Annotated in this window: 405 protein-coding genes, 7 tRNA genes and 1 pseudogene; 234 read left to right on the top strand and 179 right to left on the bottom strand. The window is 69.8% G+C overall.

Annotated elements, in window-relative coordinates; all coding sequences use genetic code 11:
• The first annotated feature begins 32 nt into the window (after positions 1-32).
• Together QC180_RS06010 and QC180_RS06005 are read left to right on the top strand one after the other, a co-directional pair.
• Positions 33-617, top strand: coding sequence for an NADPH-dependent FMN reductase (locus QC180_RS06010; protein WP_278261583.1), 585 nt, complete (start codon positions 33-35; stop codon positions 615-617).
• On the top strand, positions 614-2071 hold the full coding sequence (locus QC180_RS06005; protein WP_278261582.1) for a DHA2 family efflux MFS transporter permease subunit: 1458 nt from the start codon (positions 614-616) through the stop codon (positions 2069-2071). The genes QC180_RS06010 and QC180_RS06005 overlap by 4 nt, the downstream gene beginning before the upstream one ends.
• 3 nt (positions 2072-2074) lie before the next feature.
• Here the strand turns inward: QC180_RS06005 and mscL (QC180_RS06000) are convergent, their stop codons facing one another.
• Positions 2075-2530 carry a large conductance mechanosensitive channel protein MscL gene (mscL, locus tag QC180_RS06000; RefSeq protein WP_278261581.1) on the bottom strand — a complete coding sequence of 152 codons (456 nt, stop codon included), beginning with the start codon at positions 2528-2530 and terminating at the stop codon, positions 2075-2077.
• 188 nt (positions 2531-2718) lie between these two features.
• Positions 2719-3453, bottom strand: a complete 735-nt coding sequence (locus QC180_RS05995) for an SDR family NAD(P)-dependent oxidoreductase (RefSeq protein ID WP_278261580.1) — start codon at positions 3451-3453, stop codon at positions 2719-2721.
• A 71-nt stretch (positions 3454-3524) separates the two neighbouring features.
• Here QC180_RS05995 and QC180_RS05990 point away from each other — a divergent pair, with 71 nt between their 5' ends.
• The gene (locus QC180_RS05990) at positions 3525-4349 is read left to right on the top strand and encodes an alpha/beta fold hydrolase (RefSeq protein ID WP_278261579.1); all 825 of its coding nucleotides are present in this window, start codon (positions 3525-3527) and stop codon (positions 4347-4349) included.
• 93 nt (positions 4350-4442) lie between these two features.
• On the top strand, positions 4443-5465 hold the full coding sequence (locus tag QC180_RS05985; RefSeq protein WP_278261578.1) for an alpha/beta hydrolase: 1023 nt from the start codon (positions 4443-4445) through the stop codon (positions 5463-5465).
• On the opposite strand, the gene QC180_RS05980 is transcribed toward QC180_RS05985, so the two are convergent.
• From QC180_RS05980 to QC180_RS05970, 3 genes are all read right to left on the bottom strand, one after another.
• Positions 5462-6559 carry an MBL fold metallo-hydrolase gene (locus QC180_RS05980; RefSeq protein ID WP_278261577.1) on the bottom strand — a complete coding sequence of 366 codons (1098 nt, stop codon included), beginning with the start codon at positions 6557-6559 and terminating at the stop codon, positions 5462-5464. The two genes, QC180_RS05985 and QC180_RS05980, sit on opposite strands and share 4 nt — an antisense overlap.
• Positions 6556-7401 carry an SDR family oxidoreductase gene (locus tag QC180_RS05975; protein ID WP_278261576.1) on the bottom strand — a complete coding sequence of 282 codons (846 nt, stop codon included), beginning with the start codon at positions 7399-7401 and terminating at the stop codon, positions 6556-6558. Before QC180_RS05975 ends, QC180_RS05980 begins: the two co-directional genes overlap by 4 nt.
• Positions 7402-7494: 93 nt before the next feature.
• Positions 7495-8145, bottom strand: coding sequence for a TetR/AcrR family transcriptional regulator (locus QC180_RS05970; protein ID WP_278261575.1), 651 nt, complete (start codon positions 8143-8145; stop codon positions 7495-7497).
• A 138-nt stretch (positions 8146-8283) separates the two neighbouring features.
• On the opposite strand from QC180_RS05970, the gene QC180_RS05965 reads away from it, so the two are divergent.
• The gene (locus QC180_RS05965; protein WP_278261574.1) at positions 8284-8442 is read left to right on the top strand and encodes a hypothetical protein; all 159 of its coding nucleotides are present in this window, start codon (positions 8284-8286) and stop codon (positions 8440-8442) included.
• Positions 8443-8459: 17 nt separating this feature from the next.
• Here the strand turns inward: QC180_RS05965 and QC180_RS05960 are convergent, their stop codons facing one another.
• From QC180_RS05960 to QC180_RS05935, 6 genes are read right to left on the bottom strand one after another with little or no spacing between them, the layout of a single operon-like run.
• Positions 8460-8729 (bottom strand): PIN domain-containing protein, encoded by a 270-nt coding sequence (locus QC180_RS05960; RefSeq protein WP_278261900.1) that lies wholly within the window; start codon positions 8727-8729, stop codon positions 8460-8462.
• A complete protein-coding gene (locus tag QC180_RS05955; RefSeq protein ID WP_278261573.1) occupies positions 8681-8857 on the bottom strand; it encodes a hypothetical protein in 177 nt (58 codons plus the stop codon). The genes QC180_RS05960 and QC180_RS05955 overlap by 49 nt, the downstream gene beginning before the upstream one ends.
• On the bottom strand, positions 8845-9090 hold the full coding sequence (locus QC180_RS05950) for a type II toxin-antitoxin system Phd/YefM family antitoxin (protein WP_278261572.1): 246 nt from the start codon (positions 9088-9090) through the stop codon (positions 8845-8847). The genes QC180_RS05955 and QC180_RS05950 overlap by 13 nt, the downstream gene beginning before the upstream one ends.
• Before the next feature lie 26 nt (positions 9091-9116).
• Positions 9117-10502, bottom strand: a complete 1386-nt coding sequence (locus QC180_RS05945) for a condensation domain-containing protein (protein ID WP_278261571.1) — start codon at positions 10500-10502, stop codon at positions 9117-9119.
• A gap of 4 nt (positions 10503-10506) precedes the next feature.
• Entirely contained in the window at positions 10507-11931 is a 1425-nt protein-coding gene (locus QC180_RS05940; RefSeq protein WP_278261570.1) for an MFS transporter, read from the bottom strand.
• Entirely contained in the window at positions 11928-17783 is a 5856-nt protein-coding gene (locus QC180_RS05935) for an acyltransferase domain-containing protein (protein ID WP_278261569.1), read from the bottom strand. Before QC180_RS05935 ends, QC180_RS05940 begins: the two co-directional genes overlap by 4 nt.
• 290 nt (positions 17784-18073) lie before the next feature.
• Between QC180_RS05935 and QC180_RS05930 the strand changes: the two genes are divergently transcribed.
• The 3 genes from QC180_RS05930 to QC180_RS05920 all read left to right on the top strand — a co-directional run bounded on the left by QC180_RS05930 (position 18074) and on the right by QC180_RS05920 (position 21079).
• Positions 18074-19066 (top strand): alpha/beta hydrolase, encoded by a 993-nt coding sequence (locus QC180_RS05930; protein ID WP_474646399.1) that lies wholly within the window; start codon positions 18074-18076, stop codon positions 19064-19066.
• Positions 19067-19211: 145 nt separating this feature from the next.
• Positions 19212-20570, top strand: a complete 1359-nt coding sequence (gene mshA, locus QC180_RS05925) for a D-inositol-3-phosphate glycosyltransferase (protein WP_278261899.1) — start codon at positions 19212-19214, stop codon at positions 20568-20570.
• Positions 20567-21079, top strand: a complete 513-nt coding sequence (locus QC180_RS05920; RefSeq protein WP_278261567.1) for a type III secretion system chaperone family protein — start codon at positions 20567-20569, stop codon at positions 21077-21079. The genes mshA and QC180_RS05920 overlap by 4 nt, the downstream gene beginning before the upstream one ends.
• A 38-nt stretch (positions 21080-21117) precedes the next feature.
• On the opposite strand, the gene QC180_RS05915 is transcribed toward QC180_RS05920, so the two are convergent.
• On the bottom strand, positions 21118-22293 hold the full coding sequence (locus QC180_RS05915) for a lipase family protein (RefSeq protein WP_278261566.1): 1176 nt from the start codon (positions 22291-22293) through the stop codon (positions 21118-21120).
• A gap of 201 nt (positions 22294-22494) precedes the next feature.
• On the opposite strand from QC180_RS05915, the gene QC180_RS05910 reads away from it, so the two are divergent.
• The 4 genes from QC180_RS05910 to QC180_RS05895 all read left to right on the top strand — a co-directional run bounded on the left by QC180_RS05910 (position 22495) and on the right by QC180_RS05895 (position 24916).
• Entirely contained in the window at positions 22495-23379 is an 885-nt protein-coding gene (locus QC180_RS05910; protein ID WP_278261565.1) for an ROK family protein, read from the top strand.
• 114 nt (positions 23380-23493) lie between these two features.
• Positions 23494-23670 carry a transcription termination/antitermination protein NusG gene (locus QC180_RS05905; RefSeq protein ID WP_278261564.1) on the top strand — a complete coding sequence of 59 codons (177 nt, stop codon included), beginning with the start codon at positions 23494-23496 and terminating at the stop codon, positions 23668-23670.
• Between the two features lie 27 nt (positions 23671-23697).
• Complete coding sequence (locus QC180_RS05900) at positions 23698-24435, top strand: phosphoglyceromutase (RefSeq protein WP_278261563.1); 738 nt, start codon at positions 23698-23700, stop codon at positions 24433-24435.
• A gap of 133 nt (positions 24436-24568) precedes the next feature.
• Positions 24569-24916, top strand: coding sequence for a DoxX family protein (locus QC180_RS05895; protein WP_278261562.1), 348 nt, complete (start codon positions 24569-24571; stop codon positions 24914-24916).
• Positions 24917-25321: 405 nt separating this feature from the next.
• On the opposite strand, the gene QC180_RS05890 is transcribed toward QC180_RS05895, so the two are convergent.
• Entirely contained in the window at positions 25322-25822 is a 501-nt protein-coding gene (locus QC180_RS05890) for a hypothetical protein (protein WP_278261561.1), read from the bottom strand.
• 273 nt (positions 25823-26095) lie between these two features.
• Between QC180_RS05890 and QC180_RS05885 the strand changes: the two genes are divergently transcribed.
• Together QC180_RS05885 and QC180_RS05880 are read left to right on the top strand one after the other, a co-directional pair.
• A complete protein-coding gene (locus QC180_RS05885) occupies positions 26096-27334 on the top strand; it encodes a sensor histidine kinase (RefSeq protein WP_278261560.1) in 1239 nt (412 codons plus the stop codon).
• Positions 27331-28020, top strand: a complete 690-nt coding sequence (locus QC180_RS05880; protein WP_278261559.1) for a response regulator transcription factor — start codon at positions 27331-27333, stop codon at positions 28018-28020. Before QC180_RS05885 ends, QC180_RS05880 begins: the two co-directional genes overlap by 4 nt.
• A 92-nt stretch (positions 28021-28112) precedes the next feature.
• Here the strand turns inward: QC180_RS05880 and QC180_RS05875 are convergent, their stop codons facing one another.
• Both QC180_RS05875 and QC180_RS05870 read right to left on the bottom strand, forming a co-directional pair.
• Positions 28113-28442: a hypothetical protein gene (locus QC180_RS05875; protein ID WP_278261558.1), complete on the bottom strand. Its 330-nt coding sequence runs from the start codon at positions 28440-28442 to the stop codon at positions 28113-28115.
• Positions 28443-28512: 70 nt separating this feature from the next.
• Positions 28513-29325 carry a DUF3109 family protein gene (locus tag QC180_RS05870; RefSeq protein WP_278261557.1) on the bottom strand — a complete coding sequence of 271 codons (813 nt, stop codon included), beginning with the start codon at positions 29323-29325 and terminating at the stop codon, positions 28513-28515.
• Positions 29326-29444: 119 nt separating this feature from the next.
• Here QC180_RS05870 and QC180_RS05865 point away from each other — a divergent pair, with 119 nt between their 5' ends.
• The 9 genes from QC180_RS05865 (at position 29445) to QC180_RS05825 (ending at position 38023) form a co-directional block, all read left to right on the top strand.
• The gene (locus QC180_RS05865) at positions 29445-30428 is read left to right on the top strand and encodes a Ppx/GppA family phosphatase (protein WP_278261556.1); all 984 of its coding nucleotides are present in this window, start codon (positions 29445-29447) and stop codon (positions 30426-30428) included.
• Positions 30425-32266 (top strand): hypothetical protein, encoded by a 1842-nt coding sequence (locus QC180_RS05860; RefSeq protein ID WP_278261555.1) that lies wholly within the window; start codon positions 30425-30427, stop codon positions 32264-32266. The genes QC180_RS05865 and QC180_RS05860 overlap by 4 nt, the downstream gene beginning before the upstream one ends.
• Positions 32267-32282: 16 nt before the next feature.
• On the top strand, positions 32283-33161 hold the full coding sequence (locus QC180_RS05855) for a sugar phosphate isomerase/epimerase family protein (protein ID WP_278261554.1): 879 nt from the start codon (positions 32283-32285) through the stop codon (positions 33159-33161).
• Positions 33162-33239: 78 nt separating this feature from the next.
• The gene (locus QC180_RS05850) at positions 33240-34106 is read left to right on the top strand and encodes a thioesterase family protein (protein ID WP_278261553.1); all 867 of its coding nucleotides are present in this window, start codon (positions 33240-33242) and stop codon (positions 34104-34106) included.
• Positions 34107-34134: 28 nt separating this feature from the next.
• Positions 34135-34953, top strand: a complete 819-nt coding sequence (proC, locus tag QC180_RS05845; RefSeq protein WP_278261552.1) for a pyrroline-5-carboxylate reductase — start codon at positions 34135-34137, stop codon at positions 34951-34953.
• A gap of 162 nt (positions 34954-35115) precedes the next feature.
• Positions 35116-35385, top strand: coding sequence for a helix-turn-helix domain-containing protein (locus QC180_RS05840; protein WP_278261551.1), 270 nt, complete (start codon positions 35116-35118; stop codon positions 35383-35385).
• Positions 35386-35666: 281 nt separating this feature from the next.
• Positions 35667-35768, top strand: coding sequence for a 30S ribosomal protein bS22 (locus QC180_RS05835; RefSeq protein ID WP_003402602.1), 102 nt, complete (start codon positions 35667-35669; stop codon positions 35766-35768).
• A gap of 186 nt (positions 35769-35954) precedes the next feature.
• A complete protein-coding gene (locus QC180_RS05830; RefSeq protein ID WP_278261550.1) occupies positions 35955-37010 on the top strand; it encodes an NAD-dependent epimerase/dehydratase family protein in 1056 nt (351 codons plus the stop codon).
• Positions 37007-38023, top strand: a complete 1017-nt coding sequence (locus QC180_RS05825; RefSeq protein ID WP_278261549.1) for a lysophospholipid acyltransferase family protein — start codon at positions 37007-37009, stop codon at positions 38021-38023. The genes QC180_RS05830 and QC180_RS05825 overlap by 4 nt, the downstream gene beginning before the upstream one ends.
• A 241-nt stretch (positions 38024-38264) precedes the next feature.
• Here the strand turns inward: QC180_RS05825 and QC180_RS05820 are convergent, their stop codons facing one another.
• The gene (locus QC180_RS05820) at positions 38265-39290 is read right to left on the bottom strand and encodes an HAD family hydrolase (RefSeq protein ID WP_474646393.1); all 1026 of its coding nucleotides are present in this window, start codon (positions 39288-39290) and stop codon (positions 38265-38267) included.
• Between the two features lie 88 nt (positions 39291-39378).
• Between QC180_RS05820 and QC180_RS05815 the strand changes: the two genes are divergently transcribed.
• The 5 genes from QC180_RS05815 (at position 39379) to QC180_RS05795 (ending at position 44750) form a co-directional block, all read left to right on the top strand.
• The gene (locus tag QC180_RS05815) at positions 39379-39660 is read left to right on the top strand and encodes a glutaredoxin family protein (protein WP_278261548.1); all 282 of its coding nucleotides are present in this window, start codon (positions 39379-39381) and stop codon (positions 39658-39660) included.
• Between the two features lie 206 nt (positions 39661-39866).
• Complete coding sequence (locus QC180_RS05810; protein ID WP_278261547.1) at positions 39867-40736, top strand: redox-sensing transcriptional repressor Rex; 870 nt, start codon at positions 39867-39869, stop codon at positions 40734-40736.
• Positions 40733-42154 (top strand): glutamyl-tRNA reductase, encoded by a 1422-nt coding sequence (locus QC180_RS05805; RefSeq protein WP_278261546.1) that lies wholly within the window; start codon positions 40733-40735, stop codon positions 42152-42154. The genes QC180_RS05810 and QC180_RS05805 overlap by 4 nt, the downstream gene beginning before the upstream one ends.
• Positions 42151-43182, top strand: coding sequence for a hydroxymethylbilane synthase (gene hemC / locus QC180_RS05800; RefSeq protein WP_278261545.1), 1032 nt, complete (start codon positions 42151-42153; stop codon positions 43180-43182). The genes QC180_RS05805 and hemC overlap by 4 nt, the downstream gene beginning before the upstream one ends.
• A complete protein-coding gene (locus QC180_RS05795; protein ID WP_278261544.1) occupies positions 43179-44750 on the top strand; it encodes a bifunctional uroporphyrinogen-III C-methyltransferase/uroporphyrinogen-III synthase in 1572 nt (523 codons plus the stop codon). Before hemC ends, QC180_RS05795 begins: the two co-directional genes overlap by 4 nt.
• Before the next feature lie 56 nt (positions 44751-44806).
• Here QC180_RS05795 and QC180_RS05790 read toward each other — a convergent pair whose 3' ends face one another.
• On the bottom strand, positions 44807-45088 hold the full coding sequence (locus QC180_RS05790; RefSeq protein ID WP_278261543.1) for a hypothetical protein: 282 nt from the start codon (positions 45086-45088) through the stop codon (positions 44807-44809).
• 239 nt (positions 45089-45327) lie between these two features.
• Between QC180_RS05790 and QC180_RS05785 the strand changes: the two genes are divergently transcribed.
• From QC180_RS05785 to QC180_RS05755, 7 genes are all read left to right on the top strand, one after another.
• Positions 45328-46506, top strand: coding sequence for a serine hydrolase domain-containing protein (locus tag QC180_RS05785; RefSeq protein WP_278261542.1), 1179 nt, complete (start codon positions 45328-45330; stop codon positions 46504-46506).
• Between the two features lie 42 nt (positions 46507-46548).
• The gene (gene hemB, locus QC180_RS05780) at positions 46549-47526 is read left to right on the top strand and encodes a porphobilinogen synthase (protein ID WP_278261541.1); all 978 of its coding nucleotides are present in this window, start codon (positions 46549-46551) and stop codon (positions 47524-47526) included.
• Complete coding sequence (locus QC180_RS05775; RefSeq protein WP_278261540.1) at positions 47523-48035, top strand: hypothetical protein; 513 nt, start codon at positions 47523-47525, stop codon at positions 48033-48035. Before hemB ends, QC180_RS05775 begins: the two co-directional genes overlap by 4 nt.
• A gap of 79 nt (positions 48036-48114) precedes the next feature.
• Positions 48115-48237, top strand: a complete 123-nt coding sequence (locus QC180_RS05770; protein WP_278261539.1) for a hypothetical protein — start codon at positions 48115-48117, stop codon at positions 48235-48237.
• A gap of 31 nt (positions 48238-48268) precedes the next feature.
• Positions 48269-48706: a hypothetical protein gene (locus QC180_RS05765; protein ID WP_278261897.1), complete on the top strand. Its 438-nt coding sequence runs from the start codon at positions 48269-48271 to the stop codon at positions 48704-48706.
• A complete protein-coding gene (locus QC180_RS05760) occupies positions 48703-48975 on the top strand; it encodes a hypothetical protein (protein WP_278261538.1) in 273 nt (90 codons plus the stop codon). Before QC180_RS05765 ends, QC180_RS05760 begins: the two co-directional genes overlap by 4 nt.
• A 56-nt stretch (positions 48976-49031) precedes the next feature.
• Entirely contained in the window at positions 49032-49238 is a 207-nt protein-coding gene (locus QC180_RS05755) for a hypothetical protein (RefSeq protein ID WP_278261537.1), read from the top strand.
• Here the strand turns inward: QC180_RS05755 and QC180_RS05750 are convergent.
• Positions 49235-49621, bottom strand: a complete 387-nt coding sequence (locus tag QC180_RS05750; protein WP_278261536.1) for a hypothetical protein — start codon at positions 49619-49621, stop codon at positions 49235-49237. The genes QC180_RS05755 and QC180_RS05750 overlap by 4 nt on opposite strands.
• A gap of 209 nt (positions 49622-49830) precedes the next feature.
• Between QC180_RS05750 and hemL the strand changes: the two genes are divergently transcribed.
• The 7 genes from hemL to ccsB are packed head-to-tail and all read left to right on the top strand — an operon-like array spanning position 49831 to position 56175.
• On the top strand, positions 49831-51177 hold the full coding sequence (hemL, locus tag QC180_RS05745; protein WP_278261535.1) for a glutamate-1-semialdehyde 2,1-aminomutase: 1347 nt from the start codon (positions 49831-49833) through the stop codon (positions 51175-51177).
• The gene (locus tag QC180_RS05740; RefSeq protein ID WP_474646392.1) at positions 51174-51911 is read left to right on the top strand and encodes a histidine phosphatase family protein; all 738 of its coding nucleotides are present in this window, start codon (positions 51174-51176) and stop codon (positions 51909-51911) included. Before hemL ends, QC180_RS05740 begins: the two co-directional genes overlap by 4 nt.
• Positions 51908-52546 carry a TlpA disulfide reductase family protein gene (locus tag QC180_RS05735; protein ID WP_278261534.1) on the top strand — a complete coding sequence of 213 codons (639 nt, stop codon included), beginning with the start codon at positions 51908-51910 and terminating at the stop codon, positions 52544-52546. The genes QC180_RS05740 and QC180_RS05735 overlap by 4 nt, the downstream gene beginning before the upstream one ends.
• Positions 52543-52770, top strand: a complete 228-nt coding sequence (locus tag QC180_RS05730; protein WP_278261533.1) for a hypothetical protein — start codon at positions 52543-52545, stop codon at positions 52768-52770. The genes QC180_RS05735 and QC180_RS05730 overlap by 4 nt, the downstream gene beginning before the upstream one ends.
• A complete protein-coding gene (locus QC180_RS05725; protein ID WP_278261532.1) occupies positions 52770-53582 on the top strand; it encodes a cytochrome c biogenesis CcdA family protein in 813 nt (270 codons plus the stop codon). The genes QC180_RS05730 and QC180_RS05725 overlap by 1 nt, the downstream gene beginning before the upstream one ends.
• The gene (gene resB, locus QC180_RS05720) at positions 53582-55210 is read left to right on the top strand and encodes a cytochrome c biogenesis protein ResB (protein WP_278261531.1); all 1629 of its coding nucleotides are present in this window, start codon (positions 53582-53584) and stop codon (positions 55208-55210) included. Before QC180_RS05725 ends, resB begins: the two co-directional genes overlap by 1 nt.
• A complete protein-coding gene (ccsB, locus tag QC180_RS05715; protein WP_278261530.1) occupies positions 55210-56175 on the top strand; it encodes a c-type cytochrome biogenesis protein CcsB in 966 nt (321 codons plus the stop codon). The genes resB and ccsB overlap by 1 nt, the downstream gene beginning before the upstream one ends.
• On the opposite strand, the gene QC180_RS05710 is transcribed toward ccsB, so the two are convergent.
• Complete coding sequence (locus tag QC180_RS05710) at positions 56168-56824, bottom strand: hypothetical protein (RefSeq protein ID WP_278261529.1); 657 nt, start codon at positions 56822-56824, stop codon at positions 56168-56170. The genes ccsB and QC180_RS05710 overlap by 8 nt on opposite strands.
• 303 nt (positions 56825-57127) lie before the next feature.
• Between QC180_RS05710 and QC180_RS05705 the strand changes: the two genes are divergently transcribed.
• Positions 57128-57448 carry a hypothetical protein gene (locus QC180_RS05705; RefSeq protein ID WP_278261528.1) on the top strand — a complete coding sequence of 107 codons (321 nt, stop codon included), beginning with the start codon at positions 57128-57130 and terminating at the stop codon, positions 57446-57448.
• A 10-nt stretch (positions 57449-57458) separates the two neighbouring features.
• Here the strand turns inward: QC180_RS05705 and QC180_RS05700 are convergent, their stop codons facing one another.
• The 3 genes from QC180_RS05700 to QC180_RS05690 form a co-directional block, all read right to left on the bottom strand.
• Positions 57459-58109, bottom strand: coding sequence for a hypothetical protein (locus tag QC180_RS05700; RefSeq protein WP_278261527.1), 651 nt, complete (start codon positions 58107-58109; stop codon positions 57459-57461).
• Positions 58110-58244: 135 nt separating this feature from the next.
• The gene (locus tag QC180_RS05695; RefSeq protein WP_278261526.1) at positions 58245-58424 is read right to left on the bottom strand and encodes a hypothetical protein; all 180 of its coding nucleotides are present in this window, start codon (positions 58422-58424) and stop codon (positions 58245-58247) included.
• Between the two features lie 115 nt (positions 58425-58539).
• Positions 58540-58749: a BldC family transcriptional regulator gene (locus QC180_RS05690; protein ID WP_278261525.1), complete on the bottom strand. Its 210-nt coding sequence runs from the start codon at positions 58747-58749 to the stop codon at positions 58540-58542.
• Positions 58750-58913: 164 nt separating this feature from the next.
• On the opposite strand from QC180_RS05690, the gene QC180_RS05685 reads away from it, so the two are divergent.
• From QC180_RS05685 to QC180_RS05665, 5 genes are all read left to right on the top strand, one after another.
• Positions 58914-59240, top strand: coding sequence for a DUF4229 domain-containing protein (locus QC180_RS05685; protein ID WP_278261524.1), 327 nt, complete (start codon positions 58914-58916; stop codon positions 59238-59240).
• Positions 59237-60322, top strand: coding sequence for an L-cysteine desulfhydrase Cds1 (cds1, locus tag QC180_RS05680; RefSeq protein ID WP_278261523.1), 1086 nt, complete (start codon positions 59237-59239; stop codon positions 60320-60322). Before QC180_RS05685 ends, cds1 begins: the two co-directional genes overlap by 4 nt.
• A 91-nt stretch (positions 60323-60413) precedes the next feature.
• Positions 60414-60635 carry a helix-turn-helix domain-containing protein gene (locus QC180_RS05675; RefSeq protein WP_278261522.1) on the top strand — a complete coding sequence of 74 codons (222 nt, stop codon included), beginning with the start codon at positions 60414-60416 and terminating at the stop codon, positions 60633-60635.
• Complete coding sequence (locus QC180_RS05670; RefSeq protein WP_278261521.1) at positions 60635-61216, top strand: Clp protease N-terminal domain-containing protein; 582 nt, start codon at positions 60635-60637, stop codon at positions 61214-61216. The genes QC180_RS05675 and QC180_RS05670 overlap by 1 nt, the downstream gene beginning before the upstream one ends.
• 65 nt (positions 61217-61281) lie before the next feature.
• Positions 61282-61677, top strand: a complete 396-nt coding sequence (locus QC180_RS05665) for a phage holin family protein (RefSeq protein WP_278261520.1) — start codon at positions 61282-61284, stop codon at positions 61675-61677.
• Here QC180_RS05665 and QC180_RS05660 read toward each other — a convergent pair.
• Entirely contained in the window at positions 61674-63365 is a 1692-nt protein-coding gene (locus QC180_RS05660) for a nitroreductase family deazaflavin-dependent oxidoreductase (RefSeq protein WP_278261519.1), read from the bottom strand. The two genes, QC180_RS05665 and QC180_RS05660, sit on opposite strands and share 4 nt — an antisense overlap.
• A 97-nt stretch (positions 63366-63462) precedes the next feature.
• Here QC180_RS05660 and QC180_RS05655 point away from each other — a divergent pair, with 97 nt between their 5' ends.
• A complete protein-coding gene (locus QC180_RS05655; protein WP_278261518.1) occupies positions 63463-64062 on the top strand; it encodes a TetR/AcrR family transcriptional regulator in 600 nt (199 codons plus the stop codon).
• A gap of 15 nt (positions 64063-64077) precedes the next feature.
• On the opposite strand, the gene QC180_RS05650 is transcribed toward QC180_RS05655, so the two are convergent.
• Both QC180_RS05650 and QC180_RS05645 read right to left on the bottom strand, forming a co-directional pair.
• The gene (locus tag QC180_RS05650; RefSeq protein WP_278261517.1) at positions 64078-64947 is read right to left on the bottom strand and encodes a 1,4-dihydroxy-2-naphthoate polyprenyltransferase; all 870 of its coding nucleotides are present in this window, start codon (positions 64945-64947) and stop codon (positions 64078-64080) included.
• A gap of 28 nt (positions 64948-64975) precedes the next feature.
• Positions 64976-65434 carry an SRPBCC family protein gene (locus tag QC180_RS05645; RefSeq protein WP_278261516.1) on the bottom strand — a complete coding sequence of 153 codons (459 nt, stop codon included), beginning with the start codon at positions 65432-65434 and terminating at the stop codon, positions 64976-64978.
• Positions 65435-65510: 76 nt separating this feature from the next.
• On the opposite strand from QC180_RS05645, the gene QC180_RS05640 reads away from it, so the two are divergent.
• Positions 65511-69059, top strand: coding sequence for an AfsR/SARP family transcriptional regulator (locus QC180_RS05640; protein WP_278261515.1), 3549 nt, complete (start codon positions 65511-65513; stop codon positions 69057-69059).
• 53 nt (positions 69060-69112) lie between these two features.
• On the opposite strand, the gene QC180_RS05635 is transcribed toward QC180_RS05640, so the two are convergent.
• The 5 genes from QC180_RS05635 to QC180_RS05615 all read right to left on the bottom strand — a co-directional run bounded on the left by QC180_RS05635 (position 69113) and on the right by QC180_RS05615 (position 73612).
• Positions 69113-69937, bottom strand: coding sequence for an ABC transporter permease (locus QC180_RS05635; protein ID WP_278261514.1), 825 nt, complete (start codon positions 69935-69937; stop codon positions 69113-69115).
• Positions 69934-70920, bottom strand: coding sequence for an ATP-binding cassette domain-containing protein (locus tag QC180_RS05630; RefSeq protein WP_278261513.1), 987 nt, complete (start codon positions 70918-70920; stop codon positions 69934-69936). Before QC180_RS05630 ends, QC180_RS05635 begins: the two co-directional genes overlap by 4 nt.
• 74 nt (positions 70921-70994) lie before the next feature.
• Positions 70995-72128, bottom strand: coding sequence for an o-succinylbenzoate--CoA ligase (menE, locus tag QC180_RS05625; protein ID WP_278261895.1), 1134 nt, complete (start codon positions 72126-72128; stop codon positions 70995-70997).
• Between the two features lie 181 nt (positions 72129-72309).
• Positions 72310-72702 (bottom strand): VOC family protein, encoded by a 393-nt coding sequence (locus QC180_RS05620; protein WP_278261512.1) that lies wholly within the window; start codon positions 72700-72702, stop codon positions 72310-72312.
• 16 nt (positions 72703-72718) lie between these two features.
• Positions 72719-73612 carry a 1,4-dihydroxy-2-naphthoyl-CoA synthase gene (locus tag QC180_RS05615; RefSeq protein WP_278261511.1) on the bottom strand — a complete coding sequence of 298 codons (894 nt, stop codon included), beginning with the start codon at positions 73610-73612 and terminating at the stop codon, positions 72719-72721.
• Positions 73613-73753: 141 nt separating this feature from the next.
• Here QC180_RS05615 and QC180_RS05610 point away from each other — a divergent pair, with 141 nt between their 5' ends.
• From QC180_RS05610 to menD, 3 genes are all read left to right on the top strand, one after another.
• Positions 73754-74200: a DUF6918 family protein gene (locus QC180_RS05610; protein ID WP_278261510.1), complete on the top strand. Its 447-nt coding sequence runs from the start codon at positions 73754-73756 to the stop codon at positions 74198-74200.
• Positions 74201-74527: 327 nt separating this feature from the next.
• Positions 74528-74812, top strand: a complete 285-nt coding sequence (locus QC180_RS05605) for a hypothetical protein (protein ID WP_278261509.1) — start codon at positions 74528-74530, stop codon at positions 74810-74812.
• Positions 74813-75077: 265 nt separating this feature from the next.
• Positions 75078-76709: a 2-succinyl-5-enolpyruvyl-6-hydroxy-3-cyclohexene-1-carboxylic-acid synthase gene (menD, locus tag QC180_RS05600; protein WP_278261508.1), complete on the top strand. Its 1632-nt coding sequence runs from the start codon at positions 75078-75080 to the stop codon at positions 76707-76709.
• On the opposite strand, the gene QC180_RS05595 is transcribed toward menD, so the two are convergent.
• Positions 76706-76945, bottom strand: coding sequence for a hypothetical protein (locus QC180_RS05595; RefSeq protein WP_278261507.1), 240 nt, complete (start codon positions 76943-76945; stop codon positions 76706-76708). The genes menD and QC180_RS05595 overlap by 4 nt on opposite strands.
• A gap of 158 nt (positions 76946-77103) precedes the next feature.
• Between QC180_RS05595 and QC180_RS05590 the strand changes: the two genes are divergently transcribed.
• Entirely contained in the window at positions 77104-77694 is a 591-nt protein-coding gene (locus QC180_RS05590; RefSeq protein ID WP_278261506.1) for a TIGR03086 family metal-binding protein, read from the top strand.
• Between the two features lie 105 nt (positions 77695-77799).
• Here the strand turns inward: QC180_RS05590 and QC180_RS05585 are convergent, their stop codons facing one another.
• Positions 77800-78429 (bottom strand): TetR/AcrR family transcriptional regulator, encoded by a 630-nt coding sequence (locus QC180_RS05585; protein WP_278261505.1) that lies wholly within the window; start codon positions 78427-78429, stop codon positions 77800-77802.
• A gap of 82 nt (positions 78430-78511) precedes the next feature.
• On the opposite strand from QC180_RS05585, the gene QC180_RS05580 reads away from it, so the two are divergent.
• Positions 78512-79555: an aldo/keto reductase gene (locus tag QC180_RS05580; RefSeq protein ID WP_278261504.1), complete on the top strand. Its 1044-nt coding sequence runs from the start codon at positions 78512-78514 to the stop codon at positions 79553-79555.
• Position 79556: 1 nt separating this feature from the next.
• Here QC180_RS05580 and QC180_RS05575 read toward each other — a convergent pair whose 3' ends face one another.
• The 4 genes from QC180_RS05575 to QC180_RS05560 all read right to left on the bottom strand — a co-directional run bounded on the left by QC180_RS05575 (position 79557) and on the right by QC180_RS05560 (position 86456).
• Positions 79557-83867 carry a molybdopterin-dependent oxidoreductase gene (locus QC180_RS05575; protein ID WP_474646391.1) on the bottom strand — a complete coding sequence of 1437 codons (4311 nt, stop codon included), beginning with the start codon at positions 83865-83867 and terminating at the stop codon, positions 79557-79559.
• A gap of 186 nt (positions 83868-84053) precedes the next feature.
• Entirely contained in the window at positions 84054-84767 is a 714-nt protein-coding gene (locus QC180_RS05570) for a demethylmenaquinone methyltransferase (RefSeq protein WP_278261502.1), read from the bottom strand.
• Between the two features lie 33 nt (positions 84768-84800).
• Entirely contained in the window at positions 84801-85946 is a 1146-nt protein-coding gene (locus tag QC180_RS05565; RefSeq protein ID WP_278261501.1) for a glycosyltransferase family 4 protein, read from the bottom strand.
• A 72-nt stretch (positions 85947-86018) separates the two neighbouring features.
• A complete protein-coding gene (locus tag QC180_RS05560) occupies positions 86019-86456 on the bottom strand; it encodes a DUF3592 domain-containing protein (protein WP_278261500.1) in 438 nt (145 codons plus the stop codon).
• A 40-nt stretch (positions 86457-86496) separates the two neighbouring features.
• On the opposite strand from QC180_RS05560, the gene QC180_RS05555 reads away from it, so the two are divergent.
• Positions 86497-86994, top strand: coding sequence for a DUF2505 domain-containing protein (locus tag QC180_RS05555; protein ID WP_278261499.1), 498 nt, complete (start codon positions 86497-86499; stop codon positions 86992-86994).
• A 36-nt stretch (positions 86995-87030) separates the two neighbouring features.
• Here QC180_RS05555 and QC180_RS05550 read toward each other — a convergent pair whose 3' ends face one another.
• Positions 87031-88296: a geranylgeranyl reductase family protein gene (locus QC180_RS05550; protein WP_278261498.1), complete on the bottom strand. Its 1266-nt coding sequence runs from the start codon at positions 88294-88296 to the stop codon at positions 87031-87033.
• Between the two features lie 145 nt (positions 88297-88441).
• On the opposite strand from QC180_RS05550, the gene QC180_RS05545 reads away from it, so the two are divergent.
• Positions 88442-89464 (top strand): polyprenyl synthetase family protein, encoded by a 1023-nt coding sequence (locus tag QC180_RS05545; RefSeq protein ID WP_278261497.1) that lies wholly within the window; start codon positions 88442-88444, stop codon positions 89462-89464.
• A 36-nt stretch (positions 89465-89500) separates the two neighbouring features.
• Positions 89501-90364 carry a zinc metalloprotease HtpX gene (gene htpX / locus QC180_RS05540; protein ID WP_278261496.1) on the top strand — a complete coding sequence of 288 codons (864 nt, stop codon included), beginning with the start codon at positions 89501-89503 and terminating at the stop codon, positions 90362-90364.
• Between the two features lie 17 nt (positions 90365-90381).
• On the opposite strand, the gene QC180_RS05535 is transcribed toward htpX, so the two are convergent.
• A complete protein-coding gene (locus QC180_RS05535; RefSeq protein ID WP_071930525.1) occupies positions 90382-90873 on the bottom strand; it encodes a YajQ family cyclic di-GMP-binding protein in 492 nt (163 codons plus the stop codon).
• A gap of 178 nt (positions 90874-91051) precedes the next feature.
• Here QC180_RS05535 and QC180_RS05530 point away from each other — a divergent pair.
• The 11 genes from QC180_RS05530 (at position 91052) to QC180_RS05480 (ending at position 96766) form a co-directional block, all read left to right on the top strand.
• A tRNA-Tyr gene (locus QC180_RS05530) sits at positions 91052-91134 on the top strand.
• 303 nt (positions 91135-91437) lie between these two features.
• Positions 91438-91510: transfer RNA gene (locus tag QC180_RS05525), tRNA-Thr, on the top strand.
• Between the two features lie 59 nt (positions 91511-91569).
• Positions 91570-91645 (top strand) — tRNA-Met (locus QC180_RS05520).
• 36 nt (positions 91646-91681) lie between these two features.
• Complete coding sequence (gene rpmG, locus QC180_RS05515; RefSeq protein ID WP_019049401.1) at positions 91682-91852, top strand: 50S ribosomal protein L33; 171 nt, start codon at positions 91682-91684, stop codon at positions 91850-91852.
• Positions 91853-91978: 126 nt separating this feature from the next.
• Positions 91979-93046 (top strand): fused (3R)-hydroxyacyl-ACP dehydratase subunits HadA/HadB, encoded by a 1068-nt coding sequence (locus QC180_RS05510; RefSeq protein WP_278261894.1) that lies wholly within the window; start codon positions 91979-91981, stop codon positions 93044-93046.
• Between the two features lie 198 nt (positions 93047-93244).
• Positions 93245-93317, top strand: a tRNA-Trp gene (locus tag QC180_RS05505).
• Positions 93318-93348: 31 nt separating this feature from the next.
• A complete protein-coding gene (gene secE, locus QC180_RS05500) occupies positions 93349-93729 on the top strand; it encodes a preprotein translocase subunit SecE (protein ID WP_278261495.1) in 381 nt (126 codons plus the stop codon).
• 113 nt (positions 93730-93842) lie between these two features.
• Positions 93843-94649, top strand: coding sequence for a transcription termination/antitermination protein NusG (nusG, locus tag QC180_RS05495; RefSeq protein ID WP_278261893.1), 807 nt, complete (start codon positions 93843-93845; stop codon positions 94647-94649).
• Between the two features lie 242 nt (positions 94650-94891).
• Complete coding sequence (gene rplK / locus QC180_RS05490) at positions 94892-95326, top strand: 50S ribosomal protein L11 (RefSeq protein WP_278261494.1); 435 nt, start codon at positions 94892-94894, stop codon at positions 95324-95326.
• 77 nt (positions 95327-95403) lie between these two features.
• Positions 95404-96117 carry a 50S ribosomal protein L1 gene (gene rplA / locus QC180_RS05485; RefSeq protein WP_278261493.1) on the top strand — a complete coding sequence of 238 codons (714 nt, stop codon included), beginning with the start codon at positions 95404-95406 and terminating at the stop codon, positions 96115-96117.
• Positions 96118-96229: 112 nt separating this feature from the next.
• Positions 96230-96766: an NADPH-dependent FMN reductase gene (locus QC180_RS05480; RefSeq protein ID WP_278261492.1), complete on the top strand. Its 537-nt coding sequence runs from the start codon at positions 96230-96232 to the stop codon at positions 96764-96766.
• Positions 96767-96808: 42 nt separating this feature from the next.
• Here QC180_RS05480 and QC180_RS05475 read toward each other — a convergent pair whose 3' ends face one another.
• Positions 96809-98419, bottom strand: a complete 1611-nt coding sequence (locus QC180_RS05475; RefSeq protein ID WP_278261491.1) for an MFS transporter — start codon at positions 98417-98419, stop codon at positions 96809-96811.
• Between the two features lie 401 nt (positions 98420-98820).
• On the opposite strand from QC180_RS05475, the gene rplJ reads away from it, so the two are divergent.
• The 5 genes from rplJ to QC180_RS05450 all read left to right on the top strand — a co-directional run bounded on the left by rplJ (position 98821) and on the right by QC180_RS05450 (position 109231).
• The gene (rplJ, locus tag QC180_RS05470) at positions 98821-99366 is read left to right on the top strand and encodes a 50S ribosomal protein L10 (protein ID WP_278261490.1); all 546 of its coding nucleotides are present in this window, start codon (positions 98821-98823) and stop codon (positions 99364-99366) included.
• A gap of 63 nt (positions 99367-99429) precedes the next feature.
• Positions 99430-99816 (top strand): 50S ribosomal protein L7/L12, encoded by a 387-nt coding sequence (gene rplL, locus QC180_RS05465; protein ID WP_278261489.1) that lies wholly within the window; start codon positions 99430-99432, stop codon positions 99814-99816.
• Positions 99817-100056: 240 nt separating this feature from the next.
• Positions 100057-101124: an ABC transporter ATP-binding protein gene (locus QC180_RS05460; RefSeq protein ID WP_278261488.1), complete on the top strand. Its 1068-nt coding sequence runs from the start codon at positions 100057-100059 to the stop codon at positions 101122-101124.
• Between the two features lie 544 nt (positions 101125-101668).
• Positions 101669-105169, top strand: a complete 3501-nt coding sequence (gene rpoB / locus QC180_RS05455) for a DNA-directed RNA polymerase subunit beta (protein WP_278261487.1) — start codon at positions 101669-101671, stop codon at positions 105167-105169.
• Between the two features lie 108 nt (positions 105170-105277).
• A complete protein-coding gene (locus QC180_RS05450; protein WP_278261486.1) occupies positions 105278-109231 on the top strand; it encodes a DNA-directed RNA polymerase subunit beta' in 3954 nt (1317 codons plus the stop codon).
• Positions 109232-109294: 63 nt separating this feature from the next.
• On the opposite strand, the gene QC180_RS05445 is transcribed toward QC180_RS05450, so the two are convergent.
• From QC180_RS05445 to QC180_RS05435, 3 genes are all read right to left on the bottom strand, one after another.
• Positions 109295-110332 carry a Fic family protein gene (locus QC180_RS05445; protein WP_278261485.1) on the bottom strand — a complete coding sequence of 346 codons (1038 nt, stop codon included), beginning with the start codon at positions 110330-110332 and terminating at the stop codon, positions 109295-109297.
• Between the two features lie 28 nt (positions 110333-110360).
• Complete coding sequence (locus QC180_RS05440; RefSeq protein ID WP_278261484.1) at positions 110361-111188, bottom strand: formate/nitrite transporter family protein; 828 nt, start codon at positions 111186-111188, stop codon at positions 110361-110363.
• A 167-nt stretch (positions 111189-111355) separates the two neighbouring features.
• On the bottom strand, positions 111356-112345 hold the full coding sequence (locus QC180_RS05435; protein ID WP_278261483.1) for an EamA family transporter: 990 nt from the start codon (positions 112343-112345) through the stop codon (positions 111356-111358).
• A 38-nt stretch (positions 112346-112383) separates the two neighbouring features.
• On the opposite strand from QC180_RS05435, the gene QC180_RS05430 reads away from it, so the two are divergent.
• Positions 112384-112914: a CGNR zinc finger domain-containing protein gene (locus QC180_RS05430; protein WP_278261482.1), complete on the top strand. Its 531-nt coding sequence runs from the start codon at positions 112384-112386 to the stop codon at positions 112912-112914.
• On the opposite strand, the gene QC180_RS05425 is transcribed toward QC180_RS05430, so the two are convergent.
• The 3 genes from QC180_RS05425 to QC180_RS05415 all read right to left on the bottom strand — a co-directional run bounded on the left by QC180_RS05425 (position 112911) and on the right by QC180_RS05415 (position 115641).
• Positions 112911-113597: a hypothetical protein gene (locus tag QC180_RS05425; RefSeq protein WP_278261481.1), complete on the bottom strand. Its 687-nt coding sequence runs from the start codon at positions 113595-113597 to the stop codon at positions 112911-112913. The genes QC180_RS05430 and QC180_RS05425 overlap by 4 nt on opposite strands.
• Positions 113598-113685: 88 nt before the next feature.
• Entirely contained in the window at positions 113686-114306 is a 621-nt protein-coding gene (locus tag QC180_RS05420; protein WP_278261480.1) for a DUF8020 domain-containing protein, read from the bottom strand.
• Positions 114307-114402: 96 nt separating this feature from the next.
• Positions 114403-115641 (bottom strand): FAD-dependent oxidoreductase, encoded by a 1239-nt coding sequence (locus QC180_RS05415; RefSeq protein WP_278261479.1) that lies wholly within the window; start codon positions 115639-115641, stop codon positions 114403-114405.
• A gap of 128 nt (positions 115642-115769) precedes the next feature.
• On the opposite strand from QC180_RS05415, the gene QC180_RS05410 reads away from it, so the two are divergent.
• On the top strand, positions 115770-116102 hold the full coding sequence (locus QC180_RS05410; protein ID WP_278261478.1) for an ArsR/SmtB family transcription factor: 333 nt from the start codon (positions 115770-115772) through the stop codon (positions 116100-116102).
• Entirely contained in the window at positions 116099-116575 is a 477-nt protein-coding gene (locus tag QC180_RS05405) for an SRPBCC family protein (protein ID WP_278261477.1), read from the top strand. The genes QC180_RS05410 and QC180_RS05405 overlap by 4 nt, the downstream gene beginning before the upstream one ends.
• 23 nt (positions 116576-116598) lie before the next feature.
• On the opposite strand, the gene QC180_RS05400 is transcribed toward QC180_RS05405, so the two are convergent.
• The 6 genes and pseudogenes from QC180_RS05400 to QC180_RS05380 all read right to left on the bottom strand — a co-directional run bounded on the left by QC180_RS05400 (position 116599) and on the right by QC180_RS05380 (position 120360).
• A complete protein-coding gene (locus tag QC180_RS05400; protein ID WP_278261476.1) occupies positions 116599-117588 on the bottom strand; it encodes a pirin family protein in 990 nt (329 codons plus the stop codon).
• Positions 117585-117902, bottom strand: a complete 318-nt coding sequence (locus QC180_RS30205; protein ID WP_347567307.1) for a GNAT family N-acetyltransferase — start codon at positions 117900-117902, stop codon at positions 117585-117587. The genes QC180_RS05400 and QC180_RS30205 overlap by 4 nt, the downstream gene beginning before the upstream one ends.
• 15 nt (positions 117903-117917) lie before the next feature.
• Positions 117918-118370: pseudogene (locus QC180_RS30200) on the bottom strand (carboxymuconolactone decarboxylase family protein); the annotation flags it as partial.
• Between the two features lie 55 nt (positions 118371-118425).
• Positions 118426-119442, bottom strand: a complete 1017-nt coding sequence (locus QC180_RS05390; RefSeq protein WP_278261474.1) for an aldo/keto reductase — start codon at positions 119440-119442, stop codon at positions 118426-118428.
• Complete coding sequence (locus QC180_RS05385; protein WP_278261473.1) at positions 119439-119903, bottom strand: MerR family transcriptional regulator; 465 nt, start codon at positions 119901-119903, stop codon at positions 119439-119441. Before QC180_RS05385 ends, QC180_RS05390 begins: the two co-directional genes overlap by 4 nt.
• Positions 119904-119991: 88 nt before the next feature.
• The gene (locus QC180_RS05380) at positions 119992-120360 is read right to left on the bottom strand and encodes a VOC family protein (RefSeq protein ID WP_278261472.1); all 369 of its coding nucleotides are present in this window, start codon (positions 120358-120360) and stop codon (positions 119992-119994) included.
• A 48-nt stretch (positions 120361-120408) separates the two neighbouring features.
• Here QC180_RS05380 and QC180_RS05375 point away from each other — a divergent pair, with 48 nt between their 5' ends.
• Complete coding sequence (locus QC180_RS05375) at positions 120409-120609, top strand: hypothetical protein (protein ID WP_278261471.1); 201 nt, start codon at positions 120409-120411, stop codon at positions 120607-120609.
• Positions 120610-120613: 4 nt separating this feature from the next.
• On the opposite strand, the gene QC180_RS05370 is transcribed toward QC180_RS05375, so the two are convergent.
• Positions 120614-121105, bottom strand: coding sequence for a SixA phosphatase family protein (locus QC180_RS05370; RefSeq protein ID WP_278261470.1), 492 nt, complete (start codon positions 121103-121105; stop codon positions 120614-120616).
• A 157-nt stretch (positions 121106-121262) separates the two neighbouring features.
• Here QC180_RS05370 and QC180_RS05365 point away from each other — a divergent pair, with 157 nt between their 5' ends.
• On the top strand, positions 121263-122930 hold the full coding sequence (locus QC180_RS05365; RefSeq protein ID WP_278261469.1) for an FAD-dependent oxidoreductase: 1668 nt from the start codon (positions 121263-121265) through the stop codon (positions 122928-122930).
• 31 nt (positions 122931-122961) lie between these two features.
• On the opposite strand, the gene QC180_RS05360 is transcribed toward QC180_RS05365, so the two are convergent.
• Positions 122962-123735 carry an acyl-[acyl-carrier-protein] thioesterase gene (locus QC180_RS05360; protein WP_278261468.1) on the bottom strand — a complete coding sequence of 258 codons (774 nt, stop codon included), beginning with the start codon at positions 123733-123735 and terminating at the stop codon, positions 122962-122964.
• Between the two features lie 165 nt (positions 123736-123900).
• Between QC180_RS05360 and QC180_RS05355 the strand changes: the two genes are divergently transcribed.
• From QC180_RS05355 to QC180_RS05345, 3 genes are all read left to right on the top strand, one after another.
• Positions 123901-125553, top strand: a complete 1653-nt coding sequence (locus QC180_RS05355) for a serine/threonine-protein kinase (protein WP_278261467.1) — start codon at positions 123901-123903, stop codon at positions 125551-125553.
• A 51-nt stretch (positions 125554-125604) separates the two neighbouring features.
• Complete coding sequence (locus QC180_RS05350) at positions 125605-126579, top strand: NADPH:quinone oxidoreductase family protein (protein ID WP_278261466.1); 975 nt, start codon at positions 125605-125607, stop codon at positions 126577-126579.
• 66 nt (positions 126580-126645) lie between these two features.
• Positions 126646-127758 carry a winged helix DNA-binding domain-containing protein gene (locus QC180_RS05345; protein WP_278261465.1) on the top strand — a complete coding sequence of 371 codons (1113 nt, stop codon included), beginning with the start codon at positions 126646-126648 and terminating at the stop codon, positions 127756-127758.
• 129 nt (positions 127759-127887) lie between these two features.
• Here QC180_RS05345 and QC180_RS05340 read toward each other — a convergent pair whose 3' ends face one another.
• Positions 127888-128403 (bottom strand): Lrp/AsnC family transcriptional regulator, encoded by a 516-nt coding sequence (locus tag QC180_RS05340; RefSeq protein ID WP_278261464.1) that lies wholly within the window; start codon positions 128401-128403, stop codon positions 127888-127890.
• Positions 128404-128545: 142 nt separating this feature from the next.
• Here QC180_RS05340 and hppD point away from each other — a divergent pair, with 142 nt between their 5' ends.
• From hppD to QC180_RS05300, 8 genes are all read left to right on the top strand, one after another.
• Positions 128546-129691: a 4-hydroxyphenylpyruvate dioxygenase gene (gene hppD, locus QC180_RS05335; protein ID WP_278261463.1), complete on the top strand. Its 1146-nt coding sequence runs from the start codon at positions 128546-128548 to the stop codon at positions 129689-129691.
• 31 nt (positions 129692-129722) lie between these two features.
• Positions 129723-130250, top strand: a complete 528-nt coding sequence (locus QC180_RS05330; RefSeq protein WP_278261462.1) for a DUF3558 domain-containing protein — start codon at positions 129723-129725, stop codon at positions 130248-130250.
• Entirely contained in the window at positions 130247-130795 is a 549-nt protein-coding gene (locus QC180_RS05325; protein WP_278261461.1) for a DUF3558 domain-containing protein, read from the top strand. The genes QC180_RS05330 and QC180_RS05325 overlap by 4 nt, the downstream gene beginning before the upstream one ends.
• A gap of 270 nt (positions 130796-131065) precedes the next feature.
• Positions 131066-131440 (top strand): 30S ribosomal protein S12, encoded by a 375-nt coding sequence (gene rpsL, locus QC180_RS05320; RefSeq protein ID WP_019049359.1) that lies wholly within the window; start codon positions 131066-131068, stop codon positions 131438-131440.
• Position 131441: 1 nt separating this feature from the next.
• On the top strand, positions 131442-131912 hold the full coding sequence (rpsG, locus tag QC180_RS05315) for a 30S ribosomal protein S7 (RefSeq protein ID WP_019049358.1): 471 nt from the start codon (positions 131442-131444) through the stop codon (positions 131910-131912).
• A 148-nt stretch (positions 131913-132060) separates the two neighbouring features.
• Positions 132061-134163, top strand: a complete 2103-nt coding sequence (gene fusA, locus QC180_RS05310) for an elongation factor G (RefSeq protein WP_278261460.1) — start codon at positions 132061-132063, stop codon at positions 134161-134163.
• Positions 134164-134277: 114 nt separating this feature from the next.
• Positions 134278-135468, top strand: coding sequence for an elongation factor Tu (gene tuf / locus QC180_RS05305; RefSeq protein WP_278261459.1), 1191 nt, complete (start codon positions 134278-134280; stop codon positions 135466-135468).
• Between the two features lie 133 nt (positions 135469-135601).
• A complete protein-coding gene (locus tag QC180_RS05300) occupies positions 135602-135991 on the top strand; it encodes an alpha/beta fold hydrolase (RefSeq protein WP_278261458.1) in 390 nt (129 codons plus the stop codon).
• A 204-nt stretch (positions 135992-136195) separates the two neighbouring features.
• On the opposite strand, the gene QC180_RS30195 is transcribed toward QC180_RS05300, so the two are convergent.
• The 3 genes from QC180_RS30195 to QC180_RS05285 all read right to left on the bottom strand — a co-directional run bounded on the left by QC180_RS30195 (position 136196) and on the right by QC180_RS05285 (position 137893).
• Positions 136196-136381, bottom strand: coding sequence for a hypothetical protein (locus QC180_RS30195; protein WP_347567304.1), 186 nt, complete (start codon positions 136379-136381; stop codon positions 136196-136198).
• A 99-nt stretch (positions 136382-136480) separates the two neighbouring features.
• On the bottom strand, positions 136481-136912 hold the full coding sequence (locus tag QC180_RS05290; protein ID WP_278261457.1) for a PPOX class F420-dependent oxidoreductase: 432 nt from the start codon (positions 136910-136912) through the stop codon (positions 136481-136483).
• Positions 136913-137002: 90 nt separating this feature from the next.
• A complete protein-coding gene (locus QC180_RS05285; RefSeq protein ID WP_278261456.1) occupies positions 137003-137893 on the bottom strand; it encodes a helix-turn-helix domain-containing protein in 891 nt (296 codons plus the stop codon).
• Between the two features lie 102 nt (positions 137894-137995).
• On the opposite strand from QC180_RS05285, the gene QC180_RS05280 reads away from it, so the two are divergent.
• Positions 137996-139468, top strand: a complete 1473-nt coding sequence (locus QC180_RS05280; RefSeq protein WP_278261455.1) for an MFS transporter — start codon at positions 137996-137998, stop codon at positions 139466-139468.
• 1 nt (position 139469) lies between these two features.
• On the opposite strand, the gene QC180_RS05275 is transcribed toward QC180_RS05280, so the two are convergent.
• Both QC180_RS05275 and QC180_RS05270 read right to left on the bottom strand, forming a co-directional pair.
• On the bottom strand, positions 139470-140087 hold the full coding sequence (locus QC180_RS05275) for a TetR/AcrR family transcriptional regulator (protein ID WP_278261454.1): 618 nt from the start codon (positions 140085-140087) through the stop codon (positions 139470-139472).
• A complete protein-coding gene (locus QC180_RS05270) occupies positions 140087-140443 on the bottom strand; it encodes an SPW repeat domain-containing protein (RefSeq protein WP_278261453.1) in 357 nt (118 codons plus the stop codon). The genes QC180_RS05275 and QC180_RS05270 overlap by 1 nt, the downstream gene beginning before the upstream one ends.
• 252 nt (positions 140444-140695) lie before the next feature.
• Here QC180_RS05270 and QC180_RS05265 point away from each other — a divergent pair, with 252 nt between their 5' ends.
• From QC180_RS05265 to QC180_RS05255, 3 genes are all read left to right on the top strand, one after another.
• Positions 140696-141895 (top strand): NAD(P)/FAD-dependent oxidoreductase, encoded by a 1200-nt coding sequence (locus QC180_RS05265; protein ID WP_278261452.1) that lies wholly within the window; start codon positions 140696-140698, stop codon positions 141893-141895.
• An 88-nt stretch (positions 141896-141983) separates the two neighbouring features.
• Positions 141984-142748, top strand: coding sequence for a glutamate racemase (locus tag QC180_RS05260; protein WP_278261451.1), 765 nt, complete (start codon positions 141984-141986; stop codon positions 142746-142748).
• Between the two features lie 11 nt (positions 142749-142759).
• Positions 142760-143500, top strand: a complete 741-nt coding sequence (locus QC180_RS05255; protein WP_278261450.1) for a DNA alkylation repair protein — start codon at positions 142760-142762, stop codon at positions 143498-143500.
• 7 nt (positions 143501-143507) lie between these two features.
• Here QC180_RS05255 and QC180_RS05250 read toward each other — a convergent pair whose 3' ends face one another.
• On the bottom strand, positions 143508-144563 hold the full coding sequence (locus QC180_RS05250; RefSeq protein ID WP_278261449.1) for a ferredoxin--NADP reductase: 1056 nt from the start codon (positions 144561-144563) through the stop codon (positions 143508-143510).
• A 37-nt stretch (positions 144564-144600) separates the two neighbouring features.
• Positions 144601-145239, bottom strand: coding sequence for a mycofactocin system transcriptional regulator MftR2 (gene mftR2 / locus QC180_RS05245; RefSeq protein WP_278261448.1), 639 nt, complete (start codon positions 145237-145239; stop codon positions 144601-144603).
• A gap of 208 nt (positions 145240-145447) precedes the next feature.
• Between mftR2 and mftA the strand changes: the two genes are divergently transcribed.
• The 10 genes from mftA to QC180_RS05195 all read left to right on the top strand — a co-directional run bounded on the left by mftA (position 145448) and on the right by QC180_RS05195 (position 173884).
• Positions 145448-145552, top strand: a complete 105-nt coding sequence (mftA, locus tag QC180_RS05240; RefSeq protein ID WP_278261447.1) for a mycofactocin precursor MftA — start codon at positions 145448-145450, stop codon at positions 145550-145552.
• A gap of 2 nt (positions 145553-145554) precedes the next feature.
• Positions 145555-147051, top strand: a complete 1497-nt coding sequence (gene mftC / locus QC180_RS05235; RefSeq protein ID WP_278261892.1) for a mycofactocin radical SAM maturase — start codon at positions 145555-145557, stop codon at positions 147049-147051.
• 139 nt (positions 147052-147190) lie between these two features.
• Positions 147191-148588: a mycofactocin biosynthesis glycosyltransferase MftF gene (gene mftF, locus QC180_RS05230; RefSeq protein WP_278261446.1), complete on the top strand. Its 1398-nt coding sequence runs from the start codon at positions 147191-147193 to the stop codon at positions 148586-148588.
• A gap of 5 nt (positions 148589-148593) precedes the next feature.
• A complete protein-coding gene (locus QC180_RS05225; protein ID WP_278261445.1) occupies positions 148594-150078 on the top strand; it encodes a GMC family oxidoreductase N-terminal domain-containing protein in 1485 nt (494 codons plus the stop codon).
• 105 nt (positions 150079-150183) lie between these two features.
• The gene (locus tag QC180_RS05220; RefSeq protein WP_278261444.1) at positions 150184-151554 is read left to right on the top strand and encodes a GAF domain-containing protein; all 1371 of its coding nucleotides are present in this window, start codon (positions 150184-150186) and stop codon (positions 151552-151554) included.
• Positions 151555-152022: 468 nt separating this feature from the next.
• Positions 152023-169905: a non-ribosomal peptide synthase/polyketide synthase gene (locus tag QC180_RS05215; protein WP_278261443.1), complete on the top strand. Its 17883-nt coding sequence runs from the start codon at positions 152023-152025 to the stop codon at positions 169903-169905.
• Positions 169905-172964 (top strand): AMP-binding protein, encoded by a 3060-nt coding sequence (locus QC180_RS05210; protein WP_278261442.1) that lies wholly within the window; start codon positions 169905-169907, stop codon positions 172962-172964. Before QC180_RS05215 ends, QC180_RS05210 begins: the two co-directional genes overlap by 1 nt.
• Positions 172965-172986: 22 nt before the next feature.
• Positions 172987-173202, top strand: coding sequence for an MbtH family protein (locus QC180_RS05205; protein WP_278261441.1), 216 nt, complete (start codon positions 172987-172989; stop codon positions 173200-173202).
• Positions 173203-173247: 45 nt separating this feature from the next.
• The gene (locus tag QC180_RS05200; protein WP_278261440.1) at positions 173248-173487 is read left to right on the top strand and encodes a FitA-like ribbon-helix-helix domain-containing protein; all 240 of its coding nucleotides are present in this window, start codon (positions 173248-173250) and stop codon (positions 173485-173487) included.
• Entirely contained in the window at positions 173471-173884 is a 414-nt protein-coding gene (locus QC180_RS05195) for a type II toxin-antitoxin system VapC family toxin (RefSeq protein ID WP_278261439.1), read from the top strand. Before QC180_RS05200 ends, QC180_RS05195 begins: the two co-directional genes overlap by 17 nt.
• A 58-nt stretch (positions 173885-173942) precedes the next feature.
• On the opposite strand, the gene QC180_RS05190 is transcribed toward QC180_RS05195, so the two are convergent.
• The 9 genes from QC180_RS05190 to QC180_RS05150 all read right to left on the bottom strand — a co-directional run bounded on the left by QC180_RS05190 (position 173943) and on the right by QC180_RS05150 (position 186312).
• On the bottom strand, positions 173943-175400 hold the full coding sequence (locus QC180_RS05190) for a catalase (protein ID WP_278261438.1): 1458 nt from the start codon (positions 175398-175400) through the stop codon (positions 173943-173945).
• An 8-nt stretch (positions 175401-175408) separates the two neighbouring features.
• Positions 175409-176830 (bottom strand): DUF1254 domain-containing protein, encoded by a 1422-nt coding sequence (locus tag QC180_RS05185; protein ID WP_278261437.1) that lies wholly within the window; start codon positions 176828-176830, stop codon positions 175409-175411.
• 84 nt (positions 176831-176914) lie between these two features.
• On the bottom strand, positions 176915-178141 hold the full coding sequence (locus QC180_RS05180) for a TetR/AcrR family transcriptional regulator (protein ID WP_278261436.1): 1227 nt from the start codon (positions 178139-178141) through the stop codon (positions 176915-176917).
• 12 nt (positions 178142-178153) lie between these two features.
• Positions 178154-180097, bottom strand: coding sequence for an acetoacetate--CoA ligase (locus QC180_RS05175; RefSeq protein WP_278261435.1), 1944 nt, complete (start codon positions 180095-180097; stop codon positions 178154-178156).
• 99 nt (positions 180098-180196) lie between these two features.
• Complete coding sequence (locus tag QC180_RS05170) at positions 180197-181015, bottom strand: HpcH/HpaI aldolase/citrate lyase family protein (protein ID WP_278261434.1); 819 nt, start codon at positions 181013-181015, stop codon at positions 180197-180199.
• On the bottom strand, positions 181012-181494 hold the full coding sequence (locus QC180_RS05165) for a MaoC family dehydratase (RefSeq protein WP_278261433.1): 483 nt from the start codon (positions 181492-181494) through the stop codon (positions 181012-181014). The genes QC180_RS05170 and QC180_RS05165 overlap by 4 nt, the downstream gene beginning before the upstream one ends.
• On the bottom strand, positions 181491-182651 hold the full coding sequence (locus QC180_RS05160; RefSeq protein ID WP_278261432.1) for an acyl-CoA dehydrogenase family protein: 1161 nt from the start codon (positions 182649-182651) through the stop codon (positions 181491-181493). Before QC180_RS05160 ends, QC180_RS05165 begins: the two co-directional genes overlap by 4 nt.
• Positions 182648-184699: an acetyl/propionyl/methylcrotonyl-CoA carboxylase subunit alpha gene (locus QC180_RS05155; protein ID WP_278261431.1), complete on the bottom strand. Its 2052-nt coding sequence runs from the start codon at positions 184697-184699 to the stop codon at positions 182648-182650. The genes QC180_RS05160 and QC180_RS05155 overlap by 4 nt, the downstream gene beginning before the upstream one ends.
• A 5-nt stretch (positions 184700-184704) precedes the next feature.
• The gene (locus QC180_RS05150; protein WP_278261430.1) at positions 184705-186312 is read right to left on the bottom strand and encodes a carboxyl transferase domain-containing protein; all 1608 of its coding nucleotides are present in this window, start codon (positions 186310-186312) and stop codon (positions 184705-184707) included.
• 94 nt (positions 186313-186406) lie between these two features.
• On the opposite strand from QC180_RS05150, the gene QC180_RS05145 reads away from it, so the two are divergent.
• Positions 186407-187021: an SACE_7040 family transcriptional regulator gene (locus tag QC180_RS05145; protein WP_278261429.1), complete on the top strand. Its 615-nt coding sequence runs from the start codon at positions 186407-186409 to the stop codon at positions 187019-187021.
• Here the strand turns inward: QC180_RS05145 and QC180_RS05140 are convergent.
• Positions 187018-187278, bottom strand: a complete 261-nt coding sequence (locus tag QC180_RS05140) for a hypothetical protein (protein WP_278261428.1) — start codon at positions 187276-187278, stop codon at positions 187018-187020. The two genes, QC180_RS05145 and QC180_RS05140, sit on opposite strands and share 4 nt — an antisense overlap.
• 53 nt (positions 187279-187331) lie before the next feature.
• Here QC180_RS05140 and QC180_RS05135 point away from each other — a divergent pair, with 53 nt between their 5' ends.
• Positions 187332-187754, top strand: a complete 423-nt coding sequence (locus tag QC180_RS05135) for a type II toxin-antitoxin system VapC family toxin (protein WP_278261427.1) — start codon at positions 187332-187334, stop codon at positions 187752-187754.
• A 7-nt stretch (positions 187755-187761) separates the two neighbouring features.
• Here the strand turns inward: QC180_RS05135 and QC180_RS05130 are convergent, their stop codons facing one another.
• The 3 genes from QC180_RS05130 to QC180_RS05120 all read right to left on the bottom strand — a co-directional run bounded on the left by QC180_RS05130 (position 187762) and on the right by QC180_RS05120 (position 190031).
• Positions 187762-188148, bottom strand: a complete 387-nt coding sequence (locus QC180_RS05130) for an NYN domain-containing protein (RefSeq protein WP_278261426.1) — start codon at positions 188146-188148, stop codon at positions 187762-187764.
• 71 nt (positions 188149-188219) lie between these two features.
• On the bottom strand, positions 188220-188930 hold the full coding sequence (locus QC180_RS05125; protein WP_278261425.1) for an ABC transporter ATP-binding protein: 711 nt from the start codon (positions 188928-188930) through the stop codon (positions 188220-188222).
• Positions 188931-188984: 54 nt separating this feature from the next.
• A complete protein-coding gene (locus QC180_RS05120) occupies positions 188985-190031 on the bottom strand; it encodes an ABC transporter permease (RefSeq protein WP_278261424.1) in 1047 nt (348 codons plus the stop codon).
• A gap of 129 nt (positions 190032-190160) precedes the next feature.
• Between QC180_RS05120 and QC180_RS05115 the strand changes: the two genes are divergently transcribed.
• The 3 genes from QC180_RS05115 to QC180_RS05105 are packed head-to-tail and all read left to right on the top strand — an operon-like array spanning position 190161 to position 192467.
• A complete protein-coding gene (locus QC180_RS05115) occupies positions 190161-191405 on the top strand; it encodes a sensor histidine kinase (RefSeq protein WP_278261423.1) in 1245 nt (414 codons plus the stop codon).
• The gene (locus QC180_RS05110; RefSeq protein ID WP_278261422.1) at positions 191402-192019 is read left to right on the top strand and encodes a response regulator transcription factor; all 618 of its coding nucleotides are present in this window, start codon (positions 191402-191404) and stop codon (positions 192017-192019) included. The genes QC180_RS05115 and QC180_RS05110 overlap by 4 nt, the downstream gene beginning before the upstream one ends.
• A 22-nt stretch (positions 192020-192041) precedes the next feature.
• Positions 192042-192467, top strand: a complete 426-nt coding sequence (locus tag QC180_RS05105) for a PPOX class F420-dependent oxidoreductase (protein WP_278261421.1) — start codon at positions 192042-192044, stop codon at positions 192465-192467.
• Here QC180_RS05105 and QC180_RS05100 read toward each other — a convergent pair.
• A complete protein-coding gene (locus tag QC180_RS05100; RefSeq protein ID WP_278261420.1) occupies positions 192464-193105 on the bottom strand; it encodes a DUF3105 domain-containing protein in 642 nt (213 codons plus the stop codon). The two genes, QC180_RS05105 and QC180_RS05100, sit on opposite strands and share 4 nt — an antisense overlap.
• 161 nt (positions 193106-193266) lie before the next feature.
• Here QC180_RS05100 and cobM point away from each other — a divergent pair, with 161 nt between their 5' ends.
• Complete coding sequence (gene cobM / locus QC180_RS05095) at positions 193267-194031, top strand: precorrin-4 C(11)-methyltransferase (protein ID WP_278261419.1); 765 nt, start codon at positions 193267-193269, stop codon at positions 194029-194031.
• A gap of 385 nt (positions 194032-194416) precedes the next feature.
• Positions 194417-238219: a non-ribosomal peptide synthase/polyketide synthase gene (locus tag QC180_RS05090; RefSeq protein WP_278261418.1), complete on the top strand. Its 43803-nt coding sequence runs from the start codon at positions 194417-194419 to the stop codon at positions 238217-238219.
• 91 nt (positions 238220-238310) lie between these two features.
• Here the strand turns inward: QC180_RS05090 and QC180_RS05085 are convergent, their stop codons facing one another.
• Entirely contained in the window at positions 238311-238946 is a 636-nt protein-coding gene (locus QC180_RS05085) for a TetR/AcrR family transcriptional regulator C-terminal domain-containing protein (protein WP_278261417.1), read from the bottom strand.
• Between the two features lie 92 nt (positions 238947-239038).
• Here QC180_RS05085 and QC180_RS05080 point away from each other — a divergent pair, with 92 nt between their 5' ends.
• Positions 239039-240037, top strand: a complete 999-nt coding sequence (locus QC180_RS05080; protein ID WP_278261416.1) for an NAD(P)-dependent alcohol dehydrogenase — start codon at positions 239039-239041, stop codon at positions 240035-240037.
• A gap of 18 nt (positions 240038-240055) precedes the next feature.
• Positions 240056-240223: a hypothetical protein gene (locus tag QC180_RS05075; RefSeq protein WP_278261415.1), complete on the top strand. Its 168-nt coding sequence runs from the start codon at positions 240056-240058 to the stop codon at positions 240221-240223.
• A 10-nt stretch (positions 240224-240233) separates the two neighbouring features.
• Here the strand turns inward: QC180_RS05075 and QC180_RS05070 are convergent, their stop codons facing one another.
• Positions 240234-240815 (bottom strand): CGNR zinc finger domain-containing protein, encoded by a 582-nt coding sequence (locus tag QC180_RS05070; RefSeq protein WP_278261414.1) that lies wholly within the window; start codon positions 240813-240815, stop codon positions 240234-240236.
• A gap of 30 nt (positions 240816-240845) precedes the next feature.
• On the opposite strand from QC180_RS05070, the gene QC180_RS05065 reads away from it, so the two are divergent.
• A complete protein-coding gene (locus QC180_RS05065) occupies positions 240846-241247 on the top strand; it encodes a RidA family protein (RefSeq protein ID WP_278261413.1) in 402 nt (133 codons plus the stop codon).
• Here QC180_RS05065 and QC180_RS05060 read toward each other — a convergent pair.
• The gene (locus QC180_RS05060; protein WP_278261412.1) at positions 241237-242382 is read right to left on the bottom strand and encodes a GDSL-type esterase/lipase family protein; all 1146 of its coding nucleotides are present in this window, start codon (positions 242380-242382) and stop codon (positions 241237-241239) included. The two genes, QC180_RS05065 and QC180_RS05060, sit on opposite strands and share 11 nt — an antisense overlap.
• Positions 242383-242488: 106 nt before the next feature.
• Between QC180_RS05060 and QC180_RS05055 the strand changes: the two genes are divergently transcribed.
• Positions 242489-242983: a MarR family winged helix-turn-helix transcriptional regulator gene (locus QC180_RS05055; RefSeq protein ID WP_278261411.1), complete on the top strand. Its 495-nt coding sequence runs from the start codon at positions 242489-242491 to the stop codon at positions 242981-242983.
• Between the two features lie 17 nt (positions 242984-243000).
• Here QC180_RS05055 and QC180_RS05050 read toward each other — a convergent pair whose 3' ends face one another.
• The 4 genes from QC180_RS05050 to QC180_RS05035 all read right to left on the bottom strand — a co-directional run bounded on the left by QC180_RS05050 (position 243001) and on the right by QC180_RS05035 (position 248092).
• Entirely contained in the window at positions 243001-244968 is a 1968-nt protein-coding gene (locus QC180_RS05050; RefSeq protein WP_474646398.1) for a 5-oxoprolinase/urea amidolyase family protein, read from the bottom strand.
• Between the two features lie 89 nt (positions 244969-245057).
• Positions 245058-245675: an urea amidolyase associated protein UAAP2 gene (locus tag QC180_RS05045; protein WP_278261409.1), complete on the bottom strand. Its 618-nt coding sequence runs from the start codon at positions 245673-245675 to the stop codon at positions 245058-245060.
• Positions 245672-246424, bottom strand: a complete 753-nt coding sequence (locus QC180_RS05040) for a DUF1989 domain-containing protein (protein ID WP_278261408.1) — start codon at positions 246422-246424, stop codon at positions 245672-245674. The genes QC180_RS05045 and QC180_RS05040 overlap by 4 nt, the downstream gene beginning before the upstream one ends.
• A gap of 138 nt (positions 246425-246562) precedes the next feature.
• Positions 246563-248092, bottom strand: a complete 1530-nt coding sequence (locus QC180_RS05035) for an amino acid permease (protein ID WP_278261407.1) — start codon at positions 248090-248092, stop codon at positions 246563-246565.
• 216 nt (positions 248093-248308) lie between these two features.
• On the opposite strand from QC180_RS05035, the gene QC180_RS05030 reads away from it, so the two are divergent.
• Positions 248309-248980 carry a TetR/AcrR family transcriptional regulator gene (locus QC180_RS05030; protein ID WP_278261406.1) on the top strand — a complete coding sequence of 224 codons (672 nt, stop codon included), beginning with the start codon at positions 248309-248311 and terminating at the stop codon, positions 248978-248980.
• A 13-nt stretch (positions 248981-248993) separates the two neighbouring features.
• Here QC180_RS05030 and QC180_RS05025 read toward each other — a convergent pair whose 3' ends face one another.
• From QC180_RS05025 to QC180_RS05000, 6 genes are all read right to left on the bottom strand, one after another.
• Complete coding sequence (locus QC180_RS05025; protein ID WP_278261405.1) at positions 248994-249521, bottom strand: hypothetical protein; 528 nt, start codon at positions 249519-249521, stop codon at positions 248994-248996.
• Between the two features lie 83 nt (positions 249522-249604).
• Complete coding sequence (locus QC180_RS05020) at positions 249605-250405, bottom strand: family 1 encapsulin nanocompartment shell protein (RefSeq protein WP_278261404.1); 801 nt, start codon at positions 250403-250405, stop codon at positions 249605-249607.
• The gene (locus QC180_RS05015; protein WP_278261403.1) at positions 250406-251461 is read right to left on the bottom strand and encodes a Dyp-type peroxidase; all 1056 of its coding nucleotides are present in this window, start codon (positions 251459-251461) and stop codon (positions 250406-250408) included.
• A gap of 72 nt (positions 251462-251533) precedes the next feature.
• Positions 251534-251860 carry a cupin domain-containing protein gene (locus tag QC180_RS05010; protein ID WP_278261402.1) on the bottom strand — a complete coding sequence of 109 codons (327 nt, stop codon included), beginning with the start codon at positions 251858-251860 and terminating at the stop codon, positions 251534-251536.
• A gap of 103 nt (positions 251861-251963) precedes the next feature.
• Entirely contained in the window at positions 251964-252452 is a 489-nt protein-coding gene (locus QC180_RS05005; protein WP_278261401.1) for a dihydrofolate reductase, read from the bottom strand.
• Positions 252449-253252: a thymidylate synthase gene (locus QC180_RS05000; RefSeq protein ID WP_278261400.1), complete on the bottom strand. Its 804-nt coding sequence runs from the start codon at positions 253250-253252 to the stop codon at positions 252449-252451. The genes QC180_RS05005 and QC180_RS05000 overlap by 4 nt, the downstream gene beginning before the upstream one ends.
• A gap of 45 nt (positions 253253-253297) precedes the next feature.
• Between QC180_RS05000 and cobF the strand changes: the two genes are divergently transcribed.
• Together cobF and QC180_RS04990 are read left to right on the top strand one after the other, a co-directional pair.
• A complete protein-coding gene (gene cobF / locus QC180_RS04995) occupies positions 253298-254050 on the top strand; it encodes a precorrin-6A synthase (deacetylating) (protein WP_278261399.1) in 753 nt (250 codons plus the stop codon).
• A gap of 18 nt (positions 254051-254068) precedes the next feature.
• Entirely contained in the window at positions 254069-254938 is an 870-nt protein-coding gene (locus QC180_RS04990; RefSeq protein ID WP_278261398.1) for an Fpg/Nei family DNA glycosylase, read from the top strand.
• 3 nt (positions 254939-254941) lie between these two features.
• On the opposite strand, the gene QC180_RS04985 is transcribed toward QC180_RS04990, so the two are convergent.
• The 3 genes from QC180_RS04985 to pdxR form a co-directional block, all read right to left on the bottom strand.
• Complete coding sequence (locus QC180_RS04985) at positions 254942-256381, bottom strand: dihydrolipoyl dehydrogenase family protein (RefSeq protein ID WP_278261397.1); 1440 nt, start codon at positions 256379-256381, stop codon at positions 254942-254944.
• Positions 256378-256623: a DUF2630 family protein gene (locus QC180_RS04980; protein ID WP_278261396.1), complete on the bottom strand. Its 246-nt coding sequence runs from the start codon at positions 256621-256623 to the stop codon at positions 256378-256380. The genes QC180_RS04985 and QC180_RS04980 overlap by 4 nt, the downstream gene beginning before the upstream one ends.
• Positions 256624-256697: 74 nt before the next feature.
• Positions 256698-258089: a MocR-like pyridoxine biosynthesis transcription factor PdxR gene (gene pdxR, locus QC180_RS04975; RefSeq protein WP_278261395.1), complete on the bottom strand. Its 1392-nt coding sequence runs from the start codon at positions 258087-258089 to the stop codon at positions 256698-256700.
• 79 nt (positions 258090-258168) lie between these two features.
• On the opposite strand from pdxR, the gene QC180_RS04970 reads away from it, so the two are divergent.
• Positions 258169-258873: a pyridoxamine 5'-phosphate oxidase family protein gene (locus QC180_RS04970; protein ID WP_278261394.1), complete on the top strand. Its 705-nt coding sequence runs from the start codon at positions 258169-258171 to the stop codon at positions 258871-258873.
• A gap of 2 nt (positions 258874-258875) precedes the next feature.
• On the opposite strand, the gene QC180_RS04965 is transcribed toward QC180_RS04970, so the two are convergent.
• A complete protein-coding gene (locus QC180_RS04965; RefSeq protein WP_278261393.1) occupies positions 258876-260960 on the bottom strand; it encodes a bifunctional lysylphosphatidylglycerol flippase/synthetase MprF in 2085 nt (694 codons plus the stop codon).
• Between the two features lie 98 nt (positions 260961-261058).
• Here QC180_RS04965 and QC180_RS04960 point away from each other — a divergent pair, with 98 nt between their 5' ends.
• Together QC180_RS04960 and QC180_RS04955 are read left to right on the top strand one after the other, a co-directional pair.
• Positions 261059-262357, top strand: a complete 1299-nt coding sequence (locus tag QC180_RS04960; protein ID WP_278261392.1) for an alpha/beta hydrolase — start codon at positions 261059-261061, stop codon at positions 262355-262357.
• A gap of 70 nt (positions 262358-262427) precedes the next feature.
• Positions 262428-263108 (top strand): TetR/AcrR family transcriptional regulator, encoded by a 681-nt coding sequence (locus QC180_RS04955; RefSeq protein ID WP_278261391.1) that lies wholly within the window; start codon positions 262428-262430, stop codon positions 263106-263108.
• Positions 263109-263114: 6 nt separating this feature from the next.
• Here the strand turns inward: QC180_RS04955 and QC180_RS04950 are convergent, their stop codons facing one another.
• A complete protein-coding gene (locus QC180_RS04950; protein WP_278261390.1) occupies positions 263115-264419 on the bottom strand; it encodes a hypothetical protein in 1305 nt (434 codons plus the stop codon).
• Between the two features lie 97 nt (positions 264420-264516).
• On the opposite strand from QC180_RS04950, the gene QC180_RS04945 reads away from it, so the two are divergent.
• Genes QC180_RS04945 through QC180_RS04930 form a run of 4 tightly spaced genes read left to right on the top strand, consistent with a single transcriptional unit; the run spans position 264517 to position 268122 of the window.
• Positions 264517-265122: a TetR/AcrR family transcriptional regulator gene (locus tag QC180_RS04945; protein ID WP_278261389.1), complete on the top strand. Its 606-nt coding sequence runs from the start codon at positions 264517-264519 to the stop codon at positions 265120-265122.
• Positions 265123-265139: 17 nt separating this feature from the next.
• Positions 265140-266768, top strand: coding sequence for an acyl-CoA dehydrogenase family protein (locus tag QC180_RS04940; RefSeq protein ID WP_278261388.1), 1629 nt, complete (start codon positions 265140-265142; stop codon positions 266766-266768).
• Positions 266769-266825: 57 nt separating this feature from the next.
• Complete coding sequence (locus tag QC180_RS04935; RefSeq protein ID WP_278261387.1) at positions 266826-267491, top strand: nucleoside/nucleotide kinase family protein; 666 nt, start codon at positions 266826-266828, stop codon at positions 267489-267491.
• A gap of 49 nt (positions 267492-267540) precedes the next feature.
• Complete coding sequence (locus QC180_RS04930; RefSeq protein WP_278261386.1) at positions 267541-268122, top strand: potassium channel family protein; 582 nt, start codon at positions 267541-267543, stop codon at positions 268120-268122.
• Here the strand turns inward: QC180_RS04930 and pgi are convergent.
• A complete protein-coding gene (gene pgi / locus QC180_RS04925; RefSeq protein ID WP_278261385.1) occupies positions 268091-269731 on the bottom strand; it encodes a glucose-6-phosphate isomerase in 1641 nt (546 codons plus the stop codon). The two genes, QC180_RS04930 and pgi, sit on opposite strands and share 32 nt — an antisense overlap.
• 113 nt (positions 269732-269844) lie before the next feature.
• Here pgi and QC180_RS04920 point away from each other — a divergent pair, with 113 nt between their 5' ends.
• Positions 269845-271302, top strand: a complete 1458-nt coding sequence (locus tag QC180_RS04920) for an NAD-dependent succinate-semialdehyde dehydrogenase (RefSeq protein ID WP_278261384.1) — start codon at positions 269845-269847, stop codon at positions 271300-271302.
• 95 nt (positions 271303-271397) lie between these two features.
• Here the strand turns inward: QC180_RS04920 and QC180_RS04915 are convergent, their stop codons facing one another.
• Entirely contained in the window at positions 271398-271691 is a 294-nt protein-coding gene (locus tag QC180_RS04915) for a chorismate mutase (protein ID WP_022566231.1), read from the bottom strand.
• Between the two features lie 300 nt (positions 271692-271991).
• Between QC180_RS04915 and pcrA the strand changes: the two genes are divergently transcribed.
• The gene (pcrA, locus tag QC180_RS04910; RefSeq protein ID WP_278261383.1) at positions 271992-274574 is read left to right on the top strand and encodes a DNA helicase PcrA; all 2583 of its coding nucleotides are present in this window, start codon (positions 271992-271994) and stop codon (positions 274572-274574) included.
• Here the strand turns inward: pcrA and QC180_RS04905 are convergent, their stop codons facing one another.
• Entirely contained in the window at positions 274575-275957 is a 1383-nt protein-coding gene (locus QC180_RS04905; protein WP_278261382.1) for a DUF1731 domain-containing protein, read from the bottom strand.
• A gap of 52 nt (positions 275958-276009) precedes the next feature.
• A complete protein-coding gene (locus tag QC180_RS04900) occupies positions 276010-277065 on the bottom strand; it encodes a M23 family metallopeptidase (RefSeq protein WP_278261381.1) in 1056 nt (351 codons plus the stop codon).
• A 520-nt stretch (positions 277066-277585) separates the two neighbouring features.
• Here QC180_RS04900 and sucC point away from each other — a divergent pair.
• The 6 genes from sucC (at position 277586) to purH (ending at position 284824) form a co-directional block, all read left to right on the top strand.
• Positions 277586-278755, top strand: a complete 1170-nt coding sequence (gene sucC, locus QC180_RS04895; RefSeq protein ID WP_278261380.1) for an ADP-forming succinate--CoA ligase subunit beta — start codon at positions 277586-277588, stop codon at positions 278753-278755.
• A 12-nt stretch (positions 278756-278767) separates the two neighbouring features.
• Positions 278768-279685, top strand: coding sequence for a succinate--CoA ligase subunit alpha (gene sucD / locus QC180_RS04890; RefSeq protein ID WP_278261379.1), 918 nt, complete (start codon positions 278768-278770; stop codon positions 279683-279685).
• A 201-nt stretch (positions 279686-279886) separates the two neighbouring features.
• Positions 279887-280945: a DUF5336 domain-containing protein gene (locus QC180_RS04885; protein ID WP_278261378.1), complete on the top strand. Its 1059-nt coding sequence runs from the start codon at positions 279887-279889 to the stop codon at positions 280943-280945.
• Between the two features lie 114 nt (positions 280946-281059).
• Positions 281060-282574, top strand: coding sequence for a cell division protein PerM (locus QC180_RS04880; RefSeq protein WP_278261377.1), 1515 nt, complete (start codon positions 281060-281062; stop codon positions 282572-282574).
• A 58-nt stretch (positions 282575-282632) separates the two neighbouring features.
• Positions 282633-283262 carry a phosphoribosylglycinamide formyltransferase gene (gene purN, locus QC180_RS04875; RefSeq protein ID WP_278261891.1) on the top strand — a complete coding sequence of 210 codons (630 nt, stop codon included), beginning with the start codon at positions 282633-282635 and terminating at the stop codon, positions 283260-283262.
• The gene (gene purH / locus QC180_RS04870) at positions 283259-284824 is read left to right on the top strand and encodes a bifunctional phosphoribosylaminoimidazolecarboxamide formyltransferase/IMP cyclohydrolase (protein ID WP_278261376.1); all 1566 of its coding nucleotides are present in this window, start codon (positions 283259-283261) and stop codon (positions 284822-284824) included. Before purN ends, purH begins: the two co-directional genes overlap by 4 nt.
• 59 nt (positions 284825-284883) lie before the next feature.
• Here the strand turns inward: purH and QC180_RS04865 are convergent, their stop codons facing one another.
• Positions 284884-285309, bottom strand: coding sequence for a hypothetical protein (locus QC180_RS04865; RefSeq protein WP_278261375.1), 426 nt, complete (start codon positions 285307-285309; stop codon positions 284884-284886).
• A 215-nt stretch (positions 285310-285524) separates the two neighbouring features.
• Between QC180_RS04865 and QC180_RS04860 the strand changes: the two genes are divergently transcribed.
• Positions 285525-286088, top strand: a complete 564-nt coding sequence (locus tag QC180_RS04860; RefSeq protein WP_278261374.1) for a LysM peptidoglycan-binding domain-containing protein — start codon at positions 285525-285527, stop codon at positions 286086-286088.
• Between the two features lie 70 nt (positions 286089-286158).
• Here the strand turns inward: QC180_RS04860 and rpsR are convergent, their stop codons facing one another.
• Genes rpsR through rpmB form a run of 4 tightly spaced genes read right to left on the bottom strand, consistent with a single transcriptional unit; the run spans position 286159 to position 287149 of the window.
• Entirely contained in the window at positions 286159-286416 is a 258-nt protein-coding gene (gene rpsR / locus QC180_RS04855) for a 30S ribosomal protein S18 (protein WP_067979995.1), read from the bottom strand.
• A gap of 10 nt (positions 286417-286426) precedes the next feature.
• Positions 286427-286732 (bottom strand): 30S ribosomal protein S14, encoded by a 306-nt coding sequence (gene rpsN / locus QC180_RS04850; protein WP_278261373.1) that lies wholly within the window; start codon positions 286730-286732, stop codon positions 286427-286429.
• Entirely contained in the window at positions 286732-286902 is a 171-nt protein-coding gene (gene rpmG, locus QC180_RS04845; protein WP_278261372.1) for a 50S ribosomal protein L33, read from the bottom strand. The genes rpsN and rpmG (QC180_RS04845) overlap by 1 nt, the downstream gene beginning before the upstream one ends.
• A gap of 10 nt (positions 286903-286912) precedes the next feature.
• Positions 286913-287149 (bottom strand): 50S ribosomal protein L28, encoded by a 237-nt coding sequence (gene rpmB, locus QC180_RS04840; RefSeq protein ID WP_019049258.1) that lies wholly within the window; start codon positions 287147-287149, stop codon positions 286913-286915.
• A 104-nt stretch (positions 287150-287253) separates the two neighbouring features.
• Here rpmB and mrf point away from each other — a divergent pair, with 104 nt between their 5' ends.
• From mrf to rpmF, 3 genes are read left to right on the top strand one after another with little or no spacing between them, the layout of a single operon-like run.
• Positions 287254-288558: a ribosome hibernation factor-recruiting GTPase MRF gene (mrf, locus tag QC180_RS04835; RefSeq protein ID WP_278261371.1), complete on the top strand. Its 1305-nt coding sequence runs from the start codon at positions 287254-287256 to the stop codon at positions 288556-288558.
• Entirely contained in the window at positions 288555-288821 is a 267-nt protein-coding gene (locus tag QC180_RS04830) for a type B 50S ribosomal protein L31 (RefSeq protein ID WP_278261370.1), read from the top strand. The genes mrf and QC180_RS04830 overlap by 4 nt, the downstream gene beginning before the upstream one ends.
• Positions 288822-288824: 3 nt before the next feature.
• Positions 288825-288998, top strand: a complete 174-nt coding sequence (gene rpmF, locus QC180_RS04825) for a 50S ribosomal protein L32 (protein ID WP_278261369.1) — start codon at positions 288825-288827, stop codon at positions 288996-288998.
• A gap of 210 nt (positions 288999-289208) precedes the next feature.
• Here rpmF and QC180_RS04820 read toward each other — a convergent pair whose 3' ends face one another.
• From QC180_RS04820 to QC180_RS04795, 6 genes are all read right to left on the bottom strand, one after another.
• The gene (locus QC180_RS04820) at positions 289209-289433 is read right to left on the bottom strand and encodes a hypothetical protein (protein ID WP_278261368.1); all 225 of its coding nucleotides are present in this window, start codon (positions 289431-289433) and stop codon (positions 289209-289211) included.
• A 486-nt stretch (positions 289434-289919) separates the two neighbouring features.
• Positions 289920-290684, bottom strand: coding sequence for an MHYT domain-containing protein (locus QC180_RS04815; protein ID WP_278261367.1), 765 nt, complete (start codon positions 290682-290684; stop codon positions 289920-289922).
• A complete protein-coding gene (locus QC180_RS04810) occupies positions 290677-291276 on the bottom strand; it encodes a GTP-binding protein (protein ID WP_278261890.1) in 600 nt (199 codons plus the stop codon). The genes QC180_RS04815 and QC180_RS04810 overlap by 8 nt, the downstream gene beginning before the upstream one ends.
• 4 nt (positions 291277-291280) lie before the next feature.
• Positions 291281-291652 carry a DUF742 domain-containing protein gene (locus QC180_RS04805; protein ID WP_278261366.1) on the bottom strand — a complete coding sequence of 124 codons (372 nt, stop codon included), beginning with the start codon at positions 291650-291652 and terminating at the stop codon, positions 291281-291283.
• 5 nt (positions 291653-291657) lie between these two features.
• Positions 291658-292062 (bottom strand): roadblock/LC7 domain-containing protein, encoded by a 405-nt coding sequence (locus tag QC180_RS04800; RefSeq protein WP_056813970.1) that lies wholly within the window; start codon positions 292060-292062, stop codon positions 291658-291660.
• Positions 292059-295049, bottom strand: coding sequence for a sensor histidine kinase (locus tag QC180_RS04795; protein WP_278261365.1), 2991 nt, complete (start codon positions 295047-295049; stop codon positions 292059-292061). The genes QC180_RS04800 and QC180_RS04795 overlap by 4 nt, the downstream gene beginning before the upstream one ends.
• Before the next feature lie 303 nt (positions 295050-295352).
• Here QC180_RS04795 and QC180_RS04790 point away from each other — a divergent pair, with 303 nt between their 5' ends.
• The 9 genes from QC180_RS04790 to QC180_RS04750 all read left to right on the top strand — a co-directional run bounded on the left by QC180_RS04790 (position 295353) and on the right by QC180_RS04750 (position 303306).
• Positions 295353-296039 (top strand): response regulator transcription factor, encoded by a 687-nt coding sequence (locus QC180_RS04790; RefSeq protein WP_278261364.1) that lies wholly within the window; start codon positions 295353-295355, stop codon positions 296037-296039.
• Positions 296040-296048: 9 nt separating this feature from the next.
• Positions 296049-297503, top strand: a complete 1455-nt coding sequence (locus QC180_RS04785; protein WP_278261363.1) for a sensor histidine kinase — start codon at positions 296049-296051, stop codon at positions 297501-297503.
• Between the two features lie 98 nt (positions 297504-297601).
• Positions 297602-298990, top strand: coding sequence for a trypsin-like peptidase domain-containing protein (locus QC180_RS04780; protein ID WP_278261362.1), 1389 nt, complete (start codon positions 297602-297604; stop codon positions 298988-298990).
• Complete coding sequence (locus tag QC180_RS04775) at positions 298987-299532, top strand: MogA/MoaB family molybdenum cofactor biosynthesis protein (RefSeq protein WP_375930051.1); 546 nt, start codon at positions 298987-298989, stop codon at positions 299530-299532. Before QC180_RS04780 ends, QC180_RS04775 begins: the two co-directional genes overlap by 4 nt.
• A 5-nt stretch (positions 299533-299537) precedes the next feature.
• Positions 299538-299726, top strand: coding sequence for a hypothetical protein (locus QC180_RS04770; RefSeq protein WP_278261360.1), 189 nt, complete (start codon positions 299538-299540; stop codon positions 299724-299726).
• Between the two features lie 523 nt (positions 299727-300249).
• Positions 300250-300930 carry an MspA family porin gene (locus QC180_RS04765; protein WP_278261359.1) on the top strand — a complete coding sequence of 227 codons (681 nt, stop codon included), beginning with the start codon at positions 300250-300252 and terminating at the stop codon, positions 300928-300930.
• 65 nt (positions 300931-300995) lie between these two features.
• Positions 300996-301655, top strand: coding sequence for an MspA family porin (locus tag QC180_RS04760; RefSeq protein ID WP_278261358.1), 660 nt, complete (start codon positions 300996-300998; stop codon positions 301653-301655).
• Between the two features lie 271 nt (positions 301656-301926).
• Positions 301927-302598, top strand: coding sequence for an MspA family porin (locus QC180_RS04755; RefSeq protein WP_278261357.1), 672 nt, complete (start codon positions 301927-301929; stop codon positions 302596-302598).
• 117 nt (positions 302599-302715) lie between these two features.
• Positions 302716-303306 carry an MspA family porin gene (locus QC180_RS04750; RefSeq protein ID WP_278261889.1) on the top strand — a complete coding sequence of 197 codons (591 nt, stop codon included), beginning with the start codon at positions 302716-302718 and terminating at the stop codon, positions 303304-303306.
• Between the two features lie 74 nt (positions 303307-303380).
• Here the strand turns inward: QC180_RS04750 and mscL (QC180_RS04745) are convergent, their stop codons facing one another.
• The 4 genes from mscL (QC180_RS04745) to QC180_RS04730 form a co-directional block, all read right to left on the bottom strand.
• Positions 303381-303833: a large conductance mechanosensitive channel protein MscL gene (gene mscL, locus QC180_RS04745; RefSeq protein WP_278261356.1), complete on the bottom strand. Its 453-nt coding sequence runs from the start codon at positions 303831-303833 to the stop codon at positions 303381-303383.
• A 159-nt stretch (positions 303834-303992) separates the two neighbouring features.
• Positions 303993-304664: an SAF domain-containing protein gene (locus tag QC180_RS04740; RefSeq protein ID WP_278261355.1), complete on the bottom strand. Its 672-nt coding sequence runs from the start codon at positions 304662-304664 to the stop codon at positions 303993-303995.
• 86 nt (positions 304665-304750) lie between these two features.
• Positions 304751-305044: an FmdB family zinc ribbon protein gene (locus tag QC180_RS04735; RefSeq protein WP_278261354.1), complete on the bottom strand. Its 294-nt coding sequence runs from the start codon at positions 305042-305044 to the stop codon at positions 304751-304753.
• Between the two features lie 69 nt (positions 305045-305113).
• Positions 305114-305713, bottom strand: a complete 600-nt coding sequence (locus QC180_RS04730) for a 5-formyltetrahydrofolate cyclo-ligase (RefSeq protein WP_278261888.1) — start codon at positions 305711-305713, stop codon at positions 305114-305116.
• An 88-nt stretch (positions 305714-305801) separates the two neighbouring features.
• Here QC180_RS04730 and QC180_RS04725 point away from each other — a divergent pair, with 88 nt between their 5' ends.
• From QC180_RS04725 to QC180_RS04695, 7 genes are all read left to right on the top strand, one after another.
• Positions 305802-306728, top strand: coding sequence for a UTP--glucose-1-phosphate uridylyltransferase (locus tag QC180_RS04725; protein WP_278261353.1), 927 nt, complete (start codon positions 305802-305804; stop codon positions 306726-306728).
• Positions 306728-307987, top strand: a complete 1260-nt coding sequence (gene glp / locus QC180_RS04720) for a molybdotransferase-like divisome protein Glp (protein WP_278261352.1) — start codon at positions 306728-306730, stop codon at positions 307985-307987. Before QC180_RS04725 ends, glp begins: the two co-directional genes overlap by 1 nt.
• Positions 307988-307999: 12 nt before the next feature.
• Entirely contained in the window at positions 308000-308650 is a 651-nt protein-coding gene (locus tag QC180_RS04715) for a GNAT family N-acetyltransferase (protein ID WP_278261351.1), read from the top strand.
• 136 nt (positions 308651-308786) lie between these two features.
• A complete protein-coding gene (gene sepX, locus QC180_RS04710) occupies positions 308787-309803 on the top strand; it encodes a divisome protein SepX/GlpR (RefSeq protein WP_278261350.1) in 1017 nt (338 codons plus the stop codon).
• Between the two features lie 97 nt (positions 309804-309900).
• Positions 309901-309973: transfer RNA gene (locus QC180_RS04705), tRNA-Ala, on the top strand.
• Positions 309974-310153: 180 nt separating this feature from the next.
• Positions 310154-310627 (top strand): flavodoxin family protein, encoded by a 474-nt coding sequence (locus QC180_RS04700; RefSeq protein ID WP_278261349.1) that lies wholly within the window; start codon positions 310154-310156, stop codon positions 310625-310627.
• Positions 310624-311115, top strand: a complete 492-nt coding sequence (locus tag QC180_RS04695) for a nitroreductase/quinone reductase family protein (RefSeq protein ID WP_278261348.1) — start codon at positions 310624-310626, stop codon at positions 311113-311115. Before QC180_RS04700 ends, QC180_RS04695 begins: the two co-directional genes overlap by 4 nt.
• 66 nt (positions 311116-311181) lie before the next feature.
• On the opposite strand, the gene QC180_RS04690 is transcribed toward QC180_RS04695, so the two are convergent.
• Positions 311182-312666 (bottom strand): MDR family MFS transporter, encoded by a 1485-nt coding sequence (locus tag QC180_RS04690; RefSeq protein WP_278261347.1) that lies wholly within the window; start codon positions 312664-312666, stop codon positions 311182-311184.
• 356 nt (positions 312667-313022) lie between these two features.
• Between QC180_RS04690 and QC180_RS04685 the strand changes: the two genes are divergently transcribed.
• Complete coding sequence (locus QC180_RS04685) at positions 313023-313925, top strand: alpha/beta hydrolase (RefSeq protein WP_278261346.1); 903 nt, start codon at positions 313023-313025, stop codon at positions 313923-313925.
• Here the strand turns inward: QC180_RS04685 and QC180_RS04680 are convergent.
• A complete protein-coding gene (locus QC180_RS04680) occupies positions 313918-316092 on the bottom strand; it encodes a hypothetical protein (RefSeq protein WP_278261345.1) in 2175 nt (724 codons plus the stop codon). The two genes, QC180_RS04685 and QC180_RS04680, sit on opposite strands and share 8 nt — an antisense overlap.
• A gap of 214 nt (positions 316093-316306) precedes the next feature.
• Here QC180_RS04680 and QC180_RS04675 point away from each other — a divergent pair, with 214 nt between their 5' ends.
• From QC180_RS04675 to QC180_RS04605, 15 genes are all read left to right on the top strand, one after another.
• Complete coding sequence (locus QC180_RS04675; RefSeq protein WP_189025953.1) at positions 316307-316750, top strand: GyrI-like domain-containing protein; 444 nt, start codon at positions 316307-316309, stop codon at positions 316748-316750.
• A complete protein-coding gene (locus QC180_RS04670; RefSeq protein WP_278261344.1) occupies positions 316747-317187 on the top strand; it encodes an AraC family transcriptional regulator in 441 nt (146 codons plus the stop codon). Before QC180_RS04675 ends, QC180_RS04670 begins: the two co-directional genes overlap by 4 nt.
• A 310-nt stretch (positions 317188-317497) precedes the next feature.
• On the top strand, positions 317498-319648 hold the full coding sequence (locus QC180_RS04665) for an Rv1355c family protein (RefSeq protein WP_278261343.1): 2151 nt from the start codon (positions 317498-317500) through the stop codon (positions 319646-319648).
• Between the two features lie 68 nt (positions 319649-319716).
• Positions 319717-321534, top strand: a complete 1818-nt coding sequence (locus QC180_RS04660; RefSeq protein WP_278261887.1) for a putative bifunctional diguanylate cyclase/phosphodiesterase — start codon at positions 319717-319719, stop codon at positions 321532-321534.
• Between the two features lie 8 nt (positions 321535-321542).
• The gene (locus QC180_RS04655) at positions 321543-322532 is read left to right on the top strand and encodes a GAF domain-containing protein (protein ID WP_278261342.1); all 990 of its coding nucleotides are present in this window, start codon (positions 321543-321545) and stop codon (positions 322530-322532) included.
• Positions 322533-322663: 131 nt separating this feature from the next.
• Positions 322664-323947, top strand: a complete 1284-nt coding sequence (locus QC180_RS04650; RefSeq protein ID WP_278261341.1) for a WXG100 family type VII secretion target — start codon at positions 322664-322666, stop codon at positions 323945-323947.
• Positions 323948-323987: 40 nt separating this feature from the next.
• Positions 323988-324518 carry a hypothetical protein gene (locus QC180_RS04645; protein ID WP_278261340.1) on the top strand — a complete coding sequence of 177 codons (531 nt, stop codon included), beginning with the start codon at positions 323988-323990 and terminating at the stop codon, positions 324516-324518.
• Between the two features lie 708 nt (positions 324519-325226).
• A complete protein-coding gene (locus tag QC180_RS04640; protein ID WP_278261339.1) occupies positions 325227-326882 on the top strand; it encodes a hypothetical protein in 1656 nt (551 codons plus the stop codon).
• Positions 326879-327670: an ESX secretion-associated protein EspG gene (locus QC180_RS04635; protein ID WP_278261338.1), complete on the top strand. Its 792-nt coding sequence runs from the start codon at positions 326879-326881 to the stop codon at positions 327668-327670. The genes QC180_RS04640 and QC180_RS04635 overlap by 4 nt, the downstream gene beginning before the upstream one ends.
• On the top strand, positions 327663-328049 hold the full coding sequence (locus QC180_RS04630; protein WP_278261337.1) for a hypothetical protein: 387 nt from the start codon (positions 327663-327665) through the stop codon (positions 328047-328049). Before QC180_RS04635 ends, QC180_RS04630 begins: the two co-directional genes overlap by 8 nt.
• Positions 328046-328651: a DUF3558 family protein gene (locus QC180_RS04625; protein WP_278261336.1), complete on the top strand. Its 606-nt coding sequence runs from the start codon at positions 328046-328048 to the stop codon at positions 328649-328651. Before QC180_RS04630 ends, QC180_RS04625 begins: the two co-directional genes overlap by 4 nt.
• A 17-nt stretch (positions 328652-328668) precedes the next feature.
• Positions 328669-329094: a YbaB/EbfC family nucleoid-associated protein gene (locus QC180_RS04620; RefSeq protein ID WP_278261335.1), complete on the top strand. Its 426-nt coding sequence runs from the start codon at positions 328669-328671 to the stop codon at positions 329092-329094.
• A gap of 6 nt (positions 329095-329100) precedes the next feature.
• A complete protein-coding gene (locus tag QC180_RS04615) occupies positions 329101-329442 on the top strand; it encodes a hypothetical protein (protein ID WP_278261334.1) in 342 nt (113 codons plus the stop codon).
• Positions 329439-331211 (top strand): alpha/beta hydrolase, encoded by a 1773-nt coding sequence (locus QC180_RS04610; protein WP_278261333.1) that lies wholly within the window; start codon positions 329439-329441, stop codon positions 331209-331211. Before QC180_RS04615 ends, QC180_RS04610 begins: the two co-directional genes overlap by 4 nt.
• Before the next feature lie 83 nt (positions 331212-331294).
• Entirely contained in the window at positions 331295-331762 is a 468-nt protein-coding gene (locus tag QC180_RS04605; RefSeq protein ID WP_278261332.1) for a hypothetical protein, read from the top strand.
• A 64-nt stretch (positions 331763-331826) separates the two neighbouring features.
• Here QC180_RS04605 and soxR read toward each other — a convergent pair whose 3' ends face one another.
• Positions 331827-332312 carry a redox-sensitive transcriptional activator SoxR gene (soxR, locus tag QC180_RS04600; RefSeq protein WP_278261331.1) on the bottom strand — a complete coding sequence of 162 codons (486 nt, stop codon included), beginning with the start codon at positions 332310-332312 and terminating at the stop codon, positions 331827-331829.
• Positions 332313-332437: 125 nt separating this feature from the next.
• Between soxR and arcA the strand changes: the two genes are divergently transcribed.
• Together arcA and QC180_RS04590 are read left to right on the top strand one after the other, a co-directional pair.
• Positions 332438-333679, top strand: coding sequence for an arginine deiminase (gene arcA, locus QC180_RS04595; RefSeq protein ID WP_278261330.1), 1242 nt, complete (start codon positions 332438-332440; stop codon positions 333677-333679).
• A gap of 4 nt (positions 333680-333683) precedes the next feature.
• Entirely contained in the window at positions 333684-334040 is a 357-nt protein-coding gene (locus QC180_RS04590; protein ID WP_278261329.1) for a GntR family transcriptional regulator, read from the top strand.
• 6 nt (positions 334041-334046) lie between these two features.
• Here the strand turns inward: QC180_RS04590 and QC180_RS04585 are convergent, their stop codons facing one another.
• The 3 genes from QC180_RS04585 to QC180_RS04575 are packed head-to-tail and all read right to left on the bottom strand — an operon-like array spanning position 334047 to position 336228.
• Positions 334047-334307 (bottom strand): Txe/YoeB family addiction module toxin, encoded by a 261-nt coding sequence (locus QC180_RS04585; protein WP_278261328.1) that lies wholly within the window; start codon positions 334305-334307, stop codon positions 334047-334049.
• On the bottom strand, positions 334304-334597 hold the full coding sequence (locus QC180_RS04580; protein ID WP_278261327.1) for a type II toxin-antitoxin system Phd/YefM family antitoxin: 294 nt from the start codon (positions 334595-334597) through the stop codon (positions 334304-334306). Before QC180_RS04580 ends, QC180_RS04585 begins: the two co-directional genes overlap by 4 nt.
• Before the next feature lie 32 nt (positions 334598-334629).
• Positions 334630-336228, bottom strand: coding sequence for a dolichyl-phosphate-mannose--protein mannosyltransferase (locus QC180_RS04575; protein ID WP_278261886.1), 1599 nt, complete (start codon positions 336226-336228; stop codon positions 334630-334632).
• Positions 336229-336355: 127 nt separating this feature from the next.
• On the opposite strand from QC180_RS04575, the gene rsmI reads away from it, so the two are divergent.
• Entirely contained in the window at positions 336356-337237 is an 882-nt protein-coding gene (rsmI, locus tag QC180_RS04570; RefSeq protein WP_278261326.1) for a 16S rRNA (cytidine(1402)-2'-O)-methyltransferase, read from the top strand.
• Between the two features lie 45 nt (positions 337238-337282).
• The gene (locus tag QC180_RS04565; RefSeq protein WP_278261325.1) at positions 337283-338035 is read left to right on the top strand and encodes an isocitrate lyase/PEP mutase family protein; all 753 of its coding nucleotides are present in this window, start codon (positions 337283-337285) and stop codon (positions 338033-338035) included.
• A gap of 63 nt (positions 338036-338098) precedes the next feature.
• Here the strand turns inward: QC180_RS04565 and metG are convergent, their stop codons facing one another.
• Positions 338099-339667, bottom strand: a complete 1569-nt coding sequence (gene metG, locus QC180_RS04560; protein WP_278261324.1) for a methionine--tRNA ligase — start codon at positions 339665-339667, stop codon at positions 338099-338101.
• Position 339668: 1 nt separating this feature from the next.
• Between metG and QC180_RS04555 the strand changes: the two genes are divergently transcribed.
• From QC180_RS04555 to rsmA, 5 genes are all read left to right on the top strand, one after another.
• On the top strand, positions 339669-340523 hold the full coding sequence (locus QC180_RS04555) for a TatD family hydrolase (protein ID WP_474646397.1): 855 nt from the start codon (positions 339669-339671) through the stop codon (positions 340521-340523).
• A 160-nt stretch (positions 340524-340683) separates the two neighbouring features.
• Entirely contained in the window at positions 340684-341811 is a 1128-nt protein-coding gene (locus QC180_RS04550; RefSeq protein ID WP_278261322.1) for a resuscitation-promoting factor, read from the top strand.
• Between the two features lie 140 nt (positions 341812-341951).
• Positions 341952-343103 (top strand): alpha/beta fold hydrolase, encoded by a 1152-nt coding sequence (locus tag QC180_RS04545; protein ID WP_278261321.1) that lies wholly within the window; start codon positions 341952-341954, stop codon positions 343101-343103.
• 67 nt (positions 343104-343170) lie between these two features.
• Entirely contained in the window at positions 343171-344325 is a 1155-nt protein-coding gene (locus QC180_RS04540) for a lipase family protein (RefSeq protein WP_278261320.1), read from the top strand.
• Positions 344326-344359: 34 nt separating this feature from the next.
• The gene (gene rsmA, locus QC180_RS04535; protein ID WP_278261319.1) at positions 344360-345241 is read left to right on the top strand and encodes a 16S rRNA (adenine(1518)-N(6)/adenine(1519)-N(6))-dimethyltransferase RsmA; all 882 of its coding nucleotides are present in this window, start codon (positions 344360-344362) and stop codon (positions 345239-345241) included.
• Positions 345242-345563: 322 nt separating this feature from the next.
• Here rsmA and QC180_RS04530 read toward each other — a convergent pair whose 3' ends face one another.
• Positions 345564-345767, bottom strand: a complete 204-nt coding sequence (locus tag QC180_RS04530; protein WP_278261318.1) for a heavy-metal-associated domain-containing protein — start codon at positions 345765-345767, stop codon at positions 345564-345566.
• Between the two features lie 129 nt (positions 345768-345896).
• Between QC180_RS04530 and QC180_RS04525 the strand changes: the two genes are divergently transcribed.
• Together QC180_RS04525 and QC180_RS04520 are read left to right on the top strand one after the other, a co-directional pair.
• Positions 345897-346832: a 4-(cytidine 5'-diphospho)-2-C-methyl-D-erythritol kinase gene (locus QC180_RS04525; protein WP_278261317.1), complete on the top strand. Its 936-nt coding sequence runs from the start codon at positions 345897-345899 to the stop codon at positions 346830-346832.
• A 181-nt stretch (positions 346833-347013) separates the two neighbouring features.
• Complete coding sequence (locus QC180_RS04520; protein WP_278261316.1) at positions 347014-348804, top strand: ABC-F family ATP-binding cassette domain-containing protein; 1791 nt, start codon at positions 347014-347016, stop codon at positions 348802-348804.
• On the opposite strand, the gene QC180_RS04515 is transcribed toward QC180_RS04520, so the two are convergent.
• Both QC180_RS04515 and QC180_RS04510 read right to left on the bottom strand, forming a co-directional pair.
• A complete protein-coding gene (locus QC180_RS04515; protein WP_278261315.1) occupies positions 348801-349637 on the bottom strand; it encodes an Abi-alpha family protein in 837 nt (278 codons plus the stop codon). The genes QC180_RS04520 and QC180_RS04515 overlap by 4 nt on opposite strands.
• Positions 349628-350995, bottom strand: coding sequence for a DUF445 domain-containing protein (locus tag QC180_RS04510; protein ID WP_278261314.1), 1368 nt, complete (start codon positions 350993-350995; stop codon positions 349628-349630). The genes QC180_RS04515 and QC180_RS04510 overlap by 10 nt, the downstream gene beginning before the upstream one ends.
• Before the next feature lie 285 nt (positions 350996-351280).
• Here QC180_RS04510 and QC180_RS04505 point away from each other — a divergent pair, with 285 nt between their 5' ends.
• Both QC180_RS04505 and QC180_RS04500 read left to right on the top strand, forming a co-directional pair.
• Entirely contained in the window at positions 351281-352156 is an 876-nt protein-coding gene (locus QC180_RS04505) for an Abi-alpha family protein (RefSeq protein ID WP_278261313.1), read from the top strand.
• A 288-nt stretch (positions 352157-352444) separates the two neighbouring features.
• Positions 352445-352972: a nuclear transport factor 2 family protein gene (locus tag QC180_RS04500; protein WP_278261885.1), complete on the top strand. Its 528-nt coding sequence runs from the start codon at positions 352445-352447 to the stop codon at positions 352970-352972.
• A 28-nt stretch (positions 352973-353000) separates the two neighbouring features.
• Here the strand turns inward: QC180_RS04500 and QC180_RS04495 are convergent, their stop codons facing one another.
• Positions 353001-354635: a peptide chain release factor 3 gene (locus QC180_RS04495; RefSeq protein ID WP_278261312.1), complete on the bottom strand. Its 1635-nt coding sequence runs from the start codon at positions 354633-354635 to the stop codon at positions 353001-353003.
• Positions 354636-354917: 282 nt separating this feature from the next.
• Between QC180_RS04495 and QC180_RS04490 the strand changes: the two genes are divergently transcribed.
• Both QC180_RS04490 and pth read left to right on the top strand, forming a co-directional pair.
• On the top strand, positions 354918-355544 hold the full coding sequence (locus QC180_RS04490) for a 50S ribosomal protein L25/general stress protein Ctc (protein ID WP_278261311.1): 627 nt from the start codon (positions 354918-354920) through the stop codon (positions 355542-355544).
• 21 nt (positions 355545-355565) lie between these two features.
• Complete coding sequence (gene pth, locus QC180_RS04485; protein WP_278261310.1) at positions 355566-356144, top strand: aminoacyl-tRNA hydrolase; 579 nt, start codon at positions 355566-355568, stop codon at positions 356142-356144.
• 48 nt (positions 356145-356192) lie between these two features.
• Here the strand turns inward: pth and QC180_RS04480 are convergent, their stop codons facing one another.
• Both QC180_RS04480 and QC180_RS04475 read right to left on the bottom strand, forming a co-directional pair.
• Positions 356193-357836 carry a fatty acyl-AMP ligase gene (locus QC180_RS04480; protein ID WP_278261309.1) on the bottom strand — a complete coding sequence of 548 codons (1644 nt, stop codon included), beginning with the start codon at positions 357834-357836 and terminating at the stop codon, positions 356193-356195.
• A gap of 82 nt (positions 357837-357918) precedes the next feature.
• Positions 357919-358608 carry a lysophospholipid acyltransferase family protein gene (locus QC180_RS04475; protein ID WP_278261308.1) on the bottom strand — a complete coding sequence of 230 codons (690 nt, stop codon included), beginning with the start codon at positions 358606-358608 and terminating at the stop codon, positions 357919-357921.
• 97 nt (positions 358609-358705) lie between these two features.
• Here QC180_RS04475 and QC180_RS04470 point away from each other — a divergent pair, with 97 nt between their 5' ends.
• Positions 358706-359263: a TetR/AcrR family transcriptional regulator gene (locus tag QC180_RS04470; protein ID WP_278261307.1), complete on the top strand. Its 558-nt coding sequence runs from the start codon at positions 358706-358708 to the stop codon at positions 359261-359263.
• Here the strand turns inward: QC180_RS04470 and QC180_RS04465 are convergent.
• Entirely contained in the window at positions 359260-360438 is a 1179-nt protein-coding gene (locus tag QC180_RS04465; RefSeq protein ID WP_278261306.1) for an aminotransferase class V-fold PLP-dependent enzyme, read from the bottom strand. The genes QC180_RS04470 and QC180_RS04465 overlap by 4 nt on opposite strands.
• A 121-nt stretch (positions 360439-360559) precedes the next feature.
• On the opposite strand from QC180_RS04465, the gene egtA reads away from it, so the two are divergent.
• Genes egtA through egtD form a run of 4 tightly spaced genes read left to right on the top strand, consistent with a single transcriptional unit; the run spans position 360560 to position 365101 of the window.
• Positions 360560-361864 (top strand): ergothioneine biosynthesis glutamate--cysteine ligase EgtA, encoded by a 1305-nt coding sequence (egtA, locus tag QC180_RS04460; protein WP_278261305.1) that lies wholly within the window; start codon positions 360560-360562, stop codon positions 361862-361864.
• Positions 361865-361902: 38 nt separating this feature from the next.
• The gene (gene egtB / locus QC180_RS04455; protein ID WP_278261884.1) at positions 361903-363195 is read left to right on the top strand and encodes an ergothioneine biosynthesis protein EgtB; all 1293 of its coding nucleotides are present in this window, start codon (positions 361903-361905) and stop codon (positions 363193-363195) included.
• Positions 363195-364133, top strand: coding sequence for a class II glutamine amidotransferase (locus QC180_RS04450; RefSeq protein ID WP_278261304.1), 939 nt, complete (start codon positions 363195-363197; stop codon positions 364131-364133). The genes egtB and QC180_RS04450 overlap by 1 nt, the downstream gene beginning before the upstream one ends.
• Positions 364130-365101, top strand: coding sequence for an L-histidine N(alpha)-methyltransferase (gene egtD / locus QC180_RS04445; RefSeq protein ID WP_278261303.1), 972 nt, complete (start codon positions 364130-364132; stop codon positions 365099-365101). The genes QC180_RS04450 and egtD overlap by 4 nt, the downstream gene beginning before the upstream one ends.
• Before the next feature lie 9 nt (positions 365102-365110).
• On the opposite strand, the gene QC180_RS04440 is transcribed toward egtD, so the two are convergent.
• From QC180_RS04440 to QC180_RS04415, 6 genes are all read right to left on the bottom strand, one after another.
• The gene (locus QC180_RS04440; RefSeq protein ID WP_278261302.1) at positions 365111-365452 is read right to left on the bottom strand and encodes a hypothetical protein; all 342 of its coding nucleotides are present in this window, start codon (positions 365450-365452) and stop codon (positions 365111-365113) included.
• 51 nt (positions 365453-365503) lie between these two features.
• Positions 365504-366145, bottom strand: a complete 642-nt coding sequence (locus tag QC180_RS04435) for a DUF2461 domain-containing protein (protein WP_278261301.1) — start codon at positions 366143-366145, stop codon at positions 365504-365506.
• A 13-nt stretch (positions 366146-366158) separates the two neighbouring features.
• On the bottom strand, positions 366159-366659 hold the full coding sequence (locus QC180_RS04430; RefSeq protein ID WP_278261300.1) for a hypothetical protein: 501 nt from the start codon (positions 366657-366659) through the stop codon (positions 366159-366161).
• Between the two features lie 107 nt (positions 366660-366766).
• Positions 366767-367747 (bottom strand): ribose-phosphate diphosphokinase, encoded by a 981-nt coding sequence (locus QC180_RS04425; protein ID WP_218716034.1) that lies wholly within the window; start codon positions 367745-367747, stop codon positions 366767-366769.
• Positions 367744-369234 carry a bifunctional UDP-N-acetylglucosamine diphosphorylase/glucosamine-1-phosphate N-acetyltransferase GlmU gene (gene glmU / locus QC180_RS04420; protein WP_278261299.1) on the bottom strand — a complete coding sequence of 497 codons (1491 nt, stop codon included), beginning with the start codon at positions 369232-369234 and terminating at the stop codon, positions 367744-367746. The genes QC180_RS04425 and glmU overlap by 4 nt, the downstream gene beginning before the upstream one ends.
• 92 nt (positions 369235-369326) lie before the next feature.
• A tRNA-Gln gene (locus QC180_RS04415) sits at positions 369327-369397 on the bottom strand.
• A gap of 170 nt (positions 369398-369567) precedes the next feature.
• On the opposite strand from QC180_RS04415, the gene QC180_RS04410 reads away from it, so the two are divergent.
• Positions 369568-370242: a TetR/AcrR family transcriptional regulator gene (locus tag QC180_RS04410; protein ID WP_278261298.1), complete on the top strand. Its 675-nt coding sequence runs from the start codon at positions 369568-369570 to the stop codon at positions 370240-370242.
• 161 nt (positions 370243-370403) lie between these two features.
• Entirely contained in the window at positions 370404-371051 is a 648-nt protein-coding gene (locus QC180_RS04405) for a TetR/AcrR family transcriptional regulator (RefSeq protein ID WP_278261297.1), read from the top strand.
• On the opposite strand, the gene QC180_RS04400 is transcribed toward QC180_RS04405, so the two are convergent.
• Entirely contained in the window at positions 371052-371675 is a 624-nt protein-coding gene (locus QC180_RS04400; RefSeq protein ID WP_278261296.1) for a TIGR03085 family metal-binding protein, read from the bottom strand.
• 127 nt (positions 371676-371802) lie between these two features.
• On the opposite strand from QC180_RS04400, the gene mfd reads away from it, so the two are divergent.
• The 4 genes from mfd to QC180_RS04380 all read left to right on the top strand — a co-directional run bounded on the left by mfd (position 371803) and on the right by QC180_RS04380 (position 377387).
• A complete protein-coding gene (gene mfd, locus QC180_RS04395; protein ID WP_278261295.1) occupies positions 371803-375417 on the top strand; it encodes a transcription-repair coupling factor in 3615 nt (1204 codons plus the stop codon).
• Positions 375414-376115: a nucleoside triphosphate pyrophosphohydrolase gene (locus tag QC180_RS04390; protein ID WP_278261294.1), complete on the top strand. Its 702-nt coding sequence runs from the start codon at positions 375414-375416 to the stop codon at positions 376113-376115. The genes mfd and QC180_RS04390 overlap by 4 nt, the downstream gene beginning before the upstream one ends.
• Positions 376116-376303: 188 nt before the next feature.
• Positions 376304-376774 (top strand): pyridoxamine 5'-phosphate oxidase family protein, encoded by a 471-nt coding sequence (locus QC180_RS04385; protein WP_278261293.1) that lies wholly within the window; start codon positions 376304-376306, stop codon positions 376772-376774.
• Between the two features lie 37 nt (positions 376775-376811).
• Positions 376812-377387, top strand: coding sequence for a TerD family protein (locus QC180_RS04380; RefSeq protein ID WP_278261292.1), 576 nt, complete (start codon positions 376812-376814; stop codon positions 377385-377387).
• Positions 377388-377428: 41 nt separating this feature from the next.
• On the opposite strand, the gene QC180_RS04375 is transcribed toward QC180_RS04380, so the two are convergent.
• The 5 genes from QC180_RS04375 to QC180_RS04355 form a co-directional block, all read right to left on the bottom strand.
• On the bottom strand, positions 377429-378820 hold the full coding sequence (locus QC180_RS04375) for an MATE family efflux transporter (RefSeq protein ID WP_278261291.1): 1392 nt from the start codon (positions 378818-378820) through the stop codon (positions 377429-377431).
• 43 nt (positions 378821-378863) lie between these two features.
• On the bottom strand, positions 378864-379898 hold the full coding sequence (locus QC180_RS04370; RefSeq protein ID WP_278261290.1) for a PLP-dependent cysteine synthase family protein: 1035 nt from the start codon (positions 379896-379898) through the stop codon (positions 378864-378866).
• A 36-nt stretch (positions 379899-379934) separates the two neighbouring features.
• On the bottom strand, positions 379935-381266 hold the full coding sequence (locus tag QC180_RS04365) for a type III PLP-dependent enzyme domain-containing protein (RefSeq protein WP_278261289.1): 1332 nt from the start codon (positions 381264-381266) through the stop codon (positions 379935-379937).
• An 89-nt stretch (positions 381267-381355) separates the two neighbouring features.
• Complete coding sequence (locus QC180_RS04360; RefSeq protein WP_278261288.1) at positions 381356-382366, bottom strand: ornithine cyclodeaminase family protein; 1011 nt, start codon at positions 382364-382366, stop codon at positions 381356-381358.
• Complete coding sequence (locus QC180_RS04355; RefSeq protein WP_278261287.1) at positions 382338-383309, bottom strand: TauD/TfdA family dioxygenase; 972 nt, start codon at positions 383307-383309, stop codon at positions 382338-382340. Before QC180_RS04355 ends, QC180_RS04360 begins: the two co-directional genes overlap by 29 nt.
• A gap of 30 nt (positions 383310-383339) precedes the next feature.
• Between QC180_RS04355 and QC180_RS04350 the strand changes: the two genes are divergently transcribed.
• From QC180_RS04350 to QC180_RS04320, 7 genes are all read left to right on the top strand, one after another.
• The gene (locus QC180_RS04350; protein WP_278261286.1) at positions 383340-383516 is read left to right on the top strand and encodes a hypothetical protein; all 177 of its coding nucleotides are present in this window, start codon (positions 383340-383342) and stop codon (positions 383514-383516) included.
• A 249-nt stretch (positions 383517-383765) separates the two neighbouring features.
• A complete protein-coding gene (locus QC180_RS04345; RefSeq protein WP_278261285.1) occupies positions 383766-384869 on the top strand; it encodes a hypothetical protein in 1104 nt (367 codons plus the stop codon).
• 52 nt (positions 384870-384921) lie between these two features.
• Positions 384922-385638 carry a lytic transglycosylase domain-containing protein gene (locus tag QC180_RS04340; protein WP_474646389.1) on the top strand — a complete coding sequence of 239 codons (717 nt, stop codon included), beginning with the start codon at positions 384922-384924 and terminating at the stop codon, positions 385636-385638.
• Between the two features lie 115 nt (positions 385639-385753).
• On the top strand, positions 385754-387040 hold the full coding sequence (gene eno, locus QC180_RS04335; protein WP_278261284.1) for a phosphopyruvate hydratase: 1287 nt from the start codon (positions 385754-385756) through the stop codon (positions 387038-387040).
• 23 nt (positions 387041-387063) lie between these two features.
• On the top strand, positions 387064-387648 hold the full coding sequence (locus QC180_RS04330; RefSeq protein WP_278261283.1) for an FtsB family cell division protein: 585 nt from the start codon (positions 387064-387066) through the stop codon (positions 387646-387648).
• Entirely contained in the window at positions 387645-388166 is a 522-nt protein-coding gene (locus QC180_RS04325; protein ID WP_278261282.1) for a DUF501 domain-containing protein, read from the top strand. The genes QC180_RS04330 and QC180_RS04325 overlap by 4 nt, the downstream gene beginning before the upstream one ends.
• A gap of 261 nt (positions 388167-388427) precedes the next feature.
• Positions 388428-389384 carry a Ppx/GppA phosphatase family protein gene (locus QC180_RS04320; protein ID WP_278261281.1) on the top strand — a complete coding sequence of 319 codons (957 nt, stop codon included), beginning with the start codon at positions 388428-388430 and terminating at the stop codon, positions 389382-389384.
• A 56-nt stretch (positions 389385-389440) separates the two neighbouring features.
• On the opposite strand, the gene QC180_RS04315 is transcribed toward QC180_RS04320, so the two are convergent.
• On the bottom strand, positions 389441-390334 hold the full coding sequence (locus tag QC180_RS04315; RefSeq protein WP_278261280.1) for a hypothetical protein: 894 nt from the start codon (positions 390332-390334) through the stop codon (positions 389441-389443).
• A gap of 86 nt (positions 390335-390420) precedes the next feature.
• Between QC180_RS04315 and QC180_RS04310 the strand changes: the two genes are divergently transcribed.
• Positions 390421-391656 (top strand): cytochrome P450, encoded by a 1236-nt coding sequence (locus QC180_RS04310; protein ID WP_278261279.1) that lies wholly within the window; start codon positions 390421-390423, stop codon positions 391654-391656.
• Positions 391657-391736: 80 nt separating this feature from the next.
• Complete coding sequence (locus tag QC180_RS04305; RefSeq protein ID WP_278261278.1) at positions 391737-392306, top strand: TetR/AcrR family transcriptional regulator; 570 nt, start codon at positions 391737-391739, stop codon at positions 392304-392306.
• A 15-nt stretch (positions 392307-392321) separates the two neighbouring features.
• On the opposite strand, the gene QC180_RS04300 is transcribed toward QC180_RS04305, so the two are convergent.
• Positions 392322-392591, bottom strand: a complete 270-nt coding sequence (locus QC180_RS04300; RefSeq protein WP_278261277.1) for a YdeI/OmpD-associated family protein — start codon at positions 392589-392591, stop codon at positions 392322-392324.
• A 127-nt stretch (positions 392592-392718) separates the two neighbouring features.
• Here QC180_RS04300 and QC180_RS04295 point away from each other — a divergent pair, with 127 nt between their 5' ends.
• Complete coding sequence (locus tag QC180_RS04295; RefSeq protein WP_278261276.1) at positions 392719-393945, top strand: acyl-CoA dehydrogenase family protein; 1227 nt, start codon at positions 392719-392721, stop codon at positions 393943-393945.
• A 56-nt stretch (positions 393946-394001) separates the two neighbouring features.
• Entirely contained in the window at positions 394002-394451 is a 450-nt protein-coding gene (locus QC180_RS04290) for a cupin domain-containing protein (protein WP_278261275.1), read from the top strand.
• A 4-nt stretch (positions 394452-394455) separates the two neighbouring features.
• Here the strand turns inward: QC180_RS04290 and sigJ are convergent, their stop codons facing one another.
• On the bottom strand, positions 394456-395319 hold the full coding sequence (sigJ, locus tag QC180_RS04285) for an RNA polymerase sigma factor SigJ (RefSeq protein ID WP_278261274.1): 864 nt from the start codon (positions 395317-395319) through the stop codon (positions 394456-394458).
• Between the two features lie 151 nt (positions 395320-395470).
• Here sigJ and QC180_RS04280 point away from each other — a divergent pair, with 151 nt between their 5' ends.
• The 3 genes from QC180_RS04280 to QC180_RS04270 all read left to right on the top strand — a co-directional run bounded on the left by QC180_RS04280 (position 395471) and on the right by QC180_RS04270 (position 397242).
• Positions 395471-396742, top strand: coding sequence for an amidohydrolase family protein (locus tag QC180_RS04280; RefSeq protein WP_278261273.1), 1272 nt, complete (start codon positions 395471-395473; stop codon positions 396740-396742).
• A 95-nt stretch (positions 396743-396837) separates the two neighbouring features.
• Complete coding sequence (locus QC180_RS04275; protein WP_278261272.1) at positions 396838-396993, top strand: DUF6131 family protein; 156 nt, start codon at positions 396838-396840, stop codon at positions 396991-396993.
• A 33-nt stretch (positions 396994-397026) separates the two neighbouring features.
• Entirely contained in the window at positions 397027-397242 is a 216-nt protein-coding gene (locus QC180_RS04270) for a hypothetical protein (RefSeq protein WP_278261271.1), read from the top strand.
• Positions 397243-397314: 72 nt separating this feature from the next.
• Here QC180_RS04270 and QC180_RS04265 read toward each other — a convergent pair whose 3' ends face one another.
• Entirely contained in the window at positions 397315-398556 is a 1242-nt protein-coding gene (locus QC180_RS04265) for a hypothetical protein (RefSeq protein WP_278261270.1), read from the bottom strand.
• 130 nt (positions 398557-398686) lie between these two features.
• Between QC180_RS04265 and QC180_RS04260 the strand changes: the two genes are divergently transcribed.
• Positions 398687-399094 (top strand): hypothetical protein, encoded by a 408-nt coding sequence (locus QC180_RS04260; RefSeq protein ID WP_278261269.1) that lies wholly within the window; start codon positions 398687-398689, stop codon positions 399092-399094.
• 116 nt (positions 399095-399210) lie between these two features.
• Here QC180_RS04260 and QC180_RS04255 read toward each other — a convergent pair.
• From QC180_RS04255 to QC180_RS04245, 3 genes are all read right to left on the bottom strand, one after another.
• Positions 399211-399284: transfer RNA gene (locus tag QC180_RS04255), tRNA-Leu, on the bottom strand.
• A gap of 116 nt (positions 399285-399400) precedes the next feature.
• Positions 399401-400912 (bottom strand): APC family permease, encoded by a 1512-nt coding sequence (locus tag QC180_RS04250; protein ID WP_278261268.1) that lies wholly within the window; start codon positions 400910-400912, stop codon positions 399401-399403.
• 50 nt (positions 400913-400962) lie between these two features.
• The gene (locus QC180_RS04245) at positions 400963-402450 is read right to left on the bottom strand and encodes a peptide MFS transporter (protein ID WP_278261267.1); all 1488 of its coding nucleotides are present in this window, start codon (positions 402448-402450) and stop codon (positions 400963-400965) included.
• Between the two features lie 163 nt (positions 402451-402613).
• Here QC180_RS04245 and QC180_RS04240 point away from each other — a divergent pair, with 163 nt between their 5' ends.
• Positions 402614-403060: an SRPBCC family protein gene (locus QC180_RS04240; RefSeq protein WP_278261266.1), complete on the top strand. Its 447-nt coding sequence runs from the start codon at positions 402614-402616 to the stop codon at positions 403058-403060.
• Positions 403061-403147: 87 nt separating this feature from the next.
• On the opposite strand, the gene QC180_RS04235 is transcribed toward QC180_RS04240, so the two are convergent.
• Positions 403148-403726 carry a TetR/AcrR family transcriptional regulator gene (locus tag QC180_RS04235; protein ID WP_278261265.1) on the bottom strand — a complete coding sequence of 193 codons (579 nt, stop codon included), beginning with the start codon at positions 403724-403726 and terminating at the stop codon, positions 403148-403150.
• A 123-nt stretch (positions 403727-403849) separates the two neighbouring features.
• Between QC180_RS04235 and QC180_RS04230 the strand changes: the two genes are divergently transcribed.
• From QC180_RS04230 to QC180_RS04220, 3 genes are read left to right on the top strand one after another with little or no spacing between them, the layout of a single operon-like run.
• Positions 403850-405376, top strand: a complete 1527-nt coding sequence (locus QC180_RS04230; protein WP_278261264.1) for an LVIVD repeat-containing protein — start codon at positions 403850-403852, stop codon at positions 405374-405376.
• Positions 405373-405972, top strand: coding sequence for a DUF305 domain-containing protein (locus tag QC180_RS04225; RefSeq protein WP_278261263.1), 600 nt, complete (start codon positions 405373-405375; stop codon positions 405970-405972). The genes QC180_RS04230 and QC180_RS04225 overlap by 4 nt, the downstream gene beginning before the upstream one ends.
• A 49-nt stretch (positions 405973-406021) precedes the next feature.
• On the top strand, positions 406022-407605 hold the full coding sequence (locus QC180_RS04220) for a GMC oxidoreductase (protein ID WP_278261262.1): 1584 nt from the start codon (positions 406022-406024) through the stop codon (positions 407603-407605).
• Between the two features lie 41 nt (positions 407606-407646).
• On the opposite strand, the gene QC180_RS04215 is transcribed toward QC180_RS04220, so the two are convergent.
• From QC180_RS04215 to QC180_RS04185, 7 genes are all read right to left on the bottom strand, one after another.
• A complete protein-coding gene (locus QC180_RS04215) occupies positions 407647-407940 on the bottom strand; it encodes a hypothetical protein (RefSeq protein ID WP_278261261.1) in 294 nt (97 codons plus the stop codon).
• Between the two features lie 86 nt (positions 407941-408026).
• Complete coding sequence (locus QC180_RS04210) at positions 408027-408764, bottom strand: GntR family transcriptional regulator (protein WP_278261260.1); 738 nt, start codon at positions 408762-408764, stop codon at positions 408027-408029.
• A 96-nt stretch (positions 408765-408860) separates the two neighbouring features.
• The gene (locus QC180_RS04205; protein ID WP_278261259.1) at positions 408861-410168 is read right to left on the bottom strand and encodes a serine hydrolase domain-containing protein; all 1308 of its coding nucleotides are present in this window, start codon (positions 410166-410168) and stop codon (positions 408861-408863) included.
• Positions 410169-410255: 87 nt separating this feature from the next.
• Positions 410256-410795 carry a hypothetical protein gene (locus QC180_RS04200; RefSeq protein WP_278261258.1) on the bottom strand — a complete coding sequence of 180 codons (540 nt, stop codon included), beginning with the start codon at positions 410793-410795 and terminating at the stop codon, positions 410256-410258.
• A 136-nt stretch (positions 410796-410931) separates the two neighbouring features.
• On the bottom strand, positions 410932-411528 hold the full coding sequence (locus tag QC180_RS04195; RefSeq protein ID WP_278261257.1) for a DUF305 domain-containing protein: 597 nt from the start codon (positions 411526-411528) through the stop codon (positions 410932-410934).
• A 64-nt stretch (positions 411529-411592) separates the two neighbouring features.
• Entirely contained in the window at positions 411593-411982 is a 390-nt protein-coding gene (locus QC180_RS04190; protein WP_278261256.1) for a DUF6153 family protein, read from the bottom strand.
• A gap of 53 nt (positions 411983-412035) precedes the next feature.
• Complete coding sequence (locus tag QC180_RS04185) at positions 412036-412638, bottom strand: AMIN-like domain-containing (lipo)protein (protein WP_278261255.1); 603 nt, start codon at positions 412636-412638, stop codon at positions 412036-412038.
• Positions 412639-413038: 400 nt separating this feature from the next.
• Between QC180_RS04185 and QC180_RS04180 the strand changes: the two genes are divergently transcribed.
• Positions 413039-414187, top strand: a complete 1149-nt coding sequence (locus QC180_RS04180) for a class I SAM-dependent methyltransferase (RefSeq protein WP_278261254.1) — start codon at positions 413039-413041, stop codon at positions 414185-414187.
• 147 nt (positions 414188-414334) lie between these two features.
• Positions 414335-415207, top strand: coding sequence for a Bax inhibitor-1/YccA family protein (locus tag QC180_RS04175; RefSeq protein ID WP_278261253.1), 873 nt, complete (start codon positions 414335-414337; stop codon positions 415205-415207).
• 61 nt (positions 415208-415268) lie between these two features.
• Here QC180_RS04175 and QC180_RS04170 read toward each other — a convergent pair whose 3' ends face one another.
• Positions 415269-416489: an acetyl-CoA C-acetyltransferase gene (locus QC180_RS04170; protein WP_278261252.1), complete on the bottom strand. Its 1221-nt coding sequence runs from the start codon at positions 416487-416489 to the stop codon at positions 415269-415271.
• Positions 416490-416527: 38 nt separating this feature from the next.
• Positions 416528-417409: an SGNH/GDSL hydrolase family protein gene (locus QC180_RS04165; RefSeq protein ID WP_278261251.1), complete on the bottom strand. Its 882-nt coding sequence runs from the start codon at positions 417407-417409 to the stop codon at positions 416528-416530.
• A gap of 124 nt (positions 417410-417533) precedes the next feature.
• On the opposite strand from QC180_RS04165, the gene QC180_RS04160 reads away from it, so the two are divergent.
• From QC180_RS04160 to QC180_RS04145, 4 genes are all read left to right on the top strand, one after another.
• On the top strand, positions 417534-418913 hold the full coding sequence (locus QC180_RS04160; protein ID WP_278261250.1) for a cystathionine beta-synthase: 1380 nt from the start codon (positions 417534-417536) through the stop codon (positions 418911-418913).
• Between the two features lie 56 nt (positions 418914-418969).
• Positions 418970-419236 carry a ribbon-helix-helix domain-containing protein gene (locus QC180_RS04155; RefSeq protein ID WP_278261249.1) on the top strand — a complete coding sequence of 89 codons (267 nt, stop codon included), beginning with the start codon at positions 418970-418972 and terminating at the stop codon, positions 419234-419236.
• On the top strand, positions 419233-419652 hold the full coding sequence (locus QC180_RS04150; RefSeq protein WP_278261248.1) for a DNA-binding protein: 420 nt from the start codon (positions 419233-419235) through the stop codon (positions 419650-419652). The genes QC180_RS04155 and QC180_RS04150 overlap by 4 nt, the downstream gene beginning before the upstream one ends.
• 66 nt (positions 419653-419718) lie before the next feature.
• Positions 419719-420048: a DUF6401 family natural product biosynthesis protein gene (locus tag QC180_RS04145; RefSeq protein WP_278261247.1), complete on the top strand. Its 330-nt coding sequence runs from the start codon at positions 419719-419721 to the stop codon at positions 420046-420048.
• A gap of 51 nt (positions 420049-420099) precedes the next feature.
• Here QC180_RS04145 and QC180_RS04140 read toward each other — a convergent pair whose 3' ends face one another.
• Complete coding sequence (locus tag QC180_RS04140) at positions 420100-420891, bottom strand: mechanosensitive ion channel family protein (protein ID WP_278261246.1); 792 nt, start codon at positions 420889-420891, stop codon at positions 420100-420102.
• Positions 420892-421080: 189 nt separating this feature from the next.
• Here QC180_RS04140 and QC180_RS04135 point away from each other — a divergent pair, with 189 nt between their 5' ends.
• Positions 421081-421728 (top strand): TetR/AcrR family transcriptional regulator, encoded by a 648-nt coding sequence (locus tag QC180_RS04135; protein WP_278261245.1) that lies wholly within the window; start codon positions 421081-421083, stop codon positions 421726-421728.
• Positions 421728-422924 carry an FAD-dependent oxidoreductase gene (locus QC180_RS04130; protein WP_278261244.1) on the top strand — a complete coding sequence of 399 codons (1197 nt, stop codon included), beginning with the start codon at positions 421728-421730 and terminating at the stop codon, positions 422922-422924. The genes QC180_RS04135 and QC180_RS04130 overlap by 1 nt, the downstream gene beginning before the upstream one ends.
• Here QC180_RS04130 and QC180_RS04125 read toward each other — a convergent pair.
• Entirely contained in the window at positions 422911-424281 is a 1371-nt protein-coding gene (locus QC180_RS04125; protein ID WP_278261243.1) for a lipase family protein, read from the bottom strand. The genes QC180_RS04130 and QC180_RS04125 overlap by 14 nt on opposite strands.
• 109 nt (positions 424282-424390) lie before the next feature.
• Between QC180_RS04125 and QC180_RS04120 the strand changes: the two genes are divergently transcribed.
• Both QC180_RS04120 and QC180_RS04115 read left to right on the top strand, forming a co-directional pair.
• Positions 424391-425707, top strand: coding sequence for an NtaA/DmoA family FMN-dependent monooxygenase (locus QC180_RS04120; protein ID WP_278261242.1), 1317 nt, complete (start codon positions 424391-424393; stop codon positions 425705-425707).
• 108 nt (positions 425708-425815) lie between these two features.
• Positions 425816-426115, top strand: coding sequence for a hypothetical protein (locus QC180_RS04115; RefSeq protein WP_278261241.1), 300 nt, complete (start codon positions 425816-425818; stop codon positions 426113-426115).
• A gap of 1 nt (position 426116) precedes the next feature.
• Here the strand turns inward: QC180_RS04115 and QC180_RS04110 are convergent, their stop codons facing one another.
• Positions 426117-427298, bottom strand: a complete 1182-nt coding sequence (locus tag QC180_RS04110; RefSeq protein WP_278261240.1) for an acyl-CoA dehydrogenase family protein — start codon at positions 427296-427298, stop codon at positions 426117-426119.
• A gap of 98 nt (positions 427299-427396) precedes the next feature.
• Here QC180_RS04110 and QC180_RS04105 point away from each other — a divergent pair, with 98 nt between their 5' ends.
• Positions 427397-428539 carry a cystathionine gamma-synthase gene (locus tag QC180_RS04105; RefSeq protein ID WP_278261239.1) on the top strand — a complete coding sequence of 381 codons (1143 nt, stop codon included), beginning with the start codon at positions 427397-427399 and terminating at the stop codon, positions 428537-428539.
• Between the two features lie 97 nt (positions 428540-428636).
• Here the strand turns inward: QC180_RS04105 and greA are convergent, their stop codons facing one another.
• Entirely contained in the window at positions 428637-429128 is a 492-nt protein-coding gene (greA, locus tag QC180_RS04100) for a transcription elongation factor GreA (protein ID WP_278261238.1), read from the bottom strand.
• A gap of 240 nt (positions 429129-429368) precedes the next feature.
• Positions 429369-429827 (bottom strand): DUF4307 domain-containing protein, encoded by a 459-nt coding sequence (locus QC180_RS04095; RefSeq protein ID WP_278261237.1) that lies wholly within the window; start codon positions 429825-429827, stop codon positions 429369-429371.
• Positions 429828-429948: 121 nt separating this feature from the next.
• Here QC180_RS04095 and mca point away from each other — a divergent pair, with 121 nt between their 5' ends.
• Entirely contained in the window at positions 429949-430809 is an 861-nt protein-coding gene (gene mca / locus QC180_RS04090; protein WP_278261236.1) for a mycothiol conjugate amidase Mca, read from the top strand.
• The gene (locus QC180_RS04085; RefSeq protein WP_278261235.1) at positions 430809-431066 is read left to right on the top strand and encodes a hypothetical protein; all 258 of its coding nucleotides are present in this window, start codon (positions 430809-430811) and stop codon (positions 431064-431066) included. The genes mca and QC180_RS04085 overlap by 1 nt, the downstream gene beginning before the upstream one ends.
• On the opposite strand, the gene QC180_RS04080 is transcribed toward QC180_RS04085, so the two are convergent.
• The 7 genes from QC180_RS04080 to adh form a co-directional block, all read right to left on the bottom strand.
• Positions 431063-431236, bottom strand: a complete 174-nt coding sequence (locus QC180_RS04080; protein WP_278261234.1) for a hypothetical protein — start codon at positions 431234-431236, stop codon at positions 431063-431065. The two genes, QC180_RS04085 and QC180_RS04080, sit on opposite strands and share 4 nt — an antisense overlap.
• Before the next feature lie 70 nt (positions 431237-431306).
• The gene (locus tag QC180_RS04075) at positions 431307-431705 is read right to left on the bottom strand and encodes an NUDIX hydrolase (RefSeq protein WP_278261233.1); all 399 of its coding nucleotides are present in this window, start codon (positions 431703-431705) and stop codon (positions 431307-431309) included.
• A gap of 5 nt (positions 431706-431710) precedes the next feature.
• Entirely contained in the window at positions 431711-432601 is an 891-nt protein-coding gene (eutC, locus tag QC180_RS04070; RefSeq protein WP_278261232.1) for an ethanolamine ammonia-lyase subunit EutC, read from the bottom strand.
• Complete coding sequence (locus QC180_RS04065; RefSeq protein ID WP_278261231.1) at positions 432598-434010, bottom strand: ethanolamine ammonia-lyase subunit EutB; 1413 nt, start codon at positions 434008-434010, stop codon at positions 432598-432600. The genes eutC and QC180_RS04065 overlap by 4 nt, the downstream gene beginning before the upstream one ends.
• 77 nt (positions 434011-434087) lie before the next feature.
• Positions 434088-435530, bottom strand: coding sequence for an ethanolamine permease (gene eat / locus QC180_RS04060; protein WP_278261230.1), 1443 nt, complete (start codon positions 435528-435530; stop codon positions 434088-434090).
• 146 nt (positions 435531-435676) lie between these two features.
• Positions 435677-436072 (bottom strand): DUF779 domain-containing protein, encoded by a 396-nt coding sequence (locus tag QC180_RS04055; RefSeq protein WP_278261229.1) that lies wholly within the window; start codon positions 436070-436072, stop codon positions 435677-435679.
• Positions 436072-437589, bottom strand: coding sequence for an aldehyde dehydrogenase (gene adh, locus QC180_RS04050; protein ID WP_278261228.1), 1518 nt, complete (start codon positions 437587-437589; stop codon positions 436072-436074). Before adh ends, QC180_RS04055 begins: the two co-directional genes overlap by 1 nt.
• 151 nt (positions 437590-437740) lie before the next feature.
• Here adh and QC180_RS04045 point away from each other — a divergent pair, with 151 nt between their 5' ends.
• Positions 437741-438013, top strand: a complete 273-nt coding sequence (locus tag QC180_RS04045) for a type II toxin-antitoxin system Phd/YefM family antitoxin (protein WP_278261227.1) — start codon at positions 437741-437743, stop codon at positions 438011-438013.
• Positions 438010-438414: a type II toxin-antitoxin system VapC family toxin gene (locus tag QC180_RS04040; protein WP_278261226.1), complete on the top strand. Its 405-nt coding sequence runs from the start codon at positions 438010-438012 to the stop codon at positions 438412-438414. Before QC180_RS04045 ends, QC180_RS04040 begins: the two co-directional genes overlap by 4 nt.
• A 15-nt stretch (positions 438415-438429) precedes the next feature.
• Here QC180_RS04040 and QC180_RS04035 read toward each other — a convergent pair whose 3' ends face one another.
• From QC180_RS04035 to QC180_RS03995, 9 genes are all read right to left on the bottom strand, one after another.
• On the bottom strand, positions 438430-439647 hold the full coding sequence (locus QC180_RS04035) for a GAF domain-containing protein (protein WP_278261225.1): 1218 nt from the start codon (positions 439645-439647) through the stop codon (positions 438430-438432).
• A gap of 164 nt (positions 439648-439811) precedes the next feature.
• Positions 439812-441776 carry a dipeptide ABC transporter ATP-binding protein gene (locus QC180_RS04030; RefSeq protein WP_278261224.1) on the bottom strand — a complete coding sequence of 655 codons (1965 nt, stop codon included), beginning with the start codon at positions 441774-441776 and terminating at the stop codon, positions 439812-439814.
• Positions 441773-442636 carry an ABC transporter permease gene (locus tag QC180_RS04025; RefSeq protein WP_278261223.1) on the bottom strand — a complete coding sequence of 288 codons (864 nt, stop codon included), beginning with the start codon at positions 442634-442636 and terminating at the stop codon, positions 441773-441775. The genes QC180_RS04030 and QC180_RS04025 overlap by 4 nt, the downstream gene beginning before the upstream one ends.
• A complete protein-coding gene (locus QC180_RS04020) occupies positions 442633-443634 on the bottom strand; it encodes an ABC transporter permease (RefSeq protein ID WP_278261222.1) in 1002 nt (333 codons plus the stop codon). Before QC180_RS04020 ends, QC180_RS04025 begins: the two co-directional genes overlap by 4 nt.
• Before the next feature lie 18 nt (positions 443635-443652).
• Complete coding sequence (locus tag QC180_RS04015; protein WP_278261221.1) at positions 443653-445287, bottom strand: ABC transporter substrate-binding protein; 1635 nt, start codon at positions 445285-445287, stop codon at positions 443653-443655.
• Positions 445287-447419: an ATP-binding protein gene (locus QC180_RS04010; protein WP_278261220.1), complete on the bottom strand. Its 2133-nt coding sequence runs from the start codon at positions 447417-447419 to the stop codon at positions 445287-445289. Before QC180_RS04010 ends, QC180_RS04015 begins: the two co-directional genes overlap by 1 nt.
• Positions 447416-448981, bottom strand: coding sequence for an acyl-CoA carboxylase subunit beta (locus tag QC180_RS04005; protein ID WP_278261219.1), 1566 nt, complete (start codon positions 448979-448981; stop codon positions 447416-447418). Before QC180_RS04005 ends, QC180_RS04010 begins: the two co-directional genes overlap by 4 nt.
• Positions 448978-450213 (bottom strand): aminotransferase class I/II-fold pyridoxal phosphate-dependent enzyme, encoded by a 1236-nt coding sequence (locus tag QC180_RS04000; RefSeq protein WP_278261218.1) that lies wholly within the window; start codon positions 450211-450213, stop codon positions 448978-448980. The genes QC180_RS04005 and QC180_RS04000 overlap by 4 nt, the downstream gene beginning before the upstream one ends.
• A 43-nt stretch (positions 450214-450256) precedes the next feature.
• The gene (locus QC180_RS03995) at positions 450257-451372 is read right to left on the bottom strand and encodes an MFS transporter (protein ID WP_347567306.1); all 1116 of its coding nucleotides are present in this window, start codon (positions 451370-451372) and stop codon (positions 450257-450259) included.
• 282 nt (positions 451373-451654) lie between these two features.
• Between QC180_RS03995 and QC180_RS03990 the strand changes: the two genes are divergently transcribed.
• Complete coding sequence (locus QC180_RS03990; RefSeq protein ID WP_278261217.1) at positions 451655-453706, top strand: thioredoxin domain-containing protein; 2052 nt, start codon at positions 451655-451657, stop codon at positions 453704-453706.
• Between the two features lie 174 nt (positions 453707-453880).
• Here the strand turns inward: QC180_RS03990 and QC180_RS03985 are convergent, their stop codons facing one another.
• Complete coding sequence (locus tag QC180_RS03985; protein ID WP_278261216.1) at positions 453881-455425, bottom strand: adenylate/guanylate cyclase domain-containing protein; 1545 nt, start codon at positions 455423-455425, stop codon at positions 453881-453883.
• Positions 455426-455477: 52 nt separating this feature from the next.
• The gene (gene trhA, locus QC180_RS03980; RefSeq protein WP_278261215.1) at positions 455478-456140 is read right to left on the bottom strand and encodes a PAQR family membrane homeostasis protein TrhA; all 663 of its coding nucleotides are present in this window, start codon (positions 456138-456140) and stop codon (positions 455478-455480) included.
• Positions 456141-456290: 150 nt separating this feature from the next.
• Here trhA and QC180_RS03975 point away from each other — a divergent pair, with 150 nt between their 5' ends.
• The 3 genes from QC180_RS03975 to QC180_RS03965 all read left to right on the top strand — a co-directional run bounded on the left by QC180_RS03975 (position 456291) and on the right by QC180_RS03965 (position 458871).
• Complete coding sequence (locus QC180_RS03975) at positions 456291-457079, top strand: isoprenyl transferase (RefSeq protein WP_474646388.1); 789 nt, start codon at positions 456291-456293, stop codon at positions 457077-457079.
• A 29-nt stretch (positions 457080-457108) separates the two neighbouring features.
• A complete protein-coding gene (locus tag QC180_RS03970) occupies positions 457109-457675 on the top strand; it encodes a hypothetical protein (RefSeq protein WP_278261213.1) in 567 nt (188 codons plus the stop codon).
• A gap of 80 nt (positions 457676-457755) precedes the next feature.
• Positions 457756-458871 carry a hypothetical protein gene (locus tag QC180_RS03965; RefSeq protein ID WP_278261212.1) on the top strand — a complete coding sequence of 372 codons (1116 nt, stop codon included), beginning with the start codon at positions 457756-457758 and terminating at the stop codon, positions 458869-458871.
• Positions 458872-458900: 29 nt separating this feature from the next.
• Here the strand turns inward: QC180_RS03965 and coaA are convergent, their stop codons facing one another.
• Positions 458901-459833 carry a type I pantothenate kinase gene (gene coaA, locus QC180_RS03960; RefSeq protein ID WP_278261211.1) on the bottom strand — a complete coding sequence of 311 codons (933 nt, stop codon included), beginning with the start codon at positions 459831-459833 and terminating at the stop codon, positions 458901-458903.
• Between the two features lie 200 nt (positions 459834-460033).
• On the opposite strand from coaA, the gene QC180_RS03955 reads away from it, so the two are divergent.
• The gene (locus tag QC180_RS03955) at positions 460034-461242 is read left to right on the top strand and encodes a DUF885 domain-containing protein (RefSeq protein ID WP_278261210.1); all 1209 of its coding nucleotides are present in this window, start codon (positions 460034-460036) and stop codon (positions 461240-461242) included.
• Positions 461243-461373 lie beyond the last annotated feature (131 nt).

Raw genomic sequence — 461373 nt, 5'->3', positions numbered from 1 at the left:
CCGACGGGCCGCCACCGAACCCGAGGAATCCCATGAGCGCCACCACGATCCGCCCGCTGCGCCTCGCCGTCGTCATCGGCAGCACCCGCCAGGGCCGCTTCGGTCCGACCGTCGCCGACTGGTTCATCCGCCAGGCCGCCCCGCGCGACACCCTCGCCGTCGACGTCGTCGACACCGGGCAGGTCGAACTCTCGTCCACCTTCGGCGCCGCCACCGACCATCCCTCACTCGCCGAGGCCACCGACACGCTCGCCCGCGCCGACGCCTTCGTCGTGGTCACCCCCGAGTACAACCACAGCTACCCCGGCACCCTGAAGAACCTGATCGACCTGCACCACACCCAGTGGCAGGCCAAACCCGTCGGCTTCGTCTCCTACGGCGGCATCTCCGGCGGCCTGCGCGCGGTGGAGCACCTGCGCCCGGTCTTCGCCGAACTGCATGCCGTCACCGTGCGCGACAGCGTCGTCTTCCCCAATCCCTGGGGCCGCTTCGACGAATCCGGCGCCCTGCTCGACCCCGACGACGCCGAAACCGCCGCCGCGACCATGCTCGACCAGCTCACCTGGTGGGCCGAAGCCCTGCGCGCCGCCCGCGCCGTGCGCCCCTACGGGAAGTGACCGCCGTGCTCACCGCCACCGCGACGACCCCGGCCCCCACCCGCGATCCGATGCGTGTCGCGCTGGTGCTGGTGGTCGGGATGATCATGGCGACGCTGGACCAGACCATCGTCAATGTCGCCGTCAACAAGCTCTCGGTCGAGTTCGACGCGGGCCTGAGCACCATCCAGTGGGTGGCCACCGGCTACTCGCTGGCCCTGGGCGCGGTGGTGCCCACCTCGGCGTGGCTGGTCGGCCGCTTCGGTGCCAAGCGGCTGTATCTCACCGCGATCACCGCCTTCGCGTTCGGCTCGGTGCTGGCGGGGCTGGCCTGGAACATCGAGTCGCTCATCGCCTTCCGGCTGGTGCAGGGCGCCAGCGGCGGGCTGCTGATGCCGGTCGCGATGACCATCCTGCTGCGCGCGGCGGGCCCGGAGCGGCTGGGCCGGTTGATGAGCACGCTGGGCCTGGCCATCCTGGTCGGCCCGCTGCTGGGACCGGTGATCGGCGGCTATCTCATCGACGAGGTGTCGTGGCGGTGGATGTTCTTCCTGAACCTGCCGCTGGGCGCGCTGGTGCTGGTGCTGGCCGCGCGGGTGGTGCCCGACGACGCGCCGGAGCCGCCGCGCCCGCTCGATGTGGTCGGCCTGCTACTCATGTCACCGGGTCTGGCGCTGGTGATCTACGGCGTCACGGCGGCGGGGGAGAGCGCCGGGTTCGCGACGCCGTCGGTGCTGGTGCCGCTGCTGGCGGGCGCGGGGCTGATCGTCGCGTTCGTGCTGCGCTCGCTGCGTACGCCGGTGCCGCTGCTGGACCTGCGCGTCCTCGGACAGCGCGTCACCGGCATCTCGGCCACCGCGCTGGCACTGTTCGCCAGCGGCTACTTCGGCTCGATGCTGTTGCTGCCGCTGTATTTCCAGGTGGTGCGCGGTGAATCCGCGCTGGCGGCGGGCGCTCTCGGTATCCCGTTCGCGCTGGCCTCCGGCGCGACCATGCAGGTCGCGGGCCGGTTGATCGATCGGATTCCGCCCGGTCGCTACCTGCCGGTGTCGATCACGGTGGCACTCACCGGTTTCGCGCTGTTCGTCCTCCAACTCGACGCCGACGCGCCGTACTGGGCGCTGTGCGCCACCATGGTGCTGATGGGCGCCGGTGGTGGCGGCACCATGATGCCGCTGATCACCACCGCGACCCGACCGCTGAACCGCGAACAGCAGCCCGCCGGGTCGACGGTGCTCAACATGATCAGCACCACCGCCATGGCGATCGGCACCGCGGTGAGTTCGGTGGTGCTGGGCGCGCTGCTCCCGGTGACCGGCGGTCTCCAGGCCCTGCACGGCATGGACCCCGCCGAGCGCGCCGCGCTGACCCCGGCCCTGGCCGAGGCGTTCCAGCACACCTACCTGATCGCGCCGGTCATGATCGCGCTGGCGATGATCCCCGCCCTGCTGCTACCACGGCGGACGGACGCGTGAGGGTCAGACCGATTCGCTGGCGCGTTCCTTGCTCAGCGTCTCGGTCTCCTCGGTGCTCAGGCCCTGCTGCTTGGCCAGCAGGTCGCGGATCTCGATGAGCAGTTCGGTCTCGGTGGGCTCGGCGGCCTTGGTGGTGCCGAACTTGTTCTTCAGCGACTTCATCGGCAGCATCAGCACGAAGTACAGCACCGCCGCGACCACGAAGAAGTTGATGAACGCGGTGACGATCGGGCCCACGGCGATGAAGGTCGCGGGTTTGTCGGCGATGAGCTGCACGCCCAGCCCCAGCTCGTTGGTCGAGCCGAACACCGCCAGCAGCGGGTTGACCAGTCCCTTGGTGAACGCGGTGACCACGGCGGTGAAGGCGGTACCCATGACCACCGCGACCGCGAGGTCGATGACGTTCCCGCGCATCAGGAAGTCTTTGAACCCGTCGAATACTGACTTGACACTGCGCATCGGTGGAGCACTCCTAACCCTGGCTATCGGCAAACGTGGTGATGCTAATGACCGCCCGGCCGCGTAGCGAATGCACAGCAACGCGACAGGGTGGGTCCAGGGCAGTATCGGTGCCGACGGCCGGGGCCGCCACTCGGGTGGCGTGATCCCCGGATCGGTTGCCCGGTCCGGGGATTGAACCTCGCAGGTCAGGAGCGTCGGGCGAAGCTGCCGGGACCGGCCTGGTCGCGCGGCTTGACCACGATGGTGTCGAGGTTCACGTGCGCGGGACGCGAGGCGACGAAGCCGACGATCTCGGCGATGTCGGCCGCGTAGAGCGGGTCGATGCCTTCGTAGACCTTGGCCGCGCGCTCGGCGTCACCGTCGAAGCGGACCAGCGAGAACTCCGTCTCCACCGCGCCCGGCGCGATCTCGGTCAGGCGCACCGGCTGGCCGAGCAGCTCGTCGCGCAGGGTGCGGTGCAGCACGGCCTGGGCGTGCTTGGCCGAGGTGTAGCCGGAGCCGTTGGGGTAGGCGTGCAGCGCGGCGATGGAGGTGATGGTGACGATCAGGCCGTCACCGGAGGCGATCAGCTTCGGCAGCAGCGCCTTGGTCAGACGCAGGGTGCCCAGCACATTGGTCTCCCACATCCAGCGCCAGTCGTCGAGGTCGGCGTCGAGCACGGTGGCCAGGCCCTTGGCCCCGCCCGCGTTGTTGACCAGCACGTTCACCTCGCCGATCGCGTCGGTGAACGCGCGCACCGAGTCCTCGTCGGTGACGTCGAGTTCGAGCGCGGTGCCGCCGATCTCGTCGGCCAGCTGCTTGACCCGATCGAACCGCCGCGCCCCGACATAGACGTGGAAACCCTGCGCGGCGAGTGTGCGGGCGGTGGCTTCTCCGATTCCGGAACTGGCTCCGGTGACGACGGCGGTACGAGTGCTCATGCGCCCGATCCTATTCGCCGTCGGTTTGCCCGTGCCATGGCTGCGCTCACGGTGCGTTCTACTCTGTCGGCATGGCTATTCGCGATGCTGTCAGTGCCGAGGGAACCAGGATCGTCTACCGGGTGACCGGCCCGGAGACGGGCAGGCCGCTGGTGCTGCTGCACGGCTGGGCGGGCAATCTGCGCTGCTGGGGCACCGCCGCCGACGAGCTCGCGCGGCGCTACCGGGTGATCGCCGTCGACCTGCGCGGCCACGGCTACTCCGACGACCCCGGCACCGGCTACGACGACCCCAAGGCGTGGGCCGCCGACGTGGCCGCCGTGCTCGCCGCCGAGGGCATCGAGTCCGGCGCGGTGCTGCTGGGCTGGTCCTACGGCGGCATCGTCGCCACCGACTATCTGGCCACCTATGGCACCGCGGCGGTCGCCGGTGTCGTCTACTGCGGCGCGCCCGCCCATATCGGGCGCGATGTCCCTGGCGCGGCCCCCGGGCCCGCCATGGCGAAGGCCATTCCCGGGGTCTTCGAGGAGGCGGCGGGCCGGGCCGTGCGCGCCTTCGCCGTGTTCGGCAATGCCAATACCGGCCCCGGCGAGGACAAGGGCCCCGATGCCCAGCGCCTGTTCGGCGGCAGCCTGGCCACCCCGCCCTCGGTGCGCAAGGCGCTGTTCTACCGCACCGTCGACAACACCGAGACCCTGCGCGCCCTCGATGTCCCGGTGCTGGTCCTGCACGGCACCGCCGACCCCGTCGTGCCGGTGGACAACGGCCGCTACATCGCCGACAACGCGCCCGACGTCCGCGCCTCCTACTGGGACGGCGCCCAGCACGGCCTGTTCATCGAGGACCGTGCGCGCTTCGTCGCCGAGGTGAGTGAATTCCTCGACCGGCTTGACTGAAGGGTCAATGTTTCAGAAGTGACTCCGTCGCTGGTCGGAGCCCTTTACCCTGTGTGACACGGCCAGGTCGACGGTCGGTCATGGAGGTGGCGCATGGGCGTCGTGACGCGATGTCTGCTGTTCGTGCTGACGGCCGGGCTGGTGTTCGGGCACGCGGTCGCGGCGGCCGAGCCCGCCGGACGCACCGCCGACGCGGCCTGGATCGTCTCGGCGTCGCCGGGGCCGGGCCGGGTGGTCGAGCTGGTCGTGTTCTCGGCGGCCATGGGCAAACCGGTGACCGTCACCGTGCTGCCCGCCGCCGACCCGGCCGCCAGCGCGCCGGTGCTGTATCTGCTCAACGGCGTCGACGGCGGCAGCGGCCCCGACGGTGACTGGCGTGCCGGAGGCAACTGGCTGACCCGCACCGATATCGCCGAGTTCCTCGCCGACGAGCAGGTCACCGTGGTGATGCCGGTCGGCGGCGCGGGCAGCTACTACGCCGACTGGCGCGCCGACGACCCGGTACTGGGCCGTCAACGCTGGACCACCTTCCTCACCAGGGAACTCCCGCGCGTGATCGACGCCGAATTCCACGGCAGCGGCGCCAATGCCGTGGCGGGGGTGTCCATGGCGGGCACCGCGGCCTTCCAGCTCGCCCTGGCCGCGCCGCGCCTCTACCGCGCGGTGGCCTCCTACAGCGGATGCGTGGCGACCAGCGGTCCGCAGGGCCATGCCATCGTCAACACGGTCGTCTCCGGCCAGAACGGCGACCCTGTGAACATGTGGGGACAACCCGGCGACCCGCTCTGGGCCGCCAACGACCCCTTCCTGCACGCCGACCGCCTACGCGGCCTGGCCCTCTACATCGCCTCCGGCACCGGCCTGCCCGGCCCCCTCGACACCGCCGACGGCCCCGGCCTGCACGGCGACTCCGTGAAACTGCTCGACCAACTCCTCATCGGCGGCGCCCTCGACGCCGTCACCGGCCTGTGCACCCAGCAACTCGCCACCCGCCTCGCCGACCTCGCCATCCCCGCCACCGTCGACCTGCGCCCCACCGGCACCCACTCCTGGGGCTACTGGCGCGAAGACTTCCACCGCTCCTGGCCCATGTTCGCGGCCGCCCTGGGAAACTAGGCCCCGCCGACGATCGTGCCGTAGTCGAGCCCGCCGTGACTGTGCGTGGGCACCACCGGCCACTGCCGCTTCCAGGGCGCGCATTCCGAGGACGGGATGATCTGGAGCCAGCGGGAATCGCGCGGGGAGCGGGAGGCCATCGTCTTCTCCTTGACCATCGAGTCGTACTGGTCGAGGGAGTCCTCGAGGGTATTGCCGTTGAGGACCACCTCGCGTCCGTAGAACGCGGCCTGCTGTCGCACGCCCGGGATCTTCGACAGCTCCGGTTGCCAACTGTCGGCGGCCATTCCGTTCTCCGAGGACACCCACACCCCGTCGGGGGTGTTGAGCACCAGCGAGTGATTGCCGTCGGTGTGGCCCGGGGTCCACAGCAGACTCACGCCCACACCGAGTTCCACGTCGCCCTCGAAGACCTCGAGCCGTTCCGGCGGCACCCCGTCCATCCCGCCGTCGACGTACCAGGCCCACTGCATGGGATGCATGGACTCGAAGGTGCCCAGTTCCTTGCGGTGCACCAGCAGCTTGGCGTGCGGGAACAGCGGCTCGCGTGGCGCGGATTCGCCCTCGATGGGCTCGCTGCTGCCCATGATCATCCGCACGTCCTGCACGTGCAGGTGGTCGAAGCTGACGTAGTCCACGTCCTCGTTGCGCAGCCCGAGCCGAGGCAGGATCGACTCGGGGTCGTTGTAGTACTTCACGAAGAATCTCTCCGCCGCGAACTTCCGCGAGAACTGTTGCAGCGTGCGGTAGAACGGTGCCTCGGCGGACCCGGCCGCCACCGTGGGCTCCCAGACCAGCGTCTTGAGCACACCGTCGAAGCCCTCGAACTGGATCACGAACATCCGGTTGATGATCGAGATCACCGGGTTCACATTCAGCGAGTACCCCTGGAAGGCGAACCGCGCCGGATAGGGCGCCGCGGCGATGTCGAAACTCTTCACCGCGCGCACCTGCCCCTGGCTCAGGAACCGCTCCCGATAGCGCAAGGCCGCCTCGCGCACCGCCGCCAGCCGCGCACCCCGCGGCCAGATGTCGTGGACGCCCTCGAATTCGGGAATCCGGCGCACGGTGGACTGGGTGCTGTCGATGGTCATCGGGGGTCTCCTGGACGGTCGGTGAGGGTGGCGCGCTCGTAGGCGGCGCGCGAAGCGGGGTCGCCGCCGGTGATCTGGTTGGGGACCAGCCTGCGGAACACGGCGGTGCGCACCCGGTCGGGCAGCAGCCCGGCCAGGCGCACGAGCGGGCCGACCCGGCGCGGCACGGTCACCTCGAAGCGCGGCCGGGCCAGCACATCGGCGACCGCGCGGGCGACGTCGTCGGGGGTCAGCAGGTCCACCGAGCCGGGTGAGGTACCCGCCGCGAGCGGGGTGTCGACGACGGTCGGCATCACCACCGACAGGTCCACACCGCTGCCGTGCAGCTCGGCCCGCACCGCGCTGAGATAGCCGTAGACGCCGTGTTTGGTCGCCGCGTAGGTGGCCTCGCCCGCGGGCGCGAGTTTCGACGCGGCCGAGGCGACGGTGACGATGTGCCCACGCCCGCGCTCGCGCATGCGGGGCGCGGTCAGGCGCACGCCCCGGATGACGCCGTGCAGATTCACCGCCAGCTGCCGCCGCGTGGCGGCCTCCGGCTCGTCCTCGAAGCGGCCGACCCACATCACCCCGGCGTTGTTGACCAGCACATCGATCGGGCCCCACCGGGCTTCGACGGCGGCGAGGAAGGCGGCGAACGAGTCGCTGTCGGTGACGTCGAGGGGGAAGCCCGCGGCGGTGCCGGGCAGGGTGGCGGCGGTCTCGGCGGCCGCGGTGGCGTCGATGTCACCGATCGCCACCTGGGCGCCCGCCGCGGCGAGCTCGCGGGCGATGGCCGCGCCGATGCCGCGGGCGGCGCCGGTGATCGCGATCACCCGGCCCCGGGTCGGGATGGTCGAGCGCATCCGATGGGCTCCCTTCGTGCTTCATGTGACACGTGGACATGTCAGATGAAACTCCAGTATGACCACGGTGGGGGCCGGTGGCAAGTGCCGGGTCTACCGCGGCGGGCGGCGTAGTCCGGTGAGCGCGGAGACGAACAGGGTGGCGCACACCCTGGTCAGCACGGCGGGGCTCTGGTGTTTGCCGGTCATCATCCAGTCCACGAGCAGGTTGTTCACCCCGCCGGACAGGGCGATGGCGGTGAGTCGGGTGTCCTCGGCGGTGGCGTCGACCTCCGGGTCGGCCGTGGCGACCGCGCCGATCAGGTCGGCGAAGGCGCGCAGCACGCCGTGGCGCAGTTCCTCGAGCTCCGCCGAGACACCGACGACCTCGATCAGGATCACCCGGGCCCGGCGCGGATCGTCGGTGAGATGTTCGATGAAGGCGGCCAGACCGTCGTGGGCCGCCGCGGCGAGGTCGCCGGGGTTCGCCGCGGTGATCGCGGACTCGGTGGCCGCGCGCAGATCGGCGACCAGGGTGTCGTAGAGCCCGATCAGGCAGGCCTGCCGGTCCTTGAACGATTCGTAGAAGTACCGCTCGGTCAGTCCCGCTGTCCGGCAGATCTGCTTCACCGAGGTCGCCGCGAACCCATCGGTGCCGAACAGTTCCAGCGCGGCCGCCAGGATCGCCGCCCGTCGAGCGCGCGTGCGCTCCTCGGCGTCCATCCCGGAGTACCGCCGACCCGGTCGTTCCGGTGGTGTCGGCATGCTCGGATTCCATCCTTTCGGTCATCGATGTCTCATGCCATACTGACGCAATCTAATCTGACAGATTGACATGTCAGACCCCTGCTCGACACCGTGCTCGGCGCGGTGCCGGTGCTCGCCGCTCTGGAGCGTTCACGCATGGAGCTGGGCGGCGTGCCGGTCGAGCGCTGCCTTCCGGCGATGGCGGCCACCGACCGCCTGGCCGACGCCACCGTGCTCTACCTGCACGGCGGCGGCTTCGCCTTCTGCGGCGCGGGGACCCACACCCTCACCGAATACCCCTGCGCCGCTGGGTGATCCGTGACGGTGGCGATTCAGGCCGACCGGACCTCGATGAGGTCGTCGAGTCCGAGGAAATCATCGGGGTTGCGGGTGTAGAGCCTGGCGGAATGCGCGTGCGCGGTCGCCGCGATGATGAGGTCCATGGTGCGGGCGCGCGGTTGGCGTCCCGCTCTGACGACGGCGGCGATGATTCCGTAGCTGGCGGCGACCGCGTCGTCCACCGGTAGCGCGTCGAAGCGGCGCTGCAACATGGTCAGCCGTCGAAGCCGCTCGGCGCGAACGCTGTCGGACTTGGCGACCAGTACGCCGAAGTGGAGTTCGGCGACGGTGGCGGCGCTGATGTGAGCAAGCCGGGGATCGGTGTGATGTCGTCGGCGATGACGACGCTGGTGTCGAGGACGGCCCGGCCTTCACCGCTCACCTCGTCCACGGATCGCGCAGCCCCTGGTCGATGAGGTCACGGTCACCCTCCCACTCGGGGTCCGCCGTCCCTGACCACAGATCGGCGATCTCGTCGAGGCGGCGCCAGCGGGCCGGGGCGACCGGGACCAGCCGCACGCTCGGGCGTCCCGCGACGGTGATGGTGACGTCCTCGCCGTACTCCGCTTTGCGGACGAGCTCGGAGGCCTGCTGCCGCAGCTCCCGCAATCCGAAAGTGCCCATGAAACGACTGTAGGACTCGTGCTACCTCAGTGCCGCGTGGCGGTGATGAAGGTGGTGCGGAGGGTGTGGAGGTAGCGGTCGACGGTGCGGTGGGCGGTGGGGGTGTCGGGGTAGAGGGCGCTGAGGGTGGTTGTGGTGGGGCGGCGGTCGATCCACAGGAGGATTTCCTCGGTGGTGACGCGGTGGGCGTAGACGCCGGTGGTCGCGCCGGTGACGTACTCGCCGCCGGTGGCGTCGCGGGCGTCGATGTAGGAGATCGTCGGGGCGGCCCAGCCGGGGCGGGCGGCGATGTCGGGGTCGTCGGCGGCGAGTTCCAGGACGCGGTGGGGGGAGACCGGGGCGAGGGTGCGGCCGTGTTCGTAGGCGCGCTGGGCGGTGGCGAGGGCGCGGGCGAAGGTGGTGGCGGCGCCGATCGGGAAGGCGACCGGGATGAGGGTGACGTACCAGCCCACCGAGGTGAGTTCGGCGACCGAGGAGCGGGTGCTGACCGGCGACAGGGCGAAGTAGTAGTCGCTGTCGACGAGTTCGCGTTCGGTCAGCGCGGCGGCGGCGAAGACGCCGCCGGTGAATTCCGCGCCGTGCTCGCGGCAGATCTTCTCGAAGCGCAGGGCGGTGGCCTCGTCGAACAGGTCGATGGTGCGGTGCGCGCTGCGGTGGTAGTTCTCGTGCGCGCGGCCCAGATCCACTGGGAACGTGGGTAGTTCGCCGTGGTTGCCGCGCAGCAGTTCCAGCCAGCGGCGCACGCCGGGGGAGGTGCGGGTGAGCTCGGCGGAGGCGGCGCGCTCGCGGGCGCAGTGGTCGACGAAACTGGCTGGCCGCGTGAGTGTTCCGGCGGCACGGCCGATCTCGCGCAGATACAGGTGCGCGAGTTCGAAGCACGAGAGGTATTGGCCCGCGACGTCGGTGTGCAGACGGTCGACGGCCAGATACAGCGTGGTGGACTCGCCGTGCTCGATCGCGCCGAAGGTGAAGCAGTGCCACTCGAACGGTCCCGGCGTGCTCTGCCGCACATGCGCGCGGACCCGATTGCCGTCGGCGGTGCCGTGGTCCACCGGCACGAAATCGATGCGGGCCGGGTCGATCAGGTGTCGGCCGACGCTGCCGTCGGACGCGCGGTCGAACCAGCTGTGGAAGGTGTCGTGGCGGCGCAGCAACGCGTTGACGGCGCGTGTCATCGCCGCGCGGTCGAGCGGACCGGGCATCGCCGTGGTGGCCACGCACAGCCCGGAGAACCGGAACGCCGCCTCGCGATGCCGGTACGCCGCCGCCAGATACTGCTCCTGCTGATGCGAGGGCGGCACCGGATGACGCGGCGCCCGCGCGGCCCACGCGACCGCGGCGGCGGAGGCGTGCCAGCTCACCAGCCGCCCGGTGGCGGGATGCCACGCCTCGAGCAGACCGAATCCGGCCACGCGGCTACTTCCGTTCGTACCCGGGCAGGGCGAGGGCGAGCACGCCCATCGCGAGGGCGAGCACGGACACCGCGGCGAACATCATGAGCGCCCCGCCGAGGGTGTGCGCGCGGAAGAACACGGCGCTGAGCAGCGCGAGTCCGAGGCCGTTGCCCACCTGTTCGATGGTCGGCAGCAGCCCGGACGCGTCGTCCATGCGCTGCTGCGAGAGCCGCGCCAGCATCATCGGCTGCAGTTGCACACCGAACACCCCGACCCCGGTGCCCGCGACGAAGATCGGCACCAGCGCGATCCGTAGGTCGACGGTGCCGTCGGTCCACCACAGATACGTCGCGCCGATCGCCACACACACCCCGAACCACGCGATCCCGGCCGCGATGGCGCGCGGGCCCCAGCGCGCGATCAGCCAGGGCGAGGCCAGCGCGCCCGCTCCGGCGCCGAGCGCGAACGGCGTCATCGCGACGCCGGTGCGCAGCGGGGAGAACCCGACGATGTCCTGCAGGGTGATGGAGATGGCGAACACGAAGGCGGTGAACAGGCCGAAGAACATCGTCACCAGGATCGAGCCCACCGCGAACCCGCGATCCTCGAACAGGGCCGTCCGCACCAGTGGCGTCTTCGTCGAATGCCGCTGCTGGACAAGGAAGATCGCGCCGATCGCCAGTGCCACGAGCGCGACGGCGGCCGGTCCGAGTCGCCATCCGTCCTGCTGCACCGTCGCCAGCGCCGACAGCAGCAGGAACAGACTCACCGTCGACAGCACCGCCCCGCCGAGATCGAGCCGCCCGCGTTCCGACGCCGGACCCAGACGCAGCCAGCGGAAGGCCAGCGCGAAGGCCAGCGCGCCCATCGGCACATTGATCAGGAACACCGAATGCCAGCCGCTACCAGCGATATCCGCGGTGATCAGCGCCCCGCCGACGATCGGTCCCAGCATTCCGGCGAACCCGGCCGTCCCGCCGTACACAGCGAACACCAGCGGATGTCTACCGCGCGGAAAACTCGCGGTGAGAATGGCGATGGTCTGCGCCGCCATGGCACCACCAGCGATGCCCTGCGCCACCCGCGCGAGGATCAATTCCACTGCGCTGCCCGACATTCCGCACCACACCGAGGCGGCGGTGAACGCGATCACCGAGCCCAGGAACAGCCACCGCCGCCCGAACATCGCGCCGAGCCGGGCCGCCGGGAGCAGCGTGCAGGCGAAGGCCAGCGAGTACGCGGTGACCACCAGCAGCTGCTGGGCGGGGGAGGCGCGCAGGTCGGCGGTGATGCTGGGCAGGGCGGTATTGACGATCGTCACGTCGATCATCTGCATGAACACCGCGATCAGGCACCCGGCGAAGGCCTGCCAGGCGCCGTGACGGGCATCCGGTGCGCTGACCTGCCCCGTCGACTCGGCGCCGGTGATCTGCTCGCCTGTCGTCATCGCACGCCTCCGGCCAGCGCGGGGGCCACGCCTATCACCAGCGGATCGGCGTGGCCGCGCTCGCCCTCGTCGAACGCGGCCGGTTCGCCCCGCCGCCGCGCCGGTGCCGCATCGTCCGCGGCGGCGATCCGGGTGGCGAACCTGCCGGTGCGGCTCATCTGTGGGAACGCGGCGGCCAGCCGGGCCCAGTCGGTGGGAATGATCGCGGCCCTGGTGAGACCCAGGCGCAGGGCCTGTTCGAGGTAGGCGGTGCCGTCGGCCAGGTCGATCGGCGAGAACCCGGTCTCTTCCAGATTCTCGGCGGCCGGGTCGTCGGTGGCGCCGGACAGGTGTCCCCAGCTCACGCACAGCACCCGCTCCCCGGCCCGCGTCCACTGCTCGGCCAGCGCCTCGAGCGCGAGATCGGCGGCGTTCTGGTGGTATCGGCCGACGAGGCCGAACATCGAGTCGCCCGAGCCGGACAGGACGAACATGTCCAACTCGATCCCCGCATTGCGCACCGCGCGACGCAGTACCCGCGCGCCGAGGACCTTCGGTCGGTATACGCGGGTGAGGTCGTCGAGGTCCATCAGGCCGATGCTGTTGGCGGTCACCGCGTCTGCGGCGTGATAGATCCCGCGCAGCGGATACCCGTCCACGTGCGCGCGCCCGACCACTTCGGTCACCGCCACCAGGTCGGCGATGTCGGCCAGTTCCTCCACGACCTCGATCCCGTGCGCGCGCCACGCCTCGATCTGCTGGCGCGCCTGCGCGTCGCGGGCCCCGTCCCGACCCACCAGCACCAGCCGCCGCGCGCCCTTGCCCACCAGCCAGCGACCGGTGGCCAGCCCGAAGCCGCCGAAGCCACCGCTGATCAGGTAGGTGGCGGCGCCGTGGATCGGCACCTCGGGGAGTCGGGGGCGCACCGGCGGCGCGGTGTCGTCCATGCTCAGTGCGATCCGGCCGATCCGCGCGGATCGGATCACCTCGTCGAAAGCTCTTGCCACCTCGTGGGTTTCGAACATCTGGTAGGGCAGTGGCTGATAGGCGCCCGCCTCGAGCTTCTCGTAGACGCGGCCCAGTAGGTCGGCGAGCTGCATCGGACGCACCGCGCACATGCGGTCCAGGTCGACGGAGAAGTAGGAGAGGTTCTTGTCGAAGTTGCCCATGTCCAGCAGACCGCCGGTGTACACGTCGGCCTTGCCGACCTCCACGATGCGCCCGAATTCGGTGACGGCGCGGAAGTTCTGACGCAGGACCTCACCCGACGCGGTATTGAGCACCACGTCGACGCCGAGGCCGTCGGTGAGCCGCAGCACGTCGTCGGCGAAATTGAGCGAGCGCGAGTGCAGCGCGTGATCCACCCCGAGCACGCGGATGTGCGCGCGCCGTTCGGGCGTACTCGCGGTGCCGATGATGCGCGCCCCGCGTGACCTGGCGACCTGGATGGCCGCCGAACCGACCCCGCCCGCCGCGCCGTGGATCAGCACCGTCTCGCCGGGCAGCAGCCGGGCCAGGTCCAGCAGCGCGTACTCGGCGGTGGCGAAAGCGGTGGTGCTGGTGCATGATCCGGGGTCGGTGTCGGCGGGCAGGCGGATCGCCGCGTGCTGGTCGACCAGGTGGTAGCGGCGCATCATGTCCTTGGCGGCGATGGCGACCAGGTCGCCCTCGGCCAGCGCGGTGACTCCCGCTCCGAGCCGGACCACGGTGCCCACGCCCTCCATGCCCGGCGCGGTGCCGAAGAAGGTGCCAGCCAGTTCGCGCTCGCCGAGCAGGCCCATCACCTTCAGCGGGTCCTTGTGGTTGAGGCCGATCACCCGCATCCGCACCTCCACCTGCCCCGGCTCGGGATCGCGCCGGGGGCTCTCGCGCCATGCCAGCGCCGAGAGCAGCCGCGATGGTGGCAGCTCGAGAGCGAAATCGGCCGCCGAGTCGGTCAGCGGGTGCGCGGTGTCGAGCTGGTCGATGCGGTCCTGGAGGCGCCTGACCACCACCGGTGCCCAGCGGGTCCCCGCGCGCAGCAGGATCTCGTCGGTGTCGTCGGCGGTGAACGCGCCCGGCACGGCCAGTTCGCCGACGAGCACGTCGAGCGCGGTCGCACGATCCCCGTCGACCAACCGCCACCGCAGCCCCGTCTGCTCGTTGAGCAGCACCCGCCGGGCCCCCGCCAGGGCACGGTGGCGATGCTGCGGCTCGGCGACGTCATCGGGCAGGACGAACGCCTGCTCGGTGACCAGCGTGACATCGATGAGCCCCTCCCCGAGCGCGGGCACCACATCCCCCGGCGCGACCAGCGTCTGCGCGAATTCACCCAGTGCCACGGCGATCTGCTTCAACGTCCACAGTGCGGCGAGGTCGTCGTGAAGGGTGCCCACCACCAGGCAGATGTGCAGACGATCGCGCCGGATGACGGCCGGACCATCTGCCTGGCCGCCGTCCGCCGTGGACTGTGGCAATTCCGCGCGGTGGGCGCCGCGGGAACCGTTGTCCGCAGACGGCCGGTGTGCGGATTCCACCGAGGCGTCTGCGGCCGCGCTGTCGCTGGTCGGTTGGCGTGTGGGGGCGGGCGTGGTGTGCGCGGAATCGGCGGTCGCGCTGCGGGGGGTCGGCCAGTGCGCGGGGTCGGCGGCCGCGCTGTCGGTGGTCGGCTGGTGCGCGGGGTCGGGTGTTGCCTGCGCGGCGTCGGTCGCGCTGCGGATGGTCGGCTGATGTGCGGGTTCGGGCGTGGCCTGTGCGGCGTCGGCAGCCGCGCGGTCGGTCGTCGACTGGTGCGCGGGTGCGGGCGTCGCGTGCATCGAGTCGGCAACGGCGCTGCGGGTGGTCGGCTGGGGTTCCGGGTCGGGTGTTGCCTGTGCGGGGTCGGTGGCCGTGCTGTCGGTGGTTGGCTGGTGTTCGGAGGTGGGAGCGGTGGGTGGGCGGTGTGGGGGTTTGGTGGCGCGGAGGGCGTGGACGGCGGCGTAGAGGTGTTGGGTGAGTTCTTCGGTGATGTAGGTGGTTTCGGTGGGGTCGGTGGTGGGGTCGGCGTGGTGGAGGACGGCGGCGGGGAGGGCGCTGGCCAGTTGGCGGGCCAGGGTGCCGGGGCCGAGGGCTACGACGATGGTGGCGGTGTCGTCGATGGCGGGGAGGGTGGTGGGTTCCAGGGGTGGGCGGGGCTCGAATTCGTCGGTGTAGCAGAACTCGGCCATGCGGTGCAGGGGGCTCGCGGCGGGGTCGAGGGCGCCGAGCTGGACGCCGACCAGGTGCAGGCAGCGGGTGCCGGATTCATCGAGCAGTTCGATCTCGGCGCGCAGCCGGGCCGTCGGGTCGCGCCGGGCCAGCACGGTGACTTGCGCGGGCAGCGCCCCGAACAGCCGCACCGCGTCCACGGCGACGGGCATCAGCGCGCCCGCGCCGAGCGCCTCGTCGGCGAACAGCAGCGCCGCCACCTGCATGGCCGCCTCGACCACCGCCGGATGCGCGAGATGCCCCGACCCCGCCGCGATACTCGCGTCGACCGTCGCCACCACCGTGTCACTGTCGGCCCGCACGGAGGTGACCCGTCGGAAGGCGGCCCCGTACCGCAACCCCCGCGCCGCGAGCGCCGAGTAGAACTGCTCCGGCGCCACCTCGACTGCCGAATCCAACACGGGGACAACAGTTTCTGTGGGCTCGAACCCGCCGGTGAGCAAGCGGCCCGTCGCGTTGACCGTCCACGCCGTGCCGCCCGCCTCGCGCGAGCGGATCAGGAAACGCCCACTCGCCTCCTCCACGCTCAATTCCAGCAGCGGCGCGTCGGGCGAGTCCGTGATCAGCGGCGCGACGAACCGCACGTTCTCCAACGCCACGCGCGGCTCGCCCCGCCGCAGGGCCGCCACGCTCAGCGCCGCGTCCAGGTAGGCCGCGCCGGGCAGCATCCGCACTCCGCCGACGACGTGATCCGGCAGCCACGGCAGCGTCTCGGTGTCGATCCGCGTCAGCCAGCCCGGCCTGCCCTCCGGATCGGGCTCGCCGAGCATGGCGTACCCGCCCTGTCGCGACCGCTCGACCGGCGACGTGCGCTGCCGGGGATACCGCGGCTGATCCGGGGTCACGGGCTGGTCGGGTGGGAACAGCGCGTCGAGGTCGAGCGCGCCCGCGCCGTAGAGCCCGGCGACGGTGCCGCGGATGCTGAGCGCGTCGGGCTGTTTGCGGTCGAGGGTGGGCACGGTGGCGCCGGTCTCGCCGAGCTCGAGCAGCAACTCGCGAATATTGCCCGAGAGCACCGGGTGCGGACCGACCTCGACGAACACCCGGCTGCCCGCGCCGATCAGTGCTGTCACCGCCTCGGAGAACCGCACGGTCCGGCGCGCATTCGCGCACCAGTACTCGGCGCCCCAGTCGCCTCCGGTGACCTGGTTGCCGGTGATCGTGGAATACAGCGGAACACTCGGCGGCTGCGGGTCGAGATCGTCCAGCGCCGTGCGCAATTCGGGCAGGATGGAATCCATCAGACGGCTGTGATACGGCACCTCTACTCTCAGCCTACGCGCGAAAATGCCCTGCTCGGTGAGCTTTTCGGCCAACTCGTCGAGCTGCCCCGGCGCACCGGCGAGGGTGAGGCTGTGCGGGCCGTTCACCGCCGCGATATCGAGCTCGGGCCCGATCAGCTCGCTGGCCCGCTCCACGCTCAGCCCGGCGGCCAGCATCCCGCCCGACCCGGCCGTACGCGACTGCAGGCTGGCCCGGTGATAGACGACGGTGACCGCCTCGCGCAGGGTCAGCATCCCCGACACATACGCCGCGGCCACCTCGCCGACACTGTGTCCGACGATCGCGGCGGGCCGGATACCGTGCGCGGCGAGCTCGTCGACCAGCGCGACCTGCACCAGGAAGTTCGCGGGCTGGGCGACCATGGTCGCGGTCACCCGTGACTCCTCCTCCGGCCGCAACAGCTCACCGATGATCGACCAGCCCGCCACCGCGTGGAACGCCGCGTCGACCCGCTGCGCGGTGGCCGCGAAAGCGCCCTCGGCGCAGAGCAGTTCGCGCGCCATGCCCCACCACTGCGGGCCCATTCCGGAGAACACGAACACCGGGTCGGGCCCGCCCCCGGCGACCACGCGGGTGGCGTCGCGACCCGCGCCCTCGGCGTAACCGCGCAGCTCGCGGATCAGTTCGGGCGCGCCGTCGACGAACACGCCGGTGCGAAACGGACGGTGCTCCCGAGTCCAGGCCGTCTCGGCGAGTCGGTCGGGGTCGGCGCCGTCGTCGATCAGGTCGGCGTACCGGCCAGCCATGGCACGGCAGTCCGCCGCGTTATCCCCCGAGATCGGCAGGACGCCATGGTGTTTCGGTGTGCGTGGGGCAGCTGGCTCGGGTCGGGGCTCCGCGACGTGGAAGTGCGCGCCGGTGTCCTCGAGCACCGTGTACACCCGGTGACCGTCGCGCACGGCGTCGTCGAGTCGGGTGAGTACCACCATGCCCGCGCCGCCCGCATCCACGTCCACTCCGCCCGCCAGCGCGACGTGGCAATCACCCTCGGCCAGCGCCCGACAGGCCAGGTGGATCGCCGTCAGCGAGGACGAGCACGTGGTGTCGACGGTGAGCGCGGGACCGAGATCGAGTGCGGCGGCGGCGGACCCGCTCACGTAGACACCCACCGAGCGACCGTCGACCCGCCCTGCCATCCCCGCGTCGTCGAGCGCCGCCCAGGTGACCTCGAGCAGCGACCGTCGCCGCGGGTCGAGGTCGGTCGCCGCGCGCCGCGAGAGTCCGAAGAAATCGGGATCCCAGTGCGTTTCCGGAAATTCCACGACGGCATCGCGCTTTTCGATGACGAAATCCCAGAACGATTCCGGTGAGTCTTTTTCCCCGGCGAATCGGCGGCCGATTCCGACAACAGCGATGTCCGACATGATTCCTCCGCATCGGGGCACCCGCGACGACATGTGCCCGGTCAGCGCAGCGTAGGTTGCCTGGAAGCGGATCGATGGAGGTAGTAACGTGGTTCGTCCACGGCACCAACGTGATACGGCCGTGATTGTGATCGGACACCGACGGGTCGGCATCCTGCATTCGCGCACAGGGGTGCGGAAAATCTTCTGGTAATCGTCACAATGTTTTCCCGAATCCGTGTGTAGCGTTCGAAGATGTCGTTGGATCGCGAGCAGGGAACAGGATTCGGCGTCGAGATCGGAGTTCGATGATGTCTGGTCGGGCAAGAGGCGCGCGGATCGTCGTCGCGGCGGTGGCCGCGTTGGTCACCACGGTCGGCGCGGCGGCCTACGCGCCCGCGACGCCCACCGCCGTGGCGCGGATCGAGGATCAGCGGACCGAGGCCGACAACACCGTCGACATCGGCGTGTACTCGCCGTCGATGGACACGGTGAACCGGGTGCGGGTGCTGCGCGCGGCGAACCCGGACGAACCGGCGCCCACGCTGTATCTGCTCAACGGGGTCGGCGGCGGGGCCGACGGGAACTGGCTCGACCGCACCGACGTGGTGTCGTTCTTCAAGGACAAGCAGGTCAACGTGGTGATCCCGTTCGGTGGAGCGGGCAGTTATTTCGCCGACTGGCGCACCGACGACCCGGTGCTGGGCAAACAGCGCTGGACCACCTTCCTCACCAAGGAACTGCCGCCGGTGATCGACGACGCGTTCGACGGCACCGGCGCCAATGCCATTGCGGGGCTGTCGATGGCGGGTACCTCGGTGTTCCAGCTCGCCCTCGCCGAGCCGGGGCTGTACCGAGGCATCGGGTCCTACAGCGGGTGCGTGCGCACCAGCGATCCGCGCGGACAGGCCATCGTGCGCACGGTCGTGGGCAGCAGGCTCGGCAACGCGGCCAATATGTGGGGCCCGCCGACCGACCCGGCGTGGTCGGCCCACGACCCCTATCTGCACGCGGAAGCCCTGCGCGGCACCGAGGTCTACATCTCCTCCGGCACCGGCATCCCCGGCCCGCTCGACACCATCGGCGCCCAGGGCGACCCGATCCAGCTGACCTATCAGCTGCTGTTCGGGGCGACACTCGAGGCCGTCACCAATGTGTGCACCCAGCAGCTGCGCGACCGGTTGCAGTCGCTCGGCATCCCCGCCACGGTCGATCTGCGGCCCACCGGCACCCACTCCTGGGGCTATTGGGAACAGGATCTGCACAAATCGTGGCCGCTGTTCGAGTCGGCGTTGAACAAGTGAGCGTGATGGCGAAAAAGCGCTCGCGACGGCGGGCGGAATCGGGCACGCTCGAGGGCGGACACGGCGTGAACTCACTCACGAATGCGGTGTGACAGCCGTCACCGATCCCGGTGGGGATGATGGTGGCGGCGTCGCGGCGTGCACACTGGAAGGTGTGAGTCAGCGTCGCCAGGATCTCTTGCCCCACCGCATCGCGGTGCTGTCGGTGCATACCTCGCCACTGGCCCAGCCCGGCACCGGTGACGCGGGCGGCATGAATGTCTACGTGCTGCAGACCGCGCTCGAGCTCGCCAAACGCGGCACCGAGGTGGAGATCTTCACCCGCGCGACCTCCTCCGACCTGCCTCCCGTCGCCGAGGCCGCCCCCGGCGTCCTGGTGCGCCACGTCGTCGCGGGCCCGTTCGAGGGCCTGGACAAGCAGGAACTGCCCACCCAGCTGTGCCCGTTCACCGCCGAGGTGCTGCGCCAGGAGGCCCGCCACCTGCCCGGCTACTACGACCTGGTGCACTCGCACTACTGGCTCTCCGGCCAGGTCGGCTGGCTGACCCGCGACCGCTGGCGCGTCCCGCTGGTGCACACCGCCCACACCCTGGCCGCGGTCAAGAACGCCGCGCTGGCCGAGGGCGACACCCCCGAACCCGAGACCAGGGTGATCGGCGAGAAGCAGGTCATCGCCGAGGCCGACCGCCTGGTCGCCAACACCGCCGACGAGGCCGGTCAGCTGGTCGACCTCTACGGCGCCTCGCCCGACCGCATCGATGTGGTGCCGCCCGGCGCCGACCTGACCCGCTACCGCCCCGGTGACAAGCTCGCCGCCCGCGCCGAGCTGGGGCTGCGCGCCGACGAGCAGATCGTGGCCTTCGTCGGCCGCATCCAGCCGCTCAAGGCCCCGGACGTGCTGGTGCGCGCCGCCGCCGAGCTGCTGCGCCGTGATCCCCGCCGCGACCTGCGCGTCCTCATCGTCGGCGGACCCTCGGGCACCGGCCTGGCCCGCCCCGACGCGCTCATCGAACTGGCCGCCGACCTCGGCATCGCCGAGCGCGTCACCTTCCTGCCGCCGCAGGCCCCCGACCGGCTGGTGCAGGTGTATCGCGCCGCCGACGTGGTGGCCGTGCCCAGCTACAACGAATCCTTCGGCCTGGTCGCCATCGAGGCCCAGGCCAGCGGCACGCCCGTGCTGGCCGCCGATGTCGGCGGGCTCGGCACCGCCGTGCGCGACCGGGAATCGGGCCTGCTCGTCGCCGGGCACCGCACCCCCGACTGGGCCGACGCGCTGGCCGCCCTGCTCGACGACCCCGCCCGGCTGGCCGAGATGGGCAGCACCGCCGTCGCGCACGCGAGCCGGTTCTCCTGGGCGCACACCGCCGAGGGCCTGCTCGACAGCTACGCTGCGGCCATGGCCGGGTTCCGTGCCGAACGCGGCCCCATCGCCCTGCTCGCGGGCGACACCGGTCAGGCCAGATCGCGGGCGCTGTGGCGGCGCCGGACAGGAGTACGCAGGTGAGCGCCGTATCGCAGGTGATCGACGAGACGCTGCGCGATCGCGAGATCGAGTACACCCGCCACGGCGAGGACACCTTCATCGTCGTGCTGCCCGGTGAGCGCAAGCTCAAGACGACGGTGATGCTGACCGTCGGCAAACACGGCGTGCGCATCGAGACGTTCGTCTGCCGCAAGCCCGACGAGAACTTCGAAGGCGTCTACAAGTACCTGCTGCGCCGCAACCGCCGCCTCTACGGCGTGGCCTACACCCTCGACAATGTCGGCGACATCTACCTCGTGGGCCGCACGTCGGCCGAGTCGGTGACCCCCGACGAACTCGACCGCATCTTCGGCCAGATCCTGGAAGCCGTCGACACCGACTTCAACGTCCTGCTCGAACTCGGCTTCGCCGAATCCATCCGCAAGGAATGGAAGTGGCGCGTCTCGCGCGGCGAATCCTTGAAGAACCTGCGCGCCTTCGAGCACCTCATCGACGAAGAAGACCTGGTCGGCGGCACCGACCAGGCCTGAACGCGGGTACCGGACTCCGGCACCCGCGCGTTCTCACCTCAGCAGTTCGTCGGCACCGGCTCGTTGCGGAAGCGCGACTCCACGTAGTTCCACGCGTCCACGAACCCGGCCGCCGCGGCGGTCATGTGCTCGGAGATCTCGATGGTCGTGAGCTGCACCGGGGCGCCCTTCGAGCAGAAGTGCGCCACCGACTCCGCGACCGGACCGTACGGGGTCAGGGTGTCGTACTTGCCCTGCCAGATGTAGGTCGGGGCGGTCGGCGCGCCGGTGAAGTGCACGAGGCTGTTCTCGCGCAGCACGCCGCGCGCCACCTCGCTGCCCATCAGTTCCTTCGAGGCCGCCATCTGCTCGGCATTGCGGAAGATGCCGTGGAACAACAGGAATCGACGGCACGCGTCCTTGGTGAACTCACGGAACCACAGCCCGTTCTCGTTGAGCGAATCCGAGACCGGCACCTGCTCCGGGTACTCGCGCTCGATGCCCATCGCCGCGGCGAAGGCCAGGCCGAAACCGGGGTGCGGCGCGAAACCCAGTGCGTCGGCCATCAATTCGAGATCGGCCGGGATACCGCCCGCGACCACCGCGGCCAGTTTCACCTCCGGCGCGTAGGTCGGCTGCAACGCGCCCGCCCACGCGGTCGCCATGCCGCCACCGGAGTATCCGGCGATCGCCACCGGCGAATTGCCCACGCCCAGTTCGGCGACCTTCTGCACGGCCCGCACGCTGTCGAGGGTGACCATGCCGCTGAGCTTGGCCGCACCGTAGGCCACGGTCGGACCGAGGTAGTCGGGCACCGAGATGGCCCAGCCGCGCTGCAGCGGCAGCATGGCGCCGGGCGCGTCCTGCAGTTCGCCGTTGAACAGCGACTGCGAGGGGTTGCAGCGGGTGCCGATGGAGTTGATCAGCGCCTGGTAGGAGACCAGCGGCGGGTTCTTCACCCCGACCGGCATCAGCACGGTGGTCACGCCCATGATGGCCTTGCCCTGGGAGTTGGTGGAGCGGAACGCCACCTGCCAGCCCTCGGTGCCCGGGTACATCCAGGTGTCGACGCGGCGCGTGCGCACCACATCACCGGGAGCCAGCGTGCTGATGTCACTCGGTGCGCTGAAGAACGGATCCGGATCCGGGGTCGGATACAACGGGTTCGCGCCGGCCGGTGCGGCGAGCACGCCCGCCGTCAACAGGCTCAACACCAGTACAACCAATTTCGACACAGCTATCCTTCATCAATGTAGTGCTGCCCAACTGTCACGACCCGACCCGTGTGGAAGTATCCAACGAAACGGGCCCGCGCGTACCGACCAGTAGTCAAAGTGTCGGGTGCCACATCCTGTGAGAATTCACATCACCGGTGACCGATGGGCAACCCGTGCCCGGCGGGCACCGGTGCCGGACCCGCGAGAACAGGAGTGGCGATGACAGCACTGGCACTCGATATCGGCGCGACCAAATTCGCTGCGGCAGTGGTGAATCCGGACTACTCGCTGCGCCGGGTGCGGCGCGTGCCCGCCGGTGCGACCGACCCGTGGCAGGCTTGCCGGGAGTTGCTCGAAGTTGTGGCGCGGGACATGCGGGTGAGCGCGGTCGGGATCGGGGCGGCCGGTCCGGTGGACGTGCCCGCCGGGGCGATCGCTCCGTTGAACCTCGCGCCGTGGCGTGACGGCTTCCCGATCGTCGAGCGGGTGCGCGCGCTGTTCCCGGATGCCGTGGTGCGCTTGGCGATCGACGGCGCCTGCCTGGTGCTGGCCGAGCACCGCGTGGGCGGACTGCGCGGGGTGCGCAACGGTTTGGCGCTGACGGTGTCGTCGGGGGTGGGCGGCGGGATCGTCGCCGACGGGCGAGTGCTGGTGGGGCGCACCGGAAATGCCGGACATCTCGGACACATCGTCGTCCCTGGCGACGACACCCCCTGTGCCTGCGGCGGATTCGGTTGTGTGGAGGCGCTCGCGGGTGGGATGGCGGTGGTGCGCTGGGCCCGCTCGCGCGGCTGGCCGGGGGAGACCGGCGCCGAGCTCGCGGACGCGGCCCGCGCGGGGGACCCGGTCGCCGTCGCGGCCCTCGACCGGGCGGGAACCGCGCTGGGACAGGCGATCTGCTCGGCCGCCGCGCTGCTCGACGTGGACCGGGTGGTGATCAGCGGTGGCTTCGCCCAGGCGGGCGAACCACTGTGGGGTCCGCTGCGCGCGGCCGTCGCGCGGCACGCGGGGCTGGCGTTCATCCGTGGGCTGCGGGTGGAGTTGTCGGCCATCGGTGAGGGCGCGACGCTGGTGGGGGCCGGGGTGCTCGCGGTGGAGAGTTGACCGCTCGAGGGAAAGGATTCGCGGCACTCGGCTCTCGGCGCCGAGTCGGACTCTTCGGTCCAGGTGTGGCGCGTTCGCCGTGGGCGGGGCGGGTGCGCGCGTAGCCTCGAACAGGTGGCTGCCGACTACGTGCCGGGGGATGTCGTCCATATTCCGGATGGACCGCTGCGAGGAGTGTGCGCCGTGGTGCGCGAGGTCGACGCGGGCGCGTCGCGATTACAGGTCGACGCTCTGGTACCGGGCGGACCACACGAGATGAGCCTCGGGTTCGACGAGGTGGAGTGGGCCTGAGGCTCGGCGCAATGCCAGAATGAGCCCATGACCTACACCCTCGTGCTGCTGCGCCACGGCGAGAGCGAATGGAATGCCCTCAACTTGTTCACCGGCTGGGTGGATGTGCACCTGACCGACAAGGGCATCGCCGAGGGCAAGCGGGCCGGTGAGCTGCTCGCCGAGCACGGCATCCTGCCCGACATCGTCTACACCTCGCTGCTGCGTCGCGCGATCAGCACCGCCAACAACGCGCTCGACGCCGCCGACCGGCACTGGATCCCGGTCGTGCGCGACTGGCGCCTCAACGAGCGGCACTACGGCGACCTGCAGGGCAAGAACAAGGAGCAGGTCCGCGAGCAGTACGGCCACGACCAGTTCATGCTGTGGCGCCGCAGCTACGACACCCCGCCGCCGCCGATCGCCGACGACAACGAGTACAGCCAGGAAGGCGACCCGCGCTACGCCGGGATCGAGATCCCCAAGACCGAGTGCCTGCAGGACGTCGTCGCCCGGATGATCCCGTACTGGGAGAACACCATCTCCCAGGAGCTGCGCACCGGTAAGACCGTGCTGGTCGCCGCCCACGGCAACTCGCTGCGCGCGCTGGTCAAGCACCTCGACAACATCTCCGACGAGGACATCTCCGGCCTCAACATCCCCACCGGCATCCCGCTGCGCTACGAACTCGACGAGGACCTGCGCCCCGTGAAGCCCGCCGAATACCTGGACCCGGAGGCTGCCGCCGCGGGCGCCGCCGCCGTCGCCAACCAGGGCGGCAAGTAGTCCCCAGCTCTCCCCAGCGCCCCGGCCCACCCTGTGGACCGGGGCGCTGTGCTGTGCGGATGTCACACGGTGGGCCGCCGTGCCGTCACCTCGGTAGACGCCGCGATCGCGCGGCCACCGAAGGAGACCCGCCATGCACACCGCCTACGTCATCGTCACCGTCGCCGCGGCCCTCTGGGTCGGCTTCTCCGCCGTCTCGCTGCTGCGCCGCGCCCCGTTCGTCGTCGAACCGCTCGTCGACTACGGCGTCCCCGAGACCTGGTGGACCCCGCTCGGCATCGCCAAGGCCGCCGGAGCCCTCGGCCTGCTCCTCGGCCTGGCCTACCCACCCCTGGGCATCGCCGCGGCTATCGGCCTGATCCTCTACTTCACCGGCGCGGTGATCACCGTTCTGCGCGCCCACTCCTACAAGACGGTCGCCTTCCCCGTCCTCTACCTCGCCCCGGTCGCCGTCGCGCTGGGTCTGGGCATCGCCGCCTGACGGGGGTTACGGGCACAGCGCGTGGGTGAGCAAGGCTCCGACGTTCACGGTCGTGGGTGTGCCGGTGTAGGACAGGTGTGTCATCCGGAACAGCCGTCCCCGCCCCGATATCGGCCGATCCCGCGGTCACGACAGTGCTGACGCCGTCGACCGAAATTGTCGCCAACGCCCCCACCGCGCCATCCCGCACCAGTTCGTCGATATCGCTCCGCGTCGTGTCCACCGCGCGCGGCACGGCCCCGGCCGACCCGCTCGCCGAGACCAGACCGGCCGCGCACACCGCAACGACAACAGCTCTTCTCCACATGCCCCGACGCTAGAAACCCATGTCCCCCAACCACATCCCCCTGCGGTAGCGCCCACGTCTCACGCTCGGGTAGTAGTCCGGTGCCGGGTTCGGTCGGGTTACTTGTTGTCCTTCGCGGCCTGGCGGCGGGCTCCGGCGGCGATCGTGGAGGCTTCGTACTTCTTGCGGCCCGGGGATTGTCTGGTCGGGTCGACGCGGGGGCGACCGGGGGAGTCGACCTTGCCGTCGGTGGAGTCCAGGTCGGAGAAGGAGGGGGCGTCCTTGCGGGCGCTGGTCAGGCGTTGTTCCTTCAGTCGCTCGGCGCTCTTCTCGGCGACCTTGGCCAGTCGGCGGCTGACGCGGCTGAGGGCGTCTTCGAAGACCTCGGCGCGGGCGGCATTGCGCTTGTTGGCCGCCTTGCCGGAGCCCCGCGCGCCCTTGGACTCGACCTTGGCGGCGCCCTCGCGTCGGTAGAGCTTGACGTATTTGTTGCGGGCCCGCCGGATTCGGGAGTGCAGCTCGATCAGGTGGTTCTCATCCAGCTTCGCCATCTGGGATTTCTTGGTTTTGCGGACCAGCACGTACTCGTCGTCGGACAGAGAATTCAGAATCTTGCTCATCGCGATCCTTTCCGGCCGAAATCCACCCCGGGTATTCGAGAATGATCCCACAGCAACCCCTCCGAGTGATGTGCTCGACGCATGACTCGGGTGGTGCGGGGCCCTTGTGACCAGCCCCGCGCTGCGGCGAAACGCCGGAGTGACACGCCGATCGATCGGATGGGTGCCCGGCGGGTGAACGGCAGGAGAACGGCGTGCCAAGGGGCTGTGACCTGCGCGAAACTTCTGTGACCCGGCGTCGGGGTCGGGGTTCGCACTCGTACGATCAATCATGTGAGTGTTCCGCAGGCAGTGCTGTTGGCAGTCCTCGCGGCTGTCGTCGGACTGGCAGTCGGTGGCCTGCTGATCCCGTACGTCAACGCTCGGCACGCCGCGCGCAATCAGGAAGACACCGGCCTGACGATGTCGCAGGTGCTCGATCTGATCGTGCTGGCCTCCGAGAGCGGCATCGCGGTGGTCGACGAGTATCGCGACGTGGTGCTGGTGAATCCGCGCGCCGAGGAACTGGGGCTGGTGCGCAACCGGCTGCTCGACGAGCGGGCCTGGGCGGCGGTGGAGAAGGTGCTCGCCACAGGCGACGCCGCCGAATACGACCTGACCGCCAAGAACCCCTCGCCCGGTCGCGGGCGCATCGCCGTGCGCGGTGTGGCGCGCAAGCTCTCGCGCGAGGAGACCAGCTTCGTCGTGCTGTTCGCCGACGATGATTCCGAGCAGGCGCGCATGGAGGCGACCCGCCGCGATTTCGTCGCCAATGTCAGTCACGAGCTCAAGACCCCGGTCGGCGCGATGAGCCTGCTGGCCGAGGCCATGCTGGAATCGGCCGACGACCCCGAGGCCGTGCGGCACTTCGGTTCGCGTGTGCTGGCCGAATCGCGGCGGCTGGGCAAGATGGTCACCGAGCTGATCGCGCTCTCGCGGTTGCAGGGCGCGGAGAAGCTGCCCGATCTGGCCGTGGTCGACGTCGACACGGTGGTGCAGCAGGCGGTCGACCGCTCGCGCACCGCCGCCGAGGCCGCGGGCATCACCGTCAGCACCGACCGGCCCAGCGGGCTGGAAGTGCTCGGCGACGAAACGCTGCTGGTCACCGCGCTGTCGAACCTGGTGGAGAACGCCATCGCGTACTCGCCGCAGGGCTCGCACGTGTCGGTGAGCCGGTCGCTGCGCGGCGATCACGTCGCGATGGCGGTCACCGACCGCGGGATCGGCATCGCCAAGGAAGACCAGGTGCGGGTCTTCGAGCGGTTCTTCCGCTCCGACAAGGCCCGCTCCCGCTCGACCGGGGGGACCGGACTCGGCCTGGCCATCGTCAAACACGTGGCCGCCAACCACAACGGTGAGATCACCCTGTGGAGCAAGCTGGGCACCGGCTCGACGTTCACCCTGCGCATTCCCGCCCATCTGGAGACAGAGGGCGACGAGGACGCGGCGTCGGTCCCGGAGCTCGGCACGAGAGAAACCATCGCCCAGCGCACCCCCGCTGGTCGAGCGAACGGTGTGGAGGCACGCAGATGACGAGTGTGTTGATCGTCGAGGACGAGGAGTCGCTGGCCGATCCGCTGGCATTCCTGCTGCGCAAGGAAGGCTTCGACGTCACCGTCGTCGGCGACGGCCCGTCCGCGCTGGCCGAGTTCGACCGCTCCGGCGCCGACATCGTGCTGCTGGACCTGATGCTGCCCGGCATGAGCGGCACCGACGTGTGCAAGCAGTTGCGCACCCGCAGCGGCGTGCCGGTGATCATGGTGACCGCGCGCGACAGCGAGATCGACAAGGTGGTCGGGCTGGAACTCGGCGCCGACGACTACGTCACCAAGCCGTACTCCGCGCGGGAACTCATCGCCCGCATCCGCGCGGTGCTGCGCCGCGGCGCGGGCGACGAACTCGATTCCAGCAGCGAGAACGGCGTGCTCGAGGCCGGTCCGGTCCGGATGGACGTCGACCGGCACACCGTGCACGTCAACGGCGGCCAGGTCACCCTCCCGCTCAAGGAGTTCGACCTGCTCGAATACCTGCTGCGCAACTCCGGCCGCGTGCTCACCCGAGGCCAGCTCATCGACCGCGTCTGGGGCGCCGACTACGTGGGCGACACCAAGACCCTCGACGTCCACGTCAAGCGCCTGCGCTCGAAGATCGAAGCCGACCCCGCCAAGCCCGAACACCTGGTGACGGTCCGCGGCCTGGGCTACAAGCTCGAGGCGTAGCCCCCCGAAACGCCAAAGAGCCCGTCCCCGCTGCGACAGTGGGGACGGGCTCTACTCGTCTAACAACAACCCCGCGGCGCCAGCTGCCAAAACTAGAGCGCGCTCCAGGCTTCGCCGATGGGGGTGTCGATCTTCTTCAGGGGCAGCCAGCCGAAGGCGTCTTCCTGCATGCAGTCGTAGATCGGCACGTCGGCGCCGTTGCCGCGGCAGGCGATGGTGGTCGAGGTGCCCTGGGCGCTCACGATGATGTATTTGCCGTCGGCGGCGGCGTTGACGGCCGCCGGGTCGAGGTAGTTGACGAAGCTGCTGGTGAAGTCGGCGTAGGCGGCCGGGTCGCCGTTCGGTTCGGCCGAAGCGATGCCGGTCATGGACAGGCCCGCGCCGATCAGCAGGGTCGCCAGGGTGAGTGCTTTAGTGGACATGACGAGTTATCCAACCCTAATTCGGTGACGTCCGCACTACCGTCAGATGAACCGCGGGCCCCCAGGGGTTTCATTCTCCCTGATCGGAAGGCCCGCGCCGCTCGGCTTCGACGGTGGCCGGATGGACCGCGATCAGACCGAGTCCCTCGCGGCGGCGGCAGAGCCGGGCGAGTTCGTCGTAGGCGGGTCCGCCGAGCAGTTCGCGCAGTTCGGGGCCGTAGGACTGCCAGACCGGCCGGGTGCCGACGTGGGCGTCGGGGGAGCCGGTGCAGTACCAGTCCAGGTCGAGGCCGCCGGGGCCCCAGCCGCGCCGGTCGTATTCGGTGACCACGGTGCGCAGGATCTGTTCGCCGTCGGGGCGTTCCACCCAGTCCTGGGTGCGGCGGATGGGCAGCTGCCAGCACACGTCCGGCTTCACCTCGAGCGGTTCGATGCCCTTGCGCACGGCCATGATGTGCAGCGCGCAGCCCGCGCCCGCGGCGAAACCGGGACGGTTGAGGAAGATGCAGGCGCCGTCGTAGCGGCGGGTGCGCAGGGCGGGTTCGTCCTCGAGTTCGTCGAGTTCGAGGTAACCCTTCTTGACGACCTTGCCCTTCTCGGTGGCCTCGCCCATCAGCTGCCAGTCATCCGGTGTGAGCATCTTCACAGCGCCGGCCAGGCGCTTGCGGTCGTCCTTGTCGGAGAGGAAGGCGCCGTGCGAGCAGCAGCCGTCGTCGGGGCGATCGGCGATGATGCCCTGACAGGCCGGTGTGCCGAACACGCAGGACCAGCGCGACAGCAGCCAGGTCAGGTCGGCGACGATCTGGTGCTCGTCGTTTGCTGGGTCGGTGAACTCGATCCATTCGCGGGGGAAGTCGAGCTCGACCTCCGGGCTCGGATCCATCTTCCGCCCAGGTCGGAGCCCGGTCCCGTGGTTGCCGGATGCGCCATCGGTCACAACAGGTGACGCTAACAGTTCAGTCGCCTGGCCCGTAGTACCGGACCACCAAGTACCGTATTCGTGTGCGGCTTGGTGTTCTCGATGTCGGAAGCAATACCGTTCACCTGCTCGTGGTGGACGCGCATCGTGGTGGTCACCCGATGCCCATGAGCTCGTCGAAGTCGGCGTTGCGCCTGTCGGAGAACATGGACGGCGAGGGCCGCATCACCACCGAGGGCGAGGCCAGGCTCATCGCCACGATCACCGAATTCGCCGATCTGGCCCGTACTTCGCGCTGTGTCGAACTGATGCCGTTCGCCACCTCCGCGCTGCGCGAGGCCACCAATTCCGACGAGGTCCTCACCCGCGTCCGCGCCAGCACCGGGGTGGATCTGGAGGTGCTCTCGGGCGAGGACGAGGCCCGGCTGACCTTCCTGGCCGTGCGCCGCTGGTTCGGCTGGAGCGCGGGCCGCATCATCAATCTCGATATCGGCGGCGGCTCGCTGGAGATGTCCAACGGCGGCGACGAGGAGCCCGATGTGGCGCTGTCGTTGCAGCTGGGCGCGGGCCGACTCACCCGCGAGTGGCTGCGCGACGATCCGCCGGGCAAGCGCAAGATCGCGGTGCTGCGTGACTGGCTCGACGCCGAACTGGTGGTGCCGACCAAGGCGATCGCCGCGGCGGGCAAACCGGACCTGGCCGTGGGCACCTCGAAGACCTTCCGTTCGCTGGCCCGGCTGACCGGTGCCGCACCCTCGGCGGCCGGTCCGCGCGTGCGCCGTACACTGACCAGCTCCGGACTGCGCCAGCTGATCGCGTTCATCTCGCGGATGACCGCATCGGACCGCGCGGAACTGGAGGGTGTGAGTTCGGACCGGTCCCAGCAGTTGGTGGCCGGCGCACTGGTCGCGGAGGCGAGTATGCGGGCGTTGTCGCTCGACAGCATCGAGATCTGCCCTTGGGCGCTGCGTGAGGGGCTCATCCTGCGCAAGCTCGATGCCGAGCCGAACGGAGGCCCGGCCCTCGTGCCGCCGCTGGCGTCGGTGACGAGAGCGGAGCCCGCATGAGCAACGACGATTCCAAACAGCTCTCGGTCGCCGAGCTACTCGCGCGCAATGCCGCGCAGGGCTCGACCCCGTCCTCCGGGGGCGGCGGCCGACGCAGACGCAGCGGCCGCGGACTCTCGGTCACCGATCTGACCGGCGAGAACGCCACCGTCCGCTCCGGTCCCAGCTCGCACGCGGCGCCCTCGGAGCCGGAGCCGCCCGCCCCGGACCCGGGGTACGCGCCCGAACCCGCCCCGCCCGCGAGTTACCAGCCCGCCCCCTATCCGCCGCCCGGCCCGGCCGAGCCCGCGTTCTCCCCGATGTCGGGTCCGATCTCCCGCGTCGACCCCGGCGATCCGCTCGGCCTGACCGCGCCGCGTCCGGCCGCCGACCCGTTCGGTCCGTTCCGCGCCGAGGCCCGCGATCTCGCGACGCCGTCGAACGACCGGGGGACCTTCCGACTGGGCGCGCCCTCGTCCGGCGCGGTCGACCCCGAGATCGCCCAGATGTTCGGCTCCGGCGCGATCCCCGCGGTCGGCGGCGGACGTCGCCGCAGGCCCGAGCCGGAGCCCGAGGCCACCCCCTCCTTCCCCGAACCGCCGCAGCCGCCCCCGGCCACCGGTGGCCGCGCCGCGCGTCGCCGGGCCGCCGAGGCCGCCGAGGAGGCCGCTGCCCCGCCAGCGCCCGCCGCTCCGCCCTCGCCCGCCGTCCCGGCCTCGTGGGCGCCGCAGCCGCCCGCCTACGGTCCGACGGGTTTCGAGGCGCCCTACGCCCCGGCGGCCGAGGCGCCGCCGCAGCCGTTCGGCACGCCCGGACCCGGTTTCGCCGGTCTGCCCGACTTCGCCCCGCGCCCGGACGCCAACGCCACCCAGGCGCTCAACCGGCCGCCCGCCGCGAACTCCCCGCGCCCGGACGCCAACGCCACCCAGGCGTTGAACCGCCCGCCCGCGAACCCGCCGCGCCCCGACGCCACCCAGGCGCTCGACCGCGCGCCCGCCGGTGACCAGGCCCGGCCCGAACTCGACCAGCGTCCGTCGCTGGATCGGCGCAGGCCAGCGCCGGGGACCGAGAAGTCGAAGCTGCCCTCGTGGTCGGCGCGCAGGCATCGTCCCGAGCCCGCCGCGCCCGAGAGCGGCGGCTTCCCGACGGCCGCGTGGTCGCCGGTCAGCCAGGAGCAGCCGCTCATCGCGGGTCAGTCCGTCGCCGGTGACCTGCTGCGGCAGCGGGCCGAACACGGCCCCGACGCCGACGCGCACACCGAGGTGTACTCCCTCGGCGGCGCCGATCCGGACACCGATGACTACGCCGAAAGCGATTACGCCGAGCGCGATTACGCCGACAACGACTACTCCGAGTACGCCGACGGCGAGTACGACGAGGACGACTACTACGACGACGAGGACGACGACCCCAGCCCGCGCCGCGGCAAGCGCGCGGCCACCAAGGCGGTCGCCTCGAAGATGGCGAGCCGGGCCAAATCCCGTGCGCGAGAGGCCAGGTCGCGAGCCAGCCGGGTGACCTCGCGGGCGGCCACCGCCTCGTCGGGGCGCGCCGAGAGCCGAGGCGCGCGCGCGGCGCGCGGCACCGGCGAGGACGCGCACCGCCGCCAGTGGATGATCCTGGGCGCGCAGAGCGCGGGCGCCGCGATCGCCGGAATGTTGCTGTTCAAGGGTTTCGAGACGATGTGGGAGACGCTGCCGTGGGTGGCGTTGGCGCTCGCGATGGTCGTCATCCTGGGTCTGGTCGCGCTGGTGCGGGTGCTGCGCCGCACCGACGACATCTTCAGCACTGTGATCGCCGTCGTCGTGGGCGTCTTCGTGACGCTGGGACCGCTAGCCTTTCTCCTCAGTACCAGCTGATTACAGGGAGTGGGCTGTGGGGAACGCGCGGACTGAGATCGGGATCGGGCTCTCGACGGCGTCGGTGTATCCGGAGAACACCCAGGCGGCGTTCCGGTATGCCGCCGAATTGGGTTACGACGGTGTGGAATTGATGGTCTGGGCCGAACCGGCCAGCCAGGACATCGCGACCGTGCAGTCCTACGCCAAGCGCTACGGGGTGCCGGTGCTGGCGGTGCACGCGCCGTGTCTGCTGATCTCCCAACGGGTCTGGGGCGCCGATCCGGTCGCCAAGCTGGAACGCAGCGTGCGCACCGCCGAGGCGCTGGGCGCCGACACCATGGTGGTGCATCCGCCGTTCCGCTGGCAGCGCCGCTACGCCAAGGGCTTCGCCGAGCAGGTCGGTGAACTCGAGGCGCACCATCCGGTGAAGGTGGCGGTGGAGAACATGTTCCCGATGCGCGCCGACACGCTGTTCCGCGAGGGCTCGGTGCGCAGGCTCGAACGCCGCTCCGGACCGGGTCCGGCGGTGAGCGCGTTCAGTCCGTCCTACGACCCCACCGACATCGGCTTCGACCACTACACCCTCGATCTCTCGCACACCGCGACCGCGGGCGCCGACGCGCTCGAACTGGCCCGGCGGATGGGTTCGGGCCTGGTGCACCTGCACCTGGCCGACGGTCGCGGCGCCGCCCACGACGAGCACCTGATCCCCGGCGAGGGCACCCAGCCGTGCGCGCAGCTGTGTGAGCACCTGGTGCACACCGGCTTCACCGGCCACGCCGTCGCCGAGATCAACACCCAGAACGCGCGCACCACCGCCCAGCGCTCGGCGCTGCTCGCGCGCACCCTCGAGTTCGCGCGCCTGCATCTCACCGGCGCGACCCCGGACCCGCACCACGCCGACCTTCCCTGACCTGTTCGCCCACCGGGAATACCACGCGCGCGCCCCTGCTTGTACGCTGTACGAATTGAACCTCGACCAGGAGTGACGATGACGCGAGAACTCGCGACCGACGCGCCGTTCAGTCAGGTCGTCGACCTGACCGAGCTCACCACCACCGATGCCGAGACCGGCCGCTACGCCGGGGTCATCGCACCCACCTGGACCATCGGTCCCAAGGTGCACGGCGGCACCATGGTCGCCGCCAGCGCCGCCGCGGCCACCCGCTGGCTCACCGAGGCCGACGAATCCTTCGCGCAGATGGCACCGATCGCGGCCAGCTCCGACTTCCTCGGCGCGCCCGACCCGGGCGAGGTCGAGTACGCGGTCCAGATCCGCAAGAAGGGCCGCCAGATCTGCCTGGCCGACGCCGAACTGATCCAGAACGGCCGCACCCTGGTCCGCACCTCCTTCACCTTCGGCCACCTCGACGCCACCGCCACCCGCTGGAGCGGCCCCGACACCGACATGCCCGCCGAGCCCAGCGACGCGGCCCACCGCTACACGCCGGACTCGCCGATGGGCAAGATCGTGCACGTCAGCCAGGGCGCGCACGTGCTCATCGACCCGAGCCAGGCGGAGTTCCTGCGCGGGGAGACCGCCGCGCCGCGACTGCGGCTGTGGATGCGCCCCTTCGACGGCGACGAGTCCGACCCGCGCGTGCGCGCCGCCTTCGCCATGATGGCCGCCGACATGAGCCCGCCGGTGCCGATGAACCTCGGCCACTTCGGCTGGTCGCCGACCGTGCAGATGACCACCTACCTGCGCCGGATCCCCGCGCCGGGCTGGCTGCGCGTCATCGCGACCGCCCGTGAGGTCGGTGAGCGCATGTTCGACGAGGACCAGCTGGTCATCGACTCGACCGGGGCGGTCGTCGCGCAGAGCCGTCAGCTGGCCCTCATCCCGGCGGCGCGCTGACCCACCCCGGCCAACTAACCTGGACCGCATGACGAGAATTGCGGTGGTCGGTGGCGGTCGGATCGGTGAGGCGTTGATCGCCGGATTGCTGGAATCCGGCCGGGCGACCAAGGATCTGGTGGTCGTGGAGCCCTCGGCCGCGCGCGCGACCCAGCTCGCCGACCGGTTCAAGATCCGGGTGAGCAAGTCGGTCGCCGACGCGGTCGTCGGCGCCGACATCGTCGTGGTCGCGGTCAAGCCCGGCGTGGTCGACTCGGTGCTCACCGATCTGTCCAAGGCCGACCTCGACACCGGCGCCGAGCAGGTGCTGGTGTCGCTGGCCGCCGGGGTGAGCACCGCGCACCTGGAGGCCAAGCTGCCCGCCGGGTATCCCGTGGTGCGGGTGATGTCGAATACGCCGATGCTGGTGGGGCAGGGGATGAGCGTGCTCTCGCCCGGCCGCTACGCCAAGTCCGAGCAGCTCGAGCAGGTGGGCGAGATGCTCGAGGCCGTCGGCAAGGTGGTCACGGTGCCCGAATCGCAGATGGACGCGGTCACCGCGGTCTCCGGTTCCGGTCCCGCGTATTTCTTCCTGGTCGTGGAGGCCATGATCGACGCGGGTGTGGGCCTGGGCCTGACCCGCGAGGTGGCCAGCGAGCTGGTCACCCAGACGATGATCGGTTCGGCGGCGCTGCTCGACGAGACCGGCCAGAGCGCGGTCGACCTGCGTGTCGCGGTCACCTCGCCCGGCGGCACCACCGCCGCGGCCCTGCGCGAACTCGAGCGCGGCGCGCTGCGCTCGACCTTCACCGAGGCATTGCACGCCGCCAAGCAACGATCCGCCGAACACGGCACGTCGAACGAATGACCGCCGGGTACCCGGGATGAAAACCGATTTCTCACACCCGTCGCAGTAATCCCACTGGTCCCGCTAAGCTCGTAGAAGCACGTGCGTGTCTGTTCCGCCGGTGGGGAAGCCGGCGGCGCGGACGTGCCGGAGGTCAATGGTGCCATGATGGCTGCGAACAGAATGTCTGCGAACAATTCACCGGCATCGGGTGGCGGAGCGGGTTCGCCCGCTTCCCGCTCCGGTGCCCCGCAGGGACAACCGGTGATCGGCGGTGGCACGCACTTTCTCACCGTCGCCGAAGTCGCCGACCTCATGCGGGTCTCGAAGATGACGGTGTATCGGCTGGTGCACTCGGGCGAACTGCCCGCGGTGCGCGTCGGCCGGTCCTTCCGGGTGCACGCGAAGGCCGTGCACGACTACCTGGAGACGTCCTACTTCGACGCGGGCTGACCTGGACGGTCAGCAATAGTGGTCTCGGCCCGCCCTCGACTCTGGACTGACCGGAGGGAGGGAAGAGTCGAGGTCACAGGGCCGAGACCCGCGGCGCCAGCCGCCATCAACACGGCGGTTTCGTCGCTGTACCGGTGTCCCGGTAGCATGGGCACTCGGTTCGTGTCCGCCTGCCGGTGGCACCGCTTCGTGGTGTCCGGTGCGCCCCGGCGGCGCGGACACCAGAAGACGCACGCGACACCGTGTGTGTATGCCGAGTAGAGAGAACGCGAGGAAACCCTATGGGTTCTGTGATCAAGAAGCGCCGCAAGCGTATGTCGAAGAAGAAGCACCGCAAGCTGCTTCGCCGCACGCGTGTGCAGCGGCGCAAACTCGGCAAGTAAGCCCGCATGCCCGCGACGAGCCCGTCACCTACGAGGTGGCGGGCTCTCGCTGTGAAATGGTCGGGTTTGTAAATCTCACTGTGCGGTGACCATCGTCATCGTTAAAAGCTTGTTGATCGTGGCGGCGGGTGGCGCGAATGCGGCTACTCTGGTACGCGGGAAAACATGAGAAGCAGGGGGCTTTGAGTGGGGTCAGATCCGAAAGTCGTCCTGGTCACCGGAGCCAGCCGTTTCTTCGGTGGCAATGTCGCGGCCCGGCTCGCCGCCGCACCCGGCGTCGAGCGGGTGATCGCCGTCGACACCATGACTCCCAGCCGAGAATTGCGCAGGCGGATGGGCAGCGCCGAGTTCGTGCGCGCCGACATCCGCAATCCGCTCATCCGCAAGGTCGTCGAGGGCAACGAGGTCGACACCGTCGTGCACGCCTCGGTCCTCACCCGTCCGCCCGCCGGGGGTGGGCGCGCGGTGATGAAGGACCTCAACGTCCTCGGGGCGATGCAATTGCTCGCGGTCTGCCAGAAGGCGCCGTCGGTGCGGCGGGTGGTGGTGCGTTCGTCCTCGGCCGTCTACGGATGCAGTGCCAAGGACCCGGCGAAGTTCACCGAGGAGATGGGCGCGCGCACCCCGCCCGCGGGCTGGTTCGCCCGCGACATGATCGATATCGAGGCCCTGGTGCGCGCGATGGCGCGGCGCAGGCCCGACATCTCCGCCGCCATCCTGCGCTTCGCGCCGATCGTCGGGCCCCGGCTGGCCGATCACGGCGTGCAATACCTGCGGTCGCCGATCACCCCGACCGTGCTCGGCCGCGAGGCCAGGCTGCAATTGCTGCACGAGGAAGACGCGGTCGCGGTGCTGGTGCACGCGGCGCAGCGGGCCAAGGGTGGCACGGTCAACGTCGCCGGTGACGGCGCGCTGGCCATGTCGCAGGCGATCCGGCGGGCCGGGCGGATCACCGTCCCGGTGCCGCTGTTCGCCTTCCGCACGGTCGGGCGCACGCTGATGGGCCCGATCATGCGCGGTTTCAGCGGTGAACAACCCGACTACTTCCACTTCGGCTGCGGGCTCGACACCACCCGCATGCGTACCGAACTCGGTTTCACGCCCCGCTGGACCACGGTCCAGGCATTCGACGACTTCATCGCGGGCGCAGCGTTGCGGCCCGTCTTCGATCCGGCATGGATCGACGCCGCGGAACACAAACTGCTCGGCCTCATCGGGGCCGGTTCAGGAGCGCGTACATGAACGAGGGAGCGAAAGTCATCCGTCTCGACACCAATGTCGAGACCAGGCAACGACCTGCGACCCGGCGGTGGCCGGATCAGCCGATGCAGGCGATGCCGGTCACTTCGCTGAGTGAACGCAGGCCCGGCATGCCGCCGCGGCCCCCCAAGACGCTGTCGGAGGTCATGCGCGACGCCCTCGGCGAGCAGATCGAGAAGACCGCCGAGTTCGCGCGTCGCCGTCTCACCGGCGATTACCAGATCGACGAGTTCGGCTACGACCGGCACCTGCTGGAATCGGTCATCCTGCCCGCGCTGCGCCCGCTGTCGGACTACTGGTTCCGGGTCGAGACCGCGGGCATCGAGAACGTCCCCGCCACCGGCGGCGCGCTGCTGGTGGCCAACCACGCGGGCACCGTGCCGATCGACGGGCTGATGCTGCAGCTGGCGGTGCACGACAAGCACCCCGAGCAGCGTGCGCTGCGGCTGCTGGCCGCCGACCTCATCTTCGAACTGCCCATGCTGGGCGCGCTGGCCCGCAAGGCCGGGCACACGCTGGCCTGCCACCCCGACGCCGAGCGGCTGCTGCGCTCCGGACACATCGCCGGTGTTTTCCCGGAGGGTTTCAAGGGCGTCGGAAAGAATTACGCCGATCGGTACAAGTTGCAGCGATTCGGCCGCGGCGGGTTCGTTTCCGCGGCCGTGCGCACCGGGGTGCCGATCATTCCGGTCTCGATCGTCGGTTCGGAGGAGATTTATCCGAAACTGGCCGATATCAAGCCGCTGGCGCGTTTGCTCGGATTGCCCTATTTCCCGGTGACCCCGCTGTTCCCGCATTTGGGTCCGCTCGGCGCAATTCCGCTGCCGTCGAAGTGGTACATCGAGTTCGGCGAACCGATTGCGACCTCGTCGTTCGCGCCGGAAGAAGCCGACGATCCGATGACCATGTTCGAGGTCACCGACCAGGTCCGCGAAACCATTCAGCAAACCCTCTACAAGCTGTTGGCGAAGCGTCGTAATCCGGTCCTGGGCTGACCTGTGTTTTTTGGAGCGCTGGCGCGCTCGAGTCGCGGCCCCCTGGGGGGCCGCCGGTCAGGCGCCGTTGCTTGCTCCTTCGTCGCGTACGCAACGGCGCCTGACCGGCGGCCCGGGCCGCGACCGGCCACTTCGTGGCCGCCGCTCCTCGGGGTCGCGGGTGCGGGGTTGGGAGTGCGGTCATGGCGGACTTGTTCGGGGCACTGGTGTGTCGTCGAGCGCGGGTTGGTGTGTTCAGACCTCAGTGGTCGCGGTGGCGGGCTACGGCCGCTGCAACAGCGCCACCGGCCGCCCCTAGGGCGAGGGCGGTGGGGACGCCGATCTTGGCGGCCTTGCGGCCGGTGCGGAAGTCGCGGATCTCCCAGCCCCGGTTCTTGGCGACCTCGCGCAGGTCGGAGTCGGGGTTGATGGCCACGGCGGTGCCGACCAGCGAGAGCATCGGGACGTCGTTGTGGCTGTCGGAGTAGGCCGTGCAGCGCTTGAGGTTGAGGCCCTCGCGGATGGCCAGGGTGCGCACGGCGTGTGCCTTGCCCAGGCCGTGCAGGATGTCACCGACCAGGCGGCCGGTGAACTTCCCGTCGACGCTCTCGGCGACCGTGCCCAGTGCGCCGGTCAGGCCGAGGCGCTTGGCGATCACGTTGGCCAGTTCCACCGGGGTCGCGGTCACCAGCCAGACCTGCTGGCCCGCGTCGAGGTGCATCTGGGCCAGCGCGCGGGTGCCGGGCCAGATCTTGTCGGCGATGATCTCGTCGTAGATCTCCTCGCCGAGCGCGGCGAGTTCGGCGGTGGGCCTGCCCGCGATGAAGCTGAGCGCCTTCTCCCGGCCCGAGGCCATGTCGGAGGAGTTCTCCTTGCCGGTGACCCGGAACTTCACCTGCTTCCAGGCGACATCGACCAGGTCGGAGGTCTTGAAGTACTTGCGCGCGGCCAGCCCGCGGGCGAAGTGCACGATCGAGGCACCCTGCACCAGGGTGTTGTCGACGTCGAAGAACGCGGCGGCGGTGAGGTCGCGGGGGACCTCGGGACCGGCGTCGGAGCCCTGCTCGGCCAGTTCGGCATCGTGGAGGGTGAGCGCGGCGTCGGCACTGGCCTCACCGGCCAGATTGGCGCGCAGCTCCTCCTCGCTCGGCCCGAACGGACTGCGTGGCAGCCGTGCGAACTGCTCCTGTAGCTCCTGACCGAGGCGGCTGGGCTGCCACCGGGCTGGGAACTCTCCGAATCGCCCTGCGACGAATCCGGCCCTAGTCACCTTCGAACGTTCCGGCACCAGTACCCTCCGCTAGTCGCGCGAACCATGTCCACAGTAACCGGATTCGCCGACAACCCGCGCCGGGCTCGGGGATTAAATAAGGGTCATGACGAATCCCACACCCACCGTGACCCTGTTGACGCGTGCCGGTTGCGGTATGTGCACCACCGCACTGGCGCAATTGGAGACGATCTGTGGTGATTTCGGTCTCCCGGTGCACACCGTCGACGTGGACGAAGCCGCGGTCAGCGACCCCGGCCTGCGCGCGGAGTACGGCGATCGGCTGCCGGTGGTCCTGTTGGACGGCCGTGAACACAGCTATTTCGACGTCGACGAGCCACGTTTGCGAGCAGACCTGAGCCGTTTCGCTGGTCGCGGCGGAAAATGAGGCCAATTTCACCGACTTTGTGAACGCCTGCACAAGCGGTTACGGTGGTGGCACGCAATCCGCACCGCCGCTTCACGCAGCGGCGGTGGCCGGGTTTGTGACAGCCCCCCATGGACCGGCCGCCGCCTCACCGCGCGGCGACCCACACCGGTGAACGAACGACAGGAACCGGACCGCGATCAGGCCCGGCACGAGGAGCCGACGACGTGACAGAGCAGCACGAGACGCCCGGTGGCGTCTCCGGCAAGGCTCTTCAGCGGGACATTCCGCAGGCCACGGTGACTCGTCTCGCTACCTATCTCCGGGTTCTGGCCGGGATGGCCGATTCCGGTGTTGCCATCGTATCGAGTGAGGAACTGGCTGTCGCGGCGGGTGTCAATTCGGCGAAGCTGCGCAAAGATCTTTCCTTCCTCGGACCCAACGGTGTGCGGGGTGTCGGCTATGACGTAGCCAAGTTGCGCACGAGGATCGAGGATGTGCTCGGTCTGTCGCAGGGACATCGGGTGGTGCTGATCGGTGCGGGCAATCTCGGCCGCGCACTGGTCGGCTACGGCGGTTTCGGGGTACGAGGCTTCACCGTGGTCGGGATCTTCGACAACGACCCGGCGGTGATCGGTCAGTCGTACGCCGGACTCGTCGTGCGCGATGTCGACCGGCTCACCGACCAGATCCCGGCGCTGTCCCCGACCATCGCGGTCGTGGCCGTCCCCGACGAGGCCGCCCAGGACGTGTGCGATCGCCTCGTCGCGGCCGGACTGCCCTCGATCCTGAGCTTCGCCCCGTGCGAACTGCGCGCGCCCGCCCACGTGGAGGTCCGGCGCGTCGACCTGGCGATGGAACTGCAGATGCTGTCCTTCGACGCCGCGCGCAACGACGCGCCCGCGCTGCCCGAAGCGGCGGGCGCCGGGTCGGGCATGCCCGCGCGTCGGGTGTCCGCGCAGAACCATCCCGCCCTCACACATCCCGCGCCGGTCGAACCGGCGCGCACCCGGCCGCAGCGCCGCACCGCGACGCACGCGACCACGCCCCACTCGGCAACGGAGCCAAGCACCAAGGGATCGGTGATCACCCCATGAGCGTTCTTCTGGTCGGGATTTCGCACCGGAGTGCGCCTGTCTCGGTGCTCGAGAAGGTTGCGATCAGCGAGGCCGACCGGCCGAAGCTGGTCGATCGCCTGCTCGCCTCCAGCCACGTCTCCGAGGCGATGATCGTCTCCACCTGCAACCGCGTCGAGGTCTACGCCGTGGTCGACGCCTTCCACGGCGGCCTGGGCGAGGTCAGCGACCTGCTCACCCGGCATTCGGGACTGCCGCTGGGTGATCTGACCAAGCACGCCTACGTGCGCTACAGCGAGGCCGCCGCCGAACACCTGTTCGCGGTGGCCAGCGGCCTGGACTCGATGGTCGTCGGCGAGCAGCAGGTGCTCAGCCAGATCCGCAGTGCTTACGCCAGCGCCGACGGGCAGCAGGCGGTCGGGCGCACCCTGCACGAGCTGGCCCAGCATGGTCTGCGGGTCGGCAAGCGGGTGCACTCGGAGACCGGGATCGACCGGGCGGGCGCGTCGGTGGTGTCGGTGGCGCTGGATCGCGCGCGCGGCATCGTCGGTGAGCTCGGCGGCCGGACCGCGGTGGTCCTCGGCGCCGGAGCGATGGGCGGCCTGGCGGTCGCGCACCTCTCGCGTGCCGGAATCGGGCGGATCATGGTGGTCAACCGGACCGTCGAGCGCGCACAGCGCCTGGCCGAGACCGGCCGCACCATGCACGGCGTGGACGCCGAGGCGATCGAGATGTCGCGGCTCACCGAGGCCATGGCCGGGGCCGATGTGGTGATCACCTGTACCGGCGCGGTGGGCTCCGTGGTCACCCTGGCCGACACCCACCGCGCGCTCGCCGGACGCACCCACACCGACGCCGCCGAACGGCCGCTGGTCTTCTGCGACCTCGGGCTGCCGCGCGACGTGGAACACGCCGTGGCCGGGCTGCCCGGCGTCGCCGTCATCGACATCGAATCGCTGCAGCGCGATCCGGCCGCGGGCGCCGCGGCCGACGACACCGCCGCCGCGCGCCTCATCGTCGCCGACGAACTCTCCAAATACCTTGCCGGGCAACGGATGGCGGAGGTCACCCCCACGGTGGCCGCGCTGCGCCAGCGCGCCGCCGACGTGGTGGAGGCCGAACTGCTGCGGCTGGACTCACGCCTGCCCGACCTGGCCGACCCGGCCCGCGACGAGGTGGCGCGCACCGTGCGCCGCGTCGTCGACAAGCTGCTGCACGCGCCGACAGTGCGGGTCAAGCAGCTGGCGTCCACCCCGGGCGGTGACAGCTACGCCGAAGCGCTGCGTGAGCTGTTCGAACTCAAACCCGGTGCGGTGCAAGCGGTTGCCGCGCCGATGGAGGTCGCGGCGGCCGAGTCCGCGCTGGCCGACGACTTCACCGCAGGGCACCTCGGCGATGGGCAGGCCCGCATGACCGAGTCGCAGGAGGAAACGGCATGACCACGACAGTGCAGGAAGAGGACACCGTGACCGCAGGCAGCCTTCGCGCGCCGTGGCGGATCGGCACGCGCGGCAGTTTGCTCGCCCTGACACAGGCGGGCACCGTTCGCGACGCGCTGATCGCGGCGGGGCAGCCCGCCGAGCTGGTCGTCATCAAGACCCCCGGCGACCTGTCGTCGGACCCCGTGCAGAAGATCGGCGTCGGCGTGTTCACCTCGGCGCTGCGCGACGAACTCGCCGCGGGCACCATCGACGTGGCGGTGCACTCCTACAAGGATCTGCCCACCGCGCAGGACCCGCGCTTCACCATCGCCGCCATCCCGCCCCGCGAGGACCCGCGCGACGCGCTGGTCGCCCGCGACGGACTGGTCCTCGGTGAGCTGCCCGCGGGCGCCGTGGTCGGCACCTCGGCGCCGCGCCGCGCCGCGCAGTTGCGCGCACTGGGACTCGGCCTCGAGATCGTCCCGCTGCGCGGCAACATCGACTCCCGCTTGCGCAAGGTGAGCGAGGGCGAACTCGACGCCATCGTGATCGCGCGGGCGGGCCTGTCGCGGATCGGGCGTACCGACGCCATCACCGAATCGCTCGAGCCGGTGCAGATGTTGCCCGCCCCCTCGCAGGGCGCCTTGGCGGTGGAATGCCGCAGCGACGACCCGGACCTGATCGCCATCCTGGCCGAACTGGACGACGAACCGACCAGAGCCGCGGTGCTCGCCGAGCGCGCGCTGCTCGGTGAGCTCGAGGCGGGCTGCACCGCCCCGATCGGTGCCATCGCCGAGGTCGTCGAGTCGATCGACGAGGAAGGCCGCATCTTCGAGGAACTCTCGCTGCGCGCCTGTGCCGCCGCGATCGACGGGTCCGATGTGCTGCGCGCCTCGATCGTCGGCGCGCCGCGCGACGCGGCGGAGCTCGGCCGCGCGCTGGCGCGCGAACTGCTGGATCTCGGCGCCCGCGCTCTGCTGAGCGTGGACGAGCCGACTCCGGCCCCAGACTTCACCAATTCCAGCCCGATGGAGAACAACCGATGAGCAGCCGAGCCACCAAGAAGCAACCAGGGCGGATCCTTTTCGTCGGCTCCGGCCCCGGCGACCCGGCCCTGCTGACCGTGCGTGCCCGTGACGTGCTCGAGCGGGCGACGCTAGCGTTCACCGATCCCGATGTCGACAAGGGCGTGCTGGCGTTGATCGGCGGCGCGGTCGAGCCGGGCGAGGACGGCGAACGTCCGGTCGACGTGCGCCCCGCCCTGGGCGAACCCACCGAGGTGGCCAAGACGCTGATCGCCGAGGCCCGCAACGGCCACGACGTGGTCCGCGTGGTCGCCGGTGACCCGTTGACCACCGATTCGGTGATCAACGAGGTCAACGCCGTGACCCGCTCGCACATGGTCTTCGAGGTGCTGCCGGGCCTGCCCAACGGCTCGGCGGTGCCCAGCTACGCCGGGATCGCGCTGGGCTCCGGGCACACCGAGGCCGACGTGCGCGGCGAGGTCGACTGGGCGGCGCTGGCCGCCGCGCCGGGCCCGCTGGTGCTCAACGCCACCTCCGGCCACCTGGCCGAGACCGCGAGCGCGCTGGTGGAGCACGGGCTGGCCCCGCAGACGCCGGTCGCGGTGACCGTGCGCGGCACCACCCGGCAGCAGCGCACCATCGAGGCCACCCTCGCCACGCTGAACAACGCCGCCTCCGAGCTGGTCGGCCCGCTGGTGGTGACGGTCGGCAAGGAGGTCGACAAGCGCTCGAAGATGTCGTGGTGGGAATCGCGGGCGCTCTACGGCTGGACCGTGCTGGTGCCGCGCACCAAGGACCAGGCGGGCGAGATGAGCGAGCGCCTGGTGACCCACGGCGCCATCCCCATGGAGGTGCCGACCATCGCGGTCGAGCCGCCGCGCAGCCCCGCGCAGATGGAGCGCGCGGTGAAGGGCCTGGTCGACGGCCGCTACCAGTGGGTGGTGTTCACCTCCACCAACGCGGTGCGCGCGGTGTGGGAGAAGTTCGCCGAGTTCGGTCTGGACGCGCGGGCGTTCTCCGGGGTGAAGATCGCCTGTGTCGGCGAGGCCACCGCGGAGAAGGTGCGTTCCTTCGGCATCAACCCCGAGCTGGTGCCCAGCGGCGAGCAGTCCTCCGAGGGCCTGCTGGCCGACTTCCCGCCCTACGACGACGTGTTCGACCCGGTCAACCGGGTGCTGCTGCCGCGCGCCGACATCGCCACCGAGACCCTCGCCGAGGGCCTGCGTGAGCGCGGCTGGGAGATCGACGACGTCACCGCCTACCGCACCGTGCGCGCCTCGCCGCCGCCCGCGGAGACCCGCGAGATGATCAAGACCGGCGGTTTCGACGCGGTGCTGTTCACCTCGTCCTCCACGGTCCGCAATCTGGTGGGTATCGCGGGCAAGCCGCACGCGCGCACCATCGTGGCCTGCATCGGCCCGAAGACGGCCGAGACCGCGATCGAGTTCGGCCTGCGGGTCGACGTGCAGCCCGAGACCGCCCAGGTGGGCCCGCTGGTGGAGGCGCTGGCCGAGCACGCCTCGCGCCTGCGCGCCGAGGGCCTGCTGCCGCCGCCGCGCAAGAAGAGCCGCCGCAGCAGCAGCCGCTAGGCGACCGAGTAGACCCGAAGGCCCGCCCACCGTGGCGGGCCTTCGTCGTGTCGAGGTCACCGGCTGTAGCGCAACAGTGTGCGCACCAGTCGGCAGGTGGCATCCGAGGGCGGTCGCAGCTCGATCTGTTCGGCCGTGCGGCGGATGGTGTCGTTGGTGGCCTGATTCGGCAGGTACACCCCGCTGTCGAGCAACGCGATGGTCAATCGCATGGCCTTGAGCCTGCGATTGTGCGCGATGTACCAGCGGCGCGGCCTGCCCGCGGGCAGCCGCTTCTTCTCCAGTGGCACATACGGTGCGATGAATCCGGACTTCGACGTTGCGGCAATGGCGTTCATGGCGTCCTCCCGTCGCGAGTGGGTTCCCGTCCCCGATCGCCGGGAACCCTCGAACACGCTTTCGATTGTACCGAGGGGGTCCGACAAGTTTCGTGATCCGCTCGCGGAAGCCATTGAGCTCCAGTCGGATTCGATCGTATCCACCGCCCGGTCGCGGCGTTGCGCCGGGAGTCTGTCGGTGGGCTGTGCTCTAGTGACATCAGGATTCGGTGGCAGGAGTGGATCGGGGAGGAGACACGATGACAGCGGAACAGATCGACCGGCGCCTCCGTGCCCATGTCGAGGCGGACGAACTGCTCGGGCTGGCCTGGCTGGTGTCCGTCGGCGACCGGGTGTGGACCGGCACGGCGGGTCATCTCGACCAGGCCCGCCAGGCGTCGGTGCGCCCCGACAGCCTGTTCCGCGTCTCCTCGATGACCAAACCGCTCACCGCCGTCGCGGCCGCCTTACTGATCGACGACGGTGTGCTCGATCCGGCCGAACCCGTCGACCGCCTGCTGCCCGAACTGGCCGATCGGCAGGTGCTCATCCACCCGGCCGCCGAGGTCACCGACACCGTGGCTGCGCGTCGTCCGATCATCGTCGACGATCTGCTCACCTTCCGGCTCGGCTGGGGCATGGACTTCACCGACTTCGCGCCCAAGCCGTTCGATGCCGCCTGGAGCGAGCTCGGCCTGGGCTGGGGCCCGCCGACGCCCGCGCGGCTGCCGTCGGGCGACGAGTGGCTGGCCCGGCTCGGCACCCTGCCGTTGCAGTACCAACCGGGGGAGCGGTGGCTCTATCACGTCGGCGCGCAGGTCCTCGGCTTCCTCGTCGGCCGGGCGGCTGGCACCTCGCTGTCGGAGTTCCTCGCCGAGCGCGTGCTCGGACCACTCGGAATGCGCGACACCGGCTTCTGGGTTCCCCCGGAAAAGCTCGAGCGGTTCGGCCCGCACTTCACCGAGCGCGACGGCGAGCGCGTGATCCACGATCCGGTCGACGGCCAGTGGAGCGCCCCGCCCGCCTTCGAGGGCGGTGGTGACGGGCTGGTGTCCACCCTGGCCGACTACCACCGGTTCGCCCGGATGTTGCGCGACGGCGGCGTGTTCAGCGGCGTGCGATTCCTGTCCGAACCGGCCGTCACCGCGCTGACGACGAATCACCTCACCGCCGAGCAGCTCGCGCGCGGCGGACCCACGCCGGACGGGAGCGCCGGATGGGGATACGGCATGGGCGTGCAGCTCACCGACCTGCCGGACGGCCCGCGCGCCGGTTCCTACGGCTGGGCGGGCGGCCTCGGCTCGACCTGGAGCAACGACGGCCCGGTCACCGGAATCCTGCTCACCAACCAGACCTGGGGCTCGACCGGACCGTCCCCGGTGTTTGCTGCGTTCGAGTCGATCCTGGGCGAATTATCGCGCTCCGGCGAGCCGGTGTAGGCGGCGCGAGCGCGCCGCGCGCGCAGGCGTACTCTGCGGAATATGACCGCTTTCGACCGCCCGCGGCGGTTGCGCAGGACCCCCGCTCTGCGACGGCTCGTCGCCGAGACCACGCTCGAGCCGCGCCACCTCGTCCTGCCGATGTTCGTCGCCGACGGCATCGACGAGCCGCGCGAGATCAGCTCGATGCCCGGGGTGTACCAGCACTCGCTGGACTCGCTGCGCAAGGCGGCCGTCGAAGCGGTGACCGCCGGTGTGGGCGGGCTGATGCTGTTCGGCGTCCCGCTGCCCGAGGACAAGGACGCCACCGGCAGCCAGGCCAGCGACCCGCGCGGCATCCTCAACCGCGGCCTGCGCGCGCTGGCCGAGGAGGTGGGCGATTCGACCGTGGTCATGGCCGACACCTGCCTCGACGAATTCACCGACCACGGCCACTGCGGGGTCATCGGCTCCGACGGCGCGGTCGACAACGACGCCACCCTGCACCGCTACGTCGAGATGGCGCTGGCCCAGGCCGAGGCGGGCGCCGACCTGCTCGGCACCAGCGGCATGATGGACGGCCAGGTCGGCGCGATCCGGCGCGGACTGGACGCGGTCGGCCACACCGACACCGCCATCCTGGCCTATGCCGCCAAGTACGCCTCGGCCTTCTACGGCCCGTTCCGCGAGGCGGTGGGCTCCTCGCTGGAAGGCGACCGCCGCACCTACCAGCAGGACCCGGCCAACCGCCGCGAATCGCTGCGCGAACTCGACCTGGACCTGGCCGAGGGCGCCGACATCGTGATGGTCAAGCCCGCGATGTCCTACCTCGACATCCTGCGCGACGTCGCCGACCGCTCGACGGTCCCGGTGGCGGCCTACCAGATCTCCGGCGAGTACGCGATGATCACCGCCGCCGCCGAGCGCGGCTGGATCGACCGCAAGGGCGCGATCCTGGAGTCGCTGGTGGGCATCCGGCGGGCGGGCGCGGACATCGTGCTCACCTACTGGGCGACCGAGGCTGCACACTGGCTGTCGTGATCGTTCCACCGAACAAACCCGAATCCCTGCCGATGCCGGAGGATGTCGGCACCGCGCGGCAGCTGTGGTGGGGCGTTGCCGGTCTCGGCGTCGTCTACACCGGCGCGAGCGTGGTCACCATGTACGGCCGCCGCGGGGAACTGAGCAAGCAGTTCCTCGACGAGATGCACAAGACCGACCCGAACATGCCCGCCTCCACCGTCGACGCGCTGATCCTGGCCGCCTTCGTGCTCACGGCGGTCCTCGGACTGATCCTGTGCGCCGTCACGGCGGTCATCGCCCACCAGCTCGGGCGCGGCAAGTCGTGGGCACGCACGCTGCTGACGGTGGCCGCGGTGTGGCTGGCGTTGGGCGCGATCGCCACGATGTTCAACATCGCCGCGGTGACCGGTGCGGCCGCGATGATCAGCGGAGGCACGGCGATCGTGCAGGGCGTGCTCGCCGCGGGCGCGGCGTACCTGGCGTATCGGCCCGACTCGACCCGCTACTTCCAGCTGAACAAGCGGTGAACATCGGGTAGACCCCGGGCGTCGTTGGCCGCTCACCGGCCACAGTGTATGGTGAGGATGGTCACACTGAGCGGAGGCGATGATGCGCGTGGTGATCCAGCAGCCCCACAGTCTGCGACGCGATTGCTTGGTCATCGGATTGATGGTTCTGCTCGTGGTCGCCACCCTCGCGCTCGTGCTGCTGCCGAGCATTGTCGGCTGACGCCACCGCGCTGCGGCGCGACGACGCCCTGATGCTGTTCTCCGAACCCGGCGCGCGCTGGCGCGCCGTCGCCTACGGTCCCGCCCTCTGCGCGGTCATCCTGCTCGTCGAATGGGTCACCGGCAGCACGCTGCACGGCTTCGCCCTCGGCTTCTGCGCCGTCGCCCTCGGCGGCTTCACCGCGCTGCAGGTCGTGGCCGGTCGCGCGCACGCCAGGGTCGAACTCACCCCCGACGCCCTGCGGCAGGGCACCGAATCCGTGGCCGTCGCCGAGATCGCGGCGGTGCTCCCCGTCGACGACGACGATGCCGCCGACGCCCGCGCGCTAGGCGCGCTCAGCGGCGTGCCCCGGCGCCGTCGCGGGATCGGCCTGCGCCTGGTCGACGGCGCCGTGGTGCGGGCCTGGGCGATCGACCACGCCGGGCTGCGCGCCGCACTGGCCACCGCCCTGGCAGGATCGCGGGAATGAAACGCTGGATCGCCACGGCGCTGACGGAACTGGCCCTGGCCGCGATCTTCCTGGTGGGCGCGGCCCTGAGCTGGAGCAACGCCCGGCGCACGACCGAGTTCGTCGGCACCGACGAGCACCCCGGCTTCGAGGCGATCCGGTACGTGCCACCCCTGATCGTGCTGGCCACGGGACTGGTGATCGTCGCCGGGCTCTTGGTCATCGACGCCGCCGCGCGGGGTGCCTCGGCGAGATCTGTAGCACCGCGGCCGATCGAACCGATGCACTGAGTGAAGCGGATTCCGATGTGCGCGTTGGGGTTCGGAACACGTCGAGGAGGACCCCGATGACCAAGCTCACCGCCGGAATCTGTACCGCGGCCGCCGCGCTCGCTCTCGGCTTCGCCGCCGCGCCCGCCCAGGCCGCCACCGGCCTGCCGCTGACCCCGGCCGCCGACGGCTTCGCCCCCGAGACCGGGTCGAGCGGGATCTACAACGGCATCATGTGCCAGCTGCACACGCTCTCCGCCGAGATCCCCTGCATGTACACCTAGCCGGTCCACGCCTGGTAGACGTCGAGCAGCCGTCCGCCGCGCGTGCCGGGCGCGTTGAGATACACGCTGACCGTGCCGTCGGGATGCGCGGCGGCCTCGGTGACCACCTGCCGCAGCGTGGCGTGCACGCCGCCCTGCGCGTCGCGGTAGAGCGTGGTGTCGCGGTGCAGGCCCGCGCCGATCCGGTCCGGGGGCACGAACATCGACGTGACCGCCGGAATCGGGCCGCCGCCGAGCGCGACGGTCTCCTCGTGACTCAGCGTCACCCCGATCCGGTCGGGCTGGATCTGCGGGGCGATCGCGCTCGCCGCGGGTGCGCCGAACAGGACCCCGGCCGCGACGAAGCCCGTGCCCAGGGCAGTGCTGGTGACGCCGAAACGCATGGAATACCCTCTCGCTGAAACCAGGTGACGAGCCGCTGACACGCGGCGGAGCAGCCCGCAGCGTAGCGGCACGTCGAGCGGGCTGGATCGGATTCCTGCGCGAATCCGGGCGGTGTGTCGGGCGTGTCGTCGGTGGGTCGCTGCGGTCTGGGTCACTGTGCTCCACCCTGTCGTCCGGCGCGCCGAGGCGAGCTGAGACACTGGAATCCGTGAGTTCTTCTCCGCGCGCGACCACGACCAGCCCCTCGCGGGTGCCGGTATCGGCCCAGCTCTTCGAGCGGGCCGCCTCGGTGATCCCGGGTGGGGTCAATTCGCCGGTCCGCGCGTTCAATTCGGTCGGCGGCACACCGCGTTTCATCGCCTCCGCCGACGGCTACACGCTGCGCGACGCGGACGGCAACGAGTACGTCGACCTGGTGTGCTCGTGGGGTCCGATGATCCTCGGGCACGCGCACCCCGCCATCGTCGAAGCCGTGCAGCGGGCCGCGACCGGTGGCCTGTCCTTCGGCGCGCCGACCGAGGCCGAGATCGACCTCGCCGAAGCCATCGCCGCGCGGGTCGATCCGGTCGAGCGGGTGCGTCTGGTGAACTCCGGCACCGAGGCCACCATGAGCGCGGTGCGCCTGGCCCGCGGCTTCACCGGCCGCACCAAGATCATCAAGTTCTCCGGCTGTTACCACGGCCACGTCGACGCGCTGCTGGCAGACGCGGGTTCGGGTGTGGCCACCCTCGGCCTGCCCACCTCGCCGGGCGTCACCGGCGCCCAGGCCGCCGACACGCTGGTCCTGCCCTACAACGATCTGGCCGCCGTGGCCGCCGCGTTCGAGGCGCATCCGGGGCAGATCGCCTGCGTCATCACCGAGGCCGCCGCGGGCAACATGGGCGCGGTCGCGCCGCTGCCCGGCTTCAACGAGGGCCTGCGCACCCTGGCCGACGACAACGGCGCCCTGCTCATCATGGACGAGGTCATGACCGGCTTCCGGGTGAGCGCGTCGGGGTGGTACGGCCGCGAGGGCGTCGCCGGTGACCTCTACACCTTCGGCAAGGTGATGAGCGGTGGGCTGCCCGCCGCCGCGTTCGGTGGGCGCGCCGAGATCATGAACAATCTCGCCCCGCTCGGCCCGGTCTACCAGGCGGGCACGCTCTCGGGTAATCCCGTCGCCGTCGCGGCCGGGCTGGCGACCCTGCGCGCCGCCGACGACGCGGTGTACGCGGCCCTGGATCGCAACGCCGATCGGCTCGGCTCGCTGTTCGCGACAGCGCTCACCGAGGCCGGGGTCGAGCATCAAGTCCAGTTCGCAGGCAATATGGTGAGCGTGTTCTTCGCCGAGCGCCCGGTCACCGACTACGCCGCCGCCAAGGCGAGCCAGACCTGGCGTTACCCCGCCTTCTTCCACGCCCTGCTCGACGCGGGCGTGTATGCGCCGCCGAGCGCGTTCGAAGCGTGGTTCGTCTCCGCGGCACTCGACGAGGACGCGTTCGACCGTATCGCCGCCGCTCTGCCCGCCGCCGCCCTCGCGGCCGCGGCCGCAACCCCCGAAGGATCCACAGCGTGAGCTCCGACCAGCCCGACGCAGAACTCGCCACCTCCGACGACGCCGCCGAGGCGCCGCATCCGGCGCCCGCCGCCGCGCCCCCCGGCCTCGATGACGACCCGTCGACCGTGGAGACCATCGTCCACGTGCTGCGCCACGGCGAGGTGCACAACCCCAACGGCATCCTCTACGGCCGTCTGCCCGGCTTCAGCCTGTCGGTGACCGGCCGCTCGCAGGCCGCCGCCGTCGCCCGTTCGCTGGCCGACCACGACATCTCCCTGGTGATCGCCTCTCCGCTGCAGCGCGCCCAGGAGACCGCCGCGCCCATCGCCGCCGCGCACGATGTGGTCGTGCGCACCGACGAGAACCTCATCGAGGCGGGCAACACCTTCGAGGGCCTGCGCGTCTCGGTCGGTGACGGCGCGCTGCGCAAGCCGCGGCACTGGTGGAAGCTGCGCGACCCGTTCACCCCGTCCTGGGGCGAGCCGTACCTGCAGATCGCCCATCGCATGCTGGCCGCGGTCAACAAGGCGCGCGTCGAGGGCGCCGGGCACGAGGTGGTGCTGGTCTCGCATCAGCTGCCCGTGTGGACGCTGCGTCGGTTCCTGCAGGGTCAGCGCCTCTGGCACGACCCGCGCAACCGGCAGTGCTCGCTGGCCTCGCTCACCTCGCTGGTCTACCACGGCGACACCCTCGTCGACATCGTCTACTCCGAGCCCGCCGGGGCCTCGGATCCGGCGGTACACGGCGCATGAGCCGCCGCACCGCATCGGGACCAGCCCGTGGCCGTCGGCCGCGGGTGGTGACCGCCGCGCTGTCCGCCCTGCTGGTGATCGTCGCGGCAGCGGGCTGCTCGACCGGTACCGATGCGGTGGCAACCGGCGGCGGCACCTTCGAATTCGTGTCGCCGGGTGGTAGAACCGACATCAGATACGATCCGCCCGCCAGCCGCGGGACGATCGGCACGCTGTCGGGGCCCGACCTGATGAACGAGGGGAAGACCGTCTCGGTCGCTGATTTCCCGAACCAGGTCGTGGTCGTGAATCTGTGGGGGCAGTGGTGCGGCCCGTGCCGCGCCGAATCGCCCGCACTCGAAAAGGTCTACGCGGCGACCAAGGACAAGGGCGTCGCGTTCCTGGGTATCAATGTCCGCGATCACCAGCGCGACAAGGCCCAGGACTTCGTGGTGGACAACAAGATCGAATACCCGTCCATCTACGACCCGTCGATGCGAACCTTGCTCGCTCTCGGCGGAAACTTTCCCACCAGTGTCATTCCGACCACGCTGATTCTGGATCGTCAGCACCGGGTCGCCGCGGTGTTCCTTCGCTCGCTCTTGGCGGAGGACCTGCAGCCCGTGGTCGAGACCATCGCCGAGGAGAAGCAGTGAGCCGTCGTCGTCCCGGAAATCTGACCGCGTGTCGTCCCCGCCAGGGCGCCCGCAGGATGGGTGCGGGCTGGACCGTAGACGATCGTTGGGCGGGCATCGCGACCGTGCCGCGCAGCGTCGCCGGTGCCGGTCTGTTCGATTTCGGCCCGTCGGAACCGGCCGAAACCGAGCGCACCCTGTCGTTGCCGCGCGACGAGCAGCGTGACGAAGACACCACCGAGTGATGGTGCTCGCCGCAGTCGGGGATTCCTTCCAGCAGACCGCGGCATCGGGTCCGTTGTTGCTGGCGCTGGGAGCCTGCCTGCTCGCGGGCCTGGTGTCGTTCGCTTCACCGTGTGTCGTGCCGCTGGTGCCGGGGTACCTGTCCTATCTCGCCGGACTGGTCGGGGCCGAGGCACCTCCGGCCACCACCGCGCAGGCCAGCACGCTCACCGCCACGCGCCGTAGCGCCAAGCTGCGGGTGGCCGGTGCCGCCGGACTGTTCGTCGCCGGGTTCACGGTGGTGTTCGTGCTGGCCACGGCCACCGTGTTCGGTGTGATCCAGACCCTCAACGTCAACCGGGAGCTGCTGCAGCGCATCGGTGGTGTGGTGACGATCCTGATGGGTCTGGTGTTCATCGGTCTGGTGCCCGCGCTGCAGCGCGACACCAGGATGGAACCGCGCCGCTTCACCAGCATCGTCGGCGCGCCCCTGCTCGGCGGGGTCTTCGCGCTGGGCTGGACGCCGTGTCTGGGCCCGACGCTGTCGGGTGTGATGGCGGTGTCGGCGGGCACCGAGGGCACCACCGCCGTGCGCGGAGTGGTGCTGATCGTGGCGTACTGCCTCGGACTCGGCCTGCCCTTCGTGGTGTTGGCGTTCGGTTCGGCGGGCGCGCTGCGCGGTGTGGGCTGGCTGCGGCGCAATTCGCGCACCATCCAGGTAATCGGGGGTGTTCTGCTCGTCGCCGTCGGCGTCGCGCTGGTCACGGGGGCATGGGACCAGTTCGTCGGCTGGGTGCGCGACGGTTTCGTCTCCGAGGTGACTCTCCCGATCTGATGACTGACACACTGACTCCACCCACCACCCCCGCCCCGCCCCGCAGGCAGTCCCTGCCGGGGCGCGCCTGGGCCCTGGTCCGCAATTCGTGGCGTGGCCTGACCAGTATGCGCACCGCCCTGGTCCTGCTGTTCCTGCTGGCCCTGGCCGCGATCCCCGGCGCGCTGCTGCCCCAGCGCAGCCTCAACGCGCAGAAGGTCGACCAGTACATCGCCGATCGGCCGACGCTGGGTCCGTGGATGGACCGCTTCGAACTGTTCGACGTGTTCGGCAGCTTCTGGTTCACCGCCATCTACGTGCTGCTGTTCATCTCGCTGGTCGGCTGCATCCTGCCGCGCTGCTGGGACCACTACCGCTCGCTGCGCACGCCGCCGGTGGCCGCGCCCCGCAATCTGGGCCGGTTGCCGCACCACGGCAGCGAGACCGTCGACGTCGACGCCGCCGCCTTCGTCGAGCAGGCGCGCGGACAACTGCGCGGCTGGCGCACCGAGGTGCGGCCCGGTCAGCGCGACGGCGAGGTGACGCTGTCGGCGGAGAAGGGGTACCTGCGCGAGTTCGGCAACCTGGTGTTCCACCTGTCGCTGGTGGGGCTGCTGGTCGCGATCGCGCTGGGCAAGCTGTTCGGCTACGAGGGCAATGTCATCGTGATCGCCGACAACGGCCCCGGTTTCTGCACCACCTCGCCCGCGGTGTTCGACTCGTTCCGCGCGGGCAATGTCAACGACGGCACCGGGATGACCCCGCTGTGCGTCAAGGTCAAGGACTTCAAGGCCGACTACCTGCCCAACGGTCAGGCCGAGATGTTCACCTCCAACATCGACTACCAGGCCGGTGCCGACCTGAGCACCGACACCTGGCGCAGCACCGAGATCGCGGTGAACCACCCGCTGCGCGTCGCCGGTGACCGCGTCTACCTGCAGGGACACGGTTTCGCGCCGACGTTCACCGTCACCTTCCCGAACGGGCAGACCCGCACCGAGACCATCCAGTGGCGCCCCGACGACGCCCAGACCTTCCTGTCCAGCGGCGCCCTGCGCATCGACCCGCCCGGCGGCATGTACGCCACCGACGAGGAGCGCCGCCAGAACCAGATCGCCATCGAGGGCCTGTTCGCGCCCACCGCGCTGATGCACGGCAGCCTGCTCACCTCGTCGTTCCCGCGGATGGACGATCCGGCCGTCGCCGTCGACATCTACCGCGGCAACACCGGCCTGGACACCGGCCGCTCGCAGTCGCTGTTCGCGCTGGACCCGGAGATGATCAAGCAGGGCAGGCTCACCAAGGAGGCCAGGGTCAACCTGCGGCCGGGGGAGTCGACCACGCTGCCCAACGGGACGAAGGTGAGCTTCGACGGGGCGAAGGAATTCGTCAACCTGCAGGTCTCGCACGACCCCGCCCAGCAGTGGGTGCTGATCAGCGCGCTGACCATGATGGCCGGTCTGCTGGTATCGCTGCTGGTGAAGCGGCGCCGGATCTGGGTCCGGGCCTACCCCGCCGACAGCGGTACGGGTACCGTGGACCAACGACGCACCGTAGTAGAGATGGGCGGCCTGGCCAGAAGCGATCAAGCGGGCTGGGGCGGCGAATTCGATCGACTGCGGGCACGGCTGCTGGGAGCGGAGAACTGATGCAGATCGACGAGACGCTGGCGCGCTACAGCGATTTCGCCTTCATGTCGGCCATGGCGATCTACGCCCTGGCCACGGTCCTGCTGATCGTGCAGTACGCCTCGGCGCGCGCCAAGCAGGTCGCCGCGCGCGAGTTGGTCACCGTGGGCGCGCCCGCCGACCCGGACGTCCCCGGCCGGATCGAGGCGCCGCCGGTCAAGCCGCTGAGCGAACGCCTCGGCAACATGGCCTTCGCCGTGCTGATCGTCGGCGCCGCCCTGCACGTGGGCTCGATCGTGCTGCGCGGTTTCGCGACCCACCGCTTCCCGCTGGGCAACATGTACGAGTTCACCACCATGGCCACCGCGGCCGCCGTGGTGATCGGCCTGTACTTCCTGCGCGACCAGCGCTACCGGGCCATGTGGGCGTTCCTGCTGGTCCCCGTGCTGATCCTGATGTTCCTCGCGGGCACCGTCCTCTACGCCGACGCCGCCCCCGTGGTCCCCGCGCTGCGCTCGTTCTGGCTGCCCATCCACGTCACCATCGTCAGCATCGGCAGCGGCGTCTTCCTGGTCTCCGGCGTAGCCAGCCTGCTGTACCTGTACCGCATGCGCCAACCCGCGGGCGAGGAATCCAACAACATCCTCGGCACCATCGCCCGCCGCCTCCCCGACGCCCGCAGCCTCGACCAACTCGCCTACAAAACCACCATCATCGGCTTCCCTCTCTTCGGCGCGGGCGTCATCCTCGGCGCCATCTGGGCCGAAGCCGCCTGGGGCCGCTTCTGGGGCTGGGACCCCAAGGAAACCTGCTCCTTCATCGCCTGGGTCCTCTACGCCGCCTACCTCCACGCCCGAGCCACCTCCGGCTGGCGCGACACCAAGGCCGCCTGGATCAACATCGCCGGTTTCGTGGCGATGCTGTTCAACCTGTTCATCATCAACATGGTGATCAGCGGGTTGCACAGCTACGCGGGTCTCAACTGATCGTCCGACCTACCACCAGGTCCGGTCCGAGGACTCGCGCAGCGGCAGCTGCGATCGCCGGGCACGGTGTGCTGTCGCCCAGCTTGTAGCCGACCGACACGAACGTCTGTACCGCGTGCACCGGTCCGTTGTCCGGATCGGCGAGCGTACTGGCAGACAGCGGTCGATGCTGTGGGCGAGCGAGTGCGAAACAGGTCAGCTGGATTCGGCTGTCTTCGCACCAGAAATGGTTCAGCACCACGGGATTGCCGAAGTCGAGTTGGTCGAAGACGATGGCGATGTCCTGTTGTCCATACGGTGCGGCGGCGAGCGCGGGCCGGATATCCGCGGGATCGATCCCACTCGCCAGCACCCGGCCGACTTCGAGAGCCTGGCCCCAGGGCGGCACCTGATCTCCGGCCCACTCGGCGCGTTCGGTGCTTCGCTCGTCGCCGACGGTCATCGAGCCGTCACTGATGCTCCAGCGGATATCACCGAGAATCCCGGCATAGGGCAGTTCCGCGTTGGCGGACAGCTCACCGGCGACCAGCGTCCAGGGCGCGCACGCCACCTGATCGCGAATCATCCCCGCCGCCAGCTCGGCGAACTCCGCCGCCTCCGGGAGAAATGCCTCGGCCGGGGCGAGGAATTGATCTGTCCAGAGGCCCATACCAAGACTATGTCAATTGCGCCGGAACGATCGCAGATCAGCTAAGGACATGCTCAGCTGCCACTCGGCGCCAGGAAATCAGCGGGCGGACCCCGAGACTGTCAGCGGGATGTGTGTGGCACTCGTTCGCTGTGAACGGCTTGTCCACCGGTGTGAATGAACAGCTGGGGGCATGTATAGCTCGGAGGTCACCGAGTTCATTACCGCGATAGAGATCGAAGCGCTCGACCGTGCGGCCGCGTGTGGTGGGCTCGGCTCGAAAATCGTTTGCGGGTGCGGGATCGCGGTGTGTTCAGTGGGCGCATGGGTATCGCACGGCGGGGAACACGGATTCTGCATCTGGACGGGGAATGTTATCGGTGGGTCGTCTCGCCGGATGACGAGCCGGGGCTGGGGATTGTCGTCGAGATCGCCGAAGGGGCGGGGCAGCGCATGGTGACCTGGGTGGAGCACGGCACGGTCATCACTCCGCGGGTGGTGGCAGGGGCTGTGCACCGCGCGCTTCGCCGGGGGTGGACGCCGAAGCAGCGGGGGAAAGAGGTGGTCTATCGCGTCGAGGCCGGGGCGACGGGTCTGGGGACGACGATGCCCGGATGCTCCGGGGAGCGTCCAGGCATCGGGTGATGATCGGGGATCAGCAGTAGTAGCAGATCTTGTTGGCGGGGAGTTCTACGTGGCAGGTGAGGCAGACCGGTTTGCGGACGGGTTCGGGCTTGGGGATGGTGACGGTGCGGCGGGAGGTGGCGGTGCGCTTGGCTTCGACCGCTTCGGCGGCTTCGGTGGCGGCCAGGTCCTGGGAGGTGCGCTGGCGGACGGCGGCGACCTTCGGGGGGAGGGTGGGCAGGCCGCCGTCGGCGGGGAGGTCGGTGGCGTAGTGCTGGTAGCACTGCCAGCGGGCGGCGGCGGCGTGCATCTCGAGGTCGTCGGGGATGGGCAGGCCCGCGAGTTCGAGGATGTAGCGGTAGCCGGTGCCGACGGTCTGGTTGCGGCGCACGCACAGGGCGCTCAGCGGCGGTTCGTTGTTCTTGTGACAGTGCTCGGCGACGCGGTCGAGCACGACGGGCAGCCAGTGCTGCCACTTCACCTGGGTGCGGATCCCGGACTCTTCCTGGACCAGTTCCGCCAGCTCGGTGTTGACGATGAAGTTGTTGAAGCGCGACGCGGTCGCGGCGAGCACCTCGTGTGCCGCACTGGTCCATGCCGACCGTGCCTCGGTGAACGTCACGGCGCTGCCGTCGGCCGCGCGCCAAGTGGTCGGAATGGAACCCTGCTGCACATCGATCACCGGAATACGTTATCTACCCGGGTTTTTCGCGCTGCAATCGGGGGTGTGTGTGCCAGCTCACGATGGCATGTTTCATCCCGACTGGCCGGTATGATGCCGAGCCGACCCGGCGGGTGGGCCGGGCCACGGCCGGTCTCAGAGATCGCCGGAATCGTCGCGGTGCTGCTTACCGAGGCGCCAGAGGAATTCCGGATCGTCGTCGGGACCGAGGATCGGTCGACGGGTGGAGTTCGGATGGGGCTTCTCGGGGCCGAACGCCTTCCAGCACAGCACCGCCACGGCCACGATCGCGATGAGTGCCAACAGGTACGTCACGTCGCTCACCTCCTGGTATCGAGGGTAGCCGTGTCCGCGCCGTGTGCACATCCGCAACGGAAGGGAAATACCCGGCAAACGCGAGCCCCGACAGGCTCGCGTCGCCGGTGTGGGGTCAGCGCGGGGCTGCCTCGGTGGTGAGCGACCTGAGCAACTGCAACACTTCGGACTCGCGGAAGCGGCGATGTCCGCCCGGCGTGCGCAGCGAACCGAGCCTGCCCGCATGAGCCCACCGTGTGACGGTCTTCGGGTCTACGTGGAACATGGCGGCCACTTGGCCTGGTGTCAGCAGAGTGTCCTGGCCGCCGACGGTGATCGCAGTCATAGCTAACCTCTCCGTTCTCGACAGTTCCCTCATCAGATGGCGTCATCGTCGCACTGCGACCCCCACCTAGTCGAACCACCTACTGTTGGTAAAGGGGAAGTAATAGACAAAAGCCGCGAACGGGGCTGCGCCGAGCGGTCCGGTCGCGGGGTTAGGCTGTTGGCGTGAGTGAAGCAACCGGTCAGCAAGGTTCAGGCGCGGGAAAGCGGCTTTTCCGCAATCTGGCCCTCTACACGCTGGCCCGCCTCGGCCTGGTGGTGGTGATCGCCGCGCTCATTATCGGCGTCGCCGCGCTGATCGGGGTCGATATCCCGATCATCGTCGCCGCGCTGTTCGCGTTGCTGGTCGCGATGCCGCTCTCGCTCACCCTGTTCAAGTCGCTGCGGACCAAGGTCAACGAGGACATCGCGATCGTCGACGCCCGGCGTCGCCAGGACAAGGCGCAACTGCGGGCCCGCTTGCGGGGTGACGACGACGGGTCGGCCGCGTGAAGGTCGTCGACCACAGCGCCCCGCGCGCCTGGGTCGACAACGCCGTCCGGCTGATCGACGCCGACGCCCAGCGCTCGGCCGACACCCATCTGCTGCGCTATCCGCTGCCCGCCGACTGGCCGGTGCAGCTCTACCTCAAGGACGAGTCCACCCACATCACCGGCAGCCTCAAGCACCGGCTGGCGCGCTCGCTGTTCCTCTACGCCATCTGCAACGGCTGGGTGACCGAGGGGACCACGGTGGTCGAGGCGTCGTCGGGCTCGACGGCGGTCAGTGAGGCGTATTTCGCCAAGCTGCTCGGGCTGGACTTCGTGGCGGTGATGCCCGCGTCCACCTCGCCGCAGAAGATCGCGCTGATCGAGGCGCAGGGCGGGCGCTGTCACTTCGTGCGGCGGCCGCCGGAGATGTACACCGAGGCCAAGCGGCTGGCCGAGGAGTCCGGCGGGCATTTCATGGACCAGTTCACCCATGCCGAGCGGGCCACCGACTGGCGTGGGAACAACAACATCGCCGAATCCATCTTCGAGCAGCTCGCGCTGGAGACCCATCCGGTGCCGGAGTGGATCGTGGTCGGCGCGGGGACCGGCGGCACCAGCGCGACCATCGGCCGCTACCTGCGCTATCGCAGGCACGCGACCAAGCTGGCCGTGGTCGATCCCGAGCACTCGGCCTTCTTCGGTGGATACGAGACCGGCGACGCGGGCTACGAGACGGGGATGCCGTCGCGGATCGAGGGGATCGGCAGGCCGCGGGTGGAGCCGTCGTTCGTCGGTCAGGTGGTCGACCGGATGATGCTGGTGCCCGACGCGGCCTCGATCGCCACCGCCCGCCATGCCAGTGCGGTGCTGGGCCGTCGCGTCGGCGGCTCGACCGGTACGAATCTGTGGGGCGCCTTCGCCCTGATCGCCGAACTGCTGGCCGAGGGCCGCAGCGGCAGCGTGGTGACGCTGCTGTGCGACGGTGGCGACCGCTACGCCGGAACGTATTTCGACGACACCTGGGTAGCCGAGCAGCAACTCGACCTCGTCGGCCCGACCGCCGTCCTCGACGAGTTCGCGGCCACCGGCCGCTGGAACGGCTGACCCTCCCTCCCCGACTTCTCGCGGGTCCGTTCGCGCTCAACGATGTCAATTTTTGTTGACAACGCCAGGATCGTCAATCAAAATTGACACCATGACCGATGCGACAACGCTCGCCGCCGCGGCCGGAAATCCCGATCCCGCGGTCGGTCTGCGCGCGGTACTCGCCCTGCGCAGGCTGGCCGACCGGCTCGAGACCATCCAGGTGGCCAATGCCAGAGCCAACGGCTGGTCCTGGCAGGCCATCGCCGAGGCACTCGAGGTGAGCAAGCAGGCCGTGCACCAGAAGCACAACCGGAAAGGTGGAACCCGCTGATGTTCGAGAAATTCGGCAAGAACGCCCGCGTGGCCGTGGTGGTCGCCCAGGAGGACGCGAGGGAACTCGGGGCGTCCCGGATCGGGCCGGAACACCTGTTGCTCGGCGTGGTCACCCACGCCGACTCCGACCTCGCCGGGGTGCTGAGCGCGCGCGGAATCACCGCCGACGGCGTGCGCGCCGCCCTGGCCACGCGCTCGGACGAGACGCCGCTGGGTGCCGACGACGCCGAGGCCCTGCGCTCGATCGGGATCGATCTCGACGCCGTGCAGGCCAGCGTCGCCGAGAACTTCGGGCCCGAGGCGTGGGACCGCGCCGAACCGGAACCCAAGCGTGGTGTCTTCGGGCGACTACTCGGCGGCAACTGGGGGCACATCCCGTTCACGACCGCGGCCAAGAAGACGCTGGAACTCTCGCTGCGCGAGGCGATCCACCGCAAGGACCGCGAGATCCGCACGGCCCACCTGCTGTTGGGCATCCTGCGCGCGGACGGGTCCGCGACCACCACGCTGCTCGGCGGGCCCGAGGCGGTGGCCACGCTGCGCGCCGACATCCACGCAATGCTCGACCGCGCGGCCTGAATTCGGCGCCCGGGATTCGTGTCAGACCCGCCGCGATGTCCGATTCCGGGCCTAGCATGGCGGGTATGCAGCTAGCAATACGGTTGGTCATCAACGCCGTTGCCATCTGGGCAGCGGCCGCGTGGATCGACAAAATCGACATCTACGTGCCGCCGGACTGGTCCCAGGAATGGGGCAACTGGGGCAAGGCCCTGGTCATCGTGCTCGTCGCGCTGGTGTTCACCGCCGTGAACGCGGTGATCAAGCCGATCGTGAAACTCCTGTCCCTGCCCTTCGTGATCCTCACTCTCGGGCTGTTCCTGCTGGTGGTCAACGCGGGCATGCTCTGGCTCACCGCCAAGATCACCGAGATCACCGACTACGGCCTGCGCGTGGACGGTTTCTGGGCCGCGCTGTGGGGCGGTGTCATCATCACGCTGGTCAACTGGGTGCTCGGCATCCTGGTGCCCGACGGCGACTAGTCGGTGAAGGTGATCCGCACCGAGACCGGGTCGCTGGCCAGCGCGCGGAACGTCGCCGCCGTGAGCCCGGCGAACACCGGATTCGGGGCGAAGCTTCGGGCCCGGGCGGCCACGTCGTCGCTCGGGCGCAGCTGCGCCACCCCGGTGCGCCAGCGATCGCCCTGGCGCACCCGGACTTTCGGCTCGGCGCCGATATTGGCCGCCCAGCCCGAGCGGGTGCCGTGCTGGCTGATCACCCAGGCGCCGGTGTCGTCGAAGGACACCGAGACCGGCACGATCCTGGCCTGACCCGACTTGCGGCCGGTGGTCTCCAGTTCGGTGGCGAAGGTGGTGCGCACGCCGATCCGGCTCAGCCCGCGCACCACGGGATTGCCCAGATAGCGGCCGACGGCGCGTTCGATCTCGAACTTGCGCTGGGCGGGGTCCTTCTTCGTGGTCGAACCTCTTCTGCTGCGGAACGCGTCGAAGCCGTTGCGCTTGAGCATGGTCGCGGCGGTGAACCACGGCGTGCGGCCGGGATCGGGGTCGTCGCCCGCGCCGAGGCGGTGCAGTTGGTCGGTGTGCCACTGCAGGTCCAGCGCGCCTTCCATGGCCTTGATGCTCGCCATGGCCATCAGCGCGGCGGGCAGGCGCAGCGAGATCTGTGGCGAGTGCAGCCTGCTGGTGCGGCCACGCAGCAGATCGTCGGCCGCGTCGGGGGTGAGGGTGCTGGGGCGGCCCAGGCCGACCACATCGCATTCGTGCGAGTCGACCGCGGCGTCCATCGCCGAGCGGGTGCGGAAGCCGCCGGTGACCGCCAGCGGCACCGATCCGGCCAGGGTGCGGACCGACTGCGCGTAGTCGAGGAAGTACGCCTCGCGCGCGGCCGTGCTCGCCGAACGGGTGACCGGCCTGCCCATCATCGCGGGCGATTCGTAGCTGCCGCCGCTGATCTCGATCAGGTCGAGCCGTTCGGCGGCCAGCAGGCTGATCACCGCGCGTGACTCGTCCTCGCTGAAGCCGCCGCGCTGGAAGTCCGCGGAGTTGAGCTTGATCGCGACCGCGAAGGAATCGGCCACCTCGGCGCGGATCGCGCGCACCACCTCGAGCACGAAGCGGGCGCGGCGCCGCGCGTCACCACCCCAGCGGTCGGTGCGCTGGTTGGCCAGCGGCGAGAGGAACTGCGAGACCAGATAGCCGTGCGCGCCGTGGATCTGCACACCGTCGAAACCGGCGGCCTCGGCGACGCGCGCGGTGGTGGCGTAGCGGCGCACGAGATCGGTGATCTCGGCGTCGGTGAGCTCGCGGGGTGTGGGCAGGCCGGGGATGTCGAGCGCGATGGCCGAGGGCGCGACCGGCTGCGCCTTGGAGGCGAGCGGGTTGGCTTGGCGGCCGGGGTGGTTGATCTGCATCCAGACGCGCGCGCCGCCCGCCTTGGCGGTCTCGGCCCAGCGGTGCAGCGCGCCGAGGTGACGATCGTCCTCGACGACGACATTGCCCGGCTCGCCGAGCTGGGTGCGGTCGACCATCACATTGCCGGTGACGATGAGGCCGAAGCCGCCCGTGCCCCAGCGGCGGTAGAGCCGTTCGAGGCGCTCGTCGGGGCCGAAATCCGCGGTGCCGAGGCCCTCGCTGAGCGCGGCCTTCATCAGCCGGTTGGGCAGCACCTGGCCGCAGGGCAGGGCGAGCGGATCGCTCAGGGCTGTCATCGTCGACTCCTCCGCATTGAAGTACACCGATCGGTGTACTGGCCCGACGGTAGTACACCGATCGGTATACTTCAATCGACCGAACGAAAGGACGCCGATGGCAGCGCGTGACGGACTCGTGCAGAGCGCGATCGATCTGGTGCGCCGCTATGGCGTGGCCGGGACCGGCGTCACCCGGCTGCTCGACCACAGCGGGATCTCGCGCCGGACGGTCTACCTGAACTTCCCCGGCGGCAAATCCGAGCTGATCACCGAGGCGACCAGGGTGGCCGGGTGCGCGATGACCGGGCTGATCGAGACCTTCGGCCGCCGATCCGATCCCGAGGCGACCATCACCTCGTTCACCGAGGCGTGGAAGACGGTCGTGGAATCGAGTGATTTCCTCGCGGGCTGCCCGGTCGTGGCCGCCGCGCTGGGGCGTTCGGAAGCGCCCGAGGCCGCCGACGCGGCCGGTGCGGCGTTCGACGACTGGGAGCAGGCGCTGGCCGCGCGGCTACGCGCCGAGCAGGTGGCACCGGAGACCGCGCTGTCTCTGGCGACCACGGTGATCGCGGCGATCGAGGGTGCGGTGGTGATGTCACTGGCGCAGCGCAGCGCGGAACCGCTGGACCGGACGGGGCGCCATCTGGCCGAGCTGATCCGGGCCCATGTTCCGCCGAACCGGTCCTCCGAAGAGCCGGAGCGGCTACCGGCCTGAGCGCGCGGGCCGGACTCAGCCCAGGCCGACGGCCAAGGCGCTCAGTGCCGACCACGCCAGCAGAGCGAGGCCGGAATCGCGGAGGGCGGGAATCAATTCGAGGCCGTTCTTGCCGGTGCGGACCGGGGCATTGGCGCGCACGGCGAGCGGGGCGGCCAGCAGACCTACCAGGGCAAACGGGGTGCGGGCCACCAGTGCGAGGCTGAGGACGAACGGCACGGCCAGCAGGGCAAGGTGCAGGGTACGGGTGTGGGCGTCGCCGAGTTTCACCGCGAGGGTGACCTTCCCGGACTCGGTGTCGGTGGGGATGTCGCGCAGGTTGTTGGCCACCAGGACCGCGCTGGAGAACGCGCCGACACCGATGGCGAGCAGCAGCCCGACCCAGTCGACCCGCAGCGCCTGCACATACTGCGTGCCCAGCACCGCGATCAGGCCGAAGAACACGAACACCGCGATCTCGCCGAAACCGCTGTAGCCGTAGGGCTTGCTGCCGCCGGTGTAGAACCAGGCCCCGGCCAGGCACAGCGCGCCGATCAGCACCAGCCACCAGGCCGTCGTCACCGCCAGCACCAGGCCAGCGACCGCGCCGAGGGCCAGGCTGAGCACCGCGGCGGTGCGAACGGCGGTGGGGGAGGCCAGCTTCGAACCGACCAGGCGCAGCGGGCCGACGCGCACGTCGTCGGTGCCGCGGATGCCGTCGGAGTAGTCGTTGGCGTAGTTCACGCCCACGATCAGGGCCAGCGAAACGACCAGGGCCAGTATCGCTTTCCACCAGACGGCGCCGTCGATCGACGCGGCGGCACCGGTGCCCGCCAGGACCGGCGCGATCGCGTTGGGCAGCGTCCGCGGCCGGGCGCCCTCGATCCATTCCGCAGCTGTAGCCATGGTCCGAAGCCTAGCCGCGTGCCGGGGACTAGGCGGATTCGGCGAGTGTCTTGAGCCGGGCCAGGCCCTTGTCGAAATCCTTGCCGATCATGTTGTCGATCGGGAAGACCTTGCCCAGCACACCCATCAGGCCCGAGTGGGTGCCGGTCATCGTCCAGGTGACCTCGGTGTTCGCGCCGCTGGGGACGAGGGTGAAGGTGACGAAGTTGGTGGCCTTGAACGGTTTCTCGAAGGTGAGCTCGATGCCGATCTCGCGCTCGGCGTCGGCCTTGATCTCCATGGTGCCCGCGCCCGCCTTGCGATTGCCGCGCCAGGCATAGCGCGCGCCGACGCCGGATTCGGGTCCGGTGTAGGTGCGGGCCAGCTGGGGGTCGGCGTCCTCCCACGGTGACCAGAGCAGCCACTGGTGGAAATTGTCGATATAGCCGCGGATGCGGTCCGGTGCGGCGGCGATGCTGGTGCGCCGAATCACCTCGAAGTCGCCCATGGACGTCAGCCTAGGCCGGGGTGGTGACAATTCGCGACGACGCGTCGCCGGTGCGCGACATACGATGACTTCCGGCATGTCTGCACAGCACCCTGGTCCGGGAGGGCCGCCTCCCGCCGCCGACGCCGCCGTTGTCGGCGTGCTCGGTGTGATCGCGATCCGTCGCGACGGCTCGCTGCGCCCGCTTCCCGGCGCCCGAGCCCGCCTGCTGCTGACCGCGCTCGCGGTGCGTCCCGGCCGGGCCCGCAGCGCCCAGGCGCTGGTCGAGGAGGTCTGGGGTGAGCAGCCACCGCGCGCGCCGATGAACGCCCTGCACACGCAGGTCTCGCGGCTGCGGGCGCTGCTGCCCGAGGGCGCGCTGGAGATCGGGCCCGCCGGATACCGGCTGACCCTGCCCGAGGACGACGTCGACCTGACCGCCGCCCAGGCCCTGGCCCGCCGCGCCGACAAGCGACTCGCGGCCGGGGAGCTGGCCGACTGTCTGTCCGCGCTCACCCGCGCCCGCGCCCTGTGGCGGGGCGAACCCGGCGCCGACCTGCCCGACTCGGCCCCCGCCGACGACCTGCGCGCGGCCGCCGACCACCTGCGCCGCGATCTGGACCGCATCGAACTGGCCGCCCGCACCGTCCAGGGTGACCTCCCCGCCGCCCTCACCCTCGCCCGCGCCGCCGTCGACGCCCAACCGCTCGACGAACCCGCCCACACCACCCTGATCCGCCTGCTCGCCGCCGCGGACCGCACCGCCGACGCGCTCGAGGTCTTCGCCACCTACCGCCTGCGCCTCATCGAAGAACTGGGCGCCGACCCCGGCCCGGCCCTGCTCGCCCTCAACACCTCGATCCTGCGCGGCGACCCGATCCCGCTACCCGGCCTTGCTACCGGGACCCACCCGAACCGCTCCGCGCCCAGCGCGCCGACGCGGCGTCCATCGGAGAAGACGGTCGATCCCGGCACCACCGCCCCGGTCGAGACAGGCTGGTCGAGCGGCGCAGCCGGGGATCATCGCGGCGCCGACTCGTCTGGAACCAGTGCAGGGCGGATGGTCGACGACCCGAGCGGCCAGGCCGAGATCGGTGACCTCCGGCCGGGCGCGGCCCGGTCTGACGGTCGCGCCGACTCCGCTCTGCCCACCGCCCTCGGCCTGCGCGCCGCCCCCAACGAACTGCTCGGCCGCGCCGACGATCTCGACGCCATCGCCGCCATGGTCGAACAGTCGCGGGTCACCACGATCCTCGGTCCCGGCGGGACCGGCAAGACCCGGGTCGCCAACGCGGTCGGGGCGCGGCTGGGCCGCACGATGCCGGTGGTGCTGGTCGAATTGGCCTCGGTACAGGGCGAATCGAGTTCGGGCGCCGAAGCGCGCGTCGATATCGAGGCCGCGATCGGGTACGTGATGGGCCTGGGCGAGCTCAGCGATTCGGCGCAGTTGCGCGCGGGCCGCGCCGTCGACGCGGGCAGGCGGTTGCGCGAGGCCCTCGACGCGCGGCCGACGCTACTCATCCTGGACAACTGCGAGCACGTCATCGAGGCCGCCGCCGACCTGGTCTCCGACCTCGTCGGCGTCTGCGCGGGCCTGACCGTGCTCACCACCAGCCGTTCGCCACTGGCGATCACCGCCGAGACCGTCTACCCGCTGGCGCCACTGGCCATCGACGCGGCGGGTTCGCCCGCGACCGACCTGTTCCGCGCCCGCGCCCGCGCGGTGCGACCCGAGGTGCGCCTGGACCCGGAGACGGTGGCGCGCCTGTGCCGCACGCTCGACGGCCTGCCGCTGGCGATCGAACTCGCCGCCGCGCGGGTGCGCACCATGAGCGTGGCCGAGATCGAGACCCGACTCGAGCACCGTTTCGCCCTGTTGCGCAGCGGCGATCGGGCCGCGCCGCACCGGCATCGCACCCTGCACGCGGTGATCGCCTGGAGTTGGAATCTGCTCGAACCCGATCAGCAGGTGGTGTTGCGCAGGCTGTCGCGCTTCCCGGCCGGGTTCACCTTGTCCGCCGCGGAGGCGGTCGCCGCCGGGGCCGAGGTACTCGATGTGGCGATGGCCGTCGACGGGCTGGTCGGCCAGTCACTGCTCACCGTGCTCGACGACCCCGACGACGGCAGCATCCGCTACCGGATGCTCGAGACCGTCCGCGAATTCGGCGCCGAACAGCTGGCGGCCATCGACGCCGAGACCGACGGCGCCGAATCCGCGCTGGTCCGCGACCGGATGGGGCGGTGGGCACGGGAATTCGCCGCCGCCGCGATCCGCACCTACCGCGCGGGCGATCAGGTGGCGGCGGTGCTCGCGGTGGGCGCCGAGCTGGACAATCTGGTCGTCGTACTGCGCACCGCGACCGATCGCGGCGACGCGTCCACCGTCTACGGGGTCTTCCCGGTGGTCGCGACGCTGTGGATGATGCGCGGCGCGCACCTGGAGTTCACCGGCTGGGCACTGCGGGTGGTCGCCGTCACCCCGCCGGAACCGACCACCGGCGACGCCGCCGACCTGCAGATGGTCACCCATGTGCTCTCGCTGATGCACCTGATGTTCCTCAACGGCGGCGACACCCGCCCGGTGATGACGGTGCGGTTGCGCGCCCGCCGCCTACTCACCCATCCCGGCCTCGACCCCGGCCTGTGGTTCCTCGGTCGGTTGATCAGTGTGCCGCTGGGCGACTACCGGGTGGGCCGCCTGTTCGCCGACTCGGTGCGCTCGCCACAACCGCAGGTGCGCGTCGCCGCGCTGATCGGACGCGCCAACTTCTGGGAGAACCTGGGCAATATGCGCGGTTCGACCCGCGATGCCCTGCGCGCGCTGGACGAACTCGGTCCCGGCGAGGTCTGGGGCGCGGCCAACATCTGCCAGCACCTGGCCCAGCTGTGCGGCCAGTCCGCGCGCTACGACGAGGCCGTCCGCTACTATCGCCGCTCGCTGGCCCTGATGGACCGGTTGCGCATCCACGACGAGATCATGGAGAGCCGGTGCTACCTGGCCGCCGCGCTGATCGGTAGCGGCAGGCGGGCCGAGGCCAGGGCCGAACTCGACTTCGCCCTGCGCCCGAGCGATTCCGGCATCCGCCAGATCGACGACCCCGGCATCCGTCGCAACCACCGCATCGCCACCGTCGCCACGGCCGTGGCCGAACTCGAACTGGCCGACGGTGACATCGACGCCGGACTCGGGCACTTCCGCCGCGCGCTGGACCTGCTCGGCTGGCCGGAGTTCGACGTCACCCCCGGCCCCGGCGGGCTCATGGTCGCCTCGGGCGCGTTGAGCGCCTATGTCCTGCAGGGCCGCGCGGACGAGGCGGCCGACCTGGTCGACAGCATCGTCACCGCGACCAGCCAGCGGCTGACGAAATACTTCGACCTGCCGCAGATCGGCGCGGTGGGCTGCGCGCTGGGTTCCTATCTGCTGGCCACCGATACCGACCGCGCCGCCGGGCTGGAGCTGCTGGCCTTGGCCGCCACCTCGGTGGCCCGCCAGGACAATCCGTCGATGGAACTGGCCCGTCACCTGGACCTGCACCGCGCGACCGTCGGCGCCGAGGCGATCGAGCGGGCCGTGCAGCGCGCCGGCGCGGTGCGTCGCACGGCCGCGGCGCACCGCATCGTCGAGATCGTCGGCACGCTGGCCTGATCCACGACAACGGCACCCGGAGTCGTCCGGATGCCGTTGTCGCGGGTGGGTTGTCAGGCGCGGCGCATGTAGGCGCGCACGGTCAGCGGCGCGAAGATCACGATCACCGCGACCGCGCCGAGCAGCGACCACACCAGGTCACCACCGAAGCTGTTGGCGTTCATCAGCTCCCGTGCGGCGTTGACCATGTAGTACACCGGGTTGACGTGGTTGAGTCCCTGCATCCAGCCCGGCATGGTGCTCACCGGGGCGAAGGCGCCGGACATGAACGTCAGCGGGAACATCACCATCATCGAGATGCCCTGCACCGAGGCCGCGCTCTTGCCGGTGACGCCGACCAGCGCCCACACCCAGCTGATCGCGAACGAGCACACCACGACCATCAGGATGGCGGCGAGCACACCGGTGACGCCGCCCTCGGGCCGATAGCCCAGGCACAGGCCCACGATGATGGTCAGCGTGGAGGCGATGCCGTAGCGCACCATATCGGCGATCAGCGCGCCCGCCAGGGCCGAGACGCGGGCGATGGGCAGGGATTTGAAGCGGTCGAACACGCCCTTGTCCATGTCCTCGCGCAGCTGGGTGCCGGTGACCACCGAGGTGAGCACGACGGTCTGCACCAGGATGCCGGGGATGAGCACGGGCAGATAGTTCGAGACGCTGCCCGAGATGGCGCCGCCGAAGATGTAGGTGAACAGCGCGGTGAACAGGATCGGCTGCACCGTCACGTCGAAGAGCTGTTCGGGATTGTGCTTGATCTTGAGCAGGCCGCGATAGGCCATGGTGAACGAGGTGGAGACGGTCGCGCGCAGACCCGGACGGTCGCTGACCTCGGCGAGGTCGGCGGTGGGGGCGGGCGCCGTGAGAACTGCGGTCATGCCGCGCTCCGTTCGGTGTCGTCGGAATCCTCGGCCGGGTGGCCGGTGATGGTGAGGAAGACCTCGTCGAGGGTCGGCTTGCTGACGGTGATCTCCTCGACGCCGATCTCCCAGTCGCGCAAGCGGATCAGCAGGTCGGCGGTGAGATTCGGATCGGGCAGCGCGGCGGTGAGCCGACCCGCCTCCGGACTGATCTGCGCGCTCACGCCGAGGAAGTCGCCGACGATGCGGCGGGCCTCGTCGAGCTGGGCGCGGTCGACCAGGGTGAGATGCACCGAGGACCCGCCGATGGAGGCCTTGAGCTCGTCGGCGGTGCCGTCGGCGATCACCCGGCCGTGGTCGATCACGGCGATGCGGTCGGCCAGCTGGTCGGCCTCGTCGAGGTACTGGGTGGTGAGCAGCACCGTGGCGCCCTCGCGCACCAGGCGCCGGATGGTGTCCCACATCTGGGCGCGGGTGCGCGGGTCCAGGCCGGTGGTCGGCTCGTCGAGGAACAGCAGCGGCGGGGTGGCGATGAGGCTGGCGGCCAGGTCGAGGCGCCTGCGCATACCGCCGGAGAAGTTCTTCAGCGGTTTGTTCGCGGCCTCGGCGAGGTCGAACTCGTCGAGCAGTTCACCGGCCCGGCGCCGGGCGTCGGGGCGGCTGAGGCCGAGCAGCCGGGCGAAGATGATGAGGTTCTCGGTGGCGCTGAGCTCCTCGTCGACCGAGGCGTACTGCCCGGTGACGCCGACCAGCGAGCGCACGGCATTGGGTCGGGCGACCACGTCGTGGCCGAAGATCCGGGCGCTACCGCCGTCGGGACGCAGCAGCGTGGCCAGCATCTTGATGGTGGTGGTCTTGCCCGCGCCGTTGGGTCCGAGCACGCCGTAGACCGAGCCACGCGGCACGGCCAGGCTCACCCCGTCGACGGCGCGCTGCTTGCCGAACACCTTGACCAAGCCGTCGGCCTCGACGGCGAGCGCGGAAGTGGGTGTGTAAGTCATGGGACCTACAGTGCCCACCCCGCCTTGCGTGGCTCTTGCGTCGGCATGTCACGGCCCGTGCAAGAGCCGGTGGGTCAGCGCGCGGAGTCGGCCTGCAGGTGGGCGCGCAGCGCGGCCCGGTCGGGTTTGCCCGGTCCGCGCAGCGGGATCTCGTCGAGAACGGCCAGCTCACGGGGGGCGGCGATGGAATCCAGTTCGGCCACGACGTGCGCGCGCAGCTCGTCCAGTGTCGGCGCGGCACCCGGTGTGGGCACCACGGCCACGGCCACCCGCTGACCCAGCCGCTCGTCGGGCAGTCCGAGCACGATGCACTCGCGAATGCCCGGGTGGGTGGCCAGCACGGCCTCGACCACCTGCGGGATCACCAGCAGGCCGCCGGTCATGATGGCCTCGTCGAGCCGTCCGGAGATGGTCAGCACGCCGTCGGTGAAGGTGCCCGCGTCCTCGGTGCGGAACCAGCCGGGCTCGGCGAAGGCCGGATGATCGGGCAGATTGCGGTAGCCGCGCGCGACCATCGCCCCGCCCAGCACCACGCGGCCGTCCTCGATCCGGATGAGGGTGCCGTCCAGCGGCACGCCCTCGTAGACGCAGCCACCGCAGGTCTCGCTCATACCGTAGGTGCGCACCACGTTGATGCCCAGGTCACGGGCCCGGTCGTAGACGGGCAGCGGCGTGGCCGCCCCGCCGACCAGCACCGCGTCCAGCTCGGCCAGCGCCTTGGCCGCGATCGGCGAGTCCAGCGACTTGATCAGCTGTGTGGGCACCAGCGCGGTGTAGCGCCGCGGCCCGCGCATGGCGGCCACGGCCCCGGCCAGCGCCTCGGGCAGGAATCCGCCCGACACGTCCAGCACGGTCGGCTCGGTCCCGGCCAGGATGCTGCGCAGCATCACCTGGATCCCGGCGATGTGGTGGGTGGGCAGGGCCAGCAGCCAGCTGCCGGGTCCGCCGAGTCGGTCGTGGGTGGCGTTGCCGCTGGCCCGCAGGGCCTCGGCGCCCAGCAGCGCGCCCTTGGGGATGCCGGTGGTGCCCGAGGTCGTCACGACCAGGGCGACGTCGTCGTCGATCGGATCGCCGGGCTTGAGCGCGTCGGAGAGCCTGCGTGCCTCGCGGCGATCGGTGGTGGGGATCGGCAGCCAGGCCGGGCCGCTGCCGTCGAGCGCCTGCCGCAGGTGGGGAAGCACTTCGCCGACACCGGAACCGGTCGGCATCTGCAGCGTCCGCAGCGTTCTGCTCACGCCTTCACCTCCGGATACAGCTTGCTGCGCGCCCTCACGGCTTCGATCGTGTCATGCGACCGACAAGACCCGGCCAACGGGTCTGTTTGCGCTTGCTCGCAGCTATCGTGCGCGGCCGGACCCCGATCGGCAACTCGGCCGGGCCGCGGCGAGCTCACTCCGGGGACCGGCGCTGATCGCGCCGGATCGGATGCTCGGCCGGAACCTCCACCAGTACCAGCGGCACCCCGTCCGGGTCACGCACCCACATCTCCCACAGGCCCCATGGTTCGAGCGCGGGCGGGCGCTCGATCGCGATTCCCTTCAGCGCCAATTCCGCCGCCGCGTCGGCGATGTCGCGCACCTGCAACCAGATCGCGCCCGCGAAACTGCTCGGCTCCCCGCCGCCACCGTGCCCGGCGACCTCGAGCAGCGACTGCCCGGCGAAGAACACCGTGCCGCCCGGGTACTCCCTGGCGATCGCCAGCCCGAGCCCGTCCCGGTAGAACTCCAGCGTGCGCGCGTAATCGCTGGGCCGCACGATGATCCGGCTGTTGAGAATCTCCATGGGTCCGCCTGTCTCGTCAGAAGTACCAGGGGTAGGGGGTCCAGTCCGGTGCGCGTTTCTCCAGGAACGAGTCGCGGCCCTCCACGGCCTCGTCGGTCATGTACGCCAGCCGGGTCGCCTCCCCGGCGAACAGCTGCTGACCGACCAGGCCGTCGTCGAGCAGGTTGAACGCGTACTTCAGCATGCGCTGGGCCTGCGGCGATTTGCCGTTGATGTCGGCGGTCCACTCCAGCGCGACGTTCTCCAGCTCGTCGTGGTCGACGACCTTGTTCACCGCGCCCATCTGATGCATCTCCTCGGCCGTGTACGGCCTGCCGAGGAAGAAGATCTCGCGCGCGAACTTCTGGCCGACCATCTTGGCCAGATAGGCACTGCCGTAGCCGCCGTCGAAGGAGCCCACGTCGGCGTCGGTCTGCTTGAACCGCGCGTGCTCGCGCGAGGCCAGCGTCAGATCGCACACCACGTGCAGGCTGTGCCCGCCACCGGCCGCCCAGCCGTTCACCAGCGCGATCACGACCTTGGGCATGAAGCGGATGAGCCGCTGCACCTCGAGGATGTGCAGGCGGCCCGCGCGCGCGGGGTCGACGGTGTCGGCGGTCTCGCCCTCGGCGTACCGGTAGCCGTTGCGGCCGCGGATGCGCTGGTCGCCGCCGGAGCAGAAGGCCCAGCCGCCGTCCTTGGGGCTCGGTCCGTTGCCGGTGAGCAGCACCGCGCCCACATCCGAGGACATCCGCGCGTGATCGAGGGCGCGATAGAGCTCGTCGACGGTGTGCGGCCGGAACGCGTTGCGCACCTCGGGCCGGTCGAACGCCACCCGCACCGTGCCCTGCTCGATATGTCGGTGATAGGTGATGTCGGTCAGGTCCTCGAACCCGGGGACGGGCCGCCACAGCTTCGGATCGAAAGTCACGACCCCGATTATTGCCCTACAGTCGCTCGCGGTGGTACATGGTCGTGACACCGCAGGTGGAGCGGTCGCGCGGTGCCGGACCGACCCGGTGCGTATAGTTGCGGCTGCTCGTTCAACGAACCGATCCGGAGGAACCTGAAAGTGGTTGCAGCACTGTCTGAATCCCTGCTCGACGACACCAAGCGTCCGGCTTTCCTTGCTGACGCCGTCGAGGTTCTCGACGCCGAGGTCTCGGACAAAGGTGGTGCGTCCGGCCTGGCCGTGAAGGGTGGGTACGCGGCGGTCAAGAAGATCAGCCCGACCATCGTTCCGGATGCCCTCGCATCGCTGGCGCCCAAGCTGCTCGACCAGCTCCAGCCGTACTGGGCCGAATTCACCGCCTCGGGCACCGGCACCTTCGCCGACCTGCTGACGTCGAAGTCGGACGAGGTCGCCGAGTCGCTGCTGGCGGTCACCGACGCGCGGGCCGAGGCGTCCTCGCGTCCGGCTCTGCAGAAGGTGTACTCGTCGATGCGTGGCTCCGCCAAGAAGCACGTCGTCGAGGCGCTGCCGCGGGTGGCCGACCTGGTGCAGAAGCACGCGGGCTGAGCACGGGCGGGGCAGCCCCCGCCGATGATCGTCGGAAGGCCGGTGCGGCCGCCGGGATATCCCGGGGCGCACCGGCCTTTCACGTCCGCGGGTGACCACACTCACGTAACGCCGGTGGCGGAGTCGCACGCCACATCATTTCTCGGTCAGCGGTAAATTCCGATCGGGAAAATGTGAGACGGACAACGGTGTGGGTGAACGTCAGGAAAATCGGAAGTAGCCGGAAATCAGTGCGTCGTCGAGGCGGTGGAAACTTCCGGATCGCATCGATTACGTTGCCTTTCGAGCGGTTCGAAACGCGAATTGCTGAAAGGAAGTTCGGTTCTCATGATCTCTCGCAAGACTCTCGCCGCCACCGGCGCCGCTGCCGCCGCTGCCGCCATGTTCCTCGGCCCCATCGCCATCGCGGGCGCCGACACGGGCTCCGGCACCGGTTCCTTCAGCGGCTCGGCCGACCTGGCCAGCGGCTCCGCCGACCTCACCACCGGCTCGGCCGCGGGCTTCGGTGTGCTCGAGTCGGGCAGCGCCGCCGTCGACAGCGGCACCTCCGCGGTGCTCAACATCATCGAATCCGTCATCGGCATCCAGGATCTCACGCAGCCCGCTGCCTGAGTCGCTGCGCGAATACCCGGAGAAATCCGGTGCCAGGCCATTTGGTCGGCATCGGATTTCTCTTTGTTTGTGATGCTGTTGCGAATTCGCGAATATTTTCGCTCGACCCTATGAACAGAGAGGCGTCGGCCGGTGTGCGATTCGGGAGAATTGTCCGGAAGAAGTGTCGAGTAAGCCCGGAACAGGGCCTCGGCGACGCGCCCGTGACGCAGCCAACGCGGGCCAGGGGGAGACGTGCGTATCCCGGTCTGACAGGCTGGGGTTTGTGAATCCGTCTACTGCGCAGGCACGAGTGGTCGTCGACGAGCTCGTGCGCGGCGGCGTCCGCGAGGTGGTGCTGTGCCCCGGTTCGCGCAATGCCCCGCTGGCCTTCGCGCTGCAGGCGGCCGACGTGGCCGGGCAGCTGCGGCTGCACATGCGCATCGACGAGCGGACCGCGGGCTTCCTCGCGATCGGGCTCGCGGTGTCCTCGGGGCGGCCGGTGCCGGTCGTGATGACCTCGGGGACCGCGGTCGCCAACCTGGGCCCCGCCGTGCTGGAGGCCAACTACGCGCGGGTGCCGCTCATCGTCGTCAGCGCGAACCGGCCCTACGAGATGCTGGGTACCGGCGCCAACCAGACCGTCGAGCAGATGGGGCTGTTCGGCAGCCAGGTCAGGGCCACGATCAGCCTCGGGCTGGCCGAAGCCGAGGCGGGCGAGCAGAGCTACCCGCGCCAGAACAGCGTGTGGCGCTCGGCGGTGTGCCGGGTGCTCGCCGCCGCGCGCGGTACCCGCTCGGGCAACGCAGGACCGGTCCAGTTCGACATCCCGCTGCGTGAGCCGCTGGTCCCCGAACTCGCCGCCGACCCGCTGCCGCCGGGCCGCGACGGCGACAAGCCCTGGACCGCGACCCAGTACGCCACCCTCGACGTCCCCCTCGATATCGACCTCACCCCCGACACGGTGGTCATCTCCGGCCACGGCGCCGGTCTGCGTCCGGAACTCGCCGCCCTGCCGACCGTGGCCGAGCCGACCGCGCCCGTGCATGGCCCGGCCCTGCACCCGCTGGCGTTGGCGCTGCTGAAGCCGACCCAGGCGATCATCACCGGCCGTCCGACCCTGCACCGGCAGGTCTCGCGCGTGCTCGCCGACCCGGAGGTGACCGTCTACGCGCTCACCACCGGCCCGCGCTGGCCCGATGTGTCCGGCAATGTCGTCGGCACGGGCACCCGCGCGGTGACCAGCGGCGCGCCGGATTCCGGCTGGCTGGCCCGCTGCGCCGAACTCGACCGGCAGGCCAGGTCGGTGGTCCGCGACGAGCTGGCCGCCCACCCCAAGGCGACCGGCTTGCACGTGGCCGCCGTGGTCATGGACGCGCTGCGCGAGGGCGATCAGCTGCTGCTCGGCGCCTCGAACCCGGTGCGTGACGCCGCGCTGGTCGCGCGGCCGCGCCCCGGCGTGCGGGTGCTGTCCAACCGGGGCGTGGCCGGGATCGACGGCACGGTCTCCGGCGCGGTCGGCGCCGCGCTGGCCCATCCCGGCCGCACCATCGCCATGATGGGCGACCTGACCTTCCTGCACGACGCGTCCGGCCTGCTCATCGGCCGGGGCGAGCCGCGCCCGGACAATCTCACCATCGTCGTCGCCAACGACGACGGCGGCGGCATCTTCGAGCTGCTCGAACAGGGCGACCCGCAGTACGCGGGCGTGTTCGAGCGGGTCTTCGGCACCCCGCACGGCATGGATCTGGCGGCGCTGTGCGCGGCCTACCGCATCCCGCACCGCCAGGTCGACCCCACCGAACTCGCGGTGGAGCTGGCCGGTGACGCGCACGGCCTGCGGGTGCTCGAGGTCGCGACCGAACGTTCCAGCCTGCGCGAGCTGCACGCGACCGTGCGCGCCAAGATCTCGGGCTAGCGCTCGGCGCCGATCTCCTCGTCCTCGTAGGGGACGGCGATGGTCTGCTCGATCACGTCGGCCGGGTTCGCGTTGCCGGTGTCCAGGGCGACTCGCGCCGCGACCTCGTCGTAGTCGGCCGCGTCGGCGAAGGCCGGATCGTCCGCGTCGTCGTCGCGGAAGGCCGATTGTTCCTGCTCGACGCGGTCGGCCTCGGGGACTTCGTCCAGCGGGCGGGCGGGGTCGGTGTCGCTCATCGATCCTCCTCGGTATTACCTCGGACATGGTGATGTGATCGGTCCTGCGATTCCAGCGTGCGCCTCTCGGTGCGACTCGGCAAGCTGCGGTCCGATGAATTCCGGGCACGGGCGCCGTCTGCACCGGTAACGCCGTCCGTCGTCGCCGAGGAGCCCGCATGGAACCGCAATTCGATCTCGCCACCGCCGCCCTGTCCCTGGCCGCCGTGGTCGACGGCCTCGCCGACGACCAGCTCGACGCCCCCACCCCGTGTGCCGACACCGTGGTGTCGCAGCTGCTCGCGCACGTCGTCGGCCTCACCGAGGCATTCCGGCAGGCCGCCACCAAGGAGTCCGTGGGCACCAGCGCCCCGCCCAGCCTCGACGATCCGCTGCCCGCCGACTGGCGCGCCCTGATCCCCACCCGCCTCACCGCGCTCGCCGCCGCCTGGCGCGCACCCGCCGCCTGGGACGGCGACGCCGAGGCGGGCGGTATCACCCTGCCCGCACCGGTCATGGCGACCGTCGCGCTGGACGAACTCGTCCTCCACGGCTGGGACCTCGCCGTGTCGACCGGACAGTCCTTCGACGCCGATCCGCGCGATCTGGCGATCCTGCACGAGTTCCTGCGCGACACAGACCCGGCGGGAACCCCGGGCCTCTTCGGTCCGGTGGTAGAAGTCGATGTCGCGGCCCCCGCGCTGGACCGGCTGCTCGGCCTCGCGGGCCGCGATCCCGCCTGGCGCCCCGCGGAACCAGCAGTTCGCTGACATAGCCCAGAGCGGTACGGCGACCCGCCCGGTGGTGACGGTCGCGCACCACGGCACCCGCGTAGTCGGCCTGCGGGTGCCGTCGGCCCACGTGATCGCGCTGGTCTACGTATGCGCCCGGCTTTCGGCGACGAAGGTGCCCGCGGCGGCTGCGATGGTGGCCGCGCGGGCGGCGGCGTCGGCGGCGGCCTGGTCGATCGGGTCACCGCTGGCGAGTAATCGGTAGTACAGCGGCGCCGAGACCGCCGAGAGCACCGCGCGCGGATCGGTGCCCGGCGGTGCTTCACCACGCTCCACGGCGGCCTCCACGCAGGGCGCCCATTCGGCGAGTCGGGTGTCGTAGAAGGTGTGCAGGGCGGTGGCGGTGGTCTCGTCGCCGGTGGCGGCGGCGATGACAGCGCGGAACAGATTGCCCTGCCGGGGATCGGCCAGGGTGTCGGCGACCAGGCGGGCATTGGCGGTGAGGTCGTCGAGCAGGGCGCCGGTGTCGGCGCGCGGCAGCGACTGCTCGGCCATCTCGATCAGCAGATCGGCGACCAGGCCCGCCGGGGTGCGCCAGCGCCGGTAGACGGTGGTCTTGCCGACCCCGGCCGTCGCCGCCACCTCGGCGAGGTCCAGGGCGGGAAAACCGCGCTCGGCGAGCAGATCACCGGCGACCTCCAACACCGATTCGCGCACCCGGGCAGTGCGTCCACCTGGGCGAACCGAGCCGGGCCAGGCAATGTCGTGCGCCATAACGGAACTCCTGTTTCATTTAGCGGCGATCGGGTGTACTGTCGATCGTGTTAACGGAACTATAGACCCTTTAGGAGTTCTCATGGAATACCGTCGGCTCGGCGCATCCGGACTTCTCGTTCCCGCGCTCGGCTTCGGCGCCGGTACCTTCGGTGGCCGCGGCGCCCTGTTCAGCGCCTGGGGCGATACCGATGCGGCCCAGGCCCGGCGCCTGGTCGACATCAGCCTGGACGCGGGCGTCACCTTCTTCGACACCGCCGACGTCTACTCCGAGGGCGCCTCGGAGGAAGTGCTCGGCGCCGCGATCAAGGGCAGGCGCGACCAGGTCCTGCTGTCCACGAAGTCCGCGCTGCCCACCGGCCCGGGTCCGCACGAGGCCGGTGCGAGCCGGGCCCGGCTCCTCCGTGCCGTCGACGCCTCCCTGCGTCGCCTCGGCACCGACTACCTCGACCTGTTCCAACTGCACGCCTACGACGCGGGCACCCCGCTCGCCGAAACCCTTTCGGCACTGGACGATCTCGTGCGCGCGGGCAAGATCCGCTACCTGGGCGTCTCCAACTTCGCCGGGTGGGAACTCATGAAGACGTTGTCCACCGCCGAGGCGCTCGGCCTGGAAAAGCCGGTGGCGCACCAGGTCTACTACTCGCTCGTCGGCCGCGACTACGAATGGGAGCTACTGCCCCTGGGCGCGGACCAGGGGGTCGGCGCGGTCGTGTGGAGCCCGCTCGGCTGGGGCAGGCTCACCGGCAAAGTCCGGCGCGGACAACCCCTTCCAGCGGGCAGCCGACTGCACGAGACGGCGCAGGCCGGTCCGCCGGTCGACGACGAGCATCTCTACACGGTCGTCGACGTCCTGGACCGGATCTCCGCCGAGACCGGTCGCAGCGTCCCGCAGATCGCGCTGAACTGGCTGCTCACCCGCCCCACGGTCGCCACCGTCTTGATCGGCGCCCGCAACGAGGAGCAGTTACGGCAGAACCTCGACGCCGTCGGCTGGCAGCTCGACCCGCAGCACCTGGCCGCCCTCGATGCCGCGAGCGCCACCACCCCGCCCTACCCCTACTACCCGTACCACCGGCTCCCCGACTTCGCCCGGCTGAACCCGCCCGCCGTGCGGGCGGCCTGAGTCAGTAGACGTCGCGGACGTAGCGCTTCTCCGCGACGAGCTGCTTCTTGAAGGCCAGCGCTGCGGCTTCGTCGAGCTTGCCATGGATGCGGGCGATCCGCAGCAGGGTGTCGTCGACGTCCTTGGCCATGCGGGCGGCGTCCCCGCACACATAGAAGTGGCCGCCCTCGCGCAGCCAGGCCCACAGCTCGGCGCCGTGCTCGATCATGCGGTGCTGCACATAGATCCGCTCGCGCTGGTCGCGAGAGAAAGCGAGGTCGAGCCGGGTGAGGAAGCCCGAGCGGAACATGTCCTCCAGTTCGGCGCGGTAGTAGAAGTTCTGGGCGGCGTGCTGGTCGCCGAAGAACAGCCAGTTGCGGCCGGTCGCGCCGAGCGCCCTGCGCTCGTGCAGGAATCCACGGAAAGGAGCGATCCCGGTGCCGGGACCCACCATGATCATCGGCGCGGTCGGGTCCAGCGGCGGACGGAAGTGCGGCGCCCGCTGTAGGAAGATCGGTACCTCGGCCCCGGCTCGGTCTGCGAGGAAGGTCGAGCACACGCCGCCACGGCGGGCCGTCTCACCCACGGGATCGCCGTAGCGGACCACGCCGACGGTCAGCTGTACCTCGTCCGGGGTGGTCAGCGGGCTGGAGGAGATCGAATACTGGCGGGGCTGAAGCTTTTTCAGTGCGCCGAGCCAGTCGACGAGATCGGTGCGGACGGGGAAGTCGCGCAGCACGTCGACGGCCTGGCGGTCCCACAGGTAGCTGGCGAGTTCGTTGCGGTTGTCGCGGCGCAGCAGCTTGGCCAGCTGCGGGTGCGGGTTGCGTTCGGCGATGAAGCCGAGCAGATCCTGACTCACCTTGGTGATGTCGAAGTGCGTCCGCAGCGCCTGGGTGAGCGGCAGTTCCCGGCTGTCGAGTTCGACGGTCCGGTGTCCGTCCAGCCCGGTGGCCGCGAGCCACTCCTCGACCAGATCGGAGCAGTTGGCGGGCAGCACACCCAGCGAGTCGCCCACCTCGTATCCGGCCTCCAGATCGTGCAGGTCGAAACCGAAGCGCCGCACTTCCTTCGACGATCCGGGCGAGCTGAGGATCTCGTTGCGCATCAGCGTTGCCTGGACAGGGGACTGGCGGGTGAAGGGAGCCGCAGCGGGCCGCTGGGTGCGCGTGCCTGCCTGGGAACGATCGAGCACGGTCGCACCACCGCGCCCGGCGGGTATCCGACCTGCGCCCGAACGGACCGGACCGTTCGCGGAACCCGGTTCGCCCGGGTGGCTCGAACCCGCGTTCGCCAGGTCGTTCGCGGAACCGCGACCGGCAGAGTTGCCGGGGGTCAGGTGTCCCGGGTCGGCCGTCTCGCCGGAACCGGGTCCACCCTGCGGGTTCGGCTGTGGGGTACCGGTAGCGGGGTCGCCCGGCGCGGTCGGACCGAGGGCGACGATCACTTCGTCGAGCCACTGGTCGGCGGCGTCGGCGAAATCGGGTTCGCTGTCGACGCGGGGGAGCAGGCGGTGGGCGCCGCGGGCGGCGAAGAGCGTGTCCAGTGTGCGGCCGTGGCCGCAGAAATCGTCGTAGGAGGAGTCGCCCAGTGCGAAAACCGCGTAGCGGACGCCGGTCAGACGGAGGACGCTGGCGTCGAGCCGGGTCCAGAAGTCGGCGCCGTTGTCGGGCGGGCCGCCGTCGCCGAAGGTGCTGGTCACCACGAGGATGTCGCCGGTGAGGGCGGTCAGCTCGCAGGAGTCCATGTCGAGCAGGGCGGGGGTGAATCCGGCTTCGGCGAGCCGGGAAGCGACGGTGGCGGCCAGGTCCTCGGCATTGCCGGTCTGCGAAGCCCACAGGACTGTGAGCGGGGTGGGTGCCGTCGCGGCGGTGGGTTCGGGGGCCGTGCTGGTGGCGCGCGAGTACATCCCGGCGAGCAGGCCGTCGACCCAGAGCCGTGACGGTGTCGACAGGGGTGCGCTCGCGGGCAGCACCGGCTGACCGGTCACCGGCAGCGACTGGAGGGCGGCGAGGTAGCCGCCGAGGTAGAGGCGTTCGGTCTCGTTCAGGGTCGGCGCGGTGCCCGCGTCCAGGCCGAGAATTCCGGCCAGCGGGTGCGCGACCGGCGCGGCGGGTGCCTGCTCGGGTTCGGCGGCCGGACCCACCCGGCGCAGCGCCACCGCGCACGCCTTGAACTCCGGTTGCAGTGAGGCCGGGTCCACCGCGTCGTTGGTGACAGCGTTGATCGTCAGATATTCGCCCTGTTCGTCATTCCAATGGAAAGGAGCAAAACAATCACCGGGACGAACCCGATCACTGATCCGCACCGGCAGCACCGCGCGGCCCCGGCGGGAGGCGATCTCGAGCTGGTCACCGGCGCGCAGTTCCAGGCGCTGCGCGTCGGAGGGATGGATCTCGACGAACGGCTCACCCGTGAGCTTGGTGAGTTTGCCGACCTTGCCGGTCTTGGTCATCGTGTGCCACTGGTGTTGCAGGCGGCCGGTATTGAGCAGGAAGGGGTAGTCATCGTCGGGCAGTTCGGCGGCGGGCAGGTGCGGTCGCGCGAAGAACACCGCGCGTCGGCTCGGCGTCGCGAAGGCCAGCGCCGGGGTGGTGCCGTCGGCGTCCACGTGCAGCGGCTGGTGCGTGCCGTCGTTGCGGTAGCGAATCGGATTGCGCGGGGATCGGTCGTCACCGCACGGCCACTGCATCGGCCCTTCGCGCAGCCGCTCGTAGCTCATTCCGCTCAGGTCGTAACCGGTCGCGGGATTGGTGAACTGGCGCAGTTCGGCGAACACCTCGGCGCTGGAGGCGAACTCGAAGCCGGGGAAACCCATGGCCGTGGCGATCTGCGCGATCAGCAGCCAATCCGGGCGCGCGTCACCGACCGGATCCAGCGACTGCTGGAGCAAGGTGACGTTGCGTTCCGAATTCACCATCACCGCATCGCTTTCGGCCCACAGCGTGGCGGGCAGCAGCAGATCGGCGTAGGCGTTGGTGGCGGTCTCGGTGTAGGCGTCCTGCACCACGACCAGCTCGGCCGCCTCCAGCCCGGCGATCACCGTCTTGCGATTGGCCACGGTGGCGACGGGATTGGTGCAGATGATCCAGGCGGCCTTGATCTCGCCCTCGGCCAGGTCGCGGAACATCTCGATGGTGCCGGGGCCCGCCTCGGCGCGCAGCGTGCCCGCGGGCAGGTCCCACGCGGTTTCGACGAACGCGCGGTCCTCGGCGGAGAGCAGGCTGCGCTGACCGGGCAACCCGGGACCCATGTAGCCCATCTCGCGCCCGCCCATGGCATTGGGCTGGCCGGTGAGCGAGAACGGGCCGCTGCCGGGGCGGCAGATCGCGCCGGTGGCCAGGTGCAGGTTGATCAGGGCGTTGGTGTTCCAGGTGCCGTGGGTGGACTGGTTCAGCCCCATCGTCCACAGCGACATCCACTCGCCCGCCTCGGCGATCATGGTGGCGGCGGTGCGGATGTCGGCCTCGGCCAGTCCGGTGATCTCGGCGACGCGGGCGGGCGGGTAGTCGGCCAGGAACTCCGGCATCGCCTCCCAGCCCTCGGTGTGGGCGGCGATGAACGCGGTGTCGATCGCGCCGTCGGCGACGAGCAGGTGCAGCAGGCCGTTGAGCAGGGCCAGGTCGGTGCCGGGGGCGATCTGCAGGTACAGGTCGGCGCGGGCGGCGGTGTCGGTGCGGCGCGGGTCGACCACGATCAGCTTGGCGCCCGCCTTGAGCCGGTCGGCCATCCGCAGGTAGAGGATGGGGTGGCAGTCGGCCATATTGGCGCCGCTGACGAAGAACAGGTCGGCGTGCTCGAAGTCGTCGTAGGACCCGGGTGGCCCGTCGGCGCCGAGCGACTGCTTGTAGCCGGTGCCCGCGCTGGCCATGCACAGCCGCGAGTTGGCCTCGATGTGCTTGGTCCGCAGGTAGCCCTTGGCGAGCTTGGTCGCCAGGTACTGCGCTTCCAGCGACATCTGCCCGGAGACATAGAGGGCGATGGCGTCGGGTCCGTGTGCGTCGAGGACGGCCCGCAGCCGGGTCGCGGTCTCGTGTACCGCCTCGTCCACCGGGAGCGGCACGGGCACCTGATCGCGCTCGGGACGGTGGTAGGCGGTGTCCATCCGGCCGGGCGCGGCGGTCAGCTCGGCGTGGGTGGCGCCCTTGGTGCAGAGCCTGCCCGTGTTGGCCGGATGCAGCTTGTCGCCGCTGACCTTCGCGATCACCCGCGCGCCCGACTGGTCGGTCTTGGTCTCGACGGCGATTCCGCAGCCGACGCCGCAATACGAACACTGCGTACGCACAGTGTCCGCGCCGCGGATGTCAGCTTCCCCTGTCATGGCTTCGATCATCCGTACTCGTCGTTGCGCCGGATTTACCGAAAGTTATGTCCAGGTGACAATCGACCTCACAGGTCGAGATTTTCGCTGTGAGGTCGCTGCCGGAATATCGCCCCTGATCAGGGGATGTGCCGGGCGATCGCCACCGGGTCGGCGCGGGCGCGGGGTGATCGGTCTCACCCCGGCCCGGCGGGGGTTTCAGGCCAGTTTGTAGCCGCGGTGCAGGGCCACCACACCGCCGGTGAGGTCGCGCCACTGCACCGAGTCCCAGCCCGCGTCCGCGACGCGGCGGGCCAGCCTGCGCTGGTTGGGCCAGGCCCGGATGGACTCGGCCAGGTACACGTAGGCGTCCGGATTGGAGCTGACGGCCCTGGCCACCCGGGGCAGCGCCTTCATCAGGTACTCCATGTAGACGGTGCGGAACGGCCCGAACACGGGCGTGGAGAACTCGCACACCACCACCCGGCCGCCCGGCTTGGTCACCCGCAGCATCTCGCGCAGCGCCACATCGATATCGGCCACATTGCGCAGGCCGAAGGAGATGGTCACCGCGTCGAAGGAATTGTCGGCGAAGGGCAGCGCCATCGCGTCGCCCGCGACCATGGGCACCTGGCGGAAACGGCCCGCCGCGAGCATGCCCTGGGAGAAGTCGGTGGCCACACACCAGGCGCCGGACTTGCCCAGCTCCACCGTGGACACCCCGGTCCCGGCGGCCAGGTCGAGCACCCGCTCGCCCGGGCGCAGCGCCAGCGCGCGCCGGGTGGCCCACCGCCAGTACCGGTCCTGGCCCGCGGAGATGACCGTGTTGGTGAGGTCGTAGCGCTTCGCCACACCGTCGAACATCGACGCGACCTCGTGGGGTTGCTTGTCCAGCGAAGCCCGAATCGGTTCCCGCTGCTCTGTTGTCGCCACGAACCGAGCTTATCGGGCGCGCGCCGCGCGCTACTAGGCCGAGCGCGGCAGGCGTTCGCGCGATCCGGTCACATCCGCGTAGTGCCCGAGCAGTTCGGCGCAGATCGCGGGCCAGGTGCGGTGCAGCACGGATCTGCGCGCCGACGCCGAGAACCGGGCGCGCGTCTCGGCGGCCCGCAGCGCCGACACCGCGCTGGGCAGCAGCTCGGTGAACCGGTCGACCGGCAGCAGGTAGCCGGTGCGGCAGTGCGCGATCAGATCACGCGGTCCGCCCTGATCCGGCCCGATCACCGGCACCCCCGAGGACAGCGCCTCCTGCACGCCCTGGCAGAACGTCTCGTGCTCGCCCGGATGCACCATCACGTCCAGGCTCGCGTAGTGCCTGGCCAGCTCGCCGCCGCCGAGTTCACCGGTGAACACCGCGCCCGGCAGCAGCGCGCCCAGCTTCGCGCGTTCCGGCCCGGCGCCGACCACCACCAGCTGGATGGACGGGTCCTCGGCCAGCACCGCCAGCCGCTCGACGTGTTTCTCCGGCGCCAGCCTGCCGACGAAGCCGACGACCAGGCGATGATCGGCCTCGCCCAGCCAGCTCGCCCGCAACGGCGCACTGCGCGCGGCGGGCGTGAACCGGTCGATGTCCACCCCGCGACCCCAGCGGTGCACGCGGGGGATGCCGTGCTCGGCGAGATCGTGCGCGGCCGCCGAGGACGGTGCCAGCGTGCGGGTGGCGCCCTCGTGGATCCGGCGCGTCCACGCCCAGGCGGCCCGCGCCGCCAGACCCAGGCCGTAGCTCTTGGCGAACCCGGCCACATCGGTCTGATAGACCGCGATCGAGGGCAGATCCAGCCGGGTCGCGGCGGCCAGGCCACCCGCGCCGAGCAGGAACGGCGAGGCCAGGTGCACCACATCCGGGTCGAAGGCGGCGATGGCCGCGGTGATCCCCGGCTGCGGCAGACCCACCGGCAGCGAACTCACCTTGGGCACCATCATCGCGGGCACCCGGTGCACCGGGAAACGGCCGTGGAAACGCGGGGCGGGCGGCAGGCCGCGCAGGGTGTCGGGGGCCACGATCATCGCGTCGTGCCCGTGCTCGTCCAGGTGGTCCAGCACCCGCAGGACAGAGTTGACGACGCCGTTCATGTTCGGCAGAAACGACTCCGCCACGATGGCTACGCGCACCCTCCCAGCCTGACCGGCCCGGTACGCGACACCCCTACGCCGACGTGAAGACCCGGCGAACAGCGGAGGAAATCACGCCGTGCGCTTGCGCCGCACCAGCCACAGCGCGGGCAGTGCCAGCGCCCACACCACCACGATCACCGAGGCCGCCGGAATGATCGCCACCCGCGCGTCGCGCCCGGCCACCCGCACCAGATCGGGATCGCGGGTGCTGTATTCGACATTGATCCGCTGACCGGCGGTGAGGTTGGTCGGATACAGGATGCCGACCTTGGGGTTGTGGGTGACGCTGTCGGGTGTCACGTACATGACCGCCGAGCGCAGCCTGCCCGCCGAGAGCACCTCGCCGGAGGTGACGCCGCGATGGTTCTCGATCTCGTAGTCGTTGCGCCAGGCCGCCAGTACCAGCAGCACCATGAGCACGCTGATCACCGTCGCGGTGCCCAGCACCCCCGCGCGCACCCGTCGCAGGCGCACGTTCCGCCTATCCGACTGGCTGGTTTCCGACACCCGGCCACCCTAGTCGTCCGCTGCGCTAGCGTGTGCGGGCATGTCCCGAAAATTCAGCTTCACCGTGCCCTACACCGTCCCGGTCGAAGATCTCCACCGGGCACTCGTCGACGATGCGGTCTGGCAGCAACGATTCGCCGGAGCCGACACCGCGACGCTGGAACTCTCCCATCCCGACGGACCGGATTCCATCCGCATCCAGATGACCGAAACCCCCGGTCAGGACAAGGTTCCCGGCCTGGTCCGCAAGGTGCTCAAGAGCGACCTGGTGCTCGCGCGCACCGACCATTGGCAGCCGTTGCGGGGCGAGGTCGCCAAGGGCAGCTTCACCGGCCACACCGGCGGCATCAACACCGAGATGTCGGGCACCTACGAACTGCGCCCGACCGCCGAGGGCAGCGAGATCGAGGTCGTCGGCACCGTCACCGTGAAGGTTCCGCTGGTCGGCGGCGCCATCGAACCGCTGGCCGAACAGTTGCACCAGCGGGTCCTCAACAGCGAGCGGAAGTTCATCGAAAGCTGGTTCGCGAAGCTGTAGGACGCGGCAGCGGGTGCCGTCCGCCGGGCGGCACCGTCAGCTGAAGGGGGCGAGATCGTCGGCGCGCAGTGAGGCCCGGCCCGCGGCCCGCCACGCCTTCGCGGTGATATCCAGGTCCTCGTCGGTGACGAGATTGCCCATCACCCGGACGGCGGTGCGCTGCAAGTACTTCGAACGCATCACCGGCGGGCCGCCGAGCGGCACCATCCGCGGATGGGTGGCCAGTCCGGCCAGCCTGCGCGCCACCGAGAAGGTGCGCCCGTAGCGCTCGCGCAGCAGCTGCGGCCAGACCGCGCTCAGGTCGGGTTCGTCGAGCAGTCGCGAGAGCATGTGCCCGCCCTCGAGGCCGTAGTCGATGCCCTCGCCGTTGAGCGGGTTCACACAGCCCGCCGCGTCACCGACCAGCACCCAGTTCGGCCCGGCCACGCCGGAGACCGCGCCGCCCATCGGCAGCAGCGCCGAGGCCACCGCGCGCAATTCGCCCTCGAACTGCCATTCCTCGCGACGCAGCCGGGTGTAGTGCTCGAGCAGCGGCTTGAGCGCGATGTGCGAGGGCCTGGCCTCGGTCGCCAGCGAGCCGACGCCGATGTTCACCTCGCCGTTGCCGAGCGGGAAGATCCAGCCGTAACCGGGGATCAGCTCGTTGTCGGCGTTGCGCAGTTCCAGGTGCGAGGAGATCCACTGGTCGTCGCTGCGCGCGGACTTGATGTAGGCGCGCGCGGCGGTGCCGTAGGCGAAGCGGCGATGCCAGGTGCGGCCCAACTGCTTGCCGACGGGGGAGCGCACGCCGTCGGCGACCACCAGGATCTCGCATCGCACAGTGTGGGTGTCGTCACCGAGACGTACCCTCACCCCGGTGACCCGCTCGCCCTCGCGCAGCACCTCGACGACCTTCGCGCCGTCGACCATCCGAGCGCCCGACTTGATCGCGGTCTCGCGCAGTTTGTCGTCGAGTTCGGTTCGGGGGACGGCACTTCCGTAGGTTGGGAACGAGCCGCCCGGCCACGGCAGCAGCGCCTCGCGGCCGAAACCGGCCATCCGCAGACCGTGGTTCACCGTGTGCGCGCGCACCCATTCGCCCAGGCCCAGGTGCTCGAGCTCGGCGGTGGCGCGGGGCGTCAACCCGTCGCCGCAGGTCTTGTCGCGCGGGAAGACCGCCGCGTCGAGCAGCAGGACATCGCGACCGGCCCGGGCGGCCCAGGCCGCCGACGCCGAGCCCGCGGGACCCGCTCCGACCACCAGCACCTCGACGGCGGCGGGCAGGGGAGCGCGGTCGGCGGGGGTGAGATCCGGTGAACCCATGGCTCAATACTGGCACCCGCGGCGGCTGTGCGAGAGTGTCGGGTACACCGGGAATAGTCAGTGTGTGACGGTGTTCATCGGCGTGGGCCCCGGAACACGCTAGGTTGCTACCCGTCGGGGTCGGACGCATCACTGGGAGAAGAGAATGAGCACATCGGCTGTGAGCGACGAGAGCACCGTGGTTGCCGGGGTAGATCTCGTCGATCCCGAACTCGCGGCCACCGTGCGTGACGGGCTGGCCGCGGTCGAGAAGCTGCTCGTCGACGAACTCTCCGACGGCGAGGACTTCCTCCAGGAAGCGGCCCTGCATCTGGCCCGCGCCGGAGGCAAACGCTTCCGTCCACTGTTCACCCTGCTCACCGGTCAGCTCGGCCCCAACCCCACCGACCCGGCCCTGGTCACCGCGGGCACCGTGGTGGAACTGGTGCACCTGGCCACGCTCTATCACGACGACGTCATGGACGAGGCCCCGCAGCGGCGCGGCGCGGTGAGCGTCAACGCGCGCTGGGGCAATTCCATCGCCATCCTCTCCGGTGACTACCTGTTCGCCCACGCCTCCCGGCTGACCTCCACCCTCGGCCCCGACGCGGTGCGCATCATCGCCGAGACCTTCGCCGAACTGGTCACCGGCCAGATGCGGGAGACCATGGGCGCCAAGAAGTCCCAGGACCCGGTCGAGCACTACCTGCGCGTGGTGTGGGAGAAGACCGGCTCGCTCATCGCCGCCGCGGGCCGCTTCGGCGGCACCTTCTCCGGCGCCGGCGGCGAGCACGTCGAACGGCTGGCCCGCCTCGGTGACGCGGTCGGCACCGCCTTCCAGATCTCCGACGACATCATCGACATCTCGTCCTCGTCCGAGCAGTCCGGCAAGACCCCCGGCACCGACCTGCGCGAGGGCGTGCACACCCTGCCGGTGCTCTACGCGCTGCGCGAGTCCGGCGCCGACGGCGAGCGCCTGCGTACCCTGCTGGCGCGCCCGCTGGAAACCGACGCCGAGGTCGACGAGGCGCTCGAGCTGCTGCGCCGCTCACCCGGCATGGCGAAGGCCAAGGAGAAGCTGCGGTCCTACGCCGACCTGGCCGACGCCGAACTGGCCGCCCTGCCCGGTGGTCCGGCCAACGACGCGCTCACCCGCCTGGTCCGCTACACTATCGAGCGCGTCGGGTAGCTGGAACTTTCCCCGCGCGGCCCTCGTTGCACAACCATGCCCAATGGGATCAAGACGTTCGGGTTGATGGTCGGGATGTCGGCGTTGATCGTCGCCATCGGGGCGATGTTCCGCAGTCCGACGATCCTGATCATCTCGATCGTGCTGGCCGTCGGCATGAACGCCTACGCCTACTTCAACAGCGACAAGCTCGCGTTGAAGGCCATGCACGCGCAACCGGTCAGCGAGCTGGAGGCCCCGGTCATCTACCGGATCGTGCGCGAGCTCGCGACCGCGGCGCGCCAGCCCATGCCCCGGCTCTACATCAGCCCCACCAACGCGCCCAACGCCTTCGCCACCGGCCGCAACCCGCGCCACGCGGCGGTCTGCTGTACCAGCGGCATCCTGCAACTGCTCGATGAGCGGGAGTTGCGCGCGGTGCTCGGTCACGAGCTCTCGCATGTCTACAACCGCGACATCCTGATCTCGTCGGTGGCGGGCGCGATGGCCTCGGTGATCACCGGCCTGGCCAATATGGCGCTGTTCGCCGGGTCCTTCGGCGGCCGCGACGGGCAGGGACCGAACATCATCGGGGTGCTGCTGGTCTCGCTGCTCGGCCCGCTCGCCGCGGGCCTGATCAAGATGGCGGTGTCGCGGTCGCGCGAGTACCAGGCCGACCAGTCCGGTGCCGAACTCACCGGCGACCCGCTGGCCCTGGCCTCGGCGCTGCGCAAGATCGAACGCGGCGTTCAGGTGGCCCCACTCCCACCGGACCCCAAGCTCACCAGCGAATCGCACCTGATGATCGCCAACCCGTTCCGCGCGGGCGACCGCATCGCGCGCTGGTACTCCACGCACCCGCCGATGGAAGAACGCATCCGGCGCCTGGAGGAGATGGCTGGCGGCACCCACCGGCACTGAGCGCCGCCACCCGTGAACTACCTGTAGTTCACGAACTGCAGGGCGATGCCGAAGTCCTCGCCCTTGAGTAGCGAGATCACCGCCTGCAGGTCGTCGCGCTTCTTGCTGCTCACCCGCAGCTCCTCGCCCTGGATCTGCGCCTTCACGCCCTTGGGGCCCTCGTCGCGGATCTTCTTGCTGATCTTCTTGGCCTTCTCGGTGTCGATGCCCTGCACCAGCGTGCCGGTGATCTTGAACACCTTGCCCGAGGGCTGCGCCTCGCCCGCGTCGAACGCCTTGAGCGAGATGTCGCGTCGGATCAGCTTCTCCTTGAACACCTCGAGCGCGGCCTTGACCCGCTCCTCGGCATTGGCGGTCAGCACGATGGCCTCCTCGCCGGACCAGGCGATCGAGGCGTCGGTGCCCTTGAAGTCGTAGCGGGAGTTCAGCTCCTTCTCCGCCTGGTGCAGCGCATTGTCGACCTCCTGCCGATCGACCTTGCTCACCACGTCGAATGACGAATCAGCCACACTGCGCTCCTGTCCCTGAAGGTCCGGCAAACTCCGGGGGCCGGAGGTCTACCGGCCACCGAGACAGTTGTACCCGCCCGGGGGTCGCGCCACTGCTCGCAGGGGTGCTGTGCAGGCGGTTTGCATTGCGGGGGAGGGTTCGTTGTAAGCTTCTCAGCGCACCGGAGACGGCGCACAAGGCAGATTGCCCGAGCGGCCAATGGGAGCAGACTGTAAATCTGTCGGCGAGAGCCTACGTAGGTTCGAATCCTACATCTGCCACATCGAACCCCGTCGATCATCAGATCGGCGGGGTTCTTTGCTGTACCGCCTCTCTGCGGTTTCTGCGTGTCGTCCGGTAGCTCGGCGGTTCGTCGTCGGACTCGCGTCGTGTGCCGCTCGGCGGGGAGGTGGCTGCGGAGTTACCCATGTGCTCGCGTGATCAGTGGGTTGCCTGGGCCAAAAATCTGGCTTGAGCTGGCGATTTGGTGCTCTTGGTAGGTAGTGTGTAATCTTCTTCAGGACGCCGGAGCACGGGGTCGCGCTGATCGGCCCGCCGATACAGACTCTGTGCCACGTAGTCATGCCCCCTTAGCTCAGTCGGCAGAGCGTTTCCATGGTAAGGAAAAGGTCAACGGTTCGATTCCGTTAGGGGGCTCGCCGGATTGCCGGTGGTGACCGACTTTCCCGCCGGCATCACCGTAATAGGTCCGCCGTGGCGGTGTAGCTCAGTCGGTAGAGCAAACGACTCATAATCGTTGTGTCGCCGGTTCAAGTCCGGCCATCGCTACCAATAACGACTCAGCCCAGACCGGAAAGAAGGCATATCGTGGCCGCGAAGTCCACCGATGTCCGGCCAAAGATCACCTTGGCCTGCGAAGAGTGCAAGCACCGCAACTACATCACCAAGAAGAACCGGCGTAACGACCCGGATCGCCTCGAGCTGAAGAAGTTCTGCCCGAACTGCGGAACCCACCGGGCGCACCGCGAGTCGCGCTGATTCAGCACCTCAGATTTCCAAGCCGAAGGCCGGACGAGAGTCCGGCCTTCGGCTTTTTCGCGTTCCGTCCGGCCACCCCTTGGGCGAATGTCGAATTGACCGGTGAGTAAGGTCCCCCTTGTGACACTGAACACCGGAACTGACGAAGCGGTCTCCGCCGCACCCGCCGCACCGTTCGATCCCGCCGCGCACGCGGCGGCGATGGTCGGCCACCACTACCGCGTCGACGACTTCTACGAGGTCGGCCGCGAGAAGGTGCGCGAATACGCCCGCGCCGTGCAGGACTACCACCCGGTGCACTGGGAGGAGGACGCCGCGCGCGAACACGGCTACGACGGCCTGCTCGCCCCGCTCACCTTCATCTCCCTGGTCGGCATCCTGGCCCAGCGCAAGCTGTTCGAGCAGATCGTCACCGGCTACGACCTGAGCCAGATCATGCAGACCGACCAGATCCTGGAATTCCACCGCCCGATCCGCGTGGGTGACCAGCTGACCTGCGATGTGTACCTGCATTCGTTCCGGCAGGCCTTCGGCGGCGACATCATCGTGACGAAGAACATCGTCACCGCCCAGGACGACGAGCTGGTGCTCACCACCTACACCACGCTCATCGGTCGCAGCGGCGGTGACATCGATCCCAGGATGTCGGACGCGGTCCGTAATGTGCTCATGCACGGCCTGGGCGAGGACGAGCCCGCGCACCACGCCCCCGCCGACGTCCCGATCGCCCCCGACCCGGTCACCAAGGCCCCGGCCCCGACCGTCAGCACGCACGCCCTGTCCTTCGACAGCGTCGCCGCCGGGGACGAACTGCCTCCGCGCACGGTGCGCCTGACCCGTGGCGACCTGGTGAACTACGCCGGAGTCTCCGGCGACGCCAATCCGATCCACTGGAGCGACGAGATCGTCGAACTGGTCGGCCTGGACGACGTGGTCGCCCACGGGATGCTCACGATGGGCCTCGGCGGCGGTTTCGTCACCTCGTGGCTGGGCGACCCGGGCGCGGTCAAGGAGTACAACGTGCGCTTCACCAGTCCGGTCTATGTCGGCGCGGAGGCTCCGGCCGAGGTGGAATTCACCGGTAAGGTGAAATCGGTGGATCCGGAATCGCGCACCGCTGTCGTCGCCATCACGGCGAAGTCGGCGGGGAAGAAGATCTTCGGACGCGCCACGGCAACCGTTCAGCTGTCCTGACCTGGACACCTGCCCCGGATTGGCGAATACCGCACGCGGTACCGTACACTCGGAGCTCTGGGGTCACCGGCTGCTGCGCGCTGATCTTCCCGGGGAGCTGGCTCCCCTCGAAGGCGGCGCGCATGTTGTGTGACACCAGGGCTCGATAAATTAATATCGACTGTGGTTGGACGTAGCGGCTCAGGCCGGTCCAACCGAAGGGGCGTAGCTCAATTGGCAGAGCAGCGGTCTCCAAAACCGCAGGTTGCAGGTTCAAGTCCTGTCGCCCCTGCCCTGAATGCCAGCGACGAGGAAGGATCGACGTGACGGACGAGCGGGATACTCGCGCCGAAGACGGCGACGACACCGCCGCTGCCACTCGGCCGAGCGGCAAGCGGACAGCTCGCCGTGCGCGTCCGTCGGATTCTCCGGCGGACACCGGTTCGGTCGCCACGCTCGATCGGCCCTCGGCCGCGCGCAAGGCGGACAAGAACGCTGGTAAGGCCAAGACGGGCAATCCGTTCAAGCGGCTGATCAAGTTCCTGCGAGAGGTCATCGCGGAACTGCGCAAGGTGATCTGGCCCAACCGGAAGCAGATGGTCACCTATACGGCCGTCGTTCTGGTGTTCGTGGTCTTCATGGTCGCGTTCATCGCCGGGATCGACGTGGCGTTCGTCAAGGGTATCGACTGGCTGTTCGGCTGATCGCCGACACGACGCCGGTAGCCGATCCCGGGTGGAACGGCGGAGTGCGCGCCGCGCGCCCGACCCGACCCGGCCAGAGGATGTACGTGACGACACAGGAAGCGAGTGCCTCAGTGAGCACCCCGGAGAACGACACCAACGACGAGTTCCCGGTTGACGACACTGTCGTGGCGGAGACCGCCACCGACGAGGTCGAGGCCACCACCGAGGACTCCGACGCCGACGTGGCCGAGGAAGCCGCCGTCGAGGAAGTCGCCACCGAGGAAGACCCCGAGGCCGACCCGGTCGAGTCGATGAAGGCCAAGCTGCGCCGCGTCCCCGGCGACTGGTACGTCGTGCACTCCTACGCGGGCTACGAGAACAAGGTCAAGACCAACCTCGAGACCCGTGTGCAGAACCTCGGCCTCGAGGACTACATCTTCCAGGTCGAGGTGCCGACCGAAGAGGTCACCGAGATCAAGAACGGACAGCGCAAGCACGTCAACCGCAAGGTGCTGCCCGGCTACATCCTGGTCCGGATGGAACTGAACAACGAGTCGTGGGGCGCGGTGCGCAACACCCCCGGTGTCACCGGTTTCGTCGGGATGACCGGCGGCGGCCCCGGCGCCAAGCCGACCCCGCTGACCATCAACGAGGTCGTGAAGTTCCTGGTCCCGGCCGGTGCGCAGCAGAAGAAGGCGGCCGCTGCGGCGACCACCTCGACCAGCGCGGACACCTCCGGCGAGGTCTCGGCCAAGCCGATCATCGAGGTCGACTTCGAGGTCGGCGAGTCGGTCACCGTCATGGACGGCCCGTTCGCCACGCTGCCCGCCAGCATCAGCGAGGTCAACGCCGAGCAGCAGAAGCTCAAGGTGCTCGTCTCGATCTTCGGTCGCGAGACCCCGGTGGAGCTGAACTTCACCCAGGTCTCCAAGATCTAGCTCGATCCAGCTTTCGGTAGCGGCACCGCCTCGGCGGTGCCGTTGCTGTTTATCGCACCTCCCCGCCTGCGGCGTCCGCGTCGCGGTTCGGTAGAGTGTGACAGTTCGTGTGCAGACCCGCGCCAGGCGTTTTCCGCCCGGCGGTGCGGTCGTGCGCGAATGCCGGGTTTGGACCCGGCGCGGGAGCGATCCCGCAACAGGCTTACGGCAACCGTAAGGAACCCGAAACCCAAGGAAGAAAGATGCCCCCCAAGAAGAAGAAGCTCGCCGGGATCATCAAGCTGCAGATCCAGGCCGGCGCCGCGAACCCGGCCCCTCCGGTCGGCCCCGCGCTCGGTCAGCACGGCGTCAACATCATGGAGTTCTGCAAGGCGTACAACGCCGCGACCGAGTCGCAGCGTGGCAACGTCATCCCGGTCGAGATCTCGGTGTACGAGGACCGGACGTTCGACTTCAAGCTGAAGACCCCGCCCGCCGCCAAGCTGCTGCTCAAGGCCGCCGGTGTGCAGAAGGGCTCGGCCGAGCCGCACAAGACCAAGGTCGCCAAGGTCACCATGGACCAGGTCCGGGAGATCGCCAAGACCAAGGCCGAGGATCTCAACGCCACCGATCTCGATCAGGCCGCGAAGATCATCGCCGGTACCGCGCGTTCGATGGGTATCACCGTCGAAGGCTGAGCGAATCTGCTCCAGGTGGGAGGGTCGGCCAGACCCGTACACCACATCTGAACTCGAAACGTTAAGGACAGAGAAACATGGCAAAGCGAAGCAAGGCGTATCTCGCCGCTGCTGAGAAGGTCGATCGCGACAAGCTGTACTCCCCGCTGGCCGCCGCGCGCCTGGCCAAGGAGACCTCGACCACCAAGACCGACGCGACCGTCGAGGTCGCCGTTCGTCTCGGCGTCGATCCCCGTAAGGCCGACCAGATGGTCCGCGGCACCGTCAACCTGCCGCACGGCACCGGTAAGACCGCTCGCGTCATCGTGTTCGCCGTCGGCGAGAAGGCCGCCGAGGCCGAGGCCGCCGGTGCCGACGCCGTGGGCGCCGAGGACCTGATCGAGCGGATCCAGGGCGGCTGGCTGGACTTCGACGCCGCGATCGCCACCCCGGACCAGATGGCCAAGGTCGGCCGCATCGCGCGTGTCCTGGGCCCGCGTGGTCTGATGCCGAACCCGAAGACGGGCACGGTCACCCCCGACGTGACCAAGGCCGTCGCCGACATCAAGGGCGGCAAGATCAACTTCCGTGTCGACAAGCAGGCCAACCTGCACTTCGTCATCGGCAAGGCCTCGTTCGACGACGCCAAGCTGGTGGAGAACTACGGCGCCGCGCTGGACGAGATCCTGCGTGTGAAGCCGTCGACCGCCAAGGGTCGCTACGTCAAGAAGATCACGGTTTCGACCAACACCGGACCGGGCATCCCGGTGGACCCGAACCGCACCCGCAACCTCCTCGACGAGGACGCGTGAGCTTCAGCTGACAGGTAGCTCCTGATCGACCACGAGGGTGGGAACGCACTGCGTTCCCACCCTCGCGGTTTTCCGGGGACTTTTCGGCCGCGTCCGCCGGTTGTGCCCGAATGTGACCAGAATTCTGCTGATCTCGGGCAGCACCAGGAACGGCTCGACCAATACCGCGGCCCTGCGCACCGTCGCCGCGGTGGCGCCGCCCGGGATCGAGACCCACCTCTACGACGGCCTGCGCGCGCTACCCGCCTTCGTCCCCGGTGCCGATCCGGACGACTATCCCGAGGTCACCGCGCTGCGCGCCGAGCTGGGCGCGGCCGACGCGGTGCTCATCTGCACGCCCGAATACGCGGGCACCCTGCCGGGCAGCATGAAGAACCTCCTCGATTGGACCGTCGGCACCGCCGATCTCCACGAGAAACCCACTGCGTGGCTGACGGTGGCGGCGCCGGGCCGGGGCGAGGGCGCGGTGGCCACCTTGGCGACGGTGCTCGGCTATGTCGGCGCGGAGGTGGTCGAGCGGGCGTGCGCGCGGGTGCCGGTGCTCGGCGCCGACATCGCCGCGGACGGGTTGGTGCCCGCCCCGGAATTCCGCGCGGTCGCGTCGGGTGTCCTGGCCGAACTGGCCGCGCACCTCGCCAGCCGGGTCTGACGACGCGTACCGGACGGAACCTCCGCCCGGTACGCGACTGGCTCAGTCCCCGGAGTCGCTCGTGTCGCGCCAGCCGAGTAGCACGGACTCGCCGCCCTGCGGCCTCCACGGCAGGAAGATCGCGACGATCACCGCGCAGACGGCCACCGCGCCCGCCGCCACCAGCGACGCGGTGTGCGCGCCCTGCAAGGTGGCCGTCTTCATGGCGACGATGAGGTTCTCGCGCTGGGTCTCCAGGAACGGGGTCAGCTCGCGTTTGCGCAGCTCCAGCACGCTGAGCGGACTCGCCTTGACCAGGCTCTTCTCATTGGCGTTCATGATGCCGAGCGGGATGGCGTCGACGCGAGCCCCGATCCGGCTGCTGTAGTAGGAGGCCACGATCGAGCCGAGCACGGCGACGCCGAGGGTGCCGCCGATCTCGCGGGTGGTGTCGTTGACGGCCGAGCCCGCGCCCGCCTCATCCAGTGGCAGCGCCGACATGATCGACTCCGTCGCCGGGCCCTGCACGATGCCCAGACCCAGCGCCATCGACACCATCGACGGCAGCACGCCGATCAGATAGCTGCTGTCCACCGTCACCTGCCCGCCCAGATACAGGCCGACACCGGTGAGCAACAGCCCGATCACCAGTACCGCGGTGGTGCCGAAACGCTGCGCGAGCAGCGTCGCGACCGGTGCGCCGATCGCCACCGAGAACGCGAAGGGCAGCGACGCGATACCGAATTCGAGCGGCGTGTACTCGCGCACGCCTTGGAAATACTGGGTGATCAAGAACAGAAAGCCGAACATCGAGAAGTAGCCGACGGCAATGGCCAAGGCGGGCAACGAGAATCGGCGATTGCGGAACAGACGCATATCGAGAATCGGTGCGGCGGTGCGCAATTCCCAGGTGACGAAGGCGGCCAGGAGCGCGGCACCGAGCAGTCCGGTGCCCAGGGTGGTCAGCGAGAGCCAGCCGTTGTGCGGCGCCTCGATGATCGCCCACACCACCAGCGTGATGCCCGCGATCGAGAGCCCGATGCCGACGATGTCGAGGGCGCCCACCGATTCCGACCGGGACTCGGGCACCCACAGCAGCGTGGCGACCAGCGCGACCAGCGCCACCGGCACATTGATCCAGAACACCGAGTGCCAGCTGAAGTGTTCGAGCAGCCAGCCACCCGAGATCGGGCCGATGGCGATGGCGAAACCCGCCATGGCGGTCCAGGCGGCGATGGCCAGCGCGCGTTCGCGCCGGTCGGTGAAGATGTTGATGATCAGGGCCAGGGTGGCCGGGAAGACGGCGGCGGCGAACACGCCCATGGCCGCGCGGGCCGCGATGACCTGCGTCATCGACCCGGCCAGCGCGCCGCCGACCGACATCGCCGCGATGCCGACCAGGCCGATGATCATGATCCGGCGGCGGCCGTAGCGGTCGCCGAGATTGCCCGCCGCGAGCAGCAGGCCCGCGAAGGTGAGGGTGTAGGCGTCGACGACCCATTGCAGGCCGGAGACCCCGGTCTGGAGCTGGACGCCGATCGAGGGGAGGGCGACATTGACGATGGTGTTGTCGAGCACCACCAGCAATTCGGCCAGGCAGATGACGAGGAGTGCGAGGAATCGCTGCGGACGCCGGTCCAGCAGCACTGGTGGAGCGACTATGGAGGTTGCCATAGCAAAGGAGTGAAGCAGATTACTGCAACCGTGCGTAACACTTTCTCTGTGGGATTGCGACCACATCGATCGGGCGAAGTGACCTGTGCCACACGATGACGTGACTTTCCGGGCCTTCGTGGACCCGTTTTGGCAGATGGGGGTAGGTGCCGGTACAGTGAACTCCGGTCATCGACCTGTTCGATGACTACCCATTCGTTCTACCGAAGACCGTTGGTCGTCGATGCCGCTCGCGCGGGGTCGATCGAAGGTCCGGCGACATTGCCGGCGGCCCACGCAGGGAGAGCTGAGGCCGATCTTTCGCGCCCCGGTATGCCTTGCGTCCGGGGCGTTAGTTTTGTCGCCGGCCCCTGAATTCGGTAGTGCGCGTTCACGAACCGACATCAGAGAGGAGGCGAAGTATGGCGAAGCCCGAAAAGGTCACCGCTGTCGCGGAGATCGCGGAGCAGTTCAAGAACTCCACGGCCACTGTCGTCACGGAATACCGTGGTCTGTCGGTCGGCAAGCTCACCGAGCTGCGTCGCGCGCTCGGCACCGGCGCTACGTACTCCGTCGCCAAGAACACCCTGGTCAAGCTCGCTGCCGGTGAAGCCGGTGTCGCGGGTCTGGACGAGCTGTTCGTCGGCCCGACCGCCATCACCTTCATCCAGGGTGAGCCGGTCGACGCGGCCAAGGCGCTCAAGCAGTTCGCCAAGGAGAACAAGGCCCTTGTGATCAAGGGCGGGTACATGGACGGCAAAGCGCTGTCCGTGTCCGAGGTCGAGCGCATCGCCGACCTGGACTCCCGCGAGGTGCTGCTGGCCAAGCTGGCCGGCGCGTTCAAGGCCAAGCCCGCGCAGGCCGCCGGCCTGTTCAACGCCCCCGCCTCCCAGGTGGCCCGCCTCGCCGCGGCCCTGCTGGAGAAGCGTCAGGGCGAGGCTGCCGCCGCCCCGGCCGACGCCGAATAAGACCACCAATACCCGCCTCGTGACGCGCGTGCGGCGCGAGGTACCCCATCGGAAGGAAACATCATGGCCAAGCTGAGCACCGAAGAACTGATCGGCGCCTTCAAGGAGCTGACCCTGCTCGAGCTCGCCGAGTTCGTCAAGGTCTTCGAGGAGACCTTCGAGGTCACCGCCGCTGCCCCCGTCGCCGTCGCCGCCGCGGGTGCCGCCCCGGCCGCCGCCGACGCCGCCGAGGAGCAGGACGAGTTCGACGTCATCCTCGAGGGTGCGGGCGACAAGAAGATCCAGGTCATCAAGGTGGTCCGTGAGATCGTCTCCGGCCTGGGCCTGAAGGAAGCCAAGGACCTGGTCGAGGGTGCCCCGAAGCCGATCCTGGAGAAGGTCTCGAAGGAGGCCGCCGAGGCTGCCAAGGCCAAGCTGGAAGAGGCCGGCGCCAAGGTCGCCGTCAAGTAATTCCGCGCTTCGCGCTCGCGAACGGGCGGCCCTTTCGGGGGCCGCCCGTTTGTCATTTGTCCGGACATGCGATGGTGATACATGCTGTATCAACCGCGTGGGTTACTCTTCAGTCATATGAAGGGTGTGCCCTGTCTCACTGATGGGATACAGTGACCGGACCCACAGTGTTGTGCGGTGCCGCCGTGATATCGCGAGCGGACAGCGGGTGGGGTGCTCGCAGGATCAATGGAGGTAGGCGTGGGCGTCGAGGTCAGGACCGAGGGTGTAACCAAATCCTTCGGTTCCCAGCGAATTTGGCAGGACGTGTCGATCACGCTCCCTTCGGGCGAGGTGAGCGCGCTGCTCGGCCCCTCGGGTACGGGTAAGTCGGTGTTCCTGAAGTCGCTCATCGGTCTGCTGCGGCCCGAGCGCGGGTCCATCTTCATCGATGGCACCGATATCACCACCTGCTCCAACAAGGAGCTCTACGAGATCCGCAAGCTGTTCGGTGTGCTGTTCCAGGACGGCGCGCTGTTCGGCTCGATGAATCTCTACGACAACATCGCCTTCCCGCTTCGTGAGCACACGAAGAAGTCGGAGAGCGAGATCAAGCGCATCGTCATGGAGAAGCTCGAGCTCACCGGTCTGCTCGGTGCCGAGAACAAGCTCCCCGGCGAGATCTCCGGCGGTATGCGCAAGCGCGCCGGTCTGGCCCGCGCGCTGGTCCTCGACCCGCAGATCATCCTGGTCGACGAGCCCGACTCCGGCCTGGACCCGGTGCGTACCTCGTACCTGGCCCAGCTGCTGCTCAACATCAACGCCCAGATCGACGCCACGATCCTGATCGTGACGCACAACATCAACCTTGCCCGTACCGTGCCGGACAACATCGGCATGCTGTTCCGCCGCAACCTGGTGATGTTCGGCCCCCGCGAGGTGCTGCTCACCAGCGAGGAGCCGGTGGTCAAGCAGTTCCTCAACGGCCGCATGATCGGCCCGATCGGTATGTCCGAGGAGAAGGACGAGGCGCAGATGGCGCGCGAGCAGGCGCTCGTCGACGCCGGTCACCACCACGGTGGCGCCGAGGAGATCGAGGGCATCATCCCGCAGATGAAGGCCGAGCCGGGCATGCCCGTGCGCCAGGCGGTCTTCCGTCGGCAGGCCCGGGTGCGCGAGATCATGCACACCCTGCCGCACGCCGCCCAGGTCGCCATCCGCGAGTCGCTGGACCAGTCCGAGGACACCCAGGTGATGGCCGCCTACGGCAGCGACCAGCCCACCGAGGTCTTCGGCAAGACGATTCCGCACGGCCAGGCCAACGCCTGAGCGCTGTTCGACCACGCGTCGAGCCCCGGCCGCCCAGGCCGGGGCTCGACGCGTTTCCGGGCCGGAATCGGGCCGCTGAGCGGGGGATCTGCGAGTTGCCGCACTCGGCGTGTCGCGGGTAAAATGGCCGCCGCCGTGGCCGGGGGATGCGCAGGGCGCCAGGCGATCTCACTTCGCGGACAGACCCTGCCGGGCCACTTGACGAGGCGGGCGCGAACCGTCACCCTATTCACAACGGCGTCAGCTGTTGTGGGGCCCCCAGCGCCCGGAATGTCCGACGCGGCCAGCGTTGACGGACATCGGCGCGTTTGCCGTGCGAGTGGTCACTCGGATGGTATGTTGACACCCCCTTGTGTAGGGGTGTAAGTTTGGACGTTGCGCTGGCTGCCTCCTGTCCACACCTTGATTCGCACACGTGAGTTCCACCCTTCCGGTGTTACTTCCGCTGCTGCTTGTTCTGGTTTCGTTCGGGCTGTCACCAGCGAGAATCTCGACAACGTAGCAGGTAAGCGACGGTCGCGGACCACCACGCGACGCGCGTGAGGTGCTGGAAGGACGCATCTTGGCAGTCTCCACCCAGACCAAGGCTGGAATCCCCGGAGCCCCCTCGAGGGTTTCGTTCGCGAAGATCCGAGAGCCCTTGGAGGTGCCCGGACTTCTCGACCTACAAACGGACTCGTTCGCCTGGTTGGTCGGTACCCCCGACTGGCGTGAGAAGGCGGCCGCACGCGGCGACGTCGGTCTTGCAGGCGGCCTCGAGGAGGTGCTCGAGGAGCTCTCGCCGATCGAGGACTTCTCCGGATCCATGTCCCTGTCGTTCTCCGACCCGCGCTTCGAAGAGGTCAAGGCCTCCATCGAAGAGTGCAAAGAGAAGGACATGACCTACGCGGCGCCGCTGTTCGTCACCGCGGAGTTCATCAACAACAACACCGGCGAGATCAAGAGCCAGACGGTGTTCATGGGTGACTTCCCCATGATGACCGACAAGGGCACTTTCATCATCAACGGCACCGAGCGTGTCGTCGTCTCGCAGCTGGTGCGTTCCCCGGGCGTCTACTTCGATCACAGCATCGACAAGACCACCGAGAAGGACCTGCACAGCGTGCGCGTGATCCCGTCGCGCGGCGCGTGGCTGGAGTTCGACGTCGACAAGCGCGACACCGTCGGTGTGCGCATCGACCGCAAGCGCCGTCAGCCGGTCACCGTGCTGCTCAAGGCACTCGGGATGACCACCGAGGAGATCGTCGAGCGTTTCGGCTTCTCCGAGATCATGATGTCGACCCTGGAGAAGGACAGCACCCCCGGCCAGGACGAGGCGCTGCTCGACATCTACCGCAAGCTGCGTCCGGGCGAGCCGCCGACCAAGGAGTCCGCGCAGACCCTGCTGGAGAACCTGTTCTTCAAGGAGAAGCGCTACGACCTGGCGCGCGTCGGTCGCTACAAGATCAACAAGAAGCTCGGCATCAACCTCGACAAGCCGGTCACGTCCTCGGTGCTCACCAAGGAAGACATCGTCGACACCATCGAGTACCTGGTGCGCCTGCACGCCGGGGACCGGGTGATGACCGCCCCCGGTGGCGAAGAGGTGCCTGTCGAGGTCGACGACATCGACCACTTCGGTAACCGTCGTCTGCGTACCGTCGGCGAGCTGATCCAGAACCAGATCCGCGTGGGCCTGTCCCGCATGGAGCGCGTGGTCCGCGAGCGGATGACCACCCAGGACGTCGAGGCGATCACGCCGCAGACCCTGATCAACATCCGCCCGGTCGTCGCCGCGATCAAGGAGTTCTTCGGAACCTCCCAGCTGTCGCAGTTCATGGACCAGAACAACCCGCTCTCGGGCCTGACCCACAAGCGTCGTCTCTCGGCGCTGGGCCCCGGCGGTCTGTCGCGTGAGCGCGCCGGTCTGGAAGTCCGCGACGTCCACCCGTCGCACTACGGCCGCATGTGCCCGATCGAGACCCCGGAAGGCCCGAACATCGGCCTGATCGGTTCGCTGTCGGTGTACGCGCGGGTGAACCCGTTCGGCTTCATCGAGACCCCGTACCGTCGCGTCGTCGACGGCAAGGTGACCGACGAGGTCAAGTACCTCACCGCCGACGAGGAAGACCGCTACGTGCGCGCCCAGGCGAACTCGCCGGTCGACGCCGAGGGTCGCTTCGTCGAGGAGAAGGTCCTCGTCCGCCGTGCGGGCGAAGAGGTCGAGTTCGTCACCCCGTCGCAGGTCGACTACATGGACATCTCGCCGCGCCAGATGGTGTCGGTCGCGACGGCCATGATCCCGTTCCTCGAGCACGACGACGCCAACCGTGCCCTCATGGGCGCGAACATGCAGCGTCAGGCCGTGCCGCTGATCCGTTCCGAGTCCCCGATCGTGGGCACCGGCATGGAGCTGCGCGCCGCGGTGGACGCGGGCGACGTCGTGGTGAACGAGAAGCCGGGTGTGGTCGAGGAGGTCTCGGCCGACTACGTCACCGTGATGGCCGACGACGGCAGCCGCAAGTCCTACCGGATGCGCAAGTTCAACCGCTCCAACCAGGGCACCTGCTCCAACCAGCGTCCGATCGTGGACGAGGGCCAGCGGGTGGAGAAGGGGCAGGTCCTCGCGGACGGCCCCTGCACCGAGAACGGTGAGATGGCGCTGGGCAAGAACCTGCTCGTCGCCGTCATGCCGTGGGAAGGCCACAACTACGAGGACGCGATCATCCTGTCGCAGCGCCTCGTGGAAGAGGACGTTCTCACCTCGATCCACATCGAAGAGCACGAGATCGACGCCCGCGACACCAAGCTGGGCGCCGAGGAGATCACCCGGGACATCCCGAACGTCTCCGACGAGGTGCTGGCCGACCTGGACGAGCGCGGCATCATCCGCATCGGTGCCGAGGTCCGCGACGGCGACATCCTGGTCGGCAAGGTCACCCCGAAGGGTGAGACCGAGCTGACCCCCGAGGAGCGCCTGCTGCGCGCCATCTTCGGTGAGAAGGCCCGCGAAGTCCGCGACACCTCGCTCAAGGTGCCCCACGGTGAGTCCGGCAAGGTCATCGGCATCCGCGTGTTCTCGCGCGAGGACGACGACGATCTGCCTCCCGGTGTCAACGAGCTGGTCCGCGTCTACGTGGCCCAGAAGCGCAAGATCCAGGACGGCGACAAGCTCGCCGGTCGCCACGGCAACAAGGGCGTCATCGGCAAGATCCTCCCCATCGAGGACATGCCGTTCATGCCCGACGGCACCCCGGTCGACATCATCCTGAACACCCACGGTGTGCCTCGTCGTATGAACATCGGCCAGATCCTGGAGACCCATCTGGGGTGGATCGGCAAGGCCGGATGGAACGTCGACGTCGCCACCGACGGCACCCGCCCCGACTGGGCGAAGTCGCTGCCGGAGGAGATGCTGGGCGCGCCCGCCGACTCCAACATCGCCACCCCGGTGTTCGACGGTGCCAAGGACGACGAGCTGACCGGTCTGCTCGGTTCGACCCTGCCCAACCGCGACGGTGAGCGCATGGTCGACGAGAACGGCAAGGCGACCCTGTTCGACGGTCGTTCCGGCGAGCCGTTCCCGTACCCGGTCGCGGTCGGTTACATGTACATCCTGAAGCTGCACCACCTGGTCGACGACAAGATCCACGCCCGTTCGACCGGCCCGTACTCGATGATCACCCAGCAGCCGCTCGGTGGTAAGGCGCAGTTCGGTGGTCAGCGATTCGGTGAGATGGAGTGCTGGGCCATGCAGGCCTACGGCGCGGCGTACACGCTGCAGGAACTCCTGACCATCAAGTCCGACGACGTGGTGGGCCGCGTGAAGGTCTACGAGGCGATCGTCAAGGGCGAGAACATTCCGGAGCCGGGCATTCCGGAGTCGTTCAAGGTGCTCCTCAAGGAACTCCAGTCGCTGTGCCTCAACGTGGAGGTGCTGTCCTCCGACGGCGCCGCGATCGAGATGCGTGACGGCGACGACGAGGATCTGGAGCGCGCCGCGGCGAACCTGGGCATCAACCTGTCCAGGAACGAAGCGGCCACCGTCGACGATTTGGCGAACTAGGTGGAACCGCGGGTGGCTGTTCCGGGAACGAACAGCCACTCGCGCACCACGCACGACAACTAGTGAACTTTTGCTCGAATTCGACCCGAACAGGGGAAAGGAAGTTACGTGCTAGACGTCAACTTCTTCGATGAACTCCGGATCGGCCTGGCCACCGCTGAAGACATCCGAAACTGGTCTTTCGGTGAGGTCAAGAAGCCGGAGACCATCAACTACCGCACGCTCAAGCCGGAGAAGGACGGGCTCTTCTGCGAGAAGATCTTCGGCCCCACCCGGGACTGGGAGTGCTACTGCGGCAAGTACAAGCGTGTTCGCTTCAAGGGCATCATCTGTGAGCGCTGTGGCGTCGAGGTGACCCGCGCCAAGGTGCGTCGTGAGCGGATGGGCCACATCGAGCTGGCCGCGCCCGTCACCCACATCTGGTACTTCAAGGGTGTGCCCTCGCGTCTGGGCTACCTGCTGGATCTGGCGCCGAAGGATCTCGAGAAGATCATCTACTTCGCCGCCTACGTCATCGTCGGTGTCGACGAGGAGCTGCGCCACAACGAGCTCAGCACCCTCGAGGCCGAGATGGAGGTCGAGAAGAAGGCCGTCGCCGATCAGCGCGACGCCGATCTCGAGGCCCGCGCGCAGAAGCTCGAGGCCGACCTGGCCGAGCTCGAGGCCGAAGGCGCCAAGTCCGACGTGCGCCGCAAGGTCAAGGACGGCGGCGAGCGCGAGATGCGTCAGCTGCGCGACCGCGCCCAGCGTGAGCTGGATCGTCTCGATGAGATCTGGACCACCTTCACCAAGCTGGCCGTCAAGCAGCTCATCGTCGACGAGGTGCTCTACCGCGAGCTCGTCGACCGCTACGGCGAGTACTTCACCGGCGCCATGGGTGCGGAGTCCATCCAGAAGCTGATGGAGAACTTCGACATCGACGCCGAGGCCGAGAGCCTGCGCGAGACCATTCGCTCGGGCAAGGGTCAGAAGAAGCTGCGCGCGCTCAAGCGCCTCAAGGTCGTCGCGGCCTTCCAGGCCAACGGCAACTCGCCCATGGGCATGGTGCTCGACGCCGTTCCGGTGATCCCGCCGGAGCTGCGCCCGATGGTCCAGCTCGACGGTGGCCGCTTCGCCACCTCCGACCTGAACGACCTGTACCGCCGCGTGATCAACCGCAACAACCGCCTCAAGCGACTGATCGATCTGGGCGCGCCCGAGATCATCGTCAACAACGAGAAGCGGATGCTGCAGGAGTCCGTCGACGCGCTGTTCGACAACGGCCGTCGTGGCCGTCCGGTCACCGGTCCGGGTAACCGCCCGCTGAAGTCGCTGAGCGATCTGCTCAAGGGCAAGCAGGGTCGTTTCCGTCAGAACCTGCTCGGCAAGCGTGTCGACTACTCGGGCCGTTCGGTCATCGTGGTCGGTCCGCAGCTCAAGCTGCACCAGTGCGGTCTGCCCAAGCTGATGGCGCTCGAGCTGTTCAAGCCGTTCGTCATGAAGCGTCTGGTCGACCTGAACCACGCGCAGAACATCAAGTCCGCCAAGCGGATGGTCGAGCGTCAGCGTGCCCAGGTGTGGGATGTCCTCGAAGAGGTCATCGCCGAGCACCCGGTGATGCTGAACCGCGCGCCCACCCTGCACCGCCTGGGTATCCAGGCCTTCGAGCCGCAGCTGGTCGAAGGCAAGGCCATCCAGCTGCACCCGCTGGTGTGTGAGGCGTTCAACGCCGACTTCGACGGTGACCAGATGGCCGTGCACCTGCCGCTGTCGGCGGAGGCGCAGGCCGAGGCGCGCATCCTGATGCTGTCGTCGAACAACATCCTGTCCCCGGCCTCGGGTCGCCCGCTGGCGATGCCGCGTCTGGACATGGTGACCGGCCTGTTCTACCTGACCCGTCTCGACGAGAAGGGTGTGGGCACCTACCGCGCGGCCACCAAGGACGAGGCCGAGCAGGGCGTCTACTCCTCGCCCGCCGAGGCGCAGATGGCCGTGGACCGCGGTGAGCTCACCGTGCGTTCGCTGATCAAGGTGCGTCTCACCGAGCAGCGCCCGCCGCGCGAGATCGAGGCGGAGCTGTTCCCGGAGGGTTGGCACCGCGGTGACGCGTGGCTGGCCGAGACCACCCTGGGTCGCGTGCTGTTCAACGATCTGCTCCCGGCGGACTACGCGTTCATCAACGAGCCGATGCCGAAGAAGCGCCAGGCCACGATCATCAACGATCTGGCCGAGCGCTACCCGATGATCGTCGTCGCGCAGACCGTCGACAAGCTCAAGGACGCGGGCTTCTACTGGGCCACGCGTTCGGGTGTCACCGTCTCCATGTCGGACGTGCTCGTTCCGCCGGAGAAGGCCGACATCATGGAGCGCTACGAGGGCATGGCCGATCAGATCGAGAAGAAGTACCAGCGTGGTGCGCTCGATCACCAGGAGCGCAACAACGCCCTGGTCAAGATCTGGCAGGAGGCGACCGAAGAGGTCGGTACCGCGCTGCGTTCGCATTACCCGGCCGACAACCCGATCATCACGATCGTCGACTCGGGTGCCACGGGTAACTTCACCCAGACCCGTACCCTCGCCGGTATGAAGGGCCTGGTGACGAACCCGAAGGGTGAGTTCATCCCGCGCCCGATCAAGTCCTCCTTCCGTGAGGGCCTGACCGTGCTCGAGTACTTCATCAACACCCACGGTGCTCGTAAGGGTCTGGCCGACACCGCGCTGCGTACCGCCGACTCGGGTTACCTGACCCGTCGTCTGGTGGACGTCTCGCAGGACGTCATCGTGCGCGAGCACGACTGTGGCACCGAGCGCGGCATCGTCGTGCCGATCGCCGAGAAGCAGGCCGACGGCACGATCATCCGCGACGCCCACGTCGAGACCTCGACCTTCGCCCGGACGCTCGCGTCCGACGCGGTCGACGCCAAGGGCAACGTGGTGGTGGCCAAGGGCGCCGACCTCGGCGACCCGGCGCTGGAGGCGCTGCTCGACGCGGGGATCACCGAGGTGAAGGTCCGCTCCGTGCTGACCTGCACCACCGGTACCGGCGTCTGCGCCACCTGCTACGGCCGCTCGATGGCCACCGGCAAGCTGGTCGACATCGGCGAGGCCGTCGGCATCGTCGCCGCCCAGTCCATCGGTGAGCCCGGTACCCAGCTGACCATGCGTACCTTCCACCAGGGTGGTGTCGCGGGTGACGACATCACCGGCGGTCTGCCCCGCGTGCAGGAGCTCTTCGAGGCTCGTGTGCCCAAGGGCAAGGCGCCCATCGCCGAGGTCTCGGGTCGCGTGCGGCTCGAGGACGACGATCGCTTCTACAAGATCACGATCATCCCGGATGACGGATCGGACGAGGTCGTCTACGACAAGCTCTCCAAGCGTCAGCGTCTGCGTGTGTTCAAGCACGACGACGGCACCGAGCGTCTGCTGGCCGACGGTGACCACGTGGAGGTGGGTCAGCAGCTGCTCGAGGGCGCTGCCGATCCGCACGAGGTGCTGCGCGTGATGGGTCCCCGTCAGGTGCAGGTCCACCTGGTCCACGAGGTCCAGGAGGTCTACCGCTCGCAGGGTGTGTCGATCCACGACAAGCACATCGAGGTCATCGTGCGCCAGATGCTGCGTCGCGTGACGATCATCGATTCGGGTGCGACCGAGTTCCTGCCCGGTTCGCTCACCGAGCGTGCCGAGTTCGAGGCCTCGAACCGTCGCGTGGTGGCCGAGGGTGGCGAGCCCGCCTCCGGCCGTCCGGTGCTGATGGGTATCACCAAGGCGTCGCTGGCCACCGATTCGTGGCTGTCGGCGGCCTCCTTCCAGGAGACCACCCGAGTGCTGACGGACGCGGCCATCAACTGCCGCTCCGACAAGCTGATCGGCCTGAAGGAGAACGTGATCATCGGCAAGCTGATCCCGGCCGGTACCGGTATCAACCGCTACCGCAACATCCAGGTTCAGCCGACCGAAGAAGCCCGTGCCGCGGCGTACGCGGTGCCGTCCTACGACGACACCTACTACTCCCCGGACAGCTTCGGCTCCTCCACCGGCGCCGCTGTGCCGCTGGACGACTACGGCTTCAGCGACTACCGCTAGGCAGTAGCCAGTCAGAACGAACGGCCCCCGCTCTCCGGAGCGGGGGCCGTTTCGTGTTCGCGCTCAGTTTCCGTAGGTCCGTTCGCCTGCTCGGCGGGCGAAATCGTCGAAGGCGTCGAGGACTTCGCGTGCCTGCCACAGGCGGTTGCGGCGCATGCCGGTGAATTCGGTCAGTACCCCGGACTCCACCAGGGGATTGATGGCGCGTACCGCGTTGGAATCGGTGATGCCGAGTGCTGTGGCCGCGGTGGTGGCGTCGAAGACCGGTTGGCGGAGTGCGACATCGAGCAGGCGCCAGGAGGCCGAGCCGCGCCGGGTGCGGATGGTCGACTCCCAGCGTTCCCGGATGTGGTGGATGTCCTCGACGAGCAGGCGGGCATTGCCGAGCGCGGTGAATGTGGCTTCGGCGACCTGATGGACGATCGGTGCCGGATCTCCGTCGCGGAACGCGGTGAGTGCGGCGAAGTAGTCGTCGACCCGGGACAGCAGGCCAGCGGCGAGCGGGACCGTCGCCTGTTCTGTGACGCCTTTCGACCGGAGCATGGCATGCATCAGCGCCCGGCCTGTTCGGCCGTTGCCGTCGGTGAACGGATGGATCGTTTCGAACTGGGCGTGGGCGAGGGCGGTATGGACGAGCGCGGGGATGTCGTCGCGCCGGATGAAGGCGAGCAGATCGTCGATCGAACCTGGTAGGTCGTGGTGCGGTGCGACGAACGCGGCGCCGTGCGGGCCGACATCGTCTCCACCGATCCACACCTGTTGAGAACGCCAACGCCCGGCGGATCCCCGGTCGTGCACCATCAGCGCGGCGTGCATCTCCAGCAGCAGGTGCTCATCGATTTCGGAGTCCAGGGACAGGGCTGTCCGCATCGCGCGGACAATGCCGACGATCTCGACGGCATTGCGCTGGTCGGTGCCTCCGATCTCGGCCAACGCGATTGCTTTCGCTCCCGAGGTCAGGTGTTCGATCCGGGACGAGGAGGCGGACTCGGTGCGCAGCAGAATCGCGCCGAACGGCGTCGGGTCCGCGCCGACGACGGTGTCGAAGCGGGTGATCTCCACCGTGGCCGCGTCGGCGGCGGCCAGGACATCGGTCGGCAAGCGGACATCCTGGCAAAATCGGTGGGTGTCAGTCGATGGCGGTTTCGGTGGGTTGACGGGACGGGGCGGGGCGGGCGTGGGTGGCGTAGAGGGTGAGGCCGACGAAGGTGAGGCCGCCGAGGAGGTTGCCCGCAACGGTGGGGATTTCGTTCCAGAGGAGGTAGTCGCCCAGGGAGAATTCGCCGCCGAGGAGTAGGCCGGAGGGGAACAGGAACATGTTGACGATGGAGTGTTCGAAGCCCATGTAGAAGAAGAGCATGATGGGCATCCACATGGCGATCACCTTGCCCGAGACCGAGGTGGACATCATGGCGGCGACGACGCCGGTGGAGACCATCCAGTTGCACAGCACCGCCCGCACGAACAGGGTGAGCATGCCCGCGGCGCCGTGTTCGGCGTAGCCGAGGGTGCGCGCCTCGCCGATCTCGCCGAGTTTCTCGCCGACCGCACTGGGGTCGACGGAGAAGCCCATGGTCAGGATGATCGCCATCATCACCGCGACGGTGAACGCGCCCGCGAAATTGCCGAGGAACACCCAGCCCCAGTTGCGCAGCACCGTGCGCACCGTGACACCCCGGCGCTTGTCGATCAGCGCCAGCGGCACGAGCGTGAAAACGCCGGTGAGCAGGTCGAATCCGAGCAGGTACAGCATGCAGAACCCGACCGGGAACAGCACGGCGCCCAGCAGCGGTTCGCCGGTGTTCACCGTGATCGTCACCGCGAACGCGGCCGACAGCGCCAGGATCGCGCCCGCCATGTAGGCGCGGATCACCGTGTCGCGGGTGGACATGAACGCCTTGGCTTCGCCCGCGTCGACCATCTTCTCGACGAAGTCCGCCGGTTTCAGATATGACATTGAGACCCCTTGCTGGTTCCGTCGCGCGGTCACCGGGGCGGCCGAGTGGCAGGCGGGCGGTGAGAGCCGACGAGGAAGGCGCAGCCGTCGCGAGGCGCGGACCCGGCGCGACTGTCGAACCCGACGATATACCCAGTGGTGCAGGCTGTCTCGGTCTCCGACCGCATTCAGGGCTGCGGTGCCGCCGCGCCGTCGTCGGCCACGGTCTGGGCTTCGGGGTCACCCACCGCGACGGTGTCGGGCTCGCCGAGCCGGACGATGACCACGCCGACGAGAATCAGTGCGCCACCGAGCAATTGGATCGGTCGGGGTGCCTCGCCGAGCAGTGCCCAGGCGAACACCAGCGCGGCCAGCACCTCGGTGAGCGCGACGAACGAGGCCAGCCGCGACCCCAGCCTGCGGGTGGCCGCGATCCCGGTGACGTAGGCGATCGCCGCGGTGACGACGCCGATGAGCGCGATCGGCACCCACCACGGCGTGGTGAAGTCGGCGAAGGCGACCGGGTCGGTGGCGGCCCGCAGTGGGACGATGCCGACCGCACCCGCCAGCAGCAGGATCACCCCGCCGATCAGCAGACCACCCGCGGCCAGCACGGTGCCGGGTAGATCGGTCCCGTGCGCGGAGAGCACGAAATAGGTCGCGGCGCCGACCATCGACGCCAGCGCCCAGGCGACGCCGACCGCCTGCACGGACAGGCCCGACATCACCTCGAGCACCAGCAGCAGCCCGGCGACGCCCAGCATCGCCCCCGTGACGGTGGCCGCGCCGGGGCGCTGTCGATACCGCACCCACAGCCAGCCGACCACCGCGATGGGCGCGGTGAATTCGATGAGCAGGGCCGCCCCGACCGTCATGTGCGCCACGGCGTTGAAGTAGGCGAGCTGCGTACCCGCGACGGCGATCAGGCCGTACGCGACGATGAGTTTCGCGTTGGCGCGCACCAGGTTCCAGTTCCCCCGCAGCTGGCGCAGGGCCAGGGGCAGCAGCACGATCCCGGCGAGCAGCACCCGGGCGGCGACGACGGCCGCGGCGCTCCAGCCCGCGTCCATGAGTCCGCGCGCGAGCGGACCGGACAGCCCGAAGGAGGTGGCCGACGCCAGCGCGAACAGCAGCCCGGTGCGCGTCCGGTTCGCACTGTCATGGGTCAAAGTCGCCATGACTAATGACGGTATGGAGCGGGCGGTAATATGTCAATGTGGTTTTCGCTCATGACACCGAAGCGGCGCTGCTGGCGGCGGTCGAACTGGTCAACTCCGCCGAGGACCCGGACACCCTCACCGAGGTGTCTCAGCTCGACGAGTTCTTCGACCGGCACGTCTACACCGGCGCCCACACCGGCGACGTCGCGGAACTGACCGCCGTGCGGGCCCTGCGCGCCCCGCTGCGACAGCTGCTGACCAGTGACCGCGACACCGCCGTCACGCTGGTGAACCAGATCCTCACCGAGCATCGCGCCATCCCGCAGCTGGTCCGGCACGGTGACGTCGACTATCACGTCCACGCCGTGCCGCCCGAGGCGCCGCTGCCGGTGCGTATCGCGGTCGAGACGGCCATGGCGATGATCGACCTGATCCGCGCCGACGAGCTGAGCCGCCTGTCGATCTGCGCCGACGCGAGCTGCGCGGGACTGGTGCTGGACCTGTCGCGCAACCGGTCGCGCCGCTACTGCAGCACCGCCTGCGGCAACCGCAATGCCGTCGCCGCCTACCGCGCGCGACAACGCTAGAGCGCACGCACCTTCGGGCACGTCTTGCCCGCCAGATGACACTTGTCCTCGAACCCGGCGGGCAGCCACGCGCCCGTCCGCACCAGCGGGTGGTGTGGAAAGTGGCGCAGGGCGGCGGTGACGAAGATCAGTGGCGCCCAGGCGCTGCGGATCTGGAGCTGCTGCATCGTCCCGCTCTGGTTCGGGAACCGGCAGCCGACCAGATCGGGCGCGCTCAGGTCGACGCTCTCCAGCGCCGACCAGTGCAGCGCGAACGCGCGGTCCGGATTGGCCAGATGGATACGTTGATTCGAGATCATCGCCGTGCCCGGCCGCTCGGTCACCCAGCGCGGTTGCTCGGCGGCCTCGGCCCGCAGACGGCGTGATTCGTTGCGCACCGCGTTGCCCAGGTGCGCGACCCGTCCCAGCGGGGTGCGGCCGTCGGCGGCGGTCCGGCCGGGCGTCCAGCGTCCGTCGCCGAGGCCGCGCCAGGTGAACCACTGCGCGCCGCCGTCGGCGAAGCAGATCTCGCCCGCATCGAGCCGGACCCGGGTCGCGGCGGACGGGATCTGGGTGACCCGCCCGCTCGCCAGCAGCTCGGCGACCCCGCACGTGTACAGCAGGTAGTCGTCGAACCATGTCCATCCGGCCTGCTCGGCCAGTGCCCGGTCGATATCGGCCAGCGGGTCGAACACGTCCCTCACCACCCACTCCCGAACGTGCGACTCCGGCGCCGGTCGCGGAGTTCGCGTGCTGTCCACGGTAGCGGAGCGGGCGATCGGTGTCGGGCCGTCAGGGCGCCCCGGTGACGTAGGCGAGCGCGGTGTCGACGGCGGGCTGTCCACCGGCCAGCGCGTAGGCCGCCATCGCGCCGATCGCCGCACCGGCGACGGTGGCCACCGGCACCGTGATGAAGTCCAGGACGAACAGGCCGAGCGGGAAGCCGAGCACGAAACCGATGGCCGCGCCGATCGCCGCGCCCTCGATGATCTGCGGCTGCAACCGCTGGGTCTCGGCGAAGAACCGCTCCTGGGCGCTGATATCGCGCACGGGAGTGTCGGATTCGCCGATCGGGGTGAGGGTCAGCTCGGTGCCGGTCTCATTGATCCGCGGTGCCAGCGGCACGGTGTGCTCGCCGAACCGCACGGCCATCGGCAGCGCGGCGATCACCGCACCGGAGGCATCGGTGACGGTGACGACCTTCGCGTCGTGCGCGAGCTCGAACCGGCCCGCGTCGAGCGTGGTGACGACCGCGCGCCGATCCTCGGAGACGCCGACCCGGTAGTCCACGTCCTTGTCGGCACCGCGCAGCGTGATGCCGGGCTGGGTCGGGTCGGCCGCGCCGATCCCGGTTCCCGACAGGGTGATCCCCACCGCCAGCAGCGCCGCTCCGAGCACAGTGCCGATCCTCATCGTGTAAGCCTCCCGCTGTCGCGCCCGGGACCGATTCATCCCGTTTGTCGCGGCAAACCTAACCGCTGAGCGGCTGGATCGGAAGTCATCGGATGATCATCCGGCCGCGACCCGTGGACGCCGGGCGAAATCCGGCGCGTGCTCGGGTCGGAGGCCGATTCCACCGAGGAAGCCGACGATCCCGGCCAGCGGCGGCGCGGCGTCGATGACCTGTAGCGGCAGCGGTGCGGTGTGCAGTGTTCCGCGCAGCGCGGGAGTGATGAGCAGGTCGTGTTCGCCGCGCTGGGAGCGCTGGGTGAAGCTCGCGGGGAACATCCTTCGGCGCTGCACCTTCTTCAGGTCGGCGAGCGACACCGCGCGGTCCAGCAACGGTGCGGCGAGGATGCGCGCGGTCGCCACGGCGTCCTGGATCGCGAGGTTCACCCCCACCCCGCCGACCGGCGACATCGGGTGCGCGGCATCGCCGATACAGAGCAGACCTGGCACCGACCACTGCTCGAGCATCCCGACGGTCACCTCGAGCAGCGCGACGTCGTCCCAGGAGCGCAGCGCCGCGGTCGCCGCCGCGGGCCAGCCGAAGAGTTCGCCGACCCGCTCGCGCAGCCAGCACACCTCGTGCGCCGCCCGCAGCGCCGCGTCGCTGCCCTTCTCGATGATGTAGCCGGTCTGGTAGTAGTCGCCCCGGTCGACGCACACCGCGGAGTTCCCGCTGGTGAAGCGGCCCTGGAAGGCGCCGCCCGTGCCGTCGTCGGCCGACTTCGGGATGCGGAAGTACCACAGGTCCATCGGTACGTCCTCGCGCCGCTGCCGCAGACCGGCGGCCTCGCGTGTCACGGAATCGCGGCCGTCGCAGGCGATCACGAGATCGGCGCGCAGGCTCTGTTCGGCGCCGTCGGCGTCGCGACAGCGGACACCGGCGACGGCACCGGACTCGTGGATCAGCCCGGTGACCCGCGTTCGCGTCCGCAGGGTGAAGCTGGGTTCCGCGAGGGCGGCGCGGGCCAGCAGGTCGAGGAAGTCCCACTGCGGCACCATGGCGACGTGGCGGTACCGGCCCGGAACCCGGGTGAGGTCGGCGGCGACGACCATCCGGTCGCCCGCGTAGAGCCGCATCGTGGTCACCGCGGTCTGGGGGAGCCGGGCGAACTCGTCGCTGAGGCCGAGTTCGTCGAGCAGCCGGATGGTCGACGGGTGGACGGTGTCGCCGCGGAAGTCGCGCAGGAAGTCGGCGTGTTTCTCCAGCACAGTGACGCGCACGCCCGCCCTGGCCAGCAGCAGGCCGGTCATCATCCCGGCCGGTCCGCCGCCCACGATGCAGCAGGTGGTTTCCTCCATGCGGTGCCCCCTCGAAGTCGTTGTCTACGACGAAGCGTAGTAATCAAATCCGGCCTGAGTCCAGGGATTCGGCGATCTCGCCGGTTCGGGTCTTGACGCACCGGGTCGTGCGCGCAATACTGAACTAGATGGTTCAGTATGACTTCCTGGATGCCTCGTTCGGGGCGCTCGCGGACCCCACCAGACGGGGCATCCTCGAGCGGCTCGGGCGCGGGCCCGCCAGTATCAGCGAGTTGGCCGAGCACTTCGAGATGACGTTGACCGGCATCAAGAAGCACATCGGGCTGCTGGAGGCGGCGGGCATGGTGGTCACCGAGAAGCGTGGGCGGGTGCGGTACTGCCGCATCGGCGAGCACGTCTTCGATCGGGAGGTGGCCTGGATGCAGGGTTATCGGCAGATGCTCGAAGCCCGGATGGACCGTCTCGACGAATTCCTGCGACGAACGGAGCCAGAGTCATGAGTACCGACACCAAGGACGCGGTCATCACCTCCACCTCGGACCGCGAACTGCACATCGAACGCGAATTCGACGCCCCGCTGGACCGGGTGTGGGCCGCCTACAGCCGCATCGAGCAGCTCGCGCGCTGGTGGGGCCGCGGCCACGAACTCGACGTCGAACGCTGGGAGTTCCGCAAGGGCGGGCACTGGCGCTTCGTCGAATACGAAGGCGACCAGGCCTACGGTTTCGAAGGCCGCTTCCGGGAGATCACCCCGAAGCAGCGCATCGTGCAGTCCTTCGAGTGGGACGGCATGCCCGCCCACATCTCCATCGACGCGACCACCTTCGTCGACCTGGGCGACGGGCGCACCAGGGTGGTTACCGACAGCGTCTTCCACACCGCCGAGGAATGCGCGGGCATGCTCGAGTCCGGCATGGAGACCGGCCTCAACGACAGCTACCGCGCGCTCGACGCCCTGCTCGCCCAGGGCTGAGCGCGCCCCGGCGCCGCGACGGATCAGCGGTGGACGCAGCCGGTCGCGCGTTTGCGTGGCTTCAACCGCAGCGGCGGCAGCGGCGGCGCCGGGATGCGCTCGTCCGGGTCGTGACCGACCACGGTGGGAAAACGGCTGGTATCGCGGGCTTCCCACGCCTCGCGCGCGTCGATGATCTCCTCGTGCGTGCGCGCGACGAAGTTCCACCACATCACCAGTTCCTCGGCGAACGGCTCGCCACCGAGCAGCGCGAGGTGCGCGCCCTCGGTGCTGGTCAGTGCCAGTTCGGCGCGATCGGTGCCCAGATACAGCAGCGGCCCCGCGCTCAGCTCGACCCCGTCGACCTCGACGGTTCCGCTGACCACCAGCACCGCGTGTTCGAAGGCGCGCTCGAGCGGCAACCGCACCCGCGCGCCCGCGTCGAGCGCGATGTCGGCGCCGAGGATCGGTGTGTAGGCCCGCGCGGGCGAGACCACGCCGCCGAGCGCGCCGATCAGCACGGTGGCCCGCAGTCCCGGCTCCTCGTAGACCGGCAGTTCGCGGTGCTGCTCGAAGTGTGGGTCGCCGTCGCGGGCGTCCTCGGGCAGCGCGATCCACAACTGCAGGCCGTTGCCCGCCGCCGCGCCGGGCACCCCGAACTCCGAGTGCGCGATGCCGCGACCGGAGGTCATCAGATTCAGCTGACCCGGCTCGATCTCGACATCCGAGCCCACCGAATCCCGATGCCGGATCCGGCCGTCGAACGGCCAGGTCACCGTCTGCAGGCCGATGTGCGGGTGCGGCAGGATGTCGGGGGAGGCGCCGGTGGTGGTGACGGTCGGCGAACCGAACCGGTCCAGGAAGCACCAGGCCCCGACCGTCGGCAGATCCCGTTGCGGCAGGGTGCGTTCCACGTACACGCCGCGCACCCCGCCGAGCGGGACCTCCCTGGCCGGATACAGCTCGGAGATCGGCCCCGGGCTGGGCGAGGGTTCGCACAGCGCCTCGGTGGGATCGGCCTCCAGGTCGCTCACTTCGCGATGCCCTTGCCCACCACGTGCGCGTCGTACTCCGGGTGCTTGTCGAGGTAGCCGCGGATGAACGGGCAGTGCGCGGTGATGGTGCGCCCGCGCGCGATCACGTCCTCGATGGCCAGGCGCGCGAGCACCCCGCCCAGGCCCTTGCCCGAGAACGCGCCGTCGATCTCGGTGTGCACGAAATCGGTGTCCTCGCCCCGTTCGACGTATTCGGCGAAGCCAGCGAGCTCGCCGTCGAGGAACACGTCGTAGCGGTTCTTGTCCTCGTTGCGGACGACGCGACGTTCGGATTCGGGCTGGGCCTCGGTCATCTTCTTACGCTCCTTCCGCACCGGCACGGGGTGCGCGCTCAGGATCGACACGCGGTTGAACGCGCCGATCGCGACGGCGATCCAGATGATCACCGAGATCTGTTCTTCGGACCAATGCTCGCGCGCGATCGCGTATTCCCGATCGGTGCGCTCCTCCTCGGGCAGCGTGGTCACCGCTTCGGCCAGCCCGAGCGCGGCCCGGTCGGTGTCGGAATAGGTGCCGCCGCGCCGCCAGGCGGGCAGCACCGCGATCTCCTGGGCGCTCAGGCCCGCCCCGAGCCCGGCGTGCTCGTGCACGTCCAGGCAGTAGGGGCAGCCGTTGATCTGCGAGACCCGCAGGTTGATCAGTTCCACCAACCGCCGGTCGATGCCCGCGGCCGCGGCGGCGGCGCGGATCTCGGCCGCCGTCGCACTCATGGCCTTGTAGATCGCGGGGTGTTGCTTGTCGATCCATACGCGCTGGCTCACCTCCGCGATGCTAGCCCGGTGCGCCGCGGCCCGCCCGGACCGCGGCGCGGCAGGTCTACTCCCGGCCCGCGGAGGTGAAGGACATGTCCGCGTACCGCTCGCCCGCCACCTGTCCGGCGATCGGCTCGAGGGTCGCGAGTTCCTCGGCGGTGAGCCGCACCGACGCGGCGGCCACGTTCTCGGCCAGCCGGGTGCGCTTGCGGGTGCCCGGGATCGGCACCACCGGCAGGCCGTGCACCTCGCCGCGCGCGTGCACCCAGGCCAGCGCGGCCTGGGCCTGGGTGATCCCGTGGGCCTGCGCGATCGCGGCCAGCGGGGCGAGCAGTGCGGCGTTGCGCTCGGCGTTGTCGCCGGTGAAGCGCGGCTGCGAGCGTCGGAAGTCGTTGTCGCCCAGGTCTTGCGCTGATTGGAACGAGCCGGTGAGGAAGCCGCGGCCCAGCGGCGAGTACGGCACGAAGGCCACGCCGAGCTGGACGGCGGCGGGCACCGCCGTGCGCTCCACGTCGCGGGAGAACAGCGACCACTCCGACTGCACGGCCGCGATCGGGTGCACCGCGTGCGCGGCGCGCAGCTCGTCGCCGGTGACCTCCGACAGGCCCAGCGCCTTGACCTTGCCCGCCGCGACGAGTTCGGCCAGCGTGCCGACGGTCTCCTCGATCGGCACCCGGGGATCGCGGCGGTGCACGTAGTACAGGTCGATGGTGTCGATACCGAGCCTGCGCAGACTGGCCTCGACGGCGGTGCGGATGTAGTCGGGGGAGTTGTCGAAACCGCGGTAGGACGGGTCGTCGGCCTTGCGGACGATGCCGAACTTGGTGGCGATCACCAGATCCGCCCGGTTGGCCCGGACGAAATCGGCGAGGAACTCCTCGTTGTGGCCCGAGCCGTAGATGTCGGCGGTGTCGAAGAGGGTGACGCCGAGTTCGAGCGCGCGGTCGAGGGTGGCGCGCGACTCGGCGGCGTCGGTGTCACCGTAGAACTCGCTGATGCCCATGCAGCCCAGGCCCTGTGTGCCGACCAGCGGGCCGTCGGTGCCCAGGGCGGTGGTGGGCAGTGTCGCGGTGGTGCTCATACATCGGTTCCTTCGCTCGTGTACGCGGTGAGCGTGGCGGGTTGCTCGACCTCGGATCGGCCCTGGTAGAGCGCGATCTTGTAGTCGAGCACCGCCACGGTCTGCTGGAGTTCCGCGATCTTGTCGAGCACGTCGGATCTGGTCTGCTGGAACATCGCCAGCCGCTGCGGGTAGGTCTGCTCACCGGCCCGCACCAGTTCGGCGTAGCGGATCATGTCGGCCACCGGCATGCCGGTCAGCCGCAACCGGGTGATCAGCGCCAGCCACTCCAGGTCGCGATCGCTGAAGCGGCGGTTGCCGGTGTGGTCGCGGCCGATGTAGCCCATCAGCCCGATCTTCTCGTACCAGCGCAGCGTGTCGCGGCTCAGGCCGGAGCGTTCGGCCACCTCGCCGATCGAATAGCGGGGGCGTTCGCGCTCTTCGTCGGTGCCCTCGGCCCGTGCGGTCGCGTCCGGATCCATCGTGCTCGTCCCTTCTCGTGGAACCAGGTCGACGCTAGCCACCTGGAGTGAACTCCAAGCAAGACTAATTCTCACGGGACGAACGAATTCAGTTGTACTTCGGCAGCTCCTGCACCGCCCAGCGGTTGCCGTCGGGATCGGCGAAGAAGGTGAACCGGCCCCAGGGCATGTCCTGCACGGGGGTGGCGTCCACTCCGGCGGCCACGAGCTGCTCGTAGGCCGTGTCGGCGCTGGTCACCACGATCTGCATGCCCTCGACACTGCCGGGCGCGGCCTCGGTGAGTCCGCGGCCGATACAGATCGAGCAGCCCGAGCCCGGCGGGGTGAGCTGGACGAACCGGATGTCCGGGCTCGGCGTGTGGTCGTGATCGGCGTTGAAACCGATGCTGGTGTAGAAGTCCTTGGCCCGATCGACATCGGTGACCGGGATGGCAACGAGTTCGATTTTCCAATCCATGACCACGAGCATGGCACCGACCACCGACAGAAACGTAGTCTGGATCACATGGCTAAGGACATCGACCGGATCCGGGCCCGTTCGGCGTGGGAAACGGTCAAGGAGAGCCCCGTGATCACCGCCATCGCGGTGGCTCCGGTGGTGCTGGTACTCGGCGTGGTGTGGTGGCTGACGAACGGCTTCGTCGCCTTCGTCCTGCTGGCTCTGCTCGGCGTCGGGATCGTGGTCGGCGGCAAGCTGCTGAAGTAGCCGCCTAGCGGGGGGTGTGGAAGAACGTCAGTTCGCCCGACCCCGGGTCCACCTGTGCCCACGGCCGGTCGAATTCGAGCACGGCCAAGGCCGAGGTGGGGAACTTGCGGCTGAGTTCGGTGGCCTGGTCGGAGTCGCGGTTGTAGGCCAGTTCCCAGGCGGTCCAGGGGATTCCGGGGACGTGGCCGACGACGAGCAGGGTGGACACCGCGTCGTCGGTGAGTTGCACGAGCTCGATGAGGGTGTGCGGATTCGCCTCGTAGATGTCGTCGGTGTAGTCCACCGGCGCGGCGATGCCGGTGGCCGCGAGGGTCTGACGGGTGCGGGTGGCGGTCGAGCAGCGCACCGCGTCGATCGGGGGCTGGGTCGCGCGCAGCCAGTCACCGGCCAGCGCCGCCTCGCGCTGCCCGCGCGGGGCCAGCGGCCGGTCGTGATCGTCGACGCCGTCGGGGTAGGCCGATTTGCCGTGCCGCATGAGGATCAGAGTCGCCACCATGGGAACCACCGTAATCCGGACCACAGGTGAGGTCGGTGTCACACTCGAGGCACACTGAAAGATGCGTCACCGTGGACGCGCCCATGGCATACCCCGCCACCGGCGTCCCGCGTTGCCGCCTCGAGCCACCGACCACATATTTCGAGGATCCGCACCCATGGCCTATGTCATCACGCAGCGTTGTTGCAACGACGCCAGCTGCGTCACCGAGTGCCCGGTCGACTGCATTCGCCCGACTCCCGATCAGCCGGAGTTCGCGACCGCGGAGATGCTGCACATCGACCCCGACACCTGCATCGACTGCGGCGCCTGTGTCGACGCCTGCCCGGTGGACGCCATCTTCTCCGAGGACGACCTGCTCGCCTCGCTGGCCAGATACCGCGAGATCAACGCCGCCTGGTTCCAGCGTCACCCGCTCGAGTCGAACTTCGATCCACTGAGCGCGCCGGTGCGCCCGCCCAAGGACCTGGGCACCCTGCGCGTCGCGATCGTGGGCGCGGGCCCGGCGGCCTGCTACGCCGCCGACGAACTGCTGCGCCGCAGCGATGTCGAGGTCGAGATGTTCGACCGCCTGCCGACGCCGTGGGGCCTGATCCGCGCCGGTGTCGCGCCCGACCACTCCGGCACCAAGGGCGTGGCGAACATGTTCGACTCCGCCTTCCGCCGCGACACCCTGCAGTACTACCTCAATGTCGAGATCGGTCAGCACATCGACCACGCGGAGTTGCTCGCGCACCACCACGCGGTGATCTACGCCGTCGGCGCCTCCAGCGACCGCCGCCTCGGCGTGCCCGGCGAGGACCTGCCCGGCAGCCACTCGGCCACCGAGTTCGTGGCCTGGTACAACGGACATCCCGATTTCGCCGAGCGCGAGTTCGATCTGTCCGGCGAGCGCGCGGTGATCGTCGGCAACGGCAATGTCGCCCTCGATGTGGCCCGCGTGCTCACCGCCCATCCCGACGAGCTGGCCAAGACCGATATCGCCGACCACGCCTTGGACGCGCTGCGCCGCAGCAACATCCGCGAGGTCGTGATCCTCGGCAGGCGCGGTCCGCTGCAGGCGGCCTACAGCTCGCCGGAGTTCCTGGCGCTGACGCACATGAAGAACGTCGACGTGATCGTCGACCCGGCAGAGCTCACCCTCGACCCGCACAGCCAGGCGCTGCTCGACGACGCGAACATCGAGCCCTCGCTGCGGCTGAAATACCAGCTGGCCCAGGAGTACTCACAGCTCACCCCGGACCCGGCGCACAAGCGCATCGTGTTCCGCTACCTGGCCACACCCACCGCCGTGCACGGCGACGAGCACGTCACCGCGCTGGAGTTCGCGCACAACGAATTGACCGAGGAGAACGGGCAATTGGTGGCCACCGCCACCGACCGCACCGAGACGCTCGAGACCGGTCTGGTGCTGCGCGCCATCGGTTATCGCGGCGTGCCGGTCGCCGGGCTGCCCTTCGACGAGCGGCGCGGCACCGTGCCCAGCGAGCACGGCCGGGTCATCGAGGCCACCGAACCGGTTCCCGGCGTGTACGTCTCGGGCTGGATCAAGCGTGGCCCGCGCGGCGTGATCGGCTCCAACCGCCTCGACGCCGAGGAGACGGTGGAGGCGCTGATCAGCGATTTCATCGCGGGCAAGCTCACCGCGCCGAGCGGGGACCGGGCCGCCCTGCAAGCCCTGCTCGCGCAGCGTCAGCCGGATCTGGTCGACCGCAAGGGCTGGAAGACCATCGACCAGGCCGAGAAGTCGGCGGGCAAGGCGGCGGGCAGGCCGCGGGTCAAGTTCACCACCAGGGCCGACCTGCTCAAGGCCGCCAAGGGCTGAGCCCGAGGCCCCGGTCCCGTGGGGGCCGGGGCTATTCCGGCAGCGGCATGATGCGTACCACCGTGGTGGTGATGCCGCCGACCACGAACCACAGCCGCAGTGTCAGCCTGCCGCCCGCGTCGCCGGGTTCGTAGCGGGCACGCACGGTGATGTGCTCACGGGCCAGCACCGGGGCCACGTACTCGATCACCGCGCGATGCGGCCCGGCGACGAGTTTCGGGTAGTCGACCAGATACTGCTCCACCGCCTGCCAGTAGCAGGCGTTGTTGACGTGGTTGTACTGGTCGATATCGGTGGCGCGGATCGGGAACGGCAGATCGGTGTCGGATTCGCGCGGGGCCGGATCGGTGAGATAGGGCCGCCACCGCAGCCGGTGCTCGTCGGTGGATCGCGCCAGATAGGCCAGGCCCTCGTCGCTGATCCGGGACGGCAGGTTGCTCGACTCACTGAGGTTGATCCAGAAACCCTCGGTCTCGATCAGACCGCCGCCGTCGCTGGTGATGCGCGTGCGCATGTTCGTCCACCGGGTGGACATGCTCGAACACCAGCGCGTCAGATGTACCTGGTCGGGCCAGACGACGGGACGCACCACGTCGATGACGGTGCGGCGGACGATCCAGGTTGGGTCGGTCTTGTGCAGCTCGGTGCGGTGCAGTTCGTCCCAGGCGATGTCGGACAGGTAGCGCGCCACGGCGTCGAAGCGCAGCCGATGGTAGGGATCCACGTCCCCGGCCCGGACGGGCCACGCCGCGGCGAAACCCATGCCCTCCTGGGGAAGCGGGGCCAGTGGCCGATCGAGTGACACGTGTGCTCCTCGCACGGCTCACCAGGTGCGCCGCGACTTCTTGCGTAGTTCCGCACACGACTTTACGGGGCGCAGATCACACCCTCACGCGGAGCCGGGCGAAGTGGTACCAGGTCGCGGTCGCCGTACATGACAGAGCCGTCCGCCGCCGGGTAGCCTGCTGGGATGGCCGGCGGGGCGATGGCGGGCTCGATGTTCGGGCGCTATGAAATGCGCAGGCTCCTCGGAGTCGGCGGTATGGGGGAGGTCTACGAGGCCTACGACACCTCCAAGAATCGCACTGTCGCCGTCAAGGTGCTCAATCGCGAACTGGCCGGTGATCCGGTCTACGTGCAGCGTTTCCGGCGCGAATCGCACGCGATGGCCAGTGTGCAGGAACCGCACGTCATCCCGGTGCACGACTGGGGCGAGGTCGACGGTGTGCTCTACATCGACATGCGCCTGGTCAAGGGCACCGATCTCAAGGACCGGCTGCAGCGCCACGGTCGGCTCACGCCCGGCGAATCGGTGCAGGTGGTGGAGCAGATCGCGGCCGCGCTCGACGCCGCGCACGAGATCGGCCTGATCCACCGCGACGTGAAACCGGCCAACATCCTGCTCACCAGCAGCATGTTCGCCTACCTGGTCGACTTCGGCATCGCGCACGCCGACTCCGACCCCCAGCTCACCAGCACCGGCAGCGCCGTCGGCTCGATGGCCTATATGGCCCCCGAACGCTTCGAGGACGCCCCGCTGACCGCCGCGGTGGACACCTACGCGCTCACCTGCGTGCTCTACGAATGCCTGGTCGGCCGGGTGCCCTACCCGGTCAACAGCCTCGCGGGCGCGATCGGCTCCCATCAGATGGCCCCGCCGCCGCGGCCCAGCGCCGTCGACCCGGCGCTGTCGTTCTTCGACGCGGTGATCGATCGCGGCATGGCCAAACGGCCGCAGCAGCGCTTCCTCACCACCGGTGACCTGGCCAGGGCCGCCCGCGCCGCCCTGGTGCAGGCCGAGCGGGCCGCGCCGAGCACCGCGCCGGGTCCGCAGATCGCGGCCGTCACCAGCGTCGGTCCGGTGACCGGCCCGCGCCCCGTCGACCCCGACCCGCCGCCCACCGTCTCCGGCCCGCAGGTGGTGGTCGACCCCGCCGCCCCGCGCGCCCAGTGGACCCCGCCGCCCGGCTACCGCACCAGCGGCCCGCAGGTCACTCGCGCGGGCGGCTACACCCATCCCTCCGCGCCGCTGCCGCTCCCACCGCGGCGCAACTCCTCGACCCCGATCCTGGCCGGTGCTCTCGGCGCGCTCATCGTGGTCGCGGCGGTGGGCGCGGCCGTGTGGGTGATGCTCAGCGTCGGCGACGATCCCGGCACCGTCGCCGATCCGCCCCCGTTGCCCCCGACCGTCGTGCAGCCCACCGGGGAGGTGACCGACGACCAGACCGCGCCCACCGGCGAGGTCACCCAGCCACCGCCCACCCCGGTCGTCACCACGGTGCCCCCGTTGCAGTCGAGCGTCACCGGCGCCGACGGCCAGGGTTTCCGCACCGGCGGGCCGCGCTGCAACGACAACGACGCCGCGATGACGATCGCGCGTACCAGCAAGTCGCGGGTGGTCATCTGCCACACCGGCGACAACCGGTACTACTACAAGGGCGCCAGGGCCAGCGACGGTCTCGGCATCGAACTCGACGACCCGCTGCCCACCGGCGGTGGCGGCTTCACCGCGACCAACCCGGTCGACGGCACGCAGTACCACCTGACCCCGGACGGGCTCACCATTACCAAGGACGGTCAGGAGCTGGTCAGCGAGACGATGCTGGAATTCGCCCATCGCTGACCCCTGGCCGGGATAGGTTCGGCGAGAGCACGTCAACAGAGAGGGTTCGCTATGCGCGCAGCACAGGTCGGTCGACTGGAGGGTCCGTCGGCGATCGAGATCGTCGACCTGCCCGAACCCGTGGCCTACCCCGGTGGCGTCCTGATCGACGTGCACGCGGCGGGCATCGCCTTCCCCGACGTGCTGATGACCCGCGGGCTCTACCAGATGAAGCCGGGCCTGCCCTTCGTCGTCGGCGGCGAGGTGGCCGGGGTGGTGCGCGAGGCGCCCGCGGAATCCGGGCTGGTCGCCGGTGACCGGGTCGCCGCGCTGACGATGCTCGGCAATGCCGTCGCCGAGGTGGCCGTCGCGCCCGGCAACGCGGTGTTCAAGCTGCCGGACAATGTCTCGCTCGAAGCCGGTGCGGGCATCCTGTTCAACGATCTGACCGTGCACTTCTGCCTGACCAAGCGCGGCAGGCTCGCCCCCGGCGAGACCGTGCTGGTGCACGGCGCGGCCGGTGGCATCGGCACCTCCACGTTGCGCATGGCCAAGGCGCTGGGCGCGGGCCGGGTGATCGCGGTGGTGAGCACCGAGTCGAAGGCCCAGGTGGCCAAGGCCAACGGCGCCACCGACGTGGTGCTGGCCGAGGGCTGGCTGGCCGCGGTCAAAGAGCTCACCGACGGCCGCGGCGTCGACATCGTGCTCGACCCGGTCGGCGGCGACCGCTTCACCGACAGCGTCCGCTCGCTGGCCGGGGGCGGCAGGCTGCTGGTGGTCGGCTTCACCGCGGGCGAGATCCCGACGGTGAAGGTGAACCGGCTGCTGCTCAAGAACGTCGAGGTGGTCGGCGCGGCGTGGGGCGAATGGGTGATGAGTCATCCCACCTACCTGGCCGAACAGTGGGCCGAGGTGGAACCGCTGCTGGCCTCCGGGGCCATCCCCGCGCCCGAGCCGGTGCTCTACCCGCTGGAGAAGACGGCCGAAGCCGTCGCGGCCCTGGACGAGCGGACCGCGACCGGCAAGGTGGTCGTCCAGCTGCGCTGAGCCCGTTTCCTGTCGGTGGCGGCCGGTAGCGTGCTGCTCGTCGCCGCGCCGTCGAAGGGGAGTCGCATGCCGCTGTCGAATCGGGTGCTCAACCGCACCCTGCTCGCCCGCCAGCACCTGCTGGAGCGCTCGACCCTGAGCACCGCGCGGATGTGCGAGCACCTGATCGGCCTGCAGGCCCAGGACGTGCCGCCACCGTTCATCGGATTGTGGAGTCGGACAGCCGATTTCGACCCGGCGACGGTGTCGGCCGCCCTCGACGACCGCTCGCTGGTGCGGATCACCCTGATGCGCGGCACGATCCACCTGGTCACCCCGCCCGACGCGTTGCGCATCGCCCCGCTCATCCAGCCGGAGCTGGAGAAGGTCCCGCAGCGCAAGGGTTTCAACTACGGCGCGATGGTCGGCCTGGATTTCGACGAGGTGCGCGCGCACGGTGAGCAGGTCCTCGGTGACGAGCCGATGTCGGCGGCCGACCTGCGCGCCGAGGCCGCCCGCCGCTATCCCGACCGCGACCCCGGCGTCGTGGTGCAGACCTGGCTGTACCAGCTACCCGTCCTGCAGACCCCGCCGCGCGGCCGTTGGCGCGACAACAGCAGACCGGTCTGGTCGCGCGTGCAGCCCTGGCTCGGCGCCCCCACCGACCCGGACTACCCGGTCGCCGAGCTGATCCTGCGCTACCTGCGCGCCTTCGGCCCGGCCACCACCATGGACATGCAGACCTGGTCGCGATTACCCGCCATGAAGCAGGCCGTGGCCGAACTGGGCGACCGGGTCCGCACCTACACCGACGAACGCGGCCGCACCCTCTACGACGCCGCCGACCTCGACCTCGCCGATCCGGATCTGCCCGCGCCGGTCCGCCTGCTCGGCTGGTACGACAACGCGCTGCTCTCGCATCAGGACCGCGCACGGGTGGTCGTCGAGCCGGAGGTGTCGCCACCGCGTGCCGCGGGCACCATGGTCTCCCCGGTGCTGGTCGACGGGTTCGTGGCGGGCCTGTACAAGGTCTTCGTGAAATCCGGTGTCGCCCGCCTGCGGATCAGCCCCACCCGTACGTGGACGAAAAATGAAGCGGCACAGGTGGACTCGGAGGCATCGGCGCTGCTCGCCTTTCTGGAGCCGGAATCCGAGGCACGGGTCGAAATACTCGCGCCTGGCGCGGACCTGCGTCCCTAGCCGGAGACCACGGGCCCGCCTCGCGCCCGGCACGGCCACTCCCCGCGCGCCGGGACCACAGTCGCGTGCCCTGGCCGCAGTGGCGTGCGTGCCCAGTCGTAGCCGCGTCGTGCGCCGCGGGAGTGCCGCTCAGCGCTGCTCGCGATAGGCGGGCGCCTTGGCCGTGCCGGAGGGGGTCAGCGTGTGCAGTAGCGGCATGGTCCGCCGGGCGACCACTGTGGACAGCACGATCACGCTGTGTGAGCGCACCACCGAGCCCGTGCGGTCGATACTGAGCAGCACCGCCTGCAACCCCGCGTGGGAGTCGGCGCCGATGCGGCACAGCACGTCACCGGAGCCGGTGGTGGCGTAGGCCTCGAGCACGCCGGGGATGGCGGCGAGCTCGGCACTCACCGCGTCCAGCGCGCCCTGCGCGATCTCCAGGGTGACGAAGGCCTGCACCTCGAAACCGGCCGCGGTGACGTCGAGCTGCGGATCGTAGGAGGCGATCACCCCGGATTCCTCCATCCGGTTGATCCGCGCCTGCACCGTCGCCCGGGCGACCTTGGTCCGGCGCGACAGTTCCAGGATTCCGGCCTTCTGGAACCGGTGCATCGCGTCGAGGATCGCGAGATCGAGTTCGTCCAGCTTCGCGGGCGTGCGCATCGCGTGACCTCCGTGTTCCGACACGATCGGGTGCTATTCAAATTGTCCACCATCGGGGCCGATCCGGTGGCTTCTCGTGTCAGCATGTCCAGGCGGAACTGGTGTTGTTGCCCAGGTGCGGCGGGTCGAGTTCTCCTTGGTCATGACCATTGAGCAGCAGCTCGTCGGGCTGATCGAGCACGACGACAGTGTCGATCCGTTTCCGGTGATCGGGTGGGACGCGCTGGTCTGGGTGGTGGGTAACGCGACCCAGAGCGCGCACTTCCTGCAGTCCGCCTTCGGCATGCGGCTGGAGGCCTATTCGGGGCCCGAGACCGGCAACCGCGACCACAAGGCGTTCGTGCTGCGCAGCGGGGGCGCGCGCTTCGTCATCACCGGCGCCGTCGACCCGGACAGTCCGCTGGTGGCCCATCACGACCGGCACGGCGACGGCGTCGTCGACATCGCCCTCGAGGTCCCCGATGTCGACCGCTGTATCGATTGGGCCCGCGCGCACGGCGCCACGATCCTGGTCGAACCGCACGACGAGAGCGACGAATTCGGCACCGTGCGCTCGGCCGCGCTGGCCACCTACGGAGAGACCCGACACACCCTGGTCGACCGGTCCGGCTATTCCGGGCCGTACCTGCCCGGCTACATCAGCCGCACCTCCGCCCGCGCCCCGCGCGCGCACCGGCTCTTCCAGGCCATCGACCACGTCGTCGGCAATGTGGAACTGGGCATGATGGACCGCTGGGTCGAGTTCTACCGCGGCGTCATGGGATTCACGAACATGGCCGAATTCGTCGGCGACGACATCGCCACCGAATACTCCGCGCTGATGAGCAAGGTCGTCGCCAACGGCAACCACCGGGTGAAGTTCCCGCTCAACGAACCGGCGGTGGGCCGCAAGCGATCCCAGATCGACGAGTATCTCGAGTTCTATCGCGGCCCCGGCGTGCAGCACATCGCGCTGGCCACCGGCGACATCCTCGCCACCGTCGACGCCCTGCGCGCGGAGGGCGTGGAGTTCCTGGCCACCCCCGACACCTATTACAAGGACCCGGAACTGCGCGCCCGGATCGGCCACGTCCGCGTGCCGGTCGAACAACTACAGCGCCGCGGCATCCTGGTCGACCGCGACGAGGACGGCTATCTGCTGCAGATCTTCACCCGCCCCCTCGGCGACCGCCCCACCGTCTTCTTCGAACTCATCGAGCGACACGGCTCACTCGGCTTCGGCAAGGGCAATTTCAAGGCCCTGTTCCAGGCCATCGAACGCGAACAGGAGGCCCGCGGCAATCTGTGAGTGCCGCCCGGCAGCCATTACAGTTCATGGCATGCGGATCCCCTCGGCGGTCATCACCGGCATGGCCTTGGCTGTCGTGCTGACGTCGTGCGGATCGGGGGGCGACTCCGATGCGCCGACCGGATCGATGCGACCACCACCGAAGGTCGCCGCGCTCGGTCCGTTCGTCGGCGAGTGCGGTCATGTCACCGATGACGAGGTGCGCGCGCTGGGTGGGCTCGGCCAGATCTCGCAGGTGTTCAAGAACGCCACCGGTTGCGCCTACCAGGGCTCCGGAATCGCCGGTCCCAGTGTGACCTTCGCCTCCTACCGGGGCAGCCCGATCGACCGGGAGAAGGCGTGGGTGTCCAATGTCGGACGACCGCCGGAGACCATCGACGTCGGCGGGCGGACCGGTTTCCAGGCCCTCGACCCCGACGGCGCGATCTGCGATCTCGCGGTCCAGATCGACGACGACTTCTTCGAATGGTCGACCAACAACGGCGTCTTCGCGGTCGGCGGCAACCCCTGCGACAAGGCCAGGAAACTGGCCGAGCTGACCGTGGGACGGCTGGGATGAGGGCCCGCCGCGCACTGGCCGCGGTCGCGCTGCTGAGCGGGGTGGTGCTGACCGGCTGTGGCGACAAGGTCGAGGGCAACGCCCAACCGGTGGGCAGCGGGGGCGGTGGCGAATCGATCAACACCGACTTCGACAAACTGCTGCGCGAATGCGATGTGGTGACCAAGGACAAGATCGGCGAGATCGTCGGCGGCGCGAAGAGCGTCGAGTCCTCCTTCAGCGGCGCCGTCTGCATGTGGACGATCTCCGATGCCCCCGGCGGCGAGGCCATGGCCACGCTGAACTGGTACGAGATGGGTACGCTGAACAACGAGAAGACCACCAACGACAAACTGGGCTACACCACCGGTGACATCACCGTGCAGGGCCGCCGGGCCCTGCAGGTCCGCAGACCCAACGACAACGACTCCTGCGGGGTCACCGCACCGGCCGCCGATGTGGGTGTGGTCGGCTGGTGGATCAACTACCGACCGGGTTCGGCCCACCCCGACCCCTGCGCCGCGGCACAGAAATTGGTGGAGCTGACCTTGGATCTGGCCCGGTAGCAGCCCGGATGGCGGACCCCACTTTGACCCCGATTCGGGCACGCGGGTATCGTGGATCCCTGTGCCCGGATTGCTACGGGCAAGTTCGTGCGTGAACGTAGGCCAGCGAGAGCGGCCGGTACGTTCCAGCGTGCCCTGAAAAGGGGCCCTGACCTGCGCGCGACACGCCCGACCGCGGGTCAAAGGAAACGTGGCTGGACGTGCAGGTTAAACGTCGACCAACACCACAGGGTCCCCGCGGGCGCGGGGATGAGCCAAGAAAGCCGGTATATGCCAACCATCAACCAGCTGGTCCGCAAGGGTCGTCGCGACAAGGTCTCCAAGACCAAGACCGCGGCCCTGAAGGGGAGCCCGCAGCGTCGTGGCGTGTGCACCCGCGTGTACACCACCACCCCCAAGAAGCCGAACTCCGCGCTCCGTAAGGTCGCGCGCGTTCGCCTGACCAGCGCAGTCGAGGTCACGGCGTACATCCCCGGCGAGGGCCACAACCTGCAGGAGCACTCGATGGTGCTCGTTCGTGGCGGTCGTGTGAAGGACCTCCCCGGTGTCCGCTACAAGATCATCCGTGGCTCGCTGGACACCCAGGGTGTGAAGAACCGCAAGCAGGCCCGCAGCCGCTACGGCGCCAAGAAGGAGAAGAGCTGATATGCCACGCAAGGGCCCCGCACCCAAGCGTCCGCTGATCAACGACCCGGTCTACGGGTCGCCGCTGGTCACTCAGCTGGTCAACAAGATCCTGCTGGACGGTAAGAAGTCCACCGCCGAGCGCATCGTCTACGGTGCTCTCGAGCAGGCGCGTGAGAAGACCGGCACCGATCCGGTCGTCACCCTCAAGCGCGCGCTGGACAACGTCAAGCCCGCCCTCGAGGTGAAGCCCCGTCGTGTCGGTGGCGCCACCTACCAGGTGCCGGTCGAGGTCCGTCCGGGCCGCGCCAACACCCTGGCGCTGCGCTGGCTGGTCAGCTACTCCCGCGCCCGTCGCGAGAAGACCATGGTCGAGCGTCTGGCCAACGAGCTCCTCGATGCCAGCAACGGCCTCGGCGCTTCGGTGAAGCGTCGCGAGGACACCCACAAGATGGCCGAGTCCAACCGGGCCTTCGCGCACTACCGCTGGTGATTGCCGCCCGGCCCGTCGCTCGTGTCGGCGCCGGAAGGCTCACAGTCGTGAGTGGCACTTCGGTGCCGCTTCCGGCGTTGACATAGTGACGACCCGAACCAGGGTCGTACCAGAGAATCCCAACTAGCTACGAGCGGGGAAGATTTCCGTGGCACAGGACGTGCTCACCGACCTGAACAAGGTCCGCAACATCGGCATCATGGCCCACATCGATGCGGGCAAGACCACCACTACCGAACGCATCCTGTTCTACACCGGTGTGAACTACAAGATCGGTGAGACGCACGACGGCGCGTCGACCACCGACTGGATGGAACAGGAACAGGAACGCGGCATCACCATCACCTCCGCGGCGGTGACGTGTTTCTGGAACCAGCACCAGATCAACATCATCGACACCCCGGGCCACGTGGACTTCACCGTCGAGGTGGAACGTTCGCTGCGTGTGCTCGACGGCGCCGTGGCCGTCTTCGACGGCAAGGAAGGTGTCGAGCCGCAGTCCGAGCAGGTGTGGCGTCAGGCCGACAAGTACGACGTGCCGCGTGTCTGCTTCGTCAACAAGATGGACAAGCTCGGCGCGGACTTCTACTTCACCGTGCAGACCATCAAGGACCGTCTCGGTGCCAAGCCGCTGGTCATCCAGCTGCCGATCGGCGCCGAGGACACCTTCGAGGGCATCGTCGACCTGGTCGAGATGAACGCCAAGGTGTGGACCGGCGAGACCAAGCTGGGCGAGAAGTACGAGGTCAAGGAGATCCCGGCCGACCTGCAGGAGAAGGCCGAGCAGTACCGCCAGGAGCTGCTCGAGACCGTCGCCGAGTCGGACGAGGCGCTGCTGGAGAAGTTCTTCGGTGGTGAGGAGCTCTCGATCGAGGAGATCAAGGGCGCCATCCGCAAGATGACCATCGGCTCCGAGCTCTACCCGGTGCTGTGTGGCTCGGCGTTCAAGAACAAGGGCGTGCAGCCCATGCTCGACGCCGTCGTCGACTACCTCCCGTCCCCGCTGGACGTGGAGTCGGTCGAGGGCCACCTGCCCGGCAAGGAAGACGAGGTCGTCACCCGCAAGCCGAGCGCCGACGAGCCGTTCTCGGCGCTGGCGTTCAAGATCGCGGTGCACCCGTTCTTCGGCGAGCTCACCTACGTCCGCGTGTACTCGGGCAAGGTCGACTCCGGTGCCCAGGTCGTGAACTCGACCAAGGGCAAGAAGGAGCGTCTGGGCAAGCTGTTCCAGATGCACTCCAACAAGGAGAACCCGGTTCCCTCGGCCTCGGCGGGTCACATCTACGCCGTGATCGGTCTGAAGGACACCACCACCGGTGACACCCTGTCGGACCCGCAGAACCAGGTCGTCCTCGAGTCGATGACGTTCCCGGACCCGGTCATCGAGGTCTCCATCGAGCCCAAGACCAAGTCCGACCAGGAGAAGCTCGGCACCGCGATCCAGAAGCTGGCGCGCGAGGATCCGACGTTCTCGGTCAAGCTCGACGCCGAGACCGGCCAGACCGTCATCGGCGGCATGGGCGAGCTCCACCTCGACATCCTCGTCGATCGCATGAAGCGCGAGTTCAAGGTCGAGGCGAACGTCGGCAAGCCGCAGGTGGCCTACCGCGAGACCATCACCAAGAAGGTCGAGAAGCTCGAGTTCACCCACAAGAAGCAGACGGGTGGCTCCGGCCAGTTCGCGAAGGTCATCATCGCGGTCGAGCCGTTCGTCGGCGAAGACGGCGCGACCTACGAGTTCGAGAACAAGGTCTCCGGCGGTCGCGTGCCCCGTGAGTACATCCCGTCGGTCGACGCGGGTGCCCAGGACGCCATGCAGTACGGCGTGCTCGCCGGTTACCCGCTGGTGAACCTGAAGGTCATCCTGCTCGACGGCGCGTACCACGACGTCGACTCCTCGGAAATGGCGTTCAAGATCGCGGGTTCGCAGGCCCTCAAGGAAGCGGCCCGCAAGGCCGGTCCGGTGATCCTCGAGCCGCTGATGGCGGTCGAGGTCACCACGCCCGAGGACTACATGGGCGATGTGATCGGCGACCTCAACTCCCGCCGTGGCCAGATCCAGGCCATGGAGGAACGCAGTGGTGCCCGTGTCGTCAAGGCGCTGGTTCCGCTCTCGGAGATGTTCGGCTACATCGGTGACCTGCGGTCGAAGACCCAGGGCCGGGCGAACTACTCCATGGTGTTCGACTCCTACGCTGAGGTTCCGGCCAACGTGTCCAAGGAGATCATCGCCAAGGCGACCGGCGAGTAATTCGCTTGCCGGGGCCGAGTACGCTTGGCCCCGGCAACCGGGCGTCAGCACGACCCCCCTTATTAACCGCACTGCTGCAAAAAAGCACGCACTAACTAGTCCAGGAGGACCACAGTGGCGAAGGCGAAGTTCGAGCGGACGAAGCCCCACGTCAACATCGGCACCATCGGTCACGTCGACCATGGCAAGACCACGCTGACGGCTGCCATCACCAAGGTGCTGGCCGACAAGTACCCGGATCTGAACGACGCGTTCGCGTTCGACCAGATCGACAAGGCGCCGGAGGAGAAGGCTCGTGGTATCACGATCAACATCTCCCACGTCGAGTACCAGACCGAGAAGCGCCACTACGCGCACGTCGACGCCCCGGGTCACGCCGACTACATCAAGAACATGATCACCGGTGCCGCCCAGATGGACGGCGCGATCCTGGTCGTGGCCGCCACCGACGGCCCGATGCCGCAGACCCGTGAGCACGTGCTGCTCGCCCGTCAGGTCGGCGTGCCCTACATCCTGGTCGCGCTGAACAAGTCGGACATGGTCGACGACGAGGAAATCCTCGAGCTCGTCGAGATGGAGGTCCGCGAGCTGCTGGCCTCGCAGGAATTCGACGAGGATGCCCCCGTCGTGCGCGTCTCCGGCCTGAAGGCCCTCGAGGGCGACGAGAAGTGGGCCGAGTCCATCGTCGAGCTCATGAACGCCGTCGACGAGTCGATCCCGGACCCGGTCCGTGAGACCGAGCTCCCCTTCCTGATGCCCGTCGAGGACGTCTTCACGATCACCGGTCGTGGCACCGTCGTCACCGGTCGCATCGAGCGCGGCATCGTCAACGTGAACGAGGAAGTCGAGATCGTCGGCATCCGTCCGGACAAGACCAAGACCACGGTCACCGGTATCGAGATGTTCCGCAAGCTGCTCGACCAGGGCCAGGCGGGCGACAACGTCGGTCTGCTGGTTCGTGGCATCAAGCGCGAAGATGTCGAGCGTGGCCAGGTTGTCGTCAAGCCCGGCACCACCACCCCGCACACCGAGTTCGAGGGCCAGGCGTACATCCTGTCGAAGGACGAGGGCGGCCGCCACACCCCGTTCTTCAACAACTACCGTCCGCAGTTCTACTTCCGTACGACTGACGTGACGGGCGTTGTGACCCTGCCCGAGGGCACCGAGATGGTCATGCCCGGTGACAACACCGAGATGTCCGTCAAGCTGATCCAGCCGGTCGCCATGGACGAGGGCCTGCGTTTCGCGATCCGTGAGGGTGGCCGCACCGTCGGTGCCGGTCGCGTCACCAAGATCATCAAGTGAGTCTCTGACTCGCTGACACCGCGACGGCGTCGTTCCCCTCGGGGAGCGGCGCCGTTCGGCGTTTCCGGGCTTCCGCAATGACTTCGAGAGTCATCGTGCATGTCGGTGCCTCGCGATAGCGTGGGCGCCATAGATGTTCGGACGGGTCGCGGCGGGCAAGCGCGCCCTGCACCACATGCTCACCCAGGGCATCGAATCCCCGGTCAAGGCCCGCCTCGTCGGCGCCGCCGGTTGGCTCCTCGACCCGCTGGTCCGCCCGAAGAACCCCGCCGACACCCTCGCCTTCGTCCGCGCCGAAGACGCCTTCGACCTCGACGGCCGCCTCGCCGACATCACCGCCCCCACCCTGGTCATCGGCGGCGACCGCGACGAGTACTACCCCACCTCCACCTTCCGCCACACCGCCGACGGCATCCCCGGTGCCCACCTCGAGATCTACCCCGACACCACCCACCTGGGCGCCGTCAAACACGCCCGCTTCGCCCCGGAGGTCACCGCGTTCCTGACCGATCCGGAACCCTGAGCGCCGCAATGGTTTCCGTGTAGAGGCTCCGGACGGTGTGGATCAGGCAGGCCGGACGCGGACGGTGACCTGGCCTCGTTCGTTGCGGTGGGCGACGGCGTGGCCGGAGTGGTCGACGCCGTTGATGCGCAGGGTGATCGGGGCGCCTTCGCCGAGGAAGTTGCGCCACCAGCTCTTCTTGTCCGGCAGGGCGACGCCGATGACTTACTCCTCGCCGGAGCGGCGGTAGTTGACCGGGGTGGTGAAGGTGCGGCCGGAACGGCGGCCGACATAGCTGACCTGGGCGAACGCCTTGCCGAGAAGGTTACCGACGACCGGGGCCTCGGCGAGCGCGACCACGCCCGCGTTCATCCCCTGGACGGCCCGACGCAACAGTGATTGCTGACTCAACGGCTTCTCCTGCCTGATGTGGACGAGATCGTGCCGCCCACGGTACCGAGCGTTCATGGCAGCGCCCTGAGAGTTCCCGGTGCCGAGGCGGTTTCGTGGTCAGCGGATGCGGGCGCCGTAGACGTGCTCGACGGTGAGCGTCATCAGGACGCGGCGATCCGACACCATCACCTCGCGGTACTCGGCCCAGTCCGGGTGTTCACCGGCCGCCGCGCGGTAGTAGTCGACGAGGGCTTCGACTTCCGGGCCGTTCGGGTCGGTACCGGGGCCGGTCAGCGTGACGGTGCCCTCGGCGGTCGCCCAGGACCAGCCGTCGGCGCTGGTCACCTCCAGCGCGGCACGGGGATCGCGGCGCAGGTTGACGGTCTTGGCCCGGCCCTCGGTCATGGACACGGAGATGGTCCCGGCCTCGGGATCGAAATACGGTGTCACCGGCGACAACTGGGGCAGGCCGTTCTGCTTGATCGTCGCGAGCACACCGAGTCGGGCTTCGGCGAGCAGCGCCCTCGGATCGAATTTCTCTTCGGACACAGCGGATCTCCTCCTGGTAGGGACCGAACGGGCGACTCCATGGACGAACGGTGCCGCCGACCGGTTTATGCCCGGCGGCGCCACCGGATCTCAGCCGACCACGTCCGGATCACGATTCGGCTGTGCGGCGCCGGTGGTCTCGAGACCGGCGGCCAGCAGCCGCAGCGCGTCGGCGGAACTCGCGTCACCGGGCGTGTAGACCTCGAGCCGATGGTCGGGACTGTCGGGCTGCACCCAGACCTGGTAGTCGACGTCGGCGGCACCGATCGTCGGATGACGCAGCCGCATCCGCCCGACGGTGCAGTCGGCGACCTCACCCCGCGCCCACAGGGTCGCGAATTCGTCGCTGCGCATGGCGAGTTCGCCGATCAGTGCGGCCAGACGCGCGTCGGTGGGATGGCGGCCCGCGGTGAGCCGCAGATAGGCCACGTGGACGCGGGCCAGCTCGTCCCAGTTGCGATGCAGGTCCCTGGTGAGCGGGTCGAGGAAGAACTGTCGCGGGATCGACGGGCGGCGGTCGGGATCGGTGGGCGCGTCGAGGTCCAGGTGTTCGGCGAACAGGGCGTGACCGGTGCGGTTCCAGGCGAGCACGTCACCGCGGCGACCCAGGATCAGTGCGGGCATGGTCTCGCCGAGCGCGGTGAGCAGCGCGAGGACCCGCGGGGCGGCCTGTTCCGCCTCGGGTGCGACCAGGCGCGGCGCGCTCGGCCGTCCGGCGAGATTGCGCAGGTGGGCCGCCTCGGCCGGATCGAGTCGCAATACCCGCGCGATGGCGTCGAGGACCTGCCCGGACGCCGTCCCCGCCTGATCCTGTTCCAGCCGCGTGTAGTACCCCGCGCTCACCCCGGCCAACTGCGCGAGTTCCTCGCGCCGCAACCCCGGTACCCGCCGCGTGGCCCCGTAGGTGTGCAGCCCGATCGCCTCGGGCGTGACCCGCCCGCGTCGCGTCTTGAGGAACGTCCCGAGACTCTCCACCGCCATCTTCCCGATGGTAGGCACCGCCGTCGGCGCGTGGGTATCCCTGGCGGGTGTACCCGCCGCCGGTGCTGGTTGCCCGCGCCGGGGCGGCGCAGATTCGGAGGCATGACACAACGACCCGCTCCCGCCGGGCTGCGCGCCTGGCTGGGCCTCCTGGTGATCCTCGGGCCCGTGCTGCTCGTCGCGATGGACGGCTCGATCCTGTTCCTGGCCATGCCGACCATCACCGACGCCCTGACGCCCACCGCCGACCAATCCCTGTGGATTCTGGACAGTTACGGTTTCGCGGTCGGTTCCCTGCTCATCGCCTTCGGCAGCATCGGCGATCGTTACGGCCGGTTGCGCCTGTTGCTGATCGGCGCCGGTGTCTTCGGAATCGCGTCGGCGGCAGCGGCGTTCGCGACCAGTGCGGAGCTGCTGATCGCGCTGCGGGTGGTGATGGGCGTGGCCGGGGCGACGCTGCTGCCCTCGGCGCTGGCGGTGCTGAGCACCCTGTTCGCCGATCCGCGGACCCGCGCGCGGGCCATCGGCGTCTTCGCCGCCACCTTCGCCGCCGGGTTCGCGCTCGGCCCGATCGTGGCCGGTCAACTGCTGAGCCGGTTCTGGTGGGGTGCGGTGTTCCTGATCAATCTGCCGGTGCTGCTGGCCTTCCTGGTGTTCGCGCCGATCCTGCTGCGCGAGGTCCGCACCGGTGCGACGGGGCGGTTCGATCTGCCCAGCGTGCTCGCCTCGGCCACCGGACTGCTGCTGGCGCTCTACGCGGTGAAGCACGCGGCCGCGACGGGTGTGTCGGTGGACGGGCTGGTCATCGGGTTCGTCGGCCTGGCGGTGCTGGGCTGGTTCGCGCGTCGGCAGGCACGCATCGCCGACCCGCTCATCGACTTCGGGCTGTTCCGCCGCCCGGTGTTCGCCCTGGCCATCCTCACCGGCTTCCTACCACTGGCCGCCTGGTCGGCCACCGCCTACCTCGGCGCCACCTACCTGCAGTCGATCCTGGAGCTGTCCGTCGCCGAGGCCGCGCTGTCGGCCGTGCCGGGCGCGCTGGTCCTAACCGCCACGTCCGTGCTGACGCCCATGGTCGTCGAGCGGGTCGGCCGGTCGACCGCGCTGGTCGCCGCGCATGTGTTCATCGCCGTCGGCCTGCTCGCGCTGCTGCCGACCGGTGCCTCCGGCGGCCTCGGCTGGTATCTCCTGGCGAGCGTCATCGCGGGTGTCGGCTACGGCATCTCGTTCAGCGTCGTCGCCGATATCGCCGTGGCCGCGGTCCCCACCGAGCGGGCGGGTTCGGCGGCCGCGCTGGCCGAGACCAGCAACGAGCTCGGCAACGCCCTCGGGATCGCCCTGTTCGGTTCCTTGGCGGCCGTGCTGTTCCGGCTGACCGGACCCGACCTCGCTCCCACCCTCGGCGAGACCCTGTCGCTGCCCGGCCTGCTCCCCACCCAACTCGACACGGCCCGCACGGCCTTCCTCGACGGCCTGCACATCGTCGCGCTCACCGCGGCGGCCGCGCACGCGCTCGTCGCCGTGGTCGCGGTCCGTGTGCTGCGCGACCGCGACGCGACCCCGGTCGCCGCGTGAGTCAGCCGAGCTGGGTCATGCCCGCCGCGACGACCTGGGCGACGTTCATCAGGTCGTCGGCGGTGGGCACCGGCAACCCGTCGAGGGCATGCAGACGGTCGGCGCCCGCGATGGCGAACATGGCCGAGACCCAGGCGGCCGCGCAGGCGTGCAGGGTGCTGGGACGGACGGGGGTGGGGACGCTGTCCTGCAGGACGCGGGCGGTGACCTCGAGGAGTTGGTCGCGCAGCTGACGCAGGCGGCGGCGGACGTCGGGGTGGGTGTCGGCTTCGCGCCACATGATCACGCGCAGCACCGAGGAGTGGTGGTCACGCAGGTTGATGGCGGTGTCGAGGTTGATCAGGCTGGTGGCGGGGTCACCGGGGGCGACGACGGTGTGCGGATCTTCGATCGGCCGCTCGGGGACGCGCTCGCGCATGAGCGCGGACAGGATCGCGTTCTTGGTGGGGAAGTAGTAGAAGACCAGGCCCTTGGGGACGCCAGCGGCCGCGGCCAGGGCGGCGGTGGGCGTGGCGTCGAAGCCCTTGGCGGCGAACAGGGTCTCGGCGGCGTCCAGGATGAGTTGCCGGGCGTCGCCATCGCGTTTCGCGTTGCGGCGCCCGGCCCGTCGGCCCGGCATCAGTGATGCGGAGCCATGTTGTGCAGGCGCGCGTTCATCGCGGGCAGCGCGGCGACCGCCACCACCGCCGTCACGACCCCGACCACCCACGCGGTCCAGGACGCGCCGCGGAAGGCGGTGAAGTCCATCGCCCACGGCGAGATGAACAGCAGCACGCCGAACAGTCCCATCGCGTAGTCGGCGGCGGACATGCTCGCCCGTGCCATCTGGACCAGCCCGGTCGCGGCGATCAGTACGCCGAGCACGATCAGGGTCCAGCGGGCGTTGTCGTTGGTGCTGACCCACAGCGGGGACAGCGCGGTGAATGCGCCGAGCACGACGGCGAGAAAATCCTGTGCGCGGCTGTCGTCGAACATGGGTTGTGCCTCCTCGAAAGAGCCGAAAAATCCTTCTGACCTCGGTCTACTCCTGATTGACCGCCCGGTCTATACCGGAATCGGCACGGTTGGGTTGCGACGTGGGTGTCACCTGTGGGCGGGCGCACTGGTACAAAGATTTCGGGGCCGTTGTGGCCCGCGACACTGAGGAATACAGCATGGCCCGGCTCTCGGCGGCGATGGCTCGCGTGAGCACGCAGGGCGGGACGCACATGCCGAGAGGACACACTTATGAGCGCCCCCATCGTGATCGTCGGAGCGGGCCTGGCGGGCCTGCGCACCGCCGAGGAACTACGCCGGGCCGGGTACGAGGGCGAGGTGCTGCTGCTCGGTGACGAGGCGCGTCCGCCCTACGACCGCCCGCCGCTGTCCAAGCAGTTCGTGCGCGGCGAGACCGACGACACCACGCTGCGTCCGCCGGAGTTCTTCGCGGAGAAGAACATCGAGCTGCGGCTGGGCACCGCGGTGACCGGGGTCGACCCGGCCGCGCGCACCGTCACCCTGGCCGACGGGTCCGCTCTCGGCTACGACCAGCTGATCATCGCGACCGGCCTGCGCCCGCGTCGGCTGCCGGGCCTGCCCGCCGTGGCCGGGGTGCACGTGCTGCGCGCCCACGAGGACGCCGAGACCCTGCGCGCCGAACTCGACGGCGCCGACCGCGCGCTGATCATCGGCGCCGGTTTCATCGGCTGCGAACTGGCCGCCAGCTTCCGCGCCGCCGGGGTGGACGTGACCCTGGTGGAACCGCAGCCCACACCGCTGGCCTCGGTGCTCGGCGAGCAGATCGGTGGCCTGGTGGCCCGGCTGCACAGCGGCGAGGGGGTCGACCTGCGCTGCGGGGTCGGCGTGGACACCCTGCTCACCGACGACGCGAACCGCGTGCGCGGCGCGGTGCTCACCGACGGCACCGAGGTGCCCGCCGACCTGGTGGTGGTCGGTGTCGGCTCGGTGCCGGTCACCGACTGGCTGGCCGATTCCGGCGTCGAGCTGGCCCAGCCCAGCGCGGGCGGCGGCGTGCTCGCCGACGAGTCCGGCCGCACCTCGGCCGAGGGCGTCTGGGCGGTCGGCGATGTCGCCGCCTGGCAGCACGACACCGGCGTGCGCAAGCGCGTCGAACACTGGACCAGCGCGGGCGAACAGGCGAAACTCCTGGTCACCGCCCTGCTCGGTGGCGCGGCCCCCACCGCCGCCCGCGTTCCGTACTTCTGGAGCGACCAGTACGACCTCAAGATCCAGGCCCTGGGCACCCCGTCTCCGGCCGACGACGTCACCGTCGTCACCGACGACGGCCGCAAGTTCCTCGCCTACTACTCCCGCGACGGCATCCTCACCGCCGTCCTCGGCGCGGGCATGACCGCCCAGGTGATGAAACTGCGCGCCAAGCTCACCACCGCCACCCCGGTCGCCGATCTGCTCGCCGCCGCGGGCTGATCCGGACCGGCGCCCGACGACCACCGCCGCGATCACGGTGACCGTGGTCGCGGCGGGACGGTTCGTCGGGCTGTAATACGGTGGACCGGTGATCGTCGCGCTCATCGATTCCGGCCTCGGCCTGCTGCCGACGGCCGCGTGGTTGCGCAAGTTGCGGCCCGATGTGGATCTGCTGCTGCTGCTCGACCCCGACGGCGCGCCGTGGGGCCCCAAGCCGGAGGACTGGGTGGTCGAGCGGGTGCTCGGCGCGGCCCGGCAGGCACTCGAGCTCGGGGCCGAGGTTATCGTGCTGCCGTGCAATACCGCCAGCGTGACGGCGCTGGATCATGTGCGCGCGGCGGTGGGGGAGACGGTACCGGTGATCGGGACCGTGCCCGCGATCAAGCCCGCTGCCGCGCAGTGCCGCTCGGTGGCGGTGTGGGCGACGGCGGCGACCACCGCCAGCCGCTACCAGGCCGACCTGATCGCCCGCTTCGCCGGTGACGCGAAGGTCGTCGGCGTGGCCTGCCACGGCTTGGCCGACGCCATCGACCGCGGCGACCTGCCCGCCATCGGCGACTCCATCGCCGACGCCGCCACCCGCACCCCCGCCGACGTCGAGGGCGTCGTGCTGGGCTGCACCCACTACCCGCTGGTCATCGACGCCATCGTCGCCGCCCTGCCCGACGGCGTGCGCCTGTTCGACAGCGCCCAGGCCGTCGCCGCCCAGACCGTCCGCAAGATGGACGAACTCGGCCGTCCCACCACCGGCACCGGCACCGTCACCGTGCGCACCAGCGGTCAGGTAGGCGAATTACCCGCGAGTGCCGCGACTTTCGAGTCCGGCCGCCTGCTCGGCGCCCTCGCCCGATAGTGGAGGGGACCGTGCCAGAACTGCCTGTCGCCGAGGACGTGCGCGCCGCCTTGGCCACGCACGCCGACCCCGCCGACGCCCAGCACCTGCAACGCTTCTTCAAAACGGGCCCCGGCGAATACGGCGAGGGTGACGTCTTCCTCGGCGTCCGCGTCCCCGCCACCCGCAAGGTCGCCAAACAGTTCGCCGACCTGCCCCTCGACGGAATCGACGAACTCCTCGACAGCCCCGTCCACGAGGAACGCCTGGCCGCCCTGCTCATCCTGAACGCCCGCTTCGCCGCCGCCTCGAAACCACGCACCCGCGACGACGACGCCCGCGCCCGGATGGTCGAGTTCTATCTGGCCGCGGTCCGCCGGGGCAGGGTGAACAACTGGGACCTGGTCGACGCCTCCGCCGAGAACATCGTCGGCCCGTGGCTACTCGACCGAGACCGCGCCCTGCTCTTCCAACTGGCACAGCGGGATTCCCTGTGGGAGCGCCGCGTCGCCCTGCTGTCCACCTTCGCCTTCATCAAGGCGGGCGACCCGAGCACCACCCTCGAGCTGGCGGCGACACTGCTCGACGACCGCCGCGATCTCATCCAGAAGGCGCTGGGTTGGATGCTGCGCGAGGTCGGCAAACGCGTCGACCGCGCCGCGCTCACCGACTTCCTCGACCTCCACGCCGCGGCGATGGGCCGCACCGCACTGAGCTACGCGACCGAACACCTACCCCCGGACGCGCGCGCCGCCTACCGCGCGATGCGCTAGACCCGGCTCAGAACTGGATCTTGAGGTGATCGGTCACCGGCCGCGCCTGGCAGCCCAGGATGTACCCGTTCTCGATGTCCTCGGGATCGAGGATCTCCGAATTGCCCATCTCCACCTTGCCCTCGAGCACGGTGCAGGCACACGACCCGCACTCGCCCTCCTGGCAGGAGTAGGGCACGTCCAGGCCCTTGTCGAGCATGATGTCGACGAGGGTCTGCTTACGCGGCCAGGACAGCTCGTGCACCTCGCCGTCCAGCTCCACCTCGACCGTGGCCGCGTCGGCGGCCTCCTCGTCGCTGACCTGCACCGGCGCGTGATCGGCGAACGGGTCACCGGCCAGCGAATTGAAGACCTCCGCGTGGGTGCGGGCGCGCGGCACGTCGAGCTGGGCCAGGGTGTCGTGCACCAGGTCCATGAACGGCTTCGGTCCGCACATGAACGCCTCGTAGGCGGTGTAGGGCGCCACCAGTCCGGCCAGCATGTCGGCGGTGGGCAGGCCCTGCAGCGGCTCGAGCCAGTGGATGACGGTCAGTCGCTGCGGGTGCTTGCCGACCAGTTCGCGCAGCTCACCGGCGAAGATCACCGATTCCACATCGCGATTGGCGTAGACCAGCACCACCTTGCCCGAGCCCTGCGACAGCGCCGACTTCAGGATCGACATCACCGGTGTGATGCCGCTGCCCGCGCCGAACAGCAGCAGGTTCTCGTCGAGGTTCTTGGGGGTGAACACACCCGAGGGCGGCAGCACCTCGATCTCGTCACCGGCGGAGACGTTGTCGCACAGCCAGTTCGAGCCGTAACCGCCCTCGGTGCGCTTGACCGTCACCTTGGGCAGATCGTCGGTGAACGGCGAGCTGGCCAGCGAGTAGCAGCGCGCGACCGAACCGGTCTGCTCGCTGGGGATGCGCAGGGTCAGGAACTGGCCCGGCTGGTAGGTGAACCGTTCGCGCAGTTCGGCGGGCACCTCGAAGACCACGGAGTGGGTGTCGGCCGTTTCGGCGATCACCGCGGCCACCCGCAGCACCACCGAGCGCGAACCGTGCGGAACCTCGACTGTGGTCATGTCGTCCTCTCGAACAAAACTAGAACGTGTTTCAGTTTCATGCTAGGTCGGAACGCGCCCGCACTGCAAGCTGCGCCTCGAGCCCGGCGACCAGAACCTCCATCCCGAAGTCGTAGGAGTACTTGCCGCGCAGGTCGGACATGTACTTCGTGGCTCGGGCCACCGTCTCGGGCAGCAGCACGTCCGCCGGGGCGGACCGGTCCCGCGGATTCACCCGGCTGCGGCCGAACAGGTAGGTGTGGATGGTCGCGTAGGCGGCCAGCACGTCGCGGTCGCTGAAGCCCGCGTCGAACAGGATCTCCATCACCGCGTCGATCAGGTCGAGCTGCTTGCCGAGCATCTGCTCGAGCAGGATGTCGCCCAGGCCGGGATGCCTGCGCAGTTTATCGTCTATCTGATCGATGAGATCGCGCAGGCGCACCTGCCACGGCCCGGACTCGCGCGGCGGCTTGCGCACCCCGGCCAGCGCGGCGCTGGCCACCAGGTCGAGGAGTTCGCGCTTGTCGGCCACGTAGTAGTACGGGGCCATCGGCGAGACGCCGAGCTCGCGCGAGAGCCGTCGCATGGACAGCTTCTCGACGCCGTCTTCGCGCACGACGCGCAGCGCCGCCTCGACGATCTCCGCTTCCGAGAGCGTGGAATTCGCGCCGCTCCCCGCCCCACCGTGGTTACGCAAGCCTCTGCCTCACCTCTACTGCCGCCGGGCCGTCGGGCCCCTTCCCGTCCTGCTCTGCGAAGTCTAGAGGTGTGGCACATCACGCGGGGGCGCTGTGCGGATCGTGCGAAGGACGCTCGCCGAGGCGATGGGATTTTCCGATTCCGCTCCTTTATGGCAGTCACTGACGTTAAGGTCCGTGGTGACCGGCAACACACTGGAGGTAGTCATGCCCGAGAACGCCACGCGCGCGACCGTCGAGACCGAGGAAGACCTGGTCACCGAGACGCTGATCGAAGAGGTCAGCATCGACGGCATGTGCGGCGTCTACTGACCATGGAGGCAGGCGTGCTCGATCTCGACACCCGCTGGGCGCTGCATCCGCGCGTCTCGCTGCGCCCGGAATCCTTCGGCGCGCTGCTGTACCACTTCGGCACCCGCAAGCTCTCGTTCCTCAAGAGCCGCGATCTGGTCGACGTGGTGCAGTCGCTGCCCGCGCACACCTCGGTGCGCGAGGCGCTGCGAGCCAAGGGCATCGGCGCGTCCGACACCCACCTCGCGGCGCTGGCCCAGCTGGCCGACACCGACATGATCGTGCCCGCCCCGGGCCCGGTCACCCCGGTGACGGCCGCGCGCATGCCTGCCTCCACCGATTCCGTCCAGGGCGGCAGGCTCATCGACCGTTTCGAATCCGGTCTGGCCGCGCCGATCTGCCTGACCTGGGAACTCACCTACGCGTGCAACCTGTCCTGCGTGCACTGCCTGTCCTCCTCGGGCCGCCGTGACCCGAACGAGCTGACCACCGAGCAGTGCAAGGCGCTCATCGACGAGTTCGAGCGCATGCAGATCTTCTACGTCAACATCGGCGGCGGCGAACCGACCGTGCGCCCGGACTTCTGGGAGCTGGTCGACTACGCCACCGCCCACCACGTGGGAGTCAAGTTCTCCACCAACGGCGTTCGCATCGACGAGAAGGTGGCCGCGCGGCTGGCCGCCAGCGACTACGTCGACGTGCAGATCTCCCTCGACGGCGCCACCGCCGAGGTCAACGACCACGTGCGCGGTCCCGGCTCCTACGACACCGCCATCAAGGCCCTGTCCAACCTGGCCGCGGCAGGTTTCAAGGACGCGAAACTCTCGGTCGTGGCGACCCGCCACAACATCGCCCAGCTCGACGAATTCAAGGCCATCGCCGACCGTTACGGCGCCACCCTGCGCCTGACCCGCCTGCGCCCGTCGGGCCGCGGCGCCGATGTGTGGGACGAACTGCACCCGCTGCCCGAGCAGCAACGCGAGCTCTACGAGTGGCTGGTCCGCAACGGTGACGGTGTGCTCACCGGCGATTCGTTCTTCCACCTGTCCGCCTTCGGTTCGGCGCTGCCGGGGCTGAACATGTGCGGCGCGGGCCGGGTGGTCTGCCTGGTCGACCCGGTCGGTGACGTCTACGCCTGCCCCTTCGCCATCCACGACCGTTTCAAGGCCGGAAACATCGTCGCCGACGGTGGTTTCGAGGCGGTCTGGACCACCTCGCAGCTGTTCGCCGAACTGCGCGAACCGGTCGACGGTGGCGCCTGCACCAAGTGCGCGCACTACGACTCCTGCCGGGGCGGCTGCATGGCCGCCAAGTTCTTCACCGGCCTGCCCGCCAACGGACCCGACCCGGAATGCGTGCAGGGCTACGGCGAAGCGGCGCTGTCGATGCCGGGCCGCACGATTCCGCGCCCTGCCGTGGACCATTCGCGTCCGGTGCGCGGTGGACGCGGACGGGTGTCACTGCCCTTGACAGTGAAACGCGCGCCCGCCAAGGCGTGCAACGAGAGTCCGCTCGGGTAGACACGCCGGTTGCCGGAAGTACGCTGCCGATCTTGTTCACCTGTCCGGCAACCGGTCACGCGCGGAATTCGAGCGGACTTTCCTCCTTTTTTGTGGGGTGATGGTGTCTGGAAGCGCAATTGCGCATAGCATGCGAGGAATGCGCCATGATCGTCTGCCCGACGGCTTCGGGGTTCGGATCGATCCACGGGTACGCGCATTTTCCGGGGGCCGAATCCTGATCGGCGGAACGCCCGCACGGATGCTGCGCCTGGCCCCCGAGGCCGCCGAGCTGATCGGCGACGGGTACCTGGAGGTCACCGACACCAAGTCCGCGATGGTCGCGCGTCGGCTGCTCGACTCCGGCGTGGCGAATCCGCGTCCGCGACTGCTGCCCTCGCTCGACGACATCACCGTCGTCATCCCGCTCTACAACAACGCCGACGGCGTCCTGCGACTGCTGGCCACGCTGCGCGGACACAATGTGATCGTCGTCGACGACGGCTCCGACGAGCCGGTGCGCATTCCGCCGCGTCAGGGCCGTGGCCAGGTCACGGTGCTGCGCCACGAGTCCCCGCTCGGTCCCGCCGCTGCCCGTAATGCCGGGTTGCGCGCGGCGACAACCGAGTTCGTGGCCTTCCTCGACTCCGATGTGGTGCCGCGCAGCGGCTGGCTCGAAGTCATGCTCGGGCACTTCAGCGATCCGCAGGTCGCGCTGGTCGCGCCGCGGATCGTCGCGCTGGACAAGGCGTCCAACGCGCTGGCCCGCTACGAGCACACCCGCTCCTCGCTGGATCTGGGTCGTCGCGAGTCGGCGGTGCACGCGCGCGGCATCGTCTCCTATGTGCCCAGCGCGGCGCTGCTCGCGCGCCGGGCCGCGCTGCTGGGCGAGGGCGGTTTCGACGAATCCATGCAGGTGGCCGAGGATGTCGACCTGTGCTGGCGGCTCGAACGCGCGGGCTGGCGGCTGCGCTACGAACCCGCCGCGCACGTGGCCCACGACCACCGCGTCGCCTTCCGCGCCTGGTTCGGGCGAAAGCTGTTCTACGGCACCGGGGCCGCACCGCTGGGCAAACGGCACTCGCGGCTGGTCTCGCCGCTGTCGGTGCCCACCTGGACGGTGCTGGCCAGTCTGCTGTTCGCGACCCTGTCCAAATGGGGGCTGCTCGGTGGCCTGGTGACGCTGTGCTCGGCGCTGATCAAACTGCGCCGCGTCTTCACCGAACTGGACAACCCCACCCGCATCGCGGCGGTCTATCTCGCGCGCGGCTATTTCGCCGGAATGTGGCGGCTGGCCTCGGCCATGTGCCGCGACTATTGGCCGGTGACACTGCTGGCGGTGCTCGCCTCGCGCCGGATCAGGAAGATCGCGATCACCATGGCCCTGGCCGACGGCCTGGCCGACTGGTTCACCCACCGCGACGCGGGCGGCCTGGACCCGATCCGCTACGTGGCCTACAAGCGCCTCGACGACGTCGCCTACGGCACCGGCCTGTGGCTCGGCGTCCTGCGCGCCCGCAGCTTCGAAGCGCTCAAGCCGAGTACGCCGTCGAGCTGAGCCCGATGACGCGCACGCTCGTCATCGGGGCGGGCTCGGCGGGCTGTGTCCTCGCGGCCCGGCTCAGCACCGACCCCGGCCACGAGGTCCTGGTCCTGGAAGCCGGACCGGTCTGGCCGTCACCCGCCGTCATCCCGCCCCACCTGCTCGATCCCGCCCACCTCCCGGTCGGCCCGGAATCGGCCGTGCTCTGGCGGTATCCGGGAAACCTGGTGCGTGGTCGACTGATCGGCGGCTCCGGCGCGATCAACGGCAGCTACTTCCTGCGCCCGCCCGCCGCAGACTTCGCCGCCTGGAGCGCGGTCGCCCGCAGCCCCCGCTGGTCCTTCGAGGCGGTGGTGCCCTACTTCCGGGCACTCGAACACGACCTGGACTTCGGCACCGACCCCGGCCACGGCGACCACGGCCCGATCCCGGTCCAGCGGATCACCGACCCCACCCCGTTCAGCACCGAATTCGCCGAACGCTGCGCCGCCACCGGCTACCCCGAGATCCCCGACCTCAATGCCACCGCCCAGTCGACGCACCCCGCCGATCCCTCGGCAGTCGCCGCGCGGGGCACCGGCGGCGATGGCGAGAACGATGCGCGGGTCCCGGGCCGGGGGAGCACGCCGGTCGGCTTCGGCCGGGTCCCCTTGGCCATCTCGGACGGACAACGCCGCGGCCCCGCGCTCACTCATCTCTATCCCGCCCTCACCCGCCCGAACCTGACGGTCACCGGCGCGACCACGGTCACCCGCGTCCTGCTGCGCGGAACCAGAGCGGTCGGCGTCGAGTGGGTGCGCGGTCGCGAGCGCGGAACGACCTGCGCCGACCGCGTGATCCTGTGCGCGGGGGCGATCGAATCCGCTGCCCTGCTCATCCGCTCGGGCATCGGCCCCGAGCCGCTGCTGCGCGCACTGGGCCTGCCGGTGCTCCGGCCCGCTCCGGTCGGCCGCTGGTGCACCGACCATCCCGAGATCGGTCTCGAGTTCCCCGGGCAACCCTCGCCGCGCGCCAGCGTCGCCCTCGAATACGTCCTCGAACTCGACGACCTGGAACTGCGCCCCTACACCCCCACCTTCACCCCGGGCCTGCGCAGGCTCGGGGTGGCCCTCATGCACCCGGAGTCCACCGGCACACTCACCCTGACCTCCGCCGACCCGTCCGTCCCGGCCCGCGTCGACCAGGGCCACCTGCGGGCCGCCGCCGACCGCGAGCGCCTCCGCGCGGGTGTCGAGATCGCGGCGGAACTGTTCGATCTGCGTCCGGGAACCCTCGACGACACGTGGCTGCGCGGGCACCTGGGAACCTCCCAGCATCTTTCTGGCACCTGCCGGATGGGACCCGCGAACGACGAGCGCGCGGTGGTCGACGAAGGGGCTCGGGTACACGGAATCGAGGACCTTATGGTCGTGGACCTGTCGATCGTGCCGGTGCCGTTGCGACGCGGACCGCAGGTCACTGTAGTGACGCTCGCCGCAGCCATAGCCGATCTGCTCGCAGTGTGACGAAGTGACATCTGATACCACGATGTGACCTGCCGGACAAACCCCCGCTTCTGACAGTTGCCGCCATATGTCACCGGTACAGTTTGTATCGGGAAAGAAAGGCAAATGGTCAGCAATCTTGCAGGTGGGCGGCCCCCACGGCAGGCGGCGGAGTCGGGCGCACAGCTCGGAGCTCTGGAAGCCTATGCCGCACAGGCCCATGGATTTCTCAGTGCCGGTGGTGAACAGCTGACTCAGCTGGCCGGTCTGTTGCGTCCGCTCGTTCTCGAATCCTGGTTGCGCAGTGTGCGCGGTGGTGTCGATCCGACGGATGTACTCGACGGTCGCGGTCTGCGCGGCGCCGACCTGGTGCGGTATCGCGATGCCCATCCGATCGCGGCGCTCATGCCGCTGATCGACAAACTGCTGGTCCAGGACGCGGCGCGGGCCGGACTCATCGTGACGGTGGCCGACCAGTTCGGTCGCGTGCTCTCGGTACACGGTCATCCCGAGCAGGTCGCGGCGGTCGCCGAGATCGGCGTGCGCGAAGGCGACGACCTCAGCGAGCGGCGCGTCGGCACCAACGCGGTCGGCCTCGTCGTGCGCAGCGGCCGCGCCACCTGGATCCACGGACCCGAACATTTCCTGCACCGCATGCACCAGATCACCGGCGCCGCGGCCCCCGTGCACGAGCCGGACGGCCGGTTGATCGGGGTGCTGATGATTGCGGGCGGGATGCGGGTCGCCAAGCCCGAGATCCTCGCGCTGGTGAAAGCCGCCGCGACGGCCGCCGAGATGGACCTGGTGCTGCGGGCCATGCGCGCGGGTCGCGCCGTCCCGGCACCTACCCCGGACGACGTCGACATCGCCGAGACGCCACCGGCCCGACTCGGACTCGACGTCCTCGGGCTCGGGCAACCGCAACTGAGTGTGGCGGGGGAGCGGGTCTCGCTCTCGCAGCGCCATGCCGAGATCCTGCTGTTGCTCACCGAGCATCCGGAGGGCCTGGGCGCCGATCACCTGGCACTGCTGCTCGACGACACCGATCTGGACAACGGCACGATCCGCGCCGCCATGTCGCGATTACGGTCGGTGGTGGGCCCGAGCGTGGTCGGATCACGCCCATACCGTCTGCGCGTCCATGTCGCAACCGATGTGGAGGCCCTGCGGGCCGCGCTCGACACCGGTGATATCGAATCCGCATTGCGCTTGTACGCCGGTCCGGTGCTGCCGCGGTCCTCCGCGCCGGGCATCTGCGACATCCGCGACGAGTTGCGGGTGCGTCTGCGCACCGCGGTGCTCGCCTCGCGCGACGCGGGCGTGCTGCGCCGGTGGACGGCCGGTCCGGAGGGGCGTGACGATGCCGCCGCCTGGGCCGCCTACCGCTCGACCGTCGACCGTGATTCCCCCCTGTATGCGCAGATCGAAGCCAAGATCCGGGTGCTCGATCGCCGCCTGGGTGCCGATGCAACGCAGATGCAACGTTTCGGCTCATAGTCTCCCGTTCTGAAAGTGTGGTAGCTCACACCGCGCGAGCGAATGTGTTGGAGCGCACACTCATGTCCAGGTCGTGGGCACCCTCCGGAAGAGACTGGTCGTTCGTCCGAGTTTTTTAGCGGAAAAAGTTTCTTTTTATTAACTGACCGCCTAGTGTCTGCAATGCATGGACAGGCAGCCATGTGATGTAAGTGACAGAGCCGGGGCGAGGTCTTCACGCCGCGGCCGCGATGTTGGAGGAACGATCATCAGTTAGGCACCCCGCGGCAGGCTTCCCGCCCGCCGCCGACGACAGCCCCGATCGGCTGTCGCTCTCGTCCACATGATCTGTCGGGGATCTCGCGCGAGTGCGGCGTCGCGCCCACCGCGCCCATACCGGATCGACCGGTTCACGGAGTACCAGAGGTGTCTTCGTGGTGCCCGAAAAAGGTTCGGTCTGCTGTTTTTTCGCGATTCGAGGAGGCTCTGGTGCACGGTACGGAGTTGGGTGGGTTCAGCGCGCGACCGCAGGATGCGCAGGCGGACACCGCCTCGCCACGCTTCCCGCTGACCCCCGCCCAGCTGGGTGTCTGGTACGCGCAGCTGCTCGACCCCGAAGTGCCGATCACCATCGCCCAGTACGTCGACATCACCGGCGAGCTGGATGTAGCGGTGCTACAGCAGGTCACGGCCGAGGCCGCGCACGCCTACGGTTCGCCGCTGGTGCGCATCGGCGAGGCCGACGGCGTGCCCTACCAGGTCGTCGACCACACCATCGCGATCCAGGACGAGCTGCCGCTGATCGATCTGCGCCACCACGACGACCCGGTCGCCGCCGCTCAGGAATGGATGCGCGCCGAATTCGGCGCCCCCCTGGACCTGCTCACCGATCGCCTGGTCGGCGGCGCGGTGCTGCGCGTCGGCGAGGACCGCTGGTTCTGGTACCTACGCGGCCACCACATCGTGCTCGACGGCTACGGCGCCTTCACCAATTCCCAGCGCATCGCCGAGCTGTACTCCGCCCGCGTGCTCGGCACCCCCGCCCGCGAGGTCGTGCCCGGTGACCTGGCCGAGCTGGTCGAGGGCGAACAGCGTTACCGCGAGAGCACCCGCTTCGCCAACGACCGCGAGCACTGGGCCGAGCGCATCGCGGGCCTGGACAGCCCGACCGGTCTGGACAGCCGCACCGCGCCGCGCGCGGCGATCAACCTGGTCACCGGCGGCCGTCTGTCGGAGAAGCTGGTCGCGCGCCTGGAAACCATTGCCGCCAGTGATGATTCGACCTTCTCCGCGGTCCTGCTGGCCGCCTTCGCCGCCTACCTCGGCCGGTTGACCGACCGTCCCGACGCGGTGCTGAGCCTGCCCGTCACCGCCCGCACCACCGCGGTCATGCGCCGCTCGGCGGGCATGCTGTCCAATATCGTGCCGCTGCGCCTGCCCACCGGCGCGGCGGACGCCGAGACCACCTGGGGCGAGCTGCTGCGCGCGGCCCGCGTCGAGGTCGCCGGAGCCCTACGTCACCAGCGCTACCGCGCCGAGGACATCCGCCGCGACGCCGAGGACGACGGCCGCCCGGCCCGACGCGCGCTGTTCGGCCCGCTGGCCAACTTCATGCTCTTCCGCAGCGACCTGACCCTGGGCACCACCACCGGCCGCTACCGGGTGCTGTCCACCGGCCCGATCGAAGACCTCAGCCTCAATGTCTACTACGGCGACCGCGACCGCGTGCACGTCGACTTCGAGGCCAACCCCAACCTCTACGACGCCGACACCCTGGCCCGCCACCACAGCCGCTTCCTGCGTTTCCTCGAGCGCCTGGCCGCCGCCGACCTGGACACCCCGATCGGCGCGATCGAGGTGGCGACCGAGCTGGAACTGCAGGTCAGCACCAAGATCTGGAACGCCACCGGCTTCGATGTCGACGCCGCGCTGCGCGAGCGCGCGGTGTCGGTCGCCACCCTGCCCGCGATGTTCGAGGCCCAGGTCGCGCGCACCCCCGACGACATCGCCGTCCGCATGGCGGGCGAGGGCACCGCCACCCTCACCTACCGCGAGCTGGCCCAGCGGGTCCACCGCCTGGCCCGCCACCTGCGCGCCCAGGGCATCGGCCCGGAATCGCTGGTGGCACTGAGCATCCGGCGCTCTCCGGAACTGGTCGTCGCGATGTACGCGGTGCTCGCCGCGGGCGCGGCCTACGTGCCGATCGACCCCGATCACCCGGCCGAGCGCATCGCCCACATCCTCGACACCGCCGCCCCCGCCGCGGTGCTCACCACCACCCGCGACGGCGCGCCCGGCGCGGACCCGGCGACGGTCCTGGCCGTCGACACGCTGGACCTGAGCGCCTACGCCGACACCCCGCTCACCGACGCCGAGCGCACGGCTCCGCTGCGCCCCGGTCACCCGGCCTACGTCATCTTCACCTCCGGCTCCACCGGTCTGCCCAAGGGCGTGGCCGTCGAGCACGCCGCGATCGTCAACCGGCTGGTCTGGATGCAGCACAGCTACCGCCTGCACGGCGTCGACGTGGTGCTGCAGAAGACCCCGATGACCTTCGACGTGTCGGTGTGGGAGTTCTTCTGGCCCTTGCAGATCGGCGCCACCCTGCTGCTGGCCGAGCCCGACGGGCACCGCGATCCCGGCTACCTGCGCCGGGTGATCGCCGAATACGACGTCACCGTCGCGCATTTCGTCCCATCGATGCTGGAAGCCTTTCTCGCCCAGCAGGAGATCGCCGAACGTACCTCGCTGCGGCTGGTCTTCGCCTCCGGCGAGGCGCTGCCCGCGGCGCTGGCGCAGCGGCTGCGACTGCTCACCGGCGCGCGGCTGCATAATCTCTACGGCCCGACCGAGGCGGCCGTCGACGTCACCTTCCACGAGGTGAACGACGCCGACCGGGTCAGCGTGCCGATCGGCGCGCCGGTGTTCAACACCCGGCTCCATGTTCTCGACTCGCGGCTGCGGCCGGTTCCGGTCGGGGCTCCGGGCGAGCTGTATCTGTCGGGGGTACAGCTCGCCCGGGGTTATGTCGGCCGTCCCGAGCTCACCTCCGGCCGTTTCGTCGCGGACCCGGCCGAGCCCGGCGCCCGGATGTACCGCACCGGTGACCTGGTCCGCTGGACCACCAACGGGGAACTGGAATACCTGGGCCGCACCGACTTCCAGGTGAAGCTGCGCGGTCTGCGCATCGAACTCGGCGAGATCGAGACGGTGCTCGAGAGCGTCGACGCCGTCACCCGCGCGGTCGTGGTGGTCCGCGACGACGCGGGCGTCGGCGAACAACTGGTCGCCTATGTGGTGGAGGCCGAGCCGGGCGCCGTCGCGGCCGAGGAACTGCGCGCCGCGGCGCTGCGCGCACTGCCCGGCTACATGGTGCCCTCGGCGTTCGTGACGCTGGCCGCGCTGCCGGTGAACGCCTCGGGCAAGCTGGACCGCAAGGCGCTGCCCGCGCCGGACCGGATCGTCACCGCCTACGCCGAACCCGTCGGCCCGGTCGAGCAGACCGTGGCCCGGGTGTTCGGCGAGGTGCTCGGCCTGGACCGGGTCGGCCGCGAGGACGACTTCTTCGCCCTCGGCGGCAACAGCCTGGTCGCCACCCAGGTGGCCGCCCGGCTCGGCGCCGACCTCGGCTGCCGTCTCGGCGTGCGCGACCTGTTCGGCGCCCCCACGGTGGCCCGGCTGGCCGTGGTCGCCGCCGACCGCGCGGAGGCCGGTGTCTCGGCGCAGCTGCCGGTGCTGGCCGCCCGCCCCCGTCCCGCGCTGATCCCGCTTTCGCCTGCCCAGCAACGGATCTGGTTCCTGAACCGGTTCGACCCGGCCGCCCCCGGCTACAACATGCCGTTCGTGGTCCGGCTGCGCGGCACCACCGACCTGCCCGCCCTGGTCGCGGCGCTGCGCGCGGTCGTCGGCAGGCACGAGGCACTGCGCACGATCTTCCCCGCCGTCACCGTGCCCGGCGAGGTCGCCGAGCAGGTGGTGCTCGCGGCCGAGCGGATCACCCTGCCCGAACCCACCGAGCTCGCCGCCGCCGATCTGGAGGCCGAACTCGCCCGATTCGCCTGCGCCGGTTTCGATCTCGAACACGAACCGCCGTTCCGCGCCCGCGTCTTCGTCGTCGCCGACGAGTCCGCCGCCACGCAGACACACCGTGTGGACGGTGCGGGGGAGTGCGCGATCGCGGTGGTGCTGCACCACATCGCCGCCGACGGTGTTTCGCTGCAGGTCCTCGTGCGTGATGTGCTCACCGCCTACCGCGCCGCCGTCGACGGCCGCGAGCCCGGCTGGGCCGCGCTGAGCGTGCAGTACGCCGACTACGCCCTCTGGCAGCGCGAACTGCTCGGCACCGAAACCGACCCGCAATCCCTGGCCTCGCGCGAAATCGCCTTCTGGGAACAGACTCTCGCCGGTCTGCCCGACCAGCTCGAGCTCCCCACCGCCCGTCCGCGTCCGATCGAGCCGACCCTGCGTGGCGCGCAGCAGACCTTCACCATCGACGCCGACCTGCACCGTCAGCTCACCGCGCTGGCCCAGCGGGCGGGCGCCTCGCTGTTCATGGTGCTGCACACCGCCCTGGCGGTGCTGCTCGCGCGCCTGTCCGGCAGCACCGATATCGCCATCGGTACCGGTGTCGCTGGCCGTGGCGACCGCGCCATCGACGACCTGATCGGCATGTTCGTCAACACCCTGGTGCTGCGCACCGAGATCGACCCCGCCGCCAGCTTCACCGCCGCGCTCGAGCGCACCCGTGAAACCGACCTCGCCGCCTTCGCGCACGCCACCGTGCCGTTCGATCGCCTGGTAGACGTGGTCAACCCGGCCCGCTCGGCCGCCCGGCACCCGCTGTTCCAGGTGGCGCTGAACTTCCAGGACGTCCTGGACACCAGCTTCGAACTGTCCGGCACACCGGTCTCGGTGCACGAGATCGACCTCGACCTCACCAAGTTCGACCTGCAGATCACCCTGGCCGAGCGCCGTGAGGCGGGCGCGCCCGCCGGTATCGCCGCCGAAACCCGCTATGCCACAGACCTGTTCGACGCCGCCGACATCGAAGCGCTGAACGCCCGCTTCGTCCGGCTGCTCGCCGCCGTCGTCGCCGCTCCCACCACCGCGGTCGGTGATCTGCCGGTGCTCTCGCCCGCCGAGTACACCCAGCTCACCGAGATGCGCGGTGCCCCCGTCACCGCCACCGGTCTGCTGCCCGACCTGCTCGCGGCCGCCGTCGCCACCGCGCCCGAGCGCGAGGCCGTCGCCGACGGCGAGCGTCTGCTCACCTACCGCGAACTGGACCGCGCCTCCTCGCGCCTGGCCCGCGTGCTCGTCGACCGCGGGATCGGCCCCGACGACATCGTCGCCATCGGCATTCCGCGCTCGATCGACTCGGTGCTCGCGGTGTGGGCGGTCGCCAAGGCCGGGGCCGCCTGGCTGCCGGTCGACCCGAGCTACCCCCTCGACCGCATCACCCACATGGTCACCGATTCCGGTGCGCGCCTGGGCCTGACCGTCGCGGGCTCGCAGTCCGCGCTGCCCGGTCCGATCGACTGGCTGGTCCTCGACGAGCTCAAACTGATGGCCGAATGCGCCGCCCGCTCGGGCGACCCGATCACCGACGCCGACCGGGTGCGGCCGCTGCGCGCCGAGCACCTCGCCTACGTCATCTACACCTCCGGCTCCACCGGCCTGCCCAAGGGCGTGCTGGTGACCCAGGCCGGGATCGCCGGTTTCGCCGCCGAGGAGACCGAGCGCATGTTCGGCGCCGCCGACGCGCGCGTCCTGCAGGTCGGCTCGCCCTCCTTCGACATCTCGGTCATGGAATTCCTGCTCGCCGTGGACTCCGCCGCCACCCTGGTGATCGCCCCGCCCGGCCGACACGTGGGCGCCGACCTGACCGAACTGCTGGCCGAAGAGCACGTCACCCACGCCCTGATGACCCCCTCCGGCCTGGCCGTGCTCGACCCCGAACAGCTCGACGACCTGCGCATGGTGATGGTCGGTGGCGAGGCCTGCCCGCCCGATCTGGTCGCCCGCTGGACCGGCGGCCGGGTGCCGCGCGCCTTCGTCAACGCCTACGGCCCGTCCGAGACGACGGTCGCCACCAATATCAGCGCCCCGCTCACCGCCGATTCGGCGCTCACCCTGGGGCGTCCGCTGCGCGGCATCACCCAGTGGGTCCTCGACGACCGCCTACGGCCGGTCCCCACCGGCGTCGCGGGCGAGCTGTACGTGGCCGGAGCCCAGCTCGCGCGGGGTTACCGTGGCCGCGCCGCGCTCACCGCGGGCCGCTTCGTGGCCTGCCCGTGGGCACCCGGCGCGCGCATGTACCGCACCGGCGACCTGGTCCGCTGGACCGCCGAGGGCACCCTGGACTACCTGGGCCGCAACGACGACCAGGTGAAACTGCGCGGCTTCCGCATCGAGCTCGGCGAGATCGAAGCCGCCCTGCTCGACCGGCCCGGCGTCCGCCAGGCCGTCGCCCTCATCCACAACGATCCCCACCGCGGTGACCAGCTCGTCGCGTACCTGGTCCCCGACGACCGCACCCGCACGGCCGGAACCGACCTCGACCCGGCCGCTGATCGGGCGTTCGATGCAGTCGCCGCCGCTACCGCACCCGAAGGGGCGCCCACCGGACTCGACCTCGACGACCTCGCCGCAGCACTGCGCGGGCGGTTGGCCCCGCACATGGTGCCCTCGGCCTTCGTGGTTCTCGACGCCCTGCCGCTCACCCCCGGCGGCAAGCTCGACCGTCGCGCCCTGCCCGAACCGGTCTTCGCCGCCCGCGCCTTCCGCGCCCCGGCCGCCGGAACCGAATCCGTGGTCGCCAAGGTCTTCGGGGAGGTGCTCGGTGTCGAACCGGTCGGCGCCGACGACGACTTCTTCGCCCTCGGCGGCAACTCCCTGATCGCCACCCAGGTGGCCGCGCGCCTGAGCGCGACCCTCGGCGTGGCCGTCCCGCTGAAGGCCCTGTTCGAGGCGTCCACGGTGACCGCGCTGGCCGCCCGGCTCGGCACCGCCGAGACCGTGCCCATCCGGCCGCCGCTGGTGGCAGCGCCGCGCCCGCACCGCGTTCCGCTGTCCTACGCCCAGCAGCGCATGTGGTTCCTCAACCAGTTCGACACCGACTCGGTGGCCGACAACATCGCCGCCGCGATCCGGCTCACCGGCCCGCTGGACACCGTCGCCATGACCGCCGCCGTGCGGTCGGTGCTCGCCCGGCACGAGACGCTGCGCACCCGCTACCCGTCGGTCGACGGCATCCCCTTCCAGCAGGTCGTCGACACCGAGCACACCACCATCGACCTCGCGCCGGACCCCGTCGACCCCGCCGAGCTCGGCGATCGCGTCCGCGCCCTGGCCACGGTGCCGTTCGCGGTGGCCGACGAGCCGCCCGTCCGCCTGCACCTGCTGCGCACCGGCACCGACGAGCACGTGCTGGTCCTGGTGCTGCACCACATCGCCGCCGACGGCTGGTCGGTCGCCCCGCTCACCCGCGACCTGATGCTCGCCTACGCCGCCCACCTCTGCGGCGACACCCCGCGGTGGACACCCCTGCCGGTGCAGTACGCCGACTTCGCGCTGTGGCAGCGCGAGACCCTCGGCGCCGAGGACGACCCGGATTCGCCCATGGCCGAGCAGCTCCGCTTCTGGACCACCGAACTCGCCGACCAGCCCGACCTGCTGGCCCTGCCCACCGATCGCCCGCGCCCCGCCGTGGCCTCCGGGCGCGGTGCCCGCCACCACTTCACCGTCCCGGCTGCCCTCACCGATCGACTGCGCACCCTGGCCACCGACGCCCAGGCATCGCTGTTCATGGTCCTGCACGCCGCCTTCGCCGCCACCCTGGCGAAACTGTCCGGCCAGCAGGACATCTCGATCGGCACGCCGGTGGCGGGTCGTGGCGACCAGGCCCTGGACGAGCTGGTCGGCATGTTCGTCAACACCCTGGTGCTGCGCGCCCAGGTCGACCCCGGCACCACCTTCGCCGACCTGATCGCCACCGTCCGCGAGCGCGACCTGCGCGCCCTGGCGCACACCGAGGTCACCTTCGACCGCCTGGTCGAGGCCATCGCCCCCGAGCGCTCCACCGCGCGCCACCCGCTGTTCCAGGTGATGCTGGACTTCCAGAACACCGCCACCACCACCCTCGAGCTGGCCGGACTCGTGGCCACCGAGCTCGAGATCGACACCCACACCGCGAAATTCGACCTGCACCTCACCCTGCGCGAAACCGGGGACCGCCTGCTCGCCCGCTTCGAGTACGCGACCGACCTGTTCGACGCGCGGACCATCACAGATTTCAGCACCCGCCTGCTGCGGATGCTGGAGACGGTGAGCGCCGATCCCAGCGTCGTGATCGGCGACATCGACCTGCTCGGCGCCGCCGAGCGCACCCGCATCCTGCGCACCTGGAACGCCACCGACTACCCGGCCGACGAGCGGATGACCCTGGTCTCGCTGTTCGCCGCCCAGGCCGCGCGCACCCCGCACGCCGTCGCGCTCACCTCCGGCGAGGAATCGCTCACCTACGGCGAACTCGCCGCGCGGGTGCATCGTCTGGCGCGCCTGCTGCTCTCGATGGGCGTCGGCCCCGAACGCACCGTCGCGCTGGGCCTGCGCCGCTCGGTCGAGCTGGTCGTGGCCATGTACGCGGTGCAGGCCGCGGGCGGCGCCTACGTCCCGCTGGACCCCGAGCACCCCGCCGACCGCATCGCCCACGTCCTCGACGCGGCGCGCCCGGTCTGCGTCCTCACCCGCGCCACCGACGAACTCGACCTGGCCGCCAGCGTTTCCGTCCCCGTGGTGGACATGGGTGAGCTCGACACCACCGCCTGGTCGTCCGCCCCGATCACCGATGCCGAGCGCCCGGCGCCCTTGCGCCGCGATCACGCCGCCTACCTGATCTTCACCTCCGGCTCCACCGGCAAGCCCAAGGGCGTCGTCGTGACGCACGCGGCCATCGTCAACCGCCTGGTGTGGATGCAGGACACCTACCGCCTGACCGCCGCCGACACCGTCCTGCAGAAGACCCCCGCCACCTTCGACGTCTCGGTCTGGGAGTTCTTCTGGCCCTTGCAGATCGGCGCCCGCCTGGTCCTCGCCGCCCCCGACGGCCACCGCGATCCGGCCTACCTGGCCGAGCTGATCGACGCCGAATCGGTCACCGTGGCGCACTTCGTCCCGTCGATGCTGACGGTCTTCGTCGGCGCGCTCGCCGACACGCGCCGCTGCGCGACCCTGCGGATGGTGTTCGCCTCCGGTGAGGCGCTGCCGCCCGCCCCGGCCCAGGAACTGCGCGCGCGCACCGGGACGGCGGTGCACAACCTGTACGGCCCCACCGAAGCCGCCGTCGACGTCACCTTCCACGAGGTCACCGACGAGGACACCGTCACCGTCCCGATCGGCGCCCCGGTGCACAACACCCAGGTCTACGTGCTGGACAACCGCCTGCGCCCCGTCCCGGTCGGCGTCCCCGGCGAGCTGTACCTGGCGGGCGCCCAGCTCGCGCGCGGCTACGCCGGACGCGTCGACCTGACCGCAGACCGCTTCGTCGCCAACCCGTTCACCTCCGGCGAGCGCCTGTACCGCACCGGTGACCTGGTCACCTGGACCGAACACGGCGAGCTGGAATACCTGGGCCGCACCGACTTCCAGGTCAAGCTGCGCGGTCTGCGCATCGAACTCGGCGAGATCGAAGCCGCCCTGGCCGCGCGTCCCGAGATCGCGCAGGCCGCGGTGCTCGTCCGCGACGACACCCTGGTGGCCTACCTCGTCGGCACCGGGATCGACCTCGACGCCCTGCGGTCCGCGCTCACCCGCACCCTGCCCGCCTACATGGTTCCGGCGGCCTTCGTCGAACTCGACGAGTTCCCGCTCAACACCTCCGGCAAGCTGGACCGCAACGCCCTGCCCGACCCGATGTTCGAGGCGGCGGTCTTCCGCGCCCCGGTCACCGAAACCGAGCGGATCGTCGCGAACACCTTCGCCGCGGTGCTGGGGTTCCCGGCCGACCGGGAAGTCGGCCTCGACGACGACTTCTTCGCCCTCGGCGGCAACTCGCTCAACGCCACCCAGGTCGCCGCCCGCCTCGGCGCCGCCCTCGACACCCAGATCCCGGTCCGGCTGCTCTTCGACGCCCCGACCGTCATCGACCTGGCCCAGCGCTGCGCCCCCCTGCGGGGCACCGGCGGCCGCCTGGAACTGACCCCGAGAACACGCCCCCGCGCGATCCCGCTCTCCGCCGCCCAGCGCCGCATGTGGTTCCTCAACCGCTACCTGGCCGACGCCGAGGGCCCCGGTGACGCGGTCGACAACATCGCGGTGGCCCTGCGCCTCACCGGCGAACTCGACCTCGCCGCCCTGGAATCCGCCCTGGCCGACGTGATCGCCCGCCACGAAACCCTGCGCACCAGCTACCCCGAGGGCCCCGACGGCGCCGAACAGCGCATCGCCGAACCCACCGCCGTCACCCTGCGCGCCGAACCGATCAGCGACACCGAACTCGCCGACCGCCTGCTCGCCCGCGCCGCCGTGCGCTTCGACCTGACCACCGAGATCCCGCTGCGCGCCGACCTTTTCGCGGTCGACGCCGAGCACGTCCTGATCCTGGTGGTGCACCACATCGCCGCCGACGGCTTCTCCCTCGGCCCGCTGGCCGCCGATCTCATGACCGCCTACGCCGCCCACCGCGGCGGCACCACCCCCGCCTGGGCACCGCCGCCGATCCAGTACGCCGACTACGCCCTGTGGCAGGACGAGTACCTCGGCGACCCCGCCGACCCGTCCTCGCTCGCGCACGCCCAGCTCGCCTTCTGGCGGCGTGGCCTGGCCGGTCTGCCCGAACAACTGGACCTGCCGACCGATCGCCCGCGTCCGGCCGAGTCCAGCTTCCGCGGCGGCGTGCACCGCTTCCAGATCGACTCCGATCTGCACAGCGAGCTGCGCGAACTGGCGCGCAAGCACGAGGCCACCCTGTTCAGCACCGTGCACGCGGCGCTGGCGGTGCTGCTGGCCCGCCTGTCCGGCGGCGGCGACATCGCCATCGGTACCCCGGTCGCCGGGCGTGGCGAGGCCGCGCTCGACGGGTTGATCGGCATGTTCGTCAACACCCTGGTCCTGCGCACCCAGATCGACCCCCGGGTCGAATTCGAGACCGCCCTGGACGCGGTCCGCGCCGGTGACCTCGACGCCCTCTCGCACGCCGACCTCCCGTTCGAGCAGATCGTCGACGCCGTCGACCCGGCGCGCGCCCGCAACCGGCACCCGCTGTTCCAGGTGGCCCTGGTCCTGCAGAACTTCACCGTTCCCACGCTGGAAGCCGCTGGCCTGCAGGCGGTTCCGCTCGACCTCGACGCCCCCGTCGCCAAGTTCGACCTCCAGTTCACCTTGCGCGAATCCGACGACGTCGACGGCCGCGCCGACGGCATGGCCATCGAGATCGCCTACGCCACCGACCTCTACGACGCGAGCAGCATCGCGGTGCTGGCCCGGCGCTTCACCCAGGTGCTGGCCGCCGTCGTCGCCGACCCGACCGTCGTCGTCGGTGACATCCAGCTGCTCAGCGCCGAGGAACAGCAGCGCACCCTGCACGACTGGGCCGTCACGGGCACCTCGGTGGCCGAGTCGGCGCGGACCATGGTCGACCGGTTCGCCCACGCCGCCGCCCGTGATCCCCAGGCCGTCGCCGTGAAGGCAGGCCAGGACTCGCTCACCTATGCCGAACTCGACGCCTGGTCCAACCGGCTCGCCCGCCGTCTCGTCGGCGCTGGCGTCGGCCCGGAAACCCTGGTGGCCGTGGCCCTTCCGCGCTCGACGGAACTGGCCGTGGCCCTGCTGGCCGTGCTGAAGGCGGGCGGCGGTTACCTGCCGATCGACCCGAACTACCCGGCCGACCGCATCGAGTACATCCTCGATGACGCCCGCCCGCTGTGCGCGATCACCACCGCGGCCACCGGCCTGGCCCGCGACTGGTTCGGCGGTCCGGTCATCGACCCCGCCGCGGCCGCCCTCACCGATTTCGCGTCGACCCCGCTCACCGACGTCGACCGCCGCGCGCCGCTCACCCCGGCCAACACCGCCTACGTCATCTACACCTCGGGCTCCACCGGCCGCCCGAAGGGCGTGGTGATCCCGCACGCCAATGTCATCGCGCTGCTGGACAACACCGCCGAGCGCTTCGGCTTCGGACCCGCCGACGTGTGGACGATGTTCCACTCCTACGCCTTCGACTTCTCGGTCTGGGAGCTGTGGGGCGCGCTGCTGCACGGCGGTTCGGTGGTGGTGGTCGACTACTTCACCTCGCGTTCGCCCGAACAGTTCCGCGAGCTGCTGCTGGCCGAGCGCGTCACCGTGCTCAACCAGACGCCCTCGGCGTTCTACCAGCTCATCGCCGCCGACCTCGCGACCACACCCGGCGACTACGCGTTGCGTACGGTGATCTTCGGCGGTGAGGCGCTCGAACCGCAGCGCCTCGAGGGCTGGTTCGCCCGCTACCCGCACGCGCCGCGCCTGGTGAACATGTACGGCATCACCGAGACCACGGTGCACGTCTCCTACCGCGAGATCACCCCGGCGGTGGGCTCGGCCAGCGTGATCGGCGGCGCCATCGCCGGACTGGCGGTGCGTGTGCTGGATTCGCGCCTGCGTCCGGTTCCGGTCGGTGTGCCGGGCGAAATCTATGTCTCCGGTGCGCAATTGGCGCGCGGCTACCTGTCGCGCCCCGACCTCACCGCGAGCCGCTTCGTCGCCGACCCGTACGGCGCCCCCGGCACCGTGGCCTACCGCTCCGGTGACCTCGCCCGCTGGACCGCCGACGGCGACCTCGAATACCTGGGCCGCGCCGACCAGCAGGTGAACCTGCGCGGCTTCCGCATCGAGCTCGGCGAGATCGAGGCCGCGTTGCTGCGCAGCTCGGTCGCCCCGCGCGAGGTCGCGGTGCTGGTGCGCACCGATCTGGTCGACGAACCCCGCCTCGTCGCCTACCTGGTCGCCGCTCCCGACAGCCCGCGCCCGGACACCGCCGCGCTGCGTCAGGAACTCGCGCACACCCTGCCCGAGCACATGCTGCCCGCCGCGGTCGTGCGCGTGGACCACATCCCGCTGACCGTCAACGGCAAGCTCGACCGGGCCGCGCTGCCCGCGCCGGTCTTCGAGACCACCGTCTACCGCAAGCCGAGCACCGTCGCCGAGGAGATCGTCGCCGCGGTCTACGCCGAGGTCCTCGGCACCGACCGGCCGATCGGCGCCGACGACGACTTCTTCGCCCTCGGCGGCAGCTCCCTGCTCGCCGCCAAGGCCGTCGCCCGGATCGGTGCCGCGCTGGACCGGCGCGTCGGTGTGCGGATGCTGTTCGAGGCGCCGCGGGTGGCCGATCTGGCCGCCGCCGCGGACGCGCAGGGCCGGGTCGACCGGCCCGCGCTGGTCGGCCGGGCCCGCCCCGAGCTGCTCCCGCTCTCGCCCGCCCAGCAGCGCATGTGGTTCCTCAACCGCTTCGATCGCGCGTCGGTGGCCTACAACATCCCCTTCGCGCTGCGCCTGTCCGGCGACCTCGACGTCACCGCGCTGCGGCGCGCGTTGGCCGATCTGGTCGCTCGCCACGAATCGCTGCGCACCGTCTACCCCGAGGTCGACGGCGCACCCGTGCAGTCGATCGTGCCTGCGGCAGAGGCGGTTCCGGTGCTGGACCCGGTCGTCGTGACCGAGGCCGAGCTGCCCGCCGCCATCCGCGCGCTGGCCGCGACCACCTTCGACGTCACCACCGAGATCCCGGTGCGGCTGCGCCTGTTCCAGGTGACCGGCACCGAATACGTCCTCGCCGCCGTGCTGCACCACATCGCCGCCGACGGCTCGTCCATCGCGCCCTTCGTCGCCGACCTGATGCGCGCCTACACCGCCCGCCTGGCCGACACCGCCCCCGGCTGGGCCCCGCCCGCCGTGCAGTTCGCCGACTACGCGCTGTGGCAGCGCGAACTGCTCGGCGACGAGCACGACCCGGAATCGGTGGCGGCCCAGCAGGTCTCCTACTGGACGAGCCAGCTCACGGGCCTGCCCGACCAGCTGGCCCTGCCCACCGACCGCCCCCGCCCGGCCCGCCAGAGCCTGCGCGGCGACACGGTGCGCTTCACCGTCGACGCCGACCTGCACGCCGCGCTCCTCGCGCTCGGCCGCGGCGCGGGCGCCACCCTGTTCATGGTGGTCCACGCCGCCTTCGCCGCCCTGCTGGCCCGGCTCTCCGGCACCGCCGACATCGCCGTCGGTACCCCGAACGCGGGCCGTGGTGAGGCCGAACTCGACGACGTCATCGGCATGTTCGTCAACACCCTGGTGCTGCGCACCGGGGTCGCGGCCGACGCGCCGTTCACCGAGCTGCTCACCGCCGCCCGCACCGCCGACATCGCCGCCTTCTCCCACGCCGACGTGCCCTTCGAACGTCTCGTGGAGGTGCTCAACCCGGCCCGCTCGACCGCGCGGCACCCGCTGTTCCAGGTCGGCTACTCGTTCCAGAACCACGACCGCGCCCAGCTCGAGCTGCCGGGTCTGACCGTCGCCCCGATCGAATTCGATTCCGGCGTCGCCCAATTCGACCTGCACCTGTTCGCCCTGGACAACTACACCGCCGACGGCGCACCCGCCGGAATCGACCTGGCCCTCGGCTACGCGAGCGACCTGTTCGACCCCGCCACCGCCGAACGCTTCGCCACCCAGCTGCGCCGCGTGCTCGAATCCGTCACCGTCGCACCGGAAACGGTCGTCGGCGACCTCGACCTGCTCGGCGCCGAGCGCGACCTCCTGCTCGACACCTTCAACGCCACCGCCCATCCGCTGGCCCCGGCCACCCTGGCCGACCTGGGTATCCGCCAGGCCGCGCTGACCCCCGACGCGCTCGCCCTCGTCGACGCCGACACCGGCGAGGCGCTCGACTACGTCGCCTTCGAAGCCCGCGTCAACCGCATCGCCCGGCTGCTGATCGCCGAGGGTGTCGGCCCGGAGCGCACCGTGGTGCTGGCCATGCGACGCGGTCTCGACCTGGTCATCGCCATGCACGCGGTGGTCAGGGCCGGTGGCGCGTACGTGCCGATCGACCCCGATCATCCGGCCGAGCGCATCGCCTACATCGTGGCCACCGCCGCCCCGCTGTGCGTGCTCACCACCGCCGCCGACGGCGTCCCGATCTCCGTCGACGTGCCGGTCTTCGAACTGGATCACCGCATCCTGGCCGAACTCTCGGACCAGCCGGTGACCGACGCCGAACGGCTGTCCCCGCTACGCCCCGAGCATCCGGCGTACGTGATCTTCACCTCCGGCTCCACCGGTTTGCCCAAGGGTGTCACCGTGCCGCACGCGGCGATCGTCAACCAGCTGGCCTGGCTGCACGAGCGCTTCACCATGACCGGCACCGACCGCGTCCTGCTCAAGACCCCCGCCACCTTCGACCTCTCGGTCTGGGAGTTCTGGTCCCCGCTCACCTCCGGGGGCGCGCTGATCGTCACCCGACCCGGCGACGAGCGCGACCCGGATCGCCTGCGCGACATCATGACCCGCCACGACGTCACCGTCCTGCACGCGGTGCCCTCACTGGTCGGCATGCTGCTGGCCGCCGACACCGCACTGCCCGCGTCGCTGCGCGCGGTCCTGGCCATCGGCGAGGCACTGCCCGCCGCCGTCGCCACCCAGTTCCGCGCGAGCGGAACCCGTGCCCGGCTGCACAACCTCTACGGCCCGACCGAGGCGGCCGTCTCGATCACCGAATACGAAGTGGCACAGGACCCCTCGCATGTGGTCCCGATCGGTACTCCGGCGTGGAACAGCGCGCTCTACGTGCTGGATTCGCGGCTGCGTCCGGTCCCGATCGGCGTCGCCGGAGAGCTCTACCTGGCCGGTGCCCAGCTGGCCCGCGGCTACCACGGTCGCTACGCGCTGACCGCCGACCGCTTCGTCGCCGACCCCTTCGCGGCGGACCGCGCGAACGCCGCCGGAGCGGAGCACGCGGCGCCGGTGACCGGCGCCAGGATGTACCGCACCGGCGACATCGTCCGCTGGCGGGCCGACGGCACCCTGGAATACCTGGAGCGCGCCGACTTCCAGGTGAAGATCGGTGGCTTCCGGATCGAGCTCGGCGAGGTCGAGACGGCCCTGCTGCGCCGCGCCGGAGTCCGCGCCGCCGTCGCGATCGCCGTGACCGACGAGCGCGCCGGTGCCCGGCTCATCGCCTACGCCGCCGTCGCCGACCTGACGCCCGGCGACGAACCGGCCGTCGCGGCCCGCCTGCGCGGCGAACTCACCGCCGAACTGCCCGCCTACATGGTGCCCGCCGCGCTGGTGGTGCTCGACGCGCTGCCGCTCAATGCCAACGGCAAGGTCGACCGGGCCCGGCTGCCCGAACCCGAGTTCGCCGAGGCCGCCTACCGGGCCCCGGTGACCGCGCTCGAACAGCTCGTCGCGCGGACCTTCGCCGAGGTGATCGGCTGCTCCGGCGCGGGTCTGGACGACGACTTCTTCGCCCTCGGCGGCAACTCGCTCATGGCCACCCGGCTCGCGGCCCGCCTCGGTGCCGAGCTCGGCGCGCAGGTGCCGGTCGCCGCGGTGTTCGACGCCCCGACCGTCGTCGCCCTGGCCGCCCGCCTGGCCGAGGCCGACCGCACCGGTGCCCGTCCGCCGCTGACCCGCCGCACCGGCGACGGACCCGCGGTGCTCTCGCCCGCCCAGCAGCGCATGTGGGTGCTGCAGCAGCTCGCCCCGCGCTCGGCGGCCTACCACATCCCCGCCGCCCTGCGTCTGACCGGCGACCTCGACCTGCCCGCGCTCCAGTCGGCGGTCGGTGACCTGCTGGCCCGCCACGACACCTTGCGCACCCGCTACCCGGACACCGACTCCGGCCCGGTCCAGCAGGTCATGCCCGCCTGGTCCACCGCGGCCGACCTGACCCCGATCCAGGTGGCGCCGGGAGAGGTCGAAACCCGGATCGCCGCGCTGGTCGCGCAGCCCTTCGACATCACCGCCGCGCCGCCCGTGCGGGTGGCGCTCTACGAACTGGCCACGAACGCCACGGCCCCGGCGCCGCGCGAGTACGTCCTGGTCATGGTGGTGCACCACATCAGCGCCGACGGCTACTCCGTCGCCCCGCTGACCCGTGACCTCGTGCGCGCCTACGTCGACCGCAGCGCGGGCCGCGACCCCGGCTGGGCCCCGCTCGAGATCCAGTACAGCGATTTCAGCGTCTGGCAGCGCGAACTGCTCGGCGCCGACACCGATCCCGACAGCGTGCTCACCCAGCAACTCGCCTACTGGACCCGCGAACTGTCCGGCGCGCCCGAACTGCTCGCCCTGCCCACTGATCGTCCGCGCGCCACCCGACGCGAGATGCGCGGCGCGGCCGTCGAATTCGACCTCGACGCGACCCGCACCCGCCGCCTCGACGACATCGCCAGGGCCAACGGCACCACACTGTTCACCGTGGTGCACAGCGCGCTGGCGGTGCTGCTGGCCAAGCAGTCCGGCAGCGCCGACATCGTCGTCGGCGCACCGGTAGCCGGGCGCGGGGCACGCGAACTCGACGATCTCGTCGGCATGTTCGTCAACACCGTCGCCCTGCGCACCGAGGTCGACTCCCGCGCACCCTTCACCGACCTGCTCGCCCAGGCCAAGCGCCGCGACCTCGCCGCCCTCTCGCACGCCGACGTGCCCTTCGAACAGGTCGTCGACGCGCTGGGCCGCACCCGATCCGGCGCGTACACGCCGCTGTTCCAGGTCATGCTCACCTTCCAGAACATGCCGCCGGGCAGCATCGAACTACCCGGGCTCGAGGTGCGCACCGTGGACCCCGGCCTGGCCGAGGCCAAGTTCGACCTGCACCTGACCGCCCTGCAGCGCTACGACGCGGCGGGCGAGCTCGACGGGCTCGATCTGCACTTCGGTTACGCCACCGACCTTTTCGACGATTCCACCATCCGCACCATGGCCGACCGGTTCCGCAAGGTTCTCGACGCCGTCGCGGCCGATCCGGCCGTGGTGGTCCGGGCCATCGACGTACGCACCGACGCGGAACTCGCCCCGCGTCCGCGTACCTACACCGTCGCCGATCTACCGGGCCTGGTCGGCTCGGCGGCTCGGCTCGCGCCGGCGACCGTGGCCTTCGCCCACGGCGAGCACGCCATCTCCTTCGGTGCACTCGACGCCAAGCTCACCGCGGTGAGCCGGGCCATGGGTGCGGCGATGAAACCCGAAGCGCTGGTGAACGTCGCGCTGGCCGGGCTGGTGCCCGGCGTGCTCGCCGCTCTCGGTGCCTCCGGCCTGACCTCCACCCTGCAAACACTGGTGACCGATGCCGCCGCGGTGATCGCCGGGTCGGGGTCGGCCGACGACTCGGAAGGACAACTCTGATGTCGCACACGGATTCGGTCACGGCCGCTGCCTCGCTGGACGCGCTGCTGCGCGACCCCGCGCGAGAACGGCGACGTGACCCGGCGACCCTGCTCGCCGCCTTCACCACCCAGGCCACCCAGCACGCCGAGGCCGTCGCCGTGCGCGACGGCGCGGTGGAACTGAGCTACGGCGAACTCGCCGAGCGGGTCGACGCCCTGGCCGCCGTCCTGGCCGACCACGGCGTCGGCCCCGAGACCATCGTCGCGGTGTCGCTGCCGCGCTCGATCGAGCTGGTCGTCGCCGTGCACGCGGTGATCGCCGCGGGCGGCGCGTTCGTCCTGCTCGACCCCGAGACCCCCGCCGCCCGGCAACAGCGCACCGTCGACCTCGCCGCGCCGGTCCTGCTGCTCACCACCCCCGGCACCCCGCACCCGAGCGACGTCGCGGTGCTGGGCACCGACGCCGCCGACGTACCGCCCGCCGACCTCCCCGGACCCGGCGCCGACAACCCCGCCTACCTGGTGGTCGATGTCGAAGCCGCCTCGGCGGTGGTCATCGGACACCGTGCGGCCCAGGCCAATTCGGTGTGGCGCCAGCGGCTCTGCGGTATCGGCCCCGACGACTCGGTGCTCTGGCACGCCCCGCTCGCCGGACAGTCGGCGGTGGGGGAGATGCTGCTGGCCTTGCAGACCGGCGCCACCCTGGTCGTCCCGACCAGCTCCAACCTGGCCAAGGCCATCGCCGAAACCCGCGTCACCGCCGCGTGTTTCGACCCCTTCGAGCTGGCCGAGCTGGCCGCCCTGCCCGACGCGGAGGAGCGCCTGGACTCGCTGCGCGTGGTCCTCGGCTGCGGCACCCTGCCCGCCAAGACGGCGGCCGCGCTGCGCTTCGTCAGCGGCGCCACCCTGTGGCACGTGTACGGCAGGCCCGAGACCGCCGGGGAGGTCCTGGCCCACGAGGTGACCGGCGCCGATCTGGAAGTGGTCCCCATCGGCACCGCCGCCGACGACGTCGAACTGCTGATTCTCGACGAGCACCTGTGCCCCGTCGCGGACGGTGAGACCGGCGAACTCTACGTCTCCGGTGTGCAATTGGCGCGCGGCTACCTCGGCAGGCAGGCCACCGCGGCCACCTTCCTGGCCAACCCCATCGGCCCCGTCGACGACCGCATGTTCGCCACCGGCGACCTGGTGCGCCGCAGGCCACCGGTCGACGGCTGGGCCGCCGAACTGGAGTTCGTCGGCCGCGTCGACGATCGCACCGACCCCTACGCCGCCGCGCCCCGCCAGGGCGGCCTCCCCGGCGAACTGCTCCTCGACGAGTTCGAAGCCCAAGCCGCCGCAACGCCTTTCGATCCGGCGGTCGTGCACGCGGCGGGCGAGCGCGCCACCGCGATCATCACCTACGGCGACCTGGACCGGCGCACCAATCAGCTCGCACGCCATCTCATGGCCTTGGGCATCGGACCGGAATCCGCGGTGCTCGTGGATGTTCCGCGCTCGATCGCGTTGGTGACCGCGACCTACGCGGTGCTCAAGGCGGGTGGCGCGGTGGTCCCGGTGGTGTCCGGGGTGCTGCCGCCGGTCGCCGATCCCGCGCTGGTGTTGACAGTGTCGACCCGCGAAGAGGTCGCGGTGTACGACATTCCGGTCGTGCGCGTCGACGAGGTCCGTTTATCGGACTACTCCGACGAGCCCATCACCCGCGGCGACCGGCGGAGGCCGGTGCTGTCCCAACATCCCGCCTTCGTGCTGTTCCCGCCGGGCGCCGCCCAGGGGATCACCGTCAGCCACGCCGCCGCGGTGCACCGGGTCACCGCCATGCAGGGCCGTCACAGTTTCACCGGGCGCGATGTGTATCTGCACCAGGCGGCGGGTGAGGTCACCGAGTGGCACGGCTACCTGCTGCCGCTGCGCGTCGGAGCCACGGTCGTGCTCACCGAACCGCCCGATCCGAGCCGGTTAACCGAGTTGGTCGCCGCCTACGGCATCACCGCAGCCGACTTCACCCCGCAGCGCCTGGCCGCCTTCACCGACCACGTGTACCGCCACGATCTGCGCGGCCGGGTCACCTCGCTGCGCAGCGTGGTCGTCCTCGGGGCGCCGCTGTCCGGGGCCGACGTGCGCGCCTTCGCCACCATCAGCGACGCCCGCCTGCACCACGACTACGGTCGCGCCGAGGCCACCGTCACCCTCACCTATCCGGCTGTGCCCCCGACGGATTCGGTCGAATCGCCCGCCGTGCGGGTGCGTGAGTGGAACCGCCGCGTCTACGTCCTCGGCGACGATCTGCGCCCGACCGACCCCGGCGTCCCCGGTGAGCTGTACCTGGCGGGCACCCAGCTGGCCCGCGGCTATCTCGACCACCCGATTCCCACCTCGGGCCGCTTCGTCGCCAATCCCTTCGGCATCCCCGGCGACCGCATGTTCCGCACCGGCGAACTCGCGCGCTGGGAAGTCGACGGCACCACCGCCGCCCTGGTCCGCCTCGGCGACCTGATGACACCTGTCGTCCCCGCGCGCGCCATTCGCGGCGCGAGCATGCGCGCGCGGATCGGCGCCGGTATCGGCGCCCGCGTCACCGAACTGGCTCGCCGCCACGCGGTCCCGCCCTTCGCGGTGGTCCGCGCCGCCATGACGGTACTGCTCGCCTGGCAGGCGGGTACCGCCGTGGCCGGAGCCACCACACTGTCCGAAATCCTCTGTGCCGAACCGGATCCGGTGATCGCCTCGACCACCGCCGACACCAGCGAATCCTGCGCCGACTCCGGCCCGCACGGTCCGGTCACCCTCAGCTACCTCGACTCCGGCAGCTTCCCCGTCCCCGCCCTGGAACTCACCCCGCTGCGCTTCGACGGCCCGGCCGTCGCCGACGGCGTGCACTTCATCGTCTCGGCCCACCCCGACCCCGACGGCCACCTCGGCCTCGAACTCGAATACCGCACCGACCGCGTCGACGACCACACCGCTGCCACCCTGCTGCGCCGCTTCTCCCGCACCCTCGGCCTGCTCACCGCCGACCCCGACGCCCCCAGCCACACCTTCGACCTGCGCACCCCCGCAGAACGCACCCAGTGACCCCCACCCGGAAGGCCCCACCATGAGCAACCCGTTCGACGACGACAACGCCCAGTTCTACGTCCTCGTCAACGCCGAAGGCGAACACTCCCTCTGGCCCACCTTCGCCGCCGTCCCCGGCGGCTGGACCGTAGCCTTCGGCGCCGCCCCCCGCACCTCCTGCCTCCACTACGTAGAATCCCACTGGCTCGACATGCGCCCCAACTCCCTCATAGCCGCCATGGCCAACGACTCCTGAGGCCCCGTACCTGCGATTGCGCTAATTCAGCGCTATAATGGCGCTATGGCGACGATACAGATCAGGGATCTGCCCGACGAAGACGCCGAGGTCTTCCGTCGGCGGGCCGAGGCCGAGGGTATGTCGTTGCAGGCCTATATGCGCCGCGAGTTGATCGCGGTCGCCCGGCGCCGATCGAAGGCCGAGACCATGGCGGCGATTCGCGACGCGCTCGAGCGCGACGACCGGCCCGGTGCCGACCGGGAGTCCATCTTGGCGGCATTGGACGATGCCCGTGGCGAGTGACGAGTACGTCATCGACGCCTCGGCGGCCTCGACCGCGATCCTGCGCAAAGACGCGGTCGGCAAGGCGATCGGACGCCTGATCGAATCGGCGACCTGTCACGCACCGCACCTCATCGACGCCGAGGTCGGGAACGTGCTGCGTCGCCACGAACGCAAGGAGTTGATCGGCCCCACCGCGGCCGCCGTCGGCCTGCGCATGATGTCGACCATGATCGATCACCGCTACGCCATGCACGGCTGGCTGTCCGACGAAGCCTGGAGACTCCGCCACACGATCACCTTCTACGACGGCCTGTACGCCGCCCTGGCCGCACGACTGGAAGTCCCCCTCCTCACCAGCGACGCGCGATTGAGCAGAGCCCCCGGCCTGCCCTGTCGAGTCGAACTGATCGACTGATTTCTGTGCAGAAGTGAGCCCGCCTCGCCGGGGAGGGCGAAGCGGGCTTCGGGGTGGGTCAGGATGGGGACTGGCGGACGCCCTGTTCTATGCGGGTGCCTACTTCGGGGTCGATGTTCTTCCAGTAGTCGAAGGCTCGGAGCAGGACCGGTTCGGTGACGCCGTTGAGGAGGTGGCCGACGACGTTGGAGACCAGGCGGTCTCGGGCGGCGTCGTCGAGGACGTCGCGGACTAGGGTGTGGGCCTGGCCGAAGTCGCTGTCGTCGGGGCGCAGGGTGTAGGCGGTGCGGACCATCTCGCCGTCGGTGTGCCACCCCATGACCGGGCCGGAGACCTGTTCGTCGGCGTGCGGGCCACCCTTGGAATTGGGGACGTAGACGGGGTCGGTCACATTGGTGTAGCGCATGGCGCCGTCTTTGGTGTAGCTGTGCACGGGTGCGGCGTGCGGTGAATTCACCGGGAGCAGCGTGTAATTCGCGCCGATGCGGTGGCGGTGGGCGTCGGGGTAGGAGAACCAGCGGCCCAGCAGCATCTTGTCGGGACTGGGGCCGGTACCGCGCACCGCGTTGCTCGGCTCGAAGGCGGCCTGCTCGATTTCGGTGTGGTAGTCGGTGACATTGCGGTTCAGGGTCATGCGGCCGACCCGGATCAGCGGGTAGTCACCGTGCGGCCAGACCTTGGTCAGGTCGAAGGGGTTGAACCGGTAGGTCTTGGCCTCGACGAACGGCATGATCTGCATGTGCAGGGTCCAGCTGGGGAACTCGCCGTCGCGGATGTGCTCCCACAGATCGCGGATGTAGTGATCGGTGTCGGTGGAGGCGTAGCGGTCGCCCTCCTCCTGGGTGAGGAAATCCACGCCCTGATCGGACTTGAAATGGTATTTCACCCAGAAGCGTTCGCCGCTGGCGTTGTACCAGAGATAGGTGTGGCTGGAATAGCCGTTCATGTGTCGCCAGGTCTTGGGGATGCCACGGTCACCGAGCAGCCACGCCACCTGGTGGGCCGATTCCGGCGACAGCGTCCAGAAGTCCCACTGCATGTCGTTGTCGCGTAAGTTGTTGTCGGCGCGGCGTTTCTGCGAGCGGATGAAATCCTGGAACTTCATCGGGTCGCGCATGAAGAACACCGGGGTGTTGTTGCCGACCAGGTCGAAATTGCCCGCGGTGGTGTAGAACTTGAGCGCGAAGCCGCGCGGATCACGCCAGGTGTCCGGGCTCCCACGCTCCCCGGCGACCGAGGAGAACCGGGCCAGCATCTCCGTCTTCGCCCCGGGCTGGAAGACATCGGCGCAGGTGTAGGCGCTCACATCGTCGGTCACCTCGAACTCGCCGAAAGCGCCGCCGCCCTTGGCATGTGGCTGCCGTTCCGGCACGCGTTCGCGATTGAACTGCGCCATCTTCTCGATCAGGTAGGCGTCGTGGAGCAGAATCGGACCGTCCGGCCCGACGGTCAGCGAGTGCTCGTCGCTGGGTACCGGAATTCCCGCATCCGAGGTCGTGAAATTACCGTCGCTCATTCCATCTCCTATTCGTCGCGTTCCATCGGCGGGGGAGCCCACTGTCCTTCCAGCGCGGACTGTTTCGGGGCATAGAGGCGCAGGGTGAGGGAGAATTCGCCGGTGGCGGGGATCGGCAGCCAATTGCCCGCGGGGACCTCGGGTCGCGGGTCCGCGTTCTGCAGGACGATCTCCACCGAGCCGTCGCGCGCGGGAACCACCGCCGGGACGTGCCCGACCGAATAGATCGCCGCGGGGTTGGGCACCAGGAAGCCCTGGGTGTCGTAGGCGGTGATCGAGGCGAAGGCCTCGGTCGGCGGCCACTGGTCGGGGGCGAAGCGGATGCGATAGCGCAGCGGGTCGCCCGCCGCGTCGGTGGTCGGCGCCGTCCAGATGGTGGCGTAGAGGACATCGCGGGTGGGCGCGAAGCCGGGGGAGCGCATGGTGAGCGCGGCGCGGCGCAGGTAGTCGGTGCCGAAATCGCTGAGCTGGGTGGGGATGTCCCAGCCGTTGACCATGCGCGCGGTGGGGTCCTGCCAGGTCTCGATCTGGTGGTGGGCGGCGTGGACGGCGTCGTCGAGCGCGGAGTCGGGCAATCCGTCGACGGTGCCGCCCGGCCGCACCCCGATCGTGGCCAGTCGCCGCATGAGCGGCTCGTCGTCGGGGGCGGGCGGATTGGTGAGCATGAGGCGGCACATCCGGTTGAGATAGGTGCGCCCGTCGAGCGCGGCGATCCGCTTCACCGGAGGCTCGGTGCCCCGGTCGATCTGATGCACCCGGGTGACGGTGGCGTCGAACTCGCCCTGCTCCCACAGGCTCAGCGGGACCAGCTTCATCTTCCGCTGCCATTCGTCGACGCGCGGCGCGTCCTCGGGCCCGTTGATCTGGACCCGGCCGACGATCGTCGACAACGCGGTGGGAATGCGCAGCTCGACGGTGTGCGCGGGCGCGCGGCCCGACCAGTGCGGTCCGGCGATCAGATAGGTGTAGGGCGGGCCGTCGGCGTCGACGGTGGTGCGCGGGTCCTTGCTGGTCAGGTCGTGCACGGTGTTGCCCCAGCCGTCGAGCAACTGGAAGACCCAGTACCGGTCGGGTTCGGTGCCGGGGATCTGCAGCACCATCGGCTCGCGCGCCAGGTCCAGCCACGCCTGGGTGTAGACCATGTCGTGGCTGAGCCGGGCGACGCCGCGATCCAGCGGATCGGGCAGCGTGCTGTGGTCGAGCACGTTGGTCGGCGCGCTGACCGCCCGCATGATGTCGAGCATGATCATCGGATACCCGAAGATGTAGGCCTCAGTCGCGGTGGTGACCACATCGGGGGCGCCGGTGGTGGTGCGGACGGTGGTGGGCAGGGGGTCGTCCCGGCCGCAGCCGGGTAACGCGGCGGCGACCGTGGCCGCCGCGCCGAGACCGAACAGGGCGCGCCTGCTCAGTCCGTGGTGACCGTCCATCCACCCTCCGTTCGATGGCATCGCAGGCCACCCTAGGACCCGGCGGCCCGGTCGTGCCTCACACGCAACGGGTGAAATGCGTGCTCAGCCCAGCAGGACCCGCCGCATGAGGAAGCCGGTTCTGGCGCGGCAGGCGACCGGGTCGTCGCCGAAGGCCTGACCCAGGTCGATCACCATCGCGAAGGCCGCGTGCACCAGGAATCGCGCCTCGGCCGCCGAGAGCGCGGGCCGCACATCGCGCACCAGCCGCGCCCATTCCTGCACGCTGAGCCGCTGGATATTGCGCAGCACCGCGCGCTCCTCGGCGGGCACGTGCCCGAACTCGGCGTAATAGACCACGGCCAGCGCCCGCTCGTCGAAGGTGTCGGCGACGAACTGTTCGATCAGCTGGTCCAGCGCGGCGCCGCTGTCGTTGGTACCGGCCACCGCGCGCCCGATCGCCCCGGACACCCGGTCGGCCGCGCGCCGGAACGCGGCGGCCAGGATATCGGCCTTGCCGCGATAGAACCGGTAGACCGCCGAGGCCGCCGACAGCCCGGCCGCCGAGGCGATGTCCTCCACGCTGACATTCGGGTACCCGCGTTCATGGAACAGCTCCACGGCCTTGCGCAGCAGCAGTTCGTGCTTGAACGCCTCGGGAATCGCGAGCCTGCCCGAGCGTTCCTGGGCCGGGGCCGCGGGCGGGAGGCCCGGACCACTCAGCGCCAGGCAGGCCGCGCCGAGCAGTTTGGTGATGGTGCGCGCGGGCAGCGCCGCGTGATGGTCGGCGATGCTGGTGGTCACGCCGAGCATGGCGGTGGCCAGCATGCGCCGGTCGGCGGGGGTCAGTTCGGGACGGAGCACGGCGAGCTCGTCGGCGAAGGCGATCAGGACCGCGCCACGATGGTCGTCGAGGACCTGCCGGTCGGCCGGTTCGAGATAGCGACCCTCCCAGCGCACCAGGGTGACGGTGGCGCGGTTCTCCACCGTGGCACCGGTGAGCCCGGTGAGCATGTGCCGCAGGCGCAGCGCCGCGTCGGTGGTGTCGGCGTCGACGTCGATCGAGGCGGTGAACGCCTGACCCACCCGCAGCAGTTCCTCCCGGAACAGCGCGTACTTGCTGGGGTAGTGGCGGTACAGCGCGGCCGAGCTGATGCCGAGCCCGGAGGCGATGTCCTCCATGCTCACCCCGTGGTACCCGGCGGCCCCGAAGGCCATCGCGGAAGTGGCCGCGATCTGTGCCCGACGATTCTTCGGCCGCCTGCGCACCCCTTCCACCGCCGTACCGTCGACTATCGACCCACGCGCCCCACCAGACTCGCCGATATTCATACGATAAGTGTATTAGCCCTCGTGAGGAGGCTTTATCCGGGCATACCAGTCCAGCAGTGCCGGATCGTCGACGGCGCTGCGTTCCACCACCCGGGCCGGATCGGCGCCCTGGAACAGCTTCTTGATCGGCACCTCCAGCTTCTTGCCGGTGCGGGTGTGTGGCACGCCCGGGGCCACCCGGATCTCGTCGGGGACATGGCGCGGGGACACCTCGACGCGGATCGCGTCGCGAATCCGCGCGGACAGGTCCTCGGTGAGTTCGGCACCCGGCGCGAGCACTACGAACAGCGGCATCCAGTACCCGCCGTCGGGCTGTTCGGCGCCGATGACGAGCGCCTCGGCGATCTCCGGGAACTGCTCGACCACCTGGTAGATGTCGGCGCTGCCCATCCGGATGCCGTGCCGGTTGAGGGTGGAGTCGGAGCGCCCGTGCACGACGACGCTGCCGCGCTCGGTGAGCGTGATCCAGTCACCGTGGCGCCAGACGCCGGGGTAGGTGTCGAAATAGGCGTCGTGGTAACGCTTTCCGTCCTCGTCGCGCCAGAAGGCGACCGGCATGGACGGCATCGGCGCGGTCACCACCAGCTCGCCGACCTCGCCGCGCACCGGCCGTCCCGCCTCGTCGTAGGCGTCCAGGGCGACACCCAGATACGGCGCCGACAGCTCACCGGGCCACACCGGCACCGTCGGCACGCCGCCGATGAACGCCGACACCACATCGGTGCCCCCGCTGATCGAGCTCACCTGCACGTGCTCGCCCGCGTTCTCGTTCAGCCACAGCGCGGTCGACACCGGCAGCGCCGAACCGGTGATACCGACCGTGCGCAGCGCGGACAGGTCGTGATCGACGCGCGGCACCGACCCCGCCTTGATGCATCCCAGCACGTACCCGGGACTCGTGCCCAGCACGGTCGCGCGCACCTGAGCGGCCAAGCGCCACAGCGTATCCGGCGCACCGGCGGTCGGGCTGCCGTCGTAGGTGACGACGGTCGACCCGGTGAGCAGCCCGGCGACCTGGAAATTCCACATCATCCAGCTCGGGCTGGTGAACCAGAAGAAGGTATCGGTGGGCCCGATGTCCGATTGCAGCGCAACGGCTTTCAGGTGCTCGAGCAGGACACCGCCGTGGCCGTGCACGATACCCTTGGGCAGGCCGGTGGTGCCGGAGGAGAACACGATCCACAGCGGATGGTCGAAATCGACGGCGACGGTGTCGATCACGCCGAAGCTCTCGTCGGTCACCGCCGTGGACCAGGGCAGCGTGTCGGCGACCTCGAGGCCGAGTTGGGAGACCGCGACGGTGGCGCGCAGGGTGGGCAGGCCCGCCTGGAGCGCGGCGATATCGTCGCGCTTGTCGTGCGCCTTGCCGCCGAAGCGGTAGCCGTCGGCGGTGACCAGCACGACCGGATCGAGCTGGCCGAGCCGATCCAGCGCGGCCTTGGCGGAGTAGTCCTGGCCGCAGGCACTCCATACCGCGCCGATGCTGGCCGTGGCCAGGAAGGCGACGATCGCCTCGGGGATATTGGGCAGGTAGCCGATCACCCGGTCACCCGGCTCGACCCCCTGATCGCGCAGGGTGCGCGCGAAAACGGCCGCCTGCTCGATCAATTCGGCCCAGGAGACCTCGCGCGGGTCGGCGTCCTCGTGCAGCGCGATGATCGCTGGGCGGTCCGGCTGGGCCATCCGGATGATCTGGTCGACGTAGTTGAGGCGGGTGCCCGGGAACCATCGCGCGCCGGGCATCTCGCGGGAACCGAGCACCTCGCCCGCGGTGGCGCCGAGCGCGAAGTAGTCCCACAGCGCCTGCCAGAACCCCTCGATGTCGTCGACCGACCACTGCCACAGCGCCCGGTAGTCGGGGTAGCTCTCGCCGGTCCGGCCGCTCACGAACGCGGCGAAGTCGGTGATCCGCGCCGACGCGATGTCCTGGGCGTTCGGTTCCCACTGCGGTTGCACCGGATGTCCTCCTCGTACTGGCTGGTCTCGGGCCGGAACTGCCCGGTCGATGATTACCCCGGCGCGCGGACGGTAGTCGACCCGCGCGCCCGGTGGTGTTCAGCCGGGCAGTTCGGCCCGGCTGACGATCCGCTCCGCGTGCCGCAGCACCGGCGCGTCGACCATGCGTCCCTCGAACGCGAACACGCCGCGATGGTGGGGCACCTCGGCGAGCACCCGCCGCGCCCAGCCGAGCTCGTCGGGGTCGGGCGCGTACCCCTCGCGGATCACCGCGACCTGGCTGGGGTGGATGGCCACCTTGGCGTCGAAGCCGACGGCCACCGCGTCGAGCGTCTCCACGGCCAGCCCCTCGAGATCCTCGATGTCGAGGAACACCGAATCCAGGGCGAACTTGCCGACGGCCTTGGCCGCCAGCAGACTCGTGGAGCGCACGTGCCGGGCGACGTCGCGGTAGCTGCCGTCGGCGTGCCTGCTGGCATTGCCGCCGAGCCCGGCGACCAGGTCCTCGGCACCCCACATCACGCCGATCGCGTTGTCGACGGCGACCGATTCGGCCACCCGCAGCGCGCCCAGCGGCGACTCGACCAGCACGATCACCTCGTAGCCGACAAGGTTTCTGACCTGCTCGGCCGATTCGCATTTGGGCAGCATGACGCGCCGATAGCCGGTGTGGGCGAGGGTGGCCAGGTCGGCCACGTAGTCGTCGGTGTCGGCCGCGTTGACGCGGATCACGGTGTGTTCCGGATCGAGCGGAGTCTCCATCAGCGCGTTGCGGGCGGCGGTCTTGTCACCGGCGGCGACACCGTCCTCGAGGTCGAGGATCACCACGTCGGCCGCCGCGGCGGCCTTGGCGAAACGCTCGGGCCGGTCGGCCGGGCAGAACAGCCAGGCCGGGCCGGTCGGTTGCCAGGGGCTCATGTCGTCGGTGCCTTTCGGACGAGGGTCTGGCGGACCGCCTTCGCCACGATCACGCCGTGCTGGTTGCGGGCGGTGTGGGTCAGGCCGACGATGCCCTCGCCCGGACGGCTCTTGGACTCGCGCTTGTCGGTGACCAGCGTTTCGGCGTACATGGTGTCGCCGTGGAACAGCGGCGCGGGCAGCGACATGTCCGAGAACCCGAGATTGGCCACCAGGGTGCCCTGGGTGAGCTGCGCGACCGAGAGCCCGACCAGCGTGGACAGGGTGAACATCGAATTCACCAGGCGCTGGTTGAACGGCGGCTGCGCGTCGGCGAAGGCCGCGTCCAGGTGCAGTGCCTGGGTGTTCATGGTCAGCGTGGTGAACAGGACATTGTCGGTCTCGGTGATGGTGCGTCCGGGCCGGTGCTCGTAGATCGTGCCGATCTCGAACTCCTCGAACCAGAGCCCCCGCTGCACGACTCGTCGTTGTTCGCTCACAGACCCAGCTCCCGTGCGATCAGCATCAGCTGCACCTCCGTCGTGCCCTCACCGATTTCCAGGATCTTGCTGTCACGGTAGTGCCTGGAGACCGGGTATTCGTTCATGAAGCCGTTGCCGCCGAAGATCTGGGTGGCGTCGCGCGCGTTGTCCATGGCGGCCTCGCTGGCGACCATCTTGGCGATGGAGGCGGCCTTCTTGAACGGCTTCCCGGCCAGCATCAGCGCGGCCGCGTCGTAGTAGGCGGTGCGGGCCACGTGGGCGCGCGCCTCCATCCGGGCGATCTTGAAGGCGATGGCCTGGTTGCGGCCGATGGCCTGCCCGAAGGCCAGGCGTTCGTTCGCGTAACGCACGCTCTCGTCGACACAGCCCTGCGCCGCGCCCACCGCCAGCGCGGCGATGGCGATGCGGCCCTCGTCGAGGATGCGCAGGAAGTTGGCGTAGCCACGGCCACGCTCGCCGAGCAGGTTCTCCCTGGGCACGCGCACGTCGGTGAAGCTGAGCGGATGGGTGTCCGAGGCGTTCCAGCCGACCTTGTTGTAGGCCGGTTCGGCGACGAAGCCCGGCGTGGAGGTCGGCACCAGAATGGTGGAGATCTCCTTCTTGCCGCCGGTCTGCCCGGTGACGGCGGTGACGGTGACCAGCCGCGTGATGTCGGTGCCGGAGTTGGTGATGAACTGCTTGGCGCCGTTGATCACCCAGCTCTCGCCGTCCTCGACGGCGGTGGTGCGGGTGCCGCCCGCGTCGCTGCCCGCGTCGGGTTCGGTGAGGCCGAAACCGGCCAGTGCCCGGCCGCTGGTGAGCTGGGGCAGCCATTCGGTCTTCTGCTTGTCGTCACCGAAGCGGTAGATCGGCATGGCACCCAGCGAGACACCCGCCTCCAGGGTGATCGCCACGCTCTGGTCCACCTTGCCGAGTTCCTCGAGCGCCAGGCACAGGGCGAAGTAGTCGCCGCCCATGCCACCGAACTCCTCGGGGAACGGCAGTCCGAACAGGCCCATCTCGGCCATACCGGCCACGACCTCGTACGGGAAGCTGTGCTCGGCATCGTGTTTCGCCGAGACCGGCGCCACCACCTGCTGGGCGAAGTCGCGCACGGTCAGGGCGAGCTGACGGTATTCCTCGGGCAGCGAGCCCGTGGACAGGTAGTCGGTCATGCGGGAGTTCCTTCGGTAACGGTCTCTGCGACAACGGTTTCGGCGAGCACCCGGACCAGCACCTGATCCAGCTTCACCTGGGCACCCGGCTGCACCAGCACCTCGACGGTGCCCGCGACGGGTGCGGTGAGCGCGTGCTCCATCTTCATGGCCTCGATGACGATCACCGGGTCGCCCGCCGCGACGGTCGCGCCGTCGGCGACCGGCGCCGCGATCACCGAACCCGGCATGGGACTGCGGATCTCGGCGTCACCCACATGCGCGGCATCACCGCGCACCGCAGCCTCGGCGACCTCGCGCAGCACGGCGACCGAACCGCCGGTGCCCACCCACAGTTGCCCGTCGGCCTCGGCGACGCGGTGGGTGCGGCGCAGGCCGTCCACGGTCAGCGTGAGCGTGCCGCCGGTCAGCGTGGCGGTGAGCGCGCGGGTTTCCGTTTCGTCCGGCTCGGGGCCGTCGGTGATCAGCCGCACGGTCGCGGAATCCGGTGTGCCCGTGAGGAAGACGTGGCGAACCTGGTCGCCCGCGGCCAACCGCAGCACGGTGGGTGCCGGGGCGCCGAGCCGCCAGCCCGAGGGCGAGGACCACGGGTCACTCGCGGTGGTGGGCCAGCGTCGCAGCCAGTGGTAGGCCGCGGCGGCGACGAAATCGTCGTCGGTGACGGTGGCGGGCACGAAGTCGCCCACCCGGCGGTCGAGCAGGGCGGTGTCGAGCCTGCCCGCCTGGATGTCCGGGTCGGCGAGCAGGAAGCGCAGGAACTCCACATTGCTCGTCACGCCGAGCAGCACGGTCTGTTCCAGGGCGCGATCGAGCCGGGCGAGGGCGTCGGCGCGGGTGTCGCCGCGCGCGATCACCTTCGACAGCATCGGGTCGTAGTCGCTGCCGACCACGGTGCCTTCGAGCAGGCCCGAATCCACCCGCACACCAGGGCCTTCCGGCTCCGACAGGGCGAGTACGGTGCCACCGGTCGGCAGGAAGCCGCGGCCGGGGTCCTCGGCGTAGACGCGCGCCTCGACGGCGTGGCCGACCAGGTGGATCTCGTCCTGGGTGCGCGCGAGCCGCTGACCCGCGGCCACCCGCACCTGGCATTCCACCAGGTCCACACCGGTGACCAGCTCGGTCACCGGATGCTCCACCTGCAGGCGGGTGTTCATCTCCATGAAGAAGAACTCGTCGGGCCGGTCGGCGGAGACGATGAACTCCACGGTGCCCGCGCCGACATAGTCCACGCTGCGCGCGGTATCGCAGGCCGCGGCGCCGATGCGCGCCCTGGTCTCGGGGTCCAGCAGCGGCGAGGGCGCCTCCTCGATCACCTTCTGGTGCCTGCGCTGCAGACTGCACTCGCGTTCGCCCAGGTGCACCACATTGCCGAACGTGTCGGCCAGGATCTGCACCTCGATATGGCGTGGACGCAGGACGAAACGCTCCAGGAACAGGGTGTCGTCACCGAAGGCGGCACCGGCTTCGCGGCGGGCGCTGACCAGGGCGGCGGGCAGGTCCTCGGGCCGGTCGACCCGGCGCATACCCTTGCCGCCACCTCCGGCCGACGGCTTGACCAGCACCGGATAGCCGATCTCCGCGGCGGCCGCGATGAGCTGCGCGTCGTCGAGACCCGGTTCGGCGATACCGGGCACCACCGGGACACCGAAGGCGGTGACGGTGTTCTTGGCGGTGATCTTGTCGCCCATCACCTCGATGGCCTTGGCGGGCGGGCCGAGGAAGGCGATGCCCGCGTCCGACAGCGCCGCCGCGAAGGCCGAATTCTCCGACAGGAAGCCATAACCCGGGTGCACCGCCTGCGCTCCGGAGCGGATCGCCGCGTCGAGGACCTTCTCGATCGACAGGTAGCTCTCGCGCGCGGGGGCGGGGCCGAGCCGGACCGCGACATCGGCCTCGCGCACGTGCCGCGCCCCGGCGTCGGCATCGCTGTAGACCGCGACCGAGCGAATACCCATGGCGCGCAAGGTCTTGATCACGCGCACCGCGATCTCGCCGCGATTGGCGACCAGCACGGTATCGAACTCGACGGGAGTGGAATTGTTCAGCATGTCACTCACATCCGGAAGACGCCGTAGGAAACGGGTTCGAGCGGCGCCTGCGCGCACACCGAAAGGGCAAGGCCGAGCACGGTTCTGGTGTCGGTGGGGGCGATCACGCCGTCGTCCCAGATGCGCGCGGTCGCGTAGTACGGGTTGCCCTGGGTCTCGTACTGTTCGCGGATCGGGGCCTTGAAAGCCTCCTGATCCTCCTCCGACCACGGCTTGCCCGCGCTGTCGAGCTGGTCGCCGCGCACGGTGGCCAGCACCGAGGCGGCCTGTTCGCCACCCATCACCGAGATGCGCGCGTTGGGCCACATCCACAGGAAGCGCGGCGAATACGCGCGCCCGCACATGGAGTAGTTGCCCGCGCCGTAGGAGCCGCCGATCACCACCGTCAGCTTCGGCACCCGCGCGCAGGCCACCGCGGTGACCATCTTGGCGCCGTGCTTGGCGATGCCGCCCGCCTCGTAGTCGCGTCCGACCATGAAGCCGGTGATGTTCTGCAGGAACAGCAGCGGGATCTTGCGCTTGTCGCACAGCTCGATGAAATGCGCGCCCTTCATGGCGGATTCGCTGAACAGCACGCCGTTGTTGGCCACGATGCCGACCGGATGTCCGTGGATGCGGGCGAACCCGGTGACCAGGGTCTTGCCGTATTCGGCCTTGAACTCGTGGAATCCGGCCTCGCCGTCGACGATCCGGTCGATCACCTCGCGTACGTCGTAGGGCGTGCGCGGGTCGACGGGGACCACGTCGTAGAGCTCGGCCTCGGCCTTGGCCGGTGCGGTGGTGGGCAGCACCTCCCACGGCGCCTCGGGCTTGGGGCCGAGCGTGCCGACGATCTTGCGGACGATGCGCAGCGCGTCGCGATCGTCGTCGGCGAGGTGGTCGGTGACGCCGGAAGTGCGCGAATGCAGCAGGCCGCCACCGAGTTCCTCGGCGGTCACGACCTCGCCGGTCGCCGCCTTCACCAGCGGTGGGCCGCCGAGGAATATGGTGCCCTGGTCGCGCACGATGACGGCCTCGTCGGCCATGGCGGGCACATACGCGCCGCCCGCGGTGCAGGAGCCGAGCACCGCCGCGATCTGCGCGATGCCCTTGGCGCTCATGTTCGCCTGGTTGTAGAAGATGCGACCGAAGTGCTCGCGGTCGGGGAACACCTCGTCCTGGCGGGGCAGGAAGCCGCCGCCGGACTCCACCAGGTACACGCACGGCAGATTGTTCTGCGCGGCCACTTCCTGCGCGCGCAGGTGCTTCTTCACGGTGATGGGGTAGTAGGTGCCGCCCTTGACCGTCGGGTCGTTGGCCAGCACCAGGCACTCGCGTCCGGCGATGCGGCCGATGCCCGCGATGACGCCCGCGCCCGGGCATTCGTCGTCGTACATGCCGTTGCCCGCCAGCGGGGCCAGCTCGAGGAACGGGCTGCCGGGGTCGAGCAGCTCGTCGATGCGGTCGCGGGGCAGCAGCTTGCCCCTGGCCACGTGCCGCTGCCTGGACTTCTCCGGGCCGCCGAGCGCGGTCGTCGCCAGCCGCTGCCGCAGGTCGTCGACCAGGGCGCGGTGCGCGTCCCGGTTGCTCGTCGCGGTCGCGGCACCGCTGTCGAGGTCGTGCGTCACCGTCATCACGCCATCCTGCCGTCCGGTTAATCGCCAATAACTGAAATTCAGGTTAATCTCGACTAACCGAGTTTGTCCAGAGTCGAGAGGGTGCGCCCGGATGTCCAGTACCGAATCCGTCCCGGCGACCCGGCGCGAACTGCTCAAAGCCCAGCGTCGCGAGCAACTGCTCGCCGCCGGGGCCCGGCTCATCGCCGACCGTGGCTTCCTCGGCGTGCGCCTCGACGATCTCGGCGCGGCGGTCGGCATCAGCGGCCCGGCCGTCTACCGGCACTTCGCGAACAAGGAAGCGCTGCTGGTCGAGCTGCTGGTCGGTGTCAGCGAGCGGCTGCTCGACGGTGGCCGCGCGGTCGTCGCCACCGCCTCCACCCCGGCCGAGGCCCTTACCGGCCTGGTCGAGTTCCACCTCGACTTCGCCTTCGACGACCCCGAACTCATCCGCATCCAGGACCGCGACCTCGACAACGTCCCCGCCCCCGAACGCCGCACCCTGCGCCGCCTGCAACGGCAGTACGTGGAGGTATGGGTCGGCGTCCTGCGCGACCTCAGCCCCGCCCTGACCGAGGAATCCGCCCGCATCCAAGCCCACGCCGCCTTCGGCCTCCTGAACTCCACCCCGCACAGCGCCACCGCCGCGAGTGCGGGCAGGGCGCGGCCGGTGCTTCGCCAGATGGCGCTGGCGGCGCTATTCGGGATGGACGACGTTGACGATTAGGTGATACCGCGCGGTATCATGGATGTATGGCTATGACTTTGCGGTTGTCCGATGAACAGGCTGCGGCCTTGCGGCGCCGTGCGGAAGCCGAGCACACCTCGATGCAGCAGGTCGCTCTGGTCGCTATCGACAAGTACCTCGAGCAGCCAGCCGGGCAGGGTCGGCGTCGATCCGTACCGGTCGACGAGCTGTTCGAGGCGTTCGGTGATCTGCCACCGATGGACGCCGACCGCTTCCGGTCCGATCAACTCGAACACATCGATGGGTCCGCCCACTTCGATGCCTATCTTCGCGCCGCCGAGGGCTCGGAGTGACCGCGCGGCACCTGCGTGGTCTGGCGGATACGAACATTCTGATCCATCTGGAACAGCTGGCGCGCGCATCGTTGCCGGGCGAACTGTTGACCTCTGCTGTCACCCTGGCCGAACTCTCGGCCGGTGTGCATCAGACCGACGACCCCATCGAACGGGCACGGCGCATCGCCCGCCTGCAACGCACCGAGGCCATGTTCGACCCACTGCCGTTCGACGCCGATGCCGCACGCCATTACGGGCTCATCGCCGCAGGGGTCATCGCGTACGGCCGCAAACCACGTCGACGGGAAGCCGATCTGATGATCGCGGCGGTTGCCGCAGTGCACAGGCTGCCGTTGTTCACCACCAATCCCGATGACTTCAAAGGGATCGACAATATGGTCTCTGTTATCCCGGTGGCGCGACCATCGGAATCGTGAGAGTTCCTCAGCCGAGCTGGTTGCGGAGCCAGGACGGGCCGACCGGGGTGGCGTTGTGGGCGGTGACGCGGGTGCGGAGTTCGCGGTCGGCGGTGACGACGGTGATGTCGGGGTAGGTGGTCGCGGCGGCGACTGCTTCGACGATCTTGTCGTCGCCGGAGCCTTCGGCGAGCAGGACTTTCAGACGCGGGGGTGTCGGGGTGTCGGCGGCCGGTTTCGCGGCGCCTTCGAGGACGACGGTGATGTCGGTGGTGTCGGGCAGGCGGGCGGTCAACTCCGTCAGGTCGGCCAGCAGGCGGCGGGCGGCGCCCGCGCGGTCCTTCCACCAGCCGTCGGCCCGCGAGCCGATGACATTGGCCGCGTCGACCACGATCAGCTGTCTGGGTGCGCTCATCGGCTCAGTGTGCCCGTGGGGTGTGGTGCGAGTGGTGGCGGATCGCCGGGCGGGCGCGGCGGGTTGGCCGGTCACGCGCGGGCGGCGGCGGTGTCCGCGGTGGTGAGTCGGCCGTCGGTCATCCGGTAGACCGCGTCCATGCGGTGCAGGTGGGTGGGGTCGTGGGTGACCAGCACGGTGGCGGCCCGGTGTCGCCGGGCGATGGTGGTGATCAGGTCGAGGATGGCGGCACCGCGTGCGGAGTCCAGGGCGCTGGTGGGTTCGTCGACGAGGAGCAGGGCCGGGTCGTTCATGAGGGCGCGGGCGATATTGACGCGCTGACGTTGTCCGCCCGAGAGCTGGGCGGTGCGTTTGTCCGCGTGCTCGGCCAGGCCGACTGCCGCGAGTAGTTCCGTTGCGCGGGCACGTGTTTCGCCGGTGCGCTGGGAGCGACCGCCGAGGTGGGCGGTGACCTCGAGTTGTTCGCGTGCCGTCAGCGCGGGGATGAGATTCGGCTGCTGGAACACGATGCCCATCGCGGTGCGGCGCAGGGTGGACGCCGCGCGCCTGCTCAGGGTCGCGAGATCGGTGCCGCCGGTGTCGGTATCGAGGACGACGCGACCCGAATCGGGGCGGATGAGCGTGGCCGCCACCGCGAGCAGACTGGACTTGCCCGAGCCCGACGGGCCGGTGATCGCGGCGATGGTGCCGCCGGGGACCTGCAGGTAGACGCGGTCGAGCGCGGTCAGGCGGGCCGTGCCGTCGGGGTAGGTGAGGGTGACATCGGTGAGTGTCAGTGCCATGGGGAGTCCTTCGATCGGGTTGGTGGGTGGCGCCGACATCGGACGGTTCGTCCGTCAGCGTGCCGCGCTGAGTGCGGTCAGGGGGTCGGTGGTGAACAGGAAGCGCAGGGCGACGGCGGCACCGGCCAGTCCGAGCACGATCAGGGCCAGCGCGGGGACCAGCGTGGTCGACAGTGCGAGTACGAACGGCATGGCGTCGCCGAGCAACAGCGAGGTCGCCGCGGTGATGCCGAGCCCGACCGCCACACCCGTGATCAGCACGATCGCCGCCTGTGCCAGGGCGTCGACGGCCAGCGCGCCGGTGGTCGCGCCGAGCGCCTTCAAGGTGGCGATATCGGGCTGACGCTGCACCGTCCACACCGTGAAGAAGGCCCCGATGACCAGCGCGGAGATGGCGAACAGCAGCAGTGTCATCAGGGTGAGCGAGCTGTTCTCGGCCTGGTAGGAGCCGATCGCCTCGACAGCGTCGCGCGCGGGCACGGTCCGGGTGCCCGCCTCGGTGTCGAGATCGGCGGACGAACCGCTCACCGCGAGGACGGTCGCCGCACCCGAGCGGGGACTGGCGGCCTGCCAATCGGCCAGGCTCGTCCAGATGACCGGCGTGTGGCTGTACCACTCGTCTCCGGCGATGGCGGCGACGTCGAATTCGTGGCCAGCCAGCAGCACGGTCTCGCCCGCCCCCGCCGACAGCTCCCGCGCCGCCGCCGCGCTCAACACCACCGTGCCGGGGCCGGTTGCGGGGTGATTGCCGAAGGCCGACGCGTCGCCACCCAATAACGCGACCTGCACCGGGCTCGCCCCCGCGTGCTCGGCCCGTGCCCGCGAGATGCCGATCGGCTCGACCGTCGCGCCCTCGACCGCTCGCCACCGCGCGACCTGTTCTTCGGTGAGTACCGAGGAATCGAATGACGGATCGGTCCCGGTCTCGGCGAAGACCACCCGGTCGGCCGCGATGCCCTGGACCGCCGAGATGTTCTGGTGTGCCAGCCCGGCGGTGAGCCCGCTGAGGAAGCTCACCAGCACCGCCACCAGCACGACGACGATGGTGATCAACAGGAAGCGGCCGCGAGCGGCCCGCAGATCTCGGAGTGCGACGAACATGCCTCCACTCTCGCCGCGCGGACGGCCCCGGCCATCGCACCGGCGCACGAATCCCACTCCACCCAACGTCGGCCCGCGTTTACACCTTTCGATGGATGCCCCTCCGGTTGCCGCACATAAGCTGGTCGGGTGCACTCCTCGCCCTTGACGCCGGTCGTCACCACCCTGCGGCTCGGCCTGCACGTGCTGGTCACGGTGCTGGCCGTGGTGGTCGCGGTGCGCGCGGTGCTGCCCGGCGGCGGGGGACACGGGATCGGCGTGGTCGCCCTGACCGTCGTCTGGCTGCTGATCTATTTCGCCGGAACGGAACTGTCCCGGTCGAAGACCGCCACCGACGCGTCTTCTGACCGGGTGGCGCTCCCTCCGGTGGTGTGGGGGTGGCTGGCCGCGCTCACCGTGCTGTGGCTGGCGCTGCTCGGGCTCACACCGGATGCGGTGTATCTGGCGTTCGGGTTGTTCTTCCTCTATCTGCATCTGCTGCCCCGGGTGTGGGGGCTGGTCGCGGTGCTGTTGGCGACGGCGGTCGGTGTCGTCGGGTTCGCGGCGCATCGTGGGTGGTCGGTGGCCGCGGTGGTGGGGCCGGTACTCGGGGCGGCGGTGGCCATCGGGATTGGGCTCGGCTATCAGGCGCTGTATCGCGAGGCCGTCGAACGGGAGCGGCTGATCGCCGAATTGCTCGGTACCAGAGCGGCTCTCGCCGAGCGGGAACGCACGGCGGGCAAGTTGGCCGAGCGGGAACGACTGGCCAAGGAGATCCACGACACCGTCGCCCAGGGACTCAGCAGCATCCAGCTCCTGCTGCACGCGGCCGAGCAGGCGGCGCCGGATCATCCCGCGCTGGACCGCATTCGGCTCGCCCGCGAGACCGCCGCCGAAGACCTGGCCGAAACCCGCGGGCTCATCGACGAATTGGCGCCCGCCGCCCTCGACGGGCAGTCACTGGCCGACGCGCTGGCCCGGATCTGCGATCGCGCGCAATCACCCACCCTGACCACCCAGCTGCTAATCGAAGGTGAGCCGGAGCGACTGCCCATGCCGGTGGAGGCGGCGCTGGTGCGGATCGCGCAGAGCGCGGTCGCCAATGTGGTGCAGCACGCCGAGGCCACGCGCATGCGGGTCACGCTCACCTACGACGACACCGATGTGCACCTCGACATCGTCGACGACGGCATCGGCATCGACCCCGCGATCCTGCGCGTCTCGCGTGTGGCACCGCCCTCGGCGGACACCGCCGGGCGCGGCCCCCGTGCCGGTGCGTTCGGCCTGCATGCCATCCGCAGCCGGGTCGAACAGCAAGGCGGTGCGATGACCATCGAATCCGAGCCGGGCCACACCGCCGTCACGGTGAGTTTCCCGTTGGGAGCGGCCGGATGATCCGCCTGCTGCTCGCCGACGACCACGCCATCGTGCGCGCCGGGCTGCGCGCGCTCCTGGATGCCGCCGAGGACATCACCGTCGTGGGCGATGTCGCCGACGCCGACGCGGCGGTATCGTTCTGCGCGGCCACCCCGGTCGACCTGGTCCTCATGGACCTGCGCTTCGGTGACGGCCGCTCCGGCGCCTCGGCCACCGCGGGGCTGCGCGCCCTGCCCGATCCGCCGAACGTCCTGGTGGTCACCAACTACGACACCGACGCCGACATCCTCGGCGCCATCGAGGCCGGTGCCGTCGGCTACCTGCTCAAGGACACCCCACCCGCCGAACTCCTGGCCGCCGTGCGCGCGGCCGCGGCGGGGGAGAGCGTGTTGTCCCCGACGGTCGCCTCCCGCCTGATGACCCGCGTCCGCCGCGCCGACACCACCCTGAGCCCGCGCGAAGTGGAGGTGCTGCGGCTGGTCGCGGCGGGCCTGTCCAACCGCGACATCGCCAAGCGGCTCTTCCTCAGCGAGACCACCGTCAAATCCCACCTCGTACACATCTACGCCAAACTCGGCGTCAAGTCCCGCACCTCCGCCGTCGCCACCGCGCGCGCCCAGGGCGCCATCTGACCATGTGCCCTACGCTGGGCGTATGGCAAATCTCGCTGATCCCAAGGTTCGCGAATTTCTGTCTCAGGGCACCCGGACGGGGAAGGTGGCCTTCGCCGCCGCCGACGGTCGGCCCATGGTCACGCCGGTCTGGTTCATCCTCGAAGGGGATGAACTGGTGTTCAACACCGGCAAGGACACCGCCAAGGGCCGCGCCTTCGCCCGCGATCCACGCATCGCGGTGTGCGTGGACCTCGAGGAACCGCCCTACGCGCTGGTGACGATCCAGGGCACGGTCACCCTCTCCGAGGACCCGGAGGAACTGGTCCGCACCGCCACGGCGATCGCCGGGCGGTACATGGGCCCGGACAAGGCCGAGGAGTTCGGCAAGCGCAACGGCGTGCCGGGGGAGCTGGTGGTGCGCGTGCGGCCGACGAAGGTCGTCGCGCACTTCGACATGACGGGTTAGCCGTCCATCGGCACCGCGTCGGGGCCCGGCGCGGTGGGGTCGAACGGCGGCGGGGCGGTGCGGTCGAAGCTCGGGGACGAGCAGGTCGCGCCGACTTCCGGTGTGGTGTAGGGGTTCTCGCGCAGCGCGGTGATGAACTGGTCGATCCGGTCGTCGTCGGCGCTGTCGAGTTTGAGCTGGTGCCCCCAGGATTGCAGCGATATCGGGTCGGCCATGCCGGGAATCGGTGACATCACCGTGTACTGCTTGTCGATCACCTTGGCGCGTAACGTCTCCTGACCCGCCGCGCTCACCTTCGCCGGGTCGTAGGCGATCCACACCGCGCCGTGCTCCAGGGAGTGCACCAGGTTCTCGGTGCGCACAGCCGTGTCGTAGACGACCCCGTCGCAGGCGGCCCAGCGAGCGTCGTGCGGTCCGCCCAGCGGCGGGATCTCCGGATAGGCGACGCGCTGCTTGCTGGTGACGTGCAGACCGGGCGGGAGTTCGGCGGTGACGATGCCGGGGATCGTCAGCGACGGGTCCTGGTTCTCGGCGCTGGGCACGAACTCCGCCAGCGAAGAGGTCGGGTGGCCCGTGATCGGGGCCGGGCCCGCGCAGGCACTCACGGCCAGCGCTGTCAACGCGATCGCGGCACCCATCCCTCGTCGCGTATTCCTCGATCGTGGCACCGCGCCCCCTCGTCCGTGATCGGCACCGCGCCGACGGATTCAGAACATACTTGCTCCACCGGCCTCCGGTCGGCGCAATGCGCTGACCAGCGGTGCGGGCGGTGGTGCGAGGCGACCGTAGACTCGCGCCCATGACGGTGCATTTCATCGGGGCGGGCCCCGGCGCGGCCGACCTGCTCACGGTGCGCGCGGTCACGCTGCTGCGCGAGAGCCCGGTCTGCCTGTACGCGGGCACCTATCTCGACCCCGAGGTCCTCGCGCACTGCGCGCCCGGCACCGAACTGATCGACACCCAGCACCTCGATCTCGACCAGATCACCGAGCGGCTCGTCGCCGCCCACGCGGCCGGTCGCGAGGTGGCCCGGCTCTGCTCGGGCGACCCGTCGATCTATTCGGCCCTCACCGAACAGACCCGCCGCCTCGACGCCGCGGGCGTCCCCTGGGATGTCACCCCGGGCGTGCCCGCCTACGCCGCGGCCGCCGCCGCCCTCGGCACCGAACTGACCGTGCCCGAAGTAGTCCAATCAGTCGTTCTCACCCGGACCCAGGCCCGCTCGACCGCGATGCCCGCTGGCGAGGCGCTGGCCGACTTCGCCGCCACCGGCGCCACCCTCGTCCTGCACCTGGCCATCACCCGCGTCCGGGTTCTCGCGGAGGAACTGGTCGCGGCGTACGGCGCCGACTGCCCGGTCGCGGTCGTCTACCGGGCCAGCCAACCCGAACAGCTCGTCCTGCGCGGCACCCTCACCGACATCGCCGACCAGGTCGAGTCCGCGGGCCTGCGCCAGGCCGCCGTCATCCTCGTCGGCCGAGCTCTCACCCCGTCGATCGATTGTGCGCAATCCCACCTCTACGACCCCGCCCGATCGAGATCAGCTACCGACCAGTCGGTGTGATCCACGCCTCAGTCGGTTCGGTGCGGACGGGCTCCCGCGACGATGTGAGCGCGTAGACAAGCGTCAGCTAACCGGTCGCTCTCGGTTTACCTGGGGCTATGTCATCCAGCTATGGACGTGGTTGGTTGCCGGGCGGGCGCACCGGTAGATTGGTGCGATGGTTTGCGAAGAGCACACCGGCGCTGCCGGGCTGTCGATCCCGAGCATGGTCTCAGCCATGTAACAAGATCGGCCGGGCCGACAGATAGTGCCAATGGACATTTTTGCCTGATTGATTTCGAGAATTGAACCCGAGACGCAGGCGCCACGCTAGTTCGGCAGCGGCGCCTGCGTTCCGGTGTCGTCGGGGAGCGCCTGCACGGGTGTTCCGGAAGCGAGGTTTGGGTTGGACCGGCTGGATTTCGGCGGAAACGGCGAGGAGTACTTCCCGCTCTCGCCCGCACAGCTGGGTATCTGGTACGCGCAGCACGTCGACCCACAGGTGCCGATCAACATCGCCCAGTACGTCGACCTGCGCGGCCACCTCGACGTGGCGGTGCTCGAACGCGTCAGCTCCGAGGCCGCCGCCGAGCAGCAGTCCGGCTTCCTGCGCATCGTCGAGATCGACGGCGAACCCATGCAGACCGTCGACCTCACCCAGGACGACACCCTCATCTACGTCGACCTGCGTGGCGAAGCCGACCCCGAGGCCGCCGCCGCCGAGTGGATGCGCCGCGAGTACAGCCGCCCGCTCGACATCGTCGCCGACCGCCTGGTCCAGGCCGCCGCGCTGCAGCTCGAGGACGAGCGCTGGTACTGGTACGCCCGCGTCCACCACATCGTGCTCGACGGTTTCGGCGCCAACAACTTCGTCAACCGCACGGCACAGCTCTACACCGCGGCCGTCACCGGCACCGAGGCCCCGGCCAACAAGGCCACCGACCTGCGCACCCTCTACGACTCGGAGATCGCCTACCGCGACAGCTCCCGCTTCGAGTCCGACAAGGCGCACTGGGCCCAGCGCGTCGCCGGGCTGGAAGAGGGCAGCAGCCTCACCGGCCGTTCCGCGCCGCCCTCGCCGGTCAACGACGTCACCAGCGCGGCCCTGAGCCCGGCCCAGGACGCGGTGTTCGGCGAGGCCATCGCCCGCCACGACACCACCTCCGCGCCGCTGCTCATCGCCGGTTTCGCGGCGTACCTGGCCCAGATCACCGGCACCCAGGACGTGATCCTGAGCCTGCCGGTCACCGGCCGCACCACCGCCGTGATGCGCCGCTCGGGCGGTGTGACCTCCAATATCGTGCCGCTGCGCCTGCGTGTGGGCCACGACACCACCGTGGCCGAGCTGCTGCGCGCGGTCACCACCGAGGTCTCCGGCGCGCTGCGTCACCAGCGCTACCGCCACGAGGACATCCGCCGCGACTCCGCCGGTGACGGCATGGTCGCCACCGAGTTCTTCGGCCCGTGGGTCAACATCATGCTCTTCGATAACGAGCTGCGCTTCGGCGAGATGGACGGCACCCTCAATGTGCTGTCCACCGGCTCGATCGAGGACCTGGGCGTCAACTTCTACCAGTCGCACGGCGGCACCCGCTCCCACATCGACTTCGAGACCAACCCCAACCTCTACTCGGCGGCCGACGCGGCCACCCACCACGCCCGCTTCCTCGAGTTCTTCGAGCGGTTCCTGGCCGCCGACGCCGCGCTGCCGGTCTGGCGCCTGCCCGTCACCGGCACCGCCGAGCTGGAACGCTCGCTGACCGAGTGGAACGACTCGGCCCACGAGGTTCCCGCCACCACCCTGCCCGCGCTGCTGGACGCGCAGATCCCGCGCACTCCCGACGCCATCGCCCTGGACTTCGAGGGCGAGACCCTCACCTACGCCGAGTTCGGTGCCAGGGTCAACCGGCTGGCCCGGTTCCTGATCGCCGACGGTGTCGGCCCGGAGTCGCTGGTCGCGCTCGGCATGCGCCGTTCGCTGGACCTGGTGATCGGTATGCACGCGGTGCTGCGCGCCGGTGGCGCCTACGTGCCGATCGACCCGGACCACCCCGCCGACCGCACCGCCTACATCCTCGAGTCCGCGGCACCGGTCTGTGTGCTGACCACCACCGGTGACGAGCTGGACCTGCCCGCCACGGTCGCCCGCGTCGAGATCGACACCCTCGACACCGCCGCCTTCGCCGAGGCCCCGGTCACCGACGCCGACCGGCTCGCGCCGCTGCGCCCGGACAACACCGCCTACGTCATCTACACCTCGGGCTCCACCGGCCGCCCCAAGGGCGTGGCCGTGACCCATCACGCGATCGTCAACCAAGAGCTGTGGATGCTCGACGAGTACGCGCTCACCGCCGACGACGTCTACCTGCAGAAGACCGCCACCACCTTCGACGTGTCGCTGTGGGGCTACTTCCTGCCGCTGATGGTCGGCGCCAAGCTGGTCATCGCCTCGCCGGACGGCCACCGCGACCCGCTCTACGTCGCGGACATGATCGAACGCCACGGCGTCACCGTGACCGACTTCGTGCCGTCCATGCTGACGGTCTTCGTCGCGCACGCCACCCAGGCCCAATGTGCCACGCTGCGCGCGGTTTTCGTGATCGGTGAGGCGCTGCCGCCGGAGACCGCCGCGGGTCTGCGCGCGATCTCCACCGCCGGGCTGCACAACCTCTACGGCCCCACCGAGGCCGCGGTATCGGTCACCTACTGGGAGGCCACCGAGGCCGACACCGTCACGGTGCCGATCGGTATCCCCGAGTGGAATGTCGAAGTCTACGTGCTGGATTCGCGGCTGCGCCCGGCCGCGATCGGTGCCCCGGGTGAGCTGTATCTGGCGGGCCGTCAGCTGGCCCGCTGCTACCGCGGCCGCCCCGACCTGACCTCGGACCGCTTCGTCGCCAACCCCGTCGGCGGCCCCGGCGAACGCATGTACCGCACCGGTGACCTGGTGCGCTGGAACGCCGAGGGCGTTCTGGAATACATCGGCCGCACCGACTTCCAGGTGAAGTTCCGTGGTCAGCGCATCGAGCTCGGCGAGATCGAGACCGATCTGCTGGCCCACCCCACCCTGAGTCAGGCCGCCGTGCTGGTGGTCGACACCGCCACCGGTCAGCAGCTGGTGGCCTACGTGGTACCGGCCCCGGGCCAGTCCGCCGACCCGGCCACGCTCACCCGCTTCGTCGCCGAGAAGCTGCCCAGCTACATGGTGCCCGCGTCGATCATGGTGCTCGACGCGTTCCCGCTCAACACCTCCGGCAAGCTGGACCGCAAGGCCCTGCCCGAGCCCGTGTTCAGCGCCGCCGCAGGCGATTTCCGCGCTCCGCGCACCCCGTCCGAGCAGATCGTGGCAGGCATCTTCGCCGATGTGCTCAGCCAGGAACGCGTCGGCGCCGACGACAACTTCTTCGAACTCGGCGGCAATTCGCTGGTCGCCACCCAGGTGGTGGCCCGCATCGGCGCCGCCTTCGGCATCCAGCTGGGTGTGCGCGCGCTGTTCGAGACCCCGACCGTGGCCGGGCTGGCCGCGCGGGCCGAATCCATCACGCCCGCAGATGTTTCCGCCGCGCGTCCGGCGCTGGTCGCGCTGCCGCATCCCGACCAGGTGCCGCTGTCGCTGGCCCAGCAGCGGATGTGGTTCATCAACCAGTTCGACCCCACCGCGCCCACCTACAACCTGCCCTTCGTCGTGGGGATGAAGGGCCGCGTCGACGTCGACGCGCTCATCGCCGCGCTCGACGACGTGGTGGTGCGCCAGGAATCGCTGCGCACCGTCTTCCCCGACGCCGACGGCGGCTTCCAGCAGGTACTCGGCCCCGACGAGTTCGACCTGGGTATCACGGTGATCCCGATCGAGCAGTCGCTGCTGCGTGACGAGCTGATCCTGTTCGCCTCCACCGGCTTCGACGTCACCCTGGAACTGCCGATCCGCGTGCGGATCTACCAGGTCACCGGCGGAACCACCAATGGCACACCGGAATTCGCGGTCGCCTTCGTGGTCCACCACATCGCGGCCGACGGCTTCTCCTTCGGCCCGCTGGCCCGCGATGTGGCCACCGCCTACCTGGCGCGGTCGGCCGGGCAGGCGCCCGCGTGGACCCCGCTGCCGGTGCAGTACCGCGACTACACGCTGTGGCAGCGCGAATTGCTCGGTGCCGAAAGCGATCCCGCTTCGATGGCCGCGCGCCAGCTCGACTACTGGCAGCGCACCCTCGACGGCCTGCCCGACCAGCTCGACCTGCCCAGCGACCGCCCGCGCCCGCAGCAGCAGAGCTTCCGTGGCGCGCGCGTCGGCTTCGATATCGACGCCGAGACCCACGCCCAGCTCGCCGCGCTGGCCCGCGCCAACGGCGTCACCCTGTTCATGGTGGTGCACGCCTCGCTGGCCGTGCTGCTCGCGCGCCTGTCCGGCACCACCGACATCGCCGTCGGCACACCCATCGCGGGCCGTGGTGAGCAGGCTCTCGACGACCTGATCGGCATGTTCGTCAACACCCTGGTGTTGCGCTCCGACGTCGACCCGGCCCAGCCGTTCACCGAATTCCTGGCGCGCACCCGCGAGACCGACCTGTCGGCCTTCGCCAATGCCGATGTGCCCTTCGAGCGGCTCGTCGACGTCCTCAACCCCTCGCGCTCGCAGGCGCGCCACCCGCTGTTCCAGGTGGTGCTCTCGTTCCAGGAGATGTCGCACGGCACGCTGGAGCTGCCCGGTCTCACGGTCAGCGCCGACGAGGTCGAGGTCGACATGGCCAAGTTCGACCTGCAGTGGACGCTCACCGAGGAGCACACCACCACCGGCTCGCTCTCGGGGCTGACCGGCGTGCTCACCTACGCCGTGGACCTGTTCGATCAGAGCACCGTCGAAGAGCTGCTGCTGCGCTGGCGCCGCGTGCTCGACGCGATCCTGGCCGACCCGGCGGTCGCCGTCGGCGCCATCGACGTCCTCGACGATGCCGAGCGCACCGACCTGGTCACCCGCTACGGCGCCCCCGCCGCCGTGGCGCGCACCCTGCCGCAGCTGATGGCCCAGGCCGCCCGCGACACCGAGGCCACCGCCGTGGTGTTCGAGGGGACAGCTGTGGCCCACCCGTCGCCCGACCGCCACCCCTCATCGAGTCGCTTCGCGACCGTGTCTTATGGCGAGTTGGATCGCCGCTCGAACCAGTTGGCGCGCTTGCTGATCCAGCAGGGTCTGGGCGCCGAGGACTTCGTCGCCGTGGCCGTGCCGCGTTCGCTGGAGTCGGTGCTCGCGGTGTGGTCGGTCGCCAAGACCGGTGCCGCGTTCGTACCCGTCGACCCGAACTACCCGGCCGACCGCATCGCGCACATGATCGCCGATGCCGGTGTGTCCGTCGGTATCACGGTGAGCGCCGAGATCGGCGAGGTGCCCGATACCGTGCGCTGGCTCGAGATCGACGACATCGATCTCGACGACATCTCCGATGCCCCGCTGGCCCCGCGCGAACTGGTCCGTCCGACCGATCCGGCCCAGCCCGCGTACCTGATCTACACCTCCGGTTCCACCGGTGTGCCCAAGGGCGTCGTGGTGACCCACGCCAGCGTCGCCAACTTCTGCGCCGAGCAGATCGAGCTGTACTCGCTCGACACCGATACCCGCGCACTGCATTTCGCCTCGCCGTCGTTCGACGCCTCGGTGCTGGAGCTGCTGCTCGCGCTGGGTCGCGGTGGCACGCTCGTCGTGGTGCCGCCGGGGGTGTACGGCGGTGAGGAACTGCGCGACATCCTCATCACCGAGCAGGTCACCCACGCCTTCGTCACCCCGGCCGCGCTGGCCACCTTCGACGCCCGCGGCCTCGATCACCTGCGGGTGCTCGCGGCCGGTGGCGAGGCGGTGCCGCCGGAGCTGGTCACCAAGTGGGCGGTGCCGCTGCCCGACGGCTCGCGCCGCATGCTCGGCAATGTCTACGGCCCGACCGAGACCACCATCGCCTCGAACCTGTCCGAGGGTCTGATCCCGGGGGAGCGGGTCGTCATCGGTGGACCCATCCGTGGCGTCCACACCCTGATCCTCGACGACCGCCTGCGCCCGGTGCCGGTGGGCGTGGCCGGTGAGCTCTACATCGGCGGCGTCGGCATGGCGCGCGGCTACCACGCGCGCCCCGCGCTGACCTCGGATCGCTTCGTCGCCAACCCCTACGCGCCCGGCCAGCGGATGTACCGCACCGGTGACGTGGTGCGCTGGACCGCCGACCGCAATGTCGAATACGTCGGCCGCTCCGACTTCCAGGTCAAGGTGCGCGGTTTCCGCATCGAACTGGGTGAGATCGACTCGGCCCTGGCCTCGCACGAGACCGTCGACTTCGCGGTCAGCATCGGCCACAAGAACAAGGGCGGCAGTACCTCGCTGGTGTCCTATGTCGTTGCGGTGCCGGGCAGTTCGATCGATGTCCCCGCGCTCACCGACCATGTCGCCCAGCGCCTGCCCGCCTACATGGTGCCGTCCTCGATCATGGTGCTGGCGGCCATCCCGCTGACCGTGAACGGCAAGCTCGACCGCCGCGCGCTGCCCGCGCCGGTGTTCGAGGTGCGTGAGTTCCGCGCGCCCACCACCCCGATCGAGCAGATCGTCGCGCAGGTCTTCGCCGACGTGCTCGAACTGAGCCGCGTCGGCGTCGAGGACGACTTCTTCGAACTCGGCGGCAACTCGCTGATCGCCACCCAGGTGGCCTCCCGCATCGGCATCGCCCTGGACACCCGGGTGCCCGTGCGCATGCTGTTCGAGGCGCCCACCGTCGCGGCACTGGCCGCGCGGGTGGAATCGCAGGCCGGTGACGGTGCCCGCAAGGCGCTGGTGGCGCGCGAGCGGCCGGATCTGGTGCCGCTGTCGCTGGCCCAGCAGCGCATGTGGTTCCTCAACCGCTTCGACACCGCCTCGGCGGTCAACAACATCCCGGTCGCCATCCGGCTCTCCGGTGAGCTGGATGTGGCCGCGTTGCAGGTCGCCGTGATCGACGTGATCGACCGGCACGAGTCGCTGCGCACGGTGTTCCCCGAGTCGGGCAACGGCCCGGTACAGGTGGTGCTCGACGCCGCCCAGATCGTCCCCGACCTGACCCCGTACCGGGTCACCGAGGACAACCTCATCGACCACCTGATCGACCTGGCGTCGATGGCCTTCGACGTGACCAGCGAAGTGCCGCTGCACGCACGGCTTTTCGAGATCAGCGAGACCGAGTACGTGCTCGGCATGGTGGTGCACCACATCTCCGCCGACGGCTGGTCGATGGCGCCGCTGTCGCGCGATGTCATCGTCGCCTACGCCGCGCGCACCTCGTGGGAGGCGCCGACCTGGGCCGAATTGCCGGTCCAGTACGCCGATTACGCGCTCTGGCAGCGCGAGGTGCTCGGTTCCGAGGACGACCCGAAGTCGCTGATCTCCTCCGAGATCGACTACTGGGCCCGCGAACTCGCCGATCTGCCCGACGAACTGGTGCTCCCGGCCGACCACCCGCGTCCGCCGGTGGCCACCTACCGGGGTGGCACCTACAGCTTCGTCATCTCCGGTGACACCCAGCGTGCCCTGGTCGAACTGGGCCGCCGCTACAACGCCTCGCTGTTCATGGTCATGCACAGCGCGCTGGCCGTGCTGCTGGCCCGCGCCAGCGGCACCAGCGACATCGCCATCGGCACCCCGGTGGCCGGTCGTGGCGACCAGGCCCTCGACGACCTGGTCGGCATGTTCGTCAACACCCTGGTGCTGCGCTCGCAGGTCGAGGGCGCCGTGTCCTTCGCGACCCTGCTCGACCAGGCCCGCGAGACCGACCTGCAGGCGTTCGCGCACGCCGACGTGCCGTTCGAGCGGCTCGTCGAGGTGCTCAACCCGCCGCGTTCGCAGGCGCGCCACCCGCTGTTCCAGGTGATGCTGTCGTTCCAGAACAACAAGCAGGCCTCGCTGCAATTGCCCGGGTTGTCGGTCAGCGGCATCGACTACGACTCCCAGCTGGCCAAGTTCGACCTGCAGCTCACCCTGACCGAGGTGCAGGACACCGACGGCGAGGCCGGTGGCATGTCCGCCGAGTTCTCCTACGCGCTGGACCTTTTCGAGGAATCCACCATCGCCGCCTTCGCGCGGCGCCTGGACAACATCTTCGCCGCCATCGTCGCCGACCCCGAGGTCGCCGTCGGTGACATCGATCTGCTCGCGCCCGAGGAGCACGCGCAGGTCCTCGTCGACTGGAACGACACCGCCCGCGCGGTGCCCGAGGCCACCCTGGTCTCGCTGTTCGACGCGCAGGTCGAGCGCACCCCCGACGCGGTCGCGCTGGTCTTCGAGCACGAGGAACTGACCTACCGCGAGCTGCAGGAACGGGCCAACCGCATCGCCCGCAAGCTCATCGCCGAGGGCGTCGGCCCGGGTTCGCATGTGGCACTGGCCATCCGGCGCTCCACCGAACTCGTCGTCGCCATGTACGCGGTGCTGCAGACCGGTGCGGCCTATGTGCCGCTGGACCCGGATCAGCCCGCCGACCGCATCGGCCACATCCTCGAGACCGCGCGGCCGCGACTGGTGCTCACCACTCGCCGCGACGGCTTCGAGGCCGACGGCGCCACGGTGCTGGCCGTCGAGAACATCGAGCTGCCCGCCGATTTCGGCGCCGCGCCGATCACCGACGCCGAGCGCATCCGCCCGCTGCGGGCCACCAATACCGCCTACGTCATCTTCACCTCGGGTTCGACGGGCCGCCCCAAGGGCGTGGCCGTGGATCACGCGGCGATCGTCAACCGCCTGCTGTGGATGCAGCACGAGTACCCGATCGACGCCGCCGACGCGGTGCTGCAGAAGACCCCCGCCACCTTCGACGTGTCGGTGTGGGAGTTCTTCTGGCCCTTGCAGACCGGCGCGCGCCTGGTCGTCGCCAAGCCCGACGGCCACCGCGACCCGGTGTACCTGGCGCAGGTCATCGCCGAGCGGAGCATCACCACCGCGCACTTCGTGCCCTCGATGCTGTCGGTGTTCGTGTCCACGCTGGGCAACAACGGCAACGGCAGCGCGGTGCGGCTGCGTCAGGTGTTCGCCTCCGGTGAGGCGCTGCCCGCGCCCACCGCACAGCGCCTGCGCGAGCTGACCGGTGCCCGCCTGCACAATCTGTACGGCCCCACCGAGGCCGCCGTCGACGTCACCTATCACGAGGTCGTCGACGCCGATGTGGAGTCGGTGCCGATCGGTCGTCCGGTGTGGAACACCAAGGTGTTCGTGCTGGATTCGCGGCTGCACCCGGTGGCCCCCGGTGTCGCGGGTGAGCTGTATCTGGCGGGCGAACAGCTCGCCGTCGGCTACCTCAACCGCGCCGACCTCACCGCCGACCGCTTCGTGGCCAACCCGTACGGGCAGGCCGGGTCGCGCATGTACCGCACCGGTGACCTCGTCACCTGGACCCGCGACGGCGAGCTGAACTACCTGGGCCGCACCGACTTCCAGGTGAAGCTGCGCGGTCTGCGCATCGAGCTCGGCGAGATCGAGGCCACGCTGCTGGCCCAGCCGGGTGTCGCCCAGTCGGTCGTGGTAGTGCGCGCCGACGCGCACGCGGGCGATCAGCTCGTGGGTTACGTGGTGCCCGAACCGGATTCGGCCCTGGACGTGGCCGCGGTGAAGGCGGGCGTCACCGCCGAACTGCCCGCCTACATGGTGCCCTCGGCGCTGGTGGTGCTGGAGGCCTTCCCGCTCAACGCCTCCGGCAAGCTCGACCGCAAGGCGCTGCCCGCGCCGGTGTTCGAGGCCAAGGTCTTCCGCGCGCCTTCCACGCCGATCGAGGAGATCGTCGCGGAGATCTTCGCCGAACTGCTCGGCGCCGAACGCGTCGGCGTGGACGACGACTTCTTCGCCCTGGGCGGCAACTCGCTGGTCGCCACCCAGGTGGCCGCGCGCCTGAGCAAGGCGCTCGACGCCGAGGTCGGCGTGCGCACCCTGTTCGAGGCGCCCACCGTCGGCGCGCTCGCGGCGCGGGTGGAGTCGCACGCGGGCACCGGTCTGCGCGCCGAGCTCACCGCGCGGCAGCGGCCCGAGCATCCGCCGCTGTCGCTCGCGCAGCAGCGCATGTGGTTCCTCAACCGCTTCGACCTGGCAGACACCGGCGACTCCGGGACCTACAACATCCCGGTCGCGGTGCGCCTGCAGGGCCTGCTCGACCTGCCCGCCCTGCGCGGCGCGGTCGCCGACGTGATCGCCCGGCACGAATCGCTGCGCACGGTCTACCCGTCGCATGACGGCACGGCCTACCAGAAGGTCCTGGCCGCCGCGGTCTCGATTCCCGACGTGGAGTTGATCGAGGCCGACGAGACCGATATGGCGATCTCGCTCTACGAGTTCGCCCGTCGCGGTTTCGACGTCACCGCCGCCGCGCCGGTGCGTCTGCGCGTCTACGAGCTCGGCGAACGCGAGCACGTGCTGGTGATGGTGGTCCACCACATCGCCGCCGACGGTTTCTCGCTGCGCCCGCTGGTGCGCGACCTGATGACCGCCTACGTGGCTCGCACCGCCAATGCCGAGCCGGGCTGGCCCCCGCTGGAGGTGCAGTACGTCGACTACGCGCTGTGGCAGCGCGAGACCCTCGGCGACGAGAACGACCCCACCTCGCTGATCTCCGAGCAGCTCGACCACTGGCGCGACGCGCTGGCCGACCTGCCCGACGAGCTGCGCCTGGGCCACAAGTCGCGGCCCGCGCAGGCCACCTACCAGGCGGGCACGCACCGCTTCGAGGTGCCGGGCGAGCTGGTGGAAGCGCTCAACCAGCTGGCCCACCAGCGCGGCACCACCCTGTTCATGGTGGTGCACAGCGCCTTCGCCGTGCTGCTCTCGCGCCTGTCGGGCACCGCCGACATCGCCATCGGCACCCCGGTGGCCGGTCGTGGCCAGCAGGCGCTCGACGACCTGGTCGGCATGTTCGTCAACACCCTGGTGCTGCGCGCCGAGGTCGACCCGGCCGCCTCGTTCACCGAGCTGCTCACCCAGGTCCGCGAACGCGACCTGGCCGCCTTCGCGCATGCCGACGTGCCGTTCGAGCGCCTGGTCGAGGTGCTCAACCCTGCGCGTTCGCAGTCGCGGCACCCGCTGTTCCAGGTGATGCTCTCGTTCCAGAACCTGGGCCGCACCACCCTGGAACTGCCCGGCCTGACGGTCTCCGAGCTGGGCATCGACCAGCACACCGCCAAGTTCGACCTGCAACTCGCGCTCAGCGAGGTCCCGGCCGACGACGACAGCCACCTCGACGCCGAGCTCGTCTACGCCACCGACCTCTTCGACGCGAGCTTCGCGGCCACCTTCGGCGCCCGTCTGCTGCGCGTGCTCACCGCCATCGTGGCCGACCCCTCGGCCGCCGTCGGTGACATCGAACTGCTCGACGCCGCCGAGCGCACGCTGGTGCTCGACCGCTGGAACGACACCGAGTTCGCCACCGACGCCGCGCTGAGCACCCCCAGCGAGGACGACCCGGCCACCCTGCACGCCCTCTTCGAGGCCCAGGTCGCGCGCACGCCCGACGCGACCGCCCTCACCTTCGAGGGGACGAGTCTGTCCTACGCCGAGTTCGCGGGCCGGGTGCGTCAGCTGGCGCGTTGGCTCAAGGACGCCGGGGTCGGCCCGGAAAGCTATGTGGCCCTGGGCATGCGGCGTTCGATCGACCTGCTGGTCGGCATGTACGCGGTCTCGGCCGCCGGTGGCGCCTACGTGCCACTGGACCCCGATCACCCGGCCGAGCGCATCGAACACATCCTCGACACCGCCCAGCCGGTCTGCGTGCTCACCTCCGGCGAGAGCCTGCCCGCCGCGGCCGGTCGCGAGGTACGCATCGACGAGCTGGACCTGTCCGGTCATTCGGCCGAACCGGTCACCGACGCCGACCGGCACCGCCCGCTGCGCTCGGGCAACACCGCCTACGTCATCTTCACGTCCGGCTCCACCGGCCGCCCGAAGGGTGTGGCGGTGAGCCACGCGGCCATCGTCAACCGGCTGGTGTGGATGCACGCCGCCTACGGCCTGGCCGCCGACGACGTGGTGTTGCAGAAGACCCCCGCCACCTTCGACGTGTCGGTGTGGGAGTTCTTCTGGCCTCTGCAGGTCGGCGCGCGCCTGGTCGTGGCCAAGCCCGACGGGCATCGCGACCCGGCCTACCTGGCCCGGCTCATCGCCGCCGAGCAGGTCACCACCGTGCACTTCGTGCCGTCGATGATGGCCGTGTTCGTCACCGAACCCCTTGCCGCCGAGTGTGTCTCGCTGCGCAATGTGTTCGCCTCCGGTGAGGCGCTGCCCGCGCCCACCGCGCAGCGCCTGCGCGAACTGACCGGCGCGGCCCTGCACAACCTGTACGGCCCCACCGAGGCCGCGGTCGACGTGACCTTCCACGAGGTCACCGACGCCGACCTCGACACCGTGCCGATCGGCGCGCCGGTCTTCAACACCCGTCTCTACGTGCTGGATTCGCGGCTGCGGCCGGTGCCGGTGGGTGTCGCGGGTGAGCTCTATCTCGCGGGCGTGCAGCTGGCCCACGGCTACGTCGGGCGCCCCGACCTCACCATGGACCGCTTCGTCGCCGACCCGTTCGCGCCCGGCGAGCGCATGTACCGCACCGGTGACCTGGTCACCTGGACCGAGCACGGTGAGCTGGAATACCTGGGCCGCACCGACTTCCAGGTGAAGCTGCGCGGTCTGCGCATCGAACTCGGCGAGATCGAGTCGGCGCTCACCGCGCTGCCCACCATCGCCCAGTCGGTGGTCGTGGTCCGCGCCGACGAGCGCACCGGCGACCAGCTGGTCGCCTACGTCATCCCGGAGACGGGGGCCACCGTCGACACCGACGCGGTCAAGGACGCCCTCGGTGCCGAGCTGCCGGTGTACATGGTGCCCGCCGCCTACGTGGTGCTCAGCGCCTTCCCGCTCAACGCCTCCGGCAAGCTCGACCGCAAGGCGCTGCCCGCGCCGGTGTTCGCCGCGCGCACCTTCCAGGCGCCGGTCACTCCGGTGCAGCAGATCGTCGCCGCCACCTTCGCCGAGGTGCTCGGCGCCGGTCAGGTCGGCCTCGACGACGACTTCTTCGAGCTCGGCGGCAACTCGCTGATCGCCACCCGGGTCGCCGCGCGCCTGTCCGAGGCCCTGGACACCCAGGTGCCGCTGCGCGCGCTGTTCGAAGCGTCGACCGTGGCCTCGCTGGCCGCGCGGGTGGAGACCGCCACCGGTCGCGGCGGCCGCGTCCCGCTGGTCGCCCGGCCGCGCCCGGAGCTGGTGCCGCTCTCGCAGGCCCAGCAGCGGATGTGGTTCCTCAACCGCTTCGACAACCGCACCGCGGTCAACAACATCCCGGTCGCCATCCGGCTGACCGGCGAGCTCGACGTGGCCGCGCTGGAAGCCGCCATCGCCGACGTCACCGCGCGGCACGAATCGCTGCGCACCTTCTACCCGGAGATCGAGGGCGCGGGCTACCAGCAGATCCTGCCCGCCGACGAGGTCCGCTTCGCGCTGCCCGCCCAGCCGGTGAACGCCGGTGACGTGGTTGCCCGCGTCGTCGACCTGGCGAGCGCGCACTTCGACGTCACCCGCGAGGTGCCCTTCCGCGCGAGCCTGCTGCGCGTCGACGAGCGGACCCACGTGGCCGTGCTCGTCGTGCACCACATCAGCGGTGACGGCTTCTCGCTGCGTCCGCTGCTGCGGGATGTCGTGGTGGCCTACACCGAACGCGCCCGTGGCGAGGTGCCCGCGTGGGCCCCGCTCGAGGTGCAGTACGCCGACTACACGCTGTGGCAGCGCGAGGTGCTCGGCGAGGAGAGCGATCCGGAGTCGGTCGCGGCCAGCCAGCTCGCCTACTGGACCGAGCAGCTGCGGGATCTGCCCGACCAGCTCGAGCTGCCCGCCGACCGGCCGCGGCCCGAGATCGCCACCAATGCCGGTGACCTGTACCGGTTCTCGGTCGACGCACCCCTGCACCGGGCGCTCACCGAGATCGCCAAGGCCCGTGGCGTCACGCTGTTCATGGTGATGCACGCGGCCCTGGCGACCTGGGCCGCGCGCCTGTCCAACAGCACCGACATCGCCATCGGCACCCCGATCGCCGGTCGCGGCGAGCGCTCGCTCGACGACCTGGTCGGCATGTTCGTCAACACCCTGGTGCTGCGCAGCGAGGTCGACCTCGGCGCCAGCTTCGGCGACCTGCTCGACCAAGTCCGCAAGGTCGACCTGTCGGCCTTCGCCAATGCCGACGTGCCCTTCGAACGGCTCGTCGACGTGCTCAGCCCCACCCGCTCACAGGCGCACCACCCGCTGTTCCAGGTGGCGCTCACCTTCGAGGCGGCCACCGCCGCCGACGCGGGCACCGTCGCACTGCCGGGCCTGGATCTCGATGTCGTCGACTTCGACCCGGGCACAGCCAAATTCGATGTGCAGCTCACCGTGGGCGAGGCCGCCGACGGCTCGCTGGCGCTGTCGTGGAACTACGCCACCGATCTGTTCGACGCCGAGACCGTCGCCGCCTTCGGTGACCGCCTGGTGCGCATCCTGCGCGGCGTCGCGGAGAACCCGGACGTGATCGTCGGCGACATCGACCTGCTCGGCGAGGCCGAGCAGCGCGATGTCGCCCAGCGCTGGGTGTCCTCCGGTGCCGACGCCATCGGTCTGCCCGTCGTCCACGACGCCACCGCCCCGGCGGGCCATCGCCGTGGCCTGTTCGGCAACAAGCACACCACGCTGGTCGACCTGTTCGACGCCGCTGCGGTCGCCTACCCGGACCGCATCGCCGCCAAGTTCGGCGTGGAATCGCTGACCTACGCCGAGCTGGACCGGCGCGCGAATGTGTTGGCGCGCAGGCTGATCGCCGACGGCGCCGGGCCCGAATCGCTGGTCGCGGTGATCCTGCCGCGCTCGCTGGATCTGGTCGTCGCGCTGCTGGCCGTGGTCAAGACCGGCGCCGGGTACGTGCCGGTCGACCCGACCTACCCGGCCGAGCGCATCGCCTACGTGCTCGAGGACTCCCGGCCCACCAGCGTGGTGCTCGACTCCACCGTCCAGGTGACCGTGCCCGGCCACCTGCCCGCCGTGGTGCTCGACGGATTCGCCGTGGAGACCGGCAATGTCGAGGACGCCGACGATCTGCCGATCACCGACGCCGACCGCATCGCGCCGCTCTCGCCGGACCATGTCGCCTACGTCATCTACACCTCCGGCTCGACCGGCCGCCCCAAGGGCGTCGCGGTCGCGCACCGGAATGTGGTGCGGCTGTTCGCCAATACCGATCGCGACTTCGGCTTCGGCCCGCGCGATGTGTGGACGCTGTTCCACTCCTACGCCTTCGACTTCTCGGTGTGGGAGCTGTGGGGCCCGCTGCTGTTCGGCGGTTCGCTGATCGTGGTGGACTACTACACCTCGCGCTCGCCCGAGCAGTTCCTGGAACTGCTGCGCGTCGAGCAGGTCACCGTGCTCAACCAGACCCCGTCGGCGTTCTACCAGCTCGCCGAGGCCGATCGGAACGCCGGACCGGGCCTGGCGCCGCTGGCGCTGCGCTATGTGGTCTTCGGTGGCGAGGCGCTGGAACTGCGCCGCCTGTCGGACTGGGTGGCCCGCCACGGTGACAGCTCGCCGACGCTGGTCAACATGTACGGCATCACCGAGACCACGGTGCACGTGTCGTTCCGCGCGCTGGACGCGAAAACCATTGCCGCCGCCGCTGGTTCGGTGGTCGGCCGGGCCATCGCGGGTCTCGGCGTGTACGTGCTCGACAATCGGCTGCGGCCGGTGCCTGTGGGTGTCGCGGGCGAGATGTATGTCGCCGGACCGCAATTGGCGCGCGGCTACCTCGGCCGCCCCGACCTCACCGCCACCCGCTTCGTCGCCAACCCGCTGTCGGGTCCGAACCAGGCCGGTTCCCGGTTGTACCGTTCCGGCGACCTCGCGCGCTGGAACCGCTTCGGTGAACTCGAATACCTGGGCCGCGCCGACGACCAGGTCAAGGTGCGCGGCTTCCGTATCGAGCTCGGTGAGATCGAAGCCGCCGTGCTGGCCCAGCCCGGCATCGCCCAGGCCGCGGTCATCGTGCGCGAAGACCAGCCCGGTGACCAGCGCATCGTCGCCTACATCGTCGCCGAGGGCGACGCCGAACCCGACCTCGACGCGGTGCGCGGTGGCGCGGCCGAACAGCTGCCCGCCTACATGGTTCCGGCGGCCCTGGTCCGCCTGGAATGGATTCCGCTGACCGTCAACGGCAAGCTGGACCGCCGTGCCCTGCCCGCCCCCGCTGTGCAGGCACGCGCCTTCCGCGCGCCCGTCACCCCGGTGCAGGAAACCGTGGCCGCGGTCTTCGCCGACGTGCTCGGCCTGGACCGGGTCGGCGTCGACGACGACTTCTTCGAACTCGGCGGCAACTCGCTCATCGCGACCCGCGTGGTCGCCCGCATCGGCGCGGCGCTGGGCGCCACGGTGCCGGTGCGCGCGCTGTTCGAGGCCTCCACCGTGGAAGCCCTCGCCACCCGCGTCGAATCGCACACCGGCGGGACCGCCCGCGCGGCGCTGGTCGCCCGCGAGCGCACCGAGGGTGAACTGGTGCCGCTGTCGTTCGCGCAGCAGCGCATGTGGTTCCTCAACAAGTACGACACCACCTCCGCCGCCTACAACCTGCCCGTGGCCATCCGCCTCACCGGTGCCCTCGACACCGAGGCGCTGGCGCTGGCGCTGGCCGACCTGGTGCGCAGGCACGAATCGCTGCGCACCCGCTACCCCGAGCACGGCGGCACCCCGGTGCAGCAGATCGTGGCGGCCGAACGCATGTCGCTGGACCTGCGCCCGGTCACCGTCGCCCCGGAGCGGCTCTTCGAGACCGTCACCGAGTTCGCCACCGCCGGATTCGATGTGGCCGAAGAGGTTCCGCTGCGCGCCCGCCTGTTCCGGGCCAGCGACGAGGAACACGTGCTGGTCGTGGTCGTCCACCACATCGCCGCCGACGGCTTCTCCATCGCGCCGCTGACCCGCGACGTGATGCTGGCCTACACCGCGCGTGCCCAGGGCACCGCGCCCGGCTGGTCACCGCTGCCGGTGCAGTACGCCGATTTCGCGATCTGGCAGCGCGCGGTGCTGGGCACCGAGGACGACGCCGACTCGCTGATGTCGCGTCAGGTCGGCTACTGGCAGAACCAGCTCGCCGGTGTCCCCGACGAGCTCACCCTGCCCTTCGACCGCCCGCGTCCGGCCATCGCCTCGCACCGTGGCGCCACCGTGCACCGCGAGCTGGCGCCGGAACTCATCGGCAGGCTCGACGAGCTGGCCCGCCGCCAGGGCACCTCGCTGTTCATGGTCATGCACACCGCCCTGGCGGTGCTGCTGGCCCGGCTCTCGGGCTCCGACGACATCGCCGTCGGCACGCCCATCGCGGGCCGTGGTGAGCAGGCCCTCGACGATCTGGTCGGCATGTTCGTCAACACCCTGGTGCTGCGCACCGGCGTGCGCCCCGGCGAGACGTTCACCGACCTGCTCGAGCAGTCCCGCAAGACCGACCTCGACGCCTACGGCAATGCCGACGTGCCCTTCGAGCGCCTGGTGGAACTGCTCGCGCCGGAGCGCTCGCAGTCGCGCAACCCGCTGTTCCAGGTGATGCTGGCCTTCCAGAACCTGGACCGCACCACCCTGGAACTGCCCGGCCTGGCCGTCTCCGCGCTCGACCTCGAGGAGAGCGTCGCCCGCTTCGACCTGCAGTTCACCCTCTCCGAGCTGGGCGAACCCGGCAGCGGCGGGATGGCGCTGGCCCTGAACTACGCCACCGAACTGTTCGACGCGGCCACCGTCGACACCATCGCGACCCGCTGGGAACGCGTGCTCGAGGCCGTGGCCGCCGACGCGTCGGTGACCGTCGGCGCGATCGATGTCCTCGATGCCGCCGAGCGGGCCGACCTGGTGTTCCGCGTCGGCGAGCCGCCGGTGCCCGCGCGCACCCTGCGCACCCTGCTGGCCGAGGCCGTCGACCGGAACCCGACCGGCGACGCCGTCGTGTTCCAGGGGACGACCTTGTCCTACGCCGAGCTCGACGAACGCTCCAACCGCCTGGCTCGCGTGCTGATCGCCGAGGGCATCGGCGCCGAAGACCTGGTAGCCGTGGGCGTCCCGCGTTCGGCCGACTCGGTGCTGGCCGCCTGGGCCGTCGCCAAGACCGGCGCCGCGTTCGTGCCGGTCGACCCCACCTACCCGGCCGACCGCATCGCCCACATGGTCACCGACTCCGGCTCACCGCTGGGTCTCACGGTCGCCGCCGTGCGCGAGGGCCTGCCGGATTCCGCGCGCTGGCTGGTGCTGGAAGACCTCGAGCTGGACGCCGTCGACGGTGGTCCGATCGCGGACGCGGAACTGGTCCGTAAGACCACCCCCGAGCAGCCCGCCTACGTCATCTACACCTCCGGTTCCACCGGTGTGCCCAAGGGCGTCGTGGTCACCCACGCCGGTCTGGCGAACTTCGGCGAGGAGCAGGCGCAGCGCTACGCCCTCGACACCGATTCGCGCGCACTGCATTTCGCTTCGCCCTCGTTCGACGCCTCGATCCTGGAACTGCTGCTGGCGCTGGCCCGCGGCGGTGCCCTGGTGGTCGTGCCGCCGGGCGTCTACGGCGGTGACGAACTGTCCGAGCTGATCCGCGCCGAGCGGGTCACCCACGCCTTCATCACCCCCGCCGCGCTGGCCACCTTCGACCCGAGCGGCCTGGACTCGCTGCGCGTGCTCGTCGCCGGTGGTGAGGCGGTGCCCGCCGATCTGGTGAGCAAGTGGGCGGTTCCGTTGGCGCCCCAGGCGCATCCGGCGGGCACGGAGGCGGTAGCGCAGCGTGACCACGCAGGGCCCTCGGGTGCGCCGCATGAAACAGCCACTATTCGTGCCTTCCACAATGGTTACGGTCCCACCGAGACCACGATCATGACCAATATCAGTGGCGCGCTGACGCCGGGTGAACTGGTCACCATCGGTGGCCCGACGCGCGGTATGCGTTCGCTGATCCTGGACGCCCAGCTCCAGCCCGTTCCGGTGGGTGTCGCGGGTGAGCTGTATCTGTCGGGCATCCAGCTGGCCCGGGGCTACCACGCCCGGCCCGGCCTCACCGCCGACCGGTTCGTCGCCGACCCGTTCGTGCCGGGGGAGCGGATGTACCGCACCGGTGACGTGGTCCGCTGGACCGCCGAGCGCACCGTCGAATACGTCGGCCGCTCCGACTTCCAGGTCAAGATCCGTGGCTTCCGTATCGAACTCGGCGAGATCGACTCGGCGCTGGCCGCGCATGAGACCGTCGACTTCGCCACCACCCTCGGCCACAAGAGCACCGCGGGCGCGGTCTCGCTGGTCGCGTATGTGGTTGCCGCGCCAGGCCGTTCGATCGACGTCGCGACGCTGACCGCGCACGTCGAGGAACGCCTGCCCGCCTACATGGTGCCCTCGTCGATCATGGTGATCGACCACGTGCCGCTGACCCCGGTCGGCAAGCTCGACCGCAAGGCGCTGCCCGAGCCGGTGTTCGCCACCGAGGTCACCTTCCGCGCCGCGCGCACCCCGATCGAGCAGACCATCGCCGAGGTCTTCGCCGAGGTGCTCGGGGTGGAGCGCGTGGGTGTCGACGATTCGTTCTTCGCCCTCGGCGGCGACTCGATCGTCTCCATCCAGCTGGTCTCGCGGGCCAAGGCCCGTGGCGTGCTGTTCACTCCGCGCCACGTCTTCGAACAGCGCACCGTCGCCGGGCTGGCCGCTGTGGCCGAAACCGCCGATGTGGCAGCGACTTCCGCGATCACCCTGGCCGAGCTGCCCGGTGGCGGCGTCGGCGAGATGCCGCTGACCCCGGTCGTGCGGTTCATGGCCGAGCGTGCCGGTTCCTTCGGTCGGTTCAACCAGACCATGGCGCTGGAACTGCCGGTCGGCATCGACCGCGCGGGCATCGCCGCCACCGTCGGCGCGGTCATCGACCGCCACGACATGCTGCGCGCGCGCCTGCACCGGGTCGACGGGCGCTGGGTCGTCGACACCGCCCCGGCGGGCACGGTCGACGCCGACGCGCTCATCGACCACAGCACCTTCCCGGCCGACGCCACCGACGATCAACTGGTCGAGATCGCCTCCACCGCACTGGATGCCAGCCTCGACCGGCTCGATCCGGCCAGCGGCGTAGTCGTGCGGTTCGTGTGGCTCGAGCCCTCCGCGACCGGTGCCAGCGCTTCGGCCGAGTCCGCGTCGCGCGCGGGTCGCCTGATCGTCGCCGCCCATCACCTCGTGGTGGACGGCGTCTCCTGGCGCATCCTGGTGCCCGACTTCGTGGCCGCCTGGGGGCAGCTGTCCGCCGGGCAGCAGCCCGAGCTGGTCGCCCCGGCCACCTCCATGCGCGCCTGGGCACATGCCCTCGCCGACGAGGCCAGCGCGCCGGAACGCACCGCCGAGCTGGACTTCTGGCGCGAGGTCGTCGCGACCCCGGACCCGCTGCTCACCGAGCGGCCGATGAACCCGGCCGTCGACGTCTCCGGCGTCATCGAGAAGCTGCCGGTCGAGGTGTCCGCCGAGGTCACCAAGGCCCTGCTCACCACCGTCCCGGCGCTGTTCCACGGCGGCGTCAACGACGGTCTGCTCACCGCGCTGGCCCTGGCCGCCGCCAAGTGGCGCACCGGCCGCCTGACCGCGGGCAATGGCGCGGCCGCCGCCGACGACGCCCTGCTCGTGCGTCTGGAGGGCCACGGTCGTGAGGAAGAGGTCGCGCCCGGCGCCGATCTGTCCCGCACCGTCGGCTGGTTCACCGCGATCTTCCCGGTCCGCCTGGATCTGGCCGGGATCGACATCGATGCCGCGCTGGCCGGTGGGCCCGCGCTGGGTCAGGCGGTCAAGGCCGTCAAGGAACAGCTGCTCGCCGTGCCCGACAAGGGCATCGGCTACGGCCTGCTGCGGTACCTCAATGCCGACACCGCCGCCGAGCTGCCCACCGAGCTGCCCGGCCAGATCAGCTTCAACTACCTGGGCCGGGTCGCCGACAGCGATGTGCCCGACGCCCTGCGCGGCTTCGGCTGGATTCCGGCGCCCGAGCTGGCCGCCCTGGGCGGTGCCTACGACGCCGATATGCCCGCGATGGCACCGCTGGATGTCAACGCGATCGTCGTCGGCGACAAGCTCAGCGCCAATATCGGCTACCCGAGCACCCTGCTCGCCGCCGCCGAGGTGCGCGAGTTCGCCGACCTGTGGGTCACCGCGCTGGAAGCCGTCGCCCGGCACGCCAACTCGGCCGACGCGGGCGGCCACACGCCGTCCGACTTCGCGCTCGTGCGCGCCACCCAGCGCGATATCGACCTCTGGGAGAAGCGCTACCCCGAGCTGACCCAGGTGTGGCCGCTGGCCGCCCTGCAGGCCGGTCTGTTCTTCCACGCCCGGCTGGCCGCCAGCTCGGTCGACGTCTACACCGCCCAGGCCGTCCTCACGCTCACCGGCCGCGTCGACGCCACCCGTCTGCGCGCCGCCGCCCAGGCCCTGCTGGACCGGCACGAGACCCTGCGCACCGCCTTCGTCACCGACCACGACGGCAATGCCGTGCAGATCGTCCTCGACCACACCCCCGTGGCCTGGACCGAGCACGACCGCACTGCCTCGGGCGAATTCGCCGACCTGGTCGAGGCCGACCGCACCGCCCGCTTCGATCTGGCCGCGCCCCCGCTCATCCGGTTCACCCTGATCCGGATCGCCGAGGACGAGTGGCGCTTCGTGGTGTCCAACCACCACATCCTGCTCGACGGCTGGTCGACCCCGCTGGTCATGCGTGACCTGCTCGCCCTCTACGCCCTGCACGGTGACGCCAGCGCGCTGCCCGCCCAGCGCTCCTACCGCCACTTCCTGGAATGGGTTGCCCAGCAGGATCATTCGGTGTCGGTGGCGGCCTGGTCCGAGGCCCTGCGTGGCGTCACCGAGCCGACCCTGCTGGCCCGTCCCGAGGCCGGTCGCGAGATCGCGGCGCTGTCGCGGGAGTACCTGTTCGACCTCGACGAGCCGACCACGGCCCGCCTGGTCGCGCTGGCCGCCGACCTCGGCGTCACCCCGAACACCGTGCTGCAGGTCGCCTGGTCGATCGTGCTCGGCCGGATGACCGGCCGCGACGATGTGCTGTTCGGCACCACCGTCTCCGGCCGCCCGGCCCAGCTCTCCGGCGTCGAGGGCATGGTCGGTCTGTTCATCAACACCGTGCCGGTGCGGGTGCGGTTCGACGCCGCCGAATCGGTGCGTGAGGTGCTCACCCGTACCCAGGGCGAGCAGGCCGACCTGCTCGACCACCACTACATCGGCCTGGCCGAGATCCAGTCGGCGGCCGGTATCGGTGGCCTGTTCGACTCGCTGGTGGTCTTCGAGTCCTACCCCGTCGACGCCGAGGGCATCAAGGCCCAGGCCGCCGATATCGACGGCATGGCCGTCACCGGCCTGGACGCCGCCGACGCCACCCACTACCCGCTCTCGCTCATCGCCCAGCTCGACACCCAGCTGCGCATCCGCGCGGGCTACCTGAGCGACCTGTTCGACGCGGCCACCGTGCACCGCATCGCCGAGCGTCTGATCCGGGTGCTCACCGCCATCACCACCGAACCCGGTGTGGCCGTGGGTGATCTGGAACTGCTCGACGCCGCCGAGCGCGAACTGGTGGTGCGCGAGTGGAACGCCACCGCGCACGAGGTCGACCAGCGGGCCACCCTGGTCTCGCTGTTCGAGGCCCAGCTGGCCGCGACTCCGCACGCGACCGCGCTGAGCTTCGAGGGGACGAGTCTTTCCTACGCCGAGTTCGGTCAGCGGGTCTACCGCCTGGCCCGCTGGCTGGTGGACCGCGGCGTCGGCCCGGAAAGCTATGTGGCCCTGGGCATGCGCCGCTCGATCGACCTGGTCGTCGGCATGTACGCCGTCACCGTGGCCGGGGGCGCCTACGTGCCGCTGGACCCCGATCACCCGGCCGAGCGCACGGAATACATTCTGGCGACGGCGGATCCGGTGTGTGTGCTCACCTCGGGCGCCGATCTGGAGATCGACACCGCCCAGGTCCGTATCGACTTGCTCGACCTGGCCGGGTACGTCGATACCCGCGTCACCGACGCCGAACGCGTTGCGCCGCTGCGTCCGTCGAACACCGCCTACGTGATCTTCACGTCGGGGTCGACCGGTCGCCCGAAGGGTGTGGCCGTGAGCCACGGCGCGATCGTGAACCGTCTGGTGTGGATGCAGGCCGCTTACGGCCTCACCGCCGAGGACGTGGTGTTGCAGAAGACGCCCGCTACCTTCGACGTGTCGGTGTGGGAGTTCTTCTGGCCCTTGCAGATCGGCGCTCGCCTGGTCGTGGCCAAGCCCGACGGGCATCGTGATCCGGCCTACCTCGCCGAGATCATCCGGGCCGAGGGCGTCACCGTCACCCACTTCGTGCCCTCGATGCTCGCGGTGTTCGTGGCCGACGCCGCCGCGGCCCGCTGCGAGTCGCTGCGCATGGTGTTCGCCTCCGGCGAGGCGCTGCCGCCCAAGCCCGCGCACCGCCTGCGCGAGCTCACCGGCGCGGCCCTGCACAACCTGTACGGCCCCACCGAAGCCGCGGTCGACGTCACCTTCCACGAGGTCGTCGACACCGATGTGGACACCGTCCCGATCGGTGCCCCGGTGTTCAACACCCAGGTCTACGTCCTCGACGCGCGCCTGCGGCCCGTCCCGGTGGGTGTCGCGGGTGAGCTCTACCTCGCGGGCACCCAGCTGGCGCGCGGCTACGTCGCGCGGCCGGACCTCACCGCCGACCGCTTCGTCGCCGACCCCTTCGGGACCGACGGCGAGCGCATGTACCGCACCGGCGACCTCGTCGCCTGGACCGAACACGGTGAGCTGGAATACCTGGGCCGCACCGACTTCCAGGTGAAGCTGCGTGGTCTGCGCATCGAGCTGGGCGAGATCGAGTCGGCGCTGACCGGCCTCGACGAGGTCGCCCAGTCGGTGGTCGTGGTGCGCGGGGACCAGCACACCGGTGACCAGCTGGTCGCCTACGTCATCCCGGCGACCGGCCGCACCGTCGACATCGAGGACGCCCGCGAGGAACTGGGCGCCAACCTGCCCGCCTACATGGTGCCCGCGGTGATCGTGGTGCTCGACGAGTTCCCGCTCAACGCCTCCGGCAAGCTCGACCGCAAGGCGCTGCCCGCGCCGGTCTTCGAGGCCGCGGTCTTCCGCGCCCCGACCACCCCGGTCGAGGAGATCGTCGCCGCGACCTTCGCCGACGTGCTCGGCCTGGAGCGGGTCGGCCTCGACGACGACTTCTTCGCCCTCGGCGGCAACTCGCTGACCGCCACCCAGGTCGCCGCGCGCCTGTCGGCGGCGCTGGAGACCGATATCGGCGTGCGCGAGCTGTTCGAAGCCTCCACCGTGGCCGGGCTGGCCGCGCGGGCCGAGACCCACTCCGGCACCGAACGTCGTGCCCCGCTGGTCCCACAGCAGCGCCCCGTCCGGGTGCCGCTGTCGCTGGCCCAGCAGCGCATGTGGTTCCTCAACCGCTTCGACCCGGAGTCCGCGGTCGACAACATCCCGGCCGCCGTGCGGCTGTCGGGTCTGCTGGACCGCCAGGCGCTGCAGGTGGCCGTGGCCGACGTGCTCGCCCGGCACGAGTCGCTGCGCACCTACTACCCGGAGGTCGGCGGCGCCGGTCACCAGGTGATCGTGCCGACCGGCAAGGTCATCCCGGACCTGGCGCCGATCGAGACCACCACCGCCGAACTGCCGCAACGGCTTTCGGCCCTGGTGCTGACGGCCTTCGACGTCACCGCCGAGGTGCCGTTCCGGGCCGCGCTGTTCGAGGTGAGCCCCACCGAGCACGTGCTCGCCCTGGTGGTGCACCACATCTCCGCCGACGGCTTCTCCATGGGCCCGCTCACCCGCGACGTGATGACCGCCTACAGCGCCCGCGTCGAAGGCGCGGAACCGGCCTGGCGTCCGCTCGAGGTGCAGTACGCCGACTTCGCGCTGTGGCAGCGCGGGGTGCTCGGCGACGAGGACGACGCGTCCTCGGTGATCGCCCAGCAGATCGCCTTCTGGGGCGAGCGCCTGCGCGGCCTGCCCGAGCAGCTGGACCTGCCCGCCGACCGGCCGCGTCCCGCGATCGCCAGCGGTCGCGGCGCCACCCACACCTTCGAGATCGACGCCGCCACCCACGCGGCGCTCACCGACCTGGCCCGCGCCCGTGGCGCGACGTTGTTCATGGTCGCCCACGCCGCGCTGGCCGTGCTGCTCGCGCGGCTGTCCGGTGAGTCCGACATCGCCATCGGTACCCCGATCGCGGGCCGTGGCGAGCGCGCGCTCGACGACCTGATCGGCATGTTCGTCAACACCCTGGTGCTGCGCACCGAGATCGAGGGCGAGGCGAGCTTCACCGAGCTGCTCGGCGCGGTCCGGGCCGGTGACATCGCCGCCTTCGGCCACGCCGACCTGCCCTTCGAGCGCCTGGTCGAAATCCTCAACCCGGCCCGCTCGCAGGCGCGGCACCCGCTGTTCCAGGTGATGCTGGCCTTCCAGAACACCGCCCAGACCAGCCTCGAACTGCCGGGCCTCACCGTCAGCGGGGTCGACCTGCCGATCGACGTGGCCAAGTTCGACCTCCAGGTCGTGCTCACCGAGAAGCCCGCCGACGCCCCCGCGGGCATCGTCGCCGAGCTGATCTACGCCACCGATCTCTTCGACGCCGACACCATGGACCGCTTCGGCGCCCGGTTCGCCCGCCTGCTCGCCGAGATCGCGGCCGCGCCCGAGCGCGCGGTCGGTGACATCGAGCTGCTCGACGCCACCGAATCCGCCCAGGCCATCGGTGGATTCGACGACACCGCGCACGCGCTGCCCGGCGCGGGCACCCTGGTGGACGAGTTCGCCCGCCAGGCCGCGGCCACTCCGGACGCGGTCGCCCTGGTCGACCCGGCCACCGGTGAAACCCTGACCTACGCCGAATTCGCCTCGCGCGTGCACCGTTTGGCGCATCGCCTGATCGAATCCGGTGTCGGCCCGGAGACCCTGGTCGCGCTCGGCCTGCGCCGCGGCATCGACCTGGTCGTGGCCGCGTACGCGGTGCAGGAGGCCGGTGGCGGTTACGTGCCGCTGGACCTGGACCAGCCCGCGGATCGCATCGCGTACGTGCTGGAGACCGCCGCGCCGGTCGCCGTGCTCACCACCACCCGCGACGGATTCGCGCTCGAGGACCCCGCCGCGGTGGTCGGGCAGGCTGCCGAGGGTGGCCCGCTGACCCTGGTGATCGACGCGCTCGATCTCTCGGCGTACCCGGCTTCCCCGGTCACCGACGCCGAGCGCCTCGCCCCGCTGCGTCCGCAGCACCCGGCCTACGTCATCTTCACCTCCGGCTCGACCGGCCGCCCCAAGGGCGTGGCCGTGCCGCACGCGGCGGTGGTGAACCAGATCCGCTGGATCACCGGCGAATACGGCATCGGTGCCGACGACGTGGTGCTGTTCAAGACCCCCGCCACCTTCGACGTGTCGGTGTGGGAGCTGTTCGGCCCGCTGAGCACCGGCGGCAGCCTGGTCGTGGCGAGCCCCGACGGCCACCGCGACCCGCAGTACCTCGCGGAGGTCATCGCGGCACAACGGATCACGATGACCTCGTTCGTGCCCTCGATGCTCACCGTTTTCGCTGGCAGCGTCGATGCCACTGCCGTGCGAGCGACGGGCTCGGAGGCGGTAGCGCAGCGTGACCACGCAGAGCCCCGGGAGCACGGCGAAGACAACACAGCCGTCCAGGGCGGAGCTCTGTCCTCGCTGCGGGCCCTGCTGATCGCCGGTGAGGCCTTCACCTCCGACGCGGTGGTGGCCCTGCGCAAGGTGAGCGACGCGGCGCTGTACAACCTGTACGGCCCCACCGAGTTCACCGTGCACGCCACCCACGGCCCGGTCGCCGACCAGGTCGACGGCGCCGTCCCGATCGGCGCGCCGGTCTGGAATTCGCGGGCCTACGTGCTGGATTCGCGTCTGCACCCGGTCGCGCCCGGTGTGGCCGGTGAGCTGTACCTGGCCGGTGCCCAGCTGGCCCGTGGCTACTTCGGTCGCGCCGATCTCACCGCCGACCGCTTCGTCGCCGACCCGTTCGGTACCGACGGCGAGCGCATGTACCGCACCGGTGACCTCGTGCGCCGCGACACCGACGGTGTCATCACCTACCTCGGCCGCACCGACTTCCAGGTGAAGCTGCGCGGTCTGCGTATCGAGCTCGGCGAGATCGAGGCCGCGCTCACCGCGCATCGCAGTGTCGCCCAGGCCGTCGTGGTGGTGCGCTCGGACGCGCGCACCGGCGACCAGCTCGTCGGCTACGTGGTGCCCGCGACCGGGGAGACCGTCGAGATCGACGCGCTGCGTGCGCATCTGGCCGCGCAGCTGCCCAGCTACATGGTGCCCGCCGCGTTCGTGGTGCTCGACGCCATGCCGCTGAGCGCCAATGGCAAGCTCGATCGCCGTGCCCTGCCCGATCCGGTGTTCGAGGCCCGCGAGTTCCGCGCGCCGCGCACGCCGATCGAGGAGATCGTCGCCGACACCTTCGCCGACGTGCTCGGCCTGACCGGGGATCGTGCCGTCGGCCTGGACGACGACTTCTTCGACCTCGGTGGCAACTCGCTCATCGCCACCCAGGTCGTGGCCCGCCTCGGCGCGGCCCTGGACACCCGGGTCCCGGTGCGCGTGCTGTTCGAGGCGCCGTCGGTGGCCGCGCTGGCCGCCAAGGTGGAGACCCACGCGGGCAGCGGCAGCCGCCGCGAGCTCGTCGCCGGGCCGCGTCCGGCGCAGATCCCGCTCTCGCTGGCCCAGCAGCGCATGTGGTTCCTCAACCGCTTCGACAGCGCCACCGCCGTCAACAACATCCCCCTGGCCGTTCGCCTCACCGGCGATCTCGACGTGGACGCCCTGCGTCAGGCCGTCGCCGACGTGGTCGAGCGGCACGAAGTGCTGCGCACCGTCTACCCGGAGACCGCCGAGGGCCACGGTGTGCAGGTGGTGCTGCCGGTCGCCGACGCGCCCGTCACGCTCGAGCCGATCACGGTCGGTGAGGACGAACTGCGCGAGCGCGTCAGCGACCTGGTGCTCACCGGCTTCGACGTCACCGCCGAGGTGCCGGTGCACGCGGCGCTGTTCCGCATCGCCGGGTCCATGGACGGTTCGCACCCCGACACCCACGTGCTGGTCTTCGTGGTGCACCACATCTCCGGTGACGGCTGGTCGGTGCGTCCGCTGGCCCGCGACGTGATGCTCGCCTACGCGGCCCGCTCGCGCGGCCAGGCCCCGGGCTGGGCGCCGCTGCCGGTGCAGTACGCCGACTTCGCGCTCTGGCAGCGCGAGACCCTGGGTGCGGAGACCGACGAGTCCTCGATGATCGCCCAGCAGGTGGCCTACTGGTCGCGCACCCTGGCCGGGCTGCCCGACCAGCTCGACCTGCCCGCCGACCGCCCGCGCCCCGCCGTGGCGTCCAATCGCGGTGGCGTGCACGAGTTCTCGATCGACCCCGTGCTCACCGCCGGACTCAACGCGCTGGCCCGCGAACACGGCGCCAGCCTGTTCATGGTCGTGCACGCGGCCTTCGCCGCCCTGCTGGCCCGCCTGTCGGGCAGCGACGACATCGCCATCGGCACCGCCGTCGCGGGCCGTGGTGAAGCGGTGCTCGACGACGCCATCGGCATGTTCGTCAACACCCTGGTGCTGCGCAGCGCGGTGGACCCGGCCCAGCCGTTCACCGGCCTGCTCGCCCAGACCCGCGAGCACGACCTGGCCGCCTTCGGTCACGCCGACCTGCCCTTCGAGCGCCTGGTGGAGATCCTCAACCCGGCCCGCTCGCAGGCGCGGCACCCGCTGTTCCAGGTGATGCTGTCGTTCCAGAACACCGGTGAGGCCGCCTTCGAACTGCCCGGCCTCGAGGTGGCCGGGGTGCCGCTGGACGTGGTCACCGCCAAGTTCGACCTGCACCTGAACCTGGCCGACCGGCACCGTCCCGACGGTTCCGCCGACGGCATGGCTGCCGAATTCGCCTACGCCACCGACATGTTCGACGCCGCCACCGTCGCCGCTCTCGCGGAGCGACTGGTACGCATGTTGACCGCGGTCGTCGCGGCGCCCGAGCGGGCGATCGGCGAGGTCGAGCTGCTGGCCCCGGCCGAACGCCGCCGGGTGCTCACCGACTGGAACGCCACCGCGCACCCGGTCGATGCGAACGCCACGCTGGTGTCGATGTTCGAGGCCCAGGCGCTGACCAGCCCCGATGCCCTCGCCCTCACTTTCGAGGGGACGAGTCTGTCCTACGGCCAGTTCACCGCGAAGGTGAACCGCCTGGCCCGCCACCTCATCGCCCAGGGCGTGGGCCCGGACACCATGGTCGCGCTCGGCATGCGCCGCTCGCTCGACCTGGTGATCGGCATGTACGCGGTGAGCGTGGCCGGTGGCGCGTACGTGCCGCTGGACCCCGACCACCCGGCCGAGCGCACCCACTACGTGCTCGAGACCGCCGCGCCGGTGTGCGTATTGACCACGGCCGCCGACGAATTCGACGCAGGTGCCACCACGGCGCTGCGCATCGAGAGCCTGGATCTGTCGGGCTACTCCGACGCCCCGGTCACCGATGCCGAGCGGATCGCCCCGCTGCGTCCGGAGAACACCGCGTACGTGATCTTCACGTCCGGTTCCACGGGTCGCCCGAAGGGTGTGGCCGTGAGCCACGGCGCGATCGTGAACCGTCTGGTGTGGATGCAGGCCGCTTACGGTCTCACCGCCGACGACGTGGTGTTGCAGAAGACGCCCGCTACCTTCGACGTGTCGGTGTGGGAGTTCTTCTGGCCCTTGCAGATCGGCGCTCGCCTGGTCGTCGCGAAGCCCGACGGGCATCGCGATCCGGCCTACCTGGCCGCGATCATCGCGGCCGAGGGTGTCACCACGGCGCACTTCGTGCCGTCGATGATGTCGGTGTTCGTCGCCGAACTGGCCGAGTCCGCCGCGGTCGCCCTGGCCGACGGGCAGACGCTGTCCAGCAGCCTGCGCCTGGTGTTCGCCTCGGGTGAGGCGCTGCCCGCGCCCACCGCCCAGCGCCTGCGCGCCCTGACCGGCGCGGCGCTGCACAACCTGTACGGCCCCACCGAGGCCGCGGTCGACGTCACCTTCCACGAGGTCACCGACGCCGACACCACCTCGGTGCCGATCGGCGCCCCGGTCTTCAACACCCAGGTGTACGTGCTGGATTCGCGCCTGCACCCGGTGCCCGTCGGCGTGCCCGGCGAGCTGTACCTGGCCGGTGTGCAGCTGGCGCGCGGCTATGTCGCGCGGCCGGACCTGACCGCCGATCGCTTCGTCGCCGACCCGTTCGGCGCCGAGGGCGCCCGCATGTACCGCACCGGTGACCTCGTCACCTGGACCGAGCACGGTGAGCTGGAATACCTGGGCCGCACCGACTTCCAGGTGAAGCTGCGTGGTCTGCGTATCGAACTCGGCGAGATCGAGTCCGCGCTCACCGCGCTGCCGTCCATCGCGCAGTCGGTCGTGGTCGTGCGCTCCGACGAGCGCCTCGGCGACCAGCTGGTCGGCTACCTGATCCCGGCGGCGGGTGCGAGCATCGACCTCGACGCCGTGCGGTCCGAACTCGGCGGCGCGCTGCCGACCTACATGGTGCCCACCGCCTTCGTGGTGCTGGACGCCTTCCCGCTCAACGCCTCCGGCAAGCTCGACCGCAAGGCGCTGCCCGCGCCGGTCTTCGAGGCCAAGGTGTTCCGGGCACCGGCCACCCCGATCGAGGAGATCGTGGCGGGCACCTTCGGCGACGTGCTCGGGGTGACCCGCGTCGGCGCCGACGACGACTTCTTCGAACTCGGCGGCAACTCGCTGCTGGCCACCCAGGTCACCGCCCGCATCGGCGCGGCCCTGGACACCCAGCTCTCGGTGCGCGACCTGTTCGAGGCGTCCACCGTCGCCGCGCTGGCGGCCCGCGCCGAGCACAACGCCGGTTCGCGGACCCGCCCGCGGCTGACGGCGGGGGAGCGGCCCGCGATCATCCCGCTGTCCCCGGCCCAGCAGCGCTACTGGTTCCTCAACCAGTTCGACACCTCCACCTCCGCGGTGGACAACATCCCCCTCGCGGTCCGCCTCACCGGCGAACTCGACGTGCCCGCGCTCGAACAGGCCATCGGCGACGTGTTCGCCCGCCACGAGATGCTGCGCACCACCTACCCGCGCTCGGCCGACGGCCCGCACCAGGTGATCCTGCCCATCTCGCAGAGCCGGGCGGTGGTGCACCACATCGAGGTCGACGAGGCGAACCTGCTCGGCACCGTCATCGACTTCGCGATGACCACCTTCGACGTCACCGAAGAGGTGCCGCTCAAGGTCGCGCTGTTCCGCCTGACCGAGACCGACCACGTGCTCGCGTTCACCGTGCACCACGTCTCCGCCGACGGTTCCTCCATGGGCCCGCTGGCGCGCGACATCATGGCCGCCTACGTGGCCCGCGTGCAGGGCGAGGCCCCGCAGTGGGCGCCGCTGCCGGTGCAGTACGCCGACTACGCGCTGTGGCAGCGCGAGGTCCTCGGCGACGAATCCGACCCGGAATCGTTGGCCGCCAAGCAGGTCGCCTACTGGAGCAAGGCCCTCGCGGGTCTGCCCGACCAGCTCGAACTGCCCGCCGACCGGCCGCGCCCGCCCGCGCAGTCGTTCCAGGGCAAGGCGATCCGCTTCGAGATCGACCCGGCGCGCCACGCCGCGCTGCACGACCTGGCCCGCGCCAACAACGCCTCGCTGTTCATGGTCGTGCACGCCGCCCTCGCGGTACTGCTCGCGCGCCTGTCGGGCACCGACGACATCGCCGTCGGCACCCCGATCGCGGGCCGTGGTGAACGCGAACTCGACGACCTGATCGGCATGTTCGTCAACACCCTGGTGTTCCGCACCGCCGTCGACACCGGCGCCACCTTCGCCGACCTGCTCGCCGACGTGCGTGAACGCGACCTGGAGGCCTTCGCCAACGCCGACGTGCCGTTCGAGCGCCTGGTCGAGGTGCTCAACCCGGTCCGCTCCACCGCGCGCAACCCGCTGTTCCAGGTGGGCCTGTCGTTCCAGAACCTGGCCGATACCACCTTCGAACTGCCCGGCCTCACCGTCAGCGCCGTGGACTACGACTCGCAGCTGGCCAAGACCGACCTGCACGTCACCCTCTACGACCGCTACACCGACGACGGCGCACCGGCCCAGCTGGTCACCGAATTCGGTTACGCCATCGACCTGTTCGACGAGGCGACGGTCCAGAGCTTCGCCGACCGCTTCCTGCTGGTGCTCGACGCGGTCGCCGCCGACGCCAGCATCCCGGTGGGCGATATCGACCTGCTCACCGCGCCGGAGTCCGAGCGGATCGTCACCGCGTGGAACGACACCGCGCGCACCGTGGACACCGACGCCACCCTGGTGTCGCTGCTCGACGCGACCGTGGCGGCCATGCCGGACGCTGTCGCACTCGTCGTGGACGAGGCCGAGGGCCGCCGCGAACTGGCCCACCCGTCGCCCGACCACCACCCCTCATCGACTCGCTACGCGACGCTCACCTATGCCGAGCTCGACGCCGAGGTCAATCGCCTTGCCCGGCACCTGATCTCGCTGGGTATCGGCGCCGAGGACCGGGTGGCCCTGGCCATCCGCCGCTCCGCCGAGCTGATCATCGCCATGTACGCGGTGGCCCGCACCGGCGCGGCCTACGTGCCGATCGATCCCGATCAGCCCGCCGAGCGCACCGACTACATCCTGGAGACGGCCGCGCCCGCGGTCGTGCTGACCACCGCGAACGCCGAATTCGCCACGGCGGCGGCCGACGTGGTCGTCCTCGACGACCTGGACCTGAGCGCCGTCAGCCCGGCCGCCATCACCGAGCGCCGTGGCGCCCTGGTGCCCGCCAACACCGCGTATGTGATCTTCACCTCCGGTTCCACCGGTAAGCCCAAGGGTGTGGCGGTCTCGCACGGCGCGATCGTCAACCAGTTGCTGTGGGAGACGGCCGAATTCGGCATCGGTGCCGAGGACGCCGTCCTGCTCAAGACCGCTGCCACGTTCGACCTCTCGGTCTGGGAGTTCTGGACCGCCGCCGTCGCGGGTGGCCGCCTGGTGGTCGCCACCGCCGACGGGCACCGCGATCCGGCCTACCTCAACGACCTCATGCGCTCGACCGGCGTCACCACGCTGCACGTGGTGCCGTCCATGCTCGACGCGCTGCTCACCGAGTCCGGTGCCGCGCTGCCGCGCACACTGCGCCGGGTGCTGGCCATCGGTGAGGCACTGCCCGCCGCCACCGCCCAGCGTTTCCGCACCGGCAACACCGCCGAGCTGTTCAACCTGTACGGCCCGACCGAGGCCGCGGTCTCGATCACCAGCCACGCGGTCACCGACGCCGATCAGGTGTCGGTCTCCATCGGCGCGCCGGAGTGGAACAGCCGTGTCTACGTGCTGGATTCGCGCCTGCGGCCGGTGCCGGTGGGTGTCTCCGGTGAGCTCTACCTCGCCGGTGCCCAGCTGGCCCGTGGCTACTACGGCCGCGCGGACCTGACCGCCGACCGCTTCGTCGCCGACCCGTTCTCCGCGTCGGGCGAGCGCATGTACCGCACCGGTGACCTGGTGGCCTGGAACGCCGAGGGCGAACTGGACTACCGGGGCCGCACCGACTTCCAGGTGAAGATCCGCGGTTTCCGCATCGAGCTCGGCGAGATCGAGGCCGCGCTGCTGCGGCAGCCGGAGATCACCTCGGCCGCGGTGCTCGCGCACACCGATCCCGTCGTCGGCGACCGCCTGGTGGCCTACGTCGTGGCCGGGGCCGAGGTCGACAAGCTCGCGCTGCGGGCCGCGCTGGCCGCCGAACTGCCCTCCTACATGGTCCCGACCGTGTTCCTGCGGCTTGACGCCCTGCCGCTCAACGCCAACGGCAAGCTCGACCGCAAGGCTCTGCCGGAGCCCGAGGTCGAGAAGGCTGTGTTCCGCGCGCCGGTGAGCCCGAGCGAACAGCTCGTCGCCGCCACCTTCGCCGAGGTCCTGCGCCTGGATGCCGACAAGCGGTTCGGCCTGGACGACGATTTCTTCGCCTGGGGCGGTAACTCGCTGCTGGCGACGCAGGTCGCCGCCCGCCTGGGTGAGGCGCTCGACAGCCGCATCCCCGTGCGTCTACTGTTCGAGGCGTCCACGGTCGCCGCGCTGGCCCAGCGGATCGAGCAGCACGCCGAGACCGGCGACCGCAAGGCGCTCACCGCCGGACCGCGTCCCGAGCACATCCCGCTTTCGCTGGCCCAGCAGCGCATGTGGTTCCTCAACCGCTTCGACACCCAGTCGGCGGCCTACAACGTGCCCGTCGCGGTCCGCCTCACCGGCGACCTCGACGTGGCCGCGCTGCGCGCCGCCATCACCGACCTGGTGTCGCGCCACGAGATCCTGCGCACGGTCTACCCGCAGACCGAAGCCGGTGCGGCACAGGTGATCCTGTCGCCCGCGCAGGCCGCGCCAGAACTGCTGGAACGCACCGTGGCCGCCGACGAGCTGGAATCGGCTGTGGCGGAACTGATGTCGACCATCTTCGACGTCACCGTCGAGGTGCCGCTGAAGGTCGCCCTGTTCCGCGTGGAGCACAGCGACGAGTTCGTGCTGGCGATGGTCGTGCACCACATCTCCGGTGACGGTTCCTCGGTCGCCCCACTGACCCGCGACCTGATGACCGCCTACGCCGCCCGCTCCACCGGTCAGGAACCCGGCTGGGCCCCGCTGGCCGTGCAGTACGCGGACTACAGCATCTGGCAGCGCGAACTGCTCGGCAGCGAGGACGATCCGGACTCGATGGCGTCCAAGCAGGTCGCGCACTGGAAGCAGGCCCTGGCGGACCTGCCCGACCAGCTCGACCTGCCCGCCGACCGTCCGCGTCCGGCCGTGCAGACCTTCGCGGGCAGCAAGGTCGACGTCCAGATCGACGCCGACACCCACCGCGCGCTGGTCGAACTGGCCCGCGCCGAGGGCGCCACGCTGTTCATGGTCGTGCACACCGCGCTGGCCGTGCTGCTGGCGCGGCTGTCGGGCACCGACGACATCGCCATCGGCACCCCGATGGCCGGTCGCGGCGAGGCCGCCCTCGACGACATGATCGGCATGTTCGTCAACACCCTGGTGTTCCGCACCAAGGTCGACGGGGGCGAGGCGTTCACCGAGCTGCTGGCCCGCCAGCGCGAGGACGACATCGCCGCGTTCGCCAATGCCGACGTGCCGTTCGAGCGCCTGGTCGAGGTGCTCAACCCGGTCCGCTCCACCGCGCGCCACCCGCTGTTCCAGGTCGGTCTGTCGTTCCAGAACCTCAGCCGCGCCACCCTGGAACTGCCGGGCCTCACGGTCTCCGGCCTCGACATCGACTCGCGGCTCTCGCAGTTCGACCTGCACCTCATCGCCACCGACCGCTACGGCGACGCCGGTGAGCCCGAAGGCATCTCGGGCATCTTCACCTACGCCACCGACCTGTTCGACCACGCCACGGTCGAAGGTTTCGTGGCGCGGTTCGTCCGCCTGCTCGGCGCGATCGTCGACACCCCGCGCACCGCGGTCGGCGACATCGAACTGCTGGCCCCGGCCGAGCGCGCCCAGCTGCTCGACGGCCGCAATGCCACCGCGCAGCGCGTCGACACCGAGGCCACCCTGGTCTCGCTGCTCGACGCGACCGTGGCCGCCGACCCGAAGGCGACCGCGCTGGTCACCGACGACGGTGCCCAGCTGACCTACGCCGAACTCGACGCGCGCGTGAATCGTCTGGCCCGCCACCTGATCTCGCTGGGTGTCGGCCCGGAGGCCCGTGTCGCGCTGGCCCTGCGCCGCTCGGTGGACCTGATCGTCGCCATGTACGCGGTGGCCAAGTCCGGTGGCGCGTACGTGCCGGTCGACCCCGATCAGGCGGCCGAGCGCACGAACTACATCCTCGAGACGGCGGCACCGGTCTGCGTGCTGACCAATGCCGAGGCCGAGTTCGACACCGAGGTCGCGCCGCTGGTGCGGATCGACGAACTCGATCTCGAATCCGTCAGCGCGGCCCCGATTTCCGAGGCGGAACGCACCGAGCCGCTGCGACCGGCCCACACCGCGTACGTGATCTTCACGTCCGGTTCGACGGGTCGTCCGAAGGGTGTCGCCGTGCCGCACGGTGCCATCGCCAACCAGTTGCAGTGGAAGCTGGTCGAATTCGGGATGGACGCCGCCGACGCGGTGCTGCTCAAAACCGCCGCCACCTTCGACCTCTCGGTCTGGGAGTTCTGGTCGGCCGCCGTGTGCGGTGGCCGCCTGGTGATCGCCTCGCCCGAGGGGCATCGCGATCCGGCGTACCTCAACGAGCTCATGTCGAACGAGTGGGTGACCACGCTGCACGTGGTGCCGTCCATGCTCGACGCGCTGGTCGCCGCCGGGATGCCCGATTCGCTGTGGCGGATTCTGGCCATCGGTGAGGCGCTGCCCGGTGCGCTCGCGCAGAGGGTGCGCACCGCGTTCCCGCGCACCGAGCTGTTCAACCTGTACGGCCCCACCGAGGCCGCGGTCTCGATCACCTCGCACCGGGTGAACGCGGCCGATCAGGGCTCGGTGTCCATCGGCGCGCCCGAATGGAACAGCCAGGTGTACGTCCTCGACGCGCGCCTGCGTCCGGTGCCCGACGGTGTCGCCGGTGAGCTCTACCTGGCCGGTTCCCAGCTGGCGCGCGGCTACTTCGGCCGCCCCGACCTGACCGCCGACCGTTTCGTGGCCAACCCGTTCACCCCCGGTACCCGCATGTACCGCACCGGTGACCTGGTGGCCTGGCACCACGGCGAACTCGACTACCGGGGCCGCACCGACTTCCAGGTGAAGATCCGCGGCTTCCGCATCGAGCTCGGCGAGATCGAGGCCGCGCTGCTGGCGCTGCCGCAGATCGCGCAGGCCGCCGTCATCGCCAAGTCCGACCCGCGCACCGGCGATCGTCTCGTGGCGTACCTGGTGGGTACGGATATCGAGGTGGCTCGGGTGAAGTCGACGCTGGCCGAGGGCCTGCCGTCGTACATGGTCCCGGCCGCGTTCGTGGTGCTCGACGCGCTGCCGTTGAACGTCAACGGCAAGCTCGACCGCAAGGCCCTGCCGGAGCCGGAGTTCGAGGCCCAGGCGTTCCGCGCCCCCTCGACCCCGATCGAGGAGATCGTGGCGGGCGTGTTCGCCGACGTGCTCGGCGCCGAACGCGTCGGCGCCGACGACGACTTCTTCGCCCTCGGCGGCAACTCGCTGCTGGCCACCCAGGTCGCGGCCCGCCTCGGCGCCGCCCTGGACAGCCGGGTGCCGGTGCGCCTGCTGTTCGAGGCGTCCACCGTCGCCGGGCTCGCGGTGAAGGTCGAGCAGGGTGCGGGTGCCGGTGGGCGGCGCGCGCTGGTCGCCGGACCGCGTCCGGCCCAGGTGCCGCTCTCGCTCGCGCAGCAGCGCATGTGGTTCCTCAACCAGTTCGACACCAGCTCCGCGGTGAACAACATCCCGGTCGCCGTCCGCCTGACGGGCGCGCTGGACGTCGAGGCGCTGCAACTCGCGGTCGCCGACGTGCTGGCCCGGCACGAGACCCTGCGCACGGTGTACCCGTCGACCGACGGCACCCCGTACCAGGTGATCCTGCCGGTCGAGGGCAATGTCCCCGATCTGACGCCGGAAAATGTTGCTCCCGAACGGGTCCGCGACGAGATCGCCGCCCTGATCAACACCGGTTTCGACGTGCTCGACGAAGTTCCGTTGCGCGCCAAGCTGCTTCGGGTCGCGGACGAGGAATACGTCCTGGTCTTCGTCGCCCACCACATCAGCGCTGACGGCTGGTCCATGGCCCCGCTGACCCGCGACGTGATGGTGGCCTACGCCGCCCGCTCGGGCGGGGAAGCACCCGGCTGGGCGCCGCTGCCGGTGCAGTACGCCGACTTCAGCGTCTGGCAGCGCGAGGTGCTCGGCTCCGAGGCCGACGAGACCAGCCTGGTCTCCCAGCAGGCCGACTACTGGAAGCGCGCGCTGGCGGGTGTGCCCGACGAGCTGAACCTGCCGCTGGACCGACCGCGTCCGAGCACGCAGTCCTTCGCCGGTGGCCGGGTGCTGTTCCCGATCTCCACCGAGATCCACGCCGGACTCTGCGCCATCGCCCGCGAGCGGAACGCGACGCTGTTCATGGTCGTGCACACCGCGCTCGCGGTGTTCCTGGCGCGGCTGTCGGGCACCGAGGACATCGTCGTCGGCACCCCGATCGCCGGACGTGGTGAGGCCGAACTCGACGACGTCATCGGCATGTTCGTCAACACGCTGGCCCTGCGCACCCAGGTGCACGGGCAGGACAGCTTCGCCGAACTGCTCACCCAGGCCAAGGACGCCGACCTGGCCGCGTTCGCGCACGCCGACATCCCGTTCGAGCGTCTGGTGGAACTGCTCAACCCCGAGCGCTCCACCGCGCGGCACCCGCTGTTCCAGGTGGCGCTGTCGTTCGAGAACCTGCCCGACGCGAGCTTCGAGCTGCCGGGGCTGTCGGTCTCGGCCGTCGACTTCGACGTCGACACCGCCAAGTTCGACCTGCTGCTCACCGTGCGGGAAGCGGCGGCCGGTGACGAGGCCGGTGCCTACGCCGAGTTCTCCTACGCCAGTGACCTGTTCGATCAGTCGACGGTGGAGAAGTTCGCGCAGCGCTTCCAGCGCCTGCTCGCCGAGGTCGTCGCCGACACCACCACCCCGGTGGGCGATCTCGAACTCCTCGACGGCGTCGAGCGCACCGAACTGCTCACCCGCACCGGCGGTCCCGCCGCGTCGACGAGCACGCTGCCGGAGCTGCTGGCCCAGGCCGTGGCGACCAACCCGGACGGCCAGGCCATCATCGCGCCCGGTGTCGGCCGCTCGCTGACCTACGCCGATCTGGACGTGGCCTCCTCGCGCCTCGCCCGCGTACTCATCGCGCGCGGCGCCGCACCGGAGACGGTCGTCGCCATCGCCATGCAGCGCTCGCTGGAGACCACGCTCGCCATCTGGGCCGTGATCAAGTCGGGCGCGGCGTTCCTGCCGGTCGACCCGAAGTACCCGGCCGAGCGCATCGCGCACATGATGTCGGATTCGGGTGCGGCACTGGGCATCACGGTGTCCGCCGAGGTCGACCACCTGCCCGCGCCCGCGCTGGGCGAGTGGCTGGTGCTCGACGACACCGCCCTGCACACCGAGGCGGCCGAGCAGTCCGCCGCGCCGATCACCGACGCGGACCGCCACGGTGCGGTGCGGTCGGCCAACACGGCGTACATGATCTACACCTCGGGTTCGACGGGTCTGCCCAAGGGCGTCGTCGTCAGCCACACGGGTGTGGCCAACTTCGCCGCCGCCGAGGTGGCGCAGTTCGGGCTCGGCAAGGACGCGCGCACGTTGGCCTTCGCCTCGCCGTCCTTCGACGCCTCGATCCTCGAGTTCCTGCTGGCCGTCGGCTCGGCGGGCGCGCTCGTCATCACGCCGGTCGGTGTGGTCGGTGGCGAGGAGCTGGCCGAGATCATCGTGGGTGAGCGGCTGACCCACGTGTTCCTCACCCCGCTGGTCGCGGCGTCGATGGAACCGGCCGCACTGGCCGGGCTGGAGGCGCTGATCGTCGGTGGCGACAAGGCCCCGGTCGACCTGGTGGCGAACTGGCACAGCGCGGGCACCGACCCGGCGCGGCACCGGTTCTACAACGCCTACGGCCCGACCGAGGCGACCATCGCGACCAACCTGTCCGACCCGCTGCTGCCCGGCGACACCATGAACATCGGTGGGCCGATCGCGGGCGCCACCGTGTACGTGCTCGACAACCGCCTGCGCCCGGTCCCCGAGGGCGTGGCCGGTGAGCTGTACCTGGGCGGCGTCCCGCTGGCCCGCGGCTACCACGCGCGCCACGGCCTCACCGCCGAGCGCTTCGTGGCCAGCCCGTACGGCGACGGCGAGCGGCTCTACCGCACCGGTGACGTGGTCGCCTGGCGCACCGTCCACGGCAAGGCCGTCGTGGAGTACGTGGGCCGCAACGACTTCCAGGTGAAGGTCCGCGGTTTCCGGATCGAACTGGGCGAGATCGACGCGGTGCTCACCGCGCACGACGACGTCGAGTTCGCCGCCACCATCGGCCGCACCACCGACGCGGGCGCCACCATCCTGGTGTCCTACGTCCGCGCGGTCTCCGGCGCGGCGCCCGACCCCGCCGACCTGGTCGAGTACGCGGCCCAGCAGCTGCCCGCGCACATGGTGCCCGCCGCGGTCATGGTGCTCGACGAGATCCCGCTGACCCCCGCGGGCAAGCTCGATCGTCGCGCCCTGCCCGAGCCGGTGCTGGCCCCGCGCGAGTTCCGCACCCCCACCAGCGAAGTCGAGGCGATCATCGCCACCGTCTTCGCCGAGGTGCTCGGTGTCGACGCGGTCGGCCTGGACGATTCGTTCTTCGCCCTCGGCGGTGACTCGATCCTGTCCATCCAGCTGGTCTCGCGGGCCAAGGACCGCGGCGTGCTGTTCAAGCCGCGTGACGTGTTCGAGAAGCGCAGCGTGGCCGGACTGGCCGAGATCGCCGTGCTCGCGGGCGACGCGGATCAGATCGTCCTCGAGGAACTGCCGGGCGGCGGTGTCGGTGACATCCCGATGCTGCCGATCATGCGCCAGATCCTCAGCAGTGGCTCCACCTATGACCGGTTCTCCCAGTCGATGGTGCTGCGCCTGCCGGAGAACCTGACCGAAGAGGTGCTGCACGGCACCATCGGCGCGGTCTTCGACCACCACGACGTGCTGCGCTCGCGCGTCGCTCGTGACGGCGAGAACGGATGGGTCTTCGAGGCTTTGGCGCCCGGCGAGGTCGACGTGGCCGCGCTGGTGCGCCGGGTCGAGGTGCCGGGCGAGGTCTCCGACGAGCAGCTGTCCAAGCTGGCCAGTGTCGAATACGACGAGGCCATGGGCAGGCTCGATCCGGCGAACGCGGCCATGGTGCAGTTCGTCTGGTTCGCCTTCGGCGAGAACTCCGAGGGCCCGCGCCGTCGCGACGCGCTGCTCATCGTCGGCCACCACTTCGTCATCGACGGTGTGTCCTGGCGCATCCTGATCCCGGACCTCGGCATGGCCTGGGGCCAGATCGCGGCCGGTCAGCCGGTGGCCCTGCCCGCCAACGGCACCTCCATGCGGCGCTGGGCGCACAGCCTGGTCGAGCAGGCGGGTGAGCGGCGCGCGGAACTGCCGTTCTGGCGCGAGGTCTCGGCCACCGTCGACCCGCAGCTCGGCGCGCGGGCCTTCGATCCGCGGGTCGACACCTTCGCCACCGTCGACCGGGTGCAGGTCACCCTGTCGCCGGAGGTCACCGACGCGGTGCTCACGGCCATCCCCGGCCTGTACCACGGCGGCGTCAACGACGGTCTGCTCACCGCACTCGCGCTGGCCGTATCCCGTTGGCGCGGTGATGAATCCGGCACGGCGGCGCTGATCAAGCTGGAGGGCCACGGCCGCCAGGAGGAGATCGTCGCCGGTGCGGATCTCTCGCGCACCGTCGGCTGGTTCACCACCGCCTTCCCGGTCCGGCTGGATCTGGCCGGGGCCGATCTCGACGACGCCTTCGCGGGCGGCGCCGTGCTCGGCACCGTGATCAAGTCGGTCAAGGAGCAGATGCTGGCCGTGCCCGACAAGGGCATCGGCTACGGCATGGTCAAGTACCTGACCGCCGAGGGCGCCGAGCTGCCCAGCGTCGGCCAGATCAGCTTCAACTACCTCGGTCGCGCCACCGCCGGGGAGATCCCGGCCGAACTGGCCGAACTGGGCTGGGTGCCGGTGGCCGATCTGGGTCAGCTCGACGCCGAGATGGACCTGGACATGCCCGCCAACGCGACGCTGGACATCAACGCCATCGTCAACGATGGCGAGGACGGCCCGCGGCTCGGCGCGAACATCGCGTTCCCGACCGGCCTGCTGACCGTCGAACAGGCCCAGGAGTTCGCCGACCTGTTCGTCGCCGCGCTCACCGCGCTGGCCACCCACGCGCGGCGTGCCGACGCGGGCGGTTTCACCCCGTCGGACATGCCGCTGGTGCGGGTCGACCAGACCGACCTCGAGCAGTGGGAGGGCGACTACCCGGCGCTGGCCGAGGTGTGGCCGCTCTCGCCGCTGCAGGCGGGCCTGATGTTCCACGCCATGCTCAGCTCGGCGACCGTCGACGTCTACACCGTGCAGGCCGTGCTCGACCTGACCGGCACGCTCGACACCGAACGCCTGCGCGGCGCGGCCCAGGCCGTACTCGACCGGTACCCGAACCTGCGGACCGCGTTCGTCACCGACTCGGCCGGTCAGCCGGTGCAGGTGGTGATGTCGGAGCTCGAGGTGCCGTGGCGCGAGGTCGACCTGACCGACCTGCCCGAGGCGCAGCGCCTGCCGCGCATGCAGGAACTGCTGGTCGCCGACCGGGCCAACCAGTTCGACATGGCCACCGCGCCGCTGATCCGCTTCGGTCTCTACAAGACCGACGAGGGACAGTCGCACCTGGCGATCACGGTGCACCACATTCTGATCGACGGCTGGTCCATGCCGCTGCTCATGCGCGATCTGCTGGTGCTCTACGCGGTGCACGGTGATCTCACCGCGCTGCCGCGCGTGGCCTCCTACCGCAACTTCCTGTCCTTCCTGTCGGGCTGGGATCGGGAAGTGTCGCTGGGGGTCTGGGCCGAGGCGCTGGCCGGGGTCGAGGGCCCCACCCAGCTCGCGCCCGCGCCGCGCACCGAGGAGCGCTACGAGATCGGCAAGGTCGTCGTCGAGATCGACAACGACCGCACCAGGGCGCTGAGCAAGCACGCCGGTGAACTCGGTGTCACCGTGAACACGCTGCTGCAGACCGCGTGGGGCATCGTCGTCGGCCGCCTGACGGGCCGCGACGACGTGGTGTTCGGCGCGACGGTGTCCGGTCGTCCGGCCGAACTGCCCGGCGTGGAGTCGATGGTCGGCCTGTTCATCAACACCCTGCCGGTGCGCGTCCAGATCGACGACCGGATCAGCGCCGAGGAGCTGACCAAGCGGGTGCAGGCCGAACAGGCCGACCTGCTCAGCCACCACTACGTGGGTCTGTCCGACATCCAGCGGGTCGCCGGGGCCGGTGCGGCGTTCGACACGCTGCTGGTGTTCGAGTCCTACCCGATGGACAAGGACGCCGTCACCGCGGCGAGCTCGATCGACGGCATGCAGGTCACCGGGGTGGGCCTCGACGACGCCACCCACTACCCGCTCACGCTGGTGGTGATGGCCGAGTCGACCATCGAGATCACCCTGCGCTACCTGCGCAGCACCTACACCGAGGACGAGGTCCGCACCCTGTCCGCGCGTCTGCTGCGGGTGCTCGACGAGCTGCTCGACAACCCGAACGGGCTGGTCGGCGACATCGACATCCTCGATGCCGGGGAACGCGCCCAGCTGCTCGCCGAGTCCGGCGTGACCGCCGCCGCTCCGGCGCCGGTCGCCACGGCCGGGGTGGGCGCGCAGACGGTGGCCAAGGTGCTCGCCGAGGTCGTCGAAGCCGATCCGCAGGCACCCGCCCTGCTGCGCGGCGACAGCGAGATCGCCTACAGCGCACTGGATCGCAAGTCCTCGCAGCTGGCCCGCGTGCTCATCGCGCGCGGTGCCGGACCCGGTGACGTGGTCGCCGTCTCGCTGCCGCGCGGTGTGGACTCGGTGCTGGCCGCCTGGGCGGTCCAGAAGGCCGGAGCCGCGGTGCTCTTCGCCGGGGAACTCACCGGCGTGGAGATCGCCGCCGCGGGCGCCGAGTTCGGCATCAGCGCCGAACCCGTCGCCGGAGTGGCGGGCCAGTGGCTGGTCCTGGCCGACGTCGACGCCGAGATCGCCGCCGCCGCGGCGCATCCGGTCTCCTACGCCGACCGCGTCCGCCCGCTCACCGAAGACCACCCCGCCTTCGTCCTGGCCACCGCCGAGGCCACCACGACGCTCACCCAGAGCGCCGCGCTGTCCCTCGCCGACCGCCTCCGCGACGAACACGGCATCGACTACGAGTGCACCACCTACACCACCCACGCCTCCGGCCCCGCCGCCGTCCAGGAATTCCTGGCCGCGTCCACCGCGGGCGCCCTCTCGGTCCTCCCCGACGGCGAAGTCGCCGACGACCTGGCCGACGGGGAGGTCACGCACTGGTTCGTGGTCGCGGGCGATACCACCGACGCGGCCGACGGCGAGATCACGGTGATCGTGGCGCAGTAGCCCCCGCTCGCCTACCAGGCCATCCCTGGTAGGCGAGCGCACCGTTCGAGGTGACCTTCGATCCCGGTGACCTGGTTCCCCGGTAGCGGTGTCAGTGGAGGCGGGCGAGGCCGTCGAGGAGTAGGTCGAGGCCGAAGGTGAAGTCGGCGGTGCCGGAGTGGGAGCCGGTGCTGACGAGGGTGGTGAGGGTGTGCATGTGGGGGTGGGTGTCCGGGGGGATGAGGGGGAGGAATCGGGTTGCGGCCGAGGCGTAGTCGGCGGGGTCGAGGGGGAAGTTGATGGCTTGGAGGGTGAAGCCGTAGATGTGGCTGTCCAGGGCGTTCCAGGCGTGGTCGGCCTGTTCGTAGGTGAAGCCCGCGGTGATCAGGCAGCCGAGGGTGGCGTCGACGTAGCGCAGCATGGCGGGGCCGACATTGACGCGGGAGCCGATCAGGCCGGTGGCCCAGCGATGGCGCAGCAGGACCTCGTGCGCGGAGATCGCGCGGCGACGTAGTTCGGCGCGCCAGTCGCCGTCGGCGCGGGGGACGTACATCTCGGCGACGACAAGGTCGCAGAGGCCGTCGAGCAGGTCGTCCTTGTTGGCGACGTGGTTGTACAGCGACATCGCCTCCACACCGACGACCTTGGCCAGCTTGCGCATCGACAGCGCGTCCAGCCCCTCCTGATCGGCGAGTTCGATCGCCGCGCGCAGGACTCGTGCCCTGGTGAGCGGGGTACGCGGGGCCACCGCGGCTCCTGACTGTCGTCCTTGACCTACTTACGGCGTAAGCGTACCGTCTGTCCGTAGAGACTTACACCGTAAGTAGAGATGGGGCAGGCATGACCGAGGTCGAGACGGCGACGATGACCGCGTGGGTGGCGCCCCGATACGGCGGCAGCGAGGTGTTGCGTACCGAACGCGTGCCGCGACCGGTGCCCGGCGCGCACGAGGTGCTGGTCCAGGTGGCAGCGGCCTCGCTGTGCAGCGGGGATCTGCATCTGCTCAACGGCACCCCCTACCTGCTCCGGCTCGGCTTCGGACTGCGCGGGCCCAAGCGCCCGATGATCGGCCAGAGCCTGGCGGGCGAGGTGGTCGCGACCGGCGCGTCGGTGACCGAATTCCGGGTCGGTGACCGGGTTTTCGGGGAGGTGTCCAGCGGTGGCTTCGCCGACTACGTGTGCGCGGCGGCGGAGTCCTTCGCGCTCGTTCCGACCGGGCTGAGCATGGAAGACGCTGCGGCGATTCCGGATTCGGGCATGACGGCGTTGCAGGGGTTACGCGATATCGGTGAGATCCGGCCGGGGCAGCGGGTGCTCGTCAACGGGGCATCCGGGGGCGTCGGGACTTTCGCGGTGCAGATCGCGAAGGCGCTGGGCGCGCACGTGACGGCGGTGTGCGGCACCCGCCATCTCGCGATGGTGCGCGAGATCGGCGCGGATGTCGTGATCGACTACACCACCGACGATTTCACCCACACCGACGAGCCCTACGACGCGATCTTCGACCTGGCGGGCAATCGCTCTCTGCGGCAGTGCCGTCGCGCGCTGACGCCCGACGGCGTGTTCATCTCCTCCGCGGCGGCACCCGGCGACAACTGGCTAGGCCCCGTCGTCTGGCTCGCCCAGGTAGCGCTCACCGACCTGTGCACGCGCCAGACCATCAAGGCGCTGCTGATGCGACCGGCCGCGAGCGATCTCGAGTATCTGGCCTCCCTCGTCGCGAGCGGGCAGGTACGTCCGGTCATCGAGCGCCGGTTTCCGCTGGCAGAGGCCGCGCGGGCGGTGGAAGTCTTTGCGCGGGGACATGCTTCGGGGAAGACGGTCCTGTATTCTGGATAGTGGAGAAGGGGAGGGGACATGAGCGATCAGCACGGTGCCGAGGCGGACCCGCGGGCGCAGTGGCGGCAGTTGCCGCCGGAGCCGGAGCGGTTGATCGAGGAGACCGCGGTGGATACCAGCGCGACCGATCACGGCCTGCCCGCCATCGACCTCACCGAGGAATTCGTCCGCAAGTACGGACTCTGAATCGACGCTGCTAGGCGCCCGCGTCGGTGCTGTGTGACTCGCGGTACTTGGCGACCTTGCTGAGGTTGCCGCAGCGGTCCATCGAGCACCATTTGCGGCGGCCGGGGCGTGAGGCGTCGACGAACAGCAGCCCGCAGTTCTCGGAGGCGCAGACGCGGATGCGATCGGCCAGGGGGCCGGTGAACAGGTCGATCGCGTCGCGGGCCAGGGTCGACAGCGCCGCTGCGGCGGTGGGGGCCGGGTAACTGGTCGTCAGGTCCGCGGCGAGCCGGGGTATCAGCGGGGGCTCGCTCGCGGCGTTGTTGATCGTCTCGATATCGCTGGGGGACAGGGGGTTTCCCGATGCCCGGCCGAAGGCGCCGCGGGACAGCGCGGTGCGCAGGACGCGGAAAGCGGCGAGGTCGGCGTCCTCGGCGGTGATGTCGGGGATCTCCAGGATGACGCCGAGCCAGCGGCCCAGGTCCTCGGCGGTGTGCACGATTTCCCAGACCGCCAGCGCGCCCTCGCCGCCGGTGTGTACCAGGTCCAGGCAGGGCCGACCGGTGCGGAAACGACGACGCACGTCAGGTGGGAGAGATTTTCGCTCTTGCATGACACCAGTTTAACTGGTTACGGTATGCGTATGGCAATCGCGACTTACATCAATCCCGACACCCTGCACAGCAACCCGGCGTTCTCCCAGGTGGTGCGAGTGCCCGCCGGTGCCGACCTGGTCTACATCGGTGGCCAGAACGGCGTGGACGCCACCGGCCGGGTCGTCGGCCCCGACCTCGCCTCGCAGGTCCGGCAGACCTTGGTCAACCTGCGGGCCTGCCTCGAGGCGGCCGGGGCCGAGCCCGCCGACGTGGTCAAGTGGAACCTGCTCATCAAGGAGGGCGAGAGCTTGCAGGAGGGCTTCGCCGCCTTCGGTGCCGCCTGGGAGCGCACCCCGCATCCGCCCGCCATCACCTTCGCGTTCGTCTCCGGCCTGGCGGTCGAGGGCGCGCTCATCGAGATCGAGGCGGTCGCCGCGGTCACCGGGTGAGCGCGCGACCGAACAGGGTGCCGACCGTCGCCGCCATCGCGGCGGCCCCGGCATCGTTGAGGTGCATGCCGTCGCCGCTGTCGAACTCGGCGCGCAGATGGTCGGGGCGGGCCGGATCGGCCACCGCGCGATCGACATCGAAGATCGAGTCGAAAACGTCGGTGGCACGCAACCATTCGTTGACGGCGGTCCGCGTCGGCTGGGTTTCCAGCAGCGGCATGCCGGGGTAGACGCAGCCCGCGTACGGGCCGATGGTGGCGGCGTGGACGCGCAGACCGGCGGCGTGGGCGCGGGTCGCCAGGTCGGTGAAGGCGGTGATCAGGTCCTCGGCGGTGGCCGGGGGCTGACCGGCCTGGGCGCCGAGAATCAGATCGTTGATACCGAAGTTCAGCAGCACATCGGTGACGCCGGGGACGGTGAACGCGTCGGAATCCGCTCGGGCGAGGCCGGATTCGCCGATCTCCTCGGCGGTGAGGCGGTTGCCGGAGATGCCGTTGTTGACCACCCAGCCGTGGTCGAGGCGGGCATTGAGCGCGTCGATCGACCGGCGATTGGTACTCGGTGTGGTGCCGAAACCCTCGAACCACGAGTCGCCCAGGGCCACGGCCACCGGGGTGTCGGCGGGTGCGAGGACGTCGATCCCGGTGACGAAGAATCGCGCCGGAACCTCTTGTGCCGCAGTGAGTTCTGTGTCGGCGGTGCGGTCTCCGGTGGGTACATAGGTGATCTCGCCCGGCTGATGCGAGAAGGTCGCCGGGCCGGTGGGTTCTGGCAGGTACAGGCTCAGCATCAGGTCCGTACCCGCGTCGACCGGAAGATCGATCGGATCGCTCACCAGCTCCGCGCCGGGGGCGATCACCGCGCTGGCCGCGCCGTCGAAGCGCACCTCTCGTGCCGTATCGGCGACGATCGCCGACCCGGTCTTGCGGCGGGCGACCCGCGCGGCGCCGATCGTCAGCGGGGTGGTGCCGTAGCGGTTGGTCAGCCGTACGCGCACCGCGTCGCCGCCACCGGCCAGGTGCAGGATCTGGCGGACGGTCTCGTCGGCGAACCCCCGTGATTCGGCGAGCTTGATCTGCTCGTACGGGCTGATCACGCCGGTGCGGAAACCGGCGACCCAGGTGTTGTGCTGCATGATCACTCCAATAGTTGCTGCGAGGAATATTGCGTAGACATAGGTCTACTCGTAGATATTCCTCGCGTCAACTATCCGCATGGCAAATATCGGCTAGGGTGGTGACATGTCCGCGCAAGAACTGTTCGACGATCCCCGGTTGACCAGCGCCGGTCTGCTCTTCGAGGCGAACAGTGGCCTCCTTGCGAAACTCGAACCCACCTGGCACGCGCACGGCCTGTCCGGTCTCGATCTCAACGCGCTCATGCGGCTGAGCAGGTCGGCGGGCCGTCGGCTGCGGATGTCGGATCTGGCGGCGCAGACCGAGCTGTCCACCAGTGGGGTGACCAGGCTCGTCGACCGGCTGGCCAGGGCCGGGCTGGTGGAGCGGCAGCTCGACCCCGCCGATCGGCGCAGCGCCCACGCGGCACTCACCGAGGACGGGGTCCGTCGCCTCGAACAGGTGCTGCCGGACTATCTGGCCGCGCTGGACCGCTGGCTGACCGGATTGCTGACGCCGGAGCAGCTCGAGGGCCTGGTCACCGGGTTGCGCGTCATTCGCGATGCCACGAATCCGGCGGCGACGGCGCTCGCCGACGCGCTCGCCGCCGAGGACGGCTGACGCCGCTCGTCCAGGCTTCAGTCGGCGAGTTCGCCCGCAGTGCGCCAGGATTGACGTTCGGCGGCGAAGGCTTCGGCCTGCACGGCGCGGAAATCCGCGATGTCGGTGGCGTTGTCGGCGAGGAAGCGGCGATAGTCGGCCAGGCGGAACTCGCCGTCGGCCACGGTGACGTCCACCTTGCCCGCGGCGAAATCCGCGCGCAGATCGAGCAATTCGTCGGGCTCGACGGGATACCAGCGGATGCGGTCGAAATAGCGCAGCAGCCATGGGGTTTCGGTGGCGAAGTGGTCGACGCCGGGGCCCGCGGTGCCGGTGGGGCGGGCGCGGTGGTTCCAGACCTGGGTGGTGCGGCCGACGAACTGGTAGCCGCCGGGGCCCTCCATGCCGTAGATGCACAGGTAGGCGCCGCCGATGCCGACGGCGTTCTCGGGGGTCCAGGTGCGGGCGGGGTTGTATTTGGTGGTGACCAGGCGGTGTCGGGGATCGGTGGGCGTGGCCACCGGGGCGCCCAGGTACACATCACCCAGCCCGAGGACGAGGTATTCGGCGTCGAAGACGGTGCGGTAGACGTCATCGACCGAGGTCAGGCCGTTCATCCGGCGGATGAACTCGATGTTCCACGGGCACCAGGGGGCGTCGGCGCGCACGCCGTGCATGTAGCGGGTGATGGCCTCGCGGGTCGACGGGTCGTCCCAGGACAGCGGCAGGTGGACGGTTCGGCTCGGCACCACCAGTTGATCGGAGTCGGGCAGCAGCGTTTCGGCCTCGGTGAGCAGGTCGAGCAGCCGGGGGATGGGCAGGACGGCAGGGTCGACGCGGATCTGCAGGGAGCGGATGCCCGGGGTGAGTTCGATGACGCCGCGCGGACGGACCGCGACGAGGTGCTGGTGCAGGGCGTGGACGCGGGCCCGCAGCCCGAGATCGAGGGTGAGGGTGCCGTATTCGACCAGGACGCCGTCGTCACCCTGGCGGCGGTAGGTCACGCGGGTCTCGTCGTCGACCTCGGTGCGGCGCAGGATGCCGTCGTCCCCGTCGCGGCCCGCCGAGAGGACGGTGCCGAGCGAGGCGCGCCGGGCGGGGCCGAGTTCGCGCGCGGGCGCGGCCTGTTCGGCGCGGACGGCCACGAAGCGCACGGTGTCGCCGGGGGCGAGTTGGCCGAGCTTCCAGCGGTCGGCGGCGACGACGGTGACCGGGCAGACGAAGCCGCCCAGGCTCGGGCCGTCGGGGCCGAGCAGGATCGGGGTGTCGCCGGTGAAGTCGAGCGCGCCGATCGTATAGGCGTTGTCGTGGATGTTCGACGGGTGCAGCCCTGCCTCGCCGCCGTCGGTGCGGGCCCACTCCGGCTTGGGGCCGATCAGGCGCACACCGGTGCGATCGGAGTTGAAGTGCACCTCGTAGTCGGTGCCGAGGATGGTGTCGAAGTCGTTGCGGGTGAAGAACTCCGGCGCGCCGTGCGGACCCTCGGTGACGGCCAGTTCCCAGCGGCGACCGAAGGCGGGGATGTCGGACATGGGGACGGCGGGGGCCAGGCGGGAGACGGGCTGGCCGAGGGGCAGGGTGTCGTCGGCGCGCAGGGCGGCGCCGGTGCCGCCGCCGAACTTGCCCAGGGTGAAAGTGGCAGCGCTGCCGAGGAATCGCTCGACCTCGATGCCGCCGGAGATCAGGATGTAGGCGCGCATGCCGGGGCCGCGGATGGCGCCCACGTCGAGCAGGCCACCGGCCGGGACCTCGACGTTGCGCCACTGTTCGACCGGCCGCCCGTCGACGCGCACGTCGGCGACGGCGCCGGTCACACACACCCAGGTCGGCTCGGCGAACCGCAGGGCGGGGCCGCCGAGGGTGCACTCGAGTCCGGCGGCGCCTTCGGGGTTGCCTAGGACGCGGTTGCCGAGGCGGAACGACAGGTCATCCATGGGGCCTGACGGTGGAACACCGATGTGCCAGTAGCCGATTCGGCCCGGCCAGTCCTGCACGGTGGTCTGCATCCCGGGCCGCACCACCTCGACGCACCGCACGGCCGGTGCGGTGTCGATCTCGGACAGGTCGACCCTGGGCGCCTCGGTGGTGACGGGGCTCATCGGGTCACCACCATGCGCACGGGCGTGGGGTCGAAACCGTTGCAGGGATTGTTGATCTGGGGGCAGTTGGAGACCAGGACCAGGGTGTCGATCTCGGCGCGGAGGACGACCTTCTTGCCGGGGGCCGAGAGCCCGTCGACGATGCCGAGGGTGCCGTCGGCCTCGACCGGGACGTTCATGAACCAGTTGATGTTCGACACCAGGTCGCGTTTGCCCAGGCCCCACTCGAGGGCGGCGGTGAGGAAGTTCTCGACGCAGGCGTGCTGGTGGCGGGTGTGGTGGCCGTAGCGCAGGGTGTTGGATTCCTGCGAGCAGGCGCCCGCGATGGTGTCGTGATTGCCGACCTCGTCGGCCAGCACGGTCATCAGCGGGGTGCCCGCCTCGGTGAGCAGCACGCTGCCGGTGGTCAGGAAGATATTGCGCTGGGCGGCGACGGTGGCCTGGGCACTGTAGCGGTCGGTGCGGTCGGCGGCGGAGTAGAGCAGGCAGTCGACGGCCTGGTTGCCGTGCAGGTCGATGATCTCGAGCTGGTCGCCCGCCCGGACGATCGCCGACCACGGGGCCTGCGCGGGCACGGTCTCGTCGAGGACGACGGTGCGGGTCGCGGCGGTCATGCCGACACCTCCTGGTTCAGCGCGGCCGCCCAGGCGGCTTCGGTGTTGTCCACGGCCCGGCGGTATTCCGGGTCGTCGTTGGGCAGGGTGGCCAGGTCGGCGGGGGCGGGCCAGGCCACCACGTCGAGGTCGCCGGTGGGGCTGTCATCGAGGGGATGGGCGGCGGTGGCGACCAGCAGCGTCACCGGGAGGTGGATGAGCAGGTCGACGGTGGCGCCCGGGTGCGCGTTGCCGGTCGCGACGAGAGCGCCGTCGGCCTCGACCCGGACGCCGCGGAACAGCGAGATCGACGGGCCGACATCGCGGGGTTCCAGCCCGTGCTTGGCACCGGCCAGGTGCAACTGGTGGCGACCTTCGGCGCTCGGGCCGCAGAGCGTGTCGTGCTGGCCGGAGGAATCGGCGAGCACGGTGGCCAGCACGCGGCCCTGATCCGAGAGCAGGGGATGGCCCGCGCTCAGATACGCCTGCCACGGCACCTTCACCGTGTCGGCGACATTGAGCCGCTCCCACGGGGCCTCGGCGCGCAGCAGCAACAGGTGCGCGCAGGTGGTGCCGGACGGGTCGGCCAGCCGGACCCGGGTGCCGCGCCCCAGCACGACGGTGGTGTAGCCGCCGGAGGGAACGCGCTGGGCGAAGACGATCGCGTCCGGATCGACTCCGGCGGGGAGATCGGGCTGCGCGAGGACGGCCGCGGCGGCCTGGGCACGCGCGTGGGCGCGGGCGCCCTCGGTGGACTGGGTACTGGTCATCGCGATCTCCTCGGCGAACAACGCTGCTCGCGCTCGATGGGGTCGATGGGCTGGGGGGAAGCCCCCTGATACCGGTGGACCGGGGCGATGGTGATGGTGCGCGCGCCGCCCCGGTCTCTTCGTGCGGTCGTGCCCCGGCTACGCGGGGGCGGGCTCGATGGTGGGTGCCGGGTCGGAGGCAGCCACGACGAAGCGGTAGACGACCGCGCCGGTGCCGAGGATGACCAGCACCGACAGCGGTCCGGCCCACAGCTGCCACCAGCTGCCGCCCTCCGGGGTGTAGACCTCCGGGCGCGGCCAGGCCAGGTTGACCACCATGGCGACGCCCCAGACCACCGCGAGCGCGTTGATCGGGACGCCCCAGCGGCCCAGGGTGAACAGCGACGGGTCGTCCACGGCGGGCAGGCCCTTGATCCGGCGCACCAGCAGCGGCACCGTCACCAGCAGATACGCCACATACAGGCTGACGATGCACACGCTGGCCAGGGTGGCGAAGATGGCGGGGTTGCCCAGGTTCAGCACCAGCAGGCCGATGCCGAGCGCGCCGATCACCACGGCGGGCCAGACGGGCGTGCCGAAACGCGGGTGCACGGTCGAGAGTGCCTGGGAGAACGGCAGTTTGCCGTCGCGGGCCATGGAGAACATCAGGCGCGATCCGGCGGTCTGGATGGCCAGCGTGCACACGATCACCGCGACCGCGACACACCCGAGCAGTACCGAGCCAGCGGGGCTGTTCAGCTTCGCGGTGATGACGTAAGCCAGTCCACCCGAGGTCAATTCGCCGTCGGACAGGCTCGGTGCCGCCATGAGCGCGCCGATCAGCATGAGCCCGCCACCCAGCGCCGACATCGACAGCGCCAGCAGGATGGTGCGCGGCGCCACCCGGCGCGGGTTCTTGGTCTCCTCGGAAAGCTCACCGGCGGAATCGAATCCGACCATCACGTACGCGGCCATCAGACCCGAGACCAGGAACGCGGCCCAGTAGGGGCCCGGCGCGGCCTGATCGGTGTGCAGCACCACATCGGGCCCGCGTTCGGCGCCGGTGAAGAACAGCGCGATGATCGCGAGCACGCCGACGATCTCGATGGTGACGCCGATGGAGTTGATCCTGGCCATCAGGTCGATGCCGATCACATTGATCGTGGTGGTGAGCACCAGCAGCACACTGCCCAGCAGCACCGCGTTCATGGCGCCGTCGCGGGAGGTGAGCGCGGTGTCGGTGCCGATGATCTGGAATCCGCTCCAGATCGAGGGCAGCACCACCTGCAACGCGATCGCGGCCGCTGCGGCGGTGACGACCTGCGCGATCACCATCATCCAGCCCGCGAACCAGCCGACCAGGCCACCGGCCAGGCGCCGCGACCACTGGTAGATACAGCCCGAGATCGGGTACCGGGCGGCGAGTTCGGCGAAGTTCAGGGCGACCAGGAACTGACCGGCGAAGACCAGCGGCCAGGTCCAGAAGAACGCGGCGCCGCCGAAGCCGTAGCCGAAGCCGAAGAACTGGAAGATCGTGGTGAGAATCGAGACGAACGAGAAGCCCGCCGCGAAGGAGGCGTAGCGGCCCAGCTTGCGGTGCAGCACGGGCTCGTAGCCGAAGCGGGCGAGATCGGCGCTGTCGCGGCCGGTTCCGGGCGGGACGGCGGGGGAATCGAGAGTCGTGGCCATGTCGGTGTCCTTCGGCGGTGCGGCCAAATATCTATCAGTCGATAGTTTTGCGCGCGTGATCGCTCGAACGGTGTCGTGCGTGTATCGACTATGGGGCTCCCGGTTACTTCTGCGTTGCCCAGGTTTCTGTCGAATGACAGGAATTCGACCGCGCGTCATCGGCGCTGGTGAGGTGCCCGCCGTGGCCGCCATTCGGACCGATGACAGAATCGATCGGTGGCAAACCTCGGTCCCGGGCGTCCCCGGCTGGCACAGCGGCGCAGGCAGGGGACCACGCCGCGCGCGGAGATCCTCGACGCGGCGGCGGAACTGTTCACCACGCAGGGCTACGCCAATACCTCCACCCGCGCGGTGGCCGACGCGGTCGGCATCCGGCAGGCGTCGCTGTATCACCATTTCGCGGCCAAGGACGACATTCTCGACGCGCTGCTGGCCGAGACCATCGCGGGCCCGGTGGAATTGGCCGAGCGGATGCGGGACGAGCCCGAGGACGCCGTGACCGAGCTCTACGCGCTGGCGCTGTTCGACGTGCGTCAGTTACGCACCGCGCGTTGGAATCTCGGCGCGCTGTACCTGCTGCCGGAGCTGCGCACCGAGCGCTTCGGAGAATTCCGGCGGCGGCGCGACGAACTGCGGGCGCACTACGAGCGGCTGGCGGTCGCCGCCGCGACGGCGGCGCGGGTCGGCGACGACGCGCGGATTCTGCCGTTCCGACTGGTGGAGACCGTGATCGGCATCCGGTCGGATGAGGGGGTGGCCGGGCCCGAGACGGAATACGTCATCCCGGACGCGATCGCGCGCATCGTCGGTTACGACGGTGACCCCGCGCCGGTGCGGGCGGCCGCCGAGGCGTTGCTCGCGCGCGTCGGCGAGATCGCGGCGGACTGAACCTCGGGCGTGGTCAGCGGGCGGTCGGCGGGGCGATCTGCCAGTGCTCGCTCAGGGCTTCCGCGATCTCGGGCAGCACGGTGATGGGAACGCGCTTGGCGCGCAGCAACTCCCGGATCTCGGTGACCTGTTCGCGCTTGCGCATGTCGTAGGCGCCCGAGACCGGTCCGAGGACCGGCGGGATCGACAGCAGGACGAGTTCGTCGCTCGATCCGCCGTTGAGGTCGAGCGCCAGGGCCCAGCGGGCGTGCTCGTCGAGGGTGAAGCGGCCGCCGACGACGCGATCCCACGGCACGGTCGCCGCGCGGAACGGGGCGCGGACCGAGATCGAGTGCTCGGTCAGCTCCACGACATCGCGCGTGAACAGCGCCGCGCCCACGCCGATACCCGCCGCGACACCGAGCAGGATCCACGCGAAGATCCGGTTCACGCCGAACATCGCCAGACACAACCCGACGACACCGGTGGCGACCAGCGCGCCGATCGCGCAGTAGAGCAGGCTTCGCCCCGCCGGAACGACACCGGCACGTACCGCAGACATGCGACCTCCCTCGTGGCCGGTTCCGCCTACGACCGGGCCGACCCGATTCTGGCAGAAGCGGGCCGCCCGGTCACGGGCCGGACTCAGGCGTCGAGCGCGACCGCCGCCTCGGCGGTGTTGACCAGGAAGGTGAGGCTTTCCTGGAAGTACAGCTGCACGGTCTCGGCGTCGTGGGACAGGTAGCCGATGGACAGGTCCTGGCCGATCCGCAGATCGAAGTCGCCGCCACGGGTGGTGAGCACGAAGGCACCGTCGATGGCCGGAGCCCAGATGATCTCGCCGGAGGGCAGCAGCCGCTCGATGTGGGTGCGCACCGGGTGACCGTGGTCGGAGGTCTCGCTGACCTCGGTGTACAGGTCGGCGCTGAGCAGCACCGAGTACGGGCCGTCGACACCGGCCAGGCGCAGCTCGGTGAGCGCCTGCGCGATGGCCTCCGGGGTGGCCAGCACATCGCTGGGCACCGCGATCGAGGCATTCGAGGCCGCGGCCCTGATGCCGGTGATCTGGGCGGCCGCGTAGCCCTCGAAGATGGCGCGGTCCTCGGCGAAGGCGATCTTCTTGGCGGCGTCCTTCACCGGGTCCAGGTCGGCGTCCTGCGCGCCGCGCTCGATGTCGTCGAGTTCCTGGCGCGACAGCGTGAACGGCACCCGCAGCTCGACCAGCGGCGCGACCAGCCGCTGCCTGGCCTGCACGCCGTCGCCCGGTGCCGAGATCGGCGCGGTGCGGCCGAGGCCGACCGAGGAGTACGCGGTGCCGTGCGGGCCGGAGACGTCGACCACGCGGCGACCGGCGATGTGCCGCTTGAAGGTGCGGGTGGCCTCCTCCTCGATGGCCTCCCACGCCTCGCCGCTGATCGGCGCGAGTTCGCGATGCAGGTTGTTCATTCAGTTACTCCTTTTCATCGAGCCGATGCCGAGTGAACCGTTGGGTACCGCCGCGGCGGCGGCGTTGGCCTGTTCCACCGGGACGAATTCGGCCAGCGCGTCGCTGGCCGGTTCGGTGGCGACGGACTCGGGTGCGTCGGGCAGGTCGTCGAGGAAATCGACGGTGGGGGTGAAGAACGAGGTACCGGTGACGGCGAAGGAGAAGTCGAGGATGCGGTCGTAGGCCGCGTCCTCGGTGCCGAGGAACATGCGCTCGAGCATGCGCTCGGTGACGCTGGGCGTGGCCGCGTAGGCGATGTAGTAGGTGCCGAACTCGCCGCTGCCGATGGTGCCGAAGGGCATGTTGGCGCGCATGATCTGGCGTTCGGTGCCGTCGGGGTCGACCAGGGTGTTCACCGCGACGTGCGAGTTGGGGGGTTTGACGTCGTCGGGCAGTTCGTAGTCGCCCAGCTTGGTGCGCCCGATCACCCGCTCCTGCTCCTCGATGCTCAGCGCGTTCCACTGGTCGAGCGGGTGGGTGTACTTCTGCACGATGACGTAGCTGCCCCCGGTGAAGGCCGGGTCCTCGGCGCCGATCAGGACGGCCTCGGCCGCCGCCTTGCCCTCGGGATTCTCGGTGCCGTCGACGAAACCGAGCAGGTCGCGCTGCTCGAAGTAGCGGAAGCCGACGGTCTCGTCGACGACGGTGGCCGCGCCCTGCAGCCGCGCGCCGATCACCATGGCCAGTTCGAAACAGGCGCCCTGGGTCTCGGCTTTGATGTGGAACAGTAGGTCGCCAGGCGTGGCGGGAGCGCTGTGGATCGGGCCGTTGTAGCCGGGGAACTCGTGCAGCTCAACGGGTTTGGGTCCGGTGAACAGGCGGTCCCAGGCCGCCGAGCCGATCGAGGTGATGCAGGCCAATCCCTCGCCGGGCACGCGGAAACCGACCGAACGGCGCAAACCGGAAATATCCGACAGCAGGTCGCGAACGGTGGCCTCACCGCCCTCGTCGATGGTGACGACGAGGAAGATCGCGGCAGGCGAGAGAGGATCGAGTACCGGTTGTGGCTCACCCATGGCGTCCAGCGTACGGGCCGCTACCGACACCTTCGGTCAGTGCCCGGGTGTGTCAGCCGATTCCGGGCACCGCTACTTGGCGACGGTCAGCAGGAACGCGACGTTGTCGATGGCCTTGACGCTGTGCCGGGCACGCGGCACGACCAGCAGATCGCCCGCCGAGCCCTTCCACTCGTCGGTGCCCGCGATGAGCACCAGGGTGCCGGAGAGGACCTGGATCGTGACATCGCCCGCATTGTCGTGCTCGGCCAGGCTCTGGCCCTCGGTGAGGGCGACCACGGTCTGGCGCAGGGCGTGGGTGTGACCGCCGATGACGGTCTGCGAACTCCGGCCACTCGTCGAGGTGGCGGCCAGCTTCAATTGCTGGCGGGCCACCGCGGTCAGCGATTTCTTGTCCATGGCAAAGCGCCTTTCGCAGGCTTCTCGCGGGCTGGTATCGAGGAGTATGCCCGAGACGCCGCGTCGCGTCGGCCGTTTTGCTCGGACCGTTAGCCCGATGTTGTCAGCCGCGGGTGTAGTGACGAATGCGATAGCGCAGGCCGGTTTTCGACACCAGCCACGGGGTGTCCTCGGCGTGCCATTCCGGGCCGATCTCGGGGGCGAAGGCGTCGCCCGCGACGGTGGTATCGATCTCGGTGACCTGCAGTCGTGTCGCGAACGGGAGTGCGGCGCGGTAGATCTCGCCGCCACCGGCGACCCAGGTGTCGGCCGCGCCCGCCAGGGTCAGCGCGTCCTCGAGCGAGCTCGCGCGTTGCGCGCCCTCGGCCGACCAGTCGGGCTGGCGGGTCACCACGATGTTGCGGCGGCCGCTCAGCGGGCGGTAAGCCGGGGGCAGCGAGTCCCAGGTGCGGCGGCCCATGATCACCGGGTGACCCATGGTGGTGTTCTTGAACGCGGCCATGTCCTCGGGGACGCGCCACGGGATGGTGTTGTCGACACCGATCACGCCGTTGTCGGCCTGGGCCCAGATGAGGCCGATGGCACGGCTCACACCGCCACCGGGGCCTTGATCGGCGGATGGTGGCGGTACTCGGACAGTTCGATGTCCTCGTAGGTGTAGTCGAACAGGCTGGTCGCCGGGCGCAGGCGCAGCTGGGGGAACGGGTACGGCTCGCGGGTGAGCTGTTCGCGCACCTGGTCGACGTGGTTGTCGTAGATGTGGACGTCACCGCCGGACCAGATGAACTCGCCGGGCTCGAGCTCGGTCTGCTGGGCCACCATCAGGGTGAGCAGGGCGTAGCTGGCGATGTTGAACGGCACGCCGAGGAACAGATCGGCGCTGCGCTGGTAGAGCTGGCACGACAGCTTGCCGTCGGCCACGTAGAACTGGAAGAACGCGTGGCAGGGGGCCAGCGCCATCTTGTCCAGATCGGCGACATTCCACGCCGAGACGATCATCCGTCGCGAATCGGGATCGGTGCGCAGGGTGTGCAGGACCTGGGAGATCTGGTCGATGTGGGTGCCGTCGGGGGTGGGCCAGGACCGCCACTGCACGCCGTAGACCGGGCCCAGCTCGCCGTCGGCGTCGGCCCATTCGTCCCAGATGGTCACGCCGTGCTCGCGCAGCCAGGACACGTTCGAGTCACCGCGCAGGAACCACAGCAGTTCGTAGGCGATGGACTTCATGTGCACGCGCTTGGTGGTGATCAGCGGGAAGCTCGTGGACAGGTCGTAGCGCAGCTGATGGCCGAAGATGCTGCGGGTGCCGGTCCCGGTGCGATCGGCTTTGGGAGTGCCCTCGGCCAGCACGTGCCGGAGCAGATCCTCGTACTGCGTATCAGGGGTCGCCACGGCTGCCGAGTCTACGTGCCCGGCGACCTGGCAAGCTCTCCGCGTATGCGCGAGCTCTACGTGATCGGCATCGGTGCGGGCGACCCCGACCAGGTGACGATGCAGGCGGTCAAGGCCATGCGACGGGCCGAGGCGTTCTTCGTGATCGGCAAGGGTGATCAGAAGCGGGAACTGGTCGAGGTGCGCACGGCCATCCTGGCCGAACACGTCGACGGGGTGCCGCGCGTCATCGAGATCGCCGATCCGCCGCGCGAACGCGCGCCCGAGGACTACGCCGGGGTGGTGCGGGAGTGGCACGAGCGGCGCGCCGAACTGCTCGAAGCCGCCTTCGACCAGGTCGAGGGGACCGGCGCGATCCTGGTGTGGGGTGACCCGGCGCTCTACGACAGCACCCTGCGGATGGTCGAGCACGTGCTGGCGCGCGGGCACAGCAGCTTCGACTACACGGTGATCCCGGGCGTGACCAGCGTGGCCGCGCTGGCCGCGCGCCACCGGATGGTGCTGCACCGCATCGGTGAGCCGGTGCACGTCACCACCGGGCGGCGGCTGCGCGAGGAGGGCCTGGGTACCGGGTCGACGGTGGTGATGCTCGACGGCGACTGCTCGTTCACCGAGGTCCCCGGCGACGACACGCACATCTGGTGGGGCGCCTACCTGGGCATGCCCGACGAGACCCTGATCGAGGGACCGTTGCGCGAGGTCGAGCAGGAGATCGTCACCCGGCGCGCGCAACTGCGCGCGGCCAAGGGCTGGATCATGGACATCTACCTGTTGCGTGCCCGTCACGCGGAGCCGTAGCTCGCTAAACTGGCGTCCGTGCCCGAGCTTCCCGAGGTAGAGGCGTTAGCGCAGTTCCTGCGCGACCATGCCGTCGGTGCGGTGGTCGGGCGGGTGGACGTGGCCGCGCTGAGCGCGGTGAAGACCTTCGATCCGCCGGTGACGGCGCTGTCCGGACGGGATGTCACCGGGGCCGGGCGGTGGGGCAAGTTCCTCGGGATGGACTGCGGTGGGCTCTGGCTGATCACGCATCTCTCGCGCGGTGGCTGGCTGCGGTGGGTCGACGAGCCCAATCCGCTGCCACCCAAGCCGGGCGGGAAGTCGCCGCTGGCGCTGCGGGTGCATTTCTTCACGCCCGAGGGCGCGACCCCGGCGATCGACCTGACCGAGGCGGGGACGAAGAAGCGGCTGGCGGTGTATGTCGTCGAGGACCCGCTGCTGGTGCCGGGCATCGCGCGGCTGGGGCCGGACGCGCTGGCCGTCACCGAGGACGAGTTCGCTGCGCTGCTGGCGAACACTTCGCAGCGACTCAAGACCGCGCTGGTCGACCAGACCCTGCTGGCCGGGATCGGCAACGCCTACTCCGACGAGATCCTGCACACCGCCAAACTCTCGCCCTTCGCCAATACGAAAACCCTGCCCGCCGAGAAGGTTTCCCAGCTCTACACCGCCATGCGCGCCGTGCTGCTGGACGCGGTGGAGCGTTCGACGGGCCAGGACGCGGCCCGGTTGAAGGGCGAGAAACGCTCCGGCATGCGGGTGCACGCGCGCACCGGCGAGAAGTGTCCGGTGTGCGGGGACATCGTGCGTGAGGTGTCCTACGCGGAGCGGTCCTTCCAGTACTGCCCGACCTGCCAGACCGGCGGCAAAGTGCTCGCCGACCGGCGGATGTCGCGGCTGCTCAAATAGCGCTCAGCGCTGCCGCCATGCCTCTAGCAGCCGCAGCCAGAACTCGCTGACGGTCGGATAGGCGGGCACCGCGTGCCACAGCGTCTCCAGCGGTACCCGGCCCACGACCGCGATCGTGGCGGCGTGCAGCTGTTCGCCCATCTCGGGGCCGACGAAGGTGGCGCCGAGCAGGCGGTCTTCGGCGGTGTCGAGGACAAGCTTGGCCCGGCCCTGGAAATCGTCGCGGGCCAGGGCCGAGCCCGCCACCTCGATATCGAGTTCGACGGTGTCCACGGCGTGGCCGTCGGTGCGCGCCTCGTGTTCGGTCAGGCCGACCGAGGCGAGTTCGGGCGCGGTGTAGACCACCTGCGGGACATGCTGATGGTCGGCGCTCGCGGTGAAGCGGGGACCGTCGAGTGGTCGGCCCTCGGCGCGGGCGGCGATCACGTCACCACACACTCGGGCCTGGTACTTGCCCATATGGGTCAGGGCCGCACGGTGATTCACGTCGCCGACGGCGTAGAGCCAGTCGCCGGGGACACCGCGCGCGGTCAGGTGATCGTCGACCTCGACATAGCCCGGTCGCAGGCCGACGGTGTCGAGCCCGAGTCCGTCGGTGGCGGGCGCGCGGCCGGTCGCGACGACGAGTTCGTCGACCTCGAGTTCGCCGTCGTCGAGCACCAGGGTGACCGGTCCGCCGTGGATGCGGCCGACCCCGGAGTCGACCGGGTCGTGGCGCGAGACCAGGTGCGGTTCGGTGTGCAGGCGCACCGTCACCACGCCGGTCTCGCGCAGCCCGCGCAGGATCAGTTCGGAGGCGAACGGTTCGGCGCGTGGCAGCAGCCGGTCACCGCGCACCAGCAGGGTGACCTCCTGCGCGCCCAGTTCGGCCATCCAGGTGGCGGCCTCGCAGGCCACCACGCCACCGCCGATGATGGCGACCCGGCGCGGGACGATGGCCATCGCGGTGGCGTCGCGCGAGGTCCACGGCAGGGCCGCGCGCAGGCCGGAGATGTCCGGGATCATCGCCGTGGTGCCGGTGGCCACGACCACCGCGTGGCGGGCGCGCAGCACGCGGGTGCCCTCGGTGGTGACGACCTCGACCACGCGTTCTCCGGCCAGTCGGCCGGTGCCCCGGATGGGCTCGATGCGGGCGGATTTCGCCCAGTCGACCTGGGATTCGTCGTCGTAGTCGTGGACGAAGGTGTCGCGGCGGGCCAGCACGTCGGCGACCTGCGGGCCGCTGGCGGTGACCCCGGGCATCTCCTGGGCCAGCCGCAGCACCGCGCCCGGCCGCAGCAGCGCCTTGCTGGGCATACACGCCCAGTAGCTGCATTCGCCGCCGAAGAGCTGGTGCTCGATCAGCGCGGCCGTGCGGTCGCTGCCCGCGATGGCGTAGGCGGCGGCGTTCTCACCGGCCGGTCCCGCGCCGAGGACGATGACGTCGTAGTCGGCGTCGGTCACTGCAGATAGCCCTCGACCTCACCGGCCGGACGCATCGTGGCGTCGTCGGGGGATTCGGCGGCGTCGACCCGGGCGCGGCGCTGCCGCAGCAGGTCCCACGCCTGGTCCAGCATCACCTCGAGCTGGGCGAGCTGCTGGCGTTCGGCGACCGGGTCGATCGCGCCGGAGGCGGCCCTGGATCGCAGGTCGTGCTCGTCGTCGACCAGCTGCTTGATACGCGCCAGGATGTCTTGTTCGGTCATGTGCTCACCACTTCGATGCTCGGAGGGGTAGTACCGGGCGAACAGCGACCCGCGCGGGGGTCTGTGCGTCCATGCTACGACCGCGCGGGCTCGGCGCGCTGGGCCGCGGCGAGGCAGTCGGCGGCGATCGGTACGGCCACGGCCAGCTCGGCGGCGTCGAGGGCGGTGTAGCCGAGGGCGACGCCGAAGCGGTGTTCGGCGCCGAGATGGTGGCGGGCCAGGCCGTCGAGCAGCACGCCCCTGGCGCGGGCGGCCGCCACGGCGCGCCGTTCGGCGGTGGCGTCGGCCAGTTCGACCACCAGGTGCGAGCCCGCGTCGTCCCCGACCACGGGCAGCGCGTGGCGGGCGAGCGCGTCGACGACCAGGGCGCGGCGTGGCGGCACCACCCGGCGCAGCCTGCGCAGGTGCCGGGCCAGGTCGCCGTGCCGGGCGAAGGCGGCGAGTACCCGCTGACCCGCCGGGCTCGGCGCGGTGCCGGTGCGCGCGCGGTGGGCCAGCACGGCGTCGGTGATCTCGGGGCGGGCCACCAGCCAGCCGACGCCGAGGGTGGTGGCGACGATCTTGCTGGTGGTCCCGAGATGCACCACGACATCGGGTGCCATGGCCGCCAGCAAGGGGAGTGGCGCGGTGTCGTAACGCAATTCGCCGTCGTAGTCGTCCTCGATGACGAAGATGCCCGCCGCCCTGGCGAATTCGATGAGCTCGACGCGGCGCGCGGCGGGCATCCTGGCGCCGAGCGGGAACTGGTGTGCCGGTGTGCAATACACGGCGCGCACGTCGGCCGGAATGCGGTCGACGCGCAGGCCGTCGCTGTCGACCGGCACCGCGACGACCTCGATCCCCGCGGCCCGCATCGCGCCGACCGCGCGCTGATAGCCGGGGTCCTCCATGGCGACGCGGTCGCCGGGTCGCAGCAGGGCGGTGGCCAGCTCACCCACCGCCGCACTGGTCCCGGCGGTGGCCAGCACCACCGACGCGCTGCCCGCGGCCAGGCCGCGATGGCGCAGCAGGTGTTCGGCGACGGCAGTGCGGAACGCCGGTTCGCCCGCGCGGTCCTTGCGGGGTTCGCCGGGATCGTCACCGGCCGCCCGCCAGGCCCGTCGCCAGGCCGCCGGGTCCAGGGCCTCGAGACAGGGGGCGCCGGGGCCGAGGTCGAGCAGGCCGGTCTCGGGGTCGGGGTGCTCGGCCGGATCGGGGCCGGGCGGCGCGGCGGAGGGCGCGGTGCTGAGGTAGGTGCCCGAGCCGCGTCGGCCGGTGAGCCAGCCCTCGGCGTGCAGTTGGTCGTAGGCGGTGGCGACCACGGCCCGGCTGACACCGAGCTGCCGGGCCAGTGCCCGCGAGGACGGCAGCCGGTCGTGCACCCGCAGCGTTCCGCCGGTCGCGGCGGCGCGCAGGGCGTCGGCGACCTGCACCGACAGCGGTTCGGCGGCGGTGCGGTCCAGGGGGATGGGGAGTTCGTCGAGCACGGTTCACCTCGAATTGGCCTGTTGGAATTCCTGTGAATTGGATCTATTCGCGGTCCACTTCGTCGGCGAAGCTCATCCTATGACCACGCACGACGATCTCCGCCCCGCCCTCTCGCCGACCCCGCGCAGCACCCTGACCCGCGCCAAGGAACGCGGCGTCGCGGACCGGTCCGCCCTGGACGCGGTGCTCGACACCGGACTGGTCTGCCACCTCGGCGTGCTGCTCGGCGGCTCACCGGTGGTGCTGCCGACCGCCTACGGTCGCGTGGGCGACACGCTGTACCTGCACGGGTCCACCGGCGCGGGCAACCTCAGGGCCGCGGTCGGGAGCGAGATCTCGGTGGCGGTGACCCACGTCGACGGGGTGGTGTACGCGCGCTCGGCCATGCACTTCTCGATGAACTACCGGTCGGCGGTGATCCGGGGGCGGGCGGAGTTGGTCACCGACGAGGACGAGCGGGTCCGCGCGCTACGGGCGATCGTGGAGCACGCGGCGCCGGGCTCGTGGGACCGGGTGCGCCCGCCGAACCGCAAGGAGATGGCGGCCACGATGGTGCTCGCGCTCGACCTCACCGAGGCGTCGGTGAAGACGCGCTCCGGCGGACCCAACGACGACGCGGACGATATCGACACCGGCGGCGTGTGGGCGGGAGTCGTTCCACTGCACCAGGTCTGGGGTGCGGCCGAGCCCGCGGGGAATCTGGAACCGGGCGTCGCGGTGCCCGTCGATGTCGCGGTGCGCGCCGGGTTCGGTGCGAACGTGGCCGCGCTGCCGATCGGCTGAACTCAGCGCGCGCCGAGCGCCATCAGGTCCTTGGCCGACACCTCGGGCAGGTAGGCCCGGGTGAGCGCGATGCCGATGCGCGGCAGGTCGGCCTCGTCGCGATAGCACAGGTAGACCGGTTCGTGGCGCGGCTGGAACTTGGCCTTGAACGTGTGCAGCGACCGGAAGCCGTAGTACGGCTCCATGGCGGCGCCGAGTCCTTCGAGCAGGCGGTCGATGGGTTCGGCGTCGCCGGTCGCGGCGCTGCGGGCCAGCGGCGCGCCGGAGAGCGAGATGATCTCGGCGCCTTCCTCTTTGAAGGTCTGCGCCGCCGAGGCGATCAGGAACTCGATGACCGGGCGGAAGCCGTCGGGCCGCCTGCGCATCACATCCAGGGTCCAGCCACGGATCTCCCCGCCCGCCGCGTGGACCGGCAGCCACGAGGTCACGCCGTGCACGCTGCCCTCGGCGTCGATCGCCAGGCCGACCCGGACGGCGGGATCGAGCGCCTCCTCCACCCCGCCGAGCGTGAAACCCATTTCCGGCAGGCCCTTTTCGCCGACCCATTCCTCCGAGATGGCCCGCACCTGGGCGAGCACGGCGAAGGGTTCCTCGTCGAGATGGACCATGCGGAAGGTGATGCCCTCCTTGGTCGCCTTGTTGATCGCCGAGCGGATGTCCTGCCACGCTTTGCCTTTGAACTCGAGCTCCGGCAGGTCGACGAGGGTGTCCTCGGCGATCTGGGTGCTGCGCCAGCCGAGTTCGCCCGCCGACTCGGCCACGGTGGCGGTGGTCGAGAACAGGCACGGCACCAGGCCGTCGGCCTCGCAGCGGTCGGCGAAGCGGGCGAGGGTGTCGGGCAGCAGGTCCGGTGGGCCGATCGGGTCGGTGAGCGCGATGACGGTGCCCGCGTGGCGCTGGTAGGCGACGCAGCGTTCGCCGTCGTCGGCGAACCAGTATTTGTTCTCCGGCCAGGTCGTCATCCAGGACATGGTGCTCCCGCCGTAGCGGGTGAGCAGGGCGCGCACCGCGGTGCCGGGGTCGGTGCCGGAGAACGCGCCCTCGGTGATCTTGCGCCGGGCGGGCACCCGGAACGCGCCGCGGCCGCCGTAGAGCAGGATCAGTTCCCCGGCCCAGAGGATGGCGGTGCCGACGGTGACCGCGCCGGTGGTGGCGTAGTCGGTGCCCATGGCCACGCCGAGCAGGATCAGCGTGAGCACCACGTGCAGGGTGCCGTAGCCGACGGTGACCCACCAGGCCCAGCGGTGGCCCTTGCGGAGCTGATCGGCCACGATCGCGATCACCGCGACCGTGAGCAGCGTGCTCCACCCCGAGCCGCGTTCGTCGTCGGTGGGGCCGAGCAGGGTCTCGCTGGGGAAGAAGTACACCGTCACCGAGACCGCCGCGATCACCATCAACCCGGCGAAGGCCAGCATGCGCACCTCGCGCCGGGTGCGCGGCCAGAAGCCGTGTTCGCTGCCGCTGAAGAACTTCTCGCCCAGCGGCAGCCAGGCCAGCATCGCGAGCAGGTGCATCAGGTCGGCGAAGGTCGACTCGAACAGGAAGGTGATCGCCACATAGGCCACCAGCCCGGCCCGCAGGCGCAGCCGCCACGGGGAACGCAGGCTCGCCGAGACCGCCGCCAGCGCCGAGATCGCCGCGGTGGTGAAACCGACATCGCGCACCTCGGCGAGCCGGTCGGCCCAGGCGAGATGGGTATGGGCGAGCAGCCCGACCGTCACCGAGGCGCCGAGCACGCCGATGAGCTGACCGCTCAGGCAGACCAGGGCGGTGCGCGCGGTGCCCAGCCGCGATTCGGTCCAGCCGACCGCCACCGCGAAGAAGATCGCCATCATCAGGTATTGCAGTGGGGTGAGGCCGAAGAACCAGCCCGACAGCGGCGTCCACCACTTGCCTTCTTCCAGCGCGAGCCAGCCGTAGGCGATGTCGGGGAACCAGGAGCGCGCGTCGAGCCGCCGCCAGAGTCCGCCGCTGACGAGACCGAGCACCGCGACCAGCGCGAGGAAGCCGGTGGTGAACGGCACTCGGCGCAGCACCGCCGTGACGGTGGCGAGCGGGCGACCTGCCGCGGCTGCGTTCTCGTGCATCGATCCACCTTTGCTGCGAGTGCGCCGCACGGGCGCGGTGAAGTCGTCTGTGTACGGTACGTCCATCGAGAGCGATCGGGCATCAGTGGAGGTCAGCGATGGCGAAATTCACCGATCTGTCGTTGCTCGCCGGGTGGTTTCCGGTGACGTTGACCGTTCTCGGCGTGGTTGCCGGGGCGTGGCTGCTGTTCCCCCGGTCGCGGCGCTATGTCACCGCCGTGGTGCCGATCGTGCTGCTCGCCGCGGCGGTGCTCACGGCCGCGCTGTATCTGATCGTCGAGGAGTTGTGGCGGCCGTTCCCCGACTCGATCGCGGTGTCGGTGTACGTGCTGATCGGGATCGCGATCGCGGCGGTGCTGTTCGTCGTCCCCCGGATTCTGGTGCGCCGCACGCTCACCACGGCGCTGGTGACCGTGCTCGCCGCCGCGCTGGTGCTGGTGGCGGTGGGCGTGCGGGTGAATCTGGAATACGAGTCGTATCCGACGGTGGGCTCGGTGTTCGGGGACGACGAGGTGACGCGGATCGACGCGAGCGAGCTCACCCGGGCCGCGCGGACGATCGGCGGCCGCCCGCTGACCTCGGTCTGGTCGGCGCCCGGCGGGCTGCCCGACAGCGGCCGGGTACTCACCGCGACCATTCCCCCGACCGCCTCCGGCTTCGGTGCCCGCGACGCCGAGATATACCTTCCACCAGCCTATTTCGCCGACCCACGACCGCTGCTGCCGGTGCTGGTGCTGCTCGCCGGTGAACCGGGCGCCCCCGAGGACTGGATCGTCGGCGGGCAGTTGGTGCGGACCATGGACGCGTTCGCCCGCGCGCACGGTGGGCTCGCGCCGGTGGTGGTCGTCGCCGACGGTACCGGCGGTCAGCTCGCCGATCCGCTGTGTCTGGACTCCCGGCTCGGCAACGCCGCCACGTATCTGGCCGTCGACGTGCCCGCCTGGACGCGCGAAACCCTCCAGGTCGACCCCGATCCCCGCGCCTGGGCGGTCGGCGGGCTGTCCTACGGCGGCACCTGCGCCTTGCAGCTGGCCACCAATTTCGCGCAGGTGTATCCGACCTTCCTCGACTTCTCCGGTCAGGACGAGCCGACCCTCGGCACCCGGCAGCGCACGGTCGAGGTGGCCTTCGGTGGGGACGCCGAGGCGTTCGCGCGGGTCAACCCGCTCGATCTGCTGCGCACGCGCACCTATCCGGATTCGGCCGGGGCGTTCGTGGTCGGGGCCGACGACGACATCTACCGTCCGCAGGTCGAGCGCATGTACGAGGCGGCGAAGGCGGCCGGGATGGACGTGCACCTCGAACTCGTGCCGGGCGGGCACAGTTTCGGGGTCTGGGCGCGGGGGTTGCGTGACCAGCTGCCCTGGCTGGCGACCCGCCTCGGCATCACCCCCTGACGCCGACGACACGCGGGTCGGCGAAGGCGGGTCCGGCGGGTCGCGGTCGCGGATCAGTACAGTCCGACCCATGACGGAGGCGAGGCCCGGTGCGCCGCGGCCGACGCGACGCTCCTTCACCGAGGAACAGGTCGTCGACACCGCGCTGGCACTGCTCGACGAGGGCGGCCCCCGGGCGCTGTCGATCCGGGCGGTGGCCGCGCGGCTGGGCGTCAACCCGAACGCGGTCTACACCTATGTCGCCAGCCGTGACGCGCTCGAGCGCGCGGTGATCGACCGGGTGCTCGCGGCGGTGCCGCTGGGTCCGCTCGCCGACGCGGGTGTGGAATGGACCGCCGCGGTGATCCAGTTCGCCCTCGGCCTGCGCGACCAGCTGCTCGACCACCCCGCGGTGGCCTCGCTCATGATGTCGGGCCCGATGGACGGCCCCGCGGCCCTCGATGTCGGCGAGGCCCTGTTCGGCTGCCTGGCCCGGGGCGGTCTGCCCCTGGCGACGCGGGCGCACGGCGTGTACGCGGTGATCGTGCAGGTGCTCGGCGCGGTCGCCCTCGAGGTCGCCACCACCGACGGAAAGCCCCCGCTCGCACCGGAATCCGAACGCATCGCCCAGCGCCGGGCGACCCTGGACGGCCTCGACGCGCACCGCTGGCCCCGCACCGCCGCCCACCTCGACGAGATCGCCGCCTGGAACACCGTCGACCAGTTCGTCTGGGGCTTGCGCGTCCTGCTCACCGGAATGACAGCGGGCTGACGTCGATCACCAGGGGGCCGGGGTGAGGTGCGCGGTGTGGCAGGCGCGGGTGATGGCGGCGGGGAGGGTTTCCGGGTGGGGGGAGATGTCGACCAGGGCGAGGGTGTAGGTGTCGCCGAGGCGGGAGAGGTAGCCGGAGAGTCGGGTGCGGGGGAAGGCGCGGAGGCCGGGGTGGATGGCGCGGGCGGCGACGCGGTCGCAGTGGTGTGGGCCCACGGTGCGCAGGGTGTCGGGGAGGGTTCCGATATTGGAGCACAGGATGTCTCGTTCGCCCGCGCCTCTGCTCAGGGCGTGGGCCCACCGGTCGGGGACCACCTGGAGGATCTCCTCGGGGAGTCCGGCGGGGCTGGTCATGCGGCGCTGGTAGGCCGCGCGGGCTTTGGCGCGCAGCGTCGCGGGGGTGTCGCTGCGGTGGATCTCGATCTCGGTGACGGCGAGGTCGTTGTCGACGCGGGGTTCGTGACGGGTGTCGACCGGGAGACTCGCGGAGATCGTCGGATGCGGGAAACCGTTCTCCCACAGGATGTTCGCGACCAGGTAGAGGAACAGGCTGTTCGGCGTGCCGTCGGCCTCGGTGGCGGCGGTGTCCCACGCGGTGGCGTCGAAGGTGAGCAGGGTGCTGTGGACGGACCGGGCCTCGGTGGCGTCCGTGGTGGTGGTCGCGGGCCGGGTGGGGACGCCGTGGCGCAGGGCGCGGACGGTGCCGGTGAGGACCGTCGACCACAGTGACCAGGCGTCGGCCCAGTCGGAGCGGGCCTGGTCGCGCGGTGGGTTCGCTGATCGGACAGGCATTGTCCCGACCGAGGGCTCCGGTGTGCGCGCCGCGTTCGGGCCGGGAGCGATCGGCGCTGGCCCGTCGGCGCTTGCGTCCAGGTGGGCGAGGGCGATGGCGACAGCGTGGATGAGGCCGCGGGCGTCGGCGAGCGCGTGTGAGCAGGTGAGGGCGACGACGGTCCCGCCATCGTGGAGGGCGGCGGCCGAGAGGCGCCAGCCGGGGCCGTATTCGGGGTCGAGGTCCGTGCCGAGTGCGTCGGCCCAGGACAGGATCTCGTTCTCGGTGAGAACCGGGATGGCGTGGAGGTCGAGGGGGTGGGCGCGGGTGTTGGGTTGCCAGGCGCGGCGGGCGCCGGGGATACGGGGGCGGAGGACACGGCGGCCGAGGGAGCCGAGGCGTAGCTGGTCGTGGATCGCGTGCAGGAGGGTGGGGTCCATCCGGTCGGGGACGCGCCAGAGGCCCTGGAGGGCGATGGGGGTGCCCAGGCCGCGGTGGGTGCGCAGGAAGATCTCGTCGACGACGGTGAGCCGGTCCATCAGCGGGCCGGGTGCTCGGGACGCATGGCTCGACCCTACGACATCGACTCCCGCCCACCCCTTGCGTGAAGCGGTGAATCAGTGGTTCACTTCTTCCGTGGTGTACCGCAGGACCCCCGCCGTCCAGGCCCGGCTCGACGCGCAACGCGCGCTGATCGTGCAGGCCGCCACCCGGGTGCTCTCGCGGGACGGCTTCGCCGGGCTGTCCATGGCGGCGGTGGCCGCCGAGGCGAGCATCGCCACCGGCACCGTCTACAGGCAGTTCGAGAACAAGGCCGACCTGGTCGCCGCGGTGTTCGAGACGGTGGTGGCCCGCGAGGTCGACGCGGTGCGCGCCGCGGTGGCCGACGGCGCGGTGTTGCAGCGGGTGAGCGCGGCGGTGGAGACCTTCGCCGGGCGCGCGCTGAAGAACCCGAAGCTGGCCTATGTGCTGCTGGCCGAGCCGGTCGACCCCGCCGTCGACGCCCAGCGCCTCGAGTTCCGCCGCGCCTTCGCCGCCACGTTCGAGAACGCCATCGCCCTCGGCGTCGCCGAAGGTCAACTGCCACCGCAGGATTCACAGCTCAGCGCGGCCGCGCTGGTCGGCGCGATCGGCGAGGTGCTGGTCGGTCCGCTGGCCGACGCGCCGCGCGCGGAAACCGTCATCCCCGAATTGGTCGCTTTCGCCGTGCGCGCTCTGGGCGCACGGCCGGAATCGTTGTAGTCGAAGGAGAGTCGGCCATGTCGACCCATGAAGTGTTCAATCAGGTACCGGCGCTGGTCCCCTTCGACGCCGCGCGCAACCCCGCGCTGCTCGAGGGCCTGCACCGCGAGGGCGCGGGCTGGGCCGAGGCCGAGGTACGCGAACTCGGCGTGCTCGCGGGCGGTGTCGAAGCGCAGGAGTGGGGCAGGCTCGCCAACGAGTACCCGCCGGTGCTGCACACCCACGACCGCTGGGGACATCGCGTCGACGAGGTCGAATTCCACCCGCACTGGCACGATCTGATGACCGTCGCGGTGCGCCACGGCCTGCACGGCTCGCCGTGGCTCGACGAGCGTCCCGGCGCGCACACCGCCCGCGCGGCCAAGTTCTACACCTGGGGCATCGCCGACGCGGGCCACATGTGTCCGATCTCGATGACCTACGCCGTGGTCCCCGCGCTGCGCCACAATCCCGAACTCGCCGCGCGCTACGAACCGCTGCTCGGTTCCCGCGCTTACGATTTCGGCCTGCGTGAGCCGTCCACCAAGGCCGGTCTCATCGCGGGTATGTCGATGACCGAGAAGCAGGGCGGCTCCGACGTGCGGGCCAACACCACCACCGCCACCCCGCAGCCGGACGGCTCGTACCGCGTGGTCGGGCACAAGTGGTTCACCTCCGCGCCCATGTCGGACATGTTCCTCACCCTGGCCCAGGCGCCCGGCGGTCTGTCGTGTTTCCTGCTGCCGCGCGTGCTGCCCGACGGCACCCGCAACCCGATCCGCATCCAGCGGCTCAAGGACAAGCTGGGCAACAAGTCCAACGCGTCCTCGGAGATCGAGTACGAGAACGCCACCGGCTGGCTGGTCGGCGCCGAGGGCGCGGGCGTGAAGACCATCATCGAGATGGTCAACATGACTCGCCTGGACTGTGTGATCGGTTCGGCCACCGGGATGCGGCTGGGCGCGGTCACCGCCGTGCACCACGCCCGACACCGGAAAGCCTTCGGCGCGAACCTGATCGACCAGCCCGCCATGCGCAATGTGTTGGCCGATCTGGTGATCGAGTCCGACGCGGCCACCACCGTGATGATGCGCCTGGCCGGTGCCACCGACCGCGCCGGGAGCGATTCGGCCGAGGCCGCACTGCGCCGGATCGCGCTGGCCATCACCAAGTACTGGGTGTGCAAGCGCGCCCCCGCCCACGCCGCCGAGGCGCTGGAATGCCTGGGCGGCAACGGGTATGCCGAGGAATCGGGCATGCCGCGGCTGTATCGCGAGGCACCGCTGATGTCGATCTGGGAGGGCTCGGGCAATGTCGCCGCGCTGGACGCGTTGCGCGCCATGGGCCGTCAGCCGGAGACGGTCGAGGCGTACTTCGCCGAGGTCGGCCTGGCCCGCGGCGCCGACCCGCGCCTCGACGACGCCATCGATCGCGTCGACAAGGAACTCACCGACCTGTCCGACATCGAATACCGCGCCCGCCGCGTCGTGGAACTCATGGCCCTGGTCCTCCAAGGCGCCCAACTGGTCCGCCACGGCCACCCCGCCGTCGCCGACGCCTTCTGCGCCACCCGCCTCGGCGCCGACTGGGGCATCGCCTTCGGCACCCTGCCGGTGGGCACGAACACCGGCGCCATCATCGAACGCGCCTTCGTCGACCTGCCGTAGGTCAGGGACAGCGCGGTGGACGCGCCGGTGCCGACCCGATGACGTTAGGCTCGGACGATGGCGCGGGTGGACGAAGTCCTGACGGTGGGTGAACTGGCCCAGCGGATTCCGGTGTCCGCGCGGCCGGACAGGCGCGTGCTGCTCGGGATCGCGGGACCGCCGGGCGCCGGGAAATCGACACTGGCGCAACGCCTCTGCGCGGCGCTGCCGGTGCCCGCCGTGGTGGCGCCGATGGACGGATTCCACCTTCCCAACGCGGTGCTGCGGGATGGGGGCGCGCTGGCGCGCAAGGGCGAGCCGGATACCTTCGACACCGCCGGGTTCGTCGCCGGGCTGCGCGCGCTGCGGGCGGGGCCGGTCGGCGAACCGGTGCCGTGGCCGCTGTTCGATCGAGCGATCGACGAACCGACCGAGGCGGGCGTGCTCATCCGGGACGAACGCGTCGTCGTGATCGAGGGCAACTATCTGCTGCTCACCGAGACCGAGGCGCCGGGGTGGTCGACGGTGCGCGGGCTGCTCGACGCCTGCTGGTACCTCGACGCCCCGCGCGAGGTGCTCACCACCCGGTTGCTCGATCGGCACGTCCTCGGCGGACGGACACCGGTGCAGGCGAAGGCCAAGGTCACCGACAGCGATCTGCGCAACGCCGACCTGGTCGCCCACGGCAGGTCGCGCGCCGACCGGGTACTGACCGCCGCCGGAACGGGCTACCTGTTCGGCTGACCGGCGCGGGCTCCCCGGGAATCGGGCGCGGCCGGGCAATCATGGAACGATGACGCGCCCTCGGATGGCCGCTCTGCCCGGTCATGTCCTGCGTAACGGTGCGGCGGCGCTGTGCGCGCTGCTGCTGTACTACAGCGTGCCGGTGGGCTGGATCTTCGAGATGGACGCCTGGCCCGGTCGCGTCGGCGGGATGGTCACCTTCGTGGTCGGCGTGGTGGGTCTGGCCTGGCTGGTCTGGCGCCGGGTGGACCACTTCCTGCGCGCACCGGCGGAGGCGGGCGGGCGCGTCGACGGGGTGCTGCTGCTGGTGTGCGTCGTCTGTGTGGTGTTCGCGCTGTACTACTTCCGGCTCGAGGAACAGGACCCGGACCAGTTCACCGGCCTGGTGACCCGCACCGACGCGCTGTACTACACGCTGGCTACCCTCGGCACCATCGGCTACGGCGACGTGCACGCGGTCGGGCAGGCCGCGCGCATCGCGACCATGGTGCAGGTGGTGTTCGACCTGGTGGTGCTGGGCACCTTCGTCACCATCATCACCTCCAGCGTCACCGGCCGGATCGAGGAGGCCACCGCGGCCGCCCGCGCGCACCACCCGGTCAGCGGCGATGCGCCCGATACCAGCCGATGAGCGCGTCGGTCGAGGAATCACCGGTCGAGGCGGGTTCGCCGGGTTCACTGAGCAGCGGTGCCAACGCCAGCGCCTGCTGCTTGCCCAGCTCGACACCCCACTGATCGAAACTGTCGATGCCCCAGACGATGCCCTCCACGAACACCTGGTGCTCGTAGAGCGCGATCAGCTGACCCACCGTCGAGGGCGTGAGTTCCGGTGCCAGGATGGTGGTGCTGGGTCGGTTGCCCGGCATCACCTTGTGCGGCACCAGCTTCGGGTCGGTGCCCTCGGCCGCGATCTCCTCGGCGGTCTTGCCGAAGGCGAGCACCTTGGTCTGCGCGAACAGGTTGCTCATCAGGATGTCCTGCATGCTGCCGGTGCCGTCGCGGGTGGGCAGGTCGTCGGTGGAGCGGGCGAAGCCGAGGAAATCGGCGGGGATCAGCCGGGTGCCCTGGTGCAGCAACTGATAGAAGGCGTGCTGGCCGTTGGTGCCCGGTTCGCCCCAGAAGATCTCGCCGGTCGAGGAGGTCACCGGGGTGCCGTCGGCGCGCACCGATTTGCCGTTGGACTCCATCGTCAATTGCTGCAGATATGCCGGGAATCGCGCCAGATCATTCGAATACGGCAGTACCACACGGGATTCCGCGCCGAAGAAATTCGAATACCAGATGCCGAGCATGGCCAGCAGCACCGGACCGTTCTCGGCGAGCGGGGCGCTCGCGAAATGCCGGTCCACCGCGTGCATTCCGCTGAGGAACTCGGCGAACTGTTCTTTGCCGATGGTCACCATCACCGAAAGTCCGATGGCCGAATCCACCGAGTAACGTCCGCCGACCCAATCCCAGAAACCGAACATGTGCGCGGTGTCGATACCGAATTCGGCGACCCGTTCGGCATTGGTCGACACGGCGACGAAATGCTTGGCCACCGCGTCCTCGCCCAGCGCGGCCACCAGCCAGCGGCGCGCGGCGGTGGCGTTGGTGAGCGTCTCGAGGGTCGAGAAGGTCTTGGAGGCGACGATGAACAGCGTCGTGGCCGGGTCGAGTCCGGTGAGCTTGGCGACCAGATCGGCAGGGTCGACATTGGAGACGAAACGGGCCTCGATCTCGGCGTCGGCGTAGTGGCGCAGCGCGCGATACACCATGTCGGGGCCCAGATCCGAGCCGCCGATGCCGATATTGACCACGGTGCGGATGCGCTGACCGGTGGCACCGACCCACTTGCCCGAACGCACCGAATCGGCGAACTCGCCCATCCGGTCGAGCACCTCGTGCACCTCGGCGTCGGCGTCGGTGCCGTCGATACACAGCTGGTCGCCGTCGGGCAGGCGCAGGGCGATGTGGCCGACCGCGCGGTCCTCGGAGGTGTTGATGTGGGCGCCGGAGTACATCTCGTCGCGGCGCGCCGGTACCCCGGCGGCCTCGGCGAGATCGACCAGCAGACGCAGGGTTTCGCGGGTCACGCGGTGCTTGCTGTAGTCGATGCGCAGATCGGCCACCTGCACGGTCAGCTCCCGGCCGCGCGCCGGATCATCGGCGAACAACTGCCGCAGGTGCACGGGCGCGACGGTGCGGTGCTGCTCGTGCAGTGCCTGCCAGGCCGCCGACGCGGTGATGTCGCTGCTCACGCAAGCGAGGGTACCGCGTCGGGTATTTCCCGGCCCCGCGTCGTTCGCTCATCGGGACCGCGGTTGTGTGTTGATCGATGTGTATGTCCCCGGGGTCGGCCTAGGCTGGCGGCATGGTGTCTGAACGCGACGTACTCGAATTCGTGCCCAAGGGGTTGTGGATCGGTTCCGGACCGGTCGAAGCCACGGGGGGAGGGACCTTCGCGGTGCACAATCCGGCCGACGGCTCGGTGCTCACCGAGGTCGCCGACGCCACCCCCGAGGACGCGATGCGGGCACTGGACGCGGCCGTCGCGGCGGGTCCGGACTGGGCGGCGACACCCTCGCGCGAGCGCGGCGAGATCCTGCGCCGGGTCTTCGAGCAGCTCACCGCGCGGGCCGAGGAGTTCGCGCTGCTGATGACACTCGAGATGGGCAAGGCGCTCGCGGAGAGCCGCAACGAGGTGCGCTACGGGGCCGAGTTCTTCCGCTGGAACAGCGAGGAGGCGGTGCGGATACACGGCCGCTACCTGCACGCCCCCTCGGGGACCGGGCGGATCATGGTGCACAAGCAGCCGGTGGGTCCGTGTCTGGCGATCACGCCGTGGAACTTCCCGCTGGCCATGGGCACCCGCAAGATCGGGCCCGCGCTGGCGGCGGGCTGCACGATGGTCGTCAAACCGGCCTCGGCGACGCCGCTGACCATGCTGGCGCTGGCGAAGCTGTGCAGCGAGGCGGGGCTGCCCGACGGTGTGCTGTCGGTGGTCACGACGAGCCGTTCCGGGGCCGTCACCGGACCGCTGATCGACGATCCGCGCCTGCGCAAGCTCACCTTCACCGGGTCCACCGAAGTCGGCAAGAAGCTCGTCGAGGCCTCGGCGAACCGGCTGCTGCGCACCTCCATGGAGCTCGGCGGCAACGCGCCGTTCGTGGTCTTCGACGACGCCGACATCGACGCCGCCGTGTCCGGCGCGATGCTGGCCAAGCTGCGCAACGGCGGCGAGGCGTGCACCGCGGCCAACCGGTTCCACGTGCAGCGCGGGGTGGTCGCGGAGTTCACCGAGAAGCTGGTGGCCGCGATGACCGACAGCGTGGTGCTGGGGCCGGGCGCCGATCCGTCGACCACCCTCGGACCGCTGGTCAGCGAGGATCAGCGCGAGATCGTCAGCGAACTGGTCGACGACGCCGTCGGCGTCGGGGCCAAGCTGCTGCTCGGTGGTGAGACGCCCGCCGGGCCCGGCTGGTTCTACCCGGCGACGGTCCTGGGTGAGGTGCCGCCGCAGGCGCGGATCCTGAGCGAGGAGGTCTTCGGGCCGGTGGCCCCGATCGTCGCCTTCGACACCGAGGAGGAGGGCGTCGCGGCGGCCAACGACACCCGATACGGCCTGGTCAGCTACGTCTACACGCGGGATCTGGACCGGGCGCTGCGCATCGCCGAGGCGATGGAGACCGGCATGGTCGGCGTGAACCGGGGCGTCATCTCCGATCCGGCGGCCCCGTTCGGCGGGGTCAAGGAATCCGGGTTCGGGCGCGAGGGCGGCACCGAGGGCATCGAGGAATACCTCGACACCAAGTACATCGCGCTGAGCTGAGCCGGAAAACAAGAACCGCCCCGGGGATGGTGTAGCACCCGGGGCGGCCTTTTCGGAGGCGGCGAGCCGAGGCTCGTCGCGTGGTGTGTGGGGGTCTAGCGGCCGAGGCGGCCGCGACCGAGACGGAGCAGGAGCATGGCGAGGGTGTGGCCCTCCTGGCCCAGCTCACTGAAGCGTTCGAGCACTTTCATCTCCCGGCTGTGGACCAGGCGCGGGCCGCCCGAGGCCATCCGGGTGCGGCCGATGATCCGGGAGATCTCGCTGCGTCGCTTGATGGCGGCGAGGATCGTGGCGTCGAGCTGGTCGATCTCGAGGCGGAGCTTTTCGATCTCGGCCTCGGACTGCGGCAGCGCCGAATCGGACCCGGTCGTCGTAGCAGGGGTGCTCATCATTCATCTCCTCGTGTCAGAACTTGGATCGGTCGGACGCCACGCCCTGTTACCCGATCTGTTCCTTCACCCTGAAACTTTCCCGACGGGCGGTACCTGATCCCCCCGGAAGTGCGCAAACAGCCTGGCCCCTCACCACGATATCGGATCGCGGGCCAGAACCCGAGCCCCAGTCTGCCACGGGGTGGTAGCTATGCAAAACAGTTGTGTTTGTGAATTACCTGAGAAGGTTCACCCGGGGTTCACCGAGCCGGTGGCAGTTCGCCGCGTGTCGGTGCCCGCCGGTAGCGTGGTCAGACGATGGATATCACGGTCGCTCCCCACGCCTCAGCCGCCGATCCCAGCGAACCCGCAGCCGCGCGCGGCGGCGCGTCGTTACCGCATCGGGACAGTGGTGGCGGTGGCACGTCCGGGGGCGGTCTCGCCGAGGCGGCGGCCCGGCGCGGCGCCGAGCAGGAACAGCGCCGCAAGGAGCGCGAACAGCGGCGCGCCGAGGAGACCGAGCGGCTGCTCGACGGGCTCAATCCGCAGCAGCGCGCGGCCGTGGTGCACGCGGGTTCGCCGCTGCTGATCGTGGCGGGCGCGGGCTCGGGCAAGACCGCGGTGCTCACCCGCCGCATCGCCTACCTGCTCGCCGCCCGTGGCGTGCAGACCGGGCAGATCCTGGCCATCACCTTCACCAACAAGGCCGCCGCCGAGATGCGCGAGCGGGTGGCCGGGCTGGTGGGTCCGCGCGCGGCCAGCATGTGGGTCTCGACTTTCCATTCCAGCTGCGTGCGCATTCTGCGGATGCAGGCCGCGCTGCTGCCCGGCCTGAATTCCAATTTCTCGATCTACGACGCCGACGATTCGCGCAGGCTGCTCACGATGATCAGCCGCGATTTCGAGATCGATACCAAGAAGTACACCGCCCGGCTGCTCGCGACCGCCATTTCCAATCTGAAGAACGAACTCATCGACCCGGCGAAAGCCGCCGCCGACGCCGAGGCCGACGACAGCGAACTGCCCACCCTGGTCGCCCGCGTCTACGCCGAATACCAGAAGCGGCTGCGCGCGGCCAACGCCCTGGACTTCGACGACCTGATCGGCGAGACGGTCGCCCTGCTGCAGAACCACCCGCAGGTCGCCGAATACTACCGCCGCCGATTCCGGCACGTGCTCGTCGACGAGTACCAGGACACCAACCACGCCCAGTACGTGCTGGTGCGCGAGCTGGTCGGGCACGGCGCGGGCGAGGACGACGTCGAGCCGAGCGAACTGTGCGTGGTGGGCGACGCCGACCAGTCGATCTACGCCTTCCGCGGCGCCACCATCCGCAATATCGAGGAATTCGAACGCGATTTCCCCGACGCGGAAACCATTCTGCTCGAACAGAACTACCGCTCCACCCAGCACATCCTCTCCGCCGCCAACGCGGTGATCGCGCGCAACGAGAACCGCCGCGACAAGAAGCTGTGGACCGATTCCGGTGAGGGTGAACTCATCACCGGTTACGTCGCCGACAACGAGCACGACGAGGCGGCCTTCGTCGCCAAGGAGATCGACCGACTCGTCGACGCGGGTGACGCCAACTACGGCGACGTGGCGGTGTTCTATCGCACCAACAACAATTCCCGCGCGCTGGAGGAGATCTTCATCCGGATGGGGCTGCCGTACAAGGTGGTCGGCGGGGTGCGGTTCTACGAGCGCAAGGAGGTCCGCGATGTGGTGGCCTACCTGCGGGTGCTGGAGAACCCCGACGACGCGGTGAGCCTGCGCCGGATTCTCAACACGCCTCGCCGTGGCATCGGCGACCGGGCCGAGGCGTGCGTGGCGGTGCACGCCGAGCAGCGCGACATCGGTTTCGCCGCCGCGCTGCGCGATGCCGCCGACGGCAAGGTGGCCCTGCTCAACACCCGCGCGCAGCGCGCCATCGCCGGATTCGTCGACCTGCTCGAGGAGATCCGCGCGGCCGGTGCGCGCGCCGACAGCGAGTATCCCGACGTGGGCAATGTGGTCGACGCGGTGCTCGACCGCACCGGCTATCGCGCCGAGCTCGAGGCCTCCGACGACCCGCAGGACGGCGCGCGGCTGGACAACCTGAACGAACTGGTCAGCGTGGCCAGGGAATTCAGCTCCGAGGCGTTCAACAACGCCGAGGCCGCCCGCGAGGAAGGGCTGGTGCCCGAGGCCGCCGACGGCGAACCCGAGCCCGGCTCGCTGGCCGCGTTCCTCGAGCGGGTCTCGCTGGTGGCCGACACCGACCAGATCCCGGACGAGGGCACCGGCGTGGTCACCATGATGACCCTGCACACCGCCAAGGGCCTGGAGTTCCCGGTGGTCTTCGTGACCGGCTGGGAGGACGGGCAGTTCCCGCACATGCGCGCGTTGGGCGATCCCGCCGAACTGGCCGAGGAACGCCGCCTCGCCTACGTCGGTATCACCCGCGCCCGGCAGCGGCTCTACCTCTCGCGCGCGGTGGTGCGCTCGGGCTGGGGGCAGCCGGTGTCGAACCCGGAATCGCGCTTCCTGCAGGAGATCCCGCAGCATCTGCTGGACTGGCGGCGGCTGGAACCGGTGGTGTCGCCGGTGCAGCGCGGGCGTCGTCGCGGGGAGGACAGCGGGTTCGATCGGGACTGGACCCGTGGGGACGGCTGGGATCAGCGGCCCGGGGTCCGGGGCGGCGGCGGTGAGCGCAGGCCCGCGCCCGGCGGTGCGGTCAAGCGCAACAACACCGGTCTGGTGCTCGCCGTGGGTGACCGGGTCAGCGATGACAAGTACGGACTCGGTCGCGTGGTCGCCGTCGACGGTGTGGGTCCCGTCGCGACCGTCACCATCGACTTCGGTTCGGCCGGGAAGATCCGGCTGATTCCCCAGTTCAGCCGGACCATCGTCAAGTTGTAGTCACCTGCTGGGGAGTAGGTCGTTCAGGGCTTCGTCCAGGGTGGGGTAGCGGAAGGTGAAGCCGGTCTTCGGGAGGATTTCCGAGGTGGCGTGACGGCCGGTGAGGCCGAGGGCGGGGTCGGTGCGCAGGACGACGGCGCCGACGGTGAGCATGGCGCTCGGGGTGGGCGGGGCCGGAGGGCGGTGCAGGGTGCGGCGCAGGGTGGCCATGAGTTCGGTGTTGCGGACCGGGTTCTCGGTGGCGGCGACCAGGATGCCGTCGGGCAGGGTGACCTCGGGGTCGAGGCCGAGGCCCGCGCGGACGATGGCCAGCCAGTCCTCGATGTGGATCCAGCTGAACCACTGGTCGCCGGGGCCGACGCGTCCGCCGAGTCCGGCCTTGGTGAGTTGGCCGAGGCGTTTGAGCGCGGGGGCGTCGGGGTCGAGCACGATCGAGGTGCGCAGGATCGTCCAGTGTTCGGCGCGCGCGGGGTCGAAGGCTTGCTCCCACGGCTGGGCGACGCCGGTCATCTGCGGCAGGCCGACCGGCAGGGGAGTGCTTTCGGTGCACCGGGTTTCGCCCGCGTCCGACCAGATCGCGGTGGTGCTGGCCTGGATCCAGTAGTCGACGGGGGTGTCGCGCAGTCCGGCGGCGGCGACCAGCGCGGTGGTGGAATCGACGCGGCTGGACCGTAATTCGGCGACATTGCGTTCGGTGGGTCGACAGTCGACGAGCTTGCCCGCGAGGTTGATCACCGCGATCCGGCCCGGTTCGCGCAGTTCGGCCGACCATGCGCCGACCGACCGGCCGTCCCATTCGGTCTGTCGGAACGGCACTTCGGGGTTGCGGCGCCGCGTCAGCAGGGTGACGCGATGACCGCGGCAGGTGAGGTCGGCGGCGATCTGCAAGCCCAGCGCACCGGTGCCACCGGCGATGACCGTGGTGAGCGCGTCGTCGGCGGGGACCAGTCCGGCCAGCCTCGCCAGGCGCGAGAAGTTCACGCGCGCGGCGGTTTCGATGAACGGGCGCACCACCGTGCGCGCGGCCGCGGCGGACGGTCCGGTGAAGCGCAGTTCCTGGGTGATCTCGGTGCCGCCGTCACGGGCGGCCAGGCGCCAGGTGAGGTGCATGGTGCCCGCGGGTTCGGGCTGGGTGATGCTCAGCTCTCGTTCGGGCTCGAAGACGCTGACGGTGAACGGTTTTCCGAATCGACCGTGCACCCGCGCCGCGACCTGGCCGTTGGGCACATAGTCGCCGGTGGCCCCGACGGCCGTGGCCCCGCGCATCCGCACCGCCCGTACGCCCGGATTCCACTCCGGCCACCGCGCGAGATCCCCCAGCACTCCCCACACCGACGCGGGCGGAAGTGCGATGAACTGTGTGTACTTCGTCGTACCAGCCATGGCTGGAACGCTAATCGGGTGTGGCGGCACTGGGAAGGGTGCCGCTGGTCACCTAGTCGCGCTGGATGCCCAGGCTGATGCCGCGGGTGGCCAGCCACGGGACCGGGTCGATCTTGTCGGTGCCGTTGAGCCACACCTCGAAATGGCAGTGCGGGCCGGTGGAGAAGCCGCGGTTGCCCATGGTGGCGATCTGATCGCCCGCCAGCACCCGCTCGCCCGCGGAGACGGTGGCGGTGTCGATGTGGCCGTAGATGGTGATGGTGCCGTCGTCGTGCAGCACGCGCACCCACATGCCGAAGCCGGAGGCCGGGCCCGCCTCGATGACGGTGCCGTCGGCGACCGAGTAGATCGGCGTGCCGATCGGACCGGCGACATCGATGCCGAGATGCTGCACGCCCCAGCGGGCACCGAAGCCGGAGGTGTAGCTGCCCGCGGCGAACCTGGCGAACAGCGGACGCAGCTTGGCGGATTCCTGCGCGGCGAGGTCTTCGGCGAACTTCGCGCCCTTGGCGAGGATGTCGCCGAAGTCGTTCTTGTCGGCGACCGCGGTGGCGTCGAGGACCTGCGGCGCGGTGCCCTGGTCGTCGAGGCCAGCGGTGTTCATCGACTGCGCGGCGATCTCGTGGATCTGGCCCGCGGCTTCGTAATCGACGCCGTGGTTGGGCTGTTCGGGCGAGGCCATCGCGGCCTGACCGGCCGCCACGACCGCACCGGCGGCGACGGCGATGACCGCGGCGCGGCCCTTGAGCGCGGCGGGCGGGGCAGGGACGCGATGCGCGCCGCCACGTCGTTCGGCCCGGTGGGTCTCGGGCGGTGCGGCGTAGGCGCCGTCGGAGGCGGCGGGCTCCCAGGTGGCGCTGCTGTAGGTGCCGGAGTCGTAGGAGTCGGACTCGTCGGCGGTCCACTCGTCGTCGGCGGGGGTCCAGGCGGCGTCACCGGACCAGCTGTTGTTCTGGGTGTGCCAGGAATCGGTGCGCGGCCACGCGGTGTCGGGCTGTGCCGCCGGGGCGCGTCCGGCCTGCGGGTGCGAGGTGTACTCGTCGGTGTACCGGTAACGATGTCCGGAGCTCTGCTGGTTGTCGAGCGAGAAGGTGGAGCGGTGGTTCATCGGCTGCGCCGAATCGCCGACGGCTGTGCCAAGCGAGTGCTGAAGTGCCTCAAGCTTGTCGTCCTCCTCAGTCCTGACCTGCCAGTCGTGACCTGGTTGTCGTGACCTGGTTGTGACTTCGACCGCATTGACGGTAACGAAGCGATTGCAGGGTGGCAAGCGCTGGTCGGAAACCTACACCTACCTGTGAGATTCGTCACTGTAACGCAACACAGAATCTCACCGTTTTCGACGTCCTCGGGTGAGGTCTGTCGACGACATAACGTAGTAGATGTCGGACCGCCCCGGCTTTACCCGGCGCGACCTGCCACGCCGTGCGAAATCGCCCGAAAACTACTCGCCAGTAGCCTTGACCGGCGGTTTTGTGGACCTCCCGTTAGGGGTCGTGACCTGCGCCACTTAGGATGAATGTGGCCGATTGGCCCTCCATGTGACTGGTTAGAGTCCGACCCGACCCGCTACCGACGTCGGGCCGCCAACAAAGACGTTGTCATAGCAACGCAGACGAGACGGTGAGTACATGGATCTCTTCGAATATCAGGCGAAGGAGCTCTTCGTTAAGCACGGAGTGCCTTCGTCCGAGGGCCGGGTTTGCGACACGGCCGAAGAAGCGCGCGCGATCGCCGAGGAAATCGGCAAGCCGGTGATGGTCAAGGCGCAGGTCAAGGTGGGCGGTCGCGGTAAGGCGGGCGGCGTCAAGTACGCGGCCACCCCGGAGGACGCGTTCACCCACGCGCAGAACATCCTCGGCCTCGACATCAAGGGCCACATCGTCAAGAAGCTCCTGGTCGCCGAGGCCAAGGACATCGCGGAGGAGTACTACATCTCCTTCCTGCTCGACCGTTCCAACCGCACCTACCTGGCCATGTGTTCGGTCGAGGGCGGCATGGAGATCGAAGAGGTCGCCGAGAAGACGCCCGAGCGCCTGGCCAAGGTGCCCGTCGACGCCGTCAAGGGTGTCGACCTGGCCTTCGCCCGCTCGATCGCCGAGCAGGGCCACCTGCCCGCCGACGTGCTCGACGCCGCGGCCGTGACCATCCAGAAGCTGTGGGAGGTCTTCACCAAGGAAGACACCACCCTGGTCGAGGTCAACCCGCTGGTGCGCACGCCCTCGGACGAGATCCTCGCCCTCGACGGCAAGGTCACCCTGGACGAGAACGCCGAGTTCCGTCAGCCCGGCCACCTCGAGTTCGCCGACGTCGAGGCGACCGACCCGCTCGAGCTCAAGGCCAAGGAGAACGACCTCAACTACGTCAAGCTCGACGGTGAGGTCGGCATCATCGGCAACGGCGCCGGTCTGGTCATGTCGACCCTGGACGTCGTCGCCTACGCCGGTGAGAACCACGGCGGCGTGAAGCCCGCCAACTTCCTCGACATCGGCGGCGGCGCCTCGGCGGCCGTGATGGCCGCCGGTCTGGACGTCATCCTGGGTGACGCGCAGGTCAAGAGCGTGTTCGTCAATGTCTTCGGTGGCATCACCGCGTGCGACGCGGTCGCCAACGGCATCGTGGGCGCCCTCGAGGTGCTCGGTGACGCGGCCACCAAGCCGCTGGTCGTTCGCCTGGACGGCAACAACGTCGAAGAGGGTCGTCGCATCCTCGCCGAGGCCGCCCACCCGCTGGTGACGCTGGCCCAGACCATGGACGAGGGCGCCGACAAGGCCGCCGAACTCGCCTTCAGCGCCAAGTAAGGAACAGCGAACATGTCCATCTTCCTGAACAAGGACAACAAGGTCATCGTCCAGGGCATCACCGGCGGCGAGGGCACCAAGCACACCGCGCTGATGCTGAAGGCGGGCACCAACGTCGTTGGCGGCGTCAACGCGCGCAAGGCCGGGACCACGGTCACCCATACCGACAAGGACGGCAACCAGATCGAGCTGCCCGTGTTCGGTTCGGTCGCCGAGGCGATCGAGAAGACCGGCGCCGACACCTCCATCGCGTTCGTGCCGCCCGCCTTCTCCAAGGACGCCATCATCGAGGCCATCGACGCGGAGATCCCGCTGCTCGTGGTCATCACCGAGGGCATCCCGGTGCAGGACTCCGCCTACGCGTGGGCCTACAACGTGGAGAAGGGCGAGAAGACCCGCATCATCGGCCCGAACTGCCCCGGCATCATCACCCCGGGCGAGGCGCTGGTCGGCATCACCCCGAACAACATCACCGGCAAGGGCCCGATCGGCCTGGTGTCGAAGTCGGGCACGCTGACCTACCAGATGATGTACGAGCTGCGCGATTTCGGTTTCTCGACCGCGATCGGCATCGGCGGCGACCCGGTCATCGGCACCACCCACATCGACGCCATCGAGGCGTTCGAGAAGGACCCGGAGACCAAGATCATCGTCATGATCGGCGAGATCGGTGGTGACGCCGAGGAGCGTGCCGCGGCCTACATCAAGGCCAACGTGACCAAGCCGGTCGTCGGCTACGTCGCCGGTTTCACCGCGCCCGAGGGCAAGACCATGGGCCACGCCGGTGCCATCGTCTCCAGTGGTGGCGGTACCGCGCAGGCCAAGCAGGAGGCTCTCGAGGCCGCGGGTGTGAAGGTCGGCAAGACGCCGTCCGCCACCGCCGCGCTGGCCCGCGAGATCCTGGAGAAGGCGTCGATCGCTTCCGCCTGATCCGACGGATCTCACACTACGAAGGCCGCTTCCCAGGTTTACGGGAGGCGGCCTTCGTCGATTCATCCACAGGCGGTGGTTTGTCCACAGGCCGATCGGTTGGTGATGACCCGGGACAGCGCGTGCAGTAGCGTCAAGACCGGATCACCACCAGTCAGTTCGACGCGACCGATGCGCACGACTCGACAAGGAGACGACGACATGTCATACCCGACCGGGGGCTCCGGGTACAACGCACCCGCGACACCCGCCGCGCCCAGCCAGGGCCCGAGCACCGGAGCCGCCGCGGCTGCGCCATCGACCGCCGACGGCGCGGAGACCAAGGGCCTGCCCTTCCTCCTGACCGCGGCCGCCGCCGGACTCGGTGTGGTGACGTTCCTGCTCGGTTTCGCGCCGTTCGTGGGCATCACCCTGCTCAAGACCACCGAGACCGCGTCCATCTTCGAGACCACCGGCTCGGCCAACGCCACGCTGGTGCTGCTGGCCGCGCTGCTGGCCGGATTGTCGTTGCTACCCAAGCAGAATGTGCGCGGCGTGGCGGCGGCGGCCGCCGTGGCCGGGTTCGTCGGCATCGTCGTGTCGCTGATCAAGGCGGGCGACGGCACCGAGCTGCAGTGGGGCTCCTACGTCATCACCGCGCTGTCGTTCATCACCGCGGTGCTGCTGGTGCTGGCGCTGCTGTTCGGCCTGGGCATCATCAAGGCGCCCGCGCCGAAACCGGCTCAGCCGCAGCAGCAGCCGGGCCAGTACGGGCAGTACGGGCAGCAGGGGTACGGCCAGCAGGGTGGCTATGGTCAGCCCGGCCAGCCGGGTCAGCAGTACGGGCAGCAGCAGGCTTTCGGCCAGCCGTCGACCGGTGGCCAGTACCCGACCCAGTCGCCCTACGGTCAGCAGAGCCAGCCGTCGGTGCCGCAGGCCCAGCAGCCGTCCTACGGGCAGCAGCCGGGTCAGCCGTCCTACGGTCAGCAGCCGCAGCAGTCGCCCTACGGTCAGCAGCAGTACGGCCAGCAGCCGCAGCAGCAGTCGCCCTACGGCGCGCAGCCGCAGCAGCAGGCGCAGCCGCGTCCGGACGAGAGCGCCACGCAGAACTACGGTGGCCAGCAGCCGGGTCAGCCCTTCGGTGGCGCGTCCTACGGTGCGCCGAGCGCGCCGTCGGCGCAGCCGGGCACCGCGGCGGGTCAGCCGTTCGGTGGCGAGCAGACGGCCGATCCGGCCGCCGACGCCACCACCGCGTTCCGTCCGAACGACGACCAGAAGTAATACCGACGGCCGCCGCGCGTGGCAGGAGGTGCGATCGCGAGCCCACAGGTGTGCCTGTGGGCTCGCGGCGCGCCTGCCCCGCGCCCGCCGGGGAAGCTGCCACGCTGAATTGTCATGAGCTCCCGTAACGCCCTGGTGCGCCGGACCTCCGGGTCACTCGGCGGCCGAGGGGCGACCGCCGCCGCACCGCCGCCGGGTCGCGAACCCGGGTGGTGGACACCCTCGCCGGAGCGCGCGCGGACCCTGCTGCTGGTCGCCGCCCGGCCCACGATCTGCGCGCTGGCGGCCACGGTGCTGCTCGTCCTGGTGGTCATGCTGACCACCGACACCGATCTCACCAGCGCGCCCGCCGCGGTCGGCGCCACCTGGCTTGCCGCCCACCAGATTCCGCTCACCGTCGGCCGCACGACCCTCGGGCTGCTGCCGCTGGTCCCCACCGCGCTGCTGTGCTGGCTGGCCGCCCGCGAATGCGCGCGGGCCGTGCCGAACCGGCCGCAGCCGATCGACCTGGCCTGGCTGGCCGGGGCCGTGCTCGCCGGACCACTGCTGATGACCGCGGTCTGTCTGGCCGTCACCGGGGACGCCGCCGGGGTCACGCCGCTCGAACCGCCGGGCCCGATCTCGGCCTTCGGCTGGGTCATCGTGCTGTATCTGGGCGCGGCCGCGGCGGGCATCGTCAGCCGCGCGTGGCCCGAGGTGTGCGCCCTGCTGCCCGTGGAGATCCCGGGCTGGGCGGTGCTCGGCGCGCGCGCCGCCCGTCGCACCGTGCTGCGCATGCTCGGCTGTGCCGCGCTGGCCACGGTGATCTCGCTGTTCGCGCACCTGTCGCGCTTCGAGGTGACCTATCAGCAGGCCCACAACGTCACCGATGTGCTGGGTACCAGCCTGCTCGCGCTGCTGTATCTGCCGAATGTGGTGATCGCCGCGGCCGGGCTGCTCTCCGGTGCCGCCGTGCAATTCGGCACCGGGTCCGTCGGACTGTTCGGGGTGAGCGGTGCGCAGCTACCGGCGGTACCCGCGCTGATCCCGGTGCCCGAGGGCCCGGCCTCGGCCTGGTGGCCCGCGCTGCTGCTGGTGCCGCTGGCCGTCGGCGTGCTCGGCGGTGTCGAACTCGGCCGCACCAGCGACGACCGTCCCGGCGCCCCCTGGGCCACGCTCACCTCCGCCGGGCTGTCGACCCTGGCGTTCCTGCTGCTCACGGTCCTGGCCAGCGGACAGCTCGGCGCGATCGGGTGGGTCGGTACGGATCTGCTCATGCTGGTCCCGCTGATGGTGACCTGGTTCGGTGTCGGCGGGTTCGTCGGCATGGTCTTCGCCCGCCGCTTCCTGACCCCGACCGCCCCGGTCGAGGACGACGATTACTACGACGACTACGACGAGGACTACTACTACGACGAGGACGACGAAGACCCCGACGACGACTACGACGAGGATTACGACGACGAGGACACCTACGACGACGCCGACACCCCTGTCGAAGTCGACGCCGAACTCGTCGAGGACATCGATGACGACGTCGAGGTGAGCATCGCCGCTCCCGGCTCCACGACCGAGCCCACCGAGGAGATCGTCGACGCCGAGGTGGTCGAGGCGGACCTGCCGGAAGGTGACACGACCACCGGTCGTTAAGCTCGACCCGGCGGTATCGCCGAATCGCCGCCATCCGACCACACGCAGGAGTAGAGCGCTGACCAGCAATCCGGCCACCGTCGTCGTCCTCGCCTCGGGCACCGGCTCGTTGCTCGCCGCCCTGCTCGCGGCCGCCCAGGAGCCCGGATATCCCGCGAAGATCGTCGCGGTCGGCGTCGACCGGGTCTGCGCGGCCACCGACCACGCCGAGGCCGCCGGAATCGAGCACTTCCGCGTCGCGGTCCAGGATTTCCCGGATCGGGCCGCCTGGGACCACGCGCTGACCGAGGCCGTCGACGCCTTCCGGCCCGACCTGGTCGTCTCGGCCGGTTTCATGAAGATCGTCGGCCCCGCGTTCCTCGAACGCTTCGGCGGCCGCTTCATCAACACCCATCCCGCGCTGCTGCCGTCGTTCCCCGGCGCGCACGGGGTGCGTGACGCGCTCGCCTACGGCGCCAAGGTCACCGGCTGCACGGTGCACCTGGTCGACGCGGGCGTGGACACCGGCCCGATCCTCGCCCAGGAGGCGGTCGACGTACTGCCCGGCGACGACGAGGCCGCCCTGCACGAACGCATCAAGGTTGTCGAGCGACGGTTGCTGGCGGAGGTCATCGCCGCCGTCGCGACGCGAGGCATTGTCTCCGACGGACGAAAGGCAGAAATTCCAGATGAGCGAGCACGCCGGTGAGTGAACGTAAGGCGATCCGCAGGGCGCTGGTGAGCGTCTACGACAAGACCGGGCTCGTCGAGCTGGCCACCGGACTGCACGCCGCTGGCGTGGAACTGGTGTCGACCGGCTCGACCGCGGGCAAGATCGCCGAGGCGGGCATTCCGGTCACCAAGGTCGAGGACCTGACCGGTTTCCCGGAGACCCTCGACGGCCGCGTCAAGACGCTGCACCCGCGCGTGCACGCGGGCATCCTGGCCGACACCCGCCGTCCGGAGCACGTCGAGCAGCTCGTGGAGCTCGGGGTGGAAGCCTTCCAGCTGGTCGTGGTGAACCTGTACCCGTTCACCCAGACGGTGGCCAGCGGCGCCAGCGTCGACGAGTGCGTGGAGCAGATCGACATCGGCGGGCCCTCGATGGTGCGCGCCGCCGCCAAGAACCACCCGTCGGTCGGCGTGGTCGTCGACGTCACCGATTACGACGACGTGCTCGCCGCGGTCAAGTCCGGTGGATTCACCCTCGCCGAGCGGACCGCGCTGGCGGCCAAGGCCTTCCAGCACACCGCCAGCTACGACGTGGCCGTGGCGAGCTGGATGGGGTCGGTGGCCGTGCCCGCCGTCGCCGAGGAGACCGAGCAGTTCCCGAACTGGGTCGCCGGTTCCTGGGCGCGCGCCGCGGTGCTGCGCTACGGCGAGAACCCGCACCAGGCCGCCGCGCTGTACACCAGCAACGACGGCACGGTGGGCATCGCGCAGGCCGAGCAGCTGCACGGCAAGGAGATGTCGTACAACAACTACACCGACGGTGACGCCGCCTGGCGCGCCGCCTTCGACTTCGACGAGCCCGCCGTCGCGGTGATCAAGCACGCCAACCCGTGCGGCATCGCCGTGGGCGCCGACATCGCCGAGGCCCACCGCAGGGCCCACGCCACCGACCCGGTCAGCGCCTACGGTGGCGTGATCGCGGCCAACCGCGAGGTCAGCGTGGAGATGGCCGAGCAGGTCGCCGAGATCTTCACCGAGGTGATCGTGGCTCCCGGCTACGCGCCCGGCGCGGTGGAAGTGTTGCAGCGCAAGAAGAATGTGCGCGTGCTCGTGGCCGAGCCGCCGCAGCGCAAGGGCGTGGAGCTGCGTCCGATCAGCGGTGGCGCGCTGCTGCAGGACCGTGACGTGCTCGACGCCGCGGGCGACGACCCGGTCAACTGGACCCTCGCCGCGGGCGACCCGGCCGACGCCACCACCCTGGCCGACCTCGAATTCGCTTGGCGCGCTTGCCGTGCCGTGAAGTCCAACGCCATCCTGCTGGCCAACGACGGTGCCGCCGTCGGTGTCGGCATGGGCCAGGTCAACCGCGTCGATTCCTGCAAGCTCGCTGTCGAGCGCGCCGGTGACCGCGCCGCCGGATCCGTCGCCGCCTCCGACGCGTTCTTCCCGTTCTCCGACGGCCCCCAGATCCTGGTCGCCGCGGGCGTGCGCGCCATTGTCCACCCCGGTGGCTCGATCCGCGACAAGGACACTGTGGACCTCTGCAAGGAAGCGGGCGTCACCCTCTACCTCACGGGCGCTCGCCACTTCGCCCACTGAGTTCGTTCGAACCCCAACGGGTGTCGCACCAACCGGTGCGGCACCCGTTGTCGTCGGGGCTATTTCGTGCCCAGGACCTGGCGGGTGCCGAGGGGGGACTTCAAGGTGAGTTCGGTGGTGCCGAAGATGAGGTTCATGGTGCACATCTTGCCGACGGCGTCGGCGCGAGTGCCCGCGCGGAGGGTGATGGTGACGGCGTCGGAGGACTCGGTGACAGTGGCGTCGATGCCGTGGCACTGGGGGTTGCCGGTCTGGTAGTTGACGGCGATCGTGTTGTCGCTCAGGCGAGTCCACGAATCCAGGGGGAGGGGGTGGGGTTCGAGGATGGTGGGGTCGGGGGTGAAGCGGTGGCCGATGGCGGCGTCGGGGGCCTCGGCGACGGTGGTCGTGTCGGGTTGCGGCGCCGGGGAATCGGAGGTGCCGCACGCGGTGAGGGGCAGGGTGAGGGCGGCCAGGGCGGCAGCGGCGCGCGCGACGGTTCTCATGGCGATCAGCCTAGACGGCGGCCCGCGCGCGGCCGTGCGCACAGCGGGCGCATTCTAAACGCGACGCAGCCCACAGTGAACTTTCCGCGAACCGTGCGCGTAACTCACCCATTTCCGCTCTGCGGGGACTACATTCGGCTGCGATGCGACGCCGTGGCATACGGCGAGCATCGCTTTGTTGGATGCTCTGCAACTGGATCTTCGAAAGGACGAACGTGGGCGACACGCTGCGCGTAGGCGAAGAACTGGGACTGGGACAGTCCCTGACCGGCGGTGCGTACACCCTGGCCCTGCAGCCGGACGGCAACCTGGTGCTGTCCGAGCCCGACGGTAACGTCGTGTGGGCCGCGCAAACTCATGGACAGGACGTGCAGCGCGCGGCCCTGCAGATCGACGGCGACTTCGTCCTCTACAAGGGCGACGGCGCGCGCGTGTGGGCGACCGACACCGCGGGCAAGAACGTCGAGCGGCTCGTGGTGCAGCCCGACCGCAACGTCGTGATCTACGGCACCGACGACTCGGTCGCGTGGGCCACCGCCACCAACACCGACAACCCGCTGCCCGCGCCGGAACCGGAGCCGGTGGCCGCGGCCCCCGTCGCCGAAGAGGTGCCCCCGCCGCCCGCCGCGCAGACCTACACGGTCGAGCCGGGCGACACCCTGTGGGCCATCTCGGAGCGTTTCTACGGTGACGGCAACCGCTACCACGAGATCGCCTCGGCCTCGGGCATCGACAACCCGGACCTGATCAACGCAGGGCAGGTCCTCACCATCCCGTGAGGTAGAACCGTGTCCTGACACACGAAAGTGGCCCCGAGGCAACAGCTTCGGGGCCACTGTCGTGTCGGCGCTACTTCGTGGTGGTGAAGGGCAGCAGCGCCATCTCGCGCGCGTTCTTCACCGCGACGGCGACCTGTCGCTGCTGCTGCGGGGTCAGGCCGGTGACTCGGCGGCTGCGGATCTTGCCGCGGTCGGAGATGAAGGTGCGCAGCAGGTTGACGTCTTTGTAGTCGACGTACTCGATGCCCGCCGCGATCAGCGGGTTCTTCTTGGGCTTGCGGCCCTGCTCGGCGCGTGCCTTCTTGGAGGGTGCTCGCTTCACTGCCATGGAATTTTCCTTACCAGCTCGATTTGTGGACCCCGGGGAGCTCGCCCCGGTGGGCCATCTCGCGCACTCGGACACGGGAAAGGCCGAACTTCCGGAGATGGCCGCGTGGCCGTCCATCAGCAGCATCCCGATTGCGCAATCGTACCGGACTGGCATCGCGGGGCTGGGCGCGCAGTTCGGCCTGCGCGGCCGCGCGCTGCTCGTCGCCGGTGTCGGGCTTGCGGATGAGCTCCTTGAGCTCGGCGCGACGCGCGGCGTAGCGCTCGACGATCGCGCGGCGCTGTTCGTTGCGGGCGATCTTGGACTTCTTCGCCATCAGCGCTCCTCGCGGAAGTCGACGTGCTTGCGCACGACGGGGTCGTATTTGCGCAGGACCAGGCGGTCGGGGTCGTTGCGCCGGTTCTTGCGGGTGACGTAGGTGTAGCCGGTACCCGCGGTGGACTTCAGCTTCACGATCGGCCGGAGTTCGGTCGCTTTCGAGGCCATGGATCAGCTCCTAGATCTTGTCGCCCCGGGCGCGGATGCGGGCCACCACGGCCTCGATCCCGTCCCGGTCGATGGTCTTGATGCCCTTGGCGGAGACCGTCAGCGTGATGCGACGGCCCTCGCTGGGCAGGTAGTAGGTCTTGCGCTGGATGTTGGGGTTCCAGCGCCGGTTGGTGCGCCGGTGCGAGTGCGAGACGGCTTTCCCGAACCCGGGCTTGCGACCGGTGACCTGGCAGTGGGCCGACATGCGACCTCCCTCCATGGATATGACAACCATTTTCGACAACAGGTATTCCGCACTGTACCGTTGGCCCTCGGGTAAATGAAAATCGTTATCGAAAGGGGTATCGGGTGCTGGACCAGTCCGACCGGAGAACGCCCGTGGTGCTGCTGGCTGGCTTCTCCGGACCCGCCATGAGCGGCGTCGAGCACATCGCGGCGACGCTGAGCCAGGACGCGGGCACCGTGGTGGTGCACCACGACCTGGCCGAACTGCGCGAAGGCGTGGTGCGCCGCACCGTGCACACCGCGGGCAATGTGACCACCACCGTGCTCGAGTTGGCGCACGGCTGTGTGTCGTGCACGCTGCGCGCCGACCTGCTGCCGATGCTGTGCACGCTCGCCGCGCGCGAGCCGGTGCGGCGCATCGTGCTGGCGCTGGACCCGGCCATCGAGGCCGAGGCGCTGAGCCAGGCGATCGAGAACGTCGAGGTCACCGGGGTGGCGGATCGGGTCGACGGGCCCGCGAGCCGCAATGTCCGCATCGAGGCCGTGCTGACCTGCCTGGACGGGCAGCAGTGGCTGGCCGACGCCACCGGCGACGAGGCGCTGGCCGATCGCGGCCTGGCCGCAGCCGACGACGAGCGCACGGTCGCCCAGGTGGCGGTCGGTCAGGTGGAGTTCGCCGACGCGCTGGTGGTGCTGGCCACCGATGTCGACGCGCTCGAACGCGAGCGGCTGGGCGCGGTGCTCGACCGGCTCGCCCCCGCGGCGCCGACGGCCTGGCTCGACACGCTGACCGGCTTCGACGACATGGAGATCGGCGCGCTGCTCACCCGTGTGCCCGCCGACTCCCGACGCGGCCGGATCTTCGACGCGCACGCCCCGCTGCTGCGCGGGCAGCCGCCGCTGGCCACCGACTACGGTGTCTCGATCATCGAGTTCGCCGCCCGCAGGCCGTTCCATCCGGTGCGCCTGCACGACGCGCTCGACGTGCTCTTCGACGGCGTGGTCACCGCGCGCGGCCGGATCTGGCTGGCCACTCAGCCCGACCAGGTGGTCTGGCTGGAGTCGGCGGGCGGCGGTCTGCGCGTCGGCAGCGCCGGGCGCTGGCTGGCGGCCATGAGTCCCGAGGAACAGGCCGAGGCCGATCCGGACCGCCGGGCGATGGCCGCGCTGCGCTGGGACGAGCGGTTCGGCGATCGCGATGTGTCGCTGGTGATCCTGGCCCACGACGTGGACCCGGCCGAGATCCGGCACGCCCTGCACTGGGCCCTGGTCGAGGACGACGAGCTGCTGCTGGTCGACCGCGCGCCGGAACGAGTCGCGCTGTGGGAGGACCCCTTCGGCGACTGGCACGAAGACCCCTGCGCCGATCCCGCCGAGGCGCCCGCCACGGCGAGCGAGCGCACCAACCCCCGAGGAGAATCAGCATGAAAGCGGGCATCCACCCCGATTACCACCCGGTCGTGTTCGAGGACGCGAGCACCGGCAAGCGGTTCCTGACCAGGTCCACCGCGACCAGCGACCGCACCGTCGAGTGGACCGACGGCAACACCTACCCGTTGCTGATGGTCGATGTGACCTCGGATTCGCACCCGTTCTGGACGGGCACCCACCGCAATCTCGACACCCAGGGCCGGGTGGAGAAGTTCGAACGCAAGTACGGCAAGCGCGCCCGCGCGGGCAAGGAGGGCTGAGTCATGGCGGTTCCCAAGCGTCGGATGTCGCGCTCGAACACCCGCAGCAGGCGTTCACAGTGGAAGGCGGCGGTGCCGCAACTGGTTCCGGTCACCGTGGCGGGCGTGGAATACCGCGTGCCACGACGTATCGTCAACGCCGTGCGACGTGGCCTGATCGACCCCTCGCGGATCTGAGGGACGCGCCGCGCCGGAGTCGGGCGACCGACACCACAATGGCCTGCCAGGTAGTGAAACCTGGCAGGCCATTGCCTATGCGACCCGACCACGACGGTTTGCGGCCCGCCTCGCGTCCGAGGGGCGAGACGTCACGGCGAAGCCGAAGTATCGCCCCTCGGACGCGAGGCCCAAGGGGGCCGCAAACCCGCGGCGCCAGCCGCCTATGATTCAGCCCTCGCGCTCGGCGAGTTCGACGAGTGTCGCGGCGAGCTGGAAGAACTTGTTGTTGCCCAGGTCGGCGATGGTCTTGATCTTGAGCGCCTCGAGCAGCTGCTTGTCGTGCGCCTCGGTCAGCCCGGCCAGGGCCGACGGCGGTGCGGCGAGGATCTCCGCGAGCGTCTTGTTTTCGAATTCCTTGTCGAGAACTTTGTCGAGCACCACGTTGACGGCCATGCGAACTCCTTCGAACGAACCCGGATGTCTGGGCGAGACGGACAGCGCCCATCCGCGACGATAGTCCCGCCGGGTCGTGTGTGGGGCGGGAACGCGCCGTGCTCGGGGTGTTGTCGGGAGCCTGCTGTTCAGGGGGCTTGCTCGCGCACTGTCGTGCCTGTTCAGGGGCGTGAGGTGGGAGCGGGGCAATCGGCCGGTTAACCCTGTGACGCATACCACTTGGTGAGAGACGGTCGTCGGGCTTGCCGGGCGATTGCTGGCGACGCGATTACCGACTCGCGGTTTGTTTTCTGGCACAAGAGAATTCCGGAACACCTGATGCGGAGTCCTGGGCGGGTATGTACTCTCGTGCACGAGGGCGGGTTCTCCGGTGACGGAGAACCCGCTCATCGCCACTTCAGGGGCGGTTTTTCGATCGAATCCGCAGTCTCGCGCGAGATTTCGCGAATGGGGCGGACGTCCACAAATTTTCCGGCAAACCGGACGTTAGCTGGTCGCCGACGGCGTGACCGCGTCCCGCCGGTCCGGTGCCACCAGCACCGCGGTGATCGGCACCGTCAGGCCCAGCGCGCCGATCACGAACATCGGGAACACCAGATCGAACAGTTGCAGCCCGGTGGGCGCGCGGGTGCCGGGGTCGATCGAGAACTCCAGCGCCGAGACACCGAGGTGGTACACCCCGGCCACACCCAGCGCGAACAGCGCCGAGGCCAGCACCCGCAGGCCGATCAGGCGCACCGACTGGAACGCCCACAGCATCGCGGTGCACAGGGCGATCGCGGCCAGCATGGCCAGGCCGATCAGGCCCAGCGACTCCTCGACGCTGCCCTGCACGCTGAGCGCGTCGAGGGTCAGGTAGGTCGAGAGCCCGATGCTCACGCCCATCGTCAGCCCGCCGACGATCACCCGCGGCAGCTGCGGTGTGCGCCCGCCGATCAGCAGTCCGGCCAGCACCCCGACGACCGCGATGGCCAGCGCCGAGGTGCCGATCGCACCGCTGTAGCGCAGCGGACTGTCATGGACCCGCACGCCGAGCAACGCCACCGAATTCGCCAGCCACAGGCCCACTCCGCCGAGCGAGACCGCCGCCATCGTCAGCCAGAGCAGCCGGAACTTGATCGAGTACCGCGCGTGCCGCACACAGGCGAAAGCCACCAGCGCGCCGAGCATCGACAGCGCCGGGGCGAGCCAGGCGACCCCGCCGCCGCGCCCGAACGCGTCGGCTCCGGTCGCGGCGAGCGCGTCAACCACGCCTGCCCGCCCCCTCGAACTGCTGCGGTTCGAGCTGGGCGATGGCGTATTCGGTCACCGCCGCCAGGGCCTGACGGACCTCGACGGCGTTGCGCGCGTCGATGTCGACGATCGGGATGCCCTCGCGCACCGAGAGCGCCTCGCGCAGTTCGGCGATCGGGAAACGCGGGGCGTTGGGGAAGCGGTTGACCGCGATCAGGAACGGCAGGCCGCGCGCCTCGAAGAAGTCGACGGCGGCGAAACTGTCCTCCAGCCTGCGGGTATCGATCAGCACCACCGCGCCGATGGCGCCGCGGATGAGGTCGTCCCACATGAACCAGAAGCGCTTCTGGCCCGGGGTGCCGAACAGGTACAGCACCAGGTTGCCCGGCAGCACGATGCGGCCGAAGTCCATGGCGACGGTGGTGGTTTCCTTCTCCGGCGTCTCGGCGAGGTCGTCGATGCCGTCGGAGAAATGGGTCACCATCGCTTCGGTGCGCAGTGGCACGATCTCTGACACCGCCCCCACGAAAGTGGTCTTCCCGGCGCCGAATCCGCCCGCCACGACGATCTTCGTCGACGCGACGCGCTGGTCCGGTGTCGGTGGGCGCATGCCATCAGAGGCCACGGAGTCCACGCAAAGTCCTCTCCATCAGTGATCGGCGTTCGTCGTAGCTCGCCTGCTCGGTCAGCGTCGAATGCACTCGAAGAATCCCGCCTACTACGAGATCGCCGATCATTACCCGGACCATACCCAGTGGGCGCCCGAGGTATGCGGCTATTTCCGCGACCGAGAGCCGATGTGTGCCCAGACGCACGATTTCGGTCCGCAGATCGCCTGCGGGCCACTCCAAGTGTGCGGTATAGGAGACCGTTTCGATCACCGCCTCCAGCGGCAGCGCGATCGCGGGCTCGGTGCGACCCGAGGTGAGGGCGTAGGGCCTGACCCGGGTTGTCGGCCGGTTTTCGGATCCGTAAGGGCTCGACATCTCACCTAGCCCGCGGAGCGGGCGGTGGCGGTGACCGCCGAGCCCACCCGGTCGACGAGCAGCGCCATCTCGTAGCCGATCCGGCCGATGTCGTGGCTCTTGTTGGCCAGAACCGCCAGGTGCGAGCCGTTTCCGACGCTCATCACCAGCAGGTAGCCGCGCTGCATCTCCACGATCGACTGCATCACCTTGCCGCCGTCGAACAGATGCGCCGCGCCCATCGACAGGCTCGCCAGACCCGCGGTCACCGCGGCCAGCTGCTCGGCGCGGTCGGCGGGCAGGTGCGGGCTGGTCGCCTGCAGCAGGCCGTCGGCGGAGACGAGCACCGCGTGCGAGACCCCGGGGACATCCCGGGTGAAGCGGGCGACCAGCCAGTTCAGGTTCTCGTCCGTGGGATGCGCGTTGCTCATTCGAGGCCTCCGTCGTTGTGCTGGATCTCGGCGCGGCCACTGCGAACGCCGCTGAGATGTCGGGTCAAGTTGTTGCGGATCTCCTCGGGATCGCGCGGGCCCGCTTCCTCGGCCGGGGACAGTCCGCCGGGCACCAGCTGGGCCCCTGGTTTCCGGATCGGCAGGCCGCCGACGGTGCGGGAGGAGGTCGGCGGGCTGCCCGCGCTGGCCGCCGCCGACCAGCCGTCGTCACCGGGCGCGCTCCACGAGGAACCACCGTTGGCACCGCCGGATTCGGCGGGCGCGGTGGCGGGTTCGACCAGCCATTCCGAGACCATCCGCTGGTAGATCGGCGTCGGCGCCTCACCGGTGACCGGCTGCAGCCGGGTGCTCGTGGTGGTCGGCGTCGGTTCGGCCTCGGCGTGCTGCGGTTCGGGCTCCGCGCGGCGCGGTTCGGGCTCGGGACGTAGCGGCTCGGGCTCCGCGCGGTGCGATTCGGGCTCGGCGCGGCGGGATTCGGGCTCGGGGCGGCGCGGCTCGGGCTCGGGGCGCGGCTCCGGCTCGACCGGGGTCGGCGCGGTCAGGCGTTGCGGCAGGCCGAGCGGGCGCGGGGTGGGCTCGGGTTCGGCGGGCGGGGCGGGCAGGTCGTCGGTGTCGTGTTCGTGCTCGGCCCACAGGCCGGTGGGTTCCTCGGAGTCGACCGGCACCGGTTCGGGCAGTGGCGTCGGCACCGCGGCCGGGCGGCGCTGCGGCAGCCCGGCTTCGGTCCTCGGGGCGTTCGCGTCCAGGGGGACCAGCGTCGGGCCGGTCGGGACGAGCGGATGCGGGCCGGTCGGCACCAGCGGGTGTGCGCCGGGAGCGGCCGGGGGAACCAGCGGGTGCGGGCCGGTGGCCGCCGAGGGGACCAGCGGATGCGGACCGGTGGACGCCGAGGGGACCAGGGGGTGCGGTCCGGTCGACGGAATCAGCGGGTGCGGACCCGTCGCCGACGACGGCAGCAGCGGGTGCGCGCCGGACAGGTCGGGCGCGATGATCGGGTTCGGGCCGGTGATGTCGGCCGGTGTCAGCGCGTGCGGGCCGATCGCGCCGGGCACGAGCGGGTTCGGGCCGGTCGACACGATCGGGTTGGGACCGGTCGGCGGACCCGAGGACGCGGGCGTCTGCGCGACGAGCGCGCTGGGCAGATGCACGCTGGCGGTGATGCCGGGCTGGGCGGGCTGCCCGGCGGTGCGCCGCAGGCTGACGGTGATGGTGTGCCGCTTGGCCAGTCTGCCGACCACGAAAAGACCGATCCGGCGGGCGGTCTCGATGGTGACCTCACCACCGGAGGCGAGCCGGTCGTTGGTGGTCTGCAGGTCCTCGGCCGACATGCCGAGGCCGCGGTCGGTGATCTCGATGAGGTACCCGCCGTCGACCGCGCGGCCCACGATGACCGCCACCGAGGTGCTCGGCGGCGAGTAGCGCAGGGCGTTGTCGATGAGCTCGGCGAGCAGGTGCTCGATGTCGACCGCGGACTCACCGGCGACCACGCCGTCGGGCACGTTGCCGATCTCGACGCGCTGGTAGTCCTCCACCTGCGAGACCGCGCTCCAGAGCATGTCCGACAGCGGCACCGGCGGCAGATGCCCACGCCGCAGCGCGGTACCGGCGAGCACGAGCAGGTTGTCGCCGTTGCGGCGCATACGGGTGGCGAGGTGGTCGAGACGGAACAGCGTCTGCAGGCGCGAGGGGTTGTCCTCGTCGTGCTCGAGTTCCTCGATGAGCGCGAGTTGCTGCTCGACCAGCGACTGGCTGCGGCGCGAGAGCGTCTCGAACATGTTGCCGATCTGCAGGCGCAGGCGGGCCTGGTCGGCGGCCAGATTCAGCGCCTGCTCGTGGATCTCGTCGACGGCGCGGGCCAGCTGTCCGACCTCGTCGGTGGAATGCACGCCCACCGGGGCGATCTCGGGGGTCGCCCCGCCGCTGCGCACCACGGCCAGCTCGTCGGGCAGCTTCACGTGCGCGACCTCGAGCGCGTCGCGGCGCAGCCTGCGCACCGGCACGACCAGCGTGCGCGCGACCGCCAGCGCCAGCGCCAGACCGGCCAGCAGCATGCCGAGCACCAGGGTGGTCTCGCGCAGCGCGGCGGTCTGGGCGGTGGCGGTGTTGGCGTCGAGGGTGCGGTCGACGGTGTCGAGCAGGGTGTTGATGGTGGAGGCGTAGGTGTCGGCGCTGACCTGCAGGGTGTTGAGCACCGCGGCGTTGGTCGTCGGGTCGCCGTTGTTCTGGCTGAACACGCTGATCCGGGTCTGCACCGCGTCGAGCAGCGAGGCCATCGCGCCCGCGTTCTCGGGCAGGATCATGCCGTAGGTCTTGATCATGGTCGACTCGGAACCGAGCTCGATCAGCATCTTGGCCCGCGCGCTCGGGGTGCTGGTGGCCTCCGGGGACACCACCAGGGTGCGTTCCCTGGTGAGCACCCGGCGGGCCTGGTGCAGCGCGGTCAGCTGCAGGAAGTAGCGCTGCACGACGAAGTCCTCGACCACCGGGGTCTTGGCCAGCGCGTTGCCGATGCGGTCGGCGATCTCGTCGGTCTGCTCGCTGACCATCGCGGGGGAGCCGCCGCGCACGGTGTTGCGCAGGGTGGCGCCGGTGGCGGTGGCGGCGGCGAGGTCGGCGGCGACGGCGGGGTCGATGCGCGCCGAGCGCAGGGCGTTCTGGACCTCGGCGAGCGCCTGGTCGTAGGTGGTCAGGGCGGCGTCGGTCTGCGGGTCGGCGATCGCACCCCAGTTGGCCGTGGCCGCGACGGCGAGTTGCTCGGTCGCGGTGGCGAACTTGACGACCGGACGCAGGACGGTGGCCTGTTCGGTGGCGGCGCCGAGCTGGGTCATGGTCTGCAGCTCGTTGTTGATGCGCAGCACGGCGAAGGCGGTCGCCAGCATCACCGGCAGCACCAGCACCACACCGACCTTGCGCGTTACCGACCAGTTGGACAGGCTGAATTGCCAGGAGCGCGATGCAGGTTCCATCCGCGTGCGTTGCCTCTGCTTCCACGTGTGACTCCGGCCCGCGCGGGGAGGTCGCGGAGCGATGCGAGCGCAGAACCAACTGGAGGTCTTGTTATACCGCAGGAAAGATACCGTGCTGGGTGATCAACGGCAATCCGGGCCACACCCCTGGAAATTCGCCGAATATGCGCTGCCACAAAGACGATTCGTGGGGCTTTGTCAAGAGCTCCAACGTTCGCTGACAGGTTACAGACGAACCGGTCCGTTCTTCGTCGCGGCGTACCCTCTCAGTGCGTTCTCAGTCGGTCACGGCAAACTGGGCGCATGCGCATTCTGGTAGTCGACGACGACCGTGCCGTGCGGGAATCCCTGCGCCGGTCACTGAGCTTCAACGGCTACACCGTCGACCTGGCGGTGGACGGCATGGACGCGCTCGAGAAAGTGACCGCTGCCAGGCCCGATGCTCTCGTGCTCGACGTGATGATGCCGCGCCTGGACGGCCTGGAAGTGTGCCGCAGGCTGCGCAGCACCGGCGACGATCTGCCGATTCTCGTTTTGACCGCCCGCGATTCGGTCTCCGAACGGGTGGCCGGTCTCGACGCCGGTGCCGACGATTATTTGCCGAAACCATTCGCGTTGGAGGAATTGCTGGCGCGTTTACGCGCGCTGCTGCGTCGACGAACCCCCGACGCGGGTGAGGCGTCGGAGGCGATGGTGTTCGCCGATCTGTCGCTGGATCCGGTCACCCGGGAGGTCGCGCGCGGCGATCGCGCCATCAGCCTGACCCGCACCGAGTTCTCCCTGTTGGAGATGCTGATGGCCAATCCGCGTCGGGTGCTCACCCGCGGCCGCATCCTCGAGGAGGTGTGGGGCTACGACTTTCCCACCTCCGGCAACGCGCTCGAGGTCTACATCGGCTATCTGCGCCGCAAGACCGAGGCCGACGGCGAGCTGCGGCTGATCCACACCGTGCGTGGCGTGGGCTACGTGCTGCGCGAGACCCCTCCGTAGGCGGCGGACATGGCACACAAGGAGCCCGCGGTCGCGGCCCTGCGCCGCCCGCCCGACGCGGGCGAGATGCGTCCGCCGATGCCGCTGACGCGCTCGGTCTCGCTGCGCTGGCGGGTGACGTTACTGGCCGCCTCGGTGGTACTCATCGCCGTGGCGGTGACCTCCATCGCCGCCTACGCGCTGGTGGCGCGCTCGCTCTACGACGATGTCGACGCCCAGCTCGAGGCGCGCGCGGCCACCATGATCAACAACAACTTCGAGATGCTCGGCTTCCAGTCGATCGTGCTGGCCGGGCTGTTCTCCAACGATGTCGGCGTGGCGCTGATCTACGCCGACCACAAGCCCTACATGCCGCCCCAGCAGACCATTCCGCCGGTCGGCACCCAGGAACTCGCCGTGGCCGACGGCAAGCTCAACTCGTCGCTGCGCACCGTCGGTGACCAGCGGGTCCTCGCCGCGCGCACCAACAGCGGCGCCACCCTGATCATCTCCCAGAAGCTCTACCGCACCCGCGAGGTGCTCGACCGGCTGGCCTGGCTGCTGTTCGTGGTCGGCGCCTGCGGCGTGGTGCTGGCCGCCGCGGCGGGCACCGCGGTGGGCCGCACCGGGCTGCGTCCGATCGCCCGGCTCACCGCCGCCACCGAGCGGGTCGCGCGCACCGACGACCTCACCCCGATCCCGGTCACCGGTGACGACGAACTGGCCCGGCTCACCGAGAGTTTCAACACCATGCTGCGCGCGCTGGCCGAATCGCGCGATCGTCAGCGTCGTCTCGTCGCCGACGCGGGCCACGAGCTGCGCACCCCGCTGACCTCGCTGCGCACCAACATGGAACTACTCATCGCCTCGGGCAGGCCGGGCGCGCCCCAGTTGCCCGACGAGGACATGGCCGAACTGCGCGCCGACGTGGTGGCCCAGATCGAGGAGCTGTCCACCCTGGTCGGCGACCTGGTCGACCTGGCCCGCGAGGACGCCCCCGAAACCGTCTACGACCGGGTGGATCTGGGCGACGTGGCCGAGCGCGCGCTGGAGCGGGCCCGTCGCCGTGGCACCGGCATCACCTTCACCGCCGAACTGCGGCCCTGGTTCGTCTACGGGCACGAGGCGGGGCTGGAACGCGCGGTGCTGAACGTGCTCGACAACGCCGCCAAGTGGAGCCCGCCCGAGGGCGAGGTCCGCATCGCCATGCGTCCGGTGGGCGAGGGCCTGCTGGAACTGTCGGTCGGCGACGCCGGTCCCGGCATTCCGCCGGGGGAGCGGGAGCTGGTCTTCGAGCGCTTCTACCGGACCACGGCCTCGCGCTCGATGCCCGGTTCCGGGCTCGGGCTGGCCATCGTCAAGCAGGTGGTGACCAAGCATGGTGGCACCATCGTGGTGGACACCTCCCCGCGCGGCGGCGCGCTGGTGCGGATCGTGCTGCCCGGTGAGGCGCCGGTGTTCCCCGACGAAACCGCGGCGATCTGAGCGCCGGAACCGGAGTCTCGGAAAACTGACGGCGCGATCTCAGGCGCCTCTCAGTAGCCGTCGCGAAGCTGGTCGGCAAGCGTGAGGAGACTGAAACCATGACCGACGATCCCCAGCAGCGACCCGCTGACCAGCCCGGTGCCGGAGCGGGTGGCGCGGATCATCCCCATCCGTACGGCCCGCCGCCCGCCCAGGGCTATGCCATTCCCCCGCAGGGCGAGCAGGGCTTCGCGGCCGCGCATACCGGGCAGGGTTACGCGGCCCCTCCGCAGGGCGAGCACGGCGGCTACACCGGGCAGGGGTACGCCGCCGTTCCGCCCGCCTTCGGTGGCCCCGCGCAGGGCGGTCATCCCGGCCCCTACGGTCCGGCCCCGGCCGCGCCGCGCAAGCCGCTGCGGCTGGGACTGATCGCGGGGGCGACGGCGATCGCGCTGGTCAGCGGCGGTATCGGCGGCGCGGTCGGCGTGCTGGCCACCGGCTCGGACGCCGCGACCGTCACCAATGCGCTCGAGGCGCCCAAGCCCGCGGTGAACAATGTCGCCAACGCCCCCGCCGGGTCCACCCAGGCCGTCGCGCAGCGGGTGCTGCCGAGTGTCGTGATGATCAAGGTCGCGGGCAATCGCGCCTCCGGGGAGGGTTCCGGGGTGGTGCTGTCCTCCGACGGGCTGATCCTCACCAACAACCACGTGGCCGCGGGCGCGGGCAGCGGCGCCAAGATGGAGGTCGTCTTCAGCGACGGCAGCACCGCCCCGGCCACCATGATCGGCGCCGATCCCGTCTCGGATCTGGCCGTCATCAAGGTCAGCGGCAAGACCGGCCTCACCCCGATCGAGCTGGGCACCTCCGACGGGCTGGCGGTGGGTCAGTCGGTGATCGCCATCGGGTCCCCGCTCGGCCTGGCCGGTACCGTCACCACCGGCATCGTCTCGGCGCTCAACCGACCGGTCTCCACCAGCGGTGAGGGCGTGCCCAGCGGGGTGAACCCGGTGATCGACGCGATCCAGACCGACGCCGCGATCAACCCCGGCAACTCCGGCGGCGCGCTCGTCGACGGACAGGGCAAACTCATCGGCATCAACACCGCCATCGCCAGTCTCGGCGGCGAGGCGGCGGGCGCCCAGAGCGGTTCCATCGGCCTCGGGTTCGCGATCCCGGTCGACCAGGCCCGCCGCGTGGCCGACGAACTGATCAAGACCGGCCACGCCACCTACGCCCAGATCGGCATCAAGCTGCGCCCGCAGGACTCGGCCGCGCGGGTGCTCGAGGTGACCCCCGACAGCCCCGCCGCCGCGGCGGGCATCCCGGTGGGCGCGGTCGTCACCCGCCTCGACGACCGGCCGATCGACTCCGGTGACGCGCTCATCGCCGCGGTCCGCTCGCACCAGCCGGGCGACAAGGTGAAGCTCACCTACACCGATGAGCAGGGCGGTAACGCCAAGACCGTCGAGGTCACGCTCACCGCCGCCGCGGCCGAGGGTGGCCGATGATGCGTTCGAGCGCTGCGCTGTCGTGTGTAGGCGCTACGGTGATGAGCATGGACATCGATGCTCCCGTGGCAGGGCGTGCACTGGTTGTTGTCGTCGACGATCGAACCGCGCATGGCGGGGTGGATTCGCTCGGCCCGCTCGTCACCGAACTCCTCAACGAGGCGGGCTTTCTCGTCGACGCCTCGGTGAGCGTGCAGGCCGAGGAGGTCGAGATCCGCAACGCGCTCAACACCGCGGTGATCGGCGGTGTCGACCTGGTGATCTCGGTCGGTGGCACCGGTATGTCCCCGCGCGATGTCACCCCCGAGGCCACCACCCAGGTGCTCGACCGCGATCTGCCGGGCATCACCGAGGCGTTGCGCGCGTCCGGTCGCGTCGCCGGTTCGCTCGACGCGGGCCTCTCGCGCGGTGTCGCCGGGATCTCCGGCAGCACCCTGGTGGTGAATCTGCCGGGCACCCGCGCGGCCATCCGCGACGGCATGGCGACGCTGGGTCCGTTGGCCAGCAAGGTGATCGGCGAGCTCTCCGGATTGGACGAGTGAGCTCGATGACGACGTCGGACAGCACCTCACCGGAGCAGCGGGACGCGGCCCGGCGCAAGGCCGCCGAGGCCCTGCGCCTGGCCCGGATCTTCGGTGACGTGCTGCCCGAAACCACCCGGGACGAACGTGGTTCGGAGCACTCGGGCGACAATGACGAATGGCTGCGCGCGCAGGTTCCGCCGCACCACGGGTGACCGCACCGTTATCCCGCGTAACGCTCCGGTAATAAAACCTCACCGGAATGTATTGTTCGCGGTGATTGCGAAGCGGTGACGAATTCCCCGAGACCACGCGACAGCGTGGTCTTTTGTCGTATAAGCACCCTTTGTCCGGTTCGCTCCGGCTCCGTCGATCCCGGTTGACGCTCCCGGACACTGATGCATAAATGCACGTCAAAGCATGTTGCGATGTGCGCATCCGTGTCTGTGTCGACGCTGAAATTTACGAACTCTTTCCTTGGCGTAAAGCCGCCGCAGCGTTTAATGTTCGCCATCGGGCCAGCAACTACCGGCCCTCACCACCCCGCTCCGTGTGTCGATCAACCCCCTTTGGCGGAACCCTGGCTCGGGTTCCGCGCACAGCCCCCGCCGTATCGTCGAAATAACAGTTGGTTACGCAACGGCAACAAAGGGGCGACACACTGAGCTGGGCCTGTGAGGTCCACCCGTTCGGTCTCGAAAGTCGAGACCGGCTGTTAGACACCTGATGAGGGGAAGTATGAGCGAGAACCGCACCACTGGTGTGCGTCGTGGCGCCCGCGCCGCGAGCGTCGGCGCTGCCGCGGCCGCCGTGGCCTTCGGCCTGCTGTCGACCGGTGCCGCCAACGCCGATACCTTCGTACCGTTGCCGGACGGTCAGAAGGTCAGCCCTGCCGGAGTGACCATCACCCGCACCGCCGAGCACGCCCTGATCTCCCCGTCGATGGCCGCCAACGGCGCGGGTCGCGTCGTCTGGGTCTCGGGCACCGCGATCGCCGAGGTCGCCGAGACCCCCGAGGGCGAAGTCGGCCCCTGGAACGGTCCGTCGGGCCGCCCCGGTTCCAACAACTCCTCCACCCACGGCACCTCCCAGCTGAACACCGGCTACATCGTCGGTTGCCAGGTGAGCATCGCCGACGACGCGATCGGCGCCGGTGTGTCCGGCGGCATCAGCACCGGCGGCGTGACCGCGGGTGGCTCGATCGGCGTCAACCTGGGCCCGGGCGAGGTCAAGTTCGTCCAGATCAGCTCGAAGGACATCCTGAAGGCGGGCACCTACGCCATCGATTACCAGGACGCGGAGATCGAGATCCAGGGCTGCGCCGGTTACGCGCAGGCCCGGGCGTACACCGTGGTCGAGATCATCGGCGACCACTACTCGAAGACCACCCTCTACGGGATGCCGTTCAGCATCGGCTGACGTCTGTCGAACCGGTACGAATCTTCTTCTCGCTGCGGCGAACTCACTCCTCGAGGGAAAAATCAATGATCAACCGTAAGTACCTGGCGAAGGCAGCCGGTGTCGGGGCCGCGGCCACCGTGGCCGTCGGCCTGTTCTCCACGGGTGCGGCCAACGCCGACACCTTCGTTCCGCTGCCGGGCGGACACATCACCAAGGTCCTCTCCGACGGCACCGTCGTCGACATCAGCCTGGTCGGCGAGTCGGCCAACATCAGCCCGTCGATGGGCGCCACCCCGGTCCACCGCAACGCGTGGGTCTCGGGCAGCGCGCAGGTCACCGTCTCCGACGGCGGCTCGGGCAAGATCTTCCCCGGCTACACCGTGGGCTGCCAGGTCAACATCTCCGGCGGCGGTGTCTCCGGCGGTGGCGATCTGGGCAGCGACTGGGAGGGCAATGTCGACGCGGGCGTGAGCACCGGCGGTGAGCTCTCGCTCGGCCCCGGCCAGTCGTCCTCGTTCTACGTGCTCGACATCGAGAAGGCCGACGACTACGGCTCGGAGTCGCACGGCAAGTCGAACAAGTTCGCCGACGGCTCCGGCTCGGTGACCTGGTCCGACACCACCATCGGCCTGTCGGGCTGCGCCGGGTACGCCCAGGCGCGCGCGTTCGTCAGCGTCGAGGTGGAAACCGACAATGTGATCAGCTGGGTCACGCTGTGGGGTCAGCCTTTCAGCCTCGGCTGATTCGCCATATCCCGAACACATCACGGGCCGGTCGCGCGAGCGACCGGCCCGTTTGGCATTTCGCCGAATTCGCAAGGCGCTGGACATCGGCCGGTCGGCTCATTATGTTTGTGGCGGCTTTCAGCTTTCTCGATCCACCTCCCGGCAGAGCGCTCTGCTCTGTTGCCAGCGGTGATTGCCTTGTGGCACACCCCAGCTGGGACCGGGCGCACTACACAGATATCGGCCTCGATGGTCGAGGTCGAATTTTGCGTACACCTCGAGGGGAAGAATGAGCGAGAACCGCACCAACCGCGTGCGTCGCGGCGCCTGGGGCGCGAGCGCCGCAGTGGCCGTGACGATCGGCCTGTTGTCGGCCGGTGCTGCCAACGCGGATACCTTCGTGCCGTTGCCGGACGGCCAGAAGAACGGTCCAGGTGTCACCGTGAGCCGCACCGGCGAGCATGCCGTCATCTCCCCGTCGCTGGCCGCCAACGGCGCGGGCCGCGTGGTGTGGGTGTCGGGCAGCGCGCGCGCCGATGTGCAGGTCACTCCGGAGGGCGAGGTGGGTCCGTGGAACGGCCCGTCCAACCGATCCGGCTCCAACAATTCGTCCACCCACGGTGCGTCGCAGCTGAATACGGGCTACATCGTCGGATGCCAGGTGAGCATCGGTGACGAGGCGATCAGCGCGCAGGCCGCCGTCGGCGCCGACACCATGGACGGTCCGCTGGGTGAGGCCTCGATCGGCCTGAACCTCGGTCCCGGCGAGGTGAGTTTCGTCCAGATCAGCTCCAAGGACATCCTGAAGCCCGGTGTCTACTCGGTGGACTACCAGGACGCCGAGATCCAGATCCAGGGGTGCGCTGGCTATGCCCAGGCCCGGTCGTACACGGTCGTCGAGATCATCGGTGACCACTATTCGAAGACGACCCTGTACGGCGCGCCGTTCAGCATCGGCTGAGTTCGGCCGAGTCACGACATTCTCGCTAGCTCAACCGAATTCACCCTCGAGGGGTCAACTGTGAAGATCAATGTTGCAAGCCTGACGCGCGCGGTCGGTCTCACCGCCGCGGCGACCATGGCGCTGGGTCTGTTCTCCACCGGTGCGGCCGACGCCGACACCTTCGTCGCGCTGCCGGGCGGCCACATCACCAAGACCTTGTCCGACGGCACGGTCGTCGACATCAGCATGGTCGGGGAATCCGCGAACATCAATCCGTCGATGGGATCGACGCCCGCGCACCGCAATGCGTGGGTCTCGGGCAGTGCCCAGGTGACGGTGTCGGGTGAGGGCGGCGGGAAGATCTTCCCCGGCTACACCGTCGGCTGCCAGGTCAATATCGCGGGTGGCGGGCCCTCGGGCGAGGGCGGTTTCGACGCCGACAGCGCGGTCGGTCTGGGCGGCGGTTCGCTCACGCTGGGCCCCGGCCAGTCCAAGTCCTTCTACGTCCTCGATCTCGAGATGCCCGACGACTACGGCGACGAATCGCACAAGACCCGCAACGCCTTCCAGGGCGGGTCCGGCTCGGTGACCTGGGCCGACGAGACCATCGGCCTGTCCGGCTGCGGCGGTTACGCGCAGGCGCGCTCGTTCGTCAGCGTCGAGGTGGAGACCGATAACGTGATCAGCTGGGTCACGCTGTGGGGCCAGCCCTTCAGCCTCGGCTGATCGGCGATCCGATAGCCCGGGGCCCGGTCACCTCAGGTGACCGGGCCCCGGAAGTCTGTGGTGGCCAACCGGATTCAGTACGTGTGTTTGCCGTCGCCGGTGGCTTCGGTCTGCTCGCCCAGGAGGCTGTGCTTGCCGTTGGGCGCCGCGCCCCGGTCGGCGGCGAGCAGGTCGCGGATCTGGATGAGCAGTTCGTTCTCGGTGAGCTTCTCGTCGGCCTTGGAGAACCGCTTCTTGGCCATGGTGGCGGGCAGCACCAGCACGAAGTACAGGATGATCGCGATCATCAGGAAGTTGATGGCGGCGGTGACGATGGGACCGATCGCGATGAAGGTCGCTGGCTTGTCCGGATCGAGCTGGATTCCCCAGCCCGGCTCGTCGGTGCCGCCGAACATGGCCAGCAGCGGATTGATGATCCCGTCGGTGAACGCGGTGACGATCGCGACGAACGCCGTACCCAGGACCACCGCGGTAGCCAGGTCGACCACATTGCCGCGGAGTAGGAAATCCTTGAAACCTTTGAGCATTGCCGATGTCTCCTTCGTACCGGAGCCTGCCCAGGGCGCTGCGCTCCATTGTCGAATGATGCGAAACGGTCGTGCTGGTCTTTGCTTGATGCTAACGACAGTCGCGGCAAATTTCTCGCGAACTATTCGCGGGGCGGTCGGCCCCCCGCGGACCCGGTCTCAATGTAGGACGACGGTGAGCGCCGTCCGCAGCGACGCACCGGCCACCGCGGCCGCGTATTCCTGGGCCAGCGCGACCAGGACCACCCGTTCCGCCCCCGATCGACGCTCGCCGGTGGCGGTGACCAGCAGGACCGCGGCGTCGGTGGCCAGCGTGCGCGCCGGGCGGGCCGCGCCGGGTGCGCCCGCGTCCTCGACGCCGACCACATCGACCCGATCGCCCGCGCGCAACACTTCGGCCACCGCCGGATCGGCCAGCCGGATCGGCACGATCCTGGCCTCGGCGCTGCCCGCCGCGACCTCGGCCAGCCGAGGGCCGACCACGCGCAGATCGGTGAAGGGTTCGCCCGCGCGCATCGCCCCGGTGAGGGTGGCGCCGAGCAGGGGAGTGGTCTCGGTGAGCGCGCCGCTGGGCAGTGCGCGGGATTCGTGCTGGTCGACGCGCAGGTCCTCGGCCGTGAGCAGCCTGCCGGGCGCGAGATCGCGGGCGGCCACCACCAAGTCGTGCCGTTGGGCGCCCGGGTCGCCGCGTACGAACAGGGCCAGGGCCGTCACGGCCAGCAGGCCCGCGAGGACGCGGCGAACGAGTAGGGCATCGGCCCAGGCCGGACGGTTACCGAGGGCGAAGCGCCAGGCGCTACCGCGCCCCAGATCGGCAAGACTGCGAGTCATGCTCGAAGCCTAGGGAGCGGCGCGGGCGGTAGAGCCGCCGAAAGCCCCGCCTGTGGATAACTACGGGGCTGTGGACAACTGGTGAATCAGCTGGCAGCGGCGGGTGCGGAGCTGGTTCCGGCGCTCGAGGTGGTGGCCGAACCCGACGAACTGCCGTTGCCGTCCGAGGAGGTCTTGGCGGGCTCGCTCGCGGTGGACGCGCCGCCGCGGCTGTCGGTGCGGTAGAAACCGCTGCCCTTGAAGACGATGCCGACCGAGTTGAACAGCTTCCGCAGCTTCCCGGAGCACTGCGGGCATTCCGTCAGTGTGTCGTCGGAGAAGGACTGAACGATGTCGAAGCGGTTGTCACACTCGGTGCACGCGTACGAATAAGTTGGCACAGGATCCTCCGCAAGTCTCGTCGATCTAGCACTCTACCGCCGACACTGCCAACGTCGCGAATCGCCTTTTCATTCCGGGCGAACGGGAAGGTCATCGCCCAATTCGCGCAGCCCGCCGCGCGGTGTCAGCGCCCACCCCATCCGCCGGTCGTGCGCTTCCTCGGGCAGCCGGTCGACCAGTTCAGTATCGCGCACCACGGCGATGAGGCGAGTGCCCGCCCGCGCCGCGCCCAGCGTGCGGTCGTAGTAGCCCGCGCCGCGCCCGAGGCGCACGCCGCGCAGGTCGACCGCCAGCGCCGGGACCAGGATCGTCGTCGCCTCGGCCACGGTCTGCGGGGGCAGGGTCGGTGTCGTCGGTTCGAGCAGACCGAAGCGGGCCTTGCGCAGGGAGTCCGGGCCTTCGTAGCGCGCCCAGCTCAGCGGGCCGGGCTCGCCGGTGACCGGCAGCAACACCGTGGCGTCGCCCGCGCGCAGCGCGTCGAGCATGCGGAGATCGCCGGGTTCACCGCGGATCGGTACGTAGGCGCACACCACCTCGTCCGCCCCGGCCAGGGTGGGCGTCAGCGCGGCCAACGCGGTCGCCTCGGCGGCGTGTTCGGCGGCTCCGAGCTGGGCGCGATCGGCCAGTATCCGGGTCCGCCACGCATATTTGGTGCGCTCACCGGGCATCTCCACAGCGACCACCCTAAGCTCTTGCCGACGCCGGATCGTCGCGACGTCGGCGATCGGACGGCACAAGAATGGATAGGGTATGCGCATGACAGACAAGACCTCCGGATTCCGCACTGCGGTGGTCCCCGCGGCCGGGCTCGGAACGCGGTTTCTGCCTGCCACCAAGACGGTGCCCAAGGAATTGCTGCCGGTGGTCGACACCCCCGGCATCGAACTGGTCGCCGCCGAGGCCGCCGAATCCGGCGCCGACCGGCTGGTGATCGTGACCTCGCCCGGCAAGGACGGCGTGGTCGCGCACTTCGTCGAGGACCTGGTGCTGGAGAGCACGCTGGCCGAGCGCGGCAAGTTCGCGCTGCTGGAGAAGGTGCGCAAGGCGCCCGCGCTGCTCGACGTCACCTCGGTCGTGCAGGAGGAGCCGCTGGGGCTGGGCCACGCCGTCGCCCAGGCCGAGGCCGTGCTCGACGCCGACGAGGACGCCATCGCCGTGCTGCTGCCCGACGACCTGGTGCTCCCGTGCGGGGTGCTCGAGACGATGAGCCGGGTCCGGCGCGAGCGCGGCGGCTCGGTGCTGTGCGCCATCGACGTGCCCAAGGACCAGGTCAGCGCCTACGGCGTCTTCGACGTGGAGACCCTCGACGACGGCGCCGAGGCCGACGTGCTGCGCGTGCGCGGCATGGTCGAGAAACCCGCCCTGGCCGACGCCCCGTCGACCTTGGCCGCCGCCGGACGCTACCTGCTCGACCGCGTGATCTTCGACGCACTGCGCCGCATCGAACCCGGCGCGGGCGGAGAACTGCAGATCACCGATGCCATCGCGCTGCTGATCGCCGAGGGTCACCCGGTCCATGTGGTGGTCCACCGTGGGTCGCGCCACGATTTGGGCAACCCGGGCGGTTATCTTCGAGCTGCCGTCGATTTCGCCCTCGAGCGGGAGGAATACGGCCCACAGTTGCGCGAGTGGCTGAATTTCCGGCTGAGCCCGGAGTGGGACCCGAACAACACAGGAGCTTGATGCGCTCGGTTGAGGATCAGCTGATCAAGGTCACCGCGGCAGCGGTCGCGCCCCGGCCGGTCCGGGTGGCGATTTCCGAGGCCCAGGGACTGCTGTGCGCGGAGGACGTCATCACCGAACGTCCGCTGCCCGGCTTCGATCAGGCCGCTGTGGACGGTTACGCCGTGCGCAGCGTCGATGTCACCGCCGCGGGCACCGATGTCCGCGACGAAGAGGGCGAGATCATCGACCTCACCCTGCCGGTGGTCGGCGAGGTGGTGGCCGGTTCGCGCCAGCCCATCCGGTTGCAGCCGCGCCAGACCGTGCGCGTCGACACCGGAGCCCCGCTGCCGACCCTGGCCGACGCGGTGCTGCCGGTGGACTTCACCGACGGCGGTCGCGCGCGGATCAAGGTCTTCGAGCCGGTCCGCTCGGGCGACTACGTGCGCCGCGTCGGTGACGACGTGCAGCCCGGTGACGTCGCCGTGCGCGCGGGCACCATCATCGGCGCCGCCCAGGTGGGCCTCCTGGCCGCCGTCGGCCAGGACAAGGTGCTCGTGCATCCGCGTCCGCGCCTGTCGGTGATCTCGATCGGCGGCGAGCTGATCGATATCGACCGCACCCCCGGCCCCGGCCAGGTCTACGACGTGAACTCCTACGCGCTGGCCGCCGCCGCGCGCGACGCGGGCGCGGATGTGAACCGCGTCGGCATCGTCAGCGCCGACCCGCGCCGCCTGCGCGATGTGGTCGAGGGCCAGCTGGTGCGTTCGGAGGTCGTGGTGATCGCGGGCGCGGTCGGCGGCTGGGCCTCCGAGCAGGTGCGCGAGGCGCTCGACGGGCTCGGTGAACTCGAGGTCGACCGGGTGGCCATGCATCCCGGCTCGGTGCAGGGCTTCGGACGACTGGGCCGCGACGAGGTGCCCACCTTCCTGCTGCCGTCGAATCCGGTGAGCGCGCTGGTGGTGTTCGAGGTGATGGTGCGTCCGCTCATCCGGATCGCGCTGGGCCGCCGTCAGCCGATGCGTCGGATCGTCAACGCGCGCACCATCACTCCGGTGTCCTCGATGCCCGGACGCAAGGGCTATCTGCGCGCGCAACTGCTGCGCGACGAGGCCACCGGCGACTACCTGGTGCAGCCGCTGGGTAACGGCAACAGTGGGTCCTCGCACCTGCTGGCCACCCTCGCCGAGGCCAACAGCCTGATCGTGGTGGAACCCGACGACACCGATTTCCGCACCGGTGACGAGGTGCGGGTCGCGTTCCTGGCGCAGCGCGGCTGAAACGTGGAGTCGATGAACGTGTTCCGGGCAGGTCAGCATCCCGGATGGCCCGCCCGGCTCGGCCCGCTGATCGTGGCCGGTGGCCAGGTGACCTTGCGCCCCGTGCGTTTTCGCGACGCCGCGGCCTGGAGTCGCATCCGGCTGCGCGACCGCGACCACCTCGAGCGCTGGGAACCGACCGGGCGCGGCAGCTGGGAGGCGCGTAACCACGCGTCGAACTGGCCCTCGCTGTGGACGAGTCTGAAGGCCGAGGCCCGCCGGGGCGCGATGATCCCACTGGTCATCGAGGTCGACGGGCAGTTCAGCGGGCAGCTGACGATCGGCAATATCGTGCGCGGCGCGCTGCGTTCGGCCTGGATCGGCTACTGGGTGGCCAAGGATCTGGGCGGTCAGGGTGTGGCCACGGCCGCGCTGGCGCTGGGTCTGGACCACTGCTTCGGGCCGGTCGGCCTGCATCGCGTGGAGGCGACGGTGCGGCCGGAGAACCTGGCCAGCCAGGCGGTCCTGCGCAATGTCGGCTTCCGCGAGGAGGGGTTGCTGCGGCGCTACCTCGATGTCGACGGCGCCTGGCGCGATCACATGCTGGTCGGTCTCACAGTCGAAGAGGTCATGGGGACGGTGTCGGACCGCCTGGTCAGGGAGGGTCGAGCGGCGCTGCCGTGAAATTTCTGTTACTCATGTGGCAGGTGTGCACGGCGCGCCTGCCACACGGGCGCGTGCGCCCGAATTAACCTACGGACGTCGGTGGTGCGTCCACAGAAGGACAACACGCAGGCGGGGACGGGAGGTGATGACCGCGATGCCGAATTCGATCCTGTGGATCGGACTGGTCGTGCTGTGGGTCTTCGTCCTGTTCCCGATCATGGCGGACCGGCATCCCCGGATCCGCCGCACCACCGATGCCGCGCTCGCCACCCGTGTGCTGCACCGTGGCGGGGCCGAACGGCGGATCCGCATCGGGGCAGCGGGCGATCACGAGACCGATCCCGACTACCGCCCCCGTGTGCTGAGCAAGCGCCCCCACCGAACTGATTCGGAGGATCGGATGACGACCGATGAGCCCGTCACCGAAGACGACGACGAAAAGACCACCGCGGTAGCCGAACTCGAAGCGGCCGCGCCGGGCCCCGACACCGACTCCGCCGAACGACCCGACGAGACAGCCGATCTCGCCGATCCCGACACCGAAGACGATGCGCCCGAACAGGTCTCGGCCGCCGCCGAGGACGACGCGTCGATGTCGGCCCGCATCCCCCCGGCCCCGCCCGCCCGGCTCGAGGACGTCGAGCCCGTCGAGGAATCCGGCGCCGCCCTCGACGAGGACGACGACTTCGTCCCCTCCCGGCGTGGCCGCGGCGGCTACGACCCCGAGGCCGACGCCATCGCGCGCGCCGCCCGCTACAGCTTCCGGCAGCGCGCCGTGCTCGGCCTGATCATCGCCGTCATCCTGTTCGCCGCCTTCGGGCTGCTGCTGAACTCGATGTTCTGGTGGGCCTGCGGCCTGTCGGCGGCCGTGCTCACCGGCTACCTGGCCTACCTGCGCAAGCAGGTGCACGTGGAGGAGGAGATCCGGCGTCGGCGCGCGGCCCGCCTCACCCGTGGCAAGCGGCGCGAGGACGCCGAGGTCACCCCCGAGGCCGCGACCACGCGGCGCACCATGGACCGCGACACCGCGCGCGCCCTGCGCCGCCGCTCCACCCTGCTCGACACCGACGACGAGGACCCGATGTTCGAGTACCTCGAAGCCTTCGATCCGGCCACGTCTCGCGCGCTCCGCCACCGGGTCGAAGACCTCGGTCGCGCGGTCGGCGAGTAACTGGTGAATCTCCGCAGAACAGCAGGTCAGAGTACCGATTCGGTATCCGGGCGCAACGCCTGATACAGTGTCACAGCGCGGTTCGCCAGAGCCGCACGGGGCTATAGCGCAGTTGGTAGCGCGTCTCGTTCGCATCGAGAAGGTCAGGGGTTCGATTCCCCTTAGCTCCACAAAAAGAAGGGCCCGGTCATCGACCGGGCCCTTCTTCGTCGTCGGGGGACGGGGTGGATCGAAAGGGGTAGTGGCGCGGTCGATCGGATGATTTCCCCACCTCGGGCGCGTGGCTAGGTTGGAATGGTGGCCGGAGTTGGCCGACATCACCATGATTCGAGAAATCAAGGAGCATTGGCATGAAGACCGTCATCGTGTGCAAGTCGGTATCCCATGGCAATACCAGGAAGGTCGCCGAGGTGATCGGGGAGGTGCTCGGGGCCCGGATCGTCGATCCCGACGAGATCGACGCCGCCGAGCTGGCCACCTACGACCTGGTCGGCTTCGGCTCGGGGGTGCGCAACATGGACTTCTACCCGGAGCTGCGCAAGTTCGTCCGTGAGCTGCCGGAGGGTCAGCGGGGTCGGGCCTTCGTCCTGCACACCAGCGGCTTTCCCGAGCCGGGTTTCCGTCGCTACCAGCGCAACTTCGTCGCGCTGCTGGAGAAGAAGGGCTTCCGGGTCATCGACTCGTTCTCCTGCTACGGCTACGACACCTACCTGCCGTTCCTGATCGTCGGCGGCGTGCGCAAGGGCCGTCCCAACGCCGACGACCTCGCCGCCGCCCGGACCTTTGCCGAGGGACTGCGCACCCGCATCGCCGCCAATTCATGAGCGGCACGCCCGCGCCGCGCCCCTCGTACTACGACTCGCCGGTTCTGCCGAAGATCATGAAGTACATGGGGCTGGCGCACGTGTGGCTCTATCGCGGCACCGGCGGGCGGCTGGGCCGGACGTACCGGGTCGGCGCGGCCGGGCGCAATCCGGCGCCGGTGCTGCTGCTCGAACACCGGGGTCGCAAGTCGGGGGAGATCTACACCGCGCCGCTGGGGTACGTCGAGTACGGGGCCGATCTGGTGGTCGCCGCGTCGCAGGGTGGGCTGTCGCGGCATCCGCAGTGGTATCTCAACCTGCTCGCCGACCCCGACACCCATATCCGGGTCGGGCGCAGGCGGCTGGCCGTGCGCGCGGTCGTGGCCGACGCGGCGCAGCGCGAGAAGCTGCGACCCCGCGTCTCGCACCAGTTCGTGAACTTCGACAACTACGAGTCGTGGGCGGGTGACCGGGAGATCCCGTTCGTCATCCTGCGCGCCCGGTCCTGACGGAACCCGGGCGGAAACGACGAAACCCCCGGACGCGGCGGGCGACCGGGGGTTTCGAGGGGCGGATCAGTTCTTGACGAGTTCCGGGGTCTCCGGTTCGTCGGCGGCGGGGTGGGCGCCGTGCGGGTTGGCGGAGCGGTTGGGGAGCAGGACCGCCATCGCGATGACGATCAGCGCCAGCACCGCCGAGACCAGGAAGGCCAGCCGCATGCCGTCCAGGGTGGCGGTGGCCGGGTCGGTGCCCTCGGCCATCAGCGAGGTGCTGCGCGAGGACATCACCGTCACCACCAGGGCGGTACCGAAGGCCGCGGCCACCTGCTGCAGGGTGCCCAGCATCGAGCTGCCGTGCGAGTACAGGTTCATCGGCAGCGCGCCCAGACCCAGGGTGAACACCGGGGTGAAGGCACCGGCCAGCGAGACCATCAGCAGGATGTGCAGGCCCAGCAGCTGCCAGTACGGCATGGTCAGCGAGATCTGGGTGAACCCGGCCAGCGAGACAGCGATGCCGATGGCACCGGGGATCACCAGCGCGCGGCCGCCGAACTTGTCGAACAGCTTGCCGACGGTGGGGCCGAGCAGACCCATCGCCAGACCACCCGGCATCACCAGCAGACCGGTCTCCAGCGGGGACAGGCCACGCAGGTTCTGCAGGTAGAGCGGCAGCAGGATCATCGAGCCCATCATGGCCAGGAACGCGACGGCCATGAGCACCAGCGCCTTGGCGTAGGTGCCGATCAGCAGCACGCGCAGATCCAGCAGCGGGGTGCCGCCGCGCTGCAGGCTCGCCTGACGCAGCGCGAACGCGGCGATCAGCGCGATACCGGCGGCCACGATCAGCGCCGGGGTCGTGTAGCCGTCGCTGTGGAACTTGCTCAGACCGAACACCAGACCACCGAAGCCGAGCGCGGCCAGGGCGACGCTGGGCAGGTCGAGCACACCGGGCTGCGGTTCACCGACGTTCTGCAGCTGACGCAGACCCAGCCAGGTGACCACACCGGCGATCGGCAGCATGACCACGAACAGCAGCCGCCACGAGTCGATCCCCGGGACGTGCAGCTGCAGGATCAGGCCGGAGATGACCGGACCCATGGCGGGCGCGACGGAGATGGCCAGCGTGACGTTGCCCATCACCCGGCCGCGGTCCTGTTCGGCGACCACGGTCATCAGGGTGGTCATGAGCAGGGGCATCATCACCGCGGTGCCGCCCGCCTGGATGATCCGGCCGATCAGCAGCACCGCGAAGGTCGGCGCGAGCGCCGAGAGCACGGTGCCGGTGATGAACACGCCCATCGCGGCCGCGTAGGCCTGGCGGGTGGTGACGCGCTGCAGGAACCAGCCGGTGGTCGGGATGATGGCGGCCATCGTGAGCATGAACGCGGTGGAGACCCACTGCGCGGCGACCTCGGTGACGTGCAGATCGCTCATCAACCGGGGGATCGCGTTGATCATGATGGTCTCGTTGAGGATCACGACGAACGTCGCGAGCACCAGTACCCGGATGACGGTCGGTGTCCGCCCCGTGGACACAGGTGCGGATGGATCGGCTGACATCGGGGTATACCTCCGGGGAAATGGGGGAACGGCGGGCGGCGGCCCGATGCCGGGTCGTCGCGAACGCGACCGGCACCACAGGAATAGAGACGGTGTCGCACGGACCAACTCATCGGGCGCGGGCCAGTATTCCGCCTGCCACCGACACGAATCACCTGGTTTTCGCCGTAGTCGGCGCTACGGCGCACGGGGTATCGCCAGGTCGTCGCGGTATCGCGCGGTCCGCGACGGCGCAAAGTGAGCCTGGTCACCCCCGTTCTCGGATGACGATTCCGCTGGGACGCGTGTGACGGAGTGTGTCGGGTGAGGCCACGGGGTATACCGGATCAGTGACTACATCGAGACGATGGCTTGCTGTGGTGTGTTCGATCGTCGCCTCGCTGGGACTGGCTGTCTCCGGCGCGCAGGCCGATCCGGGGGCGTATGTGGCGGGGGAGGCGCCGCTGGGTGGCCGAGCCGCCCAGCTCGACGTGTACTCCCCGGCGATGGGCAAGGTGATCCAGAACCGCGTGCTCGAGGCCGCCGGTCCGGGCGCGCCCACGCTGTACCTGCTCACCGGCGCGGGCGGCGGCGCCGACGGCATCTCCTGGTGGGACAACACCGATGTGCGGCGGTTCTTCGAGGACAAGTTCGTGAACGTGGTGATGCCGGTGGGCGGTGCGTTCACGCTCTACACCGACTGGGTCTCCGACGACCCCGGCGTCGGCCGGGTGCGCTGGGAGACCTATCTGACCGAGGAACTGCCCGGCGTCATCGACAGCACGCTCGGGGCGAGCGGGCGCAACGCGATCGCGGGCGTGTCGATGAGCGCGTCCTCGGCGCTGGACCTGACCATCCGCAGCTCCCGGTTCTCGGCGGTCGCGGCCCTGAGCGGGTGCCCGTGGGCGGCCGACCCGGCGGGCATCGCCATGGCCAGCGCCCAGGCGGTTCGCGGTGGCGGGAACCCGGGGAACATGTGGGGCGTGCCGGGCGGTCCGGGGTGGCGGGAGCACGACGTGTTCGCCAACGCGGGCCGGTTGGCGGGCAAGACGGTGTTCCTGGCCGCGGCCACCGGCCTGCCGGGCGCCAGCGATCGCGGCCTGCCCTTCCCGCCGCTGGAGACCATCGCGGGTGCCTGCACGGCCGCCTTCGCCGGTCGGCTCGCCCAGCTGGGCATCCCGGCCACGCACGTGCACCGTCCGACCGGCTCGCACACCTGGGGCCAGTTCGAGACCGACCTGCACGAGGCCTGGCCGCACCTGGCCGCCGCCATCAGTTGAGCAGTTCGGGCGCCGGGAGGGTGGGGCTCGCCGGGGTCCCGGCGCCGAGCGTGCGGCGATACCACCACTGCGTCGCGGCGAGCCCGAGCAGGGCGAGCAGCGCGCAGGTCAGGCTGACCGGGAGACCGGGTGGCCGCCAGGTCAGCGTGAGGGTGGCGTTGTGGGTGCCGGGCGGGATGTCGACCGCGAGGAAGGTGTCGGCGACCGCGCGGGTGGGCAGTTCGCGCCCGCTGAGCGTGGCGGTGTAACCGGGCCAGGCCAGGCGGGAGAAGACGATCCGGCCACCGGTCCCCGACGAGACGGTGGTGCTGTTGGTCAGGCCTCCCTCGGGCATGACGGCGGCCTTCACCCCTGACTCGTGGGCGATGAGGTCACCCGGATGGGGCAGCGGCTCGGTGCGTTCGAGGACCCAGACGCGGTTCTCGTGCCCGGGATAGGTGACGAACTTCCAACCCGTGGGCGCGGGTTGAGTGCCTGCGTCGGGATACTGCGATCGTTGCAGGACAACGCGATCCAGCATCATCAGATCGACGATCCGGGTGTCCGAGGACGGTTCGACGGCGAAGGCCCGCCGATACGCGTCCGGGCAGGTGCCGCCGTCCCAGGCCATGCACAGCAGTCCGGCGAAGGCCGCGTGCCCGACAGGGGTGTAGCCGTTGACGTATTTCAGCCCGAGATTCTTGGCGTAACTGCCCAGCGCGATCGAGCCGTAGGCGCCGGACAGGGTACGGTCCTCGGCGCGCACCATGACCCGATCGGCCAATTGCAGTGTGCGGCCGCCGAAGTCGGGGAACGCGGCGGCCATCTCGGAGCGGCGCTCGGGGAAGTTGTAGGACATGGGCGTCGGCGGGGCGATCGCCACCTGGGTGTAGGCGATCGGGAACGTCGCCAGGATGGTCAGCGTGGCCGCCGCGGTGACGCCCCGATGTCGCGCCAGCCAGACCACGCAGGCTCCCAGTGCGGCGACGACCGCCACCGCGAGCACATGCCGCTCGACGAGTTTCGGTGCGGCGGAGAACGATCGCAGGAACAGCAGCGCGATCAGCGCCCCGGCCGCGGTGACCCGGCGCGACCCGCCGAACACCCCGTACCGGCTGACCAGCACGCACACCAGCACCAGCAGCGCGATCGCCAGCATCGGCAGCACCCGCGCTGGCCAACGCAGCGGACCGATCGCGCCGGGCCCGGCGGTCCACATCAGCGCCGCCATCGCGAACAGCGCGATGCCGCTCCACTCGGCGGCGGCCTTGGCCGCGGCACGCCAGTCGACGAAGGCCAGCGCCGGGATCAGGAACCAGGCGATGTAGACCATCGGCAGCGGCTGCACGTGCCCCCACCACGCGGTGAACGCCGGAACCGTGCTGGGCAGTGAGGCATTCAGCGATTCCGACCACGGCACCGTCAGGAACGGATCGTTGTAGATCGAGGAGACATCACCGCGCCAGGTGACCTGCGAGGACAGCAGGATCGGCAGATTGGCGACCATCGACGCGAGCACCGCCAGCAGCGCCACCCCGAGCAGTCGCAGCACCGGCGCCCACTGCCGCCGGTAGAGGTACTCACCGGCGGCGACCGCCGCGATCATCAGCCCGGACTCCACTGCGGGGAAGGCATATTGGATGGTCAGCGCCAGATACAGGAACACGAACAGCGGGATCGGCCCGGCCTTGCCGCGCGCGTAGAGCACCGCGGAGGCCCAGGCGTGCACCAGCCACGCGGTGCCGGTGTGTGAGGTGAACCAGCTGGCCTCGTCGAAGAACAGGAACCACCCGCTGAACGGGAACGCCACCCCGGCCACCGCCGCCCAGGGCGCGCGGGCGCCGTAGGCCAGACAGATCCGGAACACCCCGAGCGCCGCGATCACCGAGAACACCAGCTTCACGGCCGTCGCGTACAGCGCCAGGTTGTCGAAGGAGGGCGCCAGCAGGTAGACCAGCAGCTGCGGCGGGTTGTAGAGCGCGGCTTCCTCGAGGCTGTAGTTGCCCGCCATCCACTCCCACGGCACCATCGCCGGGAAGCGGCCCGCGCGCAGTTCGGCACCGAGCAGCTGCCACATCGGCGCGTACTGGGCCTCGGTGTCGTCGGTGTAGAAGTGTCGCGGATTCGCCAGCAGCACAGCGGTATACCCGGCCAGCACGGCACCGGCGACACCGGCCGCCCACGACATGACGTGTTTTCGCGGTGCGAGTGCCGCGCGTATCCCCACGAGCGCGGGAGCTTAGGCCATCGAAGTGAATCGGACAATGCCTCGCGTGGTGATGGACGTTTGACCAGCTCAGGTGGGTTAGGTTGGGTGGACGACCAACTCGGTGTGTCACCGCCGTCGGCGTCCGATGTTGATAGCATGGCGCAACCGAGCCGACCCTTCGAGAGAGTCATCAATGCAGTTCGAAATCGTCGAGCGGGACGAGACCTGGGTGGCCGGTTTGCCGGTCCGCAGTCCCAAGCGCGCACTCGGTGAGCTGCGCGACCGGGATCTCGAAGCCGCGTGGTCGGCGGTCCTCCATCAGGACCTCGGCGGCCCCCTCGCCAGCGCCTACACCGATTACACCGGTGAGTTGAGCACCTACAACACCCAGATCGTCGGGTACCAGTGCGATTCGCTCGACCAGGTGACCCGAGGTCATCTCGCCGCCCGCCTGCCGCGCGGCACCTACGCGCGCTTCTCCTCGGTGGGTAATTTCCCGCAGGTGATGACGGATCTGTGGACCCAGATCGCCTACGCCGAGGAACACAACCAGATCAAGCGCACCTTCACCGGCGATTTCGAGTGCTACCCGCACGCGTACAAGATCGACCTCTACCTGGCGGTCGATCCGCGATGACCTATTCGATCGTGGTGCGCGGCGCCGCACTCTACGGCGGCCTGGCCGTGCCTCGCGTGCATCCCAGCTTCAAGGTCAGCAACAGCGATCTGATCGAGTTCCTCAAGGACCGCCTGCGCGACCGTCCCCACGGCACCGAGCCGCTGCACACCGTCTACGTCCCCGATGCCGCGGGCAACTGGAACGCCCTGGTCGCCCGGGAGTACGCCACGCCCGACGAGGTGCCGGTGGGCGACCTGATGGTGCGCGTCCCCAAGGGCATCTACGCGCGGTTCGCGCCCAACGGCGACTATCACGACCCGGTCGAGGACGTGTGGGCCCAGGTCGACGACGCGACCGCCTCGGCGGAGATCTCGCGCGCCTACGCCGAGGAGATCGAGGTCTGGCACGGCCCGGACACCGTCGAACTCTTCGTCTCCATCACGGTGGATAGCTGAGAAATAGCCGGTTTCGAACCGTTCGGTATCGGTTTTTGCGGCCTCCCTGTGCTCACCCCGTTTGACCTGCGATTATTTCACCTGGCCCAGAAGGTTTCCGGAAAATTAGCCACTCGCCTGGTGGAATCGTGTTCTATGACGGATACTGCACCTGTCGGCATCGGCAGGACGCCGACCGCGCGCGGGCGTGGAGCACTTGAGTAGGAACACGATGGCTGTCGAGTCAACGCGCAACGAGGCGGGTTTGCGGCATATTCACCGACGGGCCGAGTCGGCCGCGGTCACCGGAGCTCGTCGGTCGGCCCCGTAGATGACCGCATTCGACGATTCCGCGGCGCCGTACCGCCCCCTGGTCCTCGATCCGGCCGACGCCGCCGACGCGGCAACCCTGCGGCAGCTGCTGGCCACCGCCTGGATCGAGCACACCGACCTGCGCGAGGGCCTGCGCGCCGAGCTGGACCGCCTGGTCGGACTGCCGCCCGGGATCGACCCGCACGAGGAGCGCTGGGTCTACTACCCGTGGCGGCGCGCGCTGGTGGCCGTCCTCGGACCCGACGCGTTCCGGGCCATCCGCTCCGATCGCAACCGCAACAAGCTCACCCGCGACGAACAGCAGCGACTGGCCGGGCTCGCGGTCGGTGTCGTGGGCCAGAGCGTGGGTCACTCGGTGGCCTACGCGCTGGCGCTGGAGGGCTCGTGCGGGCGGCTGCGGCTGGCCGACTTCGACACCATCGAGCTGTCGAACCTGAACCGGGTGCCCGGTGGGCTCTTCGACGTGGGCGTCAACAAGTCGGTGGTGACCGCGCGCCGCGTCGCCGAACTCGACCCCTACCTGCCGGTCGAGATCTGGCAGGCGGGCGTGCTCGACGAGACCGCCGACGAGTTCCTCGACGGCCTGTCGCTGGTCGTGGAGGAATGCGATTCGCTCGACATCAAGTTCGCGGTGCGCGAGGCCGCCCGCCGCCGTCGTATCCCGCTGCTGATGGAGACCAGCGACCGCGGCCTGTTCGACGTCGAACGCTACGACCTCGAACCCGACCGCGAACCCTTCCACGGCCTGCTCGGCACCACCACCGGCGCCCAACTGCGCGGCCTGGACACCAAGGCCAAGGCCCCGCACGTGCTGCGCATCCTGGACCCGGGCCGGTTGTCGGCGCGAATGGCGGCCAGCCTGGCCGAGATCGGCGAAACCATCACCACCTGGCCGCAACTGGGCAGCGACGTGCAGCTCGGCGCGGCGATCGTCACCGCGGCGGTGCGCCGGATCGGCCTCGGCGCCAAGCTGTCCTCGGGACGCACCCGCGTCGACCTGGAGGCCGCCCTGGACTCCCTCGCCGAACCCGGCTACCTCGACGACGACCCCGTCGACCCGGCGCCCGAACCCGCCGAGGAACAACCACCCGCCGACGCCGTCGCCGCCATCCTGGCCTGCGCCCAGCGCGCCCCCTCGGGCGGCAACGTCCAGCCGTGGCGATTGCGCGGCGACACCGAGCTCATCGAGATCACCCTCGACCCCACCGCCGCCACCGCCATGGACGTGCGCCTGCGCGGCAGCGCCGTGGCCGTCGGCGCCGCGCTGCACAATGCCCGCGTCGCCGCGGCGGCCCACGGGTTGCTGGGCGAGCCGGAGCTGCGCGTCGACGAGTCCGCCGCCCCGCTGGTCGCCCGCCTGCCCCTGCGCGCGGGCCGCGACCCCGACCTGGCCGCCGACTACCCCCTCGCGCTGGCCAGACACACCAACCGCCGCCTCGGCATCGCGCGCGTGCTCTCGGCCACGGTGGTGCCCGCGCTGCGGTCGGCCGCCGCCGCCGAGCAGGCGAGCGTGCACGCCGTCACCTCGGTGGACGCGCTGGCCGAGGCCGCCCAACTGCTGGGCGCCAGCGACCGCGTCCGCTACCTCACCCCGCAACTGCACGACGAGCTCTACGCCGAACTGCGCTGGCCCGGCGAGGATCTGCGCACCGGCATCGACGTGCGCACCCTGGACCCGGCGCCCGACGAACTGGCCAAGCTCCAGGTGGGCAGACGCACCGATGTGATGGACCGGTTGCGCGAATGGTCCGGGGGCACCGCGCTGGGGGAGTTCACCGTCGACCGGGTGCGCGCGAGTTCGGCGCTGATCGCGGTGACGATGCGTCCCCGCGCCGGTGACGAGCCGGATCTGGCCGACTACGCGCGCGCGGGCGCGGCCGTGGAACGGGTGTGGATGCGGGCCCAACTGCTGGGGCTGGCGGTGCAGCCGGTGTCGCCGGTGTTCCTCTACGCCGACCGGCCCGAGGATTTGCGCAGCGTTTCTCCCGAGTTCACAGATACACTTGCGAGCATTCAGAGGCGTTTCCTGGACGTGCTGGGAATCCCTGAAGATGAGAACGTGGCATTGGTTCTTCGTCTGAGCTACGCCGCGCCTGCGAGCGTTCGCAGTCGACGGTTGCCGGTGCCCGGCAGTAGGAACGACGGATAGCGCGGATCGGAGACAACGTGCCTCGGCAAACGCTCGACTCACTGGTGACCCAGGTCGCCTCCGAGTTGATGGGTGTCGACGCCACGACGATGGTGGCGGCGAGCGAGCGGGTCCTCGCCTCCCTGGTGGAGCACTTCGACGTCGACTTCAGCTATCTGCGCCACACCGACCGCGCCCGCCGCGCGACCGTGCTGGTCGCCGAGTGGCCGCGGCGCCTGGACGTGCCCGACCCCGACCCGCTGCGCGTGGTCGAGTTCGAACACGCCGACTCGGTGTTCCGCGCCCTCGAATTCGCCGTCGAGCCGCTGATCGTGCGCCCCGGCAACGACAGCGCCGACTACCAGGAGACGATCCGTCAGGGTTCGGGCATCCCCGAGGTCGCCATGGCCTGCGTGCCGCTGGTCTCGCGCGGGGAGTCCACCGGCGTGCTCGGCTTCGTGAAGATGGGCGACCGGGCCTGGTCGCAGCGCGAGCTCAACGTGCTCAAGGCCATCTCGGCGCTGTTCGCCCAGTTACAGGCCCGCGTGGTAGCCGAGGAGAAACTGCGCTACATCGCCCTGCACGACGACCTGACCGGCCTGGCCAACCGCCGCGCCCTGCTCGAATACATGGAAGACCGGCTGCACCCGGACAATCCGGGCCCCGTCGCCACCTTCTTCCTCGACCTCGACCGGCTCAAGGCCCTCAACGACTTCCTCGGCCACAGCGCGGGCGACAACTTCATCCGCACCCTCGCGCGGCGCCTCAAACAGAACCTCGAGCCCGGTGACATGATCGCCCGGCTCGGCGGCGACGAGTTCGTGATCGTCCCCGCCGCGCCCATGGACGCCGTCGCCGCCGAGCTCGAGGCCACCCGCATCCAGCAGCTGATCGGCCGCCGCGTCTCGGTCGGCCAGGAATCGGTGAGCCGGGGCGTGAGTGTCGGTGTCGCGGTGGGCATTCCGGGGGAGACCTCGGTCTCGGACGTGCTGCGCCGCGCCGACCACGCGCTGCTGTCGGCCAAGTCCGGCGGCGGCAACGGCGTCGCGGTGTTCACCGACGCCATGCGCGCGCAGTTCGAACTCCAGGACGACGTCGAGCTCAACCTGCGCAGCGCGGTCTCCGACGGCTCGCTGGTGCTGCACTACCAGCCCGAGGTCGACCTGCGCACCGGTCGGATCGTGGCCCTGGAAGCCCTGGTGCGCTGGCAGCACCCCACCCGCGGCCTGCTGCCGCCGGGCGCGTTCGTCTCCGTCGCCGAGGCCACCAACCTGGCCGGTGAACTGGGCCGGTGGGTGATCCGTTCGGCCTGTTCGCAATTCGCCGACTGGCGTAGGCGCGGGCTGGCCGCCAATGTCGTCATCCGGATCAATGTGTCGCCGGTGCAGCTGGTCAGCGCCGATTTCGTGGAGCGCATCGAGGACATCCTGCGCCTGTTCGGCATCGACGGCAGCTCGGTGTGCCTGGAGATCACCGAACACGTCGTCGTGCAGGATCTCGTGCGCACCCGGCTCACCCTGCGCGGCCTCAAGCGCATGGGCGTGCAGATCGCCATCGACGATTTCGGCACCGGCTACAGCTCGCTGTCGCACCTCAAGGCCCTGCCGGTGGACGCGGTGAAGATCGACCGCGGCTTCGTGCAGCGCCTCGGCGACAGCAACGACGACCTGGCCATCGTGAAGTCGATCATCGGCCTGGCCGGGTCCTTCGGCCTCGGCGTGGTCGGCGAGGGCGTCGAGACGCCGATGGCCGCGCGCACGCTGGTCGGCCTGGGTTGCTATCGCGCCCAGGGCTTCCTGATCGCCCGCCCCATGCCCGCCGAGGACGTCGAGGCGCAGCTGCGCGAGGGCCGCATCCCCCTCGACCTCGACCTACCCCGCGCGGGACGCGGCGTGGCGCCGAGCTGACGGCGGCGATGTCGGGCGACGGCTGGTTACTCGTGGAGACCCTCACCGAGGATCTCACCCCCACCCTGGTCGCCACGGATTCGCAAGCAAGACAATGGATTCCGGCTCCGCGCTGGCCACGCGTGCTCGGACCGGGCGCGGCTCGGCTGGTGCTCGACGCGGTGCGACGCGGCCGCGCGGGCGAGTCCGGGCAGCGCGTCGTCGGCGACACCCTGGTGGTGACCGAGCCCGTGCGCTGCGCGTTCGGCGGCATCCACGGCGTCCAGGTCTGGCTCGGCCCCGCCGACGCGCCGGTGCGCGCACGGCGCCGGGTCGCCGCCTGGGACTGGGAGGGCGAGAGCGAACTCGCCTACCACGGACCGGGTTTGGAGGAACTCGTCTTCGCCCGCGACCCCGACCACGTCGAGGTCATCCGCACCCCACCCGACGCCTTCGGTCGGATGGTGCGCTTCGACGGCCGGGTCGAATATTTCGCCGTGGCCACCGCGTTCGAACAGGGCGGTCACTGGCAGGGCGAGGTCGACATGGCGGGCGACGACGAGGGCGTGCGCCGCTTCCAGATGATCACTCGCACCCGTCCGCGCCTGCGCCGCGTCAGCGCGCTCATGCACGCCATCCCCGAACGCGACGCCGACGCGGCCGCGGTCGACCCCGACGTCCTCATGCTGCGCGCGGTCTCCCAGCGCACCGGCGTCGGCGTCGGCCTCATCCTGCTCTCCAACGCCGTCATCTACGAATGGGCGGGCGAACCCCCACCACCCCTGGACCGCTGGGCCGTCGAACGCCCCACCATCGCCCCCGCCGACCACGCCGCCCTGCGCGCCGCCTGCGCCGAGGTGGCCCGCACCCCCGGCACCCCCCGCCGCCTCACCCTCCACCTCCGCTTCGCCGAATCCGACTGGATCCGCGCCCACGCCGAAGTCCTCACCATCACCACCGGCACCACCGGCCACGGCCTCCTCCGCGTCTGGACCGACGCCGATCAGCCGGTCTCGTAACCGTTTCCGTGACCGCCCGGCTGTCGGGGGAACCGGTGCTACCGTGATCCGCGAAGTCCGACAAGGGAAAACGGGGGGTCATGACGACACTAGGGGCAGACGAGTCCGCGGCACTCGGCCAGGCACTGACGGTGGCGCAGGTGCTGGCCTGGGAACCGGCCACGCTGGCCACCCGGGCGAACACGTGGTCGACCCAGGCCGCCCAGCTCACCGCTTTCGACGACAGCATGTATCGCGCGGTCGACGCCGGGCGCGACTTCTGGACCGGCAGCGCGGCGGACGCCATGCGCACCGTCCACGACGAAACCCGCACCAAGGCGAAGACATTCATCACCTCGTTGCAAGACGGCGCCGCCGCCGCCCAAGCGGGCGCGGGGACGCTCGACGCGGCCAAGACCGCTGTCACGAACGCGGTGAAGTCCGCCGAGGCCAAAGGTTACGAGGTCGGTGCTGACGGCACCACCACGATCTCCGCGAGCACGCACCAGACGCTGCTGTCACAGTTGCCCGACGCGTCCTCGTACACGGTGGCGGCGGGTGCCCTCCAGGTGGACGCGGACGCGTCGACCACCGCCGTGAAGCAGGCCCTGGAGAACGCGCGCACGGCGGCGTCCTCGGTGCAGGCCGCGATCGAGAAGGCGTTCGTCGACCTGCCCGCCGGTGATTCCAGCACTTTCCTGGCGGCGAGCCCGAAGAACATCTCGGATCCCGACATCCAGGCGCCAGGGCAGACATCGGCCGCTCAGCGGGAGATCGACGCCAAATACGACTACTACAAAGCGCTGATCGAAAGAAACGGTGGCACTGTCGATTCGAGTCAGAAGAACCTGCTCGCGATTCGCAAGGAGACCAATACCGCGGCCAACGGCGGCGACGGCGTGTACGACGACAAAGCCGTGCTCATCTGGACCGACGAGCACGGGAACAAGCGCGTCAGCGAGTACCGGGCGAACACCGATCCGACCACGCGCTATATCGACAACGAACACGAAACCCGGGACGTGAACGGGGACGGAAAGCGGGAACTGGGACGGCTGCCCGAAGGCTCCTACCAATACGGGCACAACTGGTTCAAGAACAAGCACGATACGGTAGGTGACGGCAACGTCTTCAAAATGGACGACGGCACCCGAGTCGACGCCGAGTACGACACGAACCACGACGGATTGTTCAACGACAATGCCCGGGGTGAAGGTGGCGACACCATGTATTGGCATTGTGGCCGGGAAGACGACGTCGCGAGTGCGGGTTGCCAGACGATGCCGCCGGGCGACTGGGCCCGTTTCACCTCAGATATGGGCGTATCGGTGACCGACAAGTACTCCGGCCAGCAGGTGCCGCTGCGCTACACGTTGGTGAACGAGAACCCCGCGAAGGGCAATAGGGAGTATCAGAATCTTGACGGAACGGTCTGAGCGTCGCAGGTCTCCACTGCCGACGGCGTGGAAGGCGGTGATGGTTGTCGCGGTTGTCGCGACCTTCCTGTGCTGCGCTTGGCGTCTGTGGATGAGTGTGCCGGTGTTCGACGACGATGAGGTCGTGCTCTTCGTCGCTCCCGTGCTCGCCGTTCCGGTGCTGGTGTGGTTGGTCTTGGTGATCGTCGCCGGGGCGAAGAAATACGCGAAGTGGTGGCGTTGGGGGCTGCTGGTTCCGGTGTTCATCATCGCCACGATCGTGTTGTCGGGGTTATATGTACCGGGCCGGATCGGTTGGCTGATGACGCGCGGTGAGATGGATCGGGCGGCCGCTCAGTGCGCCGTGCTGGAAAGCGGACGCTTCGGTGTTCCGTACAGGAGCGAAACTATCGGCAATTACGAGTTCCACCATATTATCGGTGGTCCCCGTGGGGACTGTAAGTTCTCTCTGGCGAGGTACTACCCCGGTGCCACCAGCGGGTTCATGTACCTTCCGGATGGCCGAACCCCCACCAGCACAATCGACACCAGGTATGTCCCTCTCGGTGGCTATTGGTACTACTTCAGGTGACAGTCACAGCAACGAACCATATCGAGCACCCAAGGGTGCCGGTGTCGTAACCATCCCTGCCCGGCTCCCCGCTCCCTGACCCCGATTCGCGACCTCGGCCAACACCGGTAGCCCCACGCCCGATTCGGCGTGTGGCGGGTTGGACCCGGGTCGAAGGTGTGCACTCCCGAACCGACCAGGTGCGTACGTGCGAGGCGTACGACGATGGTTCTCGCAGGAGGCTGGGTGTCAGGGTTGTGTGTCCCTCGGTCGGGCTCTCCGATAACGACCGGCAGGAGCGGCCACGCCTGGACACGACACAGTCAGCTCGTCACGCGGGGCAGACCTCACCCCGAGGACGACGATGGCCCGACGCCATGAGGCATCGAGCCGTTGCATGTAGGATTTCATCCCACGGTGCGAACAGCTGCTGACTGTTTCGTACCCAGGCCGTTCGGTGAGCGCCAACTCGCCGGGCGGCCGTTCTTGTTTGTGTGACGCTACACACGTCGGCCGACGTGAGCAACTGGCGATTTGCTCGCCAGGCCAGGCACTTTCGGGGAAATCGGGCATTTCGGGACCAGTCGAGGTGGTGCCGGTTTTCCGGGCGGGTGAGCGGGGAAGGGCTCAATCCATCCACCCAGTCTTGCTCGGCGCGCGTGATAGCGTTTGGTGGCGGATCGCCAGGGGGAAGTGCGTGCGGCCTATTGATCGACCGAGGGGGACTCGATGACGGCGGATGGTCCGGAACTTTCGCTCGGCGGCGCGCCAGCTCCACTGATTCAGCTCGGTGGCAACGCCGCCGGTGTCGCCGCCGCCGCGGCTCAGCAGAAGATGTCTACCGCGCAGTCTCGCGCGAACGCTACCGACCAGGCTCTGCTGGCCAAGAACGCGGGTCTAGACGCGAACTTTGTCGCCACCCAAGAGAACTTCGGCGCGTACTCCCACGCTGACATCTATCAGCACGCCCAAGCCCTGAACGTCGAAGGGCTGCGCACCGCCCACAGTTTGTGGTCGGCCGAGTGCACGCGGTTGTCCGATCTCTCGCAGTCGTTGCAGTTCTCGCTGCTCGGGTTGATGAACCAGGGGCAGTGGCAAGGCCGGAGTGGCGATGCGGCGCGCGCGGCCGTCGCGGCACTCGGTGCGGCGACGCGGCAGATCGGTGAGGTGTTCTCCACGGTGTCGGATCGGCTCGACGCGGCGGCGTGGGCAGCTGAAGCCACGCGGCTCGCGGTGCCTCCGCCGACATCATCGACGGGAGTCTCACTCGATCCCGACGATCCGACGTCGATGATCATTCCCGGTCTCGTCAATCCGGAGACGGCGACGACAGATCAGGATGCGCGAGCGGCAGCAGAGAACACCGCACGGGTCACGATGAGCACGATCTACGCGCCGTCCTTCCCGACCACCGGTGATTCGGTCCCCGCCTTCAGTGAGGCGCCCCGCTTCGGGGAAGGCGGCACACCGGTGAATCCCCAGGGCACGCAGGGCATCCCGGCTTCGGACACTGATTCAGGAGGCACGAAGAGATCCGACGAACCCTCGAATCAAACGCCGGACCCCGAGGACTCACCGACCACGAACCCCGCCGACAATACGAGTACCGAGGACTCCCCGAGCGATACCGCCGACACGGCAGATGACGGCTCGACCTCGACCGACGACTCGTCTCCGTCCGAACAAGACGAGTCGACAACACCCGCGAGCACCACACCGAGCGGGACCCAGACCGGCCAACCCGGCGCACAGTCAGGGCTCCCGCAGACGACAGGCGCACCAGGTTCCGCCGGATCACCGGGCGGCACCGGCTCGCCCGCGGTCGGCGGTCAGTTGGGTGTCCAGCCGACGCCGGGAAGGCCGAATCCGGTTCCCAATACCGAACCGAGGACTGTGCTGGGCGGGTCGCCCGGTTCTGCTCGCGCCGCCGGGACGTCGACAGGCATGGGCCCCATGGCGGGCAGAGGCGCAAGCGCACGACAAGGAGACGACGACCAGGGAGAACACCGGGCGCCGGAGTACTTGCGGGGAGTTCACCCCGACTGGCTGGCCGGAACCGAGGCGCCGACCGGAGTACTGGGTGCGGATGCCGAGTCGGCGGCACCTGTAGCAGAGCATTCGGCGCCCGCCCGACCTCAGCTCCCGGTTCAATCGACGCCGGTTCGTCCGACGCGGACCGAACCCGAGTTCATACCACCCGTCTCACCGACGGCTCCGGTGGTCCGGGAAGATATCGCCGCGGTACCGGCCCATCCAACAGCGCCGAGCGAGTCCGCACCAGCGCAATCCGAACCCGCGCTGTCGGCGGAGATCGCCAGTCTCCTTGCCCAGCACGGCCTTCCCGGATCGGCGCAGACGCACACCCCATCGGGAGAAACCCGGTGACCGAGCACCTGACCTGGACGCTGACCCCGGACGAGTTCGCCGCACTCTGGCATCGCGAAACCCGCCTCGACGCCTTCGACTATCCTCGGCCGCTCACAATCCGCGAGACATTCATGACGCGTGCCGAGCAGCAGCGCTTCATCGCCGACGCGCTGTCCACCCGATTTCCACCGGGGCGTGATCAAGGGCTGTCGGCAGCGTTCACAGTGCTGGCGGGCGCGGATACCCGGCTTCGCTGCTCGGCCCGATTCGCCGGTGGACTCGACGTCCGGGCACAGGGCGCGGCGCTGGACGCGATCGGAGTCATAGTGCACCAGTACACGACGGCAACCGAGCCGTCGACACCTGTCGGTATTACGCTGACCCGACGCGCGGACGTGCCGTCGCGGTTGTCCGCCCTACTGCCACCGACGCCCTCAGGCGCGGCGGGACCGATGCTGGGCTTCACGCCGCGCGTACGTGGGGAGCAGCCGCCAGCACGGTGGGGAGTCACGCCGGACGGGAGACCACCGATCGAGGAGCAGATCCGAAGCCTGGTACTTCGGCGCCGTTCCGGTGAGGGGCACTTCGCTATCTCCCGACCGCTCGGTGGCGGCCGGGCGTTTTCCAATCGCTACGTCAGTTTCATCGACGTCGACGCGGGACGGCTGTCGAGCGGGCGATATCTGATCACGGTCGATGAGAACGACACTCGTGTGGTGCCGGTGTCACCGACCACGCTTTCCCGTGAACTGATCGCCTTGACCCGGGATCCTTCCATGTCCGACGAGAGGAGCCTCGGTGGCTGAAGAGATCAACTATGGACAGGCGGAGATCGGTGGATTCGTCCAGCGTTCCGGTACTGGCGAATTCAGCTTCGAGCCTGATGAGGCACGAGCGGCGGTGCGTGAAATAGATGCCTTCATCAAAGGTCTGAGTGCGTCTCGCCTGTCGATCAGAAACGGCGAAACGGTCACCGGATTCGGTACCCTCCCCTCAGGTATCGAGCTTCAGGAAGGTTTCAGAAATAAGGCAAATTCCGCTGGAAACGCGATCAACCAACTGATTCAGGGGGCGATGCAGGTCCAGGAAGGGTTTCTCAGATCAGCCGGTCTGCTCGAAGACGCCGACGATCTGAGCGCCCGGCGAATCGCACTAGCGGACCGTGCGACGGAGGATGGACAGTGACAGGGAATGCGCGTCGTCTGACGCTTGTGGCACTGACGCTGGCACTGATGCCGACTGCATGTTCGTTGCAGTCCGACGATGGCGACGGCGGTCCAGCCGACACCACATCGGTGACGCCCACGCGATCCTTCGCAGCACCTGTCGGCGACCCGCCTCAACAGGGTCGAGGTACGCCGACACCCGTCCGGTGGGATCCCTGCTCCGAGATCTCCGACCCAGTGATATCCGCCATCGAATTCGCGCCGGAAACTCGCGAGCGTTCCGATGCCGTCAACTACGACTACGCGTTCATCGGCTGCAAGTTCGAGCGCCGCGAAGACGTGCGCGGTCAGACGCTCGGCACTGCGGGCATGTACCTCCAATCAGCGAACATCAGCCTGCAACAGATACGGGATCGTGAGGACGAAGAGGAATTCACGGCCAATGGCAGGGCGGGCATCATGTTTCGAGACACAATAGCGGATGGTTGTGTCGTGGCGTTTCCCGGTCCTGACGGAATCGTTCAAATCATGGTCGGAAGCTACTCGGCTCTTACCGAATGGGATGCATGCGACCATATCGGCGCGATCGCCGAAACCATCGAACCCCACGTCCCGCAGTAGCGAAGGCCGACACCGATATGACGAACTCATTGGACCCGCTTCCGCAGAAGACCTCGAACCTGGTATCCGCGCTCACCGCAACGCGATCCACCGCGACCGCCGCCGATGGTTTGATCCAGGTCCGCGCGGGCGCGGATGGCGAGATCAATGTCCAGATCGATGACAAGCTGCTCGTGCTCGGCGGGGCTGGGCTCAGCAAACTGATCAACGAGCTCGCCGCGCACGCGTTACGCACCGCACGGGCCAACGCACGAACCGCGCTGGCCGAGTTCCGATCTGATCCGCGAGTCGCCGGAGCTGTGGCAGACACCATCGACGCGATGAATGGTCCGCTGCCTGAGCATCCACCACACTATCGATCCGGCGATGGGCTCGAGCGCCAGTCGGGAGAGCAACGACACGTCCGGGACGAGTACCCTGATCGAAACACCTGGGGGAGGTAGATCATCATGGGCAGTGGTCTTGCTGATTCGCTGGATATCAACGCCGATGACGCACTCGCGCTCGCACGAGCGATGCGTGGTTACGCTGCCGAAATCGCTTACGGCACAGTGGCACCGAGCAATTTCGGATCGGCCGCAAACGCTGTCCGTTTCGGCTTCGCCGACTTCCGGCTGGCCGATGTATGCGCGGCCAAGTCCACCGAGACCGCCTCGGCGAACAGCGCTTTGAGCGACGCGCTGCAAGCGATCGGTGACAACACCGTCAAATGCGTGGACGCCTTCCATCACACCGACCATGCCACCGAACTCCAGATCGACAACCTGTCCACCTGGAAGACCGGATCGTGACCGGCCCGGCGACGAAATCCCAGGCTTACGCCATCCAGCCCGGTGCATTGGAAGCGCAGCTCAGTGAGTGGCGCTCATTACACGACCGCTTGGTCGCGAATCTCGATCTGGCACAGCGTGACTACGCCGGATCGACCAGCTACTGGGTGGGCAATGCCGGTGATCGCGCGCGCGAGACGACAACAACCACAGTCACCGAAGGCCGCAAGATCACCGCCGCCCTCGACAGCGCGATCACAGCGGGATCTAGCGGCCAGGCCAGCATCGCCGCGGACAAGTCGACCGCCACCGCGGCGATCGACCTCGCCGAGAAGGACAAGTTCACCGTCGCCGAAGACGGCACCGTCACCGCGCCCGATGCCCGGCTGTCACTACCGGACGCGGACCTCGACGACATCACCGCGGCACAGGCCGCCCTCGACGCGACAGCGAAGAACGTCTACGAGTCACCGATCAAAGCCGCGCTGCTCAGCCTGGGGCAGACAATCGAGAACACCACAGTCGCGATCGAGAAGGCGTTCGAGAATGTCGGCGCCATCAAGCCGGTCGCCCAGTCCATCGAGGTCAGCCTCGGCGAACGCAGTCAACAGGTGCAAGACATCCTCGACGGGAAGACGGGCCTTCCCACAGACGCCGAGGAGTTCCACGAGCTGTGGTCCACACTGTCCGACGAGGACAAGGACGCACTCTGGAATCAGGACCACTACCTGGGTAATCGCGACGGTATGCCCGCCGAAGATCGCGACCATTACAACCGGCTTCTGCTCACCGAGCAACTCACTGCCGCGCAGACCGCGAGGGATGAGGCGAAGGAGATCGCCGGTGACAAACACGAGCAGTGGCTGAAATACACCGGCGCTTCGGTGGAGGACGACCAGTGGTTGAAGCAGGAGCCTGGCTACGCCGAGTGGAAGTCGAAAATGGAGGAGTCGCGGCATCTGGAGGATCTTGTCGGCACTTCCAATGCACTCGAGCCGCAGGCCGAAGACGGTGAACCACGGCTGCTGTTAGGCATGGATGATAAGTCTGGCGAGCGAGTGCGGGCGATCGTCGCAGATGGAAATCCGGACACGGCCTCCCACGTGACCACTTATGTACCGGGGACCGGCTCGCAGCCCTCCAAGCTTGACGGCGACATGGATCGAGTAGACCGCATGAGCGATCAGGCGGAGGACTCCGGCGCATCGAATCCGGTGACGATCGCGTGGATGGGATATGACGCACCGCCAGAGCTCGGCGACGCTACGCAGCGCGACTATGCCGAGGCGGGGGCACCAGCGTTGAATGCTTTCCAGGACGGTCTGCGGGTCACGCACGAAGGTGAATCGTCTCGCAATACGGTGCTCGGACATAGTTACGGCACAACGGTTGTCGGTCTGTCGGCGGCCGAGGGGCGCACACTTGACGCTGATACCGTCGTCATGGTGGCGAGCCCGGGCGCTGGCGTCGATACGGCGCGCGATCTTAGTCTGACTGGTGTTCCGGACGGCCAGCAGTACACGCACGTGTTCTCCACTCGGGCAGAGAATGATCCGACACCTCTGTACGAGAATCTGCCGGGGGTGGTTCCGGGGCTCGACCGGCACGGCGAGGACCCGACTGAGTCCGAGTTCGGTGGCCAAGTCTTCACATCGGACCCAGGAACGAGCACGCCCGTCCTGGGTTACAGCTTCCCCTCGCACAGCGAGTACTGGGACCTCGGCAACACGTCGTTGGTCAACATGGGACACATCATCGCGGGGAATCTTGGTGAGGTGACGTACGAGTGAGAGCAGTGTGGTTATCGGTACCGATCGTGGTTTCCGTGCTACTGGCCGTAGGAGGTTGTGGATCGATGTCAGAAGGCCCTCGCGTGGACGAGTCGATTACGGCAATCGATGCACAGTTCAAGATCCGTGCTCATATGTCGGAGGTACTCGCGGAACTTCCTGCGGGGACGGGACTTTCGAAGCAGCCCGACAATCCGGATCTCGCCACAAAAAAGCATCGCGCCCCGATCGCGAATCCGTGTTGGTCGGGAAATACTCAGTCGAGCGGTCCCCGGTACTTGAGCATCGGGTACTGGATCATCAGACTCCCACCTGGTTCGACAGCCGAGTACTTCGAGCGGATACCCGCCATCTGGCAGAGCAAAGGCTGGGAAACGGAAACTCGAGGGCGGACTGTGGTGAAAGCCAAGATTCCGGATGGTTTCGGGTTGCAGCTCCAGGATGCGGGCAAGGGTGACGGCTCCCTCAGCCTCACCGGGTTCTCTCCGTGCGTGTCAGAGGAGATGATCGACGCGATGGAGAACGACCCGTTCACCATCGAACACCCTTGACCGGCGCTGAACAGGAACGCGCAGCGCTCGAGCGGAAGTTGTCCCCAAGTCCGTCAAGTGACAATCACCCACACACCGGTCGGGTCGGGCAGTTCAGTTGGACATCGAGAACCCGTGCACCAGGCCCCTCGGCGCCGAGGTGGTCTTGTTCGTTGACCAATTTGCACGACCCCAGGGACAGGCAACCACAGCCGATGCAGCCGGTGAGGTTGTCGCGGAGGCGGGTGAGTTGGGTGATGCGGTCGTCGAGGTCTTCGCGCCAGGTGGTGGACAGGGTTTCCCAGTCGCGGCGGGTGGGGGTGCGGCCTTCGGGGAGGCGGTCCAGGGCGGAGCGGATCTCACTGAGCGGGATGCCGACGCGCTGGGAGATGCGGATGAAGGCGACGCGGCGCAGCGTTTCCCGAGCGTAGCGGCGTTGATTGCCACTGGTTCGACGACTCGATATGAGACCTTCACGTTCGTAGAAGTGCAACGCGGACACTGCAACTCCACTACGATCGGAAAGCTGCCCGGGGGTCAGCTCCTTCGTTTGCCAATCGGCCGTCGTCATTCCTGCTCCTCCCACTTCACCTCAACAATACTTGAGGTCTTCGTCGCGTGTACGAAAACGGCAGGACTCGGCCCGGCCTGCGGGTCTTCCGTGCCGACCCGCGCGGTTCGGATTACCGTTTGCGCATGGGAACCACGCCCGACACGCGCCTGGCCGTCACCTCCGAGGTCGGCACGCTGCGCACGGTGCTGCTGCACCGGCCCGGTGACGAACTGCGCAGGCTCACCCCGAGCAACAACGATCAGCTGCTCTTCGACGGCATCCCGTGGGTCGAGCGCGCCCAGGCCGAGCACGACGCGTTCGCCGCCGTGCTGCGCGAGCGCGGCGTCGAAGTGCTGCTGCTGGCCGACCTGCTCGCCGAGACCCTCGCCGTGAGCGGGGCCGCGCGCATCCAGGGCATCTCCGCGGCCGTCGACGCGCGCAGACTCGGGCACGGCCTGGCCGATCAACTCGCCGCCGAACTGCGCAAGGTGGACGCCCGCGAACTCGCCGACATCCTGATGGCGGGCATGACCTTCGACGAACTGCCGTTCGGGCCCGACACCACCTCGCTGGTGCGGCGCATGCACCACGGCGCCGACTTCGTCATCGATCCGCTACCGAATCTGCTGTTCACTCGCGATTCCTCGTTCTGGATCGGGCCCAAGGTGGCGATCACCTCGCTGGCGCTGCCCGCCCGCATCCGCGAGACCTCGATCACCGATCTGGTCTACGCCTTCCACCCGCGATTCCTCGGCGTGCGCCGCGCCTACGAATCGCACACCGCGCCGATCGAGGGCGGCGATGTGCTGCTGCTCGCGCCGGGCGTCGTGGCGGTGGGGGTGGGCGAGCGCACGTCCCCGGCGGGCGCGGAAGCGTTGGCGCGCAGCCTCTTCGACGATGATCTAGCCCACACCGTGCTGGTGGTGCCGATCGCGCAGAACCGCGCCACCATGCACCTGGACACCGTGTGCACGATGGTCGACACCGACGCGGTGGTGATGTATCCGGGCGTGCGGGACAGCCTGCGCGCGTTCACGATCCGGCGCGAGGACGGGTTCGCCGCGCGCACCGAACTGGACCGGATCAGCATCAGCGGACCGGAACCGTTCCTGCCCGCGGCGGCGGCCGCCATGGGCATTCCGAAACTGCGGGTGATCGACACGGGGCGTGACGGGGTCACCGCCGAGCGGGAACAATGGGACGACGGCAACAACACGCTGGCGCTGGCGCCGGGCGTGGTGGTCGCCTACGAGCGCAACGAGATGACCAATTCGCGCCTGGCCGATGCCGGGATCGAGGTGCTCACCATCTCCGGTTCGGAGCTGGGGTCCGGGCGCGGTGGTCCGCGCTGCATGTCCTGCCCGCTGTCCAGAGACGAGGTCTGAGCGCGTGTTCCACGTCGAGCTGTCCACCGAATCCAGCCAGCCGCCCTACGAGCAGCTGCGCATGGCGGTGATCGAACAGGTCCGCGCGGGCACCCTCACCGCGGGCACCAAGATCCCGACCGTGCGCGCCCTGGCCGCCGATCTGGGCATCGCCCCCAACACCGTCGCCCGCGCCTACCGCGAACTCGAAGCCGACGGCGTCCTCGAAACCCGCGGCCGCCAGGGCTCTTTCATCGCCTCCTCCGGCGACCCCACCCGCGACATCGCGGGCCGCGCGGCCGTCGAATACATCGCCACCATCCGCCGCCTCGGCCTCCCCGACACCGACGCCGTCGACTTCGTGCGCCGGGCCCTGGACTGAGCGACGTCAGTCGTAGTGGTGTCGGCAGGAGAGCACCCGGATCACCTCGTCGTCGACGCGATACACCAACCGGTGCTCCTGGGTGATCCGGCGCGACCACCATCCCGCCAGGTTGTGCCGCAAGGGTTCCGGCTTGCCCATGCCGTCCGCCTGCCCGTTGACGCTGATGTCGTCGAACAGCCGGTTGATCTTGCGGGCGGCTGCCCGATCGTTGGCGACGGTCCACTCGTAGTCGGCCCATGCCTCGTCGGCGAAATCCAGCTTCATGCGACGCCGGGGGCGTCGGCATCGTCGTTGTCCTCGGGGACGTCGATGCGCTCGCGCGGTGTGAAGCCGCCCGCCGTGTACTGCTCGAGCCCGCGCTGCAGATGCCGGGCATTGGCGGGAGTTCCGAGCAGATGCGCCGTCTCCTTCAGCGCCTCGTACTCGCGCAGCGACACGACGACCGCGGGCTCGTGCCCCGCGCGAGTGACCACTACCTCTTCGAGGTCGTCGGTCGCGGTGTCGAGCACCTTGGCCAACGTCGCTCGTGCTTCGGTGTAGCTGATCTGCCGCATGGAAACACTGTACAGGGAGTCTGTACGGAAAATCAGCGCCAGCTGGGGAGCCAGAGGTGGTCTTGCCAGCTGGTGGGGCTGATGGGTTGGGCGGTGAGGATGGGCCAGAGCCAGACGAAGTTGGCGATGACCAGGGCCAGGTAGATGCTGGCGATGAGCAGGCCCAGGGCGTAGCGCTCGTTGACGGGGGCGGGGAGATAGGTACCGGTGGGGCTGCGGGGGAGACCGGCGGGGCGGGCGGAGCCGAGGATGTCGCCGAGGATCATGGCCACTCCCATGGCCAGGAACGGGGCGAGGACCACGGCGTAGAAGAAGTACATCTGGCGGTCCAGGGTGAGGAACCAGGGCAGCAGACCCGCGCCATAACCGACCAGGACCGCCGCGTAACGCCAGTCGCGGCGCACGACCGTGCGCCAGATCATCCAACCCAGCGCGGGCAGCGCCAGCCACCACAGCGCGGGCGTGCCCACCGCCATCACGGCCTTCACGCACTGGGTCTCACCGCAGCCGGAGACCGAACCGTCGGCGTAGTAGTAGAGCATCGGGCGCAGGCCCATCGGCCAGGTCCACGGCTTGGATTCCCAGGGGTGGTGATTGCCCGAGGAATTGGTGAGTTCGGTGTGGAATTCCAGGGTGCGGGCGCTGTAGTACCAGAGCGAGCGCAGTGCGTCGGGGGCCACGTGTGACCAGAAACCGCCGGTGCCGATCGGGTCCTTGGTGGAGGAGGGATTGTCGACGGAGTAGCGGTAGACGCTGGACTCGTTGGCGAACCAGGCCCAGTAGGTGGCCAGGTAGGTCACCAGCGGGACGGCGACCAGCGCGTAGAGCGCGGGTCCGATGTCACGGACCGCGGTGCCGAGCCAGGGCTTGCGCACGCCGTAGGCGCGCCGGGCGCTCACATCGAAGGCCACACACATCAGGCCGAAGAACATGATGAAGTACATGCCCGACCACTTGGTGCCGCAGGCCAGGCCGAGCAGCACGCCAGCGCCGAATCGCCACCAGCGCACGCCCAGTCGCGGTCCCCAATCCGAGAGCCCGACCCGTCCGGCCAGATCGGCCGCGGCCATCCGTTGTCGTACCTCGTCGCGGTCGACGATCAGACAGCCGAACGCGGCCGTCACCAGCAGCGCCATGAAGATGTCGAGCATGCCGATGCGGGAGGAGACGAAGGTCAGGCCGTCGGCGATGAGCAGGATTCCGGCGAACGCGCCGATCAGCGTCGAGCGCGACATGCGCCGCACGATCCGGATCACCAGCAGCACCAGGATGGTGCCCGCCAGCGCCGCGGTGCCGCGCCAGCCCCACGCGTTGTAGCCGAAGATCGCCTCGCTGATCGCGATGAACTGCTTGCCGACCGGCGGATGCACCACCAGGCCGTAGGCGGGGTTGTCCTCCACGCCGCCCCCGGTGACCATCTGCCAGGCCTGCGGCGCGTAGTGCTTCTCGTCGAAGACGGGGGTGCGCGCGTCGGTGGGGTAGTTGAGGTTGGCGAAACGGGTGATCGCGGCGATCAGGGTGAGCGTGAGCGTGACCGCCCAGCCGCGCGCGGTGTCGAGCGGACCGAAGTCCGGCGCGGGGCGCAGCGGTCCGGGAGCGACCACCCCGGGCACGGGTCGCGACGAGGGCATCGCGCGTGGTTCGGTCACCGGGATCACGCCCCGATCGTAGGCGGTGCGCCCGTCGAAGTCCGATTCGACACCGTCGCCCCGTGGCCGCGCACAGGCCGGGACCGGCCCGATACCCACGCCTGACAGAATGGACCGACCCCGATCGAGCCGGGCGAGACTACGGAGAGGCGGGACGCCAACTGTGCTGGTCCTAGCGGCTACCCCGATGGGCGATATCGGCGACGCGTCCCAGCGCCTGCGCGACGCGCTCGGCACGGCCGACGTGGTCGCCGCCGAGGACACCCGCCGTACCCGATCGCTGGCCAAGGCGCTGGGCGTGGAGATCACCGGCCGGGTCGTCAGTTTCTACGATCACGTCGAGACCGCGCGCATCCCCGCCCTGCTCGACGACATCGCCAGCGGACTCACCGTGCTGCTGGTCACCGACGCGGGCATGCCCTCGGTGAGCGACCCGGGTTACCGGCTCGTCGCCGCCGCCGTGGAACGCGAACTGCCGGTCACCTGTCTGCCCGGGCCGTCGGCGGTGACCACCGCGCTGGCGCTGTCGGGGCTGCCGGTGGAGCGTTTCTGCTTCGACGGCTTCGCCCCGCGCAAGAGCGGCCAGCGTCGGGAGTGGTTGCGCACCTTGGCCGCCGAGCAGCGCGCCTGCGTGTTCTTCGAAGCACCGCACCGGTTGGCCGACTGCCTGGCCGACGCCGTCGCCGTGCTCGGCCCCGACCGCCGCGCCGCCGTGTGCCGTGAGCTCACCAAGACCTACGAGGAGGTCGTGCGCGGCACCCTCGCCGAACTCGCCGCCTGGTCGGTCGAGGGCGCCCGCGGCGAGATCACCGTCGTGCTGGCCGGTGCCCAGCCCACCACCGCCGACCCCGCCGACCTGGTCACCGAGGTGGAAACCCTCGTCGCGAGCGGCATGCGTCTCAAGGACGCCTGCGCCGAGGTCTCCGCGGGCCGCGGCGCCTCCCGCAAGGACCTCTACGAAGCCGTCCTCGCCGCCCGCTCCGCCGACTGAACTTCTTCGGCGGCACGCGGCCGGGCGGTGAGGCATCATCGCGGTATGACCTCTCTGGATGCGAAAGCGAAGACTCTGCTCGAACTGCATCGGCCGGGTGATCCGGTGGTGCTGCCGACGGTGTGGGACGCGTGGTCGGCGAATGTGGCTGTGACGGCCGGTTTTTCGGGGTTGACGATGGGAAGTCACCCGGTGGCCGACTCGGTGGGGCGCAGTGATGGGGAGGGGATGAGTTTCGAGGAGCTGCTGGCGCGGGTCGCGCAGGTGACCGGGGCGGTGGAGGTTCCGGTGTCGGTGGACGTCGAGTCGGGGTACGGGCTCGAGCCCGCCGCGATCGTCGAGGGGCTGCTCGGGGCGGGGGCCGTGGGCCTCAATGTCGAGGACACCGTGCACAGCGAGGGCAAGCGGCTGCGTTCGCCCGAGGAGCACGCCGCGTACGTGGGCGGGCTGCGCGCGGCGGCCGACGCGGCGGGTGTGCACCTGGTGGTCAACGCGCGCACCGACCTGTTCCTGCGTCAGGACGGCGACGAGGCCGACCGGGTGGACCGCGCCATCGCGCGGCTGCGGCTGGCCGCCGAGGCGGGCGCCGACGTGCTGTACCCGGTGGGCTGGCACAGCGACGAGGTGCTGCTGCGGCTCACCGGTGAGCTGCCGCTGCCGGTCAATGTGGTGACCAAGCCGGAGAATCCGGGTAAGGAACACTTCGCCTCGCTCGGCGTCGCGCGGATCAGCTTCGGGCCGCTGCTGCAGGCGGCGCTGGGTGCCGAGGCGTCGCGGCTGCTCGCCGCCTGGACCTGAGCCAACCCGGAGATACGACAACGGCGCGCGGCGAGATGCCGCGCGCCGTTGTCGTCGTCCGGACTATTCCTTGGGTTCGACGTAGCGCGGGAACACCGGCTCCGGCGCGGGCAGCGCGGTTCCGGGCGCCAGCGGCGTGGCGATATCGGCGAAGACGCGACCCTCCTGGCCGAGCAGATCCAGGATCTTGGCCGCCGAGCCCGGCATCACCGGCTGCACCAGGATCGCCACGATCCGCACCACCTCGAGGGTGACGTAGAGGACCGTCGCCATCCGCGCCAGATCCTCCTCGGTGCCCGACTTGCGCAGGGCCCAGGGCGCGTTGGCGGAGAAGTAGCGGTTGGTCTCGCCGAGGGTCAGCCAGATCGCCTCGAGCGCCAGGTGCATCTGCTGGACGTCGAACTCGGCGCGGCAGCGCTCGAGCAGGGCGCCCGCGCGGTCGAGCAGGGCTTGGTCGTCGGCGGTGAACTCGCCCGGCGTCGGCACCTGGGCCTCGCAGTTCTTGTTGACCATGGTCAGGCTGCGTTGCACCAGGTTGCCGAACTCGTTGGCCAGGTCGGCGTTGATCCGGCCCGCGATGGCGTCGTTGCTGTAGCTGCCGTCCTGACCGTAGGAGATCTCGCGCAGCAGGAAGAAGCGTACCTGGTCCAGGCCGTAGGTCGACACCAGGCCGAGCGGGTCGACGACATTGCCCGTCGACTTCGACATCTTCTCGCCCTTGTTGTACAGGAACCCGTGCACGAACACCCGGTCCGGCAGCGCGATCCCGGCCGACATCAGGAACGCGGGCCAGTACACCGTGTGGAAGCGGGTGATGTCCTTGCCGATGATGTGCACGTTGGCGGGCCAGTACTTCTGGAAACTCGCCGACTCGGTGTCGGGGAAGCCGACGCCGGTCAGGTAGTTGGTGAGCGCGTCGACCCACACGTACATCACGTGGTCGGGCTGGCTCGGCACCGGCACGCCCCAGTCGAAGGTGGTGCGCGAGATCGACAGATCCTTCAGCCCGGCCTTGACGTAGCTGACGATCTCGTTGCGCCGCGTAGCGGGCGCGATGAACTCGGGCCGCTCCTCGTAGAGCGCGAGCAGCTTGTCCTGGTACTCGGAGAGCTTGAAGAAGTAGTTCGACTCCTCGGTCCAGGTGAGCGGGGTCTGCGTCTCGGTCGAGACGCGGGTGCCGTCGTCGAGGAGGGTGGTCTCCTCCTCGGTGTAGAACGCCTCGTCGCGGACGGAGTACCAGCCGGAGTAGTTGCCCAGGTAGATGTCGCCATTGGCGAGCATCCGCTGCCAGATGGCGATGCTGGCGGCCTTGTGGTCCTCGTCGGTGGTGCGGATGAAGCGGTCGAAGGAGATGTCGAGCGCCTTGTCCATCGCCTCGAAGACATCGGAGTTGCGGGCCGCCAGTTCCTGCACCGGGATGCCCTCGGTGGCGGCGGTCTGCTGCATCTTCTGGCCGTGCTCGTCGGTGCCCGTCATGAAGAAGACGTCGTAGCCGTCGAGTCGCTTGAACCGGGCCAGCGCGTCGGTCGAGATGTACTCGTACGCGTGTCCGATGTGCGGCGCACCGTTGGGGTACGCGATGGCCGTGGTGATGTAGAAGGCGGGCGCCTCGGCGCCTTCAGATGCGCTCATGATGCGAACTACTGTAATCCGCGTGGCAAACCAAAATCGTCCGGCTCCGCCTCCTCCGCCGCCGCTCGCGCCGCTGATCGACGCGCACACCCACCTCGACGCCTGCGGTGCGACCGATGCCGTGTCCACCACGGCGATCGTGGATCGCGCCGCCGCGGTGGGCGTGGGGCACGTGGTGACCGTGGCCGATGATCTGGCCGCGGCGCAGTGGGCCGTGCGGGCCGCGCAGTGGGACCCGCGGGTCTGCGCGGCCGTCGCGCTGCATCCGACCAGGGCGAACGCGCTCGACGACAAGGCCAAGGCCGAGTTGGAGCACCTGGCCACCGACCCGCGCGTGGTCGCCGTCGGCGAGACCGGCCTGGACTACTACTGGCCCGGCAAGCTCGACGGGTGCGCCGACATCGAGACCCAGATCGAGGGCTTCCGCTGGCACATCGACCTGGCCAAACGGGTCCGCAAGCCGCTGATGATCCACAACCGTGAGGCCGATCACGACCTGCTCACCGTGCTGCTCGACGAGGGCGCGCCCGACACTGTGATCTTCCACTGCTTCTCCTCCGACGCCACCATGGCCGAGGCGTGTGTGGCCGAGGGCTACGTGCTCAGCTTCTCCGGGACGGTCAGTTTCAAGAACGCGCACGAGTTGCGCGAGGCGGCGAAGCTGGTGCCCGACGACCAGATCCTGGTGGAGACCGACGCGCCCTATCTCACCCCGCATCCGTATCGCGGGGCGCCCAACGAGTCGTACTGCCTGCCCTACACCGTGCGCGCGCTGGCCGAGGTCCGCGAGCAGGACCCGCACGAGCTCGCCGAGATCACCACCGCCAACGCCCGCAGGCTCTACCGGATCCGGTGACCCCGGTAGGGGACTGGACAGCAAACGTGATACGCGTCACATTTGCGTGTCTATCTTGTGACGTACCAGCGGCGACGATGCCGGGCCGTGATCCGCGTAGCCCCTGATCGGAGTGCTCGGTGTTGTCGGGTGCGGGGTTGGTCGTTATCGTTCTGTAACCATGTCGGCTTTCGCGCGGATCAACTCGTCACGCTCGCCGCTGCTGTACGCGGCGGTGGCGGCCATGCTGCTGATTCTTCTCGTCGGCGCCTCCCTGGCCATCGTCAACCACAAGACGGTGGCGCTGGTCGTCGACGGTGAGCGCACCGAGCTCACCACCATGTCCCGCGATGTGCGGGCCATCCTGGCCGACGCGGGCTACGAGATCTCCGAACACGACGAGGTGATCCCGGCCGCGGGCAGCAAGGTCGGCGACGGCGCCACCATCACGTTCAACCGCGGTCGCGAGATCACCGTGACCGTCGATGGCGTGGAACGCACGGTGTGGACCACCGGCACCACCGCGGGCGACGCCCTGGCCCAGATGCAGATCCCGTCCGACACCCACGTGCTGCCCGGCCGCGACGAGAAGCTGCCGCTGGCGGGCGCCGCGCTCAGCGTCTACACCCCGCGCACGATCTCGCTGGTCGACGGCGTCGCCGCGCCGGTCGACGTGCGCCTGGCCGCGGCCACCGTCGGCGAATTCCTCACCGCCGCGGGCGTACCCCTGCGGGCCGAGGACTTCGCCGAGCCCGCCGCCGACGCCCCGCTGCGCGAGGGGATGACGGTCACCGTCACCCGTCGGCACACCGAGCAGCGCACCGAGGTGCTGCCCCTCGAACCCACCGAAACGGTGATCGAGGACCCCACCATGAACATGAGCCGCACCGTCGTCGAGAACCCCGGCGCCCCCGGCCTGCACGAGGCCACCTTCGCGGTGACGATGGTCAACGGTGTGGAAGCCGCGCGCGTGCAGGTGAACTCGAACGTCATCACCCCCGCCCAGCCCAAGACCATCCGCAAGGGCGCCAAGCCCGGCACCGAGGTCCCCGAGGTCCGCGACGGCGACCTCTGGGACGCGCTGGCCCGCTGCGAGTCCACCGGCAACTGGGCCATCAACACCGGCAACGGCTACTACGGCGGCATCCAGTTCGACCAGAGCACCTGGGAACGCCAGGGCGGCCTCAAATACGCCCCCCGCGCCGACCTCGCCACCCGCGAGGAACAGATCGCCATCGCCGAAGTCACCCGCGCCCGCCAGGGCTGGGGCGCCTGGCCCGCCTGCACCAGCCGCCTCGGCGTGAGCTGAGAGTGGGGTGCTCGCCGTTTCGCCTGATGCGGGATGTGCGGGGTTTCGGCGGATCGGTGCGGTAGCGTGCTCTCGTTTCGCCGGGTTCGCTGTGCTCGTGCGGTGACCTCGGGTCGGTGACGAGTCGACGGGTGGTTGCTATGCGCGGGGTTTCGGTCTGGCGGAGTGTGGTCGCCGTGGCGGTGCTGGCGGTGGGGGTCGGGGTCGCGGTGCCCGTGGTGGGGGCGCAGGCGGTGGAGCCGGGTGGGGTGATCTCGGTGATCCCGCAGGCCGACGGATTCCACGGGATGTCGGGGGCGCAGGTCATCGAGTACTGGACCAGGGGCGTGGGGGGAGTGACGCAACCGGCCAGTGGCGCGCTGTATCTGCCGACGGGCGAGGTGCCGCCGGGTGGCTGGCCGGTGATCACCTACGACCACGGGACCACCGGGTTGGGCGCGGGCTGCGGTGGGCAGTCCGATCCGGCGGGGGCGCCGTGGCCGGAATCGCAGGCGAAGCAGGACGAGTTCCTGCGGTATCTGGTGGGCAAGGGGTTCGCGGTCGTCGCGCCGGACTATCTCGGGCTGGGTCGCTTCGACACCGGCCCGCACCCGTATCTGGGCATCGAGACCGAGGCCACCGCCACCATCGACATGCTGCGGGCCGCGCGCTCGGTGCGGTCGGATCTGTCTCCGGTGTGGATCGCGGCGGGTATGTCGCAGGGTGGTCAGGCGGCGCTGGGGACCGGGCATCTGCAGACGAGCTACGCGCCGGAACTGGATTTCCGGGGCACCATCGCGGTCGATCCGGAATCGGATGTGGAGAAGGTCGCGCCGCTGCTGGGCCCGGGTAACCCGGATCGCGTCAGCGGGGGCATCCTCGGGTTCTCGGTGAGCATTCTCGCCGGGTTGCGCGCCGCCCGTCCGGACGCGCAGGTCGACAGCTATCTGACCCCGCTCGGCCGGGAGATCCTCGACGAGATCGGCACCCTGTGTCAGGACGCGATCGACGACCGGGTGGCCGACCTGACGCTGGGCGCCCTGCTGTCCCGCCCGCTCGGCGACGAGCCGCTGCGCTCGGTGATGGCCGACTACATGACCGTCCCCACCAGCGGCTACGACGCCCCGATCCTGCTGCTGGTCAACGCCACCGACCGCACCGTGCCCTCGCCGCTGCACGCCGCGCTGGCCGCGCAATTCGTCGCGGGCGGGGTCGACTTCCGGCCCGTCGTCGGCACCGGCAGTCACTGCGAACTGAACCCGGCGATGTTCGCGGCGATCGACGAATTCCTGGCCACCCGAGGGCAAGTCTGACCGTCCTCCGACGCCGTGATCTGTACACTCGTCCAGAATCATGGCCGCCTGGTGGAGAGATGAATCCGTGCCGAAGAACCCGCTCCGCGCGACGATCGTCGCCGCCCTCGCCACCGCGTCGCTGCTGGCCGCTGGCTTCGCTCCCGCTACCGCCGAGGCGCCCGGCTCGGTCATCTCGGTGCTGGACGAGCCCGCGGGCTGGCGCGGGATGGCCGACGGCAAGGTCATCGAGTACTGGATGACCGACTCGGCCGGTGTCGCGCGCCCGGCCAGCGGCGCGGTGTTCGTCCCCGAGGGTGACGCCCCCGCCACCGGCTGGCCGATCATCGCCTACGACCACGGCACCTCCGGGTCGGGTCCCGGCTGCGGCGGCCAGTCCGATCCCGAGTCCATGCTGCCGCGCTTCCGCGGCGCCGAGGACGCGCTGATCAAGGGCCTGGTCGATCAGGGTTACGCCGTCGTCGCCCCCGACTACCTGGGCCTGGGCCGCTTCGACACCGGCCCGCACCCCTATCTCGAGGTTCGCAGCGAGGCCACCGCCACCATCGACCTGGTCCGCGCGGCCCGCGCCGCCGACCTGGATCTGTCGCGCACGTGGAGCGTCTTCGGTGTCTCGCAGGGCGGGCACGCCGCGCTCAGCACCGCGCACGTGCAGTCCTGGTACGCGCCCGAACTCGACTTCCGTGGCACGGTGGCCGTCGACCCGGCCTCCGACGTGGAGAAGGTGCTGCCGCTGGCCGGGCCGGGGCTGCCGCAGATCCCGGGTCTGTCCGGCGCCACCTCGTCGTTCGTGGTGAGCATCCTGGCCGGGCTGCGCGCCACCCACCCCGAAGCCGACGTCGATTCCTATCTGACTCCGCTGGGCCGCTCGCTCGTCGACGCGGCCGGGCACCAGTGCATCGACAAGATCTTCGCGGGCGCCCAAGGCGTCAACCCGTCCGACATGCTGGCCAAGCCGCTGGCTCCGCTGCGAGATGTCCTGGCCGAGTACATGACCCTGCCGACCAGCGGCTACGACGCGCCGATCCTGCTGACGATGAACGTCACCGACATGGTCGTGCCCTCGCCGCTGCACGGCGCGCTGGTCGCGCAGTTCGCGGCCAACGGCGTCGACCAGCAGGTGATCCCCGGCACCGGCGAACACGGCACCACCTCCCCGCAGATGCGCACCGCCATCGCCGAGTTCCACGCGCGCGTACACGCCGCCCCGCCGCAGCGCTGAGCTGCCCGATCGACCGGGTTGGTAGGTTCTAGCAGTGCCCGAACCAGAGATTCCCGCGCGCGGTAGCGCCGCACTGCTCGGTCCCGCCGAGGTGCGGACGCTGGCCGAACGCTTCGGCGTCCGGCCGACCAAGCAGCTCGGGCAGAACTTCGTGCACGACGGCAACACCGTGCGCCGCATCGTCACCGCCGCGGGCGTCGGTGCCGCCGACACCGTCCTCGAGGTCGGCCCCGGACTCGGCTCGCTGACCTTGGCGCTGCTCGACGTGGTCGACCAGGTGGTCGCCGTCGAGATCGACCCGGTGCTGGCCAACTACCTGCCCGAAACCGTCGCCGACCGGGCCCCCGGCCTGGCCGACCGGCTGCGCGTGGTCGAGGCCGACGCCCTGCGCGTACGCGCCGACCAACTGCCCGCCACCCCGACCGCTTTGGTGGCGAACCTGCCCTACAACGTGGCCGTGCCCGTGCTGCTGCACCTGCTGGCCGAACTGCCGAGCATCCAGGTGTCGCTGGTGATGGTGCAGGCCGAAGTGGCCGATCGCCTCGCCGCCGAACCCGGCAACCGGGTCTACGGCGTCCCCAGCGTCAAGGCCGGTTTCTTCGGCAAGGTGCGGCGCGCGGGCGCCGTGGGCACCCAGGTGTTCTGGCCGGTGCCGCGCGTGGAATCGGGCCTGGTCCGCATCGACCGCTACGCCGAGGCGCCCTGGCCCATGGACGACGCGCACCGCCGCCGCGTCTTCGAAGTGATCGACGCCGCCTTCGCCCAGCGCCGCAAGACGCTGCGCGCGGCCCTGTCCGGCTGGGCGGGTTCGCCCGCCGAGGCCGAGCGCAGGCTGGTGGCCGCCGGGATCGATCCCACCGCGCGCGGTGAGACCCTGGAGACCGCCGCCTTCGTCCGGCTGGCCGCCCAGGGCTGACCTCGCCGTTCCCGGGAACCCGCCGTACACCGGCCGTTCACCCCGAGCGCCTGTGAAAGCAATTGTGGACAACCGGTTTTCGCACCGGTCGGTGTTGATCATGGTCGCCGGGCGATGACCCGAACCACATCGGACGATCCCCGCGCATCATGGTTGTGCGTGGATGTGGATGACACTGTGGATGATCCGCCACACCGCGCCCCCGGATGAATGTCCGGTGAACGACAACGCCCCCCACCACGGGTTTTCGGCCGCCTCGCGTCCGAGGGGCGAGACGTCACGGCGAAGCCGAAGTATCGCCCCTCGGACGCCAGCCGCCAAATCACAACAGCGCGTAACCGGCTTCGTCTACGGCGGCGGCCACATCGGTGCGGGCCAGGTCTGCGGCGCTGTCCACCTTGACCAGCCCACTGGCGACATCGACATCGACGCCGGTGACGCCGTCGATCTTGCCGATCTCCTCCTTGACCGAACTCGCGCAGTGCCCGCAGGTCATTCCCGTGACGGTGTAGGTGGTGGTGGCCATGGCCGACTCCTTCTCGCTGAAACGGTGCTCGGGTCGGGTGCCCGACACGATCGAACATACCCCCCATGGGTATCTGGCGCAACCCGCGTCGCGCGAACTCGTCGGTACCACCGGTTACGCTTGGTGATCGTGCTGTCAGTTGTGCCCAGCCCGGTCGTCGCGCGCGCCCCGTCCAAGGTGAATCTGCATCTCGGAGTCGGTGATCTGCGCCCCGACGGCTTCCACGATCTGACCACCGTGTTCCAGGCCCTGTCCCTGTCCGACGACGTGGAACTGGCCCCCTCGGCCTCGCTGACGGTGCGGGTCACCGGTGAGGGCGCCGCCGACGTGCCCACCGACCGCACCAATCTGGTCTGGAAGGCCGCGGTGCGCCTGGCCCACCTGGCCGGACGCGCGCCGCTGGTGGAGATCGCCATCGCCAAGGGCATCCCCGTCGCGGGGGGTATGGCGGGCGGCAGCGCCGACGCCGCCGCCGCGCTGGTGGGCCTCAACGAACTGTGGGACCTGGGCCTGGGCCGCGAGGAACTCTCCGCCATCGCCGCCGAACTCGGCAGCGACGTCCCCTTCTCCCTGCACGGCGGCACCGCCCTGGGCACCGGCCGCGGCGAAAGACTGCTTCCGGTGTTGTCGCGCAACACCTTCCACTGGGTGCTCGCCCTGGCCAAGGACGGCCTGTCCACCCCCGCCGTCTTCCGCGAACTCGACCGCCTGCGCGCCGAGGGCGACCCGCCGCGCCTGGGCGACCCCCAGAAACTCATGCAGGCCCTGGCCTCGGGCGACCCGCACACCCTGGCCCCGCTGCTCGGCAACGACCTCCAGGCCGCCGCCCTGTCCCTGAAACCGGAGCTGCGCCGGACCCTGCGCGCCGGAGTGAGCGCGGGCGCCCTGGCCGGTCTGGTCTCCGGCTCGGGCCCCACCTGCGCCTTCCTGTGCGACAGCGACCAGGCCGCCGTGGCCGTGGCCGCCGAACTCGCCGGTGCCGGGGTCTGCCGCAGCGTGCGCACCGCCAGTGGTCCGGTCCCCGGCGCCCGCGTCCTCGACCCCGAGGCCCAGGCCAAACGCTGACCGTCCCGCCGGAGCCGCGGAAACCGACCGCTGCCAGATCCACTACGCTTCCACCGACAGATCTCGTACGAACATGGGTAACTCACCGGGGACGGGCAAACCCGCCCACCATCCTCCCGCCGGTCGCCGACGCGCCGCAACCTCGCACCTATGTCTGGCCTGAAGTCCCGGAGAGGCGGAAATGCCCAACCTGATCAACCTGGAACAGGTCTCCAAGAGTTTCGGTGTCAAGCCGCTCCTGGACGACGTCTCCCTCGGCGTGCACGCGGGGGAGCGGATCGGGGTCGTCGGCCTCAACGGCGGTGGCAAGACCACGCTGCTCGAGGTGCTGACCGGGCTGGAGGCCCCCGACAGCGGCCGCGTCAGCCGGGTCGGCGGGCTGCGGATGGCCGTGGTCACCCAGCGTGGGGTGCTGCCCGAGGGCGCCACCATCGGCTCGGTCGTGCTGGCCGGACTGTCCGATGACCTGTCCACCGTCGACATCGCCGAACACGAGTGGGCCGCCGACGCGCGCATCCGCTCGGTGCTCGACGGCATCGGCATCGCCGACCTGGGCCTGGACACCCCGGTCACCAATCTCTCCGGTGGCGAGCGCCGCCGCGTCGCCCTGGCCGCCGCGCTGGTGCGCGAGCTGGACCTGCTCGTACTCGACGAGCCCACCAACCACCTCGACATCGAGGGCGTGCAGTGGCTGGCCCAGCACCTGATCGCCCGGCGCACCGCCCTGGTGGTCGTCACCCACGATCGCTGGTTCCTCGACACCGTCGCCACCCGCACCTGGGAGGTCGTCGGCGGCAAGGTGGAGACCTACGAGGGCGGCTACGGCGACTGGATCTTCGCCCGCGCCGAACGCGCCCGTCAGGCCGACGCCACCGAGGCCCGTCGCCAGAACCTGGCCCGCAAGGAACTGGCCTGGCTGCGCCGCGGCGCCAAGGCCCGCACCTCCAAGCCGCGCTACCGCGTCGAGGCCGCCGAGGCGCTCATCGCCGATGTGCCGCCGCCGCGCGACGCCGTCTCGCTGGCGGCGTTCGCGCGCAAGCGACTGGGCCGCGTGGTGATCGAACTCGAGGACGCCACCCTGGCCACTCCCGACGGCCGCGAGCTGGTCGGCGATCTCACCTGGCGCCTGGCGCCGGGCGAGCGGGTGGGCCTGGTCGGGGTCAACGGCTCCGGCAAGACCACGCTGCTGCGCGCGCTGGCCGGTGACGTGGAACCCGTGACGGGCAAGCGCATCCAGGGTCAGACCGTCCAGATCGGCTGGCTGCGCCAGGAACTCGACGACCTGCCCACCGACATGCGGGTGCTCGAGGCCGTGCAGCAGATCGCCAACCGGATCATGCTCGGCGACAAGGAGATCTCCGCGGGCCAGCTCGCCGAACGGCTCGGCTTCACCCCGGCCCGCCAGCGCACCCCCGTCGGCGACCTCTCCGGTGGCGAGCGCCGCCGCCTGCAGCTGACCCGCATCCTGATGGCCGAGCCCAACGTGCTGCTGCTCGACGAGCCCACCAACGACCTCGACATCGACACCCTCCAGCAGCTGGAGGACCTGCTCGACAACTGGGCGGGCACCCTGGTGGTCATCAGCCACGACCGCTACCTGGTCGAGCGCATCTGTGATACCACCTGGGCCCTGTTCGGCGACGGCAAGCTCACCAACCTGCCCGGCGGCATCGACCAGTACCTCACCCGCCGCGCGAGTCAGGCGGCCGCCACCAAGCCCGGCGCGGTGAAAGCCCCCGCCGCCTCGACGGATTCGGCCGACCGCCGCGCCGCCCGCAAGGAACTCTCGCGGCTGGAACGCGGCATCGCCAAGCTCGACGAACGCGAACAGAAGCTGCACGTCGCGCTCGCCGACGCCGCCACCGACCCGGACAAGCTGGTGACCCTCGGCGCCGAACTCAAAGAGGTCGTCGCGGAGAAGGAAGCGGCCGAAGAGCGGTGGATGGAGCTGGCGGAGCTGGCCGAGTCCTAGGTGGCGGTCTCCCTGCCGTCACCGATGACGGTGGGCAGACAGGTCTGCACGAAGTCGGCGCCGAACTCGGTGAGCAGGATGCTGCGGTAGCTCACCTTGGTGCCGAACCCGCGCTTGAGCGCGTCACGGACCTGTTCCTGGGCCTCGATGAGCTGATACCGGCTCGGATTGCCGACCGGTTCGCGGGTGAACTCGATGAGTCCGAGCCTGCGCAGATTGGGCAGGTACTGCGGCACGCGGTTGGGAAACCGCAGGCCCGCGTGCTCGCCCAGCATGGTCAGTCCGCTGATCAGGCGCTCGCCGCCGAAGGCCCGCTGACGTCCGGTGCGCACATCGATCGAGGGCTGCGGCCCGTCGACGTGCAGGAAGCGCAGGATGCGCGCCTCGTCGGGGGTGATCTCGGTGAGGATGCCGGGGTAGGCGGGGTGGGTGTCGGGCTGGGCCGCGTGGGTGCTGGCCGACAGGCGCAGCAACTGGGCGCCCTGCTCGCGCAGCGTCGGCATGGCTTCGCGGTGGTAATCGGTGCTGGTCGGTAGGCCGAGCGCGTGCCGGAGCCGGTCGCGCACTTCGGTTTCCGCCTCGGCGAGCACTTCCTCGGGCGGGTTGCCCGCGAGGCTGCCGCGCAGCACCGTGACGGTGACGCCGAGCGCGGTGTCCAGGGTCCACAGCGTCATTCCGGAGGCCGCGGTGAACGCCACCCGGGCCACGCCGGTCGCCGCACGGACCGTGCGCGCCGGGGACACCGGCAGTACGCCGCGTTTCTCCGTGGTGGTGTCGAGTGCCGCCACCGTCCGCCGCACCACCTCCGCGGACGGGGTCCCGTCTACATCCATGTCGTCGCTACTCCCGTTCCGAAGACCAGGATATGAGCGTATCCGGCGAGCAGCCCCAGCGCGCCGCCATGGACGAAAAGCAACCATTCGTCCTGTTTGATGGCCGAACGCAGCATGTCCACGAAGTCGTGTGGGGAAAGTGCGGACATTTGCCTGGCGATGTATTCGTTGACCTGTCTGCCCTGCTGGACGTTGAACTCCGGGTCGGCGAAGGCCATCGGCGCGATCGTCATCGCCTCGGCGGTGAGCGTGGACTGCAGCGAGTCGTACTCGCGGCTGCCCAGCATGAACTTCACCGCGGGCCGGGCCGGTCCGAGCGCGCGGTCGGCGGCCGGACGCAGGGTGTCCTCGAGCATCTGCAGCGTGCGGTCCGAGCGCGGGCCGTTGAGCAGCTCGTCACCGATATTGGCCACGGTGACCACCTCGGTCGACACCAGCGCCGCGTACCCGGCGGTGATCTCGGGCTGACGCTTGATCAGCAGACCCTGCCGCCACGGGCACCACCACTTCGGGGTCGCGGGCGCGAAGATCATGTTGATGCCCACCCAGTTCACCACCCAGCCGATGACGATGCCGCCCACCGGCAGGATGATCAGCGGCGAGAGTCCGGTGGTGTGCAGGGCCAGCACCAGCAGCAGGCCGCACGGTGCGCCGAAGTAGAAACCGAAGTTCTGCATGAAGCGCAGTTCCTTGGCGCCGAGCACCTGGAACAGCTGGTTGAGCAACTGCGGGCGGGCCTGGAAATAGCGGATCACCATCTGCTTCACATCCAGCAGCTGGTCGATATTGCTGCCCAGTTCGGCGGTGAGTTCGCGCAGGATCTCCGGCAGCTGCGAGCGCACCCGCTGATGGATCATCTCGCGCACCTGGACGGGCAGGTTGTACCAGAGCTGGGGGTGCTCGCGGCGCAGGATCACCTCGACGATGTCGCGGATCTGCGCGTCGGCGACCTCGGCCAGATGTTCGGCCAGTTTCTCCGGATCGAGCTCGCGATAGAAGTCGGAGACGCTGCCCAGCTTGGACAGTCCCTTGTCGACGGCGATGGAGGCCATCTTGTCCGCGCGCGAGGGCACGATGCCCTGCCAGCCGATCCGCCCGTCATAGCTGAGCAGCGGCAACACCTGGATGCGCTTGGGCAGGAACGGGAACAGCGCGCGCAGCCCCGGCAGTTTGACGCCGTGGAATTTGATCGGCTGGAACAGCATCAAAATGCCGGTCCAGTTGGTGATGTAACCGATTACTCCTGTGAAAAGAGGAATGGTCAGAATTTCCAGCAGAAGGGTCGGATGTAACCCGAACACACTCTCCAGCACGACACCCTCCTGCCGATACCCGGTGACCACCGCCTTCACCGGCATCCAAAAATTAGCACCCCCGCGGCGAGGTGACCCTACTGTGAGGTGAGGAACTAGGTCCATTCGTCGTGCCCCAGGCCACAGGGTAGTGTCTGAGACATCAGTCACAGAAGGTGTCCCGAATGCCGTACTCGCCGTGCGTAGTCGGAACAATGACGGTCACCACAATTCGTGGCAGATGACAATCGGCGCCGCAGGGGGCGCCGTATCGTCCGCACTGTGCCTGGGGCGTGGTCGGGCAATAATCTGTGGGCGAGAAGTTCACCTGGCGAGACTTCGGAGTAGGACGTGACAGACGACAGGACCGGACAGGACCTGGCCCGCGCCGGTACCCGTGCCGTCGAACGCAGCTCGGACGTCGAGCAGCGACAGATCAGCAATGAAGCGCGGTTGATCAGGGGTGTGTTCCGCGCTGCCGGGCTGGCGGCCGGAACCGCGGTGCGTGGCAGCCAGTGGGCGGTCGGCACCACCTACGAGGTGACCAAGGAACTGGCCCAGGCAGCGCTGGACGGCGAGTCCTCGGCCGATATCGCCGAGCGCACCGGCAACGCGCTGCGGTCCATCGCGCGCAGCGCGCTCGGCGTCACCGAGGGGTCGGTGCGCGAGATCGTCAGCTATGTGCCGACGCCCAACGGATCGTCCCAGCAGTCCATCACCGTGGGCCCGTACCTGCGCTCGGCCACCACCGACGACCTGCGCCGTCGCGGCGACGCGCTGCTGGCCCGCTCGGCGGATGTGTACTTCACCGAGGACGTGCACCCGGCCTACGACCGCATCCTCGACGAGATCGCCCCCGACGAGGCCCGCATCCTGCGCTTCATGGCCCTCAACGGCCCGCAGCCCTCGGTCGACGTGCGCACCAACCGTCCGCTGGGCATCGGCTCGGAACTGGTCCAGGGCGACCTCACCTCGGTGCCCGAGCAGGCGGGCGTGCGCTACCCCGACCGGTCGCGCTCCTACCTGATCAACCTCAACCGGCTCGGCCTCACGCTGACCTCCGAGGACCCGGTGGTGCTGAGCCGCTACATGGTGCTGGAAGTGCAGCCGGTGGTCGAGGAAGCGCTCAAGAAGGCGGGTCGCGCGCCCAAGATCGTGCGCAAGAGCCTGCGGCTGTCGGAGTTCGGCGAGGACTTCTGCCGCACCTGCTTCACCATCGGTAGCTGAGACAGCGGGCGCCTACGCCTCGGCTGGTCACGCTCCGGTGTCGGCAGTGATAGCGATCTGATACAGATCGGGTGCCCGCGCCCGATTCGGTGGGATCGTGGAGGCATGGAGCAGCCGACCGGATCCGCCGATGTGCGCGTGGACGACGACGCCGTCGAGCCCGCGCGCCCGCGTCCCGGCCCGCTGCTGCCCGGTGCCGACGAGCCCCTGGTGACCGGGCCGGAGACGGGGGAGGAACCGATGTTCATGGAGCCGCCCGAGCCGGACGACGACGAGCAGCCCGAACCGGTGCCGCGCCCGCCGGATCATCCCGACGATGTCGTCGCGATCAGCAGGCTCAAGTTCCGCTATCTGCGCGCACTGGACACCAAGTCGTGGGACGAGTTCGCCGACACCCTGGTCCCCGAGGCCACCGCCACCTACAGCGAGTACCTGCAGTTCGAATCGCGCGAGGCCTTCCTGGCCTTCCTGCGCAACACCCTCGGTCCGCACGTCATCACCGAGCACCGCTGCGATCATCCCGAGATCGATGTCGACGGCGACGAGGCCACCGGCACCTGGTACCTGGCCGACACGGTGATCATCCCCGAGCACAACATGCTGCTGCGTGGCGCGGCCTTCTACACCGACCGCTACACCCGCTGCGAGGACGGACACTGGCGCATCGCGCACACCGGCTACGAACGCACCTACGAGGTGGTGCTCTCGCTCAGCGATCTACCGAGCCTGCGGTTGACCGCGAGCCGCTGGGGCATGATCGCCGGGGAGAACCACATCTCCTCGGTCGAGCGCAATCCCGGCTCACCGGCCGCCTGAACGCCCGACCCAGACAGCCCCGGCGGTCTCAGTCGGCCGTGGCGACCAGCGGTTCCAGCGTGAGATCCGGGTGTTCCTTCTCGATGTACTGCAGCCGCCACTTGTCGCTGAACAGCGCCAGGATCGCGCCGTCGGTGCGGGTGAACACCTCCACCCCGCGCTGGCGGTCGAGCTCCGGCGCCGATTCCGCGTCGGTGCGCCGGGCCAGGGAGTAGCCGAGGAAATCCAGCTGGGTCTCCACATTGAACTCGGCCTGCATCCGCGCGGTGACGACCTCGAACTGCATCGGGCCGACCGCGGCCAGCACCGGTGACTGATCGCCGCGCGCGTCGTTGCGCAGCACCTGCACCACGCCCTCGGAGTCGAGCTGGTCGATGGCCTTGCGGAACTGCTTGTACTTGCCCGCGCTCTGCGCGCGCAGGGTGGCGAAGTGCTCGGGCGCGAAGCTCGGGATCGGCGGGAACTCCACCTTCTTGTCCACGAACAGCGTGTGCCCGGGCGCCAGCGCGGTCGCGTTCACCAGACCGACCACGTCGCCGGGGTAGGCGGTGTCGACGGTGGTGCGCTCGCGACCGAACACGGTCAGCGCGTACTTGGTGGCGAAGGGCCGACCGGTCTGCGCGTGCGTCACGACCATGCCGCGCTCGAACTCACCGGACACGATGCGCATGAACGCCAGCCGGTCGCGGTGGGCGGTGTCCATGCCCGCCTGCACCTTGAACACCACCGCGCTGAACGGGTCACCGGTCTCACGGTCCTTGCCCGCCACGTCGGCGCGCGAACCGGGCGCGGGCGCCAGCGACACGAGCGTCTCCAGCAGCTGGCGCACACCGAAGTTCAGCATGGCCGAGGCGTAGATGACCGGCGAGGTCTGCCCGGCCAGGAACAGTTCCTGATCGTGGTCCTGCCCGGTGGCCGAGAGCAGTTCGCTCTCCTCGGCCGCGGTCGTCCACGCCTCACCCTCGCGCGCCTCGGCCTCGGCCGGGGTCAGCGACTCCTCCGGGGCGATGGTCGCGCCACCGGCGGTGCGGGTGAAGTGGATGTACTCGTCGGCCACACCCTCGGGACCGCGCCGCAGCAGGCCGCGGAAATCGCCCGCGATACCCACCGGCAGGAACAGCGGGGTGGGCGTCAGGCCGATCCGCTCGCTGATCTCGTCGAGCAGTTCCAGCGGGGCCTGGCCCGGCCGGTCCCACTTGTTGATCACGGTGATCACCGGGATGCCGCGATGACGACACACCTGGAACAGCTTCAGCGTCTGCGGCTCGAGGCCCTTGGCGGCGTCGATGAGCATCACCGCGGCGTCCACGGCGGTGAGCACGCGGTAGGTGTCCTCGGAGAAATCGGAGTGGCCGGGGGTGTCGACCAGGTTGATCACACTGTCGACCTCGGAACCGGCGGCCCGGTAGTTGAACTGCAGCGCGGTCGAACTCACCGAGATGCCGCGCGCCTTCTCCATCTCCATCCAGTCCGAGACCGTCGACTTGCGTCCGGCCTTACCGTGGATGGCGCCCGCCTCGGAGATCATCCTGGCGTGCAGCGCCAGCGCCTCGGTGAGCGTGGACTTACCCGCGTCGGGGTGCGAGATCACGGCGAACGTGCGGCGACGGGCCACCTCGGCGGGCAGCCCGCGGGGCGTGACGTTCTCTCCGGACTCGGACACAATCGGACCTTTCGCAGGGGTGGGCAGCCTTTTCAGAGTACGAGGACAGGTCGCGGCCGCACGCGGCGGGAGTGCGGTGACGGCGGTTTCCGCCGGGCGATACGCGTGCGGTATGGTGGTCGGGTTGTCTCGGCGAGGGTGAGCCCTCTGTGGTGCTCACCGTGATCGACGCGGCTCGGCTTTCCGGCCGTCCTCGTTCGTTCTTCGTCCGACGAGTAGACCCAGACCCCGGTGGTGGGTCGCCCATGACCAGCCCGGAAAAGCCGTAGGAGCGCATTCAGTATGTCCGACGCCAACGTCATCGAAGCCGCCGTCCGCACCGAATTCGGTAAGGGCGCCGCGCGCCGCACCCGTCGCGACGGCAACGTGCCCGCCGTGCTGTACGGCCACCACGCCGAGCCGCAGCACCTGTCGATCAACGCCCGTGAGTTCGCCGCCATCCTGCGCGAGCACGGCACCAACGCCATCCTGAGCCTGGTCATCGACGGCAAGTCGCAGCTGGCCATGACCAAGTCGGTCGTCGTGCACCCGATCCGTCGCTACATCGAGCACGCCGACCTGCTGATCGTCAAGCGTGGCGAGCGCGTCACCACCGACGTCAACGTCGTGGTCTCCGGCGACGCCGCCGCGGGCACCCTGGTCACCCAGGAAGCCAACACCCTGTCCATCGAGGCCGACGCGCTGAAGCTGCCCGAGTCCATCGAGGTCTCGGTCGAGGGCATCGAGGCGGGCACCCAGATCCTGGCCGGTAGCATCGCGCTGCCCGCCGGTGTCACCCTCGCCGGTGACGCGGAGGCGCTGGTCGTCAACGTGATCGCCGCGCCGTCCGCCGCCGAGCTGGACGAAGAGGGCGAAGGCACCGCCGACGAGGCCGAGCCCGCCGAGGCCGAGGCCGAGTCCGCCGAGTAATTCCGCTGCTACGGTTCGGTCGTGACCGAATCCTCCGGGCCCGCGCTCGTGGTCGGACTGGGTAACCCCGGTCCCGAGTACGAGCGCACCCGCCACAATGTGGGCTTCCTGGTCGCCGATGTGCTCGCCGAGCGCATCGGCGGCCGTTTCGCTCAGCACAAGAAATCCGGCGCCGACCTGCTGCAGGCGCGCCTGGACGGCCGCCAGATCCTGCTGGCCAAGCCGCGTACGTACATGAACCTGTCGGGTCGTCCGGTGGCCGCGCTGGCCAAGTTCTTCTCGGTACCCGTCGACCAGGTCATCGTGGTGCACGACGAACTCGATCTGCCCTTCGGCACGATCAAGCTCAAGCAGGGCGGCGGCGAAGGTGGCCACAACGGCCTGCGCTCCATCTCGCAGGCGCTCACCACCAAGGACTATCTGCGCACCCGCATCGGCATCGGCCGTCCGCCGGGCCGTCAGGACCCGGCCGACTACGTGCTCAAACCGTTCGCGGCCCCGGAGCGCAAAGAGGTGCCGGTGATCGTCGAGCAGGCCGCCGACGCGGTGGAACTCCTGCTGAAGGTCGGGCTCGAAGCAGCCCAAAACCACCTGCATTGACGCGTTCTCGGCGCGCCCGGAGATCTCACCGGGCGCGCCGAACGCGTCTCAGCGCAGGTGCACCGCCGTGGCCGCGCGGCGGAGCTTGCCCGAGGAGGTCTTCGGCAGGGCGCCCGGGCCCAGGATGGCGACGGTGCGGGGGCGGGCGCCGACCTCGGCGAACACCTCGTGCACGATCTCGCGTTCCATGCGCTTGACCTCGTCGGGTTCCTGGTAGTCGTTGGACTCGACCACCACCGCGAAACTCTCGCGTTTCTCCCCGGCGTCCAGGCGCACCGCCACCGCGTTGCCGGGACGCACCCCGGACACCCGCAGCGCGGCCCGCTCGATATCGGTGGGGTAGATGTTGCGGCCGCCCATGATGATGACGTCCTTCATCCGTCCGCACACCACGATCAGGCCCGCGTCGGTGAAGTAGCCGATGTCGCCGGTGTCGAGCCAGCCTTCGGCGTCCTGCGCGGGACGGAACCCGTCGACGGTCACATACCCGGAAGTCACCGCGGGTCCACGCAATTCGATGACGCCCACCGAGCGCACCGGCAGCGGCTGCCGTTCGGCGTCGACCACCCGGCCCTCCAGATCGTCGACCAGATGACCCAGCGTCGGCAACCGGCGCGGAGTGCCGTGATGACCGTCCTCGGCCACCGGCACCGCCTTGCCCACCGCCTCCAGCAGATCGGCGTCGATCACGTCGAGCACCAGGCCGTGGCCGGGATCGGGAATCGACACGGCCAGCGTGGTCTCGGCCATGCCGTAGACCGGGGTCAGCGCCATCGGATTGAGCCCGAACTCCTTGCCCGCCTCGGCCAGCGCGATCATGGTGTCGGGATCCACCGGTTCGGCGCCGTTCCACATGTAGCGCACACTGGACAGATCCATGGTCCCCGGCTCGGCCTGCCGCAACCGCCGCGCCAGCAGCGAGTACGCGAAATTCGGTGCGGCTGTGACGGTGCCGCGGTACTTGGCGATCAGCTCGGCCCACAGCAGCGGCCGGGCCAGGAAGTCCAGCGGGGTCACGCACACCACTTCGGCGCCGAATTGCATGGGCACGCTGAGGAATCCGACCATGCCCATGTCGTGGAACAGCGGCAGCCAGCTGATCATCACGTCGTCGTCGGTCTGGAACTTGACGCGATTGAACATCGCGTAGGCGTTGACGTAGAAGTTGCCGTGCGTGATCCGCACCGCCTTCGGCGAGCCGGTCGACCCAGAGGTCAACTGCTGCAAGGCGATATCGCCCTCGGTGGTGGGCACCGGATCGGTGTCGGGACCCTCGTTCAGGTCCTCGATGCGGACCACGATGATGCCGCGCTCGCGCAGCACCGGTTCGGCGGCCGCGAACGGCGCGCCGAGCACGACGGCCTTGGCCTCGATCATGTCCAGCACGGTCTCGGTGTCGCGCACCCAGACCGCCAGATCGGTGCGCGGTGTCGGCTGGTGCAGCATGGTGATCGAGGCGCCACGCATCCAGATGGCCTGGCAGACCGGGGCGATGTCGACGGGTAGACCGGCCAGGACGCCCACCGCGTCCCCGTGTCCGATCCCGGCGGCGGCCAGGCCACCGGCCATCCGTCGCGCTATCCGATGGATTTCCCCCCAGGTCTGCCGCAACGGCACATCCGGTTCTCCGGTGACCAACCCCCGCGGGCTGGTCAACGCTGTGGCAAACATTTCGTCGGTGAACCTGCTCAACGTCGGACTCCCTTTGCGCCAACGAACGGTTACGGCCGTGCTCCCAACAAATCCCGCCCCGCGCCCTCGGTGTTAACCCCACTCAACCCCGGCGAACACCCCCTGCCGCACTTTTCTCGACGGCGAAGGTGGCAGCGTAACGGTCCACATATGGTCTACCTGATCGTGCCGCGATCTCCCGCATCAGCTGGTCGGTTGCCGCTCTGACCTGGGCGCGATACTCCGCTGCCGGATAGCGTCGCGCCGGTTGGACACTGATGCGCACCTTGGTGAAACGCAACAGTTTCCGACCGCGCGGATTCATGCGGTCGGTCCCGTCGAGAATCACGGGTACCACCGGCGCGCCTGTGGCCATGGCCACGCGCAACGCCCCGGTCCGACCACGATAGACCCTGCCGTCGACCGAGCGGGTGCCCTCCGGGTGAATTGCCCACGCACCGCCGGATTCGAGGATGCGGGTGGCCGCGGCGAGCGCGTCGGCGGCCGCGTCACCGCCGGTGCGGTTCACCGGCACCTGCCCCGCCGCGGTGAAGAACCAGCGCTTGGCCCACCCGCGTAGGCCGGTGCCGGTGAAGTACTCCTGTTTGGCCAGGAAGGTGAGTGGCCGGGGGATGACCAGTGCGAGGTAGAGCGAGTCGATGAAGGCCAGGTGATTGGCGGCGATGATCACCGGTCCCGTGCGCGGGATGTGTTCGAGACCCTCGACGCGCGGGCGGCCGAGCAGCCGCAGCAGCGGGCCGAGGAGGACGTATTTGCACAGCAGGTACCACATGGAACCCTCCGGAGTAGACAGTGTCTACCCGACCCTAGTAGACACTGTCTACGGGTGCCACGGGATGCCACGACGACCGGCGTGCAGAATTGCCCGTATGCCCGACTCCCTGCGCGAACGCCTCGTCGACACCGGCGTCGAGCTGCTCGAACGCGACGGCGTCGGCGGGCTCGGATTGCGGGCCATCGCGCGGGCCGCCGGAGTCTCGCACGGCGCCCCGCGCCGCTGGTTCCCCACGCACGCGGCCCTGCTCGCCGCCATCGCCGCGCGCGGATTCGGCGACCTGATCGGCCGGTTCGCGCAGTCGGCCACCGGCGACGATCCGCGCGCCCGGCTGCGGACGATGGCCCAGGTCTACGTCGATTTCGCGGTGACCAGGCCGGAGATGTTCACCCTCATGTTCCGCCACGACCTGCTGGCCGGTTCGGGGGAGAACCTGCGCGGCACCACCGGGCCGCTCTACCGCCGCATCGTGGAGCTGGTCGACGCGGCGGGCGCGGGCGAGGACGCCCCGCGCCGCGCGCTGGCCCTGTGGACCAATATCCACGGCCTGGCCACGGTCGCCGCCAATCGGACGCTGGAAGTCGTTGCACCCGAAGAAGATCCCCGCGAACTCGCCGAACGGATCGTCGGCGAGCACCTCGCCTTCGGCTAGCGGGTGAGCTCGGCCAGGGTGGCCACGAAGCGGTCGAGGTCAGCGGGGCTCACGAAGCAGTGCGGCGAGGCGCGCACCACCGCGGCCAGGCCGCGCCCGGTCATGTCCAGCAGCGTGGAACTCGCGTGGCTCACCGTGACGGTGACGCCCCGCTCGGCGAGCCGGTCGCGCAACCACATCGGCTCGTGCCCGTCGACGGTGAACGAGACGATGCCGCTGTGCTCGGTGCCCAGGTCACGCACCGTCACGCCGGGCAACTCCGGGAGCAGCGCGCGCAGGTAGGCGGCCCGGTCGGCGACGGCCGCGTAGACCGCCTCGGGACCGAGATCGAGGAGATGGTCGACGGCGGCGCCGAGCCCGAGGCGGGCGGCCACATCGCATTCCCAGAATTCGAAGCGGCTCGCGTCCTCGGCCAGGCGGTATTCGCCGGGGGCCACCCACTGCGCGCCGTGCAGGTCGAGCCGGTCCGGTTCCATGGAACGCGCCAATTCGGCTCGGACATACAGGAATCCGGTGCCCCGCGGCCCCCGCAACCACTTGCGTCCGGTGGCCGAGAGGGCGTCCACGTCGAGCGCGGCGACATCGAGGGGCAGCTGTCCGATCGACTGGCACGCGTCGAGCAGCACCAGCGCGCCCGCCTCGTGTGCGATCCGGGTGGCCTCGGCGACCGGATTCACCAGTCCGCCATTGGTCGGCGCGTGCTGGAGCGAGACCAGCCGCACCCGCTCGTCGAGCATGGCCGCCAGCGCGTCGGTGTCGAGGCGGCCGGTGGGGTCGCTGGGAATGTGCTCGACGGTGGCGCCGGAGCGGGCGGCGCGCTGCAGGGCCGAGATCGCGTTGCTGGCGTAGTCGGCGCCCGAGATCAGGATCCGGTCACCGGGACGCAGCGGCACCGAGTAGGCGAAATCGGCCCACGACCTGGTCGCGCTGTCGCTGAGGGCGATGGTGTCGGCGGTGGCGCCGATCAGGGTGGCGATCGAGGTCTTCACCGCCGCGAGATCGTCGAGACGCTCGTTGGCCGCCCGATAACCACCGATCTCCGCCTCGCGGCGCAGGTGGTCCACGACGGTCTCGGTGACGACCCGCGGCGGCAGCGAGGACCCGGCGCTGTCGAGGAACACCTGCCCCCCATCGAGTCCGGGCGTGGCGGCTCTGACGGCGGCGAGATCGATCATGGGTCGACCCTAGCGCGGGCGTTCGTTCGCCGATTCGTCACTTTTTCTGTCGGTGGCCGTCGCTACTCTGGAAGACCAGACGCAGGTTTCCACGGCAGTACCACAGCACGCGGAGGTTGGCATGGCCGTCACACTGCACCGTACTTCGTGGCCCGAATATGCTCCCGACCAGGGCGAACTGTCCTCCAGGGCGGCCGCGGAGGCCTATGTCGGCGGGGTGTGTTTCAAGCTGGGTCCGCCGGGACTCATCGGCGCGGAACTGGAATGGCTCACCACCGGCCCCACCGGCTCCCGCCCGCCCCTGGACCTGATGGCCCTCGCGCTCGGTCCACACGCGCCCGTCTCCCTCGCCCCGGCCTCGCCCGCGGCCCCCCTGCCCGGTGGGAGTAGGGTGACCATCGAACCCGGTGGTCAGATCGAACTCTCCAGCGCCCCGTTCGCCGATCCGGCGGCGCTCACCCACCACCTCCGCGCCGACACCGCCCTGCTGCGGCAACTGCTCGCCGCCCACGAGATCGGCATCGTCTCCGCCGCCGCCGACGCGGCCCGTCCCGCCGAACGCCTGCTCCGATCGCCCCGCTACGCGGCCATGGAACGTCGCTTCGCCGGAGTCGGCCCGTTCGGCGCGCTCATGATGTGCAATACCGCCGCCACCCAGGTCAGCGTCGACGCCGGTGCCGACGCGGCCGAGGTCGGCGCGCGCTGGACCGCCCTCTACACCCTCGGCCCCGCCCTGATCGCGGCGTTCGCCTGCTCACCGCACCTGCACGGCGCCCCACCGGGGCAGTGGGCCTCCCAGCGGATGCGGACCTGGCTGCGGCTCGATTCGTCTCGCGTCCGGCCACCGGTGGCCGACTGGACCGATCCGATCACCTCCTACGCCCGCTGGGCCTTGGACGTGCCGCTGCTGTGTGTGCGCTGCACCGAACGCGACGCGGACTGGTCGCCGCCGCCCGGGGCGACCTTCGCCGACTGGCTCACCGGGGCGCTGGACGACGAGGTCGGCCGTCGTCCCGGCCCGGCAGATCTCGACTACCACCTCACCACGCTGTTCCCGCCGGTCCGCGCCTCGGGCCACCTCGAGGTCCGCTATCTCGACACCCAGCCCGGCGACACCTGGACCACCCCGATCCACCTGTTCGACGCGGTGCTCTCGACGCCCGAGGTGGTCGCCGAGGCGACGACGCTGGCCGCACCGGTCGCGGGGGAGTGGTCCACCGCCTCGCGCCACGGCCTGGCCGACCCGCTGATCCGGCGCGTGGCCGTCGACGTGCTCGAACTCGCCACCGCCCACGCCCGATCCGATTCCGCCGCCGCGGAATTGGCCCTCGCCGCGCGCCGATGTCGCGCGGGGCGAAGTCCGCTCGACCCGGCGCGCGACGGTTCCGCCGTTGCCGCCCAACCTGTTTCGGAGATCGCCCCGTGACTGTTTCCGTCCCCGCCGACCACACCGCTCGCGACCGGATGCGCGCCCGGATCGCCGAGGTCCTGCGCCGCGCGCGCGACCGCACCGCCCTGCTCACCGACGCCGTCGACGAAGCCGATCTGACCGCGCAGCATTCGCCGCTGATGAGTCCCCTGGTCTGGGATCTCGCGCATATCGGCAATCAGGAAGAACTCTGGCTGGTCCGCGATGTCGGTGGCCGCGAGGCCGTGCGCGCCGATATCGACGAACTCTACGACGCCTTCAAACACGCCCGCGCGAACCGCCCGGCCCTGCCGCTGCTGAATGCGGATCAGGCGCGCGGGTATGTCTCCACCGTGCGCGAAAAGGTGTGGGACGTACTGGAAAACAGCGATCTGGCCGGAAACCCCTTGGTGGACGAGGGTTTCGCCTTCGGCATGATCGCCCAACACGAACAGCAGCACGACGAGACCATGCTCGCGACCCATCAGTTGCGCGTCGGGGCTCCCGTCCTGTCCGCCCCGCCACCACCCACCGCGCAGGGCCTGCTCGAGGGCGAAGTCGTCGTTCCCGCAGGCGAATTCCTGATGGGCACCTCGGCCGACCCGTGGGCCCTGGACAACGAACGCCCGGCCCATCCGGTGCACGTCCCCGGCTTCGCCATCGATGTCGCCCCGGTGACCAACGAGCAGTACCTCGCCTTCCTCGCCGACGGCGGCTACGACCGGCCCGAACTGTGGTCCGCACGCGGCTGGGCGCACCGCCAGGAGGCGGGCCTGGTCGCGCCGCAGTTCTGGACGCACGAGGACGGGCAGTGGACCCGCTCGGCCTTCGGCGTCCGTACACCGCTGCGGCCACGTCAGCCGGTGGTGCACGTGTGCTGGTTCGAGGCCGAGGCGTACGCGCGCTGGGCGGGCAAACGGCTGCCCACCGAGGCCGAATGGGAGAAGGCCGCCCGCTTCGACCCGGCGACCGGAAACTCGCGGCGGTATCCGTGGGGCGAGGAAACGCCCGACGCGCGCCACGCCAATCTCGGCCAGCGGCATCTGGAACCGGCCGACGTGGGCGCCTATCCCGCCGGGGTCTCCGCGACCGGCGCGCACCAGCTGATCGGTGACGTCTGGGAATGGTGCGCGACGGGTTTCGAGCCGTATCCCGGCTTCCGTGCGTTCCCGTACCGGGAGTACTCGGAGGTGTTCTTCGGCGGCGACTACCGCATCCTGCGCGGCGGCTCCTTCGGCACCGACGAGGTCGCCTGTCGCGGCACGTTCCGCAACTGGGACCACCCGATCCGCAGGCAGATCTTCGCGGGCTTCCGGCTCGCCCGCGACCTGCGAGAGGACGAAAGCTGATGTGCCGTCATCTCGGATACGTCGGCCCCCCGGTCAGCGTCGGTGAACTCGTGCTGCGCGGCCCGCATTCGCTGTTCGTCCAGTCCTGGGCGCCCGCCGACATGCGCGGCGGCGGCACGATCAACGCCGACGGCTTCGGTGTCGCCTGGTGGCGCCGTGCCGAGGTCGGTCTGGACGGTGTGCGCGACGCGGTGACCCGCTACCGCAACGCCGCCCCCATCTGGACCGATCCGGCCGTCGCGGAAGTGCTGGGTCAGCTGGAGTCGCGAGCGGTGTTGGCCTCGGTCCGTTCGGCCACGGTCGGTATGCCGATCGAGCGCGCCGCCTGCGCCCCGTTCATCGACGAACACTGGGCCTTCAGCCACAACGGAGTCGTGCCCGACTGGCGATCCACGCTGCTGGCCGTGCTCACCGACCTGAACGCGATCATCGGGCCCGGATTGCCCAGCGGCCAAGGCGTTCCGGCACCGGACGGCATGCCGGTCGACGTCGCCCCGGCGGAGGGCAGCCTCGCGGCCGGGAGCTACTCGGGTTCCGCGCTGTTCGGTTCCGCGGCGGTGCTGTTGGAGGCCGAGGCCCTCACCGATTCGGCCGCGCTGTGGGTCCTGTTGCGCGGCCTGCTCGCGGTGATCCACCCCGACGGCCCGGTGACCTCCCCGGAGGACGCGCTGCGCCTGCTGGTCACCGCCGTCCTGTACCGGCAACCGGCGGCCCGCCTGAATCTGCTGCTCGGCGACGGTGACCACCTCTGGGCGACCACCTGCTGGCACGCCCTGTCGATCCTGGTCGCCGACGACTACACCGTGCTGTCCTCGGAGCCCTACGACGACGATCCGCGCTGGCAGCTCGTCGGCGACCGGCAGGTCGTGGCCGCCGCCCCCGGCGCCTGCACCATCACCGATCTCGAACTCCCCGCCACCGAAAGGGTCCGTTCATGACCGCGCCGCTGCTGGACATCCACCTCACCGACGACGATCTCACCGCGGCCCTGCGCGCCGACGCCCGCACCGGCCTGACATCGAACCCGAAATCGTTGCCGCCCAAGTGGTTCTACGACGCGCGCGGCAGCGAACTGTTCGAGCGGATCACCGAACTGCCCGAGTACTACCCGACCCGCACCGAGCGCGCCCTGCTCGAACGCGTCGTCGGCGAGATCGCCGAGGCGGCGAAGGCGGAGGTGCTGGTGGAACTCGGCTCCGGCTCGGCGGCCAAGACCCGATTGCTGCTCGACGCGCTCACCGCCGAGGGTTCGCTGAAAACCTATGTACCGCAGGATGTCTCGGCCGCCGCCCTGCGCGGTGCCGCCACCGAGGTCGCCACCGAGTATCCGAATCTCGCTGTGCACGGGGTGGTCAGCGATTTCACCGACACCCTGCACAACCTGCCCCGTGGGGGTCGCCGCATGATCGCCTTCCTCGGCGGCACCATCGGCAACCTGGTCCCCGCCGAACGCGCCGAGTTCCTCGCGGGCATCACCGAGGTCCTCGAACCCGGCGAACTGCTGCTGCTCGGCGCGGGCCTGGTCATCGACCCCGCTGTGCTGGTCCCCGCCTACGACGACGCCGCGGGCGTCACCGCCGAGTTCAACCGCAATGTCCTGCACGTCCTCAACCATCGCCTCGGCGGCGACTTCGCACCGGAGAAATTCGAACACGTCGCCGTCTGGGACCCCACCGCCGAGTGGATCGAGATGCGCCTGCGCGCCACCACCGCGATGACCGCCACCCTCACCGACCTCGACCTCACCGTCCACTTCGCCGAGGGCGAGGAGATCCGCACCGAGATCTCCGCCAAATTCCACCCCGACACCCTCCGCGCCGAACTGACCACCGCGGGCTTCACCCCCACCCACACCTGGACCGACCCCGACTCCCGCTTCGCCCTCTTCCTCGCCGAACGCCGCTGACCAGCAGCGCTACAGGTCGAGGTCTTCGGCGCGGGATTCGCCGCTGATCGTGGTCTCGTCGCCGTCGACGGGGTTGTCGTAGAGGTCGCCGTCGACATGGTCGTCGCCGACGACGCGGACGGCGGCGACCTCGGCGGGGCGTTCGTCCTGTTCGAGGGCGGCGCGGGCGGCGCTGCCCTCGGTCCATTCCTGCGACATCTCCTCGTCGATGCCCAGGAAGCCGTCGGCGTCGGCCTCGTGGTTGCGGATCACGTAGTCCTGTGGCGGGTCTTCGACGTAGCGCTCGTATTCGACGATGTCGTCGGCTTGATCGTCATCGCCCATGTCCATGTCCAACGGTTCACGGCTCATGGGTCCAGTATCGGCCTCCGCCGGGCGCGCGTCACGGACCACGGCCGGTGCTCAGTGCTCGACGCCCTCGAAGACCGCGCCGAACCAGTCCACGAGCGGGCGCAGTTCGCCCCAGGCGCGGCGGACCTCGGTCGCGGCGGCGGGGGTGGTGAGCCAGTCCGGGGCGCCGAATCCCCGCCGCACGACCATCGACTTGTAGCGCAGCAGGTCGATGCGCGGGTGGTCGGCGGCATAGCCCTTGGGTTTGGTCTTGAGCCGGTCGCCGCCGAGTTCGTAGCCCGCCGCGGTGGCGGCGTCGAGAATCCGTGCGAGTTCGGGGCCGCGCACCTCGTCGTCGATGGTGGCCCGCAGCGTCGCCAATGCCGGGGGTGACGGCATGAAACATCCCGCGCCGACCGTGAGACCGCCCGCGTCGATGTGCAGATACCAGCCGACCCCGGGCGCCACCCGGACCACCGCGCCCTGCTGGGTCTTGTAGGGCGTCTTGTCGGCGGAGAACCGGACGTCACGGTAGGGCCGGAAGATCTTGGCCTCGCCGAACTCGGCCGCGAGTTCGGCGGTGAGCGCGATCATCGGCGCGCGCACCGCCTCCTCGTAGGTCTGCTTGTGCGCCGACCAGAAGGCTTTGGAGTTGTCGGCCTCGAGGTCTTCGTAGAAATCGAGTCCCGCCAGCGGAAACCCGGTGAATGTCATCAGTCCTCCCGCCTCACGCGCCGCCCAGCGCGGCCACGAACACCACCACGGCCAGCACGGCCAGCACACCGACCGCCGCATTGACGATCGCCGCCCACTTGCCCGCCGACTCGCCCTTGGTATGCCCCACGACGCCGAGAATCACCCCCGTTGGCACGGTCACCAGCACCGGCAGCCCACACAGCAGCGCTCCACCCAGGAACGAGGCGGCCACACAGCAGAAGCTGAGAATCGACCAGATCGGCGTGGTGTCGACGTACCCGTAGCGCGGCGGCAGCGGTTGCGGCGGCCCGTACGGCGGCACCCCGTACTGCCCGCGCGGATACCCCGGCGCCGGGAACATCGGCTGCGGCGCGGGCGGCGGCGGTGGATACGGCGGCAGCTGCGCGGGCGCGCTCTCCACGCCCGGCCACTGCTGATCGGCGCGCACCGGCGGCGGCGGGATCACCGGTTCGGGCGCGTCCCGCACCCGGTCCTTGCCCAAATCGACCGGCCGGTCCGGTTCGTACTCCATGAGAGCCCCCCTCGCATCGCGCGTAGAACTCATGAGTACCACCGCCGGTACCCGCCACGCCAGAACGGCCCCCGGCGGAAGCCAGGGGCCGTTCGGTGGAGTTCAACTCAGGCGTTGCCGTTGAACAGCCCGGTCACCGAGCCGTTCTCGAAGACCTCGCGGATCGTGCGCGCCAGCAGCGGCGCGATCGACAGCACGGTCAGCGTCGGGAACTTCTTGTCCTCGCTGATCGGCAGGGTGTTGGTGATGACGACCTCGCGCGCGCCACAGTTGGCCAGGCGCTCGGCGGCCGGGTCGCTCAGGACGCCGTGGGTGGCCGCGATGATGACATCGCCCGCCCCGGCCTCCTTGAGGACCTTGACCGCGCCCGCGATCGTGCCACCGGTGTCGATCATGTCGTCGATCAGCACGCAGGTGCGGCCCTCGACGTCACCGACGACGCGGTTGGACTTCACCTGGTTGGGCACCAGCGGGTCGCGGGTCTTGTGGATGAACGCCAGCGGCGTGCCGCCCAGCGAGTCGGCCCACTTCTCGGCGACCTTCACGCGGCCCGCGTCGGGGGAGACCACGGCCAGGTTGTCGGAGGGGTAGTTGGTGCGGATGTACTCCGAGAGCTGCACCAGCGCGTGCATGTGATCGACCGGGCCGTCGAAGAAGCCCTGGATCTGATCGGTGTGCAGGTCGACGGTGATGATGCGGTCGGCACCGGCGGTCTTGAGCAGGTCGGCGACCAGGCGGGCCGAGATGGGCTCGCGGCCGCGGTGCTTCTTGTCCTGGCGCGCGTACGGGTAGAACGGCAGCACGGCGGTGATCCGCTTGGCCGAACCGCGCTTGAGCGCGTCGATCATGATGAGCTGTTCCATCAGCCACTGGTTCAGCGGCGCGGGGAAGCTCTGCAGCACGAAGGCGTCGGAACCGCGCACCGACTCCTCGAACCGCACGAAGATCTCGCCGTTGGCGAAGTCACGCGCGGTCTGCGGGGTGATGTCGACGTCCAGTTCCTTGGCGACCTGCTCGGCCAACTCGGGGTGCGACCGGCCTGCGAAGAGCATCAAGTTCTTCTGGTTGTCGATCGAGAACGCGGTCACTGCTGGTTGCCATCCTTTTGCTCGGTTGCCTTGTTCGACGTCTCGTCTGTCGCGAGGGCTTCCGCCGCCGCGCGCGCCGCAGCGGTTCCCGGACGGTAACGCTGCACCCAGTTATCGATGATGCGCTGTGGCCCACCCGACACGGCCAGTGCCCCTGGTGGAACGCTCCTGCGCAGTACAGTACCCGCTCCGGTATATGCCCCGTCACCCACCGTGACCGGAGCGATGAACATGGTGTCGCTGCCGGTCCGCACATGGGAACCGACGACAGTGTGGTGTTTGTCGACACCGTCATAGTTCACGAAAACGCTCGACGCGCCGATGTTGCTGTACTCGCCGATCGTCGCGTCGCCCACGTAGGTCAGATGCGGCACCTTCGAGTGCGCGCCGATCGAGGCGTTCTTGGTCTCCACGAAGGCGCCCAGTTTGCCCTCGGTGCCCACCACGGTGCCCGGGCGTAGGTAGCTGTAGGGGCCGATGGTCGCGCCCTCGCCGATCTCGGCACCCGAGCCGTGCGTGCGGACCACGCTGGCGCCCGCCCCGACGACCACGTCGGTGAGGGTGGTGTCCGGGCCGATCTCGGCGTCCTCGCCGATGTGGGTGGCGCCGAAGAGCTGGGTGCCGGGGCGCAGCACGGCGTCGCGGTCGACGCGCACGCTCGCGTCGATCCAGGTGGTGGCCGGATCGATGATGGTGACGCCCGCGCGCATGTGCCGTTCGAGGATGTAGCGGTTGAGGGTGGCGCCCGCTTGCGACAGCTGCACCCGGTCGTTGACCCCGGTGACCTTGTTCGAGTCCACCAGCCGCGCGCCGTGCACCGGATGACCGGCCTCGCGCGCCAGCCGCAGCACGTCGGTGAGGTAGAGCTCGTGCTGGGCGTTGGCGGTGGACAGCCGCCCGATCATGGTCCGCAGCACCGAGGCGTCGAAGGCGTAGACGCCGGAGTTCACCTCGTTGATCTTGGCCTGCTCGGGCGTGGCGTCGGCGTGCTCGACGATCTCGGCGACCTGACCGTCGGCGTCGCGCACGATCCGGCCGTAGCCGTTGGCGTCCTCGGGGACGAAGGTCAGCACGGTGACGGCGGGCCGCTCGGCGTAGCTGCGGTGTTCGTCGAGCAGCGCGGAGAGGGTGTGTCCGTCGAGCAGCGGCACGTCGGCGGAGGTGACGAGCAGATCGCCGGTGAAGTCCGCGGGGACCGCGCTCAGCGCGCACTGCACGGCGTGGCCGGTGCCGAGCTGCTGGTCCTGCACGGCAGGGACGATGTCGCGGCCGAGTTCCTTGCCGACCTCGGCGACGGCGGCGCCGACCTTCTCGCGATCGTGGCCGACCACGGTGATCAGGTGGGTCGGATCGATCTCCGCCGCGGCGTGCAGCGCGTGCGAGAGCATCGAGCGCCCGGCCAAGGGATGCAGCACTTTCGGCGTCTTCGACCGCATTCGCGTCCCAGCCCCGGCTGCGAGAACGACGACGGCGGTCTGCGGTGACATGGATCTCCCTCGGCTGCCTGTCAGCGAGTGTGCTGTGGCGGGTTCGGTCAATGATGGTGCGGGCCGACGATACGTCACTGTGTCCGTGTGTGCTCCGCCGCCAGGACTCGAACCTGAACTATCTGAACCAAAATCAGAGGTGCTGCCATTACACTACGGCGGATCGCCACACCAGTGGACCGGCTGGGCCCACCACTGTGCTACGGCACGCAGTGATCCTCGCACACGTCACCGTTCTCCGGCGAATCTTGTGTACGCCTGTCGCACCCGTCGCCGCGCCGCGTTGTTAGCCTTCTGGGACAGATCGGACGGGACACGGAGAGGCGGGGGCAGATGTCTGCAAGCGAGCCGGGCCGCACGCCGCGGCCGCGGATGACCGGCACGCAGCGGCGACAGCAGCTGATCGAGATCGGTCGCGCGCTGTTCGCCGAGCGTGGGTACGACGCGACCTCGATCGAGGAGATCGCCCAGCGCGCGCAGGTCTCCAAGCCGGTGGTCTACGAGCATTTCGGCGGCAAGGAGGGCCTCTACGCGGTGGTCGTCGACCGCGAGATGTCGATGCTGCTGGACATGGTCACCTCCTCGCTGACCCAGAACCGCTCGCGGATCCGGCTCGAACAGGTGGCCCTGGCCCTGCTCACCTACATCGAGGAACGCACCGACGGCTTCCGCATCCTGGTCCGCGACCAGCCAGCGCCCAATGCCGACGGCCGCTACTCGAGTCTGCTCAACGAGGCGGTCAACCAGGTCGCCCACATCCTGGCCGGAGATTTCGGCCGCCGTGATTTCGACACCAGCCTGGCCCCGCTCTACGCGCAGGCACTGGTCGGCATGGTCTCCACGACCGCCACCTGGTGGCTCGACGAGCGCACCCCGCCCAAGGAAGTGGTGGCCGCGCATCTGGTGAATCTGTGCTGGAACGGATTGAGCCACTTGGAAGCCGAACCGGGCCTCAGCTCCGAATGGAATACCGGGACCCCGGCGAGCGGCGGGGTAACCGGGCGATAGCGCCCCCCGCTGGGTGAATCGAGGATTCGGCTGCCGTGAAGCCGCCTGATGGTACGGTTCACCCATCCTTTTGGGTGCTGCCGGGCGGTATGTCGATCAAACTTCTTTCGATGTCGGTCTACTTCAGGATGGCTGGAATAATTGGATGACAGGCGGATCTGATGGCTAGGCAAGCGCGCGCGGAGATCACCCGCGACTCCGTCCTTGCTGGCGCTGCCGATGTCTTTCTCCGTTTGGGCTACGCCAACGCGAGTCTCAGCGAAATCATCGCGCAGTCCAATGTGACCAAGGGCGCCTTGTACTTTCACTTCGGCTCCAAGGAGGAGCTGGCGCGGGCGGTGGTCGATCAGGGCAACGACCGGCTCATCGGGTCGTGTCAGGGATTCTTCGATTCCCGGGTGCCCGCGCTGGAGGCGTGCATCGGCATCACCTACGTGGTGGCCGACCTGTCGATGAACGATCCGATGGTCGGGGCGATGCTCAAGCTCACCCACCAGATCGGCGACTATCGCGGCGCCCAGGGTGACAACATCGCCAAGACCTGGGGCGAGACCTACCGCGTGCTGGCCGAGCGGGCCATCGCCCAGGGTGACCTGGTGGCCGATCTGGACGCCGACGTGGTCGGCCTGCTGTTGCAGGAGCTCACCGCGGGCGTGCACATCGTCGCCGTGGGCACCGAGTCGATGGACCAGATGGCGGCCCGGATGGAGCGCGCCTGGTTCTTCCTGCTGCCCTCGCTGGTGCCGCACGAGAAGCTGTCGTACTTCCGCGAGTTCGCCGCCCGCCGCCTGCGCCGCTATATCGGCTGATCAGACGCTGCGGTCGCTGGCCAGCACCGCCCGCACGTCGGCGTCGGCACCGGTGGTCTCGATGCGCACCTCGTCGCGGCCGAACGCGTGCAGCAGCAGCTCCGAGGGCGGCGCGGTGAGTACCACCTCCGGGCCGTCGGCCTTGTGCGCGGTGAGCCGCTCGCCGTGTGGCGTCGCGAGCACCACCGCGACCGGCGACTTGCGGTAGGCGGCCCGCGCGATCGTGCGCAGCGCCTTCCACAGGCGGGCCTGATCGGAGTCCACCAATTCCCTTGGCTCCCAACCGGGTCGGGCCCGGCGCAGGTCCTCGTGATGGACGAACATCTCGGTGAGATTGGCGACGGCGTCGACCGGCTTGAGCGGTGACCACCACGGCGGTCCGGTGCGCACCAGCTCGACGAGCTCGGTGAACGGGCGCCGCGCGATCCCCGTCTGCGCCTTGTCGAGGTAGCCCGCCAGCGGCTTGATCAGGATGCCCAGCGAGGCATCGGGCCTGCGCTCCCTGACCACCAGGTGCGCGGCCAGATCGTGCGCGGTCCAGGTGCCACACAGGGTGGGCGCGTCCGGACCCACCTCGAGCATCGTTTCGACCAGGGCGCGGCGTTCGCGTTGAGCCAGACTCACCCCTGTGACCCTACGCGCGCCCGCCCGATCGCCTGGTCGAGCGGGCTGTCCGGGTGCTTGTCGGACCCGGTGACTAGACTTCCTCACGACTCGTCGACCATCCCGTCTGCGCACTACAGGAGCGTTCATGTCCTCCCTTCGTCCTCCGCTCGCCGGTCTGGTCGAGGCGGCCGGGGGTGATGCCGCGCTGCGTACGGTCGCCGACCTCATCGGCAAATCCGGCGTGGAACTGGTCGCGCCCTCGGCGGTGCGTCCGTTCGTCGCCGCCACCGTCGCCGACCGGCAGCCGCTGGTCGTGGTCACCGCGACCGGACGCGAGGCCGACGACCTCACCCTCGAACTCTCCGAGATCCTCGGCCCGACGATCGCCCAGTTCCCGTCCTGGGAGACCCTGCCGCACGAGCGCCTCTCACCCGGCGCCGACACCGTGGGCCGCAGGCTCGAGGTCCTGCGCCGCCTGGCCCACCCCGAGGACACCGTCTATCCGGCGCCGCTGCGCGTGGTGGTCACCACCGTGCGCTCGCTCATGCAGCCGATGACCGCCGGGCTCGGCGATATCGCGCCCATCGTGCTGCGCGCGGGCGTCGAGTCCGATTTCGACGAATTGCTCGCTCGCCTGGTCGAATTCGCGTACACGCGCGTCGACATGGTCGGTAAGCGCGGCGAGTTCGCGGTGCGCGGCGGCATCCTCGACCTGTTCCCGCCCACGGCGGATCATCCGGTGCGCGTGGAGTTCTGGGGCGACGAGGTCAGCGAGATCCGTCCGTTCTCGGTGGCCGATCAGCGCTCACTCGGCGAGCAGACCATCGAGGCCGTGGTCGCCCCGCCGTGTCGCGAACTGCTGCTCACCGCGCCGGTTCGGGAACGCGCCGCCGCCGTGGCCGCCGAGAACCCGGCCGACGCCGCCCTGGTGGAGATGCTGGACAAGATCGCCGAGGGCATCCCGGTCGACGGCATGGAGGCCCTGCTCCCGGTACTGGCGCCGGGCCGGTTGAGCCTGCTCACCGAGGCCCTGCCCGCGGGCACCCACCTGCTGCTGTGCGATCCGGAGAAGATCCGTACCCGCGCCGCCGACCTGGTCCGTACCGGCGCGGAATTCCTGGAGGCGTCCTGGACGGCGGCCTCCTTCGGTGGCGACGCTCCGCTGGGCGCGCACGGCCTCGACCTGGCCGCCTCCGGCTATCGCGATCTCACCGAATTGCACACCAGCGCGGACGAACTCGGGCTGCCCTGGTGGACGCTGAGCCCGCTCAGCTCCGGCGACCCGTCCGAGGTGAACCTGCCGGTGTTGGCCGGGCCCACCGCCCGTGGCTCCGAGGAACTGGTCGCCACCATCTTCGCCTCGCTGCGCGCGCATGTCGCCACCGGCGGTCGCGCGGTCGTGGTGGTCACCGGCCACGGCACCGCCCAGCGCGTGCTGGAACGCCTGGGCGAGGCCGAGGTGCCCGCCGGGGCGCTGGAGGCGGGCGCGGCTCCCGAGACGGGCGTGGTCGGGGTGCTGTGCGGTTCGCTGCACGACGGCCTGATCTTCGACGACGCGGGCCTGGTCGTGGTCGCCGAGTCCGACCTCACCGGCAACCGGGTCACCGCGCCCACCGAGGGCAAGCGCCTGCCCGCCAAGCGACGCAACCAGGTCGACCCGCTGGCGCTGTCGGCGGGCGACATGGTGGTGCACGACCAGCACGGCATCGGCCGCTTCGTGGAGATGATCGAGCGCACCGTCGGCGGCGCGCGGCGCGAATACCTCGTCATCGAGTACGCGCCGAGCAAGCGCGGCCAGCCGGGCGACCGACTGTTCGTCCCGATGGAATCGCTGGATCAGCTCTCCCGCTACGTCGGTGGCGAACTGCCCAGCCTGTCCAAGCTGGGCGGCTCCGACTGGGCGAACACGAAACGCAAGGCGCGCAAGGCCGTTCGCGAGATCGCCGGTGAACTGGTGCAGCTCTACGCGGCCCGGCAGGCCGCGCCCGGCCACGCCTTCGGCCCGGATACGCCCTGGCAGCAGGAGATGGAGGACGCCTTCGCGTTCACCGAGACCGTCGACCAGATGACCGCCATCACCGACGTGAAGGCCGATATGGAGAAGGCGGTCCCGATGGACCGCGTCGTCTGCGGTGACGTCGGCTACGGCAAGACCGAGATCGCGGTGCGGGCGGCGTTCAAGGCCGTGCAGGACGGCAAGCAGGTGGTGGTGCTGGTGCCCACCACGCTGCTGGCCCAGCAGCACCTGCAGACCTTCACCGAGCGCGTGGCGGGCTTCCCGGTGACGGTGAAGGGCCTGTCGCGCTTCACCGACGCGGCCGAGTCCAAGGAGATCATGGCCGGAATGGCCGAGGGCGAGGTCGACATCGTGGTCGGCACGCACCGGCTGCTGCAGACCGGCGTGCGCTGGAAGGACCTGGGCCTGGTCATCGTCGACGAGGAGCAGCGCTTCGGCGTCGAGCACAAGGAACACATCAAGGCGCTGCGCACCCACGTCGACGTGCTCACCATGTCGGCCACCCCGATCCCGCGCACCCTGGAGATGAGCCTGGCGGGCATTCGCGAGATGTCGACCATCCTCACCCCGCCCGAGGAACGCCACCCCGTGCTCACCTATGTGGGCGCCTACAACGACAAGCAGGTCACCGCCGCCATCCGTCGCGAACTCATGCGCGACGGTCAGGTGTTCTACGTGCACAACCGGGTGTCCTCGATCGACAAGGCCGCCAAGCGGATTCGCGATCTGGTGCCCGAGGCGCGGGTGGTCGTGGCGCACGGCCAGATGAACGAGGACCAGCTCGAACGCACCGTGCAGGGCTTCTGGCAGCGTGAGTTCGACGTGCTGGTGTGTACCACCATCATCGAGACCGGCCTGGACATCTCCAACGCCAACACCCTGATCGTCGAGCGCGCCGACTCACTGGGCCTGTCGCAGCTGCACCAGCTGCGCGGACGCGTCGGCCGCTCGCGTGAGCGCGGCTACGCCTACTTCCTGTACCCGCCGGAGAAGCCGCTCACCGAGACCGCCTACGACCGCCTGGCCACCATCGCCCAGAACTCCGATCTTGGCGCGGGTATGGCCGTGGCCATGAAGGACCTCGAGATCCGCGGCGCGGGCAATGTGCTCGGCGCCGAGCAGTCCGGCCACGTCGCCGGTGTCGGTTTCGACCTGTATGTGCGCCTGGTCGGGGAGGCGGTGGAGGCCTATCGCGCGGCCGCCGACGGCAAGCCGATCGTCACCGAGGAGACCAAGGAGGTGCGCATCGACCTGCCCGTGGACGCGCACATCCCGCCCGACTACATCGCCAGCGACCGGCTGCGCCTCGAGGCGTACCGCAAACTCGCCTCGGCGCAGGACGATACGGCTCTGGCGGCGGTCATCGAGGAACTCGTCGACCGGTACGGCCCGCTGCCGGTGGAGGTCGGCAGGCTGGTGTCGGTGGCCAAGCTGCGGCTGCTGGCCCGCTCCTACGATGTCGCCGAAATCGTCGTCACCGGAACCACGCTCAAGCTCGCGCCGCTGACTCTGCCCGATTCCAAACAGCTGCGGCTCAAGCGGATCTACCCCAGCGCCACCTATCGCGCGGCCAGTGGCCTGGTGCAGGTGCCGCTGCCCCGTGTCACCGACAGCGTCGGCGCCGACCGGGTCCGCGATGTCGCGGTGCTGCAGTTCGTCGCCGATCTGCTGCTCGCGTTGGACGGCAAAGCCCAAGGCGCGGTGGATCTCTCGGTGCCGACCGAGGCTTCGGCGCCGCGATGAGCGAACAGACCGAGCGCGCCGATACCGCCGTGGTGGCCGCGGGCCTGGCCGACGCCGTCGAGGTGATGGACCGGCTGTGGCACTTCGGCGGCTGGGAACGCACCCAGACCCACGACTCGCTGCGCCCGTACCTGCTCGAGGAGACCTACGAGCTGCTCGACGCCATCCAGGCGGGCGACGCCGAGACCATCAAGGAGGAACTGGGCGACCTGCTGCTACAGGTCCTGTTCCACTCCCGGATCGCCGAGGACGCGGGCGAATTCACCGTCGACGATGTCGCCGCCGCCCTGGTCGGCAAGCTCGTGCATCGCAGCCCCCACCTCGCCGCCGACGACCTGCCCGCCGACGCCTCGGTCGCCGAGAAGATCGCCGCCCAGGAAAAGGCTTGGGAGGAGCGCAAATCCGCCGAGAAGGCCCGCCGCTCCTGCCTCGACGGCATCGCCATGGCCCAACCCGCGCTGGCGCTGGCCGAGAAGGTGCGTTCCCGCAGCGCCCGCGCCGGACTGCCCGATGACCTCGTCCCGCCCGCCCTGCGGGTGGTCGAGCTCGGCGGCCCCGACTCCGCCGAGGAACGCCTGCGCAAGGCCACCCTCGACTTCGCCGCCACCATCCGCGCCGCCGAGGACGCCGCCGAATCCGCGCGCGGCACCCGTGCGCCGCTGAGCCCGGACGACTGGCATGCGCACTGGCCACGCTGAACCCACAGCTACCGCTGGGCAACCCGATTCCCCGCGGTGGGAAAGGGTGTCCGGTGACTGAGACCTTGCTGAGATGTGCCGGACAATCGCGCGCGCACCAGCGGGCAAGGCGCACACCGTTTTAGACTCGAAGAAGCTCGTCGTTCGCGGCGGGAGTACGAGGTCCGTCGATCGTCGAGGTGAGGCAGATGGCTACAGAAGTGGATCCGGCAGAACAGGACTACGCGACCGATCATCCCGAGCTCGAGGTGTTGCCGGTCTGGCCACAGGAGACCATCGCCGTGCTGGTCACCACCGATCCGGCGCCACACGCCATTCCGGTGTCGTGGCCGGTGCGCGCGGGTGATCGCCGCATTCTGATCAGTCTGAAGTCCGATCGCGGGTCGCTGGCGCGGTTGCGGGCGCAGCCGGAGGTGGCGTTGCTGATCCTGGGCGGCGGCAATGTCGCGCTCTGTGCGCGCGGCCGGGCGTCGGTGATCGCCGAGTCGATGCCCTCGGCCGAGGACTACACCGCGGTGCAGCTCGATGTCGCGGTGATCGACGACCATCGTCAGTCGGCGTTCGCCGTCGATCGCGGTATCCAGCGTACTGTCCTCGACGACTCCGAACTGCGCGCGCTCGAGGGCCGTGTCGAGACGTTGCGGTCCTGGGCCGACTGAGTTCTCAACAGCACATCATCTGGACAGAAGGGTTTCCATGAGCGTCACACTCGCCAAGGGCGGCAACGTCTCGCTGTCGAAGCAGACCGACAATCTCACCAAGGTGGCGGTGGGCCTCGGCTGGGACGTGCGCACCACGACCGGCGCCGACCACGACCTCGACGCCAGCGCGCTGGCGACCGGGGCGAACCTGAAGGTGCTCTCCGACCAGCACTTCGTCTTCTACAACAACCTGCGCTCGCCCGAGGGCACGATCGAACACACCGGTGACAACTTGACCGGTGAGGGCGACGGCGACGACGAGGTCATCAATGTCGACCTCGCCGCCACCCCGCCCACGATCACCAACATCTTCTTCCCGGTCTCGATCCACGACGCCCAGGCGCGCGGCCAGTCCTTCGGCCAGATCCGCAACGCCTACATCCGCGTCACCGACGCCAACACCGGCGTCGAACTGGCTCGCTACGACCTGTCCGAGGACGCCTCCACCGAGACCGCCATGGTCTTCGGCGAGCTCTACCGCCACAACAACGAGTGGAAGTTCCGCGCCATCGGCCAGGGCTACGCCTCCGGCCTCGCGGGCATCGCCCGCGACTACGGTGTGAACATCTGAGAAGTCCCCACGAAGGCGGGCGACCCGACGGCCGCCCGCCTTCAGTGTGCCTGGGTGACGGGCACGCGCCGCGACGGCACCGCGGCGGCCGCGTCGAGCAGGGCGAAGTACTTGCGCAGCATCAGTACGGCCGTGGTCGCCAGGCCCGCTGTGAGGCCCCACCAGACGCCCGCCGCGCCGAGGTGCAGTGGGAAGGCCAGTAGCAGGGCCGCGGGCAGGCCGACGGCCCAGTAGCCGATCAGGGAGAGTCGGAAGCCGACCGAGGTCTCCTTCAGGCCGCGTAGCAGGCCGGTGCCGATGTTCTGGGCGGCGTCGAAGAACTGCAGCACGATGCCGATCAGCAGCAGGGTGTGGGCGATGGCGATGGTGTCGATGTCGCCGGGTTCGAGGAACGGCGCCAGCACCAGGTCGGGGGCCACCACGTAGACGATGCCGGTGACCCCGGCCAGTACCGCGGCGTGCCGCAGCGCCAGCCAGGCCACGCCGCGCGCGTGGTCGTACTCTTCGCGCGCCACACTGTGGCTGACCAGGATCGACGCGCCGTGCGAGAGGCCGATCGCGACCTGGAACACGATGTAGATGATCTGGTAGACCACGTTGTGCGCCGCCAGCGCCGCAGGCCCGAAACTGCCCATGACCAGCGCCAGCACCGAGAACATCCCGGCCTCGGACCCGTAGGTCAGCGCGATCGGGGTGCCCAACCGCAGTTCCTCGCGCACGGTCGCCCAGCGCACCGGGAACGGGGTGGCGGGCAGGGTGGGGCCGAGCCGCTCGTCGCGGCGCACCATCGCCCAGAACACCCCGCAGGTGATCAGGAAGACCAGCGAGGTGGCGATGCCGACGCCGGTCAGGCCGCAGGCGGGCAGCCCGGCCCAGCCGTGGATGAAGGCCAGCGCCAGTACCAGGTTCAACGCCACCGAACCCAGCGTGACCAGCAGCAGGGCCTGCGGCCGCTGCATCCCGACGGTGTACTGCCGCAGCACCTGGAACCACAGACACGGCAGCAGCCCGGGCGCCAGCGCGATCATCATCGGCCGGGCCAGTTCGAGCACCGCCGCGTCCTGGCCCAGCCAGGGCAGCACCCAGCCGAGCCCGATCAGCAGCGCGCCGCCGAGCAGCCCGGCGAGCGTGGAGATGACGAACGCGGCCCGCACCACGGTCCGCACCTCGTCGTCGGCGGAGTCACCGCGTTTCCCGGCCGCGCCGAGCGCGCCCGCGATCTGGTTACCGGTGCCGGTGATCAACCCGACGCACATGGTGCGGATCTGGTTGAACAACACCAGCGCCAGGCCGCCCGCGGCCACCTCGCGCACGCCCAGGGTGCCCATCAACGCGAGGTTGGTGGTGGACACCGCGATCTGCGCCAGTTGGGTCAGCGCGATCGGCGTGGCCAGTCTGGCCAGCGCGTTGCTGTCGGTACGGCCCCCGTTCACCCGGTCTCTCCGGGGCGGTTCGTCGTGCGGCGCGGGCTCGCGCTCACCGGACCTCCATCAATTCGTCGTGGCGCCGCAGCGGCGAGTAGCGGCGCAGCAGGGTGGTGACCTCGGCTTCGGCGGTGGGGTCGAGCAACTCCCGCATACCCATCCACTCGTCGTCGAACACGGTGTCGAGATACTTCTCGCCGCCGTCGCAGACGATGGTCACCACGGTCGACCCGGCCGGGAACTCCGCGAGCCGCGTCAAGGCATTGTGCACCGAGCCGCCCGCCGAGCCGCCGATCAGCAGCCCGTGTGTCCTGGCGACGGCGCGCGCGGTGGCGAAGGCGTCGACATCGCTGACCTTCACGCCCTCGTCGAGCAGCGCGTAGTCCACGGCGGTGCCGATGGTCGCACCGGGCGGGGTGCCGGTGCCCGACTGCCAGTACGGGCCGCCCTCACCGCCGAAGGCGATCGAGCCCACCGGCTCCACGCCGATCACCCGGGCGGGTTTGCCCAGGTCACGCAACCGGGTGGCGGTGCCGAACAGCGAACCGCCGGTGCCGACCGCCGAGAGCAGGATGTCGACCCGCTCGACCTCGGCCAGCAACTCCTCGGCCACCGCGTAATAGCCCACGGCGTTGGCGTCGTTGTTGTGCTGCTCGGTGAAGAAGGCGTCGTCACGGGCGGCCGCCATCGCCTCGGCGAGGTCCTCCCGTGCCGAGGTGGCCAGCTCGTCGTCACCGTCGTCGGCGACGAACACCAGGTCGGTGCCCATGGCCCGCATCGCGCGCAGTTTGTCCTTACAGGCGTGGTTGTCGACCACGGCGGTGAACCGGTAGCCACGTTCGGCCGCGACCACCGCCAGGCCCAGTCCGGTGTTGCCGGACGTCGACTCGATGATATGCCCGCCATCGCGCAGCAAACCCCGCCGCTCCGCGTCGAGCACCATCGAACGCGCCATTCTGATCTTGGCGGCGCCGGTCGGGTTGAACTGTTCGAGCTTGAGCAGCAGCCGGGTACCGGAGTCGGTGACGGCGAGTTCGAACAGGGGGGTGCGGCCGATCAGGTCCGTCACACGCGTGACGAGAGCCATGGGGAATTCCTCCGTCGGATTGGGAGCTCGGGTGGATCAGCGGGCGGTGGCGTCCATGCTCCAGCGCAACCGGTCGCCATCGGCGCGTAGCAGCACCTTGGGCGGGAGCGGCAACTCGTGGAACGGGGACTCGTTGGAGTCCATCTGATACCCGGCGGTGTTCGGGTAGACGAGCAGATCGCCGACGCGGGCGCGCCGGGGCAGCGGGATGCGCCGCCTGCTCAGCAGGTCGGACTCCAGACAGGTGGCGGCGCCGACGCAGGTGGGGGTGGGTGTGCCGGGCAGCGCGGGCCACAGTACGGGATCGGGCAGGTATTCGCTGTCGAACCACTGTTCGGACAGACTGAGGCTGGTGCCGTCGACGGTGAGGATGTCGTACGGATGATCGCGAACTGTCCGGGTTTTCACGCCTTGCACCCGGAACACGGAACTACCCGCCCCGTCGAGCAGCGCGCGGCCGGGTTCGACGGCGAGCCGGATTCCATTGCGCCGCAGCCGGGTCGACAGGTCGTCGTGCTCCAGGATCGCGGTGAGCATGGCCGCGCCGGGTGCGGGGAAGTGGTACGGGTAGTACTCACCCGGCGGGCGCACATGGAACCAGCTGTCGCTCAGGGTGTTCCGAAATCGGTCCCACGAGTCGGCGTCGAGATAGTCGACACCGAACCCGCCGCCGATCGAGATCATCTCGGCCGGATGACCACAGGTCCGCGCGTGCAGGCAGTGCTCGACCAGCGCGGCGGCCTGCTCGGCGCGGGCGGTGACGTCGTAGCCGCCGAGGTGGAAACTGAAGCCCGCCAGCGTGATCGGGGCGTCGATCGCGTCGATGGCGGTCACCAACTCGTCACGGGTGAGCCCGAACCGCGACGAGGACCCATCGGGCAGCACCCGCAACAGGATTCGCGCCGCGATGTCGAGGTCGCGCAATCGGTCGAGTTCGTCGAGCGCGTCGATCGCGATCACCGCCCGGTGTCGCGCGGCCAGCCAGAGCAACTCGTCGGATTTCGCGGGCCCGGTGACCATCAGCTCGTCCCCACGCACCCCCTGCGCCAAGGCCGCCACCAGCTCGCCGGTACTGGCCACATCGACTCCGGCCCCGGCCTCGGCGCACGCCCGCGCCACGGCCGCCGCCTTGTTCGCCTTCTTCCCGAAGTACACGAACCCGTCGACTCCGGCGGCGGCGAAAGCAGCCTGGAACGCGCGGATGTTCACCGCGACCCGCTCCGGGAACAGCACGTGGAACGGCCCGCCGATCGCCTCGGCGATCTCGGCGAGCATTACGGGATCGGCCAGCAGCCGTTCGTGGAGCGCGTCGGGTCGGGCGGGCATCGGCGGCGCGCAGAATCCGCCTCCGAGCGTCCTGTCACGCACTGGCGACTTCCCCCCGCCGTTGTCGGCGGGAACCGGCACGGGATCGCCCGGAACCGTTGCGGCACCGGCGATCCCGCCTCCGGCGTCCGCTAGTCCCACAGCGGCACCTCGGTACCTCTGCCCTCCGCGATGGCACGGGCCGCGAGCGCGTGCGCCACGGCGATATCGGTCAGCACCAGACCGCTGTTGTAGACGAAGATCTTCTCGTCCTCACCGCGGCGGGCCGGGGTCGCGCGGGTGAGCACCTGCGGCAGTTCGGCGTCCACCGAGCGCAGGGTGCCGTCCGGTCCGGCCATGTCGGTGCCGGTCAGCGCCATCTGCGCGGCGCTGGTGGCGACCACCCGGTCGGCCTCGACCAGGGTCGAGGGCGCCAGGCCGTAGCCGACGAGTACCGCCACCGAACCCGGTGCCAGATGCTCGGATTCGAGCGCGACCTCGGTGCCCGGACCGGCCGTCGCCAGCACCACATCGGCGCCGCCCGCCGCCGCGTACGGATCGTCGACCACCTCGAGCAGCGCGTGCGGCGCCGCTTCGGCCAGATGCGTGTGCACCGCGGCCAACCCCTCGGGATGGGTGCCGTACACCATCAGCTTGCGCAGCTGCGGATTCGCGGCCAACAGATGCGGCAGGGCATTACGGCCCTGGGTGCCGGTGCCGATGAGCAGTGCGCTCTCGGCACCGCGCCGGACGGTCTCGCGCACCAGCAGCGCCGAGACCGCCGGGGTGCGTAAGGCGCCCACCCTGGCGCAGTCCATCATCGCGATCGGAGCGCCGGTGGTGTCGTCGTAGAGGGTGATGGTGGTGTAGTAGCGCTTGGTGCTGCGGTCGTGGCCGGGGTCGAACTTGTAGGAGGTCTTCATGGCCACCACGCGGCGCCGACCGTCGCGTCCGAGCATGGCGTAGGACACCGACGAGCCGCCCGGATCGGCCACGCTCAGCTTGCGGGGATTGTCGGATTCGCCCGCAGCGAAGGCGAGATAGGCGTCCTCCACGGCCCGGACCACTTCGGCGGGCGTGATCGGCACCTCGGCCAGATCGCTGCGCGAGAGCACCCGCAGGGGGACGCTCCGGTCACGGTTGTTCAACGGATCCTCGTTCATCTGTGCTGCCCCGCTCTGCTGTCCGATCCGTGCTCGCCCGGAACGGCGCGACCACGTGTTGCCCGTACCCATTCTCGGACGATTCCTGCGGACGGCGGCGGCGTTCGGGCAGCCGGATGTTGACGCGTTTGAGCCAGCGATCGGTGCCGTCGTAGCGGGCGCGGAACGGCACCCGGCCGTGCACGGCGACATCGTTGTCCACCAGCAGGATCTCGCCGGGAGCCAGGGCGGGGGCCTGGCAGACCCGGGCGAGTTCGGCGGTGAGCCGGGTATAGGCCGCCCGATACGCCGGTCCGGCGTCGTCGAGCGGGGTGTAGGCGGGATCGTAACGCAGTGTTTCGGAACCTGTTTCATCGAGCCACAGGGTGGGCAGCGGCGCGGCGTCGGCGCCGAATCCGCTGCCGTAGGACACGTCGGGCAGGATCGGCACCGTGGGGGTGCGCAGTTCCCGCCGGTCCTGTTCGGACAACCGCACCTGCCGCACCGAGGACACCGTGGTGGCGACCGAGTCGGGATTGCGCAGGCACACCAGCATCAGCAGATTCGCGCGCCGGGCGTGGAAGGCGTCCTCGGTGTGCGGGCTGAGCAGGGTGGAACTGCTCGCGCCCGACTGTTCGTCCTCGTGACCGGCGGCGGGCACGATGTTGTTCACCAGCCGCCCGTTCTGTTGGCCCTGCCACCCGAACGGCTCACCGGCGCAACGCGCCAGCAGCAGCATCGCGATATCGAGTTCGAGCGAGCCGGAATGCGCCGGGTGACCGGCCGATTCGGCGGCGGCCTGCCAATGTGCCGGAGTGGGGCCGAATTCGGCGTCGTGGACCGGTAATCCATGGACCACGGTGGCGCCCGCCGCGGTGGCGGGCGGTCGCACCGCGATCCGCACCGACTCGGGCAATTCCGCCGCGCGCCGCTCGATCTGGTCGAGTAGCGCGGGGTCGTGCAAGGTAATAGTGTGTGGCGAATCACCTAAGCGGTGACGAATATCGGCGGCGAGCGCACGGACGGCCTCGGCGGCGTCGAGCGGCAACTCGCGGTGTTCGATGTCGTGCAGGTGAATCGTCAGACGTTCGGAGAGAACGCTTTTCACCGGCCTTCCCTTCTTCGCATCGGTCGAACGCGGGTGATGTGGGCAATCGATGTGCGAAGGTAGTGCTTGACATCTAATTAGGCAAGACTTACCTAATGCATCCAAAGCGAAATAGCCAATCCATATAACACTACTTCTACCCCAGGACCTGCGAGATGTGAATCGACGGGATGGCGTGTCCCGCTTCGGTTCGATTGCGGTCGAGACGAAGGTCACGGCCGAGCGCCCCGCTCGAGCGTCCGCGTAACACCCCAGAACGACCCTCCGATGTCATCGGGTTGTCCCGCAACCGATTTCAGGAGACGCCGCCCGATGGCGCACCAGCCACCGCACCTCACCGATGCCCACCGGCACCACCCCCAACCGGTCTGGCAACAGCCACTCCCCGAACCGCCGACGAAGCGCTCCACCCTCCGTCTCGTCTACTGGCTCGCCCCACTGGTCGCTCTCGTCGTCGCCGTCGCGGCCGGGCTCGCCGCCTATTTTCTGACCCGTCCCGACCCCGACGTGATGGCCGTGGGTGACTGTGTCGGCGCCAGTGTTCAACCCGCCGAAATAGCCTGTGGCACATTGGGTGCCGCCTACCGCGTCATCGGGCGTGAGTCGATCCAGTGGCCGGTTGAAACAGCCTGCCTGAAATACGCCGACGCGACCCGCGCCGTTGCCGAACCGAGCGAACCCGGAACGTCGGCGAGCATCGCGCTGTGTCTGCAACCGACCCGCGAGAACACCGTCGATCCGGGCAGTCTGCGGGCGGGGGACTGCATCGACGTGAAGAAGGCGGGTGACCAGATCGAACGGTTCCCCTGCGGTGACCGGCGGGCTGGCCTGGACGTGATCGCCACCGAACTGCACATCAAGATCCCGGTCACCGACAACGCCTGCAAGGCACACCCCGAGACCCGGGGTGCCTACGCGCAGACCTCGCTCGGTGGCCGCGCTCTGGTCGTGTGCACCAAGACCAATTCCTTCGCGACCGGCGCGTTCGGCGGACAGGTCGGCGACTGCTACACCGACGAAGCGCGGTCGAAAGTCCCGTGCGACAACGATTCCGCTCGCTATCGCGTGCTCGCGGCTCACACCCAGTACGTGGACCCCGGCCAATTCGCCTGCGGCGGCGTGCGCAATGTGACCTCGTCGACCGTCACCCGGACCGAACGCACCGACCTGGTCGTGGTGGTGTGCTTCGGTCCGGCCGACCAGCGCAACCTCGGGTACGCGAAACCCGGTGACTGCGTGGCCGGTTTCGGCGGCACCGCCATGCCGGAACTGATCGCGTGCGACGCGCCCGGCGCGGACGGCACCGTCACCTCGGTCTACGACGAATCCGACATGCCCTGTTCCCCCGGCGAAGCCCGCATGACCCGCAAGCAATCGGTGGGCGACGGCTCCACCGTCTGCCTCGGTCCACTCTGAGAAGTCACTGTGAGACGTGCCGAGGGGCCCGCGCATCTGGATGATGGGTTGAGTGACTGGACAGAAGGTAGGCGCCCTCGCCGCTGTCGCGGTGTTCGCGCTGCTCGCGGGCTGTAGTTCGCTCGCGTCGATCCCCGGCGACATGCCGCCCGGCCCCGGCGCCGCGCTCCCGGTGATCGATGTGGACGCGCCGGGCCGCGCGGCCGACCAGTTGCGCGACTGGGCCGACGAGCAGTCCGGGGCGGTCGGCATCGAGTCGGTGGCCCTTGAGGCCTACGGGTACGCGGCGGCGGTGCTGGCCAAGTCACGGCCCGAGTGCGGGATCGCCTGGACGACCCTCGCCGGGATCGCGAGTGTGGAGAGCGGGCACGGCACCCACCGCGGCGCGGGGGTGGGCGCCGACGGCACGGTGCGTCCGGCGATCATCGGGGTGGCGCTCGACGGTACCAAGGGCAATGCCGAGATCCGCGACACCGACGGCGGCCAACTCGACGGCGACACCACCTACGACCGCGCGGTCGGCCCGTTGCAGTTCATCCCGGAGACCTGGAAGCGCTGGGCGGTCGACGCCAACGGCGACGGCGTGCTCGACCCGCAGAACATCGACGACGCCGCCCTCACCGCCGCCCGCTACCTGTGTATCCGCGGCGGTGATCTGACCTCCGCCGACGGCTGGCAGCGCGCCCTGTTCGCCTACAACCAGTCCAACAAGTACATGCGCGTGGTGCGCGACCGGGCCGCGACCTACAGCATCGGACGTCGCGTGTAGTTCGCCACGGCCCCGGAGTGCCGGTTACTACGCGTCACGCAGAGACGATAGGCTCGCAACCGCACGGCCCATCCCGTGAGACCTACCGTGCCTTCAGTCGTAAGGAGTCGTTTTCGTGGCCATCATCGAACAGGTCGGAGCGCGCGAGATCCTGGATTCGCGCGGTAATCCCACTGTCGAGGTCGAGATCGCCCTCGACGACGGCACCCTGACCAGGGCGGATGTTCCGTCCGGCGCGTCCACCGGCGAGCACGAGGCCGTGGAGCTGCGTGACGGTGGCGACCGCTACAACGGCAAGGGTGTCACCAAGGCCGTCGAGGGTGTCCTCGACGAGATCGCGCCCGCCATCATCGGCCTCGACGCCGTCGAGCAGCGCACCGTCGACCAGGTCCTGCTGGATCTGGACGGCACCCCCGACAAGTCCCGCCTCGGCGCGAACGCCCTGCTCGGCGTGTCGCTGGCCGTCGCGCGTGGCGCGGCCGAGTCCTCGGGCCTGGAGCTGTTCCGCTACCTGGGCGGCCCGAACGCCCACGTGCTGCCGGTGCCCATGATGAACATCCTCAACGGTGGCGCGCACGCCGACACCGGCGTCGATGTCCAGGAGTTCATGGTCGCCCCGATCGGCGCCCCCACCTTCCGCGAGGCGCTGCGCTGGGGCACCGAGGTGTACCACTCGCTCAAGGCCGTGCTCAAGGAGAAGGGCCTGTCCACCGGTCTTGGTGACGAGGGTGGCTTCGCCCCCGACGTCGCGGGCACCGTGGAGGCCCTGGACCTGATCAGCGTCGCCATCGAGCGCGCGGGCTACAAGCTCGGCACCGACGTGGCGCTGGCGCTCGACGTGGCCGCCACCGAGTTCTACACCGCCGGTGAGGGTTACAAGTTCGAGGGCAAGGTCCGCACCGCCGCCGAGATGGGCGAGTTCTACGCCGACCTGCTCACCCGCTACCCGCTGGTCTCCATCGAGGACCCGCTCTCGGAAGACGACTGGGACGGCTGGGTCGCGCTCACCGATTCCATCGGCGACAAGGTGCAGCTGGTCGGCGACGACCTGTTCGTCACCAACCCCGAGCGCCTGGAAGAGGGCATCGCCAAGGGCGCGGCCAACGCGCTGCTGGTGAAGGTCAACCAGATCGGCACCCTCACCGAGACCCTCGACGCCGTCGAGCTCGCGCACCGCAACGGCTACAAGACCATGATGTCGCACCGTTCGGGCGAGACCGAGGACACCACCATCGCCGACCTCGCGGTCGCCGTCGGCTCGGGCCAGATCAAGACCGGCGCCCCCGCTCGCTCCGAGCGCGTCGCCAAGTACAACCAGCTGCTGCGCATCGAGGACGCCCTCGGTGACTCGGCACGCTACGCCGGTGACGTGGCCTTCCCGCGTTTCACCGGCGAATTCTGATCGGATGACGGGGTAGGGAGCGAATGACCGAGCGACGTGCGCGTGGGACCAGTCCGGGTGGACGTGGGGACCGCCGCACGTCGCGGACCTCGCGCTCCCGCCCCAGTCACCTCGACGCTCCCGGCCGCCCCACCGCGGCCAAACGCACCACCCGGCGCCGCCCCGAATCCGCGGCCGGTGCCAAGCGCAAGCCCAGCGGCAAGCTCGAACGCGGCGAACACACCATCCTCGGTCTCTCGACCGGCAAAGCGGTGATCCTGGCGGCCGTGCTGTGCGGACTCGCGCTGACCCTGGCCGTGCCGACGCGCACCTATTTCAGTCAGCGCGCCGAAGCGGCCGCCCTGGCCCAGCAACGCGCCGAACTCGACGCCGACCTCGCCGCCCTGCGTGATCGCCGGGCCCAGCAGGAGGACCCGGCCTATATCCGTTCCGAGGCGCGCGACCGGCTGCGCCTGGTGATGCCCGGCGAAACCCCCTACATCGTGCAGGTCCCCGGCATCGAAGCCCCGGCCCCGCCGCCGATGAGCACCCGCACCACGGAGCCCGACCCCTGGTACACCGACCTGTGGCGCAGCATCTCCGAACCCGTCCAGGAAGGACCACGGTGACCGCACCGAACGAGCGCGACCTCGAGATCATCGCCGGGCAGCTGGGCCGCGAGCCGCGCGGTGTCCTCGCCGTCGCGTACCGCACCCCCGACGGCCTGCCCGCCGTGGTCAAGACCGCCCCGCGCCTGCCCGACGGCACCCCGTTCCCCACCCTCTACTACCTGACCGACCCGCGCCTGACCGCCGAGGCCAGCCGCCAGGAATCGGCCGGGGTGATGCGCGAGATGACCGAACGCCTCGCCGCCGACCCCGAACTCGCCGCCGCCTACCGCGCCGCGCACGAGTCCTACCTGGCCGAACGCAACGAGATCGAGTCGCTCGGTACGGATTTCACCGGCGGTGGCATGCCGGACCGGGTCAAGTGCCTGCACGTGCTCATCGCGCACTCCCTCGCCAAGGGCCCCGGCGTGAACCCCTTCGGTGACGAGGCCGTCGCCCTGGCCGCCGACGCCGGTCTGCGCGGTACCGCCATCCCCGCCGACTGGCCCGCGTCCCGCACGTCCGACGAGTCGGCCTAGCCATACCCCGGCTCGGCCCCGCGCCGCACGGTCGGCCCTGCTGACTGGCCCGCGCGGCCGGACCGCACGGCACGATCAGCCCCGCCGATCGGGCCCGGTCCGCGGGGCGGGGCGCACGGCATGGTTGACCTGGTCGACCGGCCCGGTCCGCGTGGCACGGCTTTCCCGCACCGGCCGGGCGCCGAACGGTGGACCCCGAGTCCGGTGCACCGGGCATAATCGCGGGCAACCCCGGTGTGGTGCCGGAGATCAGGAGGAACCATGGGTGAGCGCATCGCCGCAGTGGACTGCGGAACCAACTCGATCCGTCTGCTGGTCGCCGAGGTGGGGGCCGACGGCACCCTGACCGACGTGCACCGGGAGATGCGCATCGTCCGCCTCGGCCAGGGCGTCGACGCCACCGGCCGCCTGGCCCCCGAGGCGATCGACCGCACCCGCGCCGCCCTGGCCGACTACGTCGACGTCATGACCGCGACCGGCGTCACCCGCGTGCGCATGGTGGCCACCTCCGCCACCCGCGACGCCGCCAATCGCGACGATTTCTTCGAGATGACCCGCGCCGAACTCGGCCAGGTGGTCCCCGGCGCGGTCGCCGAGGTGATCACCGGCGACGAAGAGGCGCGCTTGTCGTTCGCCGGTGCGGTGGGCGAACTCGCCTCCGACGCAGGGCCTTTCGTGGTCGTCGACCTCGGCGGCGGCTCCACCGAACTCGTCGTCGGTGACGAGAACGGCGTGCGAGCGGCCTTCTCCGCCGACATCGGCTGCGTCCGCGTCACCGAACGCTGTCTGCCCGGCAACCCACCCACGGCCGACGAAGTCACCGCCGCACGGGAATTCGCGCAGGCCAAGCTCGACGAAGCCTTCACCAAGGTCCCCGTCGACCAGGTCCACACCTGGGTCGGCGTCGCGGGCACCATGACGACGATCACCGCCGTCGCCCTCGACCTCCCCGAATACGACTCCGAGCGCGTCCATCTCACCCGCCTGAGCCTGCCCGAGGTCCACGCCGTCTGCGACCGCCTCATCGCCATGGACCACGACGAGCGCGCGGCCCTGGGCCCCATGCACCCCGGCCGCGTCGACGTGATCGGCGGCGGCGCCGTGATCACCGAAGTCCTCGCCGACGAACTCGCCCGCCGCGCGGGCATCTCCGAACTCGTCGTCAGCGAACACGACATCCTCGACGGCATCGCCATGTCCATCGTCCGGGGTTCCTGAGCTGGACCGCTGATCACCACGCTCTGGTGGGAGCATCGGCCGACCAGGCCCAGCCCTCAGCGCGTGGTGATCACCCGTCCGACACGGGCCCGGGTCGGACGGATCGGGGCCCGTTGGCGGGGGACGGATGCCGTCGGGGCGGTACCGGTGCGGGTGCGCGGGCGGTTTTCGTGGCGGAGGTGATCGGCCTGGGCCCAGATCTCCGCGCGTAGGTCGTCCGGCGTTTCGGTGAATTCGTCGCGGGCGATGACCTGGGCACGTGCCCGGGTGGCCGTGCCGACCATGCTCCGGAAGCGACGGAAGACCTGGATCTCGCCGTCGTTCCCGTGATCCCAGGCGTCGAGGTAGGTGTAGTCGGTGCCGTAGGTGGCCGTGTCCAGGCGGGCGGCGTCGAGCGCCCAGGTGCGGCAGTCGTGCGGTGTCGCGGGGGTGAGGACGAGCAGTCCGCGTCGGCGGGTGACGTCGCCGCGCACGTCGCGGTACCAGGTGTGCGCGGCGCGCTGTTCGAGGGCTTCCGGTCGAGCGGCCGGGCCGAGACCGAAGGTCTGCCAGCGGATCGTGCCGTCGGATTTACCCAGGGGGAGAAGGCGTTTCAGGCGTGATGCGCCGTCGTCGTCGAACGAGGTGCACCAGCCGGGGACCAGGACGATCGGATCGGCCGGGTCGGCGTCGAACGGGGTGGGCAGGAGGAATTCCCGGTCGATCAGCACGACCGTGCCCGGGCGGGCCTGATACGACAGCCCCCACAGCAGGTGGGCGAGCAGGCGGGCGCCGTGGTCGTCGCTGAGGACGTGCCAGGTGTCGTGGAAGCGGTTGGTGCTGAACCGCGCGTGAGTGCCGGGGCGCAGGGTGATCACCGTGCGGACACCGGGCACCGACCGCACTTCGTGCCGGTGCAGTTTCAGGCCGTTGTGGAGAGACCGGGCGTTCCCCGGGCGCTGTGTCTTCATCGCGCTCCAGCAGGCCACAGCGCTGCCGGGCGGGGCAACCGAATTTCATATTAGACAGATAGTGATATTTGTCTTATCTTCGAGTCATGAGTACAACGACGTCTCAGTCGGTGGCCTTCGAACTTCGCTCCGGGGAGACCTGGCGTGATCCCTGGCCGATGTACGCGGCCCTGCGCGAGCACGACCCCGTCCACCGTGTCGTGCCGGACGGGCGGGAAGATCACGACTTCTACGTGCTGTCCCGGCACGCCGACGTCTGGGCGGCGGCGCGCGATCCCGAAAGCTTCTCCTCCGCAGCGGGTTTGACCGTCGACTACGTCGATCTGGCGGCTGCCGGATTCGGTGGGGTCAAGCCGTTCGTGTTCATGGACCCGCCCGAGCACACCGACTTCCGGCGCCGCGTCGCCCCGGGATTCACGCCACGCCAAGTGAATTCGGTGGAGCCTGCCGTGCGACGCTTCGTGGTGGAACGGATCGAGCGGTTGCGGGCGGCGGGCTCGGGCGACATCGTCGCCGAGTTGTTCAAGCCGCTGCCGACCATGGTGGTCGCGCACTATCTCGGTGTGCCGGAACGTGATCACGGCAAGTTCGACGAGTGGACCGAGAACATCGTAGGCGGCGCGGTCGCGGGCGCCGGACTGGCTGCCGGTGATCAGCACGCCTTCACCGCGGTCGGCGAACTGGTCGGCTACTTCTCCGAACTCATCGCCCGCCGCCGCGTGGAACCGGGCGACGACACCATTTCACACCTGCTGGCCTCCGGCCTCGGCGCCGACGGCGACAACGACGGCCTGATCGCCGTCCTCGGTTTCGCCTTCACCATGATCACCGGCGGCAACGACACCACCACCGGCAATCTGGGCGGCGCCGTCCAGCTGCTCAGCGCGGCACCGGAGCAGCGCGCGCTGCTCGCCGAGGACCCCGCCCTCATCCCCGACGCCGTCGAGGAGTTCCTCCGGATGACCTCCCCGGTGCAGGGCCTGGCCCGCACCGCTACCCACGACATCACCCTGCACGACACCACCATCCCCGCCGGTCGCCGCGTGCTGCTGCTCTACGGGTCGGCCAATCGCGACGACCGCGAATTCGGTCCCACCGCAGGCGAACTCGACGTCCGACGCAACCCCAAGCGCATCCTCACCTTCAGCCACGGCCACCACCACTGCCTCGGTGCCGCGGCCGCCCGCATGCAAGCGCGCGTGGCGCTGGAGGAACTGCTGGCCCGCTGCCCCGAATTCACCGTCGACCTCGACGCGGTCCGGTGGTCGCACGGGAACTACGTGCGCTGGCCGATCTCGGTCCCGTTCCACGCCGGTCCGTGACGGTGCTCGGTGCGGGTTCCGGGTGTGCGCGTTCGCGTGGGTAGTCTCGACGGGCGCCCGGACCCGGTAGGAGGAACAGTGTGAGCGGAGACTGGCTGGCCACCGACCGGGCCGATCTGGCCGCCGAACGCATCCTCGACGCGGCCGCCGAACTCTTCGCCGAGCAGGGCGTGACCGCGGTCGGCATGGCCGATATCGCCAAGGCGGCGGGCTGTTCGCGCGCCACGCTGTACCGCTACTTCGACAACCGGCAGGCGGTCCGCGTCGCCTTCGTCCACCGGGAGACCCGGCGCGTCGTCGCCCGGATCGCCGAGCGGGTCCGCGACATCACCGATCCCGCCGAGCGCGTCATCGCCGCGATGCTCGGCGCGATCGCCGAGGTCCGCGCCGACCCGCTGCTCATCGCCTGGTTTCGCGGCGACGCGGGCCCGGCGGGCAGCATCAGCCAGGAATCCGACGTCATCGAATCGCTGGCCGCCTCGATGTTCGCCGGAACCGACCTCAGTGACCCCGACCGCGCCCGCCTGTCCCGCTGGCTGACCCGCGTCATCGTCTCCCTGCTGATCACCCCCGGCCGCGACGCCGCCGACGAACGCCACATGCTCGAGGAATTCGTCGCCCCCCTCCTCACCCGAGCCGGACACCGCTGACCACGCGCCCACGGCCTACGCGCTCCCCGTCCGCTCCCGGTGCGCGCATCCGGGCCAACAACACGGCCGCCGCATCCCCTCCGCCAACTCCTCCTGCGTCCGCCGAATCCGCCGCTCCCGCGTAGCAGCCTGCTTGGCATCCTCCACCCAGCAGATGAACTCGTTACGCGCCAACGGCGTGATATCCCGCCACGCCGCCAACGCCACCGCGTTCCCCGACAACGCCACCCGCAGATCATCAGGCAACGCATGCACGACCCCACCCGGCACCCGCTGACCACTCATCCCTCCACGGTAGCGCGGACCTGCGAAAACCCGGCCCGAGTCCGTACCGGCCGCATCTTCCCCTAGAAAATTAGAACCTGTTCTATATTTGAGGAAAAGTTCCGGCGAGCTCCCAGGGAGTCCAGAGATGTACCAGTGGTCCGACGAAGACCTGATGTTCCGTGAGGCCGTGCGCGGGTTCATCGCCAAGGAGATCACCCCGCAGGTCGACCAGCTGGAGAGCGGGGCGCTGCCGCCGTTCGACATCATTCGCAAGATGTTCGCCACCTTCGGGATCGACGAGATGGCGCGGGACGGGCTGGAGAAGGCGCTGGCCCGGGAGGAAGCGGGCGACAGCGGGGCCGGGAAGTCGAGTGGGGGACTCAGCGGGGCGGGCAGCATGGGGGTGGTGCTCAACAGTGAGCTGGCCGGGGTGAGCCTGGGGCTGGTGGCCTCGATGGGGGTCAGCCTCGGGCTCGCCGCAGGCACCATCCGCAGCCGCGGCACCCTCGCGCAGAAGAAGCGCTGGCTGCCCGACCTGGTCACCATGGCCAAGGTCGGCGCGTGGGCCATCACCGAACCGGACTCCGGGTCCGACGCCTTCGGTGGGATGAAGTCCTATGTGCGTCGCGACGGCGAGGACTACATCCTCAACGGGCGCAAGACCTTCATCACCAACGGCCCCTACGCCGACGTCACCATCGTCTACGCCAAGCTCGACGAACAGGACGGCACCGACCGCCGCGACCGCAAGGTGCTGGCCTTCGTGCTGGACAAGGGCATGCCCGGTTTCGTGCAGAGCCCGCCGTTCAAGAAGATGGGCATGAACTCCTCGCCCACCGGCGAACTGTTCTTCGAGAACGTCCGCATCACCCCCGACCGGCTGCTCGGCGAGACCGAGAACGCCGCCAAGGGCGACGGAAAGGACAGTGCCAAAGAGTCTTTCGTGGTCGAGCGCATCGGCATCGCCTCGCTGGCGCTGGGCATCATCAACGAATGTCACCGCCTGTGCGTCGATTACGCCAAGTCCCGCACACTGTGGGGCAAGGAGATCGCGCAGTTCCAGCTCATCCAGCTCAAGCTGGCCGAGATGGAGATCGCGCGAATCAATGTGCAGAACATGGTGTTCAACGCCATCGAGCGCACCGCCGCCGGTGACAAGGTGACCCTCGCCGAAGCCTCCGCCATGAAGCTCTATTCCTCGCGCGCCGCCACCGAGGTCGCCATGGAGGCCGTGCAGCTCTTCGGCGGCAACGGCTACATGGCCGAGTACAAGGTCGAACAGCTCGCCCGCGACGCCAAGTCGCTGATGATCTACGCGGGCTCCAATGAAATCCAGGTCACCCATATCGCCAAGGGCTTGACCGCCGGATAACACCCCGCCCGCATTTTCGCAGGTCGAAGCGGGTGGAAAGCTCGTATACTACGAAGATGCGGGCCTCTCGGAAGGCTGTCTGCGGCGCCGTGGTCACGGCTGCCGCGGTTGTCGCTCTCGCGCCTTCGGCGTCGGCCACCCCGGCGTCGGGGGTGACGGTCGAGCCGCTGGCGCAGGTCGACGTGAGCGCCTTCAGCCCCTTCGCCGCGCTGCCGAGTGTGTTCACCTTCCGGCGCATCACCCTCGCGCCCGGGGGCACGCTCGGCTGGCACTATCACGACAACACCGTCCTCGCCTTCGTGACCGCCGGGCAGGTGACCCGCTACGAGGCCGACTGTGTGGCGACCACCTATGCCGCCGGTCAGGGCCTGTCCGAGACCATCGGGCCCGACCACGTGCACGTCGGCCGCAATCTCGGGACAGCGCCCGCCGTGCTCTACGTCGCCTACCTCAACCGCGTCGGGGAACCGCTGTTCGTCGACGCGCCCGCACCCGACTGCCCGTAGCCGCTCAGCCCACGTGGGTGAGCTTGTCGGGATTGGTGACCGCGTAGATCCCCTGGACGCGCCCGTCGGTCACCTCCACGATGATCGCCGCCAGCGGCGCGCCGGTATCGAAGATCAACGCGGACGCGTCGCCGTTGACGGGACGGTAGCGCACGTCGTAGGGCTGGTCGATACCCGCCGCGACGGCGTTGAACAGGGCGGCGACGCGGTCACGACCGCGCACGGGGCGCAGGCTCACGGCGGGGCCCTTGCCGCCGCCGTCGGTCCACAGGGTGACCTCGGGGGCGAGGACATCGAGCAGGGCGGTGAGGTCGCCGCCGAGCGCCGCCTCGACGAAACGCCGCGTCACCTCGGCGCGGGTGTGGTCGTCGGTGGGGTGCCGTGGCCGCCGGGCGCGGACGTGCTCGCGGGCGCGATGGGCGAGCTGACGCACGGCGGCGGGGGAGCGGCCCAGCATCTCGGCGATCTCGGTGTGGGAGAAGGCGAATGCCTCGTGCAGGACGAAGGTCGCGCGTTCGAGCGGGGACAAGGTTTCCAGCACGACGAGCAGGGCCATCGAGAACGTCTCGGTCCGCAGGACCGGCTCGGCGGCATCCGGTTCGGTGAGCAGTGGTTCCGGAAGCCATTGGCCCACATAAGTTTCCCGTCGTCGCTGCACCGTGGCGCGTCTGGCCAGTGCCGCGTTGATGGCGATCCGCACCAGGTAGGCACGCGGATTGTCCACGTGCCGTTCGCTGTTCGACGTCCAGGCGAGCCAGACGTCTTGGAGCACGTCCTCGGTGTCGGCGACCGAGCCGAGCATGTTGTAGACGATCGAGAACAACAGTTCGCGGTGGCCGAGATAGCGCGTGGTCGGGCTGTCGGTCATGGTGCCTCCTCGGGTGTCTCCATCTTGGAGTGATCGCGGCCACGAAACGTGACATCGGCGCGCCATGGGATGGATCACCTCCGCGCGATGTCACAGGCCGTGGTCGCGGCGCCCTCTTCGTTGACGACCATCCCCGAGGAGGAGACCGCTCATGACAACGACACCACAGAACAAGGGACGCGACCGCCGCTGGTTTCTCGGCGCGGCGGCCGCCACCGGCGTAGGCATCGCCGGGATCGCCACGGGCGCACAGTTTCTCGGCTCCAGCGGCACGTCCGACGCGGGACCGCGAACCCGCATCCGGGACGTGCGGGTGTTCGACGGCACCACTGTCACCGAGCGGGCCGAGGTCGTCGTCCAGGGTGGGGTGATCGTCGCGGCGGACGGCCCGGCCGAGCTCGAGATCGACGGCATCGGCAACACCCTGCTGCCCGGCCTGATCGACGCCCACACCCACGTCTTCGAGGGCAGCCTGGCCGAGGCCCTGCGCCATGGCGTGACCACCGAACTCGATATGTTCTGCCCGCCGCGGATCCTGCCCGAGCAGCGCCGCCTCGCCGCCGCCCGCGACGACCTCGCCGACCTGCGCAGCCCCGGCACCCTCGCGACCGCGCCGCACGGGCACCCCAGCCAGCTGCTGTCCGCGCTGGCGAGCAGCGGGCGCCCCGACCTGGTGCGGGCCGCCGCGCCGTTCGACACCGTCGCGGGCCCGCAGGACGCGGCCGCCTTCGTCGCCGCCCGGGTCGCCGAGGGCGCCGACTACTTCAAGATCGTCATCGACGACGGCGCCACCCAGGGCACCGCGCTGCCCGCCCTCGGTCCCGAGACTGTCACCGCGCTCACCCGCGCCGCGCACGACCAGGGACTGCGCGTCATCGCCCACGCCATCACCGCCCGTGAAGTGACCATCGCCCTCGACGCCGGAGTCGACGGATTCGGCCACGTCTGGGCAGACCTCGCCGACGACGCCACCACCCGGCGCCTGATCGACCGCGTGCGCGACCAGGGCGCGTTCGTCATCAGCACCCTCGCCTACTTCGAGGCCATCGAACAGCAGCGCGCCGCCGACCACGCGGGCCACGGCACCTTCGCCAACGCCCTGCGGGTGGCCCGCGCGCTGCACGAGGCGGGCGTCCCGCTGCTCGCTGGCACCGATGCGACCCCGTTCGCCCCCGCCCACGGCTCGGGCCTGCACCGCGAACTGGTCCTGCTCACCGAAGCGGGATTGTCACCGACCCAGGCGCTCGCCGCGGCGACCAGCCTGCCTGCCCGGCACTTCGGGCTCGGTGACCGCGGCCGGATCGCGCCGGGCCTGCGCGCGGACCTGCTGCTCGTCCACGGCGACCCGACCCGAGATATCGCCGCGACGCAGTCCCTGGCCGAGGTCTGGCGGCGCGGCGTCCGGCAGAAAAGGACTTCCTGACGGAGCTGTTTGTGCTCGGCGCGACCGGGCATACGCCAGTTACGGGGCGCGCTACCCGGCGTGTCGCGAAAGTTGTTACCGAACAGGTGAGTTCCATGATTCTTCTCGGCGCAATTCTCCTCATCGCCGGAGTCGTCTTCGGCATTTCGCTGCTCAGCACCATCGGCGTCGTGCTGCTGGTGATCGGGCTCGTCCTCGTCCTCGCGGGTTCCGTCGGTCGTCCGGTCGGCGGCCGTAGGCACTACTACTGACCGCGGTCGGACCTGACCACGTAGGAGGACATCATGCCGGTCAATACCACCCGCATCCTGTCGATCATCGTGCTGGTCTGGCTGCTCATCGGCGTGATCGCCGCAGCTCAGCGCGGCTATTTCACCGACAGGGACCAGAACTGCGCCACCCTGGGCACCCTCGCGGTGACCACGATCGCAGGCCCCCTCAACTACCTGGGAGTCAACCCGAAGGTCGACAACTGCGACCTACCCGCCCCCAGCGAGTAGCCCGCGCGCTCCGCCCGTCGACGCCGCGACCCGAACCCTCGGGTGGTCGTGGCGTCGGCGGGCGTTCGCGTCTCATTCCCCGAAGCATGCCGCGGCGCCGCCGGTGCTGAACGTGTCGGCGCCGCAGTAGGCGGTGTTCGGGTAGTACGGCCCCATCGTCGTGGCCGGGTCGCTGCCCGAATCCTGCGACGCCTGAATCGAATTCGGATAGAAGGCGGGGCTCGGGATCATATTGCGCAGGAACAGGACCTTGTCCACATCGGTGCTGCCCCAGGGGATCACCGTGACGGTCGGGTCGAGATCTCGCGGCAGATCCTCGGGCGCGCCGAGGACGTAGGTGTAGTAGCCGGAGCCGTCCAGGGCGGTCTGGAAGTCGGCGGCGCAGGCCACGGCCGGGTAGGGGGAGCGCAGGTCGTTCTGACACATCGACCAGTAGCGGACCTGGGTCGCGTCGGTGGGGGACTGGCCCGCGCGGGTGTCCGGGAAGGTCGGTGCCTTGCCGCGTACCACCACCAGTCGGCCCGGCTGATGACTCAGGCGGGTGCCGACGTACTTGTTGTCGCCGTTCGGGAACAGGCCCGAGGTGCTGGCCGGGTTGTTGAAGACGGCCTCCGGGGTGTTGCCCGGGAAGGCGCCCGAGGCGGCACCGGCGATCACACGATCGAACGCGTCCTTGGCGACGTCGGCCACCGGGCCGGTATAGGTGGACGGGTCGAAGGGCTGCGCGCACGGCTGGGCGGGGACCTCGGCGCCCGCGATTCTGAGCGTCACCTCCGGCAGCGGAACCCCACCGCTGAGCGAGGACGGATCGTCCGGCACATACACCCGCACGATCACGAACCCGATCGGCGACCCCTGCCCACTCGCCACCGCCCGCAACTGATTGCGGCTGTGATCGGCGGGCCCGTTCACCAACGTGGCATGCCACTTCTTCTGGTCCGCGGGCAGCGAGGCGGCAGCGGCGTCCACGAACGGATTGGCACTGCCCGGATCGGGCACGATCTGGTCATCCCTGAGGGTGTCGACCGTATCCAGATCGGTTCCGTAGGTGTTCAGCGAGAAGTACCGCGCCGCCGCGTACGTCCCCGACAACTCGATCGAATCCCCGGCCCCCAACGCGTACGGCATCAGCCAATACGTCGAATTCGCATCGGGGAACGCCACATTCAACACCGTGCTGTTCGACATGAACCGCCACGCGCACACCGGCGAATCCGGCGGACCCGCCGAAGCGCTCCCACCCACCCCGAGCCCCGCCAGCACCAAGGCCAGCACACACCCCGTCCGCACGATCCAGGCCACCACCGAGCCCATGTCGATCCCTTCGCCACCGAGTCGAAGAACCCACCGGTCCACACACACGGCCGGTCGCCGGATCAACATAGCCCCACCACGGCGAGATTCGGAATCTCGCCCGTAGGTGTCGCTGTGGTGGGATGAGGAGATGACACGTCAGGGGGACATGGCCGCGTCCGGCGCCGCCGCGAAGACCGCGGCGATCCTGTCGGCGGTAGCCGCCGGTGCGTGCGCGGTGCTGGCGTTCCTGGTCGCCGCTGTCATCGGCAGTCTCGAGGACGCGGTCGGTGATCGGTCCGGGACGAGTATCGCGGTGGCGGTGGTGCTCGAGGTGCCGATCATGATCTGGTTGGCCGGTTCGGTGGCGATGATGTTCCGTCAGCGGGTAGGCCGATGGATCGTCGCGGTGTTCACCGGCATCGCGACCTTCAGCGCACTCTCGCTCGCAGTGGCAGGAACTCCGGCAACCAGGCCCTGGGCAGCGTGCGCCACCGTCGTGTTCGGCACCATCCTCGCCCTGACGACCAGCCGCTCGACCGGCCGCTGGATGACCTGAGGTTACGGCCGGGCGCCGACGGATGCCGGGCCGCGACCTGCGGACTCCCCGCGGACTGAGCAGGTCGGTTGACCTGCGAAGTCGGCGCGGTAGGTCATCGACCCGCGCCGATGGAGTGCCCCCACAGGGACTCGAACCCTGACTTGGCGGATTTTAAGTCCGCTGCCTCTGCCAATTGGGCTATAGGGGCGTCCGGGACAGCCTAGCGACTCGTACGGGTGTACCGGAATCGTGTCGGTTTTCTCGGTCGGACCGGCGTGTCGCGGGGGAGCACGCCGGGGCGGCCGGGCTGTCTCGAAGTGCTGGTCAGGTGATGTCGGGGGTGGATTTGCCGAGGACGGAGTGGCGGCGGCCGTAGGCGAAGTAGACCACGAAGCCCAGGGCCATCCAGATGATGAAGCGCAGCCAGGTGTCGACCGAGAGGTTGACCATGAGCCACAGGCAGGCCAGGACGGCCAGGATGGGGACGAACGGGACCCAGGGGACGCGGAAGCCGCGGGGCAGGTCGGGGCGGGTGCGGCGCAGCACGATGACGCCGATGGAGACCAGCACGAAGGCGAACAGGGTGCCGATGTTCACCATCTCTTCCAGGGTGCCGAAATCGACGAAACCGGCCAACACGCAGCAGATCACGCCGACGATGGCGGTCAGGCGCACCGGGGTGCCGCGCGAGCCGGTGTGGGCCAGCCAGCGCGGCAGCAGACCGTCGCGCGACATGGCGAACAGCACGCGGGTCTGGCCGAGGAACAGCACCATCACCACGGTGGTCAGACCGGCCAGGGCGCCGATCGAGATGACGTTCTTGGCCCAGTCCACGCCGTGGATGGCGAAGGCGGTGGCGAGGGTGGCGTTGTCACCGGCGAGGTCGGTGTAGGGCACCATGCCGGTGAGCACCAGGGTGACGGCCACGTAGAGCACGGTGACGATGAGCAGCGAGCCGAGGATGCCGCGCGGCACCGCCTTCTGCGGGTTCTTGGTCTCCTCGGCGGCGGTGGCGACCACGTCGAAACCGATGAACGCGAAGAACACCAGGCTGGCCGCGGCGAGCAGGCCGTACCACCCGAAGTTGCTGTCGCCCGCGCCGGTGACGAAGGAGAACAGCGACTGGTGCAGGCCGCTGGCGCCGTCCTCGGCGGGCTGTGACGGCGGGATGTAGGGGCTGAGGTTGGACGCCTTGAAGTAGGTGAGGCCCAGCACCAGCACCAGCGCGATGACGCCGAGCTTGATCGCCACCGCGATCGCCGAGACCCGCGAGGACACCTTGGTGCCGATGGCCAGCAGCACGCCGAGCACGGCCAGCAGCGTCACCGCGCCCCAGTCGAAGGTCACCGAACCCCACTGCACGGTGGCGGATTCGAAGCCGAACACGGTGCCCAGGTACTGCGACCAGCCCTTGGCGACCACCGAGGCGGCCAGCGCGAATTCCAGGATCAGGTCCCAGCCGATGATCCAGGCGACCAGTTCACCGAAGGTGGCGTAGGAGTAGGTGTAGGCGCTGCCCGCGACCGGCACCGTCGAGGCGAACTCGGCGTAACAGACCGCGGTGAGGCCACACGCGATGGCGGCGAAGACGAACGCCAGCGACACCGACGGCCCGGCCACATTGCCCGCGGTGCGCGCGGTGAGGGTGAAGATACCCGCGCCGACGACGACGGCGACACCGAAGATCGTGAGGTCCCAGGCGGTGAGGTCCTTGCGCAACCGGGAATCGGGGTCGTCGGTGTCGAGAATGGATTGCTCCACGGATTTGGTGCGGAACAATCCGCTCCCGCGGCCGGATGTCCGGCGCGCTCCTGGGGTGGCTTCCGGTGTCGACACGGTGTTTCTCCTTCTCGTACAGAACGTCTTCGTGGAATACCCGGGCCGGGTCAGTGCACGCCCTGCATGTGCCGTTTGATCCAGGGGGCGATGGCCACGACGACCAGGCCCGCCGCGATGGCGGCGGCGCCGCTGATGCCGAAGTACGCGGTCTCGTTGTCGGGGCTGTAGTAGCGCGCCAGCGTGCCCGCCATCGAGGTGCCGATACCGACCGAGAAGAAATACAGCGCCATCATCTGCGAGCGGAACGCCTGGGGCGCCAGATGCGTGGTGACGGCCAGGCCGATCGGGGAGAGCAGCAGTTCCGAGATCGCGAAGCCGCCCAGGATGGCGAAGACCGCCAGCACCGGCACCGTCTTGCCCTCGAAGCCAGACAGCAGCGCGAACAGCCAGAACGCGATGCCCATGCCGATCACGCCGAGCGCGAACTTGATCGGGGTGCTCGGCGCCCGGTTGCCCAGCTTGGTCCACATGAGCGCGAACAGCGGCGAGAGCGCGATGATCCAGACCGGCTCGACCGAGCCGATCCAGCTCGCGGGGGCCTCCCAGCCGAAGATGCGCCAGTCGATGCGCTCGTCGGAGTAGACCGCGAGCATGGTGAACATCTGCTGGAACAGCGACCAGAACACCGCGTTGGCGATGAACAGCGGGATGAACGCGCGCACCCTGGTGCGTTCGATCGGGGCCACCTTGGGGCTGGTGAGCATGACCGCGAAGTAGACGATCGAGGCCACCACGATGACGCCGGTGGTGACATCGGAGAGGTTGTCCAGGGTGATCAGCCCGACGACGATGGCGATCACCACCACCACGGCGGCGACCGCGACCCCGATCAGCACCGGGGTCAGCTCGCGGCGGGTGATGGGATTGGCGACCTCGCGACCGTGGGTGCCCAGGTTGCGGCGGAAGACCACGTACTGGGTCAGGCCCAGCGCCATGCCGACCGCGGCGGCGGCGAAACCGGCGTGGAAACCCCACTCGCGCTGGAGCAGGCCGGTGAGCAACGGGCCGGTGAAGGCGCCGATGTTGATACCGAGATAGAACAGCGTGAAGCCGCCGTCCACGCGCGCGTCGGCGGGGGCGTAGAGGGTGCCCAGCAGCGAGGACGCGTTGGCTTTGAGCGCGCCGCTGCCCAGCGCGACGAGCACCAGACCGACGCCGACGCCGCTCAGTCCGGGTAGCACGGCCAGCGCGATGTGGCCCGCCATCACCACCACGCCGCCGTAGAACACGGTGCGTTCCATACCCAGCACCCGGTCGGCAATCCAGCCGCCGAGCACCGTGGACAGGTAGACCAGGCCGCCGTAGGCGCCGACGATGCCCAGCGCGGTGCCCTGATCCAGGCCGAGTCCGCCGTCGGTGGTGGAGTAGTAGAGGTAGTAGCCCAGGATGGTGAGCATGCCGTAGAAGGAGAAACGCTCCCACAGCTCGACTCCGAAGAGGTTGGTCAACCCGATCGGATGCCCGAACAGGGTGTGTTCGGCAGCCGCGTCGGCCGGGTCGGGCTGGTCGCCGAGCCGGGTTTCTTCCGTGGACATGTGGAAAACGATCCCACGTCCGAACGGGGTACAGCAATTTTCCCGCATCTTCGCGATTCGGCGTGCCGTACGGGGCGCGCGCGGAAATCTCACCCGGCGACGCCCGCCGCGACGAATTACCCTGGAGAGGCCGGACTCCCGCGACGGACGAGGAAGATCAGACGTGCTGACAGCCGAGGTGACCGTGCCGGTGCCGCCGGAGCAGGCCTTCGCGGCCCTGGCCGACGGCTCGCTCTACGCCAGCTGGGTGGTGGGGGCCTCCCACATCGGCGAGGTGGACCCGGGCTGGCCCGCCGTCGGCAGCCGCATCCACTACCGGTTCGGCCTGTGGCCGGTGCTGATCAGCGACACCACGGTGGTGCGCGCGATCGATCGACCGTATCGGCTGGAGCTGGAGGCACGGCTGTGGTCGGTCGGCTCGGCCGCGATCGAGCTGACGCTCACCGAGGCGGTGCCCGGGCAGACCACCATCCGGATGATCGAACGGGCGGTGCGTGGGCCCGCGCGTTTCGTGCCGGGACCGGCCCAGGATCTCGTCTTCGCGATGCGCAATCAGGAATCGCTGGATCGGCTGGCGAATGTGATCAGGGCGCGGGCACGCCATTCCTGAACGGTCCCGACGCGGCTCGTTCGGGTGCGCGGAATTCGGACGTGGCATTCGCGCCGCAAACCCCGGAAGACGCTGTGCGGGAAGGGGTCAGCGCCGCGCGGCGTCGACGGTGTTGTCGGCGGTCAATCGGTAGACGGTGCGTTCCAGCGTCGGCAGGATCTCGGTGCTCGGCAGCGCGCCGGTGGCGAAGCGGCCGATCAGCGCGAGCACCATATTGCCCAGGATCAGCCCCAGATCGTGCAGGTAGCCGGGGTCGATATCGCGCAGGGCGACCGCCGCGGCGGGGAGGACGGCGGCCAGGCCCTGGCTGTCGAGACGTTCGCCGCCGGGGCCGGTGCGCGCGTAGTGGTAGGCCTCGAGCATCCGGGGGTTGCGTTCCCACGGCTCGAAGACGGTGCGCAGCACGCGATTGAGGCAGTCGCGCACGGATTCCTCCGGGCCCGGCACGGTGACCTCGGCGTAGGTGTTCACCTGCATCCACTGTTCGAGCGCGGCGATGATCAGCTCGTCCCTGGTGGGGAAGAGCCGGTAGATCTTGGCCAGCGACACGTGCGCGCGCGCCGCTACCGCGCGCAGTTGGACGGCTTCGTAGCCTTCGGCGTCCAGTAGATCCAGGACCGCCGCGATGATCTTGGCCGAAGCGTCCGAATCTGGTCCCTTTCCCACGAGTGAATGGTAGCGTCGCGCAGCGGTAACACTGTTACCGCAGGACGGGGTCGGTGCACGCCCCGTCCGTCACCGCGCATCTCCTAGCGAAAGGCGGCCCCGTCCGGGGTCGACGACAACTCCATGACTTCCTCGTTCTCGCGCACCGTCCGCCGGTGCGGCGTCCTCGCCGCCGCGCTGCTGACGATCCCGCTCGCCGCCGCCGTGCCCGCGGCCGCCGACTCGCCCGTTCGCACCGCCGACTGCCTGCCCGGCTCCCTTCCCGAACCCGGCCTCCAGGGTGACGTCCCCGCCGCCGACCGCGACAGCGGCCGCAGTCGCGCGGGCTACCACTGCAATATCCGCCTGCTCGGCACGTCCCCGGGTCGGGGCGGCGGCATCACCTCGGTCACCTTCGAGCACTGCGCCTACATCGGCACCTTCTTCCCCGGCAACCTGCTCGGCCCGGAACAGGGGGTGCGGGTGCTCGACGTCAGCGATCCGGCCGCGCCCGCGCACACCGCGACGCTCACCGAACCGGCCATGTTGGCGGGGACCTGGGAGAGCCTCAAGGTCAACGCGGCCCGGAAACTGCTGGTGGGCACCGGTGTTCCGGCGCTGACCGGGGCGGGGCTGCTGTCGGTCTACGACATCTCCGACTGCGCCCATCCGCGCCTGCTCAACCCCGGCCCCGGCTCCGATCTCGCCCTGCCGCTGCCCATCACCGCGCACGAAGGGGGTTTCTCGCCCGACGGATTCACCTACTGGAGTTCGGGTGTCGCGCCCGGGCTGCTCAGCGCGGTGGACCTCACCGATCCCGCGCGGCCACGGGTGATCTGGCAGGGGATTCCCGGATTGTCCATGCACGGTTTCGGATTCGCGCCCGACGGCGATCGGATGTATCTGGCCAACAATATGGGCGGGCTGAAGATCCTCGACGTGAGCGCGGTACAGCGCCGCGACAGCGACCCGCGGGTGCACGAGCTCGCCGACATGCCGTGGACCGACGGCTGGGCGACCCAGCACGCGGTGCCGGTCAGCTACGGCGGGACGCCGCACGTGTTCGCCGTGGACGAGGCCGGGTCGGGCGGGGTGAAACTCATCGACGTCTCCGACGACCGGCATCCGCGTCAGGTCGGGGCGATCGAACTCGCGATCAATCTGCCCGAGCATCAGGACAGCATGGTCGCCTCCGCCTCGGGCGGCTCGCTGTTCGCCTACGACGCGCACTACTGCGCCGCCGACCGCCCGGTCGATCCCACCGCGCTGGCGTGCAGCTGGACCTCGTCGGGTATTCGGGTCTTCGACGTGCGCGACCCCGGTGACATCCGCGAGATCGCCTACTTCAACCCGCCCGCCCGCACCGGCGAGAACGCCGAGCTGTGGAACTCCCCGCACGCGCTGGCCTCGATCATCGGCCCGCCGCTGCTGGCCGCGCCCACACTGGCCCAGACCATCCTGTCCGGACAGTTCGATCCCGCGCAGGCGCTCAGCTCCCGCACCGGCACACTGGCTTTCGGTGACCTGTCCACCGACTGGTGCTTCGCGCCGCCGGAGTGGCGCGGCAACCAGCTGTGGACGGCCTGCGCCGACAACGGATTCCTCGCGATGGAACTCGCGCCCACCGTGTACACGCCACCGGACGATCAGCGATCGACCACCGGATCATGAAGGCGCCCCGCGTGTTCCGGCTGCTCGCGCAGGCCGCGCTGGCCGTGCTACTGCTCGCCATGGGCGCGGCGCTGCGGCCGCTGATCTCCACCGCCGCGCCCGCGCCGGTGCTGACCCAGACCGAGATCGGCTTCGTCCAGGACATGGTGGCCCACCACAGTCAGGCCCTCGTGCTGGTCCAGCGTCTCGACCCCGACGCCGGGCCGGGCGTGCTGGCACTGGCGACCCAGATCGCCGACGCGCAGCGCACCGAACTGGGCATGCTGCTGGGCTGGCTGCGCCTGGCCGACGCGCCGGTGACCAATGCCGCGCCCATGTCGTGGATGCCCTCGGCCCACCACGCGCCCGAGTCGCACGACACGGGCATGGCGACCGCCGCCGAACTCGACGAGTTGTCCGCCGCGCGCGGTACCGCCGCCGAGGTGCCGTTCCTGCGCCTCATGCAACGCCACCACTACGGCGGGTTGCGGATGGCCGCCGCCGCGGACGGTCTGCTGGTCGACGGTGAGGTGAAGCGGGCCGCCCGCGACATGATCACCGGCCAGGGCCGCGAGGCCGGACTGCTCGGAATGTTGCTCGCCCAGCGCGCGAGCTGATCGAAACCACTGGGCCGCTGGCCCGTTCCCTGATGAAGGTTGTTGTGCCATGTCGACATTCACTCGCCGGTCACTGCTGACCGGTGCCGCCGCGCTGGGCCTGGGCCTGGCCGTCAGCCCGCGTGCCGGTGCCCGTCCGCGCACGGGCGTCGTCCCACTCACCCGCGAGGACCGGCGCGTGGTGGTGATCGGGTCCGGCTTCGGGGGCGGGGTCACCGCCCTGCGGCTGGCGGAAGCGGGCGTGCCGGTGCTGCTGCTCGAACGCGGAAGGCGTTGGGCCACCGGGCCGAACGCGCAGACCTTCCCGCACGCCACCCAGCCAGACAAGCGCATCCTCTGGCATCGTTCCGATCCGATGCTGTTCGGTCGGCCGATGCTGTTCGAACCGTATACCGGTCTGGTGGAGGCGGTTCCGGGCGCGGGCATGACGGCGCTGTGCGCGGCGGGACTCGGCGGCGGATCGCTGATCTACCAGGGCATGTCGCTGCAACCCACGCGCGAGGTGTTCGAGGCGCACTTCCCGGCCGGGCTGGACTGGGGGCTGATGGACCGGGTGCACTATCCGCGCGTGGCGCGCATGCTCGGCCTGGCGACCGCTCCCGATGAACTCATCGAGACCGAGAACTACGCGGCGGCGAGGATTTTCGCCGATCGGGTGCGGGCCGAGGGGTATCCGCTGTCGAAGATTCCGATGCCGATCGACTGGAACTACGCGCTGGCGGAACTGCGCGGGGAGATGGCGCCGTCCTACACCAACGGGGACGGGGCGATGGGGGTGAACAACGGCGGCAAGCACTCCGTCGACGTCACCTATGTGGCCGCCGCCGAGGCGACCGGGCTCGTCGAGGTGCAGACGCTGCACGAGGTGACCGAGCTGGAACGCGCCGCCGACGGCCGCTGGGTGGTGCACGTCGACCGGGTCGACCTCACCGGCACCGTCCAGGAGACCAAGATCATCACCACCGGCACCTTGGTGCTGGCCGCGGGCAGCCTCAACACCACCCGGCTGCTGGTGCGGGCGGCGGCCAGGGGTCAGATCACCGACCTGCCCGACGAACTCGGCCGAGGCTGGGGCACCAATGCCGACCGCATCTACGTGTGGCACGACCCGGCCGCCGGATTCGGTGCGGCCCAGGGCGGGCCGGTGGTGTACGGCAGCAAGAACTGGGACGATCCGCAGCACGCGTTCACCGTCATCCAGGCGTCGATTCCGCCGGTGTCGCTGGACGCGGGGTCGACCATGCTCGTCGGCTACGGCGTCAGCGACGGGCGCGGCGAGTTCGTCTACGAATCGGGCAGCGACACCGCGACCCTGCGTTGGCCCGGTGACGGCGACCGGGTCATCCAGGAGGGCCATATCGACCCCGCCGTGCGGCGCATCGCCGGACCGGGCAGCACGCTCCTGGACACCAATCTCGCCTTCCCGTCGACCTGGCATCCGCTGGGTGGGGCGAACATGGGCACCGTGTGCGATCTGGACGGACGCGTGCTCGGTCAGCGCGGGCTCTATGTGCTCGACGGGGCGCTCATGCCGGGCAATACCGCCGCCTGCAATCCGTCGATGACGATCGCCGCCGTCGCCGAGCGGGCGCTGGACAATCTGGTCCGCACCGACGTGGGCACCATCATCTGAGGGGTTCCGGCGCGCCGGGAGTGGGCGCGCCGGACCGTGGCTCAGCCCGCCGAGCCGGGGATCGGCAGGAACCAGGGCAGCAGGCCGGAGCCGGTGTTGGGGCGGGGCGCGCCCGAGCCGAGGTCGGCGTCGAAGGAGCCGGTGCTGCTGCCCAGGTCGGCGTCGACCGACCCGGCGCCGCTGCCGGTCGGCGGGCCGACTTCGACCGAACCGGACGGGAAGAGGTCCCAATCGGCGCCGCCTGCGGCATGGGCGGCGCCGCCGGTGGCGAGCAGGGCGGCCGCGGCGAGCGTGGTCAGCACGCCCGCCCGGGTGAGGGATGTGGATACGGACACGGGTGATACCTCCGAGCACTTCGCTGTGATAGCACCCAGACGGTAACTGAAATATGTGGATTTCACACCAGATCGACCTGGTCGGACTAGGTCGACGCGGACCCGCGCTGCCCCACTTCCATCTGCACCCGGTACCGATCCGACCGGTACCAGCTGTGCGTGTGCTCGATCGGCACCTCCGCGCTGAAGGACACCCGGTCGAAATGCAGGACGGGGGAACCCTTCTTGACGCCGAGCAGCGCCGCGACCCCGGACTCGGCGCCCTGGGCGTCGACGGTCTGCACCGCGCGCTCGATCGGTCGGCCGTAGCGCTCGGCGGTGGTCCGGTAGATCGAACCGGTCAGGTCGTGCGCGATCAGGCCGGGGACGAGTTCGGGATTGAACCAGGCGTCGTCCACGCTGACCGGGTCCTCGTCGGCCAGCCGCAGTCTGCGCACGTGATAGGCGCGCGCGCCCTGCGGCAGCCGCAGCGCGCGGGCGGTGGCCTCGGGGGCGATGTCCTCCTCGGCGACGAGCACCAGCGTGGTGGGGTGGTGACCCAGCGCGCGCATCTCCTCGGTGAACGAGGCCAGGTGCAGCCGCGACTGCACCGGTCGGTGCGCGACGAAGGTGCCCTTGCCGCGCACCCGCACCAGATAACCCTCGTTGACCAGCTGACCGATCGCCTCACGCACCGTGATCCGGCTGACGCCGTAGTCCTGCATGAGATTGCGTTCGCTGGTCATCAGGTCGCCCGGCTGGAGCTCCCGCGTGCACTTCTGCAGCAGGATCGCGCGCAGTTGCTCGTGCTTGGGCACCGCGCTGTCGCGCAGCGGTGCGGGCATGGGGGCGGCTCCTTCCCCTGATCGGCATGCCGGTACTGACTGGTCATGTCCGGCCGGTTCAGAATACGCGACCGGCGCCCGCCCGCCCAGGGCCCGTCAGCGGATGCCGGGCGTGCGCGGATCGGTGCCGATACACCCCAGGATGAGGCATCCGGGGGGCGCGTCGGCGAACGGGGCCTTGGGGGTCTCGCCCAGGCAGTCCAGGAAGTTGCAGCCGGGGTAGGCGTAGGGGCCCACGCCGAGGGTGCCGAAGAAGGCGTCGGGGCGCGCGATCATCGGATCGGTGACGCTCACATCCGGGGCCTGCTGGTACTCACCGGGGTCCGGCAGCACCGGGTCGCGGAAGGAATTGATCAGCGCGCGCATCACGCTGTGGGTGTAGTTCGAGGACGCGCCGGGGGTCGCGATGCCGGTCCAGTTCAGCACGAGTCCGAGGCTGGGCACGATGTAGCTGTCGTTGCGCAGCATGCCCGACATCTTCACCGCGTCCAGCGGCAGGCCGGGGAACTCCAGGCGGCACGGCTCGCCGTTGATGACGAACAGGAAGCCGTAGCACGGCATGCTCGCCGAGGGCGAGAGCGCCTGGCGCATGTAGTCCGCGGAGATCACCTGCCGGTCGTTCCAGCTGCCCCGATTGCCCACCAGCAGACCGAGTTTGGCGAAGTCGTCGGGAGGCAGCACCAGATGCGCGTGGCCGTAGGTGTTCCCGGCGCGGTCGCGGGCCCAGTAGTAGTCCGTGCGCGCGATGCCAAGCGGGTCGAACAGTTCGCGCTGGGCGAAGCTCTGGAAGTCCTCGCCGACGGACTGCTGGATCACGTAGACCAGCAGGTCCACCGCGCGCTGGCTGTAGCGGAACATGGTGCCCTGCGGACGTTCGATCGGCATGGCCAGGGCCTGGGCCACGACATTGGGGTCGAGCTGGGCCAGCCCGGTCGCGCCCTCGGCGGCCACGGCCACCTCCATCCCGGAGGACTCGGTGAGCAGATTGCGCACGGTGATCGCGCGGTGCGCGTCGTCACCGAGACCGGCGGGCAGGTAGGTGCCGATCGGTTCGTCGATCTTCAGCAGGCCCTCGTCGACGGCGAGCCCGGCCACCAGCGCCACCACGCTCTTGGTGCCGCTCCACAGGTTCCACGCCACCCCACCGGATTCGGCGTTGGTGGGGCTGCCCGCGATCAGGCAGTTGTTGCGGTAGAGCTGGATGTTGAAGCGCGTGGGGTCGATCGCCAGGTCCATCGCCGCGGCGACGCCGTCCGGGTCGAGCCCGACCGCGGCGGGCGTCGAGGTCTGCGGGGAGCGTCCCGAGCTCACCTCGCACCGTGCCGGGCTGGTCGGGTCGGCCTGCGCCGTGCCGGGCAGCAGCACTCCCGAGGTGAGCGCCAGCGCGGTGACCGCCGCTGCCACAACATGTTTCAGATAGCCGTACACGAAACCCTCCCGTTGAAGTCTCCGGGAGGGAATCGTGAACGGTCACGTTCTTGTTACGCGGCCTCAGCTGCCGTACGGCTGGCAGACCTCGATGGCGTCGTCCTTGGACGCGTTGAAGGTGTCGATCACGCCGTTGAGTTCGTCGGTGGGGGCGCGGCGGTCGAGAGTGTCGGCCAGGGTGTTGGTCTGGTCGCGGTAGATGCCCAGCGGGCCCGACAGATCCGAGATCACGTCGGGGGTCAGCTTGCGGTCGAGGTCCTTGGCGTTGTTGCGCAGGGTGGTGACCGCCTCGGTGGCCTTGGTGTCGGTGTCGGGCGCCCGGTTGTTGCTGGCGTCGATATAGGCGTTGAAGGAGGCGACCGAGCTCTTGTTGGCCGCGCGCAGGCCGTCGCAGGCGGTGTCGTTGGCCGCCTGGATCTGGGCCGCCTTCGACGATGCCGCCGCCGCCGAGGACGCCGCCACCTCGGAGGTGTACTGGGCGAGCTCGGTGACGTTCGCCTCCGGGTTGCCCGGTACCTGCGTCGAGCAGGCGCCGATCAGGATGACTCCGGTGGCGGTCGCCGCGAGCGCGGTGCCGAGGCCCACTCGTTCCAGTACCCGCATGGTCCTTCTCCTCCCTCAAGGATGTGCCTCTCGACCGTACTGGCTGTACCGGCGTGGCGTCAGCTCGCGGGGGCCAATTCGATGACCAACCGAGACGCGGCGCCGGGATGTCGTGCCCCGACGCCGCGTCGGTGGGTCACCGGCCGAGCATGCCGCGCATGGTGTCGATCTCGGCCTGCTGATCAGCGACGATGCTCGTCGCCAGCGCGCGGGCCTCGGCGTTGGTTCCGCCCGCGAGCTCGGTCTCGGCCATGTCGACCGCGCCCAGGTGGTGCTCGATCATCAGTTCCAGCCACTGCCGATCGAACTCGGCGTCGCGGGCGGCCTCGAGCGCGCTCATCTGGGCCTCGGTCATCATGCCGGGCATGTCGTGACCGCCGTGTCCACCCGCGCTGGGGGCCGGTTTCCCGAACCCGGTGAGCAACTCGGTGATCCGGGCCATCTCCGGTGCCTGTGCCTGTTCGACCTGCGCTGCCAGCGCGATGAGCTGCGCGTTCTGGGTGCGGCTCGGCACCAGCTGGGCCATCTCGACGGCCTGCGCGTGGTGCGGGTACATCATCTGGAGGAAGGTGACGTCCGCGTCGTTGAATTCGGCGCTGGCCGCGGCGGAGCTGGTGGTGGTCGGGGCGACCGTGGTCGGGGTGCCGCTGCCGAGGTCGTCACCGCAGGCCGTGGCGAACAGGGCCGTGGTGGCGACGACGAGAAGCAGTGCGCGGGTACGGGTGAGGGACATGGGTGATCCTCCTGGGGATTCGGGTGTGGGAACGAACAGGGCGGGCCGTGGGACGGCCGACCTGTCAGATCCGCAGAATCGCCAGTTGGGACAGGGTCAGGACGGTCCACGGCGGTGATCGCTCGCGCCTGCCCCGCCAGATCAGCAGCGCCGAACGCACGAGGGCGGCGCCGTCACCCAGGCGGTAGAGCAGGGTCAGCGTGAGGGCCGCCAGGAGCGCGACCAGGACGAAGACGCAGCCGTGGATTCCGGCGTGTTCGGCGCAGCCCGCGGCGCCGCAGTCGGTGTCGACGGGCGGGGCGTCCTCGGTGAGGACGGCGTGGTGGGCCGGTGCCGGATGCTCGGCGTGCGCGGTGGTGAAGACGGCCGAGTGCATGGCCACGATGCCGGTCAGCAGGATCAGCACGGCGAGGGCCCTGGCCAGGCCCCGCGACGGCGAACGCTGATCGTGCACGGCGGCCAGTCTAGCCCTCGGTCCGGAGATACCCCGACGCGGTAGGGGTAGTGCTACCCGGTGGCGATGTCGACGACCACGCGCGGTGGGTCGGCCAACGCGGTCACCGCGAACGGCGGCGACCCGGCGTCGATGCCGATGAACGACTGGGTGACGCCCTCGTAGACCAGCGACTTGTAGACGCCGGTGATGGCGGGCGCGGCGGGATCGGTCACCGGATCGGGCCCGGAGTACGGCGGGACGACGGAGTCGAACGGGTAGGCCGAGCCGAGGATGCGGACCTCGAGGATCGACGCGCCCGCCACCTCGACGGGCCGTCCGCTGCCGTCCTGGACCGCGCTGTCGGTGTAGGCGACCTGCCATCCCGGGGTTCCGGTGCCGCCCAGGGTGTAGACCACCCGGTCGAAGCCCGCTTCGTGGGCGATCCGGATATCGGTGACGGTCAGCGCGGCGCCGGGAGAGGCCGGACCGGATTTGGGGGTGCTGTCGGTGGGGGCCTCGCCACTGCGTTCGACGAAGGTGCTGGTGGTGCTCGTCGGGGCGGTGGTGGAGGTGCCGGGTACCGCGGGCGTGGCGGCGGGGGCGTCCTCGGTGTCGCAGCCGGTCAGGGCCGCCGCGATCCCGGCGACCAGCACGAACACTCCGACCTTGCGCATGAGCCGATGGTAAGCACGCGGGGGGCTCCCGTGGGGGGAAGACGGCCCGGTGTGTCCGGTCTACGGTGAGTTTGCTGGATGGGGCCGCGCGGGCCGGAACATCTCCGGTGACGGCCGGAGTGACGCGTACTCGATGGTCGGTTCCCGCCGGGCTGGCGGTAGGCCCGCGTGGGAGGCGTTCGGAATCGTCGACGCGTCATGGTGAACAGCGGTCGAACCATTGGGGAACAACGGGATTCGTGACATTCGGCAATTCGCACCCATCCGCAAGGGTGTCGCAAATCGATGGAAGCCGTTCGTGCTCATCGAATTCCATCGGCGCCCTGCCCTGTGAGCAAGCCCACCGACCGATATCGGGGTCGGATGTGACGGTGGGGCAACGATCTAGCACACTTGTCGGGTGGACAGAGTCGAGGACGTATTCACCCGGTTGCGCCGGTTTCCCGACGTGGAGGCGCCGAACCTCTATGCCGTCGACGCCGCCGACCGCCTGCTCCTCGACACCGCCGACACCGCCCTGGCGGCGGCGGGTAGCGGCGAGGTTGCGGTGATCGGCGACGCCTACGGCGCGCTCACCCTGGGCGCGGCCACCCGTCACGACCTCACCGGCCTGCGCGTGCACCAGGATCTGCTCACCGGCGAGGCCGCGCTGGCGGGCAACGCCAAGAACCTCGGCCTCACCGACCGCTACACCGCCCATGGGCTCGACGCCGACCTGCTCACCGGCGCCCGCGTGGTCCTGGTGCGGCTGCCCCGCATGCTGCCCGGCCTGGCCGAGATCGCCGAGTCGATCGCGCGCTACGCCGCCGAGGACGTGACGGTCTTCGCGGGCGGCCGCGACAAATACCTCACCCCGGCCATGAACGGCGTGCTCGGCGAGTTCTTCGGACAGGTGCGCGCCGGACGCGGGCGACAGAAATCGCGGGTGCTCGTGGTGAATGAACCGCTGCCGGTCGGCCCGAGTCGGTTCCCGGTGCGCGAGCACATCATCGAGATCGACGGTGACGTGGTGGCCCACGGCGCCGCCTTCTCCGGCCCGCGCCTGGACATCGGCACCCGCTTCTTGCTCGAACACCTCGACCGGATGAAGCCCGACGCGCGCGAGGCCATCGACCTGGGCTGTGGCACCGGCATCCTCGCCGTCGCGCTGGCCAAGTCGCGTCCGCACATCCGGGTGGTGGGTACCGATCAGTCCGCGGCCGCCGTCGCCTCGGCCCGGGCCACCGCGGCCGCCAACGGCGTGGCCGACCGGGTCACCGTGGTGCGCGACGACGCGATGTCCTCGGCCGCCGACAACAGCGCCGACCTGGTGCTGTGCAATCCGCCGTTCCATGTCGGTGCCGCCGTGCACACCGGATCGGCGATCAAGATGTTCGCCGAGACCGGTCGGGTGCTGCGCCCCGGCGGGGAGCTGTGGACGGTGTACAACTCGCACCTGAACTATCGCGGCGTGGTCGAGCGGATGGTCGGGCGCACCGATGTGATCGGTCGGAACCAGAAATTCACGGTGACGCGGTCTGTCCGTGGTCTGCGCGACGTACAACGATAGGGCGGCGCCGACGCGGTAGAGTCCGATTTGTCCGAACGGACGGTGGCGCGGTCACGCATCGCGCCGCTGGGAACTTTGTCCGATCGCGACACGTTGAACAGGGCAGTTGGAGCTGTACAGCGACTCGTCTCCAAAGAAAGGCGCACGGTGCGTACCTCATCGAATCCGGTGTTCAAGAACTTACCCCGCCAGGAGGGTGTCGGCGGTTACGCGAACTTCGGTTCGGGCGTGACCGGCGCGGGCCAATTCGGCAACCAGCAGTACGGACAGCAGCAGTACGGCGAATACGGGCAGCAGTACGGCCAGCAGTTCCAGCAGGCCCCCGCCACCCGTGCCATGACCATCGACGACGTGGTCACCAAGACCGGCATCACCCTCGCGGTGCTCACGGTCACGGCGATCATCTCGTTCGCGCTGTCCTCGGCCAACCCCTCACTGGCCCCGCTGTTCGTCATCGGCGGCGGACTGATCGGCTTCGTGCTGGTCATGGTGGCCAGCTTCGGCCGCAAGATGGACAACCCCGCCATCGTCCTGTCCTACGCGGCGTTCGAGGGCCTGTTCCTCGGTGCCATCTCGCTGATGTTCACCGACGTCACCTTCGGCGGTGTGGGCGGTAGCGCCCTGATCGGCCAGGCGGTGCTCGGCACCTTCGGCGTGTTCTTCGGCATGCTGGTGGTCTACAAGACCGGCGCCATCCGGGTCACCCCGCGCTTCACCCGCATGCTGCTCGGTGCCATGGTCGGCGTGCTGGTGCTGATGGTCGGCAACCTGATCGCGAGCTTCTTCACCGACGGCGGCTTCGGCCTGCGCGACGGTGGCGCGCTGGCGATCATCTTCAGCCTGGTCTGCATCGCCATCGCCGCGTTCAGCTTCCTGCTGGACTTCGACGCCGCCGATCAGCTGATCCGCGCCCAGGCCCCCGAGAAGGCCGCCTGGGGTGTCGCCCTCGGCCTGACCGTCACCCTGGTCTGGCTCTACATCGAGATCCTGCGCCTGCTGAGCTACTTCCAGCGCGACTGATAGCGCAGACAGAGAAGAGCGGCCCACCGGAATCCGGTGGGCCGCTCTTCTACTGTCTATCTCAGCTGAGGCGCTCGATCACCAGCGCCATGCCCTGGCCGCCGCCGACGCACATGGTCTCCACGCCGAACTGCTTGTCGTAGGTCTGCAGGTTGTTCAGCAGGGTGGTGGTGATGCGGGCACCGGTCATGCCGAAGGGATGACCCAGCGCGATCGCGCCACCGGAGACATTGAGCTTGTCCTCGTCGATCTTGAGCTCACGCGCCGAGCCGAGCACCTGCACGGCGAAGGCCTCGTTGATCTCGAACAGGTCGATGTCGGAGACCGACTTGCCCGCGAAGGCCAGCGCCTTCTTCACGGCCTCGACCGGGCCAAGGCCCATGATCTCCGGCGACAGGCCGGACACGCCGGTGGACACGATGCGGGCCAGCGGGGTCAGGCCCAGCTCCTTGGCCTTGGTGTCGCTCATGATGACCAGCGCGGCCGCGCCGTCGTTGAGCGGGCAGCAGTTACCGGCGGTGACGGTGCCGTCGGGACGGAACACCGGCTTGAGCTGGCTGACCGCCTCGTAGGTGACGCCAGCGCGCGGGCCGTCGTCCTTGCTCACCACGGTGCCGTCGGCCAGGGTGACCGGGGTGATCTCGCGCTCGAAGAAGCCGGACTTGATGGCCTCCTCGGCGCGGTTCTGCGAGCGCACGCCCCAGCGGTCCTGGTCCTCGCGGGAGATGCCGGTCAGCGAGGCGACGTTCTCCGCGGTCTGGCCCATCGCGATGTAGGCGTCGGGCAGCAGGCCGTCCTGCCGCGGGTCGTGCCACGCGCCCGCGCCGCCCTCGGCGGTCTTGGCGGTGCGGGCCTCGGCCTCGGCGAACTCGGGGTTCTTGGTGTCGGGCGAGCTGTCGGCCGAGCCGCGCGCGTAGCGCGAAACGGTCTCCACACCGGCGGAGATGAACACGTCACCCTCCCCGGCCTTGATGGCGTGGAAGGCCATCCGGGTGGACTGCAGCGAGGAGGCACAGTAGCGGTGCACGGTGGTGCCGGGCACCACGTCCAGACCCAGCTTCACCGCGACGATGCGGCCCTGGTTGAAGCCACCCTCACCGGCGGGGGAGCCGGTGCCCAGGATGATGTCGTCGATCTGCGTCGGGTCGAGCGAGGGCACCTTGGCCAGCGCGGCCTGGACCATCTGCGCGGTCAGGTCGTCCGGACGCATACTCGCCAGGGACCCCTTGACGGCACGGCCGATCGGGGAGCGGGCGGTGGAGACGATGACGGCCTCGGGCATGAGGACTCCTTTTCACATGGCTGGCGAACGGCTGTGTACTAACCGGTCCATTCCGAATCTACGTCTCGCTGTGCGCTACCGGAAGACCAGGTCGCCTCGCGCACGGCCGCGATCAGTACGGGAAGCAATTGGGCGGCGGCGAGTTCGTAACCCGCCGCCGACGGGTGGAATCCGTCGGTCGCGAACAGGATCTCCGGGGCCGCCCGGAACTCCGAGGCGACCAGCGGCGAACCCATCGGCACCGCGACACCGTCGGCCAGCGTGGTCGCCACCGTCTGCGCCTTGGCCAGCCGCACACTCCAGTTCGCGACCACCGTGCGCAGCGGCTGCTGGATCGCGGTGACGGTACCCAGATTCGGGCAGGTGCCCACGACCACCAGCGCGTCGGCCGCGCGCAATCGCGCCACCGCGCTGGCCAAGCGGCGCGCCGAGGCCCGGATGGAGTGCTTCTTGGTGATGTCGTTGGCGCCCACCAGGATGACCGCCGCGTCCGGTGGCGGTCCGGCGACGAACATCGCGTCGACCTGCCCGGCCAGCCCTTTGGAGGTGGCCCCCGAGATGGCCTTGGTACTCAATCGGACCCGCATCCCGCTCGCCTCGGCGAGCCCGCGCGCCAGCCGCACGCCGGGCACGTCGGCCGCGCTCAGACAGCCGAGCCCGGCGGCGGTGGAGTCACCGAAGATCATCAGGTGCAGGTCGCTGGGCAGGCCGGTGCGCCACGGTTCGGGCCGTTGCGCGCCGGGCGCGTAGACCCCGTCGGCCTCGGGCGGCTTGGAGGTGTCGCGTCCGATCACCGCCCGCGCGGCCCCCGCCTGTGTCATCAGCAACCGATAGGTGGCCCAGGAGATGGTGCCCGCACCGGACCCGGCGAGCACGGTGGTCGCGCCGGTGACGACAGCCGCGCGCAGTCCGACTCTCATGCCCTAACGAAATCAGGTGATCCGCCCCGGGACAAGCCCGCGCGGCCCGGGCGCGCCGGTGCTCTGGCTCACTCGATCGGACCAGGTCGCGCCGCCGCCCCGGGGTTCTGGAACGATGGAGGCCATGCGCATCGCGGATCACGTCGTCGACCTCATCGGCAACACCCCCCTGGTTCGACTGAACTCGGTGGTCGGGCCCAACGCGGGTCTGGTGGCCGCCAAGATCGAATACCTCAACCCGGGCGGCAGCTCCAAGGACCGCATCGCGGTCAAGATGATCGACGCCGCCGAGGAAGAGGGCCTGCTGAAGCCGGGCGGCACGATCGTCGAGCCGACCTCGGGCAACACCGGTGTCGGGCTGGCGCTGGTGGCCCAGCAGCGCGGCTACAAGTGCGTGTTCGTCTGCCCGGACAAGGTCAGCGAGGACAAGCGCAATGTCCTGCGGGCCTACGGCGCCGAAGTCGTGGTCTGCCCGACCGCCGTGCCGCCGGAGCATCCCGACAGCTACTACAACGTCTCCGATCGCCTGGTCCGCGAGATCGAGGGCGCCTGGAAGCCCAACCAGTACGCCAACCCCGGCGGCCCCGACAGCCACTACGAGACCACCGGTCCGGAGATCTGGCGTGACACCGACGGCAAGGTGACCCACTTCGTCGCCGGTGTCGGCACCGGCGGCACCATCACCGGCACCGGCCGCTACCTCAAGGAGGTCTCCGGCGGCAAGGTGAAGATCATCGGCGCCGATCCGGAGGGCTCGGTCTACTCCGGCGGCACCGGGCGCCCCTACCTGGTCGAGGGCGTCGGCGAGGACTTCTGGCCCTCGGCCTACGACCCGGCCGTGCCCGACGAGATCATCGCCGTCTCCGACGCCGACTCCTTCGACATGACCCGCCGCCTGGCCCGCGAGGAGGGCCTGCTCGTCGGTGGTTCCTGCGGCATGGCCGTGGTCGCCGCCATCGAGGTGGCCCGCCGTGACCCCGACGCCGTCGTGGTCGTGCTGCTGCCCGACGGTGGCCGCGGCTACCTGTCGAAGATCTTCAACGACAAGTGGATGAGCTCCTACGGCTTCCTGCGCACCCCGCTCGAGGCGGGCCCCGAGCCGCTGGTCGGCGACGTGCTGCGCGGCAAGTCCGGCGAACTGCCCGACCTGGTGCACACCCACCCGTCGGAGACCCTGCGCGACGCCATCGAGATCCTGCGCGAATACGGCGTCTCGCAGATGCCGGTCGTCGGCGCCGAACCGCCGGTCATGGCCGGTGAGGTCGCGGGCAGTGTCACCGAACGCGACCTGCTCTCCGCCGTCTTCGAGGGCCGCGCCCACCTCACCGACTCCGTCGCCCAGCACATGAGCCCTTCCTTCCCCCTCATCGGCTCCGGCGAACCCATCTCCACCGCCACCAAGGCCCTCTCCGACACCGACGCCCTCATGGTCGTCGAAGACGGCAAGCCCGTCGGCGTCATCACCCGCCACGACCTCCTCGGCTTCCTCAGCACCGGCCACTGATTCTGTCGGTGGGATTCTGAACCCACCCAGGTAGTACGGCGAGTATGGTGGTTTGTATGGCCACCAGGAAGATCACCGTCACGGTTCCCGAGGATCTTCTCGACGAGATCCGGGCGGAGGCCAGTGATCGTGGTCTGTCCGCCTATATCGCCGAGGCGTTGCGGGCGAAGCTGGAGCGGGATCGGTTGGTCGAGCTGGCTCAGTGGCTGCAGGACGAACACGGGCCGGTCACCGACGCCGAGCGGTCGGCGGCGCTGGCCGAACTCGCGGCCGTGGACGCCGAGCACGATCGGCGCCGGGCCGCCGAGCGTCGTTCGGCGTGAGCAAGAAGCGACCGCAGGCCGCGGTGCCGCGCGTGCACGTCCTCGATTCGGAGGCGTTGTCGAAGGCGGTGCGTGGTGACCGTGCGATGATCGCCCGGATCGTCGTAGCCGCCGAACTCGACGCCGTGGTGGTCACCTCGCCGATGACAGTGGTCGAGGCGCACGACGGCCGGACCTCGGCGCATCGATGGGATTGGGTCTTGTCCCGGCTGGTGGTCGCCGATCTGGGTAAGGAGCAGGCGCGTGCGGCACGGCGACTGCTGACGTCGGCGGGTCTGCACGGGCACAAGTACGCGATCGACGCGGTACTGGCGGTGGTGGCGAACGATCAGCCGGGGGAGGTCACGGTATACACCTCCGACGTCGACGATCTCACGCGCATGGTCGATCCGCGGGTGGTCGTCCAGACCGTCTGACCCGGTTCTCCGAGAGATTCGCCACTGGAGTTCATCGGGTCGGGATGAAATTGATACCATCCAGTAATGTTTTCGCCCGGTCCCGCGTTGCTCGAATTCTCGGCACGACGCCATCTGCAGCAGTTGAATACGGAATTCGGGGCGCCTGCGGTCGCGGCGGCCGTCGAGGTGCCCGGGTTGACGGCGGAGCTGGATCAGCATGCGGCCGCGGTGCGGGACATTCTGGAATTCGGGGTGGTGGATTCGGAGCGGATTCCGGTGAACATCCTGCTCGCCGGATATGTGCGGGGACTGATCGAGCACACCGAATATCCGGTGTTCCCGCCGCTGGATTGGCAGACGGCGGATTGGCTGTCGCTGCGGATCGCCGCGGTGTGCGCGCACGCGGGGTTCTGACACGCGACGACGGCGCCCCGCACGGTGGCGGAGCGCCGTGATCGGTCGCACTCAGGTGGTCGTACCGCGCGTCTCGGTCGTCCACTCCTGGGTGGTGCTGACCCGCTCGCCCGCCCGGGTGGCGTCCTCCTTGCCGCGCTGGTAGGCCTCGGCGTGCCCCTTCATCGCGGGCATCTCCGACTCCAGGCCGCCGAGCACGCGGTTCCACCGCTGTTCCATCGGCCGCACCAGACCACCGCCCACGCCGACGACCAGGATGCCGCCGATGGTGGCGAGCACCGCGATCAGGATCGGGGTGGTCACCGTGGTGGCGACGCCGATCTGGTTGAGCGCGGCGATGATGCCGATACCCCAGATGAACACCGCCGCGATCTTGCCCAGCAGCGGCCCGTAGGACAGTCCGCCCAGCACATTGGTGATCATCTCGCTGACCGCGTGCGCGATGGCCGCCGCGATCACCACGATCACGATCGCCACCGCCGCCTTGGGCAGCCAGGCCACGATGCTGGTGAGCAGGTCGCTGACCGGGTTCGGCCCGAACACGCCGAAACCGATCTGCAACGCGATCAGCAGAATCGCGTAATAGGCGATCTTCGCGAGGATATCGGAGGCGTCATATTTGCTGCGGGACATCATTTTCCGGATCTGCCCGCGTTCGACGAGTCGATCGAAACCTACCCGCTCCAGAACGGCGTCGACGATTCTGGCCACGATTTTCGCGATGATCCAGCCGATGATGAGGATGGCGACGAAGGCGACAGCCTTCGGAACGAATTGCGCGACCGAACTCCACGCGTCAGTTATGCCCTGCTGGAAATCGATCGCAACGACGGTGGTATCCACAGCACTTCCTTTCGCTCTTCCCGGCCGCCGCGGCCGATTGCCGAAGCGCCTGTCGAGTATCTACCCCCTATAGCGATACCGAATCACCTGTGGCTATTCCGTTGCCTCGGGTCCGGTCAGCGCGGGGGTATTGCGGATCCGGCGCGCTCGAGTCACAGTAAGTAAGCGGTTACTTACAACGGAGGTGACGTGACGCCCACGACGCGGGAGCGGATCATGGACGAGGCCCTGCGGCTGTTCGGCGAGCAGGGTTTCGCCAAGACCTCGGTCGCCCAGATCGAGCGGGCGGCCGGACTCTCGGGCGGGTCGGGGGCGCTCTACCGGCACTTCAAGTCCAAGGACGAACTGCTGGTGTCGGCGGTGGACGCGCGGCTGCGCGATCGGGCCCAGTGGGATCTGTTCCTGTCGCCGGAATTCTCGCTGGCCGACGCGCTGGCCGCGTTCGCCCCGACCGCCGACCCGGTCGACATGTTGCTCGCGCTGTGCCGGATCGGCCTGGACCGTCTCGACCACGACCGCGATGTGACCCGAATCCTGCTGCGGGACAACTCGATTCCCACACCACTGCTCGAGGTCTTCCGGGAGCAGGAGTACGCGGTAGTCATGTCCGCCGTCACCCGCGGACTCGTGGAGATGGCCGGACCCACTGCGCGCGAACAGGATTGGGAGGCGGCGGCCGCCGTCCTGGTCGGCGCCCTGGCCCACCTCTGGATGATGGGCGACATCTTCGACGGTGGTCACCCGGCCGACGTCGACACCGAACGCTACCTGCGGGCCACCGCGGAGCTGATCGCCGCCCGGCTCGACCGGGCGCGTATCGAAGGAGAGGGCAGCTGATGAACACACCGATCACCGTCATCGGGGGCGGACTGGCCGGGCTCACGGCGGCGATCGCCGCTGCCGAACAAGGCGTGCCGGTCAGGCTTTTCGAGGCGCATCAGTCGCTGGGCGGACGCGGTCGCGCGACTCCGCCGCCGCATGTGGCACACGAGGGCGCGCACGTGTTCTATGCCGACGGCCCGCACTACACCTGGTTGAAGGAGCGAGGTCTCGTCGCCGGGCTGGGCTGGCCCGGGCTCACCGACGCCGCCAAGATCGGCTTCCGGGTGGACGGACGGGTTCGACGGGTGCCGCCGCCGGGGGTGCTGCGCGCGCAGTCGCGGAAGTGGTTACAGGCGCCCGTGGACGTCGATTTCCACAGTTGGGCCGCCCAGCGCTGGGGCGAGCGGACCGCCACGCGGGTGGCCAATACGATCAGCGTGGTCACTTACGACGCGGAGACCGGCCGGTTGTCGGCGGCGTTCGTATGGGATCTGTTCCAGCGGGTGCTGGGTGTGAACGTGCCGGGGGTGCGCTGGGTGCGGGGCGGCTGGCAGCAGGTGATCGACCGGATGATCGCGCGGGCCACCGAACTCGGCGTCGTCATCGAGACGGGCGCCAGGGTCGACACGCTGCCCACCGACGGTCCGGTGATCGTGGCCACCGATCTCGACTCGGCGCGGCGCCTGCTGGGCGACGAAAGTCTGCACGGCACCGGTGGTTTCGCCGCGCTGCTCGACATCGGGGTGCGTAAGGACCGTCGAGACCGGTTCCTGATGTTCGACCTGGACGAAGGGGGCTTCTCCGAGTGCTACACCGCCCAGGACGACACCATCGCCCCTGCGGGCGAATCGCTGTTCCAGCTCCAGATGCCGGTGCGCGCGAACGAATCCCGCGACAGCGCCCACCAGCGTCTCGAAACCCTGGCCGACGCCGTGCTGCCGGACTGGCGCTCCCGGACCACCTTCCACCGCACCTCCACCGCCAAGAACCGCATGGGCGCGCTGGACCTGCCCGGCACCACCTGGCGCGACCGGCCCGCCATCGACCGTGGTGACGGCGTCTACCTGGCCGGTGACATGGTCGCCGCGCCGGGCATGCGCGGCGAGATCTCGATCAACAGCGCGCTCAGTGCCGCCGCGTCGGCGGTGACGGTCGCCCGGCGGAGCTCCGGGACGCGGTCGGCGACACAGGACGGCGTCAGCGGCCGATGACCGCCCGCAGCATGCCGACCAGATAGTCGGGCCCCAGGGTGCTCAGCGCCTCCGGCGTGACGGGGGTGCTGAGCGTCTGGACATCGCACCCCCTCGGTGGCTCGGCGTCGGCCATGCGTTCCTTCAGCCAGGCGAAGGCGCCGGGGGCGCCGAGTCCCCAGCCGAAGGTGTGCGCGGAGACCACCGAGGGGATCAGGTCGCGCCGGTAGGTGACAGCGGTGCCCGCGGCGCAGTAGCCCTCGACGAGCCGATCGGCGGATTCGATGGTGCTCAGTTCGTCGTCGACGGCGTTGTAGACGTACAGCGGTGCCGTCGGCGCGGTCGTGCCCAGGGCGCGGTCCTCGATCAGGGCCCGCACCAGCGGCGTGTCCACGATCTCGGCCAGCGGCACGCTGGTGAGCCGGTCGAAATCACGCATCACGAAGCTCAGCAGGTTCTGCGGGGTGCAACTGGCCGCCGCGCCGTCGAGCAGGCGCTTGCCCTCGGGGGTGAGCACGCTGTCCATCAGCGCGGCGAACTCCGGCGAATCCTGGCTCAGCGCGGCGACACCGATGCCGACCAGACCCGCCACCGGCGTGCCGTTCCCGGTGCGCAGCGCGGCGGGCAGGTCGACGACCGGGGCGCCCACCGCGACGCCCGCGATCGGCAGTTCGGGGGCATAGGTGGGCTGCACCTCGGCCGCCCAATTCGAGGCGATGCCGCCACCGGAGTAGCCCCACAGCGCGGCGGGAGCCCCGGGCGCGACGGCCAGCGCCGCGAAATCCTTGACCGCCCGCACGCCGTCGAGGGCCACGTACCCGGGTTCGCGCGGGGTGAGGAAGTGGTTGTCGACGCCGCCGAGGTCCGGCACCGACACCGCCCAGCCCTGCTCGAGCCCGGCCGCGATCATCAGCGACTCGGACGCGGTGGTCCCCAGGGCGACCGGCCCGCCGGGACGGGCGAAATCGAACCACGGGCTCCCGGCTCGCAGCACCTGTGACGGCATGCATTCCGGGGCGATGGCGTCGATCATGGAGTTGTAGGACAGGACCGCGGTCGGCGCGCGACCGTCGTCCTTGGCGAGCACGGTGGTCACCGCCGCGTAGGGATCGCCGGTGGCGCTGGTGGTTCGGTAGAGCAGCTGCCAGGCACGCACCCGCAGCGGGATCAGCTGCTGCGCGGCGGCGGTGATCGGGCGAGTGCGCAGGATGGTGCCGGGCACGGTGGCCTCGTAGCCCGCGGGCGGCTGGTAGAACGAGTCGCTCGTATTCGGCGTCGCCCGCGCGGCGGGGCCGACGAGTAGTGAACAGCCGATCGCGACGACCAGCGCACCGATGACACCCCGGCCCAGCCGCCCCACCCCACGAAGTCGCTTCATCCGACAAAGGTAGAACAGGTTCTATTTCATCGGAGTGGTTTCGGGGCTGTTCGGCTTGCGGTGAGCGCAACCATGGGCCTGTCCCGATAGGTCTGCTGGACTTGGTTCCATGGGCACCGAACGTCGGAAGTTGAAGACCGTCACGGGCGTCAGTGGATCGCCGCAGGTGTACGCGGCGGCGGTGGACCCGACCCGATCGACGCTCGACGAGGCGGTGCGGATCGCCCGGATCGCCGAGGAGAACAAGATCGGCGCCCTGTTCGCGGCTGACCTGCTCAGTTTCGGCGCGCAGGGCGCCATCGGCGCGCAGGAGCCGCTGATCCAGCTGGCCGCGCTCGGCGCCGTCACCACCCACGTCGGCCTGATCGCCACCGTCACCACGACCTTCCACCACCCGTACAACCTGGCCCGCCTGTTCGGCACGCTCGACCACATCAGCAACGGCCGGGCCGCCTGGAACGCGGTGACCTCCTCGCTCGGGGAGGAGAACTACGGCACGGGTGAGCTGCCGAGCCCGGAGCAGCGCTACGCCCGCGCCACCGAATCGCTCGAGGTGGTCAACGCGCTGTTCGACAGCTGGCGGCCGGGGGCGCTGCGTCCGGACGGTCGCGGCGGCGCCGAGCTCGACGCCTCGCTGGTCGAGCCGATCGACTATGCGGGACAGCACTTCTCGGTGCGCGGACCGCTCAATATCCCCACCCTGCCGCAGGGCAGGCCGGTGCAGTTCCAGGCCGGGCAGTCCGCGGGCGGTATCGAGCTGGGCGCCCGCTTCGCCGAAGTGGTCTTCACCTCGCTGCCGACGCTCGAGGACGCGGTCACCTACACCAAGAAGATTCGCACCAGAGCGGCCGAATTCGGCAGGCCACCAGGGCTTCCGCTGATCTTCAGCTCCCTGCACGCCACCTACGGCGCCACCGAGGCCGAAGCGCGCAGGCTGGTCGCGGAGGCGGCCGAGGCCACCGACTTCGACGCGGGGCGTGCGCAACTGGCCGACATGCTCGGCGGCGAGATCGACCTGTCCGAGCTGCCATTGGACAAGCCGATCCCGGAAAGTCTGCTGCCACAGCTCGATTCGGTGCGGCGCCGTCGTGGCCGGGTGGAGATCTTCGGCAAGCTCGCGGCGTCCGGGAAGACCCTGCGCGAATTGGTGATCGCCGCCAAGGACACCGGCCACTGGGCCGTGGCGGGCACGCCGGAGCAGGTGGCCGACGCCATCGAGGAGCGCTATCGGGCCGATGTCCTCGACGTCTTCACCGTGGGCGGACTCACCGACGCGCGGACCGGCGATTTCGTCGTCAACGGCCTGCTGCCCGAACTGCGCCGCCGGGGCCTGCTCGACACCGACTACCTGGGCGGAACCTACCGGGAGAACCTGGAATTGCCTGCGCTGGCCGGGCGCGAGGGGGTGGCGCGCGCGGGGGAGTGATCGCGGACGCGGAGTTGCGCGAACGGGCTGTCCGATGGATTGTGAGCGGGTATAACCGACTCGAGAAAACTTTCGGCAAACCAGCTCGGCGAAGCGAAAGGATCCGCTGTGCACGTCACCGACCCGGCCGTACAGCTGCTCGGCATGAGTCCCGTCGTGGCCACGGGCGCAGGCTATTCGGTGCGACGTGGCATTTCCGGCGTGTGCCGCCGGTGGCCGTACGCGCCGCTGCTGGGCCGCCTCGTCGCCGCGATCATCTGGGGTTGCGGGGGCGTCACCGGTCTGACGGTGCTCGGCATCCCCGCAGCGATCACCGTGCCCATCGCGTTGACCGTGCTCACGGTCGTGGTCGTGATGCTGACGCTGGCCTTCGCGAGCGGGCTCATCCGGCCCGCCCGCGTCGGCTGATCTAACGGAAGGCGTTGGCGTCGGTGAGAGCCTTGCCCAGCACCAGCTGGTGCACCTCGGCGGTGCCCTCGTAGGTGAGCACCGACTCCAGGTTGTTGGCGTGGCGCAGCACAGGGTAGTCGAGGGTGATCCCGTTGGCGCCCAGGATGGTCCGGCATTCGCGGGCGATCGCGATGGCCTCGCGGGTGCTGTTGAGTTTGCCCGCGCTGATCTGCTCGCCGGTGATCTCGTGGCGGTCCTTCAACCGGCCCAGGTGCAGCGCGAGCAGCTGGCCCTTGCCCAGCTCGAGCGCCATGTCGGCGAGCTTGGCCTGGGTGAGCTGGTAGCCCGCCAGCGGCTTGTCGAACACCTCGCGGGTGCGGGCGTAGTCGATGGCGGCGCTCAAGCAGTCGCGGGCCGCGCCCAGCGCACCGAAGACGATGCCGAAGCGGGCCTCGCTCAGGCAGGCCAGCGGGGCGCTCAGCCCGCGCGAATCGGGCAGGACGGCGTCGGCGGGCAGGCGCACGTCGTCGAAATCCAGTGCGGCGGTGAGCGAAGCGCGCAGCGAGAGCTTGTGGTGCAGCTCGCGGGTGGTGAAGCCGGGGGTGCCCGCGGGCACCAGGAAACCGCGCACACGGGGCTTGTCCTGGCCGGGTTCCTCGGCATAGGCCCAGACCACGGCCACATCGGCGACCGAGCCGTTGGTGATCCACATCTTCGAGCCGTTGAGCACCCAGTCGTCGCCGTCGCGCCGGGCGCGGGTGCGCATGCCGCCGGGGTTGGAGCCGAAGTCGGGTTCGGTGAGGCCGAAGCAGCCGATCAGCTCACCGGCCGCCATGGCGGGCAGGTACTGCTGCTTCTGCTCCTCGGAGCCGTAGAAGTGGATCGCCGACATGGCCAGCGAGCCCTGCACCGACACCATGCTGCGCACGCCCGAATCGACCGCCTCGAGTTCCTGGCAGGCCAGGCCGTAAGCCGTGGCCGAGGCGCCCGCGCAGCCGTACCCCTCGAGGTGCATGCCGAGCAGACCGAGCTTGCCCAGCTCCGGGGCGATCTCGCGGGCGGGGAAGGTGCCCTGCTCGAACCAGTCGGCCACGTGCGGGCGCAACCGGCGCTCCCCGAATCGGGCCACGGTGTCGCGGATTTCGCGCTCCTCCGACGAGAGCAGCGGGTCGATCGCGAACAGTTCCTCGACAGTCACCATGGCGCCAGCCTAACCCCAGCGTGCCGGGCGAATCCGACACATCGTGCACGCCCGCACCCCCGCACCGCCCGCCGAAACCGGCCAACTAGTCTGGGGCCATGAGTGAGCTGGGATTCTCGACCAGGGCCATCCACGCCGGATATGAACCCGATCCTCAGACCGGCGCGGTGAACGTGCCGATCTACGCGAGCTCGACCTTCGCCCAGGACGGCGTCGGCGGCATGCGCGGCGGTTACGAGTACGCGCGCACCGGCAACCCCACGCGCACCGCGCTGGAAGCCAACCTCGCCGCCCTCGAATCGGGTACCTACGGTCGCGCCTTCGCCTCCGGCATGGCGGCCACCGACTGCGCGCTGCGCGCGGTACTGCGTCCGGGCGACCACATCGTCATCCCCGACGACGCCTACGGCGGCACCTTCCGGCTCATCGACAAGGTCTTCAGCCAGTGGGGCATCGAGCACTCGCCCGCCCACATCGCCGACCTGGACGCGGTGCGCGCGGCCATCCGCCCCAACACCAAGCTGGTCTGGGTCGAGACCCCCACCAACCCGCTGCTGAGCATCGGTGACATCCCCGCGCTGGCCGACATCGCGCACGAGGCCGACGCCAAGCTGGTCGTCGACAACACCTTCGCCACCCCGTACCTGCAGCAGCCGCTGCTGCTGGGCGCCGACATCGTGCTGCACTCCACCACCAAGTACCTGGGTGGACACTCCGATGTGGTCGGTGGCGCGCTGATCACCAACAGCAAGGAACTCGACACCGCGTTCGCGTTCCTGCAGAACGGCGCGGGCGCGGTGCCCGGCCCGTTCGACGCCTTCCTCACCCTGCGCGGCATCAAGACCCTGGCCGTGCGGATGGAGAAGCACTGCGACAACGCCGAGGTGATCGCGGAGTTCCTCACCAACCACCCGGCCATCTCCCAGGTGATCTACCCGGGCCTGCCCACCCACCCCGGTTACGAGATCGCGCAGAAGCAGATGCGTCGTCGCGGCGGCATGATCTCGGTGCGCCTGGCCGGTGGTCGCGACGCGGCGCTGAAGTTCTGCTCGCGCACCCGCATCTTCACCCTGGCCGAATCGCTGGGCGGCATCGAATCGCTCATCGAGCACCCCGGCGCCATGACCCACGCCAGCACCGAGGGTTCGGAGCTGGAGGTGCCCGCCGATCTGGTCCGGCTCTCGGTCGGCATCGAGGACATCAGCGACCTGCTCGCCGATGTCGAGCAGGCCCTGAGCTGAGACGGAGCCCCCGCGAATGACGAAGCGCCCGCATCCGATGTTCGGATGCGGGCGCTCGCGTTCGGGTTCGGTTCGTGCGGGCTCGGCGTGGCCGGGCTCAGCCGTGGTACGGCTCCGCGCTGACCAAGGTCACCTTCATGGTGTTGCCGTTGGGCAGCGTGTACTCGCGGGTCTCGCCGACCTTGGCGTCGATCAGCGCGCCGCCCAGCGGCGAGTTGGGCGAGTAGGTCTCGAGATCGGTGGCGCCGAGGCCCTCTTCGCGGGTCGCGATGAGGAAGGTCTCGGTATCGCCTTCGTCACCGTCGTAGTAGACCGTGACGACCGAGCCCGGGAGGGCCACACCGGACTTGGTGGGGGCGACGCCGACCTTGGCGTTGTTCAGCAGCTCCTGCAGCTGGCGGATGCGCGCCTCCTGCTGGCCCTGCTCCTCACGCGCGGCGTGGTAGCCGCCGTTCTCCTTGAGGTCGCCCTCTTCGCGACGCTCGTTGATCTCGGCGGCAATGACCGGACGATTGGCAATGAGCGAGTCCAGCTCGCCCTTGAGCCTGTCGTGCGACTCCTGGGTAAGCCAGGTCACATTCTCGGTCATCTCGATCACTCCCTAGTAGTTGTTCCCGGCGCACCGGGATTCCCTGAAACCGGCGCGATGACCTCGATCACGAGGGCATGCGCCAGCCCGACGGCTGGAGCGATCCTGGGGTGAACCCGTAACCCGGAAACAGCACCGCTGGCCGCCAATGCAGCAAACACGGCTCCGAGCCCCGGAACCGTGTATCAGCCCATTTTAGCATGTCTCATAAATATGCAGGTCAGGCCGGGCGGAGCGGGTTCATCCGACCCGCAGATAGTCCGGAACCTGTTCGGTGCAGCCGTAGATGTCGCCCGCCGAGGCGCGCGCGGAGGACTTGACCGTGGTGGTCACCTGAACACTGGTGTACTCCGATCCGGGCACCAGCACCTCGCGCCTGCCGACCTCGGCGCCGTCGCGATCCATGGCGCGCACGAAGCACACGACGTCGCGCTGGGGCTCGTCCCGAGTCACTTTCATGCGGATCTCGAGGGTCGAGTCGTCGACGACGACATAGCCGAGCTGCTCGGTCTCGATCGCCTTCGGGCCGTACTTCTGGAAGCCGAGATAGGCCACCCCCAGGCCCGCGACCACCACGCCGACGCCGAGCAGCACCATCAGCCAGAGGCGACGCGCCGGTGGCTTCGCGCCGTAACGATCGGCGTGTCGGGTGGCGGCGTCGGCCGGGTTCGCCGCGGTGTCGGGTGCGGGTTCGCTCATCGGTTTCTCGCTCCCGGGGGTGGTCGGAACAAACGGGGGGTCGGATGGAACTATAGGGAACGAAGTTCTGACACCCGCGAGCGAGAGCGATGGTGAACGAGACGTGAGTGGCCTTCGCCTCATGGCTGTGCACGCCCACCCCGACGACGAGTCCAGCAAGGGTGCCGCGACCACGGCACGCTACGCCGCCGAAGGCGTCGACGTGCTGGTCGTGACCCTGACCGGCGGTGAGCGCGGCAGCATCCTCAACCCGGCCATGGACACCCCCGGTGTCCTGGACCGGATCGAGGAGGTGCGCCGCGAGGAGATGGCGGCGGCCGCGCACGCGCTGGGCGTGCGTCAACAGTGGCTCGGCTATGTCGACTCGGGCCTGCCCGAGGGCGACCCGCTGCCGCCGCTGCCCGAGGGCTGCTTCGCGCTGGTGCCGCTGGAGGAGTCCACCGAGGCGCTGGTGAAGGTGGTGCGCGAGTTCCGGCCGCATGTCATCACCACCTACGACGAGAACGGTGGCTACCCGCACCCCGACCACATCCGCTGCCACGAGGTGTCGATGGCCGCCTACGAGGCGGCGGGCGATCCCACGAAGTTCCCCGACGCGGGCGAACCGTGGACGCCGCTCAAGCTGTACTACGACCACGGCTTCTCGATGAAGCGGCTCGAGGCCTTCGCCGGTGAGTACGAACGCATCGGCGAGCCGTTCCCGCTCCAGGAGTGGCTGGACCGGATGCGCGAGTACAAGCGCGACGACGCCTGGGCCAGGGTCACCACCCAGATCGAGTGCTCGAAATACTTCCCCCAGCGTGACGACGCCCTGCGCGCGCACGCGACCCAGATCGATCCCAACGGGGCGTTCTTCGCGATCCCGCTGGAATTGCAGCAGCGGCTCTGGCCGACCGAGGAGTTCGAATTGGCCAAGACGAGAGTGTCCACCGCCATCCCGGAGACCGACCTGTTCGCCGGTATCGAGGACGCCGACCGGTGATGTTGGCTCTTCTCGCACAGAACACCCCCACCGGCCCCGAGTTCGGCAAGGCCTCGCCGCTGGGTCTGCTGATCGTGCTGATCCTGCTGGCGGGCACGGTGCTGCTGGTCCGCTCGATGAACAAGCACCTCAAGGGCCTGCCCGAGACCTTCGAGCCCGAGCATCCGGAACCGGATCAGAAGGCCGACGAGGGCACCGAGCCCGGCGCGATTCCCGCCGAGGCCGAGAGCACCGACCCGCCGAAGTCCGCGACCTAGCCCGCCTGCGCGAAGTCGGTGACCAGCTCACCGATGATGTCGCGCGCGGCGGTGGCGTGCTCGGTGAGCGAACGTGGCGCGCCGTTGACGCTGAGCTCGATCATGGTGTTCATCAGGCCGAACAGGACGACGAGCTGACGTAGCGCAGCTCGCCGCTCCGACGAGGTCATCTCCATGACAGTGCCATCGTGGTTGTCGCATCAAGTGTTTCGGCCGACACCCAATCGTTGCCTCCGCGAACTACCAGTCGATGAGGTCGAGGTCGTGCAGGTGTTTGAAGACGAGCATGGAGCCGGGGGCGACGTGGTCCATGGCGGCGTATTCGCTGACGGTGAAGTAGCGGAATTCGGCGATCTCGCCGGTGGCGTGGGGCTCGCCGGTGAGGTCGGCCAGGAAACAGGTCATGTGCAGGCCGGTGTTGGTGGCGTGGCCGTAGGCTTCGGCCTCGAAGATGCCCAGTTCGGCGACCCCGGCCAGGCCGACGCCGAGTTCTTCCTCGATCTCGCGATGTAAGGCCTGCAGCGGGGTTTCGCCGGGATCGATCTTGCCGCCCGCCATGTAGAAGACTTCTTTGCCTTCCGGGCGCGTCTGGATCAGCCTGCGGTCGCGGACATGGGCGAGGGCGGCGGTGCGGATCATGGAGATCACTCTAAGGTGTCTGAGTCAGCCCGGGCTATCGGTGTGGCCGTCCGGGTTTCGTCCTTGAGCGCCACGCCGGAGCGACCGAGGGCGCGGGCCCCGGCGACCAGCCCCGCGACGACCCGCGCGGCGTCGGTGTAGGTGAGGCCGCCGGGGGGATGGATATTGGAGACGCAATTGCGTTCGGCGTCGGCGCGACCGGGGCGCGGGTCGTGGGTGAGGTAGACGCCGAGGCTGTCGGCCACCGAGAGACCGGGACGTTCGCCGATGAGGACCAGCACCGTACGCACACCGAGCGCCGCGCCGATGTGGTCGCCGAGGGCGACGCGGGCCTGGGTGGCCACGACCGGTGGGGCGAGGGTGTAGCGGTCGGCGAGTTCGTCGGCGAGGGCGGCGAGGAGTCCGGCGGCGTGATCGGTGAGGGCACGGGCGGACAGGCCGTCGGCGAGGACGACGCCGATGTCGGCGCCGTCGTTCCCGAGACCGGACAGGTCGGCGGGCAGTCGGCCGAGGTCGGGTCTGCGCAGGTACTCGGAGCGGTCGGCGGCGCGGCTGGTGACCGTCAGCGGTGTGCCCAGACCCATGCTCGCGATCTGCGCGGTGAAGATCTCGACGTCGAGCGGGACGTGCACCGCGTCGCGAGCGGCGGCGTGCGCGGTGCGCAGGGTGAGGACGTCGGTGGTCGGCAGGGCGTCGCCGGTGCGGCCCAGGCCGATGCGGGCCTGGGTGGTTCGGCGCAGGGCCGTCCAGAAGTCGTCGGTGGGGTCCGGCGGGCGGGGGCCCGACGGCGACGGACCGAGGTGGGCCGTCGCCGCGAGATCGGCGTCCGGGCAGGGGATCGCCGGTGCGGCACCGTGATCCGGTGTGCGGCGGTGTGCGGTCGGCCCGGTGCTCACCGGGTCCCCGTCAAGGCGTGCAGGGGTGAGGACATCGGAGGAACCTGGCGTACCCGCCCGTCTCGATCGAGCAGGCCGAGCCCGTCCAGCCAGCGCTCGAATTCCGGTGCGGGACGCAGGTTTCCGATGGTGCGGGCGTAGAGGGCGTCGTGGAAGCTCAGGCTCTGGTAGCCGAGCATCACGTCGTCGGCGCCGGGCACCGTGATGACGAAGGCGCAGCCCGCGGCCACCAACAGGGTGAGCAGGGTGTCCATGTCGTCGGAGTCGGCTTCGGCGTGATTGGTGTAGCAGATGTCCACGCCCATCGGCAGGCCGAGCAGTTTGCCGCAGAAGTGGTCCTCGAGTCCGGCGCGGATGATCTGTTTGCCGTCGTAGAGATACTCCGGCCCGATGAAGCCGACGACCGTATTGACCAGCAGCGGTCGCAGATCCCGGGCGACGGCGTAGGCGCGCGTCTCGAGGGTCTGCTGGTCGACCGGCCGATCACCCACGCCCAGATGGGCATTCGCGCTCAACGCCGATCCCTGCCCGGTCTCCAGGTACATCACGTTCTCACCGACGCTGCCGCGCCCGAGCGAACGCCCCGCCTCGTTGCCCTCGCGCAGCAGCGAGATGTTCACGCCGAAACCGGTATTGGCGCCCTCGGTGCCCGCCACCGACTGGAACACCAGATCCACCGGCGCGCCCGCCTCGATCAGGCCGATGGTGGTGGTGACGTGGGAGAGCACGCACGACTGGGTGGGGATGTCGAAACGCAGCCGGACTTCGTCGAGCAGGCGCAACAGGTCGGCCGTGGCTTGCGGGGAGTCGGTGGCGGGGTTGATGCCGATCACCGCGTCGCCGCAGCCCAGCAGCAGGCCGTCGAGGGTGGCGGCGGCGATGCCGCGCGGGTCGTCGGTGGGGTGATTGGGTTGCAGGCGGGTGCTCAATCGGCCGGGCAGGCCGATGGTGGTACGGAATCCGGCCCGCACCTCGGCGGCCTTGGCGACCGCGATGAGGTCCTGGTTGCGCATGATCTTCGAGACCGCGGCCACCATCTCCGGGGTGAGTCCCGGCGAGACCGCGGCCAGCGTCGCCGCCGCGGTGTCGGTCGCGGCGACGGCGAGCAGCCAGTCCCGCAGTCCGCCGACGGTGAGATGCGCGATCGGGGCGAAGGCGAGGCGGTCGTGGCTGTCGATGATCAGCCGGGTCACCTCGTCGGTCTCGTACGGGACCACGACCTCATCGAGGAAGGTCCGCAACGGCACCTCGGCCAGCGCCCACTGGGCGGCCGCGCGTTCGGCGTCGGTCTCGGCCGCGCATCCGGCCAGCTGGTCGCCGCTGCGCAGCGGGGTGGCCTTGGCGAGCAGGTCGATCAGGCCGTCGAAGGTGTGGGTGGTGACACCGACAGAGCTGCGGTACACGGTCATCGGGCGCCGTCTCCTTTCGCGGATTTCGGGTGCTCGCCCGGCAGCGCGTGGGCCGCTGCCGGGCGTACTCGGCGCTGCTACTCCAGGTCGTGTTCGGCTTTCGCCAGGACCGCGAACTCCTCGTCGGGCGATTTCGCGACCAGGTGATGACGACTGTAGAGGCCGAAGTAGGCCAGGAAGGCGCAGAAGACGCCGAGGGTGAACAGCGCCGCCTTCGGGTCGACCAGGAAGGTCGCTGCCACCGACACCGCCGCGATGACCAGGGCGAACGAGGTGGTCGCGATGCCGCCGGGAGTGCGGTAGGGGCGGGGCATGTGCGGCTCACGCACCCGGAGCACGATGTGGCTCACCATCATCAGCACGTAGCTCACCGCGGCGCCGAACACGGCCATGTTCAGCAGCATCGCGCCCTCGCCGGTGAGCGAGAGACCGAAGCCGATCACGCCGGGCACGATCAGCGCCAGCACGGGTGCCTTGCGGGAGTTGGTCACCGACAGGCTGGTCGGCAGGTAGCCCGCGCGCGAGAGCGCGAAGGTCTGGCGGGAGTAGGCGTAGACGATGGAGAAGAAGCTGGCGACCAGTCCGGCCAGGCCGATGTAGTTGACCACCTTGGCCGCCGAGCTGTCGCCCAGCGCCTCCACCAGCGGATTGCCCGAGGCCGAAGCGTCCTGGGCGCCGAGCGCGCCGGTCACCAGGAACAGCACCACCGCACCGGTGACCACCAGCAGCAGCATCGCCACGATGATGCCCTTGGGCACGTTCTTCGCCGGATCACTGGCCTCCTCGGCGGCCAGCGGCACGCCTTCGACGGCGAGGAAGAACCAGATCGCGAACGGGATCGCCGCCCAGATGCCCAGGTAGCCGAAGGGCAGGAACGCCGAGGCGCCGGTCGCGTCGGCGTCGGGGGTGATGTTGGTGAGATTGGCCGAGTCGAACTCGCCGATGGCCGCGATGGCGAAGACCACCAGGCCCACCAGCGCGATACCGGTGATCACGAACATCGCCTTGAGCGCCTCGCCCGCGCCACCGAGGTGGATGCCGATGAACAGTGCGTACACCGCCAGATACACCCACCAGCCGTCGGTGATCCCGAACAGGTTCAGCGATTCCACGTAGGCGCCGATGAAGGTGGCGATGGCGGCGGGCGCGATCGCGTATTCGATGAGAATCGCTGTGCCGGTGGCGAATCCGCCCCACGGCCCGAGCGCGCGCCGGGCGAAGGTGTAGCCGCCGCCCGCCGCGGGCAGTGCCGAGGACAGCTCGGCCATGCCGAGCACCATGGCCAGATACATCGCGGCGATCACGATCGCGGCGATCAGCAGACCGCCGAAGCCGCCCTCGGCCAGGCCGAAGTTCCAGCCCGAGTAGTCGCCGGAGATCACGTAGCTCACGCCGAGCCCGGCCAGCAGCACCCATCCGGCCGAGCCGGACCGCAGGGTGCGTTTGGCGAGATATTCGTCGGTGGCGGCGTCCGCGCCGGTGGCGGGAATCGCGTCAGTACTCACGGGGTAGCTCCTCATCAACAGCAATGCGCACTCGGCGGCAACAGTGAAGCTCGAGGGTTGAAGAATGGTTGACGACTGTTACGGCCGTGGATCACCGAGGTCAGCGACGCGTATCAAGCGTCGCCGACCTGCGTAAACGGTGTGTTTACTGGTGTTTCACATCACTGTGGAACGGTGTCACCGGTGGGTGGTGGGGGCTGGGTTTCCAGCTCGGCCACCTCCTCGTCGGTGAGCAGCCGGGAGCGGATCAGGAATCGCACACCCTCGGGTGCCTCCAGGGAGAAGCCGCTGCCACGGCCGGGCACCACGTCGACGGTGAGGTGGGTGTGCTTCCAGTAGGCGAACTGGTCGGCGCTCATCCAGAACGGGATGTCGTCGGGCAGATAGCCGAGCAGCACGTCCGAGGCGCCCACGCGGAACTCGCCGCGCGGGTAGCACATCGGGGAGCTGCCGTCGCAGCAGCCGCCGGATTGGTGGAACATGACCGGGCCGTGTTGCCCGGCCAGTTCCCGCAGCAGCGCCGCCGCCTTCTCGGTGAGGTCGACGCGCCGCGTCATCAGAAGAAGCCGAGCTTGGTGGGCGAGTAGCTGACCAGCAGGTTCTTGGTCTGCTGGTAGTGCTCGAGCATCATCTTGTGGTTCTCGCGGCCGATGCCGGACTTCTTGTAGCCGCCGAAGGCCGCGTGCGCGGGGTAGGCGTGGTAGCAGTTGGTCCACACCCGGCCCGCCTTGATGCCGCGGCCGAGGCGGTAGGCGGTGTTGATGTCGCGGGTCCAGACACCCGCGCCGAGGCCGTAGAGGGTGTCGTTGGCGATCTTCAGCGCCTCGTCGGTGGAGTCGAACGTGGTCACCGCGACGACCGGGCCGAAGATCTCCTCCTGGAACACGCGCATGTCGTTGCTGCCCTTGAAGATCGTCGGCTCGATGTAGAAGCCCTCGGCCAGCCCGTCGACGCTGCGGACCGCGCCGCCGGTGAGGACTTCCGCGCCTTCCTTCTTGCCGATGTCGATGTAGGACAGGATCTTCTCGAACTGGTCGTTACTGGCCTGGGCGCCGATCATGGTGGCCTCGTCGAGCGGGTTGCCGCTGACGATGGCCTTGGTGCGCTCGATACAGCGGGCCATGAACTCGTCGTAGATCGACGAGGCGATCAGCGCCCGCGAGGGACAGGTGCACACCTCGCCCTGGTTGAGCGCGAACATCACGAAGCCCTCGATGGCCTTGTCGAGGAAGTCGTCGTCGGCGGCCATCACGTCGGGCAGGAAGATGTTGGGGCTCTTGCCGCCCAGTTCCAGGGTGACGGGGATGATGTTCTCGCTCGCGTACTGCATGATCAGGCGGCCGGTGGTGGTCTCGCCGGTGAAGGCGACCTTGGCCACGCGCGGGCTCGACGCCAGGGGCTTGCCCGCCTCCACGCCGAATCCGTTGACCACGTTGAGAACTCCCGGCGGCAGCAGATCCGCGATGAGCTCCACGACCTTCATGATCGAGGCCGGGGTCTGCTCGGCGGGCTTGAGCACCACCGCGTTGCCCGCCGCCAGCGCGGGGGCCAGCTTCCAGGTGGCCATCAGGATCGGGAAGTTCCACGGGATGATCTGGGCGACCACGCCCAGCGGCTCGTGGAAGTGATAGGCGATGGTGTCGCCGTCGACCTCGCTGATCCCGCCCTCCTGGGCGCGCAGGACTCCGGCGAAGTAGCGGAAGTGGTCCACGGCCAGCGGCAGGTCCGCCGCCAGGGTCTCGCGGACCGGCTTGCCGTTGTCCCAGGTCTCGGCCACCGCAAGGGCCTCGAGATTGTTCTCGATCCGATCGGCGATCTTGTTCAGGATGTTGGCGCGCTCGGCGGCCGACGTGGCACCCCAGGCGTCGGCGGCCCGATGAGCGGCATCGAGGGCCAGCTCCACATCCGCCGCGCTCGACCGCGCGATCTCACAGAACGGCTGCCCGTCCACCGGCGAGGTGTTCTCGAAATACCGCCCCTCGACCGGCGGAACCCACTTCCCGTCGATGAAGTTGTCGTACCGCGGCGCGTAACTGACGACACTGCCCTCGGCACCCGGCTTCGCGTAGATCATGAGTTCGGTCTCCTCGCTGATTCCGATGAATCGTGACGCCCATCACTATGCGCCGCGAGGGTTGATGAAACGTTGAACCCCGACCGATCAGGCGCGGAGAGTACGCCGAGCGCTGGTAGCACGCTGTAGCGCAACAGGCTACGCTGGTGCCATGAGGCAGATCAGTCAGCGCGAGTTCCGAAACAACTCGGCAGCGATCATGGACGCCGTGGAAGCGGGTGAGACCATTCGGGTCACCCGCAATGGCGTCGAGGTCGCGGAAGTGCGACCGGTCGGACGACGGCGTCGGCGCAGTGCCGAAGAGCTGGTGGCCCGGCACCGAGCGCTGCCGCGAGTGGACTACGCGACGATGCGCGCGGAGGCCGATGAGTTCTTCGGCTCCGAGGATCGGATCGGCGACGACGACCCGTGGAGCGACCGGTGACCGCCCGGCACGAGTCTGGGGTCCTCGACACCTGTACCTACCTGGATCTCGCCGAACTCGACGCCGCCCACCTGCCCGAGACGCCGGAGATCACCGCGATCACCTTGGCCGAGTTGAACCAAGGTGTGGCGATGGCGAAGGACCCGGTCGCGCGCGCGGCGCGTTCGGAGCAGTTCGGAGCGGCGATCGTCGAATTCGATCCGTTGCCGTTCGACGAAGCCGCCGCCACCCGGTACGGGACGCTGGTCGCGTTGACGATCGCCGCGACCCGCGACCCGCGCCCGCGTCGCATGGATCTGCTGATCGCCGCGATCGCCTCCGCGAACGACTTGCCGCTGTACACCCGGAACGCGGGCGACTTCAAGGGCTTGGAGAGCATGCTCGAGATCGTCGCGCTCTGACCGGCTTCCGACCGATCAGGCACGCAGGGCGCTGTGGAGGCGGGCGGTGGCCATGGCTCGGCGGGGGTCGTGGGTGGGGAGGAGGATCATGGCGTGTTCGTGGATGGCGATGTCGTCGGGGGCGGCTTCGCCGTAGGTGAGGGCGTGGTGCGGGTGGGGGCTGGAGAGGACGGCGTTGCGCATGGCTACCTCGAGGTGGTCGCGCCATTCGGTGATGCCGGGGGTGTCCGAATCCGGAAGCAGCGGGCCGTGATACAGGTGGACGGCGGTGTCGAGGTCGCCGGATTCGAGGGCGCGCAGGACGTCGACGGCGTCGCAGGACAGCGGGGTGGTGAAGCGGTAGACGCGGCTGGTGATGTCGCCGCCGGTGGCGCGGCGCAGGTAGGACATCTCGGATTTGAGGGTGCTCGCGCCGACGGCGCGGTCGCCGTAGACGGCGTGGTGCAGGCGTTCGTGGTTGTAGCCGTCGTCGTCGAGGGCGAGCAGGGTGAGGATCTCGAGGTGGCGGGGGCGCAGGCGGACGGGGGTGCCGTCGCGGGTCAGGCGGCCGGTGCCCAGGCAGGTCAGCCGCATTCCGGCGGGGGCTGGCTGAGCGGCGTGCAGTTTCGACTCGATAGCGGCGGCCATGGTCTGCACGGTGGTCATGGCCAGCGGGTGCGAGCGTTTCCAGGTGGTCGACAGGTCGAGCACGCCGAGCATGGTGCCGTCGGCGGCGCGGATCGGCGCGCAGTAGCAGACCCAGCCGTGCAGGGCCGCGACCAGGTGTTCGGCCGAGAACACCTGGTGGGGCTGGTCGGTGCGCAGGGCGAGGGAGAGCGCGTTGGTGCCCATGTGCGGCTCGTCCCAGCGGCCGCCGGGCGCGAAGTTCACCTGTTCGGCGCGCCTGCGCATGACCGGGCCGCCGTAGGTCCACAGGATCGTGCCGGAGGCGTCGGTGACGGCGGCGACGTAGCCCGCGTCGTCGGCGACGCTGTGCAACTGGTCCTTCAACGCGGTCACCGGCTCGCGCAAGGGCGACTCGGCCCAGCGCGGCCCGATGTCGGTCTCGCTCTCGGGCGCGTGATCACGCCCCGGATCGACCGTCCGCAGCGACCGCAACCACGACTGCGCCACCTCGGTGCGCACCGCCGAACTCCGGCCCAGCGCGGAGGTGTCGGCCCGATCCGGCACCCACTGCGCCCACTCCCGTTCCAGCGCAGCACGCTGCGCGGAGAGCGTCAGCCGCTGAGCCATCGGGGTCCGTGTCTTTCCTGCGGGGTCACATGGCGAGTATTGCGCTTCTCATCATGCCCTAGATCCGCCCGCTGAGCAGCAGTTTCCCGTGCGCACCCGCCGGTGCGGCCGCGTAGGTCTCACGACCCTGTGGGGAAGTGTGGATGCGCCGCGCCGACCGCTGCTCAGTTCTGTTCGTGCTCGGCGAGTTCGGGGAGGCGGGGGACCGAGTCCAGGAGGCGGCGGGTGTAGGCGTGGTCGGGGGCGCGCAGGACCGTGTCGACATTGCCGGATTCGACGATGCGGCCGTCCTTCATGACCAGGACGCGGTCGGCGATGTGTTGGATGACGCCGAGGTCGTGGGAGATCAGCAGGAGGGCGGTGCCGAATTCGGCGCGGAGGTCGGCGAGCAGGTCGAGGATCTGGGCCTGGATGGAGACGTCGAGCGCGGAGACCGGTTCGTCGGCGACGAGCAGGGCCGGGTTCGGCGCGAGCGCGCGGGCGATGGCGACGCGTTGGCGTTGGCCGCCGGAGAGGGCGCGTGGGTGGCGGTCGAGCAGATCGCGGGCGAGCCCGACCGCGTCGAGGATCTCGCGCACCCTGCGCGCGCGGGCGGCACCGCGTACGTCGACGGTGTCGAGGCTCTCCCCGATGACGCGCTCCACGGTGTAGCGCGGATCGAAGCTGCTGAGCGGGTCCTGCGCGATCAGTTGCGCCGCGCCGCGCAGGGGCCGCAGTTCGCGCTCGGAGAGTTCGCTCCACGGTTGACCGTCGACGACCACCCGCCCTGACGACGGTGCGATCAGCCGCAGCGCCAACCGCGCGGTGGTGGTCTTGCCCGAGCCGGATTCGCCGACGATGCCGAGGGTTTCGCCCGCGAACAGGTCGAAGTCGACGTCCGCGACCACGGTGCGCGCGGCAGGACCGGAACCGTAGGTTTTGGACAGCTCGCGCACCGAGAGCACGACGCGGGTGTCGTCGATGGAGCGTGGTGGTAGAGGTCCTCGCTCGTGCTCGGCGCCGTCGGTGGCTCGATGCCGGTCTCGCTGGTGAGTGCGTGGTGACGACACCATAGAAGCTCGCTCTGCCTGCACTGACGCAGCGGCCAGTTCGGCGGAAGCCGGTTCGGCAGCTGACTTGGTGGGCACCGATGTGCGAGCCGGTTCGGCGGATGCGGCGGTCGATGCGCCTGAGGTGGGTGCCGGTCTGGTGGGCGCGGCGGTCGGTTCGGTCGAAGCGGCAGTTGGTCCGGCGGACGCGGCGGTCGGTTCGGTGGATGCGGTAGTCGGTTTGGCGGACGGGGCAGTCGGTTTGATGAGGGCCGGTGTGGCTGACTGTTCGGCGGCGACCGATAGTCGTGATCCGCGGGAGGCGGCGGAGGGGACGGCTGCGAGGAGTTTCTTCGTGTACGGGTGGGTCGGGCGGGTGAGCACGTCGAGGGTGGGGCCCTGTTCGACGACTTCGCCGTCGCGCATGACCAGGACACGGTCGGCCACCTCGGCGACCACCGCCAAGTCGTGGCTGATCAGCAGCAGGGCGGTGCCGTCGGCCTTGCGGGCGCGCAGGAGGTCCAGGATCTGTTGTTGCACAGTGACATCGAGGGCCGTGGTGGGTTCGTCGGCGATGATCAGGCGTGGGTCGCCCGCGATGGCGGTGGCGATGAGGACGCGTTGACGCAGGCCGCCGGACAGTTCGTGGGGGTATTGGCGCAGCCGTCGTTCGGGTTCGGGGACGCCGACGTCGGTGAGCAGGCGGACACTGCGTTCGGTGAGTGCGCGTCGGCGCAGCGGGGTGAGAGCGCGCTGTACCTCGGCCAGTTGCGCGCCGATCGAGTACAGCGGGTCGAGCGAGGTCAGGGCGTCCTGGAGGACGAAGCCGATCTCGGACCCACGGAGGCGCCGCCACTGTCGATCCCGGTAGCCGCGTGCGTTCTGCCCGAACAGTGAGAGCCCATCGGCGCGCACCACCGCACCCGGCCCGGCCAGGCCGACCAGCGTGCGTGCCGTCACCGATTTACCCGACCCGGACTCGCCGACCAGCGCGACGGCCTCACCCGGTTCGATGCGCAGATCGATGCCCTTGACCACCTCGCGAACGCCGCCTTCGGCCGGGAAGCCGACCCGCAGGTTCGTCACATCGATCAGACTCATGTCGGCCTTCCGTCGTAGTGCCGTTGCCAGCGCCGACCCAGCGAGCTCACCGCGATCACGGTGGCCGTCACGGCGACGCCGGGGAGCACGGCGATCCACCAGGCATTGCGCAGATAGTTGCGTCCCTCGGCGAGCATGGCGCCCCACTCCGGTTCGGGCGGTTGCGGTCCCATGCCGAGGAAACTCAGCCCGGCCGCGCCGAGGATGGCGGTGCCGAGGCCGATGGTGGCCAGGATCGGGACCTGAGCCACCGCGTGTGGCAGGACGTGGCGACGCACGAGCGTGGCGCGGGTGAGCCCGAAGGTCCTGGCCTGCTCGACGTAGCCGGATTCCTGCACGACCAGGGTCTGGGCGCGCACCACGCGGGCGAAGCGGGGGATGGAGGCGATGCCGAGCGCGAAGATCAGATTGGTGGTGCCGGGCCCGGTGAACGAGATCAGCACCAGCGCGAGCAGCAGGTCGGGGAACGAGGAGACCACGTCGAGGAACCGGGTGATCAGCTCGTCGACCGGACCGCGCGCGAGCCCGGCCAGCAGCCCGAGCAGCGTCCCCACGATCACCGCGATGGCGACGGCGGTGACACCGATGAGCAGCGAATAGCGGGCGCCGTGCACCACCCGGGTGAACACGTCACGCCCCAGATGATCTGTGCCGAACCAGTATTGGGCACTCGGTGGGAGCTGGGCCGCCCGCGGATCGGCGGCGAGCGGATCGTCACCGGCCAGCAGAGAAGGGGCGAGCACGGCGATCGCGACGAGGGTCACGGTCAGCGCGGCCACCGCGACGCCGGGCGCGACAGTGAAACCCCTCGCATACGTGGCGATCTGCGAGAGCGCACGGGATGGACTGGCAGTGGTCATCGTCCACCCTCTCCACGTGCCGCACGCCGCAGGCGCGGATCGAGTGCCAGGTACAGCAGGTCGACCAGGGTGCTGATCACCACGTACACCAGCGCCGACAGGATCGCCACGGCGAGGACCACCGGAAGATCCTGGGCGAGCACGGCTTCCACCGTCACGCGCCCGAGGCCGGGCCTACCGAAGACCTCCTCGATGATCACCGCGCCGCCCAGCAATCCGCCGACCAGCCATCCGGTCAGAGTCACCGCGGGCAACGACGCGTGCCGCAGACCATGACGCACGCGGAGTCCGGTCTCACTCACCGACCACGACCGCACTGTCACCGCGAACGGCTCGTCGAGCGCCCGCTCCAGACCGTCGCGCAGCACCTGCGAGATGACCGCGCCCAGCGAGAGTCCGAGCGCGAGCGCGGGCAGGACCAGTGCAGAGAGCCCCTTGTTGGACGCCACCGGAAAGACCTTCAACTGGAAACTGAATACCGAGAGCAGCACGATGCCGAGCCAGAACGACGGCGTCGAGACCAGTGCCAGCTCAACGGAATTGGCCACCGATCGCGCACGACGCCGCCGCGCGGTCGTGGTCGCCACGACGACGGCGAACACGATCGCCACCAGCAACGCGGCACCGGTGAGGGCCAGCGTCGGACCGACCTGCGAACCGATCACCTCCGCCACCGGCCGCTGCAACACATACGACCGACCGAAGTCCCCGTGCGCGATATTCCACAGGTAGCGCGCGTACTGGACCACCGCCGGACTGTCCAGCCCCCATTCGGCGCGGATGGCGGCCTCGATCTCGGGGGTGCGCGGCTGCTCGCCGATCAGCACGTCGACCGTTTCGCCGGGGGCCAGCCGTACCCCGAGGAACGTCAAGGTGGCCGCACCCCACAGCACGCCGAGGCCCGCGAGAATCCGCAGCACCACCCGCCCGCCGATCCCGGCACGAATGCCGGAACCGGCGGGCGCGGCCTGCTGCTCGGCGGTGATGTCGAGCGTCACCGACACCACCCCGTCGCGCTACCCACGATCGATCCAGATGTCGTAGGCGCTCTCCGGAAGTTGCTTGTACGGACGGAATCCCGCGCCGTACACGTGCGCGGCGGCCGCGATCTGGTTCTCCGGAATGTAGAGCGGCAGCGCGTAACTCTTGTCGACGAGCGCGAACTTCTGCAGCTGCGAGTACTGCTTGGCGCGCTCGGCGACGTCGGTGGTCGCGGCGGCGGCCTGCAACCAGGCCGAGAGCTCGGGATCGCCCGCGCGGCTGTAGTTGAGCGTGCCCTTCGAGGAGGACGGGTACCAGTGGTTCTCGATGTCGATGCCGCCGGTGATGGTGTCGGAGTTGGCGATCGAACCGAAGGTGTTCTTCTTGCGCAGTTCGGCGTAGGTACCGAGGTCGACGTAGGACAGCTTCAGGTCGATGCCCGCGTTCTGCTTGGCCTGGGCCTGCACCGCCTGCAACAGCACCTCGCGCTGATCGCGCACGGTGGACTGGGCCTGGATCAGGTCGATGGTGAGGCGCTGCCCGTCCTTGGTGCGGAAGCCATCGGAATCCTTTGCGGTCCACCCGGCTTCGTCGAGCAGGCGGTTGGCGGCGGCGGTGTCGGCGCCGTAGGTTTTCTCGATGCTCTTGTCGTAGAAGGGCGTGTCGACGGTGGAGGTGATGCCCCACCCGCGCGTGCGCTGACCGCGATAGATCGACGCCAGGACCGCGTCGACGTCGACGGCGGCATTGAGCGCCTTGCGTACCCGCACGTCGGTGGCCGGACCGAAGGTCGCGTTCCAGTACAGCGAGTACGGGCTGCCGTTGTTGAGCGCCGTCTGATACGTGTACTCGGGATCGTCGCGGAACAGCGAGGCGTCGTTGCCGGAGACGCCCTCGATGAGATCCACTTGGCCCGAGGTGAGCGCGCCGACGCGCACCGAGGACTCCGGCAGGAACCGGTAAGTGACCTCGTCGAGGTGGGCCGGACCCTGGTGCGCGGCGATGCTCGGCGCCCAGTTGTAGTCGGGATTCTTGCGGAAGTGCAGCTCCTGACCCTTGACGTAGCGGTCCAGGATGAACGGCCCGGTGCCCGCGATCTCGGGTCCGCCGGACTTGAGCTGCGGCTTGTCGAAGGCGGCGGGGGAGATGATGTCGAAGCCGGAGGCGAAGTCCAGGAACGGCGCGTACGGGTTCTTCAGGGTGAAGACCACGGTGTGCTCGTCGCGGGCCTGCACCCCGGCCAGGTTCGACAGCGGCCCGGAGGAGAAGCCACCGGAGTAGCTCAGGTCCTGCATGGTGGTGAAGTTGCGGGCGACCCCGGCCGCGGTGAGCGGGTTGCCGTCGGTGAACTTCACGTCCTCGCGCAGGGTGAAGGTGTAGGTGAGGCCGTCGGCGGAGATCTCGTGGCCTGAGGCCAGCCACGGGACGAAACCGCCGTCCTGGGTGCGGGCGAGCAGGGTCTCATAGGTGTTGCGCAGCAACATCTTCGTGTTGCTCTGCCCGTTGAGGTGCGGGTTGAGCGTGGTCGGTTCGGTCTCCACGCCCCAGGTCAGCGAGCCGCCGCTCTTCGGTTCCGCGGATTCGCGTGCGGTGGTGTCGGTTCCGCCGCACGCCGACACCAGCAGCGCGGTCGCCGCGATCAGTGCCGTGGCCAGTCGTCGAGTGCGCATCACAGTGCGGCACTCCTCTCCTCGATGAGAAACAGTGATTGATCGGTGGTGACCACCGCCCCTTCGGCGGCGGTCACCGTGACGATTCCGGCGTGGGTGGCCGTGAGTTCGTGCTCGAGCTTCATGGCCTCGACCACGCCGAGCAGTTGTCCCGCCTCGACCGGGGTGCCGGTCGAGACGTGCAGCCGCACAAGAGTTCCCGGCATGGGGGAGCGGATCTCGGGACCGGCGTCGGAGTCGGCGAGCGCGCGGTACTCGGCGCGCCGCACCTCCCGGGTGACCCCGTCGACCTGACACACCCAGCTCTCGCCGGTCCTGCGGATCACGCAGGTGGACGACCCGACGGTGACGGTGGTGCCCGCGATGTCGACCCGGACCGGCACAGGCGCGGACCCGCTCACGTCGGTGCGCGTCGACGCGGGATCGGTCGGGCCGAATGGTGCGCTGGCGCGCGACGCGGGATCGGCACGGCTGACGGCTGGTGTGGTGGTGCGCGATGCGCGTCCGGTGTGGCCGATGACGGTCGCGTCGGCACGGGTAGGCGCCGCGTCCGCACCCACACTCGCTCGGGTGAGCGATGGTGGTGCGGACTCGGCGCGCAGCAGGGCCGCATCCCCGGCGTATCCGCTGACCCGCACCGTGAACGGTCGCCCGTCGACCTCGAGATCGATACCGCCGAGATCACCGTCGACCGGATCGAGCCACGCGCGATCACCGCTCGGCGCACCGGCCGACCAGGGCGTGGCCCGGTCGGGGGCGCTGAGCACCCCGCCCACCGCCAGCGCGGCGATCTCGTCGGGATCGCCGAACTCGACGACCGGGTCGATCCGGTCCAGGTAGGCCGTGTCGTGCTCGGCGGCCGCGACGATGGGGGAGGCCAGGACGTGCGCGGCGAAGCCGAGGTTGGTCGAGATGCCGTGCCAGCGCAGGTCCGCGCTGGCACGCCGGGCACGGTCCAGGGCCTCGGTCCGGGTGGTGCCGGTGGCGACCAGCTTGGCGATCATCGGATCGAATCCACCGGTGACGTTGAGTCGCCGGGTGAACGCCCGTTCCACCCGCACGTCCGGCCAGTGCGTCACCTCGAGCTCGCCCGGACACGGCAGGAACGACCGGAACGGGTCCTCGGCATACATCCGAACCTGCACCGAGGCACCGGAATACGCGATGTCGGCCTGCTCGACGGGCAGCGGCTCACCGGCGGCCACCCGCAACTGCCACTCCACCAGGTCCAGTCCGGTGATCTCCTCGGTAACGGTGTGCTCCACCTGCAACCGCGTGTTCATCTCGATGAAGAAGAACTCGTCACCGACCAGCAGGAACTCGAAGGTGCCTGCACCCACGTACTGCAAAGCCTTCGTGCCCTGCACCGCAGCGGTGAACATCGCCGCACGCACGGCATCGGGAATCCGCGGCGCGGGCGCTTCCTCGATCACCTTCTGATGACGCCGCTGCAACGAGCAGTCCCGATCGAAAAGGTGCACCGCACCACCGAATTCGTCCCCGAAGACCTGCACCTCGATGTGCCGCGCGCGCTCGACATAGCGTTCCAGGTGCAGTCGACCATCGGCGAAAGCCGCTGTCGCCGTGCGCGATGCCGAGGCCAACGCCTCGCGCAACCCGGCCGCCGCGCGCACCACCGACATCCCCTTGCCGCCACCGCCACCGGCGGGCTTGACGATCAATGGGAATCCGATGGCCGCCGACGCCTCGACCAGCGCGTCGAGATCCTCACTCGCCTCGGGCGTACCGGGCAGCACCGGCACCCCGGCGGCCGCCATCACCCCGCGCGCCGACGCCTTGTCGGCCATGGTCTCGATCACCCGCGAACTCGGGCCCACGAACACCAGCCCGGCCGCGCGCACGGCACGCGCGAACTCGGCGTTCTCGGACAGGAACCCGTAGCCGGGATGCACCGAATCGCAACCGTTCTCGGTGGCCGCGCGCACCAGCGCGGCGGCGTCGAGATAGCCACCGGCGGGCAGCGATACCGTCGCCACCGCCCCGGCGTGCCCGGTCTGTTCGCGGTCTTCGGCGACGGCCACCGTCACGTATTCGATGCCGAGTCGGTCGCAGGTGCGCGCGATCCGGGCGGCGACCTCGCCCCGGTTCGCGATGAGCAGTCGCGTGATCACAGCCGGAACACCCCGAAGTTGGCGGGCGCGGGCTCGGGCCGGTCCCAGCGTTCGTGGGCCAGCGACAGGCACTGGGCCAGCCACGACCGGGTGTCCTCCGGTTCGACCACCGCGTCGATCCACATGCGCGCGGCGATGTAGGTGGGTAGCGACTGCCGTTCGAAACTGTCGATGATGGGCTGCTTGATGGCGGCCTCGTCGGCGGCGCTGAGTTCCTTGCCCTCGCGGCGCAGCCGGTCACGCTTGAGGATCGCCATCACCGCGGCGGCCTGCTCGCCGCCGACGCCGGTGGAGCGGGCATTGGGCCACATGGCCATGAACTGCCCGCCCATCGAACGTCCCGACATCGCGAAATTGGCGGCGCCGAAGCTGCCGCCGATCACCAGCGAGATCTTCGGCACCGTCGCGCAGGACACGGCGTTGACCATCTTCGCGCCGTGCTTGGCGATCCCGGCCCGCTCGTACTCCTCGCCCACCATGAACCCACTCACGTTGTGCACGAACAACAGTGGGATACGGCGCTGATTGCAGATCTGGATGAAGTTGGTGGCCTTGAGCGCGCTGTCGGGGAAGATCACGCCCTGATTGGCGATGATGCCCACCTCGTATCCGGCGATGCGCGCGGTGGCGCACACGATGGTGATGCCGTAGTCCCTGCGGTACTCCACCCACGAGGTGGCATCCACCACGCAGCGCAGGATGGCGCGCACGTCCATCTCCTTCTTGGTGCTCGCCGGGATGAGGTCCGGTAGCCGGGCCGGATCGTCGGCCGGTTCGAGCGCGGCGAAGGCCGGGGGACGCACCTGGTCGCCGGGGGTGCGCGCGATGATGTCGCGGACCATCGCCAGCGCCTCGATCTCGTTCACCGCCAGGTGATCGGCCACCGCGGTCTCGCGCACGTGCAGATCGGCCCCGCCCAGGGTCTGCGCGTCGACGACCACGCCGGTGGCCGCCTCCACCAGCTGCGGACCACCCAGGAAGACGGTGCTCAGGTCTTTGACCATCACCGTCTCGTCGCTCATCGCGGGCACGTAGGCGCCACCGGCGGTGCAGATGCCGAGCACCGCCGAGATCTGCGGCAATCCCATGGCCGACATCTCCGCGATATTGCGGAACATCTTCCCGAGGTGTTCCTCGTCGGGGAAGATCTCCTCCTGCAGCGGCAGATAGATGCCGCCGGAATCGGCCAGGTAGACGCACGGCAGCCGGTACTCCCTGGCCAGTTTCTGGCCGCGCAGCTGCTTCTTGATGGTCAGCGGGTAGTAGGTGCCGCCCTTGACGTGCGGATCGTTGGCGAACACCATGCACGGACGGCCGTGGATGGTGCCGATGCCGACGATCAGCGCGGCGGCGGGCAGATCGGTGTCGTACACCTCGTGCCCGGCCAGCCGCCCGATCTCCAGGAACGGCGTGCCCGGATCGAGCACCCGGTCGACCCGTTCACGCACCGGCAGTTTGCCATCGCCCGCGCGCCGACGCGGCGCCACGATCTCGGCGGTGTGTTCGCGCAGCAGGGCGCGCTGGGCCTCGAAGCCCAGGGTGTTCTCGACGGTGACGGTCATGCGGGCTGCTCCGCCCGCTCCTGATGCGCGGCCAGGCTCGCGCTCAGCGTGTCCGCGAACCGGCGGATGGTGTCGGGCGCGAGGTCGGCGCGCAGCATCAGCCGCAGGCCCGCGCTGCCGCGGCGGATGATCGGGAAGAACACCGGGGAGGTGTAGAACCCGGCCTCGAGCATGTCGCGCGCGACCGCCACGGTGACGTCCTCGCGGCCGATGCTGACGAAGCGGATGGGCAGCCCGTCCCCGGCGTTCTCGGTCTCGACCAGGGTGTCGAACAGGTGCACCCGCTCGCGCAGGGCGACTTGTAGCGTGTCGACGGTGCCGTCGTCGTGCAGGTCGCAGGCGGCGACGATGGCACCGAGCCCGGCGGTGTTCACCCGCTGCGACCACATCAGCGGGCCGCTGGTGCGCAGCAGCGTCGGCTTGCGGGAGTCGTCGCCGGGCGCGCCGAAGAAGATCACGCCGCCGCTGGCGCCGAAACCCTTGTTGAGCGAGGCGATCACGAGTGTGCGCTCCCGCCAGCCCTCGTAGGCGCCGAGCACGTAACCGCGCCCGCCTCGACCGATCGTCGAGATGCCATGTGCCTCATCGAAATACAGGAACAGGCCATATTGATCCTGCAAGCGGTGCAGTTCGGCCAGTGGTGCGCCGCCGCCGGTGCTGTAGACACCGTCGGCCACGTAGGCGACGGTGGAGTGCTTGCGGCACAGCTCTTCCAGTGCCTCGATGTCGTTGTGGGCGATGGTGACAAGCTCGGTCTCGTCGGCCACCAGCGGCTTCATCGCGTTCAGGCAGAAGTGCGCGTTCTTGTCGAACACCACCAGCGGCGGCTCGCCGTCGGTGAGTTCACCCGAGGCCAGCAGCGGCAGGGTGGCCCAGGCCGCCGCCGCGCAGGACGACACGGTCACCGCCTGCGCGCCGAAGGTGTGCGAGAGCCGCTGTTCGGCCTCCTCGAGCAGCGACAGCCGGATGCGCATGCGGGAGATGGAGGAGTTGATGGTGCCGGTCTCGTCCAGGCCCCGGTGCGCTCCGGCAAGGATGCGCGGGTCGCTGTCGAGGCCGAGGTAGGAGTAGGAGGAGAAGTTGACGATCGCGCGGCCGTCGCGGTCGTGCACCGTGCCGTCGCGCATGTCGGTGGCGATGATGTCGACCAGGCCGTGCGTGGTGCTGTCGTCCCAGAAGGTGTTGCTCAATTGCAGCTGCCGCCGGATATTGGCGAATTGGTGTGTGACCATTCGAAATTCCTTCGTGAGCGATGGAGCGTCGATACGGGGTGTTCTAGGTGCGGTGTCGGCTTTCGGGAACGGCGACGAGCGCCACATTGGCCGCCGCGAGCAGGGTGAGAACGAGGGACCAGGCGAGCAGCCCGGTGAGCGCGGGACCGGCCAGCGAGGCGATCCCGGCCAGGCCCTGCTGGATCAGGGCGCACCAGGACACGGCGATCGCCGCGCCGGTGGCGAGGTGGCTGACCGCGTGCGCGGCGCTGTTGGGGAACAGGGTGGCCTGGCCGAAGGTGCTGGTGACGTATCCGGCGAGGAAGATCGGCAGGGCGACCGCGCGCGGCAGGTCGACCACCCACACGGCGGTGACGAGCACGCAGCCCACCAGCATGATCCAGGCGCCGCGGCGCATCATCACCCGCGCGCCCACCCCGAGCACCGCCCGGCGCACATAGGTGGCCCCGCCCAGATAGGCGGCGCCGTAGAGCACGCCGAACAGGCCGAACACCCACGGCGGCAAGGCGAATCGGTCGGTGAAGATGAACGCCGACTTCTGCTGGATCATCACGATCACGGCGAAGCCGATGCCACCCGCCAGGGCGCTGGCGAGGAAGATCCGGTCGCCGAACAGTCGTCGGGCGGTGCCCTTCGCGGGCGAGGTCAGCGTGGGTTTCGGCAGCTCGACGCGCAGCGCGAACAGCACCGGGATCGCGGCCAGCACGGCCAGGATCACGAAGCCGTAGCGCCAGCCGATGGTGGAGGTGACGATGCCGCCGATCACCTGCCCGCCACCGAGCGCGACCACGAACGCCATCGACAGCAGCGCGAGCTGACGCGCGAGATCGGCGCCGGTGAACAGATCCTTGATCATCATCCGCCCGACCACCGCGATGCCGCCCGCGCCGATCGCCTGGATCACCCGCAGCCCCAACAACTCCGGGGCGTTGCCGATCAGCGCCAGCGCGGCACTGGCGAGCACGAACAGCAGCCCCGCCGCGACGAAGGCGGGCACCCGGCCGTAGCGCTCGGCCGCCCGGCCCCACGCGACGACCGGCAGCGCGGCGAACACCACGAACACCGCCACCGAGAGTTGCAGGGTGGACTCGCTCGCGCCGATGTCGGCGCCGAGGGCGGGCATGCCGGGCAGATAGATCGTGGTCGCCATCTGTGCCACCGTCACGGCACCGCAGGCGGTGGCGACAACGGCGCGGTGGTTCGTCGGTACCGACACGGCGTCGGTGTCCTGACGTACGAACAATGTTCTCCCCCTACGCCATTCGGATATCACGGTCCGTGTTTCAGATATACGGCGTCAGGTCGAGGGGCGACCACCATTGCGATCGTGGTGATTCTCGAGGATTGAGCGGGAGTCGGCGCGGTTATCGGGATCGCGCGGGCGACCGGACAGGACGCGGGGGCGATGTCGGGCGTCGACGCGGTGTGTAAAGCTGGGGTCATGAACCGACTTGGCAGCGCGGTCTCGCCTTACCTGCGTCAGCACGCCGACAATCCGGTGGATTGGCGGGAGTGGGACGCCGAGGCGCTGGCCGAAGCGGCGGCACGGGACGTGCCGATCCTGCTCTCGATCGGGTACGCCAGCTGCCACTGGTGTCATGTGATGGCGCACGAGTCGTTCGAGGACGCCGCCACCGCCGCGCAGATGAACGCCGAGTTCGTGTGCGTGAAGGTCGACCGGGAGGAACGGCCCGACCTGGACGCGGTGTACATGAACGCCACCGTCGCCATGACCGGGCAGGGCGGGTGGCCGATGACCTGCTTCCTCACCCCCGACGGCGCCCCGTTCTACTGCGGCACCTACTACCCGAAGCAGCCGCGCGGCGGGATGCCCTCGTTCACCCAGCTGCTCAGCGCGATCACCGACACCTGGCACAAGCGCCGCGACGACGTGAACTCCGCCGCCCAGCAGGTCACCGACGCGCTGCGGGCCCAGTCCACCGGGCTGCCCGATGCCGAGTTCGCCCTCGGGCCCGAGCTGCTCGACCAGGCGGTCGCCGCGATCGCCGCCGACGAGGACCGCGAACACGGTGGGTTCGGTGGGGCGCCGAAGTTTCCGCCGTCGGCGCTGCTGGAAGGACTGCTGCGGCACTGGGAACGCACCGGCGACTCGGCCGTCTACGACCTGGTCGAACGCACCGCCGAGGCGATGGCGCGCGGCGGCATCTACGACCAGCTGCGCGGCGGTTTCGCCCGCTACGCCGTGGACGCGGGCTGGCTGATCCCACATTTCGAGAAGATGCTCTACGACAACGCGCTGCTGTTGCGCGCCTACGCGCACCTGGCCCGCCGCGCACCGGCCACCCCGCTGGAATCGCTGCCGCACCGGGTGGCGCGCGAGACCGTCGAGTTCCTGCTCGCCGATCTGGGGACCGCCGAGGGCGGGTTCGCCTCCGGGCTCGACGCCGACACCTACCTCGAACCGGGTGGTCCCGGAGTCGAGGGCGCCACGTACGTGTGGACGCCCGCGGAACTGGTGGGTGAGCTCGGGCCGCTCGACGGTATGTGGGCGGCCGACGCGTTCGGCGTCACCACCGCGGGCAACTTCGAGCAGGGCACCTCGGTGCTCACCCGGCGCAGCGACCCGGTCGACGTCGAACAGTCGGCCCGCTTCGATCGGTTGCGCGCCCAGCTCTTCGGGGTCCGCGCCCAGCGCCCGCAGCCCGCGCGGGACGACAAGGTGGTGACCGCCTGGAACGGGATGACCATCACCGCGCTCGCGGAAGCCGGTGCGGCGCTGGAGGAACCGTCGTGGGTGGCGGCCGCGGTGCGCTGCGGGCGGTTCCTGCTCGATGTGCACCTCGTCGACGGGCGGCTGCGGCGCGCCTCGCTCGACGGTGTGGTCGGCGCCCCGCCCGGCGTGCTCGAGGACTACGCCTGGTGCGCGACCGGCTTGCTCGCGCTGTATCAGGCGACCGGCGAACCGGATTGGCTCGCCGCCGCGCAGCTCGTCCTCGACGCGGCCGTCACCCACTTCGCCGACGCGGACCGCCCCGGCAGCTGGTTCGACACCGCCGACGACGCCGAAACCCTGGTCGCCCGCCCGCGCGATCCCATCGACGGCGCGACTCCCTCGGGCACCTCGGTGCTGGCCGAGGCCCTGCTCACCGCCTCCGCCGTCGCCGAGCCCGACACCGCCCTGCGCTACCGCGAACTCGCCGACCACACCCTCGCGCGCGGCGCCGTGCTGCTGGCCCGCGCCCCGCGCACCGCCGGTCACTGGCTCGCCGTCGCCGAGGCCGCCGTCCGGGGCCCGATCCAGATCGCCATCGCCGCCACCGAGAAGTCCTCCGCCGCGACGGAACTCCTCGCCACGGCACGCGCGGGCGCCCCCGGCGGGTCCATCGTCCTCGCCGCCCCACCGGACACCGCGCCCCTCCTCACGGACCGTCCGTTGGTCAACGGCACCCCGGCCGCGTACGTCTGCCGGGGTTCGGTCTGCGACCTGCCGGTCACCGAACCGGCCGACCTGGCAGCGGCTCTCCAGCGATAGTCGGCACGCCCCTTCAGGCGCGCGGCTGACGCAGGTCGTCGCCGTGTATACGCGATAGGTGGGGAGTGGTCCGCGTCGACTGGGTTGAGTGGCCGCCACTGTTGCCGGGTGGAGTGGCGGGGCGAGCGGCGCCACTGGTGCTGACCGCAGCGGGGCGAACGCGGGCGGCGGTCCTCAGCGGACCGGCGGGATGTCGGTCCAGGTGCGGGTGCGGCCGGGGATGCCGCGGAGGCGGAGGTCTTTGTAGCGCTTCCATTTGGCGCGTTCGGCGGGGGTGGCGGCCTGGAGGAGGGCGTCGCTGACGAGGATGCGGCGGGGGGCTTCCTTGGCGACGGTGGTGAGGCGGGCGGCCTCGTTGACGGCGTCGCCGATGACGGTGAACTCGAGGCGGGTGTCGGAGCCCACGTCACCGGCGAAGACCTGGCCGCGGGCCACCCCGATGCCGATGTCGAGTTCGCCGGTGGCGACCACCTCGTCGCGGATGCGGCGGGCCGCGCGCAGGGCGGGGGTGGCGTCGTCGGGCAGGGCCGACGGGGCGCCGAAGATGCACAGGGCGGCGTCACCGGCGAACTTGTTGACCAGGCCGCCGTTGTCCTCGGTGGCCGCCACGACGGTGGCCAGCAGCCGGTTGAGCTTGTGCACGAACTCCACCGGCGCCATCTCCGCCGAGAGCTGCACCGAGCCCGTCACGTCGACGAACAGCGCCGACACGATCCGCAGGTCACCGGTGAGATCGGTGCTGCCCGCCAGCGCGCGCTCGGCCACCGTGGAGCCGACGTGTCGGCCGAAGACGTCCTCGGTGTGCATCTGGTCGCGCAGGGTGGCCGCGAGCTCGTTGACCGAATGTTCCAGCCGTCCGATCTCGCTGGTACTGCCCACCGGCACCCGCACGTCGAGCTCGCCCCGGGTGATCCGGTCCAGCGCCCGATACATCGCGCGCATGGGCGTGGCCACCGAGCGGGCGAGCAGCGCGGTCGCCAGCGCGCCCACCAGCAGCGCCACGATCGAGAACAGCCAGGCCGCGCGCACCCGGTCGGAGGCGGGGCTGGACCGGTCGCTGAGGACGACGATGATGATCAGCCCGGGCAGCGCGCCCGAGACCGCCCAGGTGACGAGCACGCGCACCAGCACGGTCGAGGTGGGATGCACGGTCGGCCCGAGCACCGCGGCCACGATCGGCACGGCGGGCCGGATCAGCCGGTCCAGGATCAGATAGCCCACCCCGGCGGCCTCCAGGGCGCCGAGCGCGAAGCCCGACAGCAGCACCGGGACGTTGTGGTAATCGGTGTAGTGGTCGACCAGCCAGACCGTCAGCAGGATGCCGGGTGTCCACAGCGCGATCGCGCGCACGGTGATCGCCGCGGGCAACCGGACCAGGGCCCGCGCTTCGTCCGGGGTGGGTTTGCGGCCGTTGTCGAGCCAGCGCAGGTAGCGGCGCCGGTCCCAGAGCGCGATGCCGACGCCCGCGGTCAGCGCCACGGCCGGGTAGATCATGATCGCCACCGCGGCGCCCTGCCAGTCCGCGCCGACGCGGGTGAAGACACCGCCCGCCCAGGAGATCAGGAAGATGGCGGCCAGGCCGACCATATTGGCCGTGATGACGACCAGGGCCAGCCCCACATAGGACTGCAACGCCCAGCGGACCAGCCGTTCGAACACGCGGCCCAGCGCGGCGCCCGAGGACGCCCTGGTCTCGCGCGCTGCGCTGACGGGTGACACGACTGTCCAGCATAGAAGGCGCGCGGGCCCTCGCGGCCAGCACGCGCCGGTTTCAGCCCAGGACGACCAGCCAGATGGCCAGGTAGTGGCACACCGCGGCGAGCACGGTCGCGGCGTGGAAGAACTCGTGATGGCCGAAATCCGGCCACGGATTGGGCCACTTCGTGGCGTAGAGCACGGCCCCGACGCTGTAGATCACCCCGCCGATGGCGAGCAGCACCATCGGCAGCACACCCACATTGCGCAGCAGTTCCGGCGCGACCGGCACGATCGCCCAGCCCAGCAGCAGATACAGCGGCACCCCCACCCAGCGCGGCGCGGTGGGCCACAGCAGCTTCAGCGCCACCCCGGCCAGCGCTCCGGCCCAGACCACCGCCAGCAGCGTGCGCCCGGTCGTGCCGGGCAGGCCGAGCAGCGCGAACGGGGTGTAGCTCCCGGCGATGAACAGGAAGATCATCGAGTGATCGGCCCGCTTCATCCGCACCCGGGCGCGCACACTGTTCCAGGTCACCCGGTGATACACCGCGCTGATCCCGAACAGCGCGCACACCGACACCCCGTACACCAGCGTCGACCAGCCCGCCGTCGCCGAGACGCCGAACCCGTAGGTCACCAGCACCGCGACGGCCACCGCCGCGATCCCCACCGCCCAGGTGTGGATCCACCCTCGGAACCGGGGTTTCACCAGCGCGACGGGCACACCGGAAACCTGCACACCCTCCACAACGACCTCCAGAAGCCAAAACCTACGGAACCGTAAGTTACGCCGCAACCGTACGGTAGAAACCCCCGTCACCACCACAAACGTGCCAACCACCACACCCGGCCCAACGGGTCCGCGGCGCGTCGACCGGCCAGGCGTAGGGTGCGGGATGTGGAGTTACTCGGTCGGTTACGTGGACTGCCCTATCGCGTCTACGAAGCCAGACTGTCCAAGCAGCTGGCCGACAAGCAGCATCCCCGCCACGTCGCCGTGATGTGCGACGGCAATCGTCGCTGGGCCCGCGAGAACGGGTTCACCGATGTCAGCCACGGGCACCGGGTGGGCGCGCTCAAGATCGCCGAACTGGTCGGCTGGTGCGCCGACCAGGGCATCGAGATGGTCACCGTGTATCTGCTGTCCACCGAGAATCTGCGTCGCGATCCCGACGAGCTCGAGACGCTGTTCGAGGTGATCACCGACGTCGTCGAGGAGCTGTCGGCGCCGGAGCAGAACTGGAGTGTGCGCATCGTCGGCTCGCTGACCGGTTTCCCCGAGCTGATCGCCAAGCGGCTGCGGGTGGCGGCCGAACGCACGAGCGGTCGCGACGGCGTGCATGTGAACGTCGCGGTGGGGTACGGCGGCAGGCAGGAGATCACCGACGCGGTGCGCTCGCTGGTGCGCAGCGAGATCGCCGCGGGCGAGTCGGGGGAGGACCTGGTGCAGGCCATCACCGTCGACGCGATCGGCCAGAATCTCTACACCTCCGGGCAGCCCGACCCGGATCTGGTCATCAGAACCTCTGGTGAGCAGCGGCTTTCGGGATTCCTGTTGTGGCAGAGCGCCTATTCGGAGATCTGGTTCACCGAGGCGTACTGGCCGGAGTTCCGCCGCGTCGACTTCCTGCGCGCCCTACGGGATTACGCCGCGCGGCACCGTCGTTTCGGCGTCTGATGTCGTAGGGGTCGCGTACTCTGCGGTCAGTGCAGCCCGAACAGCCTTCTTATATCAGCTATGAGGAATTCGGCAGGCGTTTCCTGGAATACGCCGTTTCCGAGCAGCGTATCGCCGACGCGTTCGGTGAACTCACCGGCGCCGCTTTCGATTTCGGCCCGATCGGGGTCGGGCCGGGGCGGTTGGCCAAGGTCACCGCGCAGGTGGAGCTGGGGCGGCCGCGCATCCTGCGCTTCATCGACGCCCACATCTCCTTCGAACTCACCATTCCGCTGCACGTCGATCTGGTGGTCGACCTCGCGGTGGACCGCTCGCGCTTCCGCGTCGACGGCACGGTGCACCTGCACCTGACCGCGCGCACCGCTGACCCGCTGCGGGTGGTCATCGACATCGCCGAGCCGCGGCCGGGGGACGTGCGCGTCAATGTCGCCAGTGCCACCAAGCGCGGGCAGCTGCTGCGGGTGCTGGCCAGTGTCGACCACGAGATCCGCCGCTTCGTCGCCCGCTACATCGCCCAGGAGATCCGGAAACCCGAGATCGCCGCGGTGCGCAATATCGATGTGGCGACCAGGCTCGACGCGGCCTGGAAGTTGTAGCCGAGTAGCCCAGATCCGGGCCGCGCGCGGGCTAGGCTGCCGCGAGAAAGCGGCCCGACGACGCGAGCGAGGGGTGAACGGTGGGAAGTGCGACCAAGGCAGGGGCTCGGTGGCGCCTGGCGGTGTTCGGTGCGGTGTCGAGTGCCGTGGCGCTCGTGGCGGGCTGCGGCGCCGCCGAGGAACCCGCGCCACCCCGCCTGACCCCCGCCGAGGAACAGGCCGCCAAGGGACCGGTGTTCGCCTATCGCACCCCCGGTGAACTGGTGGTCGTCCGTGGCGGCGACACCCTGCGCGCGGCGGGCGGCTTCGGCTACTCCTCGGCCGCGGTCGGCTTCACCCGCGACGGCCAGTACGCCTTCGCGGTGGAGACCACCAGCAAGACCCTGGTCGCGGTGGGGGTGCGCGACGGTTCGGTCTCGCGGATCGAATGCGACTGCACCGACGCGGCCGCCCTGCGCGGCTCGGTGGTGGGCTGGTGGCGCGATCCGGGCCAGGTGATGAGCATGGACCTGGCCGACACCACCCCCGCCGCGCCCGAGCGCGAGGTGGAGTTGCCGTCCTCGCCGAGCCCGCTGTCGGGTGGGTCGTGGGACGGGGCCAGGCTGGTCGCGGCCACCGACGACTATCTGCTGGTGGCGCGGGTCGAGTCGCGCGGGCTGTGGTGGGAGAAGAGCCACCTCTACGCCATCGGCGCCGACGCCATCCTGCCGCTGGGTCGGGTTCCGGGGATCGACGCGGGCCTCGGCGCGGCCGCCGGTCCCGACGGACACACCTTCGTGCTGGCCGGGTCGAGCGCGCGCAGCGCCTCCTGCGGCACCGGGCACGTCGCGACCATCGACGTCACCACCAACGAGGTGCAGGACCTGCCGGATCTGCCCGGCGAGTGCTCGGTCGCCTACAGCCCGCGCTGGGACGCGGGCGACACCATCACCGTCGCCACCCGCAAGTGGGCCGACGCGCCCGGCGCGCCCGGCACCGTCGACCGGTTGCAGTCGGCCGCGCAGGGCTGGGCGCCGGTCGGCGAGTACCCGGTCGTTGACATGCTCCCGCGCGACCAGGAGGCGATCATCGAGGTGGTCGCCGGTGATCCGACCGACGCGCGCGACACCCCGCGCGGGGTGCTGGTCGTGCAGAAGGGTGGCGCCCGGTCGGAGCTGGCCACCCAGGTCGTCTCGCTGGGCGCGCCGAGCGACTGACGCGCGGGCCGGGCACCGCACCGCGCGGTTCAGAGCTTGCGCAGGCGTAGCCGGTTGATGGTGTGGTCGGAGTCCTTGCGCAGTACCAGGGTCGCGCGCGGACGCGTCGGCAGGATGTTGTCCACCAGGTTGGGTCGATTGGTGGAGTGCCAGATGTCGCGCGCCGCGGCGGTCGCCTGCTCGTCGCTGAACCCGGCGTAGTGGTGGAAGTGCGCGTCGGGGTCGGCGAAGCCGGTCTTGCGCAGCGCGAGAAAACGCTGCACGTACCAGTTCTCGATGTCCTCGATGCGCGCGTCGACGTAGATGGAGAAGTCGAACAGGTCCGAGACCATCAGGCGCGGGCCGGTCTGCAGCACATTGAGACCCTCGACGATGAGGATGTCGGGCTGACGCACACAGTGCTGCTCGTCGGGCACGATGTCGTAGGACACGTGCGAATACACCGGCGCGCAGGCCACTTCCGCGCCCGACTTCACCTCGGTGACGAAGCGCAGCAGCTTGCGCCGGTCGTAGCTCTCCGGGAAACCCTTGCGGTGCATGATGCCCCGGCGGGTGAGTTCGGCGGTGGGGTAGAGGAATCCGTCGGTGGTCACCAGGTCCACGCGCGGATGGTGGTCCCAGCGGGCCAGCAGGGCCTGCAGCACGCGCGCGGTCGTCGACTTGCCGACCGCGACGCTGCCCGCCACGCCGATCACGAACGGCACCTGCTTGTCCGGGTGCTTCTCCCCGAGGAAGGTGGCCGTCGCGGCGAACAGGCGCTGACGGGCCGCGACCTGCAGGTGGATCAGACGGGCCAGCGGCAGGTAGACCTCGGCCACTTCCTCGAGATCGATCTGCTCACCGAGACCACGTAGGCCGGTCAGTTCCTCCTCGGTCAGGACCAGGGGAGTCGACTTGCGCAGGGTGCGCCACTGCTTCCGGTCGAACTCCACATACGGGCTCGGCTCGCTGATCCGTGCCACCTACCCGACGCTCCGTCCGGGCGCGTCCGCACAGCTGGGCTGCCCGTCGGGTGAGATCCGGGATAACTCTGACCGCATAGCGCGATTGTGCTCCGTATCAGCCATCCGTGCGCAACAGGGGGTTTGGCTACTCGTCGGTAACGAGTAACAACGCCGAGGTAGGGCCCGCTTTTCCGATTCACCCCGTAAGGTCGTTCCGTATGGGGTCATTTCCACTCGTCACTGAATACCTCCGGCTCGGACTGGCTTTCGACCGGCTCGAGGACGGCTTCGTCGACGCCTACACCGGCGACCCTCGACTGCGCCGCGACAGCGAGAACGCGCCCGCCCCCGAACCCGCCGACCTGGTCCGCCGCGCCGTCGACCTGCGCGCGGCCCTGCCCGAGGCCGGGCTCTCGGCGCGGCGCACCGAGTTCCTCGACGCGCACCTGGTGGCGATGGAGTGCTCGGCGCGCAAGTTCGCCGGTGAGCCGATCGGCTTCGTCGACGAGGTGCGTGCGTACTTCGACGTCGACATCGCCCCTGGCGACCCCGACGACTACCGCGAGGCGCACCGGCTGATGGACGAGGTCCTCGGCGGTGACGGCCCGCTGGCCGAGCGCGCCTCCGCCTACCGGCGCGGAGACGAGATCCCGCCGGAGAAGCTGGCGACCTGCGTCGAGGCGTTCTCCAGCGCACTGCGCGAGCGGGTGCGCGAGCGCTACCCGCTGCCCGACCACGAGACCGTCACCTACGAGGTCGTCGGCGACAAGCCGTGGTCCGGATTCAACTACTACCTGGGCGATTTCCACTCCAAGGTCGCCATCAACTCCGACCTCAAGCAGCACATGGCCAATCTGCCCGCGCTGATCGCGCACGAGGCCTACCCCGGTCATCACACCGAGCACTGCCGCAAGGAGGCCGGGCTGGTCGCGGCGGGCGAGCAGGAGCAGACGCTGTTCCTGGTCAACACCCCGCAGTGTCTGATGGCCGAGGGGCTGGCGGATCTGGCGCTGCAGTCGATCATCGGTCCCGGCTGGGGCACCTGGGCCCAGGAGATCTACGCCGACCTGGGCCTGCGCTTCGACGGCGAACGCGCCGAGCGCTTCGCCGCCGCCTCGGCCAAGCTGCTGAGCGTGCGTCAGGACGCGGCGCTGCTGCTGCACGATCAGCACCGTGGCGAAGACGAGGTGGCGGCGTTCCTGCAGCGCTGGAGCCTGGCCACCCCCGAGCGGGCCCGCCAGGCGCTGCGGTTCCTGTCCTCGCCGCTGTGGCGGGCCTACATCAGCACCTATGTCGAGGGTTACCGGCTGCTGGGCGGCTGGCTCGACGGTGCGGTGGACGCGCAGGACCGCGTCGAGCGGTTCGGCCGCCTGCTCGACGAGCCGCTCACGCCCGGGGCGATCCGGCGGATGGCCACGCCCGCCTGAGCCCACCAGGGGGTGTGACCTGCATCTCTCGACTCGCGCGCGGGCCGGGCTTGCGCTATCCCCGTGCTCGGGTGCCCGCGCGCGGGCCATAGACTGAGGGTCGTGACGCAGACGACCGCTTCGGTGAATAC

Source organism: Nocardia anocheti (assembly GCF_029675105.1).
Lineage (GTDB): Bacteria > Actinomycetota > Actinomycetes > Mycobacteriales > Mycobacteriaceae > Nocardia.
The sequence above is the reverse complement of the archived record's forward strand: the minus strand, read 5'-3'. Positions and strand labels throughout refer to the sequence as shown.

Coding starts and splice junctions, on each gene's coding strand:
- QC180_RS04270 (WP_278261271.1), top strand. CDS start 397,027: ATGCCGGTCAATACCACCCGCATCCTGTCGATCATCGTGCTGGTCTGG.
- QC180_RS30205 (WP_347567307.1), bottom strand. CDS start 117,902: ATGACCGAGGCCCAGCCCGAATCCGAACGTCGCGTCGTCCGCAACGAG.
- QC180_RS05170 (WP_278261434.1), bottom strand. CDS start 181,015: ATGAGCCCCTGGCAACCGACCGGCCCGGCCTGGCTGTTCTGCCCGGCC.
- pcrA (WP_278261383.1), top strand. CDS start 271,992: ATGGATATCACGGTCGCTCCCCACGCCTCAGCCGCCGATCCCAGCGAA.
- QC180_RS05410 (WP_278261478.1), top strand. CDS start 115,770: ATGGTTCAGTATGACTTCCTGGATGCCTCGTTCGGGGCGCTCGCGGAC.
- QC180_RS05755 (WP_278261537.1), top strand. CDS start 49,032: ATGACCAAGCTCACCGCCGGAATCTGTACCGCGGCCGCCGCGCTCGCT.
- QC180_RS04475 (WP_278261308.1), bottom strand. CDS start 358,608: ATGTGGTACCTGCTGTGCAAATACGTCCTCCTCGGCCCGCTGCTGCGG.
- QC180_RS04165 (WP_278261251.1), bottom strand. CDS start 417,409: ATGAGAGTCGGACTGCGCGCGGCTGTCGTCACCGGCGCGACCACCGTG.
- QC180_RS05980 (WP_278261577.1), bottom strand. CDS start 6,559: ATGACCATCGACAGCACCCAGTCCACCGTGCGCCGGATTCCCGAATTC.
- QC180_RS04390 (WP_278261294.1), top strand. CDS start 375,414: ATGAGCGAACAGACCGAGCGCGCCGATACCGCCGTGGTGGCCGCGGGC.
- QC180_RS05895 (WP_278261562.1), top strand. CDS start 24,569: ATGCACACCGCCTACGTCATCGTCACCGTCGCCGCGGCCCTCTGGGTC.
- rpsL (WP_019049359.1), top strand. CDS start 131,066: ATGCCAACCATCAACCAGCTGGTCCGCAAGGGTCGTCGCGACAAGGTC.
- QC180_RS05770 (WP_278261539.1), top strand. CDS start 48,115: ATGATGCGCGTGGTGATCCAGCAGCCCCACAGTCTGCGACGCGATTGC.
- glmU (WP_278261299.1), bottom strand. CDS start 369,234: ATGTCACCGCAGACCGCCGTCGTCGTTCTCGCAGCCGGGGCTGGGACG.
- QC180_RS04510 (WP_278261314.1), bottom strand. CDS start 350,995: ATGCCGGTGAAGGCGGTGGTCACCGGGTATCGGCAGGAGGGTGTCGTG.
- QC180_RS05055 (WP_278261411.1), top strand. CDS start 242,489: ATGTCCGCGCAAGAACTGTTCGACGATCCCCGGTTGACCAGCGCCGGT.
- mftC (WP_278261892.1), top strand. CDS start 145,555: ATGGAGGCAGGCGTGCTCGATCTCGACACCCGCTGGGCGCTGCATCCG.
- QC180_RS05580 (WP_278261504.1), top strand. CDS start 78,512: ATGGAATACCGTCGGCTCGGCGCATCCGGACTTCTCGTTCCCGCGCTC.
- QC180_RS04615 (WP_278261334.1), top strand. CDS start 329,101: ATGGGCAGTGGTCTTGCTGATTCGCTGGATATCAACGCCGATGACGCA.
- QC180_RS05860 (WP_278261555.1), top strand. CDS start 30,425: ATGAGCAACGACGATTCCAAACAGCTCTCGGTCGCCGAGCTACTCGCG.
- QC180_RS05200 (WP_278261440.1), top strand. CDS start 173,248: ATGGCGACGATACAGATCAGGGATCTGCCCGACGAAGACGCCGAGGTC.
- QC180_RS05330 (WP_278261462.1), top strand. CDS start 129,723: ATGCGGATCCCCTCGGCGGTCATCACCGGCATGGCCTTGGCTGTCGTG.
- QC180_RS04080 (WP_278261234.1), bottom strand. CDS start 431,236: ATGACCTCGTCGGAGCGGCGAGCTGCGCTACGTCAGCTCGTCGTCCTG.
- QC180_RS04820 (WP_278261368.1), bottom strand. CDS start 289,433: ATGGCCGTCAACGTGGTGCTCGACAAAGTTCTCGACAAGGAATTCGAA.
- proC (WP_278261552.1), top strand. CDS start 34,135: ATGACGAGAATTGCGGTGGTCGGTGGCGGTCGGATCGGTGAGGCGTTG.
- QC180_RS05900 (WP_278261563.1), top strand. CDS start 23,698: ATGACCTACACCCTCGTGCTGCTGCGCCACGGCGAGAGCGAATGGAAT.
- QC180_RS05620 (WP_278261512.1), bottom strand. CDS start 72,702: ATGGAGATTCTCAACAGCCGGATCATCGTGCGGCCCAGCGATTACGCG.
- hppD (WP_278261463.1), top strand. CDS start 128,546: ATGACCATTGAGCAGCAGCTCGTCGGGCTGATCGAGCACGACGACAGT.
- QC180_RS05645 (WP_278261516.1), bottom strand. CDS start 65,434: ATGGGCGACTTCGAGGTGATTCGGCGCACCAGCATCGCCGCCGCACCG.
- QC180_RS05710 (WP_278261529.1), bottom strand. CDS start 56,824: ATGGGCCTCTGGACAGATCAATTCCTCGCCCCGGCCGAGGCATTTCTC.
- QC180_RS04220 (WP_278261262.1), top strand. CDS start 406,022: ATGTCGACATTCACTCGCCGGTCACTGCTGACCGGTGCCGCCGCGCTG.
- rpsG (WP_019049358.1), top strand. CDS start 131,442: ATGCCACGCAAGGGCCCCGCACCCAAGCGTCCGCTGATCAACGACCCG.
- QC180_RS04755 (WP_278261357.1), top strand. CDS start 301,927: ATGAGCGAGAACCGCACCAACCGCGTGCGTCGCGGCGCCTGGGGCGCG.
- QC180_RS05180 (WP_278261436.1), bottom strand. CDS start 178,141: ATGAATATCGGCGAGTCTGGTGGGGCGCGTGGGTCGATAGTCGACGGT.
- QC180_RS05220 (WP_278261444.1), top strand. CDS start 150,184: ATGGTCAGCAATCTTGCAGGTGGGCGGCCCCCACGGCAGGCGGCGGAG.
- QC180_RS05110 (WP_278261422.1), top strand. CDS start 191,402: ATGATCCGCCTGCTGCTCGCCGACGACCACGCCATCGTGCGCGCCGGG.
- QC180_RS04770 (WP_278261360.1), top strand. CDS start 299,538: ATGACGACGTCGGACAGCACCTCACCGGAGCAGCGGGACGCGGCCCGG.
- QC180_RS04565 (WP_278261325.1), top strand. CDS start 337,283: ATGACCTCTCTGGATGCGAAAGCGAAGACTCTGCTCGAACTGCATCGG.
- QC180_RS05665 (WP_278261520.1), top strand. CDS start 61,282: ATGCAGCTAGCAATACGGTTGGTCATCAACGCCGTTGCCATCTGGGCA.
- QC180_RS04765 (WP_278261359.1), top strand. CDS start 300,250: ATGAGCGAGAACCGCACCACTGGTGTGCGTCGTGGCGCCCGCGCCGCG.
- QC180_RS04410 (WP_278261298.1), top strand. CDS start 369,568: ATGTCTGCAAGCGAGCCGGGCCGCACGCCGCGGCCGCGGATGACCGGC.
- QC180_RS05380 (WP_278261472.1), bottom strand. CDS start 120,360: ATGGATTGGAAAATCGAACTCGTTGCCATCCCGGTCACCGATGTCGAT.
- QC180_RS04730 (WP_278261888.1), bottom strand. CDS start 305,713: ATGCCCGGTGAGCGCACCAAATATGCGTGGCGGACCCGGATACTGGCC.
- QC180_RS04315 (WP_278261280.1), bottom strand. CDS start 390,334: ATGAAGACACAGCGCCCGGGGAACGCCCGGTCTCTCCACAACGGCCTG.
- QC180_RS05475 (WP_278261491.1), bottom strand. CDS start 98,419: ATGGCAACCTCCATAGTCGCTCCACCAGTGCTGCTGGACCGGCGTCCG.
- QC180_RS04120 (WP_278261242.1), top strand. CDS start 424,391: ATGGGCACCGAACGTCGGAAGTTGAAGACCGTCACGGGCGTCAGTGGA.
- QC180_RS05010 (WP_278261402.1), bottom strand. CDS start 251,860: ATGGACAAGAAATCGCTGACCGCGGTGGCCCGCCAGCAATTGAAGCTG.
- QC180_RS04145 (WP_278261247.1), top strand. CDS start 419,719: ATGTTTTCGCCCGGTCCCGCGTTGCTCGAATTCTCGGCACGACGCCAT.
- QC180_RS05690 (WP_278261525.1), bottom strand. CDS start 58,749: ATGACTGCGATCACCGTCGGCGGCCAGGACACTCTGCTGACACCAGGC.
- QC180_RS05550 (WP_278261498.1), bottom strand. CDS start 88,296: ATGGGTTCACCGGATCTCACCCCCGCCGACCGCGCTCCCCTGCCCGCC.
- rpsN (WP_278261373.1), bottom strand. CDS start 286,732: ATGGCGAAGAAGTCCAAGATCGCCCGCAACGAACAGCGCCGCGCGATC.
- QC180_RS05585 (WP_278261505.1), bottom strand. CDS start 78,429: ATGGCGCACGACATTGCCTGGCCCGGCTCGGTTCGCCCAGGTGGACGC.
- QC180_RS05640 (WP_278261515.1), top strand. CDS start 65,511: ATGTCTGCACAGCACCCTGGTCCGGGAGGGCCGCCTCCCGCCGCCGAC.
- QC180_RS05025 (WP_278261405.1), bottom strand. CDS start 249,521: ATGTCTGCGGTACGTGCCGGTGTCGTTCCGGCGGGGCGAAGCCTGCTC.
- QC180_RS05345 (WP_278261465.1), top strand. CDS start 126,646: ATGCCGCTGTCGAATCGGGTGCTCAACCGCACCCTGCTCGCCCGCCAG.
- QC180_RS04550 (WP_278261322.1), top strand. CDS start 340,684: ATGTCGGCTTTCGCGCGGATCAACTCGTCACGCTCGCCGCTGCTGTAC.
- QC180_RS04015 (WP_278261221.1), bottom strand. CDS start 445,287: ATGCGCACTCGACGACTGGCCACGGCACTGATCGCGGCGACCGCGCTG.
- QC180_RS04280 (WP_278261273.1), top strand. CDS start 395,471: ATGACAACGACACCACAGAACAAGGGACGCGACCGCCGCTGGTTTCTC.
- QC180_RS04170 (WP_278261252.1), bottom strand. CDS start 416,489: ATGCCCGAGGCCGTCATCGTCTCCACCGCCCGCTCCCCGATCGGCCGT.
- QC180_RS05735 (WP_278261534.1), top strand. CDS start 51,908: ATGAGCCGCCGCACCGCATCGGGACCAGCCCGTGGCCGTCGGCCGCGG.
- egtD (WP_278261303.1), top strand. CDS start 364,130: ATGACCGCGCCGCTGCTGGACATCCACCTCACCGACGACGATCTCACC.
- QC180_RS04775 (WP_375930051.1), top strand. CDS start 298,987: ATGATGCGTTCGAGCGCTGCGCTGTCGTGTGTAGGCGCTACGGTGATG.
- QC180_RS04195 (WP_278261257.1), bottom strand. CDS start 411,528: ATGTCCCTCACCCGTACCCGCGCACTGCTTCTCGTCGTCGCCACCACG.
- QC180_RS05060 (WP_278261412.1), bottom strand. CDS start 242,382: ATGCAGCACAACACCTGGGTCGCCGGTTTCCGCACCGGCGTGATCAGC.
- QC180_RS04245 (WP_278261267.1), bottom strand. CDS start 402,450: ATGTCCACGGAAGAAACCCGGCTCGGCGACCAGCCCGACCCGGCCGAC.
- QC180_RS04575 (WP_278261886.1), bottom strand. CDS start 336,228: ATGCCCTCGTCGCGACCCGTGCCCGGGGTGGTCGCTCCCGGACCGCTG.
- QC180_RS04915 (WP_022566231.1), bottom strand. CDS start 271,691: ATGAGCACCCCTGCTACGACGACCGGGTCCGATTCGGCGCTGCCGCAG.
- QC180_RS04955 (WP_278261391.1), top strand. CDS start 262,428: ATGACGGAGGCGAGGCCCGGTGCGCCGCGGCCGACGCGACGCTCCTTC.
- rpmB (WP_019049258.1), bottom strand. CDS start 287,149: ATGTCGGCCCACTGCCAGGTCACCGGTCGCAAGCCCGGGTTCGGGAAA.
- QC180_RS04320 (WP_278261281.1), top strand. CDS start 388,428: ATGGGTGAGCGCATCGCCGCAGTGGACTGCGGAACCAACTCGATCCGT.
- mftA (WP_278261447.1), top strand. CDS start 145,448: ATGCCCGAGAACGCCACGCGCGCGACCGTCGAGACCGAGGAAGACCTG.
- QC180_RS05440 (WP_278261484.1), bottom strand. CDS start 111,188: ATGTCATATCTGAAACCGGCGGACTTCGTCGAGAAGATGGTCGACGCG.
- QC180_RS04660 (WP_278261887.1), top strand. CDS start 319,717: ATGGGTGTCGACGCCACGACGATGGTGGCGGCGAGCGAGCGGGTCCTC.
- QC180_RS03990 (WP_278261217.1), top strand. CDS start 451,655: ATGAACCGACTTGGCAGCGCGGTCTCGCCTTACCTGCGTCAGCACGCC.
- resB (WP_278261531.1), top strand. CDS start 53,582: ATGACTGACACACTGACTCCACCCACCACCCCCGCCCCGCCCCGCAGG.
- QC180_RS05940 (WP_278261570.1), bottom strand. CDS start 11,931: ATGACGACAGGCGAGCAGATCACCGGCGCCGAGTCGACGGGGCAGGTC.
- QC180_RS05365 (WP_278261469.1), top strand. CDS start 121,263: ATGGCCTATGTCATCACGCAGCGTTGTTGCAACGACGCCAGCTGCGTC.
- QC180_RS05705 (WP_278261528.1), top strand. CDS start 57,128: ATGGGTATCGCACGGCGGGGAACACGGATTCTGCATCTGGACGGGGAA.
- QC180_RS05605 (WP_278261509.1), top strand. CDS start 74,528: ATGATCTCTCGCAAGACTCTCGCCGCCACCGGCGCCGCTGCCGCCGCT.
- cobM (WP_278261419.1), top strand. CDS start 193,267: ATGACGGTGCATTTCATCGGGGCGGGCCCCGGCGCGGCCGACCTGCTC.
- QC180_RS05995 (WP_278261580.1), bottom strand. CDS start 3,453: ATGAGCACTCGTACCGCCGTCGTCACCGGAGCCAGTTCCGGAATCGGA.
- QC180_RS04265 (WP_278261270.1), bottom strand. CDS start 398,556: ATGGGCTCGGTGGTGGCCTGGATCGTGCGGACGGGGTGTGTGCTGGCC.
- QC180_RS05415 (WP_278261479.1), bottom strand. CDS start 115,641: ATGGAGGAAACCACCTGCTGCATCGTGGGCGGCGGACCGGCCGGGATG.
- QC180_RS04640 (WP_278261339.1), top strand. CDS start 325,227: ATGACGGCGGATGGTCCGGAACTTTCGCTCGGCGGCGCGCCAGCTCCA.
- QC180_RS04970 (WP_278261394.1), top strand. CDS start 258,169: ATGACCACGCACGACGATCTCCGCCCCGCCCTCTCGCCGACCCCGCGC.
- QC180_RS05250 (WP_278261449.1), bottom strand. CDS start 144,563: ATGACCACAGTCGAGGTTCCGCACGGTTCGCGCTCGGTGGTGCTGCGG.
- QC180_RS05325 (WP_278261461.1), top strand. CDS start 130,247: ATGAGGGCCCGCCGCGCACTGGCCGCGGTCGCGCTGCTGAGCGGGGTG.
- QC180_RS05935 (WP_278261569.1), bottom strand. CDS start 17,783: ATGTCGGACATCGCTGTTGTCGGAATCGGCCGCCGATTCGCCGGGGAA.
- QC180_RS05385 (WP_278261473.1), bottom strand. CDS start 119,903: ATGGATCCGGACGCGACCGCACGGGCCGAGGGCACCGACGAAGAGCGC.
- QC180_RS05155 (WP_278261431.1), bottom strand. CDS start 184,699: ATGCTGAACAATTCCACTCCCGTCGAGTTCGATACCGTGCTGGTCGCC.
- QC180_RS05790 (WP_278261543.1), bottom strand. CDS start 45,088: ATGAACGCCATTGCCGCAACGTCGAAGTCCGGATTCATCGCACCGTAT.
- arcA (WP_278261330.1), top strand. CDS start 332,438: ATGGGAACCACGCCCGACACGCGCCTGGCCGTCACCTCCGAGGTCGGC.
- QC180_RS04810 (WP_278261890.1), bottom strand. CDS start 291,276: ATGCGCCCACCGACACCGGACCAGCGCGTCGCGTCGACGAAGATCGTC.
- QC180_RS04130 (WP_278261244.1), top strand. CDS start 421,728: ATGAACACACCGATCACCGTCATCGGGGGCGGACTGGCCGGGCTCACG.
- QC180_RS05785 (WP_278261542.1), top strand. CDS start 45,328: ATGACAGCGGAACAGATCGACCGGCGCCTCCGTGCCCATGTCGAGGCG.
- QC180_RS04960 (WP_278261392.1), top strand. CDS start 261,059: ATGGCGAAATTCACCGATCTGTCGTTGCTCGCCGGGTGGTTTCCGGTG.
- QC180_RS04585 (WP_278261328.1), bottom strand. CDS start 334,307: ATGAAGCTGGATTTCGCCGACGAGGCATGGGCCGACTACGAGTGGACC.
- metG (WP_278261324.1), bottom strand. CDS start 339,667: ATGAGCGCATCTGAAGGCGCCGAGGCGCCCGCCTTCTACATCACCACG.
- QC180_RS05035 (WP_278261407.1), bottom strand. CDS start 248,092: ATGGCCACGACTCTCGATTCCCCCGCCGTCCCGCCCGGAACCGGCCGC.
- QC180_RS04000 (WP_278261218.1), bottom strand. CDS start 450,213: ATGGTCACACACCAATTCGCCAATATCCGGCGGCAGCTGCAATTGAGC.
- sucC (WP_278261380.1), top strand. CDS start 277,586: ATGGATCTCTTCGAATATCAGGCGAAGGAGCTCTTCGTTAAGCACGGA.
- QC180_RS05765 (WP_278261897.1), top strand. CDS start 48,269: ATGCTGTTCTCCGAACCCGGCGCGCGCTGGCGCGCCGTCGCCTACGGT.
- QC180_RS05375 (WP_278261471.1), top strand. CDS start 120,409: ATGGCTAAGGACATCGACCGGATCCGGGCCCGTTCGGCGTGGGAAACG.
- QC180_RS04300 (WP_278261277.1), bottom strand. CDS start 392,591: ATGAGTGGTCAGCGGGTGCCGGGTGGGGTCGTGCATGCGTTGCCTGAT.
- QC180_RS04005 (WP_278261219.1), bottom strand. CDS start 448,981: ATGACCGTCACCGTCGAGAACACCCTGGGCTTCGAGGCCCAGCGCGCC.
- QC180_RS05835 (WP_003402602.1), top strand. CDS start 35,667: ATGGGTTCTGTGATCAAGAAGCGCCGCAAGCGTATGTCGAAGAAGAAG.
- QC180_RS04830 (WP_278261370.1), top strand. CDS start 288,555: ATGAAAGCGGGCATCCACCCCGATTACCACCCGGTCGTGTTCGAGGAC.
- QC180_RS05970 (WP_278261575.1), bottom strand. CDS start 8,145: ATGCCGACACCACCGGAACGACCGGGTCGGCGGTACTCCGGGATGGAC.
- QC180_RS05880 (WP_278261559.1), top strand. CDS start 27,331: ATGACGAGTGTGTTGATCGTCGAGGACGAGGAGTCGCTGGCCGATCCG.
- QC180_RS05825 (WP_278261549.1), top strand. CDS start 37,007: ATGAACGAGGGAGCGAAAGTCATCCGTCTCGACACCAATGTCGAGACC.
- QC180_RS04470 (WP_278261307.1), top strand. CDS start 358,706: ATGCCCGACTCCCTGCGCGAACGCCTCGTCGACACCGGCGTCGAGCTG.
- QC180_RS05150 (WP_278261430.1), bottom strand. CDS start 186,312: ATGACGGTGACGCACGACCTCGACAGCGGTGCCGCGACCGCGACGAGC.
- QC180_RS05975 (WP_278261576.1), bottom strand. CDS start 7,401: ATGCGCTCGACCATCCCGACCCGGGGCCGGGTGATCGCGATCACCGGC.
- QC180_RS04310 (WP_278261279.1), top strand. CDS start 390,421: ATGAGTACAACGACGTCTCAGTCGGTGGCCTTCGAACTTCGCTCCGGG.
- QC180_RS04760 (WP_278261358.1), top strand. CDS start 300,996: ATGATCAACCGTAAGTACCTGGCGAAGGCAGCCGGTGTCGGGGCCGCG.
- QC180_RS04035 (WP_278261225.1), bottom strand. CDS start 439,647: ATGGCTCAGCGGCTGACGCTCTCCGCGCAGCGTGCTGCGCTGGAACGG.
- QC180_RS04965 (WP_278261393.1), bottom strand. CDS start 260,960: ATGCACGAGAACGCAGCCGCGGCAGGTCGCCCGCTCGCCACCGTCACG.
- QC180_RS05265 (WP_278261452.1), top strand. CDS start 140,696: ATGAGCGCCCCCATCGTGATCGTCGGAGCGGGCCTGGCGGGCCTGCGC.
- QC180_RS04920 (WP_278261384.1), top strand. CDS start 269,845: ATGGTGTCTGAACGCGACGTACTCGAATTCGTGCCCAAGGGGTTGTGG.
- QC180_RS04210 (WP_278261260.1), bottom strand. CDS start 408,764: ATGCCCGCACCGCTGCGCGACAGCGCGGTGCCCAAGCACGAGCAACTG.
- QC180_RS05655 (WP_278261518.1), top strand. CDS start 63,463: ATGGCAGCGCGTGACGGACTCGTGCAGAGCGCGATCGATCTGGTGCGC.
- QC180_RS04160 (WP_278261250.1), top strand. CDS start 417,534: ATGCGCATCGCGGATCACGTCGTCGACCTCATCGGCAACACCCCCCTG.
- QC180_RS05040 (WP_278261408.1), bottom strand. CDS start 246,424: ATGACCAGTACCCAGTCCACCGAGGGCGCCCGCGCCCACGCGCGTGCC.
- QC180_RS04740 (WP_278261355.1), bottom strand. CDS start 304,664: ATGACTCGCAGTCTTGCCGATCTGGGGCGCGGTAGCGCCTGGCGCTTC.
- QC180_RS05120 (WP_278261424.1), bottom strand. CDS start 190,031: ATGTTCGTCGCACTCCGAGATCTGCGGGCCGCTCGCGGCCGCTTCCTG.
- QC180_RS04260 (WP_278261269.1), top strand. CDS start 398,687: ATGACACGTCAGGGGGACATGGCCGCGTCCGGCGCCGCCGCGAAGACC.
- egtA (WP_278261305.1), top strand. CDS start 360,560: ATGGCCGTCACACTGCACCGTACTTCGTGGCCCGAATATGCTCCCGAC.
- QC180_RS05300 (WP_278261458.1), top strand. CDS start 135,602: ATGTTCGGACGGGTCGCGGCGGGCAAGCGCGCCCTGCACCACATGCTC.
- glp (WP_278261352.1), top strand. CDS start 306,728: ATGCGCTCGGTTGAGGATCAGCTGATCAAGGTCACCGCGGCAGCGGTC.
- QC180_RS05890 (WP_278261561.1), bottom strand. CDS start 25,822: ATGAGCAAGATTCTGAATTCTCTGTCCGACGACGAGTACGTGCTGGTC.
- QC180_RS05660 (WP_278261519.1), bottom strand. CDS start 63,365: ATGACAGCCCTGAGCGATCCGCTCGCCCTGCCCTGCGGCCAGGTGCTG.
- rpmF (WP_278261369.1), top strand. CDS start 288,825: ATGGCGGTTCCCAAGCGTCGGATGTCGCGCTCGAACACCCGCAGCAGG.
- hemB (WP_278261541.1), top strand. CDS start 46,549: ATGACCGCTTTCGACCGCCCGCGGCGGTTGCGCAGGACCCCCGCTCTG.
- greA (WP_278261238.1), bottom strand. CDS start 429,128: ATGACCGAGAATGTGACCTGGCTTACCCAGGAGTCGCACGACAGGCTC.
- QC180_RS05350 (WP_278261466.1), top strand. CDS start 125,605: ATGCGCGCAGCACAGGTCGGTCGACTGGAGGGTCCGTCGGCGATCGAG.
- QC180_RS04865 (WP_278261375.1), bottom strand. CDS start 285,309: ATGAGAACCGTCGCGCGCGCCGCTGCCGCCCTGGCCGCCCTCACCCTG.
- QC180_RS05805 (WP_278261546.1), top strand. CDS start 40,733: ATGAGCGTTCTTCTGGTCGGGATTTCGCACCGGAGTGCGCCTGTCTCG.
- QC180_RS05725 (WP_278261532.1), top strand. CDS start 52,770: ATGGTGCTCGCCGCAGTCGGGGATTCCTTCCAGCAGACCGCGGCATCG.
- QC180_RS04025 (WP_278261223.1), bottom strand. CDS start 442,636: ATGACCACTGCCAGTCCATCCCGTGCGCTCTCGCAGATCGCCACGTAT.
- QC180_RS05670 (WP_278261521.1), top strand. CDS start 60,635: ATGTTCGAGAAATTCGGCAAGAACGCCCGCGTGGCCGTGGTGGTCGCC.
- QC180_RS04785 (WP_278261363.1), top strand. CDS start 296,049: ATGGCACACAAGGAGCCCGCGGTCGCGGCCCTGCGCCGCCCGCCCGAC.
- mscL (WP_278261581.1), bottom strand. CDS start 2,530: ATGCGCAGTGTCAAGTCAGTATTCGACGGGTTCAAAGACTTCCTGATG.
- QC180_RS05145 (WP_278261429.1), top strand. CDS start 186,407: ATGTCCAGTACCGAATCCGTCCCGGCGACCCGGCGCGAACTGCTCAAA.
- QC180_RS04200 (WP_278261258.1), bottom strand. CDS start 410,795: ATGCGGGTACTGGAACGAGTGGGCCTCGGCACCGCGCTCGCGGCGACC.
- QC180_RS05195 (WP_278261439.1), top strand. CDS start 173,471: ATGCCCGTGGCGAGTGACGAGTACGTCATCGACGCCTCGGCGGCCTCG.
- QC180_RS04950 (WP_278261390.1), bottom strand. CDS start 264,419: ATGGACCGGCTCACCGTCGTCGACGAGATCTTCCTGCGCACCCACCGC.
- QC180_RS04030 (WP_278261224.1), bottom strand. CDS start 441,776: ATGAGTCTGATCGATGTGACGAACCTGCGGGTCGGCTTCCCGGCCGAA.
- QC180_RS05285 (WP_278261456.1), bottom strand. CDS start 137,893: ATGGCGGTGGAGAGTCTCGGGACGTTCCTCAAGACGCGACGCGGGCGG.
- QC180_RS05595 (WP_278261507.1), bottom strand. CDS start 76,945: ATGAGCGACACCGACCCCGCCCGCCCGCTGGACGAAGTCCCCGAGGCC.
- QC180_RS05795 (WP_278261544.1), top strand. CDS start 43,179: ATGAGCAGCCGAGCCACCAAGAAGCAACCAGGGCGGATCCTTTTCGTC.
- QC180_RS04645 (WP_278261340.1), top strand. CDS start 323,988: ATGGTTGTCGCGGTTGTCGCGACCTTCCTGTGCTGCGCTTGGCGTCTG.
- QC180_RS04515 (WP_278261315.1), bottom strand. CDS start 349,637: ATGGATGTAGACGGGACCCCGTCCGCGGAGGTGGTGCGGCGGACGGTG.
- sigJ (WP_278261274.1), bottom strand. CDS start 395,319: ATGACCGACAGCCCGACCACGCGCTATCTCGGCCACCGCGAACTGTTG.
- QC180_RS04405 (WP_278261297.1), top strand. CDS start 370,404: ATGGCTAGGCAAGCGCGCGCGGAGATCACCCGCGACTCCGTCCTTGCT.
- QC180_RS05340 (WP_278261464.1), bottom strand. CDS start 128,403: ATGCGCACGCCCGCGAAGCTGGACGAACTCGATCTCGCGATCCTCGAC.
- rplL (WP_278261489.1), top strand. CDS start 99,430: ATGGCCAAGCTGAGCACCGAAGAACTGATCGGCGCCTTCAAGGAGCTG.
- menE (WP_278261895.1), bottom strand. CDS start 72,128: ATGCCGACCGGTTCCGGTGTCGGCGAAGTGCTTCCCCACCTGCGGCAG.
- QC180_RS04065 (WP_278261231.1), bottom strand. CDS start 434,010: ATGACCGTGTACCGCAGCTCTGTCGGTGTCACCACCCACACCTTCGAC.
- QC180_RS04905 (WP_278261382.1), bottom strand. CDS start 275,957: ATGGCTGGTACGACGAAGTACACACAGTTCATCGCACTTCCGCCCGCG.
- sepX (WP_278261350.1), top strand. CDS start 308,787: ATGCCGAATTCGATCCTGTGGATCGGACTGGTCGTGCTGTGGGTCTTC.
- ccsB (WP_278261530.1), top strand. CDS start 55,210: ATGCAGATCGACGAGACGCTGGCGCGCTACAGCGATTTCGCCTTCATG.
- QC180_RS05815 (WP_278261548.1), top strand. CDS start 39,379: ATGACGAATCCCACACCCACCGTGACCCTGTTGACGCGTGCCGGTTGC.
- QC180_RS04900 (WP_278261381.1), bottom strand. CDS start 277,065: ATGAACCACCGCTCCACCTTCTCGCTCGACAACCAGCAGAGCTCCGGA.
- QC180_RS04885 (WP_278261378.1), top strand. CDS start 279,887: ATGTCATACCCGACCGGGGGCTCCGGGTACAACGCACCCGCGACACCC.
- QC180_RS05080 (WP_278261416.1), top strand. CDS start 239,039: ATGACCGAGGTCGAGACGGCGACGATGACCGCGTGGGTGGCGCCCCGA.
- QC180_RS04095 (WP_278261237.1), bottom strand. CDS start 429,827: ATGAGCGAACCCGCACCCGACACCGCGGCGAACCCGGCCGACGCCGCC.
- QC180_RS05750 (WP_278261536.1), bottom strand. CDS start 49,621: ATGCGTTTCGGCGTCACCAGCACTGCCCTGGGCACGGGCTTCGTCGCG.
- QC180_RS05985 (WP_278261578.1), top strand. CDS start 4,443: ATGGGCGTCGTGACGCGATGTCTGCTGTTCGTGCTGACGGCCGGGCTG.
- mfd (WP_278261295.1), top strand. CDS start 371,803: ATGTCCTCCCTTCGTCCTCCGCTCGCCGGTCTGGTCGAGGCGGCCGGG.
- QC180_RS05015 (WP_278261403.1), bottom strand. CDS start 251,461: ATGGGTGAGCCACAACCGGTACTCGATCCTCTCTCGCCTGCCGCGATC.
- QC180_RS05125 (WP_278261425.1), bottom strand. CDS start 188,930: ATGGCACTGACACTCACCGATGTCACCCTCACCTACCCCGACGGCACG.
- QC180_RS05420 (WP_278261480.1), bottom strand. CDS start 114,306: ATGAGGATCGGCACTGTGCTCGGAGCGGCGCTGCTGGCGGTGGGGATC.
- QC180_RS05870 (WP_278261557.1), bottom strand. CDS start 29,325: ATGGATCCGAGCCCGGAGGTCGAGCTCGACTTCCCCCGCGAATGGATC.
- QC180_RS05930 (WP_474646399.1), top strand. CDS start 18,074: ATGTCTGGTCGGGCAAGAGGCGCGCGGATCGTCGTCGCGGCGGTGGCC.
- QC180_RS05205 (WP_278261441.1), top strand. CDS start 172,987: ATGAGCAACCCGTTCGACGACGACAACGCCCAGTTCTACGTCCTCGTC.
- QC180_RS05070 (WP_278261414.1), bottom strand. CDS start 240,815: ATGCAAGAGCGAAAATCTCTCCCACCTGACGTGCGTCGTCGTTTCCGC.
- QC180_RS04520 (WP_278261316.1), top strand. CDS start 347,014: ATGCCCAACCTGATCAACCTGGAACAGGTCTCCAAGAGTTTCGGTGTC.
- mca (WP_278261236.1), top strand. CDS start 429,949: ATGGCTGTGCACGCCCACCCCGACGACGAGTCCAGCAAGGGTGCCGCG.
- QC180_RS04670 (WP_278261344.1), top strand. CDS start 316,747: ATGACCTATTCGATCGTGGTGCGCGGCGCCGCACTCTACGGCGGCCTG.
- QC180_RS05045 (WP_278261409.1), bottom strand. CDS start 245,675: ATGACCGCCGCGACCCGCACCGTCGTCCTCGACGAGACCGTGCCCGCG.
- QC180_RS05675 (WP_278261522.1), top strand. CDS start 60,414: ATGACCGATGCGACAACGCTCGCCGCCGCGGCCGGAAATCCCGATCCC.
- QC180_RS04225 (WP_278261263.1), top strand. CDS start 405,373: ATGAAGGCGCCCCGCGTGTTCCGGCTGCTCGCGCAGGCCGCGCTGGCC.
- QC180_RS05950 (WP_278261572.1), bottom strand. CDS start 9,090: ATGGGCACTTTCGGATTGCGGGAGCTGCGGCAGCAGGCCTCCGAGCTC.
- adh (WP_278261228.1), bottom strand. CDS start 437,589: ATGATCTACGCGAAGCCGGGTGCCGAGGGCAGTGTCGTCAGTTACGCG.
- QC180_RS05210 (WP_278261442.1), top strand. CDS start 169,905: ATGTCGCACACGGATTCGGTCACGGCCGCTGCCTCGCTGGACGCGCTG.
- QC180_RS05270 (WP_278261453.1), bottom strand. CDS start 140,443: ATGTTCGACGACAGCCGCGCACAGGATTTTCTCGCCGTCGTGCTCGGC.
- sucD (WP_278261379.1), top strand. CDS start 278,768: ATGTCCATCTTCCTGAACAAGGACAACAAGGTCATCGTCCAGGGCATC.
- QC180_RS04295 (WP_278261276.1), top strand. CDS start 392,719: ATGTACCAGTGGTCCGACGAAGACCTGATGTTCCGTGAGGCCGTGCGC.
- QC180_RS04545 (WP_278261321.1), top strand. CDS start 341,952: ATGCGCGGGGTTTCGGTCTGGCGGAGTGTGGTCGCCGTGGCGGTGCTG.
- QC180_RS04105 (WP_278261239.1), top strand. CDS start 427,397: ATGAGTGAGCTGGGATTCTCGACCAGGGCCATCCACGCCGGATATGAA.
- QC180_RS04800 (WP_056813970.1), bottom strand. CDS start 292,062: ATGAGCAACGCGCATCCCACGGACGAGAACCTGAACTGGCTGGTCGCC.
- QC180_RS04580 (WP_278261327.1), bottom strand. CDS start 334,597: ATGCGGCAGATCAGCTACACCGAAGCACGAGCGACGTTGGCCAAGGTG.
- QC180_RS05650 (WP_278261517.1), bottom strand. CDS start 64,947: ATGGCTACAGCTGCGGAATGGATCGAGGGCGCCCGGCCGCGGACGCTG.
- QC180_RS05635 (WP_278261514.1), bottom strand. CDS start 69,937: ATGACCGCAGTTCTCACGGCGCCCGCCCCCACCGCCGACCTCGCCGAG.
- QC180_RS05100 (WP_278261420.1), bottom strand. CDS start 193,105: ATGGGTGCCGCGATCGCGTTGACAGCGCTGGCCGTGAGTGCCTGCGCG.
- QC180_RS04695 (WP_278261348.1), top strand. CDS start 310,624: ATGAGCGGCACGCCCGCGCCGCGCCCCTCGTACTACGACTCGCCGGTT.
- QC180_RS04045 (WP_278261227.1), top strand. CDS start 437,741: ATGAGGCAGATCAGTCAGCGCGAGTTCCGAAACAACTCGGCAGCGATC.
- QC180_RS05910 (WP_278261565.1), top strand. CDS start 22,495: ATGACAGCACTGGCACTCGATATCGGCGCGACCAAATTCGCTGCGGCA.
- QC180_RS04725 (WP_278261353.1), top strand. CDS start 305,802: ATGACAGACAAGACCTCCGGATTCCGCACTGCGGTGGTCCCCGCGGCC.
- QC180_RS05075 (WP_278261415.1), top strand. CDS start 240,056: ATGAGCGATCAGCACGGTGCCGAGGCGGACCCGCGGGCGCAGTGGCGG.
- QC180_RS05760 (WP_278261538.1), top strand. CDS start 48,703: ATGAAACGCTGGATCGCCACGGCGCTGACGGAACTGGCCCTGGCCGCG.
- QC180_RS05280 (WP_278261455.1), top strand. CDS start 137,996: ATGACACAACGACCCGCTCCCGCCGGGCTGCGCGCCTGGCTGGGCCTC.
- QC180_RS05370 (WP_278261470.1), bottom strand. CDS start 121,105: ATGGTGGCGACTCTGATCCTCATGCGGCACGGCAAATCGGCCTACCCC.
- QC180_RS04370 (WP_278261290.1), bottom strand. CDS start 379,898: ATGGCTCTCGTCACGCGTGTGACGGACCTGATCGGCCGCACCCCCCTG.
- QC180_RS04780 (WP_278261362.1), top strand. CDS start 297,602: ATGACCGACGATCCCCAGCAGCGACCCGCTGACCAGCCCGGTGCCGGA.
- QC180_RS04465 (WP_278261306.1), bottom strand. CDS start 360,438: ATGATCGATCTCGCCGCCGTCAGAGCCGCCACGCCCGGACTCGATGGG.
- QC180_RS04155 (WP_278261249.1), top strand. CDS start 418,970: ATGGCCACCAGGAAGATCACCGTCACGGTTCCCGAGGATCTTCTCGAC.
- QC180_RS04430 (WP_278261300.1), bottom strand. CDS start 366,659: ATGGAGTACGAACCGGACCGGCCGGTCGATTTGGGCAAGGACCGGGTG.
- soxR (WP_278261331.1), bottom strand. CDS start 332,312: ATGACGACGGCCGATTGGCAAACGAAGGAGCTGACCCCCGGGCAGCTT.
- QC180_RS05630 (WP_278261513.1), bottom strand. CDS start 70,920: ATGACTTACACACCCACTTCCGCGCTCGCCGTCGAGGCCGACGGCTTG.
- rsmI (WP_278261326.1), top strand. CDS start 336,356: ATGGACCGACCCCGATCGAGCCGGGCGAGACTACGGAGAGGCGGGACG.
- QC180_RS04185 (WP_278261255.1), bottom strand. CDS start 412,638: ATGCGCAAGGTCGGAGTGTTCGTGCTGGTCGCCGGGATCGCGGCGGCC.
- QC180_RS04980 (WP_278261396.1), bottom strand. CDS start 256,623: ATGACCGAACAAGACATCCTGGCGCGTATCAAGCAGCTGGTCGACGAC.
- QC180_RS04435 (WP_278261301.1), bottom strand. CDS start 366,145: ATGACATTCACCGGGTTTCCGCTGGCGGGACTCGATTTCTACGAAGAC.
- QC180_RS04795 (WP_278261365.1), bottom strand. CDS start 295,049: ATGGAACCTGCATCGCGCTCCTGGCAATTCAGCCTGTCCAACTGGTCG.
- cobF (WP_278261399.1), top strand. CDS start 253,298: ATGCGCGAGCTCTACGTGATCGGCATCGGTGCGGGCGACCCCGACCAG.
- rplJ (WP_278261490.1), top strand. CDS start 98,821: ATGGCGAAGCCCGAAAAGGTCACCGCTGTCGCGGAGATCGCGGAGCAG.
- QC180_RS05225 (WP_278261445.1), top strand. CDS start 148,594: ATGACGCGCACGCTCGTCATCGGGGCGGGCTCGGCGGGCTGTGTCCTC.
- QC180_RS05020 (WP_278261404.1), bottom strand. CDS start 250,405: ATGAACAACCTGCATCGCGAACTCGCGCCGATCAGCGGCGAGGCGTGG.
- QC180_RS04530 (WP_278261318.1), bottom strand. CDS start 345,767: ATGGCCACCACCACCTACACCGTCACGGGAATGACCTGCGGGCACTGC.
- QC180_RS05990 (WP_278261579.1), top strand. CDS start 3,525: ATGGCTATTCGCGATGCTGTCAGTGCCGAGGGAACCAGGATCGTCTAC.
- QC180_RS04345 (WP_278261285.1), top strand. CDS start 383,766: ATGGCGCACCAGCCACCGCACCTCACCGATGCCCACCGGCACCACCCC.
- QC180_RS05065 (WP_278261413.1), top strand. CDS start 240,846: ATGGCAATCGCGACTTACATCAATCCCGACACCCTGCACAGCAACCCG.
- QC180_RS04275 (WP_278261272.1), top strand. CDS start 396,838: ATGATTCTTCTCGGCGCAATTCTCCTCATCGCCGGAGTCGTCTTCGGC.
- QC180_RS05105 (WP_278261421.1), top strand. CDS start 192,042: ATGGCAAATCTCGCTGATCCCAAGGTTCGCGAATTTCTGTCTCAGGGC.
- QC180_RS05160 (WP_278261432.1), bottom strand. CDS start 182,651: ATGACCGACTACCTGTCCACGGGCTCGCTGCCCGAGGAATACCGTCAG.
- QC180_RS04075 (WP_278261233.1), bottom strand. CDS start 431,705: ATGATCCGCACCGCCGCCCTCGCCCATGTCCGCGACCGCAGGCTGATC.
- QC180_RS05190 (WP_278261438.1), bottom strand. CDS start 175,400: ATGAGCGACGGTAATTTCACGACCTCGGATGCGGGAATTCCGGTACCC.
- QC180_RS05390 (WP_278261474.1), bottom strand. CDS start 119,442: ATGAGCACCACCGCGACACTGCCCACCACCGCCCTGGGCACCGACGGC.
- QC180_RS05965 (WP_278261574.1), top strand. CDS start 8,284: ATGGAGCTGGGCGGCGTGCCGGTCGAGCGCTGCCTTCCGGCGATGGCG.
- mftF (WP_278261446.1), top strand. CDS start 147,191: ATGCGCCATGATCGTCTGCCCGACGGCTTCGGGGTTCGGATCGATCCA.
- hemC (WP_278261545.1), top strand. CDS start 42,151: ATGACCACGACAGTGCAGGAAGAGGACACCGTGACCGCAGGCAGCCTT.
- QC180_RS04450 (WP_278261304.1), top strand. CDS start 363,195: ATGTGCCGTCATCTCGGATACGTCGGCCCCCCGGTCAGCGTCGGTGAA.
- QC180_RS04620 (WP_278261335.1), top strand. CDS start 328,669: ATGACGAACTCATTGGACCCGCTTCCGCAGAAGACCTCGAACCTGGTA.
- QC180_RS05575 (WP_474646391.1), bottom strand. CDS start 83,867: ATGATCGAAGCCATGACAGGGGAAGCTGACATCCGCGGCGCGGACACT.
- QC180_RS04880 (WP_278261377.1), top strand. CDS start 281,060: ATGAGCTCCCGTAACGCCCTGGTGCGCCGGACCTCCGGGTCACTCGGC.
- QC180_RS04750 (WP_278261889.1), top strand. CDS start 302,716: ATGGCGCTGGGTCTGTTCTCCACCGGTGCGGCCGACGCCGACACCTTC.
- QC180_RS04655 (WP_278261342.1), top strand. CDS start 321,543: ATGTCGGGCGACGGCTGGTTACTCGTGGAGACCCTCACCGAGGATCTC.
- QC180_RS05275 (WP_278261454.1), bottom strand. CDS start 140,087: ATGCCGGGCCGACGGGCCGGGCGCCGCAACGCGAAACGCGATGGCGAC.
- QC180_RS04715 (WP_278261351.1), top strand. CDS start 308,000: ATGAACGTGTTCCGGGCAGGTCAGCATCCCGGATGGCCCGCCCGGCTC.
- QC180_RS05850 (WP_278261553.1), top strand. CDS start 33,240: ATGACGCGAGAACTCGCGACCGACGCGCCGTTCAGTCAGGTCGTCGAC.
- QC180_RS04675 (WP_189025953.1), top strand. CDS start 316,307: ATGCAGTTCGAAATCGTCGAGCGGGACGAGACCTGGGTGGCCGGTTTG.
- QC180_RS04790 (WP_278261364.1), top strand. CDS start 295,353: ATGCGCATTCTGGTAGTCGACGACGACCGTGCCGTGCGGGAATCCCTG.
- rplA (WP_278261493.1), top strand. CDS start 95,404: ATGGCAAAGCGAAGCAAGGCGTATCTCGCCGCTGCTGAGAAGGTCGAT.
- rpmG (WP_278261372.1), bottom strand. CDS start 286,902: ATGGCCTCGAAAGCGACCGAACTCCGGCCGATCGTGAAGCTGAAGTCC.
- QC180_RS04680 (WP_278261345.1), bottom strand. CDS start 316,092: ATGTCGTGGGCGGCCGGTGTCGCCGGTGCCGTGCTGGCCGGGTATACC.
- QC180_RS04055 (WP_278261229.1), bottom strand. CDS start 436,072: ATGACGCGGCGCGTCGACCTCACCGAGAAGGCGGCGGCGCTGCTGCGG.
- QC180_RS04230 (WP_278261264.1), top strand. CDS start 403,850: ATGACTTCCTCGTTCTCGCGCACCGTCCGCCGGTGCGGCGTCCTCGCC.
- rpsR (WP_067979995.1), bottom strand. CDS start 286,416: ATGGCAGTGAAGCGAGCACCCTCCAAGAAGGCACGCGCCGAGCAGGGC.
- QC180_RS04440 (WP_278261302.1), bottom strand. CDS start 365,452: ATGAGCCGTGAACCGTTGGACATGGACATGGGCGATGACGATCAAGCC.
- QC180_RS04490 (WP_278261311.1), top strand. CDS start 354,918: ATGTCCGACGCCAACGTCATCGAAGCCGCCGTCCGCACCGAATTCGGT.
- QC180_RS04665 (WP_278261343.1), top strand. CDS start 317,498: ATGACCGCATTCGACGATTCCGCGGCGCCGTACCGCCCCCTGGTCCTC.
- QC180_RS05435 (WP_278261483.1), bottom strand. CDS start 112,345: ATGGCGACTTTGACCCATGACAGTGCGAACCGGACGCGCACCGGGCTG.
- QC180_RS05875 (WP_278261558.1), bottom strand. CDS start 28,442: ATGTCCACTAAAGCACTCACCCTGGCGACCCTGCTGATCGGCGCGGGC.
- rplK (WP_278261494.1), top strand. CDS start 94,892: ATGCCCCCCAAGAAGAAGAAGCTCGCCGGGATCATCAAGCTGCAGATC.
- QC180_RS04555 (WP_474646397.1), top strand. CDS start 339,669: ATGCGAACTACTGTAATCCGCGTGGCAAACCAAAATCGTCCGGCTCCG.
- QC180_RS04940 (WP_278261388.1), top strand. CDS start 265,140: ATGTCGACCCATGAAGTGTTCAATCAGGTACCGGCGCTGGTCCCCTTC.
- QC180_RS03955 (WP_278261210.1), top strand. CDS start 460,034: ATGGGGTCATTTCCACTCGTCACTGAATACCTCCGGCTCGGACTGGCT.
- QC180_RS04290 (WP_278261275.1), top strand. CDS start 394,002: ATGCGGGCCTCTCGGAAGGCTGTCTGCGGCGCCGTGGTCACGGCTGCC.
- QC180_RS05355 (WP_278261467.1), top strand. CDS start 123,901: ATGGCCGGCGGGGCGATGGCGGGCTCGATGTTCGGGCGCTATGAAATG.
- QC180_RS05130 (WP_278261426.1), bottom strand. CDS start 188,148: ATGAGCGCACCCAGACAGCTGATCGTGGTCGACGCGGCCAATGTCATC.
- QC180_RS05590 (WP_278261506.1), top strand. CDS start 77,104: ATGGAACCGCAATTCGATCTCGCCACCGCCGCCCTGTCCCTGGCCGCC.
- QC180_RS04380 (WP_278261292.1), top strand. CDS start 376,812: ATGAGCGTCACACTCGCCAAGGGCGGCAACGTCTCGCTGTCGAAGCAG.
- QC180_RS04385 (WP_278261293.1), top strand. CDS start 376,304: ATGGCTACAGAAGTGGATCCGGCAGAACAGGACTACGCGACCGATCAT.
- eat (WP_278261230.1), bottom strand. CDS start 435,530: ATGAGGAGCTACCCCGTGAGTACTGACGCGATTCCCGCCACCGGCGCG.
- QC180_RS04935 (WP_278261387.1), top strand. CDS start 266,826: ATGGCGCGGGTGGACGAAGTCCTGACGGTGGGTGAACTGGCCCAGCGG.
- QC180_RS04125 (WP_278261243.1), bottom strand. CDS start 424,281: ATGAAGCGACTTCGTGGGGTGGGGCGGCTGGGCCGGGGTGTCATCGGT.
- QC180_RS04930 (WP_278261386.1), top strand. CDS start 267,541: ATGACGCGCCCTCGGATGGCCGCTCTGCCCGGTCATGTCCTGCGTAAC.
- QC180_RS05050 (WP_474646398.1), bottom strand. CDS start 244,968: ATGCAGACCACCGTGCAGGACTGGCCGGGCCGAATCGGCTACTGGCAC.
- QC180_RS05555 (WP_278261499.1), top strand. CDS start 86,497: ATGTCCCGAAAATTCAGCTTCACCGTGCCCTACACCGTCCCGGTCGAA.
- egtB (WP_278261884.1), top strand. CDS start 361,903: ATGCGCGCCCGGATCGCCGAGGTCCTGCGCCGCGCGCGCGACCGCACC.
- mscL (WP_278261356.1), bottom strand. CDS start 303,833: ATGCTCAAAGGTTTCAAGGATTTCCTACTCCGCGGCAATGTGGTCGAC.
- QC180_RS04085 (WP_278261235.1), top strand. CDS start 430,809: ATGTTGGCTCTTCTCGCACAGAACACCCCCACCGGCCCCGAGTTCGGC.
- QC180_RS04805 (WP_278261366.1), bottom strand. CDS start 291,652: ATGTCGAGCCCTTACGGATCCGAAAACCGGCCGACAACCCGGGTCAGG.
- QC180_RS05405 (WP_278261477.1), top strand. CDS start 116,099: ATGAGTACCGACACCAAGGACGCGGTCATCACCTCCACCTCGGACCGC.
- QC180_RS04110 (WP_278261240.1), bottom strand. CDS start 427,298: ATGGTGACTGTCGAGGAACTGTTCGCGATCGACCCGCTGCTCTCGTCG.
- QC180_RS05185 (WP_278261437.1), bottom strand. CDS start 176,830: ATGGACGGTCACCACGGACTGAGCAGGCGCGCCCTGTTCGGTCTCGGC.
- QC180_RS05545 (WP_278261497.1), top strand. CDS start 88,442: ATGAGCACATCGGCTGTGAGCGACGAGAGCACCGTGGTTGCCGGGGTA.
- QC180_RS06010 (WP_278261583.1), top strand. CDS start 33: ATGAGCGCCACCACGATCCGCCCGCTGCGCCTCGCCGTCGTCATCGGC.
- QC180_RS04360 (WP_278261288.1), bottom strand. CDS start 382,366: ATGAACGAGGATCCGTTGAACAACCGTGACCGGAGCGTCCCCCTGCGG.
- QC180_RS04700 (WP_278261349.1), top strand. CDS start 310,154: ATGAAGACCGTCATCGTGTGCAAGTCGGTATCCCATGGCAATACCAGG.
- htpX (WP_278261496.1), top strand. CDS start 89,501: ATGCCCAATGGGATCAAGACGTTCGGGTTGATGGTCGGGATGTCGGCG.
- QC180_RS05840 (WP_278261551.1), top strand. CDS start 35,116: ATGTCTGCGAACAATTCACCGGCATCGGGTGGCGGAGCGGGTTCGCCC.
- QC180_RS04330 (WP_278261283.1), top strand. CDS start 387,064: ATGACCGAGCGACGTGCGCGTGGGACCAGTCCGGGTGGACGTGGGGAC.
- QC180_RS04690 (WP_278261347.1), bottom strand. CDS start 312,666: ATGTCAGCCGATCCATCCGCACCTGTGTCCACGGGGCGGACACCGACC.